Origin of the sequence: Massilia sp. CF038, from assembly GCF_900129765.1 — a bacterium.
In the GTDB taxonomy this organism is placed as follows: Bacteria; Pseudomonadota; Gammaproteobacteria; order Burkholderiales; family Burkholderiaceae_D; genus Telluria_A.
Map to the genome: position 1 here is coordinate 687,605 of NZ_FQWU01000001.1, position 449,570 is coordinate 1,137,174.

General features: G+C 61.9%; 443 protein-coding genes and 5 tRNA genes (2 of these 448 running past the window's edge). 281 read left to right on the forward strand and 167 right to left on the reverse strand.

Annotated elements, in window-relative coordinates; all coding sequences use genetic code 11:
• The 7 genes from BUC24_RS03055 to BUC24_RS03085 form a co-directional block, all read right to left on the reverse strand.
• Positions 1–1,349, reverse strand: partial view of a hypothetical protein gene (locus BUC24_RS03055; RefSeq protein WP_073212614.1) — the 5' portion only. It extends 4 nt beyond the left edge of the window; 1,349 of the gene's 1,353 nt are visible here — the first part of the coding sequence; the start codon lies at positions 1,347–1,349; its stop codon lies off the left edge, out of view.
• Positions 1,350–1,362: 13 nt separating this feature from the next.
• Positions 1,363–1,833 carry a DUF4124 domain-containing protein gene (locus BUC24_RS03060; RefSeq protein WP_178372470.1) on the reverse strand — a complete coding sequence of 157 codons (471 nt, stop codon included), beginning with the start codon at positions 1,831–1,833 and terminating at the stop codon, positions 1,363–1,365.
• 63 nt (positions 1,834–1,896) lie between these two features.
• Positions 1,897–2,817 (reverse strand): ADP-ribosylglycohydrolase family protein, encoded by a 921-nt coding sequence (locus BUC24_RS03065; RefSeq protein ID WP_073212618.1) that lies wholly within the window; start codon positions 2,815–2,817, stop codon positions 1,897–1,899.
• Positions 2,814–3,689, reverse strand: a complete 876-nt coding sequence (locus tag BUC24_RS03070) for a pirin family protein (protein ID WP_073212620.1) — start codon at positions 3,687–3,689, stop codon at positions 2,814–2,816. Before BUC24_RS03070 ends, BUC24_RS03065 begins: the two co-directional genes overlap by 4 nt.
• 3 nt (positions 3,690–3,692) lie before the next feature.
• Positions 3,693–4,091 carry an OsmC family protein gene (locus BUC24_RS03075; RefSeq protein ID WP_073212622.1) on the reverse strand — a complete coding sequence of 133 codons (399 nt, stop codon included), beginning with the start codon at positions 4,089–4,091 and terminating at the stop codon, positions 3,693–3,695.
• Positions 4,092–4,106: 15 nt separating this feature from the next.
• Positions 4,107–4,493: a cupin domain-containing protein gene (locus tag BUC24_RS03080; protein ID WP_073212624.1), complete on the reverse strand. Its 387-nt coding sequence runs from the start codon at positions 4,491–4,493 to the stop codon at positions 4,107–4,109.
• Positions 4,494–4,573: 80 nt separating this feature from the next.
• Complete coding sequence (locus BUC24_RS03085; RefSeq protein ID WP_073214711.1) at positions 4,574–5,236, reverse strand: hypothetical protein; 663 nt, start codon at positions 5,234–5,236, stop codon at positions 4,574–4,576.
• A 235-nt stretch (positions 5,237–5,471) separates the two neighbouring features.
• Here BUC24_RS03085 and imuA point away from each other — a divergent pair, with 235 nt between their 5' ends.
• From imuA to BUC24_RS03100, 3 genes are all read left to right on the forward strand, one after another.
• Positions 5,472–6,179 (forward strand): translesion DNA synthesis-associated protein ImuA, encoded by a 708-nt coding sequence (imuA, locus tag BUC24_RS03090; protein ID WP_073212626.1) that lies wholly within the window; start codon positions 5,472–5,474, stop codon positions 6,177–6,179.
• On the forward strand, positions 6,109–7,590 hold the full coding sequence (locus BUC24_RS03095; protein ID WP_073212628.1) for a Y-family DNA polymerase: 1,482 nt from the start codon (positions 6,109–6,111) through the stop codon (positions 7,588–7,590). Before imuA ends, BUC24_RS03095 begins: the two co-directional genes overlap by 71 nt.
• A 124-nt stretch (positions 7,591–7,714) precedes the next feature.
• A complete protein-coding gene (locus BUC24_RS03100) occupies positions 7,715–9,292 on the forward strand; it encodes a WD40 repeat domain-containing protein (protein ID WP_073212630.1) in 1,578 nt (525 codons plus the stop codon).
• 13 nt (positions 9,293–9,305) lie between these two features.
• Here the strand turns inward: BUC24_RS03100 and BUC24_RS03105 are convergent, their stop codons facing one another.
• A complete protein-coding gene (locus tag BUC24_RS03105; protein ID WP_073212632.1) occupies positions 9,306–10,415 on the reverse strand; it encodes a mechanosensitive ion channel family protein in 1,110 nt (369 codons plus the stop codon).
• A 153-nt stretch (positions 10,416–10,568) separates the two neighbouring features.
• Between BUC24_RS03105 and BUC24_RS03110 the strand changes: the two genes are divergently transcribed.
• Positions 10,569–11,324 carry an alpha/beta hydrolase family protein gene (locus BUC24_RS03110; protein WP_073214714.1) on the forward strand — a complete coding sequence of 252 codons (756 nt, stop codon included), beginning with the start codon at positions 10,569–10,571 and terminating at the stop codon, positions 11,322–11,324.
• A gap of 121 nt (positions 11,325–11,445) precedes the next feature.
• Here the strand turns inward: BUC24_RS03110 and BUC24_RS03115 are convergent, their stop codons facing one another.
• Together BUC24_RS03115 and BUC24_RS03120 are read right to left on the reverse strand one after the other, a co-directional pair.
• Positions 11,446–11,736, reverse strand: a complete 291-nt coding sequence (locus tag BUC24_RS03115) for a hypothetical protein (RefSeq protein WP_073212634.1) — start codon at positions 11,734–11,736, stop codon at positions 11,446–11,448.
• Between the two features lie 62 nt (positions 11,737–11,798).
• Entirely contained in the window at positions 11,799–12,149 is a 351-nt protein-coding gene (locus BUC24_RS03120) for a hypothetical protein (protein ID WP_073212635.1), read from the reverse strand.
• A 198-nt stretch (positions 12,150–12,347) separates the two neighbouring features.
• Between BUC24_RS03120 and BUC24_RS03125 the strand changes: the two genes are divergently transcribed.
• From BUC24_RS03125 to BUC24_RS03140, 4 genes are all read left to right on the forward strand, one after another.
• Positions 12,348–12,806 (forward strand): Hsp20 family protein, encoded by a 459-nt coding sequence (locus tag BUC24_RS03125; protein WP_073212636.1) that lies wholly within the window; start codon positions 12,348–12,350, stop codon positions 12,804–12,806.
• A gap of 247 nt (positions 12,807–13,053) precedes the next feature.
• The gene (locus tag BUC24_RS03130; RefSeq protein ID WP_073212637.1) at positions 13,054–14,589 is read left to right on the forward strand and encodes a DegQ family serine endoprotease; all 1,536 of its coding nucleotides are present in this window, start codon (positions 13,054–13,056) and stop codon (positions 14,587–14,589) included.
• A gap of 39 nt (positions 14,590–14,628) precedes the next feature.
• Positions 14,629–15,291 carry a response regulator gene (locus tag BUC24_RS03135; RefSeq protein WP_073212639.1) on the forward strand — a complete coding sequence of 221 codons (663 nt, stop codon included), beginning with the start codon at positions 14,629–14,631 and terminating at the stop codon, positions 15,289–15,291.
• On the forward strand, positions 15,288–16,604 hold the full coding sequence (locus BUC24_RS03140) for an ATP-binding protein (protein WP_073212640.1): 1,317 nt from the start codon (positions 15,288–15,290) through the stop codon (positions 16,602–16,604). The genes BUC24_RS03135 and BUC24_RS03140 overlap by 4 nt, the downstream gene beginning before the upstream one ends.
• Before the next feature lie 132 nt (positions 16,605–16,736).
• Here the strand turns inward: BUC24_RS03140 and BUC24_RS03145 are convergent, their stop codons facing one another.
• Together BUC24_RS03145 and BUC24_RS03150 are read right to left on the reverse strand one after the other, a co-directional pair.
• Positions 16,737–17,243 (reverse strand): hypothetical protein, encoded by a 507-nt coding sequence (locus BUC24_RS03145; protein ID WP_143167370.1) that lies wholly within the window; start codon positions 17,241–17,243, stop codon positions 16,737–16,739.
• A 26-nt stretch (positions 17,244–17,269) separates the two neighbouring features.
• On the reverse strand, positions 17,270–18,043 hold the full coding sequence (locus tag BUC24_RS03150) for a PhzF family phenazine biosynthesis protein (protein WP_073212645.1): 774 nt from the start codon (positions 18,041–18,043) through the stop codon (positions 17,270–17,272).
• An 84-nt stretch (positions 18,044–18,127) separates the two neighbouring features.
• On the opposite strand from BUC24_RS03150, the gene BUC24_RS03155 reads away from it, so the two are divergent.
• Entirely contained in the window at positions 18,128–21,292 is a 3,165-nt protein-coding gene (locus BUC24_RS03155; protein WP_073212647.1) for an error-prone DNA polymerase, read from the forward strand.
• Here BUC24_RS03155 and BUC24_RS03160 read toward each other — a convergent pair.
• From BUC24_RS03160 to BUC24_RS03170, 3 genes are all read right to left on the reverse strand, one after another.
• The gene (locus BUC24_RS03160; protein WP_178372471.1) at positions 21,245–21,850 is read right to left on the reverse strand and encodes an RDD family protein; all 606 of its coding nucleotides are present in this window, start codon (positions 21,848–21,850) and stop codon (positions 21,245–21,247) included. The two genes, BUC24_RS03155 and BUC24_RS03160, sit on opposite strands and share 48 nt — an antisense overlap.
• Positions 21,851–21,943: 93 nt before the next feature.
• On the reverse strand, positions 21,944–23,215 hold the full coding sequence (locus BUC24_RS03165; protein ID WP_073212649.1) for an RICIN domain-containing protein: 1,272 nt from the start codon (positions 23,213–23,215) through the stop codon (positions 21,944–21,946).
• A 351-nt stretch (positions 23,216–23,566) separates the two neighbouring features.
• Positions 23,567–23,968 carry a PRC-barrel domain-containing protein gene (locus tag BUC24_RS03170; protein WP_073212650.1) on the reverse strand — a complete coding sequence of 134 codons (402 nt, stop codon included), beginning with the start codon at positions 23,966–23,968 and terminating at the stop codon, positions 23,567–23,569.
• Positions 23,969–24,152: 184 nt separating this feature from the next.
• On the opposite strand from BUC24_RS03170, the gene BUC24_RS03175 reads away from it, so the two are divergent.
• The 18 genes from BUC24_RS03175 (at position 24,153) to BUC24_RS03255 (ending at position 37,125) form a co-directional block, all read left to right on the forward strand.
• Entirely contained in the window at positions 24,153–25,733 is a 1,581-nt protein-coding gene (locus BUC24_RS03175) for an alpha/beta hydrolase family protein (protein ID WP_073212651.1), read from the forward strand.
• A 172-nt stretch (positions 25,734–25,905) separates the two neighbouring features.
• Positions 25,906–26,283 carry a hypothetical protein gene (locus BUC24_RS03180; RefSeq protein WP_083598680.1) on the forward strand — a complete coding sequence of 126 codons (378 nt, stop codon included), beginning with the start codon at positions 25,906–25,908 and terminating at the stop codon, positions 26,281–26,283.
• A 288-nt stretch (positions 26,284–26,571) separates the two neighbouring features.
• On the forward strand, positions 26,572–28,266 hold the full coding sequence (locus tag BUC24_RS03185; RefSeq protein ID WP_073212652.1) for a CTP synthase: 1,695 nt from the start codon (positions 26,572–26,574) through the stop codon (positions 28,264–28,266).
• The gene (gene kdsA / locus BUC24_RS03190) at positions 28,263–29,120 is read left to right on the forward strand and encodes a 3-deoxy-8-phosphooctulonate synthase (protein ID WP_073212654.1); all 858 of its coding nucleotides are present in this window, start codon (positions 28,263–28,265) and stop codon (positions 29,118–29,120) included. The genes BUC24_RS03185 and kdsA overlap by 4 nt, the downstream gene beginning before the upstream one ends.
• Before the next feature lie 100 nt (positions 29,121–29,220).
• Positions 29,221–30,504, forward strand: a complete 1,284-nt coding sequence (gene eno, locus BUC24_RS03195; protein ID WP_073212656.1) for a phosphopyruvate hydratase — start codon at positions 29,221–29,223, stop codon at positions 30,502–30,504.
• Positions 30,505–30,548: 44 nt separating this feature from the next.
• Positions 30,549–30,890, forward strand: coding sequence for a cell division protein FtsB (gene ftsB, locus BUC24_RS03200; RefSeq protein ID WP_073212658.1), 342 nt, complete (start codon positions 30,549–30,551; stop codon positions 30,888–30,890).
• Positions 30,891–30,899: 9 nt separating this feature from the next.
• Positions 30,900–31,322, forward strand: a complete 423-nt coding sequence (locus BUC24_RS27185) for a thiol-disulfide oxidoreductase DCC family protein (protein ID WP_229448001.1) — start codon at positions 30,900–30,902, stop codon at positions 31,320–31,322.
• A 4-nt stretch (positions 31,323–31,326) separates the two neighbouring features.
• Positions 31,327–31,776: a cell division protein gene (locus BUC24_RS27190; RefSeq protein WP_229448003.1), complete on the forward strand. Its 450-nt coding sequence runs from the start codon at positions 31,327–31,329 to the stop codon at positions 31,774–31,776.
• Positions 31,773–32,414 (forward strand): DUF4166 domain-containing protein, encoded by a 642-nt coding sequence (locus BUC24_RS03210; RefSeq protein WP_073212660.1) that lies wholly within the window; start codon positions 31,773–31,775, stop codon positions 32,412–32,414. Before BUC24_RS27190 ends, BUC24_RS03210 begins: the two co-directional genes overlap by 4 nt.
• 120 nt (positions 32,415–32,534) lie before the next feature.
• Positions 32,535–32,897 carry an RcnB family protein gene (locus BUC24_RS03215; protein WP_073212662.1) on the forward strand — a complete coding sequence of 121 codons (363 nt, stop codon included), beginning with the start codon at positions 32,535–32,537 and terminating at the stop codon, positions 32,895–32,897.
• A 257-nt stretch (positions 32,898–33,154) separates the two neighbouring features.
• The gene (locus BUC24_RS03220) at positions 33,155–33,667 is read left to right on the forward strand and encodes an RcnB family protein (protein WP_073212663.1); all 513 of its coding nucleotides are present in this window, start codon (positions 33,155–33,157) and stop codon (positions 33,665–33,667) included.
• 55 nt (positions 33,668–33,722) lie between these two features.
• Positions 33,723–34,115, forward strand: a complete 393-nt coding sequence (locus tag BUC24_RS03225; RefSeq protein WP_073212665.1) for a hypothetical protein — start codon at positions 33,723–33,725, stop codon at positions 34,113–34,115.
• A gap of 66 nt (positions 34,116–34,181) precedes the next feature.
• On the forward strand, positions 34,182–34,790 hold the full coding sequence (locus BUC24_RS03230; protein ID WP_073212667.1) for an SRPBCC family protein: 609 nt from the start codon (positions 34,182–34,184) through the stop codon (positions 34,788–34,790).
• A gap of 122 nt (positions 34,791–34,912) precedes the next feature.
• Entirely contained in the window at positions 34,913–35,242 is a 330-nt protein-coding gene (locus tag BUC24_RS03235; RefSeq protein ID WP_073212670.1) for an ArsR/SmtB family transcription factor, read from the forward strand.
• A gap of 8 nt (positions 35,243–35,250) precedes the next feature.
• A complete protein-coding gene (locus BUC24_RS03240) occupies positions 35,251–35,508 on the forward strand; it encodes a hypothetical protein (RefSeq protein ID WP_073212672.1) in 258 nt (85 codons plus the stop codon).
• A 3-nt stretch (positions 35,509–35,511) separates the two neighbouring features.
• On the forward strand, positions 35,512–35,925 hold the full coding sequence (locus BUC24_RS03245; protein ID WP_083598683.1) for a hypothetical protein: 414 nt from the start codon (positions 35,512–35,514) through the stop codon (positions 35,923–35,925).
• Positions 35,926–35,984: 59 nt separating this feature from the next.
• On the forward strand, positions 35,985–36,260 hold the full coding sequence (locus tag BUC24_RS03250) for a KTSC domain-containing protein (protein ID WP_073212674.1): 276 nt from the start codon (positions 35,985–35,987) through the stop codon (positions 36,258–36,260).
• A gap of 175 nt (positions 36,261–36,435) precedes the next feature.
• Entirely contained in the window at positions 36,436–37,125 is a 690-nt protein-coding gene (locus BUC24_RS03255; RefSeq protein ID WP_073212675.1) for a hypothetical protein, read from the forward strand.
• Between the two features lie 19 nt (positions 37,126–37,144).
• On the opposite strand, the gene BUC24_RS03260 is transcribed toward BUC24_RS03255, so the two are convergent.
• The 3 genes from BUC24_RS03260 to BUC24_RS03270 form a co-directional block, all read right to left on the reverse strand.
• Complete coding sequence (locus BUC24_RS03260; RefSeq protein WP_073212677.1) at positions 37,145–38,191, reverse strand: formylglycine-generating enzyme family protein; 1,047 nt, start codon at positions 38,189–38,191, stop codon at positions 37,145–37,147.
• A gap of 142 nt (positions 38,192–38,333) precedes the next feature.
• Positions 38,334–39,101, reverse strand: a complete 768-nt coding sequence (locus BUC24_RS03265; RefSeq protein WP_073212678.1) for a LytR/AlgR family response regulator transcription factor — start codon at positions 39,099–39,101, stop codon at positions 38,334–38,336.
• Entirely contained in the window at positions 39,098–40,228 is a 1,131-nt protein-coding gene (locus BUC24_RS03270; protein ID WP_073212680.1) for a sensor histidine kinase, read from the reverse strand. The genes BUC24_RS03265 and BUC24_RS03270 overlap by 4 nt, the downstream gene beginning before the upstream one ends.
• A gap of 225 nt (positions 40,229–40,453) precedes the next feature.
• Between BUC24_RS03270 and BUC24_RS03275 the strand changes: the two genes are divergently transcribed.
• Together BUC24_RS03275 and BUC24_RS03280 are read left to right on the forward strand one after the other, a co-directional pair.
• The gene (locus BUC24_RS03275) at positions 40,454–42,049 is read left to right on the forward strand and encodes a hypothetical protein (protein WP_073212682.1); all 1,596 of its coding nucleotides are present in this window, start codon (positions 40,454–40,456) and stop codon (positions 42,047–42,049) included.
• Positions 42,046–42,411 carry a hypothetical protein gene (locus BUC24_RS03280; RefSeq protein WP_073212684.1) on the forward strand — a complete coding sequence of 122 codons (366 nt, stop codon included), beginning with the start codon at positions 42,046–42,048 and terminating at the stop codon, positions 42,409–42,411. The genes BUC24_RS03275 and BUC24_RS03280 overlap by 4 nt, the downstream gene beginning before the upstream one ends.
• 8 nt (positions 42,412–42,419) lie before the next feature.
• Here BUC24_RS03280 and BUC24_RS03285 read toward each other — a convergent pair whose 3' ends face one another.
• From BUC24_RS03285 to BUC24_RS03300, 4 genes are read right to left on the reverse strand one after another with little or no spacing between them, the layout of a single operon-like run.
• A complete protein-coding gene (locus tag BUC24_RS03285) occupies positions 42,420–42,857 on the reverse strand; it encodes an acyl-CoA thioesterase (RefSeq protein ID WP_073212686.1) in 438 nt (145 codons plus the stop codon).
• A gap of 10 nt (positions 42,858–42,867) precedes the next feature.
• On the reverse strand, positions 42,868–44,196 hold the full coding sequence (locus BUC24_RS03290) for a pectate lyase family protein (protein ID WP_143167371.1): 1,329 nt from the start codon (positions 44,194–44,196) through the stop codon (positions 42,868–42,870).
• A 51-nt stretch (positions 44,197–44,247) separates the two neighbouring features.
• Positions 44,248–45,198, reverse strand: coding sequence for an Hsp33 family molecular chaperone HslO (hslO, locus tag BUC24_RS03295; protein ID WP_073212691.1), 951 nt, complete (start codon positions 45,196–45,198; stop codon positions 44,248–44,250).
• A 2-nt stretch (positions 45,199–45,200) separates the two neighbouring features.
• Positions 45,201–45,725: a gamma carbonic anhydrase family protein gene (locus BUC24_RS03300; RefSeq protein ID WP_073212693.1), complete on the reverse strand. Its 525-nt coding sequence runs from the start codon at positions 45,723–45,725 to the stop codon at positions 45,201–45,203.
• Between the two features lie 152 nt (positions 45,726–45,877).
• Here BUC24_RS03300 and BUC24_RS03305 point away from each other — a divergent pair, with 152 nt between their 5' ends.
• From BUC24_RS03305 to bamC, 9 genes are all read left to right on the forward strand, one after another.
• A complete protein-coding gene (locus BUC24_RS03305; protein ID WP_073212695.1) occupies positions 45,878–46,759 on the forward strand; it encodes an alpha/beta fold hydrolase in 882 nt (293 codons plus the stop codon).
• Between the two features lie 78 nt (positions 46,760–46,837).
• A complete protein-coding gene (locus BUC24_RS03310) occupies positions 46,838–47,668 on the forward strand; it encodes a 3',5'-nucleoside bisphosphate phosphatase (protein WP_073212696.1) in 831 nt (276 codons plus the stop codon).
• A 258-nt stretch (positions 47,669–47,926) separates the two neighbouring features.
• The gene (gene htpX, locus BUC24_RS03315; protein WP_073212699.1) at positions 47,927–48,805 is read left to right on the forward strand and encodes a protease HtpX; all 879 of its coding nucleotides are present in this window, start codon (positions 47,927–47,929) and stop codon (positions 48,803–48,805) included.
• 3 nt (positions 48,806–48,808) lie between these two features.
• The gene (locus BUC24_RS03320) at positions 48,809–49,432 is read left to right on the forward strand and encodes an L-threonylcarbamoyladenylate synthase (RefSeq protein ID WP_073212700.1); all 624 of its coding nucleotides are present in this window, start codon (positions 48,809–48,811) and stop codon (positions 49,430–49,432) included.
• A gap of 47 nt (positions 49,433–49,479) precedes the next feature.
• Positions 49,480–50,148, forward strand: coding sequence for a site-2 protease family protein (locus BUC24_RS03325; RefSeq protein ID WP_073212701.1), 669 nt, complete (start codon positions 49,480–49,482; stop codon positions 50,146–50,148).
• 6 nt (positions 50,149–50,154) lie between these two features.
• A complete protein-coding gene (locus tag BUC24_RS03330) occupies positions 50,155–51,357 on the forward strand; it encodes a tryptophan--tRNA ligase (protein ID WP_073212702.1) in 1,203 nt (400 codons plus the stop codon).
• Positions 51,357–51,920, forward strand: coding sequence for a class I SAM-dependent methyltransferase (locus tag BUC24_RS03335; RefSeq protein WP_073212703.1), 564 nt, complete (start codon positions 51,357–51,359; stop codon positions 51,918–51,920). Before BUC24_RS03330 ends, BUC24_RS03335 begins: the two co-directional genes overlap by 1 nt.
• 86 nt (positions 51,921–52,006) lie before the next feature.
• Positions 52,007–52,891, forward strand: a complete 885-nt coding sequence (dapA, locus tag BUC24_RS03340; protein WP_073212704.1) for a 4-hydroxy-tetrahydrodipicolinate synthase — start codon at positions 52,007–52,009, stop codon at positions 52,889–52,891.
• A gap of 102 nt (positions 52,892–52,993) precedes the next feature.
• On the forward strand, positions 52,994–54,106 hold the full coding sequence (gene bamC / locus BUC24_RS03345; protein ID WP_229448006.1) for an outer membrane protein assembly factor BamC: 1,113 nt from the start codon (positions 52,994–52,996) through the stop codon (positions 54,104–54,106).
• 133 nt (positions 54,107–54,239) lie between these two features.
• Here bamC and BUC24_RS03350 read toward each other — a convergent pair whose 3' ends face one another.
• From BUC24_RS03350 to BUC24_RS03360, 3 genes are all read right to left on the reverse strand, one after another.
• Positions 54,240–54,506 carry a hypothetical protein gene (locus BUC24_RS03350; RefSeq protein ID WP_073212706.1) on the reverse strand — a complete coding sequence of 89 codons (267 nt, stop codon included), beginning with the start codon at positions 54,504–54,506 and terminating at the stop codon, positions 54,240–54,242.
• A gap of 305 nt (positions 54,507–54,811) precedes the next feature.
• Complete coding sequence (locus BUC24_RS03355) at positions 54,812–55,291, reverse strand: DUF7931 domain-containing protein (protein ID WP_073212707.1); 480 nt, start codon at positions 55,289–55,291, stop codon at positions 54,812–54,814.
• Positions 55,292–55,301: 10 nt separating this feature from the next.
• A complete protein-coding gene (locus BUC24_RS03360; RefSeq protein WP_073212708.1) occupies positions 55,302–56,423 on the reverse strand; it encodes a cupin domain-containing protein in 1,122 nt (373 codons plus the stop codon).
• 80 nt (positions 56,424–56,503) lie between these two features.
• On the opposite strand from BUC24_RS03360, the gene BUC24_RS03365 reads away from it, so the two are divergent.
• Positions 56,504–57,046: an FKBP-type peptidyl-prolyl cis-trans isomerase gene (locus tag BUC24_RS03365; protein ID WP_073214728.1), complete on the forward strand. Its 543-nt coding sequence runs from the start codon at positions 56,504–56,506 to the stop codon at positions 57,044–57,046.
• A 50-nt stretch (positions 57,047–57,096) separates the two neighbouring features.
• Positions 57,097–57,396 carry a YciI family protein gene (locus BUC24_RS03370; RefSeq protein WP_073212709.1) on the forward strand — a complete coding sequence of 100 codons (300 nt, stop codon included), beginning with the start codon at positions 57,097–57,099 and terminating at the stop codon, positions 57,394–57,396.
• Positions 57,397–57,605: 209 nt separating this feature from the next.
• On the opposite strand, the gene BUC24_RS03375 is transcribed toward BUC24_RS03370, so the two are convergent.
• From BUC24_RS03375 to BUC24_RS03410, 8 genes are all read right to left on the reverse strand, one after another.
• Complete coding sequence (locus BUC24_RS03375) at positions 57,606–58,547, reverse strand: hypothetical protein (protein ID WP_073212710.1); 942 nt, start codon at positions 58,545–58,547, stop codon at positions 57,606–57,608.
• The gene (gene mutS / locus BUC24_RS03380; RefSeq protein ID WP_073212711.1) at positions 58,544–61,198 is read right to left on the reverse strand and encodes a DNA mismatch repair protein MutS; all 2,655 of its coding nucleotides are present in this window, start codon (positions 61,196–61,198) and stop codon (positions 58,544–58,546) included. Before mutS ends, BUC24_RS03375 begins: the two co-directional genes overlap by 4 nt.
• Before the next feature lie 143 nt (positions 61,199–61,341).
• On the reverse strand, positions 61,342–62,547 hold the full coding sequence (locus tag BUC24_RS03385) for a hypothetical protein (RefSeq protein ID WP_073212712.1): 1,206 nt from the start codon (positions 62,545–62,547) through the stop codon (positions 61,342–61,344).
• A 53-nt stretch (positions 62,548–62,600) separates the two neighbouring features.
• Positions 62,601–63,266: a glycoside hydrolase family 19 protein gene (locus BUC24_RS03390; RefSeq protein WP_143167372.1), complete on the reverse strand. Its 666-nt coding sequence runs from the start codon at positions 63,264–63,266 to the stop codon at positions 62,601–62,603.
• Positions 63,267–63,357: 91 nt separating this feature from the next.
• Complete coding sequence (locus tag BUC24_RS03395) at positions 63,358–63,972, reverse strand: DUF2589 domain-containing protein (protein WP_073212713.1); 615 nt, start codon at positions 63,970–63,972, stop codon at positions 63,358–63,360.
• A 123-nt stretch (positions 63,973–64,095) separates the two neighbouring features.
• Positions 64,096–64,689 (reverse strand): hypothetical protein, encoded by a 594-nt coding sequence (locus tag BUC24_RS03400; protein ID WP_073212714.1) that lies wholly within the window; start codon positions 64,687–64,689, stop codon positions 64,096–64,098.
• Positions 64,676–64,957: a hypothetical protein gene (locus tag BUC24_RS03405; protein ID WP_073212715.1), complete on the reverse strand. Its 282-nt coding sequence runs from the start codon at positions 64,955–64,957 to the stop codon at positions 64,676–64,678. The genes BUC24_RS03400 and BUC24_RS03405 overlap by 14 nt, the downstream gene beginning before the upstream one ends.
• Positions 64,954–65,493 (reverse strand): DUF2589 domain-containing protein, encoded by a 540-nt coding sequence (locus BUC24_RS03410; protein ID WP_073212716.1) that lies wholly within the window; start codon positions 65,491–65,493, stop codon positions 64,954–64,956. Before BUC24_RS03410 ends, BUC24_RS03405 begins: the two co-directional genes overlap by 4 nt.
• A gap of 219 nt (positions 65,494–65,712) precedes the next feature.
• Between BUC24_RS03410 and BUC24_RS03415 the strand changes: the two genes are divergently transcribed.
• Complete coding sequence (locus BUC24_RS03415) at positions 65,713–67,092, forward strand: hypothetical protein (protein ID WP_073212717.1); 1,380 nt, start codon at positions 65,713–65,715, stop codon at positions 67,090–67,092.
• A 47-nt stretch (positions 67,093–67,139) separates the two neighbouring features.
• On the opposite strand, the gene BUC24_RS03420 is transcribed toward BUC24_RS03415, so the two are convergent.
• The 7 genes from BUC24_RS03420 to BUC24_RS03450 all read right to left on the reverse strand — a co-directional run bounded on the left by BUC24_RS03420 (position 67,140) and on the right by BUC24_RS03450 (position 77,608).
• Positions 67,140–67,691: a hypothetical protein gene (locus tag BUC24_RS03420; protein ID WP_143167373.1), complete on the reverse strand. Its 552-nt coding sequence runs from the start codon at positions 67,689–67,691 to the stop codon at positions 67,140–67,142.
• Between the two features lie 11 nt (positions 67,692–67,702).
• Entirely contained in the window at positions 67,703–68,779 is a 1,077-nt protein-coding gene (locus BUC24_RS03425; protein WP_073212719.1) for an extracellular catalytic domain type 2 short-chain-length polyhydroxyalkanoate depolymerase, read from the reverse strand.
• Between the two features lie 105 nt (positions 68,780–68,884).
• A complete protein-coding gene (locus tag BUC24_RS03430; RefSeq protein ID WP_073212720.1) occupies positions 68,885–69,919 on the reverse strand; it encodes an ABC transporter substrate-binding protein in 1,035 nt (344 codons plus the stop codon).
• Positions 69,916–71,775: an SLC13 family permease gene (locus BUC24_RS03435; RefSeq protein WP_073212721.1), complete on the reverse strand. Its 1,860-nt coding sequence runs from the start codon at positions 71,773–71,775 to the stop codon at positions 69,916–69,918. The genes BUC24_RS03430 and BUC24_RS03435 overlap by 4 nt, the downstream gene beginning before the upstream one ends.
• Positions 71,772–72,380, reverse strand: coding sequence for a winged helix-turn-helix domain-containing protein (locus BUC24_RS03440; protein ID WP_083598687.1), 609 nt, complete (start codon positions 72,378–72,380; stop codon positions 71,772–71,774). The genes BUC24_RS03435 and BUC24_RS03440 overlap by 4 nt, the downstream gene beginning before the upstream one ends.
• 514 nt (positions 72,381–72,894) lie before the next feature.
• Positions 72,895–74,325: an aldehyde dehydrogenase family protein gene (locus BUC24_RS03445; RefSeq protein WP_073212723.1), complete on the reverse strand. Its 1,431-nt coding sequence runs from the start codon at positions 74,323–74,325 to the stop codon at positions 72,895–72,897.
• A gap of 184 nt (positions 74,326–74,509) precedes the next feature.
• Positions 74,510–77,608 (reverse strand): alpha-1,6-glucosidase domain-containing protein, encoded by a 3,099-nt coding sequence (locus BUC24_RS03450; RefSeq protein ID WP_229448008.1) that lies wholly within the window; start codon positions 77,606–77,608, stop codon positions 74,510–74,512.
• A 214-nt stretch (positions 77,609–77,822) separates the two neighbouring features.
• On the opposite strand from BUC24_RS03450, the gene BUC24_RS03455 reads away from it, so the two are divergent.
• Entirely contained in the window at positions 77,823–78,392 is a 570-nt protein-coding gene (locus BUC24_RS03455) for a riboflavin biosynthesis intermediates N-glycosidase (protein WP_073212725.1), read from the forward strand.
• A 110-nt stretch (positions 78,393–78,502) separates the two neighbouring features.
• On the opposite strand, the gene BUC24_RS03460 is transcribed toward BUC24_RS03455, so the two are convergent.
• The 3 genes from BUC24_RS03460 to xth all read right to left on the reverse strand — a co-directional run bounded on the left by BUC24_RS03460 (position 78,503) and on the right by xth (position 83,244).
• Positions 78,503–79,225 carry a hypothetical protein gene (locus tag BUC24_RS03460; protein ID WP_143167374.1) on the reverse strand — a complete coding sequence of 241 codons (723 nt, stop codon included), beginning with the start codon at positions 79,223–79,225 and terminating at the stop codon, positions 78,503–78,505.
• A gap of 61 nt (positions 79,226–79,286) precedes the next feature.
• Complete coding sequence (locus BUC24_RS03465; protein ID WP_073212727.1) at positions 79,287–82,334, reverse strand: ligand-binding sensor domain-containing diguanylate cyclase; 3,048 nt, start codon at positions 82,332–82,334, stop codon at positions 79,287–79,289.
• Positions 82,335–82,458: 124 nt separating this feature from the next.
• Positions 82,459–83,244: an exodeoxyribonuclease III gene (gene xth / locus BUC24_RS03470; protein WP_073212728.1), complete on the reverse strand. Its 786-nt coding sequence runs from the start codon at positions 83,242–83,244 to the stop codon at positions 82,459–82,461.
• A gap of 104 nt (positions 83,245–83,348) precedes the next feature.
• On the opposite strand from xth, the gene BUC24_RS03475 reads away from it, so the two are divergent.
• Positions 83,349–83,873 carry a DUF1697 domain-containing protein gene (locus BUC24_RS03475; RefSeq protein ID WP_073212729.1) on the forward strand — a complete coding sequence of 175 codons (525 nt, stop codon included), beginning with the start codon at positions 83,349–83,351 and terminating at the stop codon, positions 83,871–83,873.
• On the opposite strand, the gene BUC24_RS03480 is transcribed toward BUC24_RS03475, so the two are convergent.
• Positions 83,861–84,616, reverse strand: coding sequence for a class II aldolase/adducin family protein (locus BUC24_RS03480; protein ID WP_073212730.1), 756 nt, complete (start codon positions 84,614–84,616; stop codon positions 83,861–83,863). The genes BUC24_RS03475 and BUC24_RS03480 overlap by 13 nt on opposite strands.
• 85 nt (positions 84,617–84,701) lie before the next feature.
• On the opposite strand from BUC24_RS03480, the gene BUC24_RS03485 reads away from it, so the two are divergent.
• Positions 84,702–85,391 carry a Crp/Fnr family transcriptional regulator gene (locus tag BUC24_RS03485; RefSeq protein WP_073212731.1) on the forward strand — a complete coding sequence of 230 codons (690 nt, stop codon included), beginning with the start codon at positions 84,702–84,704 and terminating at the stop codon, positions 85,389–85,391.
• Between the two features lie 242 nt (positions 85,392–85,633).
• Here the strand turns inward: BUC24_RS03485 and BUC24_RS03490 are convergent, their stop codons facing one another.
• The 4 genes from BUC24_RS03490 to cphA (BUC24_RS03505) form a co-directional block, all read right to left on the reverse strand.
• Complete coding sequence (locus BUC24_RS03490) at positions 85,634–86,098, reverse strand: DUF29 domain-containing protein (RefSeq protein WP_073212732.1); 465 nt, start codon at positions 86,096–86,098, stop codon at positions 85,634–85,636.
• Positions 86,095–86,370 (reverse strand): DUF29 family protein, encoded by a 276-nt coding sequence (locus BUC24_RS03495; RefSeq protein WP_073212733.1) that lies wholly within the window; start codon positions 86,368–86,370, stop codon positions 86,095–86,097. The genes BUC24_RS03490 and BUC24_RS03495 overlap by 4 nt, the downstream gene beginning before the upstream one ends.
• 182 nt (positions 86,371–86,552) lie before the next feature.
• On the reverse strand, positions 86,553–89,126 hold the full coding sequence (gene cphA / locus BUC24_RS03500; RefSeq protein WP_073212734.1) for a cyanophycin synthetase: 2,574 nt from the start codon (positions 89,124–89,126) through the stop codon (positions 86,553–86,555).
• Positions 89,127–89,211: 85 nt separating this feature from the next.
• Positions 89,212–91,389, reverse strand: a complete 2,178-nt coding sequence (cphA, locus tag BUC24_RS03505; RefSeq protein ID WP_073212735.1) for a cyanophycin synthetase — start codon at positions 91,387–91,389, stop codon at positions 89,212–89,214.
• Between the two features lie 178 nt (positions 91,390–91,567).
• Between cphA (BUC24_RS03505) and BUC24_RS03510 the strand changes: the two genes are divergently transcribed.
• From BUC24_RS03510 to BUC24_RS03540, 7 genes are all read left to right on the forward strand, one after another.
• Positions 91,568–93,850 carry a cyanophycin metabolism-associated ABC transporter gene (locus BUC24_RS03510; RefSeq protein WP_083598690.1) on the forward strand — a complete coding sequence of 761 codons (2,283 nt, stop codon included), beginning with the start codon at positions 91,568–91,570 and terminating at the stop codon, positions 93,848–93,850.
• Position 93,851: 1 nt separating this feature from the next.
• Positions 93,852–94,322 carry a cyanophycin metabolism-associated DUF1854 family protein gene (locus BUC24_RS03515; protein WP_073212736.1) on the forward strand — a complete coding sequence of 157 codons (471 nt, stop codon included), beginning with the start codon at positions 93,852–93,854 and terminating at the stop codon, positions 94,320–94,322.
• Between the two features lie 8 nt (positions 94,323–94,330).
• Positions 94,331–94,648, forward strand: a complete 318-nt coding sequence (locus tag BUC24_RS03520; protein WP_073212737.1) for a YciI-like protein — start codon at positions 94,331–94,333, stop codon at positions 94,646–94,648.
• Between the two features lie 70 nt (positions 94,649–94,718).
• The gene (locus BUC24_RS03525; protein WP_073212738.1) at positions 94,719–95,327 is read left to right on the forward strand and encodes an RDD family protein; all 609 of its coding nucleotides are present in this window, start codon (positions 94,719–94,721) and stop codon (positions 95,325–95,327) included.
• An 18-nt stretch (positions 95,328–95,345) separates the two neighbouring features.
• Complete coding sequence (locus BUC24_RS03530; protein ID WP_073212739.1) at positions 95,346–95,960, forward strand: RDD family protein; 615 nt, start codon at positions 95,346–95,348, stop codon at positions 95,958–95,960.
• Positions 95,961–95,993: 33 nt separating this feature from the next.
• A complete protein-coding gene (locus tag BUC24_RS03535) occupies positions 95,994–96,587 on the forward strand; it encodes an RDD family protein (protein WP_073212740.1) in 594 nt (197 codons plus the stop codon).
• Between the two features lie 33 nt (positions 96,588–96,620).
• A complete protein-coding gene (locus tag BUC24_RS03540) occupies positions 96,621–96,992 on the forward strand; it encodes a lysozyme inhibitor LprI family protein (RefSeq protein WP_073212741.1) in 372 nt (123 codons plus the stop codon).
• A 46-nt stretch (positions 96,993–97,038) separates the two neighbouring features.
• On the opposite strand, the gene BUC24_RS03545 is transcribed toward BUC24_RS03540, so the two are convergent.
• The 3 genes from BUC24_RS03545 to BUC24_RS03555 all read right to left on the reverse strand — a co-directional run bounded on the left by BUC24_RS03545 (position 97,039) and on the right by BUC24_RS03555 (position 100,302).
• On the reverse strand, positions 97,039–98,856 hold the full coding sequence (locus BUC24_RS03545; protein ID WP_073212742.1) for a DUF885 domain-containing protein: 1,818 nt from the start codon (positions 98,854–98,856) through the stop codon (positions 97,039–97,041).
• A gap of 98 nt (positions 98,857–98,954) precedes the next feature.
• Positions 98,955–99,902 carry an alpha/beta hydrolase gene (locus tag BUC24_RS03550; RefSeq protein WP_073212743.1) on the reverse strand — a complete coding sequence of 316 codons (948 nt, stop codon included), beginning with the start codon at positions 99,900–99,902 and terminating at the stop codon, positions 98,955–98,957.
• A gap of 37 nt (positions 99,903–99,939) precedes the next feature.
• Positions 99,940–100,302: a hypothetical protein gene (locus tag BUC24_RS03555; RefSeq protein WP_073212744.1), complete on the reverse strand. Its 363-nt coding sequence runs from the start codon at positions 100,300–100,302 to the stop codon at positions 99,940–99,942.
• Positions 100,303–100,630: 328 nt separating this feature from the next.
• Here BUC24_RS03555 and BUC24_RS03560 point away from each other — a divergent pair, with 328 nt between their 5' ends.
• The 14 genes from BUC24_RS03560 (at position 100,631) to BUC24_RS27545 (ending at position 116,814) form a co-directional block, all read left to right on the forward strand.
• Positions 100,631–101,194: a helix-turn-helix domain-containing protein gene (locus BUC24_RS03560; RefSeq protein WP_073212745.1), complete on the forward strand. Its 564-nt coding sequence runs from the start codon at positions 100,631–100,633 to the stop codon at positions 101,192–101,194.
• Positions 101,195–101,196: 2 nt separating this feature from the next.
• Complete coding sequence (locus tag BUC24_RS03565; protein ID WP_073212746.1) at positions 101,197–101,712, forward strand: GNAT family N-acetyltransferase; 516 nt, start codon at positions 101,197–101,199, stop codon at positions 101,710–101,712.
• A 22-nt stretch (positions 101,713–101,734) separates the two neighbouring features.
• Positions 101,735–103,021 carry a glycosyltransferase gene (locus BUC24_RS03570; RefSeq protein ID WP_229448010.1) on the forward strand — a complete coding sequence of 429 codons (1,287 nt, stop codon included), beginning with the start codon at positions 101,735–101,737 and terminating at the stop codon, positions 103,019–103,021.
• 88 nt (positions 103,022–103,109) lie between these two features.
• Positions 103,110–105,734: a TonB-dependent receptor gene (locus BUC24_RS03575; protein WP_073212748.1), complete on the forward strand. Its 2,625-nt coding sequence runs from the start codon at positions 103,110–103,112 to the stop codon at positions 105,732–105,734.
• Positions 105,735–105,769: 35 nt separating this feature from the next.
• Positions 105,770–107,122 carry an MFS transporter gene (locus tag BUC24_RS03580; RefSeq protein WP_073212749.1) on the forward strand — a complete coding sequence of 451 codons (1,353 nt, stop codon included), beginning with the start codon at positions 105,770–105,772 and terminating at the stop codon, positions 107,120–107,122.
• 9 nt (positions 107,123–107,131) lie between these two features.
• The gene (locus BUC24_RS03585; protein WP_073212750.1) at positions 107,132–108,076 is read left to right on the forward strand and encodes a glycoside hydrolase family 43 protein; all 945 of its coding nucleotides are present in this window, start codon (positions 107,132–107,134) and stop codon (positions 108,074–108,076) included.
• 24 nt (positions 108,077–108,100) lie between these two features.
• Entirely contained in the window at positions 108,101–109,162 is a 1,062-nt protein-coding gene (locus tag BUC24_RS03590) for an aldose epimerase family protein (protein WP_073212751.1), read from the forward strand.
• Positions 109,163–110,032, forward strand: a complete 870-nt coding sequence (locus BUC24_RS03595; protein ID WP_073212752.1) for an SMP-30/gluconolactonase/LRE family protein — start codon at positions 109,163–109,165, stop codon at positions 110,030–110,032.
• Positions 110,033–110,081: 49 nt separating this feature from the next.
• Positions 110,082–110,849, forward strand: a complete 768-nt coding sequence (locus BUC24_RS03600) for an SDR family NAD(P)-dependent oxidoreductase (RefSeq protein ID WP_073212753.1) — start codon at positions 110,082–110,084, stop codon at positions 110,847–110,849.
• A gap of 31 nt (positions 110,850–110,880) precedes the next feature.
• Positions 110,881–111,891, forward strand: a complete 1,011-nt coding sequence (locus BUC24_RS03605) for an arabinan endo-1,5-alpha-L-arabinosidase (protein WP_073214737.1) — start codon at positions 110,881–110,883, stop codon at positions 111,889–111,891.
• Positions 111,892–111,947: 56 nt separating this feature from the next.
• Entirely contained in the window at positions 111,948–112,889 is a 942-nt protein-coding gene (locus BUC24_RS03610) for a LysR family transcriptional regulator (RefSeq protein WP_073212754.1), read from the forward strand.
• A 164-nt stretch (positions 112,890–113,053) separates the two neighbouring features.
• A complete protein-coding gene (locus BUC24_RS03615) occupies positions 113,054–114,193 on the forward strand; it encodes an OmpA family protein (RefSeq protein WP_229448012.1) in 1,140 nt (379 codons plus the stop codon).
• A 197-nt stretch (positions 114,194–114,390) separates the two neighbouring features.
• Positions 114,391–115,668 (forward strand): ice-binding family protein, encoded by a 1,278-nt coding sequence (locus tag BUC24_RS03620; protein WP_073212755.1) that lies wholly within the window; start codon positions 114,391–114,393, stop codon positions 115,666–115,668.
• 27 nt (positions 115,669–115,695) lie between these two features.
• Entirely contained in the window at positions 115,696–116,814 is a 1,119-nt protein-coding gene (locus BUC24_RS27545) for an OmpA family protein (RefSeq protein ID WP_073212756.1), read from the forward strand.
• 64 nt (positions 116,815–116,878) lie between these two features.
• On the opposite strand, the gene BUC24_RS03630 is transcribed toward BUC24_RS27545, so the two are convergent.
• Entirely contained in the window at positions 116,879–118,354 is a 1,476-nt protein-coding gene (locus BUC24_RS03630) for an aldehyde dehydrogenase family protein (protein ID WP_073212757.1), read from the reverse strand.
• Between the two features lie 159 nt (positions 118,355–118,513).
• Between BUC24_RS03630 and BUC24_RS03635 the strand changes: the two genes are divergently transcribed.
• From BUC24_RS03635 to BUC24_RS03665, 7 genes are all read left to right on the forward strand, one after another.
• Positions 118,514–121,030, forward strand: coding sequence for an excinuclease ABC subunit UvrA (locus BUC24_RS03635; RefSeq protein ID WP_073212758.1), 2,517 nt, complete (start codon positions 118,514–118,516; stop codon positions 121,028–121,030).
• A gap of 336 nt (positions 121,031–121,366) precedes the next feature.
• On the forward strand, positions 121,367–123,067 hold the full coding sequence (locus BUC24_RS03640; protein ID WP_073212759.1) for a RecQ family ATP-dependent DNA helicase: 1,701 nt from the start codon (positions 121,367–121,369) through the stop codon (positions 123,065–123,067).
• Positions 123,068–123,080: 13 nt separating this feature from the next.
• On the forward strand, positions 123,081–124,106 hold the full coding sequence (locus BUC24_RS03645) for a ligase-associated DNA damage response exonuclease (RefSeq protein WP_073212760.1): 1,026 nt from the start codon (positions 123,081–123,083) through the stop codon (positions 124,104–124,106).
• On the forward strand, positions 124,099–125,733 hold the full coding sequence (locus tag BUC24_RS03650; protein WP_073212761.1) for an ATP-dependent DNA ligase: 1,635 nt from the start codon (positions 124,099–124,101) through the stop codon (positions 125,731–125,733). Before BUC24_RS03645 ends, BUC24_RS03650 begins: the two co-directional genes overlap by 8 nt.
• Positions 125,730–128,183, forward strand: coding sequence for a ligase-associated DNA damage response DEXH box helicase (locus BUC24_RS03655; protein WP_073212762.1), 2,454 nt, complete (start codon positions 125,730–125,732; stop codon positions 128,181–128,183). The genes BUC24_RS03650 and BUC24_RS03655 overlap by 4 nt, the downstream gene beginning before the upstream one ends.
• Positions 128,180–128,830 carry a ligase-associated DNA damage response endonuclease PdeM gene (pdeM, locus tag BUC24_RS03660; RefSeq protein WP_073212763.1) on the forward strand — a complete coding sequence of 217 codons (651 nt, stop codon included), beginning with the start codon at positions 128,180–128,182 and terminating at the stop codon, positions 128,828–128,830. Before BUC24_RS03655 ends, pdeM begins: the two co-directional genes overlap by 4 nt.
• Positions 128,831–128,951: 121 nt before the next feature.
• The gene (locus BUC24_RS03665) at positions 128,952–130,004 is read left to right on the forward strand and encodes an outer membrane lipoprotein (protein ID WP_143167376.1); all 1,053 of its coding nucleotides are present in this window, start codon (positions 128,952–128,954) and stop codon (positions 130,002–130,004) included.
• Between the two features lie 100 nt (positions 130,005–130,104).
• Here the strand turns inward: BUC24_RS03665 and BUC24_RS03670 are convergent, their stop codons facing one another.
• The 3 genes from BUC24_RS03670 to BUC24_RS03680 all read right to left on the reverse strand — a co-directional run bounded on the left by BUC24_RS03670 (position 130,105) and on the right by BUC24_RS03680 (position 132,552).
• Positions 130,105–130,905: a Crp/Fnr family transcriptional regulator gene (locus tag BUC24_RS03670; protein ID WP_073214743.1), complete on the reverse strand. Its 801-nt coding sequence runs from the start codon at positions 130,903–130,905 to the stop codon at positions 130,105–130,107.
• A gap of 414 nt (positions 130,906–131,319) precedes the next feature.
• Complete coding sequence (locus BUC24_RS03675; RefSeq protein WP_018057757.1) at positions 131,320–131,964, reverse strand: response regulator; 645 nt, start codon at positions 131,962–131,964, stop codon at positions 131,320–131,322.
• Between the two features lie 123 nt (positions 131,965–132,087).
• Entirely contained in the window at positions 132,088–132,552 is a 465-nt protein-coding gene (locus tag BUC24_RS03680; RefSeq protein ID WP_073212765.1) for a universal stress protein, read from the reverse strand.
• 415 nt (positions 132,553–132,967) lie between these two features.
• Between BUC24_RS03680 and BUC24_RS03685 the strand changes: the two genes are divergently transcribed.
• Positions 132,968–133,801, forward strand: a complete 834-nt coding sequence (locus BUC24_RS03685) for a protein phosphatase CheZ (protein WP_073212766.1) — start codon at positions 132,968–132,970, stop codon at positions 133,799–133,801.
• Positions 133,801–135,690: a chemotaxis protein CheA gene (locus BUC24_RS03690; RefSeq protein ID WP_073212767.1), complete on the forward strand. Its 1,890-nt coding sequence runs from the start codon at positions 133,801–133,803 to the stop codon at positions 135,688–135,690. Before BUC24_RS03685 ends, BUC24_RS03690 begins: the two co-directional genes overlap by 1 nt.
• A 43-nt stretch (positions 135,691–135,733) precedes the next feature.
• Here BUC24_RS03690 and BUC24_RS03695 read toward each other — a convergent pair whose 3' ends face one another.
• Complete coding sequence (locus BUC24_RS03695) at positions 135,734–137,059, reverse strand: trypsin-like peptidase domain-containing protein (RefSeq protein ID WP_073212768.1); 1,326 nt, start codon at positions 137,057–137,059, stop codon at positions 135,734–135,736.
• 186 nt (positions 137,060–137,245) lie between these two features.
• On the opposite strand from BUC24_RS03695, the gene BUC24_RS03700 reads away from it, so the two are divergent.
• From BUC24_RS03700 to trpA, 12 genes are all read left to right on the forward strand, one after another.
• Positions 137,246–139,252, forward strand: coding sequence for a DUF805 domain-containing protein (locus tag BUC24_RS03700; protein WP_073212769.1), 2,007 nt, complete (start codon positions 137,246–137,248; stop codon positions 139,250–139,252).
• A 162-nt stretch (positions 139,253–139,414) separates the two neighbouring features.
• On the forward strand, positions 139,415–141,631 hold the full coding sequence (locus tag BUC24_RS26845; protein ID WP_178372472.1) for a DUF805 domain-containing protein: 2,217 nt from the start codon (positions 139,415–139,417) through the stop codon (positions 141,629–141,631).
• A 124-nt stretch (positions 141,632–141,755) separates the two neighbouring features.
• Complete coding sequence (gene leuC / locus BUC24_RS03720; protein ID WP_073212772.1) at positions 141,756–143,159, forward strand: 3-isopropylmalate dehydratase large subunit; 1,404 nt, start codon at positions 141,756–141,758, stop codon at positions 143,157–143,159.
• A 27-nt stretch (positions 143,160–143,186) separates the two neighbouring features.
• A complete protein-coding gene (locus BUC24_RS03725; protein ID WP_073212773.1) occupies positions 143,187–143,309 on the forward strand; it encodes an entericidin A/B family lipoprotein in 123 nt (40 codons plus the stop codon).
• A 37-nt stretch (positions 143,310–143,346) separates the two neighbouring features.
• On the forward strand, positions 143,347–143,994 hold the full coding sequence (gene leuD, locus BUC24_RS03730) for a 3-isopropylmalate dehydratase small subunit (RefSeq protein WP_073212774.1): 648 nt from the start codon (positions 143,347–143,349) through the stop codon (positions 143,992–143,994).
• 11 nt (positions 143,995–144,005) lie between these two features.
• Complete coding sequence (gene leuB, locus BUC24_RS03735) at positions 144,006–145,076, forward strand: 3-isopropylmalate dehydrogenase (protein ID WP_073212775.1); 1,071 nt, start codon at positions 144,006–144,008, stop codon at positions 145,074–145,076.
• Between the two features lie 159 nt (positions 145,077–145,235).
• Positions 145,236–146,363: an aspartate-semialdehyde dehydrogenase gene (asd, locus tag BUC24_RS03740; RefSeq protein WP_073214749.1), complete on the forward strand. Its 1,128-nt coding sequence runs from the start codon at positions 145,236–145,238 to the stop codon at positions 146,361–146,363.
• A 253-nt stretch (positions 146,364–146,616) separates the two neighbouring features.
• A complete protein-coding gene (locus BUC24_RS03745; RefSeq protein WP_307188458.1) occupies positions 146,617–149,364 on the forward strand; it encodes a motility hub landmark protein FimV in 2,748 nt (915 codons plus the stop codon).
• Positions 149,365–149,388: 24 nt separating this feature from the next.
• On the forward strand, positions 149,389–150,186 hold the full coding sequence (truA, locus tag BUC24_RS03750; RefSeq protein ID WP_073212777.1) for a tRNA pseudouridine(38-40) synthase TruA: 798 nt from the start codon (positions 149,389–149,391) through the stop codon (positions 150,184–150,186).
• A gap of 2 nt (positions 150,187–150,188) precedes the next feature.
• Positions 150,189–150,917, forward strand: coding sequence for a phosphoribosylanthranilate isomerase (locus tag BUC24_RS03755; RefSeq protein ID WP_073212778.1), 729 nt, complete (start codon positions 150,189–150,191; stop codon positions 150,915–150,917).
• A complete protein-coding gene (trpB, locus tag BUC24_RS03760) occupies positions 150,865–152,112 on the forward strand; it encodes a tryptophan synthase subunit beta (protein WP_073212779.1) in 1,248 nt (415 codons plus the stop codon). Before BUC24_RS03755 ends, trpB begins: the two co-directional genes overlap by 53 nt.
• 141 nt (positions 152,113–152,253) lie before the next feature.
• Complete coding sequence (gene trpA, locus BUC24_RS03765) at positions 152,254–153,054, forward strand: tryptophan synthase subunit alpha (RefSeq protein WP_073212780.1); 801 nt, start codon at positions 152,254–152,256, stop codon at positions 153,052–153,054.
• On the opposite strand, the gene BUC24_RS03770 is transcribed toward trpA, so the two are convergent.
• The 19 genes from BUC24_RS03770 to BUC24_RS03855 all read right to left on the reverse strand — a co-directional run bounded on the left by BUC24_RS03770 (position 153,051) and on the right by BUC24_RS03855 (position 169,672).
• Complete coding sequence (locus BUC24_RS03770) at positions 153,051–153,284, reverse strand: TIGR02450 family Trp-rich protein (RefSeq protein WP_307188459.1); 234 nt, start codon at positions 153,282–153,284, stop codon at positions 153,051–153,053. The genes trpA and BUC24_RS03770 overlap by 4 nt on opposite strands.
• A 15-nt stretch (positions 153,285–153,299) precedes the next feature.
• A complete protein-coding gene (locus BUC24_RS03775; protein WP_073212781.1) occupies positions 153,300–154,292 on the reverse strand; it encodes a LytR C-terminal domain-containing protein in 993 nt (330 codons plus the stop codon).
• A 12-nt stretch (positions 154,293–154,304) separates the two neighbouring features.
• Positions 154,305–155,243 (reverse strand): type II secretion system F family protein, encoded by a 939-nt coding sequence (locus BUC24_RS03780; protein WP_073212782.1) that lies wholly within the window; start codon positions 155,241–155,243, stop codon positions 154,305–154,307.
• 2 nt (positions 155,244–155,245) lie between these two features.
• Positions 155,246–156,217, reverse strand: a complete 972-nt coding sequence (locus BUC24_RS03785; RefSeq protein WP_073212783.1) for a type II secretion system F family protein — start codon at positions 156,215–156,217, stop codon at positions 155,246–155,248.
• A 12-nt stretch (positions 156,218–156,229) separates the two neighbouring features.
• Positions 156,230–157,588: a TadA family conjugal transfer-associated ATPase gene (locus BUC24_RS03790; protein ID WP_218606478.1), complete on the reverse strand. Its 1,359-nt coding sequence runs from the start codon at positions 157,586–157,588 to the stop codon at positions 156,230–156,232.
• Positions 157,589–157,621: 33 nt separating this feature from the next.
• Positions 157,622–158,785, reverse strand: a complete 1,164-nt coding sequence (locus tag BUC24_RS03795) for a CpaE/TadZ family protein (protein WP_073212784.1) — start codon at positions 158,783–158,785, stop codon at positions 157,622–157,624.
• A 24-nt stretch (positions 158,786–158,809) separates the two neighbouring features.
• Positions 158,810–159,319, reverse strand: a complete 510-nt coding sequence (locus tag BUC24_RS03800) for a TadE/TadG family type IV pilus assembly protein (protein ID WP_073212785.1) — start codon at positions 159,317–159,319, stop codon at positions 158,810–158,812.
• Complete coding sequence (locus tag BUC24_RS03805; RefSeq protein ID WP_073212786.1) at positions 159,316–159,777, reverse strand: TadE/TadG family type IV pilus assembly protein; 462 nt, start codon at positions 159,775–159,777, stop codon at positions 159,316–159,318. The genes BUC24_RS03800 and BUC24_RS03805 overlap by 4 nt, the downstream gene beginning before the upstream one ends.
• A 4-nt stretch (positions 159,778–159,781) precedes the next feature.
• Complete coding sequence (locus BUC24_RS03810; protein ID WP_073212787.1) at positions 159,782–161,236, reverse strand: pilus assembly protein TadG-related protein; 1,455 nt, start codon at positions 161,234–161,236, stop codon at positions 159,782–159,784.
• A 9-nt stretch (positions 161,237–161,245) separates the two neighbouring features.
• Positions 161,246–161,509, reverse strand: coding sequence for a hypothetical protein (locus BUC24_RS03815; RefSeq protein WP_073212788.1), 264 nt, complete (start codon positions 161,507–161,509; stop codon positions 161,246–161,248).
• 9 nt (positions 161,510–161,518) lie between these two features.
• On the reverse strand, positions 161,519–163,024 hold the full coding sequence (locus BUC24_RS03820; RefSeq protein ID WP_073212789.1) for a type II and III secretion system protein family protein: 1,506 nt from the start codon (positions 163,022–163,024) through the stop codon (positions 161,519–161,521).
• 21 nt (positions 163,025–163,045) lie between these two features.
• The gene (gene cpaB / locus BUC24_RS03825) at positions 163,046–163,897 is read right to left on the reverse strand and encodes a Flp pilus assembly protein CpaB (protein WP_073212790.1); all 852 of its coding nucleotides are present in this window, start codon (positions 163,895–163,897) and stop codon (positions 163,046–163,048) included.
• 3 nt (positions 163,898–163,900) lie between these two features.
• Positions 163,901–165,301 (reverse strand): ATPase, encoded by a 1,401-nt coding sequence (locus BUC24_RS03830; protein ID WP_073212791.1) that lies wholly within the window; start codon positions 165,299–165,301, stop codon positions 163,901–163,903.
• A gap of 19 nt (positions 165,302–165,320) precedes the next feature.
• Positions 165,321–165,938: a methyltransferase family protein gene (locus tag BUC24_RS03835; protein ID WP_073212792.1), complete on the reverse strand. Its 618-nt coding sequence runs from the start codon at positions 165,936–165,938 to the stop codon at positions 165,321–165,323.
• A gap of 18 nt (positions 165,939–165,956) precedes the next feature.
• On the reverse strand, positions 165,957–166,547 hold the full coding sequence (locus tag BUC24_RS03840; RefSeq protein ID WP_073212793.1) for an A24 family peptidase: 591 nt from the start codon (positions 166,545–166,547) through the stop codon (positions 165,957–165,959).
• A gap of 72 nt (positions 166,548–166,619) precedes the next feature.
• Positions 166,620–166,778 (reverse strand): Flp family type IVb pilin, encoded by a 159-nt coding sequence (locus BUC24_RS03845; RefSeq protein WP_073212794.1) that lies wholly within the window; start codon positions 166,776–166,778, stop codon positions 166,620–166,622.
• A gap of 60 nt (positions 166,779–166,838) precedes the next feature.
• Complete coding sequence (locus BUC24_RS26850) at positions 166,839–167,009, reverse strand: hypothetical protein (RefSeq protein ID WP_178372473.1); 171 nt, start codon at positions 167,007–167,009, stop codon at positions 166,839–166,841.
• 209 nt (positions 167,010–167,218) lie between these two features.
• Entirely contained in the window at positions 167,219–167,914 is a 696-nt protein-coding gene (locus tag BUC24_RS03850) for a response regulator (RefSeq protein WP_073212795.1), read from the reverse strand.
• A gap of 9 nt (positions 167,915–167,923) precedes the next feature.
• Positions 167,924–169,672: a sensor histidine kinase gene (locus BUC24_RS03855; RefSeq protein ID WP_083598692.1), complete on the reverse strand. Its 1,749-nt coding sequence runs from the start codon at positions 169,670–169,672 to the stop codon at positions 167,924–167,926.
• A 232-nt stretch (positions 169,673–169,904) separates the two neighbouring features.
• Here BUC24_RS03855 and accD point away from each other — a divergent pair, with 232 nt between their 5' ends.
• The 7 genes from accD (at position 169,905) to BUC24_RS03890 (ending at position 177,501) form a co-directional block, all read left to right on the forward strand.
• The gene (accD, locus tag BUC24_RS03860) at positions 169,905–170,777 is read left to right on the forward strand and encodes an acetyl-CoA carboxylase, carboxyltransferase subunit beta (RefSeq protein ID WP_073212796.1); all 873 of its coding nucleotides are present in this window, start codon (positions 169,905–169,907) and stop codon (positions 170,775–170,777) included.
• Positions 170,778–170,965: 188 nt separating this feature from the next.
• Positions 170,966–172,264: a bifunctional tetrahydrofolate synthase/dihydrofolate synthase gene (gene folC / locus BUC24_RS03865; protein WP_073212797.1), complete on the forward strand. Its 1,299-nt coding sequence runs from the start codon at positions 170,966–170,968 to the stop codon at positions 172,262–172,264.
• Positions 172,265–172,274: 10 nt separating this feature from the next.
• The gene (locus tag BUC24_RS03870; RefSeq protein ID WP_073212798.1) at positions 172,275–173,183 is read left to right on the forward strand and encodes an SPOR domain-containing protein; all 909 of its coding nucleotides are present in this window, start codon (positions 172,275–172,277) and stop codon (positions 173,181–173,183) included.
• Positions 173,184–173,212: 29 nt separating this feature from the next.
• Positions 173,213–173,701: a CvpA family protein gene (locus BUC24_RS03875; protein ID WP_073212799.1), complete on the forward strand. Its 489-nt coding sequence runs from the start codon at positions 173,213–173,215 to the stop codon at positions 173,699–173,701.
• 39 nt (positions 173,702–173,740) lie between these two features.
• A complete protein-coding gene (gene purF / locus BUC24_RS03880; protein ID WP_073212800.1) occupies positions 173,741–175,261 on the forward strand; it encodes an amidophosphoribosyltransferase in 1,521 nt (506 codons plus the stop codon).
• 4 nt (positions 175,262–175,265) lie between these two features.
• A complete protein-coding gene (locus BUC24_RS03885; protein WP_073212801.1) occupies positions 175,266–176,507 on the forward strand; it encodes a cystathionine gamma-synthase family protein in 1,242 nt (413 codons plus the stop codon).
• Between the two features lie 277 nt (positions 176,508–176,784).
• Complete coding sequence (locus BUC24_RS03890) at positions 176,785–177,501, forward strand: tetratricopeptide repeat protein (protein ID WP_073212802.1); 717 nt, start codon at positions 176,785–176,787, stop codon at positions 177,499–177,501.
• Here BUC24_RS03890 and BUC24_RS03895 read toward each other — a convergent pair.
• Positions 177,498–178,103 carry a glutathione S-transferase family protein gene (locus BUC24_RS03895; RefSeq protein ID WP_073212803.1) on the reverse strand — a complete coding sequence of 202 codons (606 nt, stop codon included), beginning with the start codon at positions 178,101–178,103 and terminating at the stop codon, positions 177,498–177,500. The genes BUC24_RS03890 and BUC24_RS03895 overlap by 4 nt on opposite strands.
• A 9-nt stretch (positions 178,104–178,112) precedes the next feature.
• Positions 178,113–178,748 (reverse strand): transcriptional repressor LexA, encoded by a 636-nt coding sequence (gene lexA / locus BUC24_RS03900; protein WP_073212804.1) that lies wholly within the window; start codon positions 178,746–178,748, stop codon positions 178,113–178,115.
• Positions 178,749–178,876: 128 nt separating this feature from the next.
• On the opposite strand from lexA, the gene BUC24_RS03905 reads away from it, so the two are divergent.
• From BUC24_RS03905 to BUC24_RS03950, 10 genes are all read left to right on the forward strand, one after another.
• Positions 178,877–179,257 (forward strand): DUF29 family protein, encoded by a 381-nt coding sequence (locus BUC24_RS03905; protein WP_178372474.1) that lies wholly within the window; start codon positions 178,877–178,879, stop codon positions 179,255–179,257.
• Between the two features lie 108 nt (positions 179,258–179,365).
• Entirely contained in the window at positions 179,366–179,761 is a 396-nt protein-coding gene (gene rpsF / locus BUC24_RS03910) for a 30S ribosomal protein S6 (protein ID WP_073212806.1), read from the forward strand.
• 39 nt (positions 179,762–179,800) lie between these two features.
• Positions 179,801–180,094, forward strand: coding sequence for a primosomal replication protein N (priB, locus tag BUC24_RS03915; RefSeq protein ID WP_073212807.1), 294 nt, complete (start codon positions 179,801–179,803; stop codon positions 180,092–180,094).
• A gap of 33 nt (positions 180,095–180,127) precedes the next feature.
• Positions 180,128–180,418 (forward strand): 30S ribosomal protein S18, encoded by a 291-nt coding sequence (rpsR, locus tag BUC24_RS03920; RefSeq protein WP_008450941.1) that lies wholly within the window; start codon positions 180,128–180,130, stop codon positions 180,416–180,418.
• 27 nt (positions 180,419–180,445) lie between these two features.
• Positions 180,446–180,898 carry a 50S ribosomal protein L9 gene (rplI, locus tag BUC24_RS03925; protein WP_018059507.1) on the forward strand — a complete coding sequence of 151 codons (453 nt, stop codon included), beginning with the start codon at positions 180,446–180,448 and terminating at the stop codon, positions 180,896–180,898.
• Positions 180,899–181,007: 109 nt separating this feature from the next.
• Entirely contained in the window at positions 181,008–182,393 is a 1,386-nt protein-coding gene (locus tag BUC24_RS03930) for a replicative DNA helicase (RefSeq protein WP_073212808.1), read from the forward strand.
• A 65-nt stretch (positions 182,394–182,458) separates the two neighbouring features.
• Positions 182,459–183,085, forward strand: coding sequence for a DUF47 domain-containing protein (locus tag BUC24_RS03935; protein WP_018059505.1), 627 nt, complete (start codon positions 182,459–182,461; stop codon positions 183,083–183,085).
• 12 nt (positions 183,086–183,097) lie between these two features.
• On the forward strand, positions 183,098–184,108 hold the full coding sequence (locus tag BUC24_RS03940; RefSeq protein WP_073212809.1) for an inorganic phosphate transporter: 1,011 nt from the start codon (positions 183,098–183,100) through the stop codon (positions 184,106–184,108).
• Between the two features lie 377 nt (positions 184,109–184,485).
• A complete protein-coding gene (locus BUC24_RS03945; protein WP_073212810.1) occupies positions 184,486–185,118 on the forward strand; it encodes a GNAT family N-acetyltransferase in 633 nt (210 codons plus the stop codon).
• Positions 185,119–185,613, forward strand: a complete 495-nt coding sequence (locus BUC24_RS03950) for a hydrolase (protein ID WP_073212811.1) — start codon at positions 185,119–185,121, stop codon at positions 185,611–185,613. It abuts the gene before it with no gap.
• Position 185,614: 1 nt separating this feature from the next.
• Here BUC24_RS03950 and BUC24_RS03955 read toward each other — a convergent pair whose 3' ends face one another.
• The 4 genes from BUC24_RS03955 to BUC24_RS03965 form a co-directional block, all read right to left on the reverse strand.
• Positions 185,615–186,115, reverse strand: coding sequence for a hypothetical protein (locus BUC24_RS03955; protein WP_143167377.1), 501 nt, complete (start codon positions 186,113–186,115; stop codon positions 185,615–185,617).
• A gap of 72 nt (positions 186,116–186,187) precedes the next feature.
• Positions 186,188–186,412 carry a hypothetical protein gene (locus BUC24_RS26540; protein WP_143167378.1) on the reverse strand — a complete coding sequence of 75 codons (225 nt, stop codon included), beginning with the start codon at positions 186,410–186,412 and terminating at the stop codon, positions 186,188–186,190.
• Positions 186,413–186,610: 198 nt separating this feature from the next.
• Complete coding sequence (locus BUC24_RS03960; protein ID WP_083598694.1) at positions 186,611–188,419, reverse strand: GspE/PulE family protein; 1,809 nt, start codon at positions 188,417–188,419, stop codon at positions 186,611–186,613.
• A 63-nt stretch (positions 188,420–188,482) separates the two neighbouring features.
• Positions 188,483–188,890 carry a hypothetical protein gene (locus tag BUC24_RS03965; protein ID WP_073214765.1) on the reverse strand — a complete coding sequence of 136 codons (408 nt, stop codon included), beginning with the start codon at positions 188,888–188,890 and terminating at the stop codon, positions 188,483–188,485.
• Between the two features lie 466 nt (positions 188,891–189,356).
• Here BUC24_RS03965 and BUC24_RS03970 point away from each other — a divergent pair, with 466 nt between their 5' ends.
• On the forward strand, positions 189,357–190,652 hold the full coding sequence (locus tag BUC24_RS03970; protein WP_073212813.1) for an NRAMP family divalent metal transporter: 1,296 nt from the start codon (positions 189,357–189,359) through the stop codon (positions 190,650–190,652).
• 388 nt (positions 190,653–191,040) lie between these two features.
• Here BUC24_RS03970 and BUC24_RS03980 read toward each other — a convergent pair whose 3' ends face one another.
• From BUC24_RS03980 to BUC24_RS03990, 3 genes are all read right to left on the reverse strand, one after another.
• A complete protein-coding gene (locus BUC24_RS03980; RefSeq protein ID WP_073212815.1) occupies positions 191,041–192,786 on the reverse strand; it encodes a PhoH family protein in 1,746 nt (581 codons plus the stop codon).
• Between the two features lie 174 nt (positions 192,787–192,960).
• Positions 192,961–193,431, reverse strand: coding sequence for a peroxiredoxin (locus BUC24_RS03985; RefSeq protein ID WP_267873467.1), 471 nt, complete (start codon positions 193,429–193,431; stop codon positions 192,961–192,963).
• Between the two features lie 69 nt (positions 193,432–193,500).
• A complete protein-coding gene (locus BUC24_RS03990; RefSeq protein ID WP_073212816.1) occupies positions 193,501–193,890 on the reverse strand; it encodes an Mth938-like domain-containing protein in 390 nt (129 codons plus the stop codon).
• Between the two features lie 204 nt (positions 193,891–194,094).
• Here BUC24_RS03990 and BUC24_RS03995 point away from each other — a divergent pair, with 204 nt between their 5' ends.
• Together BUC24_RS03995 and BUC24_RS04000 are read left to right on the forward strand one after the other, a co-directional pair.
• On the forward strand, positions 194,095–195,324 hold the full coding sequence (locus BUC24_RS03995; RefSeq protein WP_073212817.1) for a pyridoxal phosphate-dependent aminotransferase: 1,230 nt from the start codon (positions 194,095–194,097) through the stop codon (positions 195,322–195,324).
• Positions 195,325–195,344: 20 nt separating this feature from the next.
• Entirely contained in the window at positions 195,345–196,667 is a 1,323-nt protein-coding gene (locus BUC24_RS04000; protein ID WP_073212818.1) for a homoserine dehydrogenase, read from the forward strand.
• 273 nt (positions 196,668–196,940) lie between these two features.
• Here the strand turns inward: BUC24_RS04000 and BUC24_RS04005 are convergent, their stop codons facing one another.
• Positions 196,941–197,723: a DUF2145 domain-containing protein gene (locus tag BUC24_RS04005; protein ID WP_073212819.1), complete on the reverse strand. Its 783-nt coding sequence runs from the start codon at positions 197,721–197,723 to the stop codon at positions 196,941–196,943.
• Between the two features lie 2 nt (positions 197,724–197,725).
• Positions 197,726–198,145 carry a hypothetical protein gene (locus tag BUC24_RS04010; RefSeq protein ID WP_073212820.1) on the reverse strand — a complete coding sequence of 140 codons (420 nt, stop codon included), beginning with the start codon at positions 198,143–198,145 and terminating at the stop codon, positions 197,726–197,728.
• A gap of 142 nt (positions 198,146–198,287) precedes the next feature.
• On the opposite strand from BUC24_RS04010, the gene BUC24_RS04015 reads away from it, so the two are divergent.
• From BUC24_RS04015 to BUC24_RS04025, 3 genes are all read left to right on the forward strand, one after another.
• Positions 198,288–199,022 carry a helix-turn-helix domain-containing protein gene (locus BUC24_RS04015; protein ID WP_073212821.1) on the forward strand — a complete coding sequence of 245 codons (735 nt, stop codon included), beginning with the start codon at positions 198,288–198,290 and terminating at the stop codon, positions 199,020–199,022.
• A 30-nt stretch (positions 199,023–199,052) separates the two neighbouring features.
• A complete protein-coding gene (locus BUC24_RS04020) occupies positions 199,053–200,939 on the forward strand; it encodes an MFS transporter (RefSeq protein ID WP_073212822.1) in 1,887 nt (628 codons plus the stop codon).
• 92 nt (positions 200,940–201,031) lie between these two features.
• Positions 201,032–203,245: a hybrid sensor histidine kinase/response regulator gene (locus BUC24_RS04025; RefSeq protein ID WP_073212823.1), complete on the forward strand. Its 2,214-nt coding sequence runs from the start codon at positions 201,032–201,034 to the stop codon at positions 203,243–203,245.
• Here the strand turns inward: BUC24_RS04025 and BUC24_RS04030 are convergent.
• Positions 203,242–204,774 (reverse strand): hybrid sensor histidine kinase/response regulator, encoded by a 1,533-nt coding sequence (locus BUC24_RS04030; RefSeq protein WP_073212824.1) that lies wholly within the window; start codon positions 204,772–204,774, stop codon positions 203,242–203,244. The genes BUC24_RS04025 and BUC24_RS04030 overlap by 4 nt on opposite strands.
• A gap of 6 nt (positions 204,775–204,780) precedes the next feature.
• Positions 204,781–206,280 (reverse strand): ATPase domain-containing protein, encoded by a 1,500-nt coding sequence (locus BUC24_RS04035; protein WP_073212825.1) that lies wholly within the window; start codon positions 206,278–206,280, stop codon positions 204,781–204,783.
• 355 nt (positions 206,281–206,635) lie between these two features.
• Between BUC24_RS04035 and BUC24_RS04040 the strand changes: the two genes are divergently transcribed.
• From BUC24_RS04040 to BUC24_RS04130, 19 genes are all read left to right on the forward strand, one after another.
• Entirely contained in the window at positions 206,636–208,429 is a 1,794-nt protein-coding gene (locus tag BUC24_RS04040; RefSeq protein WP_229448017.1) for a phage tail sheath family protein, read from the forward strand.
• Between the two features lie 12 nt (positions 208,430–208,441).
• Complete coding sequence (locus BUC24_RS04045; RefSeq protein WP_073212827.1) at positions 208,442–208,966, forward strand: phage tail protein; 525 nt, start codon at positions 208,442–208,444, stop codon at positions 208,964–208,966.
• 5 nt (positions 208,967–208,971) lie between these two features.
• The gene (locus tag BUC24_RS04050) at positions 208,972–209,712 is read left to right on the forward strand and encodes a T4 family baseplate hub assembly chaperone (RefSeq protein ID WP_073212828.1); all 741 of its coding nucleotides are present in this window, start codon (positions 208,972–208,974) and stop codon (positions 209,710–209,712) included.
• On the forward strand, positions 209,709–210,638 hold the full coding sequence (locus BUC24_RS04055) for a hypothetical protein (RefSeq protein WP_073212829.1): 930 nt from the start codon (positions 209,709–209,711) through the stop codon (positions 210,636–210,638). The genes BUC24_RS04050 and BUC24_RS04055 overlap by 4 nt, the downstream gene beginning before the upstream one ends.
• Entirely contained in the window at positions 210,635–211,957 is a 1,323-nt protein-coding gene (locus tag BUC24_RS04060) for a Pvc16 family protein (RefSeq protein ID WP_073212830.1), read from the forward strand. The genes BUC24_RS04055 and BUC24_RS04060 overlap by 4 nt, the downstream gene beginning before the upstream one ends.
• The gene (locus BUC24_RS04065; protein WP_073212831.1) at positions 211,954–214,101 is read left to right on the forward strand and encodes an ATP-binding protein; all 2,148 of its coding nucleotides are present in this window, start codon (positions 211,954–211,956) and stop codon (positions 214,099–214,101) included. The genes BUC24_RS04060 and BUC24_RS04065 overlap by 4 nt, the downstream gene beginning before the upstream one ends.
• Positions 214,098–214,355 (forward strand): hypothetical protein, encoded by a 258-nt coding sequence (locus tag BUC24_RS04070; protein ID WP_073212832.1) that lies wholly within the window; start codon positions 214,098–214,100, stop codon positions 214,353–214,355. The genes BUC24_RS04065 and BUC24_RS04070 overlap by 4 nt, the downstream gene beginning before the upstream one ends.
• Positions 214,352–216,082: an eCIS core domain-containing protein gene (locus BUC24_RS04075; RefSeq protein ID WP_073212833.1), complete on the forward strand. Its 1,731-nt coding sequence runs from the start codon at positions 214,352–214,354 to the stop codon at positions 216,080–216,082. The genes BUC24_RS04070 and BUC24_RS04075 overlap by 4 nt, the downstream gene beginning before the upstream one ends.
• Positions 216,083–216,144: 62 nt before the next feature.
• Positions 216,145–216,798, forward strand: coding sequence for a hypothetical protein (locus BUC24_RS04080; RefSeq protein WP_073212834.1), 654 nt, complete (start codon positions 216,145–216,147; stop codon positions 216,796–216,798).
• A 10-nt stretch (positions 216,799–216,808) separates the two neighbouring features.
• Entirely contained in the window at positions 216,809–217,108 is a 300-nt protein-coding gene (locus tag BUC24_RS04085) for a hypothetical protein (RefSeq protein WP_073212835.1), read from the forward strand.
• Positions 217,108–218,223, forward strand: a complete 1,116-nt coding sequence (locus tag BUC24_RS04090; protein ID WP_073212836.1) for a phage late control D family protein — start codon at positions 217,108–217,110, stop codon at positions 218,221–218,223. Before BUC24_RS04085 ends, BUC24_RS04090 begins: the two co-directional genes overlap by 1 nt.
• On the forward strand, positions 218,220–218,720 hold the full coding sequence (locus tag BUC24_RS04095) for a phage baseplate assembly protein V (RefSeq protein WP_073212837.1): 501 nt from the start codon (positions 218,220–218,222) through the stop codon (positions 218,718–218,720). The genes BUC24_RS04090 and BUC24_RS04095 overlap by 4 nt, the downstream gene beginning before the upstream one ends.
• Positions 218,720–219,043, forward strand: a complete 324-nt coding sequence (locus BUC24_RS04100) for a PAAR-like protein (protein WP_073212838.1) — start codon at positions 218,720–218,722, stop codon at positions 219,041–219,043. The genes BUC24_RS04095 and BUC24_RS04100 overlap by 1 nt, the downstream gene beginning before the upstream one ends.
• Positions 219,040–219,411, forward strand: a complete 372-nt coding sequence (locus BUC24_RS04105; RefSeq protein WP_218606479.1) for a GPW/gp25 family protein — start codon at positions 219,040–219,042, stop codon at positions 219,409–219,411. The genes BUC24_RS04100 and BUC24_RS04105 overlap by 4 nt, the downstream gene beginning before the upstream one ends.
• Positions 219,401–221,953 carry a putative baseplate assembly protein gene (locus BUC24_RS04110; protein WP_073212840.1) on the forward strand — a complete coding sequence of 851 codons (2,553 nt, stop codon included), beginning with the start codon at positions 219,401–219,403 and terminating at the stop codon, positions 221,951–221,953. Before BUC24_RS04105 ends, BUC24_RS04110 begins: the two co-directional genes overlap by 11 nt.
• Entirely contained in the window at positions 221,950–225,330 is a 3,381-nt protein-coding gene (locus BUC24_RS04115) for a putative baseplate assembly protein (RefSeq protein WP_073212841.1), read from the forward strand. The genes BUC24_RS04110 and BUC24_RS04115 overlap by 4 nt, the downstream gene beginning before the upstream one ends.
• Positions 225,327–227,579, forward strand: coding sequence for a hypothetical protein (locus tag BUC24_RS04120; protein WP_073212842.1), 2,253 nt, complete (start codon positions 225,327–225,329; stop codon positions 227,577–227,579). Before BUC24_RS04115 ends, BUC24_RS04120 begins: the two co-directional genes overlap by 4 nt.
• 12 nt (positions 227,580–227,591) lie before the next feature.
• Positions 227,592–229,001 (forward strand): DUF6519 domain-containing protein, encoded by a 1,410-nt coding sequence (locus BUC24_RS04125; RefSeq protein ID WP_073212843.1) that lies wholly within the window; start codon positions 227,592–227,594, stop codon positions 228,999–229,001.
• Between the two features lie 97 nt (positions 229,002–229,098).
• Positions 229,099–229,175: transfer RNA gene (locus tag BUC24_RS04130), tRNA-Pro, on the forward strand.
• Positions 229,176–229,248: 73 nt separating this feature from the next.
• Here the strand turns inward: BUC24_RS04130 and BUC24_RS04135 are convergent.
• Both BUC24_RS04135 and BUC24_RS26855 read right to left on the reverse strand, forming a co-directional pair.
• Positions 229,249–229,695, reverse strand: a complete 447-nt coding sequence (locus BUC24_RS04135; RefSeq protein WP_143167379.1) for a hypothetical protein — start codon at positions 229,693–229,695, stop codon at positions 229,249–229,251.
• A gap of 29 nt (positions 229,696–229,724) precedes the next feature.
• Positions 229,725–229,976: a hypothetical protein gene (locus BUC24_RS26855; RefSeq protein ID WP_178372475.1), complete on the reverse strand. Its 252-nt coding sequence runs from the start codon at positions 229,974–229,976 to the stop codon at positions 229,725–229,727.
• A gap of 401 nt (positions 229,977–230,377) precedes the next feature.
• On the opposite strand from BUC24_RS26855, the gene BUC24_RS04145 reads away from it, so the two are divergent.
• The gene (locus BUC24_RS04145) at positions 230,378–231,499 is read left to right on the forward strand and encodes a hypothetical protein (RefSeq protein WP_073212846.1); all 1,122 of its coding nucleotides are present in this window, start codon (positions 230,378–230,380) and stop codon (positions 231,497–231,499) included.
• A gap of 68 nt (positions 231,500–231,567) precedes the next feature.
• Here the strand turns inward: BUC24_RS04145 and BUC24_RS04150 are convergent.
• Together BUC24_RS04150 and BUC24_RS04155 are read right to left on the reverse strand one after the other, a co-directional pair.
• A tRNA-Ala gene (locus BUC24_RS04150) sits at positions 231,568–231,643 on the reverse strand.
• Positions 231,644–231,701: 58 nt separating this feature from the next.
• Positions 231,702–232,601 carry a LysR family transcriptional regulator gene (locus BUC24_RS04155; RefSeq protein ID WP_073212847.1) on the reverse strand — a complete coding sequence of 300 codons (900 nt, stop codon included), beginning with the start codon at positions 232,599–232,601 and terminating at the stop codon, positions 231,702–231,704.
• 117 nt (positions 232,602–232,718) lie between these two features.
• Between BUC24_RS04155 and BUC24_RS04160 the strand changes: the two genes are divergently transcribed.
• From BUC24_RS04160 to BUC24_RS04175, 4 genes are all read left to right on the forward strand, one after another.
• Positions 232,719–233,531, forward strand: coding sequence for a DODA-type extradiol aromatic ring-opening family dioxygenase (locus BUC24_RS04160; protein ID WP_073212848.1), 813 nt, complete (start codon positions 232,719–232,721; stop codon positions 233,529–233,531).
• 13 nt (positions 233,532–233,544) lie between these two features.
• Positions 233,545–233,958, forward strand: coding sequence for a DoxX family protein (locus BUC24_RS04165; protein ID WP_073212849.1), 414 nt, complete (start codon positions 233,545–233,547; stop codon positions 233,956–233,958).
• Positions 233,959–234,249: 291 nt separating this feature from the next.
• On the forward strand, positions 234,250–234,816 hold the full coding sequence (locus BUC24_RS04170) for an HNH endonuclease (RefSeq protein ID WP_073212850.1): 567 nt from the start codon (positions 234,250–234,252) through the stop codon (positions 234,814–234,816).
• 84 nt (positions 234,817–234,900) lie between these two features.
• On the forward strand, positions 234,901–235,656 hold the full coding sequence (locus tag BUC24_RS04175) for an OBAP family protein (RefSeq protein WP_229448020.1): 756 nt from the start codon (positions 234,901–234,903) through the stop codon (positions 235,654–235,656).
• Here the strand turns inward: BUC24_RS04175 and BUC24_RS04180 are convergent.
• The 8 genes from BUC24_RS04180 to BUC24_RS04215 form a co-directional block, all read right to left on the reverse strand.
• Positions 235,653–236,744: a glycosyltransferase family 9 protein gene (locus BUC24_RS04180; RefSeq protein ID WP_073212852.1), complete on the reverse strand. Its 1,092-nt coding sequence runs from the start codon at positions 236,742–236,744 to the stop codon at positions 235,653–235,655. The two genes, BUC24_RS04175 and BUC24_RS04180, sit on opposite strands and share 4 nt — an antisense overlap.
• Entirely contained in the window at positions 236,741–237,313 is a 573-nt protein-coding gene (locus BUC24_RS04185) for a D-glycero-alpha-D-manno-heptose-1,7-bisphosphate 7-phosphatase (RefSeq protein ID WP_073212853.1), read from the reverse strand. Before BUC24_RS04185 ends, BUC24_RS04180 begins: the two co-directional genes overlap by 4 nt.
• Positions 237,310–238,053 (reverse strand): SDR family oxidoreductase, encoded by a 744-nt coding sequence (locus BUC24_RS04190; RefSeq protein WP_073212854.1) that lies wholly within the window; start codon positions 238,051–238,053, stop codon positions 237,310–237,312. Before BUC24_RS04190 ends, BUC24_RS04185 begins: the two co-directional genes overlap by 4 nt.
• A gap of 11 nt (positions 238,054–238,064) precedes the next feature.
• Entirely contained in the window at positions 238,065–239,372 is a 1,308-nt protein-coding gene (locus tag BUC24_RS04195; protein WP_073212855.1) for a glycosyltransferase family 4 protein, read from the reverse strand.
• Between the two features lie 39 nt (positions 239,373–239,411).
• The gene (locus tag BUC24_RS04200) at positions 239,412–240,356 is read right to left on the reverse strand and encodes a glycosyltransferase (protein ID WP_073212856.1); all 945 of its coding nucleotides are present in this window, start codon (positions 240,354–240,356) and stop codon (positions 239,412–239,414) included.
• 79 nt (positions 240,357–240,435) lie between these two features.
• Positions 240,436–242,190 carry an ABCB family ABC transporter ATP-binding protein/permease gene (locus tag BUC24_RS04205; protein ID WP_073212857.1) on the reverse strand — a complete coding sequence of 585 codons (1,755 nt, stop codon included), beginning with the start codon at positions 242,188–242,190 and terminating at the stop codon, positions 240,436–240,438.
• 54 nt (positions 242,191–242,244) lie between these two features.
• Positions 242,245–243,126, reverse strand: coding sequence for an alpha/beta hydrolase (locus BUC24_RS04210; protein WP_073212858.1), 882 nt, complete (start codon positions 243,124–243,126; stop codon positions 242,245–242,247).
• 74 nt (positions 243,127–243,200) lie between these two features.
• Positions 243,201–243,953 carry an AraC family transcriptional regulator gene (locus tag BUC24_RS04215; RefSeq protein WP_229448022.1) on the reverse strand — a complete coding sequence of 251 codons (753 nt, stop codon included), beginning with the start codon at positions 243,951–243,953 and terminating at the stop codon, positions 243,201–243,203.
• Between the two features lie 171 nt (positions 243,954–244,124).
• On the opposite strand from BUC24_RS04215, the gene BUC24_RS04220 reads away from it, so the two are divergent.
• The 4 genes from BUC24_RS04220 to BUC24_RS04235 are packed head-to-tail and all read left to right on the forward strand — an operon-like array spanning position 244,125 to position 247,667.
• Positions 244,125–245,021 (forward strand): dihydrodipicolinate synthase family protein, encoded by an 897-nt coding sequence (locus BUC24_RS04220; protein WP_073212860.1) that lies wholly within the window; start codon positions 244,125–244,127, stop codon positions 245,019–245,021.
• Positions 245,022–246,158 carry an NAD(P)/FAD-dependent oxidoreductase gene (locus tag BUC24_RS04225; RefSeq protein ID WP_073212861.1) on the forward strand — a complete coding sequence of 379 codons (1,137 nt, stop codon included), beginning with the start codon at positions 245,022–245,024 and terminating at the stop codon, positions 246,156–246,158.
• Positions 246,148–246,405: a (2Fe-2S)-binding protein gene (locus BUC24_RS04230; protein WP_073212862.1), complete on the forward strand. Its 258-nt coding sequence runs from the start codon at positions 246,148–246,150 to the stop codon at positions 246,403–246,405. Before BUC24_RS04225 ends, BUC24_RS04230 begins: the two co-directional genes overlap by 11 nt.
• Entirely contained in the window at positions 246,402–247,667 is a 1,266-nt protein-coding gene (locus BUC24_RS04235) for an NAD(P)/FAD-dependent oxidoreductase (protein ID WP_073212863.1), read from the forward strand. The genes BUC24_RS04230 and BUC24_RS04235 overlap by 4 nt, the downstream gene beginning before the upstream one ends.
• Positions 247,668–247,729: 62 nt before the next feature.
• On the opposite strand, the gene BUC24_RS04240 is transcribed toward BUC24_RS04235, so the two are convergent.
• Positions 247,730–248,161, reverse strand: a complete 432-nt coding sequence (locus tag BUC24_RS04240; RefSeq protein WP_073212864.1) for a hypothetical protein — start codon at positions 248,159–248,161, stop codon at positions 247,730–247,732.
• A 282-nt stretch (positions 248,162–248,443) separates the two neighbouring features.
• Between BUC24_RS04240 and BUC24_RS04245 the strand changes: the two genes are divergently transcribed.
• From BUC24_RS04245 to BUC24_RS04260, 4 genes are all read left to right on the forward strand, one after another.
• The gene (locus BUC24_RS04245; protein WP_073212865.1) at positions 248,444–248,749 is read left to right on the forward strand and encodes a KGG domain-containing protein; all 306 of its coding nucleotides are present in this window, start codon (positions 248,444–248,446) and stop codon (positions 248,747–248,749) included.
• A gap of 101 nt (positions 248,750–248,850) precedes the next feature.
• Positions 248,851–249,258, forward strand: a complete 408-nt coding sequence (locus tag BUC24_RS04250; RefSeq protein ID WP_229448025.1) for a hypothetical protein — start codon at positions 248,851–248,853, stop codon at positions 249,256–249,258.
• A gap of 52 nt (positions 249,259–249,310) precedes the next feature.
• On the forward strand, positions 249,311–250,432 hold the full coding sequence (locus BUC24_RS04255; RefSeq protein WP_073212867.1) for a M14 family metallopeptidase: 1,122 nt from the start codon (positions 249,311–249,313) through the stop codon (positions 250,430–250,432).
• 2 nt (positions 250,433–250,434) lie between these two features.
• The gene (locus tag BUC24_RS04260) at positions 250,435–250,899 is read left to right on the forward strand and encodes a CYTH domain-containing protein (RefSeq protein ID WP_073212868.1); all 465 of its coding nucleotides are present in this window, start codon (positions 250,435–250,437) and stop codon (positions 250,897–250,899) included.
• Here BUC24_RS04260 and BUC24_RS04265 read toward each other — a convergent pair whose 3' ends face one another.
• From BUC24_RS04265 to BUC24_RS04295, 7 genes are all read right to left on the reverse strand, one after another.
• Complete coding sequence (locus tag BUC24_RS04265; protein ID WP_073212869.1) at positions 250,900–253,236, reverse strand: CPBP family intramembrane glutamic endopeptidase; 2,337 nt, start codon at positions 253,234–253,236, stop codon at positions 250,900–250,902.
• On the reverse strand, positions 253,233–253,970 hold the full coding sequence (locus BUC24_RS04270; protein WP_073212870.1) for an ABC transporter ATP-binding protein: 738 nt from the start codon (positions 253,968–253,970) through the stop codon (positions 253,233–253,235). Before BUC24_RS04270 ends, BUC24_RS04265 begins: the two co-directional genes overlap by 4 nt.
• A gap of 156 nt (positions 253,971–254,126) precedes the next feature.
• Positions 254,127–255,392 (reverse strand): DUF2863 family protein, encoded by a 1,266-nt coding sequence (locus BUC24_RS04275; RefSeq protein WP_073212871.1) that lies wholly within the window; start codon positions 255,390–255,392, stop codon positions 254,127–254,129.
• A gap of 351 nt (positions 255,393–255,743) precedes the next feature.
• Positions 255,744–258,452, reverse strand: coding sequence for an aconitate hydratase AcnA (gene acnA, locus BUC24_RS04280; RefSeq protein WP_073212872.1), 2,709 nt, complete (start codon positions 258,450–258,452; stop codon positions 255,744–255,746).
• A 27-nt stretch (positions 258,453–258,479) separates the two neighbouring features.
• Complete coding sequence (locus BUC24_RS04285; RefSeq protein WP_073212873.1) at positions 258,480–258,995, reverse strand: hypothetical protein; 516 nt, start codon at positions 258,993–258,995, stop codon at positions 258,480–258,482.
• 14 nt (positions 258,996–259,009) lie between these two features.
• Positions 259,010–259,996, reverse strand: a complete 987-nt coding sequence (locus tag BUC24_RS04290; RefSeq protein WP_073212874.1) for an HpcH/HpaI aldolase/citrate lyase family protein — start codon at positions 259,994–259,996, stop codon at positions 259,010–259,012.
• Between the two features lie 101 nt (positions 259,997–260,097).
• Positions 260,098–261,087, reverse strand: a complete 990-nt coding sequence (locus tag BUC24_RS04295) for a malate dehydrogenase (protein ID WP_073212875.1) — start codon at positions 261,085–261,087, stop codon at positions 260,098–260,100.
• Between the two features lie 258 nt (positions 261,088–261,345).
• Here BUC24_RS04295 and BUC24_RS04300 point away from each other — a divergent pair, with 258 nt between their 5' ends.
• From BUC24_RS04300 to BUC24_RS26550, 8 genes are all read left to right on the forward strand, one after another.
• Positions 261,346–262,143 (forward strand): GntR family transcriptional regulator, encoded by a 798-nt coding sequence (locus BUC24_RS04300; protein ID WP_073212876.1) that lies wholly within the window; start codon positions 261,346–261,348, stop codon positions 262,141–262,143.
• A 334-nt stretch (positions 262,144–262,477) separates the two neighbouring features.
• Positions 262,478–262,900 (forward strand): succinate dehydrogenase, cytochrome b556 subunit, encoded by a 423-nt coding sequence (gene sdhC, locus BUC24_RS04305; protein WP_073212877.1) that lies wholly within the window; start codon positions 262,478–262,480, stop codon positions 262,898–262,900.
• Positions 262,900–263,265: a succinate dehydrogenase, hydrophobic membrane anchor protein gene (sdhD, locus tag BUC24_RS04310; RefSeq protein ID WP_073212878.1), complete on the forward strand. Its 366-nt coding sequence runs from the start codon at positions 262,900–262,902 to the stop codon at positions 263,263–263,265. The genes sdhC and sdhD overlap by 1 nt, the downstream gene beginning before the upstream one ends.
• A 2-nt stretch (positions 263,266–263,267) precedes the next feature.
• Complete coding sequence (gene sdhA / locus BUC24_RS04315) at positions 263,268–265,046, forward strand: succinate dehydrogenase flavoprotein subunit (RefSeq protein ID WP_073212879.1); 1,779 nt, start codon at positions 263,268–263,270, stop codon at positions 265,044–265,046.
• 65 nt (positions 265,047–265,111) lie between these two features.
• Positions 265,112–265,822, forward strand: coding sequence for a succinate dehydrogenase iron-sulfur subunit (locus tag BUC24_RS04320; RefSeq protein WP_073212880.1), 711 nt, complete (start codon positions 265,112–265,114; stop codon positions 265,820–265,822).
• A 79-nt stretch (positions 265,823–265,901) separates the two neighbouring features.
• Positions 265,902–266,168: an FAD assembly factor SdhE gene (locus BUC24_RS04325; protein ID WP_073212881.1), complete on the forward strand. Its 267-nt coding sequence runs from the start codon at positions 265,902–265,904 to the stop codon at positions 266,166–266,168.
• Positions 266,169–266,221: 53 nt separating this feature from the next.
• Positions 266,222–267,523, forward strand: coding sequence for a citrate synthase (gene gltA / locus BUC24_RS04330; protein WP_073212882.1), 1,302 nt, complete (start codon positions 266,222–266,224; stop codon positions 267,521–267,523).
• Between the two features lie 119 nt (positions 267,524–267,642).
• Positions 267,643–268,071: a hypothetical protein gene (locus BUC24_RS26550; protein ID WP_143167381.1), complete on the forward strand. Its 429-nt coding sequence runs from the start codon at positions 267,643–267,645 to the stop codon at positions 268,069–268,071.
• A gap of 94 nt (positions 268,072–268,165) precedes the next feature.
• Here the strand turns inward: BUC24_RS26550 and BUC24_RS04335 are convergent, their stop codons facing one another.
• From BUC24_RS04335 to BUC24_RS04345, 3 genes are all read right to left on the reverse strand, one after another.
• Positions 268,166–268,879, reverse strand: a complete 714-nt coding sequence (locus tag BUC24_RS04335) for a PEP-CTERM sorting domain-containing protein (protein ID WP_073212883.1) — start codon at positions 268,877–268,879, stop codon at positions 268,166–268,168.
• 64 nt (positions 268,880–268,943) lie between these two features.
• On the reverse strand, positions 268,944–269,606 hold the full coding sequence (locus BUC24_RS04340; RefSeq protein ID WP_073212884.1) for a PEP-CTERM sorting domain-containing protein: 663 nt from the start codon (positions 269,604–269,606) through the stop codon (positions 268,944–268,946).
• 25 nt (positions 269,607–269,631) lie between these two features.
• Positions 269,632–270,012, reverse strand: a complete 381-nt coding sequence (locus tag BUC24_RS04345; RefSeq protein WP_073212885.1) for a hypothetical protein — start codon at positions 270,010–270,012, stop codon at positions 269,632–269,634.
• Between the two features lie 127 nt (positions 270,013–270,139).
• On the opposite strand from BUC24_RS04345, the gene BUC24_RS04350 reads away from it, so the two are divergent.
• From BUC24_RS04350 to BUC24_RS27090, 3 genes are all read left to right on the forward strand, one after another.
• Positions 270,140–270,640 carry a nuclear transport factor 2 family protein gene (locus tag BUC24_RS04350; RefSeq protein ID WP_073212886.1) on the forward strand — a complete coding sequence of 167 codons (501 nt, stop codon included), beginning with the start codon at positions 270,140–270,142 and terminating at the stop codon, positions 270,638–270,640.
• A gap of 1 nt (position 270,641) precedes the next feature.
• Complete coding sequence (gene gluQRS, locus BUC24_RS04355; protein ID WP_073212887.1) at positions 270,642–271,520, forward strand: tRNA glutamyl-Q(34) synthetase GluQRS; 879 nt, start codon at positions 270,642–270,644, stop codon at positions 271,518–271,520.
• A 111-nt stretch (positions 271,521–271,631) separates the two neighbouring features.
• The gene (locus BUC24_RS27090; protein WP_218606480.1) at positions 271,632–273,335 is read left to right on the forward strand and encodes a hypothetical protein; all 1,704 of its coding nucleotides are present in this window, start codon (positions 271,632–271,634) and stop codon (positions 273,333–273,335) included.
• Between the two features lie 49 nt (positions 273,336–273,384).
• Here BUC24_RS27090 and BUC24_RS04370 read toward each other — a convergent pair whose 3' ends face one another.
• Positions 273,385–273,852 carry a DUF421 domain-containing protein gene (locus BUC24_RS04370; RefSeq protein WP_073212890.1) on the reverse strand — a complete coding sequence of 156 codons (468 nt, stop codon included), beginning with the start codon at positions 273,850–273,852 and terminating at the stop codon, positions 273,385–273,387.
• A 195-nt stretch (positions 273,853–274,047) separates the two neighbouring features.
• Positions 274,048–274,242, reverse strand: coding sequence for an oxidoreductase-like domain-containing protein (locus BUC24_RS04375; protein WP_073214771.1), 195 nt, complete (start codon positions 274,240–274,242; stop codon positions 274,048–274,050).
• 110 nt (positions 274,243–274,352) lie between these two features.
• Between BUC24_RS04375 and BUC24_RS04380 the strand changes: the two genes are divergently transcribed.
• Complete coding sequence (locus tag BUC24_RS04380; RefSeq protein WP_073212891.1) at positions 274,353–274,685, forward strand: hypothetical protein; 333 nt, start codon at positions 274,353–274,355, stop codon at positions 274,683–274,685.
• Between the two features lie 159 nt (positions 274,686–274,844).
• Here BUC24_RS04380 and BUC24_RS04385 read toward each other — a convergent pair whose 3' ends face one another.
• The 9 genes from BUC24_RS04385 to BUC24_RS04425 all read right to left on the reverse strand — a co-directional run bounded on the left by BUC24_RS04385 (position 274,845) and on the right by BUC24_RS04425 (position 282,333).
• Positions 274,845–275,096, reverse strand: a complete 252-nt coding sequence (locus BUC24_RS04385) for a hypothetical protein (protein ID WP_143167382.1) — start codon at positions 275,094–275,096, stop codon at positions 274,845–274,847.
• A gap of 167 nt (positions 275,097–275,263) precedes the next feature.
• A complete protein-coding gene (locus tag BUC24_RS26865; protein WP_073212893.1) occupies positions 275,264–275,611 on the reverse strand; it encodes a hypothetical protein in 348 nt (115 codons plus the stop codon).
• A gap of 66 nt (positions 275,612–275,677) precedes the next feature.
• The gene (locus BUC24_RS04395) at positions 275,678–276,340 is read right to left on the reverse strand and encodes a response regulator (protein ID WP_073212894.1); all 663 of its coding nucleotides are present in this window, start codon (positions 276,338–276,340) and stop codon (positions 275,678–275,680) included.
• Complete coding sequence (locus tag BUC24_RS04400; RefSeq protein ID WP_073212895.1) at positions 276,337–277,890, reverse strand: ATP-binding protein; 1,554 nt, start codon at positions 277,888–277,890, stop codon at positions 276,337–276,339. Before BUC24_RS04400 ends, BUC24_RS04395 begins: the two co-directional genes overlap by 4 nt.
• An 85-nt stretch (positions 277,891–277,975) precedes the next feature.
• Positions 277,976–279,313, reverse strand: a complete 1,338-nt coding sequence (locus tag BUC24_RS04405) for a sulfite reductase subunit alpha (RefSeq protein WP_073212896.1) — start codon at positions 279,311–279,313, stop codon at positions 277,976–277,978.
• Complete coding sequence (locus tag BUC24_RS04410; protein WP_073212897.1) at positions 279,310–280,317, reverse strand: FAD:protein FMN transferase; 1,008 nt, start codon at positions 280,315–280,317, stop codon at positions 279,310–279,312. Before BUC24_RS04410 ends, BUC24_RS04405 begins: the two co-directional genes overlap by 4 nt.
• 9 nt (positions 280,318–280,326) lie before the next feature.
• Positions 280,327–281,157: a DUF4198 domain-containing protein gene (locus BUC24_RS04415; protein WP_073212898.1), complete on the reverse strand. Its 831-nt coding sequence runs from the start codon at positions 281,155–281,157 to the stop codon at positions 280,327–280,329.
• An 8-nt stretch (positions 281,158–281,165) separates the two neighbouring features.
• Positions 281,166–281,681 (reverse strand): DUF2271 domain-containing protein, encoded by a 516-nt coding sequence (locus BUC24_RS04420; RefSeq protein WP_073212899.1) that lies wholly within the window; start codon positions 281,679–281,681, stop codon positions 281,166–281,168.
• A gap of 10 nt (positions 281,682–281,691) precedes the next feature.
• The gene (locus tag BUC24_RS04425) at positions 281,692–282,333 is read right to left on the reverse strand and encodes a PepSY-associated TM helix domain-containing protein (protein ID WP_073212900.1); all 642 of its coding nucleotides are present in this window, start codon (positions 282,331–282,333) and stop codon (positions 281,692–281,694) included.
• Positions 282,334–282,550: 217 nt separating this feature from the next.
• Here BUC24_RS04425 and BUC24_RS04430 point away from each other — a divergent pair, with 217 nt between their 5' ends.
• From BUC24_RS04430 to BUC24_RS04460, 7 genes are all read left to right on the forward strand, one after another.
• A complete protein-coding gene (locus tag BUC24_RS04430; RefSeq protein WP_073212901.1) occupies positions 282,551–284,869 on the forward strand; it encodes a catecholate siderophore receptor Fiu in 2,319 nt (772 codons plus the stop codon).
• Positions 284,870–285,239: 370 nt separating this feature from the next.
• The gene (locus BUC24_RS04435) at positions 285,240–288,095 is read left to right on the forward strand and encodes a 2-oxoglutarate dehydrogenase E1 component (RefSeq protein WP_073212902.1); all 2,856 of its coding nucleotides are present in this window, start codon (positions 285,240–285,242) and stop codon (positions 288,093–288,095) included.
• A 63-nt stretch (positions 288,096–288,158) separates the two neighbouring features.
• A complete protein-coding gene (odhB, locus tag BUC24_RS04440; RefSeq protein ID WP_073212903.1) occupies positions 288,159–289,409 on the forward strand; it encodes a 2-oxoglutarate dehydrogenase complex dihydrolipoyllysine-residue succinyltransferase in 1,251 nt (416 codons plus the stop codon).
• Between the two features lie 64 nt (positions 289,410–289,473).
• Entirely contained in the window at positions 289,474–289,827 is a 354-nt protein-coding gene (locus BUC24_RS04445; protein ID WP_073212904.1) for a PspC domain-containing protein, read from the forward strand.
• A 13-nt stretch (positions 289,828–289,840) separates the two neighbouring features.
• Positions 289,841–291,274, forward strand: a complete 1,434-nt coding sequence (gene lpdA / locus BUC24_RS04450; RefSeq protein ID WP_073212905.1) for a dihydrolipoyl dehydrogenase — start codon at positions 289,841–289,843, stop codon at positions 291,272–291,274.
• 139 nt (positions 291,275–291,413) lie between these two features.
• Positions 291,414–292,511 carry a cell division protein ZapE gene (gene zapE / locus BUC24_RS04455; protein ID WP_073212906.1) on the forward strand — a complete coding sequence of 366 codons (1,098 nt, stop codon included), beginning with the start codon at positions 291,414–291,416 and terminating at the stop codon, positions 292,509–292,511.
• 22 nt (positions 292,512–292,533) lie between these two features.
• Positions 292,534–293,199, forward strand: coding sequence for a hypothetical protein (locus tag BUC24_RS04460; protein ID WP_073212907.1), 666 nt, complete (start codon positions 292,534–292,536; stop codon positions 293,197–293,199).
• A 169-nt stretch (positions 293,200–293,368) separates the two neighbouring features.
• Here the strand turns inward: BUC24_RS04460 and BUC24_RS04465 are convergent, their stop codons facing one another.
• Entirely contained in the window at positions 293,369–294,175 is an 807-nt protein-coding gene (locus BUC24_RS04465; protein ID WP_073212908.1) for a PP2C family protein-serine/threonine phosphatase, read from the reverse strand.
• A 223-nt stretch (positions 294,176–294,398) separates the two neighbouring features.
• Between BUC24_RS04465 and BUC24_RS04470 the strand changes: the two genes are divergently transcribed.
• The 4 genes from BUC24_RS04470 to BUC24_RS04485 all read left to right on the forward strand — a co-directional run bounded on the left by BUC24_RS04470 (position 294,399) and on the right by BUC24_RS04485 (position 299,429).
• The gene (locus BUC24_RS04470; protein WP_073212909.1) at positions 294,399–294,599 is read left to right on the forward strand and encodes a YdcH family protein; all 201 of its coding nucleotides are present in this window, start codon (positions 294,399–294,401) and stop codon (positions 294,597–294,599) included.
• 52 nt (positions 294,600–294,651) lie between these two features.
• Entirely contained in the window at positions 294,652–296,673 is a 2,022-nt protein-coding gene (locus BUC24_RS04475; protein ID WP_073214774.1) for a DNA repair helicase YoaA, read from the forward strand.
• A 2-nt stretch (positions 296,674–296,675) separates the two neighbouring features.
• Positions 296,676–298,475: a DUF885 domain-containing protein gene (locus BUC24_RS04480; RefSeq protein WP_229448027.1), complete on the forward strand. Its 1,800-nt coding sequence runs from the start codon at positions 296,676–296,678 to the stop codon at positions 298,473–298,475.
• Positions 298,476–298,589: 114 nt separating this feature from the next.
• Complete coding sequence (locus BUC24_RS04485; protein WP_073212910.1) at positions 298,590–299,429, forward strand: DUF6159 family protein; 840 nt, start codon at positions 298,590–298,592, stop codon at positions 299,427–299,429.
• Between the two features lie 113 nt (positions 299,430–299,542).
• On the opposite strand, the gene BUC24_RS04490 is transcribed toward BUC24_RS04485, so the two are convergent.
• Positions 299,543–300,523 (reverse strand): NADPH:quinone oxidoreductase family protein, encoded by a 981-nt coding sequence (locus BUC24_RS04490; RefSeq protein WP_073212911.1) that lies wholly within the window; start codon positions 300,521–300,523, stop codon positions 299,543–299,545.
• A 158-nt stretch (positions 300,524–300,681) separates the two neighbouring features.
• Here BUC24_RS04490 and BUC24_RS04495 point away from each other — a divergent pair, with 158 nt between their 5' ends.
• The 13 genes from BUC24_RS04495 to BUC24_RS04555 all read left to right on the forward strand — a co-directional run bounded on the left by BUC24_RS04495 (position 300,682) and on the right by BUC24_RS04555 (position 312,533).
• Positions 300,682–301,290, forward strand: a complete 609-nt coding sequence (locus tag BUC24_RS04495) for a toll/interleukin-1 receptor domain-containing protein (protein WP_073212912.1) — start codon at positions 300,682–300,684, stop codon at positions 301,288–301,290.
• A gap of 10 nt (positions 301,291–301,300) precedes the next feature.
• On the forward strand, positions 301,301–303,754 hold the full coding sequence (locus tag BUC24_RS04500) for a tetratricopeptide repeat protein (RefSeq protein ID WP_073212913.1): 2,454 nt from the start codon (positions 301,301–301,303) through the stop codon (positions 303,752–303,754).
• Positions 303,755–303,825: 71 nt separating this feature from the next.
• A complete protein-coding gene (surE, locus tag BUC24_RS04505) occupies positions 303,826–304,563 on the forward strand; it encodes a 5'/3'-nucleotidase SurE (RefSeq protein ID WP_073212914.1) in 738 nt (245 codons plus the stop codon).
• A complete protein-coding gene (locus tag BUC24_RS04510) occupies positions 304,560–305,450 on the forward strand; it encodes a protein-L-isoaspartate(D-aspartate) O-methyltransferase (RefSeq protein WP_073212915.1) in 891 nt (296 codons plus the stop codon). The genes surE and BUC24_RS04510 overlap by 4 nt, the downstream gene beginning before the upstream one ends.
• A gap of 37 nt (positions 305,451–305,487) precedes the next feature.
• Positions 305,488–306,426, forward strand: a complete 939-nt coding sequence (locus tag BUC24_RS04515) for a peptidoglycan DD-metalloendopeptidase family protein (RefSeq protein WP_073212916.1) — start codon at positions 305,488–305,490, stop codon at positions 306,424–306,426.
• Between the two features lie 30 nt (positions 306,427–306,456).
• The gene (rpoS, locus tag BUC24_RS04520; RefSeq protein WP_073212917.1) at positions 306,457–307,464 is read left to right on the forward strand and encodes an RNA polymerase sigma factor RpoS; all 1,008 of its coding nucleotides are present in this window, start codon (positions 306,457–306,459) and stop codon (positions 307,462–307,464) included.
• A gap of 117 nt (positions 307,465–307,581) precedes the next feature.
• Complete coding sequence (locus tag BUC24_RS04525; RefSeq protein ID WP_143167384.1) at positions 307,582–307,935, forward strand: hypothetical protein; 354 nt, start codon at positions 307,582–307,584, stop codon at positions 307,933–307,935.
• A gap of 126 nt (positions 307,936–308,061) precedes the next feature.
• Complete coding sequence (rlmD, locus tag BUC24_RS04530) at positions 308,062–309,405, forward strand: 23S rRNA (uracil(1939)-C(5))-methyltransferase RlmD (protein WP_073214779.1); 1,344 nt, start codon at positions 308,062–308,064, stop codon at positions 309,403–309,405.
• Between the two features lie 41 nt (positions 309,406–309,446).
• Positions 309,447–309,905 (forward strand): energy transducer TonB, encoded by a 459-nt coding sequence (locus BUC24_RS04535; RefSeq protein ID WP_178372476.1) that lies wholly within the window; start codon positions 309,447–309,449, stop codon positions 309,903–309,905.
• 4 nt (positions 309,906–309,909) lie between these two features.
• Complete coding sequence (locus BUC24_RS04540) at positions 309,910–310,278, forward strand: hypothetical protein (RefSeq protein ID WP_073212920.1); 369 nt, start codon at positions 309,910–309,912, stop codon at positions 310,276–310,278.
• Positions 310,275–311,273, forward strand: a complete 999-nt coding sequence (locus BUC24_RS04545) for a M28 family peptidase (RefSeq protein ID WP_083598702.1) — start codon at positions 310,275–310,277, stop codon at positions 311,271–311,273. Before BUC24_RS04540 ends, BUC24_RS04545 begins: the two co-directional genes overlap by 4 nt.
• Positions 311,274–311,297: 24 nt before the next feature.
• The gene (locus BUC24_RS04550; RefSeq protein ID WP_073212921.1) at positions 311,298–311,864 is read left to right on the forward strand and encodes a DUF6151 family protein; all 567 of its coding nucleotides are present in this window, start codon (positions 311,298–311,300) and stop codon (positions 311,862–311,864) included.
• Positions 311,865–311,876: 12 nt separating this feature from the next.
• Positions 311,877–312,533, forward strand: coding sequence for a hypothetical protein (locus tag BUC24_RS04555; RefSeq protein WP_073212922.1), 657 nt, complete (start codon positions 311,877–311,879; stop codon positions 312,531–312,533).
• Between the two features lie 44 nt (positions 312,534–312,577).
• Here the strand turns inward: BUC24_RS04555 and BUC24_RS04560 are convergent, their stop codons facing one another.
• Positions 312,578–313,258: a Bax inhibitor-1/YccA family protein gene (locus tag BUC24_RS04560; protein ID WP_073212923.1), complete on the reverse strand. Its 681-nt coding sequence runs from the start codon at positions 313,256–313,258 to the stop codon at positions 312,578–312,580.
• 215 nt (positions 313,259–313,473) lie between these two features.
• On the opposite strand from BUC24_RS04560, the gene ndk reads away from it, so the two are divergent.
• From ndk to BUC24_RS04670, 22 genes are all read left to right on the forward strand, one after another.
• A complete protein-coding gene (ndk, locus tag BUC24_RS04565; RefSeq protein WP_073212924.1) occupies positions 313,474–313,899 on the forward strand; it encodes a nucleoside-diphosphate kinase in 426 nt (141 codons plus the stop codon).
• A gap of 91 nt (positions 313,900–313,990) precedes the next feature.
• Complete coding sequence (gene rlmN / locus BUC24_RS04570) at positions 313,991–315,160, forward strand: dual-specificity RNA methyltransferase RlmN (protein WP_178372477.1); 1,170 nt, start codon at positions 313,991–313,993, stop codon at positions 315,158–315,160.
• Complete coding sequence (gene pilW, locus BUC24_RS04575; protein WP_229448028.1) at positions 315,157–315,981, forward strand: type IV pilus biogenesis/stability protein PilW; 825 nt, start codon at positions 315,157–315,159, stop codon at positions 315,979–315,981. Before rlmN ends, pilW begins: the two co-directional genes overlap by 4 nt.
• A gap of 13 nt (positions 315,982–315,994) precedes the next feature.
• On the forward strand, positions 315,995–317,029 hold the full coding sequence (locus tag BUC24_RS04580) for a helix-turn-helix domain-containing protein (RefSeq protein WP_073212927.1): 1,035 nt from the start codon (positions 315,995–315,997) through the stop codon (positions 317,027–317,029).
• Positions 317,030–317,042: 13 nt separating this feature from the next.
• Entirely contained in the window at positions 317,043–318,308 is a 1,266-nt protein-coding gene (gene ispG / locus BUC24_RS04585; RefSeq protein WP_073212928.1) for a flavodoxin-dependent (E)-4-hydroxy-3-methylbut-2-enyl-diphosphate synthase, read from the forward strand.
• Between the two features lie 106 nt (positions 318,309–318,414).
• The gene (hisS, locus tag BUC24_RS04590; RefSeq protein WP_073212929.1) at positions 318,415–319,758 is read left to right on the forward strand and encodes a histidine--tRNA ligase; all 1,344 of its coding nucleotides are present in this window, start codon (positions 318,415–318,417) and stop codon (positions 319,756–319,758) included.
• Between the two features lie 28 nt (positions 319,759–319,786).
• On the forward strand, positions 319,787–320,440 hold the full coding sequence (locus tag BUC24_RS04595; RefSeq protein ID WP_073212930.1) for a YfgM family protein: 654 nt from the start codon (positions 319,787–319,789) through the stop codon (positions 320,438–320,440).
• An 82-nt stretch (positions 320,441–320,522) separates the two neighbouring features.
• Entirely contained in the window at positions 320,523–321,677 is a 1,155-nt protein-coding gene (bamB, locus tag BUC24_RS04600; protein ID WP_073212931.1) for an outer membrane protein assembly factor BamB, read from the forward strand.
• A 4-nt stretch (positions 321,678–321,681) separates the two neighbouring features.
• Positions 321,682–323,031 carry a ribosome biogenesis GTPase Der gene (gene der, locus BUC24_RS04605; RefSeq protein ID WP_073212932.1) on the forward strand — a complete coding sequence of 450 codons (1,350 nt, stop codon included), beginning with the start codon at positions 321,682–321,684 and terminating at the stop codon, positions 323,029–323,031.
• A gap of 269 nt (positions 323,032–323,300) precedes the next feature.
• On the forward strand, positions 323,301–323,537 hold the full coding sequence (hfq, locus tag BUC24_RS04610; RefSeq protein ID WP_026354376.1) for an RNA chaperone Hfq: 237 nt from the start codon (positions 323,301–323,303) through the stop codon (positions 323,535–323,537).
• Between the two features lie 54 nt (positions 323,538–323,591).
• Positions 323,592–324,779 carry a GTPase HflX gene (hflX, locus tag BUC24_RS04615; RefSeq protein ID WP_073212933.1) on the forward strand — a complete coding sequence of 396 codons (1,188 nt, stop codon included), beginning with the start codon at positions 323,592–323,594 and terminating at the stop codon, positions 324,777–324,779.
• Positions 324,780–326,030 (forward strand): FtsH protease activity modulator HflK, encoded by a 1,251-nt coding sequence (gene hflK / locus BUC24_RS04620; RefSeq protein WP_073212934.1) that lies wholly within the window; start codon positions 324,780–324,782, stop codon positions 326,028–326,030.
• Positions 326,030–326,926 carry a protease modulator HflC gene (hflC, locus tag BUC24_RS04625; protein ID WP_073212935.1) on the forward strand — a complete coding sequence of 299 codons (897 nt, stop codon included), beginning with the start codon at positions 326,030–326,032 and terminating at the stop codon, positions 326,924–326,926. The genes hflK and hflC overlap by 1 nt, the downstream gene beginning before the upstream one ends.
• A gap of 233 nt (positions 326,927–327,159) precedes the next feature.
• Complete coding sequence (locus BUC24_RS04630; protein ID WP_073212936.1) at positions 327,160–328,314, forward strand: ATP phosphoribosyltransferase regulatory subunit; 1,155 nt, start codon at positions 327,160–327,162, stop codon at positions 328,312–328,314.
• Between the two features lie 5 nt (positions 328,315–328,319).
• Positions 328,320–329,633 carry an adenylosuccinate synthase gene (locus BUC24_RS04635; protein WP_073212937.1) on the forward strand — a complete coding sequence of 438 codons (1,314 nt, stop codon included), beginning with the start codon at positions 328,320–328,322 and terminating at the stop codon, positions 329,631–329,633.
• An 18-nt stretch (positions 329,634–329,651) separates the two neighbouring features.
• A complete protein-coding gene (locus BUC24_RS04640) occupies positions 329,652–330,191 on the forward strand; it encodes a phosphoribosyltransferase (protein ID WP_073212938.1) in 540 nt (179 codons plus the stop codon).
• Positions 330,192–330,332: 141 nt separating this feature from the next.
• A complete protein-coding gene (locus BUC24_RS04645) occupies positions 330,333–331,040 on the forward strand; it encodes a hypothetical protein (protein ID WP_073212939.1) in 708 nt (235 codons plus the stop codon).
• A 19-nt stretch (positions 331,041–331,059) separates the two neighbouring features.
• Positions 331,060–331,665, forward strand: a complete 606-nt coding sequence (locus BUC24_RS04650; protein WP_073212940.1) for a MarC family protein — start codon at positions 331,060–331,062, stop codon at positions 331,663–331,665.
• Between the two features lie 84 nt (positions 331,666–331,749).
• Positions 331,750–332,721, forward strand: a complete 972-nt coding sequence (locus BUC24_RS04655) for a CsgG/HfaB family protein (protein WP_073212941.1) — start codon at positions 331,750–331,752, stop codon at positions 332,719–332,721.
• Between the two features lie 319 nt (positions 332,722–333,040).
• Positions 333,041–334,150 (forward strand): hypothetical protein, encoded by a 1,110-nt coding sequence (locus BUC24_RS04660; protein WP_083598832.1) that lies wholly within the window; start codon positions 333,041–333,043, stop codon positions 334,148–334,150.
• Positions 334,151–334,397: 247 nt separating this feature from the next.
• Positions 334,398–335,063, forward strand: a complete 666-nt coding sequence (locus tag BUC24_RS04665) for a glutathione S-transferase family protein (RefSeq protein WP_073212942.1) — start codon at positions 334,398–334,400, stop codon at positions 335,061–335,063.
• A 63-nt stretch (positions 335,064–335,126) separates the two neighbouring features.
• A complete protein-coding gene (locus BUC24_RS04670; protein ID WP_073212943.1) occupies positions 335,127–335,816 on the forward strand; it encodes a tetratricopeptide repeat protein in 690 nt (229 codons plus the stop codon).
• 32 nt (positions 335,817–335,848) lie between these two features.
• Here BUC24_RS04670 and BUC24_RS04675 read toward each other — a convergent pair whose 3' ends face one another.
• Positions 335,849–336,196, reverse strand: coding sequence for a hypothetical protein (locus tag BUC24_RS04675; RefSeq protein WP_073212944.1), 348 nt, complete (start codon positions 336,194–336,196; stop codon positions 335,849–335,851).
• Positions 336,197–336,200: 4 nt separating this feature from the next.
• Positions 336,201–338,288 carry an excinuclease ABC subunit UvrB gene (gene uvrB, locus BUC24_RS04680; protein ID WP_073212945.1) on the reverse strand — a complete coding sequence of 696 codons (2,088 nt, stop codon included), beginning with the start codon at positions 338,286–338,288 and terminating at the stop codon, positions 336,201–336,203.
• Positions 338,289–338,386: 98 nt separating this feature from the next.
• Between uvrB and BUC24_RS04685 the strand changes: the two genes are divergently transcribed.
• The 4 genes from BUC24_RS04685 to BUC24_RS04700 all read left to right on the forward strand — a co-directional run bounded on the left by BUC24_RS04685 (position 338,387) and on the right by BUC24_RS04700 (position 340,672).
• Positions 338,387–339,601, forward strand: a complete 1,215-nt coding sequence (locus BUC24_RS04685) for an amino acid aminotransferase (protein ID WP_073212946.1) — start codon at positions 338,387–338,389, stop codon at positions 339,599–339,601.
• Between the two features lie 115 nt (positions 339,602–339,716).
• Positions 339,717–339,792: transfer RNA gene (locus BUC24_RS04690), tRNA-Asn, on the forward strand.
• A 160-nt stretch (positions 339,793–339,952) separates the two neighbouring features.
• Positions 339,953–340,543 (forward strand): outer membrane beta-barrel protein, encoded by a 591-nt coding sequence (locus BUC24_RS04695; RefSeq protein WP_073212947.1) that lies wholly within the window; start codon positions 339,953–339,955, stop codon positions 340,541–340,543.
• A gap of 53 nt (positions 340,544–340,596) precedes the next feature.
• Positions 340,597–340,672, forward strand: a tRNA-Asn gene (locus tag BUC24_RS04700).
• A 54-nt stretch (positions 340,673–340,726) separates the two neighbouring features.
• Here the strand turns inward: BUC24_RS04700 and BUC24_RS04705 are convergent.
• Both BUC24_RS04705 and BUC24_RS04710 read right to left on the reverse strand, forming a co-directional pair.
• Positions 340,727–341,584 (reverse strand): oxygenase MpaB family protein, encoded by an 858-nt coding sequence (locus tag BUC24_RS04705; RefSeq protein WP_073212948.1) that lies wholly within the window; start codon positions 341,582–341,584, stop codon positions 340,727–340,729.
• Between the two features lie 10 nt (positions 341,585–341,594).
• Entirely contained in the window at positions 341,595–341,774 is a 180-nt protein-coding gene (locus tag BUC24_RS04710) for a hypothetical protein (protein WP_073212949.1), read from the reverse strand.
• 245 nt (positions 341,775–342,019) lie between these two features.
• Between BUC24_RS04710 and BUC24_RS04715 the strand changes: the two genes are divergently transcribed.
• Complete coding sequence (locus tag BUC24_RS04715; RefSeq protein WP_073212950.1) at positions 342,020–343,639, forward strand: response regulator; 1,620 nt, start codon at positions 342,020–342,022, stop codon at positions 343,637–343,639.
• A 6-nt stretch (positions 343,640–343,645) separates the two neighbouring features.
• On the opposite strand, the gene BUC24_RS04720 is transcribed toward BUC24_RS04715, so the two are convergent.
• Together BUC24_RS04720 and BUC24_RS04725 are read right to left on the reverse strand one after the other, a co-directional pair.
• Complete coding sequence (locus BUC24_RS04720) at positions 343,646–344,101, reverse strand: response regulator (protein ID WP_073212951.1); 456 nt, start codon at positions 344,099–344,101, stop codon at positions 343,646–343,648.
• A 9-nt stretch (positions 344,102–344,110) separates the two neighbouring features.
• Complete coding sequence (locus BUC24_RS04725) at positions 344,111–346,357, reverse strand: ATP-binding protein (RefSeq protein WP_073212952.1); 2,247 nt, start codon at positions 346,355–346,357, stop codon at positions 344,111–344,113.
• Positions 346,358–346,501: 144 nt separating this feature from the next.
• Here BUC24_RS04725 and BUC24_RS04735 point away from each other — a divergent pair, with 144 nt between their 5' ends.
• From BUC24_RS04735 to BUC24_RS04750, 4 genes are all read left to right on the forward strand, one after another.
• Entirely contained in the window at positions 346,502–348,922 is a 2,421-nt protein-coding gene (locus BUC24_RS04735) for a hybrid sensor histidine kinase/response regulator (protein ID WP_083598706.1), read from the forward strand.
• 68 nt (positions 348,923–348,990) lie between these two features.
• Entirely contained in the window at positions 348,991–350,658 is a 1,668-nt protein-coding gene (locus BUC24_RS04740) for a diguanylate cyclase (RefSeq protein WP_229448030.1), read from the forward strand.
• Positions 350,655–352,184 carry a cryptochrome/photolyase family protein gene (locus BUC24_RS04745; RefSeq protein ID WP_073212953.1) on the forward strand — a complete coding sequence of 510 codons (1,530 nt, stop codon included), beginning with the start codon at positions 350,655–350,657 and terminating at the stop codon, positions 352,182–352,184. The genes BUC24_RS04740 and BUC24_RS04745 overlap by 4 nt, the downstream gene beginning before the upstream one ends.
• Positions 352,185–352,197: 13 nt before the next feature.
• Positions 352,198–353,112: a pyridoxal-phosphate dependent enzyme gene (locus BUC24_RS04750; protein ID WP_073212954.1), complete on the forward strand. Its 915-nt coding sequence runs from the start codon at positions 352,198–352,200 to the stop codon at positions 353,110–353,112.
• 12 nt (positions 353,113–353,124) lie between these two features.
• Here the strand turns inward: BUC24_RS04750 and BUC24_RS04755 are convergent, their stop codons facing one another.
• Positions 353,125–354,441, reverse strand: coding sequence for an esterase/lipase family protein (locus BUC24_RS04755; protein ID WP_073212955.1), 1,317 nt, complete (start codon positions 354,439–354,441; stop codon positions 353,125–353,127).
• A 94-nt stretch (positions 354,442–354,535) separates the two neighbouring features.
• Positions 354,536–355,708 (reverse strand): dienelactone hydrolase family protein, encoded by a 1,173-nt coding sequence (locus BUC24_RS04760; RefSeq protein ID WP_229448031.1) that lies wholly within the window; start codon positions 355,706–355,708, stop codon positions 354,536–354,538.
• 245 nt (positions 355,709–355,953) lie between these two features.
• Between BUC24_RS04760 and BUC24_RS04765 the strand changes: the two genes are divergently transcribed.
• A complete protein-coding gene (locus BUC24_RS04765) occupies positions 355,954–356,589 on the forward strand; it encodes a tRNA-uridine aminocarboxypropyltransferase (RefSeq protein WP_073212956.1) in 636 nt (211 codons plus the stop codon).
• 108 nt (positions 356,590–356,697) lie between these two features.
• The gene (locus tag BUC24_RS04770) at positions 356,698–357,822 is read left to right on the forward strand and encodes a PA0069 family radical SAM protein (protein WP_073214796.1); all 1,125 of its coding nucleotides are present in this window, start codon (positions 356,698–356,700) and stop codon (positions 357,820–357,822) included.
• A 66-nt stretch (positions 357,823–357,888) separates the two neighbouring features.
• Here the strand turns inward: BUC24_RS04770 and BUC24_RS04775 are convergent, their stop codons facing one another.
• Positions 357,889–358,458 carry a gamma-glutamylcyclotransferase gene (locus tag BUC24_RS04775; RefSeq protein ID WP_073212957.1) on the reverse strand — a complete coding sequence of 190 codons (570 nt, stop codon included), beginning with the start codon at positions 358,456–358,458 and terminating at the stop codon, positions 357,889–357,891.
• Positions 358,459–358,500: 42 nt separating this feature from the next.
• Positions 358,501–359,418: a LysR family transcriptional regulator gene (locus tag BUC24_RS04780; RefSeq protein ID WP_073212958.1), complete on the reverse strand. Its 918-nt coding sequence runs from the start codon at positions 359,416–359,418 to the stop codon at positions 358,501–358,503.
• An 87-nt stretch (positions 359,419–359,505) separates the two neighbouring features.
• On the opposite strand from BUC24_RS04780, the gene BUC24_RS04785 reads away from it, so the two are divergent.
• The 4 genes from BUC24_RS04785 to BUC24_RS04800 are packed head-to-tail and all read left to right on the forward strand — an operon-like array spanning position 359,506 to position 362,350.
• Complete coding sequence (locus BUC24_RS04785; protein WP_073212959.1) at positions 359,506–360,039, forward strand: VOC family protein; 534 nt, start codon at positions 359,506–359,508, stop codon at positions 360,037–360,039.
• A gap of 2 nt (positions 360,040–360,041) precedes the next feature.
• A complete protein-coding gene (locus tag BUC24_RS04790) occupies positions 360,042–361,067 on the forward strand; it encodes a fumarylacetoacetate hydrolase family protein (RefSeq protein ID WP_073212960.1) in 1,026 nt (341 codons plus the stop codon).
• Complete coding sequence (maiA, locus tag BUC24_RS04795) at positions 361,064–361,711, forward strand: maleylacetoacetate isomerase (RefSeq protein WP_073212961.1); 648 nt, start codon at positions 361,064–361,066, stop codon at positions 361,709–361,711. The genes BUC24_RS04790 and maiA overlap by 4 nt, the downstream gene beginning before the upstream one ends.
• Positions 361,712–361,768: 57 nt before the next feature.
• Positions 361,769–362,350, forward strand: a complete 582-nt coding sequence (locus BUC24_RS04800) for an NAD(P)H-dependent oxidoreductase (RefSeq protein ID WP_073212962.1) — start codon at positions 361,769–361,771, stop codon at positions 362,348–362,350.
• A gap of 32 nt (positions 362,351–362,382) precedes the next feature.
• Here the strand turns inward: BUC24_RS04800 and BUC24_RS04805 are convergent, their stop codons facing one another.
• Positions 362,383–363,246: an AraC family transcriptional regulator gene (locus tag BUC24_RS04805; RefSeq protein ID WP_073212963.1), complete on the reverse strand. Its 864-nt coding sequence runs from the start codon at positions 363,244–363,246 to the stop codon at positions 362,383–362,385.
• A 136-nt stretch (positions 363,247–363,382) separates the two neighbouring features.
• On the opposite strand from BUC24_RS04805, the gene BUC24_RS04810 reads away from it, so the two are divergent.
• Complete coding sequence (locus BUC24_RS04810; protein ID WP_073212964.1) at positions 363,383–363,928, forward strand: carboxymuconolactone decarboxylase family protein; 546 nt, start codon at positions 363,383–363,385, stop codon at positions 363,926–363,928.
• A 228-nt stretch (positions 363,929–364,156) separates the two neighbouring features.
• Positions 364,157–366,142: an ATP-binding protein gene (locus tag BUC24_RS04815; RefSeq protein ID WP_073212965.1), complete on the forward strand. Its 1,986-nt coding sequence runs from the start codon at positions 364,157–364,159 to the stop codon at positions 366,140–366,142.
• A gap of 82 nt (positions 366,143–366,224) precedes the next feature.
• Here the strand turns inward: BUC24_RS04815 and BUC24_RS04820 are convergent, their stop codons facing one another.
• The gene (locus BUC24_RS04820; RefSeq protein WP_073212966.1) at positions 366,225–366,668 is read right to left on the reverse strand and encodes a CBS domain-containing protein; all 444 of its coding nucleotides are present in this window, start codon (positions 366,666–366,668) and stop codon (positions 366,225–366,227) included.
• 122 nt (positions 366,669–366,790) lie between these two features.
• On the opposite strand from BUC24_RS04820, the gene BUC24_RS04825 reads away from it, so the two are divergent.
• The 12 genes from BUC24_RS04825 (at position 366,791) to BUC24_RS04880 (ending at position 375,940) form a co-directional block, all read left to right on the forward strand.
• Positions 366,791–367,561: a uracil-DNA glycosylase family protein gene (locus BUC24_RS04825; RefSeq protein WP_073212967.1), complete on the forward strand. Its 771-nt coding sequence runs from the start codon at positions 366,791–366,793 to the stop codon at positions 367,559–367,561.
• 135 nt (positions 367,562–367,696) lie between these two features.
• Positions 367,697–368,176: a Fe-S cluster assembly transcriptional regulator IscR gene (gene iscR / locus BUC24_RS04830; protein WP_073212968.1), complete on the forward strand. Its 480-nt coding sequence runs from the start codon at positions 367,697–367,699 to the stop codon at positions 368,174–368,176.
• Positions 368,177–368,195: 19 nt separating this feature from the next.
• Positions 368,196–369,452: an IscS subfamily cysteine desulfurase gene (locus BUC24_RS04835; RefSeq protein WP_073212969.1), complete on the forward strand. Its 1,257-nt coding sequence runs from the start codon at positions 368,196–368,198 to the stop codon at positions 369,450–369,452.
• A gap of 27 nt (positions 369,453–369,479) precedes the next feature.
• On the forward strand, positions 369,480–369,869 hold the full coding sequence (gene iscU, locus BUC24_RS04840) for a Fe-S cluster assembly scaffold IscU (RefSeq protein ID WP_073212970.1): 390 nt from the start codon (positions 369,480–369,482) through the stop codon (positions 369,867–369,869).
• A 14-nt stretch (positions 369,870–369,883) separates the two neighbouring features.
• The gene (gene iscA, locus BUC24_RS04845; protein WP_073212971.1) at positions 369,884–370,207 is read left to right on the forward strand and encodes an iron-sulfur cluster assembly protein IscA; all 324 of its coding nucleotides are present in this window, start codon (positions 369,884–369,886) and stop codon (positions 370,205–370,207) included.
• Between the two features lie 4 nt (positions 370,208–370,211).
• Complete coding sequence (hscB, locus tag BUC24_RS04850; protein WP_073212972.1) at positions 370,212–370,727, forward strand: Fe-S protein assembly co-chaperone HscB; 516 nt, start codon at positions 370,212–370,214, stop codon at positions 370,725–370,727.
• Between the two features lie 152 nt (positions 370,728–370,879).
• On the forward strand, positions 370,880–372,742 hold the full coding sequence (gene hscA / locus BUC24_RS04855) for a Fe-S protein assembly chaperone HscA (protein WP_073212973.1): 1,863 nt from the start codon (positions 370,880–370,882) through the stop codon (positions 372,740–372,742).
• 20 nt (positions 372,743–372,762) lie between these two features.
• Complete coding sequence (gene fdx, locus BUC24_RS04860) at positions 372,763–373,104, forward strand: ISC system 2Fe-2S type ferredoxin (RefSeq protein WP_073212974.1); 342 nt, start codon at positions 372,763–372,765, stop codon at positions 373,102–373,104.
• A gap of 2 nt (positions 373,105–373,106) precedes the next feature.
• On the forward strand, positions 373,107–373,301 hold the full coding sequence (gene iscX, locus BUC24_RS04865) for a Fe-S cluster assembly protein IscX (RefSeq protein ID WP_073212975.1): 195 nt from the start codon (positions 373,107–373,109) through the stop codon (positions 373,299–373,301).
• Positions 373,288–374,172 (forward strand): class I SAM-dependent methyltransferase, encoded by an 885-nt coding sequence (locus tag BUC24_RS04870; RefSeq protein WP_073212976.1) that lies wholly within the window; start codon positions 373,288–373,290, stop codon positions 374,170–374,172. The genes iscX and BUC24_RS04870 overlap by 14 nt, the downstream gene beginning before the upstream one ends.
• Complete coding sequence (ltaE, locus tag BUC24_RS04875; RefSeq protein ID WP_073212977.1) at positions 374,169–375,206, forward strand: low-specificity L-threonine aldolase; 1,038 nt, start codon at positions 374,169–374,171, stop codon at positions 375,204–375,206. The genes BUC24_RS04870 and ltaE overlap by 4 nt, the downstream gene beginning before the upstream one ends.
• The gene (locus tag BUC24_RS04880; RefSeq protein WP_073212978.1) at positions 375,206–375,940 is read left to right on the forward strand and encodes an rRNA pseudouridine synthase; all 735 of its coding nucleotides are present in this window, start codon (positions 375,206–375,208) and stop codon (positions 375,938–375,940) included. The genes ltaE and BUC24_RS04880 overlap by 1 nt, the downstream gene beginning before the upstream one ends.
• On the opposite strand, the gene BUC24_RS04885 is transcribed toward BUC24_RS04880, so the two are convergent.
• The gene (locus BUC24_RS04885) at positions 375,941–376,231 is read right to left on the reverse strand and encodes an HNH endonuclease signature motif containing protein (protein ID WP_073212979.1); all 291 of its coding nucleotides are present in this window, start codon (positions 376,229–376,231) and stop codon (positions 375,941–375,943) included. It abuts the gene before it with no gap.
• Positions 376,232–376,322: 91 nt separating this feature from the next.
• On the opposite strand from BUC24_RS04885, the gene BUC24_RS04890 reads away from it, so the two are divergent.
• A complete protein-coding gene (locus BUC24_RS04890) occupies positions 376,323–377,033 on the forward strand; it encodes a hypothetical protein (protein ID WP_073212980.1) in 711 nt (236 codons plus the stop codon).
• A gap of 133 nt (positions 377,034–377,166) precedes the next feature.
• Entirely contained in the window at positions 377,167–377,787 is a 621-nt protein-coding gene (locus tag BUC24_RS04895) for a GGDEF domain-containing protein (RefSeq protein ID WP_073212981.1), read from the forward strand.
• Positions 377,788–377,800: 13 nt separating this feature from the next.
• On the opposite strand, the gene BUC24_RS04900 is transcribed toward BUC24_RS04895, so the two are convergent.
• From BUC24_RS04900 to BUC24_RS04930, 7 genes are all read right to left on the reverse strand, one after another.
• Positions 377,801–378,316, reverse strand: coding sequence for a hypothetical protein (locus BUC24_RS04900; RefSeq protein ID WP_073212982.1), 516 nt, complete (start codon positions 378,314–378,316; stop codon positions 377,801–377,803).
• Positions 378,313–379,110 (reverse strand): archaeosortase/exosortase family protein, encoded by a 798-nt coding sequence (locus BUC24_RS04905; protein ID WP_073212983.1) that lies wholly within the window; start codon positions 379,108–379,110, stop codon positions 378,313–378,315. The genes BUC24_RS04900 and BUC24_RS04905 overlap by 4 nt, the downstream gene beginning before the upstream one ends.
• The gene (locus BUC24_RS04910) at positions 379,107–381,452 is read right to left on the reverse strand and encodes a VIT domain-containing protein (RefSeq protein ID WP_073212984.1); all 2,346 of its coding nucleotides are present in this window, start codon (positions 381,450–381,452) and stop codon (positions 379,107–379,109) included. The genes BUC24_RS04905 and BUC24_RS04910 overlap by 4 nt, the downstream gene beginning before the upstream one ends.
• Positions 381,453–381,535: 83 nt before the next feature.
• A complete protein-coding gene (locus BUC24_RS04915) occupies positions 381,536–382,063 on the reverse strand; it encodes an RDD family protein (RefSeq protein WP_073212985.1) in 528 nt (175 codons plus the stop codon).
• Positions 382,053–382,736 (reverse strand): DUF3106 domain-containing protein, encoded by a 684-nt coding sequence (locus BUC24_RS04920; protein ID WP_073212986.1) that lies wholly within the window; start codon positions 382,734–382,736, stop codon positions 382,053–382,055. The genes BUC24_RS04915 and BUC24_RS04920 overlap by 11 nt, the downstream gene beginning before the upstream one ends.
• The gene (locus BUC24_RS04925; protein WP_073212987.1) at positions 382,733–383,125 is read right to left on the reverse strand and encodes a DUF3619 family protein; all 393 of its coding nucleotides are present in this window, start codon (positions 383,123–383,125) and stop codon (positions 382,733–382,735) included. The genes BUC24_RS04920 and BUC24_RS04925 overlap by 4 nt, the downstream gene beginning before the upstream one ends.
• A complete protein-coding gene (locus tag BUC24_RS04930; RefSeq protein ID WP_073212988.1) occupies positions 383,122–383,691 on the reverse strand; it encodes an RNA polymerase sigma factor in 570 nt (189 codons plus the stop codon). The genes BUC24_RS04925 and BUC24_RS04930 overlap by 4 nt, the downstream gene beginning before the upstream one ends.
• A gap of 473 nt (positions 383,692–384,164) precedes the next feature.
• Here BUC24_RS04930 and BUC24_RS04935 point away from each other — a divergent pair, with 473 nt between their 5' ends.
• From BUC24_RS04935 to BUC24_RS04965, 7 genes are all read left to right on the forward strand, one after another.
• The gene (locus BUC24_RS04935) at positions 384,165–385,892 is read left to right on the forward strand and encodes an acetolactate synthase 3 catalytic subunit (RefSeq protein WP_073212989.1); all 1,728 of its coding nucleotides are present in this window, start codon (positions 384,165–384,167) and stop codon (positions 385,890–385,892) included.
• Complete coding sequence (ilvN, locus tag BUC24_RS04940) at positions 385,892–386,383, forward strand: acetolactate synthase small subunit (protein WP_073212990.1); 492 nt, start codon at positions 385,892–385,894, stop codon at positions 386,381–386,383. The genes BUC24_RS04935 and ilvN overlap by 1 nt, the downstream gene beginning before the upstream one ends.
• 47 nt (positions 386,384–386,430) lie before the next feature.
• Positions 386,431–387,447, forward strand: coding sequence for a ketol-acid reductoisomerase (gene ilvC / locus BUC24_RS04945; RefSeq protein WP_073212991.1), 1,017 nt, complete (start codon positions 386,431–386,433; stop codon positions 387,445–387,447).
• A gap of 231 nt (positions 387,448–387,678) precedes the next feature.
• Entirely contained in the window at positions 387,679–388,464 is a 786-nt protein-coding gene (locus BUC24_RS04950; protein ID WP_073212992.1) for an SIMPL domain-containing protein, read from the forward strand.
• A 95-nt stretch (positions 388,465–388,559) separates the two neighbouring features.
• The gene (locus BUC24_RS04955) at positions 388,560–389,300 is read left to right on the forward strand and encodes an SIMPL domain-containing protein (RefSeq protein WP_073212993.1); all 741 of its coding nucleotides are present in this window, start codon (positions 388,560–388,562) and stop codon (positions 389,298–389,300) included.
• A gap of 90 nt (positions 389,301–389,390) precedes the next feature.
• Complete coding sequence (gene pssA / locus BUC24_RS04960; protein WP_073212994.1) at positions 389,391–390,272, forward strand: CDP-diacylglycerol--serine O-phosphatidyltransferase; 882 nt, start codon at positions 389,391–389,393, stop codon at positions 390,270–390,272.
• Positions 390,273–390,404: 132 nt separating this feature from the next.
• Complete coding sequence (locus tag BUC24_RS04965; protein WP_073212995.1) at positions 390,405–391,952, forward strand: 2-isopropylmalate synthase; 1,548 nt, start codon at positions 390,405–390,407, stop codon at positions 391,950–391,952.
• Between the two features lie 458 nt (positions 391,953–392,410).
• Here the strand turns inward: BUC24_RS04965 and BUC24_RS26565 are convergent, their stop codons facing one another.
• A complete protein-coding gene (locus BUC24_RS26565) occupies positions 392,411–392,857 on the reverse strand; it encodes a hypothetical protein (protein ID WP_143167386.1) in 447 nt (148 codons plus the stop codon).
• Between the two features lie 41 nt (positions 392,858–392,898).
• Here BUC24_RS26565 and BUC24_RS04980 point away from each other — a divergent pair, with 41 nt between their 5' ends.
• Entirely contained in the window at positions 392,899–393,570 is a 672-nt protein-coding gene (locus BUC24_RS04980) for a hypothetical protein (RefSeq protein ID WP_073212998.1), read from the forward strand.
• Here BUC24_RS04980 and BUC24_RS04985 read toward each other — a convergent pair.
• The 4 genes from BUC24_RS04985 to BUC24_RS05000 all read right to left on the reverse strand — a co-directional run bounded on the left by BUC24_RS04985 (position 393,557) and on the right by BUC24_RS05000 (position 397,019).
• Entirely contained in the window at positions 393,557–394,768 is a 1,212-nt protein-coding gene (locus tag BUC24_RS04985) for a cation:proton antiporter (protein WP_073212999.1), read from the reverse strand. The two genes, BUC24_RS04980 and BUC24_RS04985, sit on opposite strands and share 14 nt — an antisense overlap.
• Before the next feature lie 75 nt (positions 394,769–394,843).
• Entirely contained in the window at positions 394,844–395,560 is a 717-nt protein-coding gene (locus tag BUC24_RS04990; protein WP_073213000.1) for a hypothetical protein, read from the reverse strand.
• Positions 395,561–395,669: 109 nt separating this feature from the next.
• Positions 395,670–396,377 (reverse strand): hypothetical protein, encoded by a 708-nt coding sequence (locus BUC24_RS04995; RefSeq protein WP_073213001.1) that lies wholly within the window; start codon positions 396,375–396,377, stop codon positions 395,670–395,672.
• Positions 396,378–396,524: 147 nt separating this feature from the next.
• Positions 396,525–397,019, reverse strand: coding sequence for a hypothetical protein (locus tag BUC24_RS05000; RefSeq protein ID WP_073214799.1), 495 nt, complete (start codon positions 397,017–397,019; stop codon positions 396,525–396,527).
• Positions 397,020–397,196: 177 nt separating this feature from the next.
• Between BUC24_RS05000 and rpsO the strand changes: the two genes are divergently transcribed.
• Both rpsO and pnp read left to right on the forward strand, forming a co-directional pair.
• Complete coding sequence (rpsO, locus tag BUC24_RS05005; protein WP_073214802.1) at positions 397,197–397,466, forward strand: 30S ribosomal protein S15; 270 nt, start codon at positions 397,197–397,199, stop codon at positions 397,464–397,466.
• 164 nt (positions 397,467–397,630) lie between these two features.
• Positions 397,631–399,754 carry a polyribonucleotide nucleotidyltransferase gene (pnp, locus tag BUC24_RS05010; RefSeq protein WP_073213002.1) on the forward strand — a complete coding sequence of 708 codons (2,124 nt, stop codon included), beginning with the start codon at positions 397,631–397,633 and terminating at the stop codon, positions 399,752–399,754.
• A 203-nt stretch (positions 399,755–399,957) separates the two neighbouring features.
• On the opposite strand, the gene BUC24_RS05015 is transcribed toward pnp, so the two are convergent.
• Entirely contained in the window at positions 399,958–401,028 is a 1,071-nt protein-coding gene (locus tag BUC24_RS05015) for a hypothetical protein (RefSeq protein ID WP_143167387.1), read from the reverse strand.
• 331 nt (positions 401,029–401,359) lie between these two features.
• Here BUC24_RS05015 and BUC24_RS05020 point away from each other — a divergent pair, with 331 nt between their 5' ends.
• From BUC24_RS05020 to BUC24_RS05035, 4 genes are all read left to right on the forward strand, one after another.
• Positions 401,360–402,775, forward strand: a complete 1,416-nt coding sequence (locus BUC24_RS05020) for an FAD-binding oxidoreductase (protein WP_178372478.1) — start codon at positions 401,360–401,362, stop codon at positions 402,773–402,775.
• Positions 402,772–403,674: a class I SAM-dependent methyltransferase gene (locus BUC24_RS05025; RefSeq protein ID WP_073213005.1), complete on the forward strand. Its 903-nt coding sequence runs from the start codon at positions 402,772–402,774 to the stop codon at positions 403,672–403,674. The genes BUC24_RS05020 and BUC24_RS05025 overlap by 4 nt, the downstream gene beginning before the upstream one ends.
• Positions 403,675–403,779: 105 nt before the next feature.
• A complete protein-coding gene (locus BUC24_RS05030) occupies positions 403,780–405,477 on the forward strand; it encodes a hypothetical protein (protein ID WP_073213006.1) in 1,698 nt (565 codons plus the stop codon).
• 178 nt (positions 405,478–405,655) lie between these two features.
• Positions 405,656–406,117 (forward strand): YdeI/OmpD-associated family protein, encoded by a 462-nt coding sequence (locus tag BUC24_RS05035; protein ID WP_229448035.1) that lies wholly within the window; start codon positions 405,656–405,658, stop codon positions 406,115–406,117.
• A 28-nt stretch (positions 406,118–406,145) separates the two neighbouring features.
• Here the strand turns inward: BUC24_RS05035 and BUC24_RS05040 are convergent, their stop codons facing one another.
• The 5 genes from BUC24_RS05040 to BUC24_RS05060 all read right to left on the reverse strand — a co-directional run bounded on the left by BUC24_RS05040 (position 406,146) and on the right by BUC24_RS05060 (position 410,983).
• Positions 406,146–406,706, reverse strand: coding sequence for a hypothetical protein (locus tag BUC24_RS05040; RefSeq protein ID WP_073213007.1), 561 nt, complete (start codon positions 406,704–406,706; stop codon positions 406,146–406,148).
• Between the two features lie 67 nt (positions 406,707–406,773).
• Positions 406,774–407,190: a hypothetical protein gene (locus tag BUC24_RS05045; protein WP_073213008.1), complete on the reverse strand. Its 417-nt coding sequence runs from the start codon at positions 407,188–407,190 to the stop codon at positions 406,774–406,776.
• Positions 407,190–407,597: a hypothetical protein gene (locus BUC24_RS05050; protein WP_143167388.1), complete on the reverse strand. Its 408-nt coding sequence runs from the start codon at positions 407,595–407,597 to the stop codon at positions 407,190–407,192. The genes BUC24_RS05045 and BUC24_RS05050 overlap by 1 nt, the downstream gene beginning before the upstream one ends.
• 558 nt (positions 407,598–408,155) lie before the next feature.
• Positions 408,156–409,568, reverse strand: coding sequence for a M16 family metallopeptidase (locus BUC24_RS05055; protein ID WP_073213010.1), 1,413 nt, complete (start codon positions 409,566–409,568; stop codon positions 408,156–408,158).
• An 11-nt stretch (positions 409,569–409,579) separates the two neighbouring features.
• Entirely contained in the window at positions 409,580–410,983 is a 1,404-nt protein-coding gene (locus BUC24_RS05060; protein ID WP_229448036.1) for a M16 family metallopeptidase, read from the reverse strand.
• A 352-nt stretch (positions 410,984–411,335) separates the two neighbouring features.
• Between BUC24_RS05060 and BUC24_RS05065 the strand changes: the two genes are divergently transcribed.
• Positions 411,336–412,022, forward strand: coding sequence for a methyl-accepting chemotaxis protein (locus tag BUC24_RS05065; protein WP_143167389.1), 687 nt, complete (start codon positions 411,336–411,338; stop codon positions 412,020–412,022).
• Here the strand turns inward: BUC24_RS05065 and BUC24_RS05070 are convergent.
• Positions 412,019–413,311, reverse strand: coding sequence for a GMC family oxidoreductase N-terminal domain-containing protein (locus BUC24_RS05070; protein WP_073213012.1), 1,293 nt, complete (start codon positions 413,309–413,311; stop codon positions 412,019–412,021). The genes BUC24_RS05065 and BUC24_RS05070 overlap by 4 nt on opposite strands.
• 150 nt (positions 413,312–413,461) lie before the next feature.
• On the opposite strand from BUC24_RS05070, the gene BUC24_RS05075 reads away from it, so the two are divergent.
• Genes BUC24_RS05075 through BUC24_RS05085 form a run of 3 tightly spaced genes read left to right on the forward strand, consistent with a single transcriptional unit; the run spans position 413,462 to position 415,124 of the window.
• Positions 413,462–413,662, forward strand: coding sequence for a hypothetical protein (locus BUC24_RS05075; RefSeq protein WP_073213013.1), 201 nt, complete (start codon positions 413,462–413,464; stop codon positions 413,660–413,662).
• 33 nt (positions 413,663–413,695) lie between these two features.
• Positions 413,696–414,466, forward strand: a complete 771-nt coding sequence (locus BUC24_RS05080; protein WP_073213014.1) for a GIN domain-containing protein — start codon at positions 413,696–413,698, stop codon at positions 414,464–414,466.
• Positions 414,467–414,512: 46 nt separating this feature from the next.
• Positions 414,513–415,124 carry a tetratricopeptide repeat protein gene (locus BUC24_RS05085; RefSeq protein WP_073213015.1) on the forward strand — a complete coding sequence of 204 codons (612 nt, stop codon included), beginning with the start codon at positions 414,513–414,515 and terminating at the stop codon, positions 415,122–415,124.
• A 24-nt stretch (positions 415,125–415,148) separates the two neighbouring features.
• On the opposite strand, the gene BUC24_RS05090 is transcribed toward BUC24_RS05085, so the two are convergent.
• Positions 415,149–416,018, reverse strand: coding sequence for a CAP domain-containing protein (locus BUC24_RS05090; RefSeq protein ID WP_143167390.1), 870 nt, complete (start codon positions 416,016–416,018; stop codon positions 415,149–415,151).
• Positions 416,019–416,174: 156 nt separating this feature from the next.
• Between BUC24_RS05090 and BUC24_RS26570 the strand changes: the two genes are divergently transcribed.
• The 26 genes from BUC24_RS26570 (at position 416,175) to BUC24_RS05220 (ending at position 438,965) form a co-directional block, all read left to right on the forward strand.
• Positions 416,175–416,525, forward strand: coding sequence for a zinc finger Ran-binding domain-containing protein (locus BUC24_RS26570; RefSeq protein WP_143167391.1), 351 nt, complete (start codon positions 416,175–416,177; stop codon positions 416,523–416,525).
• 42 nt (positions 416,526–416,567) lie between these two features.
• Positions 416,568–417,788: a DUF1444 domain-containing protein gene (locus tag BUC24_RS05100; protein WP_073213018.1), complete on the forward strand. Its 1,221-nt coding sequence runs from the start codon at positions 416,568–416,570 to the stop codon at positions 417,786–417,788.
• A gap of 40 nt (positions 417,789–417,828) precedes the next feature.
• Positions 417,829–418,815 carry an NAD(P)H-quinone oxidoreductase gene (locus tag BUC24_RS05105; protein ID WP_073213019.1) on the forward strand — a complete coding sequence of 329 codons (987 nt, stop codon included), beginning with the start codon at positions 417,829–417,831 and terminating at the stop codon, positions 418,813–418,815.
• An 82-nt stretch (positions 418,816–418,897) separates the two neighbouring features.
• The gene (gene tpiA / locus BUC24_RS05110; protein WP_073213020.1) at positions 418,898–419,650 is read left to right on the forward strand and encodes a triose-phosphate isomerase; all 753 of its coding nucleotides are present in this window, start codon (positions 418,898–418,900) and stop codon (positions 419,648–419,650) included.
• 37 nt (positions 419,651–419,687) lie between these two features.
• Positions 419,688–420,104 carry a preprotein translocase subunit SecG gene (gene secG, locus BUC24_RS05115; protein WP_073213021.1) on the forward strand — a complete coding sequence of 139 codons (417 nt, stop codon included), beginning with the start codon at positions 419,688–419,690 and terminating at the stop codon, positions 420,102–420,104.
• Between the two features lie 139 nt (positions 420,105–420,243).
• Positions 420,244–420,330, forward strand: a tRNA-Leu gene (locus BUC24_RS05120).
• A 153-nt stretch (positions 420,331–420,483) separates the two neighbouring features.
• The gene (locus BUC24_RS05125; RefSeq protein WP_073214807.1) at positions 420,484–420,843 is read left to right on the forward strand and encodes an NADH-quinone oxidoreductase subunit A; all 360 of its coding nucleotides are present in this window, start codon (positions 420,484–420,486) and stop codon (positions 420,841–420,843) included.
• A gap of 3 nt (positions 420,844–420,846) precedes the next feature.
• Entirely contained in the window at positions 420,847–421,323 is a 477-nt protein-coding gene (locus tag BUC24_RS05130) for a NuoB/complex I 20 kDa subunit family protein (RefSeq protein WP_073213022.1), read from the forward strand.
• Between the two features lie 2 nt (positions 421,324–421,325).
• Complete coding sequence (locus tag BUC24_RS05135) at positions 421,326–421,919, forward strand: NADH-quinone oxidoreductase subunit C (protein ID WP_073213023.1); 594 nt, start codon at positions 421,326–421,328, stop codon at positions 421,917–421,919.
• A complete protein-coding gene (locus tag BUC24_RS05140) occupies positions 421,919–423,172 on the forward strand; it encodes an NADH-quinone oxidoreductase subunit D (RefSeq protein WP_073213024.1) in 1,254 nt (417 codons plus the stop codon). Before BUC24_RS05135 ends, BUC24_RS05140 begins: the two co-directional genes overlap by 1 nt.
• 26 nt (positions 423,173–423,198) lie before the next feature.
• On the forward strand, positions 423,199–423,678 hold the full coding sequence (nuoE, locus tag BUC24_RS05145) for an NADH-quinone oxidoreductase subunit NuoE (RefSeq protein WP_073213025.1): 480 nt from the start codon (positions 423,199–423,201) through the stop codon (positions 423,676–423,678).
• Positions 423,675–424,970 (forward strand): NADH-quinone oxidoreductase subunit NuoF, encoded by a 1,296-nt coding sequence (nuoF, locus tag BUC24_RS05150; RefSeq protein ID WP_073213026.1) that lies wholly within the window; start codon positions 423,675–423,677, stop codon positions 424,968–424,970. The genes nuoE and nuoF overlap by 4 nt, the downstream gene beginning before the upstream one ends.
• A gap of 15 nt (positions 424,971–424,985) precedes the next feature.
• Positions 424,986–427,313 carry an NADH-quinone oxidoreductase subunit NuoG gene (gene nuoG, locus BUC24_RS05155; RefSeq protein ID WP_073213027.1) on the forward strand — a complete coding sequence of 776 codons (2,328 nt, stop codon included), beginning with the start codon at positions 424,986–424,988 and terminating at the stop codon, positions 427,311–427,313.
• A complete protein-coding gene (gene nuoH / locus BUC24_RS05160) occupies positions 427,313–428,395 on the forward strand; it encodes an NADH-quinone oxidoreductase subunit NuoH (protein ID WP_073213028.1) in 1,083 nt (360 codons plus the stop codon). The genes nuoG and nuoH overlap by 1 nt, the downstream gene beginning before the upstream one ends.
• Positions 428,396–428,407: 12 nt before the next feature.
• Positions 428,408–428,896, forward strand: coding sequence for an NADH-quinone oxidoreductase subunit NuoI (gene nuoI, locus BUC24_RS05165; protein WP_073213029.1), 489 nt, complete (start codon positions 428,408–428,410; stop codon positions 428,894–428,896).
• A 21-nt stretch (positions 428,897–428,917) separates the two neighbouring features.
• Entirely contained in the window at positions 428,918–429,592 is a 675-nt protein-coding gene (locus BUC24_RS05170) for an NADH-quinone oxidoreductase subunit J (protein WP_073213030.1), read from the forward strand.
• Entirely contained in the window at positions 429,592–429,900 is a 309-nt protein-coding gene (gene nuoK / locus BUC24_RS05175) for an NADH-quinone oxidoreductase subunit NuoK (RefSeq protein WP_073213031.1), read from the forward strand. Before BUC24_RS05170 ends, nuoK begins: the two co-directional genes overlap by 1 nt.
• A gap of 51 nt (positions 429,901–429,951) precedes the next feature.
• Positions 429,952–432,036 carry an NADH-quinone oxidoreductase subunit L gene (gene nuoL / locus BUC24_RS05180; protein WP_073213032.1) on the forward strand — a complete coding sequence of 695 codons (2,085 nt, stop codon included), beginning with the start codon at positions 429,952–429,954 and terminating at the stop codon, positions 432,034–432,036.
• Between the two features lie 25 nt (positions 432,037–432,061).
• Complete coding sequence (locus BUC24_RS05185) at positions 432,062–433,561, forward strand: NADH-quinone oxidoreductase subunit M (protein WP_073213033.1); 1,500 nt, start codon at positions 432,062–432,064, stop codon at positions 433,559–433,561.
• 8 nt (positions 433,562–433,569) lie between these two features.
• Entirely contained in the window at positions 433,570–435,063 is a 1,494-nt protein-coding gene (gene nuoN, locus BUC24_RS05190; RefSeq protein ID WP_073213034.1) for an NADH-quinone oxidoreductase subunit NuoN, read from the forward strand.
• Positions 435,064–435,089: 26 nt separating this feature from the next.
• On the forward strand, positions 435,090–435,368 hold the full coding sequence (locus BUC24_RS05195) for a DUF2818 family protein (protein WP_373887965.1): 279 nt from the start codon (positions 435,090–435,092) through the stop codon (positions 435,366–435,368).
• Positions 435,369–435,387: 19 nt separating this feature from the next.
• A complete protein-coding gene (locus BUC24_RS05200) occupies positions 435,388–435,942 on the forward strand; it encodes an NUDIX domain-containing protein (RefSeq protein WP_073213036.1) in 555 nt (184 codons plus the stop codon).
• A 7-nt stretch (positions 435,943–435,949) separates the two neighbouring features.
• Entirely contained in the window at positions 435,950–436,651 is a 702-nt protein-coding gene (locus BUC24_RS05205; RefSeq protein ID WP_073213037.1) for a hypothetical protein, read from the forward strand.
• Positions 436,648–437,334 (forward strand): 2-C-methyl-D-erythritol 4-phosphate cytidylyltransferase, encoded by a 687-nt coding sequence (ispD, locus tag BUC24_RS05210; RefSeq protein ID WP_073213038.1) that lies wholly within the window; start codon positions 436,648–436,650, stop codon positions 437,332–437,334. Before BUC24_RS05205 ends, ispD begins: the two co-directional genes overlap by 4 nt.
• 18 nt (positions 437,335–437,352) lie before the next feature.
• On the forward strand, positions 437,353–437,868 hold the full coding sequence (gene ispF, locus BUC24_RS05215) for a 2-C-methyl-D-erythritol 2,4-cyclodiphosphate synthase (protein ID WP_073213039.1): 516 nt from the start codon (positions 437,353–437,355) through the stop codon (positions 437,866–437,868).
• Positions 437,869–438,029: 161 nt separating this feature from the next.
• On the forward strand, positions 438,030–438,965 hold the full coding sequence (locus BUC24_RS05220) for an alpha/beta fold hydrolase (RefSeq protein ID WP_073213040.1): 936 nt from the start codon (positions 438,030–438,032) through the stop codon (positions 438,963–438,965).
• Between the two features lie 56 nt (positions 438,966–439,021).
• Here BUC24_RS05220 and BUC24_RS26575 read toward each other — a convergent pair whose 3' ends face one another.
• The 6 genes from BUC24_RS26575 to BUC24_RS05245 form a co-directional block, all read right to left on the reverse strand.
• Positions 439,022–439,348 carry a hypothetical protein gene (locus BUC24_RS26575; protein ID WP_143167392.1) on the reverse strand — a complete coding sequence of 109 codons (327 nt, stop codon included), beginning with the start codon at positions 439,346–439,348 and terminating at the stop codon, positions 439,022–439,024.
• An 85-nt stretch (positions 439,349–439,433) separates the two neighbouring features.
• Positions 439,434–439,877 (reverse strand): DUF6368 family protein, encoded by a 444-nt coding sequence (locus BUC24_RS05225; protein ID WP_073213041.1) that lies wholly within the window; start codon positions 439,875–439,877, stop codon positions 439,434–439,436.
• A 108-nt stretch (positions 439,878–439,985) separates the two neighbouring features.
• Positions 439,986–440,786: a hypothetical protein gene (locus BUC24_RS05230; RefSeq protein WP_143167393.1), complete on the reverse strand. Its 801-nt coding sequence runs from the start codon at positions 440,784–440,786 to the stop codon at positions 439,986–439,988.
• A 148-nt stretch (positions 440,787–440,934) separates the two neighbouring features.
• Complete coding sequence (locus BUC24_RS05235) at positions 440,935–441,237, reverse strand: YciI family protein (protein ID WP_073213043.1); 303 nt, start codon at positions 441,235–441,237, stop codon at positions 440,935–440,937.
• A gap of 102 nt (positions 441,238–441,339) precedes the next feature.
• A complete protein-coding gene (locus tag BUC24_RS05240) occupies positions 441,340–441,792 on the reverse strand; it encodes an RDD family protein (protein WP_083598717.1) in 453 nt (150 codons plus the stop codon).
• A 109-nt stretch (positions 441,793–441,901) separates the two neighbouring features.
• Entirely contained in the window at positions 441,902–442,426 is a 525-nt protein-coding gene (locus BUC24_RS05245; RefSeq protein ID WP_073213044.1) for a PaaI family thioesterase, read from the reverse strand.
• An 84-nt stretch (positions 442,427–442,510) separates the two neighbouring features.
• Here BUC24_RS05245 and BUC24_RS05250 point away from each other — a divergent pair, with 84 nt between their 5' ends.
• From BUC24_RS05250 to BUC24_RS05260, 3 genes are read left to right on the forward strand one after another with little or no spacing between them, the layout of a single operon-like run.
• Positions 442,511–442,975: a MarR family winged helix-turn-helix transcriptional regulator gene (locus BUC24_RS05250; RefSeq protein WP_073213045.1), complete on the forward strand. Its 465-nt coding sequence runs from the start codon at positions 442,511–442,513 to the stop codon at positions 442,973–442,975.
• Positions 442,959–444,212: an MFS transporter gene (locus tag BUC24_RS05255; protein WP_073213046.1), complete on the forward strand. Its 1,254-nt coding sequence runs from the start codon at positions 442,959–442,961 to the stop codon at positions 444,210–444,212. The genes BUC24_RS05250 and BUC24_RS05255 overlap by 17 nt, the downstream gene beginning before the upstream one ends.
• Before the next feature lie 3 nt (positions 444,213–444,215).
• Positions 444,216–444,524 carry a hypothetical protein gene (locus BUC24_RS05260; RefSeq protein ID WP_073213047.1) on the forward strand — a complete coding sequence of 103 codons (309 nt, stop codon included), beginning with the start codon at positions 444,216–444,218 and terminating at the stop codon, positions 444,522–444,524.
• Here BUC24_RS05260 and BUC24_RS05265 read toward each other — a convergent pair.
• Positions 444,521–445,426 (reverse strand): LysR family transcriptional regulator, encoded by a 906-nt coding sequence (locus tag BUC24_RS05265; protein WP_073214813.1) that lies wholly within the window; start codon positions 445,424–445,426, stop codon positions 444,521–444,523. The two genes, BUC24_RS05260 and BUC24_RS05265, sit on opposite strands and share 4 nt — an antisense overlap.
• Before the next feature lie 106 nt (positions 445,427–445,532).
• Here BUC24_RS05265 and BUC24_RS05270 point away from each other — a divergent pair, with 106 nt between their 5' ends.
• The 3 genes from BUC24_RS05270 (at position 445,533) to BUC24_RS05280 (ending at position 447,233) form a co-directional block, all read left to right on the forward strand.
• Positions 445,533–446,171: an NAD(P)-dependent oxidoreductase gene (locus BUC24_RS05270; protein ID WP_073213048.1), complete on the forward strand. Its 639-nt coding sequence runs from the start codon at positions 445,533–445,535 to the stop codon at positions 446,169–446,171.
• A gap of 103 nt (positions 446,172–446,274) precedes the next feature.
• Positions 446,275–446,826, forward strand: a complete 552-nt coding sequence (locus BUC24_RS05275; RefSeq protein ID WP_073213049.1) for an NADPH-dependent FMN reductase — start codon at positions 446,275–446,277, stop codon at positions 446,824–446,826.
• Positions 446,823–447,233, forward strand: a complete 411-nt coding sequence (locus tag BUC24_RS05280) for a VOC family protein (RefSeq protein WP_373887969.1) — start codon at positions 446,823–446,825, stop codon at positions 447,231–447,233. The genes BUC24_RS05275 and BUC24_RS05280 overlap by 4 nt, the downstream gene beginning before the upstream one ends.
• A 12-nt stretch (positions 447,234–447,245) precedes the next feature.
• Here the strand turns inward: BUC24_RS05280 and BUC24_RS05285 are convergent, their stop codons facing one another.
• Positions 447,246–448,031 carry a hypothetical protein gene (locus BUC24_RS05285; RefSeq protein WP_073213051.1) on the reverse strand — a complete coding sequence of 262 codons (786 nt, stop codon included), beginning with the start codon at positions 448,029–448,031 and terminating at the stop codon, positions 447,246–447,248.
• Between the two features lie 320 nt (positions 448,032–448,351).
• Here BUC24_RS05285 and BUC24_RS05290 point away from each other — a divergent pair, with 320 nt between their 5' ends.
• Complete coding sequence (locus BUC24_RS05290) at positions 448,352–449,035, forward strand: phasin family protein (protein ID WP_073213052.1); 684 nt, start codon at positions 448,352–448,354, stop codon at positions 449,033–449,035.
• A 61-nt stretch (positions 449,036–449,096) separates the two neighbouring features.
• Here the strand turns inward: BUC24_RS05290 and BUC24_RS05295 are convergent, their stop codons facing one another.
• A protein-coding gene (locus BUC24_RS05295; RefSeq protein WP_073213053.1) for an acyltransferase family protein crosses the window boundary here: on the reverse strand, positions 449,097–449,570 show its 3' end. The gene runs 738 nt beyond the window's last position; 474 of the gene's 1,212 nt are visible here — the last part of the coding sequence; its start codon lies beyond the right edge, outside the window; the stop codon is at positions 449,097–449,099.

The window sequence follows — 449,570 nt, forward strand, 5'->3', positions numbered from 1 at the left end:
CGGGCGTCAATTCCGTCCAGACTGTACAGGCGGTCGGCGCAGCGCACGGCCAGCGGCAGCAAGCTGTAACCATCCCACAAACCGAAGATGGCCGAGGCGGCGCCGCCGGTCAGCGCATGCAGGTGAAAGCCATGGCGAAAGCGTGGATCCAGCGCCAGGCTGGCGCCGTCGGCGCCGCGCAGCAGCCAGCCGTGGTCGGCCAGCTGCGGCGTTACTTCGCTGAGCAGCATGGGCTGGGCCTCGAGGAAGGGCTGGGCCGCCAGCATGGCGCTGTAGTGCGCCAGCAGCACGTCGATGACGGCGCCCTGCGGCGTGGCCGCCGTGGTGGCAAGCTGCATGTCGGCGCCAAAGGCGGCGCGCAAGGGGGCCGCGCTGGGATAGTAATGGAGCGTGCCCTGATAGACGCTGCCGGGCAGCAGGGGCGGCGGCAGTGCCTGGGCACCAGCGGCGAACTGGAGCAGCATGGCCCAGCGGCCGCTTTGCTGGCCGTACAAATAACAGGCGCGCCGGCTGACGCGCTCATCGTCGGCGCTGTGGGTGCCACAGACATGCCACACATCGCTGTGGCCAGGTTCGGCCAGCGCCTCGTCGGTACTGGCGACAAAGCCGATGGCACTTCTGACGTCGTGCTGCAGCGGCGCCGGCAAGCGCGCAAGGCGGCGCCAGGCCTGGCTGAGCAGCGCGATCTGGCCCAGTTCGCGCGCGACGGCAGTTTCCCAGCCGGCGCTGCTGGAAGCGTAGATCAGCATGCCGGCCCGGCGCAGGCGCGCAGCCAGGCCAGCCGCCTGGGTGTCGACCAGCCGTGCGGCGGTGGCGTTCCAGTCCTGCGCCGGTTTGCTGCGCAATCCAGCCAGGCCATCGCGCGCCAGGTCGGCCAGCCAGGTGTCGAGAATGGCCAGACCGGCGGCGACATTGTCTTCGCGTTTTTCCTGGCGTTTGCGCTGGCTTTTTTCCTTGGCAGCGGCTTCTTCGGCAGTCGGTGCGCCGTCGGCGGCGGCCTTGGCCGCTTTCTGTTCGACGCGCTGTTCGCGCGCACCGAGCCAGTCGCTGACCCAGGCCGGCAGGCTGCTGTCGCTGAACGCACTGGCATCGCGCGCGTGCAGCAGATACAGGCCAAGACCGTGCTTGCAGGGGAACTTGCGGCTCGGGCAAGTGCACTTGAAGGCTGGTCCGGCCAGTTCGATCTGCGCTTTGTACGGGTCCTTGCCGCTGCCCTGGCACAAGCCCCAGAGCGCCTTGTCGCTTGCTCCCAGGCCTGACCATTTGGACATGCTGGCTTGCCCGCTGCCGGCCTTGGCCGATGCGGCGTCCGGCGCCAGGGCCAGAATTTGCTCTGCTGTCAGTGACATGCGGCGGCGCGCGTTATTTGCAGAAGGCTTGCACGTCGCGCTGCGCCACTTCAATATCGTTGCGGTCGGTCGGGGCGCCGCCGCTGTGGCGGGCCGCGCCACTGAGCACATCGCGTGCCAGGCGGCAGCGGCTGTCGTCGGTTTCCGGTTTGCCGTTGCGGTAGCCTTCGTGCGGGCGGCTACGCGCTGGCGCCTGCGCCCGCGCTTTTGCCGCGTCGGCTTGTTCCTGCTCGCGCCGCTTGCGCGATGCGGCTTCCTGCTGCTGCCAGTCAGGGGTGGCGGAAATGGCCGCCGGCGGGGCCGACTTGGGCCCCGTCACCAGGGTATCGACCTTGGCCTTGCCGGCATCGGCACGATCGGAATAATGGATCTTGCCATTCGCATCGACCCATTTGTAGAGTTCGGCATGGGCGGGACTGGCGAACGCGGCGAGGCACAGGACGGCGGCGAACAGGCAAAGGCTGGGGCGAGTTTGGGTGGACATCATGAGGTCGAATGCAAGGAAGATTGAATTCTAGCATCGACCGCTAAATTGTTGGTCAAAATATCACTGATTGGGCAGCTGCGCGTGCGTGAACAGGGCGTCTGCCAGGGCCATGATCTCGTCGCGCATGGCCAGCTGGCTGACCCAGTGCGCCGGGATCGCAGCAATGCCGTAATGGGCGCCGGCGATCTGGCCGCAGATCGCGGCCGTGGTATCGGCATCGTCACCCAGATTGGCCGCCTTCAGGATGGCCGCCTCGAAGGTATCGGTCTGGTCGAAACACCATAGGGCCGCTTCCAGCGAGGCCACGCAATAACCGCTGCCGCGAATGGCCGCTTCGGGCTTGCCGCGATACGCCCCCTGGGCCAGAGGCAGCAATTTCTCGCTCAGCGGCTCGGGATAGTCCTGGACCAACAGGGCCGCCTTGGGTGCGCCGCGCAGTGCTGCCTGCAGCTGCAGTGCGAACAGGCGCGAACATTCAATCGCTTCGCGCGCGCCGTGCGTGGTGCGGGTGCTGTCGCTGGCGAAAGTGAACAGGTCAGCGTCGCGCTGCGCATAGAACATGGCAATCGGTGCCAGCCGCATCAGGGCGCCGTTGCCGGCGCTATTCGGGTCCGTTGCGCCGGCAAAGGGGTCTTGTGTGTCAAGGTAGCGCTTGAGCGCGGCAGCGACGGTGGCGCCGATATCGAAACACTCGCCGGTGCTGCTCATGTAGCCGTAGTGCCACCAGTTGCAATAGCGGTTCATCTGATCGACCGCGTGAAACCCGTTCCGGTAGACCAGGCTATGGGCCAGGCACAGCGCCATGGAGGTGTCGTCGGTCCATTCGCCGGCGCGCAGGGAAAACGGCCCGCCGCCTGTCATGTCCGTGACAGGTGGGAAGCTGCCGCGCGCCATGAATTCGACCGTGGTGCCAACGGCATCGCCGCAGGCCAGGCCGAGCAGGCAGCCCTGGTAGCGCGCCAGGGCGCTTGGACTGCTCATCGCAGCGGCTTGGGCAGCGGAATGAATTCCGTCTCGCCTGGCACCTTGGCATAGCGCTGCTGTTCCCAGTCCTCGGCTGCCTTGGCCAGCCTTTCCTTGCTGGACGAAACAAAGTTCCAGAAGATGTGGCGCGGGCCGTCCAGCGGGGCGCCGCCGATGACCACGAACTGGGCGCCGCTGGCGCTGCTCACGCGCGCGCCGCTGCCCGGTTCCAGGTAGGCCATCATGGCCGGGTCGAGCTCGACGCCGTCAATGGCAATGCTGCCGCTGACGGTGTAGATGGCCGCTTCGGCCGGCAACTCGGCCAGCCCCAGCTCGCGCCCGGCCTCGAGTGCGATGTCCAGGTACAGCGTTTCACTGAAGGTGGCCACGGGCGAGGTTTTGCCAAAGGCCGTGCCAATCAGGATGCGCGCGCTGCCGCCGTCGAAACTGACGCTTGGAATGGCCGAGGCGGGGGTATGGGAAAAGCTGGGCGCCGTCTCTTCATGTTCCTGGGGCAGGGCAGCCCACAGCTGCAAGCCATGGCTGCGGCGCGGCTTGCCTTTCAGGTCGGCCGGGGTGCGCTCGGAATGGACAATGCCGCTGCCCGACGTCATCCAGTTGATGGCGCCCGGTTCGATGCGCTGCACCGAGCCGACGCTGTCGCGGTGTTCCATCGCGCCTTCATATAAATAGGTGACCGTGGCCAGGCCGATGTGCGGGTGCGGGCGCACATCGTGGTTGGCGTCGGCAGGCGCCTCGACCGGACCGAAGTGATCGAAGAAAATGAAGGGCCCCACGGCCTGCTTGGCGGCCGAGGGCAGCACGCGCCGCACCATGAAGCCGCCGCCCAGGTCCTTGGGATGCGATTTAAGGAAATGTTCGATGGCCATGGCTTACCCCAGGGTGGTGGTGATTTCAGTGGTGACCTTGGTCATCAGCTTGTGGATCGGGCATTTCTCGGCCACGCCCAGCAATTCTTCGCGCTGGGCGTCGCTCAGCTCGCCTGACAAGTGCAAGGTGGCGTGCAGGCGGTAGATGCCGTGCCGCTCCTCGCTGGCGTCGCGCTCGAGCTCGACGCGCACATCGGTCAGGGGGATGGCCTTGCGCTTGGCATACCAGACCAGGGTCAGGGCCTTGCAGGCCGAGATGGCCGCATCGTACAGGTCGTGCGGGCTGGGGCCCAGGTCGGCGCCACCTTCGTCGACGCTGCCGTCGACGGTGAAGGCATGCTCGCGAATGCGCACCTGGTGGGCCATGGCTTGCGACAGGTCGCGCGTGACGGTGATCGACATGGGAGCTCCTTGCTATTAGTGGCCGTGCTGCTGTTCGTACTCGTCGGCTTCCGCCTTGGTCTTGTGGATGATGCCGTCCGGATGCTCGGGCGGGGTGTACAAGGTGTACAGACGCAGCGGCTCGGTGCTGGAAGTGTTGATGACATTGTGTTCGGTGCCGGCCGGGATCACGACTGCGGTGCCGTCTTCCAGCTGGTGCTGTTCGCCATCGAGGATGGCCACGCCGGTGCCCGATTCGACCCGGATGAACTGGTCGTGGCCGGTGTGATGTTCCATGCCGATTTCTTCATTGGCCTGCAGGGTCATGATGACCAGCTGGCTGCGCTGAGTGGTGTAAAGCACTTCGCGGAAATTGTTGCCTTCGAGGGTTTTCTGCTCGATGTTGATGCTGTAGCCAGACATGCCTGCCTCCGTAAAATGGTTGAGCTGACAAACATTGTATAAGAGCGCGCCAAATGCTGTTGGCGCGCCCTCAAAATGGCCTAGTGCGCAGCAGGCGTGGCCTTGGCCAATTCCTTTTGCAGGTCGCGCAGGTTGGTGTTGGCGCTGCGGTAGGAGGTGATTTCCTGGTTCAGCATGCGGTACACCTCGCGTGGATTGGACACGCCCATCTGGACATTGCTCATCACGTTGATCAGGTAGGGGCGGTCAATGAACATGGCCGCGCCGGTGCCCGACAGCGACTGGATGTCGCGCATCAGGGCGTAGACGGCCGAGTAGCGCTTGAGCTCGCTGCTATTCATCCAGCTGACCGACTGGTTGGCCACCGCCACTTCCCAGGCTTCGCGGCGCAGGGTGGGGGTATGAATGCTGAGCGAGAAGGCGCCGTCGTATTTGTCGACGATGTGCTTCATCAGGGTCTCGTCGTCCATGGTGCCGGCCTTGATGTCGGCCAGCAGCGCTTTCTGGATCACCAGCAGTTCTTCGGCGCGCTGGTCGTTGTGCTTGATGACCTTGTCCAGTTCTTCGGTATTGGCCCGGATTTCAGCATCGATTTTCTGGCTGGCCTGCTGCGCCAGCGTGTGGTGATGCAGCGACTGGGCGCCGTGCTCGAGCGCCAGCGCGGTCAGGATACTGATGACGATCATCAGGTATTCGCCGGCAAATTCTTTCAGGTGCTTGGATTTGGGGACTTCAAAGTGCATGAATGCTTCCTTGGATTGGGTGTCGTCCTCGCGCAGGCGCTGGCGCCATGCCATGTGATCGGCGTTGTTTAATGGGCTATGGGTCCCCGCCTGCGCGAGGACGGTGCTGCGTGCAGCAACATACACGCTGATTGTGAACTGTGCAACTTTGCCAGCTTGCCCGCACGATAGCCCTTGCCAAAACCGGATGCAGCGAGTACTGTACATCCATACAGTACTTTTCCATGCAAAGACCATGAACCGCCCTGATTCCCTTGCCGCTCCGGAGGACTTGCACCCCTCCCTCTGGCGCGCCTCGCAACTGGCGCATGCCACCACGCGCTGCGTCGAAACCGGCCATCCCACGCTGTCGCCCCAGCTGCCCGGGGGCGGCTGGCCCACCGGCACCCTGATCGATCTGCTGCCCCAGCAGCCCGGCATTGGCGAGCTGCGGCTGCTGTGTCCGGCTCTGGCCAAGGTGGCGCGGCGCCGCATCGTGCTGCTGCAGCCACCCCATCCGCCCCAGGCCCTGGCCCTGGCTGCCATGGGGCTGGCGCCATCGCAGCTGGTCTGGATCCGCAGCAGCCGCAGCAGTGACGCCCTGTGGGCCGCCGAGCAAGTCTTGCGCAGCGGCAGCTGCGGCGCGCTGCTGTTCTGGCAAAGCCATGCGCGCGGCGAAACCCTGCGCCGGCTGCATCTGGCCGCGCAAAGCGGGGACAGCCTGTTCTTCATGCTGCGCCCGCTCGCTGCCGCGCAAGATGCCTCGCCCGCGCCGCTGCGCCTGGCACTGCGCCCCGCAGTCGGCGGCCTCGACATTGGCTTCATCAAACGCCGGGGGCCGCAGCGCGATGCGCCGCTGTTCCTGCCACTCACGCCTTCTTTACTGCAGCGCCATGCGACTCTGGATCGGGCTGTACCTGCCCCAGCTCCCGCTCGAAGTGTTCAGCCCGCACTGGTCAGCTGACAAGGGCAGCGTCGTGCTCGAGCACGAGCGGGTGCTGGCCTTGTCGCCGGCGGCGCGCGCCGCTGGCGTGCAGCCAGGCTTGCGCCGCGGCGGCGTGCTGATGCTCCTGCCCGAGGCGCGCCTGCACGAACGCAGCGCCGAGCGCGAAGCGGCGGCCCTGCACGAGGTCGCCATGACGCTGCTGCAGTACACGCCGCTGGTGGCCCAGGCCGAGGAAGCAACCCTGCTGCTGGACGTGGGCGCCAGCCTGCGTCTGTTTGGCGGCATTCGCGCCCTGTGCCGGTGCATCCGGGCCAATTTGCAGGCACTGGGGTTTTCTGCCGCGCTCAGTTGCGCACCCACCGCACGCGGGGCCTGGCTGCTGGCACGCCAGCAGGCCGGGCGCGCGCTGGGCATGGCCACGCTGGTGCGGCGCCTGGACCGTCTGCCCAGCGCCTTGCCACCGCCAGGGCGCGCCTTTGCTGCCTGGTTCGAGGGCATTGGCTGCTTTACCTTGGGCGACATGCGGCGGCTGCCGCGGCCCGGCTTGCAGCGCCGCTGCGGGCGCGCGCTGCTCGACCTGCTCGACGCAGCCTATGGCATGACGCCCGAACTGTTCGACTGGATCGAAGCGCCCACCACCTTCAGCGCCCGGCTCGAATTGTTCGACCGGGTCGAAAACGCCGAAGCGCTGCTGTTTGGCGCGCACCGCCTGCTGCTGCAAATGACAGGCTGGCTGTGCGCCCACCAGCTGGCGGTCGAGCGCATCGTGCTTGAGCTCGAACACGAGCGGGGCAGGGTGGCGCGCCCGCCCACCGTGCTGGAAATCGCGCTGGCCGAACCGACCTGGCGCGACGAGCACCTGGTGCGCCTGCTCAAGGAGCGTCTGGGCAAGCTGGAGCTGGTCGCGCACGTGATTGGTCTGCGCCTGAGCGCGCCCCAGGTACAAGCCATGGAGCCGCCCAGCGATTCGCTGTTTCCCGATCCCGGCGGCAGCGAGGACGACCAGCTGCGCCTGTTTGAATTGCTGGTGGCGCGCCTGGGCGCCGACAACGTGCTGCAGGCAGCCCCTCAGGCCGACTATCGGCCCGAGCTGGCCAATATGTGGGTGCCCGTGCAAAAAAAGATCCGCGCCAGCGCACAGCTGGCACAGATGCCGCCCGATGTGCTCAGTTTGCCGCGTCCGTCCTGGCTGCTGGCCAAGCCGATTGCCCTGCTGATGCGCAATCATCGGCCCTTCTACGGCTCGCCGCTAAAAATGGCGTCCACGCCCGAGCGGATCGAGGCCGGCTGGTGGAGCCAGTCGCAAACGCGCGATTATTTCATTGCCGAAGGGCTCGATCACGCGCATTACTGGGTGTATCGCGAGCGTATCGTGGGCGCGGCCGCCGATGCCGAGCCGCGCTGGTTTTTGCATGGGCTGTTTGGCTAGTACTGCGAATGGGCCGAAGGCGCACGAAGCACTAAAACGGGTGCGTAAATCATGCACCCCTGTTATTCTGCAGCCGATCTCCGCCGTCCCGAGCGGCATCAATTGTCACTGCGAGAGCAAGCCAATGGAACACCATCCCAACATCGACGCCGTGCGCGACGCGTTAAAAAACGAAAACATGTGGACGGATGTGCCGGGCTCCGGACTTGAATGGGACCACACCGCCGTCATGTTCTTGACGCAGCATCGTGCGGAGCAAACGCTGCGCGCATTGTGCGGCCCCAACATCACGCTGGCGACCTTGCTCACTCAAGTCTCGCGCAGTGGCCTGGCGCGTCTGATCGACCGCTTGGAATTGCGGATTAACACGTATGCAATGGGCGAGGAAATATGTTCATTTGGAACGCGCGACGTCGAGAGGTACCAGCAGGAGTATTACGGATACCGTTCGCTTGCCGACACCTTCGAGCGCCACGGCATTATCCGTATCGATGACGCGCTGCAGGACGAACACACTGTCTTTACCTTTACCCTGCTCGAGGGCAGCGATGCGGCGCGCACAAGCCGCAACGAGGCGTTTCGCTTCGATATGGTAAACGCCGGACCCACAGCCCAGGTCAGCGCCTGTTTCGTGGGCGACGGCACCCGGGCGCTGACTGGCTCGCGCGACACCAGCATGACGCTGTGGGACCTTGACCGGGCACTGCCAATACGCACGTTTCGGGGGCATACCGAAGCCATCTGGAGCATCGCGTGTACAGCCGATGGCAAACGTGCGCTGACCGCCTCGGGCGATACCACGTTACGCCTGTGGGACGTCGACAGCGGTCAATGTCTGCGTATTTTTCAAGGCCATGAGGCGCCCTTGCGCAGCGTTGCGATCAGCGCCGACGGCGCGTTTGCCGTCTCGGGCAGCATCGACAGCTCGCTGCGTACGTGGAACGTCGAGACCGGTGAATGCCTGCGGCAAATTCAATATCGCCAGGGACGCGATTTCAGTGAAACCATCCCGATCGCCATCGGCGCTAACCGGGCTCTGGCGCGTACAGACGGGCGGGCCTTCGGGCTCATCGAACTTTCCACCGGGAAATGTCTAACTGAATTCAAATTTGTCGACCAGGTTCTGTACCACTGCGCGATCACCGGCGATGGCCGTTATGCGCTGGCCGCCCACTTGGTAGATCGGGACGATCAGCCGATGAACCGCTTGTGCCTGTGGGACTTGACCACCCTGGCCCTGGTCCGGCTGTTCGAGCCATACGAAGGACAAGCGGCCGGATGGGGCGGACAACGCTATGTTCATTGCCTGGCCATCAACGAGGAAGAGGCACAGGTGGCCGCGGGTTACGACGACGGGACCATTCGGATCTGGGATTACGCCAGCGGCGCCTTTCTTGGCACCATTGCGGCGCATGGCGACGAGGTGCGATCCATCGCTTTCAGCAAGTATGGCAGCATGATGCTGTCGACCGCGATGGATCACTCCATCATTCTGTGGAATACCGAAGACGGCACGCGGCTGGCGTGTTTTGGCGATGATAGCGGCACCCGCGAGAACATCCGGCGCGCCAAGCTCTACGCGCATGCCCCCGACACGCCTGCTGTTCGGCCACCCGAGGCGGATAATCCGCCCTTGGCAGGCCCGGCCCCAGGCGCCGGCGACCGTTCTCGCCCGATTACCCAACTTAAAATTCCCATTTGAATCCACGCCACATTTAGTGGGCCCGGCTGCCCACGTTGCGCAAGGTGTTGTCCAGCTGGCTTTTGCTGTCGGCAGCCTCATGCGCATCGGCCAGCCGCACCACCCGCGTTGGGTGGGCAAAGGCAATGCCCTTGGCCGCGAAGCGGCTAAAAATGGCTAGATAGATGGCTTGCTGCGTGTCCATATGCACAAAGTAATCCGGGCTTTGCACGTGATAGACGACCTCGAAATTGAGGGATGACTCGGCATACGCCGAAAAATGCGCACGTTCAAAGCTGGCCGATGCTTGTGCCGTGACCACTTCGCGCACAATGCCGGGAATGGCGCGCAACTGTTCTTCGCTGGTGCTGTAAGTGACGCGCAAAATAAAGGCCACGCGCCGGGTTTGCATGCGCTGATGATTGTGAATGCGGCTGCGTAATAGTTCTGCATTCGAAAACACGATCTGTTCGCCACCCAGCCCGCGCAGGCGGGTGGTTTTCAGGCCGATGAATTCGACCGCGCCCAGTGCATCACCCACAATGATGAAGTCGCCCACCACGAAGGGTTTGTCCAGCACGATCGAGAGCGATGCGAACAGGTCGCCCAGGATATTTTGCATGGCCAGCGCCACGGCGATGCCGCCGATGCCCAGGCTGGCCACCAGGGCCGTGATGTTGACGCCCAGGTTGTCGAGAATAACCAGGGTGATGATGACCCACAGCATCAGGCGGGCAATAAAGCACACCACCGTCATGGAGCTGTTGCCGGCATTGTCAGCGGCCGCTTCGGCCCGGGCGTGGTATACCTGGCGCCAGATGCGCACACCACGGTCGCCCCACAATGCAAGCTGCAGCAGCAAGGCAGTGACGGCGGCGCGTGACAGAATCAGCTCCACGCGCGGGTGCAGCTCCAGCACCAGACTGCCGGCATAAAGGGCCACGGCGGCAACGGCCAGCCGGTAAGTGGCGCCCAGCATGCGCAGGGCAACGTCGTCAATTCGGGTATGGGTGCGTTGCACGATGGGCGCGAGTTTTCGCACCGCAAATGCGCGCGCTGCCATGGCGGTCAGCATGAGTAGCACGGCCACGCCCGAGGCCATACCCCAGCGGCTGAGAGGGTTGTCAAGAAATTGGAAATCCATCAGTCCTGCTTCCGTTGGTCAAAGCAATTGGACCGCAGCCAGTGACTTAGTTCCGGAGATTCCCGGTGGCGCCATGGAAGCACTTTTATTGCGCCAGGGGTATTGGTAATGTGTCATGATATGGATACCAAAAACCGATCCGAGGATGTGCGTATGCAAAGCACCCGACAGGAATTTACCGGCAGCGACGGCCAGGTTCTGGCTGCCCGCCTGGACGCCCCGGAAGGCGAGATCAAGGCGTACGCCTTGTTCGCCCACTGTTTCACCTGCGGCAAGGACGTGTTTGCCGCCAGCCGGATTGCCAAGTCGCTCAGCGAGTATGGCATTGCTGTGCTTCGTTTCGACTTTACCGGCCTTGGCGCCAGCGAAGGGGACTTTGCCAACACCAATTTTTCATCGAATCTGGAAGACCTGGTCGCTGCCGCCAATTACATGCGCACCCACTTCAAGGCGCCCGCTTTGCTGGTAGGACACAGCCTGGGCGGCGCGGCCGTGCTGGCAGCGGCCGCGGAAATTGCCGAGTGTAAAGCGGTGGTGACGATCGGTGCGCCCAGCGATCCAGACCATGTGGTGGGGCTGTTCCGTACCCATCTGGAAGCGATCCATTCGGACGGGGAGGCTGAGGTGCAGCTGGCAGGGCGCTCGTTCACCATTAAGCGGCATTTTTTGACCGATGCGGCCGAGCACAATCTCAGTGAAAAGACAGCCCACCTGCGGCGTGCTTTGCTGGTGATGCATTCACCGCAGGATCAGACGGTCGATATCAATAATGCGCTGCATATTTTTACTGCGGCCAAGCACCCGAAAAGCTTTGTGTCGCTGGATGATGCTGATCACTTGCTCACGCGCAAGGAGGATGCGGAGTGGGTGGCGAGCATGATTGCGGCGTGGAGTGATCGTTACGTTTGAGCCGTCGCCCTCGCGAAGGCGGGGGCCCATTCCACGCTACCGAATTCGGAGACATGGAATAGCCCCCCGCCTTCGCGAGGGCGATGCGTTTGTTGCGCTGCGTTAGCAGAGCGTCACATGTTCAATGGTGCGTGGACGAGTCATCTTCGCCGTCGCTGGCGAGGTCGGGTGTGGCAGCGTGATTCCCGCGCCGCCTGGCCGGCTCGCTCAGCACGCGCCGCGCCACGGTGGGCGCTACCTCATGCCGGGCCAGATAATCGGCCGCGCAGGCTTCTCCCAGCATGTCGCGCAGGACAATGCCAACTTCGATGTGCTGGGAAGTGAGCGAATCCGGACGCCCGATGGGCATGCCGTGGGCCGGACCCTGAACCTGGTCGGGGCTGATGACGAGGGTGTGGAGTAGTTTGCTCATGCACACATCCTGCCTCTGCAAACCGGGACTGTATGTGCGCTATTTCACTTAGCGCGAACGCCTCAATCTTCGTCGAAATCTTCGGCCAGATTTTTCCAGCCCTTGAGCTTGGCAAACGCGGCAAATTCCTCAGGTGCTTCCAGTACGATCAGCTTGCGGTCTTGCAAGCCGGGATCGCTGTGCCCGAAATTGGGACCCACGTAACCCAGCGCGCGCAGGCGGTCGATGATGGCGTTCACGAGAGTCTTGTCTTTGAACAAGCCGGGCTCGATGGGGGCGGCAAAGTCCACGTACACATCAATGATCCCGTAACCCTCGTCAAAGATGCGTACAGCCTTCACATCGTGGGAACGGCCGCTGCTGTCACTGGCCTTGAACGGGCCGCTCAGCTGAATGTCGGTATCGGTAGTCATGGGCGCAGCATAACACCATCGGCGCGCGCTCGCATGGCACGGCGCGGACCACCAAAACAAAATATTTTTTGGTCCATTGGGCAAAAAATCGTATTTTTCAAGGCCTTGAAACGTACGCCAGCGACCTTAGATTCGATCCAACGGATGCTCCACGGAGGTCCGTCAACTTATCGCTTAACTTTTAAAAGGATACTTATCATGCGTACATTCGACCTGACTCCTCTCTATCGTTCCGCTATCGGCTTCGACCGTCTGGCCAACATGCTGGAATCCCAGCGCGCCGACGCCCAGCCCAGCTATCCACCGTATAACATCGAACTGGTCTCCGAAGACAAGTACCGCATCGTGATGGCACTTGCCGGCTTCGACCGTTCGGAAGTTGAGATCGTGGCCGAGCGTGACGTGCTGCACGTCACCGGCCGCAAGCAGAAGGACGAGCAGCAACGCACCTATCTGCACCGCGGCATTGCGGCACGCGACTTCGAGCAGCGCTTCCAGCTCGCCAACCATGTGAAGGTCACCACCGCCTCGTTTGATAACGGCATGCTGACCATTGAACTGGTGCGCGAAGTGCCGGAAGCACTCAAGCCGCGCAAGATCGTCATTGACGGTGGCGAGAGCAATGTGCAGGCGCTGGAACAACGCCAGGCTGCATAAGGCTCGCGTACTGAGATAGAACGGGGCGCCCGCTGTTGGGGCGCCCTTTGCACATCACCACATCGTCCTCGCGGAGGCGGGGACCCATGCCACGCGTGCCCAGAGAAAGACGTTTTCTTTGTGCTTACGTGCTATGGGTCCCCGCCTTCGCGAGGACGATGGTGGGTGGCGGATTATTAAGCCGTCCCTAAGTCTGCTGCTGCATCATTCAAATCGTTGAACAACCCATTCCATCCAGGAGTAAGTCATGCATAACGAAGGTGCCATCACTGCCATCACCGCTAAGCGACTCACGCTCGCCCTTGCCGCCGCAGGCGCGATCGGCGGGGCGGTTGGTGCATTAACGGTTAACCATAACAATGCGGTCGCACTGACCGCACCAGCGACTGCTCCCGCAGTAGCGGCCGCGCCTCAGGCAGCGGCCGCCCCGGTGGCAGCGGCGCCCGCGCCTGTGCCGGCCGGCGTCACGCTGCCCGACTTCACCACCATCGTTGCGCGCAATGGCCCGGCGGTGGTCAATATCCGCGTCATGGGCAGCACCAAGACCAGCGCCCAGCGCGGTCCGCAGTTCGATGAGGATGATCCGTTCTTCGAGTTTTTCCGTCGCTTCCAGGGCCCGCAGAATCCGCGCGGCCAGCAACGCGACAGGCCCGTTTTTGGCGCCGGTTCCGGGTTCATCATCAGCCCGGACGGTGTCATCCTGACCAACGCGCACGTGGTGCGCGACGCCAAAGAAGTGACCGTCAAGCTGAATGACCGGCGCGAATTCCGCGCCCGTGTTCTCGGCTCCGACAACAAGACCGATGTGGCGGTGCTCAAGATCGACGCCAAGAATCTGCCGGTGGTGCCGGTGGGCCGTTCCAGCGATTTGAAAGTAGGCGAATGGGTGCTCGCGATCGGCTCGCCGTTTGGCCTTGAAAGCACGGTCACGGCCGGCGTGGTCAGCGCCAAGGGGCGTTCGCTGCCGGACGAAACCCAGGTGCCTTTCATCCAGACCGACGTGGCTGTCAATCCCGGCAACTCGGGCGGGCCGCTGTTTAACACCAAGGGCGAAGTGATCGGCATTAACTCGCAGATCTACAGCCAGACCGGTGGTTACATGGGCCTGTCGTTCGCCATTCCGATCGACGTCGCTTTCCGCATCAAGGACCAGATTGTCGCCACCGGCAAGGTGCAGCATGCCAAGCTGGGTGTGACGGTGCAGGAAGTGAACCAGGGCTTTGCCGATTCGTTCAAGCTGGAGTCGCCTGAAGGTGCGCTGGTGTCGAACGTGGAAAAAGGCGGCGCCGCTGATAAGGCTGGCCTCAAGTCGGGCGACGTGATTCGCAAGCTCGATGGTCAGCCCATCATCGCGTCGGGCGACCTGCCAGCCATGCTCAGTCTGGCCAAGCCGGGCGACAAGGTCACGCTGGACGTCTGGCGCGAAGGCAAAATCGTGCGCATCGATGCACGTCTGGCCAATGCCGATGACAAGGTCGCCGCCGCCGACCGCGACGACACGGCCGGCGCCGACAATAGCTCGCGCCTGGGCCTGGCCCTGCGCCAGCTCGACCCGAACGAGAAGCGCCATTCCGGCATCGCCTCCGGCCTGGTGATTGAAGACGCAGGCGGCGCCGCGGCCAATGCCGGGGTGCAGCCGGGCGACGTGCTATTGTCGGTCAATGGCCGTCCCGTCAATACGGTTGAGCAGGTGCGGGAAGTGGTCGGCAAGTCGAGCAAGTCGGTGGCCTTGCTGATTCAGCGCGGCTCTGACAAAATCTTCATCCCGGTGCGGATCGGCTGATGCCCAGCCCACCAGCTTGAACCGGACTAAGAGGTAAGCATGCGTTTGCTGCTGGTGGAAGACGATACGATGATTGGCGAAGTGGTGCTCGACCTGCTCAGGGCCGAGCACTACGCCGTCGACTGGGTCAAGGATGGCGAAATGGCCGACACGGCCCTGCGCCAGTCGCAAAGCTACGACCTGGTCATTCTCGACCTGGGCCTGCCCCGGCTGGACGGCCTGGAAGTGCTGCGCGCCATGCGCAGCCGCAAGGACCGCACCCCGGTGCTGATCGCCACCGCGCGCGACGCCATTGGCCAGCGCGTGGCTGGCCTCGATGCCGGTGCCGACGACTACGTTCTCAAACCTTACGACCTGGATGAACTGCTGGCGCGCCTGCGCGCCTTGCTGCGCCGCGCCGCCGGGCGCGCCGAACCGATCTTCGAATACAAGAACATCGCCATCAACCCGGTCACGCGCGAAGTGCAGGTGGACGGCGCCGTGGTGCAGTTGTCGGCGCGGGAATGGGCCGTGCTGGAAGCCCTGATCGCCCGCCCGGGCGCCGTGCTCTCACGCGCCCAGCTGGAAGAAAAGCTGTACAGCTGGCGCGATGAAGTCTCCAGTAACGCCGTTGAAGTCTATATCCACGGCCTGCGCAAGAAGCTGGGCAGCGAATTGATCCAGAACGTGCGCGGGGTCGGCTACATGGTGCCCAAGCCATGATGGTGTCGCACTCGCTGCGCGGGCGTTTGCTGTGGTTCCTGCTGGCGGCCATCAGCATCGCGGCGGTGGTGCAGGCCTCGATTGCCTATCGCACCGCACTGGCCAACGCCGACCAGATTTTCGACTATCACATGCAGCAGATGGCGCTGGCGCTGCGCTCGGGCACACCGCTGTCGAACACCGACGCGCGCGACGCCGAACAGGCCGAAAACAATGAGCTGCTGGTGCAGGTCTGGACCCCGGACGGGGTGCAGACCTTCCGCACCATTTCGAATGCGCGTCTGCCGCAGCACGCGGTGCTGGGTTTTTCCAACGTCAAGGAAAACAACACCACATACCGGGTCTTTTCGATCCAGACACCGACTCAGACCCTGCAAGTAGCGCAAGACATGGCAGTGCGCCGCAACATGGCCGGTGACATGGCCTTGCGCACGGCCGCGCCGATCGCCGTGATGATGCCGATTTTAATGCTGGTGGTGTGGTGGGTGGTGAGCGGCTCGCTGCAGCCGGTGGCGCGCGTGCGCAAGCAAGTGGCGGCGCGCCAGGCCGACGATCTGTCGCCGGTATCGGAAGCGGGCTTGCCCGACGAAGTGCTGCCGCTGGTGCAGGAACTCAATCTCCTGTTTGGCCGCGTCAAGACCGCGTTTGAGGCGCAGCAGCATTTTGTGGCCGACGCCGCGCATGAGCTGCGCACCCCGCTGGCCGCGCTCAAGCTGCAGGCGCTCAGCCTGGAGCGGGCCGATTCAAGTGAGGCACGCGGCATCGCCGTGGGCCGCCTGACTGCCGGCATCGAGCGTGCCACGCGCCTGGTCGAGCAGTTGCTGGTGCTGGCGCGCCAGGAAGCGAGCGACGGCACCGGCGCCAGCGATGCGCAAGTCAGTCTGGCCGATCTGGCCAAGCGCGCCGTGGCTGACATGGTCGGCGCGGCGCAGGCCAAGGGCGTGGATCTGGGCCTGCAAGATGCCGACGAAGTAGCGGTGCGAGGGCAGGGCGACGCACTGATGATATTGATGCGTAATCTGGTCGACAACGCGGTCAAGTACACGCCGCAGGGCGGCACGGTGGATGTGACGGTACGCGCGGGCACGCAAGGTGCATTGCTTGTGGTGGAAGACAGCGGCCCAGGCATCGCGCCCGACGAACGCGAACGCGTGTTTGACCGCTTTTACCGGATTGCTGGCAGCGAGGCCAGTGGCAGCGGGCTGGGGCTGGCGATCATCAAAGCCATCGCCGAGCGCCATGGCGCGGCGCTGACACTTGATCAGTCGGAACGGCTGGGTGGGCTGCGGGTCACAATCCAGTTCCCTGCATAACCCGCACCGCAAACCTACATCGTCCTCGCGGAGGCGGGGACCCATACCACGCATGCAGTACCTTACCGCATGCATGGTATGGGTCCCGAATCGTCGGACCGCCGCCTCCGCGAGGACGATGTGGTGGGGCGCTTAACCCTGGTAAATCGCCTGCATCAGCAAAAACCCTTCATGCCGAATCGCCGGCTCGGCCGCATCCAGTTCCTTCTTGGCCTTGATGAACTCCGGCCGGCTCATGAACTTGCGCTCGTTCGGTGTTGGCGTCGGAGCGTCATTCTTGGCAAAGCCCGGGCGGCTGTTGTAAGTCTGCCATAGCACTGCACGGCCATGGGCCAGGTTGTAGTACGCCGTCATTTCCACGGCCGTGCTCTGACTGATAAAACGCTGCGTCTGGCGGCCCAGGCGTTCATGAATATCGGACGGCTTGACCGTTGCCAGTTTGGCAAACGCTTTCGCGCGCAGCGCTTCGCTGGCGAAGCCACTGGTTCCCGTAATCGAGCGCATCAGTTTCTCCGTCTGCATGGCGGCCATCAAGCCCTGCACGGCTTTCAGGTGCGCTGCCGGGTCGGCTTCTGCCGCGCGTCCTACTACGCTGGTAAGCAACATGGTGACCAGCAGCATTACTTTCGCGAATTTCATTTGTTTCCCTAAAATAATAGAATTGCTCAGTGCACATTATACGTGGCCCCGCCCACCAGTACCGTGTCCCTGTCGAACACGGTATCGATGCGGCAAGGGTTGCCCAGCGCTGCGCCCTGATACAGCGTGAGGCCGTGTCCCAGCCAGGCGCTCAGGGCACCGGCAGCCACTCCAGTGGCATGGTCTTCCAGTGCCGGGTCCAGATGGTTGAAGTTGCGCCCCTCGTATTCGCGCTCGCCAGTCTGGCAGTACACATAGCAGCCGTTCACGCCATGCGTCTTGCCCCAGTCGACAATGCGTGCCAGCGGCGGCTGCAGCGCGTGCAGCGCGGCCCGGTCACGCACGGCAATCAGAAGCTTGGGGCTGCCGACAGACGATAGCAGGGGCGAGGCGGCCAGCTGCAGCGCTGGCGCGCCTAGCAAATGCACGGCCAGAGCAGCGTCAACACCGATCGGGGCCACGGCCTGGCGGCGCACGCTCACAAACATGCCTTGCGCCGTTTGCATCAAGGGCAGCAACTGGCCGCGCATGGCGGTTGTAAGGACAGTCGGGCCGCCCCGTTCAAACAACACATGCGCTGCCGCCAGCGTGGCGTGCAGGCACAGCGGACTGCGCGTATGGGGATAGTAAAAGTCAGCCTCCATCACCTCGCCGGCGTCGAGAAAAACGCAGGCGCTGCATGCTTGGGCAGCGGCAAAGACTTGCCGTTCGGCTGGTGTTGCGGGTCCGTCTTCGATCACCATGGCCACATTGCCACTCCCGGGGTGTGCACCAAAACAGCGGATCAGATGGGTTTGCATGGCATTTTTCTGGCATCGGGAAAAGGGTGGTATATACTGTGTTTTTATACAGTACTATTTCTCCCCTTATTGTAGCGTTTCCGTATGTCATCCGCTTTCCCGCCCCAGAGCCTGCCCGACTATGCCGAGCTGTTCTGCCTGACGAATTTCTCTTTTCTGCACGGCGCCTCGCACGCCGAGGAGCTGGTCGCGCGCGCGGTGCAGCTGGGTTATGCGGCGCTGGCCATCACGGACGAGTGCTCGCTCGCTGGCGTGGTGCGCGCCCATGCCGAAGCCAAAAAGGCGGGCTTGCCGCTGGTGATCGGCGCCCACTTCCATCTGACCAATGCCGACGGCAGTCCGGCCTTGTCACTGATTTTGCTGGCGCAAAACCGCAATGGCTACGGCAATCTGTCCGAGCTGATCACCCTGGCGCGCACCCGCAGCGAGAAGGGCTGCTATCACTTGATGCCGTCCGACCTGGCCGCGCCCGGCCCGGCGCAAGCGCACCTGCGGCAGCTGCCCGACTGCCTGGCGATCCTGCTGCCGGCCTATCCCGGTTTTGAGGCGGCCGATGTCGACCGCCTGCACGCCCAGGCCGCATGGATCGGCGCCACCTTTCCGGGCCGCGCCTGGATCGGTCTGAACCTGCTGCACCGCGCTTTTGACGACGCCCACCGCGCCAGCGTGGAAGAGGTGGCGTGGCAGCATGACTTGCCGATTACCGCGCTTGGCCACGTGTGCATGCACGTGCGTTCGCGCAAACCGCTGCACGACACGCTGTGCGCGGTGCGCATTGGCAAAGCGGTGGGCGAGTGCGGCTACGCGCTGTCGCAAAACGCCGAGCAGCATTTGCGCGCGCGCCTGCGCCTGGCCAATATCTACGCGCCGGCGGTGCTGGCTGAAAGCGTGCGCATCGCGCGCCTGTGCACTTTCTCGCTCAATGAACTGCGTTACGAGTATCCCGACGAACTGGTGCCGCCCGGCGAAACCGCGGCCGGTTACCTGCGCAAGGAAACCTACATCGGCGCCCACCACCGCTTCCCGCTGGGTATTCCGGCTAAGGTGCAGGGGCAGATCGAGCACGAGCTGGCCCTGATCGCCGAGCTGCGTTACGAGCCGTATTTTCTGACGGTGTACGACATCGTGCGCTATGCGCGTTCGGTCGGTATTCTGTGTCAGGGGCGCGGCTCGGCCGCCAATTCGGCGGTCTGCTACTGCCTGTCGATTACCGAGGTCGATCCCGGCCGCGGCAATCTGCTGTTCGAGCGCTTCATCTCCAAGGAGCGCGACGAACCGCCTGATATCGACGTCGACTTCGAGCACCAGCGGCGCGAGGAGGTCATCCAGTATATCTACAACAAGTACGGGCGTGATCGTGCGGCGCTGGCGGCCGTGGTGATCAGCTACCGCCCCAAGAGCGCGCTGCGCGACTCCGGCAAGGCGCTGGGGATCGACCTGGCGATTGTGGAAAAGGTGGCCAAGACCCACCACTGGTTCGACAGCAAGGAAGATCTGGTCAACCGGCTGGCCGAATGCGGTCTCGATCCTGAATCGGCGCTGGCGCAGCAGTGGGCCACGCTGGCGCAGCGCCTGCTGGGATTTCCGCGCCATCTGTCGCAGCATCCGGGCGGCTTTGTGATCGCGCAGGGCAAGCTGTCACGCCTGGTGCCAATCGAGAACGCCACCATGGCCGACCGCAGCGTGATCCAGTGGGACAAGGACGATCTGGAAGAACTGGGCCTGCTCAAGGTGGACGTGCTGGCGCTGGGCATGCTGTCGGCGCTGCGCCGCACGCTCGAACTGGTGAGCCAGCAGCGCGGCACGGTGTTTTCGATGCAGGATATTCCGGCAGAAGATCCGGCCACCTACGACATGATCTGCAAGGCCGATACGATCGGCGTGTTCCAGATCGAATCGCGCGCGCAAATGAGCATGTTGCCACGCATGCTGCCGCGGACCTTCTACGATCTGGTAATCGAGGTAGCGGTGGTGCGCCCCGGCCCCATTCAGGGCGGCATGGTGCATCCTTATCTGCGCCGGCGCCAGGGCCTGGAGCAGCCCGTGTATCCGAAAGAAGAGCTCAAGAGCGCGCTCGAACGCACGCTGGGCATTCCGATCTTCCAGGAGCAGGTGATGCAGGTGGCGATGGTGGCCGCCGGCTTTACCCCTGGTGAAGCGGACCAGCTGCGCCGTGCCATGGCAGCCTGGAAGCGCAAGGGCGGGCTGGAAAAATACTATGGCCGCATCGTCAGCGGCATGCTGGAGCGGGGCTATGAGCTGGCGTTTGCCGAATCGATCTTCAGCCAGATCCAGGGCTTTGGCGAATACGGTTTTCCCGAGTCGCATGCGGCCAGTTTTGCACTGCTGGCGTATGCCAGCTCCTGGCTCAAGTGCCACGAGCCGGCGGCGTTTTTGTGCGCGCTGCTCAACAGCCAGCCCATGGGCTTTTATAGTCCGTCCGCCCTGGTGCAGGATGCGCAGCGCCACGGCATCGAAGTGCGGGCAGTCGATATCGCCGTCAGCGGCTGGGACTCGGCGCTCGAACCGTCGGGCCGCGCGCAGCCAGCCGTGCGGCTGGGATTGTCGCTGCAGCGCGGCATGCGTCAGGAAGTGGCGGCGCGGATCGAAGATGCACGCGCCATTCGTCCCTTCGACAGCGTGACCGACCTGGCGCGCCGCGCGCAGCTGGACCGGCATGACCTGCAGGTGCTGGCCGCAGCCAATGCCCTGCAGTCGCTGGCGGGGCACCGGCGCCAGGCCTTGTGGCAGGCCGTGGGCGCAGTGCCCGACAAGGACTTGCTGCGCCCCACCGCGCCGCAGGAAGAAGTGCCCGATCTGGCTGCGCCCAGCGAAGGCGAGGACATTGTCGGCGACTATCGCGCGCAGGGCTTGACGCTGGGGCGCCATCCGCTGGCGCTGCTGCGCCAGCGCCTGCTGGCCAACCGCTTTTTGCCTGCAGCTACCCTGAACGACTTCAAGGATGGGCAGCTGGCGCGCGCCTGCGGCATCGTCACCGTGCGCCAGCGGCCCGGCACGGCCAAGGGCGTGCTGTTCATGACGCTCGAAGATGAAACGGGCAATGTGAATGTGATCGTGTGGCCGTCACTGGTCGAGCAGCAGCGGAAGGAGGTGCTGGGCGCGGCGCTGCTGGGCGTGTACGGCGTGTGGCAGCGTCAGGGCGAAGTGCGGCACCTGGTGGCCAAGCGCCTGGTGGACATGTCAGCTTTGCTGGGACGGCTCGATACCACCAGCCGCAATTTTTGCTGACGCCTTGAGCACCACGGTTTTGGCGATCCAGTCGCCAACGCGGCGGCGCTTGGCGCCAAAGATGAACAGGCTGTCGATGGGACCCAGAATGAAGGCGATATTGCGCACCACCGACTGGCCCGCGCTGCACGGCTGCCCGCTTTGCCGGTCTGCCGTGCGGATCGACAGCAGGCGCTTGCCGATGCTCTGGCCCGGTATCGCATCGCGCCCCAGTAGGTAGGCGTAGAACAGGATCCCGCCCATGGTTTCGCTGACATGCATCCCGATCAATTTGAGGGGCATGAAGAGTGTCACCAATACAATCATCACGCCAATGGTATCGATCAGCACAGCGGCCAGTCTGGCGCCGCGCGAGGCAAGCAAAGCGTCGCTTTGTACAAGCACGGCTTGCTGCGCCAATGCCGCCGCCTGCGTGGCAGCCACCGTCGCCGGTTCCACGCCCCTTGCCTGCAGTTCGTCGAGCAGATCGGCGCGCGCCTCTTCACTCAGCTTTTTGGGATCGCATGCGAGCAGCGTGTCGAGGTCCAGGTTCTGGTAATGCGCTCTGAATTTTCCCACTGTGTGCTCGCGATCCGGTTGACGATTCAATCAAGGCGGCAGTGTAACAGAGGGGAAGGCGGCAGCCGGCCATGCGCCGGCTGCCGTTGCTGCTTACTTCACAAAGCGGAAGACTTGATTTTGGGTGCCGGCGCACGTCCATTGGTGAATGTTGCCGCCATCAGCCGTGCTCCAGTCCGCCACATCCATGCACTTGCCGCTGCTCTGATTGCGCAGGCTGAAGCCATTGCCGCTTGCCTTGATGACGAAGCGCTGCGCGCCCGTGTTATTGCTGGTCCATTGCTGGATGTTGGCGCCATCATTGCCTGCCGACGACGCCACATCGACCGCCTTGCCGCTATTGGCATTGAGGATGCGGTACACATCGTTGCCCATGTTGGTGACATCGAAAGCTTGCGCGCCGGTGCCGTTGCACTGGTACTGCTGGATGTTGGCGCCGTCGGCGGTCGAGGCCGCCGCCACGTCCACGCATTTGCCGCTGTGCGCCGAGACGATCGTGTAGCGCCCGTTGGCAACACTGCCCACTGGCGGCACGGTCGTGTCCTTGGCCACTTTCATGATCTGATAGAACTCGTAAGGGCGCGTGTTGACCAGGCTGAAGTCATTCAGGCTGCCGGAACCAGGCCGGTCGCGCTGCAGGTTCCAGAACGACAGCAAGCCCAGTTTCTTCTGGCGCGCAAAGTCGGTCACTTTCTGCGCATCGGCCTGGCGGAACACTTCGCTGGTCACGTCGTTCACGCCAATCATCGGCGTAATGCCGATCATGGCCCACAACTGGGCGTCGGTGCGGCCAGTGAAAATCCCCTTGATCTGGCCGAAGGTGGCGTTGGCCGCGCTGATGGCCAGGTCGCCCATGTTGCGCCCGCTGCTGCTCTGGGCGCCGTAATCCATGGCCATGATGTTGACCACCGACACCTTGACGCCGGCGCTGTTGGCGCTGCGCAGCAAGGTCAGCGCGCCACCCGGCAAACCGGCAGGATCGACCGGCAGCGTGAACGAGACGTACAGATTGGGGTAGGCCGCCTGCAGGCGCTTGATGACATTGTTGCGCGTGGTATTGAGCGAAGCCACGCCCAGCTGGCTGCCTTCAATATCGAAGTCGAGCGAATACACCTTGTGCGTGTCCATGATGTTGCGGATCAGATTGAACATGTCGGTTTCGCTGCAGCGGCTTTCCAGATAGCTGCCCGAGGCGCCGCCGAACGACAGGATCACGCGGCCGCCAGCGGCAACAAATTGCTGCACGTCAGTCTTGCCATTGCCGCTCATGATGTTTTCCATGCCGCCGGACAGGGTGCAGCCGCCCCCGGAGATGCCGAAGGCGATGGTGGCCGCGTTCAGGCCACCTTCTGCGCGGGCCTGCATCAAGGTGCTGGGGGTGGAGCCGCCCCAGTACGCCCAGGAGGCAAAATAGGGCCCACTTCGGCGCTGTGGGCAATCGCGGGCAAGACCAGCGCGGCGGCGCAAAGGGTGTTCAGGTAGTGCTTCATCGTGTCTTCTCCTGTTAGCTTTGGATAGAGGCAAAACTGGCCAGATGGCTGTCTTGTCGAATTGAATATGCAAACGCAGGCAAGCCGCGATGCAGCTGCCCCACAGGGATCCTACGGGAAGCGCTTCCAATTTGGGAAAAGATGACGTGCATTTGTGGCAATCTTGCCACAAATGACAAATGAGCCTGCGGTCCGGCGCTGGGGCCGGACCGCGTGCAGCAGGTGCTTAGATGGCAGGGGTGCCGTAGTAGCTGTGGATCTGGTTCTTCCACTGTGGATTGGCCATGTCGGGCCAGTGATCGGTATCGAAGCCTGGGGCGTTCTCGATCTTTTCCTTGTCGATATCAAGGCGGAATTGCTTGTTCACGGTATCGAGCTTGAGTGCATCCCAGGGCACGGCAAACAGCTTCTCGCCAATGCTGAGGACGCCACCGCTGGACATGACTGCGTAGGCGATTTTGCCGGTGCGCATGTCAAGCATGATTTCCTTGATTTCGCCCAGGTGTTCATTCTGCATATTGTGGACATGGTCCCCAATGAGGGTATCAGCGCCCATCAGTTCCGGGCCGGGGCCTTTGTGGCCATTGTCGACATACATGCCATAGGCATCGCGTTCTTCGTAGGACATTTTGACCTCCCTTGGTAAAAGTGACAGCATGAACGTATGTGCCGTACAGGTCTGTTCGCTGCTTCACGCAAGCAATCCCTGAATGCATTTCATTCCCAGCATTGTGCAATTCATCGCATAGGGCAAGGCTGGGCTTCCCGTATTTACTAAAGTGTTGTCTGGTAAAGAAAAGAGGATAGAGAGCATGAAATACGCAACGACAGTCGCCTTCCTGTGTGCGCTGGGCTGCAGCGCCATGGCAGGCGCGCAGGAAGCAAGCTGGGTAGGGCAGTTCACCCTGGACGGACAAGCGACCGTTATTGGGTTGCACCAGCCAGCGGACGCACCAGCGAGCATGGATGTGCCTGCCAAAGGCGCGCGAGGCATGCCGCTGAAAGACTTCAAGTTCACGGCGCGGCATGCCCATTTCGCACTGCAAGGCGGACCGGATCTGTATACGTTCGACGGCATTCGCAGTGCCACCGGTATCGCGGGCACCGTGCGCCAGGGCGCGCGCAAGGGCCAGTTCAAGCTGGTGCAATTGCAGCCGGCAGGTGCGCCGCTGATCCGCCAGCTGGCGGGCAGTTATCAGATCGCACCGGGCCGCGTGATCGACATGGGTCCGATGGACGAGCTCGGCGGTCAGTTGGCCTTCCTCGACAGCAAAACACGGCGCACCGGCCCGCTGAACGGTTTGTCGGCCACCCGTTTTGTCTCGGGCCCATCGATTGGCATGCCTTACCCTTTTGCCATTCAGGCGGAATTTATCAAGGACAAGCATGGCGCAGTGACGGCGCTGCGCTGGACCGAAGGCAAGCAGACCCTGCTCGCCAAGAAGATTGCCCCGCACCGGGCGGAGGAGGTCACGGTCGTCAATGGCGACGTGACGCTCAAGGGCACGCTGCTGCTGCCGCTCACACCGGGGCCGCATCCGGCCATTGTGTTTGCGCACGGCTCCGGCCCCACTACGCGTAACGTCGGTGTGTGGAACAGCTTTTTTGTGCGCCAGGGTATGGCGGTGCTGTCGCTCGACAAGCGCGGTGCGGGTGAGTCGAGCGGCGACTGGGGCAAGGCCAGCATGGCGACCATTGCCGACGACTGGCTGGCCGGCGTGGCCATGCTCAAGGCCCGCGCCGACATCGACCCCAAACGCATCGGCGTGCATGGGTCCAGCCAGGGCGGATGGACCGGGCCGCTGATGGCGGTCAAGTCGAACGATGTGGCTTACGTGATCGTGCGCGCCGGTTCAGCCAACACGGTGCGCGATACGATGGTGCACGAAATCGGCTGGAGCGTGCGCGAGGCCGGCTTTGGCGAGGCGGACGCACAGGAAGCGCAGGAGGGCGCTGGCCGCTTGTTCGACAACGCGGGCTTGCCGTGGCCCCAGTTCAACGCGCTGGCTGCGCCACTTAAAGCGCGTCCCTGGGCCAACGCGGCTTGGGCAGTACACATGAGCGAAGAGGGCTGGGGGCGCGGCTGGAGCGTGCTTAACGCGTCGTATGATCCGGCCCCGACGCTGGCCCAGCTGACCGTGCCAGTGCTGTGGTTCTTGGGTGAGCTCGACCACAACGTGCCCAGCGCCCAGACCGCCGCAAAGCTGGCGGCAGCGCGCCAGAGCTCGGGCAATCAGGACTTTACTGTGGTGCGCCTGCTCAATACGGGCCATGCATTCCTGGATACGACGACCGGCAACAACAGCGAGCTGCCGACCCTGTCGACGTCCGCCCCGGGCTATTGGGACAAAATGGAAAGCTGGCTGCGCGAGCGTGGTTTCAGTCAGCGCTAACAGGCACCGACCGCGGATGCCGCCTGTCGCTGATGACAGTTGAAGGCGGCATACTGGCCGGAATTCAGCAGTTTTTCTGCTTTGACGCGTGAAACTGAAATTGACGAGAAGTAATTATCTGATTTACAATATTCACATTCTTCCGTACCCCCCAACTCAGCAGGAATTACTGATGCGCTTCATGCCTCGCTCGACTGTTTTAAAATGTGTTTTCGGTGCTGCGCTGATGACCAACCTCGTCTGCGCGAACGCGGCCGAAGTCAACTTCTACGGGTTGGCCTTGTCCAAGGTTCGCGCTGTAGGCGACTACACCGGCACCACGTTCGACAACACGCTCGAATTGTATTTCACTACCCCGCTGGTCTGGCCTGCTGGCTCGCCATGTGTGAGCACTGATCGAGTCTTTATCAACGCCAATAACATGCATTTGGTCGCTGCTGCCTATCTGGCCTTGTCCAAAGGGCGAAAGGTCGACATCAATATCGATCCGACTTTGCCAATCCGGTATGGCGCCTGCGAGATTAGCTATATCGATTTGGGAGCTGGCTGATTTTCTTGCTATCACGGCGGGGCGCGAGCGGACCGCGTACTGCGCCCTGTATTGGCGGCCTGAAGTGCCACCACGGGCACCACGGATCCGCGGTCGTGCTGCTGCAGCAGCGCGGCTGATAGCTCGGCATATCGTGGGTATTGGGCGCCAAATCGCATATATGGCGCACGGTTAGGTTTTCCCGCTTCCAGCGGGCTTTTGCAACCTTTTTGCCTTGTTTTGCGGAAGTTTTTGCCTGTTTAAGGTATAATTTCAATTTCCCGCATGTGCCGTTCGGCACCATCTGCAATGACCAAATTTGTCTTCGTCACTGGCGGCGTCGTGTCTTCCCTGGGTAAAGGGATTGCCGCCGCCTCTCTCGCTGCGATCCTCGAATCGCGCGGCCTCAAAGTCACCATGCTCAAGCTCGATCCGTACATCAACGTCGATCCGGGCACCATGAGCCCCATGCAGCACGGTGAAGTTTTCGTTACCGATGATGGCGCCGAGACCGATCTCGACCTCGGCCACTACGAGCGCTTCATCAGCACCCGCATGAAAAAGGTGAACAACTTCACCACCGGCCAGATCTACGAGTCGGTGATCCGCAAGGAACGCCGTGGCGAGTACCTGGGCAAGACCGTGCAGGTCATTCCGCACATCACCAACGAAATCCAGGATTACATCTACCGCGGCGCCGAAGGTGTGGACGTGGCGCTGGTGGAAATTGGCGGCACCGTGGGCGACATCGAATCGCTGCCGTTCCTGGAAGCGGCCCGCCAGCTGTCGCTGCGCGCCGGACGCAAGTCGGCGGCCTTCGTGCACCTGACCCTGGTGCCATACATTGCCTCGGCCGGCGAACTGAAAACCAAACCGACCCAGCACAGCGTACAAAAGCTGCGCGAGATCGGCATTTCGCCAAACGCGCTGCTGTGCCGCGCCGACCGCCCGATTCCTGACGACGAACGCGCCAAAATCTCGCTGTTCTCGAACGTCGAAGAGCAGGCTGTCATCTCGGTGTGGGACGCCGACACCATCTATAAAGTGCCGCAGATGCTGCACGACCAGGGCCTGGACGCGATCATCCTCGACGCCCTTGGCATGGAAGCGCCGCCAGCCGACCTGTCGATGTGGACCAAGCTGATTCACGCGCTGGAACACCCGAAAGAAGCCGTCACCATCGGCATGGTTGGCAAGTATGTCGACCTGACCGAGTCGTACAAGTCCCTGACGGAAGCGCTGCGCCACGCTGGCATCCACACCGAAAGCCGGGTCAACATCGAATACCTGGACTCGGAAGACATCGAGACCAAGGGCTGCGATCACCTGGCCAAGTACGATGCCATTCTGGTGCCGGGCGGCTTCGGCAAGCGCGGCGTGGAAGGCAAGATCATGGCCGCCCGCTACGCCCGTGAAAACAAGATCCCTTACCTGGGCATCTGCCTGGGCATGCAGGTCGCGCTGATTGAATACGCTCGCCACAAGGCAGGCATGGCCAACGCCAACTCGACCGAGTTCGATACCGATACCGACCAGCCGGTCGTGGCCCTCATCAACGAGTGGCAAAACCATGACGGCAAGGTCGAAAAGCGCGACGAGTCGTCCGACCTGGGCGGCACCATGCGCCTGGGCGCGCAAACCTGCGCCGTCAATCCTGGCACGCTGGCCGCCGAGATCTACGGTTCGGTCGTGACCGAGCGTCACCGTCACCGCTACGAAGCGAACAACCATTACCTGGGCCGTGTCGAAGCGGCTGGCCTGATTGTCTCGGCCCGCACCCCGACCGAAGATCTGTGCGAAATCATGGAGCTGCCACGCGAAGGCGAGAACGCGCACCCGTGGTACATGGGCGTGCAGTACCACCCTGAATTCAAGTCGACGCCGCGCACCGGTCACCCGCTGTTCACGTCGTTCATCAAGGCCGCGCTGGCGCACAAGGCGGCCAACGCTCACTCGGCAGCTGCCAATAATGGCGCGCCTGCATTGCAAGGAGACGCAGCATGAAGCTTTGCGGTTTTGACGTAGGCCTGGACCAGCCGATCTTTCTGATCGCCGGCACCTGTGTAATCGAATCGCGCCAGATGGCGATGGATACCGCCGGTACGCTGAAAGAAATCACTTCGGCGCTGGGTATTCCCTTCATCTACAAGTCGTCCTTCGATAAAGCCAACCGTTCCTCGGGCACCTCGTTCCGCGGCCCTGGCATGGACAAGGGCCTGGAGATTCTGGCCGACGTGCGCAAGGAAATCGGCGTGCCTGTGCTGACCGACATCCACACGATCGAAGAAATCGCCGCCGTGTCGTCGGTGGTCGACGTGCTGCAAACCCCGGCCTTCCTGTGCCGCCAGACCGACTTTATCGTCGCCTGCGCGCAGTCCGGCAAACCAGTCAACATCAAGAAGGGCCAGTTCCTCGCGCCCGGCGACATGAAGAACGTGATCGACAAGGCCCGCCTGGCAGCAAAAGAAGCAGGCCTGAACGAAGACAACTTCATGGCGTGCGAACGCGGTGTCTCCTTCGGCTACAACAACCTCGTTTCGGACATGCGCTCACTGGCGATCATGCGCGAATCGAACTGCCCGGTCGTGTTCGACGCGACCCATTCGGTACAACTGCCGGGCGGACAGGGCACCTCATCCGGTGGCCAGCGCGAACACATCCCTGTGCTCTCGCGCGCAGCTGTGGCAGCCGGTATCGCCGGTCTGTTCATGGAAACGCACCCCAATCCCGCGCAGGCGCTGTCGGACGGTCCGAATGCAGTCCCCCTGGGACGCATGAAAGAGCTCCTCACCACGCTGGTCGACATCGACCGCATCGTCAAAAAAGCCGGATTCCTCGAATCGAGCTTTACGCGATAAACGGCAGCTTGTTCGCCGGTCCACCGCCGATTGCCCTGACAGATGCAGGCGGATCCTCCCGGATCCGCCCACCGTTTTGCTTACCTTTTGGAGAATAAAAATGAGTGCTATCGTTGATATTATCGGCCGCGAGATTCTAGATTCGCGCGGCAATCCAACCGTCGAATGCGACGTGTTGCTGGAGTCCGGCGTGATGGGCCGCGCTGCCGTGCCATCGGGCGCATCGACCGGTTCGCGCGAAGCGATCGAACTGCGTGACGGCGACAAGAGCCGTTACTTCGGCAAGGGCGTACTGCAAGCCTGCGAAAATATCAATACCGAGATCTCCGAAGCGATCATGGGCCTGGACGCGAATGAACAGGCGTTCCTGGACCGCACCCTGATCGACCTCGATGGCACCGAAAACAAGAGCCGTCTGGGCGCCAACGCCATGCTGGCCGTGTCGATGGCCGTGGCCAAAGCTGCCGCTGAAGAAGCCGGCCTGCCGCTGTACCGCTACTTCGGTGGTTCGGGCGCGATGCAGATGCCAGTGCCGATGATGAACGTCATCAACGGCGGCGCGCACGCCGACAACAACCTGGACATCCAGGAATTCATGATCATTCCAGTGGGCGCACCAAGCTTCAAGGAAGCGATCCGCTACGGCGCCGAGGTGTTCCACACCCTGAAGAAAATCCTGCACGACAAAGGCCTGGCCACATCGGTGGGCGATGAAGGCGGTTTCGCGCCTAGCGTCGCCAATCACGAAGAAGCCATCAAGCTGATCATGCAAGCGATCGAGCAGGCAGGCTACGAGCCAGGCACGCAGATCGCGCTGGGTCTGGACTGCGCCGCGTCCGAGTTCTACAAGGACGGCAAGTACCACCTGGAAGGCGAAGGCATGCAGCTGACTTCGACCGAATTCACCAACATGCTCGAAACCTGGTGCGACAAGTACCCGATCATTTCGATCGAAGACGCGATGCACGAAGGCGACTGGGATGGCTGGAAGATCCTGACCGACCGTCTGGGCAAAAAGGTCCAGCTGGTGGGCGACGATCTGTACGTCACCAACACCAAGATCCTGAAAGAGGGCATCTCGAAAGGCATCGCCAATTCGATCCTGATCAAGATCAACCAGATCGGCACCCTGACCGAGACCTTCGCCGCCATTGAAATGGCCAAGCGCGCCGGCTACACCGCTGTCATCTCGCACCGCTCGGGTGAAACCGAAGACTCGACCATCGCCGACATCGCTGTTGGTACCAACGCCCTGCAGATCAAGACCGGCTCGCTGTCGCGTTCGGACCGCATGGCCAAGTACAATCAGCTGCTGCGTATCGAAGAAGACCTGGGCGACATCGCCAGCTATCCTGGCCGTAGCGCGTTCTACAACCTGAAGTAATTGAAGCGACACCGGCCAGCACTGCTGGCCGGTTTAACACTGCCATGCGCCTGATCACGCTTGTCCTTGCGGCCCTGCTGCTGCTCATCCAGATTCCCCTGTGGGTAGGGAAGGGCGGCTGGCTGCGCGTGTCCGAACTGGAAGACAAGGTGGCTGCCGCCCACGTTCATACCGAAGAACTCAAGGCGCGCAACGCCAAGCTCGAATCCGAAGTGCGCGACCTGAAAGATGGCACCGGCGCCGTGGAAGAGCGTGCGCGCCTGGAACTGGGCATGATCAAGCAGAACGAAGTGTTCGTCCAGATCCTGGGCAGCAACGACCAAAAAAAGGAGTCGGCAACGCCCTTGCCGCCACCGCCTCCGCCAAAACCTGTCACCACCCCCTGAGCGTTCGTCATGAGCACAGCCGCACTGACCCTGTATTACGATGGCAGATGCGCATTCTGCTCAACCGAGATGGCCCGCCTGGGCCGCTGGGACAAAAAACACCAACTCGCTTTTACCGATATCGCCCAACCGGGATTCGATCCCGCGCACCTGGGCGCCAGCATGGTTGAACTGAATCTGGAAATGTACAGCCAGGCCGCCGACGGCACCGTGTATGCCGGCATCGACAGCATGCTGGCCGCCTATACGCTGGTCGGGCGCGGCTATCTGGTGGCGCCATTGCGGGTGCCTTTCCTGCGCCCGCCGCTGGCGTACTTGTACCGCATGTTCGCGCGCAACCGCTACCGCATGTCCACACTATTGGGCTACAAGATCACGCCTGTGTGTCAGGACGGGGTCTGCGCGCATCGAAATCCCTACCTTAAAGACTGAGCATATGAACCATGAAGTGATGCGCAAGTGGACCGTCTGGTACGTGTACGCTGCCATTTCCGCGCATCTTGCGGTCGGCATGCTACTGCCGCTGATTGCCGGCATGGCGCTGTTCGACGGCTATCACCAGGCAATTGAAACCGCGTTCTGGGGGCCGGCCATTCCAGCCCAGGCGCGCGCCCAGCAGGTGTGGTGGATCTCCTTGTTCGGCCCCACCGTGCAGGCTGCGGCAGTCTGGATGGCCGGCCTGGCCTGGATGGGTGACCGCCAGCGCAATGCCTTTGCATGGGGCGCGCTGATCGCTGGTATGGTGCTGTGGGCCCCGCAAGACATGCTCATTTCGCTGCAGGCCCAATGCTGGGCTCACGTGTGGATCGATACCTTTGCGGTCGTCACAATGCTGCCGCCACTGATTTACCTGTTCATCGTTGACCGTCGAAAGGCAAGCGCATGATGCACGTCTCGGAAGGCGAGTTGTTTCGCAAGATCCTCGGGCCTGAGTGGAGCAAGCTGCATCTCGACATTCAGCACCGCTTCGCCAAAAATCCATCCCCCGGCAAGCCGCTGATGTACACGGGCATGCTCGATGAACTGAGCTGCTCGCGCTTCGGTCAGCTGCTTGGCTACGTGACGCGGCCCATGATCAAGGGGGCGCTGATGCCCTACAACGACGCCGACTTCCCGGTCGATATCGAGGTCTATTCCAAGCCTGACGATCCAGCCATCTACAAGCAGCGCATCTATCGTCTGCATGGGCGTAAACCTGTCATGTTCACCTCCTTCATGCGCGAGAGCAGCCGCGGCGAAGTACTCGAATATGTCGGCATGGGCCTGGGCATGAAGCTGCTGCTGTCAGTGCGCGGCGGTGATTTGTATTTCGAGAGTGATGGCTATTTCTGGGAAGTGTTCGGCGTGCGCATTCCCTTGCCAATCTGGTTCACGCCCGGTAAAACCTATCTGTGCCACCGCAATAATCACGCTAGCCAGTTCGACATCCGCATCGAGATCGTGCATCCCCTGTTTGGAAAATCGTTCACGCAAACAGGCGTATTCCACGAAGTGGCGAGCGCTTCGGTGCAAGATGCAGCCTGAGATTTCGTAACACTTTTTACCGAGCGCCAGTGGTTGTAACAGGACTTCTGCAGTGTAATGAAGTCACGGGCACACCTTGCTGCCTGTGACCACAGTTCCACTTGATGACAGGAGTTCGCCATGAAAACCAAGACCCTGATGTTTGCCGTTCTTGCCGCCGCCTGCCTTTCGTCAGGTACCGCGATGGCCCAGTCGTACAGCCATGGTGCGCACGACGACCGAGGCTACCGTGACGGCCGCTACGAGCAGCGGCGCGATCATGGCATGCACCGCCGTGTGCGTGGCGCCGGGCCCAATCATGACTTGTATCGTGGCGAGCGTTTGCCTGCTGCGTACTGGGGGCGCAATCTGCGCGTGAACAATTGGCGCCGTGCCGACTTGCCACGGCCGCAGTACGGCCATAACTGGGTGCGCACCGGGAATGACTATGCGCTGGTGTCGGTCAACACCGGCATCATTACCCGCATCGAATTCGGCGACTAACCCACATCGCCCTCGCGCAGGCGGGGGGCCATTCCATGTCACCGAATTCGGTACAGTGGTATAGGCCCCCGCCTCCGCGAGGGCGATGTAGTTGAGCAAATTCCCGGATACCTCCCGTAACACTTCTTACCCGAATCGACTGTTTGTGAAGACCTTTATGCGGTTTAATGATCTCGTGGGTTGAGGAAAAGATCCTCGGTCCATGACCCCGGAAGTGCAGCATCAGCCAGGGTCCACTTTTTAGACAGGAGTACACCATGATCAAGCAAGCCCTCGTATTCGCAGTGTCCGCAGCATGCCTGGTATCGGGCGCCGCATCGGCCCAGTCGTATGACCGTTACGAGCGCAGCGGTCGGGTAGAACGCACGGATAACGCCCAGCGCCAGGATCGCGACACCCGTACCGGCCTCGATGGCCGCGACTCGCGCTTTGGCGACTTTAATGGCCAGGCGCGGCGCGACGATCGCCGCCATGATGGCGACCGCGACGACAACCGCTACGACAATCGCCGCGACAACCGTTATGACAACCGTTACGACAACCGCTACGAACATCGCGGCTATGGCAACGGCTACGGTAACAGCTACCGCGCCCAGATGCGCCGCGGCGAGCGCCTGTCGCACAACCAGTACTATGTGGTCAACGACTGGCATCGCCACAACCGCCTGTATGCGCCGCAGCGTGGCTACCAATGGGTGCAGGTCGATGGCAACTACGCGCTGGTGGCGATTGCAACCGGCATCATCGCCCAGGTTCTGCTGAATAATTAATCCTGTTTGTATGCCTCCGGGGCGACCCGGAGGTTTTTTCATATTGGAATCATCGATGCAAAAGCTCAAAGTTCTCCTGCTCTCGTTCGTCGTTGGCGCCGCTGCGCTGGCAGCGTGTTCGCCCAAGGCCGCCAAGGTCGAAACACCGGTTGCGGTCACGCCGCAGGCGGTGCAGGGCGCTGTCAAATTGCTGGGCCAGTGGAACGGACCGGAAGGCACCTATCTGCAAATCGCCGGTGCCGATGGCAAATATGCCGTCACGATCAAAAATCTCGACGGTCCGCGCACCTTCCAGGGCAGCGGCACGGGCGACACCATTACCTTCGAACGCGACGGCAAGCCACATACCATTCGTCCCAGCGACGGCGCGGCAACCGGCATGAAATGGCTGGCTGATAAAAAGAACTGCGTGACGATCGAAGCGGGCGAGGGCTATTGCCGCGATTGAGGTGGCTTGACCGGGCCTGGCAAACCGGTAAAAATGCCCCATTTCCTAGCCACCTAGTGAGTTGCCATGCATCCTACCCTGCGCCTTGGCGCCCTGCTTAGCGCGGTCTTGTTCTCTGCCGCAGCCCATGGCGCCGACGCGATCGATGTCGCCAAGCTGTCTGACAGCAGCGTGACGATGGTGGACTTGAGCAAGGCGGGCAGCCCCGGTAAAACTTTTGCCGCTGGCACCATCATCAATGCTCCCATCCAGGACGTGTGCGCGCTGCTGCAGAACTACAGCGCGTATCCGAGCTTCATGCCGAATACGGCGTCGGCCAAGGCCACGCCCGCTGATGGCGGCCAGACGCTGGTCGACATCACGTTGAAACTGCCGATGGGTAAGATCAAGAAATACCGGCTGCGCATGACGCCGAAAGTCAGTGCCGCTTCCTGCGTGCTGGCCTGGAAGCTGGTGCCCTGGCCCGGCTTGAAACAAGAGGAGACCATCCTCGATACTACCGGTCAATGGCAGTTGACCCCGGGCGCCACCCCGGACAAAACGGTGGTGCGCTACAACGTGTACACCGACCCGGGTCCGATTCCCTTCGGCCTGGGCTGGATTGTCGACAGCCTGAGCAAAGACAGCATTCCGCAAACCCTGGACGCGGTGCGCAAGCGCGTCGTTCAGCACTGACACCACTTTCCCAAAATCACCACAATCACCCTCGCGATCGCCGGGGCTGATTGCGGTTTGGCGCGATCTTTTTCGCGCGATGGCTTGACTCGCTTTCACATGTAAGATATTGTTTACACGTGATGAATAAACATATCAACCAAAACGGGGATGCACTGCTGGCGGCGCTGTCGGCCCTGGCCAATCCGCATCGGCTGCGCATCATTGCGGCGCTCGCTTCCGGCGGGCGCAACTATGTCAGCCAGCTGGCGCGGGAAATTGGTATCAGCCGGCCCTTGCTCCATCTGCATTTGCAAAAGCTGGAGGGCGCAGGGCTGGTCACCAGCCGGCTCGAGCTGTCCGCGGACGGCAAGGCGCTCAATTATTTTGAGGTGAGCGCCTTTGCACTGGAACTCACGCCTGCCGCCATTGCTGCCGCAGTCCCCTCCCTGACTACCAAAACTGAAACCTAGAGGTCGCCATGTCCGAAGCTATTTACGTGTTCACCCTTGCCGCGTTTTTCGGCACCATCATTGCCGTGTTTGCCATTCGCTACACCTCGCTTAACCGCCAGGCCAAGGCGCGCCTGGACAACGACGAAAGTTATCGCGAACTGGCAGCCCGTGCTACCCAAAGCCAGGCTGAAACCGCCATCGCGCTGGGCGCGGTCAATGCCACGCTGGGCGAACTGCGTACTCGTATCGCCGGGCTGGAAAAAGTATTGCGCGAAGTGGAGTAAGGCATGCACCCATCGACCCCGGACGTATCGCTGCCGCGCTTGTATCTGCTGCGCGCCATGTACCTGTTGATTGTGGTGGGACTGAGCCTGGTGCTCTGGCCCGGCATTATCAGCCATGCCAAGCCATGGACGCTCAGCGGTGGCGTGGTCAACTGCATGCTGGCCGCGTTCTCGCTGCTGGCCCTGCTGGGCTTGCGCTATCCCCTGCAAATGCTGCCTATCCTGATGTGGGAGTTCATCTGGAAGGCAATCTGGATGGGTCTGGTGGCCTATCCGGCGTGGAGCGCCGGCACGATTGATGAGGCCACCATGGGCACCGCGATCGAATGCATGGTGGCGATCTTGATTCCGATCGTGATGCCCTGGGGCTATGTGCTCAAGCAGTATGTGCGCGCCCCCGCAGCGCGCTGGCGCTAAGCAGTACGGCGCAGGTATAGTAAGGCTTGAGCGGCGCTTGGCCGGAGAGGGAACGCTTCATGGACATGAAAAAAATCAACGCAGGCAAGCTGCGGGCGATTGGCTACGATGCGCGCGAACGGGTTTTACGGGTCGAGCTCGATGATGGCAGCGCTATTGACTACAGCGGCGTCGGCACCGAGGTATGGCGCCGCTTGTCAACGTCGGGCGCAGCGTGGAGCTTTTACCGCGACAATATTGAAGAAGAGTTTCACGGCAAGCGCGGCGTTGCCGCGCCGCGCAAACGGCCCGAAGGACTGGATGATTTGTTCGGACCGGGTCCGGGCGAGACCTGATATCGGAATCTATATGCGTCTTAAAATGCATTTAAAACAAGGTATTTTTGCCGTTTTGTCGGCGGCCACGGGCGCGGCAGGGGCAGGCTGCCCGAGCAGCCTGCCTCTGAACGGCGTGCAATCGATTGCAACCTGCGATCCCCGATCGGCTGATTGTGTATCTGGAGCAGAAGCCATGTTTTCTTACATGGAAGCGCGCGCCGACGACGATCCGGCCCTGCTTGTGATTGGCTTGCACGGCAGTCCCTGGCACCTGTATGGTCCGGATCAGCGCATCATGGAGCCGTCCGAGCTGGCAGCACAGGTCCGAACGTACGGGCCGGTGATCAAGAAGGTGGTGTTGTTATCCTCGTGGAGCGGGATTGCGCCCGGGCCAGGCAGCAAGTCGGTCGCACAGCGCCTTGCGCTGGCGCTGGATGGCACGCAAGTTGTCGGCCAGGATGGCTTTACCTGGTTCGCCAAAGATGGCGCCGTCCACACCACCCGCCAGGCATTCAGCACCTACGTTTCCCGCGGGCCATATCGAGTCGAGCGCGGGGGCGATGTCATGGCGGCCATGGTCAGCGCTGCGGCAATCAGTATGGAAGCCGATTGGCGCAAGGCGAAAAACGCGCGCGGCATGCTGGGCGTGGGCGCAGGTTACGACCAGTTCAGTCTTTGTCCCGACAAGGCGATGCAAGCCTTTGAGGCCGGTGCCACGTTCGGCAGCGCCATCGCCGCCTACAATGCGGCCTTGATGCGCCTGGAGCGCAACGAGCCAGGTGACAGAAAAGCCGCGCTGGCGCTGCTTGCCAGGGCGGCCGCTCTGGGCGATGCACCTGCGAAAGCCAGATTGGCCAGCGTCGGCGCTCCGGGAGCACCCTGAGTCCGGGTGGCCGGTTCGATTACTTTGGTGCAGCGTGCGAGCGCGCTTGCCTTGCGCGCTCTTGTGCCTGCGCCTTGCTCAGATCTGCTTCAAAGTGGCCAGCCTTCGCCGCGGGCACAAGCGCGCCAGCTCGATCTACGCGCGCAGTGAGATCTTCGGCGATGCGGAAGCCCTCGGCCACGCTGCTGCGGTTGTCCGTTCCCGCGTGCCCGCGCATGGTCGGGCTGGACCCAATTGGTCCGCTGTTGAAATTGCCGCCACGATGGATCACCATGGCCGAATCATGGAAGGTGGCGCAGCCTGCCGTCCAGGCAGTGCCGTCCGCGGGCGCATTCTCGTAGCTCAAGTGCTGGCAGTCTTCCACCAGCTCGCCCACATTACCCAGCATGTCATGCAAACCCCAGGCATTGGCCGCGTACATGCCGACCACGGTGGTCAGTTCGGCGCCGTCGTCGCAATCGATTGCCTTGCCGCTCTTGCCGGCCAACTTGGTGATAGCCGGTTTGCCGCTGCGGTCGAACACGTTGGCGTGCTGGCATAACATGGCTGGATCATCGCCGAAAGGGTAGCGTGTGCTGCTGCCGGCGCGCGCCGCGTATTCCCACTCGGCCTCGCTGGGCAGGCGGAAGCTGCGGCCCGTCTGGCTCGACAGCCACTTGAGATAGGCATGGGCGTCCTCCCAACTGACGCACATGACGGGGTGGAACTCGCTGGGCGCATTTGCCGGCGAGTTCCAGCTGACTTTGCCGTTCTCCACACCCCAGTCGGTCGCCGCCAGCTTCCAGCAATCGTCCCCGGTCTGATAACCGGTGGCTTCGACAAACTGGCGGAACTGGCCAACGGTGGTTTCGTATTTGGCCAGCCGGAAGCTCTTGACGGTCACGCTATGCACCGGCTCGGAGCTGGGACGGTCCTTGTCTTTTGGATTGGCCGTGCTGCCCATGGCGAACGTGCCGCCGGCAATGGTGACCATCGGTGGCGCGATGACGGTCGCCGGCGCGGCCAGCAAAGGGCTATTGAGACATGCTGCTGCAAGGAGCGCGGCGAGGAAGCGGGTTTTGTGCATTGACGTTGTCCTGAGAGAGTAGGGCCGGAGTGGCAGCGTGATCCGTGATCACACGCCACAACGATCGCATGCACGGCAGGTCAGCGGCGAGCGCCGGGCGACGGATCGACAGCAGCGCCGACGAATTGCCAGCGGCGGCCTGCTACATGGCCTTGAACAGATGAACGTAGGCGCGGCTGACGCGCAGCTCGCGCGGATGGCCCTTGATGCGCAGGAACAGGCGGCTGGTCTCGTCGCGCCGCGTGCCCTCCAGATAGTGCAGATTGATCAGCGTGGCGCGATGCACCTGCCAGAACTGGTCGGGGTCAAGCTGCTCGGCCAGCTCGGCGATGGTAGTGCGGATCAAGTGTTCGCCGCCGGCCGTTTGCACGACGGTGTACTTGTCGTCGGCCTGAAAGAACAGCACATCGTCCACCGCGATCTGGTGCACATACTCAGCCTGGCCGGCGCGGATGAAACGCAGGCGCGCCGGTGTTGCCGGACCGCGCGTCAATTGTTCCAGAACCTGGGCCAGGCGCGCGTCGGGCGGCGCAAGCTGGCCGGCTGCCTGCAGGGCCAGCGCCGGCTTGACGCGCGAGATCATGCGTGCGAGCCGCTCGCTCTTTAAGGGTTTGAGCAAATAGTCCAGCGCCGCATGGTCGAACGCCTCGACGGCGTAGGTGTCAAACGCGGTGACGAACACCACGCGGGTGTCGCCCTCAATGCCCTGCGCCACTTCCAGACCGCTCAGGCCCGGCATCTGAATATCGAGAAAGGCCAAATCGGGCTCCAGCGCCTCGATGCAAGCTGCCGCTTCATTGCCGTTGCGGGCGATGTGCACGATCTCGAGCTCGGGCCACAGCAGTGCCAGCTGCTCTTGCAGGTACTGGGCCAGATGCGGCTCGTCATCGGCAATCAGGGCGCGTGTCATGTGCGGCGCCTGTAGGGCAGCGAGAGCGAGGCTTGCATGCCCACGGCTTGCGGGCTGAGCGTGAGCGCGGCCTTGTCGCCGTAGCGTGTGTGCAAGCGTTCGCGGATATTGGCCAGGGCCATGCCGCTGCCTTGCCGGCGCGAACGGCGCGGTGCGGCACGGCCCATGCCGTCGTCATTGACGCAAATGTCGAGCTGACCGCCAATCACACGGGCAATGATGCTAACCCGGCCGCCGTCAATGGTCGGTTCCAGTCCGTGTTCGATCGCGTTTTCAACCAATGGTTGCAGCAGCAGGGTGGGCAAGGCCGCAGTCAGGGCTTCATTGCTGGCGTCAATGTCGAAGCGCAGGCGCTCTTCCATGCGGATTTGCAGCAGCGTCAGATAGCTGCGCACCATTGCCAGTTCCGCTTCCAGGCTGCTGTCGGTATGGCGCAACTGGCCCAGGCTGGCACGCAGGTAGTCAGTGAAAGTCTCCAGCATTTGCTTGGCGCGTGGTGTGTCGCGCTCCATCAGGCTGTGCACATTTGCCAGGGTATTGAACAGGAAATGGGGTTCGATCTGCGCTTGCAGCAGCCGCAACTGCGCTTCCGTGGCCTGGTGCAGCAATCTGTCCTGGCGGACGCGCAGGCGCCACCAGAACCAGTTGGCCCCTGAAACCACCAGCACAAAGGCGAGGAATTCGGTTTTTGCCAGGCTGCTGGAAAGGAAGCTTGCCCAGCCGTTCCAACCGATCATCCAGGAAAAGACGCTCAGGCCCAGCGCGCTGCCAAGCACAGTGCCGGCAATGGCAATGATATTGATGACCACGGCCGTGCGCCAGTCGGCCGCGCTCGACAGCGCGTCAATGCGGCTGGCCGGCAGCAGGTGTTCGATCACGCGCGTGATGGCCAGCATGCTGAATACGACACTCAGACACATGAACAGGTTGAATAGCAGCGATGCGCGCCACCAGCCCAGGTCGCCCACCCGGCCGGTCACCATCCCGTTGATCAGCATCATGCCAAAGCCAATGGGCAGGGCCAGCGCCGCGCCCACGGCAAGCTGGGCCCAGACTGGCTCCGAACGGTGCTTTTTCAGCACCCAGAACGAGCGCCAGGCGAGTTGAAATGAAGAACTGGTTTGCATGGGAAGCGATTGTAAACCGGCTGCAAGGCATGCCCCTTGGAAAAGCGACGGATCGACAGCCTGGCCGATGAAATGCTACTGGACGCACGGTGCCGGGGACATGTTGCGTTTTGATGCCATGTGATAATTGGATAGCTTTTTTACATCTTTTGCGCGGAGAATGCATCAGGTTCTGCGCGCGCAATGCGCCGATCGGTCATCCCTTTCCCCTATCTGGAGGACAAGATGAACACCCAGCTTGGCGCACCTTACTTCCATGTTGAGCCCGACGTAGCGGCCCCACAGCAAGCCGAGTCGGCGCTGCCTGTGACCGAGCCGCTGGACCGCGTCAGCCGCCTGATTTGCGCGCGCACCTACCTGTACGGCCTGTTTGGTGCCCTGATCTGCATCCACTGCATGCTGGGCAATCCCTACAAATCGTCGGATGGCGGCGTCGGTTACGACCGTGCGTGCATCCAGTTTCATGCGCTGCAGTCGGCATTGCTGTCGCTGCTGTTTCTGGGCTTGTTTGCCGTGTTGTATCTCATGCTGCCGGCGCCATCCCCGGATGGTGAGACCCCGGTGTCGATGCTGGCGTTGCTGGCCGGTGCCGCGATCGGCATTAAGATCGCCATCCTCAATCCGATTCTGGCCAGGATCATGTTTCATGCGCCCGAGCAGGGCGGCTATGTGCTGCCGGTGGTGGGTGGCTGGGCCTCGACCATCTGCGACTTGTTGTGGGAGAACGACGAACAGGCAAACGCCCTGTATTTCGCTGGCGAACGCCCCTTCATCGGGTATGGGACGGAAATCAATTCCTGGTCCGTGGTCCTCGATACCAGCATGCCGCAGCAGGGCATCCATCTGCTGGCCGGGATCGAGGAAACGCCGGCCGAACTGAGCGCGGACAGCCTGTACCAATCCATTGCCAGGGTCGCCGCCGACATGGGCGTGGCCCATTTGGCAGTCAAGCCGATGACCTTCATTGAAGGCAGAGCCAAGGATCTGCAGCAGCACATCGGCGTGGAACGTTTCCAGCGGCCGCCCTCCAGTGTCGCGCTTGACCAGCTGGCTGGCATGGAGCGCCATGTCCCTGGTGCCGGACGCACGTATACCGCGCTGGAAATGTCGCTGCCGGCCAGCGATATCCTGGCTACCCAGTTTGTCCGTTTCAAGGCCGAAGGCAAGCTGATCTTTTGTGAGTTCGCAACCTATGTGCTGGCCCCCGGACGCAGCGGCTTGTACCGGCTTGAACGTTACTTCCGCTGGCACTGGCTGGCCTACCTGGCGCTGCCGGTGGCGCTGGCTGTGGTCCTGCTGTATCTGATTGGACTGGCTGGCTTGGCGGCATTCTTTGGCTTTTTCATGCAAGAGCCATCCTTGATGCCCAGCCCGTTTGACTGGCACTTTCTGGCCCAGGCGGCGCTTCAGCTGGGCCTGGCGTCCGGTGTGTTTGGTGGGCTGGTGGTGCTGTGGCGTGTCTTGTTTCGCCTGATCACGGCAGCCGGCATTTTCCTTAATATCACCCAGCAGTTTGGTATCGCGTTTTCATTTCGCGAACGCTATACAAGCAGTGGACAGCTGGACTATTTCTCGGTGCAAGAGGTGGGGCGCCTCTTGAAAACGCAGGAAAAAGTGCTGATCAAGGCCATCTGCGAGCAACTCAAGGCGCATCATATCGATGCCTCCGACTTCAAGGATAACCTGACGGCCTACATCAATCAGGGCGTCATCAACAGTGGCGACATCCGCGGCAATATCGTCAACAGCATCAAGTCGTTTGTATTCCGGCGGCCAGCCAAGACAGCCGTGCGTAAACAAAAAGCGAAGGTGGGAACATGAATCATAATAGTGGCGTCATCAATACCGGTTCCGTTGGCGGCAGCATCAGCAACGTCCATCATTACATGGGTGCGGCAGTGGCAGCGACGGGACAGGAAGCCGAGCTGCAAAAGCTCGAAGCTCAGCTGCGCCAATTGCTGGCGGCGGCTCACGCGCGCGACCCGGAAGCGGCTGGTGCGGTGAAAGATAATCTGGATGCGGTTCTGCACCACGTGCGGGCCGAGCAGCCGAACAAGTCGACCATCAAAATATCGGCGGAAGGTTTGCAAAAAGCGGCCAGCGCGGTCGAGGGCGTACTGCCGGTGGCGATGCGTATCGTGGCCGTGCTCGGTACCGCCTTTGGCTTCAGCGCCGGCGCCTGAGGGGCCGGCTAGTTTGCGGCCGGGCGCGTGAGCGTGGCCAGCACATCCCTGACCGGGGACGGAATCGGTACCGGGCGGTTGCTGCTGCGTTCAACGTAGACATGGACGAAATGGCCGGCCGCGCACGGCAGTGGCTCATCGTTGCGGTACAAGGCAATTTCATAGCGCACGCTCGAGTTGCCCAGTTTGGCCACGCGGATGCCGGCATGGATGATGTCCGGGAAGCTGATTGAGCTGAAATAAGCGCAGCCACTGTCGACAACAAAGCCGACCACCTCGCCCTTGTGAATATCGAGCACGCCGCGCGCGATCAGGAACTGGTTCACTGCCGTGTCGAAATACGAGTAATACACGACGTTATTGACGTGGCCATACACGTCATTGTCCATCCACCTGGTGGGAATGGCCAGGAAGTGGGGAAACTCGGAGCGCGCTGCGTTTTTCATGGGAAGCCGATCATTGCTGGGCCAGGGCGGGCCAGCCTGCCTTGGGTGTCATGTCATTCAGATGCCATGCGTCCGGATTGAACGGACGCTGGCTTGCCTTGTAGTCGGGGTAGCCACTCGATTCGGCTTCGCTGTCGACAATGTGGCCACGGCCTTCCGCCACATCGGACAGGATCTTGAAGTCAATCGCATCGCGTTGCCACGGGCGCATTCCGGCGCTCATGTAGATCGCGTTTTCCAGCGCGCTGGCCGGCAACACGGCCAGGCCATCGGGCAAATAAGGCGCCGATGCAGGCAGAATGCGGGCAGACGAGGCAGTGTAACGGCTGGTCATCGGCAAAGCGGCACCGGCATCATCGACGGCGATATTGTCTTTCATGAAGACGCTGACATCGCCCGCGCCGCCCAGGCTGAACAGGGCGGTATTGGCGCGCGTATCCGTGCCGGCCCGCAGCACATTGCCCACGATGGTGACCACGCCCGTGCGGGGCGCGCGCTCGCCCCATTCATGGGCAATCAAATTGTAGTGAATTGCCTTGGCGCCAGGATTGTGGATCAGGTTATTGACGATCGCAACGCGGGCGCCGCCTTTGACCAGGGGATTGCGCTCGACATTGGAACTGAACAGATTGCCGTAGAACAGAATCATTTCGGCGTTATCGTGCACCAGCGAGCCTTTGGAGTGTTCGCCTTTTTTGTGCGTCGAATTGCGCAAGCCTTCGGCAATGATGTTGTGGCTGAAGGTGATCCGGTACGACGAGCCCAGGTACCACGTATCGGGCGCGCTGCCATTGAAGCGCGGGCCGGAGGCGCTCAGATTTTCATCGGTGGCCCAGCTGAAACTGCAATGGTCGATGATGACATCATGGGCCGCGCTGGTGGACAAGCCGTCTGCGTCCCAGCCGCTTTTTTTCGCCTTGCCATGTTCGCCCGGGCGCACTGCGATATGCTGGACGATGACGTCGTGGGTAGCCACGTTCAAGCCGCCGCGCACGAAGGTAATGCCGGGGGCAGGCGCGGTCTGGCCGGCCACGGTCAGGTAAGGTTCATCGAGGCGGATGCTGGCGCCCTGCAGATCGATCACGCCGCCCACTTCAAACACAATGATGCGCGGCCCCTTGACAGCGGCCGCAGCCGCAAACGAGCCCGGGCCAGCCGCTTGTAAATTGGTGACGCGCACGATGGCGCCGCCAGCGCCGCCGCGCGTGCTGGCTGCCCAACCCCTGGCATCGATGCCCTCACGCGAAAACGTGGCAGTGGCGGCCGTCGCGGCCGTGCTGGACAGACACAAATACGCGCCGCACAGGGCGGCTGCGCGCAAGAACGATCTTGTGTTCAATACGGCTCCTCGGCAATCAGGGCAGGGGCTGGCGGCGCAGCCGGGATGCGTTTAGTGCTTGATATCGCTGGCAGGCATCAATTCTTCGACCGGGGTCTTGCCGATAAACAGCTGGGCGCAATCGACCTTGTCGAACTCGTAGTGCTTGCCGCAGAAATCGCAGTCAATGGCCAGCTGGCCCAATTCGTCCAGGGCGGATTCGACTTCCTCGCGGCCCAGCATCTTGAGCATGTTGCCGACTTTTTCACGCGTGCAGCTGCAATGGAATTGCGGATGATCGGGCTCGAACACGCGGATCGTCTCTTCCCAGAACAGACGGTTCATCAGGGTCTGGATATCGGTCGAGAGCAGCTCGGGCTGCTTGAGGGTCGAGGCCAGCATCACGGCGCGGTTCCAGGTTTCCAGGTCTTCCGCTTCGCTTGCTTGCACCACCTGGTCATCCTTGCCGCTGTGGCGCGGCAGCTTTTGCAGCAGCAAGCCGCGCGAGACGTGCTCGTCCGCGCCCAGCCACAGGCGGGTGTCGAGCTGTTCCGACCGCAGCATGTAGTTTTCGATGACGGTGGCCATGTCCTCGCCGTCCAGCGGCACGATGCCCTGGTACGGTTGCTGCCCAGGCATCTTGTCGACTGGATCGAGCGTGATCACAAAGCGCCCGTGGCCGCTGGCATTGAGCAAGTCGGTCAGGCTGGCGGTGTCGGCAATGACGGCGCCCTCGGCCAGCTTGGCGGTGGCGCGGATGCGCAAGTCGGAATCGCACTCGACCACCAACAGGCGCACCGGACCGTCGCCATGGATCTGCATGATGATGGCGCCATTGAATTTCAGATTGGCCGAAAGCAGGGCAGCGGCGGCCACCATTTCGCCCAGCACGGTTTTGACAGCCGGCGGATAGCTGTGACGTTGCTGGATCTCGCGCCAGGTATCGGAAATCTCGACAAATTCGCCGCGCACGGCCGCATTGTCGAAGATGAATTTTTGCAGGGTATCTTGGGTGGTGGTCATGGTTATCCGATCTTCTTCAGTTCCGTCTTGAACATTTTGCCGCGCGCCACATAGCTCGCTGCTGACAAGGCCAGGCGGGCAATTTCGTCCTCGCCCAGCGTACGTACCGCCTTGGCGGGGGCGCCGATGATGAGCGAATGGTCGGGGAATTCTTTGCCTTCGGTCACCAGCGCGCCGGCGCCCACCAGGCAACCCTTGCCGATCCGCGCGCCGTTCAGAATCACCGCCTGGATGCCGATCAGCGAACCGTCGCCCACCGTGCAGCCGTGCAGCATGGCCTGGTGGCCAATGGTCACGTTCTGCCCGACGGTCAAGGGATAACCCATGTCTGTGTGCATGACCGTGCCTTCCTGCACATTGCTGCCGCGGCCAATCGTGATGCGCTCATTGTCGCCGCGAATGGTGGCGCCGGACCAGACCGAGGCATCCTGCTCCAGCGTCACCTTGCCGATCAGGGTGGCGGCCTCGGCCACATAAGCCGAAGCGTCGATTTCAGGCGCGTGTTCGCCCAACTGGTAAAGTGCCATGGTGTCTGTGCTCGGTGAGAAAAGGGTGGAAGGCGCTATTTTACGCCGTTGGCGGGCTTTGCCGGCCAGACATCAGGAAATGGGGCCGGCCGCCTGAAATTCAACAGTCCGGTATAATTAGAACGGTCGTTCTTTTATTCTTCAGGCATACCATGACACCCTCCCGTTCCGAATTTCTCACCATCCGCGGCTTGCGCACCCACGTGCGCCATTGGGGGCGCGAAGGCGCACCCAAGATCTTCATGGTGCACGGCTGGATGGACGTGGCCGCCTCATTCCAGTTCGTGGTCGATTGCCTGCAGGGCGACTGGCACGTGATCGCACCGGACTGGCGTGGTTTTGGCCTGTCCGAGCGCACCCAGTCCGACACCTATTGGTTCCCCGACTATGTGGCCGACCTCGATTACCTGCTCGACCATTTCTCGCCAGGCGAGGCAGTCAATCTGCTCGGTCACAGCATGGGCGGCAATGTGGTCAGCCTGTACGCAGGCGTGCGCCCGCAGCGCGTGCGGCGCCTGATCAACCTGGAAGGGTTCGGCCTGCAGTCGGCCACGCCCGACCAGGCGCCGCGCCGCTATGCCAAGTGGCTGGACGAACTGCGCGATCCGCCCACGCTGCGCACCTACCCGACCCGTCAGGCGGTGGCGGCGCGTTTGCAAAAGACCAACCCGCGCCTGTCGGACGCGCGCGCCGACTTCCTGTCCCAGCACTGGGCCGCTGAAAACGCGGCAGGCGAGTGGGAAATCCTGGGCGACCCGGCCCACAAAAAGCCTTCGCCGCTGCTGTACCACGTGGAAGAAGTGCTGGCCTGCTGGAAGCAGATCACCGCGCCCGTGCTGTGGGTGGAAGCGGCCGACACCAATATGTGGCAATGGATGGGTCCCAAGCCCGAAGCGCGCGTGGAAATTGACCGCCGGCTCGGCCACCTGGCCAATGTCAGTGCGCGCATGATGGATGACGCCGGCCACATGCTGCACCACGACCAGCCCGAAGCCCTGGCCCAGATGCTGGAACAGTTCCTGGCCGAAAGTTGAGTGCGTGGGGAGAAATTCCCGCAGGCAGCGTACAATAAAGGCCTTTCCCTTTTGCCGGCAAGCCGGGTTGTAGCACGTATGAATGTAGATTTGCATTGCCACTCGAATGTGTCCGACGGCGTCTTGGCGCCTGCCGCACTGGCCGCCTACGCGCACAATGCCGGGGTGGACGTCTGGGCCTTGACCGATCACGACGAAGTGGGCGGCATTGCCAGGGCGCGCGAGGCGGCCACGGCTGTGGGCATGCGTTTCGTGCCCGGGGTGGAAATCTCGATCACCTGGGCCAACCAGACCGTGCACATTGTCGGCTTGCAGATTGACGCCACCAATACCGCGCTGGTGAACGGCCTGGCAGCCACCCGCAGCGGGCGCGATGCGCGCGGCCGCGAAATGGCCGAGCAGCTTGAAAAAGCTGGGATTCCCGGTGCCTACGAAGGCGCCTTGAAGTACGTGGACAATCCCGACCTGATGTCGCGCACCCACTTTGCGCGTTACCTGGTTGAGTGCGGCGCCTGCGCCAGCATCCCGGAAGTGTTCCGCAAATACCTCACTGAAGGCAAGCCAGGCTACGTACCACACCGCTGGGCCAGTCTGCAAGACGCGGTGAGCTGGATCCGTGGCGCTGGCGGCATTGCCGTGATTGCGCACCCGGGCCGCTATAAATTTGGCGTCGTGGGCGAGGGTGCCTTATTCGACGAATTCAAGCAACTGGGCGGCAGCGCCATCGAAGTGGTGACCGGCAGCCACACGCCGGACCAATACGACGTGTATGCCGAACAAGCGCGCCGTTACGGCTTTTTAGCCTCGCGCGGCACCGACTTCCACGCTCCCGGCGAGACGCGGGTGGAATTTTCGCTGCTGCCGCCCCTGCCGGGCGGCGTCACGCCCGTCTGGCACGACTGGTTCTAATTGTTTCCCCCCCCTGGGGTCAGACCTCTTTTTTGCAACGCGCCGGGGCAGAGGTCTGACCCCTTCGTTGTTCAGTCGAACCCATTACGCGTTTTCCCCAATAAGACAGGCCCATCGGCACGAACGGGGTCTGACCCCACGCGGGCAAGTTGCGATTTTGAGGTCTGACACCGGTGGGGGTGGTGTGCGGTCTTGTGTTTTCGCTGGCTGAGCCTTATCTTATTAGCCTGTCAATGATTCCCTGCCTTTGGAGGCTGCATGAAACGGATTGTGCTGTTTTTGGTCACCAATATTGCTGTGCTGCTGGTGCTGTCGCTGGTGCTCACCTTGTTTGGTGTCGGCCGCGGCGTCAGCGCGTCCGGGATCAATATCGGCCAATTGCTCGTGTATTCGGCCATCATCGGCTTTACCGGGTCCATTATTTCTTTGTTCATGAGTAAGTTCATGGCTAAGGCCTCGGTCGGCGCGCGCGTGATCGACAACCCAGCGTCCTCCGAAGAAGTGTGGCTGGTCAATACCGTGCGCCAGCTGGCGGAACGGGCCGGCATCGGCATGCCCGAGGTCGCCATTTACGACGGCGAACCGAATGCCTTCGCCACTGGTGCATTCAAGAATTCAGCCCTGGTCGCGGTGTCGACCGGCTTATTGCAAAGTATGAACCGTGATGAGGTCGAAGCTGTCCTCGGCCACGAGATCGCCCACGTCGCCAATGGCGACATGGTCACGCTCACCCTGATCCAGGGTGTCGTCAATACCTTCGTGGTGTTCCTGGCGCGTATTGTCGGCTATGTGGTCGATGGCATGCTCAGCCGGAACAACAACAGCCGCGGCCCTGGCATCGGTTACATGGTCACTGTCTTCATCTGCGAGCTGATCTTCGGGCTGGTGGCATCGATTATCGTGGCCTGGTTTTCGCGCCTGCGCGAGTTTCGCGCCGACGCCGGTTCGGCCAAGCTGCTGGGCAGCCCGCGTCCGATGCAGCAAGCTCTGCGCCGCCTAGGCGGGGTCCAGGAAGGGGCCTTGCCTTCGTCGATGTCGGCCTTTGGCATTGCCGGCGGCGGACGCGGCTGGGGCGCCTTGTTCTCCACCCATCCGCCGATGGAAGAGCGCATCGCCGCGCTCGATCAATTGCGCTAGACCATGAGCCAGTTTTTTCAAATCCATCCCGACAATCCGCAGGCGCGGCTGATCAAGCAGGCCGCGCAGATCATCCATGGCGGCGGCATTGTCGCGCTGCCGACCGACTCGTGCTACGCGCTGGTGTGCCACCTCGATGACAAGGCCGCCGTCGAGAAGCTGCGCCGCATTCGCGGCATCGATGAAAAGCACCATCTGACGCTGCTATGCCGCGATTTGTCCGAAATTGGCAACTACGCACGGGTCGACAATCGCCAGTTCCGTTTCCTGAAGGCGGCTACGCCGGGCCCGTTTACGGTGATTCTGGAAGCCACGCGCGAGGTGCCGCGCCGCCTGTCGCACCCGTCGCGCAAAACGATTGGCCTGCGCGTGCCGGAAAACGCCATTGCCCAGTGCCTGCTGCAGGAACTGGGCCAGCCGCTGCTGGGCACCACCTTGATTCTGCCGGGCGATGACGCCATTCTCAACGATGCCGAGGCGATCCGTGACCAGCTGGAAAAGCAGATCGATCTGATCATCGACGGCGGTGCCTGCGCCATGGAGCCGACCACCGTGATTGATCTGACGTCGGCCGAGCCCGTGCTGATGCGCCAGGGCCGGGGCGACGCTGCCGTGTTCGGCCTGTGAAGGCCGCGGCGGGCCAGAGCGCGCGGCGGCTCTGATAGAATCCGGTTATGAATATTCCACAGATCTTAGTGACGATCTCGATCTACGCGATTCCGGTCCTGTTTGCCATTTCCCTGCATGAAGCCGCGCACGGTTATGTGGCCCGTTACTTTGGCGACCCCACTGCCGCCGAGCAAGGCCGCATCAGTCTCAATCCCATTCGCCACATCGATCCCTTCGGCACGATCTTGCTGCCGCTGATACTGTATTTTGCAACCGTGCCGCCACTGGGCTACGCCAAGCCGGTCCCGGTGGATTTTGGCCGTCTGCGTAATCCAAAAAAACAAATGGTCTTCGTGGCACTGGCCGGTCCCATGGCTAACTTTGCCATGGGACTGATGTGGGCGCTGCTGAGTATCCTGCTCGCTGCCAGCGGCAGCCCGAGCGCCTTCCTGATGGCCATGACCCAGGTCGGCATGGTGGTCAACGCAGCCATGTTTGTGTTTAACTTGATTCCGATTCCGCCCCTGGACGGCGGCCGTGTCGTGACCGGTCTGCTGCCCATGGCGCTGGCGCGCCGCTTTGCCAGCATCGAGCGCTATAGCGTGTTTGTGTTCATCGGCTTGATTGTGCTGATGCAGTTGCGCATACTCGACGGTTACCTGGGCGGCGGCATCGCGCTGGTGCGCGAGCTGTTTGGCTTGATTCTTTCTCCTCTGACCTTACTTTTGAACTGATTATCTATGTATCCCGATCGTGTCGTTTCCGGAATGCGCCCCACGGGCACCATGCACCTTGGCCACTATCATGGCGCGCTGAAAAACTGGATCAAGATGCAGTCCGAACAGCCTTGCCTGTTCTTTGTGGCCGACTGGCACGCGCTGACCACGCATTACGACGATCCATCGATCATCGAGCGCAGCACCTGGGACATGGTGATCGATTGGCTGGCCGCGGGCGTGGATCCGTCGCAGGCCACCATCTTCATCCAGTCGCAAGTGCCCGAGCATGCCGAACTGCACCTGCTGCTGTCCATGTGCACGCCGCTGGGCTGGCTTGAACGGGTGCCGACCTACAAGGACCAGATCGACAACATCACCAACAAGGATCTGGCCACCTACGGCTTCCTTGGCTACCCGCTGCTGCAGGCGGCCGACGTGCTGATCTACCGCGCCAGCCAGGTGCCGGTCGGCGACGACCAGGTGCCCCACATTGAAATGATGCGCGAGATCGCGCGCCGCTTCAATCACATGTATGGCAAGGAAAAAGGCTTTGAGGAAAAAGCCAACGAGGCCGTCAAAAAGCTCGGCAGCAAGCGTGCCAAGCTGTATCTGGAATTGCGCACCGAATACCAGCAGGAAGGCAAGGATGCGGCGCTGGAACAGGCACGTGCCATGCTGGAAGACGCGCAAAGCCTGTCGAATATTGACCGCGAGCGCCTGTTCGGCTATCTGGAAGGCAGCCGCAAGCTGATCCTGACGGAACCGCAAGCCAAGCTGACGGTCGCCTCGCGCCTGCCGGGTCTGGATGGCCGCAAGATGTCCAAGAGCTATGGCAATGCGATTTCCCTGCGTGAAGATAAGGAATCGGTGGTCAAGAAAATCCGCACCATGCCCACCGATCCAGCGCGCGTACGCCGCACCGATCCGGGCGATCCGCGCAAGTGCCCGGTCTGGCAGTTGCACGAGGTGTATTCCGATGCCGCCACCAAGGATTGGGTGGTCAAAGGCTGCACCAGTGCCGGCATTGGCTGCATTGAATGCAAGCAGCCCGTGATTGACGCGATCATTGCCGAACAGGAGCCAATGCGCGAACGCGCCCAGCAATATCTGGACGATCCCTCGCTGGTGCGCGCCATCGTGGCAGACGGTTGCGACACGGCCCGTAAACTGGCCCAGGAAACCATGCGCGATGTGCGCGAAGCCATGGGCCTGGCGTACACCTGATGAACGCGGTATCAGCCTGGGTCGCACGTTTTGCGGGGCAGGTGCCGCCAGGCGAGGTGCTCGATCTGGCCTGCGGCAGCGGCCGCCATGCGCGGCACTTTGCCGCACTGGGCCACTCGGTGCTGGCGCTGGACCGCGATCCGGCTGCCTTGCGCGAAACAGCCGGACCTGGCATCACCACCCTGGCTTGCGACCTCGAAGATGGGGTGACGCCCTGGCCGTTCGGGCCGGGCCGGTTTGCCGGGATCGTGGTCACCAATTATCTGCACCGGCCGCTGCTGGACCAGCTCGCTGCCAGCCTGGCGCCGGACGGTGTTTTGATTTATGAAACGTTTTCGGTAGGCAACGAAGCCTTCGGCAAGCCCTCGAATCCGGCCTTTCTGCTGGCTGAGGGCGAGTTGCTTGTTTTTGCTCAGCGCAGCGGCCTGGCCGTGGTTGCATACGAGGATGGCGTGAGCGCGCAGCCCAAGCCAGCCATGGTGCAGCGCCTGTGCGCGCGCGGGCCGGGGCGGGCGCGCCTGAGGCTGGAAGCGGCAGCGCTTTCGCCCTTAAACAGGGCTTAAGAAGCCCGAAACCAGTCAAGAATGAACCATAATGGCGGGCGATCCGCTACAATCAGGCTTTTATTTACCAGCATAGTGTCTTACATATGATCAAGGGCAGCATAGTAGCAATCGTCACCCCGATGCACGCAGACGGCAGTCTCGACTACCCGGGCCTGAAGAAGCTGATCGACTGGCATATTGCCGAGGGAACAGATGGCATCGTTATCGTGGGCACGACGGGCGAATCGGCCACGGTCAACGTGGACGAACACTGCGAACTGATCCGCTTTACGGTCGCGCATGCCAACAAGCGCATTCCCATCATTGCCGGCACGGGCGGCAATTCCACTGCCGAAGCGATCAAGCTGACCGAATGCGCCAAGGAAGTCGGGGCCGACGCTGCCCTGGTGGTGGTGCCTTACTATAACCGTCCCTCGCAGGAAGGCATGTACCAGCACTTCAAGGCCATCGCCGAAGCAGTGGACTTGCCGATCATCCTGTACAACGTGCCTGGCCGCACCGTGGCCGACATGAGCAACGAGACTGTGCTGCGTCTGGCTGGCATCAAGAACATCATCGGCATCAAAGATGCGACCGGCAACATCGGCCGGGGCCTGGAATTGCTGCGCGACGCGCCGCCCTCGTTTGCCGTGTATTCGGGCGACGATCCAACCGCCATGGCGCTCATGTTCTGCGGCGGCGCCGGCAATATTTCGGTGACGGCCAATGTAGCCCCGCGTGCCATGCACGAATTGTGCGTTGCCGCCATGGCCGGCAAGATTGCCACCGCAGTCGAGATCAACAACAAGGTCATGGGCCTGCACGCCAAACTGTTCGTCGAACCGAATCCGGTGCCCGTCAAGTGGGCCCTGGCCGAGATGGGCATGATGCCGCCTGGCCTGCGTCTGCCTCTGTCCCCGCTTGCGGCCAATTATCACGATACCGTGCGCGGCGCCCTGCGCGACGCCGGCGTCCTTCCAACGCCCTGACCCGCAAGGGTCAGGATCATTCCGACACCAGCTGCCTTTTTAGCTTACTCCCGTTACGACATGACTATTCGCAAGACAATGAAACCGGCCCTGGCCACCGTAATGACTTCCGCGCTGCTGGTCAGCCTGACCGGTTGCGGCATGATCAGCTCCGTGATGGAACAAGACCGCGTCGATTATCGCGGCGCGAAGAAGGCGCCCAAGCTTGAGGTGCCGCCCGATCTGACCCAGATCGACAAGGACAACCGTTATTCCGTGCCCGATGGGCGCGGCATTGCAACGGCCTCGAGCTACCAGCAGCCGGGCAATGCCGGCGCGCCTGCAGCCGCGGCAGGGCAGAGCATCGGCCCGGTCAACAATGAAACCATGCGCGTCGAGCGCGCGGGCAACCAGCGCTGGCTGGTGGTCAACCAGACCCCCGAACAACTGTGGCCGCAGCTCAAGCAGTTCTGGGCTGATTCGGGCTTTACCATTGAAACCGAGTCCGCCACCACCGGCACCATGGAAACGGAATGGGCCGAAAACCGCGCCAAGATTCCACAGGATCTGATTCGCCGTTCGATCGGCAAGGTGTTCGATTCCCTGTATGGCACCGGTGAGCGCGACAAGTTCCGTACCCGCCTTGAGCGCACCGCAGCCGGCGGCACCGAAGTCTACATCAGCCACCGCGGCGCCGAAGAAGTCCTGACCGGTCCGCAAAAGGAGCAGGCGACCTGGACCGTGCGTCCAAATGACCCGGAACTGGAAGCGATTTTCCTGTCGAAACTGATGGCGCGTCTGTCCGGCGTGGCTGAACCAAAAGCGGCCGAAGCGGCAGCAACGACGGCCGTGGCCAATGCCCCAGCCGGTCCCGTGCATGCCAAGCTGGTGGGCGACGCAGTGGAAGTTGACGAAGGCTTCGACCGCGCCTGGCGCCGTGTCGGCCTGGCACTGGATCGCGTCGGTTTCACCGTGGAAGACCGCGACCGCGTGCAGGGTGTGTACTTCGTGCGCTATGTTGATCCGGAAATGGCATCGAAAGATGGCTTCTTCAAGAAGCTGTTCACCTTCGGCGGCGACGACAAGGCCAAGGAAGCACAGCGTTACCGTGTGCTGGTCAAGACCGAGTCGGGCGCAAGCGTGAGCCAGGTGACGGTGCAGACCAACGACGGCAAGGCCGAAACCACCCCAACCGGCGCCAAGATCCTCAAGCTGCTGGCGGACGAGCTGAAATAAGCCTCAGTTGGCTCGACAAAAAAACCGACCTGCATGGCCGGTTTTTTTACGTCTGCAGGTTTGCGCAAACACAAATCTGCGGGCGAAAAAAAGCCGACCCGCAGGCCGGCTCTTTTCCAAACCGTGCTGAAAATTACTTAGCAGCCGATGCAGCAGCCGAAGCGGCAGCCGATGCAGCAACCGAAGCGGCAGCAGCAGCGTCAGCAGCGGTCGAAGCAGCCGAAGCGGCGGTAGCAGCAGCGTCAGCAGCAACAGCGGCTGGAGCTTCTACTGGTGCTGCTGGAGCAGCTGCTGGGGTTTCAACTACTGGTGCTGGAGCAACAACAGGAGCTTCTTCTTTTTTAGCGCAAGCAGCCAGAGCAACAGCCAGCAGGGAGACGATCAGCAAAGATTTTTTCATGGGTTTTTCCTTAATTAATTCACTAAAATGTATAACACTATTGCGATGAATAATTACCGGTAATTATCGCTCGTTAGGGAATTCTCGTAGGCTTTCGTACCTGTTATGGTGCCTGACAGACAACGGAAACTTCCTAACCCGATATTATAGCGAAATTTGGTGCTTCGCAATAGCACAATAATGCTTTTTTGGAAGCAATTTGTGAACAGGCAACCAATATTATTTTACAAAAACATCCGTATTGGGAGATTTGCAAGCGTATGCCGAAATATCCGAACATTATTCGGATATAGATGGCAGTCTGCCTACAATCCTGTGGTGGTCGCGTGGAGGCCCGGTAGCGACTCCGCCCAAATGCCGACGAATCTTTCGTTGCTGATTTCCGTCGCAGACGGCGAATCAAAGGCAGCTGCGCCACGCATATGATCGCTATGGAAACGCCTGACGATGTGAATATGGTCACCAATACAGAACGAATCGGTCAGGGTTTTCAGAGGGCGGTTGGTGAGCCGGCATTCAATGCGATGGCTGTAGTCTTGCAACAAGCGCAGGAAGCGCGGGTAGTGGCGCTCGATGTGGCCGCTCTGGTGCATGGCCAGTTGGATATGCCCGCCCAGGCTCAAAAAATGACGCAGAGCAGCATCGGTTTGACTGCTGCCTAAAGGAAACACTGCAAAGTCGGGATCGAACATCTGCAGGCTGGCTTTGGCGCGGCCAATGCAGTCCAAAAAATGCGCTTCGCATTCTGCGCGCGTATCGAATTTGATTTCCACTGCATCCGCCATGTGTTTCTCCTTAAGCTAATTCGACCCAGCCATCCTGATACCAGGTGTACAGCGCTTCCATCACGTCGTCCGACGCCCCTGCTACCAGCGTGCCCGTTAGCACGCGTTCGTTGGCCAGGGTGTCGAGCAGCACCTTGTCGGCGCGCCCGACCGCAAACGATTCGCCGTTGATGAAGACGTGCTTGCCACGATATAACATCTGCGACTTGAGCGACAGTACCACCCCGCGCTTGGCGACGGTCTCGGCAAAGCGGCCCATGGTCAGCGGTTTGGCCGGCCCGGTAAAGAACACATTGTGCTTGGGCTCGGACAAATGCTCGCCCACGAAGATGGTCACGTCTTCCTCGGTAAAGCGCACCTTGTTCATTTCCTCGGTGATGGTGGCGAGCATGTGCTTGGGAATTTCAGCCGGATTTTTGGCCACATCCAGTTCCGGGTCGGCGTAGCGGCCGGGCAGGTCGATGGAGTCGCACATGAACTGCAGGAAGGCTTCGCCCAGTTCCTGGTAGGACGGTGAACGGAAACCGATCGAGTACGTCATGCATTCGCCTTCGGCCACGCCGTCGTGGGCGTAGTGCGGCGGCAGGTACAGCATGTCGCCCGGTTCCAGCACGAACTCTTCCTGCGGCTTGAAATTCTTCAGGATCTTGAGCGGCAAGCCTTCCACCAGCGACAAATCCTTCTGCGCGCCAATGCGCCAGCGCCGTTTGCCGTGTGCCTGCAGCAAAAACACATCATACGAATCGAAGTGGGGGCCGACCCCGCCGCCGTCGGTGGCGTAACTGATCATCAGGTCGTCCAGGCGCGCGTCGGGAATGAAGCGGAATTCGCGCAGCAGGGCGTCGGCCTTCTTGTCATACAGGTTGGCGCCCTGGACCAGCATGGTCCAGGCTTTCTGCGTGGCAGCGGGCAGGGCCTCGATCGGGCCGTGCTGCATGTTCCATTCGCCATCGACCTGGGTGATCAGGCGCGACTCGACATGGTTCAGCTTGGCCAGCTCGGCCAGAGCAGTCAGTGGCAGCAGCGGTTTGAAGCCGGGAATCGCCTGGCGAATCAGCAGCGGCTTCTTGTGCCAGTAATCGCGCAGGAACTGGGCGGGCGTGATGTCGCCCAATAGCGTTAATTTTTTCATGCGACATTATAACCATGTCCGTATTCGGTCAAGGCGGCGAGAAAGGTATAATCTCGCGGTACACACTGAAAGGATGCATGATGAAGATTGCCAAGAACACGGTCGTTACGGTCAACTACAAGTTGTCGGACGCACAGAATAACCTGATCGAAGACGGCAGCCAGCCGATGGTCTATCTGCATGGCGGCTACGAGAACACGCTGCCGAAGATCGAAGAAGAACTCGACGGCAAGGAAGAAGGCTATTCGTCCGTGATCCAGATCGAGCCGGACGACGCGTTTGGCGATTACGATCCGGCCCTGGTCAAGGTCGAGCCGCGCAACCGTCTGCCCGAGCCACTGGAAGTGGGCATGCAGTTCGAAGGCATGCCCGATGGCGACAGCGACGAAGAAGCGATGATCTTCACGGTCACCGACATTGCCGATGACAAGGTCGTCCTCGACGGTAACCATCCACTGGCCGGTATGGCGCTGCGCTTTGAATTGTCGGTGGCCAGCGTGCGCGCTGCCACGGACGAAGAAATCGCCCACGAACACGTGCACGGCGCCCATGGTCACCACCATGGCGATGACGAAGATGACGGCGAAGAAGGCGATCACTTCCGTACCCATCCGGTGCATTAAAAAAACCACTGAGCGCCTTCTTCGGAAGGCGTTCTGCTTTCAGGGCTGTCATGTTTATTGCATTGCTCACGTATGTGCGTCCACTGGATGAAGTGGATGCGCTCATTGCCGCGCACGTGGCATTTTTGGATGCGCACTATGCCAGCGGCCTGTTCGTGGCATCCGGACGCAAGGTGCCACGCACGGGCGGCGTGATATTGATTGCCCACGCCGAGCGCGGGCATGTGCTCGAGGTGATTGCGCAGGATCCGTTCAAGGTGGCCGGCGTGGCCGAATACGAGCTGGTGGAGTTTGTGCCGTCCAAAATGCAGCCGGCGTTTGCCGCATTGCCGTTTGTGGCGGGTACGTAAACATCGCTTTCGCGAAGGCGGGGGGCCATACCATATTGAACAACTTCGGCAAGATGGTATAGGTCCCCGCCTTCGCGAGGACGATGTAAGAGCTCGTCGAGCCTGAAAAGTGTGCCGCGCCCAACATCGCCCTCGCGAAGGCGGGGGGCCATACCGCATTGAACAACTTCGGTAAAATGGTATAGGTCCCCGCCTTCGCGAGGACGAGGTCAGAGCTCGTCAAGCCTGAACAGCTGTTCCGCCCCCGGCATCACTTTCACATGCATGGTGCGGTTGCCCACGCTGACATGGCCGATATTGTCCTTCCACAGGATGGCCGGCTCGGTCCCGTTGGGCACCGGTGCCGTATCAATCAGCAGCACCTTCCCATTGAACTTCTTGGCCAGGCCCAGCACCTGGCGCCGCACGCCCGCGTAGCCGTCCATGGCCAGCTGGCTGCGTCCCAGCCGGGCCAGAATGCCCGGTTCGTCCGTCAGGATATTCACGTCGCCTTCTGAAAACAGCACGATGGCAGTGGCCTTCTTGCGCTTGGCCTGGGCAAACAGCTTGGTCAGCCAGAAGCGGTTGGCCACCGCGCGGTCTTCGAACTCGCTGTTGCGGCCCGCTTCCGGACGGTAGTGGTTATTGTCGGCCGGGAGATTGATCGTGGCATACAGCACGCTGCCCACCATCCACTCCGCATTCTCGGCATAGCTGCGGTACCTGGTGTTGGTGGACAGACGCGAGAACGTCGGCAACACCACGCCGTGCCCATTCTGGTCTTCGTACAGCAGTTCGCGCAGCCGGTTCAGGCGCTCGATCGCCGCGCTCTTGCCCGCACTGTTGCGGCATGCACTCCAGTCGCTTGCTGCAGGCAGCACCACCACCGGGTGCAGCGGGTCGTCGAGCATGTCGCGCCGGCGCGTGTAAAGTTCATCGGTGCACGGCTCCTTGCTGCCCTTGATACCGGTGACCAGCACAAAATCGAGACCCGGCCTGCGCGTGCGCGCCACCGCCTGCTCGCGCTGCGCTTCGCTGCCGCCGGCCGTGAAGGTATGGCCAATCACGGCAAACTCGTGGCCGGGCAGGCGCTTCTGCTTGGGCGCTGCCGCTGCGGGCAGCACCGCCAGTGCGGCGCACAGCAAGGCCAGCAAACGTACTGCGAACGTCATAGGGCAGCCATGCGTTTGAGCTGATACAACTGGTCCAGTGCCTCGCGCGGGGTGAGTGCATCGGGATCGATCGCCGCCAGCGCGTCGTGCAGCGCGTTCGATGCCGGGGCGGCAGCGGGAACGTCCTCGATCTCTTCACACGGCAGCGCAAACAAGTCCAGCTGCGGAGTGGTATCGAGCGCCTGCGATTCCAGCCGCGCCAGATGCTTGCGCGCCGCCTTGATCACGCCTTGCGGCACGCCCGCCAGCTGGGCCACCTGCAAACCGTAGCTTTGCGAGGCAGGTCCTGCCTGCACCGCATGCAGGAACACGATGCTGTCCTTGTGCTCGACCGCCGACAGGTGCACATTGGCGGCACTTGGATGGCTTTCGGGCAGTTGCGTCAGTTCGAAGTAATGAGTGGCAAACAGCGTGAAGCTGCGGCTGGCGTCAATCAAGTGACGCGCAATGGCCCAGGCCAGTGCCAGACCGTCAAAGGTCGAGGTGCCGCGCCCCACTTCGTCCATCAGCACCAGTGAATGCTCGGTGGCCCCGTTCAGAATGGCGGCCGATTCAGTCATCTCGACCATGAAGGTCGAACGTCCGCCGGCCAGATCGTCGGTGGCGCCAATGCGGGTGAAGATGCGGTCGATCGGGCCGATCGTGGCGCTGGCCGCCGGCACGTAGCTGCCCACGTAGGCCAGCAGCGTGATCAGCGCAACCTGGCGCATGAAGGTCGATTTACCGCCCATGTTCGGGCCCGTGATCAGCAGCAGGCGGCGTTCGTCGGACAGGCAGCAGTCGTTCGCGATGAAGCGTTCGATCTGGTTTTCCACCACCGGGTGGCGCCCTTCGCGGATATCGAGGGCCGGTTCGCTGACCAGGTGCGGCGCATTCCAGTTGTGCTGCAGTGCGTGGGTGGCCAGCGCCGTCAGGGTGTCGAGCTGGGCCAGCCCCTGCGAAATGGTCTGCAAGGTGCCGATGTGCGGCGCCAGATCGGCCAGCAGCTGGTCGTACAGCAGCTTCTCGCGCACCAGCGCCTTGTCCTGGGCCGACAGAGCCTTGTCCTCGAAGACCTTCAGTTCGGGCGTGATGTAGCGCTCGGCGTTCTTCAGCGTCTGGCGGCGGCGGTAGTCGTCGGGCACCTTGTCGGTCTGGCCGTGCGTGACCTCGATATAAAAGCCGTGCACCTTGTTGTATTCGACGCGCAAGTTGGCAATGCCGGTGCGGGCGCGCTCGCGAATTTCCAGGTCGAGCAGGAACTGGCCGGCGTTCTCCGACAGGCCGCGCAGTTCGTCCAGCTCTGCGTCAAAGCCGGGTGCGAACACGCCGCCGTCGCGCACCATGGCGGACGGCTCCAGCGCCACCGCGCGCTCAAGCAGGTCCAGGCACACGCCGGGGGTGGCCAGCGCCTCCTGGATGGACGCCATCAGCGATGGTTCGCCCGGCGTGAAGGTGCGCTGCACGCTCTTGCGCAGTGCCGGCAGCTGCTGCAGACCGTCACGCAGGCTGGCCAGGTCGCGCGGCCGGGCCGACAGCAGGGCAATGCGAGTGGTGATGCGTTCGATGTCGGGCACCTGGGCCAGGGTGGCCGCCAGGGCGCCGGCGGCGTCGGTCTGGATCAGGGTGCCGATGGCGGCGTGGCGGGCACGCGCCACGCCCTGGTCGCGCCGTGCATGGTGCAGCCAGTGGCGCAGCAGGCGCGAACCCATCGCCGTGCGGCAGTGGTCCAGCAGCGAGAACAGGGTGGGCGATTCCTGGCCGCGGATGGTTTCGGTCAGTTCCAGATTGCGCCGGGTGGCCGCGTCCAGGCCGATGAATTCGTTTTCGGTTTCGGTGCTCAGGCTGCGCACGTGCTGCAAGCCGCGGCCCTGGGTCGAATGGGCGTAACGCAGCAGCGCGCCGGCCGCGCCAAAGGCGGCGCCCAGGCCATCGGCGCCAAAGCCGGTCAGGGTCGCCACGGCCAGCTGGTCGAGCAGGGCCTTGTGACCGCCCACCACGTCAAAGTGCCATTCCGGCACACGCTGGGTGTGCACCACGCCGTCGTCTTCAAACAGGTCGGCGCCGTCGGCGCGCAGGATTTCGGCAGGCGAGATGCGTTCCAGTTCGTGCTGCAAGCGTGCGCCCACGGTGCGGCTGTCGCCGGAAAACTCCATCAGGCGCAGGGCGCCACTGGCCAGCGACAGCCAGGCCAGGCCCGTGGTGACGACCTTGCGCTGGCTGATCATGCACACGGCCAGCAGCGGGCGTTCCGCCTTTTCGGGCAGCAGATCGGCATCAGTCAGGGTGCCGGGCGTGACCACGCGCATGACCTTGCGCTCGACCGGGCCCTTGCTGGTGGCCGGGTCGCCAATCTGTTCGCAGATGGCGCAGGACTCGCCCATTTTGACCAGCTTGGCCAGGTAAGGGTCGAGCGAATGGAAGGGGATGCCGCACATCTTGATCGGCTGACCGCCCGAGGTGCCGCGCGCCGTCAGCGTGATGCCCAGAATGCGGGCGGCTTTCTCGGCGTCGTCATGGAACAGTTCATAGAAGTCGCCCATGCGGTAGAACACCAGCATGGTGGGATAGTCGGCCTTGATGCGCAGGTATTGCTGCATCATGGGCGTGATTTTTTCGGCGGCGCTGGCCTTGACGGCGGCAGGGCTGATCTCTTTCGGGACGATGGACATGTATCTCGGTAATTGGGCGTTGCATTTCAGGTACAGCATTCTACCGCCTCAGCGCCCGGCTGTACCTTCTGTGAAGGGCAGGAATGGATGGAAATCCGGCAATGCACGCTTGCCTGCCTTGCCGGACCCGCTACCGCCTGTCCTTACAGGGCCAGCGCCTTCAGGATACGGACGTGACCGGCGCCCTGGACAGCATTGCCGTCATTCCACAGGTCACTGGCGGCGATTTGCACTCCGCCAATGGCCGCCGTGGGTGCGACGGCTCTGACTGTGCTGCCGACGGTGCCCTGGCCCACGTTGCCGGCGCCAGCCTCCAGCAGCTTGTTGGCAGGCTGCACGACCGCACCATTGGCGCCATTCCAGACCTGGCTGCCGCGCCGCAAGCCGTCGCAATTGAAGGCGTAGGCAAACGGGGTCGGGCCGGCGCCGGGTTGCAAGCGGATCGAGGCATCCACCAGGTGCATGCCGCCGGACGGGACCAGCTGGATCTTGACATATTCGCCCGCCGTGCGAATCCGCCCGAAGGCATTGGCGCCGTTGCCACCGCTGCACAGGTGATCCAGGCAGATTTCCAAACCGAAATCGATGGCTTTGCCGGCGCCATCGTTGATGCCGGCAATGCGGAACACGGCCCCGCCTTCGGTCACACCGAGGACGTCGGCGGGAATCAGGGCGCCAGCGTCCAGCGGCAGTACGGTGCCCGGCTTGTGCTGGTTGACGGCGCCGTTCCAGTGAATGAAATCAATGCCGGAGATGTAGTGCTTGCGCGAGGCATAGTTGTCGCCACGATGGCTGGGGCCGCCGCGCTGGACCAGGGCGGTGTTATAGATCTCGCCTGGCTTGCTGGGGTCGAGCAAGTATTTTCCGCTCACGGAGCGCGCGCTGGGGAAGCTGGCGCTGATGGCGCTGCCAAACACGAACAGCCAGTCTTCGTATTCGGGCTTGGCGGCCAGCGCCTGCAGGCTGCCGAACAGGCCGGGCCATGGCTTGCTGAAGGGCGCCGGCAGACCGAATTCGGCAGGGGCGTCGCCGCTCCAGCCGTTGATCAGATCGTGCAGATAGGCGCCGCCGGCGCCGCGGTACAAAAATTCCGGGCCCATGAACACCTTGAGCGTACTCGCATCCTTGTCGCTGTCGGCGTAGGCGCGCGCGATGGCGTCGGCAGTAAATGCCACCCGCGCTTCGATATCGAGGCGCTGCAGCATGACATCGGTACGCGCGTCCGACGGTGAGCGGCGCCAGCCGACATACACGCCGGCGGTCGGCTGGCCCTGGGCGTCGCGCGCGGCGACGATGGGGCCGGAATAGACTTCCCACGAAATGAATTGCACTTTTTTGTAGTTGCTCATGACTGCTCTCCTTGAATGAAACGGGGGGTGGATAAAACGGTGGTAGGCCAGGTTCAGGCGGCGCTTGGCGGGCGCTCACGCAAGGCGGTCTGCACGCGTTGCCAGTACGCCTTGCGCAGCTGCAGCCCGTTCAGGCCACCGTTGATGCGGCGCGTCAGTTCGGCGAAGTGGCTGTCGGCCTCGCTGCCCTCGGTCTGGTCAGCCAGCTTGTTCAAGCCTTTGGCGGACCAGAACCAGGCGGCAGACAGCGCCGCGCCCGCTGGCAGCTGCAGCAGGTCCGGGTTGGCCAGGGCGTCGAGGTCCATGGCCTTGCTGAACTGGCTGTAGTTGTCGCGCCCGGTCAGCTGGATCAGGCCGCGGCCGCGGTAGCGCCAGCCGTCGCCGCTGGCCTCGTCGCCATTGCCCATGCGGCCGGCGTACACAAAATTGGCCAGCTTTTCGGGGTGATGGCTAAATGGCGCGGCGGCCTCGTCGCTGGGGAAGCGGTGTGGCCACACCAGGCGCAGGCGCTGGACCGAGTAGCTGAGGTTTTCCTGCAGCTGGCGCAGCTCGCCCGACTCCAGCAGGACCTGCGCCAGAAAGGCGGCCTGGCGCACTGGCGTGTCGATCTGGCACAGCTGCATGGCATGATTAAGGGGCGCGGCCCACACGCCGGCGCGCGCGTCGGTATCGCTGGCCGACAGCGCCAGGCGTAGTTGTGCTTCAGTGATTGCATTCATGGTGACTCCTTGGGGACCGGTCTAGGGGAGGGCGGCCGGGTTGACGCCATCGGTCCGTGCACGGACCGATGGCGTCAACTGGCCCGGCCGATTAAGGGGTCTTGGCTGCGGGCGCAGCGCTCACCTTCGGCTGAATCGCCGACTGCATCATGTCGAGCACGCGCGCCAGGCCTTCAGGCATGCCGCTGTCTTCGGCCAGCACCTGCACGTGGTACTTGGCCGAGTTGTCGGAGGTGCGCGTGTTTTCCTTGTGCGCAGCAATCGAGCCTTCAACGTGCACGGTGACGCTGAATGGGCCGATCCGGGCCGATGCTTCAGCGGTCAGCTTGGCCGCGGTATCGAGGCTTTCCTTGGCGCTGAAGGACGATTTCACTTCCATGTCGAAGGTGATGTCGACCTTGGTAATGGCCAGGCTCGGGACCTTGACGATGGCCAGCAGCGGCACATCGAGTTCGACTTTTTCATCCTTGGTCTTGCTCACGTCGAGCGGGTCGGGCACCTGGCGGTTGTACGAGAACTTGGCCGTGCGCGTCTCATTCAGGTTGCCGTTCGCATCCGGCGGCATGAAGCCAATGGTCTTGATGAAGTCGGCCGTGGCGCGGGCCAGCTTTACCTGTGCATCGCAAGCTGCCGACAGCGGACCGCCGATCAGGTCCCCCATTGGCAAGCCTTTGAATTGTGATGCCATGTCAATCAGTTCAGACATTTTCTACTCCTCTTTGATGGAACCCTTGCGGGTCATGGATCCCACACGAACGTGGGTGGTTGTCGGCGCGCCCGCTTTGGTGTGAGTGCGTGACAGGGACAGCGTAAGGCGGGAGAGGCGCGGTCAAATGTCGGTTTCTGACGCTGCGCTGGACGCACGTTTTGCGCCGCGCAGCCAGGCCCACAGGCGCTGCGCGCGCGTGGGCGCCAGCGCGCAGGCATGTGCGTGGATTTGTTCGAGCTGGTGCTGCAGCGCCGGCGCAAGACGCACGATCAGCGTGTGCCCGCCGCGCGGGGGCGGCGTGTCGGGCGAAGCAGGAACCAAATTCGTCGCGCCCGGCCCCGCGTGCATGGTCAGCGTCAGCAGCGGCGCGGGCCGGGCCAGGCGGCGCCACCAGGCTGGCCGGCGCGTGCTCAGTACCCACTCCAGGCGGCGCTCCCAGCCAAAGCGGCGCTGCACGCAGTAGCCGTCAACGTTGAGCGCCAGGTGCTCGATGCACCACGCACTCTGGCGCGCAAATTCGTGCAGTGCGATCGCGTGGCTGCGATGCGGTGGCGCGTTGTCGCGGTAGCGCAGAAAGCCTGGCGCATCGCTGCTGGGGGCGCGCAGGCGCGCCATGGCGTGGTCGCGCAGACTGGCATTGACGGCGGCCTGGGTCTCGGTCAGGGCGCGCAGCAATTCGCCCGCGTGGTGGACGCTGCGCTCACGGGCTGCCATGCTGGTCCAGGTGCATGGGTTTGCGCTCGAAGCCAATGTGGTACACCGCGTACTGCAGCACAATCTGGTGCTCGCCGATGTTGTACAGGCCAAAGCTCTTTTCCATGTTCAGCAGATAGCCGCGCGGCGTCGCGCTGAGGCACTGATTGACCAGATCCATCGCTGCGGCCACTTCGGCCTCGGTACGCATCGACTGGGGGTTGTCGTTACCCACCACGATGCGCTTGATGAAGCGCATGTTCGTCAACTGGAAGTGATTGCTGCTCATGCGGGCCTCCCGGCAGGACGTGGCGGCATCGGTACCGGTCCCTGGGCCTTGACGACATCGTTGACCAGGCGCGCCAGCCCTTCGGACTTCTCGGTGGCCACCAGCTTGAGCTTGATGTGGACGGCATTGCCACTGCGCGCGGCCAGCGTGCCGGCGGTGGGATTGACCATCAACCCGGCCTTTTTCGGCGCTGGCGCCGCGCGCCCCAGCTGGTCGATGATCCCTTCATGCACACCGGTGCGCTCGTGTTCTTCGAACGCGCCCAGTTCGACGTCGAGATCGATCTCGGCCTCACCAATGACCAATGAGCTGTGCGGCACCAGCGAGATGACAGGCACTTGATACAGATAGTGGTCACCCGGCGCGGCGGTGCTGTGGATCGCCGGCAGTTCCAGTTCGATCAAGGTGGGTTTGTGGGTCGCGTCGAAAAAGGAGGCGATGTTGGCGAGCTGCGCCTTCTCCACCATGTGTTGCGCGTTCATGACCGAGCCCGCAATCGCTCGTACCATGTCTTCAAGACTCGTCAGGATAGCCATTGATTTTTCCTTGTGATTGCTCGATTCCGTGACTGACGGTTGTCAGCAAAAACGATGTTAGCCACGGCGCCGCGGCATGCGCTGACCGAAACTGACGCGCCCATGTGCGCCTGTCAGCGATGGTCAGACCCGCCAGGCACGCTGCGCGCAGGATGGTGCCGGCGGCGTGCATTTCGCGCGCACCTGACTGGGGAGCGTGCGACGATGTGGAAAGTCTGTGTGCTGTTAGCCTGCTGCCTGGCCGCGCATGGCGCGCGCGCTGCCGGCGAAGACGTCGCGCTGCCGTGCGCGCCTGGCGTGCTGGCCACCATGAGCGACGCCGAGAAGGTGGCGCGCATGCGCGCACCGGTCGCGTTGGCAGTGGCCAGGCTCGATGCGGTGCAAATCGCGTTCCCGTCACCGACCCTGGCCAGCCGCACCATCAGTTACTTCACGCTGTCACCGAATTTCACGGTGCCGGTGGAGCAGATCTGCGTGCTGGGTTACTTTGAACTGGTGTACGCGGGCCGCATTCACACAACGCCGTTGCAAGTGGAGAGCGTGGAAATGGTCCGGGACCAGAGCGCGGAGCATATCGTCACACGCATGCGGGTGTACTTCCGCGTCCCTTCGCTGCACCAGTTGCGCAGCATCGAGACCGATGTCGGTCTCGATGAGCTGCTCACGCGCGGCAATCCGGTTCACCTCAAGGTGGCAGCATTCGAGCGCGAGGCCACGGTGGCCAGCCGCTCCTACTTCGGGCGCGACTTGCCGGTGATCGTCAGCAGCAAGCGCACCAGCATCCTGCAGGCCTGCCTGTTTGCGCTGGTGTTCTACCTGGTGGCTGGCTGCGCGGTGCCGCGGCGCGGGCGCGCCGCGGACGGGCTGCGTCAGCGCTTGCCCGAACTGTGGGGGCGGCTGGCGCCATGGAACATCACCGGTGCCACCGGCCAGGCCAGCCTGTCGCAGCTGCAGATGCTGGTGTTTACCCTGATTGTGGCCACGCTGCTGTTCTACCAGTGGCTGCGCACCGGCCTGCTGCAAGAGTTGTCGAACGACCTGCTGTACCTGATCGGGATCTCCACTGCCGGCACGGCCGCCACCCAGGCCGCCACCACGATCCGAAAGGAACTGGACCCGGCCATGTACCAGTATTTGCAGGAGCTGGGCTGGTTCACCGCGCCGTTTGACGATGTGCATGCCAAGGCCAGCGCCAAAGGCTTGTTGATGACCAACCGGCGTTTCGATATCTACAAATTCCAGATGCTGGTGTTCACCTTTGTAATTGCCGCCTATGTGATTGCCAGTGGTGCCGATGAGCTGGGCAATATCCAGATTTCCGCGACCTTGCTGACCTTGATGGGCATGAGCCAGGGTGTGTATGTGGGCGGGCGCGCCGCTGCCGACGGCTTGTCGCCGTTGCAGGACCAGCTGCGTGGCATGCAGGTGCTGCAGCAGCGCTGCCAGGCCGAAAGCGAGCTGGCAGCACGTGTCCAGCTGCAGCAGGCCTTCCGCCAGGCGGCAGCCGAGGCCGGCGTGCTGTTCAGCCGCGCCTATGGCCGCGTCCTGCCGCCCGCCTTGCTGGAGATGCCCGAGCAGGGCGCGCTGCCGTCCGCATAAAAAAAAGGGAGCGCGCTGCGCTCCCTTGCCGTACTGCCTGCCTGGGCCTAGGACCTTGCTTCCTGCTCGGCCATCGCGTCCAGCGCCTTGTTGACCAGCACGTTCAGCGCGGCATTGGCCGAATTGAGCAAGCCGCCCGTCTGTGCCGCACTGGCGCGCAGCTGCGCGCTGGCATCCTGGGCATATTCGGCCACCACGATGGTCAGCTCCTCTTTGCTTTGCACCTTGCGCAGGTCACTGATGCAGGCGCTGCTGCGCTCGCTGGCCAGCTTGAAGGCGCCATACTGCTGCTGCGCCAGATCGGCCGCCAGGCTTTGCTGCAATTCCAGGAAGTTTTGCAGGATCGTGCCTTGCTGCTGGAATGCGCTGGTGGCCAGCTGGGCTTGGAGCATGCTGGTCAGCGCGTTGTCGTGCAGCTGCGTCCACTGGCGCCCCAGATCGAGCGCGGCTTTCATGATGGTGGCGAGCTGGGCCTGTTCGGCGGGGATCCGCGCTGCAGCGTCCAGCAAGCCCACTTGCCCTTGCTGGGCAAGCTGCTTGTACAGGTCAAACGAATTTTTGCTCATGGCGAGCCAGCTGAACATGGCGTGAGGGGACATGGTGCTTCCTTTCATGGTTTAACAGGGGTGGACTGCACTGCGCGCGCGCTGCCGAGGCGCTCGATCATGGCGACAATGGCCGCCATCTGCGGCGCCCCCTTGGCATAGAAGGGCGGCTGATCCTTGCTGTTGGAATAGCCCCAGAAGTCCCAGCAGCCCTGGGGATTGACGGGCACGCCGCGCGATACCTGGGCCTGGGGATACAGCACGATCAGCGCATTGCTATCGGCATATTCGTTGTAGCCGGTGCTGCGGTAGAAGCGCTCGCCAATTTCACCGGCACCCTGCTGGCATCCGTGCAGGGCCACGTGGATGCCACAGCTGTTGCTGCGGCAGTAGCGCGGAATATAGACCGCGCCGCTGTTGTACATGCTGGCCAATGGCCCGCGCACAAACTCGCGCTGGTCGAACTGCAGCAGGTCGCCAGTCAGCGGCGCCTTGGCTGCCGGCTTGCTTGTGCCGCCTGCCAGGTGGCGCAGCAATTCCTGCGACTGGGTAAAACCGCAGTTATTGATGTAGGGTGGGCGCGTGTCGGCACAGCTGACATCGCCGTCGCTGGCAGTGATGATGGAGTGGCCGGCATCGCTGTCATGGCGGTACAGGATGTTCGCTGGCGCCGCGCCCGCCAGCAGATAGTACTGTTTGACCTGGTCAACCACGCTGGTCTTGACGGTGTGGTCGCTGCTGCCGCTGAAGGCATACACGCGTTGCCTGGCCAGGTTGCTGACGGGGTCGATCAAGCCTTGCCGGGCAAACTGCGCAGCGTTGCGCAAGGAGGCTGCACCATCGGCGCCACTGGCAGCGGTGGAGGGCGTCATGCAGGTCGTGGTGGCGTTTTGAAACAGGCTCAACGCCGCGTACGTGCCGGCGCAATAGTAGGGCCCGGCAGCGATGACGCCCACCCCGCGGAAGCGGGCAGAATACGCCGTTGCCAGTTGCGCGGCCATGAAGCCGCCGGAGGAAATGCCCGAGACCGAGGTATTGCCAGGGTCGGCGCCAAGTGCAGGCAGGGACGGCGCTGCCGCCAGCGCGGGAAAAGCAAGCTGGCACAGGGCAAGTGAGGCTACGAGACGCAGGGGATGAATCATGATGGTCCTTTCGACAGTCGTGGGAGAAATTGCAGGATTGCCGAATCGACTATAGGGGCGCGCCAGCGGCCTTGCGTGGCCATTTCTGACCGCGCCGCCTGGCGGTTAAGGCAGGTACTGATTGCTGGCGCGCGCCGCTGCTTCGTAGACGCCGGGCAGTTCGAAGCGGCGTTCGCGCATGGCTGCGCCGCGCATGCTGACAATGAACTGGCGCGTGCTCGCCGGTGCCAGTGCAGTCATGTTTTTCTGCTCCAGAAGCAGGGCCAGCGCCATTCTGGCGGCTTCTTCTCCCTGTTCGTAGGGCGATGCGCCAAAGGCGAGCATGCCGCCATCTTCGGTAAAGAAAAAGTTCAGGCCAATCACGGGGGCGGTGCTGTGGATGGTGGTCCAGCGCACCACCTCGGCCGGTGGCACCAGCGTCGGATCGCTGGCCGAGCGCTGTAGGCGCCGGTAGTTCGACAGCAGCAGCACATCGTTTTCCTGACCGAGCCGGCCTACCGCGTCCTGCCATTCGGGCCAGGTCGCGACCTGCAGCGCGGCGCTTAGTTGCAGTGGCTGCCAGTTGAACTCGCGGACCTGGGCCGCGTCCTGATCGACGGTTTCGGAGCGGTCGCCAAGGTAGGCAATCCGGACCGGCCTTCCCAGTCTAATCAGCGTGGCGCTGCTTTGCAGGGCGTCGCGCACGGCATGCAAGGGAATGCGCTCGAGGATGCCGGTCACATTGCTGGCCTGGTCGTAGCCGTAGCGCGACGGTGGGGCATTCACACCGGCAAAGACAATTTTCACGTGCGGGTCATTGCGGAAACGGCGCGCCGCCAATTGCTGCGCATCGTCGTCCAGCGCGATGACCACGTCTGGCTGGCTGCGTGCGATCATCTCGCGCGCCGCTTTGCCCGCGCTCTGTTTGAAGGCTTCGTCGGGGTGGCGCTTGGTGTCCATGTAATACCAGTGCACCTGGTAGCGGTATTTTTCGGTCAGCACCCGGTTCAAGCCCACGCTTTCATCACGCGACCAGGCATAGTCGGGGTCGTAGCTGTGCAGGATGAGGATGCTCGGCTTCTGGATGTTATACCAGCCAAAGGCGACCAGTGCCCCCAGCAGGAACACACTGAGCATGATTTTCTCGGAGGGCGTCTTCATAGGATGCCCAGCAAGCGCCAGTACGGAAACGCGGCATACACGGCCAGCAGCCGGCTCACATTGAGCACGGCATTAAAGCGCAGAAAGCGGCGCGCATCAAAGACCAGGGACTGTGTGTTGAGCTCGTGAAACGGCATGTAGTAGCTGCACTGGTAGGGGAAGAACCAGGCATCGGAAAAAACCAGAATGATGAAGCCCACCAGCCAGTCGTTGACCCCGCTGGCGCGTGCCAGCGGCATCAGCAGGGAAGCGAGGATGACGGTCACGGCATTGCTGGGCACGGCCAGGCGCAGCAGATTAATCAGCACAAACAGCAGCAGCACAAACAGGGCAAAATGCTGTCGCATATTGTCGCCAAGAACAGGCACCAGCACCGACATGCTTTGATCGAGTCCCAGATGGCGGAAGGCCGCCACCATGCCGGTAATTCCGGCCAGATAGAGCAGCGATGTCCAGTCGACCTTTTCCTTGAACTCCTTGCGATTGAGCATGCCGCACAGCAGCAAGGCGTACAGCATCGCAAAGCCCAGCCACGACGGTTCCACCTTGTGTACCGAGCTGGTCAGAATCCCCACTCCCATGAAGGCAATCCCGAGGATGGCGGCCCACTCGCGCGTATTGATCCGCCCAAGCAGCTTGCGCTGGGCCAGCAGTCCGGCTTTTGACAGGTGGCGCCGCTCGCGGTTGCGAAACCAGATGGCCGCCGCCAGCCCGTTGATTACCAGCAGCACCAGGGCGCTGACACTGGCCGCCATGGCCCAGGTCAGCCACTGAAAGCGGCCCTGGCCATCCTGTGACAGCAGGTTGAATACGGCGAAGTTGACCGATTTGGCCGTGATAAAGGTGGCCGACAGCAAACTGGCGCCGCTGAAGCAGGTCAGCGCAAGGCGGGTGCTGGCCCGTTCACCGCGCTGCAGGCGCAGGTTTTCCGCCATGTCCGCGTACAGCGGTACCAGCAGCGCCACGCGGCCGTTTGCGGTGGGAATCAGGGGAGTGAGCACGAGGCCGGTAATGAACATGCCGACGTTGTGCCAGAACTGGGTGTTCGGCAAGCGGTCAAGCATCCACAACATGAAGCGGTAGCCCAGACCGGAACTGAGCACCACGGCGCCCAGGGCCAGCGTGCTGAGGGCCATCAAAAAGCCTTCCGAAGCAAAGCCGGACAGGATCACCGGGGTGGGTACCAGTCCGGTCAGTAAAATGGCGAGCAGGGCAAACAGCGCTGGCACGTAGTCATCGGCCAGATTGCACACCCACATCGTCATGGTGGCCCCGAAGATGGCAAGAAACATGCTGATGTGGCGCGCCAGGCCCAGGTGCTCGCCACCGGCCATGGTCAGGACCGGCAGCACGATCACCAGCAGCCAGCCCAGGGCGGCATGGCGCCGATAACCGCTGGCAGGGCGATCGGGCGCCTTTTCGGCCGGCATCAGGTGTTCGCCGGCCAGGTGACTGGTCAGCGAGAGCAGCAGATCGGTACGCAAACCCGGATTGGCCGCTGCCAGCGCCTGCATGCTGCTGCGCGGCAGGCAGAGCAAGGTGCTCTGTTCCAATGCCAGGGCATCGGTCAGATAATCGTTCGCGTCCGAGGCAGCTTCTTCCCCAAAGCGCGGCCCGACCAGCGCGCAGCGCCGGCCGCCCGGCGAGACCAGGGTGATGGCGCCATCGACCAGCAGGTAAAAATGGCTGGCAGCTTCGCCCGCACTGTACAGAACGGTATTCGCACTCACCTCGCGCGGGCTGGCATGCGCCAGGGCGCGCGCCAGGCTGGCACGGCTGCACTGCCCGAGGATCGGATCGGCCAGCAAGATGTCCGTGGCGCTGCGCTGTTCAGCATGATCGGGAGCGGGTGTCATGGTTCGATGATCAAGACGTCGCCGAAGGAAAAACCGCGTACCCGCTCCGTATTGAGCGGCAGCCGCACGCCAATCTGGGCGTCAATTTTCTGACGCAGGCGGCGCACCATGGTGTCGATCCGGTTCTGGTCGTAGCTCAGATAGTCTTCGCCAAACGCTTGCACGATCTGCTTGCGCGAGACCGCTTCGCCCGTTTCAACCATGGTGAAAATCTTAATGAAGGCAAATTCCAGGCTGGTCAGGGCCGCCGCCGCGCCGTTCGGTGCTTCCAGCACCCGGTGGCGCATGCTCAAGCGCCAACCCGGGGTCAGCTGGCGCGCAAGATTGACGATGCACTGGCGCAATTGCTCCTTGCGCGAGCGGGTGTCCATATTCGAGGCAATTGCATCGGCATTGAAAATGGTAATACCGTGTTCGTCATCGCTGTTTTGCGCACCCTCGCGCGCCAGCGGCGAGCCCTGGGACTGGCGCACGTGGGACTGGAGTTGCCGGCAACAGGACAGAACGTCGCGCACTTCAATGACCTTGTAACCTGCGCTGAGAAAGATAGAAGCGAGTTGATCGGTGCAGCCAGCCGCTCTGCCCAGTAAAAGAAGGTCACTCATATTCGCCTCTGATGTCTGTTGCTAATAGGGAAATATTAGGGCAGAGGCAATGGAGAGAATCTGACATTTTCTGTCGATAATCTCTGTGATTATCAGGAATCGTCAGTAGGTGATCGGCAGTTACGGTATTTCAAGTGCGTCGCGGTTTATTGTCGGCATTTAAGTTAAGTTGAACGACGATTATTTTCAGGAGCACCGCAGAGGCCGATTTTTTGATGTGCGTCGTTGCAACAGTTGAAGCAATTTTGGCCGATTTTCAAAATGTTTTACGCGCAATTAGCCAAAATCCAGCTCAACAGTTGAGTGAGTCATGGAATGTACACGAGTCGTTGTATTTAGATTTTTACCCACATCGGGTAAATGAATTCACTCAAGAAATAAATGAGTGGGGATGATCGTCATCCGCATTGTTGCGCGATTATTTATTGATAATGGCGAGGCCGCTGCCAATTAAAGCCGGAGAAATACAAACGTCGCACCCGCCCAAATGCGGGTGCGACGATTTTTAAATAGCTTACACGCCGCAATATGCGGTTTTTACGGTGGTGAAAAACTCGGCCGCATAGGTACCCTGTTCACGCGAACCATAGCTCGACCCTTTGCTGCCGCCAAACGGGACGTGGTAATCGACCCCCGCGGTCGGAACATTCACCATCACCATGCCGGCCTGGGCGTGGCGTTTGAAGTGGGTGGCGTACTTGAGGGAGGTCGTGACAATGCCGCTCGACAGCCCGAACTCGCTGTCGTTGGCCAGGGCCAGGGCATGTTCATAGCTGTCGGCCGGGATCACGCTGGCAACCGGTCCGAAGATTTCTTCGCGGCTGATGCGCATGTCATTGCTGCAGTCGGTGAACAAGGCAGGCTGCAGGAAGAAGCCCTGGGTTGCGCCGGTGATGCGCTCGCCGCCGAAGGCCAGCCTGGCGCCTTCGTCGCGGCCGATGCGAATGTAGTCCATGTCCTGATCGAGCTGGCTCTGATCAACCACAGGGCCAATGTCGATGCCCGCGGCCAGGGCATCGCCGATTTTAAGGGCAGCCAGCTTTTCAGTCATGGCGGCCACAAAGGCCGGGTAGATATTCTTTTCCACGATGATGCGGCTCGATGCCGTGCAGCGCTGGCCGGTGGAGAAGTACGAGCCTTGTACGGCGCAATTGACGGCGGTGGCCAGGTCGGCATCGTTCAGCACGACCAGCGGGTTCTTGCCGCCCATTTCGATCTGCACCTTGGCCATGCGGCCGATGGCGGTTTGCGCCACCATGCGCCCGGTGCTGACCGAACCGGTAAAGCTGATCGCGTTCACGCGCCGGTCGTTCAGGAAGGCCTGGCCGACCACGCTGCCGCGGCCCATCACCAGGTTGAACACGCCGTTTGGCAAACCGGCGCGGCTGATGATCTCGGCCAGCGCCCAGGCGCTGCCCGGCACCAGTTCGGCCGGCTTGATCAGAACGCAGTTGCCATAGGCAAGCGCCGGCGCGATCTTCCAGGCAGGGATCGCGATCGGGAAATTCCACGGTGCGATGATGGCGACCACGCCGACCGGTTCACGCGTGATTTCCACATCCAGGTTGGGACGCACGGAGGGCAGCTTGTCGCCGCGCAGGCGCAGGCATTCCTGGGCGAAGAACTTGAAAATGGCGCCGGCACGGGCCACTTCACCGATGCCCTCGGGACGCGTTTTGCCTTCTTCGCGCGAGAGCAGGGTGCCCAGTTCTTCTTTGCGGGCGATGATTTCGGTGCCGATTTTGTCAAGCGCGTCGGCGCGCATCTGAATGTTCGACAGGGCCCAGCCTGGCGCGGCGGCAGCGGCGGCGGCAATGGCCATCTCGGCCTGCTGTGCGTCAGCCTGCGCGTAGTGGTCGATGATGTCGGCCGTGTTCGATGGATTGATGTTGGCGGAGGAGGTCGCGCCGTCGACCCAGGCGCCGTTGATATAGTTCTGTTTCATGGCTCGCTTTGGTTTTTTATAACAAAACAAGAGCTTACCACTGACGAGGGTGGGGCGTCAGCGCCGAAACCGGCATACCCACACATCGTCCTCGCGAAGGCGGGGACCCATACCACGTTACCGAAGTTGTTCGATATGGTATGGGGCCGGCGCATGCGCCGGCACCTCCGCGAGGACGATGTTGTTAGAGCGGCACGGGCAGGGTGCTGACAAAGACCACCGTCGTACGCGGCGGGATGCGGAAGGTGCCGCTTGCACGGTTGTAGGTCGCCGTCTTGGCCAGTGCGTCGCTGCTCGAATTGCGCTGCACCTTATGCACCGCAAAGATCTGATTGCGCAGCTCCGGGATGGTGATATCGCGCGCTTCCTTGTCCACATTGAAGAACACGGCCAGCTGCTTGTACTTGGCATGCTGGTAGCCGACACCGTCAATGGTCATGGCAATCACCCCCGCCACTTGCTGCGGCCCGGTATTGTGGAACTTGACCCGCTGGTTCACATCAGCAGCGCTGCGCAGGCGGAACAGCGAAGTGTCGCTGCGGATCTGCAGCAGATCGACGAAGTAGTCACGTGCGGCCACGATCGATGCGCTGTCCGGTTTGATCAGCGGATTGACGAGAATCGGCGACATCAACTCCCAGTTGCTGCCATTGACGCCCTGCATGGGCAAGCCGACGCCGAAGTTGTTCGACTGGTAGCTGTAATCGAGTTTGTTGAACCAGTCGCCGGCGTTGTAGCTGTCGCGGTCCATCGATTTGGAGCGCATGATTTCCTGCCCTGCGTGGAAGAACGGGATCCCCTGCGACAGCATATTGATCGCCGCGCCCAGATTCTGCACGCGCAGGCGGTCGGCGCGGCTGGTCCCCTGCGGCAGCTTGTAGGCGTTCAGATCGAACAGGGTCTGGTTGTCGTGCGCTTCAACATAGTTGATGGTCTCTTGCGGGCTGGCTGTAAAGCCGGCCTGCTGGCCAAAGTAGTCGATCTCCGAATTTTTGCGCAGATTGCCAAAGCGGTCGGTGAAGCGGTAGTCGCGCAAGGTGCCAGACAGGCCGACCTTGATCAAATCGCCAAGGCGCAGCAGATCGTCCTTGTTCTGGGTCGACTGGGCATTCGGATCCACATACGCGCCATTGATGAAGCCTTGCTGACGAATCAGGTCAGGACCGCTGTCGCAGCAGCCGCCGCCACGCACGGCATCGCGCAGGCGGTCGTTGAAGGAGCCGATTCCGGTGCCGAACATATTGGCCTGGCGTGCCTGCACAAAGCGCGCGTCATTGCCCACCACGCCGAAATTCCAGGCTTCGCCATACAGATAGATGTCGCGGCCTGCAGCCTGGCTCACATCGGCCTTCAGGCGGGTGATGACCGAGAGCGGCGCCATGCCCATGATGTCGAAGCGGAAGCTGTCGACCTGGTAGTCCCTGGCCCAGGTGGCGACCGAGTCAATCATCAGCTTGGCCATCATGGCGTTTTCGGCAGCGGTATCAGCGCAGCAGCTGTCGTTGGTGATGCCGCCACTACCGTTAAGACGGTAGTAATAAGTGGGCACGATCTTGTCGAGCACCGACAGCGGGCCTTGTTGCGAGCCGCTGGTGTGGTTGTAGACCACGTCCATCACCACGCGCAAGCCTTGTTCATGGAGCGACTTGACCATCGAGCGGAATTCGCGCACGCGCACTGCGCCGTCATTGGCATCGGTGGCAAAGCTGCCGTCCGGCGCGGTGTAGTGGACCGGATCGTAGCCCCAGTTAAAGCAATCCGTGTCGGCCGCGGCAGCCACGGCCGCCTGCTGATCGGCCCAGTTGCCAGCGACGTTGGGAATGACCGGGGTGGTGCAGCCTGTTTCATTGACGCTGGCGATATCGAAGCTGGGCAGCAGATGAATATGGCTCAGGCCTGCCTTTTGCAGCATGCGCAGGTGGCGCATGCCGTTCGATTCCAGATCCGTAAACGCCATGAATTTACCGCGATGCCCGGCTGGCACCGTCATGTCGCTGGCACTGAAGTCGCGCACCTGCAGTTCATACAGCGAGATGTCGGTCGGGTGATCGAGCTTAGGAATGGCGTGGCCGTCCCAGCCCGATGGCTTGAGTGCGGCGCTGTCGAGATTGGCCACAAAGCTGCGCTTGCCGTTGGCATTGAGGCTAAGCGAATACGGATCGGTGACGACATTGCTGACGATCGCGTTGCCGGCCCAGCGTGACAGCACGTTCACGCTGTAGGTGTAGTAAGCGCTGTTGGTCCAGGCGGCGTTTGGCGCCGTGTACGACCACACCCCGCTGGCATTGTCGCGCGTCATTGGCACCGTGCTGGCAATGGCGCTGTCGGCGCTGGCGTACACATTCAGGCCGACCGATTTTGCCGTTGGCGCCCAGACCCGGAAGGTTGGCACGCCTGCACGGTCAAAGCTCAGGCCCAGTCTGGCCGACGCTGCGGCTGCGGCAAACAGCGAGTCCAGCATGCCTGCTGCTTGCAGCGAGGTCACTTGCACCAGGTTGCCCGCACCATCGAATTGCGCGATGGCGAACTGGTTGCTCGCCTTTGCCGGCAGCGCTGCTGCGCTCTGCGCCGACATCGTCAGCGCGACGTGGCTGGCCAGGTGCGGGAAACGGGCCTTCAGGTCCGCCGGCAGAGCGCCGCTGACGGTCAAGTCAATGCTGCCGTCGGCACCGGTGACACCTTGCGGCGCCGAGCCAAGGCCACCGTTGGCAGCGTAATACAGCTTGTAGCTACTGCCCGCCGCCGGTGCGCCCGGCCACACGACGGTGCTGGCCGAGAGCCAGTGCGCCTTGGCTTCGCCCAGGTTGCCGAAGGTGACAGGAGGCGGTGCGCTGTAGAGCGTGCAGTCGCCTTCCAGCATCCAGATTTCCTGTCCCTGGGTGGCGATGTTCGCGGCGAAATCGGTGCCCTGGTCGCTGCTGCAGTTCTTGTTGCCGTCGCCGTCGGTGACCAGGAACCAGATGCTGCCCTTGCTGGTATCGACTGGAATGTCGACGTAGCCGCCAAAGCTGTCGCTGCTGGTCAGCATGAAGCGCCCGGTGATCCAGGCCGGGCTCGGGTTGACCGGGCCCCACCAGGAGTACACGCCCCAATTGGCTTCGTCGTGCTGGGCACGGCGGAAGTGCATGCGCACGGTGGCGGGGGCGAGCGCGGCAGATTGGATGGCGGTCGCGGCTAGTACTTTGGACTGGGGTGCCTGGCTCGTGTCGCCGCCGCCACAGCCTGATAGCAGGACGGTAGTGGCGAGCGCAGTCAGCCATAGACGTGAAGTAATACTACGCATGGAACGCATATGTGTCTCCTCGGAGATTGATGTGGCGAGCGGCGACCTGTCCTTAATAGATCGTTTTTGTGACGCCGCTGGCAGGAAGGGAAAACCCTGCTTGTAATATTACTACACATCGTTTTGCGCTTAACACGCTGTTGTAAAAATAAGTTTGCCTTATTGCAATGGCTGCGATATTCTTCGTCGGACTTAGTTTAAAGAATGGAATAACATGAATGCTTCAGATATTCGCTCTTGCGATTCACTGCTTGATTATCTGGATCGTGGCGGGCGACCCAAATACCTGCTGTTCTGGGGGCACAGTGCGGCCAATGAGAAGATCGTGACGAAGGCTTGCTTCAGCCAATGGTTTGGCGCACCGTTTGACGTCGACGGCGTAAGCTACCGAACCGCCGAACACTTTATGATGGCTGAAAAGGCGCGCCTGTTCGGCGACGCTGCCGCGCTGGCGCAGGTCCTTGCGGCCAGAAGCCCGGCCCAGGCAAAGGCGGCCGGCCGCGGTGTACTTCGGTTTGACGAAACACTGTGGCAGGAAAAGCGCTGGGAAATCGTTGTGCGCGCCAATGTGGCGAAATTTGCGCAACACCAAGCGTTGGCTGCATTTCTGTTGCAGACCAAAGACCGCATCCTGGTCGAAGCCAGTCCTGTCGACAAGATCTGGGGGATCGGTCTGGCCGCGGACGACCCGCATGCGGAGCATCCGCGCCGCTGGAAAGGCTTGAACCTGCTCGGCTTTGCCTTGATGGAGGCGCGGACACGCTTGCAAGCCGCTGGCGCCTGACTACCCACCACAGTCAGGCCTGCTGCGCGCGCAGATGCAGGCGGGTGAGTGTGGCGGCCAATTCGCGCGGCGTGTACACCAGGCCGCCGAGGGGAATGGTCAGGCTGGCTCTATTTCTTTAGCAGGGGGCGCAGCGCAATGCTCACCCCTTCGGCAATCTCTTTGTCGTTGGCGAACAGGTCGTCGCGCACTTCCTGCTTGCCGTCCCACATATCACCGCGATGCGGCAAGGTGACGCCGCCAAAGGTCTTGAATGCCAGCTCGCCTTCACCCGACATCGCGATGAACTCGACAGAGATGGCGGTGGTGATGCCGTCGTAGCGCACGGTGTCGTTGAACAGATTTTTTGCCTTGGGCATTTTGCGCTGACCATCCCATTGCGCTGTGGTGCCGAGCAGGCGCGCATCACGCAACACCAGGGCCGGCTTGATCACGAGCGCGGCGCCTGTCGCAGCGGCGATGCGCTGGGCAAGTGCGCTCATGGCGCGGAAATAGGCTTCCGTGCGCAAGTCGCCGGTGAGCGGGTCATACAAACCGCCGGCAGCCTGCGCCTCTTGTTGCCACAACAGGTCGTAGTTGGCCGCATCCAGTCCCTTGACCCGATATCCTGCTGCCACCAGCTGCGCCTGCAGCTGGCCTATCACAAACCCATTGGCCGCGTCGTATTGGCTGCCACCTGATTGGGCCGGCAGCAAAATGATCAAGGCTGCCGCAGCCGGCGCGCTGAACGCTGGTGCCACGTATTCGTCTGCCTGCATGGGCATGGGCACGGGCGCGGCATAGGCAGGTACATGCATCAGCAGCGCGAGTGCGCACAATGGGAACAGCCTCATGGAATGCTTTCGATCTTGATTGGGTGAACGATTATGGCAGCAGCATTGAATGCAGAGCAAGCTACTGCCAGCGCAGGGGCGTCCCGTCGGGCAGCGAACTGACCACTTGCACCCGGCCTTCCGCCACCACGGCGCCCAGTTCCGTGCCCATGCGTGCGCCGGGATCGCTGGCGTGCTCGCCCATGACCAGTCCCACCCACGCATCGCGCCCTGACAGTTTGGCCGCGTACAGGCACTGGTCCGCCATTTTGATCACGTCTTCCCACGGGTGCGCATCGGGCGCGCTTTCGATGACGGGGAAGGCGGCAAAGCCGATCGAGCAGGTTTTTTGCAGCGTCGCGCCGTTGCCCACATCGACCCGCAGCTCGCGGATGGCCTTGCGCAGATTATTGGCCAGCAGTTCGGCGTAGGCGCGGTCGGAATTACGCGCCACGATCAGGAATTCTTCACCACCCCAGCGCACCACGAAGTCGGCATCGCGGCACGCCTTACGCAGCGCGTTGCTGCAGTGCTGAAGCAGCAAGTCGCCAGCGGCATGGCCGTAAGTGTCGTTGACCAGCTTGAAGTGGTCGATGTCGATCATGAAGAACAGCAGCGACTTGTTGATGCCGGCACGCTCGCGATCGTGCGCGCGGTACTGGCGGCTCACGCGCGCCAGTTCGTCGGGCATCGACAAGCCCAGGAAGCGCCGGTTTTTCAAGCCGGTGAGCGGATCAACCATGCTTGCTTCCTGCAGCGCCGCGTTGGCATGCTCGAGTGCTTCGGTACGCGCATGCACCAGTGCTTCGAGCTCGGTGTTGCGGCGATGCAGATACCCCAGACGCCAGCGCACAAACAACAGCACCAGGCTCGCAACGAGCACCGCCATCAAGGCCAGCGCCCATCCCGTGCGCCACCAGGGCGCTGCGATGCGCACTGCGCGTGCGGCAGCCGGCCCCCACTGGCCGCCCCCGGCTGAGGCGCGTACTTCAAAGCGATAATTGCCCGGCGGTAGCCCTGTGTAACGCGCTTCGTGGATTTCAGTGTCGCGCCAATTGTCTTCGAAGCCGACCAGGCGCACCTGGGTGCGCACGCGCGCTTCATTGATGAAACTGAGCGTGGCGAAATGGAAGGTGAGGGCACGCGCTTGCCAGTCGACCTCGGGGGCGGGGCCGGCCAGGGTTGTGCCGGCGCCGTCTTGCAGGCGCAGCACGCGGGCGACGGGCAGGGGCGGCGGCGGTGGCTCTGCCGCCGCCTGGAAGTGCGCCAGACCGCTGGCCATGCCGAACCACACATCGCCGTTGGGCTCGGCAAAGAAGGCATTGGCAGAGGCGTCATCGCTGGGCAAACCTTCGCCCCGGCCGAATTGATCGAGCTGGCCGTTTTTCCAGCGCTTGGCGCCTTGCGCGGTGCCCAGCCAAAGTGCGTTGTTGCTGTCAAAGCCGAGCGAATAAATATTGTCGGCCACCAGATCGGCCGGCTGGTCGACGTGGCTGACTTTGCCCAGACCGGCAGGTCCGGGCTTGAAGTGGCTCAGGCCGTGCAAATTCCAGTAGCCGATCCACATTTCCCCGCTGCTGTCGAATGCCATGGCTTCCACGTGATTTTCGCGCAGACCGTCGCCAGTGCCATAGCGGCGCCAGCGGACCCCGTCAAAGCTGGCCAGACCGCCCATCGCCGACATCCACAACACCCCGTCGGGGGCGCGCACGGCCAGGTTGATTTGCTCCTTTGCATCGCCGCCAGGCAGGGCGACTGCGCTGGTGACATAGCGTGTACCCTCGGCCTTGACCTGATGCACGCCATGCGACTGGGTGGCCAGATACAGCGCACCATCGGGGCCAAATGCCATTGAATTGACGGTGCTCGGTCCATCGAGTCCATCCAGGGGAAGCGAGCGGAAACTGCTGGTACCGGCGGCACGCAACAGCAGGGTGTTGCCTGCTGCCTTGGCATTGTTGCCAGTGACCCAGAAGTTGCCGGCTTTGTCCTGGGCGAAGGCGTACAAGGTGCGCTCTTCGGTGCCGGGCCAGACTTCCCATTGTTTTTCACCCAAATAGGCCAGGCCGCGATTGGTGCCGGCCCACAGCAAGCCATCGCTTGTGCGGGTCACGTTCCAGACGGTATCGGACGGCAGTTTCTGGCGCCGGGTATGGGACGTCCATGCCTGCCGGCCTTGCAGGCGGTGCACGCCTTCCGAGGCAATCCACAGATTGCCTTCACGGTCGATCAGCATGAGATTCACGAATTGACCGGGCAAGCCGTGTTGCTCGTCAATGATGCGCACGCCCTGATCGTCAAAGCGCGCCAAGCCCAGATTGCTGGGGGCCCAGATACCGCCTTGTGCATCGGCCAGCAACTGGCCCGTGGTGACGGCAGCGCCTGGCAGGCGCGCGCTCAGATCGAGTTCGGCACCGTCAAACGCTGCCAGCCGCAGCAGCACGCGGCGGCCACGGATCCAGATGCGCCCTTGGCTGTCCTTCAGCACACTGTGGATCGATTCGTTGCGATAGCCGCCGGGCAGGGCGCGTACCTGCCACGGACCGCTGCCCTGACGCTGGTACAGCTTGCCTTGCGCCGCCACCAGTGCATAGTTGCCGTCCGTGCCAATCCAGACGGCGCCGATCTCCCCGCGCGGCAAGCCGGGTACCAGGGCCAGGCGCGCTGCCGTGCCTTCATACACGCCATCGGCGGTGCCGATCAGCAAGTGGCCGGTAGCACTCGCGGCCATGGCGTCGATGCGCGCATCCGGCAGCAGCGGACCGGTCAATCCCGGATCGGGCGCCAGGCCCGACCAGGCCAGGGCCCCTTTGCCGCTGATAATCCACAAGCGTCCGCCCGGCTCACGGTACATGGCCACCACGCTGTCGCTCAGCAAGCCGTGGCTGATGCCAAAGCGCTGGAATCGGTTACCGTCGTAGCGGAACAGGCCATCTTCGGTGGCGACGAACAGGAAGCCGTCGCGATCCTGGGCCAGGCCGGTCACGGCTTGATTGCGCAAGCCTTGCTCGGGGCCATAACTGCGGAAGCTGTAGGCACCCGGCGCCTCAGCGGCCAGGGCGGCGTTGTGCCCGCCCAGATGCAAGGCAAGGCCGACCAGGACGGCTCGCAGGTACGAAGTCAGGCGCAATGTGATGGTGGCCCCCTTTGGGAAACAGCATTCCGATGCATTGCATGCACGCAATACCGAGTATCCGGTGCACCCGCGCCCGCGTCAACGAAAACCGCGTCCCGGCGACGCTACTGCAACACCGTCAGCCGGTTCGGCCCAGATCGAGTTCGATCCAGGTTGGGGCATGGTCGCTCGGCTTTTCGCGGCCGCGCACATCGCGGTCGACACCCGCCGCCTTGAGCGTGGGCGCCAGCGCAGGGCTGAGCAGCAGATGGTCGATGCGCAGGCCGGCATCGCGCCCATAGGCATTGCGGAAATAATCCCAGAACGTGTAGATCTTCTCGCCCGGGTGCATGGTGCGAAGGGCGTCGCACCAGCCCTGTGCCATCAGGCGCTGAAAGGCAGCGCGGGTTTCAGGACGGAACAGGGCATCGTCGACCCAGCGCTCCGGCTTGTAGACGTCGAGCTCGGTGGGCATGACGTTGAAGTCGCCGCACAGGACCACTGGAGCGCCGCTGTCGATCAGTTTGGCCGCATGCACGATCAGGCGTTCGAACCAGGCCAGTTTGTAGTCGAACTTGGGACCGGGCGCAGGGTTGCCATTGGGCAGATACAGGCAGCAGATCAGCAAACCGTCAATCGCCGCTTCCAGATAGCGGCTCTGCAGATCGTCTTCATCGCCCGGCAAGCCACGGCCCACTTCGATGGGCGCGGCGCCGCGCGTCAGAATCGCGACCCCGTTCCAGCTTTTCTGGCCGTGCCAGATAGCCTGGTAGCCAGCGGCTTTGATGGCATCTTCCGGAAATTTTTCCTGGGGTGCTTTCAGCTCCTGCAAGCAGGCGACATCGGGTTGTTTTTCTTCCAGCCATTCGAGCAGGGCTGGCAGGCGGCTGCTGATGCCATTGACATTGAATGTGGCGATACGCATGGGTTCTCCGGGAAATGCTGTTCCCGTGTATTTTTAGCCAGATTGCACGAACGCGCCGCACAACTGAACGGTACAATTGGCTTTCCTCTTTTTGCAGCGAGATCATGACGACCTATATTGCACTCCTGCGCGCGGTCAACGTCGGTGGCACCGGCAAGTTACCGATGGCAGAATTGACGGCCATGTGCGAACAGGCGGGATTTGCCGCGGTCAAAACCTATATTGCCAGCGGCAATGTGGTGTTTGACAGCAAGCTATCGGCAGCCAAGGTCAAGGCCGCGCTGGAGCAGGCGCTGCTTGCTTATGCAGGCAAGCCGGTGCGGGTGCTGGTGCGCACGGCAGCCGAGCTGGCGCGCGTGGTGAGCGACAATCCTTATCCCGAGGCCGCGCCCAACCGCACGGTCGCCATTTTTCTCGATGAAGCGCCTGCCGCCGACGCTCTGGGCACGGCCACCGGTGTGAAAAACGAAGAAATGGCGCTGGGCACGCGCGAGATCTACGTCCATTACGGTGACGGCATGGCCGACTCCAAGCTCAACATCCGCGCCGCGCAAGAGGGCACGGCGCGCAATATCAACACCATCACCAAGCTGGCCGCCATGGCGGCGGCGCGCGCTCAGGTGGCGTAGCCCGGATCGATTTTGTCGAGCTTGCGAATCAGGGCAGGCCAGGCAAACGCACCGCCCAGGCCGCCCGTTTGCACCCGCATTGCTTCGCCCACCCCTTTGACGATGCGCGGGTCCACCTGCACCAGCTCGCCGCCGGCCTGGGCCGCCAGCTGAATCTGGCACGCTGATTCAAACGTATACATCGCTAGGAAGGTGTCCGGGATGCTTTTTTGCGCCACCAGCAAACCGTGGTTGCGCAGCACCAGGAAGGTGGCGCGGCCCAGGTCGGCCTGCAGGCGCGGCTTCTCGTCGTCGCGGAAGGCGACGCCCTCGTAGTCGTGGTAGGCGAGCGAAGCGAGGATGAAGGTCGATTGCTGCGAAATGGGCAGAATCCCGCACCGTTGCGCACTGACGGCGACGCCGGCCCGGGTGTGGGTGTGCAGCACGCATTGAACGTCGTCGCGCGCTTCGTGCACGGCGCTGTGAATGACGAAGCCGGCTGGGTTGACCGGAAACGGCGAGTCGATCAACTTGTTGCACTGCTGGTCCACCTTGACCAGCGAGGAGGCGGTGATTTCATCGAACATCAGTCCGTATGGGTTGATCAGGAAATGATGCTCCGGGCCGGGGATGCGGGCGCTGATGTGGGTGAACACCAGGTCGCTCCAGCCGTGCAGGGCAACGAGCCGGTAGCAGGCGGCCAGATCGACGCGGGTTTGCCATTCTTCGGCGCTGACGACGCCTTTGAGCGAGGGAAAGTCCATTGCTGTCTCCTTGTAGTGGTTGCGGTAGACAGTAACGCGGGTCTACACTTTGAACTGTCAAGTTCTTTACAATTGGTGGAATAACATGGTTGACACGGATGCGCTGCTTGATGGCCTGTCGCGCAATGGCTGGTTTGGCGCCTTGCCGCTGGACGTGCGCGAGCAGATGATTGCCGGCGCCGAGCTGGTACGTCTGCGGCCGGGCGAAATGCTGTTTCGCCAGGGCGATGCGCCGTCCGGGTTGTATGGGCTGGTGAGCGGCACGCTCAAGATGTCGTCCTTGCGTGAAGATGGACGCGAGGCGATTCTGGCAGTGCTGGAGCAAGGCATCTGGTTCGGCGAAATTTCACTGATTGACGATCAGCCGCGCACGCACGATGCCACTGCCGTCGGCCAGGTCGAAGTGCTGGTGCTGCAGCGCGCCGCCTTTGACCTGCTGATGGAACGCGCCGTGTTTGCGCGTGCCGTGGCGCAGCTGATGGCGGGCCGTATTCGTTTGCTGTACGGGATTGTGGAAGATGCGACGCTGCGCTCGACCAGGGCGCGCATCGCACGCCGCCTGTTGCTGCTCGCGCGCGGCGACATTACCCTGTCACCCTTGAAGCGGCCACGCGTGCCGGTGTCGCAGGAAGGGTTGGCGATGATGCTGGGGATTTCGCGCCAGACCTTGTCGAAGGAGTTGCGCTTGTTGTCCGATCAGGGTGCGATTGTGCTGGGATATGGGTATATCGAGGTGGTGTCGGAGGCGGGGCTGGGCAAACTGACGTTAGCCTAAGCACATCGCCCTCGCGAAGGCGGGGGCCTATATCATGCCTCCGAATTCGGTAAGGTGGCATGGGCCCCCGCCTTCGCGAGGGCGATGTGGTGGCATGCCGTTCTTTCGAATGTGGGCATCACCCTGTCGAAGGCGTTGCGCTTGTTGTCCGGCCAGGGAGCGATTGTGCCCTAGGCAAACTAACGCTCGCATAAACCAACATGCGCCAGCGTCTTCGCGAGGACGATGGGAGTGCGCCTGGATTAAGGAATGTAACGCAAATCCAGCAGCTGATCTTGGGAGTAATGCAAACGCGGCGGGAATGCGTGCTCTGGCAGACCAGTGTCATTCGCCGCGCGGATCACGGCTGAGGAATAGCAGTCATTCGCGTACTCCATGACCATCCGCTTCAGGCTGGGACTTTGCTTCAGTTTTCGCACGATTTGTGAGCGCTGTTCGCCGATGGATCCGGTCCAGCTGGATGATTTGTGGTCTGGCTGGAATTCGCATTTGAGCAGATGCACGATCAGGACTTCGAGTCGTGACGCCAACTCGTGCTTGATGCTCTTGCCCATGTCTTCGATTTCCTCGACGAGATTGCTTAGATCAAGTCGTTCGAAATCTTTCGCACGCAGGAGTTCGGCCTGTCGCTCTAACCACTGCGAAAAATCATGGTCGTATTCGCTGGTGATTGCAGCTTGTGGCATGGGGACGGCGATCTGGTTCATATTGCCTCAGGGGATGAAGTCGATATCGAGCAAGGCGTCGACTGGATACGGACAATGTTTCGGGAACGTGTAAGGTGCCAGGCCTGTTTCTGCCGCGGCGCGGCGAACAGCGGCTGCAGCGCCGCAAACTCCTCGATCAGATGAGCAAGATCGAGCTGTTCGAAATCTTTGGCGCGCAAAAATTCAGTTTGCCAGGCGAGCCATTGTGCAAAGTCGCGTTCGTAGTCGAGCGGCTCGGCAGTAAATGGCGGGGAAGGGGAGATGCTGTTCATGCTGCCTCCGAACGACGAAGGTAGCACCAATTGCCGGCACCGGCTAGCGGGGCGTCAATCGTGCGCAGGCGCGCCACTTGTTAGCCAGAACACATCGCCCTCGCGAAGGCGGGGGCCCATACCACCTTACCGAATTCGGTAACATGGTATGGGCCCCCGCCTTCGCGAGGGCGATGTGGCGTTTAAGCTGCTTCGGCGATGCGCTTGGCGATGTGGGCCAGCGCTTCTTCAACCTGGTCGATCAAGATCAGGCACAGGTCGCCCGGGGACAGGCGCGCCAGAGCGGTATCGATGGCGATGAATTCGCCATTAATTTCGTCCACGTGCGTGGTGCGCTTGGCGCCGCTCAAGCCTTCGCGCAGCAGACGCACCACCTCGCCGTCGGCGCGGCCGCGCTGGCACTGGTCCTGGTACAGCAGCACGTCGTCGAACGAGGCGCCCAGAATTTCGGTCTGCTGGCGGATGTCCACGTCACGGCGGTCGCCGGCGCCACTGATCACTACCGAGCGGCGCTTGGCCGGCATGCTTTCCACTGCGCTGACCAAAGCCAGAATCGCGTCCGGATTGTGACCGTAGTCGGCAATCACGGTCGCGCCCTTGTAGTTGAATACATTGAAGCGGCCAGGCGCGTTGTCGCTTTCGTTGGCGAACGATTTCAGGCCCGCGCAGATGCGCTCCCACGGCATGCCGACGCCCCAGGCAGCAGCCACCGATGCCATGACGTTTTCGACCTGGAAGCCGATGGTGCCGTCGCGGGTAATGGGCACTTCGCTCAGGGCGACCTTGTGTTCCACCTTGCCCTGGGCCGCAATCAGCATGCCGTCAGCCACGTAGACCACGCGCTGACCTTGTGCGCGGTGGGTCGACATGATCGGGTGCTCCGGGTCAGCCGCGAAGTAGGTCACGCTGCCACGGCAGTTGTGCGCCATGGCCGCAACGATCGGGTCAGCTGCATTGAGCACGGCAACACCGCCATCGGCGACGTTTTGCACGATCACGCGCTTGAGTACCGCCAGGTCTTCCAGCGTGGTGATGTAGTTCAGGCCCAGATGGTCGCCCGAACCGATGTTGGTCACCACGGCGACCTGGCAGCGGTCGAAGGCCAGGCCTTCGCGCAGCATGCCGCCACGCGCGGTTTCAAACACGGCGGCATCGACGTCGGGGTGCAGCAGCACGTTGCGCGCACTGCGCGGACCGCTGCAGTCGCCGCTGTCGATGCGGCGGCCTTCGATGTAGACGCCGTCGGTATTGGTCATCCCGGTACGCATGCCGCCAGCGGTCAGCAGGTGGGCAATCAGGCGCACGGTGGTGGTCTTGCCGTTGGTGCCGGTCACGGCCACCACGGGAATGCGGCCATCGTCGCCGTCGGCAAACATCGACGAGACAATCGCTTCGCCCACCGCGCGGCCCTTGCCGAACGATGGCGACAGGTGCATGCGCAAGCCCGGTGCGGCATTGACTTCGACGATGCCGCCGTTTTGTTCTTCAATTGGTTTGAGCACGCTGTCGCACACCAGGTCGACGCCGCAGATATCCAGGCCGACCATGTGGGCGGCGGCAATGGCGCGCGCGGCCACTTCCGGGTGCACGTCGTCGGTCACGTCGGTGGCAGCGCCACCGGTGGACAGGTTGGCGTTATTGCGCAGGATGACGCGCGCGCCTTTTGGCGGCACCGATTCAGCCACGAAGCCTTGCTTGGCCAGCGAGGCGAGGGCGATATCGTCAAAGCGGATCTTGGTCAGCGAGGTGGCGTGGCCATTGCCACGGCGTGGGTCCAGGTTGACCTGGTCGACCAGCTGGCGCACGGTTTGCACGCCATCGCCCACCACGATAGGCGGGTCGCGCCGCGCTGCCGCGATCAGCTTGTTGCCAATCACGAGCAGGCGGAAGTCGTTACCGGGCAGGTAGCGCTCCACCAGAATATCGTCGCGGAATTCCGAGGCGGCGGCGTAGCCGGCATCGAGCTGCTCGCGGGTGGTGACGTTGACGGTCACGCCCTTGCCCTGGTTGCCATCCTTTGGTTTGATCACGACTGGCAGGCCGATTTCAAGCGCAGTGGCCCAGGCGTCATCCGGGTCGCTGACTACGCGGCCCATCGGCACCGGCACGCCGGCTGCGTGCAGCAGTTTTTTGGTCAGTTCCTTGTCCTGGGCGATGGCTTCGGCAATGGCGCCGGTGCTGTCGATTTCGGCGGCCTGGATCTTGCGCTGGCGCGAGCCCCAGCCAAAGGCGACCAGGCTGCCCTGAGTCAGGCGGCGGAACGGGATGTTGCGTGCCACGGCAGCCTGCACGATGGCGCCTGTGGATGGGCCGAGGCGCACGTCTTCATCGAGTTCGCGCAGTTCATGCAACGCCGCGGCCAGGTCGAACGGGGTGTCGTCTTCGGCTGATTTGATCAGCGCGACCGCGATCTCCATCGCGCGGCGCCCGACTTCTTCTTCCGAATACTCGACCACCACCTGGTGGATGCCGGTGTCGACCGTGGCGGTGCTGCGGCTGAAGGTGACAGGGCAGCCGGCTTGCGCCTGCAAACCCAGAGCCGCCAGCTCGAGCACGTGCGCCATTGGGATGGTGTCATCGTGGCCGGTTGGCTGGAACGGGCTCATGTCGGGGAAGCGGGTGCGCAGACGCGCTTCGAAGCCAGGCATGTTGCCGACGCATTCTTCTTGCGGCGTCAGCGACACGATCGCCTCGATCGAGGTGTGGTGGCTCCAGAGGTTGGGACCACGCAAGGCCCGTACGCGAGATACTTCCATAAACCGGTTCATCCTATGAGGGTTGGGCGCATCGCACTGCTGCGAGCTGACCCGCTGCCCGGCACCTGCGGCCGGGCGCTGTTAATCAGTGATTCGTTTTTTTCGGCAGCGGATCGAAGGTGCGCAGACCGGCGCCGATCAAGTCCGCCGGCACACCCAGCGCCACCGTGGCGGCAACGGCCGCCAGCACGCTTTGTGGATGCTCGGCCGCACCGGGTTTCAACGCGGTCAGGCTGAGGATCACGGTCTCGCTGCTGCCTTCGGCCAGCACCACTTTGCCGTCGCGCAGAATCACCGCGCGTTTGCCGGCGGCGCGGTGCGCCTGGATGACAGCCAGTTCGGGATCGGCGCCGTAGAAAATAACTTCGTCGTCGCACAGGTCAGCCAGCTCGGCCACCGCTGGAATGGCGGCGTTCAGCACGGCCACGCCGTCCGGCAGAATCACGTCGACCTGGGTGCGGATCACGTTGGCCATGCCGTCCACATCGTTGATGTAGAACTCGCCCAGCACTTCATGACCGTCCATGTCGGTGACCACGCCCACGTTGCACTTGTCGTAAGCCAGGCCGTCGGTGAGGATCATGCGCGCATTGCTCTCGAATACGGCCGCTTGCACGGTGCGGTTGATCAGCAGGCGCTGGCCCGCGTCCCAGGTGGCGGCATTGCCTGGCGTGACCAGACGCTGGTCCAGGTACAGCCCCTCGGTGCTGACCACGCCGGTGTGCTTGCCGGTCAGGTGCACCAGGCAGCCAACCAGGCGCGCGATCAAGCTGGTGCCTTGCGAACCAGTGATGCCCACGATGGGGATGCGGCCATTTTCAGCCTGGCCAAACAGGTGGCCGACGATGGCGGCGCCAATCGGACGCGGCTCGCCGTCAGCAGGCTTGAGGTGCGACAGCAAGCCCGGGCTGGCGTTGACTTCGATGATGGCGCCGCGCTGTTCATCGAGCGGACGGCTGATGTCTTCGCACACCAGGTCGACACCGGCAATGTCCAGGCCGACAATGCGCGCAGCCAGTGCAGCGGCATGCGCAATCGATGGATGGACCTTGTCGGTGACGTCGAAGGCGACGTTGCCGTTCGGCTGAATCAGCACTTTCTGGCCCGCCAGCGGCACCGAGGCCGCGGTCATGCCCTGGCGTTTCAGTTCCAGGATGATCTCGGCGCCGTTTTCCGGCGACAGGGCATTCAGCGGCGAATTCTCATCGGTGCCGCGGCGCGGATCGGTGTTGATCTGGCTGTCGACCAGGGCGGTGATGTTGGCGCTGCCGTCGCCGGTGACCCACAAGGCTTCGCCCTTGGCGGCTGCGACCACCTGGGTGCCAACCACCAGCAGGCGGTGTTCGTCACCGGTGATGTAGCGTTCGACGATCACGCTTTCGCTGTCGCCCTTGCGGCTGGCCAGGTGGTAAGCCGCTTCCACGTCTTCCTGGGTCATCAGGTTCAGCGACACGCCGCGGCCGTGATTGCCGTCGTAGGGCTTGACGACCACGGGCAGGCCGATGTCTTGCGCTTCTTCCCAGGCTTCGGCGGCGCTGCGTACCAGCGCGCCTTCCGGCACCGGCACGCCGCACGATTCGAGCAGGGTCTTGGTCAGGTCTTTGTCGCTGGCGATGCTTTCGGCAATCGCGCTGGTGCGGTCGGTTTCGGCGGTCCAGATGCGGCGCTGCGCGGCACCGTGGCCCAGTTGGACCAGGTTGCCATCGGTCAGACGAAGATGGGGAATGCGCCGTTCGGTCGCCGCTTCCACGATGTGGGCAGTCGATGGGCCGAGGCAGTGGTCGTCAACGATGTCCTTGAGCGCGGCGACAGCGGCCGTCAGGTCGAAGGGGGTATCGTCAATGGCGGCCATCAGCAGATCGCGACCAGTGTGCAGTGCGGCCAGGCCGACTTGCTCCTGGCGCGTGCGGAAGGCCATCTTGTAGACGCCGATTTCGCCGGTGGAGCGGGTTTTGCCGAAGCCCGTGCGCATGCCAGCCAGGTTTTGCAGTTCGAGTGCCACGTGTTCCAGAATGTGACCGGACCAGGTGCCTTCTTTCAGGCGCTCCAGAAAGCCGCCGCGCTCGCCCACGCCGCAGCGGTGTTCGATCAGGCCGGGCAGCCAGGCCACCAGCCGTTCGTACAGGCCGGGCAGTTTGTTCGAGGGGAAGTCTTCCAGCGCGCCGATGTCCAGCCACGCTTCAATGACGGGGCGGTAGGTCCAGATGTTTGGACCGCGCAGATGGTTCACGCGGAGGAACTCGATTGCTTTCTTCTTAGTCATTTAATGATTTCTTGATAACAGGGCCTGGCGTTGTTGACGCTGGGCGTTCCTGGTGAGGCCAATTTGGAGCCCATCATGTTGTATACTTGCCCTTCCGAAGCTTACCGCGCCAAACCGATTTCTGCCAGTCTCGATTCCTGAAAGATCCTTCCAGGCAGCGGCTCACTTTTCCCACACGATGACATCTAATCAACTAATTTCTCAAACTGGCACTGCCACTGTACCAATTACCCTCCCTGGCCAGTGGCAAGTCGAGGTTGAGAAAGAACTTGCGTCAGGGGAAAACGTTTTAAGTGGCGTGGAGGTTGACCTCGATGCGCGTTTACGTTTCCGCAAGGGCATGGTGGTGGTCACCAATCGCCGCCTGATCGCCCGCGCACCGGACGATAAAGAGTGGAAGCAGTACAGCTACCGGCCTGGTCTGGCGCTGCGCCACCATGATCACGCCGGGGTCGGCCACCTGGAACTGGTGGACGAACAGGGCCGCCTGGCGGCCTGGCGCTTCACGCTGGGCCAGAATCTGCACGCCATTCGCGTGCTGGACGCCTTCCGCGATCAGCTGGAAAGCCATTTGTCCGGCCTGCCGGTGCACGTGGCCGAACAAAATGTCTGCCCAAGCTGCAAGGCGCCGCTGGAGCCGGATCAGGACGAGTGCCCGATCTGTACCAAGGTGCTGTACACACCGCCTTCCACATGGACCCTGTTCCGCCTGTGGCGTTTTGCCAAGCCGTACAGCGGCCAGCTGGGGCTGGGCTTCTTCCTGATGCTGGCGTCCACTGCCGCGCACATGATTCCGCCTTACCTGACCATGCCGCTGATGGACAACGTGCTCATTCCGTTCCAGAACGGCGCGCCGGTGGATCAAAAGCTGGTGTGGCTGTACATGAGCGGCTTGTTCGGTTCGGCCGTGCTGGCCTGGGCGCTGGGCTGGGGCAAGACCTATGTGCTGGCGCTGGTGTCCGAACGCATGGGCGCCGATCTGCGCTCGGCCACGTATGAACACTTGATGAAACTGTCGCTGGAATTTTTTGGCGGCAAACGCACGGGCGACCTGATGTCGCGTATTGGCAGCGGCTCCGACCGGATCTGCGTGTTTCTGTCGCTGCACCTGCTGGACTTTGCCTCCGACGTTTTGATGATCATCATGACGGGCGTGATCCTGTGCTCGATCAATCCCATGCTGGCCGTGATCACGCTGGTACCGCTGCCATTCATCGCCTGGATGATCCACATCGTGCGCGACCGCCTGCGTACCGGCTTTGAAAAGATCGACCGCGTGTGGGGCGAGGTGACCAACGTGCTGGCCGATACCATTCCCGGCATCCGCGTGGTGAAAGCCTTTGCCCAGGAAAAGCGCGAAGCGACGCGCTTCCGCGAAGCGAACCGCCACAATCTGGCCGTCAACGACAAACTCAATCGCGTCTGGTCGCTGTTCTCGCCAACGGTGTCGTTCCTGACCGAACTTGGTTTGCTGGTGGTGTGGGTCTTCGGGATCTGGCAAGTGTCCAAGGGCGAGATCACGGTCGGCGTGCTGACCTTGTTCATCACTTACAGCAGCCGCTTCTACGGCAGGCTCGATTCCATGAGCCGGATCGTGTCGGTCACGCAGAAATCAGCGTCGGCGGCCAAGCGCATTTTCGACATTCTGGACCACGTTTCCAGCGTGCCGGAGCCGGTCAATCCGGTCAAGCTGGACAAGATTGAAGGCCGCATCGACCTGCGTGAAGTGGGCTTCCGCTACGGGAACCGGGCCGTCAACCGCGGCATCAACCTCAATATCAAGGCGGGCGAATTCGTCGGCCTGGTGGGCCACAGCGGTTCCGGCAAGAGCACGCTGGTCAATCTGATTTGTCGCTTTTACGATGTGTCGGAGGGCGCGATTCTGCTCGATGGCGTGGACATCCGCTCGTTTGCCGTATCGGACTACCGGCGCAATATCGGCCTGGTGCTGCAGGAGCCTTTCCTGTTCTTTGGCACCATCGCCGAGAACATCGCCTATGGCAAACCGAATGCATCGCGCGAAGAGATCATCGCGTCGGCGCGCGCCGCGCACGCCCACGAATTCATCTTGCGCCTGCCCCAAGGGTACGACTCGATGGTGGGCGAACGCGGCCAGGGCCTGTCGGGCGGCGAACGCCAGCGCATTTCGATTGCCCGCGCGCTGCTGATCGACCCACGCATCCTGATCATGGACGAAGCTACCTCCTCGGTCGACTCCGAGACTGAAAAAGAAATCCAGAAGGCGCTCGACAATCTGGTCCAGGGCCGCACCACCATCGCCATCGCGCACCGCCTGTCGACACTGCACCGGGCCGACCGCCTGGTGGTGCTGGACCGCGGCGTGGTAATGGAAGAGGGCAGCCACGATGAACTGATGGCGCGCGAAGGCGCCTATTTCCGCCTCTACGAAGCGCAGGCGCGCAATGTGGATACGGACATGGACGACAAGGATGGTGAATAAGATGGGTATCACGAATTTTCAACTGAGCCGCGACAGCTTCGGGCGTCTGGTGCTGACGGCAGAAGATGGCGAGGTCCATGTCGGGGTGTCGCCGGTGCGCGCATTTCCCATTCAGGCGCCGGATCAGGGCATCTCGCTGGTGCTGGGCGACGGCAAGGAAGTGGGCTGGATTGACGACATCGCCGGCCTGCCCCTTGATATCCGCGAGCTGGTTCAGGACGAGCTGGAGGGACGCGAATTCATGCCCGAGATTTTGTCGGTAAAAGACGTTTCCAGTTTCGCCACGCCGTGTACCTGGTACGTGCAGACCGACCGCGGCGACACCGAATTCACGCTCAAGGGCGAGGAAGACATTCGCCGCATTGGCGCCACCTCGCTGCTGGTGGCCGACAATCATGGCATCAATTTTCTGGTGCGCGACATGTACACCATCGACAAAAATACGCGCCGCATCCTGGACCGCTTCCTGTAGGAGTTTGCATGCATTATCTGCTCATGTACGACCTGGCGCCGGACTACCTGGCGCGGCGCGGGGAGTTCCGCGACGAACACCTGGCCTTGGCCTGGCAGGCGCAGGAACGCGGCGAGATCGTCATTGCCGGCGCGCTGGCCGAACCGTCCGACATGGCGGTGCTGTTGTTTGAATGCGACTCGCCCGAGATCCCGGCGCGTTTTGCCAAGGCCGATCCGTACGTCGTGCATGGATTGGTCACGGCTTATCGCGTGCGCCAGTGGAATACCGTGGTGGGCGCGCAAGCAAGTACCCCGTTGCGTCCCGGAGTCACGCCGCAAAAATAAGCTTCCCCTGAACACCTTGCTCAAATTATAATTAATCTACAGAAATTATTTTGCGACCAAGGAGCTCTGCATGTCAGACATCTACGCACCACCCCAGTCTTCCATCAACGGTCCCACGCCTGCCCAAAAGGCTGCCAAGGAAACCGGCCTGTTCCCCGTCGCCACAGTTGGCCAGCGCATTGGCGCCGCTTTTCTCGAATTTGTCGTCTGGCTCCCGCTGTTGGGCTTGCAAGCCTTATTGAACAACATCAGCAATACGCTCGATGTCGTGTGCATGGTCTTGTATCAAGTGATCGTCCTGCTGATTTTTGTTGGCATGGTGCGCGTGTTCGGCGGAACGCCTGGCAAGCTGATCTTGGGCTTGCGCGTCGTGATGCTGGACCGCACCGCGGCGACGTGGAAGGCCAGCTTGTTGCGCTATTCCGTCTACGGCGCCCTTGGCGCAGTCATGTGTACCGGACAAGTGATCGCTAGACTCAATGTGGCCAATGACTATATGTCGCTGGACTACCTGAGCCGCAGCATGGCGCTGCAGGCGCAGACACCGTGGTGGGTGATGCTGGTGACAGGCCTGACGTTTTTGTGGCTCGTTGCTTGCTTCATTTCGATGCTCACGAATAAACAGCACCGCACGCTCTACGATTTCCAGGCCGGCACCGTCGTGGTCAGTACGCGCTGACGCTCATCCGTACCGGCCATGCCAACTGATCCATATGCCCCACCGCAGTCTGCGGTCGGGGGCTTTACCCGCGCCGAACAGGATATTCGCGACAACGGCGGGCAGGTTATTGCCAGCGCTGGCCAACGCCTTGCCGCCAGCCTGATCGACTTTGCCATCGTGCTGCCGCTGGTGGCGCTGGACCTCTACCTCGCGTCGCATACGCGCTGGTCCGACCTGTACATGTTGCTGCCGTATTACCTGGCAACGATCTTTCTGTCCATCGTGATGGTACGCACCTACGGTGGTTCGCCGGGCAAACTGTTGCTGGGCATGCGGATCGTCATGTTGGATGGGAGCGCGGTTACCTGGAAGGCGAGCGTGCTGCGCTTCTCGGTCTATCTGATGCTCGAACTGGCGATCAGCGCGAGCGATATTCTGACCGCGTTTGCCATGCCCGATGACAGCTATCTCGCGCTCGATCACACGGCGCGTATCGAAGCGCTGGAGACGTACGCGCCCTGGTGGAGCGACTATCCCAGCTACGCCGTGATGTTGTGGATGCTCGCTTGTGCGATTACCCTGCTGGCCAATCAACGGCGCCGCACGCTGTACGACTATCAGGCAGGCACGATTGTTGTGCGTGTCCGATAAAAACAAACTCACATCAATTTCAGGAACGCGCTGATGAACCAGAATCCTTACGCCGCCCCGTCATCGGGCGCTGGCAGCCAGCCGGACGAAGCGGGCGCCTTGCGCTACTCCGGTTTCTGGCAGCGCGTTGGCGCTTATCTGATCGATTTTTTGATTGCAGTACCATTGGTGGCGCTCGATTACCTGGTAGGTGGCAGCACCCACCTGTATCCGCTTTACGTCTTCATTCCTGGCGTCTGCTTTGGTCTGTTCATTCACGTGTACATGGTGTACCGCTTTGGGGGATCGCCGGGCAAGCTGGTGCTTGGCTTGCGCATTGCCATGCAGGACGGATCGCGCGTGACCCTGCAGGCGACCATGCTGCGCTATGCAGTGCTGTTCTTGATTGCGCTAAGTACGGGCCTGCTGACGGCGATGATCGCCATGAAGGTGCCCAATGAGGTCTACACAACGCTGAGCTACTTGCAGCGCGGGCAGGAATTGGTGGCGAACGCGCCAGGCTGGTTCAAAGGACTGGCAGCGTTGACACAACTATGGGCGCTTGCAGGCCTGATCAGCATCATCGCAAACCGCAAGCGCCGCGCAATACACGATTTCATTGCCGGGACGGTCGTCCTGCGCAAGTAGTCCCATCGATTTTTAACCAGCGAAGAACCACAAATGAAAAAGCTCCTCATTGCAGTACTGCTGTGCGTATCCGGTTCCGCATTTGCCAATTCGGCATGCGACAAACCGAAGAACGATTTTGACGGCCTGTATTGCCTGAACAAGGTATGGCAGGAAGCCGACAAGGAACTCAACGAGAATTACAAGGCGCTGGCGTCCAAGCTCGATGCCGACGGCAAGAAGGCGCTCAAGACCGGCCAGCTGGCCTGGATCAAATCGCGCAATAACAGCTGCTCCAAGCTCGAGCCGACCGCGTTCTGGGTTGATCTGGACTGCGCCAACAAGACCACCATCGACCGTTCGCGCTTTTTACAAGACCGCATTCGCGAATGCGCCAGTGCTGGCTGCATGAACAGCAAACTGTAATTGACTGCGGCGAGCGCGCCCGCGCTCGCCTTGCAACGCCGGTGCCTTACCTGGCGCTGGCAATCCACTGATCGACGCGCGCTTCCAGGATCGACAAGGGCAGCGTGCCGTCGCCAATCACCACCGCATGGAATTTAGGCAGCGAGAATTTGTCGCCCAGCGCCTTGCGTGCGCGCTCGCGCAATTCCAGAATTTTCAGCGAGCCGGTTTTGTAAGCCAGTGCTTGCGCTGGCCACACCATGTAGCGTTCGATCTGGTTCTTGGCGCGCGCTTCGCTCCAGCCCAAGGCGTCGGCCATGTAGCTGATGGCTTGTTCGCGCGTCCAGCCCTTGGCGTGAATGCCCGTATCCACCACCAGCCGCACGGCGCGCATCAGCTCCGCATTCAGGTGGCCGAAATAGGCTTCCGGATCTTTGTACAAGCCCATCTCGGTGCCCAGCGTTTCCGAATACAGGGCCCAGCCTTCGGTGTAGGCGGCGCTGTTTGGGTTTTCGGTATTGAACTTGCGGAAGTCCGGCAAATCCAGTTCCTTCAACAGCGCCGCGTGCAGGTGGTGGCCAGGCTGGCCTTCGTGCAGGAACAGGGTCACCATGCCGGTACGGCTGTAGTCTTTCGGGTCATTTACCACTGCCCAGAACACGCCAGGGTGTGAACCGTCTGCCGCGGGCGGCGTGTAATGGTCCGACGCGGTGGCGCGTGTCAGTTCCGGCTCCAGCTGCAGTTCGATTTGCGCTTTGGGCAGCAGCGTGAACATGTCGGGCAGCTTGGTCTTGACCTTGGCGTCAATGGCCAGGTATGCGTCCAGCACTTCCTTTTCGGTCTTGAAGGACTTGAACTTCGCTTGCGCGGTGACCCATTGCGGCAAGGCCTTGGCCGGGCCGTCGTACCCGAGTTTGGGACCCAGTGCCACCCATTGCTGCTGGATGCGCGCCACCTCGCGCAAGCCTGTCTCGTGAATCTGGTCCGGCGTCAGCGACAGAGTGGTGCGGTCATCGACCTGGGCCTGATACCACGCAGCGCCGTTCGGCAAAGCGGCCCAGCCGCTGCTGGTGCGCCCGGCTGGCAGATATTCTTTTTCAAGGTAGACAGCCAGGCGGTCGAGCGCGGGCATCAGTTTGGTGGCGGCAGCGCGGTAAGCGCCGGTGAGCGACTTGCGGTCGGCTTCAGAGAACGACACGGGCAGATTCTTTGCCGGCGAGTAGTAGATGCTTTCTTCGGCCGACTTGCTTTGCAATTGCTTAAACTGCGGCAGCATCGCTTCGATGATGGGCTTCGGTTGCACGATACCTTGGCGCACACCTTCGCGCATATTGGCGATGGCCTGGTCTATCCACGCGGGCAATTGATTCAACCGGCTGATGTAATCGCGCTGCTGCTTGACCGTGGCCAAGGGCTGCGAGCCGGTGCCGCTGGCATAGTTGGCCAGAGTGCCAGGCACATGATCGAAATGATTCAAGGGCAGCAAGTGATCGGGGAAGCTGGCCAGCTTGAGCACGCTGCCCAGTTCATAGACCAGCAAATCGTAGGTCAACGCGTCGTTTGGCGCCATGCGCTGGCGCGGCAGTGCGGCCAGCTGCTTTTGCATCTTGCGGTACAGCGCGAACTGGGCATTGCGCCGTGCAGGCGAAATGGTCAGGCCAAGCTGGTCGTTGTATCGGCTGTCGCCATTGGCCGTGGCAAACAGCAGCGGATCATAGGTGGCGCGCGCGTGGTGGAAGGCCGCCGCAATCTGGGCCAGCTGCTTTTTGGCAGGGGCCGGCGTGACGGCCGTGGCAGATGACGGCGTGAGCGCAGGGGCGGCAATGACCTGGGCTGACAGCAAGGTGGCGGCAAGGGCGGAAATGCGAAGCGCGGAACGAAGCATGGAGCATCCTGGCGTGGGTTAGGTTGCCATAAGAATACACGATGCGATCCGACTTGACTTGGTACTTGTTGCGCCTCAGCGCGGCCAGGAGAACAATGCTATTTCTCTGGAATCATGCCGAGTGTTCCGAGCCAGGTCTCGACCAGCTTCGGCCATCTGGTGATCGGATTCGCAGTCGGACGCAAGCCGAATGCGTGGCCTCCCTCGGCAAACAAATGCATCTCCACTGGCACGTTGGCCTTGCGCAGGGCCGCGTAGTACAGCAGCGAAAACTCCACCGGGTCGACCGGATCGTTCTGCGCGTGAATCAGCAGCGTGGGCGAGGTTTTGCTGGTGACCTTGAGCGTTGGATTCAGGCGTGACAGGTCTTCTTTGTAGTTGACCGACATATGGCCAGGGTAGAGCGCCACGGCAAAGTCCGGTCGGCAGCTTTCTTGGTCCGCCTTGTCGACTTCGGCATAGATGCGCTTTTGATGTGTGCTGATGGCCGCCACCAGATGGCCACCTGCCGAAAAGCCGAGCACGCCAATCTTGTGCGGGTCGATTTTGTATTGCGCCGCGTGGTGGCGCAGCAAGCCCAGGGTGCGTTGCGCATCCTGCAGCGCTGTGTGCGTTTTTGGAATTACCCGCTTGTTGATATTCTGGTCCCAGTGCGGTCCCGATCCCGGCACGCGGTATTTCAGCAGCACGCATGTCACGCCAGTCGATGTGAGCCAGTCGCACACTTCGGTGCCTTCCAGATCGATCGCCAAGCCCCAGTAGCCCCCGCCCGGAAAGACGATCACGGCCGCGCCCGTATTGCTGCCTTTGGGCGGGTAGACTGTCATCGTTGGACGTGTGACGTTGTTGACCTCGATCCATGGGCGCCCGGCGACGGGGCGGCTTTCCTGGATGGTCATCTCGTCTTCCGGACCGGTCGCAGGTTTTGCATTGGGAATTGCGCCCGGCCAGATTGGCACTTGCGTGTGCCCGCCCGCTGGCTGCCATGCGGCAGCGCTGGCGTTTGTCAGGGTCAGTGCAGCGAGCAGACCAATCAAATAGTTCAAAGAATGCCTTTCGATAAAGTTGGGACGGCGCGGCGGGTCAGATGCCGGGCTTGAATGCCTGTGTGAGCTCTGCCAGCGCCTGCTGGGTGTCACGCAGGTCTGCAAGGGCTTGATCCAGAGCGGCATAGCCGTTCTTGTCTGGCGCGTGGCACTGCACCTCGAGCGTGTGCACGGAGCTTGCAATGCGTTTGAATTTGTCGACGAGTACAGGGTCCGTGTGGTTGGCAGCAAAATACGCGTCTGCCAGCGCCGTGCGCTGAACTAATTTCAGTGCTGGATCCTGCTCGGTTTCGCTAGCGATGGCTGCGTTACCGGCAAAGAAATGACAGAGAAGTTGTAGCTCAAAATCAAGACGATGCACGCCGAAAATGAATTTCCCAACTTGTTCGTAATCGGTCATTGTTTGACGCATGCGGTGAGAGAAGAGCATGCCAGTGTAGAGTATTTATATGGGTCAGTGATGTAATTTTTACATCTGATGCGAAGTGCATAGCATGCCAATGATGAAGACCAGTCCTGCGCCGATGGTCGGCGCCTTGCGGACCGCCGTGCAAGATGACATCGACTTCGCGAAGGCGGGGGGGGGCAGTAGCAGATCACCGATGCCATGGGCTCCCGCCTTCGCGAGAGCGATGTAGTCCTTTTAGAAGTTCAGCGAACGCTTGTTCTGACGCAGGTGCATGTCGCAATTACTTGCACGGCAATGCTATGTCTATTATTATGGACAAATGGATCAAATAATAGACAATGCCGGCCGACAATTGGCCGCCCGCATTCGCCTCGAGCGTGATGCCCGTGGCTGGGCGTTGGCCGAGCTGGCCGAGCGCGCCGGCGTGGCCAAGGCCACCATCAGCAAAATAGAGCGCGAGGAAGTCAGTCCCACCGCAGTGATCCTGGTGCGCATTGCCGCGGCCTTCGACCTCACCTTGGCTGGACTGCTGTTGCGGGCCGAAGAAAAGGGCAGGGTGTCGCGCGCGGCCGAGCAGGCGGTCTGGCGCGATCCGGCGACAGGCTATGCACGGCGCCAGGTACTAAGCCGGCCCGATCACCCGCTTGAAGTGGTGCAGGTATCCATGCCGGCGCGCCAGCAGGTGGTATTGCCCGCCTCGTCCTACGCCCACATCCGGCAGGCGGTATGGGTGCATGCGGGCCGCCTGACGATCATCGAAGACGGCGTGCGGCACGACTTGGAGGAAGGCGATTGCCTGCCGTTCGGGCCACCTTCCGATGTGACCTTCATGAACGACACGGACGATGTGGTGCATTACGTCGTCGTCCTTGCCCGGAGCTGAACATGGCAATCCAGATTCGCGTGCTGGAAAGTACCCCGGATACCATCGGCCAACTGGCCGACCTGCTGGTCGAAGTCGTGGCGCACGGTGGCTCGGTCAGTTTCATGCACCCGCTGGCGCCAGCCGCAGCGGCGGCCTTCTGGAGCGCGTCGCTGCTTGCTGCCGGGCGCGGTGAACGGGTGCTGCTGGGTGCCTGGGAAGAAGGTGTTCTGGCTGCCACCGTGACGCTGCTGCTGGAGTGCCCGCCCAATCAGCCCCACCGGGCCGAGATCGCGAAAATGATGACGCGCCTGAGTCATCGCGGACGTGGCCTGGCAAGCGCGCTGATGCAGGAGGCAGAGCGCCTGGCCCGTGCGCGCGGCAAATCGCTGCTGGTGCTCGATACGGCCAGCGAGGGCGGCGCGGCCGCGCTGTACGAACGGCTGGGCTTTACCTTGACTGGCCTCATTCCCGACTATGCCCTCAAGCCCCATGGCGGCCTGACGGGAACCCTGATCTACTGGAAGCGGCTGAGCTGATTTTTTGATGATAAAATGTTATGTGCATACATTTTATCCGGTCGCTCCTCTGAAACCCCATTACGTCGTCGTTACCACCGGTTCTGCCGGGGACTTGTTCCCTTTCCTGAAGCTTGCCGAGGGACTCAGGCAGCGCGGTTTTCCCGTCACCTTTGTGGCGCCGGATTTGCACGCGCCCATGGTCGCGCGCACGGCGCTCGCTTTCCACGGCACCCCGGTCGATCCGGCGGTGCTCAGGCACCCCGACCTGTGGCATCCAAAGCGCGGCTTTGCCATCGTCTGGCGGGCAGTGCGCCCTGGCATGAAGGCCTTGCTGCCGCTGATACGGAACCTGCCTGATGTGCCGTGCGTGATCGTGGCCCATCCGCTGGCGCTGCCCGAGGCCGATGCCTGCCGCGCCGTACGGCCCGATCTGCAGGTGGCGGTGGCCTATCTTGCCCCATCGAACATCGCCACCGTCTATGATCCGCTGGTCATGGGCCCGTGGAAAGTGCCGCGCTGGATTCCGCACGCCGTGCGGCGCTGGCTGTGGCGCCAGGTCGGCAAGCGCTTGATTGATCCGGTGGTGCTGCCGGACATAAACGCCGACCGCGCCGCGCTGGGCCTGGCGCCAGTGAACGGCTTGTTCGATCTGATGGCGCACGCGCCGGACTTGTCCGTCACCCTGTTCCCGGAATGGTTCGGTGCGCGCCAGCCGGACTGGCCAACGCCGCTGGTATGTGGCGAGTTTGCCCTGTACGACCCGGATCCCGATGCCGCGTTTTCGGCTGAGCTGTCGCAGTTTCTGGCGGCAGGCGAGGCGCCGATCGTGTTCACCCATGGCACCGGCAACCACCAGGCCAGCGCCTATTTCGCGTGCGCCCTGGATGCCGTGACGCGGCTGGGCAAGCGCGCGATTTTTCTCACTGGCCTGCCCGAGCAAGTGCCGGCCGGCTTGCCGCCTACCGTGCTGTGGCAAGCCTATCTGCCGTTCAAGGCCTTGCTGCCGCACGCGGCGGCGCTGGTTCACCATGGCGGGATCGGCACCACGGCCGAGGCGCTGCGGGCCGGGGTGCCACAGCTGATCGTGGCGCTGGCGTTCGATCAGTTCGACAATGCGGCCCGGGTGGAAGCGCTGGGTGCCGGCCTTGGTTTGCCACACCGGCAGCTCTCGCCTGCGCGCCTGGCGAGCGTCCTGCAACGCCTCGTTTCTTCCTCGTCCATTCGCGACAACACGCGCGCTGTTGCAGCGCGTCTGACCCCGGTGCCGTCTCTCGATTCCCTGCTGGATGCGATCTCCGACATGGCAAAAAAAATGGGAAAAAATTGATTGGACTGATGTTGAGACCTTCCCCAAGATGGTTCGCAGAGCATGAACATGCCGCCAGCGCCACATAACTAGAATCGCCAGGAGACGCATGAACACCACCGTATCCGGTCGGGTGACGACCGATTCCGCGCGCCCCTTTGCCTTGCGCATGACTGTTGCCGTGCTCGCTGCGGCCGGCCTTGTCAGCAGCGCTTCCGTGTGGGCGCAGGAAGCTGTGCAAACAGCGGCGACGGCCGATGCGGTCCCTGCGCAACAGGCGGGCGTGGTGATGGTGACCGGCGTGCGCAAGGCGGCGCAAAGCGCGCAAGCAGTCAAACGCGATTCGGATGACGTCATCGATGCCATCGTGGCCGAAGAAGCGGGCAAGTTCCCGGACAAGAACGTGGCTGAAATGCTGGGCCGTATGACGGGCGTGCAGATCCGGCGTGAAAATGGCGAAGCCAATACCGTCGTCATTCGCGGCTTGCCCGGTCTGGTCACACTGCTCAACGGCCGCGACATGTTCACCGCGTCGGGCCGCAATCTGTACCTGGCTGATATTCCGGCCGCCATGCTGTACCGGGTCGACGTCTACAAGACCCAGGGCGCGGACATGGTTGAAGGCGGGACGGCTGGCGTGATCGATGTGCGTACCAGCCGCCCGTTCGATGCCAGGGGTTTGACGTCGAATCTGACAGCGCGAATGGAACATCGCGACAAGTCCAGGTCGAACGATCCGAATGTCAGCGGCATGGTCTCGAACCGCTGGAACAGCGATGCCGGCGAATTCGGCGCGCTGGCGGGCTTGTCCTACCAGAAGGGCAATTACCACGATGAAGTCACCTGGAACTCGCCCCCGGTCAGCCGCAACAACGGCGCCTTCACTGGGCCCGACGCACTGGGCCATGTGCTGTATCACGGTGAGCGCAAGCGCCTTGCGGGCAACCTGGCATTCCAGTGGCGGCCCAGCACGACGCTGGAATTTTTTGCCGAAGGCATGACCACCGATATCCGGCACGATGCGCAGCGCCAGTTTTTTGTGGCGGACCTCGGGTGGCGCAGCAATCCTGCCGTGACCCTCATGCCAGGCACCACCCAGGCGGCCACGATCACCGCCGTGAATGCCAACCCGTTCACGCTGGCGTCGACCCAGGCGCCGTATGACGTGTCCAAAGGCAGCCAGGGCGCCATTGGTGCGCGCTGGGATGTGACGCCGGAGTGGCGCATCACGGCCGAACTGGCGCGCACGGTCAGCAGTGTGACGCAGGAGTATCCAATCATGGACTTCATCGCGGCGCCGCCTTCGATAACCGGCAACACCTATGTGAATGGGGGCGCGCAATTCACTTACCCGGCTTACGACATGACCAATCCGGCCAACTACCGGATCGCTACCCTGTTCGATAACCACAATCAGGCCCGAGGCGCCTCGACCGACTGGCGCCTTGATGCCATCTGGAGTCCGCAGGCCGCCGGCGTGGTCAGGGAGCTCAGCGTTGGTACCCGCATCGCCACGCGCAATGCCGCGTATGTGCACGAGAAAGACGGCTTCATTCCCGCGCCGGGCAATATCGCGCTGACATCGCAGCCAGCGCTGGCCTGCACATCGATGCCAATGGCAGGGGACTATGGCTTGCCGTCCTGGCTCACGCCCTGTGCCGGCTACCTGCATGACAAGCTGAACGCCGTGCGCGCGCTGTTTGGCCGCGCGGGGCCAAGCAGCGACGACCCCTTGTCGCTGTTTGACAATCAGGAAAAAACCCACGCGTTGTATGCCAAGGCCAAATATGGATTCGAGCTGGGCGCCATTCCGGTCGATGGCAGCGTTGGTGTGCGCATGGTGCGCACCAGCGCGGCGTTGCGTGGCTTTAGCAGCGCCAATGACGTGCCGTTTGCCGTCACCAACAGACGCAGCAGCAACGAAATCTTGCCGAACGCGACACTGCGCACCAAGATTCTGCGCGATGTGCAATTACGCCTGAATGTCGGCAAGTCGATTCAACGGCCGAACTTCGAGCAATTCAATCCGGGGGTCTCGTACAACGTGCCCAGCGCGACGGTGCAAGCCGTTGGCAATGGCGGCAATCCGGACCTGAAGCCGATCGAAGGCAACAACCTCGACGCCGCTCTGGAGTGGTACTTCGCGCCCACCGGCGCTCTGACGGCCACGGTCTACCATCATCATTTCAAGAACTACATTGTCACGCGCCAGCAGGCAGAGGTCTACAACGCCATCACGTACCAGGTGGTCCGGCCGCGCAATGTGGCGGAGGGCACGCTGGAGGGTGTCGAGCTCGCTTACCAGCAGTTCTACGACAAGTTGCCAGGCCTGCTAGGCGGTCTGGGCTTGCAGGCCAACCTGACCTGGATGCAAGGCGACCTGACCGAGGCCAACGGCACACCGCAACCCTTTGTGGGCATGTCCAGACTGTCGTACAACCTCACTGGCCTGTATGAACGCGGTCCGTGGTCTGGCCGCCTGGCCTATAGCTGGCGTGACAGGTTTGTGGACACCTTCAATTACCGCGGGCTCGGTGTCGACCTGATTGTCGCTCCCATCAAGACCCTGGACGGTTCGGTTTCGTACAAGCTCAACGACAGCATGCGTGCCACCCTGGACCTTGAGAACTTGCTTGACCGGAAGTATCACGACTACCATGGGATCGCCAGCAATCCACGGGACATCCGCCGCTATGACCGCGTGATCGGGCTGTCACTGCGCTGGAAAATCTAAATGCGCTTGCCCGCACAGAGAGAACAACACAAACAATGAAAACGCAACAGCTATCGATTCGCGAAAAAGTTGGCTTCGGGGCGGGCGACATGGCGCTCAATGTGGTGATCTCGTCGATGATGCTGATCATTACCTTCTTCTATACCGACATCTACGGCTTGCGTACGGAGGATCTGGCGCTCTTGTTTGTGGCCGTGAAAATCATTGGCGCGCTGGCCGATCTGATGATGGGGCAATTGACTGATCGCTTCACCTGGCGCATGGGCCGCTACCGGCCGTGGCTGCTGGCGCTGGCCATCCCCTACGGGCTGAGCGTGTTCTTTGTGTTCACGACACCGGACTGGGCCTACAGCGCCAAGCTGGTGTGGGCGTATGCGACGTACATCATCGTGACCATCATGACGGCCGGGGTCGGCATTCCCTACATTTCCCTCATCAGCGGCCTAACCAGCGATCCGCAGGAGCGTCTGTCGGCCAATGGCTACCGCCTGTTCTTTGCCAAGATCGGTGCCTTCATGGTGACCATCATCGTGCCTATCCTGGCGGAAAGGTGGGGCGACGGCAATGCTGCTGCCGGCTACCAGGTCGCCATGGCCGTCATGGCGGCCATGGGCGTGCTGCTGTTCCTGCTGTGCGTGTTCAGCACGCAAGAGCGCGTGCTGCACAAGGTGGAAAAGCAATCCCTGGCCGAGCAGTGCCAGGTGCTGATGCAAAACGACCAGTGGCTGATTCTGTGCGGCGTGTGCGTCACGGGCACGGTGGGCTATGTCGTGCGCGGCTCGGTGGCAATTTATTATGCCAAATACTATCTGGGTGGTGATACTGCACTGGTGTCCGCCTTTCTGACAACCGGCGTGGTCGCGGCCATTCTGTCGATGGTGGCGTCGACCTGGATCACCAAGTACTATTGCAAGGTCAAGATGTTCCGTCATTCGCAAATTGGCGTGGCCTTGCTCAGCGTGCTGCTGTATTACGCGGTCAAGCCGGGCGACGTGGCGCTGGCCTTCGTGCTGTACTTTGCCTTGTCCTTCGTGGTCGACCTGCATGCGCCGGTGTTCTGGTCGGCCATTGCCGAAACGATTGACTACGGCCACGTTAAAACGGGCAAGCGGGTGTCGGGCTTTGCCTTCGGCGGTATTTCGGTCTGCCAAAAGGCGGGCATGGCGGTGGCGGGTGCGCTGGTGGGCGTGTTGCTGACGTATTTCCATTACCAGCCGAACGCGCAGCAGGCGCCGCTGGCACTGACCGGCATTGCCCTGATGCTGACCGTGATCCCGGGCTTTTTCCATTTCCTGATGGGGATGTTGATGTTCAAGTACCGCATCAGCGACGCTTACTACGGCGCGGTCAAAGCCGACATGCAAACCCGTGGCTACGCCACCGCCTGAACGACTCCCATGCAGCTTCTGACACCCCTCATTGAACAGCGCGCCGATCCCTGTATCCTGCGCCACAGCGATGGCTTTTACTATTTCACGGCCTCGGTACCGGAATACGACCGGATTGAATTGCGCCGTGCACGCACAATCGCGGAACTTGCCGGCGCGGAAAAGGTCGATGTATGGCATACGCCGGAGAGCGGGCCCTGGAGTGAACTGTTGTGGGCGCCCGAACTCCATTACAACCAGGGTGCGTGGTATGTGTATTTTGCCGCTGCGCCCAGCCGCGAGATCAAAAACAAGTTGTTCCAGCATCGCATGTACGTCATTCGCAATACCAGCGCCAATCCACTGGAAGGCGGCTGGGAATTCATGGGCCAGGTTGATACGGGGATCGATACCTTCTGTCTGGACGCTACCACCTTCAGCCATGACGGACAGCTGTATTACCTGTGGGCGCAAAAGGATGAGGCGATTGAAGGCAACTCGAATTTATATATCGCGCCCATGTCCAACCCATGGACGCTGGCTGCCAAGCCTGTCCTGCTCAGCAAGCCGGAGTTCGACTGGGAAACGCGCGGCTTTTGGGTCAATGAGGGGCCGTCCGTTATCCAACGCAACGGCAAATTATTTATTACTTATTCCGCCAGCGCGACCGACGAAAACTATGCCATGGGCTTGCTGTGGGCAGCGGACGATGCCAATCTGCTGGACCCTGCCGCCTGGACCAAGCTGGGCGCGCCCGTGCTGCAGAGCTGCCACGAACATGGCGTCTACGGTCCGGGCCACAACAGCTTTACCGTGGCCGAAGATGGCGACACGGTCATGCTGGTGTACCACGCGCGCACCTACACCGAGATTGTTGGCGATCCACTCTGGAATCCGGACCGCCACACCTGGGTCAAGCCCTTGCGCTGGGACGCTGCCGGCATGCCCGTGTTCGGGAGGCCGTCAGTCGCCTGAGCGGCGTTTTTCACGAGGTTTAAATTGGAATCGAGCATCACCAAAGCGCCATTCGGCCCATTGCCGGACGGCCGCACCGCAGCCCTGTACACCCTGACCAATCGCCACGGCCTGATCGTCAACATCAGCGATTTTGGCGGCGTCATCACCCGGATCCACACACCCGACCGGCACGGCAACATGGCCGACATTGTGCTCGGCTTTGACGATGTGGCGCCGTATGCCGGCAACTCGCCCTATTTTGGCGCGCTGATCGGGCGCTATGGCAACCGTCTGCGCAACGGGCGCTTTCAAATTGATGGACAGAGCTGGCAGTTGCCTGTCAATCATGGCGACAATCACCTGCATGGCGGCGAGAACGGCTTCCACAAAGTATTGTGGCGTGCACTGCCGTTCCAGGAAACCAATGCCGTCGGCTTGACGCTGATGCACCGCAGTGTGCACGGCGCGCAAGGCTATCCGGGCACGCTCGATGTGACGGTGGTGTACGAACTCAATAATGACAATGAGCTCGTGCTTGCTTTTGACGCTGTAAGCGACCAGGCCACGCCCGTCAACCTGACCCAGCATTCCTACTTCAACCTGGCCGGCGGCGGCAGCATTCTCGGGCATGAACTGCAGATCAATGCCGATGCCTATACCCCTGTCGATTCGGCCTTGATTCCTTATGGCGACATTGAACCGGTGGCTGGCACGCCTTTCGATTTCCGCACGCCGCACACCATCGGCGCGCGCATCGGGCAAGACGACCAGCAACTGCGCCACGGCAGTGGCTATGACCACAATTTTGTGCTGCGCCGCCGCGCAGGGCAAAGCAGCGTGCTGGCAGCGCGCGTGCGCGAGCCCGTGTCCGGGCGCGTGCTGGAGCTGTTCACCGAGGAACCTGGCGTGCAGTTTTACAGTGGTAACTTCCTCGACGGCAGCCTGAAAGGCAAGGGGCAGACTTATGAACACCGCAGCGGATTTTGCCTCGAACCCCAGCATTTTCCCGACTCGCCGAACAATCCGTCATTTCCGAATACAATCTTGCGTCCAGGCGAGGTTTACGCCACCGTGTCCCGATTTAAATTTTCCGTGGAGTCATGAATGCTTGCAATGATGGTCGAGGCTGAAAACCAGCTGGGGGAGTGCGTGCTGTGGTGCGAACGTAGCGGCCGTGTGCTATGGACCGATATTCTGGGCGCCACTCTGGCCGTCCATACCCTGGCCACGGGGAAGACCCAGCACTGGGCCATGCCCGAGCCGCTGGCCTCGTTCGCGCTCACGGACGACGACGACCGTTTGCTGCTGGGGCTCGCCTCGCAACTGGCGTTCTTTGATTTTTCGACCCAGGCCATTACCCCCATCTGCAAGGTCGAGGAGGGCCTGCCAACGCGCTTGAATGACGGCCGCTGCGACCGCCAGGGCCGTTTTGTATTTGGTACCTTCCATCACCAGGAGCCGCGCGAGCGGGTGGGCTGCTACTGGCGCCTGAATGGGGCGCTGCAGCTGGAGCGCCTGCCCTTGCCGGGCTGCGCCATTGCCAACAGCATCTGCTTCAGCCCGGATGGCGCCACCATGTATTACTGCAATTCACCGGACCGGGCGATCCGCTGCTGCGACTATGACGTCGCCACTGGCGCCATCAGTGGCGACCGCATCTTTGCCCAGGTGCCAGGCGCGAGCGGCGAGCCGGACGGCTCCTGCATCGACGCCGACGGCTACCTGTGGAATGCGCAGTGGGGTGCCTCGCAAGTGGTGCGCTATGCACCCGATGGCAGCGTGGAGCGGGTGGTCGAGACGCCCGCCTTGCAGCCAAGCTGCGTGAGCATTGGCGGCAGCGCGCTGGACCAGCTGCTGGTCACCAGCGCGCGCGTGGGTATGGCGGAGCCGGCGGTGCATGATGGCGGATTATTCCGCGGCGCGCTGGACGGAATTCGCGGCTTGCCTGAAACGCGCTTCAAATATCAAATCTGATATCGCTTGATGGGGCCCTGACCAGATAACGGCAATAAACAGGTACAACATGAAAAAACCAGCCAGCTATCCCAGCCTGCAAGGCAAGCGTGTTTTCATCACCGGTGGCGGCAGCGGCATTGGAGAAGACCTGGTTGCCGCCTTTGCCGCCCAGGGCGCTCAGGTGGCCTTCGTCGACATCCTGGACGACGCCAGCACGGCCCTGTGCGAACGCGTCGCCAAGGCCGGCTGCCCGCGCCCCGCGTTTCGCCATTGCGATATCAGCGATATCGCCGCCTTGCAGGAGACGATGGCGCAGTTGGCCGAGACGCTTGGTGACTTCGATATCCTGGTCAACAACGCCGCCAGCGACGAGCGCCATCTGGCCGAAGACGTGACGCCCGCGTTTTACGACCAGTGCGTGGCCATCAATCAGCGTCCGATGTTTTTCACCTGTCAGGCTGTGCTGCCCGGGATGAAACGCCGCGGCGCAGGTTCCATCATCAATCTCGGTTCGATGTCGTGGCATGCCATGAATCGGGGCTATCCGGTCTACTGTGCCACCAAGGCCGCCGTGGCTGGCCTGACGCGGGGCCTGGCGCGCGACTTTGGGGCGCATGGTATTCGGGTCAACACCGTCACGCCTGGCTGGGTGATGACACAGCGCCAGGTGGACCTGTGGATCGATGACGCCGCCAGAGCCGGGATCAAGCGCGCCCAATGCCTGCCGGGCGCGCTGATGCCGCACGATGTATCGGCCATGGTGCTGTTCCTTGCCGCGGACGACAGCGCCATGTGCACCGGACAGGACTTTGTGGTCGATGGCGGCTGGATTTGAATACGCGTCGCCACGAGACATGATGCATCTGATGACACGCGCTATCGCTGCGCTTGGCATGCTCGCTGCCAGCGCGGCCGCCATGCCCGCCATGCCCGTCAGTGTTCACGACCCGGTCATGGCAAAGGAGGGCAGTGACTACTACCTGTTCAGCACGGGACCCGGAATCACGTTCTACAGTTCACCCGACATGCGCAACTGGAGAGCCGAAGGACGCGTGTTCAGCGGCGAACCAGGGTGGGCGAAGAAAGCGGCGCCAAGCTTTGACGGCCATGTCTGGGCGCCGGACATCCATGCCCATGACGGGCGCTACTTCCTCTTTTATTCTGTCTCCGGCTTTGGCAAAAACACGTCCGGCATCGGCGTCACCACCAATGCCACGCTGAACCCGCGCGCACCGCACTACCTGTGGCAGGATCAGGGCATGGTGCTGCAGTCGGTGCCAGGGCGCGATAACTGGAATGCGATCGACCCGAATATCATCGACGATGAAGATGGCACGCCATGGATGGCGTTTGGCTCGTTCTGGAGCGGGATCAAGCTGGTCAAGCTCGATCGCAGCCACACACGCCTGGCCGAGCCGCAAGTCTGGCACGCGCTGGCGCAGCGCGCGCGTGCGGCCGGTACGCCCGAGACCCAGGCCGGGCCGGCGGAGATCGAGGGACCGCACATCCTGAAAAAGGACGGCTACTATTATCTGTTCGTGTCGTGGGGGCTGTGCTGCCGCAAGCAGGACAGCACCTACCACGTCGTGGTGGGCCGCGCGCAACACGTGACGGGCCCGTATCTGGACCGTGCTGGCAAGGACATGAATCAGGGCGGGGGCTCGCTGGTCATTGCCGGCAATGCAGCGTGGCGCGGCGTGGGCCACAACAGCGCCTACACCATCGATGGGCACGACCTGATGGTGTTGCACGCCTATGAAACGGCAGACAACTATCTGCAAAAGCTGAAGATACTCGAGATGCACTGGGACTCGGACGGCTGGCCCGTCGTCGATCCCGGAGCACTGGACCGGTACCAGAGCCAACTGCGCAAGTGATATTCGTATCGATATTTTGAGTTTAACTCTGATATTGATAGGAGTATCATTTAGTGATGGACACACTGAACCCCAACTGGTTCCTGAAAGCGCGCCTGAAAACACGGCAACTGCTGTTGCTGATCGCGCTGGACGACCATCGCAACATTCACCGCGCGGCCGAAGAGCTGCACATGACCCAGCCGGCCGCATCCAAGCAGATCAAGGATCTTGAAGAGATGCTCGACGTGCGCCTGTTCGAGCGCCTGCCGCGCGGCATGGAGCCCACCATGTTTGGTGAAACCATGATCCGTCACGCGCGCATGGCACTGACCAGCCTGGCGCTGGCGCATGACGACATTGTCGCCTTGAAGGCCGGTATGGCCGGGCAGGTGGAAGTGGGCTGCATCATGGCGCCAGCGATGGCGCTGCTGCCGCGCGCGATAGCGCGCGTCAAGGAACAGGCGCCCCTGCTGCGCATTGGTGCGCACATGGAGGCCAGCAATGTGCTGGTCGACCAGCTGCAGCGCGGCACGCTGGACTTCATGATCGGCCGCGTCCTGGAGAAAGAGAATTCGGCCGGCCTGCTGTACGAAGAACTGGCCGAAGAGCCGGCCTGCGCCGTGGTGCGCATCGGCCATCCAATGCTCGAACGCGACGATCTGACGCTCAAGGATCTGCATGCCCAGCCGTGGATCCTGCCACCGCACGGCAGCATTTTGCGGCACCGATTCGACATGATGTTCCACCGAGCCGGGCTGGACGTGCCCGTCAACGTGGTCGATACCACCGCCTTGCTGCTGATTATTGCATTGCTGCAACAGACCGATTCCATGCACTTGATACCGGTCGAGGTAGCGCAATATTATGCCTCTCTACACGTCGTTGGCATTTTACCTATAGAATTGCCGTGCAAAATGGACGCGTTCGGGATCATTCGACGGCGGGACCATCTGCTCTCGCCAGGGGCAGAACTGCTGCTCGAAGCAGTCCGGACCAGCGCCCGCGAACTGTACTAAGTGGAATAAAAATAAAGTGTTGTTGTATTTTTGCGAATTTGGCTCGTGATCAAGTTGTTATGTTCGGTAACGAACCGAATAGGAGTTGATAAGAAGGAATAATATCTACTCAGCTACAAACTAGATGTAGCGAGCCACCCATAACCACCAAGCGAGAGAAAAATATGAATTTGACCAAGAAATTTGCAACGATGACCGCGATCGCGGCAGCAGCAATGCTGATGAGCCAGGGCGCGAGCGCGCAACAGGCTGATTTCGCCAATCCAGAATGGGCGAACCACGCCTGGTACGTTGGTGGCGGTTGGGGCACGACCCGCGGCCACTTTGAAGATTCGGAAATCATCAACAGCATCACCACCCCGACTTACACCCCGAACTCGTATCGCAGCGATGAAAAAGATCCTGGCTACAAGCTGTTCGTTGGTAAGCAACTGAGCCGCAACTGGGCACTGGAAGCCGGCGTCGTTGATCTGGGCGGTTTCGATTTCAACACCACCTCGACCCAGGGCACCGAATCGGGCGGCCGCGTTCGCTACATCGGCGCACATCTGGACCTGCTGGGCATTCTGCCACTGAACGAGCGTTGGTCCGTGTTCGGCCGCGTTGGCGCGCACTACACCGAATCGCGCAGCAAGATCACCGGCAGCCAGTACGCTGCTTACGGCGTGAACACGAAAGACAAGGCATGGGGTCCTAAAGTCGGCCTGGGTCTGGAATACAAATTCAACGAAGCACTGGCCATGCGCGGCGAGTGGGAACGCTATCGTCAGGATGACGTGTTCCGCACCAAGGCTGACGTCGATATGTGGTCGCTGGGTCTGGTCTACAAACTGGGTCGTCCAGCAACTGCACCAGTGGTCTACACCCCGCCACCAGCACCTGCGCCAGTCGTAGAGACGCCAGCACCAGCACCGGCGCCAGCACCAGCACCAGTGCCATCGTCGGAAAAAGTATCGTTCCAGTCGTCGGCCCTGTTCGACTTTGACAAAGCCGTGGTCAAGCCAGAAGGCAAAGCTGCTCTGGACGAACTGCTGAAGAAACAAGAAGGCGTGAACACCGAAGTCATGGTCACCGTCGGCCACACCGATTCGAAAGGTACCGACGAGTACAACCAGAAGCTGTCGCTGCGCCGCGCTGAAGCTGTCAAGGCTTACCTGGTGTCCAAAGGCGTTGATGCTTCGCGCGTCTACACCGAAGGCAAGGGCGAGTCCCAGCCAGTTGCTGACAACAAGACCGATGCTGGCCGCGCTGAAAACCGTCGCGTGACGGTGGAAGTGGTTGGTACCCGCGCACCAGCGAAGTAATTCGCCGGTACTGCAGTACAAAAAAACCGCCGGGTGCGAACCCGGCGGTTTTTTTACGTCGGTACAGTGTGCAAAATCCACATATATTTCCAATAGTCATTTTTTATGTTCGGTTCCGAACAAACAAGCGCAGGGGTGACACCGCATAGTGGCGTTCTAGTTGCACAACCATGCGTCCACGACGCGAAGGAATCACCATGAATATCTTGAAAAGCTCCCGCACTGTCATGTGCGCCGCCGGTTTGCTGATGTCGGCGCTATTGAGCGCCTGTGGCGGAGGGGGCGACGGGCGCGATCCGATTCTCGGCGTGAACGCCGCCGAAGTGGCCAGCATCGCTGTCACGCCCGCGACCGCCACGCTGCAGGTCGGCGCGACCCGGCAGTTCACCGCGACCGCCACCTATACGGATGGCAGCGCGCGCAATGTGAGTGCCAGCGCAGCCTGGACATCAACCGTGCCAGCGACTGCGACTGTCACCGGCGGCACCGGTCTGGCCAGTGCCATTGCGCCGGGCAGTACCCAGATCGGCGCCAGTTTTGGGGGCAAGGCCGGTACAGCCACGCTGACCGTGACGCTTGCGCCCACGCTGACCGCGATTGCCGTCACGCCGGCGACCGCCGCCATCCTGGTTGGCGGCAGCCAGCAGTATGTCGCTACCGCGATCTATTCCGATAACACGAACGCGGTCATCACCGGCACGGTGCAGTGGTCGTCGTCCTCACCTGCGGTAGCGCCGGTGTCTCCCAATGGGCTGGCCACGGGTCTGACCCTGGGCGACACCATCATCAGCGCCACTTCGGGCACGATCAGCGGCAATGCCGTGCTGACCGTCGCTGCCATTTTGCCGCTGCCGGTACTGCCGGTCGTTCCCGCCCCTGGTGCGGTGTCGCTTGGCGCCGCGTCCAATTTCGCTGTGTTGGCCGGTACCGCGCTGACCAACAATTCGGGCGGCACCACTGTCATTGGCGGCGATATCGGTTCGCCTTCGCAGACCGTCGATCCGGTTCAACTGCCTGGATTCGTGAACTACAAATCAGGCGCGATCCTGGCCAATGCACTCAATGATCTGCAAGTGGCAATTACCGACGCAAACAGCCGCACGTGTACCGTCAGTTCAGCAGCCGGCATTGATCTGGGCGGCCGCGTGTTCGCACCGGGCGTGTATTGCTACGCTGGCGCCATCAGCATCACTGGCACCTTCATCATGAACGGTCCTGGCGTGTATATCTTCCGCACCACGTCCACGCTCAATTCGACAGCCAATGCGGTGGTCGCAATGGCCGGTGGCGCATCGGCTTCGGACGTGTTCTGGGTGCCGGTTGGTCCGACGACACTGGGTGCCAACGGCGCGTTCAAAGGCTCGATCCTGGGGCAGTCGGCAGCCATCACCGTCGGCGACAACACCACCATGCTCACGGGCCGGGTCCTGTCCGCTGCCGCCGTCACGCTGCAGAATAATCAGATCAGCAAATAAGCACTCCCCTCATACCGAAAGCAGATCATGAAACTCGTAAAACATATAGGCTTTGCAGCCTTGGTCGCAAGTGCGTCGCTGGCCCAGGCAGCTGAACCGTTCGTCCATCCAGACTGGGCCAACAGCGCGTGGTATCTGGGCGGTGGGATTGGCGGCGCGCGCGCCACCATCGATCAGGACCGCATTACGCGCAGTTTGAGCGCCAACGGATCGAGCGTGACCGCCTTTACCAAAGATGAGCGCGACGCACCGGCGTACAAGCTGTTTGTGGGGCGTCAGTTGAACCGCTACCTGGCGATCGAAGGCGGCTACTTCGATCTGGGCGAATTTGGCTTTGATGCGACCACGAGCGACGGCGGCCTGCGCGCACGCGCCGGCTTCAAGGGCGTGAACCTGGACCTGGTAGGGCAGCTGCGGCTGACGGAGCGCTTCTCTTTGCTGGGCCGCGTCGGTGTCAACTACGCTAAAACGCACACGCAGTTCGCGGGTAACCGTTTGCTGACAGGTGCTGCGACCAGCTTCAGTGAGCGCAAAAGCGGCGCCAAGGCGGGCCTGGGCCTGGAATACAAATTCAGTGAAGCGCTGGCGATGCGGGCGGAAGTGGAGCGCTATCGCGTCAACGATGCCGTGGGCAATCGCGGCGACGTCGATATGTGGTCGCTGGGTCTGGTCTACAAGCTGGGGCGTCCGGCTACTGCGCCTGTGATGTACACCCCGGCTCCGGCTCCGGCACCCGTGGTGGAAACGCCAGCCCCGGCGCCGCTGTCGGTGCCAGCGCCAGCGTCGGAAAAGGTGTCGTTCCAGTCGTCGGCCCTGTTCGACTTTGACAAAGCGGTGGTCAAGCCGGAGGGCAAAGCGGCCCTGGACGCCTTGTTGAAACAGCAGGAGGGCGTGAACATCGAAGTGATGGTCACGGTCGGCCATACCGATGCAAAAGGTTCGGATGCGTACAACGAGAAGCTGTCGTTGCGCCGCGCTGAAGCCGTGAAGGCCTACCTGGTCTCGAAAGGCGTTGATCCCCTGCGCGTCTACAGCGAAGGCAAGGGCGAGTCCCAGCCAGTTGCTGACAACAAGACCGATGCCGGCCGCGCTGAAAACCGTCGCGTGACGGTGGAAGTGGTTGGTACGCGCGCAGTAGCGAAGTAATTCGCCGGTGCCGAAAAAAAAGCCGCCGGGTGCAAACCCGGCGGCTTTTTTGTGTCCGGTGCTTTTACAGCATGGGCAAGCGCAGCATGTCGACCGTTTTCCGAATCAGCATGGTGCGATTGGCCGTGTACGGCGGGAAGAACATCTTGATCAGCATCAGCGGCGACGAGCGCAGCACGCCACGCTCATGCGAGAAGGCGCGGAAGCCGTAAATGCCATGCGCATTGCCCATCCCCGAATTGTTCACGCCGCCAAAGGGCAGGTTGCCGTGAGCGAACTGGGCAACGCAATGGTTGACGCAGGCACCACCGGAACTGGTGCGCAGCAAGACCTTGTCGATCTGCTTTTGATTGGTGCTCCAGATGTACAGCGCAAGCGGCTTGGGCGCGGCATTGATTTCTTCCAGCACGCGGTCAATCTGCTCATACTCGATGATGGGCAGCAGCGGCCCGAAAATCTCTTCCTCCAGAATGGCGCTGCCGGGGCCGATATTGTCCAGCAGGGTAGGGGCGATGTAGCAGCTCGCTTCGTCGACCTCGCCGCCGGTCTGCACCACCGCGCCGCGCGCAACCGCGTCTGTCAGCAGGCTGGCCACGCGCTGGGTATGGCGGCGGTTGACGATGCGGGTCAGGTCCGGGCTGTCCTTTTGCTGGGCGGGGCCGGCGCCATAGCGGGTCTGCAGCACGGCCTTGCATTTGGCGATGAAGTCCGCCTTGACTGACTTGTGCACGTACACCAGGTCCGGGGCAACGCAGGTCTGGCCATTGTTGATGAACTTGCCCCACATGATGGTTTCGGCCGCCAGCGTCAGATTGGCGCTGTCGTCGACGATGGTGGGCGATTTGCCGCCCAGTTCGAGTGTGACGCTGGTGAGGTTTTTGGCGGCCGCAGCCATGACGATCTTGCCCACGGCAGGCGAGCCGGTAAAGAAGATGTGATCGAAAGGCATCGCCAGCAAGGCGGTGGAGGTAGGCAGGCTGCCTTCGAACAGGGCCACTTCGTTTTCGGGAAAGACTTCAGCAATGATGCTGGCCATCAGGGCCGACACGGCAGGCATCATTTCAGATGGTTTGATGATGGCGGTGTTGCCTGCGGCCAGGGCCGATACCAGCGGGCCAAAGCACAGGCTCAGCGGGTAATTCCAGGGGGCGATGATCAGCACGCGGCCACGCGGCTGGTATTGAATCCAGGCCGAGGTGCCCAGCATGGTGTTGGTCGGCCAGGCCTTGACGGGCTTCATCCAGCGCTTCAGGCGGCCCAGCACGTGGCGAATTTCTTCCATGACGGGCAGGAACTCGGACGCTTCCACTTCGGCCGGGGCTTTGCGGTAGTCCTGGGCAAACGCGTCGTAAAACTGTTGACGGCGCGCCAGCATGGCTTCACGCAGGCGGCGCACGCGCTCGATCCGTTCGCGCGTGCTGGATTCACGCCAGCGCAGCGCTGTTGCCAACTGGGAATCGAACACGGCAGCCATTTTTTCCGGGGCGGCTTCGGCGACCGGCGGGACGGCAACCAGCGGGTGGATGTTTTGCGAGCTCATGCGTTAGCGTTCCTTGGATAAAGGTTGTTCAGCCTACCACGAGGTCAGCGTGGATATTTACAGGTTAACTCTAATTTGCCGCACCTGGGTGTGGCAGCGTACGGTTGGCAGGCCGAACCGGGAGTGTAATGCATCCTTATTCCTTGATCTTGTCTTAATATGCGCAAACAGCTTGCCGGGCGCCCCGGCTACGTTCAGGTGCGCGGCGCGCGCGAACATAACCTGCAAAACGTCTCGCTCGACATCCCGCGCGATGCGCTGGTGGTCTTCACAGGCGTGTCTGGCTCGGGCAAATCGTCGCTGGCCTTCGGCACACTGTACGCGGAAGCGCAGCGCCGCTATCTGGAATCGGTCTCACCCTATGCGCGTCGCCTGTTTCACCAGATGCCGGTGCCCGAAGTGGATGATATCGTCGGCCTGCCGCCGGCGGTGGCGCTGCAGCAGCAGCGTGGCTCGCCCACCACCCGCTCTTCGGTGGGCAGTGTCAGCACCTTGTCCAATTCGCTGCGCATGCTGTATTCGCGGGCTGGCGACTATCCGGCCCGCCAGCCGCTCCTGTACGCCGAATCGTTTTCTCCGAATACGCCCGATGGGGCCTGCGCGGTATGCCATGGCCTGGGCCGGGTGTATGAAGTGACGGAACAGTCGATGGTGCCGGATGACAGCCTGACCATCCGCGAACGCGCAGTAGCCGCCTGGCCCACGGCCTGGCACGGGCAGAACCTGCGCGACATTCTGGTCACGCTGGGCTACGACGTCGATACGCCATGGCGCGATTTGCCCAAAAAGGTGCGCAACTGGATCCTGTTTACCGACGAGCAGCCGACCGTGCCCGTCTACGCGGGCTTTACCCCGGCCGAAGTGCGCGCCGCACTGAAACGCAAGGAGCAGCCCAGCTATCAGGGCACATTTACCGGCGCCAGAAAGTACGTGCTGCAAACCTTCGCCAATACCGAAAGCGCCTCCATGAAAAAGCGCGTGGCGCGCTACATGGTCAGCACTGAATGCGCCGAATGCGGCGGCAAGCGCCTGCGCCGCGAAGCGCTCTCCGTGACGTTTGGCGGTTTCGACATCGCCGATATGTCACGCTTGCCGCTCGAACGCTTGCACGCCTTGCTGGCGCCGTATGCCGACGGCAGCAAGGCGCCACGCGCCGCCGCGGGCCACCCGGAAAAACAGATCGTCACACACCGCATTGCCGAAGACCTGGTGGCACGCCTGGACGTGCTGCTGGCGCTGGGCCTGGGCTACCTGTCGCTTGATCGCAGCACGCCCACGCTCTCGCCGGGCGAGTTGCAGCGCCTGCGCCTGGCCACCCAGGTGCGTTCGAACTTGTTTGGCGTAGTGTACGTGCTGGACGAGCCGTCGGCCGGTTTGCACCCGGCCGATACCGAGGCCTTGCTGACGGCCCTGGACCAGCTCAAGGGCAGCGGCAATTCCCTGTTTGTGGTCGAGCATGCGCTGGACGTGATCAGCCATGCCGACTGGATTGTCGACGTGGGGCCCGATGCCGGTTCGCAGGGTGGGCATATCCTGTACAGCGGCGCCCCGGAGGGCTTGCGCGACGTGGCCCGGTCGCATACCCGGCGCTACCTGTTTGCCGATCAGCGCAGCACCCTCAAGGCGCCACGCGCGCCTACCGGCTGGCTGCGGCTGGAAGGCATCAGCCGCAATAACCTGGCTGGTCTGGATGTCGATCTGCCGCTGGGGGTACTGGCTTGCGTGACCGGCGTATCCGGCTCGGGCAAGTCGACGCTGGTGTCGCAAGTGCTGGTCGATCTGGTCAGTGCAGCGCTGGGCCACGCTCCCGTGGCCGAGGCGGAAACCGAGGACGCGCTGGCGCAGGAGCCGGCCGCCGCGACCGAAGGGCGGATTGCCGGCGGACTGGAATCGATCCGGCGCCTGGTGCGGGTCGACCAGAGACCGATCGGACGCACCCCGCGCTCGAACCTGGCCACCTACACCGGCTTGTTTGACCATGTGCGCCAGCTGTTTGCCGCGACCAAAATGGCGCGCGCACGGCGCTATGATGCAGGACGCTTCTCCTTCAATGTGGCCAAGGGCCGCTGCGAGCACTGCGAAGGCGAAGGCCAGGTCATGGTCGAACTGCTGTTTTTACCCAGCGTGTACGCCCCATGCCCCACCTGCGGCGGCGCGCGCTACAACGCCAAGACACTGGAAGTGCGCTACCAGGAGCGCAATATCGCCGAGGTGCTGGACATGACGGTGGACGCGGCATTTACCTTCTTCGCCGACCAGGTACCGATTGCGCGCTCGCTGGAAGTGCTGCGCGATGTCGGGCTGGGGTATCTGCGCCTTGGTCAGCCCGCGACCGAATTGTCCGGCGGCGAAGCGCAGCGCATCAAGCTGGCCACCGAGCTGCAGCGCGCGGCGCGTGGCAGCATGCTGTATATCCTCGATGAGCCGACCACGGGCTTGCATCCGGCCGACGTGGACCGTCTCATTGTGCAGCTCGATCGCCTGGTAGCGGCTGGCAATAGCGTCATCGCGGTCGAGCACAATATGCGGGTGGTTGCGGCCAGCGACTGGGTGCTGGACATCGGCCCCGGCGCGGGCGAGCGAGGCGGCCAGGTGGTGGCGTCGTGTGCCCCGGAAGACTTGCTTAAAGTAAAGGAAAGCAGGACGGCCCCCTATTTGAAGGCCTTTCTGGCTTAGTTTGCTGGTGCTGCCGGCTTAGTGAATCAGGAAGAACGATGCGTCAGCAAGCAGGTCAGTGGTAACAAGCAAATACGTCGCCGCGCTCGCCAGTCCGATGTGCAAGGCAACCCAGGTCATTGGTATAAATCGCATGGTGAAGTCCTCCGGACGGTTGCTGCGTGTGGTTGTTGTGACAGTAAGGTCATGATAATCCGTGTTCCGAGCGGAAACTATCGGCTAACCGTCCGAGCCGCTGTAGGACGTTGGCTCGCGGCCTCGCTGTTGTCATGATCCTACGATCACGGTAGGCCGCGTCCTATGGCGTGTGCTCTGGCTGAACAGTAAAGTCGCTCCATGACAACCCATAACCGCACCCTGCTCAATAACGGCGCCCGCGCCGCCCGCCGCAACAAGATTACCAAGTTGCTCCATACCGTATTTGGCGTCGATCGCCTGCGGGACGGCCAGCGCCAGGTCATCGATAGCGTGCTCGACGGTAACGATACCCTCGCCATCATGCCCACTGGCAGTGGCAAGTCGCTGTGCTACCAGATTCCAGCGCGCCTGCTGGAGGGCACCACGGTGGTGGTGTCACCCCTGATTTCGCTCATGAAGGACCAGCTGGAAAAGCTGACCGCGCTGGGCGTGCGCGCGGCCCAGGTGAACAGCAGCTTGAACCGCGAGGAAGAAGAAGCGGCGCTGGAAGGGATTCGCAGTACCACCCACGAAATCGTGTTCTGCACGCCTGAGCGCCTGTCCAATCCGGACTTCCTGGCCGTGCTCAAGGGCGTCAAGATTGGCCTGGTGGTGGTGGACGAGGCCCATTGCATCTCGCAGTGGGGCCACGACTTCCGTCCCGCCTACCTGGAAATGGCCGCTGCCATCGATGCGCTGGGCAAACCGCCGGTGCTGGCGCTGACCGCCACCGCCACCGACGACGTGGTGGCCGACATCGCCAAGCAGCTGGGCCGCAGCCGCATGGAGGTCATCAATACCGGTATTTACCGCCCCAATCTGCATTACCGCGTGCAGCAGGTCACCAACAACGACGAGCGCTACCAGCAGGCGCGCGAACTGGTACAGGCCAGTGCAGGTGTCGGCATCGTGTATGCCGCCACCGTCAAGGCCGCCGAAGAGATGCAGCAGGTGCTGCAAGAGGCTGGCGAGAGCGTCACCCTCTACCACGGCAAACTGCCGGCCGCCGAGCGCAAGGCCAACCAGGACATGTTCATGAGCGGCGAACGCCGCGTGATGGTGGCTACCAATGCTTTCGGCATGGGCATCGACAAGCCAGATACCCGCTTTGTGATCCACCTGCAGCTGCCGGCCAACCTGGAAGCCTACTACCAGGAGTCGGGCCGCGCGGGACGCGATGGTCAGGATGCCGCGTGCACGCTGTTGTACTTCCAGGATGACAAACGGGTGCAGCAGTTCTTCCTCGTGAAGCATTATCCGAGCGCGAATGACTTGAAAATGATTTACGAAATCGTGCGTAAACTGTGCGAAGAAGGCAAGCCAACGGGCGATGTGATTGATCAGGCGATCGGCGATCTGCCCACCGCCAAATTGAAGGTCTGCCTCAAGCTGCTCAAGGACGGCAAGCTGCTGCGCCAGAACCGCAAGCTGGAATACCTGGTGGGCGCCGCCGAGCCCAGTGCAGCCGCCTTCGAGGAACTGGCCGCCATCTATGCGGGCAAGCAGGAGCGCGACCGCGAGGCGCTCGAACAAATGGTATCGTATGCGGTAAGCGGCTTTTGCCGCTGGAAGGTGCTGCTCGATTACTTCAACGACGAGGTCGAGGGTTTCGAGAAGTGCTGCCGCTGTGATAACTGCCGCAATCCACCTCAGGTAGCCGAGATCGAAATCCGCGACGACGAATTCGAGCGCGAAGAGCCGGCCACGGAACCGGGTCCGCAGTTCACGGCAGGCGCACGCGTGCGGGTGCCCAAATTCGATGAGGGTACCGTCGTTAGCATGGCGGCCGACCAGGTCACCATCGACTTCCCGGATGGCAGCCGGCGCACCTTCCTGGCCGATTTCGTCGAACCAGCGTAAGGAGCATCCACACATGGCAGACATGGTGGTGGTGCGTAAAGAAGGCTTGTATTGTGTGCCGGGTCAGTTCTACATTGACCCGTGGCGCCCGGTCGACCGGGCGGTGATCACGCACGCGCATGGCGACCATGCGCGCGTCGGCCACGGCCACTATCTGTCGGCCGCCAGCGGGGTGGGCATCCTGCGTTCGCGCCTGGGCGAGATTCATATCGATGGCCTCGAATACGGCGCCACCGTCGAACACAATGGCGTGCGCATTTCACTGCACCCCGCCGGCCATGTACTGGGCTCGGCCCAGGTCCGCATGGAGCATCGGGGCGAAGTGTGGGTTGCCTCCGGCGACTACAAGGTCGAGCCTGACCGCACCTGCGTGCCGTTCGAGCCCGTGCGCTGCGATACCTTCATTACCGAGTCCACCTTCGGGCTGCCGATCTACCGCTGGGCGCCGGAACAGAGCATCTTTGACGACATCAATCACTGGTGGCGCAAGAATGCCGCCGAGGGCCGCGCCAGCGTGGTGTTTGCCTACGCCTTTGGCAAGGCCCAGCGCATTCTGTCGGGGCTGGACCCGTCCATCGGTCCGATCATCTGCCACGGCGCCGCCGAGCCGCTCAACCGCGTTTACCGCGAAGCCGGGGTGGCGCTGCCGCCGACGCTGATGGTGACCGATGTGGACAAGGCTGACATCAAAAAATCCATTGTCATCGCGCCGCCGTCGGCCGCCGGTTCGCCCTGGATGAAGCGCTTTGGCGACTATAGCGACGCCTTTGCCAGCGGCTGGATGCAGTTGCGCGGGGCGCGCCGCCGGCGTGGGGTAGACCGCGGTTTTATCTTGTCTGACCACGCCGACTGGCCTGGTCTGATGAGCGCGATCGAAGCGACCGGCGCGCCGCGCGTGATCGTGACCCATGGCTCGATTCCCATCATGGTGCGCTGGCTGCGCCAGACTGGCCTCGACGCCTCCGCGTTTGACACCGAGTACGGTGATGAAGACGAGGCAGCGGCCAGCGCCCCGGCCACGGAGGCGGCCGATGCGTGAATTCGCCCGCCTCTACACCGAGCTCGATGAGACCACCGCCACCAACCGCAAGCTCGAAGCTCTGCAAGCGTATTTTGGCAGCGCCGCGCCCGAGAACGCGGCGTGGGCCGTGTATTTTCTGGCCGGTGGCAAGCCGCGCCAGGCGGTGCCGACCAAGCTGCTGCGCCAGTACGCCATCGAATACGCGCAGCTTGACGAATGGCTGTTCGACGAGTCCTACAACGCGGTGGGCGACCTGGCCGAGACCATTGCCCATATCCTGCCGCCGGCCCGGCAGCAGAGCGACGTCGGGCTGGCCGAGTGGATGCAGGAACGCATCGGCCCATTGCGCGGCGCGGACCCGGCCACCATCCGCGCCGCCTTGTTCGACTACTGGGATCAGCTGGACTGGCGCGAACGCTTTTTGCTGACCAAGCTCATTGGCGGCGGGTTTCGGGTGGGTGTCTCCAAACTGCTCGTCACGCGCGCGTTGTCGGCGCTGGCAGCAGTCGACAGCAAATTGATTGCCCAGCGCCTGATGGGCTGGACCGACGGTACGGTGCGTCCGACGGCGGCCGGTTTTCTGCAGCTGATTGCCGAACAATCGGACGATGAACACAAGCTGCGCGGCGGCCAGCCCTATCCGTTTTTTCTGGCGCATCAGCTGCAGGGCGAGCCCGACGCCCTGGGTGCGCTAGCTGACTGGCAGGTGGAATGGAAGTACGACGGTATTCGCGCCCAGCTGGTGCGCCGCGGCGGCCAGAATTACCTGTGGTCGCGTGGGGAAGACCTGATCACCGAACGCTTCCCGGAACTGGCCGCGCTGGCGCTGCCCGAAGGCACGGTGATCGATGGCGAAATCCTCATCTGGACCGAGTACGACACCCCGGCCCCCTTCGCCGACCTGCAAAAGCGCATTGGCCGCAAGACGCTGTCGGCCAAGCTGCTGGCCGAACTGCCTGCGGTGCTGGTGGCTTACGACCTGCTGGAAGAAGAGGGTGTGGACCTGCGCGCGCTGCCGCAGCACGAACGGCGCACTTTGCTTGAAGCGCTGGTTGCTGCCAGCGCCAGGGAGCCGCTGAAAATTTCGCCTCTGGTGCGCGCGGCCAGCTGGGGTGAGCTGGCGGGCATTCGCAGCGAATCGCGGGCGCGTGGCGTGGAAGGCATGATGCTCAAGGCGCGCGATGCCCAGTATGGCGTGGGCCGCACCAAGAACGTGGGCACCTGGTGGAAGTGGAAAATCGATCCGTACACCATTGATGCCGTGCTTATTTATGCCCAGGCCGGACATGGGCGCCGTGCTTCGCTCTATACCGACTATACCTTCGCCGTCTGGGATGGCGCTGACGCGGGGGAGCGCAAGCTGGTGCCTTTTGCGAAGGCCTACTCGGGGCTGACCGATGCCGAGATTGCGGTGGTCGACAATGCCATTCGCAAGACCACCATCGAAAAATTTGGCCCGGTGCGTTCGGTCAAGCCGACCATGGTATTCGAGATTGGCTTTGAAGGGATCCAGCTTTCAACCCGGCACAAGGCCGGCATTGCGGTACGTTTCCCGCGCATTTTGCGCAAGCGCGACGACAAGACCGTTGACGACGCCGATTCGCTGGACACGCTCAAGGGCCTGCTGGCCGCCTCCGCCGCATGAGCAAGAGCGCCATGGCGCAAGCCATCGACACCTGGTTCGCTGCGCGCGGCTGGAAGGTGTTTCCGTTTCAGCGCGCGGTATGGAAGCATGCGGTGGCGGGGCAGTCCGGCCTGCTGCACGCCAATACCGGCGCCGGCAAGACCTATGCCGTGTGGCTGGCGGCGCTGCTGCGCGGCGGCGCGCGCAAACCGGCCGGGCTGCGCGTGCTGTGGATCACGCCGATGCGCGCGCTGGCTGCCGATACCCAGCGCGCGCTGGTGGAATCGGCAGCCGTGCTGGCGCCCGCATGGGCCATTGGCGCGCGCACGGGCGACACCACCTCGGCCGAACGGGCGCGCCAGTCAAAGACCCTGCCTTCGGTGCTGATCACCACGCCGGAAAGTCTGTCGCTGCTGCTTTCGCACGTGGCCGCGGCGGCGCAGTTCGCCAATCTGGACATGATCATCATCGATGAATGGCATGAGCTGATGGGCAGCAAACGCGGGGTGCAGGTGCAGCTGGCGCTGGCGCGCCTGCGTCACTGGCGTGCTGACCTTGTGGTGTGGGGCTTGTCAGCGACGATGGGTAACCTGGCCCAGGCGCAGGATGTGCTGCTGGGGGAAGGGCGCGGCGTGCTGGTGGAAGGCGACCTGCGCAAGGAGATCCGGGTCGACTCGCTGATTCCCGCCAATGTGTCGCGCTTCCCCTGGGGCGGCCATCTGGGCATCGCCATGCTGCAGCCGGTGATCGACGAAATCGAACAGTACAACGCCACGCTGGTGTTTACCAATACCCGCTCGCAGTCGGAGCTGTGGTATCAGAATATCCTCGAAGCTCGCCCTGACTGGGCCGGCGTGATCGCGCTGCATCACGGCTCGCTCGACCGCGAGGTACGCGAGTGGGTGGAGACCGGCTTGAAGAAGGGTGAACTGAAGGCGGTCATTTGCACCGCCAGTCTGGACTTGGGCGTGGACTTTTTGCCGGTTGAACGGGTGCTGCAGATTGGCAGCGCAAAAGGGATCGCGCGCCTGCTGCAGCGGGCCGGGCGCAGCGGCCACGCGCCAGGGCGCGTCTCGCGCGTCACGCTGGTGCCCACCCACAGCCTGGAAATTCTGGAGGCGGCCGGTGCCAAGCAGGCCGTGGCTGCGCGCCACATCGAAGCGCGCCTGGTGCCGAACAAACCCTTCGATGTGCTGGTCCAGCATCTGGTCACGGTGGCCCTGGGCGGTGGCTTCGATTCGGCCCAGTTGTACCAGGAAGTGCGCAGTGCCTGGTCATACCGCGCGCTGACCTGGGAAGAGTGGCAGTGGGCGCTTGATTTTGTCGCGCGTGGCGGACAAAGCCTGATCGCCTATCCGGAGTATCAGCGCGTGGTGGCGGACGAGACAGGCGTGTTCCGGGTACCGAATACGGCGCTGGGGCGGCGCCACCGCATGGGGATCGGGACCATCGTGTCGGATTCGACCATGCAGGTCAAATACATGAGCGGGGGCCGTATTGGCAGCGTGGAGGAATCGTTCATTTCGCGGCTGAAGGCGGGCGACCATTTTCTGTTCGGCGGGCGCATTCTGGAATTCATCCGGGTGCACGAAATGACGGCGTTTGTGAAGCGTGCCACTGGCGCGCGTGGCGCTGTATCGCGCTGGCAGGGCGCCAAGATGCCCATGTCGTCGGAACTGGCGCACGCCGCACTCGAGCAGTTGCGCCAGGCGTCACTGGGGCAGTTTCTGGGGCCGGAAATGCAGGCCATCCGGCCGCTGCTGGAAATTCAGCAGCGCTGGTCGGCCCTGCCCACGGTCGACACGCTGGTGGTGGAAAGCATGAAGAGCCGCGAAGGCTACCATTTGTTCATGTACCCGTTTGCCGGCCGGTCGGTGCACATGGGCCTGGCCTCGCTGTTTGCCTACCGGATCGGGCGCCAGCAGCCGATCACGTTTTCGATTGCGATCAATGACTATGGTTTTGAGTTGCTGGCCGCCGAACCGGTGGACTGGAAACGGGCGTTCAGTGCGGCCAATGGCGCCGGCGTGGCGCTGTTCTCGACTGAACGTTTGCTGGAAGATGTGCTGGAGAGTTTGAATGCGACCCAGCTCTCGCAGCAGCGCTTTCGTGAAGTGGCGCGCATTGCAGGGCTGGTGTTCCAGGGGTACCCGGGCCAGCCCAAAAGCGCACGTCAGATCCAGGCGTCGTCGTCGCTGTTCTTCGAAGTGTTTCGCAAACACGATGCCGGCAATCTGCTGCTCACCCAGGCCCAGCGCGAGGTGATGGAACAGGAACTGGAACTGACCCGGCTGCGCGATACGCTCACCGAACTGCACGGCAGGGCAGTGGCCTTTCACGAGGTCCCACGTGCCACGCCGTTTGGTTTTGCGCTGATGGTCGAGCGCTTCCGTGAAAAGCTGACCACCGAAAAACTGTCCGACCGCATTGGCCGCATGCTGCGCGAACTGGAAAAGGCGGCCTTGCCTTGAGCGGGCGCGCCGTCACGCTGGCCGGCGAAACCGTGCTGCTGTTGCCGGAAAAGGCAGTCTATTGGCCGCGCCACAAGATGCTGATCATTGCGGACATCCATTTCGGCAAGGCTGCCGCCTTCCGCGCCCAGGGCGTGCCGGTACCGCGCGGCACCACGAGCGAAAATCTCGCCGGCCTCGACCGCCTGATGTCGCAGAATGAGGTGGCGCACATCCTGTTTCTCGGTGACTTTCTACATGCCCGTGCTGCGCACGCGTCCGCCACGCTGACTGCCATGCTGGCCTGGCGGGCGCGCCATCCCGCATTGCAGCTGACGCTGGTGCGCGGCAATCATGACAAGCACGCCGGCGACCCGGCAGCGGCGCTGGCGATCCACATGGTCGATGAGCCACACGTGGTCGATGGTTTTGCGTTTTGCCACCACCCGGACATTGCTGCCCCGGCCTATGTGATGGCGGGCCATGTGCATCCCGTGTTTGTGCTGTCGAGCCGGCTCGATTCGCTGCGGCTGCCATGCTTTCTGGCCGGCGAAACGCGCATGATCCTGCCGTCGTTCGGGGCCTTCACGGGCGGCCATCCGATTCAGCCTGTTGCTGGCGAGCAGGTATTTGTCAGCTCGGGCGAGGCCATACACTGTGTTCGATAACGTACGGACTCAATCATGAACGCGGGGTACCTTGAAGTGCGTGCCAGAAATAGTTGGCGCGGCTGTCCAACCCTTCAAGGAGAACATCATCAAAACCATACAACAACAATTCGCAGGGCTGATGGCAGCCATTCCACTGTGCCTGATCACGCTTCTGCCTGCGCCCGTGCTGGCGCAGCAACAATATACGACCACGACCACGCAGGTCGCACCGCGCATCCGCGGCTTTGAAGTCGACGAGGTGCGCCGCTTGCGCCCCGGCGTCGATCTGGACTTCACCCTGTACGGCACCCCGGGCGGACGCGCCAGTCTGGCGATCAAGGGCGCACGCCGCAACCTGACGCTGAACGAAGTGGAGCCGGGCCAGTACGAAGGCAGTTACACCATTGGTTCGCGCGACAGCATCACGGAAAGCAGCGCCGTCACCGCTAATTTGCGCGTCGGCAATCTGGTCACCAGCGGTGTGCTGGCCGAGTCGCTGGTGCGCGGGCGCGGTCCCCGTCCGGATGGGCCTGCTGCGGGCGCGCCGCGCATCGAGCGTTTCGATGTGGTGGGTGACGATCGTCTGACCCCCGGCAATGAACTGAACTTCACCCTGATTGGCACGCCTGGCGCCAAGGTCGAGATGGCTATTGACGGCGCGCCTGGCGTGTTCTTCCTGTCCGAAGTGCGGCCTGGTGAATACACGGGTGAGTACGTTATTCGGCGCAAGGACCGCATTGTGTCGAACAGCGTCGTCACCGCCAATATGCGGGTGGGAAATCGGGTTGCCACGGCGCGCCTGAACAAGCCTTTGCAGGTGGCAGCGGTGCCGGAACCGCGCGTGGTGCGCTATTGCACCAATTGCGCGACGGTGGAAGCCATTAATGTCGTCCAGGTCGATGGCGAGGGGAATTATCTGGGTACCATTGGCGGCGGCGTGGTGGGCGCGGTGCTGGGTAGCCAGGTCGGCAAGGGCAATGGCCGCACTGCTGCGCAAATTGCTGGCGCACTCGGTGGGGCCTACGTGGGCCGCAACATCGAACGCAATGCCAAGCGCACCCAGCATTACGAAGTCGTGATTCGCTTCAGCAATGGCGGGACCCAGACCGTGACGTATGAAAACGATCCGGGTCTGCGTGTTGGTGAAAAAGTGAAGGTGAACAACGGCGTGCTGGAACGCGACGCTTCATAATCGACATCGTCCTCGCGGAGGCGGGGACCCATACCACGCTGAATAACTTCGGTAACGTGGAATAGGTCCCCGCCTTCGCGAGGACGATGTGTTTGAAGCGTCAGATCGTGGTGGCCAGCACCTGATCATCGCCTGGCAGTTCGGATTTGGCCTTGGCCGCGGCGCTGCTTTGCTTGGCACGCGAACGCGACGGTGGCAGGCGGCGCAGCGTTTTAAGCGCTTCGGCGTCTTTGATGCCGATGGTGCGCTGGTCCACGGTGATGAGGCCAATTTCGTTGAAGGCCGACAGCGTGCGGCTGACCGTTTCCAGCGTCAGCCCCAGATAGCTGCCGATTTCGTGACGCGTCATGCGCAGGTTGAACAACTTGCTGGAATACCCCATGGCGGCAAAACGGTCTGCCAGCGATACCAGGAAGCGTGCCACCCGGGCCTCGGCCGACAGCGCGCCCAGCATGCCGATCATGGCTTGCTCACGCACCAGTTCGCGGCTCATGACGCCATACATGACGTTTTCCAGTTCCAGGTGCACACGGCCCAGCGCCGTCAGTTTTTTGAATGGCAGCAGGATCAGATCGCAGTCGGACAGTGCAACGGCCTCGGATGCATAGTGGCGCGTGTGGATGCCGTCCACGCCCAGCATGTCGCCCTTCATGGGGAAGCTGAGCACTTGCTCGTTGCCGAACTCGTCGATGAGGACGGTTTTCAGGAAGCCGGAATTGACGATGTACAGGGTGTCGAACGCCTGTCCGATGGTGTGCACCCGCTGCCCCGTTTTGAACTGCACGTGCTGGAACAGCAGTTCCTCGGAATTGACCGAGACCGCCGCTGTGATGTGCAGCAAATCGCACACTTCCTTGAGATTGGACCAGAGTCGGCCCTGGCGCTGGCGGCCAGCTTCCATGGGCGAGGAATGCATGGTCGAATTGGTCGGGCGGTTATCGGACGTTGGCGTGGACAGCATGCTCATCTCCAGTTGAAAAATTCTTCGGGTTTCAAGCTGGGCCGGCACGTTTCTAGGGTGAGGGCACAGCACGGCTGGGATTAGCTTGCGTGTTGAAAAATGAACCGCAGGAAAGCCCGAATCGTTGGATTTAGTATGCCAACTCGAGTCCGGCATTGATATCAGCGAACGCTGAATATGGCAGTAGGATAGGGCGCGTAACCGTAGGAGGATTCCTACTGCGCGAACGCTTCTTCATAGGGGAATGAGCGACGACGACGGGCCTGAATCGGCCCCGGCGCCCACCTGCAAAAACGGGCTGTTTGACGCCCGTCGGCACGAAACTGTCGCGCTGATGTCTAAAAAACTTGGTGCCTACGATTTGAACGGCGACAGCAAACGGTGCGCCACCGCGTACTGCACCATCTCCGACAAGGACGTCATCCCCATTTTTTGCATGATGCGTGTCTTGTGGGTACTCACGGTCTTTACGCTCAGGTGCAGGCTGTTGGCAATTTCGGTGATCGACTTGCCGCCCACCAGCAGCGAAAACACTTCAAATTCCCGGTCCGACAATTGCTTGTGCAGCAGTTGCTCATTGGGCGTCATGATGTTCAGCGCCAATTGCTCAGCGACCTCGGTGCTGATGTAAGGGCGTCCCGAAGCCACCTTGCGGATTGCCCCCACCAGCTGGGTGCCGGCGCTCTCTTTGGTCAGATAGCCCTGGGCGCCGGCGCGAATGGCGCGCACGGCATACTGCTCTTCCTCGTGCATGGTCAGAATCAGGATCGCCAGCTTGGGCGCTTCGCTGCGGATTTGCCGGATCAGATCGACACCGCTGCGGCCTGGCATCGACAAATCGAGCAGGAGCAGGTCGAACCCGCCCTGGCGTACATGGGACAGGACTTCAAAGCCGTTGATTGCTTCTCCGACAATGTCGATGTCAAGTGCGCCGTCGAGGATGCGCTTGAGTCCCTCGCGCATGATCGTATGGTCGTCCGCAATGACAATTCTTATCATAAAAATGCAATCTGGCAGTAAGCGTCCGGCGCCAGGCCGGCTAGGTTGAATGGAAACGCGTGCGCAGAGTTCGCGCAGCGCAAGCGTACGTGCTTGCCGCCACTGCCGCAATTAGCAGATCTGCTAGGTCGCCGGCGCCTTGATCAGCCTGTGCACCAGCACCGGCTTCGTGGTATGGGACAGCACTTTATTGGTGACACTTCCCAGCAGCAGATGCCCCCAGCCACTGCGCCCATGCGAACCCATGAAGATCAGATCGCACTGCTGTTGTTCGGCCACGTCGACAATTTTGAGGGCGGCGGCATCGGCAAACACGGTGAGCGCTTCGCACTGCAAGCCGGCTTTTTGCGCCGCCTCGACAATGTCGGCCGTGTGCTGCTCGCCTGTGCGCAACATTTGCTGCGTGTATTCGGCGTCTGACGGGTAGGCCGGCGGCACAATTTCAGCGTACACCGGGTATTGATAGGTGGGAGCGACATACAGTGCCAGCACCTGCGCCCCCAGCTGCCTGGCAAATTGGACCCCGGCGCAAGCCGTGTGGCGCGAGACAAGTGAGCCGTCGGTGGTAATCAGGATCTTGCTGTACATGACCGTTCCCCGTTTGTTGTCCGTATTTTCCAGTCTAATCCGTCTTTCGGCTATTGATAGAACGCAAACGCTTGATCTTGCTCAATTCTGGCCAGAACGTGACACTGTGTCTCATCTCTTAATTAATTACTTTAAGTGCGAAAAAGCGCGGGCGGTCCGATGGTAAGATTACCGAATACAACAGTTGTTGGCGCCAAAACGACGGTAAACACCTGTTTTGATTGCCGTCCTCGCAAGTTTTCCGGGCCATTGCAGTCGTGCACGCGCGCCGTGATTTACCTGGCATAGCAGCGCTGCTACACTCGCATGAACCGGGCAGAAAGTTGCCACACGTCATGCTCTGCCTAAAACTCGCACGGCACACCGAACCACAGGTTTCATTGCGATATTTTTAAATGAATGGAGAAGCAGGGATATGACCGACGCCGCCGATGATTTTGATGCATTGTTCGAAGAGGTGTCTGCGCAACGGACGAGCGCTCCCGCTGCCACCGCGCCAGCCCCGGCCGCCGCCGAAGACGACATGGAGGCCTTGTTTGACCAGGTCGCTGCGAGCAGCGCCGCGCCCGCGCCTGCTGCCGCGCCAGCGGCCGCACCGGCACCGGTTGCCGCAGCCGCGTATGCAGAAGCGTCCGAACAGCGCGAAGCAGGTGGCGACAATCCGATGTTCGAGCGCCTGGGCGGGATCGTCCGTCTGCTGCACGACTCCTTGCGCGAGCTGGGTTACGACAAGGCGCTGACGGAAGCGTCGAGCCAGATCAATGATGCCCAGGATCGCCTCGAATACGTGGCCAGCCTGACCGAACAGGCCGCCAACAAGGTCCTCAATACGCTGGACGAAGGCATGCCGGCGCAGGACGTGCTGTCCAAGAAGGCCAAGGAAATGGAAACGCGCTGGGCCGACCTGTTCGCGGGCAAGCTGAGCGTCGATGAATTCAAGACCCTCGCGGGCGACGCGCGCGGTTTCGCTGCTGCGGTGAGCGAAGCAACCGAAGCGGAAAAAGCGCGTCTGCTGGAAATCATGATGGCCCAGGACTTCCAGGACATCACCGGTCAGCTGATCAAGAAAGTCGTGACCATCACCAAGACAGTTGAACACGAATTGGCCGAGCTGCTGCGCGACAATGCGCCGCCGTCGGTACGCGAAAAATTGCAGGCCAAGCCTGCACTGATGTCGGGCCCGGCGTTGCCGTCGGTCGCGCTCGATCAAGACAACGTTGACGACCTTCTTGCCGATCTGGGATTCTAATGGACGATATGCTCAAGGATTTCGTCGTCGAGGCGATGGATCTTGCAGTCAACGTTGAAGAACACTTGCTCCGCCTTGAACGCGATCCGAACAACAAGGAAACGCTGAACGCGGTGTTCCGATCGTTCCATACGATCAAGGGCGGGGCCGGGTTCATGAATTTGCCAGCCCTGGTGGCGGCCTGCCACCTGACAGAAAACCTGTTCGATGCCTTGCGCACGGGCGCTGCGCCCGTCACGCCAGTGGCCATCGAGGCGGCCCTGCAGGCATCGGGCTTCGTTGCCGATCAGCTCACCGATCTGAGCAATGGCGCTTCGCCCGAACAGCTCGCTTCCATGCCCGATGCGCTCGAACGCATCCTGGTCAATGCGATCGAAGGCAAGAACGATGCGCCGCCGCCAAAGGCCGCGCCCGCTGCCGCCGCGCCGGTTGCGCCCGCGCCCGTAGCCGTCCCTGCTGTGAGCTCGGCGCCCGGCGCCGATGGTCTGGACTGGGTTGCCATGTATGTGGCCGTGGTGCCGCCTGGTACCTACAGCGGCCCCGTTGCTGCGCCTGTCGCCGCCGCGCCTGCCGCGGCACCGGTTGCCGCAGCAGCGGCCCCGGCGCCAGCCGCAGCCGATTCCGCCAAGCCATCCGGCTGGGACGGGGTGGACCGGCGTGAAGAAAAGGTGCAGGAATTCCGCGCCGCTGCCGCCCCCGCCAAAGAGGAAAGCATTCGTATCGACGCCGTCAAGCTCGACGCGCTGCTGGAAGTGGCCGGTGAATCGGTCCAGGCCGCCAACCAGGCGTCGGTATTGCTGGAGCGTTTGCTGCAGTTTAAATTCGAAGGCCAGGCCGCCACGCTGATGGCGACCCTGACCGAAACGCTGGAACGCGCTTCGCGCTATTCGGCCGAGCTGCAGCGGGCCACGCTGGCCACGCGCATGCAGCCGGTCGGGCGCCTGTTCCAGAAATTCCCGCGCCTGGTGCGCGAGCTGGCCAAGGATCTGGGCAAGGACGTCGAGCTCACCATCGAAGGGGCTGAAACGGAAGTCGACCGCGTGGTGGTCGACAGCCTGTACGACCCGCTGGTGCACATGCTGCGCAACGCGCTTGACCACGGCGTCGAGTCGCCCGAAGACCGGGTCGCGGCCGGCAAGCCAGCCAAAGCCTATATTTCACTCAAGGCCTGGCAGGAAGCCAATAGCGTGATGATCGTGCTGCAGGACGATGGCAAGGGCATGGATCCGGTGCGCCTGCGCAAAAAGGCGATGGAAAAAGGCTTGATCAACGAAAGTGGCGCGCCCACCGACGACGAGGCTTACCAGCTGGTCTTCCTGCCCGGCTTTTCGACCAAGGACGTGGCGTCCTCGGTGTCGGGGCGCGGGGTCGGCATGGACGTGGTCAAGACGGCGGTGGAAAAAAATCGCGGCGCCATTCACATCGAGTCGTCGCTCGGTCACGGCACCAAGTTTGCCATTCGCCTGCCGATTGAACTGTCGATCGTGCCGACCATGCTGGTGTCGACGTCGGGCGCCATGCTGGCCTTGCCAATGGCGGTGGTGCAGCGCGTGGTCGAACTGCCCGACAACTTCATGAACGTGGGCGGCGCGCCGGTGCTCAAGGATCAGGGCCGGCCGCTGCCGGTGCGTTCACTGGCCGGTGCGCTGGGCTACGAAGACTGCTCGGAAAAGGTCGGCATCGTGGTGGCCGCGCCCCAGCCCTACATTCTGGCGGTGGAAGCTGTCGATGGTACGGCCGACCTGGTGATCAAACCAATGACGGCCATTTCGGTGGAAGGCATTACCGGTACCGCGCGTTCGGCCGAGGGCGAACTGGTGCTGGTGGTCGGCCTGTCGTTCCTGATGGACGGTTGCCGCCGCACCGTGTCGCTCAAGGCCGCTGCCTGACCGGCGCGCCACGCAGCCGTCGGCGTGCGCCGACGGCCTGCTGCTAGGCGCGCTCGCAGGTAGCGCGCCAGCCCGCTTCAAAATTGAGGATCAGCTTTTCCTGGCTCAGGTACTCGACCGTGAAAGCCGGGCCGCTCTGGCCCATGATCTCAATGCGCCGTCCAGCCAGGCGCCAGCGGCCCTGCTGCACCATTTTCTGCTTGCGGATTTCCACCATGCCGCCGGCATCGAATTCGATGTCGAAGGCCGAGCCGCGGATCGTGTCGTGGCAGCTCCAGCTGCCGGGCAGGTGCCCGGTGGGCGAGTCGTCCTTGCCCGGATCGCGGCGCGCGGTCAGCTTGCCAATGATGCCGTTGCCCTTGGTGCTGCGCATTTTTTCGATCCAGTCGGCCGGCGCGGCGAAGTTCAGATTTTGCCCTGAGGTCATCTGGAATGTGACGATGCCGACCAGCCGCCCGTGCATGTCGAACAGGCCGCCGCCGCTGGAGCCAGGCGACACCGGCGCGGTGGTCTGGATCAGGGTGCCGTCATCGACCTGACGCAGCGAGGAGACAATGCCCTCGCTGATGGTCAGGTCCAGCCCTTTGGGTGCCCCCATCGCCACCACTTTCTGGCCAGTGCGGATATCGCGCGCGCTGCCGATGGCAACGCCTTCGGCGCGCAGCGACGGCACGTCCAGTCTGCATAAATCGTGTTCCTGGTCAGCCAGGCTGAGGGTGGCGTCATAGTTGGCGTCACCGGAACGCACTTGCAAGCCGGGTCCGGCCTGGGCCACGTGGCAGTTGGTAATGATCTTGCCCGGGCCAATCACCACGCCGCTGCCGATGCCCACTTGCTGTCCGCCAGCGGCGCTGACATTGATGCGCACAATCGATGGCGCCAGTTTGGCAAACAGATCTTCGCTGTTCAGATCACCCGCAGCGCCTGCCAGCGGGGCCGGGGCTTCAAGCGGCTGCGACTGCTGCATCGGCGCGGGCATCAGCACCGGCATGGCCTCGGGTGCGACCGCTGCCACGGTGGGCACCGCGCGTGCGGCGGCCGGGGCCTTCGGCCGGCTGAACCACCAGCCCGAGAGCACGCCGGCGGCCAGTGCAATGGCCGCACCATGGCGCCAATCGAAGGCAGCGCGTTCGCTCTCATGATAGGGGGCCTCCGGCGCGCTCGCGCGCGGCGCCTTGAGCGACTGATCGTAATGCGCGCGCTTGGTCGGGTTGGACAGCACCGCGAACGCTTCCTTCAGAATGATCTGGGCGTTGCGGTCGTATTCGCCGGCGGCCTGGGCCGCCTGACAGCGCTGGTACGCTTCGCCAATCTCGGCCTCGGTGGCATCGGGTGCAATGCCGAGTGCCTGGTACAACGTGGGCTTCATGCGGAAATGGGGTCGGGAAAAATGTTGATCATAACGCAAATTACTGAGGTTCAACTATCTTTCCGGAAAGATTGGCGCGACTGTTGTGTCTTTACATATTGCCTCCAGCACATTGTGACTTCCGCTAATACATGGCACTATGGCAAATGAAATTTCTATTTGCTAATGCGTTATTGAAAGTGTGTCATGTCGTCGGAATCTTTTGAGCAAGTTTTAGCCGCCGCGCTCGCGGGCGGTTCGATGAACGTGGCCTGGAAAAAGTTCGTTCACACCCGGTTTTATCTGCCGATCAAACATTCGCCAGACTTTGATCCCAAAAAAATCACCCTGGTGATGACGCCCGGTAGCGCCGCCGGTGACAACACCGTCCAGATTTCCGAAGTGCGGGAACGGATCACGCAAGGCGACGCCGTGTTGTGGCTCAACGGCGCCGAAGTGATCGCCATGCTGCCGCCGGACGGCGCCATTCAAGTGGCGCTGGCCACCCACGCCTATCCGATTCCAAGTGATCGCATTGCCTGGCTACGTGAAGGCTTGCGCGTGGCGCAGGCACGCGCCGCAGCCAAGGTGCCCGGCGCTGCTGCCACGCCGCCATCGTCTGGCGCACCAGGCATTGCCACCGTATTTGCCAGCGCCGCGCCGGATGCCGCCAAGCCGTCCGCCCAGCGTGGTTCCCTGCCAGCGAACGAGATTGCAGCACTGCGCCCGCGCAAGCTGGGTCTGGCCGACCTTGGCCTGGAATTTTCGGTCCCGGGCGCCTGGCGTGAAGAGCGCATTGCCAAAGTGCTGCATTTGCACGACCGCGACAGCGGCATGCGGGTCGAAGTGCGGGGGATGCAGCAGCCTGATTTGTCGCTTGATCAATGGGTGAGCATGCGCGTCGAGCAACTGGGTCAGGAAATGCGCTTTCTCAAGCAAAGCGGGCCCGTGCAGCCGATCGAAGGCGTGCAATGGCAGCCCGGTCTGTCAGGCAAAATGGTCGAGTTTGCAGGCACGTTTCCGGGTGAAACCGTGCCGGGCCGCTACCTGCTGGCCTGTATCCATCGGGAAGGGACGGTCGTCTCCCTGGCGGTGCGCGCCACCGCCGAGGTGTTTGCACAGCAGCGCTCCCTGGTGCAATGGCTGATTGGCAGCGTTAGCGTTCTCAGCAAGGAGGATCTGGCGGCACGCCGCGCTGCTGCTGCCGCTGCCGCCAGCGAACGCGACATGGATGACGGCGTGACCGACACGCCAGCGCTGTTTGGCTTTAACTTGCATGGCCGCATCGGCCGCCTGCGGGCACTGGCTTACTCGGTTCCGACAGTCATACCGTCCGCAGCCCTGGCCATTGGCGCAGCCGTGGTCATGCCGAAAGCCATGGTGCTGGGCGCGATCATGGCCATCACGGGCGTCATCCTGTTGCTGTGGTTTAGCCTGCGATTAATGATTTTGCGTTTGCATGACGTCAATCGCAGCGGCAAATGGGTCTTGCTGTTCTTGGCGCTGAGCGGCCTGGCGGGCGCCCTGCACAGCCCGGTGTTGCTCGGTATCGCCTCGTTGGCATTCTGGCTGTTCGTGTTTGTGATTTACTACTTCGTGCCTGGCACGCGGGGCCAGAACGACTATGGGCCACCGCCGGGACCGAATACCCAGCTGGTGCAGATTGGCGCCGCCGTGTTTGTGCTGTTCCAGCTGTTCGGGATCTATGCCAACGTCAAAATGGCGAGCATGCTCAAGTCGCGCACCGACACGGCCGCCGCGCAGGGGAGCAAGCTCACCCCCTTTGCCGGTCCTGGACAAAAGTTCGTGGTCGACCTGCCTGGTGTGCCCACACCGGTGCCCAGCTCGCCATGGATGAACCAGCAAAACGGCGGCGTCCAGGTGCAGCAGTTTTATCTGGAGCAGGCCGGCCGCCAGTATCTGATCCAGTCGCTGGACTTCGGCCCGGCCCCGCGTGACAGCTATGCCTTGATGAACCGCGCCGAGCAGTCGGTGATGGGGGGCGATGGCAAGGTGGAGGGTACCAAGGCCTTCCTCTTTAATAACGGCGTGAACGGGCGTGAAGTGCGGGTCAAGCGCGCCGACGGCTCGATCCGGCTGGCCCGTCTGGTGTATCACAGCGGGATGCTGGTGGTGCTCATGATTGCCGGGCCGGACGATGCGGCGACCGGCGCCCACGCCGACCAGGTGTTCCAGAGTTTCCAGCTGAAATAAGCTCGCGCCAGCGACGCAGGAAGGTGCGAACGCCGGTTCGCCCTTCCTGATGGGCAATTCTTATTCGATAATGTTCAAGTTTCGTGTTGTCACGTATGTTAATACGTGGCACCATGCTTTTCGTTTTTGTAAAAAACTCACATTGATCGGAAGTTTTGTTTTATGTCGTCGGATACGTTCGAGCAGGTTTTGGCTGCGGCCCAGGTAGATGGATCCTACAACGCGGCCTGGAAGAAGTTTGTTGTCACGCGTTTTTTTGTGCCTGTCGTGCCGCTTCCTGGCGGTGATCCCAGCAAATTCCGACTGCATACCGAGCCGATTCCGCATGGCGGCGCGCGGGTGCATATTGCCGAAGTGGGCGAGCGGCTCGAAGCCGGCAAGCTCGCACTGGCCCAGTTGTATGGCGCCGATGTGGTGCGCATGCTCCCGCATGACGCCGAAATCGTGATCGCACTGGCCGAGCGGCCCTTTACCATTCCCCCTGATCGCGTGCTGTGGCTGCGCAAGGGGATCGAAGCGTCACAGGCCAAGATGGCCGCTGCGAAGGCGCAGGCAGGCACGCCCGCGCCGGCACCGGCCGCACCGGCGCCCGCACCAGCACCAGCGCCAGCACCCGCGCCCGCACCAGCACCGGCACCAGCACCAGCACCAGCACCAGCACCAGCACCAGCACCAGCACCAGCACCAGCACCAGCACCAGCACCAGCACCAGCACCAGCACCAGCACCGGCGCCGGCAGCTCCCGCACCGGTCCCGATGCCTGCCCCCGTTCCCGCGCCTGTGCGCCACGCGCATGCCGTGCTCGATGTGGCAGCACTGAAGGCACGTCCGGTCAGTCTGGCCGACCTGGGGCTTGACCTGTTCGTGCCTGGCGACTGGCAGGAAAGCCGCAGCGGCAACAGCGTGATGTTTACCGGCCCTGGCGCGGCCTTCCATGTCGAGATTTCGGGCTTCCATCGTCCTGGCATGTCGCTGGACCAGTGGCGCGATTTGCGTCTGTCGCTGGTGCGCCAGGAGATGCGTTTCCTGGCTCTGGACGGGGCAACTTATGCGCTCGATGGCGACGACTGGCGCGGCCGCATCGAGGGCAATGCAACTGAATTTTGCGGCACCTTCCCCGGCGAGGTCATGGCCAGCCGTTATCTGGTTGCCTGTGTCCGGGTCGAGGGCACGCTCGCGACTGTCGCCATCAAGGCGCCCGAAGCAGAGTTCGAGCAGATGCGTCCTGTCTTCAAGTGGCTGCTCAGCCGGATCAGTTTCAAAGCCAGCGCGCCCGACCCGTACCAGGCGCCAGGCCATGCCGACGATGATGTCGACGCCAGTGCTGGCGCCGACGAGACTGCCGGAGTGTTCGGCTTCTCGCTGCAGGGCCGCATCGGCCGCCTGCGCGCCATCGCTTACGCCCTGCCGGCGACGGTGGTGGCCGCACTGACGGGCGTTGCTGCCGCATTGATCATGCCGGGCAGCCGGATGGCGGGCGGCATTCTGGCGCTCGTTGGCGTGGTGCTGGCGCTGTGGTTCAGTGTGCGTGTCGCGGTGCTGCGCCTGCATGACGTGAATTTGAGCGGCAAATGGCTGCTGCCACTGATTCCGCTTGCGGCGGTCCTGGTGGCGCTGCGCCAGCCATCCCTGCTGGTTGCCTTTGTCCTGCTGGTCGGCCTGACTTCGCTGGTGCTCACGTATATCTGGCCAGGTAATCCGGACAGCAACCAATACGGCTCGGCGCCGGGACCCAATCCACGCTGGGTGCTGGTGGTGGCAGGCATTTGCTGTCTGTTGCAGTTTGGTAGCCTGGTCGCGTCGGTGATCTCGGGCGCGGCCCTGTTTGCGCAGTTTGCTGCAAGGCCGGATCCAGGCGCCATTGCCGGCCCAGCCGCGCCGCCCCCGCGGATTTTGCCGTTCATCAAACCATGGTCGCCGCCGGACCAGGGCTTTGTGGTCAGCCTGCCGCGTCCGCCGGAAGAAATGCCGGTGCCGCCCATGATGCGCGCGCGCGCCGCCACCTTCACGATGCACCAGTATCGCCTGTTCTCCAGCGAGCGCATCTACGGTGTGCAAACCTTCGACTACAAGCGCATGGGCGACCGTGAACAGATGCTCAACTCGCTGGAAGGCGTGGTGATTGGCACCGAAGGCACACTGATGGGCAAGCGCGACATTGTGTTTGCCAATGGTCAGGCCGGACGCGAAATCAAGGTCCTGCTGCCGACCGACAAAGTACGCACCGGCCGCGTGACCCTGGTCGGCTCGACCGGGGTGGTGGTCATGGTCACCGCCCACCCTGGCGAAGTGACCGACCTGCACGTGGCGCAAGTGCTGGAATCGTTCCAGATCAGCCCGCCACCGTCGGAAGCGGCACCTGATACAAAGGTGGAATAAAGCGCAGCAAAAGCGTATCAAAAAGCATAAAAGTATCAACTTGGTGCAGCCGCTTCCGCAGTGCACAAATATGGCATAATCAAATGCGGTACTCGATTCATGCAGCGGTTTGACACCATTTATCATGCTAAAAACGCTTTACGACAAACTTTGGGAATCGCACGTTGTGCGCGCCGACGACGATGGCACCACGGTGCTGTACATCGACCGTCACCTGGTCCATGAAGTGACCAGCCCGCAGGCCTTCGACGGCCTGCGCGCGGCCGGCCGCAAACTGTGGCGCACCTCGGCCAACCTGGCCGTGGCCGACCACAACGTGCCCACCACTGACCGCAAGGGCGGCATTGCCGACCCCACCTCGCGGCTGCAGGTCGAAACGCTCGACGCCAACGCCAAGAGCTACGGCCTGACCTATTTCAGCATGAACGACAAGCGCCAGGGCATCGTGCACGTGATCGGACCCGAGCAGGGCGCGACCCTGCCCGGCATGACGGTCGTGTGCGGCGACTCGCACACTTCCACCCACGGCGCGTTCGGCTGTCTGGCGCATGGCATCGGCACCTCGGAAGTCGAACACGTGCTGGCCACCCAGACCCTGCTGGCCAAAAAATCCAAATCCATGCTGGTGCAGGTCGACGGCGCGCTGCCGGCCGGCGTGACGGCCAAGGATATCGTGCTGGCCGTGATCGGCAAGATCGGCACCGCTGGCGGCACCGGTTACGCCATTGAATTTGGCGGCTCCACCATCCGCGCGCTGTCGATGGAAGGGCGCATGACGATCTGTAACATGGCGATCGAAGCGGGCGCCCGCGCCGGCATGGTCGGCGTGGACGACACCACCATCAACTACGTCAAGGGCCGTCCGTATTCGCCGGCCGGTCCGCACTGGGAGCGCGCGGTCGACTACTGGCGCACCTTGCATTCCGATGCTGGCGCGCAGTTCGACCTGGTGGTCACGCTCAATGCAGCTGAAATCCGGCCCCAGGTCACCTGGGGCACCTCGCCTGAGATGGTGGTCTCGATCGATGGCCGGGTGCCCGATCCCGATCAGGAAAAAGACGCGGTACGGCGCGACGCCATGGAAAAGGCGCTGGTCTACATGAACCTCAAGCCGAACACGCCCATCGCCGACATCCGCATCGACAAAGTCTTCATCGGCTCGTGCACCAATTCGCGCATCGAAGATTTGCGCGCTGCCGCCGCCGTGGTGCGCGGCAAGCATCGGGCATCGAACGTGCGCCTGGCGCTGGTGGTGCCTGGTTCCGGGCTGGTCAAGGATCAGGCCGAGCGCGAAGGCCTGGACAAAATCTTCAAGGATGCAGGCTTCGAGTGGCGCGAGCCAGGCTGCTCGATGTGCCTTGCAATGAACGCCGACCGGCTCGAGCCGGGCGAGCGCTGCGCCTCCACCTCGAATCGCAATTTCGAGGGCCGGCAGGGGCAGGGCGGACGCACCCACCTGGTGTCGCCCGCCATGGCGGCAGCGGCTGGTATCACCGGCCACTTCGTCGATGTACGCGCACTGCGCTGATCAATCCTATTACCCATAGAGACAATCATGAAAAAACTGTTCGCCCTGACCATCATCGCCGTCATGCTAGTTGGCTGCAATACCGTTGCCGGTTTTGGCAAGGATATTGAAAAAGTCGGCTCGAAGATGGAAGGCGCCGCTAAAAAATAACGCAACGCGCGCGGGCCTGTGGTCCGCGCCTGGGACCATGGAAAAATTCACGATATACGAAGGATTGGTGGCACCGCTCGACCGTGCCAATGTCGACACCGACGCCATCATTCCGAAGCAGTTTCTCAAGTCGATCCACCGCACCGGTTTCGGTCCGAACCTGTTCGACGAGTGGCGCTATCTCGATCACGGCGAGCCGGGCAAGGACAATAGCGGCCGCCCGCTCAATCCCGATTTCGTGCTCAATCAGCCGCGCTATCAGGGCGCGTCGATTCTGCTGACCCGCAAAAATTTTGGCTGCGGCTCCTCGCGCGAACATGCGCCCTGGGCGCTGGACCAGTATGGCTTCCGCGCGATCATCGCCCCCAGCTTTGCCGACATCTTCTTCAATAACTGCTACAAGAGCGGCCTGCTGCCCATCGTCCTGTCCGAGGCGCAGATCGAGCATCTGTTCAATGAAGTGAAGGCCTTCCCCGGCTTCAAGCTCGTGGTCGACCTGGAGCAGCAGCGCATTGCCACTGCCAGCGGCAGCCTGGCCTACGAATTCCAGATTGACCCGTTCCGCAAATACTGCCTGTTGAATGGCCTGGACGATATCGGCCTGACCCTGCGCCACGCAGACGAGATCCGCGCTTTCGAAGAGCGCCATCTCGCCGCCCAGCCCTGGCTGGCCAACGTCATTTAAGAAGGCAGCACATGAAAATTGCAATTTTGCCCGGTGACGGCATCGGCCCCGAAATCATGACCCAGGCGGTGCGCGTGCTGGAAGCGTTGGGCGAACCGTTTGAACTCGAACGCGCCGAGGTGGGCGGGGCTGGCTACGCGGCCCACGGCCACCCGCTGCCGCCAGCCACACTGGCGCTGGCCAAGGCAGCCGACGCGGTGCTGTTTGGCGCGGTGGGCGACTACCAGTACGACAAACTCGAACGCGCGCTGCGGCCCGAGCAAGCCATTCTGGGCTTGCGCAAGGAACTGTCACTGTTTGCCAATCTGCGCCCGGCCATCCTGTATCCGGAACTGGCAGGCGCTTCGACGCTCAAGCCGGAGGTGGTGTCGGGCCTGGATATTCTGATCATCCGCGAACTGACCGGTGACATTTACTTTGGCAAGCCGCGCGGCGTGCGCGAGTGCCCGGACGGCCCGTTCAAGGGCGAGCGCGAAGGCTTCGACACCATGCGCTATGCCGAGACCGAAATCCGCCGCATTGCCCACGTGGCGTTCCAGGCCGCGCGCAAGCGTGACAAGCGCGTCACCAGTGTGGACAAGGCCAATGTGCTTGAGACGTTCCAGTTCTGGCGCGATATCGTCACCGACGTGCACCAGGAATACCAGGACGTCGAACTGGAACACATGTATGTCGATAACGCGGCCATGCAGCTCGTGCGGGCGCCGAAAAAATTCGACGTCATCGTCACTGGCAATATGTTCGGCGATATCCTGTCCGACTGCGCTGCCATGCTGACCGGTTCGATCGGCATGCTGCCTTCGGCTTCGCTGGACGCCAATAACAAGGGCTTGTACGAGCCTTCGCACGGTTCGGCGCCCGATATCGCGGGCAAGGGCATTGCCAATCCGCTGGCGACCATTCTGTCGGCGGCGATGATGCTGCGTTTTTCGCTGAACAAGGCGGAGCAGGCCGACCGGATCGAGAACGCGGTGAAGAAGGTGCTGGCGCAGGGTCTGCGCACGCCGGATATTTACGAAGCGGGGACGACCAAGGTCAGTACCGAAGAGATGGGCAGCGCCGTGGTCCGCGCTCTCAATTGACATCGTCCTCGCGGAGGCGGGGACCTATTCCACGCTGCCGAATTCGTTCAGCATGCTATGGGCCCCCGCCTTCGCGAGGGCGACGTAGTGGATATATATAGCAGCAGCGCTGGCGAATCGGGTCGCCAGCGTATTTTCAACTCTCACTGAAAGAGCATGATGAAATTAGTAGGCCTGGTAGGTTGGCGCGGTATGGTAGGTTCGGTCTTGATGCAGCGCATGCAGGACGAGGGCGATTTCGCCCATATCGAACCGGTGTTCTTCACCACCTCGAACGCGGGCGGTAAAGCCCCGGCGATGGCGAAAAACGAAACCACCCTGAAAGACGCGACCGACATTACCGAGCTGTCGAAATGCGAGATCATTATTTCCTGCCAGGGCGGCGACTACACCACCGAGGTCTTCCCCAAGCTGCGCGCCGCTGGCTGGAACGGCTACTGGATCGACGCTGCCTCGACCCTGCGCATGAATGACGACGCCGTCATCGTGCTCGACCCGGTCAATCTCGACGTGATCAAGAATGCCATGACCCGCGGCGTGAAAAATTACATCGGCGGCAACTGCACCGTGTCCTGCATGCTGATGGGCCTGGGCGGCCTGTTCCAGCACAATCTGGTCGACTGGATGAGCTCCATGACCTACCAGGCGGCCTCCGGCGGCGGCGCCCAGCACATGCGCGAGCTGCTGACCCAGTTCGGCACCATCAACCAGTCGGTCAAGGCGCTGCTGGACAACCCGTCTGCCGCCATCCTCGAGATCGACCGTACCGTGCTGGCCACCCAGCACGGCTTGTCGAGCGACGAAACCAAGCAGTTTGGCGTGCCCCTGGCCGGCAACCTGATTCCCTGGATCGACAAGGATCTGGGCAATGGCCAGTCGAAGGAAGAGTGGAAGGCTGGCGCCGAGACCAACAAGATCCTGGGCCTGGGCGCCGCCTTTGGCAGCAAGGAAATCCCGGTCGATGGCCTGTGCGTGCGCATTGGCGCCATGCGCTGCCACTCCCAGGCGCTGACCATCAAGCTGAAAAAGGACTTGCCGCTCGATGAAATCAACGACATCATCGCCTCCAACAACCAGTGGGTGAAGGTGGTGCCGAACACGCGCGAAGCGTCGATGACCGATCTGTCGCCTGCCGCCGTGACCGGCAGCCTGACCATTCCGGTGGGCCGTTTGCGTAAAATGTCGATGGGCGGCGAGTACCTGTCCGCGTTCACCGTGGGCGACCAATTGTTGTGGGGCGCGGCGGAACCACTTCGCCGCATGCTTCGTATTATCCTTGACAAGTAAGTTGTCAAAATGTGCAGTGCCGCTTTCGGCACTGCACACCCCCTTCCGCCAAAAGTGTTGCTGCATCTGTGCAAAAGATTGCAGCAAATTGCGCGTTTACAGGGACTTAGGGCTTACTTATCATCCAAAAGCTTGCATGCTCTAGAGCATGATGATATGTTGAGACCTCCGGGAAACCAGCTTTCTCCCCAGTCAACTCATAATACCCCCAAATATGCGTTTAAACACTCGCTCAAAGATCACTTCGTTCGCGTTGAAAACCCTGTCCGGCGCGATTGCCAGTGCAGTGTTGCTGTCGTCAACGGCGTACGCAGCAGGCCTCGGTAAACTGACGGTCCTGTCCTCGCTCGGGCAGCCGCTCAATGCCGAAATCGAACTGACTTCGGTCAGCGCCGAGGAAGCCAGCGCGCTGACAGCCAAACTGGCGCCGAATGATGCCTTCCGACAGGCCAACATCGAATTCAATCCAGCGCTGCTGACCCTGCGCTTCACGGTCGAGAAGCGCGGCGCGCGCCAGTTCATCAAGATTACCTCGCCCAACCCGGTCAACGAACCGTTCGTCGACATGCTGCTCGAGCTGAACTGGAACGGCGGCCGCCTGGTTCGTGAGTACACCTTCCTGCTTGATCCGGCCGAAATGCGCAGCACCCAGTCGGCGCAAGTGACGGCACCGGTCGATGTTCTGTCGCAAGGCAAGGGCAAAGGCAAGGCCACGCGTCCAGCGCCGGCGCCAGCAGCAAGCGCCAGTACCGACGAAGCGCCTTCGAAAGCAAGCGCGCCGTCGAAACCAGCCCGTACCGAAGCCGATGGCGACTACAAGGTCGAAAAAGGCGATACGCTGGGCAAGATTGCTGCCAAGCTCAAGCCAGCTGAAGTCTCGCTCGACATGATGCTGGTGGCGCTGTACCGCGCCAATCCGGACGCCTTCAACGGCAACAACATGAACCGCCTGAAGTCGGGCCAGATTCTGTCCGTGCCGGACGCCGCAGCCGTCAAGGCCACCGGTGCCAGCGAAGCGCGCGGCGTGGTGGTGGCCCATTCGGCCGACTTCAACGCCTACCGCAACAAGCTGGCCGGTCAGGTTGCCTCGTCCTCGCCGGACAAGGCGCCAGAAGCGAGCACCAGCACTGGCGGCAAGATCACCAGCAAGGTCGAAGAGCGCCGCAATGCGGTCAACGAGTCGAAAGACCAGCTCAAACTGTCCAAGGCCAACACCGAAGGCAAGGCTGGCGCGGAAGACCGCATCGCCAAGGAACGCGCACTGGCCGAAGCCAATGCCCGCGTCAAGGAACTCGAGCGCAACGTCAGCGAGCTGGAAAAGCTGATGGTCATCAAGAACAAAGCGGCTGCCGATGCCGCCGCTGCGGCTGCTGCCAAAACGCCGGCCAAGCCAGTGCCTGCACCGGTCACGCCGCCAGCGGCTGCCGTCAAGCCAGCGCCGACCCCAACCCCAGTGCCAGCGCCGGCCGTCACGCCGCCGCCAGCCGTGGTCACGCCAGCAGCCAGTGCACCAGCGCCGGCGGTGACGCCACCAGCGGCAACCCCGCCAGTGACAACGCCAGACGCAAATGTGCCTGCGCCAGCTGCCGAGGTGGCGCCAGCGCCAGTGGTCAAGCCAGCTGTCAAGCCGCCACTGCCGAAGAAAAAAGTGGTGGAAGCCGAGCCAGGTATCGTTGACATGCTGATGGATAACATCATGCTGATCATCGGCGCACTGGTGGCCGTGGCTGTCGCCATTGGTGGTTTCCTGTTCATGAAAAACCGCCGCGACGACGATGGGCATTCGCCGAGCGAGCCATCGATCCTGGGTGCGCCAACCGACCAGGCGCACTCGCTGTTCGCCGAAACCGGTGGCCAGAGCGTGGACACCAGCAACAGCGTGTTCAACTCCAGCTTTGCCCCATCGGCCAGCCAGCTCGACACCAACGAAGTCGATCCGGTTGCTGAAGCCGACGTGTACATTGCTTACGGCCGCGATGCGCAGGCTGAGGAAATCCTCAAGGAAGCGCTGCGTACCCATCCGGAACGCTACCCGGTTCGCCTGAAACTGCTCGAAATCTACGCTGCCCGCAAGGACCTGCGTAACTTCGAAACCCAGGCGAGCGACCTGTACAGCATGACCAAGGGCCAGGGCGACGAGTGGGTGCAAGCTGCCACGCTCGGTATGGCGATCGATCCAAACAATCCGCTGTACGCCAGCGCTGCCAATGCTGGACCATCGACCGTGATCCCAGCCCAAGCGCAGGCGGAGTCGGTGAACCTGGGAAAGCCTGAAGCCGTCGTTGCTGCAGCGTCCGTTGCTGCTGCCGCCGCGCCGGCTGCAGCCAAACCAGTGGAAGACCTCGATTTCGATCTGGGCGGCCTGTCCTTCGATGCGCCAGCGCCAGCCGCACCAGCGGCAGCGTCGCACGCACCGGACCTGGACTTCGCCATGCCTGGCGTGGTGACGCCAGCGGCTGCACCGGCCAAGGCCGACGCGCCAATGGACATGGGCTTCAATATGGACTTTGATGCCCCTGCCATTCCTGGCACCAAGGATGACGTCCCAGCGACTGACTTCTCGGCTGAATTTGCCGACAGTGGCAAGAACGATCTGTCCGGCATGGGTGACCTGGCTGCAGCCTTCGATATTCCGCAATCGCCAGTGCAGGCACCGGCAGCATCGCCTGCGCTCGATATCGGCAGCATGAACTTCGATCTGCCTGCATCGGCCACGCCGCCAGCGGCACCATCGTTCGACATGTCGAGCATCGATCTCGACCTGCCAGCGACGGACACGGCTGAAACGGCCTTGCCAGGCTTTGACAACACCGTCGTGATGGATATCGGCGGCGAGCAGTCGGCTGCGCACATGGAAATGGAAACCAAGCTGGACCTGGCGATTGCTTACCAGGAAATTGGCGACAAAGAAGGTGCACGCGAACTGCTCGACGAAGTCATCAAGGGCGGTAGCAGCGAACAGGTTGGTAAAGCCAACGCCATGCGCGCCAAGCTGGCCTAAGAAGCAAGTCGTATTGGATCCACATTGAACCGGATAGCACTTGGGGTCCAGTACGACGGTACCGCCTGGAATGGGTACCAGAAGCAGCCAGACAGACATACCGTGCAGGACCAGCTCGAAATCGCGCTTGAGAAGTTCGCGAGGACCGGGCTGGCCACCACCTGCGCAGGGCGCACCGATACCGGTGTCCATGCGCTGGAGCAGGTAGTCCATTTCGACACCGAACTGACCCGCGAGATGCAATCCTGGGTCAGGGGCGTGAACGCCTTTCTCCCTGATTCGATTGCTGTGCGCTGGGCCAGCACCATTCCCGAGCTGCCTGGCCAGGAATTTCACGCCCGCTTTGCCGCCTTCGCGCGCACCTATCACTACGTGCTGTACAACAATCCTGTGCGCTCGCCCTTGCTGGTCGGGCGCGCTGGCTGGACCTTTCGTCCGCTCGATGTCGAGCGCATGGCCGAAGCGGCCCGCTGCCTGATTGGCACCCACGATTTTTCCGCCTTCCGCTCCTCGCAGTGCCAGGCCAAAACCCCCATCAAGCAGATGCACGAAGTGCGCATCGAGCGGCGCGGTGAAGCGATTGTCTTCACCTTGCGCGCCAGCGCCTTTTTGCACCACATGGTGCGCAACCTGATCGGCTCGCTCATCTACGTGGGTCAGGGCCGCCACACGCCGGCCTGGCTGGGCGAAGTGCTGGCCGGGCGCGACCGCAATGACGCGGCCCCCACTTTCATGCCCGACGGCCTGTACCTGGCCAAAATCGATTACGATCCCAAGTGGGGACTGCCGCAGGACGCGACCAGCCCGCTACCCTGGTTCTAAGCATGCAACGCACCCGTATCAAAATTTGCGGCCTGACCCGTCCCGAGGACGTCGCTGCCGCTGTGGCCCATGGCGCCGATGCGCTTGGCTTCGTGTTCTATCCGCCCAGCCCGCGTTATGTAACGCTAGCCCAGGCCGGCGCGCTGATGGCAGCGGTGCCGCCGTTTGTCAGCACGGTGGCGCTGTTCGTGAATGCGAGCGTGGAAGAGGTGAGGGCAGTGGCGGCCGTGGCACCGTTTGCGCAACTCCAGTTTCATGGTGATGAGACTCCGGAAGCGTGCGCCGCCATCGCGGCTGCCGTGGGCCGGCCGTTTCTGCGGGTATTTCGGGTCAAGCCCGACACAAGCGCGGCTGATTTGCTAGAATATGAAGATCAATACCGTTCCGCCAGTCCCTTGTATGCGGGTTTGTTGCTCGATACTTATGTGGACGCCTACGGCGGTGCTGGAAAGGTTTTCGATTGGTCTCTCATTCCAAAAGAACTCGCGCCTCGGGTCGTTTTAAGTGGTGGCTTGAGCGTACAAAACGCGACTGACGCGGTGGTGCACGTACGCCCCTACGCGGTCGACATCAGCAGTGGTGTCGAAGCCGCCAAGGGGATCAAGGACGCCCGTAAGATCGCCGCCTTCGTGGCCGCGGTGCGGGCAGCCGATACCACCATTGAAAGCGAGAATTCCCATGACAGCAGCACCATCGCGCGCTCCGGCCGCCCCCCTGTTCCAGACGCCTGACTATCAACTGCCCGACGCCAGTGGCCACTTTGGCCCCTACGGCGGCTCTTTCGTCGCCGAAACGCTCAGCCACGCCCTGGCGGAACTGAACGAAGCCTACGCGCGCTACAGCAACGACCCGGAATTTCTGGACGAATTCCGCTACGAACTGAAGCACTTCGTCGGCCGTCCATCGCCCATCTATCATGCCAAGCGCTGGTCGCAGCAGCAGGGCGGGGCGCAGATTTTCTTCAAGCGCGAAGACCTCAATCACACGGGCGCGCACAAGATCAACAACGTGATCGGCCAGGCCTTGCTGGCGCGCCGCATGGGCAAGCCGCGCATCATCGCCGAAACCGGCGCCGGCCAGCACGGCGTGGCCACCGCCACCATCTGCGCCCGTTTCGGGCTGGAGTGCGTGGTCTACATGGGCAGCGAAGACGTCAAGCGCCAGGCCCAGAACGTGTACCGCATGAAGCTGCTGGGCGCGACCGTGGTGCCGGTGGAGTCGGGCTCCAAGACGCTCAAGGACGCGCTCAATGAAGCCATGCGCGACTGGGTCACCAACATTGAAAACACCTTTTACATCATTGGCACCGTGGCCGGGCCGCATCCATACCCGATGATGGTGCGTGACTTCCAGTCCGTCATTGGCGAGGAGTGCCTGGTGCAGATGCCTGAGATGATCGGGCGCCAGCCGGACTATGTGATGGCATGTATCGGCGGCGGCTCGAATGCGATGGGGATTTTCTATCCTTATATCGACGAGAAGAACGTCAAGCTGATCGGCGTGGAAGCAGCTGGTGAAGGGCTCGATACGGGCAAGCATTCAGCCTCGCTGACGGCGGGCGTGCCGGGTGTGTTGCATGGCAACCGCACCTATCTGCTGCAGGACGAGAACGGGCAGATCATCGAAACGCATTCGGTGTCGGCCGGTCTGGATTATCCGGGCGTGGGACCGGAACATGCATGGCTCAAGGACCTGGGACGGGCGCAGTATGTGTCCGTGACGGACGAGGAAGCGCTGGCGGCGTTCCATGACTGCTGCCATATCGAAGGTATCATCCCCGCGCTGGAGTCGTCGCACGCATTGGCGTATGCGGCCAAGCTGGCAGCCACGCTGCCGCAGGATCAGATGATTCTGGTTAACCTGTCGGGCCGGGGCGACAAGGACATGCACACCGTGGCAGAGCGGATGGGGCTCGACTTCAGCTGACATCGCACTCGCGGAGGCGCTGGCGCATGCGCCAGCCCTATTCCACGCATGCTTTAGCTGAATATCTTGCGTGCCATGGGCACCCGCCTTCGCGAGTGCGATGTGTGGTTTGCCGCTTCCTCCAATATAAGAAAGAATTCCATGTCCCGTATCGCACCAACCTTTGCCGCGCTCAAGGCGCAAAACAAGACCGGCCTGGTCACCTTCATTACCGCGGGCGACCCTGGTCCCGAAATGACCGTCCCGCTGATGCACGCCCTGGTCGAGGGCGGCGCCGACGTCCTGGAACTGGGCGTGCCGTTTTCCGATCCGATGGCCGAAGGCCCGGTCATCCAGCGCGCCTGCGAGCGCGCACTCAAATTCAACATCGGCACCAAGGATGTGCTGGAGTACGTGCGCCAGTTCCGCCTGACGAATCAGACCACGCCGGTGGTGCTGATGGGGTACGCCAATCCGATTGAGCGGATGGGCACGGACGCCTTCATCGCGGCCTCGAAAGCGGCCGGCGCCGACGGCGCCATCGTGGTCGACTATCCACCCGAAGAATGCGAGCAGTTCGCCGCCGCCATGCGCGCCAGCGAGCTCGATCTGATTTTCCTGCTGGCGCCAACCTCGACGCCGGAACGGATCGCCCAGGTGGCCCGCTTCGGCAGCGGCTTTAGCTACTACGTCTCGCTCAAGGGTGTGACAGGCGCCGGCAATATCGACACTGCCGACGTGGCACGCCGTCTGGCCGCAATTCGCGAGCACGTCAAGCTGCCGGTCGGCGTGGGCTTTGGCATTCGTGATGCGGCCACCGCGAAGGCAGTGGCTGAAGTGGCCGATGCAGTCGTGATCGGCAGCCGCATCATCCAGGAAATCGAAGCCACGCCAAAGGAGCAGGTAGTGCAAGCCGTGCGCACCTTTGTGGCCGGCATTCGCAGCGCGCTCGACGCGCGTTAAGTCCAGCCCTGGCGCCACACGGCGCCATCACGCAGGTCGCGCCAGGCAATGTGCTGGACGCGCCCGCTGTGCACGGCCTGCAATTCCACCAGCTCGGTGGCGCCGCCTTCGGTTTCAGGTTCGATCAAGGCGGTCACCACAAAGTGCTTTTCCTTGTTGGCGGGCGTGACGGCGGTCCATTTCGACAGCAGCAGTTTTTTGGGATTGACGGGGTTCATGGGAATCAGCATAGCCGCTTCCCATGCCTAGCGCAGCGCGACCTCGGTCGTCACTGGCGCAGCATCGCGCAGCGCCAGTGCGTGCTGCGTGTCGCGTCCCAATACCACGCGCAGTTCGCTGGCGCCAGCCAGTTGCACCGACGGTGCCATCTCCACTGGCCCGTCAATCAATTTACGCAGCGCTTGCGCCTGCGCCGCAAGTTCGGGACGGAACACGATGCGCGTGCTCTGCTGGCCGAAGGGGCGCTGGTTGGTCAGGCGCGCCACCTGTACGCCCTGCTTGCCCAGCAGCGCACCGACGCGCCGCGCCAGACCCGGCGTACCGGCGCCATTTGACACTTCCACGCGCGCAGTCAAGGTCGCCGCTACCACTGGATTGACCGCGGTGGCTGTTGTGGATGATGCCAACTTCAGCTCATACACCTGCGGAATCACCTGCACCAGCGCCATGCGGCCGGGCGCCGGTTCTGGTGCAGGGGCCGGCGCAGATTCCGGCTCCGGCACTGCCTGCGCAAGCTGCGGCGGCGTTGCGTGTGCCATTGCCGCCTCGGCCAGACGCAGGTTGTTGCGCGCCCGCTCATTGCCACCATCCAGCGCGACAGCCTGGCGCATCTGCGCCACGGCCGATGCATGGTCACCCCGTAGGTATTCGATGTAACCCAGATTGTTATGCGCTTGCGACAGGGCAGGATATTGCGTTACCACTTCCAGCATCATGGCGCGTGCCTGCTCCAGCCGCCCCTGACGCGCGTGGATGGCGGCAGCCGCGCTGCGCGCTTCGACGTGGCCCGGGTCGCGGGCAATGGCGTACGTGTAGCCTGCCAGGGCCAGGTCCAGATTGCCCTGCCCCTGGTGGATGCGGGCCAGCTGGTAGTAGGCCTCGGCGGTTTCGTTGGTCGAATGATTGACCTGGTAGTGCGGCTGCACCCGCAGATGTTGTACTGGGTTGCTGGTCGTGGCACAGCCCTGCAGCAGAACAGCGCCTGCAATGCAGCAATGGATAAAGCGGGGGGCGGGCATGGAAGTTCTCCTTTATTGTTGTGCCATCGTCGGCAACAGGACACGGTAGATCTGCAGCATGGCCGGCCCCATCAGAACCACCAGGAGCGCCGGGAAAATAAAGAAAATCAGGGGGAACAGCAGCTTGAGACCGATTTTGGCGGCGGTTTCCTCCGCCCGCATGCGGCGCTTGGTGCGCAGCAGATCGGACTGGATGCGCAGCGAAGCCGCAATGCTGGTGCCAAAGCGTTCTGCCTGGATCAGCATCGACACCAGCGCGTCGACATCTTCCACACCGGTGCGCAAGGCCAGGTTGCGCAGCGCCTTTTCCTTGGTGCCGCCGGCGCGCAGCTCCAGCGTGACCAGGGTCAGCTCCTCGCTCAGGATGCGGCTGGACAGCCCGATCTCACCGGCCACCCGCGACAGCGCGGCATCGACGCCAAGACCTGCTTCGACGCAGATCGTCATCAGGTCAAGCGCATCGGGAAAGCTCTCGAAGATCTCGTTCTGGCGGCGCGCAATGGCGTTGCGCAGCAGCAGATTGGGCAGATAGGTGCCAAAGGTGGCGGCGCCCAACAGGTAGAGCAGCAAGGTGGTGGTGTCGGGCGCCTCGCCGGTGGTGGCCAGTACATAGGCCAGCGCCGGCAGCAGCAGGGCGAACGCCGTCTTGGCAGCGAAGAAGATCGCCGGTGCCGATGGGTGGCGCAGGCCCGCCATGATGAAGCGGGTACGGATGCTTGACCGTTCCCAGTTATCCTCAGGCAGCGACAGCTTGGCCAGCGGCGAGGTAATCCTGGCAATGTGCTCGATCAGTGGCGTGTGCTGCGGACCGGCAGCGGCGCCACTGTCGCCCGACAGCGCCGCGATACGCCCCTGCACTGCGGTGCGGGTGGCCATGCGCATGACGCCGAATGCACCGCCCAGCACAGCAAAAAAGACCAGTGACAGAAATCCGATTTGGAGGATGCTCATGGCTACACCTTGATGTTGATGATATTGCGCATGACGAGCACGCCGACAAACATCATGAATAGCGCGCCCCCGATCATCATGCGGCCCACCGGATCGGTGTACAGGACTTCGAGGAAGGCGGGGTTGGAAATGTGGATCATCAGCGCGGCGGCAAACGGCAGCAGCGACAGCACCCAGGCCGACATCTTCCCTTCGGCCGACAGCACGCGCACCTGGGCGAACAGCTTGATCCGGTCGCGCATGATGCCGCTGATGTTCGCCAGCAGCTCGGCCAGATTGCCGCCTGTTTCGCGCTGGATGACGACCGCGATCACAAAGAAGCGCAAGTCGGTCACTGGCACGCGCGCCGACAGGCTCACCAGCGCATCCTGCATGCTGATGCCGAAGTTGACCTCGTCGAAAGCGAGCTTGAAGTCTTCGCACAGCGGCGCGCTCATTTCCTCGCCCACCATCTTGAGGGCAGTCGGGAAGGCGTGGCCGGCGCGCAGGGCGCGCCCCATCATGTCGAGCGCATCGGGCAGCTGCGCTTCGAATTTGCGCAGACGACGGCTGCGCGCACGGCGCACGTACAGCAGCGGCAGCAGGCCAAGGCAGGCAGCGAGCGCGCTGCCGATCCAGCCCTGGCCGAACAGGGCGGCCAGCAGCATGCCGCCGGCGCCGATCCCGGCCATCAGGCACAGCAGATAGCCCACATTCCAGCGCAGGCCTGACTGGGCCAGGTAATTGTCCAGACTGAGCGAGAACTGCATCTGTTCCAGCAGCGCCTGCATCTGGGGCGACTTGGCCAGCTGGCGCTGGCGGATCATGGACGCCTGTTCCGACTCGCCCCCTTTGGCGCTCATGGCACGCAGGCGGCGCGCAATACGGGCCGCTTCCGGGCCCCGGCTGCTGTTCCAGGCAATGAAGCCGCCTTCGATGGCCAGCACCACCGCCACGAAGATCAGGGTGCCGAACACGTAGAAAAGATAGTCCATGGCGTCCTCGCTCTAGGAAAAAATACGGGCCGGATCGAACAGGTTTTCCGGCACCACCACCCCGAAATTGCGCAGCCGCTCGGCAAAACGGGGACGCACGCCAGTGGCACAGAAGTGGCCTGTGACCATGCCTTTTTCGTCGGTGCCGGTCTGGCGGAAGGCAAAGATCTCCTGCATGGTGATCATGTCGCCTTCCATGCCGGTGATTTCGGAAATGGCGACCACCTTGCGCCTTCCATCGGTCAGGCGCGAGACCTGCACCACCACCCCGATGGCCGAACTGATTTGCTGGCGCATGGCCTTGCCGGGCAGGCCGGCGGCGGCCATGCTGAGCATGTTCTCGAGCCGGATCAGGGCGTCGCGCGGGGTGTTGGCGTGAATCGTGGCCATCGAACCTTCGTGGCCCGTGTTCATCGCCTGCAGCATGTCGAGCGCTTCGGCACCGCGCACCTCGCCCAGAATGATGCGGTCAGGCCGCATGCGCAGGGCGTTGCGCACCAGTGCGCGCTGGGTGACTTCGCCGCTGCCCTCGATATTGGGTGGCCGGGTTTCCAGGCGCACGATGTGGGGCTGCTGCAGCTGCAGTTCGGCCGCGTCTTCCACCGTGACGATCCGTTCGCTGTGGCTGATGAAACCCGAAATCACATTGAGCATGGTGGTCTTGCCGCTGCCGGTTCCGCCGGAGATCAGGATGTTGACCTTGGCCCGGCCCAGACCCTGCAGAATTTCAGCCATGGGCGCCGTCATGCTGTTGAAGTCGACCAGGTCCTGCAGCTTGAGCGGCTCGGCTGAAAAGCGCCGGATCGACATGATGGGACCATCGATGGCCAGCGGCGGGATGATCGCATTCACGCGCGAGCCGTCCGGCAGACGGGCGTCGACCATGGGGCTGGACTCGTCGATGCGCCGGCCCACGCGCGAGACGATCTTGTCGATGATCTTCATCAGGTGGGCGTCATCGGTAAAGGTGACGTTCGACAGTTCCAGTTTGCCATGCCGCTCAACGTACACCTGCTTGTGCGTGTTGATCAGAATGTCGGAAATGGTGGGGTCTTCCAGCAGCGGCTCGAGCGGGCCGAATCCGAGCACCTCGTACTGCACGTCGCGCGTGAGATTGCGCCGCTCGCTGTCATTGATGACCACCGTCTCTTCTTCCAGCAGGCGGCCGACCAGGGTCTTGATCTCGTCGCGGATCTGGTCCTGCGACAGGCGCTGCATGCCTTCCAGGTCCACCCGGTCCAGCAGCGACTGGTGCAGGCGGTGTTTGAGCTGCTGGTAAGCGCGGTTGTCGATGCTGCCGCCCCCGGCGCCGAACATCGGCTTGCTGCCCAGGCGATCACGCAGTGAATTGCTTTCTTTGATCATGCTCATGCTGATGCTCCTGTCACAGGGTTAGGGGACGACTCACGCGCGAAACAGTTTGGACAACCATCCTGGCCGGGTTTCGGTCTCGCTCGGACCGGCCAGTTCGCGCGCCATGTCGGCCAACGCTTTGGACAGTGGACTGGCGGGATCGAGTTTCAGGATCGGCACACCCTGGTTGACCGAGGCCGCTGCTGCCTCGTAGTGATTGGGCATGGTGTGGTGGATGCGGGTGCCATACGCACCTTCCAGATCGGTCAACCGGATCTGGCCCGACTTGTGATGCCGGTTGACGATCAGGGCGATCTTGTCGTGGCTGTAGTCCAGCGAGTTGAACACGCCCAGCAGGCGTTTGCCGTCGCGGATGTAGGGCAGTGTGGTCTGCAGGATCGGATAGATCATGTCGGCCTGGTCGAGTGCACGCACCGATACCGCGTCCAGCGTGCGGCCAATGTCGAGCAAGACAAAGTCATAATGGCGGCGCGCCAGTTTGAGCAGGGTATCAATATGCTCCGGCTTCACATCCTCGGAATGGGACGGGTCTTCGGGCGCTGCCAGCACGGAAAAATTGGGCGTCACGCTGACCATGCTGCCGGCCAAAAACGACGGGTCTATGCGGTGGATCTGCTTGCACACATCGGCCAGGGTCGCCACCGGCTTGTGCTCCGAGACGAACAGCGTGGCATCGCCGAACTGCAGGTTCAGGTCCAGCAGGCAGACCTTCTTGTTTTCCATGCTGGCCAGGGCGTAGCCCAGATTGGTGGCCAGGAAGGTGGCGCCGCTGCCACCCTTGCACGACACGAAAGCGAGTACCTTGCCGCCGGCATTGGCGCGGCTTTCACGCTTGTCGGCGATCCGGCGCAGTGCCGGATACAGGGTGGTGGGCGAGGAGGGCGAAGCCACCACTTCGCGCACCCCGGCACGCATGGCCTGGAGCAGAAACTCGGGCGTTTGCTGGCTCGACACCAGAATCAGCGCCGTGTTGGGCAAGCCATTGCCCAGGCGTTCAAGGCGTTCGGTATCGTCCGCGTCCAGCGTGTCCTGGGCCAGCACCAGCACGTCGATGGCGCCTGGCTCCGCCATGGTCAGCAGGCGTTCCAGCGACGCTGGCAGCATGGAGATGTCGTCAGCGCTGCTGCGTTCGCGCAGCTGGCGTGCCAGTTCGGCCAGTTGTTTTTCGTCGTTTGCTGCTACGGTGATTCTCATGGTTGCACCTTGTAAGGCCAAAGGTCAGGTCTCGAAGCCCATGCTCTCGGCGTGCATGGTCACGCTCGATTCGGGCAGTTCGATCGGCAGCAGTTTGATCAGCGAGATCATCGGGCTGTAATACACATCCGGCGCAATGGATACACGCACGCTGTAGATGCAATCGCTCACGCGCGCGGCGTCGCCGCAGGCCGACAGGTTGTCGCCCGGGTCGGCGGGCAAATTCGTCACGGCCGTGCCGGCGCTGTTGAGGTATTCGATCTTGATGCTGGCCTTGGTGATTTCGGCGCCACCTGGCAGGCTGGCCGCGCCAAACAGGGCCAGCTTGCGCGCCGTGTCTTCGTCGTCGATCCAGCGCACCGTCATTTCGCGGGCGGCGCGGCGGGTCACTTCCTGCAGCGTGTTGTGGATGTACAGCACGCGGGCAAATTCCAGTGCGCCGAAGATCAGCAGGAAGAACATGCCTGCCACCAGCGCGAATTCCACCGCGGCGGCGCCGCGTGCACGGTCACAAATAAGGGGCTGAGTGTTCATCGCATGTAGGGCATGGTGGTGCCCGGAGCCAGATTGACGGTATAGGTTTTTTCCGCACCCACCAGGAAGGGAATGGTGGAACCGAGGAACATCGAGTAGCCGGTGATACTGACCCGGACCCCGGCCGGGGCAGTGCCATCGGTGCAGGTGACGGCATTGAAGGCGCTGTCCAGACAAGCCACGCTGACGTTGCTGGTGCCAAAGCCGCCCACGCCCGCGCTGGCGGCCGCGTCGCTCACTTCGCTGCGCGCTTTGGCCACGGCGCTCGATGCAATGGTGGCTGGCGCCGCCACGGACAGCGTGCGCGCCGCATTGCGCGTGGCTTTTGACAGTGCGTCGTAATACCAGAAGGCGCGGCCAAACTCCAGGATGCCGGCCACAATCGTCACCAGCAGCGTGAGAATCAGGGCAAATTCGATGACGGCGCCACCGCGTGAACGGGTCGGATGCAGGTTCATGGTTTCACCTGTAAAGCTTGATTTCGGAATTCGGCACCGGCTCGATCAAGCCGGCAAACTCGACGAACAGACCCTTGCCCGGGCCATTCAACTGGACTGGCCGCTGCAGAAAGAAGCGGCCCACCGCCACCACCGGCAGACGCTTGCAGCTCATGGCATTGCTGGTGGCGGTACTGCAGTTGACGATGGCCAGATTCATCAGGCGCCGGTTGGTGCTGCCGGGGTTGACGGTGGGCGCCTCAAAATACGGGCCCGCCGTCTGGGCATACGGCGAGGCCGTGGCGCCGGCCGGATATTCGCCCGGCGTGACGGCATTGCGCGGCGCGCCGTTGTAATACAGTTCGCTCCATTCGCTGGTGTCGAAGGGGGCGCCGGCCGTGTAATTGCCGGGTGTGCCGCTGGCCTTGAGCGGGCGCGAATAGGTCCACAGCACGCCCACCGTGGCGGCCGAGGTGGCGGCCTGCGGGAAGCCGCTGCTGGCGTTGTAGGGTTGTGACTGGGCCGAGGCATCGGGCACCATGTAACGCGCCGGCCCGTTGCTGGTGTCGCCAAACGGATAGTCGCGGATGTTGCGGTCAGGCGGTGCGCTCGATGGCAGGCAGGCACTCCCGCCCGGGTATTGGTTAAAGCGCGAGTTCAGCGACTTTTCCACCGGTCCGGTGCTCACACCCGTGTTGGCATACACCTCGGTGGCATTGTTGGTCACGGCCGAATTGCCCTGGCACAGAAACGGCGCGGTAAAGTTGGCGCTGCTGTGGCTCATGGCGCAGGCGGTGGGCGGGCTGTCGACGGGATTGAGCAGCATCGGATCGGCGGGACCGCCAATGGCGCCCATTTGCAGCATGTCGTAGGTCATGCCGCGGCGGAAGCCGTGTTCCAGCAGTTCCAGTTGCGCCACGGCGGGCGGCACGGGTGTGGTGGCGCGCGCGCCCAGGCGGTTGACGGGATCGATTGCGCACAGGCCGATCGGCGTGATGTCCACCACGAAGCGTCCCGCCACGGCCACGCCCGACGTGGCCATGGTCGGAATGCCGGCCACCCCCATCAGGTAGGTGGTGACGGTCTTGTTACCGGTTTCGATGCGGATGAAGGTTTTGCCGCTGGGGTTAAGGGCTGCTTCGCCGACGCTGACGAAGGGGCCGTTTGGCGAAGAACCAAACGTCACCTCGGCATTGGTCAGCACCAGGTCGCTGGCAAAGTTGAACTTGTTTTTGCCGGCATACGCAATCGCCTTGGCGGCGGCCTTGTTGATGCCGGCTGTGGTCATGTCGATTTCCTTGGCCCCGGCCAGGGCTGCCGCATCGGCGCCGTTCTGCAGTTCCGACTTGAGCACGTACAGGTGGCCCAGATCGAGCACCAGGCCGCCGGCGGCCAGCAGCACCACCAGCGTCAGCCCGAACAACAGCGCCATGGCGCCGCGCTGGCGCTGGGGAACATCACGTGACAGCGGCCGGTTCATCAGGCGCTCCTAGCGGCCAACACCGATCGACAGCGCACCGGTCTGCGGCTGCGGGTCCTTGAACGACTTTTGATAATTGTCGTAGGCGCTTTTGGCGGCCTTGCCGTCGATGCCGGTGACCAGTGGCGACACCGGCGCGGCCGGGTTCAACACCTGCTGCTGGTTCAAACTGTGCACGGCGCTGCCGAACTGCTGGTCCAAGTTGGGAGTCTGGCTGGCGCAACCGGCCAGCAGCAATGCGGCGCAGGCGAGGGTGGAATGCAGTGAGCTCATGCTGTTCTCCTATTTCAGGTCGAAACCGGTGGCGGCGGCGCTTTGGGTGTCTTTGGGTGGCGTGCCTTCGTGCTTGCCCTGCAAGAAGAACTCGCCGCGTGAAGGGGCAATGTAGCCATCGGTGGGCAGCTTGTAGCCCGGTGCCAGCGGCTTGACCAGGTGCGGCGTGATCACGAACACCAGCTCGGTGCGGTCGGTCTGGAAGTCGCTTGAGCGGAACAGCGCGCCCAGCACCGGGATTTCGCCCAGCAGGGGGAAGGCCTTGACGTTGGTGGTCACATTGTTCTTGATCAGCCCACCAATGGCGAAGCTCTGGCCGTCGTACAGCTGCACTGTGGTGGTGGCGCGCCGGGTGGTGAACGAGGGCAGGATCGCCGTGCCGCTGACGCCACCGGCGCTGATGCCTACGCCATCCTTGTTCAGGTCGGACACTTCGGGCGCCACACGCAGGTTGATGCGGCCGCCTTCAAGCACGGTGGGTGTGAAGCGCACCGCAATGCCGAACTCTTTTTCCTCGAGCCGGATCTCGGGTGTGCCACCGCTATTGGTGATGCTGACCGGGATGAAGATCTTGCCGCCAGCGAGGAAGCTGGCCTCCTGGCCGCTGATCGCCATGATGTTCGGTTCGGCCAGCACCTTGACCAGGCCATCGCGCTTTTGCGCGTCAATGGTCAGGAAGTTACCGTTCGCTTTGGCGGCCTCGCCCAGGGCAGGCACACCGCCCAGCAGATTGGTCAGAATGCTGTAGGTCCAGCTGCCGTTGGTTTTCTGGCCGCCAATCGAGGCGCCCAGCTGGTCGACCAGGGTTTTGGACACTTCCGCCACCTTCACTTCCAGCATGACCTGCTGGGGCGCGGCCACGCCCAGCATATTGATCACGCGCGGTCCGGTCTGGGTCGAAGCCTGCATGCCGGCGCCGCCCTGGCTCTGGGTGGCGGCATTGGCGCCTGGGACCGTGGCGCTGGGAGCCGCGGCCTGCTGCGACGAACGCGCCGCGCGCAGCACAAAGGCAGTGGCCACCGATACGATCTGTTCGGCGGTAGCGGCATCGGCCACCACGCCCGACAGGATGATGGTGTCGGCGGCGGTACTGATATGGACGTCCTTTTCGGCGGGCAGCAGTTCGTCCAGACGGGCGCGCAGGGGCGCTGTGTCCATGACCACCGACAGGTCAATGATGGTGGCGTCGTTGTTCTTGTTCCACAGGATCAGGTTGGTGGTGCCGACCGACTTGCCCACCATGTAGACCTCATTCTTGTTGAGCAAAATGACGTCGGCCACGCGCGGGTCGCCCACTGACATGCGCGCTGCCTGGTAGGGCAGGCGCACCAGCGTGGATTTGCCGTCGATCAGGGTCATGCCAGGGCCGATTTCGGAGCGGCCGTCGGCCTTGACCGGTTCGGGCTTGGCGGCAGGTTTGGCCGGTGCGGCCAGAGCCAGGCTGCTGGCGGCCAGCGCTGCGGTCAGCGCGGTGGCCAACAACGAGCGGGCGGATATGGTGTGCAAGGTGCTCATTCGATTCTCCCTGGGCTGCGCTCAGAATTGCTGGGTATTGCGGTCGAGGCCCTTGATGACTTCGACCTTTTCGGCCAGCCGGGGCTGGGACAAAGTGGGGCGGCGGACCACGGCCACCGTTTTTGGCACGGGCACGGCAGCGAGCAGCGGTGCTTCCGGTGCCTGGCCCAGCATGCTGCTCTTGGTGGCGCCTTCGGTGGTCGCGGTGGCCGGATCAACCTGGTTGCGCAGCACCAGCGACAGGGTGCCGACACTGCGCGCCAGATCCAGCGTTTCGGTCTGTTCGGGCGACAGTTCCAGGGTCACGGCATTGACCACCTTGGGCTTGTTGTCGTCACGGCTCGCTTCCTGGGCGATGGCCAGCACCAGGATCCGTTCCAGCACAATCTTCGAGATGCTGGGGTCCTTGTCGGCGTTGCTGCCGCGCTGCTTTTCACCCTGGGTGTTGACCAGGACGTCGACAAAGTTGCCCGGCATGGCAAAGCCGGCCACACCCACCACGTCGTTGACGCGGACCGTCATGGCGCGCTTGCCGGGTGCGACCACCGCCGACAGGCCGCCCTGTGTGCCCGGTGGCGCCAGCTTGGTTTCCATTACGGGCTCGCCGCGCAGGATGGTGGTGCGCGCCACCCGCGTATCCAGGCTCTTGGCATCGGTGACGGCGCCCGGCGGCATGGCGGCGGCCGGCCAGTCGACCATGCGCACCATGTCTGGCGTCAGGCGCGCGCCCAGGGCGATATCGGCCTGCGCCACCGCGACCTTGCCGGAAGCGCTGCCGGCCCGCTCATTGATCCAGCGCGCCGCCACGATCACGGCGGCGATTGCCATCAGCAGCGCCACCCCCATCATTACCAGTCCACGCGTATTTTTCATGACTTACTCCCCTGGGTTTGCCCGATTCCTGCGTTCGTAAAACATGCCACTGGCTGTGGCGCCCGGCTGGATCGAGGGCGTCTTGCTGTGGGTGGTGAAATAGTTGTGCCAGGCCCAGGTCAGACTTTCCTGGGTCAGCTGGGGCGCCTGGCGGTAGTAGCGCGCCAGGTCGCGCACCTGGGCCAGCAGGTCGCGCGGATAGCAGGCCAGCAGCGGGCGCTGTTCGCGCGCATGCAGCGCGCGCAGCAGAAAATCGAAGGCCCCCTGGTCGAAGGCGATGCCGAAATCGGTGCACACGGCGCGGAAGATCTGCAGGTACTGGTCTGGCGTGACGGCATCGACCAGGATCTTGTAGCCCAGGCGGCGCAGGAAGGCGCCGTCGGCCAGCTGGTCGGGCGCAAAATTGGAGGAAAACACGATCACCATGTCGAACGGGACCGGGAACTTGTAACCGGTATGGAGCGACAGATAATCCTGGCGCCGGTCCATCGGCACGATCCAGCGGTTCATCAATTCCACGGCCGAGCAGCGCTGGCGTCCCAGGTCGTCGATGATGAACAGGCCGTTGTTGGCTTTCAGGTGGCTGGGCGCGTGGTACATGCGCGAGCCGGCATCAAACTGCACGTCGAGCATGGGCAAGGTCAGTTCGCCGCCCACCATCACGGTGGGGCGCTTGACGCGCAGCCAGCGGCCGTCGTTGAGGGCGGCGCGGCCGATCCCGTTGGCGCTGTCGGCTTCCGGTTCCGGCACCAGCTCGTGCACCAGGCTGTCGTAGAAAGGCAGCACTTCACGGTCGACCATGATGGCGTGCGGGATCAGCACCGTGCCCTTGAGCAGCGCGTGCAGGCGCTCGGCCAGATAGGTCTTGCCGCTGCCGGCGGGGCCGTGCACAAAGATGGCGCGGCCCGAATTCATGGCGGCGCCAATTTGTTCGAGTACGCCAGGGTCCACCACCAGTTGCCCCAGCACGCTGGCAATGTCGTCGCTGGTGGTGTGCATGCCCGCCACGCTCTGGCGCATCACTTGACGGGTGTAGGCTTCCAGCGTGACCGGGGCCGGACCGGCGTAGGCATTCTGCTGCACGTAAACGGCGGCGCGAGCGCGGCCCAGATCGGTCAGAATGACGCACAGGTCGGCGTCGGTGCCGCTGCTGCCGCGGCGCGAGGTTTCGCACAGCTTTTCGCTGCGCAAAAAGGTCAGCACCTTGTCGACCACGCCAACCGACAGCTTGACGTGGCCAGTGAGCTCGGACAACTGCATCTGGCCGCGCAGATACAGCACCTTGCTGATCAGTTCGACCAGGAACAGGAAAGGGACACCCGTTTCTTCTGGCGTACGCGGGGCCAGCGGGAACAGCGCATCGGGGCGGCTGTCACTGGCGGCAAGGGCGGCGTCGTTGGGCATGGCAGGCCTCGTGCGGTGGTCAGAAGACGAAAGGCAGCAGGCGGAATTTCACCTGTGCCATGTAGTCACGGTAGTGGCCGTCCTGCGCCAGGTGCCGCTCTTCGCGCAGGATGCGCAGGGCCAGCAAGGCCACCGTGATGCCGAACACGGCCACGTTGGCAGGCGAGGTATTGGTCAGCATGTAGCCGCAAAAGCTGAGCAGGTAGCTGGCATACAGCGGGTGGCGCACCAGGCGGTACAAGCCCTGCGTCTTGATGACCCGTTTGGCCGGCACCATGCCGATGCTGCGGTTGAGCGACAGCATGCCGCCCAGTTGCAGGGCCGCACCCAGGTAGATCAAGGCGGCAGCGGCCGGCAGCAGGCCCTGCTCGGCAGGCGTGAACAGAAAGGAGGCAAAGGTGCCGGCCACGGCCAGTGCCCAGTCGCCGCCGTGCACCGTGACCGTCACTGGCTTGGTGCGCACCAGGAAGAACAAGGCCGTCACGCTTTCCGTCCCGCAGAACACCAGATACACGGCGTCGCCGGTGACCTGAAAGGCACGCACATTGAGCAGTGCAAACGTGAGCCAGACCACGGCCATGATGGCGCCGATCAAGATCTGCGAAAGGCGTGAGGCAAACAGGGCAGCGATATTCATGGCAGCTCCAATCACGATTCAGGAAAACATGCGCCAGGCGGGCCAGCCCGACAGGGCCAGCTGCAAGCCCGTGCCGCAGGCAATGGCGATGGCGTAAGGCAGCTTGCCGGTGGGCGTGGCCGGTGCATCGATACGGGCGTCGACGCCACCCATGCCGCGCACCAGGGCACTGCGCAGCATGTGATGGACATTGCCCAGCACATGCGCCAGCTGGCCGCACCAGAGGGCCACCACCAGCGCCATCAGGCCGCCCGCAAGCATGGCCAGCAAGGTGGCACCAATCACAGCCGGGCTGCCCAGAAAGGCGCCCACCATGGCCATCAGCTTGACGTCGCCAGCGCCCAGGGCTTGCAGGGCGTAAAAGGGAAGCAGTAACAACAGACCGGTAGCGAGCCCGGCCAGACTGAACAGCGGGCCCAGGCCGCTGGCGGGCGTACCCGGCAGGGCAGCAGCCGCTGGGAGCAGACTGTGCAGCAGCAGGGCGATGACACAGCCGGCCATGACCACGGTATTGGGGATGCGGCGCGCACGCACGTCATGCCAGACCGCGGCGCCCAGGGCCAGCGCCAGTGCAAGGGCGGGCAAGAGCGCGAGGGAGACGGTGTGCATGGTGGGGGCCGGTGGCGTTGGGCTGGGGGGTCCGGCACGCGGCGGTGCCGGAACATGCAGCGCAGGCGTCGATTACAGCGCGTCCGAAACCGACTTGAAGGTCGTATTCAGATTGGTGCCGATCAATTTGACGGCGGCGACGATCACGACTGCGATCAGGGCAGCGATGAGGCCGTATTCGATGGCGGTGACACCTGCTTCGTCATTCATGAACTTTTTGATGGCTTGCATGATAGTTTCCTTCAAGGTTAGTGGACATCGACAAGTTGAGACTGCTCGGCGCTTTCGTCTTCACGTCCCCAGATTCAATGCGATGAGGATGATGATGCTGACGACGGCAACCAATGACGCCAATAGTGCAAACTCGTACATTGACGCGCCGGTTTTTTCTGCCAGAAAGTGCGACAGGGACTGGGTGCTTGCTGACGACATCGCTACCGTAGTTGTAGTTTCAGCTCGCATCGCGATCTCCTGTTGTAATTTCCGCGCCGACAACTCACTTTACTCAAAGGAAATAAGCATTACATCAAACGAAACTACTCTTTCTCAGAGGTAAATTGTCCCGTGGAATTTTCCAATAGGCATGACAAATGTCCTGTTGGAATTAAAGTACAGGCGCGACAATGCCGGTGGCCGTGACCACCAGCTGCTTTGTCATAGGGAGAAGGGGCTTAGCTGGTTGAAATTTCCTGCGTGCCGAGTTGATGTTTTACCGCGTAAACATACAACTCCAGCCGGTTCGCCACGCCCAGTTTTTTGTAGATGGACACCAGGTGATTCCGCAAGGTGTGTTCAGAAATGAACAGACTTTGCGCAAGCGAATGATTGGGGGCGCCGTTGCCGCTGACGATGGAGGCAATGATCTTGTGTTCACGTGCAGTCAGGCTGGCCAGGCGCTGGGCTTCGGGGTCGGGCCGGCGCGGCACGGCCGGGCGGGTCAGCTCGTTGAGCACGCGCGCCATCATGGCGTGTTCAATCCACAATTCGCCTTCGCTGACCTTGGTGACCGCCTTGAGCACCAGTTCGGCCGGCGCATCTTTGCGCAGCAAGCCGCGGGCGCCACCACGAATGGCGCGTTCGAGCAGGGCATCATCGCGCGAGCCGGTAAAAATAAGTACCCGGGTGCGTTCATTGGTCAGGAACAGCGGCAGCAAGTCAATGGCACACACGCCGTTCAGGTCCAGGTCGAGCAGCACCACGTCGGGTACGCACTGCGCCAGCGCGGCGCGCGCCTCTTCCAGGGTGGTGGCCGAGGCGACCACGGTGATGCCCGCGTGCGCGCTCTCGAGCAAGCGCTGCAAGCCCCACAGCATGGTCTTGTGATCGTCGACCAGCATGACCTGAATGGTTTTTTCCTGTACTTGCATGATGGTGTCCTAAATCGGAATGTCGATGCATACGACGGTGCGCGCCGGATTGCGCTGTTCGATACGGATGGTGCCGCCCAGCGACAGGGTGCGTTCGCTGATCGAGACCGGGTAAAACGCCGGTGCCGGTCCGTCGCTGGCGTCATTCGGGTTTTCAATTTCGATATTCAGGCTTTCCTGGTCGTAGCGCAGCCGCACCCAGGCCTGGCGCGCGGCAGTGTGCTTGCGAATGTTGCTGATACCCTCGGTAATCAGGTGAACGGCAGCGGCAGCGAGGCGGTCGCCAATGTCGACCCGCACCGGCATTTCGAGCGCAATGTCGATCCCGTAAATCAGACGCACCTGGCGCGCATGATGGCGCAGGGCGCTGTAGAACAGGGGCTCGCTGAAGCCCGATTCCTTGGCAAAGCCGCCCACATAGTGGCGCAGGTCGCGCACTACCTCGGCCGTCATCAGTGCCAGCGTGTCGAGTTCATCGAACAGGGGATTGTCGGGCGCGGCCTTGGCGCGCAGCGCCGTGAGCGTATGCGACAGGCCGATGTAGGGCTGGACGGTGGAGTCGTGCAGGTCGCGCGAGATCTTGCGCCGCTCGCGCAGTGCCGCTTCGCTGGCCAGGCGGTCAAGTAGATAAATATTTTCCAGTACCGGCACCACCTGGCCGGCGATCTGGCACAGGAACAGGACGTCTGCACGGCTATAGTTCATTTGCACCGACGCCATGAATGCGCGCCCTTCGCTGTTCTGGATCGACAGGGGGGTGCTGATGAAGGAGCGCACCTCCAGCATTTCGGCCAGGCGCTCGCCAGCGTCGCCCTCGCATTCGCGCCATTGATCGTGCTCCAGATCGTAATAGCAGAATGCACCGCCGCGCGGCAGCCAGGGCAGGGCCGTACTGGTATACAGCACCGGCATGCCGGGCGGCAGCGACATCAGCAAGGGCGCAGTGGCGTCGCTGTTGTCGTCGGCCGGCAGGTCGGCCACGCTGGCACCGGCATCGTTGATGACACGCAGTGCCCAGCGCGGTGAACGCAGGCGGCGGCTGACCATGACGCAGGAACTGGCCTGGAAAAAGTGACGCACCCGCTGCAGCACGTCGTTGATGGTGTGCTCGACGCCAAAGCGCGGATTGGACAGGCGGCTGACGTCGCGCAGCAGGGCCAGGCGGCGCTTCTGGACCAGATTGGCTTCGCCCCAGCGCGCGATCATGTAGCCCAGCGCCAGCAGGAAGGCGGCGCGCAGCAGCACCTGCAGCACTTCCGAGGATGCGGTGGCCGAATGGGCGGTCAGGGAAAACAGCACCGCCGAGGCGAGGGTGACGCGCGCGCCCTCGTCAAAGCCGAAGCGAAATGCCGTGGTCAGGATGGAAAAGAAGTAGAACATGAAGAACAGGCTGGCCTGGCCGCCGGTGACAAACACCAGCAGGGTGTACCAGGCCAGGTCGATCCAGGTGCTCAGGGTGCCCAGGGGCGCGTGGCGACGCACGTGCGCCAGCAGATACAGGGCCACATTGTGCAGGGTAAAACCGGAAAAGATGACCCAGGTAAAGGCGGGCATTTTCTGGACCATGGCCGGGTCCATCAGCACTGTGATAATGGTCGACGCTGCCAGAACCAGACGAACCGTGCCGACGATGGAGGCGCTGTCCTCGTCGCTGGGGTAGGTATCGGCTGCGATGCTCGCTGGCTTCATGAACGTTACCACCTGGTTCGCCACATGGGTGCCACGCGGGCGCGCGGCCGGATCCTGGGTACGTGACAATCATACCATTCGTGCTTAATAAAATGGTATTTCTTGTAGGTTTTTTCCTACAAAAAACACGGCGTTCCATAGGGGAAGTGATGTTTGAATTTGGGAAAAATCTTTCCGCAAAGACTCACCAAAAGTCACCAAAAATAGTGTCGCAATGGCAAGTTGCGTTCCTTAGTGTTCGACAAGCAGGGGCTTACCCGCTAAACTACCGACCACTGAGAATGCCGCAGAAGGAGAATGTATGAGTTGGCTGGAAAAACTGCTGCCCCCCCGAATTCAGCGCTCCGACGCTGGCGCCCGCAAAACCATGCCGGAAGGCTTGTGGGTCAAATGCCCGTCGTGTGAAGCGGTGTTGTACCGTACCGACCTCGAATCGAACCTGCATGTATGCCCGAAATGCAGCCACCACATGCGCATCCGCGCGCGCGAGCGCCTCGATGGCTTGCTCGACGAAGGCGGCCGCTACGAAATCGGCCAGGAAACCCTGCCGGTCGACACGCTCAAATTCAAGGACAGCAAAAAGTATCCAGACCGCCTCAAGGCCGCCATGGACGCCACCGGCGAAACCGATGCCCTGATCGTGCTGGGTGGTTCCATCATGAGCTTGCCGGTGGTGGTGGCCTGCTTTGAATTCGAATTCATGGGCGGCTCCATGGGCTCGGTCGTTGGCGAGCGCTTTGTGCGCGGCGCCCAGATCGCGCTGGAGCAGAAGGTGCCGTTCATCTGCATTACCGCCACCGGTGGTGCGCGCATGCAGGAAGGCTTGCTGTCGCTGATGCAAATGGCAAAAACCACGGCCATGCTGACCAAGCTGTCCGAGAAAAAGCTGCCATTCATCAGCGTCCTGACCGACCCGACCATGGGCGGCGTATCGGCCTCGTTTGCCTTCATGGGCGACGTGGTCATTGCCGAGCCGAAGGCGCTGATTGGTTTTGCCGGCCCGCGCGTGATTGAAAACACGGTGCGTGAAAAGCTGCCGGAAGGCTTCCAGCGTGCCGAGTTCCTGGTCACCAAGGGCGCGGTTGACATGATCGTCGACCGCCGCAAGATGCGCGAAGAAATCGCGCGTCTGCTGGCGCTGCTGCAGGATCAGGCGGCGGACGTGATCGCTTAAACGTCTTTGCTTTTCGTGGCGGCTCGCGGTGCAAGGTGTCTTGCGCCCCGGGCCGTTTTTACTGGCTGCACCCCACATCGTCCTCGCGGAGGCGGGGACCTATAGCACGCTGAACAACTTCGGTCACGTGGAATGGGCCCCCGCCTTCGCGAGGGCGATGTCTGCTCATCAATTGACGATTCCTGATTATGTCCCAACTGCCCACCACCTTGCCCGCCTGGCTAGCCCTGCTTGAATCGCGCCACGCTGAAGTTCATATCGACATGGGTCTGGACCGTGTCCGCGCCGTGAAAGAGCGGATGGCGCTGGCGTTCAGCTGTCCCGTCATCATGGTGGCCGGCACCAACGGCAAGGGCTCGACCTGCGCCATGCTCGAATCGATCCTGCTGCGCGCCGGCTACAAAGTGGGCTTGTACATCAAACCCCACTTCCTCGACTTTAACGAGCGCGCCCGCATTGGCGGCGACCTGGCCACCGACGACGCGCTGGTCGCCAGCTTCAACGCCGTGGAAGACAAGCGCGGCGACATCGACCTGACCTATTTCGAGTTCACCACCCTGGCCATCATGCACCTGCTCGCTGGCAGCGGTATTGATGTGGCGATTCTGGAAGTCGGTCTGGGCGGGCGCCTGGACGCCGTGAACGTCATTGATGCAGACGTATCCATCGTCACCTCGGTGGACATCGACCACACCGACTATCTGGGCGACACGCGGGAAAAAATTGGCTTTGAAAAAGCCGGTATTTTCCGTCCGGGCAAAGCGGCCATCTGCAGCGACCCGGTGCCCCCGGCCGCGCTGGTGGCCCACGCCGAAGCGATCGGCGCCGACCTGTGGCTGCTGGGCCGTGACTTTAATTATTCCGGTGACAAGCAACAGTGGAATTATGGCGGGCGTGGCCAACGCCGCAATTCGCTGGCCTATCCGGGCTTGCGCGGCGCGAATCAATTGCTCAATGCCTCGGCCGCGCTGGCCGCGCTGGAAGTGCTGCGCCTGGAACTGCCCGTGGGCGCGCAAGAAGTGCGCACGGGCCTGGTGGTGGTGGAGTTGCCGGGACGCTTCCAGGTGCTGCCGGGCCGCCCGACCGTGATTCTGGACGTGGCGCACAACCCGCATGCAGCGTCCGCGCTGGCCCAGAACCTGGGCAATATGGGCTTCCATCCTTACACCTACGCCGTGTTTGGCGTCATGCAGGACAAGGATATTGACGGCGTCATCGCCCCGATGGCCCAGTACGTTGACCACTGGTGCGTGGCCGATTTGCCATCGCCCCGTTCGGCCAGCGCGGCCGAGCTGGCCGAACGCCTGGCCAGCCTGCCGCCGGGCGACGCCAAACCGGGCGAACGCAGCGCCACTGCCTTCCCCGATCCGGGCGCAGCTTTTGCAAATGCAATGAGCCGGGCCGGCGAGAATGATAGAATTGTGGTCTTTGGTTCCTTCTACACCGTCGCCGGTGTGATGGCTGCCCGAAAAACCTCACCACACTGAAGACAAACGCATGGGCTTGTTCTCGTTCTTAAATAAAAACAAGCAAGAAACCGCTGACGAAGACAGTGGCTATGTTTCCCGCGACGACGACGAAAGCGCGCGGGCCCGCTCCAAGCGCGCTTCCAGCGCCGGCGAACCTGCCGCCAAGCGCGGCAAGACCGCCCGTGCTGCCGCCGACGACCCCGTTTTGCCAGAAAAAAAGCGCGCGCGCCGGCGTCTGGTGGGCGCCATCGCCCTGGCTCTGGCCGTGGCCATTGGCTTGCCGATGGTGCTCGATTCCGAACCGAAACCGCTGGCCAGCGATATTGACATTCGTATTCCATCCAAGGACAAGGCCGTTGCCCAGGTCCAGCCGCGCGCCGAAGTGCGCCCGCCGGCACCGGTGGCCGCCGCCGACAGCCTGGACAAGCGCGAAGAAATCGTCGACGTGCCGAAAACGACTGGTGCCCCAGTGCCCCTGGTGACCGTGCCGCGCGAGGTGGCCGAGGTGCGCACCCCGGCCGTCAAGCCCGACACCAAGCCCGCAAAACCCGAGGTCAAGCCGCTCAAGCCAGCTGAAAAGCCTGCTGACAAAGTGGCCGACAAGCCGGCCGCCAAACCGGTCAAGCCGGAGCCAAAACCGGAGCCGAAGCCAGTCGCCAAGCCCGACGCCGAGCGCGCGCTGGCCATCCTCGAAGACAAGGAAGTGCCGGCCCCCGCCGCGCAAAAGTACATCGTCCAGGTAGCGGCCCTGGCCAGCCAGGAAAAAGCCACCGAGTTGCAGACCAGGCTGAAAGACGCCGGCATTCCCGCCTTCACCCAGAAAGGCAGCGGCGACCTGGTGCGCGTGCGCGTCGGCCCGTTCAGCAAGGATGAAGGCGAAAAAGTGCGCGCCAAGCTGGGCAAGCTGGGGCTGTCCGGCAGCCTGGTGCCAAACTAATCATTTGATCCAGACGGGAACAGCGCGGCGTGACGATTTTCGATTATTTGGTACTGTTTATCCTGATCGCATCGGTTGTCATCAGCATGTTGCGCGGCCTGATGAAAGAAATCCTGTCACTGGTCAGCTGGATCGTTGCCTTCGTGGTGGCCAATATGTTTGGCGCCGAGCTGGCGCCGCTGCTGCCGGGTGCGATTCCCGGCGCGGCCTTGCGCCTGATTGTGGCGTTTCTGATTCTGTTCATTGGCGTGCGCCTGTTGATGGGGCTGCTGATGATGGCGGTGGACGCGGCCATTAACGCGGCCGGCCTGACGCTGGCGGACCGGGGCCTGGGCGGCCTGTTCGGTCTGGCGCGCGGGATCGTGATCGTGCTTGCTGGCGTGATGCTCGCCGGCATGACTGATTTGCCGAAACAAGATTTTTGGAAGGACGCCTTGCTCAGTCCGATGGCCGAAACCGGCGCCCGCACTGTGCAACCCTTCCTGCCTGCGGATATCACGCGGCACGTACGGTTTTAATGAATTTTAAATCAGCAGTACCCTCTTCAGGAGCGCACCATGTGTGGCATCGTCGGCGTCGTCTCGCATAATCCCGTCAATCAGCTGTTGTATGATGCCTTGCTGCTGTTGCAGCATCGCGGTCAGGATGCGGCGGGCATTGCAACCAATCACAGCAGCATGTTCTCCATGCACAAGGCCAATGGCCTGGTGCGTGACGTTTTCCGCACGCGCAATATGCGTTCGCTGCAAGGCAATTCGGGCATTGGCCACTGCCGCTACCCGACTGCTGGCTCCTCCAGCGAAGAAGAAGCGCAGCCGTTTTACGTCAACGCGCCGTTCGGCATCACCCTGGCGCACAACGGCAACCTGACCAATCAGGCCCAGCTCAAGTCGGAAATGTTCCGCAACGACCGCCGCCACATCAACACCGATTCCGATTCCGAAGTGCTGCTTAACGTACTGGCGCACGAAATCCAGGAATCGACCACCGGCTTCACGCTCGACCCAGACGCCGTCTTCAAGGCCACCGCCGCCGTGCACCGCCGCGTCAAGGGCGCCTACGCCGTGGTCGCGCAAATTGCCGGCCACGGTTTGCTGGCCTTCCGCGACCCGTTCGGCATCCGCCCACTTTGCATCGGCGTCAACGAAACCGAGCAAGGCACCGAGTACCTGATCGCCAGCGAATCGGTGGCCCTCGAAGGCATGGGTTTCCGCTTCCTGCGCGACATCGCGCCGGGCGAAGCGATCTTCATCGACAACGACAGCCAGCTGCACCAGCGCCAGTGCGCCGACAACCCATCGCTCAACCCGTGCGCGTTTGAGTACGTGTACCTGGCGCGCCCGGATTCGATCCTGGACGGCGCCTCGGTCTACGCCACACGCCTGAAAATGGGCGAATACCTGGCTGACAAAGTGCGCAGCCAGTTCAAGTCGGGCGAGATCGACGTGGTCATGCCGATTCCCGACTCCTCGCGCCCGGCCGCCATTCAGCTGGCGCTGAAACTGGGTGTGGAATACCGCGAAGGCTTCATCAAGAACCGCTACATCGGCCGCACCTTCCTGATGCCGGGGCAAGCCATCCGCCGCAAATCGGTGCGCCAGAAGCTCAACGCCATCGGTTCCGAATTCAAGGGCAAGAACGTGCTGCTGGTGGACGACTCCATCGTGCGCGGCACCACCAGCCGTGAAATCGTCCAGATGGCGCGCGAAGCCGGCGCCCGCAACGTGTTCTTCGCCTCGGCCGCGCCGCCGGTGCTGTTCCCGAACGTGTACGGCATCGACATGCCCACCCGCGACGAACTGATTGCCTACGGCCGCAGCACCGAAGAAGTGTGCCGCGAAATCACCGCCGACGCCCTGGTGTACCAGGACGTGGACGCGCTCAAGCGCTCGATCTCGGACTGCAACCCGGTACTGCAGAACTTTGAAGCCTCGTGCTTCGACGGCATCTACGTGACCGGCGACGTGACCCCGGCCTATCTGGACCAGCTGGAGTACGCGCGTCACCATCCGAAAGCCGCACCGGCGGAAGATGCTGCACGCACCCAGCTGAACCTGAACCTGGCCACCGCCGAATAAGGTCATGAGCGAGAAAAAGAACTACGGCTTCACCACCACGGTACTGCACAACGACCGCCGCAAGGGGATCGAGCACGGCTCGCTGCACAAGCCGTTGCACACCTCGGTGGCCTTTGGCTACGACGACGCGCGCCAGCTGGCGTCTGTCTTTCAGGGCAAGGAGCCGGGCTTCCGCTACGGACGCCAGGGCAACCCGACCATCTCCGCGCTGGAAGACAAAATCACGCGCATGGAAGATGGCCTGGCGACGATCTGCTTCGCCACCGGCATGGGCGCCATTGGCGCCGTGTTTCAGGCGCTGCTGAAGGCGGGCGACCATGTCGTGTCCTCGTCCTTCCTGTTCGGGAACACCAACAGCCTGTGGCAGACCGTGGCGGGGCAGGGCGTGGGCGTTGATTTCGTCGACGCCACCGACGTCGCCCATGTAGAAGCCGCGCTCAAGCCGCACACCCGCATCGTGTTCGTCGAAACCATCGCCAACCCGCGCACGCAAGTGGCCGACCTGGCCCGTATTGGCGCGCTGTGCAAGGCACGCGGCATCCTGTACGTGGTCGACAACACCATGACCACGCCCTACCTGTTCCGCCCGAAAGCAGTCGGTGCCGGGCTGGTCGTGAACGCCCTGACCAAATCGATCGGCGGCCATGGCAACGCGCTCGGTGGCAGCCTGACCGACACCGGGGAATACGACTGGAGCGCCTACCCGAACATTGCGGCCAACTACAAGCGCAACCCCGCGCCGCAGTGGGGTATGGCACAAATCCGGGCCAAAGGCTTGCGCGACTTTGGCGCCTCGCTGGGGCCGGAAGCGGCGCACCACATTGCCGTGGGCGCTGAAACGCTGGCCTTGCGGATGGAGCGGACCTCATCGAACGCGCTGGCGCTGGCACGCATGCTCGAAGCGGACGAACGCGTCGCCGCCGTGCATTACCCCGGTTTGGCCTCGCATCCCCAGCACGGCATCGCCAGCGAGCTGTTCCGCGCCTACGGCAGCCTGTTCAGCTTTGAACTGAAAGACGGCATCGACTGCTTCGACTACCTGAACCGGATGGACATCGCCATCTCGGCAAGTAACCTGGGCGACACCCGCACACTGGTCATTCCCGTGGCCCACACCATCTTCTTCGAAATGGGTGCCGAGCGGCGCGCCAGCATGGGCATTGCCGAATCGCTGATCCGAGTCTCGGTGGGCATCGAAGACCCGGCCGACCTGCTGGCCGACTTCGCCGCCGCCCTGCAAGGCTGACCCCGTTCCCCACCCACACCTTCGACTGTTGCAAAATCGGGGTCAGACCTCAATACTGAAATAGTTTCAGTATTGAGGTCTGACCCCGATTTTGCAACGCGCGCGCACTATGAGGCGCGATCAGGTTTCCCAGTGGCGATATCTTGCAAATCAAGCGAGCTCCCTATAAAGAATCGGGGTCAGACCTCAATTAAAAAACTGTTTCAGTATTGAGGTCTGACCCCGATTTCGGGTGCGCGGGGTATGATGGGCGTCCGTTCTTTTGTCGGGATGCTTTATGAAGAAATTGTTGATCTGCTTGTCTCTGGCGTGGTGCGGCGCGGTGTCCGCCGGCGAACTTGAGGATGCCAATGCGCTCTTCGAGAAGAAGAGTTATCCGCAGGCATTGCAGCTTTATACGAAGTTGGCCAACGGCGGCAATGCTGAGGCGCAGGTCCGGCTCGGACAGATGTATTTGTATGGCGAGGCGGGCGCGGTCGATATGGCCAAGGCCGAGGCGCTGTTCAAAAAGTCTGCAGCCAAAGGCAACAAGACGGCTGTTGCTTCCCTCGATATGATGAAGAAACGCGAAACGCACAAGGCCGACATCGCGTACTGGATGTCGGGCTACGATGGCGCTGATCTGACCGGCGGTAAGTACAAGTGCCCGGTGCCGCGCATTCCGGCCATGTCGAAAATTAACGAAGAAATTTCGGCTGTGTCGAACAAGGTCAATGCCTGGCAGGAATGCTACAACGCCTTTGTGGTCAACCTCAATGAGTCCGCTCCCCTGACCAAACGCATTCCAAAAGACATTGCGGATCTGATGACGAAGGATGAGATGGAGAAGGCCGCCACCCATCTGGAGAACCTGCACACCAATCTGGTGGAGGCGGCGCGGGTGTCATCCAAGCTGTTGCTGGCCGACTATGCCGTCTGGCGCGATGCGACCGATGCTTACGTGCTGCAGCATAATCAAATGGTCAAGGACGCCAAAGGCAAGAGCAAGGATTAAGTGCGCGCGTCGTAGGGATGGCGCCAGCCAGGCAGGCTGGCAACACGCCCCAGCCAGGCTTGCACGTTGGGTGGGATGTTGATGCCGGCCTGTTCGGGCCAGTACAGATAGGCGCACAGCGCCAGGTCGGCTGCGCTGGGCTGGTCGTCCAGGATGAAGGCGCGGCAGTCCGCCAGTTCGTCTTCCAGCCGCTCGAGGTCGCTGTCCAGGCGCAGGCGCAGCATGAATTCGACATCGGGCGCCAGGCCGCCCTTGGTAAACTTCAGGCCGTAGCGCAGGTTCGGCAGCGAAAACCCGATCCGGTTCGCTTCCCAGAACAGCCATTCACGCACCCGCTCGAGCCGTTGCGGCGATTCCCCACCCAGCTGGCCGCTATGCTCGGCCAGGTGGATCAGGATCGCGTTTGATTGCACGTAGGGGTGGTCGTTGTGCAGCAGCAGCGGCACTTCCCCGTACTTGGACAGGCTGCGAAACGGCTCGGGCCGCGCCTCGCGCGGCGTGTCGATGTCGATCTCGGTGTATTGATGCGCAATGCCGGCAAACCACATGAACAGGCTGGCCTTGTAGCTGTGGCCTGATTCGCGGTTGCCGAACAGATGCATGGGATGCGCTTAGTGCCAGCTGCGCATCAGTCCGACAGCCAGGCCTTCCAGCGCAAAATCATCATTCTCGGGGTCGACCTTGATGACCTTGAAGTCCGGGTTCTCGGGCAGCAGTTCGATCAGCCCGCCCGTCTTTTTGTAGCGCTTGACGGTGACGTCTTCGCCTATACGGGCGACGACGATCTGGCCGTTCTTGGCACTGTCGACCTTTTTGACTGCCAGCAGGTCGCCGTCCATGATGCCGGCATCGCGCATCGACCAGCCTTTGACCTTCAGCAGGAAGTCCGGTTTGGACGAGAACATCGACGGGTCGACGCTGTAGGTGGCTTCAACATGCTCCTGCGCCAGTATCGGCGAGCCGGCAGCGACGCGGCCCACCAGCGGCAGCGACATCATCAGCGTGGGCGGCGGCATCGGGATCACGTCGAGGCTGGCGCCAATCAGGCGGATGCCGCGCGAAGTGCCAGGCGAAATTTCAATTGCGCCTTTGCGGGCGAGGGCTTGCAAATGTTCTTCGGCCGCATTGGCCGACTTGAAACCAAGTTCGTTTGCAATTTCGGCGCGGGTCGGGGGAAAGCCCGTGTTGTCGATCGCATCCTTGATCAGGTTGAGGATCTGTTCCTGGCGGGGCGTGAGCTTGATCATGGGTGGTTGGGCTGTTTGTATGAACAGACTGTATTTTTGTACAGTATTTCGGCTAATGCAAGTATTAAATGCGGATTTGCCTGAATTATTTGCAGTTTGGGGCGTCCAACTGGCAAAAGGAGGGAGAAATGACCACTTCTGCGTCACTTGAGCCGGTTTGTGCACAAGATCTCGTGCGCTTGATGGAGCAACTAGGCCGGCGTACGCTCGCCGCGGCTGTGCGCTTGTTAACAGCGAATCTGCTCATGTGCGAATACCAGCCCTGGCAACGCGGCCCCGCCTGGATCAGCGCGATCGTCGCGCACCGAAACGACATCGAAAGTTTGATCGGGGAATTTCCCGTTCTGGCGCAGGAAGTTCTGCCGCTGGCGCAGAGCGAGTATCAACGCGCCATGCGCCAGGCTCGGGCGGAAACCGGGCTGGCGCCGGGCGCCTTTCCGCCCACCCTGCCATTTACGGCTGCACAACTCTTGGACCACGATTTCATTCCGTTGCTCTCAGGGGAATAGGGGATTGCCAGGTGGCGCCATTTCGCGCTATAATTGCCGGCTTTCCCTTCCCACACTCGTCTTGACGCCGAGGTGGGCATTTGTTTAAACGTCCCTAAGGAGTTATACATGCGTCATTATGAAATCGTTTTTATCGTCCACCCGGACCAAAGCGAGCAAGTCCCGGCGATGATCGAGCGCTACAAAGCCAGCGTAACCACGCGCGGCGGTAACGTTCATCGGGTTGAAGACTGGGGCCGTCGTCAGATGGCTTACTCGATCCAGAAGCTGCCAAAAGCACACTACATCTGCATGAACATCGAATGCGACAACGAGACCCTCGTGGAACTCGAAACCGCCTTCAAATTCAATGATGCCGTGCTGCGTCACCTCACCGTTAAGATGAAGAAGGCTGAAACCGCGCCGTCGCCGATGATGAAGTCGGTACAACGTGAAGACGCAGCCAAGAGCCACCGTGCAGAGGCACCAGCCGCTGCAGCAGCTCCAGCCGCAGCAGCAGCGTAATTTTTGACCCAAAAACCTGAACCAGAGTCGTCCACTTCGGTGAATCAACTCCAGTTCGTAGCACTGATTTGCGAGCGCGACGTGTTGCGCTACACCCCGGCCGGCGTACCGATCGTGTCCGCCACCCTGATGCACAGTTCGCAGCAGGTGGAAGCAGGGGTGGCCAGACTGACCGAGTTTGAAATTGCCGCGCTTGCCGCTGGCGAAATTTCAGGACGGTTCAGCCAGGCCGAATTGGGCTCGACGCATCAGTTCACGGGATTTTTGGCCAAGAAGAACCGCAATAGCAAAAGCCTGGTGTTTCACATCATTGATTTCTGTGCCGCCGCTTAAAGCGCGACACATTTTTAGATACAGGAGCCTCAAATGGCATTCGGTAAAAAATTCGACAAGAACAAGCTCAAGCTGAAAGAAAAGCGCAAACAACAGAACCCACTGTTCAAGCGTAAAAAATTCTGCCGCTTCACCGCAGCAAACGTAGAACAGGTTGACTACAAAGACGTAGACACCCTGAAGGACTTCGTCCAGGAAAACGGCAAGATCATGCCAGCACGCCTGACCGGTACCAAAGCGCACTACCAGCGCCAGGTTGACACCGCCATCAAGCGCGCACGCTACCTCGCGCTGCTGCCATACACCGATCTGCACCACGCTTAATCGCTGGCAGAAAAACTGGAGAATCCTATGCAAATCATTCTGTTGGAAAAAGTTGTTAACGTCGGCAACCTGGGCGACGTGGTCAAAGTCAAAGACGGTTACGCACGTAACTTCCTGATCCCGCAACGCATGGCACGTCGTGCTACCGCGTCGGCAGTGGCTGAATTCGAAGTCAAGCGCGCCGAACTGGAAAAAGCTGCAGCTGCCAAGCTGGCCGCTTCCCAGGCTCAAGGCGAAAAGCTGAACGGCATGACCATCTCGATCGCGCAAAAAGCGGGCGTCGATGGCCGTCTGTTCGGTTCGGTAACCAACTTCGACATCGCTGAAGCCCTGTCGAAAGCTGGTTTCGCTGTAGAAAAAGCACAAGTGCGCATGCCTACCGGCCCACTGAAGACCACCGGCGAACACGCTGTTGCCGTTGCTCTGCACACCGACGTTGTTGTTGAAATCACCATCGCTGTTGTTGGCGAAGCTGCTTAAGCAAAACATTGTGCAGTACACAAAAAAGCCGGGTCTTCCCGGCTTTTTTTACGTCCAAAACTCACCGATTATGTCAGCTGATTGATCTAGAGCAGGTATAATTCGCGCCATGAACGCACCATCCGATCCGCAGCTCGACGCACTCCGTATCCCGCCCCATTCCATCGAAGCAGAACAATCTGTGATCGGTGGTTTGCTGCGCGATAACGCCGCGTTCGACCGTATTGCCGACATGATGCATGCGGACGACTTTTACCGTTACGACCACCGCATCATCTTCGAGCAGATCGTCAAGTTGATCAACGGCTCGCGTCCGGCCGACGTGATTACCGTGTTCGAGGCGCTGACCAACATCGGCAAGGCCGATGACGTGGGCGGCTTGATGTACCTGAATGCGATGGCGCAAAACACGCCGTCCGCCGCCAACATTCGCCGTTACGCCGAGATCGTGCGTGACCGCGGCGTGCTGCGCAAACTGATCACCGTGGCCGACGAGATTTCGGGCCAGGCATTCAACCCGCAGGGCAAAGAAGTCAAGCAGATGCTGGACGAAGCCGAGTCGAAGATTTTCGCCATTGCCGAGCAGGGCGCGCGCGGCTCGCAAGGCTGGGTTGCGGTGCAGCCGCTGCTGACCCAAGTGGTCGAGCGGATCGATGAGCTCTACAGCCGCGACAACCAGAGTGAAATCACGGGCGTGCCGACCGGCTTCATCGACCTGGACCGCATGACGTCCGGTCTGCAGCCAGGCGACCTGGTGATTGTGGCCGGTCGTCCGTCGATGGGCAAGACCGCCTTCTCGGTCAACATCGGCGAAAACGTCGCCATTGAAGCCGGCTTGCCAGTGGCCGTGTTCTCGATGGAGATGGGCGGCGCCCAGCTGGCCATGCGTATGCTCGGTTCCGTCGGCCAGCTCGACCAGCACCGTCTGCGTACCGGCCGCCTCAATGATGAGGATTGGCCGCGCCTGACGCACGCCATCCAGAAAATGAATGAAGCGCAGCTCTACATCGACGAGACGCCTGCGCTGAACCCGATCGAACTGCGGGCGCGCTCGCGCCGCCTGTCGCGCCAGTGCGGCAAGCTCGGTCTGATCATCGTCGACTACTTGCAGCTGATGACCGGCAGCCAGCCTGGCGACAACCGCGCCTCGGAGATTTCCGAGATTTCGCGTAGTCTCAAAGGCCTGGCCAAGGAATTGCATTGCCCGGTCATCGCCTTGTCCCAGCTGAACCGCTCGCTGGAACAGCGTCCGAACAAACGTCCCGTCATGTCCGATTTGCGCGAATCAGGCGCAATCGAGCAGGATGCGGACGTCATCATCTTCCTGTATCGCGATGAGGTCTACAACCCGGATTCGCCCGACAAGGGCACGGCGGAGATCATCATCGGCAAACAGCGTAACGGTCCGATTGGCGCAGTTCGGCTGACCTGGATCGGGCAGTACACGAAGTTCGGCAACTACAGCGGTAATCTCGCCCTGTATCAGGGCGACTAACTCAGATGCCGCCAGCACGCGCGGCAAAACATCAGCAGTATCAATACGCTTTAACGGAGAAAGCCATGTTTGGACGTTTGATGCCCACCGAGGGCAAATTCTTTGACCTGTTCAACCAGCACGCCGATCTGTGCGTGAAGGGCGCGCACGAAATGGTTGGCCTGATGACCAACTTCGACGATCTGGAAATGCGTACCCACGCCATCGAAAGCATCGAAAAGCAGGCCGACAAGATCACCTACGCCACCGTCGACATGCTGCACAAGACCTTCATCACGCCGATCGACCGCGACGACATCCACAAGCTGATCACTCGCATGGATGACATCCTCGACCTGATGGAAGACGCGGCCCAGACCGTGTCGCTGTACGACCTGAAGGCCGTCACGCCGGAAGCGAAGCGTCTGGCCGAGCTGTGCCTGGCCTGCTGCGAAAAAGTGCAGGCCGCCGTGGCGCTGCTGCACAATATGGACAACTCGCAAAAAATCGTCGCCATCTGCGAAGAAATCGACCGTCTGGAATCGGACGCCGATCACGTGATGCGCGCTGCCATGTCCAAGCTGTTCCGCGACGAGCCGGACGTGCGTAACCTGATCAAGCTGAAGGCCATCTACGAAATCCTCGAAACGGTCACCGACCGTTGCGAAGACGTGGCCAACATCATCGAAGGCATCATCGTCGAAAACGCATAAGCAGAGCACCTGATGAATAATGTAGAAATCAGTATTTATGTGCTCGGCCTGTTGATTGCGCTGGCGCTGCTGTTCGACTTCATGAACGGCTTCCACGACGCAGCCAATGCGATTGCGACCGTGGTCTCGACCGGCGTACTCAAGCCGCAGACCGCTGTGGCCATGGCCGCGTTCTTCAACTTCGTGGCAATCTTTGTGGTCGGGCTGAAGGTGGCCAGCGCGATCGGCAAAGGCACCATTCACCCGGAAGTGATTGACCAGTACGTGATCTTTGGCGCGCTGGTGGGCGCCATTGTGTGGAACCTGATCACCTGGTACTACGGCATTCCGTCGTCCTCGTCGCATGCACTGATCGGCGGCCTCGTTGGCGCAGCAGTTGCCAAGGCAGGTACGGGCGCGCTGATTGCCGGTGGCCTGATCAAGACCATTATCTTCATCATCGTGGCACCGCTGCTTGGCTTTGTGCTGGGGTCGATCATGATGCTCATTGTGTCGTGGCTGTTCGTGCGCTCCACGCCGCGCAAAGTCGATACCTGGTTCCGTCGCCTGCAACTGGCCTCGGCGGCCGGCTACAGCCTCGGTCACGGCGGTAACGATGCGCAGAAAACGCTGGGCATCATCTGGATGCTGATGATCGCTTCCGGCCACCTGAGCAAGGATTCGGCTTCGCCACCGCAGTGGGCCATCGTTGCCTGCTACGCGGCCATCAGCTTCGGTACGCTGTTTGGTGGCTGGCGCATCGTCAAGACCATGGGCCAGAAAATCACCAAGCTCAAACCGGTGGGCGGCTTCTGCGCTGAAACCGGCGGCGCGATCACGCTGATCCTGTCGAGTTTCTGGGGTGTGCCCGTGTCGACCACGCATACCATCACCGGTGCCATCGTTGGCGTAGGTTCGGCGCAAAAAGCGTCGGCTGTGCGCTGGGGCGTGGCCGGTAACATCGTCTGGGCATGGATTCTGACGATTCCAGCATCGGCGTTTGTGGCGGCCGTGGCTTGGTACGTGGGCACCAAGGTCCTGTAAGCGAAATCGATTTAAATGAAAAGCCGTTCAGCGTTTGCGTTGAGCGGCTTTTTTTTCATCTACCACGTCGCCCTCGCGAAGGCGGGGGCCCATTCCACGTCACCGAAGTTGTTCATCGTGGTATAGGCACCCGCCTGCGCGAGTGCGATGTGAGGTACTTGACCTTTTTTTGAACTGACCATGACCGTTGACCTCAACCTCCTCGAACGCTGGCTGACCGCATGGAGCTTGTCGCGCTTGAGCGGCCTTTTTCTCACCCCCACATCGCCCTCGCGGAGGCGGGGGCCAATACCACGTCACCGAAGTTGTTCAGCGTGGTTTGGGCACCCGCCTGCGCGAGTGCGATGTGAGGTACTTCATCTTTCTTTGAACCGACCATGACCGTGGACCTGAACCTTCTTGAACGCTGGCTGACCGCCTGGAGCCTCTCACGCGGTCTGCCTTTGCCCGTCCACGAAAGTGGCGGCCTGGCCGTCGACGTTGGCTGGCCGGACCAATTGCGACGCCACGTTTTTCTGGACGCGGGACCGGCGATGCAAGCCTGCGCAGCCGCCATTCGCGCCCCATTCACGCATATCAAAGCGCCGGTGCTGCCTGAGCAAATGCAAGCTTCTCTGCCCCCAGGCTGGGTAGTCGAGGAGTTGCGTTATCTGATGGCCTGCAATGGCCCGATGACCGCAACCGCAACACCAGAGGGCTACACGGTCAGCACAGGCAAGGACAACGGCGCCCGCTTCATCAATCTGTGCACCGCCGATGGCACGATTGCCGCGAGCGGCCGCGTGGTCCTGCACGGCGCCACCGCCGTGTTCGACAGGATCGAGACCCATGAACAGCACCGCCGCAAAGGTCTGGCCAGTGCGGTCATGCTGGAGCTCGACGCACTCGCGCGCCAGGCCTGCGTATCGGAACGCTTGCTGGTGGCAACCGAGGCAGGGCGTCCCTTGTATCTGGCGCTTGGCTGGCACTTGTTGGCGCCGTACTCCACCTTCATTTATATGGGAACATAAATGTTTGTCGCCCATCTTCCCGCCGGTTATCTGACCGCGAGCTACCTTCACCGGCGCTTTTCTCAAGCAGGCGCGACGCTACGCTTGTTCATCATCGCCTCGATGTTCGGCGCCATCGCACCCGATCTCGACCTGTTCTATTTCTTTCTGATTGATCACCGGCGCACCCCGCATCACTTGTACTGGCCACACTTTCCGATTGTGTGGATAGCGCTGGTCGCAGCATCGATGGCATGGTTTCAATGGGCGCGCCGCAAACGCACCGTCGCACTGTCCTTAATTTTTTGCGTGAGTGGTGTCGGGCATTTGCTGCTCGATACCATCGTTGGTGACATTCATTGGGGCGCCCCGTTTGTCTACGGTCCGTTTTCTCTGTTCACGGTAGAGGCGATCTACAAGCCGTGGTGGCTGAACTTCTTTCTACATTGGTCGTTCGGGTTTGAGCTGCTCTTGCTAGGGTGGGCGATTTGGGTATCTCGCCGCGGCGGGTGTTAGTTCAAGGCCGATTATGAAGTCGCACAAGATTGCTTCTGAGAATAGTCAGAATAAATTGAGGCCCGGTGATGATAGTTTGATTTCCGTCCCGCTGAATCGATACTGCAGACTCGTCCCAGCGGAGAAAACGTGGCAGCTTTTGCTGATAGAAGATCGTGCTGTCGTATCTAGCGAGTTCACGATAATGCATGTTTTGCAGTTGATTCTCCAATACGTTTATCGTGTTTGATTGCTGCGCTTCCACTGTAAATTGCACGGGCAAAGCAAGTGCGACCGAAACTAACGTGCCGGTCGCGACCGCGACTAGCACCAAATTTACGGCCTTGATCGGTTGACCTGATATCCCAAGAAAGCCAAAAACAGTAATGCAGGCAAGCGCGTATGTTATCAACCATGATTCAAATTGCGACCAAGATTGGAAGAGCAAGGCATACCGCCAAACGGGACGGTGATACTTTATTGGCGAGACGATAAGCCTGGATTGGATCTGCATCGAGTTCATTTTCGGATCTCTTCCTCTTAAGCAGGACGGTGGTGGTGACCACTGTCCTGATCTCATTGAGAGTGTCGGAGCTTACGTTTCGTCGCTGAAGATGTAATAGGCAGCCACTCCGAAGGCTACACCACCGACGAAGGCGCCGACTGGTCCTGCGGCCGCTCCAAGGGTTGCGCCAAGACGAACAGCACCAAAATAACCACCTAGAGATGCGCCACCCGAGGTCATGATAAGACGGTTAAGGGTTTTGGTGGACCCGCCTGATACTTGGTTGATCTCTTCAAACGATAAAGTTTCCATCATTTTCTCCAGTGTTGGCCTGCCTAAGGGGAGCCTTGTTCAATTAGCGCAGAACTCCAGCGCTGGAAACTATCGTATCGTTTTGGTTTTTAATAGATTAGAAAAATATCAATGCGTGCCCGAATGAAAATATAATAAGGCGCAATCAATCTAACGTTCTGGGCGAGTCGCCTCTCCAAATCCCATACCTGACTGCAGAAACTACTTCATGCAGACTTGTCTGACCGTGCGGAGGTCGGTTAATCCTTGTAATACCTTTTCGATGCCATCCATCTTGAGAGTGAGCATGCCCTCGTCGAGCGCGGCGGCAAGCAGTGTGGTTACGCGCGCGCGTTCCTGCAGAAGTTCCTTGATGCGTTCGCTGCCGATCATCAGTTCATGCAAGCCGAGCCGGCCGTTGTAGCCTTTATTGCACTCCCCGCAGCCTTGCGCACGGTATAGCGTGAAGCGGCCGTCGCTACTCGCGTAGCGTGCCGCCCATCGAGCCAATATAGCGTGACGACCAGCATGGCGATCCTGTGTGAAAGCAAGCGTATTGCCGAGTTCCGCGCAATATTCATCCAGTATTTGCTGCATCTCATCGTCGCCCGGGTGATAGGCCATTCTGCAGCGCGTGCATAGCCGGCGCGCCAGCCGCTGTGCCAGGATGCCAAGCAGCGCGTCGGCAAAATTGAACGGGTCCATGCCCATATCCAGCAGACGCACGATCGACTCCGGCGCGCTGTTGGTGTGCAGGGTGGCCAGCACCAGATGGCCGGTGAGCGAGGCTTCGATACCGATGGCAACGGTTTCGCGGTCGCGCATTTCGCCCACCATGATGACGTCCGGATCGGCGCGCAGGAAAGCGCGCATGACGGTTGCAAAATCGAGGCCGGCCTTCTTGTTGACCTGCACCTGGCGCAGACCCTTTTGGGTAATTTCCACGGGGTCCTCGGCAGTCCAGATCTTGGTGTCTGGTTTGTTCAGGTGGGCAAGCAGAGAGTGCAGGCTGGTGGTCTTGCCCGAGCCCGTAGGGCCGCAGACAAAGAACAAGCCGTACGGTTTTTCGATCGCACGCTGTAGCCGGGTGAAGTTGAGCGGTGACAGTTCCAGCCTTTCGAGCGGGATGGCATCGCTGGCGGCAAGAATGCGCATCACAATATCTTCCACACCGCCAGTGGAAGGCAGGGTGGCCACCCGCAGTTCGATGTCGAGCGGGCCGTACTTGTTGAACTTGATTTTGCCGTCCTGCGGTTTGCGCCGCTCGGAAGTGTCCAGGTCGCACATGATTTTGACCCGTGAGACCAGAGCGTCGCGATAAGCCGCGGCAATGTCGATGTAGGGCATCATGGCCCCGTCCTTGCGGAAACGAATCGCGGTGCGGCCGTCGCCTGGCAGTGGCTCGATATGGATGTCCGACACACCCTGGCGGTAGGCGTCCATGATGACTTTATTCACCAGACGCACCAGTTCGGTTTCCACTGCTTCGGACACCTTGGCTTCGACTTCGCTGCCTTCCTGGCTGTCCATGCCTGACAACAGCTCGCGCAAGGAACTGCCGTCGCTGCGGTAAGTCGTACCAAAGTACTGATCGACCGTATGTTTGAACTCGAGGCTGGTCGTGACGCAGTAGCGGATCTGGGACTTGGGAAAAACCTGATTGACGATGCGGCTTGCCTTCACGCGTTCGGGGTCGGTGGCCAGGATCAGCAAGCCATTCTTGTCTTCGTCTAGCGGCAGCCATTGCTTGTCTTCCACATATTGCGCCTTGAGGTGCTTAAGCAGCAGGGCGGGCTTGATCCGTTCGGGCCGGTACGGTTCGTACGGCACGCCAAAGTGGCGGGAAAGTGCCGTGCCGATCACTTGCGGGCGGAGGCGAAACTCGCGCATCAGTACGTCTTCAATCTCGCTCAGTTCGGCACGTGCCATGCGGACGGCGCGCTCAAGATCGGCGCAAGAAAGTGCGGCTTCCAGCACCAGGGTATCGTACTTCCCATGCGAGGGCACGAGCGCGTTCGTCGTCAATGTCATTACGACATGATCGGATGGCGCTGCCTAAAGCCCCTTGATGTGGCTCACCTGAACAGGCGGAGCTTAACCCTGTCCCAGCAGGTCGTGTGCATCGAGGATGGCATACACAATGTGGGGTTGCTGATCGAGACAGCGGCGAATTGCTGCCGGCACTTTTTCGCGCGTTTTGCGGCACAGGCCGGGCTGTTCGGCCAGCTGGATGGTCAGGCCGCGCACCGTGCGCACGCCGCGGATGCTGGGAATGATGCGTAGCGTGATGCCGAGCTGGTCGTACATCAGTTTGCTGACGTGCTGCAGTTGCTCGTAGCTGTCGATCCGTTCGATGCGTTCCAGGAGTTTCTTTTCCTGTTCGCGGGTCAGCATCAGCACGCGCGCGTCGGCACCGGCCACCTCCAGTAATTGCTCGCGATTGCACACGCACAAGCCTGGCGGGCATTCAACGCGGATCGGGAAGGGGAGCTCTTGCAGCATGGGCAAAATCAGGTGGATGAAAAATCCGAACGGATCGTCAGGGTAGCGCTGCTGCGCCATCCCTGTCAACGTGGCGCCGGCAAGCAAGCAGCAAAACTTAAGAGGTACTTATGAGCAATTTTATTTGTTGACTAAATCATTCAATTTCGCTTATCTTCCACCTGTTTTCCATTTCCGGAGTCCCTCATGGGTACTTGTTCGAGTGACAGTTGTAGCCAGCCCAGCTCTGGCACCGCCTCGGCAAGATAACGCAGCTTCCCCTGCCGTCATCTTGCTGTAAGCGGATGATGGCGTCTGATGCGGGATCGTCTCGCATCACCCATCGACCTTCCTGTTGTTGCCTGATCCGACCAGCGGTCGCGCGTGTTCGTCTGCACGCCTGGCGTTCCTTGCCGCCAGTCTGGCCAGCGCAGCAGCGCCGTGTTCATACGCCACATCGTGGGCGTTTTACGTCGTTGGATGAATCATGTTTCAAACCTACTTTACCGGTACAGCGCCGGCACGCGCCGTCGCTTCCTCCTGGCTCAAGAAACTCGGCCCCGGCCTGATCACGGGCGCCGCCGACGATGACCCCAGCGGCATTGCCACCTACTCTCAGGCGGGCGCGCAATTTGGTCTACATATGCTGTGGACCATTCTGTTTACGTATCCTTTGATGGTGGGCATACAGGTGGTGAGCGCGCAAATTGGGCGTGTCAGTGGGAAGGGGCTTGCCGGCAATATCCGCGAGCATTTCCCCGCCTGGCTAGTGCGCACCGTCGTGGCCTTGCTACTGGTGGCCAACACCATCAACATCGCTGCCGACGTCTCGGCCATGGGCGAGGCGGCCAGCTTGATCGTCGGCGGCTCCTCGCGCTGGTACGCCGCCGTGTTTGGCGTGATTTCGCTGTTGTTGCAGGTATTCATCCCTTACACCCGCTATGTGCGCTTCTTGAAATGGCTGACCCTGGCGCTGCTGGCTTATGTAGCGGCGGTGTTCACGCTCAATGTGCCGTGGCTGCAAGTCGCGCGGGCCACCTTTATTCCCCACCTGGAATGGTCGCCTGTTTACATCACCACCATCGTGGCGGTGTTCGGCACCACCATCAGCCCTTATCTGTTCTTCTGGCAGGCCTCGCAAGAGGTGGAGGAGCTCGAAGCCTGCCCCAAGTCGCACGCACTGCGCGAGGCGCCGGAGCAGGCACGTGCGCACTTTCACCGCATCAAGGTTGACACCGCAATCGGCATGGGGTTTTCGAATCTGGTCGCCTTTTTCATTATCCTGACCACGGCTGTGACGCTGCATTTGCACGGGATAACGGCGATTGAAACCTCGGCGCAGGCTGCGGCGGCCCTGCGGCCTCTGGCAGGCGAGTTTGCTTTCATCCTGTTCAGTGCAGGCATTATCGGCACCGGCATGCTGGCCGTACCGGTACTGGCAGGGTCGGCAGCGTATGCCGTGGCGGGCGCGATGGCGTGGGAAAAAGGACTTGAAAAAACTGCCTCGCAAGCGCGGGGGTTTTACGGCATTATTGCCGTCTCCACGATCGTCGGCATCGTGCTGGGATTCACGCCGATTGATCCGATTAAGGCGCTTTACTGGAGCGCAGTCATCAATGGGGTGATTTCGGTGCCGATCATGGTTGTCATGATGGTGATGGCGGGACGTTCGGCGATTATGGGGCCTTTCGTGATCGGACGCAGACTGCGCCTTCTGGGCTGGGGTGCAACGGCCGCTATGGCGATGGCAGTGCTGGCAATGTTCGTGACGATGGCCGTCTGAATGCTGCCGCGATGTTGATTAAGGGATCGTTATGCAAATGTTTAATAGAGAGAAGTGGTCCGCACCCGTGGTCTTGTTTTGTGCCGTCGCTGCAGTGCTGCTGATCACATCGGGAATCATCTTTCTTCGGCGCGATGAACTGAGCGATCAGGACGCATGTACGCAAACTTGCGCCTTCGAAAAAAAGATGGGGCGGCTTGAGTATGTCAGCTCCGCCGAGCAGACCGCGGGTATGCGAAGCAGAGGACGCCAGATATGCCGGTGCCAATAACGTCTAGCCGCCAGCATCCGTGAGCTGAGAAGGCGCCATGCCCATCGGTGGCGGCAATCGACGAAAAAAAACCTGCGCACCGTAAGGCCCGCAGGTTTTTTCTTGAGTACGATTCGCTTACAGCACTTCGCTCGCGTGATCGGCCAGACGCGAACGTTCGCCACGCGCCAGCGTCACGTGCCCGCTGTGCGACCAGCCCTTGAAGCGGTCGACCACGTAGGTCAGGCCGCTCGAGCCCTCGGTCAGATAGGGTGTGTCGATCTGCGCGATATTGCCCAGGCACAGAATCTTGGTGCCGGGACCGGCCCGCGTGACCAGGGTCTTGATCTGCTTGGGCGTTAAGTTCTGCGCTTCGTCGATGATCAGGAACTTGTTCACGAAGGTACGGCCGCGCATGAAGTTGAGCGACTTGATCTTGATGCGTGAACGGATCAGGTCCTGCGTTGCCGCGCGGCCCCACTCGCCACCGTCGGAATCGGACTTGTTGAGCACTTCGAGGTTGTCGTCGAAGGCGCCCATCCATGGCGACATTTTTTCTTCCTCAGTACCTGGCAGGAAGCCGATGTCTTCGCCCACCGGCACCGTTACACGGGTGACGATGATTTCGTTGTACAGCTTGGTCTCAAGCACTTGCGCGAGACCGGCCGCCAGGGCCAGCAGGGTCTTGCCGGTACCAGCTTGACCGAGCAGGGTGACGAAGTCGCATTCCGGATTCATCAACAGGTTCAGCGCGAAGTTCTGCTCGCGGTTGCGCGCGGTAACGCCCCACACATTGTTCTTGGTGTGGCTAAAGTCGCGCAAGGTCTTGATGACCGCGGTCTTGCCGTTGAGCTGGGTGACCTGGCCGTAGAAAGGCGCTTCGCCGTTCTTCGGTTCCAGATACACGAACTGGTTTACCAGCAAGGTCAGCATGGTGGGACCGGTGACGCGGTAGAAGGTCGAGGAATAGCCGTTTTTGCTTTCCTGCCAGGACTCCATGTCCTTGCCGTTCTTGTTCCAGAAGTCGTCCGGCAGCTGGACAATGCCCGAGTACAGCAGATCGGTGTCTTCCAGCACATGGTCGTTGAAGTAATCTTCAGCCGGCAAGCCCAGCGCGCGCGCCTTGATGCGCATGTTGATGTCCTTGGACACCAGCACGATCGCGCGCCCCGGCATTTCCGCTTCCAGGTTGCGTACCACGCCCAGGATCTGATTGTCGGCCTTGCCTTGCGGCAGACCTTCCGGCAGGGTCGGGCCATTTTGCAGACGCGTCTGGAAGAACAGGCGCCCCTTGGCATCCTTGTTCCCCAGCTTGGACAGCAAGATGCCGTTTTCGATGGCGCCGTCGTCAATGGTGCCGACCAGCGCGTCGAGCGAACGCGACACCTGGCGTGCATTGCGCGCCACTTCGGACATGCCTTTTTTGTGATCGTCGAGCTCTTCCAGCGTCATCATCGGCAGATACACATCGTGTTCCTCGAAGCGGAACAAAGACGATGGATCATGCATCAAAACGTTGGTATCGAGGACGAACATCTTGGTCATGCCCGACTGGTCCGCATTGCGGCTAGCCTTCGACTTGACCTGCATTTCAACTGGCTTGTGCTTGACCGGGTGCGGCGCTTCGGCGTGCTGTTTTTCCTTGCCGCGTGCAGCTGGTTTGGCCACGGGCGCTGGCGCCTCGACTGGCGCAACGGCAGGGGCGGTTTTTGCTTTGGCGGTCTTGGCCGTCACTTTTGGCGCCGGCACATCGCTCACGGCCGCCAGGGTGGGTTTTGCGGGCGGCACAGCCTGCACCACAGGCTTGTTCTTGATGTCCGCTTTTGGATAATCTTTTGCCAGCAGCAGGGCGGCCGGCTTGGTAGGGAGTTTTGGCAGTGGCATCAGGGTCTCAATCTAAAAAATGCTGGGAAGGTAGCCAGGCGAGGGCGGCTTTGATAGGTAGCTGGGCGGGCCCGGCATGATGTCCGGACCGGCTGCTGCCAGATTGAAGTGATGCAGTAAAGCGAACTGTTTGACTCAAAATGGACGGGTTTCGATCTAAGAAAGCAGGGTTGATCAAGGCTGGGACTGGATAAATTCCAGCACTTCCTCCGCGTGATTAGGAACTTTCACGCCTCTCCATTCTTTCACCAATTTGCCATCAGCGTCAACGATAAACGTACTGCGCTCCACCCCGCGAACTTGCTTACCATACATGTTTTTCATCTTCATGACACCGAACTGCGCACACACCGCTTCTTCGGGATCTGAAATGAGTTCGAAGGGCAGGCCGAGCTTGGACTTGAAGCCGTCATGCGAACGCAGCGAGTCTCGGCTGATGCCGTAAATCTCGGTATGGGCCGCTTGAAATTGCGGGTAGAGCTCGCGGAAGGCAATGCTTTCAGTGGTGCAGCCAGGCGTATTGTCCTTGGGGTAGAAATACAGGACGGTGTAGCGCGCCGGGCGGCCGGAGAGCTGGAAGGGCGCGCCGCCGGTCATGCTGGCGGTAAAGTCGGTCAGGGGTGCTGCAGTTGGGCGATCAGCCACAGGGTCTCTCCGGTAGAGGGGGAGCGCTGATTGTAAACCCCGCAGCGCAACAGGGGAATTAAGAAGGCCTTAAGCAGGTGCCTTGCCCGGTTCGATGATCAGGGCCAGGGTGACCTTGCGGCCTTCGCCCATCAATACATTGTAGGTACGGCAGGCAGCCTTGCTGTCCATGCTTTCCACGCCAATGTGCCGCGCCGACAGGCTGGCAATCAGGCGCGGGTGCACGAAGCGCTGACGTTCGCCCGTGCCCAGAATGACGACATCCGGCTTGTCAGCCTCGATCTGTTCGAAATGAGCGGCAGTCAGTGCCTCAAAATTAGGCACATCCCAGGCGCGCGGCGGCGTTTCCGGCATGACGATCAGGCTGTACTGGAAACGCTCGGCGTTGATTTCGACCCCGCTGTCATCGTAACCGGTGACGGTCTGGTATTGTTTGGTGGTGCTGGCGTGAAGCTTCATGACAAATCGGTGTTGATACGGGAGTCCACCAGCATGCCACAAATGACATTAAAGCGCGAATTTTCACGAATCTGCCGCCAAAAGCGGCGCAAACGCGCTATTTCCACTCACTTTGGCGGCCCCGGCGGTTGATTAAATCAAGCGCATTCGGCAGAATGGTATTTTTCGCACTGCAACATAGAGCATCATTGACAGGGAAATATTTTGCGACCGATTCTGAAATCGAACAAATTAGACGATGTTTGCTACGAAATCCGCGGCCCGGCCAATGAGAAGGCCCGGCAGATGGAAGAAGAAGGGCAGAAGATCATCAAGCTGAACATCGGCAACCTGGCCGTGTTTGGTTTCGACCCGCCAGACGAGATCGTGCACGACATGATCCTCAACATGCACGGCGCGGCTGGCTATACCGATTCGAAAGGCATGTTCGCGCCGCGCAAGGCCGTCATGCACTACACGCAAAGCAAGAACATTAGCGGCGTGACGATCGAAGATATTTACCTGGGCAATGGCGCCTCCGAGCTGATCGTGATGGCCATGAACGGCCTGCTCAACAATGGCGACGAAGTACTGGTGCCGGCGCCGGACTACCCGCTCTGGACGGCCGCAGTCAGTCTGTCGGGCGGCAACCCGGTGCACTACATCTGCGACGAGCAGGCCGGCTGGTTCCCCGACATTGACGACATGCGCCGCAAGATCACCAGCAATACCAAGGCGATCGTGGTGATCAACCCGAACAATCCAACCGGCGCACTGTATCCGCGCGAAATCCTGATCGAGATCATCGAGCTGGCACGCCAGCATCAGCTGATCATCCTGGCTGACGAAATCTACGACAAGGTGCTGTACGACGGCCACCAGCACGAATCGATCGCTTCGCTGGCGGACGACGTGCTGTTCATCACCCTGAACGGCCTGTCCAAGAATTACCGCTCGTGCGGCTACCGCGCCGGCTGGATGGTGGTGTCGGGCGAGAAGCGCCACGCCAAAGACTATATCGAAGGCTTGAACATGCTGGCCTCGATGCGCCTGTGCGCCAATGCCCCCGGCCAGTTTGCGATCCAGACGGCGCTGGGCGGCTACCAAAGCATCAACGACCTGGTGGGCCCCGGCGGGCGCCTGCTCAGGCAGCGCGATATGGCCCACAAGCTGTTGACCGATATTCCGGGTGTTACCTGCGTCAAGCCAAAAGCGGCGCTGTACATGTTCCCCAAGCTCGATCCCGCGATGTACCCGATTGCGGACGACCAGCAGTTTGCCGTTGAATTGCTGACCGAAGAAAAAGTACTGGTCGTCCAGGGCACGGGCTTCAATTGGAACAAGCCGGACCACTTCCGCCTTGTGTTCCTGCCCAACTCGGACGATCTGCTCGATGCCTGCAGCCGGATTGCGCGCTTCCTCGACGGTTACCGTCGGCGCCACGGCAAGGGCTGAACACCTACAACGAAAAGACTATGAAACCCATCAAAATCGGCCTGATCGGCCTTGGCGTCGTCGGCAGCGGCACGTTTAACGTCCTCAAACGCAACCAGGAAGAAATCCGCCGCCGCGCCGGCCGCGGCATCGAGATCGCCATGATCGCCGTGCGCAACAAAGAACGCGCCGAAGCGATTGTCGGCAGCGACTGCGAAGTCGTCACCGATCCATTCCTGGTGGTCGATCATCCAGATATTGAAATTGTGGTCGAACTGATTGGCGGCTACGACACCGCCAAAGAGCTGGTCCTGCGCGCCATTAACAATGGCAAGCACGTGGTCACCGCCAACAAGGCCTTGCTGGCCTTGCACGGCAACGAGATTTTTGCTGCCGCCCAGGCGCGCGAAGTGATGGTGGCGTTCGAAGCCGCAGTCGCTGGCGGCATCCCCATCATCAAGGCGTTGCGCGAAGGCTTGACGGCCAACCGCATCGAATCTGTGGCCGGCATCATCAACGGCACCACCAATTTCATCTTGTCCGAAATGCGCGACAAGGGACTGGACTTCGGCACCGTGCTCAAACAGGCGCAGGCGCTGGGCTACGCGGAAGCCGATCCTACCTTCGACATCGAAGGCGTGGACGCGGCGCACAAGGCGACCATCATGTCGGCCATCGCCTTCGGCATTCCCGTGCAGTTTGAAAAAGCCCACGTGGAAGGCATCAGCAGCTTGCAGGCGATCGACATCAAGTACGCCGAGCAGCTAGGTTACCGCATCAAACTGCTGGGCATCACCAAGCGCGCCGTGGTCAATGGCGTGGAAGGCATCGAGCTGCGCGTGCACCCGACCTTGATTCCTGCCAAGCGCCTGATCGCCAACGTGGAAGGCGCCATGAATGCGGTGCTGGTGCAGGCCGACGCCGTGGGCGCCTCGCTGTATTACGGCAAGGGCGCCGGCGCCGAGCCGACTGCTTCGTCGGTGATTGCCGATCTGGTCGACATCACCCGTCTGGCTACGGCCAACCCGGAATACCGCGTGCCGCACCTGGCCTTCCAGCCGAACCAGATGACCGATGTCGAGATTTTGCCGATGTCTGAAATCACCACCAGCTACTACCTGCGCGTGTACGTGAAGGACCAGCTGGGCGTGATGGCCGACCTGACCCGGATTCTGGCCGACGCGCAGATTTCGATCGACGCCGTCATGCAGAAGGAACCGGGCGAAGGCGAGACCCGCACCGACATCATCATCCTGACCCATCAGACCCAGGAAAAGAACATCGACGCCGCCATCGCCAAGATGGAAACGCTGGAAACGGTGGTCGGCAAGATCGTCAAGATCCGCCTCGAAAACCTGAGCTGATCACAGCCACATCGTCCTCGCGAAGGCGGCGGTGCGACGCCTCGCGACCCATAGCTCGCATACTCTGTGGTGCAGGCCATTGTGCCATGGGTCCCCGCCTTCGCGAGGACGATGTGGTGGTTTGCTTAGCGCGCGGTGACACCCTTGCCCGGGTCGTGCTGGCCAGACTCCACATCGTCCTCGCGCAGGCGGGGACCCACAGCACGCATATTCTGTGGTGCAGGCCATTGTGCCATGGGTCCCCGCCTTCGCGAGGACGGTGTGGGGGTTTGCTTAGCGCGCAGTGACCAGCAGTTCACGCGTGCCCGGCTCGCGCTGGCGCACGAAGTTCAGGACCGATTCCACCGTCACCGTATCAATGCGGCCTGCCGCCCGGCGTGCAAACGGGTGATCATCAAATGAGATATTCGCACTGAACATACGCGCACCCAGTCGCTTGGTGGCCGGGATGTCAAGCGTGGTCGGTGTGTAGCCCGCAGCGCGCAGCCAGGCTTGCGCGCGCCCTCGATCTTGTACGCCCATGTCCGACGTGCTGGCCGCGTAGGTCTCCAGCACCCACTGGTTCGAATTCTGATACTCGGTCGAGAACGGGTAGGCCAGCATGTTGTAACGCGCGTAGTGCATGCGGTTGGCCACATACGAACCAAGCACACCTGCAATGCGCGACTGGCTCTGCGCCGATGGAATCAGCACCACCGCTTCATAGCGGTACAAATCATCAAGGAAGAAGTTGGCCAGGCCCTGGTCGTACAGACCTGAACTGGCCGTGCCGCACTGGTTCAGCTCATGCACCACCAGCCACGTTCCCTTGGGATGGTCGCGCCACACATACGCGGCATGCGAGTAGCGCAGGCCGTAGGCCGACAAGTCCTGTCCAACACGGCCGATAATGGCCACCTGCGCGCCGGATGCTTCCAGCGCCGCGCGGGTATTCTCGGCCAGCTTCATGCCACTGACAAAAGTCTGCACGCTGGTTTTTTTCACTTCGCAGTTGCGGCCCGCGTGGGCTGCATTCAGGCTGCAGGCGAGCAGCAGGAACATGATAAATCGGCGCATGATCAGTACCCCGGACCGTTATGACGCGCATGGTAGATCAACGATGCGCCGATCTCGGTGGGCACAAAGGCGATCGCTTCGCCGGCCGCCACCAAAATGTAGCCGCTGGCAATCGTCACCACGCTGATAGCCGCGCCAGTGACCAGCAGCGAGCTGGCCGCAGCCTGGCCGGCCAGCCGGATCGAGGCGCGCGCTGCGTGCGATGCACCTTCCAGCACGATGATCACAGATTCGCCCACCACCTGCACGCTGGCGATGACGACGCCGCCCGACGCAGCCACGGCGGACAGCGAGCCGCCCACCACCAGGGCGGACCCGGCCCCGATCAGGGCCGACGCGCCCGACAGATCGGTGCTGGGATTGGGCTCGGCCTGGGCGGTGGCCACAGTGCAGGCAAGGGCGAGGGCGATCAGCGATTTCATGGTGCATCCTTCATAGGCAGGCCGGGTTGGCAGGACGGATCATGTGCCTGAATGCGACGCACCACAATTAAATGCACTACGGTATCGCTTTTACGGGCAAACAGTATTAAGATCTGCTACCGGAAGACAAAGGAACGCAGGCATGCCACACGCAATTACACTGGTCGACACCTTGAAGCGCTTGTTGAAAGCGCGGGGCATCACGTACGGCGAATTGGCCGCACGCATCGATATGTCGGAAGCGAGTGTCAAACGCATGTTTTCACAGAAAAACTTCACCTTGCAGCGGCTGGACGACATCCTCACCGCCAGCGGCATCGAGTTCGATGAGCTCAGCGCCGCCCAAAGCGACCCCTCCCTGATCTCACAGCTGACGCTGGCCCAGGAACGCGAAATCATTGGCGATCCGCGCCTGCTGGTGGTGGCGGTATCGGCCATGAACCACATTGGCTTTGACGATATCGTGCGCTACTACGATATGAGCGAGCTGGAAGTGACCAAGTACCTGCTCCGGCTGGACAAAATCGGCTTCCTGGAACTGCTGCCAAACAATCGCGTCAAGCTGCTGATCGCGCGCACCTTCGGCTGGATCGCCAATGGGCCGATCCAGACTTACTTCCGCCACGAGGCGGCAGCCGACTATCTCAATTCGCGCTTCGATGGCGAAGATGAGGTCATGCGCATGGTGAACGTGATGCTGTCCAAGCAGTCGGCCGCGGCGCTGCTCGAACGCCTCAAGCAGGTGGCGGCGGAATTCTCGCAGCAGCACCAGCACGAGACGCGCCTGCCGCTTGAACAAAAACACGCGATCAGCTTCATCGTTGCAGCGCGTCCCTGGGTGCCGCAGGCATTCAAGACGCTGCAGCGCAAATCCTAATTCCCATCCCTTACCCGCACCGAGACCCACATGAGCCAATCGAGCCAGTTTTCCCTGTTGAAGCAGCGCCGTTTTGCCCCGTTTTTCTGGACCCAGTTTTTGGGCGCGTTCAACGATAACGTGTTCAAGACGGCCTTCCTGGTGGTGCTGACCTTTGACGCTGCCAAATGGACCACGCTTGATCCGTCCATGCTCACCAATCTGATTCCAGGCCTGTTCATCCTGCCGTATGTGTTCTTTTCTGCCACCGCCGGTCAGATCGCCGAGAAGGTCGAGAAGGGCCGCCTGGCGCGCATCGTCAAGCTGATCGAGATTGGTATCATGCTTGTCGCCGGCATTGGCTGGATGACCAAGTCGCTGCCGCTGCTGCTGGCGGCAGTGGTGGGCATGGGCGTGCACTCCACCTTGTTTGGCCCTGTCAAATACGCGTACCTGCCGCAGCACCTGAAGTCGGAAGAACTGGTCGGCGGCAACGGCTTGATCGAGATGGGTACCTTTGTCGGCATTTTGCTTGGTCAGGTGCTGGGCGCCTGGCTGGTCAAGTTCGGTTCCGACGGTGCCACCCTGGTCGCTGGCGCCACGCTGCTGTTTGCTGTCGTCGGCCTGGTGGTCAGCCTGCGCATTCCCGCGTCGCCGGCGCCGGCGCCTGAATTGAAAATCAATCCAAACGTGTTTGCCGAGACCATGCGCAACCTGGCCTTCTCGCGTCAGAACCGTACGGTGTTCCTGTCGATGCTGGGGAACTCCTGGTTCTGGTTTTACGGCGCGATTATCCTGTCCCAGTTCCCGCTGTATGCCAAAACCTATCTGCACGGTGACGAGACTGTGTTCGTTGGCTTGCTGACGGTATTTTCGATTGGCGTTGGTGCCGGCTCGCTGCTGTGTGAAAAGCTCTCCGGTCACAAGGTGGAAATCGGCCTGGTGCCATTTGGTGCGATCGGCCTGTCGGTGTTTGGCGCCGAGCTGTATTTCGCCAGCGTCGCTTACACCAGCACGGCCCAGCTGACGCTGGCCACCATGGCCAGTACGCCGGGCATGGCACGCATCTTGATCGACATCGCGCTGCTGGGGGTATTTGGCGGCTTGTTCATCGTGCCGCTGTTCGCCCTGATCCAGACCCGCTGCGAGCCGACCCACCTGTCGCGCACCATTGGCGGCATGAATATTTTGAATGCGCTGTTCATGATTGTCGCTGCCGGGGTGGCCATGGTCATGCACAAGCTGGGCTTCAGCATTCCCGAGATGTTCCTGGCCACGGCGGTCTTGAACGCGATTGTCGCGTTGTACATCTTCTCGCTGGTGCCTGAATTCCTGATGCGCTTCCTGGCCTGGATGCTGATCCATACCATTCACCGCGTCAAAACGGTCGATGTTGATCGGATTCCGGACGAAGGCCCCGCTGTCCTGGTCTGCAACCATGTCAGCTATGTCGACGCGCTGGTGATTGGCGCCGCCAGCCCGCGCCCGATCCGTTTCGTGATGGATCACCGTATCTTCAAGACCCCGTTCATGGGCTGGATCTTCCGCACCGCGCGTGCCATCCCGATCGCCTCGGCCAAGGAAGACCAATGGACCATGGAGAAGGCCTACATTGAAATTGCCAAGGCCCTGCACGAGGGTGAGCTGGTGTGCATTTTCCCGGAAGGGAAGCTGACCAGCACGGGCGAAATGAACGAGTTCCGCGGCGGCGTGGCCAAGATCCTCGAACGCAGCAAGGTGCCAGTGATTCCGATGGCACTGCGCGGCTTGTGGGGCAGCCTGCTCACGCGCGACAAGGCCAATCTGTTCGAGCGCTCATTTGCGCGCGGTCCGCGCTCGCAACTGGCGCTGGCGGTCGGCCTGCCCGTGCCGCCGCAGGAAGCCACGCCCGAATACCTGCATCAGCAAGTGCTGTCTTTACGCGGAGACTGGAAGTAGGCAAGTGCAGCGGCTGCGGGTGCAAAAATCGACTATGATGGCCTTCCCGTTTGCCCGGAAATCCACCGTCCCATGAATTGCCCCGTGCCGCCATGAAGATCCGTACCTATCTTGCGTTGATGGTGGCGGCGATTCTGATCCCGGTGATCCTGTTCTCGACCATTTCGCTGAACATGCTGCTCAAGTCCGAGCGCGATGCCGCGCTCAAGGGCGTGCGTGAAACCGCGCGCATTTCGCTGGTCAGCATCGACCGCGAACTGACCAATACCGAATCAGCGCTGCGCATGCTGGCCAACTCGCCGTATCTCGCCAGTGGCGACATGGCCGGCTTTTACCAGCAGGCCCATTTTGCCGACCGTCCCGGCACCACCTGGACCGCGCTGTTGAATGACAAGGGCGAGCTGCTGATGAACACGGCCGTGCCTTTTGGTACGCCCATGCCACCGGGCGATGGCGCAGCGCGCGTCGCGCAGGTGCTCGCCAGCGGCAAACCGCAAGTGTCGAACCTGATTCGCGGCGTTGTGACCCAGGCCCTGCTGGTGGTGGTCGATCTGCCTGTTAAAACACCGGACGGCACCCGCTACGTCATTTCCCAAGGTTTCAAGATCCAGCATTTCAATGGCGTACTCAGAAATGTGAATGCGCCCAGCGGCTGGCTGGCCGGCGTGTTTGACCGCAATGGCATCACCATCGCCCATACCCACGGCAAGGACGGTGAGGCGCCGGGGGACGCCCAGCCGGATTTGCGCGACGCGATCCGCAGCAAGACCGTCGGCGTCATCCGCAACGCCAGCGAAGACCGATTGAAGCTGTACACGGTGCTGGAACGCTCGGCGCTGTCCGGCTGGACGGTCGCAGTCGGCGTGCCGGAAGCGGAAATCGAATCGGCTGCACGCCAGGCCTTGATGGTGTCGATGTTCGGCTTGCTGGCGGCAGTGGCTTGCGCTGCCGGTGCGGCGCTGTTTTTCGCGCGCCGGCTGTCGCATTCGATTGCCCAGGCTGCGCGCTCGGCGCATGCGCTTGAACACGACCAGGAACTGGGGCCGTCCGAAGTCTCGGGCGTGATCGAGGTCGATGAAGTGCAGGACGCGATTGTGGCCGCGGCTGCCGTGGTGCGCATGGAAAAAGCATCACGCCAGGTGGCCGAAGAAGAGCGCGAAATTCTGTTCGAACGGGAGCATCAGGCGCGCACCGTGGCCGAGCAGCAGAATCGGGCCAAGGATGAATTTCTGGCGATGCTGGGCCACGAGTTGCGCAACCCGCTGGCTGCCATCGTCAATGCCACCGGCGTGATGGCCCATAGCGCCGGCGGGGCCGAGGCAAACGCGCGCGCACGCGACATCATCGCGCGCCAGAGTGGACACCTGACGCGCATCATCGACGATCTGCTCGACATGGGGCGCGTCCACTCCGGCAAAATTCTGCTCGAGCGGCGCGCCTTGCGTCTCGACGCGGCGGTGGACAACTACATGGCGGCAGTGACCGAGTCCGAGCGCGGCGGGCGGCACGCAATCAGCGTCGCCTCCGAGCCGGTCTGGGTTGACGCCGATCCGACCCGCCTTGAGCAAATCATCGCCAACCTGATCGACAATGCACTCAAGTACACGCCCCCTGGCGGCAGCATCAACGTCGCGGTGCGTATCGAAGGGGCCGAGGCAGTGCTGGCCGTGGCCGACTCGGGGATCGGCATTTCGCAGGAGCTGATGCCGTTTGTGTTTGACCTGTTTGTGCAGGGCACGCGTACGCTGGACCGGGCCCAGGGCGGGCTTGGTGTCGGGCTGGCGCTGGTGCGGCAACTGGCCTTGATGCATGGCGGGCGCGTGACCGTGTACAGCCAGGGAACGGGGCAGGGCAGCTGCTTCGAACTGCGCCTGCCGGCCGTTGCCGCGCCGCCGGCACAGGAACCCGCCGTGTCACCGGCGGCCGGCGCGCGCCAGCATGTGCTGCTGATCGAAGATAACGAGGACGGCCGCGAAATGATGGTCTTGATGCTCGAATCGAATGCTTACCAGGTATCCAGCGCCGCTGATGGGTATGACGGCTTGCGTCAGGCCTTGGCCGTGCAGCCGGATGTGGCGCTGGTCGATATCGGCTTGCCTGGCATTGACGGCTACGAGGTGGCGCGCCGGATGCGGGCCGACCCGGCCACGCGTGCAGTACGGCTGGTGGCCCTGACTGGCTACGGGCAGGAAAACGACCGTGCCACTGCACTCGATGCGGGGTTTGACGCGCATCTGGTCAAGCCGGTGGAAATGGCACGCCTGGTGCGCGTGCTGGAAGAGCTGGCGCCTTCTAAAGCCAGCTAGACCACGCGCCGCAGCAATGGCTGGCGCTTCAGGCGCCCGTCGGCCAGGCGTTTGATCTCGTCGAAATTGACCGGTTTAATCAAGTGATGGTCGAAGCCTGCCTCAATCGTGCGCTGGCGCGCGTCGCTCTGGCCCCAGCCTGTCAGGGCGATCATCAATACGTCTTTCGACCCAGGCTTTTTGCGGATGCGGCGCGCAGCTTCGTAGCCGTCCATGCTGGGCATGCCCAGGTCCATGACGATCATGTCGGGCATGGCTTGTTCTACCGCCTGCACCGCTTCAAAGCCATCGTAGGCGGTGGCGACGTTACAGTTTTCCATTTCAAACAAGGCTTGCAGCGAATCGGCGGCGTCACGATTGTCGTCCACCACCAGTATCTTGGGCCGCTGGTCGCTCTGGCCGATACTGGTTTCACTTTGCGGCTGCTGGTCCGGCCTTGTTTGTGAGACCACCGGCAGCGTCACTGCGAATTCGCTGCCTTTGCCCAGTCCCTCGCTGCTGGCGATGACGCTGCCGCCATGCATTTCGGCGAACTGGCGTGCCAGCGACAAACCGATCCCGAGACCGCTGGCAATCTGGCCTGAGGGCGGACGGCTTTGTTCGAACATGGCAAAGATACGCCCCAGCGCGGCTGCTTCCAGGCCAATGCCAGTGTCGCGGATATAGATTTTCAGCGTGTCGCCATCGACCGTGGCGCGCACGCTGATGTAGCCTTCCGGCGGCGTGAACTTGACGGCGTTCGATAAAATATTGGCGACGATCTGGACCACGCGCGCATAGTCGGCGTAAAGCACGATCTCCTCTTCCGGCAGCGCGAAATCAATCTTCACGCGGCGTGCAGCGGCTGGCGCGGTGCAAAGTTCGGTCACGTGGCCCATCACGGCGGCAAAGGTGGTGAAGTCGCGCTGCAACTCGATCTTGCCGCTGTTGATGCGCGCCACGTCGAGCAGATCGTCCACCAGCCGGGTCAGGTGGGTAACCTGGCGCTCGATCACATCGGTCACTTTTTTGACGGGCGCCTGGTCCGGATACAGGTGCGCCAGCACCCCCATCGAGGTGCGAATCGGCGCCAGCGGATTGCGCAGTTCGTGCCCCAGGCTGGCCAGGAATTCATCCTTGCGGCGATCGGTCTCGCGCACCTGGTACTGCTTTTCACGCGCACGCAGCACCGACTGCAGCGACGTGATCAGGGTCAGGGTACGCACTGGGCGCTCCAGCAAGGTGACATTGCCCAGCACCGCGATCGCCTGGCGCACGCTCAGCGAGTCCGGCCCGCGGTTGGTCAGCAGCACAATGGGCAGATCCGACCAGGCAGGCTGACGCTGTACGCATTCGCCCAGCACCTTCAGTCCTCCGCTCGACAGCGCTTCTTCCACTGTCAGCACGGCGCCCACGCCGATCAACAGTTCGGCGGCCAGATGGGTCGATGTTTCGGTGATCAGATTATCGACCCCTGCCATCGACAGCAGCTTGGCCGCCAGCACGGCATCCTGACCGCTGGGCGCATAAATGAGGACACGTTTTTCCATGACTGTCTAGGTCTCCTCGTCGAACAGGACATGGCACTGGTTTTCGTCGAACGTCGGCACGCCGGTCAGAATGCCATGGAAATTCGTCAGTACATCGCCTACCTTGATGCCCGCGCTGCTCATCGAGAACAGCCGAATGCTGCGCTCGTGCAAACCGACCCGTTTCTTGAAAACGGAGATCGCCTGGCGCACCTTGCCGCGCGCTTCGAAGTAGCGCAGCATGATGACGCTGTCGGCGATGTAGCTGGCGTCGACGGTGGTCGACATGGAGCCGCCAATCACCCCCGGCTGCACGCCAACCAGAATGGTCACCACGCCACGCTGGCCCAGATAGGTCAGCAGCTCGTGCATATGGGTGGTCAGGAAGCGCTCGTCTGGCATCGCTTTCAAATAGCCATTCAGACTGTCGATCACAATCACGCGGGCGCCGCGGCGCTCGGCATCGGTGACCGCCTGCATGAATTCGCCCGGTGCCATTTCGGCCGGGTCGACCTGCTGGATTGTCAGCAGGCCCCTGTCAATCGACGGCTGCAGATCCAGCCCCAGCCCGGCAGAGCGCAGCATCAGGTTGTTGCTCGCTTCCTCGAACAGGAACATGGCCGCTTTTTCGCCACGCTGGTTGGCCGCATACACATACTGGGCACACAGCGACGACTTGCCGGTGCCGGGCGGCCCGGAGATGAGCGTGCTGGTGCCTTCGTCCAGGCCGCCCCCGGTGAGCGCATCGAGTGCAGCAATGCCGCTCGAGAGCTGTTTGCGTGTGGCGCTCACGCGCGTGTAGGCGGCAATCAGGCGTGGATAGACCTGCAGGCCGCCAGTGACGATTTTATAGTCGTGCGAGCCACCCCGAAACGCGATGCCGCGGTATTTGACAATGCGCACGCGGCGCCGCTCGGAGCCGTAATCCTGGTTGATCAGTTCAAGCGTGATGACGCCGTGCGCCACGCTGCGCACCTGCAAGTCGCCCGACAGCGCCGTGCGGTCGTCCAGGAACAGGGTGGTGCAGCCTTTGCCGGACAAGTACTGCTTGAGCGCGAGCACCTGGCGCCGGTAACGTAGCGGGCTTTCCGCCAATAGCTGCAGCTCTGACAGCGAATCGAGCACTACCCGCGAAGGTTTGTATTTTTCGATTGCATCGAGAATGCGCTGGGTCGTCATGCCCATCTCGATTTCGGATGGATGGAAGATCGTGAATTGCTGATCGGGGTGCAGGATTTCCTCGTTCGGGATGATGTCCTCGACCTGGATCCCATCCATGGACCAGCCATGCGACTGCGCTACGGCTTTCAGTTCGACCCGCGTTTCCGCCAGCGTGATGTAAATGACGGATTCGCCGCGGCGCACCCCCTCATTTAAAAACTGCAGGGCCAGCGTGGTCTTGCCGGTGCCAGGTTCGCCTTCGATCAGGAACAGGCGGTCGCTGGTCAGGCCGCCGCCAAGAATCTCGTCGAGGCCCTTGACGCCAGTCGACAGGAAACGGTTGGTGTCAGTATTTTGTGTATCCATGGAACCCCCCATCAGCGTGGGTTAATTTGATCAGATGCAACTATTTAACTAAATAGTACCTGAATGTCCCAGTACTCGATGTTCATTAGCGTAGTTCGAAACTACTGTATTTATAAAAGTTGTTGCGGAGATAACATCTGCCTCGCTAATATGTTACTTGATCCACATCAAAGTGCATCGATGTTGCAGTTCCATAATGGTTGAGCTCGTTTGCGCCCGCACAGGGAAACACCTGTCAGAGCGCACCAGAAATCGGCCTGTCTCGCTTTTCGGATTTAACAATGTTTAAAACGCAAGGCTAGCCCGGTTGCCACCCCGCTGCCTTCCCCGCTGCATACTTTTGATGGAGGGCAACATGCCTTCGACATTGAGTTACCCAGGCGTCTATATCGAGGAAATTCCCAGCGGCGTGCGCACCATCACCGGCGTGGCCACGTCCATCGCCGCGTTTGTTGGCCGGGCGCTGCGCGGTCCCACCGATGAAGCGGTGGTCATTAATAGCTACGGCGACTTCGAGCGCATCTTCGGCGGCCTGTGGGTCGAAAGCACACTTGGCTTCGCCGTGCGCGACTTCTACATGAACGGCGGCGGGCAGGCGATCATCGTGCGCCTGTTTAATCCCAGCGCCGCCGACGAAGGCGCCGTGCCGCCCGTGCCGGCGCGCACCCCGCTCACGGTTGGCAACTTCACCTTCGAAGCGGCTTACGAGGGTGGCTGGGGCGGCAATCTGCGCTTTGCCATCGACACCCAGGTGTCGGACCAGGTGGCCATGCAAATGGGCGTGGCAAAGACTGCATTGTTTAATATGACGGTGACGGAAGTGGGCGCGAGCGGGGTGCCGCTGCAGGTCGAACAATTCCGCAACCTGACCGTGATCGCCAGTGCGCGCCAGTTAAACAAAGTGCTGGCGCTGGAATCGCGCCTGCTGCGCTGGCGAGGCACGTATCCGCCAGGTACCTTGCCCGACATCGCCGGTCTGCACACCGCATCGGCCGCGCTGAAGACTGCCCAGGATGCGCTGGCAGCGGCGCTGGCAGCCAATCCGCAGGTGCCTGCGACGGTGGACGCGGCCAAGGCGGCCGTCAAGCAAAAGACAGCCGACCTGGCGGCCATCGCGACTGACAATATCAGCCGCGCCGAGCAGGCGTTGGCAGCTGCGCTGGCGCTGGACCCGCCCGATGCCGGTGCCGTTGATACGGCCCGCACGGCGCTGGCCGCTGCCAAAAAAACCTCGAACGGCGCGCCTCTGATCGAAGCCAATTTCACCGGACCCGGCAAACAGAATGACAAGAAGGGGCTGTACGCGCTGCGCAAGGCTGACCTGTTCAACATGCTGTGCATCCCACCTTACAAGGCCGATGGCAATGTCGACCCCAGCCTGGTGGCCGAAGCGGGCAGCTACTGCGAACACCGGCGCGCAATCCTGATGGTGGACCCGATCGCCAGCTGGACCGACAAGGATGCGGCCAAGGCCGGCGTGGCCAGCGTGGGCACCAACAGCAAAAATGCCGCGCTGTTCTTCCCGCGGCTGAAGCAGCCCAACCCGCTGCACGACAATCAGCTGGAAGACTTTGTCCCGTGCGGGGCCGTGGCCGGCATCTTTGCGCGCACCGACAATACGCGCGGGGTGTGGAAGGCTCCGGCCGGACTCGACGCCACCCTGGTCGGCGTGCCGCAGCTGAGCGTGGCCCTGACCGACGCGGAAAACGGCGAGCTCAATCCGCTCGGGATCAACTGCCTGCGCGCGATGCCGGCGGCAGGCCGCGTGGTTTGGGGCGCTCGTACCCTGCAGGGTGATGACCGCCTGGCGTCGGAATGGAAGTACATTCCCGTGCGCCGCACTGCATTGTTTATCGAGGAAAGCCTGTACCGCGGCACCCAGTGGGTGGTGTTTGAGCCGAATGACGAACCGCTGTGGGCGCAGATCCGCCTGAATCTGGGCGCGTTCATGCAGAACCTGTTCCGTCAGGGCGCCTTCCAGGGCAAGACTCCGGCCGAAGCGTACTTCGTCAAGTGCGACAAGGAGACCACCACCCAGACCGATATCAATCTCGGCATCGTCAATGTGGTGGTGGGTTTTGCGCCCTTGAAACCAGCAGAGTTCGTTGTGATCAAACTCCAGCAAATCGCTGGGCAGATCCAGACCTAACAGGAGGATGAGATGGCCCAGTTCAGCGTCAATGTACAGCGATTCGATCCGTACAAAAACTTCAAATTCCGCGTCAAGTGGGATGGCCGCTATGTGGCCGGCGTCAGCAAGGTCGGCGGCCTGAAACGCACCACCGAAGTGGTCAAGCACCGCGAAGGCGGCGATCCATCATCGAGCCGCAAGTCGCCCGGCCGCACCGAGTTCGAAGCCATCACCATCGAGCGTGGCGTGACCCACGATCTGGAGTTCGAAAAATGGGCCAGCAAGGTGTGGAGCTTCGGCACCGGCCTGGGCGCAGAAACCTCGCTCAAGGACTTCCGCAAGGAGATCATCATCGAGGTCTACAACGAGACTGGACAACTGGCTTTGGCGTACAAGGTGTTCCGCTGCTGGGTATCGGAATACCAGGCATTGCCGGACCTCGATGCCAACGCCAATGCCGTGGCGATTCAGACCATCAAGCTGGAAAACGAGGGCTGGGAGCGCGACCGCGAAGTGGCCGAACCGGCTGAACCGACCCTCAACGGCCAAGGCTGAGCATCATGCATGCCCCGACCGCCGACAAGTTGTTGCAGGCATGGGAGTCGGGGCTCGAGCAGGGGCCGGCACGCCGTGCGGTCGCCTTGCTCGCCTGTGCATGCGAGGCGGCGCCCGAGCAGCTGCTGCAACTGCCGGTGGGGCGGCGCGATGCCCGCCTGTTCCGCTTGCGGCGCCTGCTGTTTGGCGAGCGCATGGCCGCATTGGCCCAATGCCCGGTCTGCGCCGAGCAGCTGGACGTAGCCTGCTCGGTTGACGATATCTGTCCTGTTGCGCATCATGACCTGGACGATGCACGTCCGGCCGAACTGCAGGTGGCGTCAGGTAGCTGCAGAATGACCTGCCGCTTGCCCAATAGCGCCGACCTGATTGCACTGACGCTTCCCGATGCCGCGCCGTCGCCGGCAGCGCTGCTGCGCAGCTGCCTGCTGCGGGCCGAGTGCGACGGCCGGGCGCTCACCTTCGAGCAGTTGTCGCCGGACGCTTTGAGCGCCATTGGCGCTGCCATGGCCGAAGCCGATCCGCTGGCGCAGATTGAATTGTCGCTGCATTGTCCGGCCTGTGGCCACGGCTGGGACGACCTGCTTGATATCGGCGCCTTTCTGTGGAAGGAGGTTGATGCCTGGGCCCGCAGAACGCTACACGACGTGCACACGCTGGCGCGCGCCTATGGCTGGAGCGAGGCCGACGTGCTTAGTTTGAGCGCCCGCCGGCGCAGCATGTATCTCGACATGGTGCGGCTGTGAGTGACTACCTCGTTTCGCTGGTGTCGCGCGAGACCGGACTGGCCGCCGCCGTGGTGCCACGACTGCCGTCGCGGTTTGAGCCCGAGGCGCCCGGCCTGCCGGCAGTGCCGCAACCGGAGCACGAAATCGAGCAGGAGGAATCGGCCGAAGCTGCTGCTGCGCCGCGCCAGGCCCGCCCGGCGCGCATGCATCGCATGGCCGCTGTGGCGCCGCCTGCGCCGCCTGCACCGCTTGCGGCGCAAGCCGTCGCGCCAGCGACTTCGCCGCGCCGCGATCAGGAAGCTGCGCCCGCGGCTACGGAGCACAAACCGGTCGCACCGGATCTGCCTGCGCCCGCGGAGATGGCGCCGAAAGCAGTCCGCAGCAAGCACGTGGCGCCCCTTGCGCGGCATCCTGTGGCGCCTGCGCCGGCAGCGGGGGACGCACCGCCGGCACGCTTGCAGCCCATCCCAGTTGCCCAAAGCCTGCATGTGACGCCGCCTGCATCTCCATCTTCGCCAGCGCAGCCCGCACCAAGGCGGATGGCGAAAGCTGTCGTGCCTGCGCTTCCAACCGCGCCCGCGGTGGCGGCACGTACAGCCGGTGTGGTGAATGCGGCAGCGCAGCCGCCAGCCAGGCGAGACCTACCGCAACCAATCGTGGCGCCCGCAGCGCCAGCCTCGCCCACGCGACGCGAACTTGTGGCATTGGCGCCGGGGCCGCGCGCGTCGCTGCGTCCAGCAGCGCAGCCGGTGGTGCACAGCGAGGAACGCGCAAGGCCTGAGCCGGACAGCACGCCGCCACAGAGCGTCATTCACGTATCGATCGGCCGCGTGGAAATCCGCGCCGTCAATGCGCCGCCTGCACCGGCACGCAGCCAGGCAAAAACAGCGTCGCTCAGCCTGGAGCAATTCCTGGCACAGCAAAAAGAACGGGGGATGCGATGAGCGATGCGCGCGCCATGAGCGCGGTCACGGCCACCTTGCGCAATCTGCTGACCGCGCCGGTGCAGGAACTGATCAGTGGCCTGGGCGCGCTGACCGTGACCACGGTGCCGCCGGACATGGCGCGCAAGGGCGAAACGCGGCCGCCCCAGCTCAATGTCTTTTTGTATCAAACCGTCATCAACGCGGCATGGCGCAATATGGACATGCCGCGCCAGGTGCGCCCCGGCGAAGTCGCACCGCCAGCACTGGCGCTCAATCTGCACTATCTGGTTACCGCCTATGCGCGCGGCGACAATGACAACGACGACACCGCCTCTGGCAACCTGCTGATGGGCGGCGCCATGAGCGTACTGCACGATCATGCGATTCTCGGGCGCCAGGAAATCCGCGATGCGCTGGGGGACAGCAATCTGGCCGACCAGGTGGAGCGGATCCGGATCACGCCGCTGGCCTTGTCGATCGATGAAATGTCCCGTCTGTGGGCGACCTTCCATACGGCATACCGCATCTCGGCGGCGTACGAATGCGCCGTGGTCCTGATCGACAGCCAGCAGGCCGGCCGCGCCGCACTGCCGGTGCTGCGCCGCGGCCAGCAGGATCAGGGCGTGGACGCAGTGACCGGCAGCGGCCCACTGCTGCAGGATGTGCAGGCGCCAAACCGGCAGGCTGCTGGCCGTCTGGGCGAGGTCCTGGCCGTCACCGGTAGCGGCATGCAGGGCGCCGACGTGGTGCTGCGCTTTGCCAGTCTGATGCCGCCGCAGCCGCATTTGCCGCCCGCGCCAGCGCCGTTGGCGCCACCACTGGTGGAATTGCCCATGCAGGCCTTGCCGTCGGGCGTGACCAACGTGGTGCTGCCGGCGCTGGCCGACGATCCCCAGGCTTACGAAAAGTGGGCGCCAGGGTCGTACACCGTGTCAGCAATTGCGCGCCCGTTCGGCTTGCCGGCACGGCACGGCGCCGCGACGGCGTCGTTCGCCCTGGCGCCAGTTGTCACAGTCACGCCCAACAGCACAACCGCGCCGCTGGTGAGCGCGGGCGATGTCCTGACGCTGACCTGCGCACCGCGTGTGCGCCAGGGACAACGCGTGCTGGTGGTGTTTGGCGACAGCCAGATCGAGCCGCAAAGCGTGGCCAATCCCGATCCGCTCGCGCCCACTTATCTGGAAACCCCGACCACCATCACGTGTGTGGTCCCGGCCGTGGCGGCAGGCACCTACCTGGTGCGGCTGCGGGTAGACGGGATTGACAGCATCCCGGTTCTTTTCACTGGCGACCCGGCGCTGCCGTCCTTCGATCCCGCGCAGCAGGTGACCGTATGACACCGGAATTCGACAACTGGCTGGCGGCCAACGATAACTACCTCGCGCTGGCGCTGGACTGGCTGCGCGAGCGTCTGGGGAAACTGGCGCGCGAGAACGAACCAGTCAGCCCGGCCAGCGCCGCGCCGGCCGCACCGGCAACGGCTGCGCCGCCTGCCCGTGCTCGGCCCGTGCTCGGCCGCCTGTTTGCCAGTGGCGCCAACCCGCCGCTCAAAAGCCTGCCTGGTCCCGGCGCAGCCGATAACCCCGTGCCACCGTCAGCAGCGCAGGCGGAGATGCCCGATGCCATGCGCCAAGCGGAACAGACTGAGCCGCCGCCCGCCTTGCTAGTGCTGGCAGCGCGGATGGACCTGTCGCGCTTTGAGTCGATGACCTTGCTGCTGTGCTGTGCGATCGAACTCGATTCGCGCATCGGCCCCTTGTGCGCACGCGCGCAGGGCGATCCAGCAAAAGCCTACCCCACCTTTGGTCTGGCGCTCAAGCTGTTCGATGATCCAGCCTGGGATGTGCTTTCGCCGCTGCGCCCACTGCGGCACTGGCGCTTGCTGGAAGTGGTGCAGGGACCAGGCCAGCCGCTGATTGGCGCCGCCCTGCGCGCGGATGAACGCATCGTCAATTATGTCAAAGGCTTGAACTACCTGGACGACGCATTGACACCGCTGCTGACCGCCGTGCCGGCAACAGGCGAACCGCTGCCGCCCAGCCAGCAGCAAATTGCCGACGCCATTGGCGCGGAAGTCGAGCGCGGGGCGGCCAGCGTGGCGGTGCCTGTGGTCGAGCTGCTAGGCACTGATAGTCAGGCCAAACAACTGGTCGCCCAGGCGGCCGCACAACGGGTTGGCTTGTCGCTGTATCGCATGCGCGCCGAGCAGCTCCCCGTGGCCACGGCAGAGCTGGAACTGTTGATTCGCCTGTGGCGGCGCGAGAGTGCCTTGCTGCCGCTGGCACTGTTGATCGACGCCAGCGAAATGGATCGCGCCGGCCCGCAGGCAGGGGCACTGGCGCGGCTGGTGGAACGCGACAGTGGCATGCTGATGCTCGATGCGCGCGATCCGTCCCCGCAGGCCATGCGTGAAGCGCTGTCGTTCGAGGTCGCGCGGCCAGCCCCGGGCGAACAGAATGCCGCGTGGCGCGCTGCCCTCGGTGACGTGGGAGAGGCACACGCGCAGCACCTGTCATCGCACTTCAGCTTCAACCTGCCCGTCATCCGGCAACTGGCGGCAAGCGCCTTGCGCGAAGTGGACGATGGCGCCGATCTGGGGCAGGCGCTATGGCGTGTCAGCCTGCGCCGCGCACGGCCGGCGCTCGATCAGCTGGCCAAGGTGGTCGACGCCAAAGCAGGCTGGGACGATCTCGAATTACCGGAGATTGAAAAGAATCTGCTGCGTCAAGTGGTGGATCAGGTGCGCTCGCGCACGGCGGTATACGACGAGTGGGGCTTTCGCGACCGCATGAACCGTGGTCTGGGTATCAGCGTGCTGTTTGCCGGTGAAAGCGGAACCGGCAAGACCATGGCCGCCGAAGTCATCGCGCGCGAACTCGGCCTGCTGATCTTCCGCATCGATCTGTCGGCCGTGGTCAGCAAATTTATTGGCGAGACCGAAAAGAACCTGCGCCGCCTGTTCGACGCAGCCGAAGATGGTGGCGCCATCCTGTTTTTCGACGAAGCCGATGCGCTGTTCGGCAAGCGCAGCGAAGTGCGCGACAGTCATGACCGCTACGCCAACATCGAAGTAAACTACCTGCTGCAACGGATCGAGGCCTTCCGCGGCCTGGCGATTCTGGCGTCGAACATGAAAACCTCGCTCGATGCCGCCTTCCTGCGCCGGCTGCGGTTTGTGATCAACTTCCCGTTCCCAGGCCCGGCCGAGCGCGTGGCCATCTGGAAGAATGCTTTTCCGCCCAAAACGCCGCTCGCTGCGCTGGATTACCAGCGGCTCGCGCGCCTGAATCTGACCGGGGGCAGCATCCACAACATTGCGCTTAATACGGCCTTCCTCGCTGCCGGGCGTGGCGTGGATGTGAGCATGCCGCTGTTGCTGGAGGCGGCGCGCACTGAACTGCGCAAGCTGGAAAAACCTGTCAATGAAGCCGACTTGCGCTGGATCGAGCCAATGCCGGTGCAAAGCGGAGGTGCGCAATGAATATCTCGCTGCACATGGAACGCCTGATACTGACCGGCGTTGACCTGCCTTCGAGCCAGCGCGGCCTGCTGCAGGCGTCTGTCGAAGCAGAGTTGAGCCGCTTGCTCAGTGAAGGCGGCGTTGGTGCCGGGCTGGCGCGCGGCGCGTTGCTATCCCAGCTTGACGGCCCGCCGATTGAAATTACTGCTGGCGCCGACCCGGTCCAGCTGGGACGCCAGATCGCGCAATCGGTCTACGGCGGGATCGCGCCATGAACACGGTCGCCGCCCGCGCGCCGGCTGTTGCAGCCGCGGCTCCCAATTCGCCAGGCCGCTACCTGCAGCGCAAGTGCAGCAGTTGCGGTTCGCCCAGCATTGGCGGCGCCACCTGCCGCAGCTGCGCGGCCAAGCCGCACGCGCGCAACCCCAGCGCCCAGACGCCCGCCCCCCAGGGCGGCCAGGCCCTGGTACCGGCGGTGCAAACTGACATGAGCAGCCGGTTCGGTCACGACTTCTCACGCGTGCGGGTGCACACCGACGCTGCGGCAGCTGCGTCAGCGCGTTCGCTCGGTGCGCTGGCCTACACCAGCGGCAGCGATATCACATTCAGCGCCGGCCGCTATGACCCGGCCAGTGCCGATGGCCGGCGCTTGCTGGCGCATGAACTGGCGCATGTGGTGCAGCAGTCCGGCCACGTCAGCGGTACCCAGACCCAGCTTGCCGTGAGCGCCCCCGGCGACGCCAGCGAGCGCCAGGCCGATGCGGCAGCAGACGCCGTGCTGGCAGGGCGGGCCGTGCCCAGGCTGGATGCACTGCCCGCGCGCATAGCGCGCACCTGCGGCCCGGCCGCCTTGGGCGCGGCGGTGCCCGATTGCGCGCCCAGTAGCGCTGGCGTGGTGGGACATCACTTTCTGTTCGACGTCAACTGCGACGATCTGAAGTCGGTCGAGGTAACACCGGGCGTGTTCCATACAGGGGCCGCGGCAGTAGCGGACTTTGTTGCCACGGTACCGGCAGGAAGCACGATCAACGTCCATGGCTTTGCCAGCGGGGAGGGCGATGCCGCCTTCAATATGGACTTGTCGTGCCACCGCGCCAACAAGGTAGCCACCCTGCTGCGCGCCGCCGGGTTGCCCGTGGCCGCCACGTTCAAGCACGGTGGGGTGACAGCGCCACCGGGCCCGGACTTCTGGCGCGCTGCAAATGTGGAGGTGGTTCGTCCCGATCCGGGTCCACAGAATGTGTGCGGTCCTGATGTCACCAACTGGCTGGTGGACCAGGTGCGCCTGGCAAAAGCAGATCCCGCCGTACTGGCGGTCCAATCAACGTTGGCAACGGCCGCGGCCCTCGCTGCCGCGGAGGGATACTCGGCGAACCTGATCGCGGAAGGCGCCGTCGGCGCCGCGGTGGAAGCACAGGCAATTCGCAGCCACGCGCCAAGCACGCCTGCTTTTCCGGTGCCGTTGCGCCATATCTCGGCCTCCTTCGCTGGTCAGGCAGAGCTGGTCCGCGCGGGCCTGGACTCCCTGAACCCGTTCGGGAGCGGCATGCCGTTGCACATCATCGGCTTGATCGCATCAGCCTCATTTGCCTGGAAGGCCCTGGTCGGCACCGGACGGCGCTACGACTTCAAGAGCAATGTATTAAGTGGCGTGACCTCACCCCATTGTCCTGTCAACTGCAATAGTTCCATTACCTTGTGCCCCCATCCGGCCGGATCATGTTTCAACGCTGACGTTCCGGGAAACCTGTTCTACGCCCATATCGGGCGCTTTATCGGCTTCTCGGAACTGAGCCTGCAGCTCGGTTCCCAGTTTGCCCAGCTGCTGTCCAGCGCGCGCTGGGATCCGCCCGAGGACACGGCCATGATCAGCGCCGGCTTTGGCATGGCGCACCCGATGGGCCGGGCCACTTTGTGTTCGGCCGTGGCGGGGATGCGCGGCTCCATCAGCCGGCGCGCCTGCATGCCTTGCCCCGAAACGGGCTCGGTGCCTTTCCAATAAGAGGATCAGATGACACAGCTGGCTGACCGCATGCAAGGCACGGACCGCACAGGGGAGCGATCATGAGCAGTTTTCCGGGCAGCCCGCGCCTGATCAAGGGCGCCATCATCGGACTCGATCCACTGAACCCGCTCGCCAGCGTGGTCGTGTTTCAGTACAACCCGGACACCATGACGCGCCGCCTGGAAGCGCGTTCCACGGGCGGCGGCGACGGCAGCGACCGCGCCGAGGCATTTCGCCTGACCGGCCCCCCGAAGGAGACCATCACCCTCAGCGTCGAGGTGGACGCGACCGATCAGCTGGAAGCGGGCAATCCACTGGCGATGATCTCGGGCGTGTCGCCCACGCTAGCGGCGCTGGAGATGCTGCTGTACCCAAAGAGCGTGGGCGTGATTGCCAACATCGCGCTGGCCCAGATCGGCAATATTGAAATCATTCCGCCCGAGGCGCCCCTGACCTTGTTCGTGTGGGGGCCGACGCGGGTGCTGCCGGTGCGCGTCAGCAGCTTCAGTATTACCGAGGAAGCTTATGACACGCTGCTCAATCCCACCCGCGCCAAGGTTGACCTGACGCTCAATGTGCTCAGTTACGTGGACCTGAAGCTGACCAATCCGGGCCACACGCTGTTCATGGCTTACCAGATCGTCAAGGAAGTGATGGCCACCACCAATGTCGTCAACAGCGCGCTCAATGTCGGCGCATCGTTCAAGCTTTAGGGGAGAGACCATGTACCCACCGACCAGCCGCTATTTCAGCATTGCGACAGCCAGAGTCGAAGGCCCGGACGGGCGCACAATCGTCTTTCTGCGGCGCCGCTTTGTGCCGCAGCCGGAACCAGGCGCGCTGATCGCGCAGCATGCGGTGGTTGAGGGCGACCGGCTCGACAACGTCACCGCGCGCTATCTGGGTGACCCCGAGCAGTTCTGGCGTGTATGCGACACCAACAGCGCCATGCAGCCGCAGGAGCTGACCGACGAAGTAGGGCGGATGCTGCGCATCGAGTTTCCCAAGGCGGGAGCCATCTGATGCCCAGTCTCGGCGTTCGCCTGCAACTGCTGATCGGCCCCACGCTGCCCATGCCGGCACCGTATCCGCTGATCGATTCGGTGACGGCGATCGAGGTGACCAATCGCGACAGCGATTTTGACGGCTTCAAGATCAGCTTCAGTCTGGGCAAGGATTCGCTGCTTGACTACGGCCTGTTGATGAGCGGGATGCTGGACCCGCCCAGCCGGGTCATCATCATGGTGTTCATCGGCGTAATGCCACACATTCTGATCGATGGCGTCATCACCAACCACCAGGTCGCCCCCAGCAACAGGCCGGGTGAGTCGACGCTGCATGTGTTTGGAAAAGATGTCGGCGTCATGCTCAATCTGGAAGAAAAGAGTGAAACCTATCCGAACCAGCCCGACTCCGTGATCGTCACGCGCCTGATTGCCAGTTATGCGACGCTGGGCCTGGTGCCGCAGGTGTCGCCCACAACGGACGTGCCGATCCAGATCGACCGCATCCCGTCGCAGCAGGGAACGGACCTGGCCTACATACGCGAGCTGGCCGCGCGCAATGGCTACGTGTTCTACATCGAACCGACCCCGATCCCCGGTATCAACACGGCTTACTGGGGCCTGGATAATCGCCTTGGCATCCCGCAGCCGGCGCTGACCATGAACATGGGATCGGACACCAATGTTGACCAGCCAATCACCTTCAGTTATGACGCGCTGGGGCCGGCCCGGCCGCAAGTGACCATCGTGGAGCCCCTGACCAAAATGAATATCTCGATCCCCGTGCCATCGAGTCTCGGGCCGCCGCTGTCGTTGCGGCCGGCCCAGGCCCTGCGTACCACCCTGCCGCGCGACGCGGCGAACCTGTCCGCGATGCAGGCAGGCTTGCGGGCAGTGACTGGCGCCGCGCAGTCAGCCAGTGCCATAACCGGCAGTGGCGAACTCGATGCCGTGCGCTACGGGCAAGCGCTCAAGGCGCGCCGGCTGGTGGGCGTGCGCGGGGTCGGGTTCAGCTATGACGGCAATTACTATGTACGGGAAGTGACGCACCGGATCCGGCGCGGTGAATACAAACAAGCCTTCTCGCTCACGCGCGACGGCCATGGCGCTTTGCTGCCATTGGTGCTGCCATGACCGCGCCATCGTCCGGGCCGCTGTACGGAAAATACCGCGGCGTCGTGAGCGACAACCGCGATCCTCTGATGCTGGGCCGGGTGCGGGCCAAGGTCAGTGACGTCTTCGGCGACAACGAAAGCGGCTGGGCGCTGCCGGCCCTGCCATACGCAGGCAAGGGCGTCGGCCTGTTCCTGGTGCCGCCGACCGATGCCTGGGTCTGGATCGAATTCGAACATGGCGATCCGGAGTACCCGATCTGGACTGGCTGTTTCTGGGCGCAGGGCGAAGTGCCGGCCACGCCTGCGCTGGCCGAGGTAAAGATCCTCAAGACCGACACCTGCACTTTGACGCTGGACGACACGCCCGGCATTGGCGGCGTCAAGATCGAAACCAAGCAAGGCATGAAGATCACGATCAGCGCAACGGGGATCGAAATCGACAACGGCATGGCGGGCAGCATCAAGCTCACGGGGCCGAAAGTATCAATCAATGGCAGCGCGCTGGAGGTGACCTGATGCCCGGCTTCCTTCTGCACACGGGGGCGACGGTACTGTGCGCGCACGGAGGGCATTCCCAGGCTACCGCCCCCAACCCGCGCGTGAAGGTCAGCGGGCAGGCAGTGGTGACGCAGTCGGCGCCGCATACAGTTGCCGGTTGCGCCATGCCGCCGCCCACGGCCGGAAATGGGCCATGCGTGACTGCGCAATGGCTCACAGGCGCGATCCGGGTCAAGGCCGGCGGCATGCCAGTACTGCTGCAAGACAGCCAGGCAACCTGCATCCCAACCGGGACGCCGCTCAATATCGTTGTTACACAGGTGAGGGTCAAGGGGACATGATGAACATTGATTTCCCGTTCCACTTCGATAGCCGCGGGCGCACGGCCAGCACCGGCGAGGCGGATCACATCCGCGACATGATCGAGCAATTCCTGTTTACGAACGCGGGCGAGCGCGTCAACCGCCCCGACTTTGGCAGCGGCCTGCTGGCCAAGGTATTCGAACCGAACAGCCCCGAGCTGGCCACGGCGCTGCAGTTCAGTATCCAGGCCGGCCTGCAGCGCTGGCTGGGCGACCTGATTGAAGTGCGCAAGCTGGAAGTGATCAGCCGTGAAGGCACGCTCACCATCGACGTGGTGTATGCGCTACGCAGCACCGGCGAGACAACGAGCGCAAGTTTTGCGAGGGAGACCGGCAATGGCATCTAGTGACCTGGCATGCGGCACGGATGCACGCCGCCAGCGATTGTTTAACAACCCGCGCTGGAATGGCGTCGATTTTCTGGAAGTGTCGGACGCGAAGCGTTCACTGTGCGTGCACTTCTTTGGCCCTATCCCGGAGGGCATCAGCGCGGCCAATGTGCGGATCGAGGGCGGACGCAGAATCCGTGACATCCATGTGCTCCGGGTCGAGATTGACCGCGCCGACGATCCCGATCTTGATGACTGCCTGCGCATCGAACTCGACAAGGTGGGCGACTTCTCGATTTATCGCTTGTGCTTTATCGAGCGCGATCCGGAAGCGCAGGAGGGCGCACCGCGTTATCGCCCCTTCCATGGTCTTGACCCGCGTTACGCTTGCCTGGACTTCCGCTTCCGGCTCGACTGCGCAGCCGACCTTGACTGCAAACCGCAGCACGACTGCCCCGCACCAGTTGCGGCGGCGCCGGAAATCGACTATCTGGCAAAGGACTACGCAAGTCTGCGCCAGATGATGCTGGACCGGATGTCGCTGACCATCCCGGACTGGAAGGAGCGCCATGTGCCGGACCTGGGTGTGACCCTGGTCGAGGTGCTGGCATACACCGCCGATTACCTGAGCTATTACCAGGACGCGGTAGCGACCGAGGCCTACCTTGATACGGCGCGCGAACGTATCTCGGTGCGGCGCCACGTCCGGCTGGTGGACTACCGCATGCACGAAGGCTGCAATGCGCGCGCCTGGGTAGCGTTACAGTCCGACAGCGACCTGGCGCCCCTGCCGCTGAAGGACATCTACTTCATCACCGGCTTCCCCGACCTTGACGTTTTCGCGGGCCGGGTGGTTCCGCACGAAGCGATGCAAAAATTTGTCGCCAATACCTATGAAGTGTTCGAGCCGGTTGCGCGTGCGGGCCGCACTGAGCTCAAGGTCAAGGCCGCGCATAGCGAGATCGCCTTGTACACCTGGGGCGACACCGAATGCTGCGTGCCCAAGGGCGCCACGCGCGCCAGCCTGGTGGACGGCACCGCCATTCGTACCGACGGTCTTGGTGGCCGCGTGCTGGATCTGCATGCGGGCGACGTGCTTGTATTTGAAGAGGTCAGGGGCGGCACCACCGGCGCGCTGGCCGACGCCGACCCGGATCACCGGCATGCCGTGCTGCTGACCAAAGTGACCCCGGTCGTTGACGAACTGTTGAATCAGCCGGTACTGGAAATCGAATGGGCAGCAGCCGACGCCTTGCCATTCTCGCTGTGCATATCGGTGCGACTGACTGCCGAATTCAACTGCGCCCGTGTGACTGGCATGAGCGTCGTACGTGGGAACGTGGTGCTGGTCGACCATGGCAGGCGCGCCCCGGCCGACCCGCTAGGCCCCGTCACGGGCCGCACCGAGCCTGGCGACTGCGCCTGCGACGGCAGCGTGGTCAATGCAAGCAGCGTGGCCGACCCATTTCGGCCACGCCTGAAACAGCACGATCTGACTTTCAAGGCCGCACTGACGGAAACGTCGGCTGTGGCGATGCTGCGGCAAGATCCGCGCGACGCGTTACCCGACCTGACGCTGACCGAGCAAACCGGCGGCGCGCGCTGGCAGCCACGCTACGACCTGCTGGCCAGTGACGGCGGCGCGCGCCACTTCGTGGTCGAAATGGACGATGAACGACGGGCGCACTTGCGCTTTGGCGACGGTGACCTGGGACTGCAACCGGGCACCGGTACGGTATTCGACACCAGCTACCGAACTGGCGGCGGCAGCAGCGGCAATATTGGCCGCGATGTCATTGCCGCCATGGTGCTAAGGACGGGCACGGTCGATGGCGCTTCGCTCACGGTGCGCAATCCCCTTGCCGCCGCAGGCGGTACCGAGCCGGAGCCGGTGGCCGAGGCAAAGCTGTTTGCGCCAGGTGCGTTCCGCAAGCAGCGCATGCGCGCCATTACGGCCGGCGATTACGCAGACCTCGCGCAGCGCAACGCCCAGATTCAGCGCGCTGCGGCAGACCTGTGCTGGACAGGTAGCTGGTACGAGGCGCGTGTGGCGCTAGACCCGCTGGGAACAGAAACGGCACCTGCAGCCTTGCTGGCGGCCGTGGAAGGCGAGTTGTATCCGTTCCGCCGCATGGGACACGACCTGGCCGTGGTGCAGGCGCGCTATGTGCCGATCAGCCTGACCTTGCATGTGTGTGTGCTGCCGCATTTCGCGCGCGGCGAAGTGCGTGCGCGCCTGCTGGATGTGCTGGGCAGCCGGCGCTTGAAAAGCGGCGAAATGGGCTTGTTCCATCCCGATCGCCTCAGTTTCGGCGGCGGCTTGCACCTGTCGCGCATCGTCGCGGCGGCGGCAGGCGTCGAGGGCGTGGAAAACGTGAAAGTGCTGCGGTTCCAGCGGCTCGACGTGCCAGATGATCCGCTCGCGCCCACGCCGGAGCTTGATCGCGCCATCGCCGATGGCGTGCTGGCGCTGGGGCCGACGGAAATCGCACAGCTCGACAATGATCCTGACTTCGCCGAGAACGGCACCCTGACCCTACAGCTGGGAGGTGGACGATGAACGATTTGCCTTGCGACTGCTGTGAAGGCGTGCACGCCAGCACGCCACGCGCAACGTTCAACCGCGCCGGGCGGGCTGCGCTGCGTTATCGCGCCGGCACCTACGCGAGCTTTTTCGACAGCATGCGGGCGCGCTTGTCGAGTGCTCATTTTTTCGAAGGTGTGCGTGACAAGCTTGGCGACGCCGAGCCGCTGAATCTGGATGGGCTGAAGACGCGTGCACCTGAGGACTTTTCGATCGCCCTGATGGACGCGTGGGCCGTCACCGCTGACGTGCTCACGTTTTATCAGGAACGCATCGCCAACGAAGGCTATCTGCGCTGCGCCACGGAGCGGCGTTCGGTGCTGGAGTTGGCGCGTCTGGCAGGCTACAACTTGCGGCCGGGCGTCGCCGCCAGCGTTTACCTGGCCTATGCGCTGGAAAAGGACGCCGAACCAGTCGACATCCCAAAAGGCTCACGGGCAAACAGCGTGCCTGGTCCGGGCGAGCAGATGGAGGCGTTTGAAACGTCTGAACCCCTGCAGGCGCGTGTCGAATGGAACGAGCTGCTGCCGCGCATGAGCCGACCGCTGAATTTGACGCCGGTGAATGCGGCTTTCATTGAGCGGCTGCGTTTCAAGGGCACTGCACTCAATCTGGCTGTGAATGACGTGATGCTGCTTACCTTTGGCCGGCGCGACGGGCAGCAGGTGATGCGCCGGGTGGTGGCAATCAAGACTGACAGCGCCGTCGGCGAAACCGAGGTGCAGTTGCAGCTGGCAATGGACGTGCTCACTATTCTTGCCGCGTGGGCCGACGTGGCCGGGCGCTATGCCGATATTGAATGGCGCTGCCTTGAAAAGAACAAACCCGAGATCAACGCGGTCGTCTCTGCGCTGCTGGCCTTGCAGCAGGCGCTCGAGGAAGTGCAGTTTTCCCAAAACATGGAAAAGGTCACCGAAGCGAACAAGAAGGTCGCGCTCGCCGCCAAGGAGCTGCTAAAGGGGAATGACAAGGAAGAACTGGCGTGGATACGTGACTACTTCCTGGAAGCCGTGCGCTTTCTGACCGGCGGCAGGATCAGTGATCGCGAGGCGCGCGAGATGTTCAGCGCTTCGTTTGAATTCGCTGGCGCGAATTTCTCGATGCTCAGCCAGGGTCTGGTGGCCAATCTGGTGCCGTCGCTGTCCAAGGCGCGATCGAGGCAGCCGGCCAACAGTCAGCGGCTGGGGCGCAAGGTAGGCGTATCGTATTCGCTCAAATCGGACCTCAAGACGCGGTTGCTGACCCAGTTTCAACCGGCGGCCGGACGCTCGCTGTACCAGGCCTGGCGCAACGTCCCGCTCAGCAAGGCGAGCGTGGTCGATGTGTTTGTGATGCGCCAGCAGGCACCGCTATTTGGCCACAACGCGCAAAAGCGCACCAAGATCAACGACACCACCAAAGAGGTCGACGTGGTGGGCGATTGGCCAGTCATTACCGGCGCTGCCAGCACCAACGGCGGTCTATTCATGCACGAAGAAGCCAACGCAGTGCATCTGGATACGGCCTATCCGAAGATTTTGCCGAACAGCTGGTTGATTGTGCAAACTGTGAAAACGCGCCTGACCAACGCCGCCATCCAGTTCTTTCTGGCTGGTGAGCCCAGCACCACCATCACCCGGGCTGAATACGGGATGACGGGCAAAACCACGCGCGTGCCGCTTCTTATTCCGCGTAACTCCGGGCTGGGAACGTGGATTACGGCGGTCGCCCCGCCGTCGACCGGCGCCACGGACGACTTCGAGGCAATCCGCAGAACGGTGGTTTACGCCCAGGCTGAAAAGCTGGAGCTGGCGGAGTTGCCGATCACGGACGACGTCTGTGGCGAGCGGGTCGAGTTGTCGGCACTTTATGATGGCCTGGAAGCAGGGCGCTGGGTGATCGTCACCGGTGAGCGCAGCGATCTGAAGGATGACAATGGCGACGCCGTGAACGGCGTGGTCGCCAGCGAACTGGCGATGGTCGGCGCCGTGACACAGGACGTCAAGCGGGTGCTGGTGGCGGCAGCGGCCATACCCAAGCCTGGTGTCGCGCTGGGCGCTGGCAACGGTGCCGTGTTTGCCCTCACGCCGGGTAACAACGAACACGATTCGGTCAGTGTGAATACCGGCAGCAGCGACGGCGATCACGACGATGACACGACCGAATTCGGCGCCCTTCCAGGCGACACCGTACACACCTTCCTGGAGTTTGCCAGCCCCCTGGCATACAAGTTCAAACGCGCCACCGTGAAAATCCGCGCCAATGTCGTGCGTGCCACGCATGGCGAAACGCGGCGCGAGGTGCTTGGCAGCGGCGACGCGGCCAAGGCGCTGCAAAGCTTTACGCTGAAGCAGGCACCGTTGACTTACACATCGGCGGCGACCGTATCTGGCGTGGCTTCGAGCCTGTCCGTTCGCGTCAATGAAATCGAGTGGCACGAAACCGACAGTCTGGCCGGACTGGGGGCGCAGGAGCGCAAGTTTGTCACGCATACCAATGATGAAGGAAAAACCAGCATCATCTTCGGCAACGGCATTGCCGGCGCGCGTCTGCCCGGTGGGCAGGAAAATGTGCGTGCCGTGTATCGCAGCGGGATCGGGCGGCCGGGCAACGTCAAGGCCGAGCAAATCAGTTTGCTGTCTACGCGGCCGCTGGGCGCCAAATCGGTGATCAATCCTTTGCGGGCATCGGGCGGCGCCAATGCCGAGACACGCGACCAGACGCGCAAGAATGTGCCGCTGGCGCTCATGGCGCTGGACCGGCTGGTATCGGTGCAGGACCACGCCGATTTCGCGCGTACCTTCGGCGGTGTTGGCAAGGCCGTGGCGGCCGAGCGCTCCGACGGTCGGCGCGAGGTCGTGCACCTGACGATCGCCGGGGTCGATGATCAGCCTATCGACGACAACAGTGATCTGCTGCGCAATCTGCGCGCGGCGCTGCGCCTGAACGGCGACCCGGCTTTGCCTATCCGGCTGCAAGTGAGGGAGCGCTTGGCGTTGGTGGTGTCGGCCAAGGTCCGCATTCTTCCCGACTATGCATGGGAAGCGGTGGAAGCGCAGCTGCGCGTCAAAATGCTCGACGCGTTCAGCTTCGATGCGCTGGAACTGGGCAGCGACTTGTTCGCGTCGCACGCCATCGCCGTGCTGCAGGGTGTGCGCGGTGTCGATTACGTTGACCTGGACGTGTTCGACGTGATCTCCGAGACTGCACTACTCGACAGCTTCAAGCTGGAACAGGCCGACGCCCTGGGGCTGAAGCGGCGTATACCGATTTCGCCAGGTTCGAGCGAAGGCGGCATTCTGCTGCCTGCGCAGATTGCCTATCTGTCGCCGGAAGTGGCCGACACCCTGATCCTGCAGGAGATTCCAGCATGAACCGCAATCCGGATCGTTTGTATGAACTGATGCCGCTTGTGCATCGGATGCGTGATGCAGAACAGGGCTACCCGCTCAAAGCGCTGCTGGCAGTCATTGCCGAGCAGGTCAGCGTGGTGGAAGACGACATCGCGCAGCTGTATGAAAACTGGTTCATCGAGACATGTGAGGATTGGGTAGCCCCTTATATTGGGGATCTGATTGGTTACCGCCCCGTCAGCGAAGCGCGCGCGCCGGACGGCGGCGTGCTTGGGAGAGCCATGTTCCCGCGCCGCGAGATTGCCAACACGGTGGCGGCGCGGCGGCGCAAGGGCGCATTGTCGCTGCTGGAGTTGCTGTCGTCAGACAGCGCGCAATGGCCGGCGCGCGCCGTTGAATTTTATCGCCTTCTGGGTTGGACCCAGCATCTGAACCATTTGCGCCCGGGGCGTGGCGGCACGGTTGATTTACGCAATGGCCGTGCGCTGGAACTGACGGATGGACCGTTTGATGAACTGGCCCACAGCGTCGATGTGCGGCGCATTAACTCGACCCGCACCCAGGGACGTTACAACGTTCCCGAGATCGGCGTATTCGCGTGGCGCCTGAAGACCTATCCGCTTACTCAGGTACGCGCTACCTGTCTGGAAGACGAGGGCCCGCACTGCTTCAGCTTCAACGTGCTCGGTAGCGATACGCCCTTGTTCAACCGGCCGCAGGCCGAAAGCGCGTCGACTTCCATCGCCGGCGAGATCAATCTGCCGGTGCGGGTAAGACGCCGCGCGCTCGAGGTGCCGGGACCACCGCCGCATGCGTCGACCGACTATTATGGTGCCACCCGCAGCATGGTCATCATGGTTGCATGGCCCAAAAAGCCCGGCATGACCGAGATTGCGGCAGACCAGATTGTGCCCGCCAATCTGGCCAGCTGGCATGCCAGGCTGGGTGCAGGCCAGGTTGCACTGGACCCGGAGCTGGGCCGCATCATGTTCCCACAACGGAAGGTGCCGAAGCGGGTCTGGGTCAGCTACCGTTACGCGTTCAGCGACGATATGGGCGGCGGCGAATACCCGCGCGCCCTGACGCAGCCGGAAGGGGCGACCATTCTTCGCGTCGGTCACGGCGAGCAGCTGACCACCATTAGCGGCGCGCTGGAAGCGTGGCATCTGCTGCGTGACGGTCCCGACAAGCTGCGTGCGGCCGTGATCGAGATTGTCGACAGTGGCGTGTATACCGAACCCATGGCGTTGACATTGATTGAGGGTGAAAGCCTGCAGATCCGGGCCGGCCGCCGCAGCACCCGGCCGGAAGGGGACGCCACTGGCTGGACCCGGCCCGTGATCCGCCTGCTCGATTATCAGACCGACCAGGCCGACGCGTTGACCGTGCGTGGCAGGGCGGGAAGCCGCCTGGTGCTGGAAGGCTTGTTGATCAGTGGCCGTGGCATTCAGCTGTTTGGCGGACGCGAATACAGTGGTGACGAAGGCGACAACGAACCGCATAACGCCAACGATGAACTATGCGACCTGACCATCCGCCACTGCACACTGGTGCCAGGTTGGGGCGTGGACTGCCACTGTGAGCCGTTGCGGCCGAACGAACCTAGCCTGGAAATCCATGACAGCCATGGCAGCGTGGTCATCGACCACAGCATCGTTGGCACGATTCGAGTCAGCGCAAGCGAAGTGACAGGTGACCCAGTGCGCATCGTCATCAGCGACAGCATCGTTGACGCCACGGGCATGGCACTGGCTGCAATTGAAGGCGACGAAGGCCGCATGGCGTTCGCCAGCCTGACAGTGCGGCGCAGCACCGTGCTGGGGACAACCTCCGCACACGCCGTGTCGATGGCCGAGAACAGCATCTTCATGGGTGCCTTACGGCTGGCAAGGCGCCAGCACGGCTGCATACGGTTCTGCTATGTGGCTCCGGGTTCACGCACACCGCGCCGCTACCATTGCGAACCGGACTTGCGGCGTGAGGCCGTCAGCGAAATGATGCAGGGTGCGTCGGCCGAGGAACGGGAAGCGCGTCTGGCGCGGGAAGAGGGACGGGTGCGGCCGCTGTTCACCAGCACGCGCTACGGCAACCCTGCTTACTGCCAGCTGGCGCTCGACTGCGCGCCCGAGATCCGCCAGGGCGCCGATGATGAATCGGAGATGGGCGCCTTCCACAACTTGTTCCAGCCGCAGCGCGAGGCGAATCTGCGCACACGGCTCAATGAATATACCCCCGCGAGCATGGACGTCGGCATCATCTTCGCGAACTAAAAGGAGAATGGCATGAAAGGCGACTTTACCCGTAATACCTTCGATCCCCTGCACCGGTTCAGCCGCGTTTTAATGCAGCAGGGGCGGGTGCAGCTGGACGCCGACTGGAACGAGCAGGCCGATATTTCACTGCATTTGCTGCGCTCACTGGCGGCGGACTTGATCGGTCCTCATGGTGGCGTGGGCACGGCGTTCCAGATCGGTCAGCGGGCGGGCGATGATGGCAGGCCGATGCCGTCCGATTTTACGATCGGCGCGGGTAATTACTATGTGGGTGGCGTGCTGTGCGAGAGTACCGGCCAGAACTACACGGCGCAATCTGGTTACAAGGTCGATCCTGGCATGCCAGAGATCCTCAAAGGCGATCTGCTGGTGTATCTGGATGTATGGGAGCGCCACGTGAGCCACCTGGAAGCCGAAGGCATGCGTGAGACTGCGCTGGGCGGGCCGGATACGGCTTCGCGCGCACGCGTGGAATGGCAGGTCAAAGTGATTGCGGCGGACTTCAACAACGAGCCGCCTCCGTTCAAGGAGGAATATGCCTCGTTTCTGAATCACCTCTCCAGCGCACAGATTTACCGCGAAAACAAGCCGCTGCTGATGGCCGACGTGCCGCAGACCAGTGCTGCCACCGACGCGTGCGTCATTCCCGCCGACAGCCGCTATCGCGGCATCGAGAACCAGTTGTACCGGGTGGAAGTGCATAAAAGCGGTACCACTTGGGATGGGACCGCGGCAGGCAAGGCTGGCGCCGCGACCTTCAAGTGGTCGCGCGAAAATGGGTCGGTCGTGTTTGCGGTCAGCGATGTGCACGTCAACAGTGCCAGCAATGTGACCACCGTGACGCTCGATTCGCTGGGGCGCGACCGCAAGCTTGGCCTGTCGCGCGAGGATCTGGTGGAGCTGGTGGATGACGCCTACGCGCTGCGTAATGACGCCGACCCGCTGCTGCGCGTGATCGACATCGATGAAGAATCGATGACCGTCACGCTGGAGGGGCAGGCGCTGAATGGCGTTGGCAGCGGCAGCCATCTGCATCCGATGCTGCGGCGCTGGGATCACCGCCTTGATGCGGCGGGCGCCAAAGAAGCGCTCGATGGCGCGCTCATGGTGCAGGCGAATGCCACCAACGCGGGCCACTGGCTCAAACTGGAGGATGGGATTCAGGTGCGCTTCCGTGCTGGCGATATTTATCTGACGGGCGACTACTGGCTTATCCCCGCGCGCACCGGTACTGGCGACATCGAGTGGCCGCTGGAGGCGGATCCAGTGACGCGGACGATGGGGCCGGCGTGGGCGGCACCGCAAGGGGTGGCGCACCGCTATGCGCCGCTGAGCCTGCTGCGCTTCAGCAATGACGGGATCATGAATCCGGATGGGGTGGTGGATTTGCGCCGCGTTTTGATCCAGCTTTGGGCGTAGTGAGTTTGCGCTGGCGCAAGGCGGATTTGCCATCTTGTACCGCCGCACGCATTTTGTGCCAAAAAAATAATTCGCTCTGATATAATTCGCGACTAGTCGGGGCGTAGCGCAGCCTGGTAGCGTACTTGCATGGGGTGCAAGGGGTCGGAAGTTCGAATCTTCTCGCCCCGACCAATAGAATCAAAGACTTAGCGAAAGCCGGCGCAAGCCGGCTTTTTGTTTTTGGAGTGAGTGCCTTACGTATGCCTTAAATCGCTGCGCTTGTCAGCGTGGCAGTTTCACGACTTGCGTCGACTAAGCCCCGGAACTCTTCTACGAAATGTTTCAGTGCGCTGAGACCCGCCTTAACGTACAGTTTTCCTTCCGGGGCGACGCTAAAACGGCCGAATTCGAAGTGTCGTGCCTGCATATGGATGCCCAAAAAAAGCACGTCGCCTCGAACATGGAACCTGATCTGCACAGCACCCCCCGCAAATTCGGGCCCAAATCGTCCTACCTGTAAATCATAAATCCCGCCACCCATCGCCAAGATCCGAGCCAGCCCTTCGACATGAGTGATCAGCTGGCGTGGCGTGGCGTACATTTCGACAGCAAAGGTTGAGAGTCCATCACATGCCGTGACGAAGAGTTCAAACTCATCCTCAGTGAGCGAAGAGCGATGAAATTTGATTCCTGAAAACGAACATGGATTCATTTTGGCACCTTCTATTACCTAATTGTCACTTAACCTTTTGCGATCCCAACACAACCCGATTGATACGAGTTCTTTAGTTTAACTTGCGCTATCTGTTTCATAACGTGATTAAACATGTAGTGAACGCGAATTCGTTTTTGCATGGTCTGCGCGTCGCCTTGTCGCCAGGTATCCTGAATGGTTTCTGTTTCAAATTTTTCCCAGTTTCCGCCGGCGTAGAGAGGATCGATCATTTCACCGACGTCAACCCAAGCACCGATTGGCTGGCCGGACGCAATCACATCGTTAATTGTTTGGTTGACGAAAGCTTGCTCCCTACGCAACCCGCTTGGCGGCTATTCGTCATTGCGGTCCCAGTCGTGCCGTCGTTGAAAAAGCCACCACCGCCACCACCGCCACCGGGGCCGCCACCCCACCCGATAACTCCGCCGCCACCACCGCCGCCGCCACCTCCGCCGCCTCCCGGGCCAGTTATCACAACCACTGCGCACATTGGCTTCGTAATTCCGGCGGGCGCCGTTCTTCTTTATAGATGAATTTTGTCCAGGAGCCGTCATTCGCAGTCTGCGCAGGGATCGTTTCAGTACACGGCCTGATTGTGCGGTGCTAAGGCGTATTGATGCAGGAGGCATAACTTGGAAAGAGGGCGACATCAGCCGCCTCTCTCTTCCTGGAGCCTGCCATGTTTACGCGTTTAGGTCCTACTGTTATCTCCCTTTGCCTCGCCGCCGGCTGGGCCGCTGCTTCGCCACCCTACGCGGAATACCGCGTCACGGTGATGGGCCCGGCCAATAGCGCCGCCACCGATATCAACAACGCCGGTGTGGTCGTCGGTCGCTACCCGTTCAGTCCAACATCCGAACACGCTTTCCTGAACCGCGGCGCCGGCCTGGTGGACCTGGGCAAGCGCACCACCGGCGTCGTGGCCATCAATGACAAAGGGCAGGTGCTTGGTCACTGGACCGATGCTGGCGGCATCCAGCGCGGCTTCATCTACGAGCGGGGAACATGGCGCGATATCGGGTCCATTCCCGGCCGCTACAGCAGTTACACGGACATCAACAACGCCGGCTACGTGACCGCATTCGGCGCGATCCGGGATTCGTTCGAAGGACCGCACAGCTTTTTGCGGGCGCCCGACGGCACCTTCCGCGACATTGGCTCGCTGCTATTCGACAACCCGATCACCACTGCCATCAGGCTCAACAAACACAATCAGATCACCGGCGCGTCCGGACCCTTGGTATTTCCTGATCAGCCGCTGCGAGCTTACGTTTGGGGCAAGGGTGTGATGCGCGACCTGGGCGGCTTTGGAACAGAACCCAATTCCGGCATGGCGATCAACGATTGCGGGCAAGTCACGGGCTTCGTGTCGCGCCTGGAGTTCTTGCACGACGAAACAGCTTTCCTATACAGCAATGGCCGCTTGATCGACCTTGATACGCGTCCGAATTCCGAATATCGATTCAGTGGTGGCACCGGGATCAACAACCATGGTCACGTGGTTGGCTACAGCAATCATCTATCGGGCTTCGTCTATCGCGGCCGCAAGATGGAGAGTTTGAACGCGTTGATTGATCCCAAGCTCGGTTGGGACATTGGCTATCCGGTTTCCATCAATGATGCCGGCCAGATTGCCGCCAGTGCAGATCGCGGTGGGGTGCGCTACGCCGTTCGGCTGGACTTGCTGCGCCCACTGGACCTGCGTGTGCCGGATGAGGCAAGGCAAGCCACGCTGCCGGAAGATGCGGACGAGTCAGACGATACACATGCCAACGAGCTTGTGCAGCCAGTACTACAGTGAACTTGTGGAATTTCTACATGCGGGACCGAGACATTGCATCGTCGGTCTTGATTGAATTGCCGAAGATGTGGTGGAGGTAAGCGGGATCGAACCGCTGACCTCTTGCATGCCATGCAAGCGCTCTCCCAGCTGAGCTATACCCCCCCGTCCGGCGAGCAGAATTATAGTGCACACTTGGCGGATTGTGGAACAAGAATTTTTGTTAATCGTGCCAAACCGGTTTCTGGAACTGTTCGACCAGAAAATCGATCATATAACGCAGCTTGTGCGGTAGCTGACGGCGCGATGCATAGACGGCGAAGATATCCAGGTCGGCCACCCTGAAGGCGGGCAGGATGGGCTTGAGGCGCTTGCTGCGCAGCCCCTCGTGCAGAAGGAACGCAGGCTGCAAGATGATGCCCTGGTGTTGCAGGGCTGCGGCAACACAGGTTTCGCCATTGTTGGCATGCAGGCGCGGCTGCGTCTTGACCACCACCTGGCCGTCGGGGCCGGTGAAGGTCCAGTCATCGCCGCCGGAGAAGTAGCTATACGAAATCACGTCATGCGTGCGCAGATCGTGCGGATGCTGCGGCACGCCACGGCGGCGCAAGTACGCGGGCGAGGCGCATGCGATCAAGGCAGTCGAGGCAAGTTTGCGGGCGATGAGCGTGGGATGGGGCGTGGCCGCAATCCGGATCGCCAGGTCCAGGCCATCTTCCACCAAATCCACTGTTCTGTCGGTAAGAGCCAGGTCCAGCGTGACCTTGGGATGCTGATCGAGAAATTGTCCCCACAATGGCGCCAGATGCATGATGCCGAAGGTAAGCGGGGCGCTGATGCGCAACTGGCCTGCTGCCTCGGCACTGCGCGAGCTGAGCTCGTTCTCGGCTTCCTCGAGCGCATGCAGCAAGTCCGTGCAGCGCAGATAGAAGGATTGTCCTTCGTCCGTCATGGACAGCTTGCGGGTGGTGCGGTTCAGGAGGCGCACGCCAAGGCGCTGCTCAAGGTCGGCAACGTGGCGCGAGATGGCCGCTTTTGACGTGGCAAGCTGCGCGGCGGCGCGCACGAAACTGCCCGTGCCAACCACCGCCACAAACGACTGCATTTCCTGGAATTTGTTCATTGTCTCGAAAAGTGAGATAAATTGTCTCGCGACTGCATGTTTATCATGAATATTGAAACAAGTATAGTCGATGCATTGCCCGCCCGCCGGGCTGCATTTTCTTGGAGGCAAACGCTCATGCAACGCTTACCGACACTCTTTATTTCGCACGGCGCGCCGACCCTGGCGATTCGATCGACGCCGGCGCATCGCTTTTTACGTGAACTGGGCGCCGCGCTGCCCCGTCCCAAGGCCATTCTGATCGCGTCCGCACATTGGGAGTCGCTGGGCGCGCCGGCCGTCAGCCTGGCCGAGCAGCCGGAAACCATCCACGACTTTGGCGGCTTCCCCCAAGAAATGTACAGCTTGCGCTACCCAGCGCCTGGTGCGCCGGAGGTGGCGGCACGTGCGGCAGCGCTGCTGACCGGCGCCGGCATCCCTGCGAAGCAAAGTCCGAACCGCGGTCTCGACCATGGTGCCTGGGTACCGCTGCTTTTGATGTATCCTGACGCCGACATTCCGGTAGCGCAAATTTCCGTGATGCGCGATGGCACGCCGCAGCAGCATGAACAGGTCGGCCGGGCGCTGGCCGGTTTGCGTGACGAAGGCGTGCTGATCATTGGATCGGGGGCGCTGACGCACAATCTGGCTGAGTGGCGTACCAATGATGTCGATGCGCTTGCGCCAGACTGGGTACGTGATTTTGAGGTGTGGATGAAGGACAAGCTTGACGGGCAACAGCGTGACGCCGTGCTAGCCTACCGGCGACTCGCGCCGTCGGGGGCGCGCAACCACCCGAGTGAAGAGCATTTGATGCCGCTGTTCGTGGCCATGGGGGCGGCCGGGCCCGATAGCGTGGCCCGGCGTCTGCACAGCAGTTACGAGTACGGCATCCTGGCAATGGATATTTACGCATTTTCTGATGCGGCAACAAACCCGATAACAACGTAAAAAAGGAAACAAGATGGTCTCACTGAAAAGCAATGGCGACTCCGGCAAGCTCATTCTGCGCGCAGCCCTCGCCATCATGATTCTCTTTCATGGCGTGGCGAAAATCATCGGCGGCGCGGGCTTCATTACCGGTCTGGTCGCCAAGGCTGGCTTACCGCCGGCGCTCGGCTACCTGGTGTATGTGGGCGAGGTGGTGGCGCCGTTGCTGGTCCTGTTTGGCGTGTGGACCCGGGCCGCGGCGGCCGTCATTGCCATCAATATGCTGGTGGCGATTTTTCTGGTGCACATGCCGCAATTGTTCAAAATTTCCGGCAATGGCGGCTACGCACTGGAACTGCAAGTCATGTTCCTGGCTGCTGCCTTGAGTGTCGCCATGCTGGGCGCGGGTAAATTCAGTGTGGGCGGGTCGTCCGGCAAAATGAACTAGCGTCCTGCCCCGCTTCACCCAGTATCAGCGCTGACGACTGACAAGCCAGCCCGACGGCCCGGATGTTCTGCAAGGACACCGGGCTGTTTTGCATTATTTCTTGCCCGAGCGGCCCAGAGCGCCGCCTGCGAGCCCCTCTACGCTGTTTCGAGTCCGGCACGCCATTTCACCCCCCTCGTCATTGTGGCGTTTTGGCACAAGGCGGAAAAAAGCACGCTCCCGTTCGACCCGAACGCTGCAGTTCGTCCACAAATCCTAAAATTCAACTAAGATTGCAGTACAGGTGAATTTATGACTCCGCAAATTCTGGCCCTCGATATCGCTGGCAATCCATTCGATTGGATTTCTGCGCAGGACGCGATCCATTACTACGCGACCGACAAGGTTGCGTGGGAACTTGGCGACCGTGAATTCCTGTTCCGCGGTGGCGTGTCGAATGCGGGCATCCTGTCCACTCTGACGGTCAAACCCATCATCGCCATTTCCGGCAGCGAAAGAATGACGCGCATGTTGCGCCAGGAATTGCCTCTGGGTGACGACAACAGTTTGCTGTTCGCCCGTGACAGGCATACCTGTGCGTTTTGCGGCAATGTATTTGCGCGTCAGCATTTGTCGCGCGATCACATTCTGGCCCGCACCCATGGGGGACGCGATACCTGGATGAACTGTGTGACTGCATGCAAGGCCTGCAATCAGGCCAAAGGGTCCAAGTTCGTGCATGACTTCCGGCCCTTGCTGTATGTGCCTTACGCGCCATGCCGGTTTGAGCATTTCATCCTCAGTGGCCGCAACGTGCTGGCTGACCAGCACGATTATTTGTCGGCCAAGCTGCCCAAGCACTCGCGCCTGCTTGCCTGAACACGTCGCGTCCACGCAAGCAACCAAGCATGCGCTATCGTTGTCCTACCATTTCAATTTTCTATGAAAGGATAGGATATGACGATGCCATTTTCTGTCGGGGCCGTGCTGGCGACGGTGCTCGTTTTCGACACTGCACTGGCGCAAAGCCCGGCGGTGCCGGGGCAACCGAAAACAGCGCGGACCGGCGCGCTTGAGGCAGGCGCAAAGGTGCTCCAAACGACGACACCACTGCACCCTTTTGACATTCATCTGGTGGGATTTCATCCAATGAAGGACCGTCCGGAAATGCAGATGGAAGCCCACCACTATTGCCACCAGATGAATGAAGATTTCGCGCAGTGCATGCTGTTCGACAGCAGCGAAAAAAATGCCAGGTTGAACGGAATCGAATACATCATTTCGGAATCCTTGTTCAATACCTTGCCGGAAACGGAACGCGCTTACTGGCATCCGCACAATGGCGAAATCCTCGGCGGCCAATTGGTCGCGCCTGGCATTCCCGCCGCCGCCGAAAAGGCGCTGATGCGCGCAAAAATGAACAGCTATGGCAAGACCTGGCATGTCTGGCACACCGGCCACGAAGGCGGCGCCGCCGACCAGTTGCCGCTCGGCCCGGCCATGCTGGCATGGTCCTTCAGCCGGGACGGCGAGGCCATCCCGTCCATGGTGGAAAAACACGACCGCAAGCTCGGTATCAGCACGGACGAAAAGCGGCGTCAACGTGCCGATCTGCGCGCGCTTGCCCATCCGCAGCAAGGTGTGGATGACTTGAAGGGCCAGTTTGCCCGGCCGACCAGGGAGATTCCTGGCGTGACGCAGAAAGGGGACGGCCGCTAGACCATATGCTGCTCCGCAACTTGCCTGGGGGCGAGCGCACAGATCGCCTCGATGACATCGGCTGGCGCCAGTTTGGCCAGACAGTTATTGTGGCCTTCCGGGCAAATGCTTTTGTAGCAGAACTTGCAGGGCACATCGTGGAACAGGAGGCGGCTGTCGACCTGCCAGGGTGTGTGCTGCGGATTCGTCAGCGCATATAAAGTGACCAGCGGCGTGCCGATGGCTGCTGCCATGTGGGCCGGTCCGGTATTGTTGGAGACCACCACGCTGGCAAGGCGAATCGCCGCGCCCAGCTGCCCCAGGTTCAACTGGCCCGCCAGGGAATAAATCGGAGCACGGCACAGCTCGCGTATTTCGTCGATGAGCTCGCGATCGTGTTGTTCGCCCGTCAGAATGATGGTGTAGCCGCCCTGTTGCCACAAACCGGCAATCACCTCGGCCCACAACTTGACCGGGTAGCGACGCGAGGGTGCGCTTGCGCCAGGATGCATGAGAACAATTTTTTGCTGCGGCCCGATGCCATGCTCGGCGAAGTGGTGACGCACGCGCAGCAAGTCTTCGTCTGGCACATGGAACGACAGTTCAAAGCTGGCCGGCTGCCAGCCGATACCAGCAACCAGGTCGAGCTGTCGGCGCACTTCGTGGCGCACCAGCTTGACCGGTTCGTGCTCCTGCACCCAGTCGGTGAGCAGCTGGTAGGGATTCTCGCGGCAATGCGCCAGGCGCAGGGGAATGCCTGCCAGATAGCACAGCATGGCTGCAGGCAAGGCGCTTTGGCTATAGGAGGTAAAAATGACAGCACCATCGAATTGCTGGGCCGCCAGTGACTGAACCATGGCTGCATCGATGAAGGGCGTGTGCGGCGAGCTGCTTTTCATCCACGGTGCCGGGTAGTGCAAGACCTCGTCGAGCTCCGGTATGTAAGGCGCGGCAGCGGCGCCGCTGCGCGAGGTCAGCAGCGAAACGCGACGCCCGGTGCCTGCTTGCTTGATGGCGCGGATGGCCGGGGTGCACATGAGCACGTCGCCAAGCGAATCGAGGCGCACGCACAGTACATTTCTGGCTTGCTGCCAGTCGGGCAGGTTCATCTTGCGGCTCCTTCGCCGCCGGCGACGATGACGGCGGCAGAGTAAATGTCCGGGGCAACCCGGGTGGGAAGGCGGTAGTGGCCCAGACGCCACTCGTTTTCGTTGCCGCAATCGACCAGGACCGTGCGGCAGCCGGCCCGGTTGCCGGCCTCGACGTCGTTGAGGATATCGCCCAGCATCCAGGATGCGCTCAGGTCGATGTCGTGTTCGCGCGCTGCACGTACCAGCATCCCTGGCATGGGCTTGCGGCACAGGCAATCGACGCCGTAGCCGCCGACCTTGCCGTCAGGGTGATGCGGGCAATAGTAAAAGCCGTCAAGGCTGAGCCGCTCACGAAACAGCAGATCGGTCAGGCGGTGCTGGACAATGAGCAGATCGGCCTCGGTCAGCTTGCCAAGTGCCACGCCGGCTTGATTGGTGACCACAAACAGGCGGTAATCCAGCCGCGACAGCAGGCGCAATGCGGCACCGGCGCCGGCACACAGGGTCATGCGGCGTGGATCGGCGTTGTAGGGCAGGTCATCGATCAAGGTGCCGTCCTTGTCGAGAAAAATTGCCTTGATGCTCATGGCCAGGAGGTCTCGGCCATGGGCAGGACGGTCAGCTCGGCAACCACGCTTTCAGCCGGCAACAGCAGCAGGGAACGGATGGCCTGCGCCACGTGCAAGGGGTCTTGCAAGGTAGCCGCATCGATGTCGGGAAACCGGTCAAGCAGGAAAGGCGTGCGCATACCCCCGGCGATCACGGCAGTGACCTTGATATTGTAGGGGCGCAACTCGGCATGCAGCGCGTGCGACAAGCCCAGTAGTCCCCATTTGCTGGCGTGATAGGCGCTGGCGTTGGGCCAGGCCCGTTTGGCAGCCGTGGAGGCAATGTTGATGATGTGGCCGCCGCCAGCGTGCTGCATCCAGGCGGCTGCATGCTTGGCCAAAAAGAAGGGGCCGTTCAGGTTGGTGTCAATCACGCGCAGCCATTGCGCCGCGCTCAGTTCTTCGATCGGCAAGGTTTTGTCGGTACCGGCGTTGTTGATCAGTACGTCCAGGCGCCCCATGTTGTCGAGCGCGTCGCTGAACGCACGTGTGGTGCCGGCCGGGTCGCCCACATCGAGCCCGATCGGACAAGCCCGCACCCCATGCGCACGCAACTTGTTGGCCAGCTTGCTCGCCTGCACATGGTTGATGTCGGCGACGACAATATCGGCACCGGACTCGGCCAGGGTATGGGACAGCGCTTCACCCAGCCCGCTGGCCGCACCGGTAATGAAGACCACTTTGCCCGCCATGGAAGCCGGGTTGTTCTTGACAGACATGAGAGCTCCGTTCATAGGGATAATTGGGATGGAAGTGCGGCGGTGCTGACTGCCGCTTCGTAAATGGCGGCGGCCTGGCGCGCCACCGAGCGCCAGGTGAAATGCTGAAAAGCGCGTTGCATGCCTTCGTCGCCCATGCTGCGCGACAAACCCGGGCGGGCGTGCAGTGTGGCCAGCCGATCAGCCACGGCAACAGGATCGTGCGGTGGCACCAGAAAACCGGTTTTGCCGTCGATGACAGTGCTTTTGATGCCGCCTACATCGGCACCGACCACAGGCCGGGCGCAGGCCATGGCTTCCACCGGGGTGATGCCGAAGGGCTCGTACCAGGGCGTGGTGACGAACACGTCGGCCGCGCCATAGTAGTAACGCAACTCGGCGCGGTGTTTGCGGCCGGCGAACTGGACGTGATCGCCCATGCCCAGCTGGCGCGCCAGATCGCGCAGGCGGGCCATTTCGGGCGTGTCGTTGTGGTCGGCCGCGCTCGCCTCGCCGCCGACGACCAGCAGCAGCGCGTCGACGCCATGGCGGCGCCGCAGCAGGGCGAGCGCCTCGATCACGGTGTCGATCCCTTTACGCGGCACAATGCGTCCCAGTTGCAGGACGATAAATTTGCCAGGTGGCAGGCCGAGCTTCTGGCGCGCCAGACGCAAGGGAACCGGCCACAGCTCCTGCGGATCGAAGCCACAGGGGGCGACGTCGATACGGGCAGGCGCGGCACCATACAGCTGTTCCATGTCCTGGCGGTCTTGCGGGCATTCGGCAATGATGCGGTCGGCATCGCGCATGAGGCTGCTCTCGATGCGGACCCGATCTTGTGGAAAGGTATCGGCCGCGCCTTGTGCCTGGCGCCGCACCTGGCCCAGCGCGTGAAATGTAATCACGAAGGGAATGCCCAGGTTGCGCTTGAGCTGTTGCGCCACCACACCAGACATGAAGAAGTTGGCATGTACCACGTCGTAGGGAAAAGGCTGGCGCCGGGCAAAGCGCGTCATGAAGCGGGCGAACGGCTCCATATAAGGCAGCATGGCTTCTTTGGGGATGTAATGGGCGGGCCCGGCAGGCACGTGGATCACGCGCACGTTGTCGCGCCAATGGACAACTTGCTTGTGTGTAAAGTCGTCGCGCCGCGTGAAAATATCGACCACATGACCGGCCAGCCCCAGTTCGCGCCCGAGATGGGCCACGTAGACGTTCTGGCCACCGCTGTCGACGCTGCCCGGCGCGGCCAGCGGCGACGCATGGTCGCTGATGATGGCAATGCGTCTGCCGGACGCGCCCGTGGCATACCCGTCCGCAAGCTTTTCATCTAGTAACATGCCCGCTCCTTGAAGGTTGTGGTTGTCCGATCGCGGCGCTCAGCCGCAAACCTGGTGCAGCAGCTGGTTCCACTCGTCACAAAAGCGGGCGATGCCAAAGCGCTCGCGGGCGCGGCGCTGCGCCGTCATGCCGAGGCGGCGGGCCAGCCCTGGACTGCGGCGCAACTCTTGCATGTGCAGAATCAGATTGCTGGTATTGGTATCGATGAAGCCCGATTCCCCATGTTCGATGACGGTGACCATTTCGGTGGTGGCGAGCGCGACGACCGGCAGCCCGACCATCATGCTTTCGATGACTGCCAGACCCAGGCTGGTGTAACGGATGGGGTTGAACAGGTAGCGATAGCGCGCAGCAAACGCGGGCAGGGCGGCATGCGCAATCTCCCCCAGGCCGCCAAGCTGCTCGGCTTCCATGCCGACCAGTTCCAGCGGCACTTGCCGGCGGACCTGGGTGAACAGGTCGGCCCCCAGCCGGCGTCCGCGCGCGGCAAGGTTGTTGATGATGACCAGCCCGCTCTCGAGCTCGCCGCGATAGGCGATACCGTCGGGCACCACGACGCCGTGCTCGATGACGCGATACGGGGTATTGCCGTTGTCCCACATGAGCGCATTGAAGTGCGACACATGCACCAGCATGACGTGCGCGTCGTCCACTGGATGGCGGGTATCGGTCGGGTGCCCGCGCGGGGGATCGTGTTCGATGTAGATGCGGGGCAGGGCACGCTGGGCGGCGCTCAGAAATTCGTACTGATCTTTTTCGAACTGATGGTCGTCCTGGAAAATGATGCAGTCAAATTGCTGCGCGCGGGCGCTGGATGCCGGCAGGTCGTGCACATTGTCGCCCCAGGGCATTTGCCCCGCGCGGCCCCCGTAGCCGGGCGGGCGGCCGGGCTTGGACACGACGTGGAACTGGTGCGGCAGTTGCGTCAGGTAGTACAGATAGCTGCCGTGCGTGTGCCAGGTGAGAATGTTTAGTGGCCGCATGCTGACCTCAGGCGCAGGACCGCGCGCTGGCGCTGGCGGTGAGAAGGGACGCTGCTGACCTTGCCTTCATGTGTATCTCCTAAGGAGGCGCATCGCGCCGTTGTTGCAGCAGCCACAGGTGCGCGTACATGCCTTGCTTGCGCAATAAAGCCTGGTGGTTGCCGCGTTCAACGATGCGGCCGCGGTCCATCACGATGATGTCGTGCGCACCGACAATGGTCGATAGCCGGTGCGCGATGATGAGAGTGGTTCGATTGCGTGACAAGCGGTCGAGTTCCTGCTGGATCGCGTGCTCTGAATCTGAATCAAGTGCCGACGTCGCCTCGTCAAAAATGAGGATGGGTGGATTTTTCAGAATGGCACGCGCGATGGCAATGCGCTGCTTTTCGCCGCCGGACATCTTGACGCCGCGCTCGCCCACCGCCGTCTCGTACTGCTGCGGCAGCGAGGCAATCAGCTCGTGCACGTGCGCTGCCTTGCAGGCGGCAATGACCTCGTCCCGGCTGCTGCCGACGCGGCCGTAGGCAATGTTGTAGCCGACCGTGTCGTTAAACAGGACCGTCTCTTGCGGCACCACGCCAATGGCGGCGCGCACACTGCCGGGGCTGAGCGCACTGATGGGTTGACCGTCAATTAGAATGCGGCCGGCCACGGGATCGTAGAGGCGCAGCAGCAACCGCGCCAGGGTGGATTTGCCAGACCCGCTGCGCCCGACCACGGCCACGGTTTGACCGGGTGGAATGGAAAAACTGACGTCCTGCAAGATCGGACGGGATGGGTCGTAGTGAAAACTGACGTGTTCGAAGACTACTTCGCCGTGGCGCGTGTGCAGGCGGGGCAGGCTGGGCAGGTCCGGTATCTGGGGTTGCTCGCGCAGCAGCTGGAACAGTTTTTCGGCATTGACCCAGGCGTCCCGCGCTTCGCGGTAGACAAAGCCCAGCGCATTGAGCGGCAGACAAACTTGCAGGGCGTAAGCGTTGATCAGAACCAGATCGCCCACCCGCATGCGTCCTGCCCACACATCGCGCCCTGCCAGCAGCATGATGGCGGCCACGCCCAGTCCGATGACGGCGCTTTGCCCCACGTGCAAAGTGAACAGAGCGCGCTGGTTGCCCATGCCCGCCTCGCGCCAGCGCCCCATCAGCGCTTGAAAACGGCTTTCCTCCAGTGCTTCATTGGTGAAGTATTTAATGGTGTCGTAGTTGATGAGACTGTCGGCAAGCTGGCTTTTGGCGCCGGTATCGAGCTTGTTCACGCGGCTTTGGTAAATCACGCGGCGCGCAGTAAAGACCAGGGTAAAGCCAGCGTAGAACAGGAACATCAGCACAATGATGGCCGAGTACCAGCCACTGTACCGGCTCAGCATGACGGCCAGCACCAGGCCAATTTCGATCAGCGTCGGCACGATGGTAAACAGGCCCACCCCCAGCAGGAAGGCAATGCCATTGGTGCCGCGGTCGATATCGGGCAGCAAACCACCCAGTTGGCGCTGCGCATGAAAACTGGCGCTCAGGGCGTGCAGGTGGGCAAAGGTTTTTTGCGCGTAACGCGACACCGTGTGCAGGGTGACGCGGGCAAAGATCAGGTCGCGCAGTTCATTAAACAGGGTGCTGAGAAAACGCAGCAGGGCGTAGCCTGCCAGCAGATAGATGGGGATGGCCGCCAGCGCATGCGGCTGCGAGAAGCCGTCGATAATGCGTTTGAGCACCAGGGGCACGGCGACCGTCGCCACCTTGGCAATGACCAGGCACACCATGGCCAGCGCAATGCGCCAGCGGTACAGCGCCACGACCTGCCATAAATCCGAAGCCATGCGCTGGTGTCGTTTGTCCATGCCCCGTTTGACATGGCGGAAGCTGACTTAGCTCCCGCGCCTGCGTTTGGTCAATCAGGGCTGGCGTCCACCATCGGCATCAATGAACTTGCTGACCGCATCCAGGGTCGGAGCAAGGGAGCGCAAGGGGGCGGCGATCGACGCCACCAGCGTGGTGTGGCTGACGCCGTCGTAATAGATTTCCTGGACCGGCACGCCATTCTCGCGCAGCTTGCTGGCCAAGTGGCCGGTATTGCGCTGCGGATTGACCAACTTGTCCTTGTTGGCGGCAATGAGCAACGCTGGCGGCGTGTTCTTGTCCGCATGGTTGATCGGTTGCGAGTCCGGTGGGGTGTCCGGGAAATGAAACACCGGCCGGGTGGTGGGATTTTCAATCGGCATGAAGTCGTAGGGTCCAGCCAGGCCGATCCAGCCACGCAGTTCGGTCGTTTGCATGTGTTGCCTAGCCAGGTATTTGGGGTCCAGGGCCACCATGGCCGCGTTATAGGCGCCAGCGCTGTGGCCCATCACAAACAAGCGCTTCGGGTCGCCACCGTAGCGGCTGATTTCGCGCGCGGTCCATGCCACAGCCTGGGCGGAATCGTCCAGAAATTCCGGGTAGCGCACCTCGGGATAAAGGCGGTAGTCGGGGATCACCACCACATAGCCGCGTGAGGCAAGCGCACGGCCAACAAAGGCGTAGCCTTCGCGCTCACCCGTGGTCCAGTTGCCACCAAAGAAAAACACCACCACGGGCGCGGGCCCGCTGGCGTGTTCGGGGCGGTAGATATCGAGCCGGTGACGCGCATTGCTTCCATATGCCACGTTTTCCTGGGCCAGCAACGCCTTTCCGGGCGACAAGGCGTTCAGCGTGCCCAGCGGCGAGCAGGCGACAATCGAGCCCAGTACCAGCGCGCCGGCAGTCACACCCAGCCATGTTTTCTGCCACGTCCGCATAAGATTCTCGCTATCAATTTAACAAGATTCATTATAGCCAGGCAGGCGAAAAGCCCGTGCACGGCTGAGTTTGCTTACATGGCCTGGCTGCGGCAGTGGGCGCGAAACTGCACCGGACTCATACCTGTGTGGGCCTTGAACTGGCGGCTGAAGGCGCTGTGATCGGTATAGCCGCAGGCGTAGGCGATTTCAGCAATGCTTTGCTCGGTGCCGCCTTCGATCATGCTCATGGCGCCGGCCAGGCGCGACTGCAGCAGTAACTGGCGTGGGGAGTAATGAAATACCCGCTGGAACAGGCGTTCGACCCGCGACAGGGATAGCCCTTCGCTCGCCGCCAGATCTTCCATGCAGACATTGCCGCTGTAGTTTTCACGAATGTGCTGGGCAATCGCGGCAATCTTGCGGTACACCGGGTGCAAGTCATCCGCCAGGCCCAGATCCTGGGACGTGCCGGCCAGTCCGACAATGGCCCCGCTGTCGTCGCGCAGGGGAATCTTGTGCGTCAGGCACCAGCCACGGCTGCGGGTAGGGTACAAGTGCAATTCCAGATGCTTGGAGAGGGCGATACCACTGTCGATCACTTGCCGGTCCTGCTCGATATACGTCAGGGCCAGAGGGCGCGGATGGACTTCGAGCACGGTCTTGCCAATCATGTCTTCTTTATTGCGCAGACCGCAGCGCCGGACCAGCGTATTATTAACGCTGACATAGCGGCCTTCGCGGTCCTTGATAAAGAAGGCAACGTCGTTCAGGGCATCGAACAATGATTCCAGGGCCGGAAAATCGACGGTGCGAATCCCATTTCGTGCGGGAAGCAGCGCGCTCATGTCCATGTTCGGGTTCTCCTTTTATGTGTTATTCGACCAGTATAAAGCGGGAAATGGCCGTAAAAAACAATTGTGCCGATTTCTGCCCCGGCGACTAGTCCGCCGATCAAGACCGGGCCCCCTCGCGGGTCTATTCTGAAACCTTCCCGAAACCCTGAAAAGGTAATAACCATGTGGCACGGCGTGATTCCAGCGGTAACAACAAAATTCAACGAAGACGGCAGTCTTGATTTTGCAGAAATGGAGCGTTGCTTCGGTTTGCAGATGGATGCCGGATGCGACGGACTGATCGCCTGTGGCTCGCTTGGCGAAGGCCCGATGCTGTCGCATGGCGAGCGCCTGGATGTGCTGCGCCTGGCCAAGCAGACCACCGGTTCGCGCCCGGCCCTGCTGACCGTGGCCGAAGCAGCCACCCGCGACGCTTGCGCGCTGGCCGAAAAGGCAGCGCGTGCCGGGGCCGACGGTCTGATGGTTGTGCCCAGCACGATCTACCACACCAACCACCGCGAAACCGTGGCCACCCTGCGCGCGGTGGCCGCAGCGGGCGACCTGCCCATCATGATCTATTCGAACCGCCTGGCGTACCGGGTTGACGTCACCACCGACATGCTCGAAGAGCTGGCCGACGATCCCCGTTTCGTGGCGGTGAAAGAGTCGTCCGACGATATTCGCCGCAGCACCGAAATCATCAACCGCCTCGGCGGACGCTATGCGCTGTTCACCGGCGTTGACAACCTGGCGTTCGAAGCGCTCGCTGTCGGCGCGGTTGGTTGGGTAGCGGGCCTGGTGGTCGCTTTTCCCAAAGAGACGGTGGCCATCTACCGCCTGATGCAGGAAGGGCGTCAGCGCGAAGCGCTGGAGATTTACCGCTGGTTCCGTCCTTTGCTGGACCTGGACGTATCGTCCTACCTGGTGCAGAACATCAAGCTGGCCGAAGCGCTGGCCATCGGCTCGAACGAACGTGTGCGGGCACCGCGAATGCCGCTCGACGGCGAACAGCGCGCCCGCGCCGAACGCACCATCCGCGCCGCGCTTGAAACGCGTCCGAAGCTGCCTTCGTTCGCTTAAGTGACACGCGCGTACGACGTTCTCGTGATCGGTGCCGGCATCGTCGGCGCTGCTTGCGCGCTCGCCCTGCGCGACGAAGGACTGGATGTGGCGCTGGTCGACGCGGCCTCACCCGGGTCCGGCGTGACAGCGGCCGGCATGGGGCACCTGGTCGCGCTTGACGAAAGCGAGGACGAACTTGACCTGTGTCTGCTCTCCTTGCGCATGTGGCGCCAGTTCTGTGCGCGCCATCCGGGCGTGGGCGACCCCAGCCCGTGCGGCACCCTGTGGGTAGCCGAGAACGAACACCAGCTGCAAGAGGCGCATCTGCGCGCGCAGCGCCTCAGCGCGCGCGGCTATGGCGCCGATGCGGTTGGCGGCGACCAGTTGCGTCACCTGGAACCGGCCTTGCGGCGCGGCCTGTGCGGCGGCGTGCGCGTGAGTGGCGACAGCGTGGTCTATCCGCCCGCGGTGGCCGATTTTCTGGCGCGCCAATTGGTGGCAAAGGGAGGCGAGCTGCATGCCGGCCAGCGCGTGATCAGTATTGGCCAGGGCAGCGTCACGCTGGCCAACGGCACGCTGCTGGCAGCGGGGCGCATCGTGCTTGCCGCTGGCGTCCAGGCGGCAGCGCTCATGCCCGAGATTCCCGTGTTTGGCCGCAAAGGCCACCTGGCCATTACCGACCGCTATCCCAATACGCTGAACCATCAAGTGGTCAGCATGAATTATGGTCAGCCGGCGCCAGGGGAGGACGCGCTCAGTGTCGCGGCCAACGTGCAGCCCCGCGCCACCGGCCAATGGCTGGTCGGCTCCTGCCGCCAGGACCGCCAGGAGAGCCTGGAGGTGGACCCGGCCGTTCTGGCACAAGTGCTGCGCAGCGCCATCGCGCTGCTGCCGCGCCTGGCCAACATGCACGTGGTGCGCGCCTGGACCGGCATGCGTCCGGCCACGCCCGACGGCCGTCCCCTGATTGGTCCGCATCCGGCGCGCAAGGATGTGTGGCTTGCCTGCGGCCACGAAGGCCTGGGCGTGACCACCTCGTTCGGCACGGCCGCTTTGCTGGCGGCGCAGCTCACGGGCCGTGCGGCGCCGCTCGACGCCGCGCCCTATCTGCCTTCGCGCTTTACATCGATGAGAGAAATGCAGCATGTCCTCTGACCAGGTGACCGTAACAATTGATGGCCTGGCGCTGCGGGTCGACGCCGGCATCAGCGTGATTGGCGCGTTGATGCTCGCCGGGCGCATGTGCACCCGCCGCTCCGTCTCGGGCGAAGCACGCTTTGCGCTGTGCGGCATGGGGCAGTGCCAGGAGTGCCGCGTCACGATTGACGGCCGCGCGCACCGGCTGGCATGCCAGGAGCGCTGCCAGGACGGCATGGTGATCGCCACCGGAGACGCCGCATGACGCCCCTGTTGATTCTGGGCGCAGGCCCGGCCGGGCTGGCCGCGGCCGAGGCAGCATCGCGCAACGGGCAGCGCGTCATTCTGATCGACGAAAATCCGGAGCCGGGCGGCCAGATCTGGCGCGGTGGTGCCAAGCGCTGGCAAGATCGGCGTGCCCACGCCTTGTGGGATGCCCTGAAAGCGCGCCCCGGCGTGCAAATGCGCTTTACCACCCGCGTTGTTGCCGTGGCCGGACCCGGCCAGCTGCTGCTGGTGCAGGGCGAACAAACGCAGGTGCAGGCATGGGAGCGCGTGATCGTTTGCAGCGGCGCGCGCGAATTGCTGTTGCCATTTCCGGGATGGACCCTGCCAGGCGTGACCGGCGCCGGCGCAATACAGGCGCTGATCAAGGCTGGCATGCCAGTCGAAGGACAGCGCGTCGTGGTGGCCGGCAGCGGTCCGCTGCTACTGGCTGCTGCCGATACGGTGCTGAAGAGCGGTGGCACCCTGGCAGCGATCGCCGAATACCGTGATACGCGCGCACTGGCTGCCTTTGCTGGCAAACTGGCACTACGCCATCAAGCCAAGCTGGCGCAGGCAATCGGTTTGTTTGCGCGCCTGCGTGGCGTGCCTTTCCTGCACGGCGCCATTGTGCAGGCAGCCAGCGGCAGCGACAAACTCGGCGCCGTACAGCTGCTGCACAAGGGACGCGAGCGCATCATCGATTGCGATTTCCTCGCCTGTGGCTTTGGCCTGGTGCCTGCGCCGGAAAGCGCGGCGCTGTTCGGCTGCGCCATCGACAATGGCAAGGTCACCGTCGACGCGGCGCAGGCGACCAGTGTGGCTGGTGTCTGGGCAGCTGGTGAATCGACCGGCATCGGCGGTGTCGATAAAGCGCTGGCGGAAGGGCGCATTGCCGGACTGGCCGCAGCCGGTTTCACGGCAAGCCGCGCCGACGTGCAGGCCCGTGAACGCGCGCTTGCCTTCGGCGCGCTGCTGGCGTCGACGTTTCCCGCGCCTGCCGCGATGCGCAAAACGTGTCAGCCCTCGACCATTGTCTGCCGCTGCGAAGATGTGCGTGCCGGCGAACTGGCCGCGCACGCCAGCTGGCGTGCAGCCAAGCTCCAGACCCGGGTAGGAATGGGACCGTGCCAGGGCCGCATGTGCGGCGCCGCCTGCACCTTCTTGTACGGATGGGAGGCGACCTCGCCGCGCCCGCCGGTGTTTCCCGTCAGAGCTGGCGCATTGGCGGCGATGTCATACGAAAACAGCGTGGAAAAATAACAAAAGGCCCGGTTTCCCGGGCCTTTCTTCTTGCACCACCTAATGTAGCCACCAAGCGTTCATTAGTCGGGCGTCAAGTCGTCACGGCGTCCGACATTGCTTTGCTCCATCTGGCGGCTGCCTTGATCCTGCTGGGCCGACTGGCGGTTTGCGATGTTGGACAAGCCGGTGTCATCGTCCATTTTCTGGTCCGCTGCCAGGTTTTTTCCGCCTGGGCTTTTTGGCAGCCCGCCCGCCAGATCATTCGACTGGCGCTGGCCCTGGCCACCTTGCTGCACGTTGCCGGTCTGGGAGCCGCTACGGTCGGTGCTTTGCTGATCTATTTGCTGATCCTGCTGCTGACGGCCACCCTGCTGCGAGCCGCCCAGCGTGCCCGACTGTTGCGATTGGTCCAGATTGCCCTTGTCGGCCGTGGTGCGGCCCGACGAGGTGTCTTTTTCGTTGGCGCCGTTGCTGGACTGGTTGTTGCCTTCGCTGCGTTGGTTCGAATTCATGATCTGTCTCCTTGTAGAAGTCATTCGGTGGCGACGCTGTTGGCGCTGCCAGAAAGTTCATGATGCGCTTGCCCGCTCAGCCTTTGCATCGGAACACGGAGCGTGCCAGTGTAGGACGCACACCCAGTGTTCAATACCAGTAGTGGCTAACTTGCGGGATCGAAATTTTTCGCGCCTGTTCTCCTACAAGGCTGCCTGTTTCCGTCCTATAGCACTGCTGTGCAGCTCTGCCTAACATGGTCTGGCCCGGGAGGGCTTGGGCACCAGCACAAGGAGATGACCATGGCAGCGAGCAAGCAGGGCAGCAAGGAAGGCAACAAACAGTCGGGCAGCGGTACCAGCAATCGCGGTTTCGCTTCGATGGATCCGGAGCGTCAGCGGGAAATTGCCAGCGAAGGCGGCAAGGCGGCGCACGAGAAGGGCACCGCGCACGAATTTACATCCGAAGAGGCGCGCCGCGCTGGCAGCATGAGTCACGGCAACCGTCAGTCGGATCAGGCCAGCACGCGCGTCGGCAAGCAGAGTGGTAACAAGCAGGGCGGCAGCAGCGACGATAGCGGCGGCAAGAAGGGTTCGTCCAAGCGCTAAGCTGCGATCGGGCGGGAAGCGCAGGGGCTTCCCGCTTTTTTGTGCGAGCCCTGCCGCTTGGGGTAAAATCGTTGCGCGTTTTTAACTCCCTGAGGCATACCGTGGCAAAGCAAGCTGTCGTTCGTGAAGTCAAGAGCATGACCCTGTCATGCGACCCGGTGGGCAATCTGCTGCTGGTTAAAATGTCCTTTGCAGCAGGTAAAGATGCCTGTTTCTTCCTGCCTGCCCATATCGTGTTCTGGCTGCTCAATCACTTGCCGGTGAACCAGGACCCGAACCTGACGCCACCCCCGCCGCCGCCCGTGGTGGAACCGCAAGACTGGGATGATGTGGCCACGCCGCGCGTCGATACGCTGCAATGCAAGGAATTCCCGAACGCGCTGCGCATGCACTTCGAGATGTTTTCACGGGAAGAGCTGGTCGTGCTGCTCAACCGCAACAACATTGAGTTGCTGCGCCAGTTCCTGGAAAATTACCGTGGCGACCTGATGGACCTGGGCATATTCTGAGTCCTGCTGGGTTATCATGCTGTCTTTGTGAAACCACTGACACGAGGACAGCATGCCAATCAAAATCAGCCAGCAATTCGATTCCGGAGCCATCGAGGTGGTGCAGGCCGACAGCGCCCAGCACATCGACCTGAATCTGCGCAAAGATTCGCACGCCGACATTCATCAGTGGTTCCATTTCCGCCTGCAGGGCGCACGCGGCCAGGACTGCAAAATCCGCTTCCTGAACGCCGGCCAGGCCACCTACGCCAAGGGCTACGAAGACTACCAGGTGGCAGCCAGCTACGACACCGAGAACTGGTTCCGCGTGCCCACTACCTTCGACGGCCAGGTCATGACCGTCAGCCATACCCCGGAACTTGACAGCGTCTATTACGCCTACTTCGAGCCCTACTCGTGGGAGCGCCATCTGCGCCTGCTGGGCGAAGTGGCCGACAATCCCATCGCGCGCGTGCACGACATCGGCAGCTCGGTCGACGGGCGCGACATGAATCTGGTCGTGGTCGGCAATCCCGCCGCGGAAAAGAAAATCTGGGTCATCGCGCGCCAGCATCCGGGCGAAACCATGGCCGAGTGGTTCGTCGAAGGCATGCTTGACGCCTTGCTCGACAATGCCAACCCGGTCGCGCGCAAGCTGCTGCAGCGCGCCGTGTTCTACGTGGTGCCAAACATGAACCCGGACGGTTCGGTACGGGGCAACCTGCGCACCAATGCGGCAGGCGCCAACCTCAATCGCGAATGGATGACGCCATCGGCCGAGCGCAGTCCTGAAGTGCTGTGCGTGAAAAACAAGATCCACGAAGTCGGCTGCGACATGTTCTTCGACATTCACGGCGACGAAGCCTTGCCCTACAACTTCGTGGCAGGGAACGAAATGCTGGCCGACTTCACGCCCGAGCGCGCGGCGCGCCAGAAAGCCTTTGTCGACCAGTACATGGCGGCCAGCCCCGACTTCCAGAACGTGTATGGCTACGCCGCCAGCAAGTACAACGAAGACATGCTCACGCTCGCGTCCAAGTACATTGGCCACACCTTCAAGTGCCTGTCGCTGACGCTGGAAATGCCGTTCAAGGACAATGCCAACCTGCCTGATGCCTACACTGGTTGGAACGGTGCGCGCAGCAGCGAATTGGGCCGCGCGATTCTGCAGCCGATTCTGAGCTCGCTGGACTAAGCATGGGCGTCGAGATCGAACGCAAGTTCCTGCTCGTGGGCGAGGACTGGCGCGCGCTCGGCGAACCGGTCCTGCTGCGCCAGGGATACCTGTCGTCGGACCCGGAGCGCACGGTGCGGGTGCGGATCGAAGGGCAGGGCGCCACGCTCACCATCAAGGGACGCAGCGTTGGGGCCACCCGCGCCGAGTGGGAGTATCCGATTCCATTGGCCGACGCGGCCGACCTGCTGGACCGCCTGTGCCAGCAGCCGCTGATCGAGAAGTACCGGCGCCGTATTCCCTTCGACGGGAACGTGTGGGAAGTGGACGAGTTTTTGGGCGCCAATCAGGGACTGGCATTCGCCGAAATCGAACTGGCATCCGAGTCGCAGGCGTTCACCAAGCCGCACTGGATCGGCGAGGAAGTCACCCACGACCGCCGCTACTTCAATTCAAATCTGATCAAACAGCCGTTCTCCAGCTGGTAATCAGGCCCAGAGCTGGAAGGCCAGCACGGCGCCGTTGTAAATGGCGTGCACCAGCATGGCGGCCAGCAGGGAACGGGTACGATCATATGCCAGCGCCGTCGCCACACCCAGTCCGAACACGGGCAGCATTGATACGGGCGGGTGAACGATGGCAAACAGCGCCGCGCTCAAAGCAACGCTGGGCAGCAATCCCGTTGAACGGCGCATGCCGGCGAAAATCAGGCCGCGGAAAATAAATTCTTCAAACAGCGGCGCCAGAATCACGGTCAGCACGAACAGCGAATACGGCGCCAGCAGCGTCGTGCTGCCAGCATTGTCGGCGTCAGCAAACGTGGCCAGGCCAAACAGATAAGCGAGTGCGCAGCCAGCCGCCGCCAGGCCGGCGCCGGCACCCCAGCCCAGCGTACGCGCCGCACTGCCCGCGAACAGCGCTGGTACCCCGCTTGTCTTCTTCAGCAGATACAGCAGCCGCATCAGACAGTACACCACCAGCCCGGCCAGCGAAAACGCGATCACCAGGCTTTCGGCAGTGCCGGTGATAGCGAGCTTGCGCATGGCCAGCATGAGGCCCGCCTGCAGTAAAAAGAACAGCATCGCCGCGATCATGCCGTCGGCAGTGGAAACGCGCGCCGGCGGCGCCATTGAAGGGTCAAGCAGGAAGGGCAGCTGGTCGTGCGCCTTCTGCCAGAGCGCCATGGCAAATGCCGCCATGAGCACGATCAGGACCAGTTTTTGCGACCACAGCTGGATGCCGATGGCCGTGCCGTAAAGCCCAGACAGCATCAGATACAGATACACATAAGTTTGCTTGACCTTGGCGCGCACGTCTTCTGCCAGCGGGTCGCAGCCGAACACGCCCAACGCCACCGCGATCGCAGAAAAAATCGGTATCCCAGCCAGTACCACGGCGAACAGACTGAGGGTTTGCGCCGCATGGGCAGGGGCGAACGCCAGGCCTGCACTGAGCATGAGCAACGGGTAGAGCAGGGCCAGTACGGCCCAGAACTGCGCCTTCTGGCGCAGCACCTGGTCAATCGAGGTGGGCAGCGTATATAAAATCCACAGCGACTTTCCCTCATTGTTCAGGGTCTGGAATGCCGACAGCATCAACATGTACGAGCCAATGCCGAACGCGGTGATGGCGAGGAAGCGCGGACTGCCCAGGATTTCCATGACCGCATCTGGACTACCGGTAAACAGCAACTGACTGCCGAAGATAATCACTGGCAGCAGCAGGCTCTGGATCAGGAAGTTGCGGTCGCGCGAGAGCAAACGCAACTCCCGCCGCATGACGGGGGAAGCGGGCAGCACACGCTGCAACAGGCTGCTGCGCGCGCCAGGCGGCGCCTTGCGGCGCGCGGATTCGCGCGGACCGTCGCCCACGACGCCATTGCGCAGTTGGTAGTGCAGCAGGCGCATGCCAAGCCAGAGTGGCAGCCCCACCTGGGCCAGCAGCAAGGCGGCCTTGAACCAGCCGCCACCATTGATAAGTTGCAGCACCAGGCCCGGCGCCAGCCAGCCGGCCCACGCGGGAAAGTGCTGCGCCATCGTATGGACGGGCGAGCCGGCGTGCATGGAGCTGAGGCCAATCGCCATGTACATCAGTGGCATGCTGGCCAGGGTGCACATTGCTTGCAAGTTGCGTAGCTGCGATGGCGGCAGCCACATACGCAATCCGGTATCGATCAAGGTGCGTAACATGGCGGCCAGCGGGAGCAGCAGCAAGGCGCTGACCACCGCAATCGGCAGTGCAGCCCAGCGATAGCCCGACAGCCAGGCGACCATGGTAATCGGCGCCAGCATGAACAACCATCCCGTCGGATTGGCCACGGTGCGTTCCAGAATGCGGCCCCACAGCAGGGTGCTGCGCTTAACCGGCAGTGTCACCAGCCACTCCAGATCCCAGTCTGCCTGCGCCAGCTCGCGCGTGCTCAGCGGCAGCAGAATGCTGAGCAACATCAGCAGTGATATTTGCATGGTGAGGGCGCGCGCCACGGCGGGATCGAATGGTCCTTGCTGCAGTTCTTGCAGCGCCACCTCGTCGGCATGATAGCGTTCGCGCTTGTCCTTGCCCAGTACCTGGCACTGACTGTGCGGCACCAGCAGGCATTGCGCGTTGACGGCCGAACTGCGCGCCATGAAGCCGAGCGAGATCAGCATGGCCATCACGATCAAGCCAGTGAGCAGCCAGCCCACGCGCTGTTTGGCGGGGGTCGCCTGGCGGCTTTTGCCATCTTTTTTGCGGCCGAAACGGGCGCGCGAGACGATGTTGCCAAGGCGTTGCAGGCGCACGCGCGCGAGCAGCCAGATGGCGCGTGTCGGACTGGCTTGCATCATGGCGCGCTCGCGGCAGCGTCGTCGGTAATCTTGAGGAACACGTCCTCCAGCGAGCCATCGCTGGCAGCGCTGGCGCGGACGTCGTCCAGCGAGCCGGTGGCAACGAGCGCGCCGTGGTGAATGATGCCAACCCGGTCGCACAGCTTTTCGGCCATGTCCAGCAGGTGGGTCGAGACAAAGATGGTGGTGCCTTTGGCAGCGGCACTCACCAGGCGTTCCTGCACGTCGCGCGAGGCGCGCGGATCGAGGCCGTTGATCGGTTCATCGAGAATCAGCACGACCGGGTCGTGGATTAGGGCGCAGGCCAGGCCCAGCTTCTTCTTCATGCCCATTGAATAGTTGACGGCGAATTCCTCGGTGACGTCGTCCAGGCCCAGTTCTGTCAGCAGGCGGGCGGCGCGCGCGGCCGCGTCAGCGCGGCTGAAGCCATGCATTTCAGCGACGAACTGGAGGATCTCGCGGCCGCGCAAGAAGTCGTAGAAGATGGGATTATCCGGCAGGTAGCCGACGCGGCGTTTGACTTCGGTGGCTTCGCGGTGGCAGTCGAAGCCGTCAATCAGAACCTGGCCGCCGCTGGGAGCGAGGATGCCCATCATCATGCGGATGGTGGTGGTCTTGCCGGCGCCATTGGGGCCAAGGAAGCCGAACACCTCGCCACGCGGCACGCTCAGCGTGAGCGGCTTGACGGCTTCGAATGCGCCGTAGGCGCGGGTCAGGGATTGAAACTCGATCATGTACGCTCCGCGCGGGATTTGTTGCGCGGATCATAACACTGGTAGGAGACGCAATCCACTACATCGCCCTCGCGAAGGCGGGGGCCTATACCACTTGTCCGAATTCGGTAACGTGGTATGGGCCCCCGCCTTCGCGAGGGCGATGTGGTGGTTTGCTTAGTGGAAGTGCTCGTTCCCGCTTGGTGCGTCATCCGGCATTTCTGCGTGCACCAGTTCACCAACAGGATCGGCAAACAGCGGCCCGCCGCAATCGTCACAATACTCGGCAATAAAACGCTCGCTATGCCGCTTGACGTGGGTAACGCCCGCCTCGTTGAGGTGCGCGACGATTTCGTCGAGCGGTGCCTTCTGGTCGGTCAGCCCGCCCACGCCGGCGTTGATCAAGCCTTCCACCGGGGTGCCGTCTTCGTCTTCCTGGCCGTACAGCGGCCACACAATGCCGTAAATGACATCGGTGGTCTGGCGCATGGTAAAGGCGACGCGGTATTCATCGATTTGTCCCTCGGCCGCTTCTTCGCCAAAGCCGGCGATGACGGCGCGCAGGTCCGACGCTTCCACGCCCAGCGTGTTGGTCAGATAGTGCACGGCAGCGCGCACCGAGACCGGGCGAATGAGTTTGTCGGCCTCGCGGCAGGCAACGTAATACGCCTCGGGTAGCAGCAGCTCGATGCCGCAGCCGGGCAGCAGGCGCGTGACCGTGTCGCTGGCCTGGCCGCGCCATTGTTCGAGCGCGCTGGCGCGTTCGGTACTGAAGTGAATGTGATGCTCAGGTTCCTGCCAGCGGAACAGCGGTGCGCCCAGCGGCGCCACAACGGCCACCAGCAGGTAGCGGGTGTCGGCCAGGAAGGGCGCTGTTTCGGGCGCCTTGGGGAAGGGCTTGAGCGGCGTGCCCTTGTAGGCGGCCTGCGCCAGCTTGTGCGTCATCGCGTAGGTTTCCGCGTGCGTGCGCGGCAGCTGGTCGATGGCGAACAGGGTAGGGGCGATGGCCATGCGCACACCGTCGGCCAGCAGGTGCGCGCCAAAGTGGGCGGACAGGGTGGCCAGCAGGTCGGGTGGAATGGTGCCGGACGCGATGGAAAAACGCGTCCATGCGAGGATCGGTGCGGCCACGAGCAGCGCCTGATAGGTGGTTTCGACGCCGTCGACGACGTCGGTCATGACGGACGATTCGCTGACCGCCTCGACGCCTTCCATCAGCACATCGTAGGCGTTCAGGTCGTCCTTGAACAGCACGTTGAGGGTGGTGTCGACGGTATCCTGGTGGCCGGTTTTGAGCAGCTTTTGCAGTTGCGTATCCAGCTGGCGTTCCCAAGCCCGTTCCTCGATCCGGCTGGACGCTTGCACGATGGCCTGGCTGATGCTGACCAGGCGCTGGCTTTCGGCCGACAGTTTAGGAGATGTATCTTTGGATGGACGACGCATGGCGTATAAGGATCTTTTTAGGTGGATGAACGGATCAATTATGTACGGAACAATGATAAACCCTTATCGGCACTATTGTAGTGCATTCCGAATCGGACCATGAATGCAGCGCAAGAAGCAGGTAGATTGGGATGACGGATTGATATGCAAGAGGAATGTCGGGTGAGCACAGTGACATCGCCCTCGCGAAGGCGGGGGCCCATCCCACGTCCCCGAATTCGGAAAAGTGGCATAGGCCCCCGCCTTCGCGAGGGCGATGTGGGGGAATTTTTTAGTCTTCCTTTCCCGCTGCTGCCCAAATAAAAAATGCCGGACGAATCCGGCATTTTTGTGACACACAGCAGGCTGGTATTACGCAGCCAGCAGCTGGCGCAGCACGAATGGCAGAATCCCGCCGTGCTTGTAGTAATCGACTTCGATCGGGGTATCAATACGCAGCAGGACTTTGACTTCCTGTACGTCGCCGTTGGCACGCTTGATGACCAGAGTCGCCAGCTGCTGCGGCTTGATCTCGCCTTCCAGGCCCTTCAGATCGAAGGTTTCGTTGCCAGTGATGTTGAGCGTCTGGACGCTGTCGTCGCCGATGAACTGCAGCGGCAGCACGCCCATGCCCACCAGGTTCGAACGGTGAATACGCTCGAACGAACGGCAGATTACTGCCTTCACGCCCAGCAGCTGGGTGCCTTTGGCAGCCCAGTCGCGCGACGAACCGGTGCCGTATTCTTCGCCGCCGAAGACCATGGTCGGTACGCCGTCAGCGACGTACTGCATGGCGGCGTCGTAGATCGACATTTGCTGGCCGCTTGGCTGGTGAATGGTGATGCCGCCTTCGACCGCCGAACCGTCTGCCTTGGCAGGAATCATGCGGTTCTTGATACGCACGTTGGCAAAGGTACCGCGCATCATGATCTCGTGATTGCCGCGGCGCGAGCCGTAGGAGTTGAAGTCCGCCTTCTGCACGCCGTTTGCCAGCAGCCATTTACCGGCCGGGCCGCTTTCCTGGATCGAGCCAGCTGGCGAGATATGGTCGGTTGTGATCGAGTCGCCAAACACGCCCAGTGCGCGCGCATTGGTGATGCCGGTTGCCGCTGCTTTCGGGGTCATCTCGAAGCCGTCGAAGAACGGTGGCTCGGCGATGTAGGTCGATTTTGGCCAGTTGTACACTTGGCCTTCGGTCGACGATACTTTTTCCCACAGCTTGCCTGGTGCGCCCTTGACGTCGGCGTAGTTGGCCTTGAAGACTTTGGAGTTCATCGCGAACTTCATCAGCTTGCCGATTTCTTTCGAGGTCGGCCAGATGTCGCCCAGATACACGTCCTTGCCATTCTTGCCCTTGCCAACCGGCTGGGTCATCAGATCGACGGTCATGTTACCGGCGATGGCGTAGGCCACCACCAGCGGAGGCGAAGCCAGGAAGTTGGAACGGATGTTCGGGTGAATCCGCGCTTCGAAGTTACGGTTGCCCGACAGGACAGCCGAAGCGACGATGTCGTTTTCGGTGATGGTGGCGTTCAGTTCCGGAGTCAGGTCGCCCGCGTTGCCGATGCAAGTCGTGCAGCCGTAGGCGGTGACGCCAAAGCCCAGTTGTTCCAGGTAGGGCAGCAGGCCGGCAGCGGTCAGGTATTCGGTGACCACGCGCGAGCCAGGGGCCAGCGAGGTCTTGATGTGCGGTGCCACGGTCAGGCCGGCTTCCACCGCTTTTTTGGCCAGCAGGCCCGCTGCCAGCAGCACGCTCGGATTCGAGGTGTTGGTGCAGGAGGTGATGGCGGCGATCAGAACGTCGCCGTTCTTGACGTGCACGCCGTTGCTGGTGCTGTAGGTGTTGGTCAGATCGCCAGCAGCCTTGTTGAAGCCGTTTTCGGTGGTCGGCTTGGAGAACAGTTCAGTGAAGTTGTTCTTGACGTTGCCGATTTCGATACGGTCCTGTGGACGCTTTGGACCAGCCAGCGATGGGGTCACGGTCGACAGGTTCAGCGACACCACGCGGGTGTAGTCGATTTCGCCTTCCTGTGGCACGCCGTACATGCCCTGGGCTTTGAAGTAGTTCTTGAATGCGTTGATTTCGTCGGCGGTGCGGCCGGTGCCTTCGAAGTATTCGATGGTCGCGTCGTCCACCGGGAAGAAGCCCATGGTGGCGCCGTATTCCGGGGCCATGTTGGCGATGGTGGCGCGGTCGGTCAGCGACAGCGTTTCGGTGCCGGCGCCGAAGAATTCGACGAACTTGCCGACGACTTTTTCTTTGCGCAGCATTTCGGTGATGGTCAGTACCAGGTCGGTCGCGGTGCAGCCTTCGCGCAGTGCGCCGGTCAGATTCACGCCGATGACGTCAGGGGTCAGGAAGTAGACTGGCTGGCCGAGCATGCCGGCTTCGGCTTCAATGCCGCCCACGCCCCAGCCAACCACGCCGATACCGTTGATCATGGTGGTGTGCGAGTCGGTACCGACCAGCGAATCCGGGTAGTAGGTGTCGCCAGCCTTGTGCACGCCGCGCGCCAGGTATTCCAGATTGACCTGGTGGACAATGCCGAAGCCTGGTGGCACCACGCCAAAGGTGTCGAAGGCTTGCATGCCCCACTTCATGAACTGATAGCGCTCGTTGTTGCGCGAGAACTCAAGCTTCATGTTCAGGTCGAGCGCGTTCTTTTCGCGGTAGTGATCGATGGTGACGGAGTGGTCCACCACCAGATCGACTGGCACCAGCGGCTCGATGTTCTTAGGATTGAGGCCCATCTTGTTGGCGACGTTGCGCATTGCGGCCAGGTCGGCCAGCAGTGGCACGCCGGTAAAGTCCTGCAACACGACTCGCGCCACGACGAAAGGAATTTCGTCGGTACGGTCGGCGTTCGGGCTCCAGTTCGCCAATTGCTTGACGTGTTCTTCGGTCACCTTCTTGCCATCGCAGTTGCGCAGCACGGATTCGAGAACGATACGGATCGACACCGGCAGGCGCGAGACGTTCACGCCCAGGGATTTCTCGAGTGCGGGCAGCGAGTAGAACTTGCCTTTCTGGCCGGCCGACAGTTTGAAATCCTTGAGTGTGTTCAGTGTGTTGCGGGACATGACCTCTCCTTCAGTGGGGTTTTGTTTTTAATGCAGTGTAGTTTTGACCGAGACAGGTCCGTTGCTGGCCGATTTCATGGCCCCTTCTTGCTCCGACGTTTTGCATTCGTTGGCCAGCTGGCGATTCTGACGCGAATCGAGCAGCATGCCTTTCGACGGGATGCCGATCCAGATCAGGCCGGTGCGCTTGTTTTCAAAGCGCTTCGCGCCCGTGGTGGTGCCCACGCGGGTGAGGCGGTGCAAACGGGTTTTCCAGCGCAGGGCGAGGTGTTCGTCGTCCTTGGCATTGGTGTAGATCGTGATCTTGTTGCCAAGTTCGCAGTTGTAATCGGCCACGCCGTCGTCGCTGTTGATGGTTGGCTCGTCTTCTGCGTCGATGCCGCCGGAAACCACTGCTGCCGATTTGGCTTTTTTCGCTTTTGGTTTGGCCTTGGCCTTGGCTGTTTTTGGCGCTTCGGCGGCAGGCGCTGGTGCGGCCATCAGGGAACCTGCGAACAGGGAGAGGCTCAGGACGAGCAGGGTCTTGTTGAGTACGTTTGCCATCGGGATTATTCCGTTCATGTGACGATGTTGACGATTGCGATTGCAGCCTCGGGTAAGGCGAGTCCTGCGAGTTTCGCACGCTGTAAAACCGTCCAATAATAGCGATAGCTGGCGCGGTCGTGCAAGCGTCCGTTTTGCGCAATCGGCCCCCATGCCGCGGCCTTGGCCTCGGTCAGGATCAGGGTCGCTTCGTTCACTTCTGACAAGCGTGGTGTAAAAGCTTTAATAATCGGCTTGATCTGGTCGGGGTGGATGCTCCACATCCGCGTGAAGCCAAACTCGGCTGCCGCGCGCTGGGCATCATTGGCCACCACGGCCGTATCCTTGATTTCTGTTGTCACATTGTGTGACGGAATCTTTCCATGCGCATGGCATGCGGCGACCATTTCCAGCTTAGCCCGCACTATGAGCGGATGGGTAAACTGGCCGGGCGTGCGCATGGCGCTGCCGGGGATCGCGCCGTAGTGCGCCGACACAAAATCCATGATGCCGAAGGACAGACATTCGACCTGGGGCAGGGCAGCAATGGCGTACGCATCGCGCAGCGCGCCATGGGTTTCGATCAGCACGTGCACCGGCAGCGGCGTGTCGCGCCCGGCCTTGCTGGCGTGCTTGTTAATCAACTCAATTGCCCGGGCAACATCATCGACGCTGTCGGCTTTTGGCAACACAATATAGGCAAGACGTTGTGCCGCTGCGCCAACAATGACAGTCACATCACCTGCGAAGAAGGGACTGCCATATTCGTGCACGCGCACGCCAATGCGGTTGAAGCGGTTGCCTTCGTCATTGAGCAGGCGCGCGACCAGCTGCGCGTGTTCCGGCTCGGCGCCGGCGGCAGCGCCGTCTTCACAGTCGAAGGTGATGTCGAACAAGGGGCCAAGCTCTTGTTGCAGGGCCATCGATTTGGCCATCAGCTTCTCGGAACCGGCGTAATGATCGCAGGCTGGCAGAAGCAGGGGCTGTCGTTTTCCCTGGAATAAAACCTCGGAAGGATGCATGTTTGTTTTTTCAGGTACAGCAGCACCCGTGCCGCTCGGGGCGGCACGGGGCTTGCGGCGAACTGGTGGCTTGTCGGCCTCCATTTTTGCCGCGGTGAGAATTAAGCCAGCAGGTGGGCAACGCCCTCACGCTCTTCGGTCAGTTCCTTGAGCGTCAGGTTGATGCGTTCTTGCGAGAACTCGTCGATTGGCAAGCCTTGGACGATGCTGTACTCGCCATTGGCGACCGTGACTGGGAAGCCGAACATGGTGCCTTCAGGGATGCCGTACGAACCATCCGAAGGAATGCCCATGGTGGTCCACTTGCCGTTGGTGCCAGCGTGCCAGTCGTGCATGTGGTCGATGGCGGCGTTGGCTGCCGACGCTGCGGACGACAGGCCGCGTGCTTCGATGATGGCGGCGCCGCGCTTGCCCACGGTTGGCAGGAAGGTGTCGCGGTTCCAGACGTCGTCGTTGATCATGTCCTTGACCGACTGGCCGTCCACGGTGGCGAAGCGGTAGTCAGCGTACATGGTTGGCGAGTGGTTGCCCCATACGGCCATTTTTTCGATCGATGCCACTGGCTTGCCGGTCTTGGCAGCCACTTGCGACAGGGCGCGGTTGTGGTCCAGGCGCAGCATGGCGGTGAAGTTTTTCGCTGGCAGCGATGGGGCCGATTTCATGGCGATGTAGGCATTGGTGTTGGCTGGGTTGCCGACCACCAGTACCTTCACGTTGCGCGAAGCGACAGCGTCGAGCGCCTTGCCTTGCACCGTGAAGATCTGGGCGTTTGCTTCCAGCAGGTCTTTGCGTTCCATGCCTGGGCCACGTGGACGTGCGCCGACCAGCAGAGCGTAGTCAATATCCTTGAATGCGGTCATCGGGTCGCTGTGCGCGGTCATGCCGGCCAGCAGCGGGAAGGCGCAGTCGTCGATTTCCATCATCACGCCTTTGAGGGCCTTCTGTGCTTTTTCGTCGGCGATTTCCAGCAGTTGCAGGATGACTGGCTGGTCTTTGCCGAGCATGTCGCCGTTAGCGATGCGGAACAGCAGGGAATAGCCGATTTGGCCGGCCGCGCCGGTAACGGCAACGCGCAGAGGGGTTTTAGCCATGATGAATCTCCAAAGTGGGAAAGAAAACGGTCGAAGCTGAGGATACGCTTGTTCGAAAAACCATAATGATACCAAAACCGGCAACAGCCGGTCCGGCCTTGATAATCTGCATGGACCTGCGCGCGTATGCCGGATCGACCGCGAGTGTAGGCCGCTGTGGTGCCAATGTCAATTCATATCATATGTCTTATATAAGACACATAACAGCAGGTGTTTATTACTAGACTGCAAAGGTCTTTTGTGGTGAAATCCAAGGCTATGAATTCTGCCTCGTCCAATCCGGTCAACCATGGTACTCCACCTGCGGGGACGGGTGCGTCCGGCAGTGCAGGCGGCCCTTCGCCCACCTTCAGCCCGCTGTATCAGCAAATCAAGGCGCTCATCACGCAAAGCCTGCAGTCGGGCGAGTGGAAGCCGGGCGAGCTGATCCCTAGCGAAGTCGAGCTGGCCAGCCGCTTCAAGGTCAGCCAGGGCACGGTGCGCAAGGCGATCGACGAGCTGGCCGCCGAGAACCTGGTCATGCGGCGCCAGGGCAAGGGCACGTTTGTGTCCACCCACCATGAAGCGCGTGCGCACTTCCGCTTTTTGCGGCTGATGCCGGACGAAGGCGTGCCGCACCAGCCAGAGAACAAGATTATTGAAGTCAAGCGCATGCGCGCGCCGGCCGAGGTGGCGCGCCTGCTTGATTTGAAGTCGGGCGACGCGGTGGTGTACATCAAGCGGGTAATGTCGTTTGATGGCGCGCCGACCATTTTGGAAGAATTATGGCTGCCGGGTCTGCTATTTAAGGGACTTACTGCCGAAAGACTGGTCGAATACAAGGGGCCGATGTATGGACTGTTCGAGTCCGAGTTCGGCACGCGCATGATTCGCGCGAGCGAAAAGATTCGCGCGGTCAGTGCGGATGCGGGGGCGGCGCAGTTTCTGAATGTGGCCGAGGGCACGCCCTTGCTGTGTGCGGAGCGGGTGTCGTTTACGTATGGAGACAAGGCAGTGGAGCTGCGCCGGGGTATTTACCTGACGGCGCATCATCACTATCAAAATGATTTGAGCTAGCCCGAGCGGTGAATACATCGTCCTCGCGAAGGCGGGGACCCATAGCAAGCTGAACAACTTCGGTGACATGCTATAGGCCCCCGCCTTCGCGAGGGCGATGTGGTGGCTGCTCACGATGTGGTTGCTGCTTACCATGTGTTCGCTGCCGCGATGTGCTGGCTGCTCGGCAGGAAACATGCATACCGATTAAAATGCTTGGTACTGGGAAAGTACACAAAAGTTGTTCTTTGACCCGCTAATTTTCCCTAATACTAATTTAGCTATTGGTGCAGTACACCAAAATTGGCGATAATTACGAGTTATACATTCAAAAGTCAGTCAAGGGGAGGTCTTTATGTCCGAAGCCGTGAAAGAAGTTCCAAAAAAAGAACGGCCAGAGTTCCGTAATATTCACATTACGGAATTACCAAACTACCGTTTGCCGCCGCAAGGCTGGGTATCGATTTTGCACCGCATCAGCGGCGCTGGTCTGTTCCTGCTGATGCCGTTCTTGCTGTTCCTGTTCGACAATAGCGTCAAATCCGAAATGACCTTCGCGTACTTCAAGGGCATTCTGGGCAACCCGCTGGTCAAACTGATCCTGCTGGGCCTGATCTGGGCGTACATGCAGCACTTCTGTGCCGGCGTGCGTCACCTGTTCATGGACCTGCACATGGGGATCGAAAAAGATTCGTCGCGTCAGAGCGCCATCGTGGTTCTCGCCGTCAGCCTGTTCCTGACTGCACTGGCCGGTCTTAAACTGTTCGGAGTCTTCTAATGGCTAAAAATAATATCGGCCAAAACCGCCTCGTCGTTGGCGCCCACTACGGTCTGAAAGACTGGCTGGCGCAGCGCATCACCGCCATCGTCATGGCCGTGTACACCCTGGTCTTGCTGGGTTCCTTCCTGACCGGCACCAACTTCAGCTATGAAGGCTGGGCTGCCCTGTTCTCGAAACAGTGGTTCAAGCTGTTCAGCCTGGTGACCTTCACCGCGCTGTACTACCACGCCTGGGTTGGCATGCGCGACATCTGGATGGATTACGTCAAGCCGGTCGGCATTCGCCTGGGCCTGCAAGCACTGACCATTCTGTGGCTGATCGGCTGCTTCTTCTACACCGTGCAAATTCTCTGGGGGCAGTAATCGTGGCCGCAATTAAGAAAGCTTTACCTACCCGCCGCTTCGATGCGGTCATCGTTGGCGCCGGCGGTTCCGGCATGCGCGCGTCCTTGCAGCTGGCTGAAGCCGGCCTGAACGTGGCTGTGCTGTCGAAAGTATTCCCGACCCGCTCGCACACCGTGGCTGCCCAGGGCGGCATCGGCGCTTCGTTGGGCAATATGTCGGAAGACGACTGGTACTGGCACATGTTCGACACCGTCAAGGGTGGCGACTATCTGGGCGACCAGGACGCGATCGAATTCATGTGCCGCGAAGCACCAAAGGTCGTGTACGAACTCGAACACTTCGGCATGCCATTCGACCGCAACCCGGACGGCACGATTTACCAGCGTCCGTTTGGCGGCCACACCGCCAACTTCGGCGAAAAGCCAGTCCAGCGCGCCTGCGCGGCAGCCGACCGTACCGGTCACGCCCTGCTGCACACCCTGTACCAGCGCAACGTGCGCGCCCGTACCCACTTCTATGTGGAATGGATGGCGATCGACATCATCCGTGACGCCGAAGGCGACGTGGTTGGCGTGGTGGCACTGGAAATGGAAACCGGCGAATGCATGATCCTGGAAGCGAAGACCACCATCTTCGCCACCGGCGGCGCAGGCCGTATTTTCGCTGCATCGACCAACGCCTTCATTAACACCGGCGACGGCATGGGCATGGCGGCACGTGCCGGCCTGCCACTGCAGGACATGGAATTCTGGCAGTTCCACCCGACCGGCGTGTCCGGCGCGGGCGTGTTGATTACCGAAGGCGTGCGCGGCGAAGGCGGCATCCTGATCAACAGCAACGGCGAACGCTTCATGGAGCGCTACGCACCGACCCTGAAAGACCTGGCGCCGCGTGACTTCGTGTCCCGCTCGATGGACCAGGAAATCAAGGAAGGCCGCGGCTGCGGTCCAAACAAGGACCACGTGCTGCTGGATCTGCGCCACATTGGCGCCGAAACCATCGCCAAGCGTCTGCCTTCGATTCTGGAAATCGGCCACAAGTTCGCCAACGTCGACGCGACCAAGGAACCAATTCCAGTCGTGCCGACGATTCACTACCAGATGGGCGGTATTCCGACCAATATCCACGGTCAGGTCGTCGCACCAAAAGACGGCAACCCGGTGGCTGTGGTCAACGGCCTGTACGCGATTGGCGAATGCGCCTGCGTGTCGGTGCACGGCGCCAACCGCCTGGGCACCAACTCGCTGCTGGACCTGATCGTGTTTGGCCGCGCAGCGGGCAACCACGTGGTCGCATCGAACCTCAAGCAGAAGGCCAACAAGCCGCTGCCGAAGGATGCTGCCGACTTCGCGCTGGACCGCATGAACCGTCTGGAAACCTCGACTGGCGGCGAAAAAGTGCAGGGCGTGGCCAACGACATCCGCGCAGCGATGCAGAAGCATTGCGGCGTGTTCCGTACCGACGCCATGCTGGCTGAAGGCGTGGAAGAAATCATGAAGCTGGACGAGCGCCGCAAGCACGTGTCGTTCAAGGACAAGTCGATGGTGTTCAACACCGCCCGCGTGGAAGCGCTGGAGCTGGACAACCTGATCGAAACCGCCAAGGCCACCATCGTGTCCGCCAACGCCCGCAAGGAATCGCGCGGCGCGCATGCGCACAACGATTATCCGGATCGCCTGGATGCCGAATGGATGAAGCACACGCTGTGGTTCTCGGAAGGCAATCGCCTCGAGTACAAGCCTGTGATCACCAAGCCGCTGACGGTTGAGACCTTCCAGCCGAAAAAACGTACCTTTTAAACGCATAGGGGGAAATGCCGGCGCCGAAGGCGACTGCTTTGCCCCCTACCAGCTAGGGATAGAACATGACACGCACCGTAAATCTCGAAATCTACCGCTACGATCCGGACAAGGATGCGAAGCCGTACATGCAAAAAGTAACCGTCGAGTTGCAAGACACCGACAAGATGCTGCTGGACGCGCTGCAGCGCATCAAGTCCGACGTGGACGACTCGATCGCGCTGCGCCGCTCCTGCCGTGAAGGCGTGTGCGGTTCCGACGCCATGAACATCAACGGCAAGAACGGCCTGGCCTGCACCACCAACCTGAACGAGCTGACCCAGCCCATCGTGCTGCGTCCGCTGGCAGGCTTGCCGGTGATCCGCGACCTGATCGTCGACATGACCCAGTTCTTCAAGCAGTACGATTCGATCAAGCCTTACCTGATCAACGATTCGATCCCGCCTGAAAAAGAGCGTCTGCAGACCCCGGCAGAGCGCGAAGAACTCGACGGCCTGTACGAGTGCATCCTGTGCGCTTGCTGCTCGACCTCGTGCCCATCGTTCTGGTGGAATCCGGACAAGTTCGTCGGTCCTGCCGGCCTGCTGCAAGCCTACCGCTTCATCGCCGACAGCCGCGACGAAGCCACCGGCGCGCGCCTGGACAACCTGGAAGACCCGTACCGCCTGTTCCGTTGCCACTCGATCATGAATTGCGTCGACGTTTGCCCTAAAGGATTGAATCCGAACAAGGCCATCGGCAAGATCAAGGAACTGATGGTTCGCCGCGCAATTTAAGGCGTATATACAGTAAAAGTACCGTACTGCCGATATTTGGCGACGGGTGTATAGTGTTGACCGAACGACAGGCTCTTGTGTGACTACGCATCAATCCGATCCGGCAAACCGTTCACGGCTGCGCTGGCGCAGTCGCCGCGGCTTGCTGGAAAACGACATCATCCTCACGCGCTTCCTCGATGCGCATGAGGAAAGTCTGACCGACGAAGAAGTCGACGCGCTCACGCGCTTGCTGGATCTGGCGGATAACCCGCTGATGGACCTGATCCTGGCGCGTGCCGAGCCCGAAGGTGAAGTTGACCTGCCGCATGTGCGCGCCTTGCTGGTGCGCCTGCGCCAGGCCTGACAAGTTTCGTAATTTTTTTATTTGAAGACCTCACCTCCCAAGAAGGAAGTGCCATGAATATTTCTGATACCAAAGCCACACTGTCCTTTTCCGATGGCAGCACCCCCATCGACATGCCGATCTACAAGGGCACGGTTGGCCCGGACGTCATCGACATCCGCAAGCTGTACGCCCAGACCGGCAAGTTCACCTATGACCCAGGCTTCATGTCGACGGCTGCTTGCAACTCGAGCATCACCTACATCGACGGCGACAAGGGCGAGCTGCTGTACCGCGGCTACCCGATTGAGCAGCTGGCCGTCAATTGCGACTTCCTGGAAACCTGCTACCTGCTGCTGAACGGCGAACTGCCAAACGCGGCCCAGAACAAGACCTTCAGCGACACCGTCACCAAGCACACCATGGTGCACGAGCAGATGCAATTCTTCTTCCGCGGTTTCCGTCGTGACGCGCACCCGATGTCGGTGCTGGTCGGCACCGTTGGCGCGCTCGCTTCGTTCTACCACGACTCGCTCGACATCAACGACCCGCATCACCGCGAAGTATCGGCCATCCGCCTGATCGCCAAGATGCCAACCCTGGTGGCCATGTCGTACAAATACTCGATCGGCCAGCCGTTCGTGTACCCACGCAACGACCTGTCGTACAGCGCCAACTTCATGCGCATGATGTTCGGCAACCCTTGCGAAGAATACGTTGTCAACGAAGTGCTGGTACGCGCCCTGGACCGCATCCTGATCCTGCACGCAGACCACGAACAGAACGCATCGACCTCGACCGTTCGTCTGGCCGGTTCGTCGGGCGCCAACCCGTTCGCCTGTATCGCTGCCGGTATCGCTTGCCTGTGGGGCCCTGCTCACGGCGGCGCCAACGAAGCGGCACTGAACATGCTGAAAGAAATCGGCACTGTCGACAAGATTCCTGAGTTCATCGCCAAGGTGAAAGACAAGAATTCCGGCGTCAAGCTGATGGGCTTTGGTCACCGCGTCTACAAGAACTTCGACCCACGCGCCAAGCTGATGCGTGAAACCTGCCACGAAGTGCTGAACGAACTGGGCCTGCACGACGACCCATTGTTCAAGCTGGCCATGGCGCTCGAAAAGATCGCTCTGGAAGACGAATACTTCGTGTCGCGCAAGCTGTACCCGAACGTCGACTTCTACTCGGGTATCGTGCAGTCGGCCCTGGGCATTCCAGTGTCGCTGTTCACCGGTATCTTCGCCATGGCGCGTACCATCGGCTGGATCGCCCAGTGGAACGAAATGATTTCGGATCCAGAACAGAAGATCGGCCGTCCGCGTCAGCTGTTCGTCGGTTCGACCACCCGCGATGTGCCGGGGATCGACAAGCGTTAATTGCGCTTGAATTCGTAAAAAAAGCGGGCTTTCGAGCTCGCTTTTTTTTTGTGGGACAATTGAAAACCTGTGGCTCGCTCAGTAGCAGATGCAGGGTTGAAGCTAAAAAATAGAAGTAAATGAATACTGACAATGAACATGGCTTTCGAAGCTCGCTTAACACCTTTGGCGCCGTAAGCGTGACAGTGCTCGCTGCGGTCTTGCTTGTTCTTATCTTTGTCCGGCCTGAAGCGCGTATGGACCCCGAAACTTCGATGGTAAGGGTGTCAAATGACACTGGCGTGCCAGTAAATAATATTATTCTGAATAACGTGCCATTTGGACATTTGTCGGATAAGCAAGTTAGCAAATATCAGCCTGTAACGAATGCATATCCATACGCGCCTTTGCGATTAGACGTAGCTAACAAAACGTTCGAGTGGATGCCAGATGACTATTATGGAGAAAAACCATTGGGAAATGGAAACTTCACATATTCAATCCGGCGGAGGGAAACTCCGGTTGGTCCGGAGTTTGACGCACATATTCGCAACGAGTTCGAGCACTAAACTTTGATGGAGTGACCGCGGAGCCGCGTTGGTCCTGTCCGGCCAATTGGCAAGTAGCTGAGCCTTGGTCCGCTGATCGCATTCAGCGCGCGCTTTACTCAGTAAGCAGCGCCCGCAGGCAAGCTACGCGTCTGTCTGCCCAGGAACGGCGCACCGCCAGCCACGCCAACCCCAAGCCAAGCAACGCCAACGTCCCCGGCTCCGGCACCGATGGCGGGCTCTCTTCATCGATCACCACATCGTCAATCGCAAAGCTCACGCCGGGGTCGGATGTGAACCAGAATGCCTTGATGTTCTTGAACTGCTCACCCAGGATAATTTTGGTGCCGGGGAAGCCCCAGTCCTGGCTTGGCATGAGCATGACGTAAGAAGAATGGAGGAAGTCCAGCGACGCGTGCAGAAATACGCGCTCGCTGCCGTTCGCATTGCCGTACATGTTGGCTGTGTTGGTCGTCAGGACAAAACTGTTCAAATCGAGCGATTCGCCATAGCGCTTGTAGGCGAGAATTCCCGGCGCGTCCGCTGCAGCCGTGTCGCTCCAATCGCTGTGCAAGACGTCATTCTCGACGGCATAATAATCGCCCACGAAACCTTCGCTGACCTGCGTGTAGAACGACAGCACGCCTTCGGTGTTTTCCGCGTAATACACAGCAAGATCGGAGAAGGTGCCCGCATTCTGTGTGATGCCCGCCCAGCCGTTATGCATCGCCGCGGTGCCGCCGGTGAAGTCGATCGTTGTTGCGTTTGCCGGACCGGCCGTTGCCAGGACAAGACCGAGTGCGGCAGAAAATGTACGGAGCAGGTGCATGTTCATTCCAGTCAGTGTTGGTTGAAGCCGCGCGATGGATGTCGACCCCGCCGAGCCCGAATGATCAGACAATACGGCGGCGCAGGCTTAGACCCGCCAAGGCCAGCCCAAACAAAGCCAGCGTCGCCGGCTCAGGCACTTGTCCCGGGCCCGCATCCGCCAGAATCAGATTATCGATGCCCAGACAGTCGACGAAGTTCTCGGTAGTGAACCAGAATGCCTTGATGTGGTCGAATTCTGTCCCCAGCAAGACGGTGGACAGTGTGCCGCCCCAGTTTTCTGGCGGCAGCATCACGCTGTAACTGACGTTGATTCCGTCAAGGGAAGCGTGGATGAAGGTGCGCTCGTCGCCGCTGGCGGTACCGCCTGGATGGTTGTTGCTCGACACGTCAAAGGAATCGAGGTCGAACAGGGCGCCGTCCAGCCGGGCAACGCGCACTTCCGTGACGCCACCGCCGTTGCGGGCCCAGTGCGTGTGCATCACGTCATTTCCAAGACCGTAATAGTTACCCAGATTCAGCACGCCCCCGGTGTTGCTGACCTTGTAGCCGTTTTCGAGGTAGTAGCTGGCGTTGTAATAGGACTCGATATTGTTGGTCACCACGCTCGAGCCGTCAAAGTACACGGCCTGCCCGCCGGTGAAATCAATTTCGGTTGCAGCGGCGGGCAGCATGCTTGCAAGGTTAAGCGCGGCCGCGGCCAGCAAGGCAAATCGGAATGTCGTCATGGTGTTTCTCCAGGTAGGGGCGAGGTCAGTTGCATTTGCCGCGCAGGTAGGCGATCGGAATAAAGGGCAGGGCGAGCAAGCCCTGGAAGATAAATGTGGGCTGGCGTTTCAAGCCTTGCGAGCTCAGGCATCCCGGCACTTTGGCTTCGTCAAACTGCGCAGCAAAGCGTTCGTAGCGGTCCATCGGCGGTTCCGAACTGGCCGTGTAGCGTTGCGGAATTGCCGCAGCTTTGGAGGCAGCGACAGCGATCTCTTTCTCTTCCTGGATCGAAGCGCGAACGGCGCGCTTGATCAATTGATCGTCGTTGATGGGCGCGGCGGCCCAGTTCTCGGGAATGACTGCCTCCTGCGCAGAGGCACTAGTCACGGTAATGGCAAGTGCGATGCTGACGAATTGCCTGGACATGGTCGTTATCCGTGGATGCTCATGACAGAACTGTACGTCATTTTGATGACGTTTGTGCTACCTTTTTAAAAAAGTACGATGTCGGCGCGTGTACAATCATCTCCACGCCATTGACCGACTGACCACCATGAAACAACTTCTTGCCCTTGTCTGCCTTGTGTTCGCCAGTGTTGCCCTTCCCGCGCAGGCGGTCGAGTCGGATGCAGCGTACCGCAAGCAAATCAATGCCTTCATCGACGAGTGGCATGACGACGCCGCCAATGCCCGCGAAGCCTACTTCGACAAGATCGCCCCGAACGGAATCTACATCGGCACAGATAAAACCGAGCTGTGGAACCGCGAACAATTCAAGGCCTGGGCCAAACGCTTTTTCGACCGCAAGTCAGCCTGGTCGTTCAAGGCCACGAAGCGCAACGTCTACATGTCACCGGACAAAAAATTCATCTGGTTCGACGAACTGCTTGATACCCAGATGGGCGTCTGCCAGGCCAGTGGCGTGATCCGCAAAACCGACACCGGTTTCGAAATCGAGCACTACCAGCTGTCGATCGCCGTGCCCAACGAAGTGGCTGACAAGGTGACCAAGATCGTCAAGGACCACGAAGCCAAACCGGCTGCCGTCAACTGAGGTGAGCGGCAACTATGTCGGGCGCTTTGCGCCCTCGCCAAGCGGGCCGCTGCATGCCGGTTCCATGGTCGCGGCACTGGCCAGCTATCTCGATGCGCGTGCGCACCACGGCCGCTGGCTGATCCGGATTGAAGACGTGGACGAAGACCGTGCCGTTCCCGGCGCGGCGCAAGGCATGCTGGCTTTGCTCGAGGCACTGGGCATGCATGCCGATGGCGAGGTGGTATGGCAGAGCCGGCGCACGCATCTGTACGCAGCGGCCTGCGCTCAACTGGCAGAGGCAGCCTATCCCTGCGGCTGCAACCGGCGCGAAATCGCCGATTCGCGCCTCGGCCTGGCGCCCGATGGCAGCGCGATCTATCCGGGCACCTGCCGCAACGGCCTGGCTGCGGGGCGGGAAGGGCGCAGCCTGCGCGTGCGCGTGCCAGATGGACCGGCCGGGACCATGACCTTTGTCGACCGGTTTGCCGGCACACAGACCCAGCACCTCGATACGGAATCGGGCGACTTCGTGCTGAAACGTGCGGATGGCTTCTATGCCTATCAGCTGGCAGTGGTGGTGGATGACGGCGCCCAGGGCGTGACCGACGTGGTACGCGGCGCCGACCTGATCGATTCCACAGCACGTCAGATTTATCTGCAGCGCCTGCTGGGCTTGCCCGAGCCACGCTACCTGCACGTGCCGGTAGTGCGCAACGCCGATGGCGAGAAATTGTCGAAGCAGACCGGTGCGCTTGCCATCGATCCGGCCCAGCCTCTGGCAGTACTGATGGATGCCGCCAATTTTCTCGGCCTTGGCTTGTCGCCCCTGCCGAGCGTGAGCCAATTCTGGCCCGCAGCAACTGCCGCGTGGGCGCAGCGTTTTTGCGGTATGCAATAAGTATTTTTTCAAGATAACATGACAGAATATAATGGCTTCCCTATAATTCAATAGTTGAACAAACATAAACTATAGCTCCACTCAGAGGGAGCTTTTTTTTTAGGGATTTACATGCACTTCAATTTGCGTAATGGCACTGTCACGATGTTGCTCGCTTCGCTGCTCGCGGCTTGCGGCGGCGGCGGAAACGATACCCCGCCAAGTCTGGCAGCAGGATCGTCGTCGTCACCGACCCCAACCCCAAACCAAATCGTAACCCCAACCCCAACACCAACCCCAACCCCAAACCAAATCGTAACCCCAACCCCAACACCAACCCCAACCCCAACCCCGACCCCGACCCCGGCGCCGGCAGATCCGCTGCCGCTGTACCCGATTCCCGTCAATATGTGGAAAGCGCCTTCCAATGCGCTGCCGACGTCAGGCAATTACGTCTACCTGCAAAGCGATAGCGGCGACTATATTGGCGGCGGCAAGACCTACACCTACAACGGCAAGACCGCGCTGCTGAGCGTGACCGCTTCCGGCCGCAGCGTCCAGATGAGCGTTGCCGGCGACGAAGACTGGTCCGGTTCGATCCGTGTGCCCAGCGCTATGGACCAGATCGGGCCTGGCTATTTCGTCAACCTGACGCGTGCGCCGTTCTCCGACCCTGCAGTCGGCGGTCTCGAGTGGTCGGGCGAGGGCCGTGGCTGCAATACCCTCAAGGGTTGGGCGATCATCGACAAAGTCAAGCTGGTCGCCGGCGTCATCACCGAAATCGATGCACGCTTCGAGCAGCATTGCGAAGGCGGCACCTCGGCACTGCGCGGTCAGATCCACTGGACCAAGGCCGATCTGTCGACCGAGCAGCCTAACGGTCCACAGCCGATTCCAGCCAACCTGTGGCGCCCTGATCCTGCCGCGCTTCCAGGCAACGGCAACTATGTGTACCTGAACAGCACGGCGGGCGATTACATCGGTGGCGGGCGCAGCTATTTGTACACCGGCGCGGTCGCCAATCTGGGCGTGAGCGCCAGTCCGAGCTACCTGAAGGTGTCGGTCGCTGGCGACCAGGACTGGACGGGCGACTTCCAGACCATGGCCAGCGTCTCGGAATTGCGTCCAGGCTATTACGCCGATTTGTCCCGCTATCCCTTCCACAACAAGCTGAAGGGTGGGCTGAACTGGTCTGGTGAAGGCCGCGGCTGCAACACCCTGAGCGGCTGGTTCGCAGTCGATGCCTCCAGTTATGTGGGCGGTGTGCTCAAGTCCATCGATCTGCGCTTCGAGCAGCATTGTGAAGGCGGCACCAGCGCCTTGCGCGGACAGATTCACTGGCGTGCCGATGATGTGGTGACGGTGCCGGGCCCGGTCAATCCACCGCCGGCAAACTTGTGGACTCCGCCAGCGAACTTTGTGCCACCAGCAGGCAATTACGTGTATCTGGCCAGCGATGCCGGCGACTTCATCGGCCAGGGCATGACCACGCTCTACACGCCCGGCAATACCACCATCACCCCGGTGCTCAACCGCACGGCGGCATTCGCTATCGGTGTCGGTGGTTTCAATGGCGACTTTGTCGGCATGCAGAGCGTGTCGCAGCTCGTGCCTGGCTACTACGGCGGCATGCAGCGCTATCCCTTCCACAATGCGACCAAGGGTGGCATGGACTTTAGCGGCAATGGCCGGGGCTGCAATACGCTCAGTGGCTGGTTCGTGGTCGATAGCGTCACGTACAACATGGGCGCGATCAGTTCCCTGCATATGCGCTTCGAACAGCATTGCGAGGGCGGCGTCGCTGCACTGCGCGGTGTGATCCACATCGGCAGTTAATTGTGGGCAGGCGGGGCGGCCTCGGGTCCGCTCCGCTTTCCGATCGGGTCTAGCTTTGCTTCTTGGTCTGGATGGTGATGTTGCCATCTGCTTCCAGGAAGGCATACGCCATGTCCTCCATGGTGCAGTCGGCCTCGCGCAAGGCTTCCTGCACCTCGGTGTCGGACAGGCGGCATTTTTTCAGCACCTTGTCGAACATTTTTCCATCACGTCCCAGCAAGACCGGGGTGCCGTCCAGCAAGTCCGACATCTTTTTGCTGTGCGAGCTCATGTACGCGACCGACATGTTCAGCGCCACCAGCGTGCCTGCAATGATCAGGCCGCCCAGCACCGAATCGTCACCGCCGCTCAGCGAGTTCGATACCGCTTCACTGAGCAGCATCACCACCAGCAGATCGAAGGGTGTGAACTGGCCGACAGTACGGCGTCCCGATACCCGCACCATGATCAGCAAGACACAGAACACAATGACTGCGCGCAGAATAAATTCCCACCAGGGAAGGCTCAAATCGAGCATGCATGACTCCGTTTACTTGGACAAATCGTCGTCAGATTGTAGAGATGCATGTGGGTATTGACTGTGCCCAATCCAACAGTCTGTGCCGATTCTTTTGCCTCCAAACAACCCGCATTTGCAGGTCAGCCCGGATGCTCGCGTCGGCCGGTGCCGGCGCTGCGCCGTGGCAGCCGGCCGCCCGTGTAGGCGCTGCCATCATGTATTTGGTGCCGCCACCTTGCCGTCGCGCCGCGCCTCCCATTGCTTGAGCTGAAGGCGGTAGCGCTCCATCGCGTCTTCGTACAAATCGAAAACGCAAGGCGTGCAGCCGCTGCGGCAGCAGTCTTCCAGCGTGGGTTGGGTAGGTGCAGTTGGTCGGAGCGCGCCGTGATCGACGATTTTCGTGTTCATGCGCACCAACATAAATCACCGGATGCGGAAAGTCCAATTTGCGGAGGACGGGTTTTCAGTTTCCGAATGGCATGCTATCATTTAGGCAACTTTTACACGATTGGGAAACAATGAAAAAAACGCTTCTGGCAATTGCTGCCCTTACACTTTCCGCACCATCTTTTGCTGGCTTTCAAGTCGGTACAGTAAAGAGCGTCACCGTGCGCGATTCCGATGGACTGGTATTTTTCGTCTTGAATGGGACCGCGCGCGAGGGACGGCCAACGTGCGCAGGTCAGACCTATTGGATGATCAAAAATGAAACGACGCTCGCAGGTAAGCAGCTTTATGCGCAAGTTCTGGCAGCTCAGCTGAGCGGCAAAACGCTTACCGTGGAAGGTGCTGGCACTTGCACGCGGTGGCCTGATGGCGAGGATGTCCGTTCGATTTCGCTCGGCGACTGATCGGCTCTGCACGGTCGGGTACCAGCATCGTGCCGGTACCCACAGCATTCGATTTGAGACCTGACTACATCGAAAATCGCTTTTACTACAGACTGTCCCGGAATCGCGCGACAGAGTCAGCTTAGTTCGCTTTATGTGCATCGGTACAAACAGGGTGTATTACAAAACCTCAAATTCGACACTCCGTTTGTCCTCTGAGCGATGCGCCAGGAAGAAGATAACGCCGGCAATCCAGCAAAAAATGATCATGTAAGGCTGAGAGATGTCAGCAGCGGCATCGACCGCGAACCCGTGGATCCAGAAGCCGAATCCGATACCAAGTGCGACCGAAAAGCAGATCTCGAAAACGAGCATGGAGGGGGAAGGGGATGTTAATTTCACGGTGAACTCCGGCAATTGCACGATGAGCAATTGTCGCTTCGGCCAGTGGTCTTAAGGGTGATTTTGCGCAAACGTGTGGTGAGAGCGTTCCGGCGCGCCGGCACATCGGTCCGGCCGCGCCGCAGGATTCAGTGGCATGGGAAGGGGCAGGCCGCGGGATGGCGCGCCAGAAGTCCAGTCAATCTGCCCGCGTCCATTCAGTTGGAAATGTGCACCGAATACACCTCGAAATACATCCCCCGGTTATCTCGCTCGCATACACCGCTCATACTGCCATGTTTGATGGCGTAACTTAACTTGGTGCCCGGCGCCTTTTTGGCGCATGCGGCGTGCGCTTCGGCCGGCGCTTCGGGTACGGGTGGCGGGGCAGGCGGTGCAGGTGCGACCGGCATATCCGGCATGCCCGGCGGGGTCGGTGGTGTCGGCGGTGCTGGCGGGGCAGGGAAGGCGGTGCCGCACTTGCAGTGCCGCTCGTGCGCTGCTGCCGGCACGGCGATGGACATGGCGCACAGCGCGCTCAAAATCAACGTTGAAATCAGCTTCATGGTGTTCTCCTTGTGGTTGACCGACAAAGCCAGTCTGACCGTCAAATGTGGAGAAACCGTGGGGACCTACAGGTCGAAGCGATATCCCAGGCCATACACGGAACTGATCGCCTCCACATCCGGCAATGCAGCACCGATCTTGCGGCGCAGGTTCTTGATATGACTGTCCACTGCGCGATCGGTGACATCAAGGCTATCCTGACTGGCCAGATCCAGCAGCTGTGCGCGCGAGAACACCTGGCCGCGCCGGCGCGCCATGCCTGTCAGGATCTGGTATTCGCTCGGCGTTAAATCCAGTGCCTTGCCGTTCACGCTGACGCGGCGCGCGGCTTCATCAATTTGATACAGGTCTGGCGCCTGCCCTTTGTTCACGCGCCGCAAAATGACTTTGATGCGCGCCATCAGTTCGCGCGGACTGAAGGGCTTGCACAGATAGTCGTCGGCGCCATTGTCGAGCCCTAGCAGACGGTCGATCTCCTCCACCCGTGCCGTGACCATGATGATCGGAACGTCCGAGAACGCGCGTACTTCACGGCACAAGGTCAAGCCATCCACGCCGGGCAGCATCAGGTCCAGCACCAGCATTTCCGGTATGTCCTCGCGCAAGGCTGCCAGCGCTGCGGCGCCATCGCCAAACACCGTTGGCAGATAACCGCTGGCACGCGCGTAGTCGGCCACCAGCGCTGCCAGTTCGGGCTCGTCCTCGACGATGAACACGCGGGCACTCATGTGACCACCATTGGCATAGCAAGGCGGACCTGCAAGCCGCCCATGGGCGAGCGGGCGAAGGTCAGCGTGCCGCCATGCGCTTGCATGATGCGCTGAACCAGGGCCAGGCCCAGGCCAGCACCGCCATGTTCGCGACTGCGCGATCCTTCGACGCGGAAAAACCGCTCCCCCAGCCGCGCCAGTGCCGCCTCGGATACGCCAGGGCCGCTGTCATCGATGGTCAGCTTGACGACGCCCCCTTCTGTATTTAGCTGCATGGCGATGCGCGCTCCGGCGCCACAGTAGCGGATGCAGTTCTCGAACAGGTTGGCGAAGACCTGACGCAGGCGTTCAGAATCGGCCAGAACGGTGCTTGCCTCCGTCGGTGGCACAGCGTGGAACGCCAGCCCGGCGGCGGAGAATTTGTCGCTAAACGCGCTCGCTTGCTCAGTGGCGAGCTGCCACAGATCGATTTGATGGCGCTGCAAGGCCAGTTCGCCTACATCGGCGCGCGCCAGGGCATACAGTTCGTCAATCAGCTTGTTGAGCGACAGGACCTGCCGCAGCATGGCCGCCGTGCTGTCGGCGTTGGCCGGGCGCACGCCGTCCTGCACTGCTTCGAGCTGGGCGCGCAGGACCGACAAAGGCGTGCGCAATTCGTGCGAGGTGTCGGCCACCCACTGGCGGCGCGACGTTTCCGCCCGCCCCAGCTTGTCGGCCAGCTGATTGAAGGTGGCTGCCAGGTCACCCAGTTCGTCGCTGCGCGCGTCCGGCAACCGGCGCTCGTAATGGCCGTCGGCCAGGTCGCGCGCACCTTCTGCCAGACGCAGGATCGGCTTGCGGAAGTGCGCCGCCAGCAGCATCGCTGCCAGTGCGCTCAGGGCCAGGCTGGCACCAATAATAATCGGCAGGCTGTCCTTCATCTGCTGTACGAAAGTACGGGCCATGGCGTCGCTCGGCCTGGCCCCTCTGGCCACTGCCAGATACCCCACCGTCTTGCCGCCGCTGATGATCGCGCGGCGCGCATCCGTTCCCGCGCTGCCGCTATACCCGGCCAGATAGCGCCCGTCTGCGCCCAGCAGCGTGACCCGGTCCTGCAGGCCCAGTTCGTCCACCGGCGGCAGCACGGACGGCTCATCCGGCGGTTCGGGAATAAAGGGTGGTGGCAAGGGCGGTGCTGGCGGTGCAGGCGGCTCGGGCGCAACAGCCCGGCCAAGTGGCTCGCGAATCGCTACCGGTGGTGCAGGTGGCGCCGGCGGTGCAGGCGCTGCTGGTGCTTCCGGGACCGCCACGCCGAGCTGGCGCTGGCGCTGCAATCTGGCCAGCTCGATGGCAATCCATTCGGCCCGCGCTTCCCGTTCGGCCGGGACGAACTGCCAGCCACCGCGTGTCTGATAGCGCCGGGCCAGGCTATTCGACAGTTCGTCCAGCCGATCGAGTTCGATGCTGACGGCATACTCGGCGAAGCTGCGCATCACGTTCTGGCGCATCAGCACGAGCGCAGTCGCTGCCACTGCCAGCATCGCCAGCAGAACGGAAATGAACAGACGGTGGCCTATCGAGATGCGCAAGTGGGGTACCGGGTGGCTGAATGCACAGAGTGTATCGCGCCACCAGCCTGCACGCCAAATGTGGAGAAATTGTGGGCTTTACATTTCAGTAGACATCGCGGCGGTAGCGGCCTTCGGCGTCGAGCTGGTCAAGCTGTTGCTGACCGAGCGCAGCGAGCAGGGCGTCGTGTACGCCAGCAGCCATGCCTTGCAGGCTGCCACACACGTAAATGGCCGCCCCCTGCGCAACCCATTGGCGTACTTGCTCCGCCTGCGCACTGAGCGCGTGCTGCACGTAACGGGGCTCGGCGCCGTCGCGCGAGAAGGCCAGGCTGAGCGACGCAAGCGCGCCGTCACGCTGCCAGGCGTCGATGTCGTCGCGACAGAAATGGTCGTGCGCAGCGTTGCGTTCCCCGAACACCAGCCAGTTGTCACGCCGGCCATTGGCAATCCGGTGCTTCAGGTGTGCGCGCAGCCCGGCAATGCCGGTGCCATTCCCGATCAGGATCATCGGTCGCGCGGCGTTGCCGCCTTGCTGGAAGCGGCTATGCTGGCGCACGCGCATCTGGATGGTGTCCTGTTCGGGCGCCTGCAGGCATAGCCAGCCTGAAGCAACGCCATGGCTGCCATCGTCGCGCACGTGCAAACGGACCAGCAGTTCGATTTGACCGTCGGCCGGCAGCGAAGCAATCGAGTACTCGCGCGGGTAGGCCGGGTCGCCCGGTGCACTGATCTGGACCAGGTCGCCGGCTTGCCAGTCGGGCAGGAGCGCGCCTGCTGGACGCAGCGTAACCCGGTACACAGGCGCGCCGGCGCTGCCCGGGTTAAGCAGCGCGCGTTCTCCAATGCGCCACTCACCATAGGCAGGAGCGCTCCAGTCGGGCGCATCGCTGGTGCCGGCCAGGTGGCTCAGATGGTGCTGCCATGCTTCGATGGCGGCGGGCGCACTGCGGTCAGCTTCAACGCGCTGGAACAGGGGCTGCGCACCACGCGCCTGCAAGGCCGCGTCCAGGTATCGCCCAAAGCCGCAGAAATTGACGTAGCTGCTGTCACCCATCGCCAGGACGGCGTAATGCAGCTCGCCGAGCGATGCATCGAGCCCGCCGAGCATTCCGGCGAAACGCGCGCCGCTATCGGGCGGGTCGCCTTCGCCATAGGTGCTGACGATGAACAGAATGCGGTTGGCATTGCGCAGTTGCGCCTCGGCGATATCGTCCATGCTGGCAGCGCGTGCACGCAGGCCACCGGTGCGCAGGGTTGCCACGGTTTGTCCGGCCAGGTATTCACAGGTGCCAGTCTGGCTGGCGTACACCACCAGCCAGTCGGCCGCCTCATCCGGGGCGCAGCGCTTGCTGCTGCTGCGCCAGAGGGCAAAGCACATGGCGGCGTATGCCAGCAGCATGCCTGCGGCGACAGCCAGGCGGACGGGGTCGAGATTGATCATTGAAGCAGTTCGTTAAATGCGGTGGAGCCGAGTTCCTGAAACCCGGTGGCCGTGCGCAACACGAAGCGGGCTGCCAGACCTTGGGCCTGCGCGAGGCGCATGCCTTCATCAGGGCCGAGTACGGTCAGCGCGGTCGACAGCGCGTCGGCGGCCATGCACTCCCGGTGCAGTACCGTGACCGACGCCACACCGTTGTCAATCGGGTAGCCGCTGCGCGGGTCCAGCGTATGGGAGGCGCGCTCGCCTTGATGCTGATAGAAGCGCCGGTAGTCGCCTGAGGTGGCAACGGCCAGTCCGTGCAAGGCCACCACGACGGCGTCATTGGCGCTTTCGCCGGGCACGGCTTCGAGTGTGACCCACCACGGCTGACCATCGGGTTTCATGCCTGCGCCGCGCAGTTCGCCCCCTGCCTCGACCAGATAATGGTCAATCCCGCTCGTTTCCAGGTGCTGCGCCAGACGGTCCACGGCATGTCCCTTGGCCACCGAAGACAGATCAAGCTGCACGCCGCCCGGCTGCAAAATGCGGCGTTCGCGGGCGTCGAACTGGACGCGTTCGCGGTCGCTGCGTGCCAGGATCGCTTTCAAGTCAGCATCGGCGGGGGCGTAAAAATCGGGGCCGTCGTAGCGCTTGCGCGCGCCGAAGCCCCAGCGATTGACCAAGGCTCCCGCACAGGGATCGTAGGCGCCGCCGCTGATGCGAGCCACTTCCAGCGCGTAGCTGACGACATCGCAGAAGGCTTGCGGCATGGTGTGCCAGCTGCCTGCAGACGCACTGTTATAGCGGCTCAGGTTTGAATCAGGTTCCCAGTGACTCATTTCTGCCACCACCTGGTCGAGCTGGTGTTGCAGTTCGCCGGCCAGTGCTTCGCGGCTGGCGCCAGGCTCCAGAACCACGCGCGCTGACCATGTGGTGCCCATGCTGGTCCCGCCGATCTGGCGCACTTCGCTGCCTGCCGCGGGCAAACCCGAAGAGACGGTCAGTGGAACCAGAACGCGGCGCATTGGCAGGGCTTATTCCGGCAGGATTTCGAGCGTGGCAGCGTAGCTGTAACGGCGCGTGTTCGACGGGCCGTCGGCGGGCGGCATGCCTTTTCCGGTGGCGACCGGGTACGCGGCGTTGAGCCAGTACATGCCCGCTGCCGGCAGCTTGAGCGAGATTTCGCCGTTGGCGTCGGTCGTCAGACGCTGTTCGCCCAGCACGCCGCGATAGCGTACGCCCCCTGGCGTCAGGCTGAACGCAAACTGCGGCAGCGCTTTACCGTCAAGCTGGAAGCGCCATTTTGCCGTTTCGCCCGCGCGCAGGTCGGTCGGATGGGTCACTGGCACCAGTTCCAGGCCCACGCCGGACGGCTTGAGGGCACCGGTACTTTGCTTGTTGGCGCTGACGAAGGTCTCCAGGCGTGCGTGGGTGCGCACCGTTTTCAGGTCCTGCGCGTCAGCCGGCACGTCTTTGGCGAACGATTCTTCACTGCCGCGGAAGCGTTTGGTCTCGCCGCTGGCCTTGTCTTTGTAGCTGCCCATGACGGCCTGGGTGACCAGCGCGATTTTGTAGGTGCCATCCTGCGCCAGCTTCAGGTCGAACGTGCTGCGCTGCTTGCCTTGCACCGGCGTTGGAATCGGCGCGGTCACGCCATCGGGCCCGGTCACGGTAGCGCCGTCCAGCTTGAGCGCGACGTGGTCGACGTCGAACAGGCCTTCGGAGATGGCGCCGTCGATGGTAACCCAGGCTTCTTTGGCTTCGACGTTGGTCGTTTGCGGGTACAGCCAGCCGCGGTGCGCGCTCGCTTGCAGGGTGACGGTGGCCAGCGCAATGGCCAGCACGGTTTTAGTGAGCTTTTTCATGGCCAGCCTTATGGAGTGATTTGAAGGGATACCGCACCGATTTCTTCCTTGCCGCTGGCGCTGGCCGTCTGCGCTGCTTTGAGCGGCAGCTTGAATGGCACGCGCACCAGTTCGCGCCCGCCCGCTTCACGCGCCGCTTCGATCACCAGCTGGTAGTCGCCAGCGGGCAGCTTGTCAAAGCCGGTACGGGCCGGACCAAAGCTGATTTTCTGTTCGCCAGCAGTGCGGGTGGCGCCCGAGACGCCATCCATCGGCAGGTTCACATCACGCCCGCTCTTGCGCCACCAGGTGCGCAGATCCTTGACCCACTTGGTGCCTGCATTGTCTTTCTTCTTGACGTCGTACAGCACCGCCAGATTGGTGACGAAGGCGTTGTCGCCTTTTTCCAGCCACATGGCCACGTAAGGACGGTGGTATTCGGCCACGTTCAGCTGCGGGATTTCGAACTTGACGGACATGTCGGCGGCGACTGCCCAGCTGCTCAGCATTGGCAGCGTCAGCGCCAGGGTGTGGTGTAGTTTCATGTGTGTCTGCTTAGTGGGTAAATAAAAGCGCGAGCAGGATCGGCACCAGCATGCCGAAGCCGATCACAGGCCAGGTGGACGGCCGGTTGGCCGCGTGTAGTTTCATGATCAAGAATCCGGTGATCGCAAACACCATGCAGGCGATCGCAAAAATGTCGATGAACCAGCTCCAGACCGCGCCGGTGTTACGGCCTTTGTGCAAGTCGTTCAGCCACGACACCATGCCGCGGTCGGTCTTTTCGTATTCGGCCGCGCCGTCGGCGGCAATGCGCAGCCAGGCGTCGCCACCCGGGCGCGCCATGGGCACGTAGGCTTCGTCTTCTTCCCATTCTGCTTCCATGCCGGCCACGTTGATGTCAAAGCTGGTGCGGGCCCAGTCGGCCAGCGCGGCTGGCAAGGGAGCGCGCTTGCCGGAAAGGCGTTCGCCTTCGGTGCGCAGCACCGTCTGCAGCGGAGCGGGCAGGGTGGCCGTGCGCTTGACAACACTCGGTTTGGCTTCGATCTGGGTGGCGTGATTGAGGGTGAAACCGGTAATGGCAAACAGCAGCATGCCGGTCAGACTGAGCGCCGCGCTGATCCAGTGCCAACGGTGCAAATTCTTGAGCCACACGGCACGGCTGGCGTTGGGAACGGGCGTTGGCTGCGGCGGCATTGGCGCTTTCAATATGCATGAGGAATGCAAATGATAACGATTATCATTTACTGCGTCAAACCTTATTGCAAATAGAAAAGTAAAGAAAAGTATCTGCTATGTATCTTGCATTTATGAATGAGAACCATTATCATTCGCATTCCAAATTAGGGGCCAGCCAGCTGTGGTGTTCATGTCAGCAAGCCAACCATGACCTTCAACCCGCTGGGAGAACTCTTTGTCTTACATTCGCAATCGCAAGCACGCATCGGCACGCCACCCCTTGTTGCCCCAATCTCTGATCGCGCTGGCCGCCCTGGGTTCGCCAATTGCCGCTCACGCGCAAAGCACCGAGCCAAAAGAAGCGACGCTGCAGGAACTGCACGTGACCGCCACTGCGGATGCGCCTTACAAGGCGGACAAGGTGTCCTCGCCAAAGTTGACCCAGCCGCTGGTCGACACCACCCAGACCATTACCGTCATCAAGAAGGAAGTCATTCAGGAGCAGGGCGCTGGTTCCCTGGTGGATGCCTTGCGCAACACCCCGGGCATCACCTTGCAGCTGGGCGAAAACGGCAACACCAGCGCTGGCGACACGTTCCAGATGCGCGGCTTTTCGACCCAGTCTTCGGTTTTCATCGATGGCATCCGTGACCTGGGCGCGGTCACCCGTGACGTATTCAATATCGAGCAGATCGAAGTGTCGAAGGGCCCGGCCGGCACCGACGTGGGCCGCGGCGCGGCTTCCGGCTACATCAACCTGGCGTCCAAATTGCCATCGCTGGAAGATGCTGCCAGCGGTACCATCGCTTACGACAGCGGCGAGAAAGCCCGCGTGACGGCCGACCTGAATCGCAAGTTGAGCGACAGCAGCGCTTTCCGCATCAATGCCATCGCCCAGGACGGCGGGCAAATGGGCCGCAAGGTCATTGAAAAGAAAACCGTGGGCATTGCGCCATCGCTGGCCTTTGGCCTGGGCGGCCCGACCAAGGTATTCCTGTACTCGCAGCACATCCGTCAGGATGGCATGCCGGACGGCGCGATCCCGGCTATCGGCATCATGGGTTACAACAGCACCAACACCAACGCGGCTGTTGCCAGCGCGCTGCGCAGCGCCGGGCGCGTGGACAACGAGAACTACTATGGCTACGACAGCGACTTCGAGAAGGTCGACGCTGACATGCTGACCGTGAAGATTGAGCACGAACTGGGCGCCAAGTCCAAGCTCACCAACACCAGCCGCTACGGCAAGACCAAGATCGACCGCATTTTGACTGGCGTGAACGGCATTACTGCCGCCACCACCCCGGCCACCGCCACGGCCCCGGCTGTCCTGCTGGGCAATCCAGCCACTTGGCAAGTGGCGCGCACCCGTCAGAGCGTGTTGCAGGACAATAAAATTCTCGCCAACACCACCAACATCGTGACCGAGTTCGCCACCGGCGGCCTGACCCACACCCTGTCGACGGGCGTGGAATTGCTGTCCGAAGAGCAGCTGTCGCTGACCCGGGTTGGCTTGGGTGATGCGGTCAACGCCAATCTGTACAGCCCGGTCAGCCTGGCTGTGCCGGGTAATTACAATCCGGTGCTGAACGGCGTGTACACCAAGGGCTCGACGACTACCGCCGCGCTGTACGCCTTCGACACGATCAAATTGAATGACCAGTGGCAGATCAATGGTGGCGTGCGCACCGAGCACTACAACACTGAAACCAGCGCAGCCAGCCTGTCGACGGCCACGGCGAACCCAACGCTGCCAGTGGGCACGCTGCTGGGCAGCCACCTGGAAAAATCGGGCAACTTGACCAGCTGGAAAGCGGGCGCGCTGTACAAGCCAACCCAGGATGGCAGCATCTACCTGTCGTACGCCACCTCGCAAACCCCGCCCGGCGGCGCCAATTTCTCGCTGGTGTCGACTGCCGGTAATGTCAATGGCCCGGCCATGGACCCGTCCAAGACCACCAATATCGAGTTCGGCACCAAGTGGGATCTGATTCAGAAGAAGCTGGCAGTGACGGCTGCTGTGTACCGTACTGACAACACCAACGAGTTCACGCTGGAAGACCCGGTCACCCATCAGTACTCGCAGCTGGGCAAGCGCCGCGTGGAAGGTGTGGAACTGGGCGTGGTGGGGCAGATTACGCGCGATTGGAACATTATTGCCGGCGTGGCTACGATGGATGCGACTATTTTGGAAGGCAATCCAAGCAATCCAGCCGATTCGGCCACCCGCTGGTCGCCTGACCTGAGCGCGACCTTGTGGTCGACTTATAAGCTGAATGATGCCTTTACCTTCGGTGGCGGCGTGCGTTATACCTCGGAGCAAAAACGGGTTGTGGCGCCGAATGCAGCACCGTCGAACGGTGTGCCTGAGATCCCGTCGTATGCGGTGGTCGATGCGATGATGAGCTACAAGGTGGCCCGGAACGTGTCCTTGCAGCTGAACGTGTATAACTTGTTTGACAAGTTCTACGTGGCTTCGCTGAACAACGGCGGCTCGCGCATTAATACTGGTGCGCCGCGTTCGGCGCAGCTGACGGCCAATATCGCGTTTTAATTAGCGTCACCCCACATCGCCCTCGCGTAGGCGGGGGCCTATTCCATGCGTCCGGATTCGGTAACATGGGATGGGCCCCCGCCTTCGCGAGGGCGATGTTGTTTTAAAGGAAAGGTGTTTTCCCTTCCTTGGCAATTTGGTACGTTACATTTTGTATCTATTGGGCAAATTTTTTGCCACAGTCTTTTTTCACCACGTGGAAAGTTGGGATACAATGGCGCGTGCTATTTTCCCGCTCAGTGTCGGGATTTAGTGAGCAGTACAAGTCCTTCCCCACAACTTGATGTGCAATCCGCTAACCGGTCAGGCCGTGTCGCGGAAGGTTAGATTAACCCGCCAAACTCGCGAAGCGCGAAGAAAGGTGAGCAAGATGATGCAACAATACACCGCCAACTCCTATTTGTTCGGCGGTAACGCGCCGTACGTAGAAGAGTTGTATGAAGCCTACCTGGACAATCCAGGTTCTGTGCCCGACAACTGGCGCGCCTACTTCGATTCCATGCAGAATGTCCCCGCTGTCGATGGCTCCAGCAAGCCCGACGTCGTGCATTCGTCCGTCATCGCTTCGTTCGCCGAGCGTGCCAAGCAGGGCCCGATCCGCGTGGTCACCGCGTCCACCGACCCGGACATGGGCCGCAAGCGCGTCGCCGTCACCCAGCTGATCGCCGCTTACCGCTACCTCGGTTCGCAGTGGGCCAATCTGGACCCGCTGCAGCGCCAGGAACGCCCAACGATTCCTGAACTCGATCCATCGTTCTACGGCTTCACCGATGCCGACATGGATATCGTGTTCAACATCAGCAATACCTATTTCGGGCAAGAGACCGCGTCCCTGCGCGACTTGCTCAACATGCTGCGCGATACTTACTGCCGTTCGATCGGCGCCGAGTTCATGTACATCGGCGATCCGGCGGAAAAGCGCTGGCTGCAAGAAAAACTCGAAGCAATCCGCTCGACCCCGTCGTTCACGGCCGAGAAAAAAGCCCACATCCTCGAGCGCCTGACCGCGGCCGAAGGCCTGGAACGCTATCTGCACACCAAGTACGTTGGCGCCAAGCGCTTCTCGCTGGAAGGCTCCGAATCCTTCATCGCGGCGATTGACGAAACCATCCAGCGCGCCGGTGAAAAGGGCGTGCAGGAAATCGTGATCGGCATGGCCCACCGCGGCCGCTTGAACGTGCTGGTCAACACCCTGGGCAAGTCGCCGCAGGAACTGTTCGAAGAATTCGAAGGCAAGCATGGCGACGATCTGCCATCGGGCGACGTCAAGTACCACCAGGGTTTCTCGAGCGATATCTCGACTGCCGGCGGTCCGGTGCACCTGTCGCTGGCCTTCAACCCATCGCACCTTGAGATCGTCAACCCGGTGGTTGAAGGTTCGGTCAAAGCGCGCATGGAACGCCGCGGCGACAAGGATGGCGCCCAAGTGCTGCCAATCCTGGTCCACGGTGACGCCGCATTTGCCGGCCAGGGCGTGGTCATGGAAACGCTGAATCTGGCGCAGACCCGTGGCTACGGCACGGGCGGCACGGTCCACATCGTGATCAACAACCAGATCGGTTTCACCACCTCCGACCCGCGCGACGCCCGTTCGACGCTGTACTGCTCGGACGTGGTCAAGATGATCGAAGCGCCGGTCCTGCACGTGAACGGCGACGACCCTGAAGCCGTGGTGCTGGCGACCCAGATCGCCATGGATTACCGCGTGCAGTTCCAGAAGGATGTTGTGGTTGACATCATCTGCTACCGCAAGCTTGGTCACAACGAACAAGACACGCCAGCGCTGACCCAGCCGCTGATGTACAAGAAAATCGGCCAGCATCCAGGCACCCGCAAGCTGTATGCGGACAAGCTGATCGCCCAGGGCACCCTGCCAGCCGACGGCGGCGACAAGATGGTGTCGGCCTACCGCGACGCCATGGACGCCGGCAAGCACACGATCGATCCGGTCATCTCCAACTTCAAGAACAAGTACGCGGTCGACTGGCTGCCGTTCCTGAACAAGAAGTGGACCGATTCGGCCGACACCGCCGTGCCGCTGACCGAACTGAAACGCCTGGCCACCCGCGTGACCACCGTGCCGGAAGACTTCAAGGTCCACTCGCTGGTCGAGAAGGTCCTGGCTGACCGTGCTGCCATGGGCCGCGGCGAAATGAACCTGGACTGGGGCATGGGCGAGCATCTGGCTTACGCCTCGCTGGTCGCTTCCGGCTACGCCATCCGCCTGTCGGGCCAGGATGCCGGCCGCGGCACCTTCACCCACCGCCACGCCGTGCTGCACGATCAGAACCGCGAACGCTGGGATGCAGGGACCTATGTCCCGCTGTGCAATGTGTCCGAAGGCCAGGCACCGTTCACCGTGATCGACTCGGTGCTGTCCGAAGAAGCCGTACTGGCCTTCGAATACGGCTACTCGACCGCGGAACCGAACACCCTGACCATCTGGGAAGCCCAGTTCGGCGACTTCGCCAACGGCGCGCAAGTGGTGATCGACCAGTTCATCGCCTCGGGCGAAGTGAAGTGGGGCCGCGCTTCGGGCCTGGTCATGATGCTGCCGCACGGTTACGAAGGCCAGGGTCCGGAGCACTCGTCTGCCCGTCCTGAGCGTTTCCTGCAGCTGTGCGCAGACAACAACATGCAAGTGGTGCAGCCAACCACCGGTGCGCAGATCTTCCACCTGCTGCGTCGCCAGATGGTGCGCCAGTTCCGCAAGCCGCTCGTCATCATGACGCCGAAGTCGCTGCTGCGTAACAAGGACGCTTCGTCGCCATTGTCGGAACTGGCCAAGGGCGCGTTCCAGACCGTGATCGGCGAGACCGACGAGAAGATCGTCGCCTCCAAGGTCAAGCGCGTGATCGCTTGCTCGGGCAAGGTCTACTACGATCTGGTGAACAGCCGCAAAACCCGCGGTACCACCGACGTGGCCATCATCCGTATCGAACAGCTCTATCCATTCCCGCACAAGTCGTTTGCGGCCGAACTGAAGAAGTTCCCGAATGCGACCGAGCTGGTATGGTGCCAGGATGAACCGCAGAATCAGGGGCCATGGTTCCAGATTCAGCACAACATCTTTGAGAGCCTGGAATCGGGTCAGCGTCTGGCGTATGCAGGCCGTCCTGCATCGGCCTCGCCGGCCGTCGGTTACAGCGACAAGCACAATGCGCAGCAGAAGGAACTGCTGGAAACCGCATTCGCGAAACTCAAGGGTTTCATTCTGACCAAATAAGACATTAGAGAATGCGCCCTGCCACAAGCGGGGCGCCACTAAAAACAAGATACGGAGTTTTTCATGGCACAAATCGAAGTTAAAGTCCCAGTACTGTCGGAATCGGTTGCAGAAGCGACCCTGCTGGCATGGCATAAAAAAGTCGGCCAGCAAGTGAGCCGCGACGAAAACATGATCGACATCGAGACCGACAAGGTCGTGCTCGAACTGCCAGCGCCTGCCGCCGGCGTGATCACTCAGATCGTCAAGGGCGACGGCAGCACCGTAGTCGCCGGCGAAGTGATCGCCATCATCGATACCGAAGCATCGGCACAAGCGAGCCCGGTGGCTGTAGTAGCAGCACCTGTGCAGGCAGCACCGGCCGCGCCAGCCGCAGCAGCGGGTGGCAACAAGGGCGACGTGGCCATGCCGGCCGCCGCCAAGATCCTGGCCGATAACAACATGACCACCGCTGACGTGTCGGGCACCGGCAAAGATGGCCGCGTGACCAAGGGCGACGTCCTGGGCGCGGTTGCAGCCGGTTCCGTCAAGCCTGCCGCACCAGCACCGCTGGCGCCAGCCGCTGCCAAGCCTGCGCTGCAGCAGGTTGCCGCGCCTAGCGTGAACCTGGGTGACCGTCCGGAAGAGCGCGTGCCAATGAGCCGCCTGCGCGCCCGTATCGCCGAGCGTCTGGTGCAGTCGCAGTCGACCAACGCGATCCTGACCACGTTCAATGAAGTGAACATGCAGCCGGTGATCGACCTGCGCAACAAGTACAAGGACAAGTTCGAGAAAGAGCACGGCGTCAAGCTGGGCTTCATGTCCTTCTTCGTCAAGGCCGCTGTGGCAGCCCTGAAGAAGTACCCGATCATCAACGCTTCGGTCGATGGCAACGACATCGTCTACCACGGTTACTTCGACATCGGTATCGCGGTCGGTTCGCCACGCGGCCTGGTGGTGCCAATTCTGCGCAATGCCGACCAGATGTCGATCGCTGAAATCGAGAAGAAAATCGGTGAATTCGGCGCCAAGGCCAAGGAAGGCAAGCTGACCCTGGAAGACCTGACCGGCGGTACCTTCTCGATCTCGAACGGCGGCACCTTCGGCTCCATGCTGTCGACCCCGATCATCAACCCGCCACAGTCGGCCATTCTGGGCGTGCACGCTACCAAAGACCGCGCTGTCGTCGAAAACGGCCAGATCGTGGTGCGTCCGATGAACTACCTGGCCATGTCGTATGACCACCGCATCATCGACGGCCGCGAAGCCGTCCTGGGTCTGGTCACCATGAAGGAAACGCTGGAAGATCCATCGCGTCTGCTGCTGGACCTGTAAGAAGAAGGAACGCGCTGGCGGCAGCGCGTGCCATGCTGATCATTTTTAGTGAGGTTGAAGCACCGTGAATATCTCCGATGAAATCAAGCGTTTGCACGAACTGCATCAAGCCGGCGCGCTCTCCGCAGCCGAATTCGAACAGGCCAAGGCCAAGCTGCTGAACGCCTCCGTCAACCTGAACAAGCCGGGGCAGAGCGCCGCCTCGAGCGGCAACGCCACCGACGACTTTGTCAACGAAGTGTCGCGCCTGCGCCGTGCGCGCGGCGACCGCTGGCTGGGCGGCGTGTGCGGTGGGCTGGGCAAGGTCTCGGGTGTGGAATCGTGGGTATGGCGCCTGGTTTTCGCGCTGTGCACCATCTTCGCCGGATTCGGTTTCCTGATCTATCTGCTGATGTGGATATTCGTACCAGAAGAATAAAAGGATTACGTAAATGAGCACTTCTAAACAATTCGACGTCGTCGTCATCGGCGCCGGTCCTGGCGGCTACATCGCCGCCATCCGCGCAGCGCAGCTGGGCTTTTCGGTTGCCTGTATCGATGAATGGGCCAATGCCAAGGGCGGTCCTGCCCCAGGCGGCACTTGCACCAACGTTGGCTGCATCCCATCGAAAGCGCTGCTGCAATCGTCGGAGCACTTCGAGCACGCCGGTCACGCCTTCAAGGAACACGGCATCGATGTCGCCGGTCTGTCGCTGAACCTGCCGCAAATGCTCAAGCGCAAAGAGACTGTCGTCAAGCAGAACAACGATGGCATCCTGTACCTGTTCAAGAAAAACAAGGTCACTTTCTTCCACGGCCGCGGCGCGTTTGCCGGCGCAGCCGATGGTGGCTACACCGTCAGCGTGACCGGCGCCAATGCCGAATCGCTGCAGGCCAAGCACGTGATCGTGGCCACCGGCTCGAATGCGCGCGAACTGCCAGGTGCACCGTTCGATGAAAAACTGATTTTGTCGAACACCGGCGCACTGGCCATCGATGCGGTACCGGCCAAGCTGGGCGTGATTGGCGCCGGCGTGATCGGTCTGGAAATGGGCAGCGTGTGGCGCCGTCTGGGCGCTGAAGTGACCGTGCTGGAAGGTCTGCCGACCTTCCTGGGCGCAGTTGACGAGCAAATCGCCAAGGAAGCGCACAAGCTGTTTACCAAGCAGGGTTTGAACATCAACCTGGGCGTCAAGATCAGCAAGGTCAGCGCCGGCAAGAACGACGTGACCGTGGAATACGCGGATTCGACCGGCGCGGCCCAGAAAGCCGTATTCGACAAGCTGATCATCTCGATCGGCCGCGTGCCAAACACCAATGGCCTGAATGCCGACGCGGTGGGCCTGAAGCTGGATGAGCGCGGCTTCATCGCCGTGGATGACGACTGCAAGACCAACCTGCCAGGCGTATGGGCGGTGGGCGACGTGGTGCGTGGTCCGATGCTGGCGCACAAAGCAGAAGAAGAGGGTGTTGCCGTGGCCGAGCGCATCGCCGGTCAGCATGGTCACACCAACTTCAACACGATTCCCTGGGTGATCTACACCTCGCCGGAAATCGCGTGGGTCGGTCAGACCGAGCAGCAACTCAAAGCGGCCGGTGTGGCGTACAAGGCTGGCACCTTCCCGTTCATGGCCAATGGCCGTGCGCGCGCGCTGGGCGACACGTCGGGCATGGTCAAGTTCCTGGCCGATGCTACGACCGATGAAATCCTGGGCGTGCACATTGTTGGCCCGATGGCGTCCGAGCTGATTTCGGAAGCCGTGGTGGCGATGGAGTTCCGTGCTTCGTCCGAAGACATCGCGCGTATCTGCCACGCGCACCCATCGCTGTCGGAAGCGACCAAGGAAGCCGCGCTCGCCATTGACAAGCGTTCGCTGAATTTCTAAACCACCGTCGCCCTCGCGGAGGCGGGGGGCCATACCATGTTACCGAATTCGGGGACGTGGCATGGGCCCCCGCCTTCGCGAGGGCGATGTGGTTTTAAGATGTCCCTTTTTATCCTCTGCAGTTTCTAGAAGCGCCTCAATGAACGTCCAAGAGTACTACCAGCATTCCCTTGCCCAGCGCGGCTATCAGTCCGATCCGGCCCAGCAACGCGCCGTCGACCGGCTGCAGCGCTTCTACGAGGATTGGGTAGACTATCGCGGCAAACGTTCATCAACCTTCAAGCGCCTGATCAACCGGCCCGACGTACCGCGTGGCGTGTACCTGTGGGGTGGTGTGGGCCGCGGTAAGTCGTTCTTGATGGACAGCTTTTACTCCGTGGTGCCGGTGGTACGCAAAACCCGCGTGCACTTCCACGAATTCATGCGCGATGTGCACCGCCAGCTCGATGACATGAAGGGCATCGCGGATCCGCTCAACGACGTGGCGCGTAACATCGCCAAAAAATACCGCCTGATCTGCTTCGACGAATTCCACGTCTCCGACATCGCCGATGCCATGATCCTGTACAACCTGCTGTCAGCCCTGTTCGACAACGGCGTGTCGTTTGTCATGACGTCCAATTACGACCCCGACCTGCTGTACCCGGACGGCCTGCACCGCGACCGCATGCTGCCGACCATCGCGCTGATCAAGGAAAAGCTCGATGTATTGAACGTCGACGCCGGCACCGATTACCGCAAGCGCGCGCTGGAACAGGTGGACAGTTACTACACCCCGCTGGGCGCGGCGGCCGACCAGGCCCTGCGCACCGCTTACGCAAAAATCGCCGAGGTGGCTGACGAAGATCCGCACGTGCGCATCGAGGGCCGCGAGATCCATGCGCTGCGCCGCGCCGGCGGCATCATCTGGTTCGACTTCGTCACCCTGTGCGGCGGTCCGCGTTCGCAGAACGACTACCTGGAACTGGCCAGCCGCTTCCATACCGTGATCCTGTCCGGCATTCCCGCCATGTCGGCGGCGCAGTCGTCCGAGGCACGCCGCTTCACCTGGCTGATCGACGTTTTTTACGATCACAAGGTCAAGCTGCTGATGTCGGCCGAAGTGGTGCCCGAAGAGCTGTACACCCAGGGCACGCTGTCAAACGAGTTTCATCGCACGGTCTCGCGTATCATTGAAATGCAATCGCGTGAATACATGGATGCGGAACGGCGCAGTGCGGCCGAATCGCTGTCCTGACCAGCTTTAAAGGACAAGAAAAATGAAGCAAGGATTTGTACGGCGCACGCTGCGCGGGATGGCAATGGCCGCGTGCGCAGCAGGCCTGGGCGCCTGCACCACGGTGCTCCTGCCCCCGAACATCACCCCGGTCGTGGCGCCATCCACTTCGGTGGCTGAAGCGACGGCCCGGATTGAGAAGGTCAAGGTCGACCGCGCTGCCATCGAGGCCGAGTTCAGCGCCAGCGAGCGCGTGTGCTATGCAAAGTTCTTCGTCAATAGCTGTCTGGACGAAGCCAAGGAAAAACGCCGCGGCGCGCTGGCTTACCAACGTGCGATCGAGGTCGAAGCCGAGCATTTCCGCCGTCAGGCAAACGTCGAACAGCGCGACCGCGATGTGGCGCTGGCGGTCAAAGAGTTCGAGGAGGGCGAGGCGCGCGCTGCAGCGGCGCCGCCGGAGGCACCCAAGGCTGCGCCCGTGCGCAAGCCGGTGGCGCCACGTGCGTCGCTGGCCGAACGCAAGGCGGCGCACGATGCCAAGCTGGCGCGCACCGCGGCGCGCGAGCAGGCTGATGCGCCCAAACGCGCAGCGAATGCGCAGGCGTTCGAGCAGCGCAAGCTGGAATCGGCGCAGCGGCAATTGAAAGTGGCCAAGAAAAAGGCGGAGAAGGCAGAAAAAGCTGCCCGCGCCGCCGACCCGTCCAAATAACTTCGTCCTCGCGGAGGCGGGGACCTATTCCATGTCCCCGAAGTCGTTTAGCGTGGCATGGGGCCGGCGCATGCGCCGGCACCTTCGCGAGGACGATGTTTTGGGGCCAACATAAAAAACGCCGCATTCGCTTTCACGAATGCGGCGTTTTCATTTGTCGCTATGCTGTTTAGACAGCCCGGCGCATCTTTTCGACGGTGTAGTTCTTTTCTTCCTTGGGCAGCTTGACGAACTTGATGATCGCCATGGTGCAATTGTCGCCCTTGCCCTGCGCGCGCTCATTGGCCTTGTTGATCAACATTTCCGAGGCCGTGCGTGGGGTTGCCTTGCTGGTGACTGCGCCCAGTTCCCGGTCGGTGAAGAAATGCCACAGGCCGTCCGTGCAGAGCAGGAAGCTGTCGCCGGCAACGACGTTCTCGTGCACGCCAACGGTAGTGAACGGTTCCTTGCGGCTATTGCCCAGTACATTGAGCAGCAGCTTCGAATGGCGGTGATTCTTGGCCGCTTCCAGCGGCAGCTTGTCGGTTGCCACCAGGTGGTCGATATAGGCCGTGTCATTGGTGCGCAGCACGCACTCGGACTTGACGAAGTGGTACAGGCGCGAATCGCCCACATGGCCCCAGACGGCACGCCCATCGGGTGTGATGATCAGGCCGACAAAGCTGCAATGGGCTTCGATCTTGGTGGTGAACGAGTTCATCTTGATGATCATGTGGGTCTCGTGCACGATTTCGCGCAGCAGATCGCCCAGACGTTCATTGCTCGGGTTATCGCCCGGCTTGAATTCATCAAATACTTGTTTCGCTGTGTGCAGCACCTGTTCGGACGCGGCAGAGCCGCCCAGCAAACCGTCGGCCAGCACGGCCAGCACGAAGCCGGGCGCGCGCGCGCCGGTGAACAGGGCAGTACGATCGTTTTGTTGCGGACGGCTGCCGATGTGCTGCGCAGTCCCCGCTTCTAGCTTGTATGGAGTCATAAACTTGTGATGTGTCCCGGCTGCGTTACCATATTGCTTTTTTCTCTAGCCATCAATCTATATTGGCGGCAACGTCGGCGTATATTAAACTATGCACCGGGAAGGCCAAATGTTGCAAGTGGAGACTATTTACTAAGCGACACGAATTGTTACCGATTGTAATGCGCTTCCGAGCCCGCACCAATGCCAAACTTGAAATATACCTGCTGGGAACCTCAACACCATGACTGATGTCCAAGAAATCCAGCGCCGCCTGATTGAGCTCGATGTGGAACATCGCGACCTGGATGCGGTCATAGACATGTTAATCCTGGACGGGCACCACGACCAGTTACAGTTGCGCCGCCTTAAAAAGCGCAAGTTGCAGCTGAAAGACCATATCACCTTGTTGAAAATGCAATTGGTGCCGGACGTCCCGGCCTGATCCGTCTTCGCATCACTGAAACGCCACCTTGACCGATTCAAACAGCGCGCCCCTGGCCCGCACCGACGCCCCACCCGAGGCCGAGCGCGATGGCGCGCCCGCCGGCAAACACGATGCCGAGATCGACCGCCTGTTCAGTGCGGGCGGTCCACTCGCGCCTGCCGTGGGCAGTTTCAGTCCGCGCCGCTCGCAAACCGAAATGGCCAAGGCGATTGCCCAGGCCATTGCCGACCAGACCACTTTGATTGCCGAAGCCGGCACGGGCACGGGCAAGACCTTTGCTTATCTCGTCCCGGCCTTGCTGTGGGGCGGTAAAACCATCGTGTCGACCGGTACCAAAAATCTGCAAGATCAGTTGTTTCTGCGCGACATTCCGACGGTGCGCGCTGCCTTGCGCGCCCCCGTCTCGGTAGCCCTGCTCAAGGGACGCTCCAATTATGTCTGTCATTACCACCTTGAACGGACCTTGCAGAACGGCCGCATGACCTCGCGCGACGACGTGGGCAACCTGCGTGAAATCTCGCGCTTCATCAAAATGACCACTTCCGGGGACAAGGCCGAGCTGGCCAAGGTACCGGAAAACGCGCAGATCTGGAACCTGGTGACCTCCACCCGCGATACCTGCATGGGCACCGAGTGCCAGTACTACCAGGATTGCTTTGTCATGAAGGCGCGCCGCGAAGCGCAGCAGGCCGATGTGGTGGTGGTCAATCACCACCTGTTCTTTGCCGACGTGGCGCTGAAAGACACCGGCGTGGCCGAGCTGCTGCCGTCAGCCAATACCATCATCTTCGACGAAGCGCACCAGCTGCCCGACACCGCCACCCTGTTCTTTGGCCAGACCGTGTCGACCTCGCAAATTCTGGAGCTGTGCCGCGACGTGCTGGCCGAAGGCCTGGCGCACGCGCGCGGCGGGCCCGACTGGGCCAAGACCGTCACCGTGGTGGAGAAGGCAGCGCGCGACCTGCGCCTGACCTTCCCGCAAGACATCATGCGTTTGTCGCTGGCGCAGATCATGCCGTCGTCCGATTTTTTCCCGGCGCTTGAAAACCTCAAGCAAAAGCTGGCCGAGATGATCGATGTGCTGGAAGAAAACGCGGCTCGCGCTGAAACGCTGGAACAAGTGCGCGTGCGCGCGGTCGAACTGGCGGCAGGGCTTGATGGCTGGAAGCCGGACGGCAAAGGCAAAATGGTCGAGGGCGACCAGGCCGTGCTGTGGGTCGAAGCTTTCTCTTCCTCCCTGCATTTGCACAAGACACCGCTGTCGATTGCGCCCATCTTCACCAATCAGCGTGAAGGCACGCCGCGCAGCTGGATCTTTACCTCGGCCACGCTGGCTGTCAAAAACGACTTCAAGCATTTTTCCAATCAAATGGGGCTGACGGGCGAACCGGCGCAAACCTGGCCCAGTCCCTTCAACTACGAGCAGCAGGGCTTGCTGTATGTGCCCAACGGCTTGCCGGAACCGAATTCCTTCGGCTACACCGATGCCGTGATCGACGCCGCGCTGCCGGTCATCGAGGCGGCTGGCGGGCGCACATTCTTTTTGTGCACCACCATTCGCGCGGTCAAGCAGGTGTCGGAACGCCTGCGCGACGAGTTTGCCAATCGCGGTCTGAACTTCCCCCTGTTTGTGCAGGGCGAGCGCGGCCGCACCGAATTGCTCGACTCTTTCCGCAATGCCGGCAACGGGGTGCTGGTGGGCAGCCAGAGTTTCTGGGAAGGCGTGGACGTGCGCGGCGACGCGCTCTCGCTGGTCATCATCGACAAGCTGCCGTTCGCGCCGCCCGACGATCCGGTGCTGGCGGCCCGCATTGACGTGATGGAAAAGCAGGGCATGAACGGCTTCATGCACCACACGCTGCCGGAAGCGATCATCAACCTCAAGCAGGGCGCCGGGCGCCTGATCCGCGACGAAACCGATCGCGGCGTGCTGATGATTTGCGACCCGCGCCTGATCAGCAAGTCGTACGGCAAGCGTGTGTGGCAAAGCCTGCCTTCATTCAAGCGCACCCGTCTGGAAGCAGACGTGGTCGCGTTCTTCAAACCGCAACAACCGAGTGCAGAGGAATAGCGATGGCAATGTTCAAGGCAGTGGTATTGGCAGCAGCACTGGCGGGCGCTGGCTTGATGGGCATGGCACCGTTGGCGCATGCCGCCGACGCCGTGCACAGCGAGAGCGCGGCCCAGCAGCTGGCGGCCCTGGCCGAGAAGTACTACGACGCCCAGGCGCGCTTCGAGCCGCTCAATGCCACCTTCTCGGGCGACAACCGCTTTGACGATTTGCTGCCCATGACGCTCATGCCGGCCGTGCGCGCGCGCCAGTTTGCCATGCTGCACGACACCCACGAAGCGCTCACGCGCATCGACCGCAGCAAACTGGCGCCAGCCGACATCACTACCTTCGATATTCTTGCCTTCGAACTGGCGGCCCAGCTGCGCATGGAGCCGTTCAAGGATTACCTGATGCCCATGTCGCACATGGACAGCCTGCCCGTGGTGCTGGCCAACTTCGGCAGCGGCCAAAGTTCGCAGCCCTTGACCACGGTGGCACAGTATCAGGCTTACCTGAAACGGGTCGAGGCCATGCCGCAGTGGATCGACGCGGCCATTGCCAACATGCGGGTGGGCATGCGCGACAAGATCGTGCTGCCCAAGGCCCTGGTGACGGGACTGCTGCCGCAAATCAAGGCGCTGGCCGCGGCACCGCTCGCGAAAAGCGATTTTTATACCCCGATCAGCAATCTGCCCGCCAGTTTCAGCGCGGGCGAGAAGGCGCGCCTGAAGGGCGCCTACGCCAATGCCGTGCGCGACAAGGTGCTGCCCTCGCTGCGCAAGCTGGCCGTGTTTTTGGAAAACGATTATCTGCCCGCAGCGCGCGAGAGCGCTGGCTGGGGCGCGCTGCCGGACGGCGCCGCCTGGTACCAGAACTGGGTGGCAGTGCAAACAACCAGCAATCTGACACCGGACGAGATTCACCGCATCGGCCTGGCCGAAGTGGCGCGCATCCATGCCGAACTGGCCAAGCTCGGCCCCAAGCTGGGCTACACCGGCAGCCCGGCCGGCTTGCCGCGCTGGCTGGCCGAGCAGCCCAAATACCGTCCGTTCAAGAGCGATGAAGCGGTGCTGCAGGCATATCGCGATTTGAATGCGCGCATCCAGCCCAAGCTGGCCCAGCTGTTTGCCACCCTGCCCAAAGCGCCGCTCGAGATTCGCGCGGAGCCGGCCTTGTCGCGCGACACCGCCTCCGACCATTACACTGGCGCAGCTGCCGACGGTTCGCGCCCGGGCATGTTCTGGGCCGTGATCCCCGACCCGGCCGCGTACGCCAGCACCAAGATGACGGCCTTGTTCCTGCACGAAGGCAATCCGGGCCACCATTTCCAGCTGTCCCAGCAGCAGGCACTGGCGGTGCCCAAGTTCCGCAAATTCGGCGGCAACAACGCCTACATCGAGGGCTGGGCGCTGTATGCCGAGTCGCTTGGCAAGGAGATGGGCCTGTACGACGACCCCAACGCCTACGCCGGCTTCCTGATGCTGGACTTGCGCCGCGCCGCGCGCCTGGTGGTGGATACCGGCCTGCATGCGAAGGGCTGGAGCCGCGAACAAACGGTCGACTATCTGGTTGAGCAGGCCGGCGACACCAAGGACAGTGCCATCAACGCCACCGAACGCTACATGGCCTGGCCAGGCCAGGCGCTGGGCTACAAGGTGGGGGCGCTGAAAATTGCCGAATTGCGCGAGCGCGCCAGCAAGGCGCTGGGACCGAAGTTCAAGCTGGCACGCTTCCACGATGCCGTGCTGGCCGAGGGCAGTTTGCCGCTGGGCTTGCTGGAGACGCGCATCAACGGCTGGATTGCGGAGCAGGCAAAGTAGGGCGGTGAGCAGGATGTGATTTTACCGTCGCATTTCCTGTGGGAACGTGATATTTTGTGCATCGTTGGCATGTTCGCATGCCCGATTCCTCACTTGTCCCCTCAGGAGAACACCATGTTCGACCGTTTGAAACGCAGCTTTGAGCTCGTCAAAGCCAGCGCCACCGTACTGCGCCAGGATAGCCAGTTGCTGGTCTTCCCTTTGATTTCCGGGCTGGCATCGCTGCTGGTGGTCCTGTGCTTTGCCCTGCCCATGTTCGGCTTGCACGCCTTTGATCACGTGCGCGGCAACAACGCGATGATTTACTCGACGGGCTTCCTGTTCTACGTGGTTCAGTATTTCGTGATTTTCTATTTCAACGTGGCCCTGGTGGGCGCAGCCATGATCCGCATGGATGGCGGCGTGCCGACCTTGTCGGACGGTCTGAAGGTTGCCAACAGCCGCCTGGGCGCCATTTTTGGCTATGCCGTCATTGCCGCGACCGTGGGCGTGGTGTTGCGCGCCATTCAAGAACGAGTTGGCTTCCTTGGCCGCATTATTGTCGGCCTGTTGGGGATGGGCTGGACCACCGCCACCTTCCTGGTGGTGCCGGTGCTGGTGGCCCATGACAAAGGACCGATCGAGTCGATCAAGGACAGTGCCTCTTTGCTCAAGCGCACCTGGGGTGAAAACGTGATTGGCCAGGCCGGCATGAGCACCTTCTTTGTTGTGCTGTACATGGCGCTGGTGCTTGGCGCGTTTGGTTTGCTGGCAGGCGCGGTGGCGCTGGGCAGCAATGTGCTGGTGGTGCTGGTGGTGGTGTGTGCGGTGGCACTGCTGCTGGTGGGCGGCTTGATCCAGAGCGCCTTGTCGGGCATCTACTCGGCGGCCTTGTATCGCTATGCATCCGGTGGCAACACGGGCAGTGCGTTCGATAACACCGTGCTGGCCAGCGCCTTCCAGCCGAAACACTAACCACAACCTCGTCCTCGCGAAGGCGGGGACCCATTCCGCGCTCGCGCAGAGAAACCCGTATTCTCTGCGCGAACGCGCTATGGGTCCCCGCCTACGCGAGGACGAGGTGTGTGTTATTTGCCGGGCTGAATGACCACTTTACCCGTCACTTTACGCGCCGCCATGTCGTTCAACGCCGCCGCCGTATCCTTGAGCGCATAACGTCCCGAAATATGCGGCTTAATCTTGCCTTCGCCCAACCAGCCAATCAACTGGCGCATGGCCGCCATGTTGGCCTTCGGTTCGCGCTTGGCAAATTCGCCCCAGAACACGCCCATCAATGAGGCGCCCTTGAGCAAGGTCAGGTTCAGTGGCAGCTTGGGAATCTCGCCATTGGCAAAGCCCACCACCAGGTAGCGCCCGCGCCAGCCAATCGAACGGAAAGCGGGCTCTGCATAGATGCCGCCAACCGGATCGTAAATCACATCCGGCCCCTTGCCATCGGTGGCCGCCTTGATGGCCTCGCGCAAGTCTTCGCTGCTGTAGTTGATGGTGGCGTCAGCGCCGTGGGCGCGGCACACAGCCAGTTTTTCTTCGCTGGACGCGGCCGCAATCACGTGCGCCCCCAGCGCCTTGCCGATCTCGATTGCCGCCAGCCCGACCCCGCCTGCCGCACCCAGCACCAGCATGGTTTCGCCGGCTTTGAGGGCGGCGCGGTCGACCACCGCATGATGCGACGTGCCGTAGGTGAGGGTGATGGCCGCTGCCGTGTCGAAGTCCATGCCAGGTGGCATGGGCATCAAGGCGTGCACCGGCACCACGATCTGCTGCGCGAACGCGCCCTGGGCCGTGAAGGCAATCACCTTGTCGCCCGCCTTGAAGGTGGTGACCCCGTCGCCGACAGCGCGCACCACGCCGGACAGTTCGCTGCCTGGCGTGAACGGCAGTTCAGGCTTGAACTGGTACTTGCCCTGGATGATCAGCACATCGGGAAAGTTGACGCCAGCGGCCATCACCTCGAGTGCCACCTGGCCGGGACCGGGCTGGGGATCGGGCAAGTCCTGAATGGCTAATGTATCGGGCAATCCCCATGCGCTGCAGACCACGGCTTTCATTGGCGTCTCCTGAATGATAAGAAAATAGTACGACCGTTTGATTTTTTGATTATGCCTGATTTGCGCACTTTGCGGGAGCGCAAGGCTGCAAATGTCGAGCTTGTTAAAGTCGAGGATGCGCGCGCGCCGGTCCGCACATTCGCAAAAGGGAGAATGAAATGGCAATCCGTTACGGCTGTTTCTTCAGTTACGCCCACGGCCGTTACGAGCTGATGAACAAGTTCAAGGCGGCCCTGTCTGATGCGATCCGCTGTTACCTGGAGCCGTATTTCGACAACGAAGACGAGCTGTTCATCGATACCGAACAGCTCGGTGGCGGCGACGACATTGACCGCCGCATCGCGCGCGCGCTGTGCGAAAGCGTGTCCATGATTCTGATTTACACCCCCAAGTACGAGGCGCACGGTTACACCCGGCGCGAATACGCGGCCATGCAAATGCTGGAGCAGGAGCGCGGCCAGTGGTACCCCATGCCCAGCCATTTGATCATTCCCGTGATCATGACCATGCACCCTGGCCGCCTGCCGCCGCAAATCACCAATTCCAGCCTGTACGTGGACTTTTCCCATTTCACGATGGCGACCAGCGACCTGAAGTCAAATCCCGATTTTCTGCCAGACATTAAGAAAATTGTTGAGCGGATTGTTATTCACTATCAGTACCAAAAAAGGTACACGCCGGTGGGACATGATTGCAACCAATTCGTGCTCCCCGATGTCCCACCTGAATGGCGCGATCTGCCGGATCTGACTTTTCCAAAAAAATAGAGGAGCATTAATGGAACGCAAACGCATTACCCTGCCGCCGATAACCGCTCCCGGCGAGGTGACCACGTTTTACTCTTTCGAGAGCGGAACGGCGCGCAGTATCGCGCTGTCGAACACAGCAGTACTGCTGGCGGGCCGGGCCAATGCCACGGTGCCAGTGCTGATGATCGATTGGGACACCGAATCACCGGGTCTGCATCACCATTTCGGCTGCGGCCAAGCCGCACCCGGCCTGCTGGAATATTTTCAGGCCTGCCGCGACTACCTGCACAGCCTGGGGCGCGCGCCTGCCGCTGCCGACGACAGCGCGCTGGCGCGCCAGGTGCTCGAGGCCATCGACTGGGAACCCTTTGTCGAGCGGGTCGACGCCAGCCGCCCCCTGTACCTGATGCGCGCCGGCCTGCTGGACGACAGTTACGGCGAGCGCGCCGACCGCATGGACTGGGATGGCTTGTTCACCGCCTGTCCCGCCTTGTTCCGCTGCTTTGGCGACCATCTCGCACGGCGCTTTCGGCATGTGCTGGTCGATGCGCGCAGTGGCCGCTCGGCTGCCGTGAGCATCTGCACCACCTTGCTGCCGACCCGCCTGGTCACCTTGTTCACCCCCAACCAGCGCAGCCTCGACGGTCTGGCCGGGGTGGTCACCCGCGCCATCGATTACCGCTGCAGCCACGAGGAAGAGCAGCGCCCGCTGCTGGTGTATCCGCTGCCCTCATCGATCGACAGCGCCGACTGCGAGCGGCGTATCCAGTGGCGCCGCGGCGATCCCCAGCGCGGGCAGCCAGGCTATCAGCCGGTGCTGGAGAAGCTGCTGCGCCAGTGCTACAGCATGTCGCAGCTGTCACTCGAGAGCTACTTCAACGAAGTCCAGCTGCAGCAAACCAATGCCATGTCGGGCGGTGACCAGCTCCCTGCCATGGCCGCGCGCGAGGCCGACCGCTTTTCGCTGGCGCGCACCTTCGAGACCTTGCTGGCCTGGCTGGGCGAAGGCCGCTTTCCCTGGCAGTCGCTGGACGAAGTGCGCCTGGTCGATGCCATTGCCCAGGCGCGCGCCCTGCTGGGCGAGTGCGCGGGCGGCGCCATTTCGCTGCCGCTGGCGCACGATTTGCACGCGCTGGGTCTGCTGTACCAGGACCAGGGCAGGGCCGCCCAGGCCCTGGCCTGCTACGAAGAAAGCCTGGCCCTGCGCCAGCGCGTGCTGGGCGAAGACCACCCCGATACCCGCCGCAGCCGGGCCCACCTGGCGGCGCTGCTGCGCGACAGCGGCAAGCTGCCCGAGGCCAGCTTCCTGCACGAATTGCTGGTGGAAGACTGTCTGCGCCTGCTTGGCCCCGACCACCCCGACACGCTGGCCGCGCGCGCCGCGCTGGCCGCCACCCTGGCGGCACTGGGCGAATTTGAACGCGCGCTCAGTTTGCACGAACAAGTCATCGCCGATTGTGAGCGCCTGTTTGGCGCCGGCAGTGCCCTCACGCTCGACAGCCTGGCCGGGCAGGCGCAAACCCTGACCCGGCGCGGCGAATTTTCGCGCGCCCGCATGGTGTACGAACGGGTGCTCGAAGGCCGTGAACGCCTGCTTGGCGACGAGCACGCCGACACCGTGCGCTGCGCCCAGCAGCTGGCCATGCTGCTCTACGAGCTGGGCGACCTCAATCATGCGCGCAAGCTGCAGGAGGGCGTGGTCGAAGCGCGCGACCGCCACCTGGGCCACGACCATCCGCTCACCCTGGACGCGCGCGCGCAGCTGGCTGAAATCCTTGCGGCCCAAAGCGACATCGATGGCGTGCGCAAGGTGCTCGAAGCCCTCGCTGCCGGACGCGAACGGCGTCTGGGTGCCGAACATCCCGATACGCTGTCCATTCAACTGCGCCTGGCCTCCATGCTCAGCGATTATGGCGACCATGGCGACCTTGATGCGGCGCGCCGCCTGCAGCAGCAGTTGTTAAGTGTGCACGAGCGGGTGCACGGCGAGGACGACCTGCATACCCTCCATTGTAAAAAGGCCCTGGCCACCACGCTCTCGCGCCAGGGCCACAGCGTGGACGCGCGCAAGCTCGAAGAATCGGTCCTCGCCGGCAGCGCCCGCCTGATCAGCAAGCGCGGGGTGGCAGCCGGGCCGCACGAGTCGCACGCGGGCGCGCTCGGCTTGCGCGCCTCCATTCTCGACGGGCGCGACCATCCCGACCAGGCCGAAACGCTGGGCCACAAACTGGCCCAGCTGCAGCAACTGATCGACAACCGCAGCGAGCGCGAGGCGCGCGAACTGGCCGACAGTTTGCGCCAGTCGGTGCTGCGCCCGAATGCTGCCAATCCCCTGCGCCTGCGCGGCGTGGCCATGATCAAGCAAGTCTATTTGCAAGAGAATGACAAAGATGCCTTGCTGTCGTTTGCACAAGATGAAGTGTCATCGTTGCAAGAGGCATTGAAGGAAGTGGCGGGCGGCCGCGCTGCCACGATCCTCTGACATCTGTTGCACACCACAAAATCTTGGAGGCAGGCGAGCGGTGGAACCGTTGCTTCAGGTAAAATCGCTGCATGAGAATTCTGATTAGCAATGATGATGGCTATCTGGCCCCGGGCCTGGAAGCCCTGGCCGGGGCGCTGGCAAGCATCGCCGAGATTGTCGTCGTCGCGCCGGACAGCAATCGTTCGGGCGCGTCCAATTCCCTGACGCTGGACCGGCCCCTGTCAGTGCAGCGGGCCGCCAATGGCTTTTATTACGTCAATGGCACCCCCACTGACTGCGTGCACATTGCCTTGACGGGCATGCTCGACTACCGTCCCGATCTGGTTGTCTCCGGTATCAACAACGGCCAGAACATGGGCGATGACACCCTGTATTCGGGCACGGTGGCGGCCGCCACGGAAGGCTATCTGTTCGGTATCCCGGCGATTGCCTTCTCGCAGGTGGCGCACGGCTGGGAGCATGTCGATGCTGCTGCCCGCGTGGCCTGCGAGATCGTGCAGCGCCGCTTTGACGGCTTGCCCTCGCCATATCTGCTGAACGTCAACATTCCCAACCTGCCATACGAAGCGATGGGCGCGCTGCGCCCAACCCGCCTGGGCCGGCGCCACCAGGCCGAGCCGGTGATCCGCACCCAGGATCCGCGCGGCCGCGATATTTACTGGATAGGCCCGCCCGGCGCTTGCCTCGATGCCGGCGAGGGGACCGACTTTTACGCCACCGCCCAGGGGGAGGTCTCGATCACCCCCTTGCAGATCGACCTGACCCACAAGACCCAGCTCGAGCTGCTGGCGCGGGGTCTGGCATGACGGAAAAGCGCAGCACCTTTCCCTTGCCGCTGTCGTCCGTCACCGGCAGCGCCAAGGGCAGCAGCGGCGCCAAAGGCAGCAGCACCCCATCGTATTCGCCGGCCAAAGTCGCGACGCCGCAAACGGCCACCCGCAACGCCGCGCACACGCCTGCCGCCAAGCCATGGTCGCTGCCGCCGGCGCCGGGCAGGGCCCAGAGCGATGCCCTGGCCCGCGGCCAGGCCCAGCCATTGCAGGCACCGCGTCCGGACTTGATGGTGTCGGACGCGATCCGGCGCGCCATGGTGCAGCGCGTGGCCAAGCAGGGCGTACAGGACGCGCTGGTGCTGGGTGCGCTGGAAGCGGTGCCGCGCCACCGCTTCATTGATGAAGCCCTGTCGGCCCAGGCGTATATCGATGCCTCGCTGCCGATTGGCCACCACCAGACCATTTCCCAGCCGTATATCGTGGGCCGCATGATCGAAGTGATGCGCAACGGCGGCAAGCTGCAGCGCGTGCTCGAGATCGGCACCGGCTGCGGCTACCAGGCCGCCGTGCTGTCGTGCGTGGCGCAGGACGTGTATTCGATCGAGCGCATCAAGCCCCTGCACGAGTTGGCTAAAAGCAATTTACGCCCCTTACGGATCCCGAATATCAGGCTGCACTACGGAGATGGTATGCTTGGGCTGCCCCAGGCCGCGCCATTTGATGGCATTATTCTGGCTGCGGCTGGTATCGAGGTGCCCCAGGCACTGCTCGAACAGCTCACCATCGGTGGCCGTCTGGTCGCGCCGGTGGGTGTCCGCGTCCAGCATTTGCAACTGATTACGCGCATCGGCAAATCCGAATGGACCAGCGAGACGCTCGAAGATTGTCACTTCGTGCCGTTACGCTCCGGGACGGTTTGATCCACTGCGCAAGCCTAGACCCATAACAACGATGAGAATGAAACAGTTAAGCCAACTTACCCTGCTGACCTTGGTCTTCGGACTGCTCAGCGCCTGTACCAGCACCGGCCGCCATGCGCCGGTCGAAGAGCGCAAACCGGCCTCGCACGAAAGCCGCCCCAGCAGCAGCGCGGCCGAGGAACCGAAAGATGAACGCGGCTTCTACACCGTCAAGAAAGGCGATACGCTGCTGCGCATCGCGCTGGACTACGGCCAGAATTATCGCGACCTGGTGGTCTGGAACAACCTGGCCAATCCAAACGACATCAAGGTCGACCAGGTGCTGCGCGTGGCGCCGCCGGACGGCGCGTCCGGTTCCGGCGTGCAGACGCTGCCTGTGGCGGCCGCGCCCGAGATCAAACCGGTGCAGCCACCAGTGCCGCGCAAGACCAGCCCGAAGGGCGACAAGAAGCCGTATTCCGAAGCGGCGCTAGCCGATGCGCGCGGCGAAACCGGGGCCCGGGCCGACAAGGACGACAAGGACGACAAGCCAGCCAAGCCGGTCGCCGCCACGGTGCCATCGGCATCCGGCATTGCCGCCGGCAGCATGGTCACCGCCACCGACGACGACAAACTGAGCTGGATGTGGCCATCGGACGGCAAGATTGTCGCCACCTTCGATGAAGGCAAAAACAAGGGCATCGACATTGGCGGCAAGGCGGGCCAGCAAGTGATGGCGGCCAGTTCCGGTAAAGTCATGTATGCGGGCAGTGGAATCCGCGGTTATGGTAATCTGGTGATTGTGAAGCATAGCAATAGCCTGTTATCGGCCTATGCACATAACCGCAGCATCACTGTCAAAGAAGGCCAGAGCGTCAACAAGGGCCAGGTCATCGCCGAGATGGGAGATTCGGATGCAGACGCCGTCAAATTGCACTTTGAAATACGCCAGCAGGGCAAGCCGGTCGACCCGTCCCGGTTCCTGCCCAGCCGCTAAGCTGCAGGGCCGGTAGCGGGGAACGTCGCCATGACCCATTCCCCGCACCAGCTCGACGACGACGCCGCCTCGGATGATTTTCCGGACGAGCCGCTCGACGACGCGATCGACGCCGACGGGGCGGACGATGCGGAAGATGTGCCCGCCGTGGCAGCCGTACTGGAAAGCGTCGACGAGCTCAAAAAAGTACTGGCAGCCGAGCTCTCGACCGACACCACCCAGCATTACCTGAATCAGATCGGCACGCGCGCGCTGCTGACCGCCCCGCAGGAAGTCCATTACGCCACTCTGGCCAAGGCGGGCGATTTCGACGCCCGCCAGACCATGATCGAGCACAATCTGCGCCTGGTCGTGTCCATTGCCAAGCACTACATCAACCGCGGCGTGGTCTTGCTCGACATGATCGAGGAAGGCAACATCGGCCTGATGCGGGCCATCGACAAGTTCGAGCCGGAACGGGGCTTCCGCTTTTCCACCTATGCCACCTGGTGGATCCGCCAAAGCATCGAGCGCGCCATCATGAACCAGGCCCGCACCGTGCGCTTGCCGGTGCACATGGTGCGCGAACTCAATCAGATCCTGCGCGCCAAATACCACCTCGAAGCGCAGCACCACGACGGCAAAGATGCCAGCGCCGAAGACATTGCCCACCTGGTCGGGCGCCCGGTCGAGGAAGTGCAGGATATCCTGGCCCTGTCCGAACACGCCACCTCGCTTGACGCCCCGCTCGACAATGATCCCCAGTCCTCGCTGATGGACATGCTGCCCGGCGATGCCGACGACAGTCCCGACGCGCGCGCCGAACACCACGAAATGACACTGCTGGTGCGCGACTGGCTCACGCGCCTGCCGGACAAGCAGCGCATCGTCATCATGCGCCGCTTCGGGCTGGACAATGACGACCCGGCCACGCTCGAAACCCTGGCCGAAGAAATGGGCGTCACGCGCGAGCGGGTGCGCCAGATCCAGCAGGAAGCGCTGGTCAAGCTCAAGCGCGCCATGGCTGCGCGCGGCGTGGTGCGCGATTCCCTGTTGTAGACAATATGTTGTCGTCTTCCAACTTCCGTCTGTTCTGCGTTATGATGCTGGCATGTCCGTTTAACATTCGGCAATCACCGGGGCAATCGCCCCTGAACCACGCAAGCGGGAAGAGGAATGAATCGAGCACGACAGGCCCTGGCCTTGTATCGGGTAACTTGGACCGAAGTGTCATTGGGATGGGTACCCTTGCTGTCGAGCCGGCGCAACGATATGCCGGGCGCGCTGGAAGTCGCTGCCATCCCGGAACTGATTCAAGCCCTGGGCGACGAAAAGCACTTTGTCACTGCCCACGTGCTGCTGACCCAGCTGAGCGCGGTGCGCTTCGAATCCCTGCCCACCTGGAACGGGCTGACGCTGCACAATAACGCCGACGGCGCCGTGACCATCGACCCGGCCCAGCGCGGCGCCCTCAAGCAGCGCTGGCAGCGCTGGTTCGTCACCAGTCCGCGCCCGGCAACGCTGCCCTGAAGGCCAGGCCCGGGCTGCCCGCCGTGGCGTCCGGGGCCATAGCCTGCTATCATTCGCGCGCGCCGCATTGGCGCCAACTCCCCCTTTTTTCTCCTTTTTTCGCACCTTTAGCGTGTGTTCTTCGCCATGCAAGACAACATCATCGACATCAAATCCCTCGACATGGACGCCCGCGGCGTTGGCCACCTGGCCAATGAAGATGGGTCGCCCGGCAAAGTCATTTTTGTCGAAGGCGCCTTGCCTGGCGAGCGCGTCAGCTTTTTGACGTTCAAGAAAAAGAAGAACTGGGAAGCGGCGCGCATGACCGAGCTGCACCGCGCGTCGTCGATGCGGGTCACGCCCAAGTGCCAGCATTTCGACTACTGCGGCGGCTGCTCGATGCAGCATCTGGAACCGTCGGCCCAGGTCGCCATGAAGCAGCGGGTGTTGGAAGACAACCTGTGGCACATCAGCAAGGTCAAGGCCGAGAACGTGATGCGGCCGATGTACGGGCCAACCTGGGGCTACCGCTACCGCGCCCGCCTGTCGGTGCGCCACGTGGCCAAGAAGGGCACGGTGCTGGTGGGCTTCCACGAAAAGCGCTCGGCCTTTGTGGCTGACATCACCGACTGCAAGATCCTGCCTCCGCATGTGGCCGCCATGCTGGTGCCGCTGCGCGGCCTGATCGGCGCGCTGTCGATCTTCGACCAGGTGCCGCAGATCGAGGTGGCCATTGGCGAAGAAGTCACCGCCCTGGTGCTGCGCATCATGGCGCCGCTGACGAGCGCCGACGAAACCCTGCTCAAGGCCTTTGCCGACCAGTGGACAGTGCAATTCTGGCTCCAGACCAAGGGCCCGGAAACGGCGGCGCCATTCTACCCGCTGGACAAAGAGCTGTATTACACCTTGCCGGAATTTGGCGTGAAAATGCCGTTCAAGCCAGTCGACTTCACCCAGGTCAATCACCACATCAATCGGGTGCTGGTGGCCAAGGCCCTGAATCTGCTGGAGGTGCAGCGCGACGATCGCGTGGCCGACCTGTTCTGCGGGCTGGGCAACTTCACTCTGCCGCTGGCAACCCAGGGCAGGGAAGTGGTGGGCATCGAAGGCAGTACCAGTCTGACTGAGCGTGCCCTGTCGAACGCGACGGCGAACGGCTTGTCGGCCAAGACCACCTTCTCGACCCGCAACCTGTTTGAAGTGACGCCGGACGACCTGGTCGCGCTGGGCAAATTCGACCGCATGCTGATCGACCCGCCGCGCGACGGCGCCCATGCCCTGGCCCAGGCCCTGGCTGGCCTGCGCGCCACGCATCCGGACCTGCTGCCCAAGCGCATTGTGTACGTCTCGTGCAGCCCATCGACACTGGCGCGCGATGCCGGTATTCTGGTGCACGAAGCCGGCTATGTGCTCAAGAAAGCGGGCGTGGTGAACATGTTCCCGCACACCTCGCATGTCGAATCGATGGCCGTGTTCGATCTGGCTGTCTGAGCTGTCCGGTCCTCGCATCGACCCTCGTTGAAAGGATGAACATGGTGGCACGCACGCTGATATTGCAAACGCTGACCGTGCTGGCGCTGGGCGCCGGCCCAGCCTGGGCACAGCAGTCAGTCAGTCCGGAACTGCCGCAGCCGGCCAACCCCCAGCTCGACCAGTTCTACCAAGACCATCCCGACCTGCGGCCTGCCATGCGCGGCCCTGCCGCACAAGCCAGTGCGGCGCCTAGAGCCGCGGGCAAGCCCTGCGCCGGGCCGGCCTATCCGCGCGAAGCACGCCGCCTCGGGCAAAAAGGATCGGTCCAGCTGAAATTCATGATCGACACCGACGGCAGCGTGAGCGAGGCCGAGGTGGAAAAATCGTCCGGCCATCCCTTGCTGGACAATGCGGGCCTGGCCGCGATCCGTCTGTGCAAATTCCAGCCCGCCCTCAAGGACGGGCGCGTGATTCAAAGCTGGCACGCGGTCAGCTATTCCTGGGCATTGGACTGGTAGCGCCATGCTGCCTGCGCTGAAAAAACGCCTCAGCTACGAGAAGGATGGCCGCAACGTGCTGGCCGAGTCGCGCGCCCTGGCGCGCAAGGCGATCCGCAAGCGCAAGGCCAAGGCCAGCCGCGCTTTGCGGCGGGCCCAGACCGTGGCCATGGCCACGCTGGAAGGAGGCGAGGCTGAGCTGGCAGTGACGCGCACCGGTGCGCGCTCCTGGCGCAAGATTGCTGACGCACCATTGGCCCAGTACGTGGCCCAACCCCTGGTCAATAGAGGCATCGCCAGCAAAGGCAGTGGTTTGCGCAGCATGGCCAGCAAGCGCGCGCGCTATCGACGCTTCGTCTGCAAGGGGCCGCTGAACCCGAGGGCGCCAGCGTGAGAACCCGCACAGCCGTGTTGCTGACCACGGGTCTGATCTGGCTGCTCGGTGCGGGCGCGCTGGCGCTGGTGGTCCAGCCCCTGGCCGGCACCGTCGCTTCCACGCCGCCTGCGGTCGATCCGGCGCGCCTGGAGCAGCATGTGCGCCACTTGTCGCAAACGCTGTATCCGCGCAGTGCCGACCAGCCCGGCCACCTGAACGCGGCAGCCCACTACATTGCGGCCGAGTTTCGTGCCGCCGGTGCCAGCGTCGAGATGCAGCCGGTGCTGGTGCAAGGTCAGACTTACCACAACGTGATCGCCCGCTTCGGCCCGCGCCAGGGGGCGCTGCTGGTCATTGGCGCCCATTACGACAGCCATGGCGCCAACACGGCCGCCGTGGCCACAGCGGATAGCCACACCCCCGGCGCCGATGACAACGCCAGCGGCGTGGCTGGTTTGATCGAACTGGCCCAACTGCTGGGGCGGCAGGCGCCAGCGCGCCCCATTGAACTGGTGGCCTATACGCTGGAAGAGCCGCCGCATTTCCGCACCGAGCACATGGGCAGCGCATGGCACGCGCGCGCCCTCAAGGCCAGCGGGCGCGCCGTGCAGCTGATGCTGTCGCTGGAAATGATTGGCTATTTCAGCGATGCGCCAGGCAGCCAGTCCTATCCCGTCCCGGCCATGAAGCGCCTGTACCCGGAGCGCGGCAATTTCATCGCGCTGGTCGGCAGGTTCGGCGACTTTGGTGCGACCCGGCGCGCCAAGGCCATCATGGCTGGCGCCACCGATCTGCCAGTCGAGTCGCTCAACGCACCGCCCGTGGTGCAAGGTATCGATTTTTCCGATCATCGCAATTACTGGCACCAGGGTTACCCGGCACTGATGGTGACCGACACCGCCTTCATGCGCAATCCAAATTACCACAAGGCCGGCGACACGGCTGATACACTCGATTACGTGCGCGCCGCAAAAGTGGTGCAATCGGTGTTTGCACTGACCAGCCAATTGTAAATCGCATTGAAAGGGAGCAATGCCATGGAGCATCCACTGGAATGCAGTTGCGGTAAGGTGAAGGGTCTCGTCAGCCATCCGGACCAGGCTGTGCGCGCGGTCTGTTATTGCGCCGACTGCCAGGCCTTTGCCCGGTTTCTTGGCAAGCCGGATCAGATTCTCGATCCACTGGGCGGCACCGATGTGACTGCGGTTACGCCCGAACAGGTGCGCTTCACGGCAGGCCAGGACATGCTGGCCTGCATGTCCTTGTCGGAGCAGGGTTTGCTGCGCTGGTATGCGCGCTGCTGCAATACGCCACTGGGCAATATCAACCGGAATATCAAGGTCGCGCACGTGGGCTTGATCCACAACTGCCTGGGCACCCCGCAGGCGATCGAAGCGGCGTTTGGTCCGATCCAGATGCATAATTCCACCAAGAATGCGCGTGGCACGCCGGCGCCGATTCCATTTGGCACACTCAAAACCATCCCCCGTTTCGTCTGGCAACTGGTGCGCGCGCGTGTCGATGGCAGCTACCGGCGCAACCCATTTTTCAAGGACGCGCAGGGCACGCCGCTGGCCACGCCCGTCATTGCCGGGTCCGCCTGAGACAGCGCCGCCATGGCCCGCGCTGTCCCCCTGCTGCTGGCGCTCGCCTCGGCCCTGACTGCTTGTAGTCAGCAGCATGCCGATGCGCCGCCGCCCGAGTTTGGTGCCATTGAGCGCGCCTGGTTTGGCTGCCCCTCCATGGAAGGCGTGTACGCCTGGCCGCCCATTGCCGGAGAGTACGCCGGCGGCAAGATCGCCAGCAACCGGCGCGCCTGGGAAGATGGCAAGCCGGTGCCTGTGCACGGCAAGGAAATGCAAATCTGGGTCAAGGAAAAGGGTGGCAGCGCCTTGTGGTTCCGCGCCCGCAGCGTCAATCGGGCGCTGCCGCCGAATACGCCCCTGGCAGGTGGCTGGAGTTTCAATGAATACCACCGGGGTCAATGGCGGTGCAAGGGCTCGATGATTGAAATGGCGCCCGAGGAAATCGGCGCCCAGGCCAACTTTGGCGGCACCGGGGCGCGCCGCAGCTTCAAGCTGGCACGCATGCAAGACGGCGCCCTGGCGGTCGGCATTGCCACCGTGGCCCATGGCGGGACCGACTATTTGTATTCTTACGATGGGGTGCATGCCGGGCCCGTCAAGACGCCGGACCGCCATTTCTGGGCCTGGTCCAAACTGGCACGGACCGGGTCAGGGGACACCGAGCCGGGCAGTGCGCCCGCACCATGAAAAAAGCCGGCCACGAGGCCGGCTTGTTGTTGCGCCTGACGCGCTTAGTCGCGCGAGCCGCCCAGGCCCAGCAGGCTGAGCAGATGCGAGAAGATCACGTACACGTCGATGTACAGTGCCAGCGTGGCGCGAATGTAATTGGTTTCGCCGCCGTTGACGATCTGTTGCACGTCATACAGGATGTAGGCCGAGAAGATACCAATTGCCATGACGGAAATCACGATGGCGAACACCGGCATCTGCAGGAAGTAATTGGCCAGCGATGCCAGGATCAGCACGATGGTGCCGGCTGCCAGCCACTTGCCCATGGCCGAGAAATCGCGCTTGGTCACGGTGGCAAAGGTCGCCATCACGGCCAGTACGGCGCCGGTGCCGCCAAAGGCCAGCATGATCAGCTGCGCGCCATTGCTGAAACCCAGGGTGCGGGTGAGCAGCGGCGTGAGCCACAGGCCCATGAAGAAGGTGAAGGCCAGCAGAACGCCCACGCCAGCAGCCGAATTTTTGGTTTTTTCGATGGCATAAGTGAAACCCCAGACCATCGCCAGGAAGACGACGAAACCGAGAATGCCACTTGGAATCGGCACGTGGAAGGCCACGCCGATGGCGGCGCCCAGCACGGTCGGGATCATCGACAGTGCGAGCAGCCAATACGTGTTGCGCAGAACTGCATGGCGCGCGTCATACGGCGCCGCGGGGACATACTGTTTATCGAAACTGACTGACATAGTGCCTCCGAGGAATAAACGATTGGGTAAAGCATAGCACAAGCAGCAAAAAGGGTGCAAAATCGGCCCTGCTGCCCCGCATTGGCGTGCCTGGTCCCCGCGGCTGGGGCTTCGGCGGTGCAATATCCGTCAAAAGGGGTGTTGTATGGTAAAATCGAAGGTTGATTGAGTCTTACACTCGACATTAAACCTTTCTTTTTATTGGAGTTTTTACAATGGCAATCGAACGCACCCTGTCGATCATCAAACCAGACGCAGTTGCAAAAAACGTAATCGGCCAAATCTACAGCCGTTTCGAAGGCGCTGGCCTGAAAGTCGTCGCAGCCCGCATGACCCAATTGTCGCGCGCTGAAGCCGAAGGCTTCTACGCCGTGCACGCTGCACGTCCGTTCTTCAAGGATCTGGTCGATTTCATGATCTCCGGTCCTGTCATGATCCAGGTTCTGGAAGGCGAGAACGCGATTGTCAAGCACCGCGACCTGATGGGCGCAACCGATCCGAAAAAAGCAGAAAAAGGCACCATCCGCGCCGATTTCGCTGATTCGATCGATGCCAACGCCGTGCACGGCTCGGACGCCGCTGAAACCGCTGCTGTGGAAATCGCTTACTACTTCCCAGCACTGAACGTGTACTCCCGTTAATCAGCCAAGGCTGACTGACCTGTAGCAGACCGCCTGTCCATGCTCCCGGAGCCCGGCAGGCGGGATCCAAAGTTTTAGACAGAAGACCATTATGACGACTCTCACCAACTTGCTGGACTTCGATCCCGCGCAACTCGTCGCCTATTGCGCCGACTTGGGTGAGAAGCCGTTTCGCGCCAAGCAGCTGCAGCGCTGGATTCACCAGTTCGGCGCCAGCGATTTCGAGTCCATGACCGACCTGGCCAAGTCGCTGCGCGACAAGCTGGCCACGCGCGCCGAAGTGCGCGCCCCTGCCGTCATCAGCGACCATACCTCCACCGACGGCACCCGCAAGTGGCTGGTTGACGTGGGCAACGGCAATGCGGTGGAAACCGTGTTCATTCCCGAAGAGAACCGGGGCACGCTGTGCATCTCGACCCAGGCCGGCTGCGCCGTCAATTGCCGCTTTTGCTCCACTGGCAAGCAGGGCTTTAACCGCAATCTGTCGGTGTCCGAAATTATTGGCCAGCTGTGGATGGCCGAATTCGAACTGCGCAAGACCAAGGGCATCGAGCCTGGCCCCAAGGGCGAGCGCCAGATCACCAACGTGGTGATGATGGGCATGGGCGAGCCGCTGCTCAATTTCGAGCCGACCGTCACTGCGCTCAAGCTCATGCTCGACGACAACGCGTATGGCCTGTCGCGCCGCCGCGTCACGCTTTCGACCTCCGGCGTGGTGCCGATGATGGACAAGCTGTCGCAGGAAGTACCGGTGGCGCTGGCGGTATCGCTGCACGCCTCGAACGACCCGCTGCGCGACGGCCTGGTGCCGCTGAATAAAAAATACCCGCTGCGCGAACTGATGGCCGCTTGCAAGCGCTATCTGGAATTTGCCCCGCGCGACTTCATTACCTTTGAATATTGCATGCTGGACGGCGTCAATGACAGCGACGAGCATGCGCGCGAACTGGTGGCCCTGGTCAATGACCGCACCGTGGGCGTGTCGTGCAAGTTCAACCTGATCCCGTTCAATCCGTTCCCCGAGTCCGGCTTGCTGCGCTCGAAGAACCCGCGCATCAAGGCCTTTGCCCAGGTGCTGATGGACGCTGGCATCGTGACCACCATTCGTAAGACGCGCGGCGACGATATCGACGCCGCGTGCGGCCAATTGGCCGGAGAAGTGCAAGATCGGACCCGCGTACAGGAGCGTATGGAAAAAATGGCTGAATACCAGAAGAAATTTGGCGCCGATTTCGGGCGCATCGTGGAGATTCCATCTTGAAGGCGCGCATCGCAAGCGGTCTTGCCTTGTGTGTGCTGGCGGGCGTGCTGTCGGCTTGTGCCGGCGGCAAGGGCGCCGCTGGCAACAATGATCTGGCTGGCAGCAAGTCGGAACTGAAAACGGCGTCGGATGCGACCAGCGCCGACAAGCGTGCTTCGATCCGGCTGCAGCTGGCCGTCGGCTACTATCAGAACGGCAATTACGAAGTGGCGCTGGATGAAGTCAAGATGGCGCTGGCAGCCCGCCCCGAGTATTCCGATGCGTTCAGTGTGCGCGCCCTGGTGTATACGGCCATGGGCGAAATGGCGCTGGCCGAAGAAAATCACCAGCGCGCCATTGCGCTGGCACCGCGCAATCCCGAGTTGAACAACAATTATGGCCAGTTCCTGTGCCAGGTGGGCCGCTACGAACTGGGCATGGCACAGCTGGAAATGGCGCTCAAGAACCCTTTGTACCAGTCGCCCGTGCTGGCCAAGGTCAACGCCGGTACCTGCGCCACCAAGATGAAGAACTACGACCTCGCCGAGCGCTACCTGATGGATGCGCTGCGCTACGAGCCGGACATGCCTGCCATTCAGGCTGCCATGGCGCGGGTCTATTTCGAGCGGCGCGATTACGAACGTGCCGGATTTTTTATCACCCGCCTGAACACCATGATGAAACCCGAGAACATGTCAGCTGAAGTGCTGTGGCTGTCGATCCGGGTGTACCGCAAACTGGGCGACAAGGCCACGGAATCGACGCTGGCGACGCAGCTGCGCCGCCGTCATCCTGGCTCGCCCGAGTTTGCCGCCTTCATGCGTGGGGCTTTTGATGAGTGAGACAGGAACCAGTATGAATGCAGAACGGGCAGACCGGCCGGTGCCGGATCAGCATGGCATTCCAGGCAAGACCCTTGCTGCCCAGCGCGAAGCAATGGGCTGGACAGTGGAGCAGGTCGCCGATCAACTGAAGCTGGCGGTGCGCCAGGTCATCGCACTGGAAGAGGGCGATTACGCCAATCTGCCAGGGCCGGCCGTGGTGCGCGGCTTCGTGCGCGCTTATGCCAAGGTGGTCAAGCTCGATGCCGCGCCACTGGTGGCGCAGATCGCGCTCGATACGCCAGCCGTCAACGACAGCAGTGCCAGCGTGGTGCGGCGCGAGCGCCCGACCTCGTTTTCGCAAGTGCGTTTTCCCACCAATGGCAAGCGCGCCTCCAAGCTGCCGTATCTGCTGGTCGGTGCCGTGGTGGTGCTGGGCGCTGCTGCGTACGGGGCCTGGCACAGCGGCCTGATTCCGCACACGCTGCTGGCGGGCATCGGCGCCCCGGGTACCACGCCGGCGTCGGTCGCTTCCGCGCCGCTGCCGGCCGTTGCCACCCCTGCCGCGCCGGATGGCGCCGTTGCCGTGCTGCCGCCGCCGGTGGCAGCGCTGCCGGCCGACAGCGCGCAGGCCGCCAAGCCGGCCGAGCCCTTGCCGCCCGTGATCAGCAACGCTGTGCCCCTCATTTCGGTGCCGCCGCCAAGCACGCCTTCGTCCAGCGCTGCCGCTGCCGGCGCGCTGCAAGGCGTGAACCCGCAAGCTGGCACGGCGCAAGGTGCCAGTCCGGCCCCAGCCGCGCCCGCCGCGGCCCCGGTCGCCGCTCCTGCGCCTGCGTCCAACGCGCTGGTGCTGGTGGTGCGCGAAGATTCCTGGATCGAAGTGCGGCGCGACAAAGGACCCAAGCTGTTCTCCGGTCTGGTCAAGGGCGGCCGGGTGGAAACGGTCACCCTCGATGGCCCGGCGACGCTGATCGTCGGCAACCCTGGCGCGGTCGATGCGACGCTGCGCGGCCAGACCGTGGCGCTGCCGACCAACGGCAGTAAAACCGCCCGTGTCCCACTCAAGTAATAGGTTCTAGTTCATGTCTTTATCGAATTTGGCGATTCCTTCCGGTCCCCTCGCACGCCGCGTCAGCCGCGCCGTGCTGGTGTCCCACGGCGAGCGCAAGGTCTGGGTGGGCGGCGACGCGCCGGTGGTGGTGCAGTCCATGACCAATACCGACACGGCCGACGTGATTGGCACGGCGATCCAGGTCAAGGAGCTGGCCCGGGCCGGTTCCGAGATCGTGCGCATCACGGTCAACAATGCCGAGTCGGCTGCTGCCGTGCCCCTGATCCGCGAACAGCTCGACCGCATGGAGATCGACGTGCCGCTGGTGGGCGACTTCCATTACAACGGCCACACCCTGCTGCGCGACTATCCCGACTGCGCGCGGGCGCTGTCGAAGTATCGTATCAATCCCGGCAACGTGGGGCAGGGCGCCAAGCGCGACACCCAGTTTGCGCAAATGATCGAAATTGCGGCGCAGTACGACAAGCCAGTGCGCATCGGCGTCAACTGGGGCAGCCTGGACCAGGCCCTGCTGGCGCGCATCATGGACGAGAACGCGGCGCGCGCCGAGCCGTTCAGCGCCCAGGCAGTCATGTACGAAGCCTTGATCACCTCGGCCATCGAAAACGCCGTGCGGGCCGAAGAACTGGGTCTGGCGCGCGACAAGATCATCCTGTCGTGCAAGGTGTCCGGCGTGCAAGACCTGATTGCCGTGTACAGCGAACTGGCGCGCCGCTGCGATTATCCACTGCACCTGGGTCTGACCGAGGCGGGCATGGGCAGCAAGGGCATCGTCGCCTCGACGGCGGCGCTGTCGGTGCTGCTGCAGGAAGGCATTGGCGACACCATCCGCATTTCGCTGACACCGGAACCGGGCGGCGACCGCACGCGCGAAGTCATTGTTGGCCAGGAGATTTTGCAAACCATGGGGCTGCGCAAGTTTGCGCCGATGGTCATTGCCTGCCCTGGCTGCGGACGCACCACTTCGACCACCTTTCAGGAGCTGGCCGACAACATTCAGACCTATCTGCGCGAGCAGATGCCGGAATGGAAAAAGCTGTATCCGGGCGTGGAAGGCATGAACGTGGCCGTGATGGGTTGCATCGTCAACGGGCCCGGCGAATCGAAGCATGCCAACATTGGCATCAGCCTGCCTGGCACGGGTGAATCCCCGGCCGCGCCGGTGTTTGTCGACGGCCAGAAAGTGGTGACCTTGCGCGGCGAAAAAATTGTGGAAGAATTCCAGGACATTGTCCTGAACTATGTGAAAACCAATTACGGCAAGCAGCCGGCCTGACATCGCCCTCGCGCAGGCGGGGGCCTATAGCACGTTACCGAAGTTGTTCAGCGTGCTATGGGTCCCCGCATTCGCGAGGACGACGTCGGCATCATAAAAGAGCACCATGTCCGATAACAAAAAACCTGAAAAAATCACTGCCATCAAAGGCATGAATGACATCCTCCCGGCCGATGCGCCCTTGTGGGAGCTGTTTGAAAACACCGTCCACTCGGTCCTGAAAAGCTACGGCTTCCAGAAGATCGTCACCCCGATCGTGGAAGACACGGCCCTGTTCAAGCGCGCCATCGGCGCCGTCACCGACATCGTGGAAAAGGAAATGTATTCCTTTACCGATGCGATGAACGGCGATGCTCTGACGCTGCGCCCGGAAGGCACCGCTGGCGTGGTACGCGCCGTGATCGAGCACAATCTGGCCTACGAAGGCCCGAAACGGGTCTGGTACAAGGGCCCGATGTTCCGTCACGAAAAGCCGCAGCGCGGCCGCTACCGCCAGTTCTTCCAGGTCGGCGCCGAAGCGATCGGCTTTGCCGGCCCGGACATCGACGCCGAGCTGATCATGCTGTGCCGCCGCCTGTGGGATGACCTGGGTCTGGAAAACATCCGCCTCGAACTCAATTCGATTGGTGATGCCGCCGAGCGCCAGGCCCACCGCGCCGAGCTGATCAAGTACTTCGAAGCCAATATCGACCAGCTCGACACGGAAGCGAAGAACCGCCTGCACGCCAATCCGCTGCGCATTCTGGACACCAAAAATCCCGCCATGCAGGATCTGGTGAACAAGGCGCCCAAGCTGCTGGACTATCTGCAGGCCGAGTCGATTGCCCACTTCGAGGGCGTCAAGCGCATCCTTGACCATAACAATATTCCGTACGTGATCAATCCGCGCCTGGTGCGCGGTCTCGATTACTACAACCGCACCGTGTTCGAATGGGTTACCGACGCGCTCGGCGCCCAGGGCACGGTGTGCGCGGGCGGGCGCTACGATCCCCTGATCGAATCGTTTGGCGGCAAGCCGACCCCGGCTGTGGGTTTTGCGATGGGCATCGAGCGCCTGGTCGAGCTGATGAAGCTGGCCGGCGAACCAGCCGATCCGGCCAGCTGCGACGTATACATGGTGCACCAGGGCGAGGCGGCGCAGATGCAAGCCTTTGTGCTGGCCGAACGAATTCGTGATGCCGGCCTCGATGTTGTGCTACATTGCGCGGCGGCCACGGGCGCCGGCAGTTTCAAGAGCCAGATGAAGAAGGCCGACGGCAGCGGCGCGGCCTTTGCCGTGATCATTGGCGACGATGAAATTGCCAACAGCACGGCCGCGGTCAAGGCCATGCGCGGCGCCGAAGGCGAGCAGCAGCAGGCCAGCGTGCCGTTCGACGCCGTGGTCGACTATCTGGTGGACCAGATCGTCGGTCATGACCACGACCACGACCACGTGCATTATCATCACTAATTCCTGACCTTTAACATAGAAGAAGACCATGGCATACGATCTCGAAGAACAAGAACAAATCGCCTCCCTGAAGGCGTTCTGGAACAAATTCGGCAATCTGATCACCTGGGCGCTGATCGTGGTGCTGGGCGGTATTGCCGCCTACAATTTCTGGAATGCGCGCGAGCGCAGCCAGGCTGGCGAAGCCTCGGCCCTGTTCGACCAGCTGGCGCCAGCCATTGCCGCCAAAGATGCGGCCAAGGTCCAGCGCATCGTCAGCGATGTCGAAAGCAAGTACAAGGACAGCACCTACGCCCAGATGAGCGCCATGGCTGCCGCCAAGTTCGCCTTTGACAGCGAAGACCTGAAAGGCGCGAAAGCCCATCTGAACTGGGTGATCGCCAACGGCAATGCCGAATACAAGTCGATCGCCAAGGTCCGCCTGGCTGGCGTGCTGATGGACGAAAAGGCGTACGATGAAGCCTTGAAACAACTTGACGCCAGCATCCTGCCCGAGTTCGCCGGCATTGCCGCCGACCGCAAGGGCGATATCCTGGTGGCCCAGAACAAGATCCCGGAAGCGCGCGCCGCCTATGAGGCAGCGCTCAAGGCCATGGACGATAAAACCCCGGGCCGCGGCCTGGTGCAGTTCAAGCTCGAATCGATTGGCGGTACCGTCGCGGCGCCGAAAGCGGCTGCCTAACTTGTCGTGCCCTGCGCGGCCCGCCGGCGCCTTTCGAGGAGCGGCGGGCCGTGTGCGCTCTTTTTTACCAAGGTTACTTACTATGCGTATTACCCAGAAGCTCGCCGGCGCTGCCGTCCTGGCCGTACTGGCCGGTTGCTCGACCCTCAATTCGCTCAACCCTTTCGCGTCCAAAAACAAGGGCAACGAGCCGGCGCCGCTGGTCGAACTGAAGGGTTCGATGGCCGTGCGCACGGCCTGGAAGCTGGACATCGGCAAGGCCGACACCTACATCTTTGCCCCGGCCCTGGTCGAGAACACGGTCGTGGTGGCCGGCGCCGACGGCGCCATTGCGCGCGTGGAAGCGGCCAATGGCCGCCAGCTGTGGCGCATCAAGGCCGATACCAGCCTGACGGCTGGCGTCGGTTCAGATGGCAACATGATTGCCGTGGGCGCCATCAAGGGCGGCGTGCTGACCTACGACATGGATGGCAAGCTGCTCTGGAAGGCCCAGGTATCGAGCGAAATTCTGTCCTCGCCGGTGGTGGGGCAGGGCATGGTGGTGGTGCGCTCGGTCGACAACCGCATCGTTGGCTTTGACGCCAAAACGGGCGAGAAGAAGTGGACCGTGCAGCGCGTCTCGCCGCCGCTGTCGCTGCGCATTGCCCCTGGCATGACCGTGATCGACAAGGATGTCATCATTGCCCAGCCGGGCGGCAAGCTGCTGGCCCTGAACCTGACCACCGGCGCGCCGCGCTGGGAAGTGGCAGTGGGCGAGTCGCGCGGCGCGACCGAACTGGAACGGGTGACCGATATCGGCGGCACCCCGGTGCTGTTCGAAAAAGACGTGTGCGCCGCGTCCTACCAGGGCCGGGTGGGCTGCTTTGATGCTGCCACCGGGACCCAGAAGTGGACCAAGCAATTCTCGTCCGACGTCGGCGTGGCCGTGGACCAGCGCTTCGTGTTCGCGGTCGACGACAAGGGCGCCGTGTCGGCCTTCTCGCGCGAGGCCGGTGCCTCGGCCTGGAAGAACGACAAGCTGGGCTACCGCCATCCATCGACACCTGTTTCCTACGGCCGTGCAGTGGCCGTGGGCGACTACCAGGGCATCGTCCACTTCCTGTCGCGGGAAGACGGCGCCTTCTTGGCCCGCGCCGCCACTGACGGGAGCCCGATCAACGCGGCCCCGCTGGTGGCTGGCTCGAATCTGATTTTTCAAACACAATCTGGGACAGTGACCGCCATTGCGGTCGAATAACACCATGAAGCCGGTAATCGCATTAGTTGGTCGCCCCAACGTCGGGAAATCGACACTTTTCAATCGCCTCACCCGCTCGCGCGATGCGCTCGTGGCCGACTTGCCTGGCCTGACGCGCGATCGCCACTACGGCGAAGGCCGTGTGGGCGAGCGTCCCTTCCTGGTCATTGACACGGGCGGTTTCGAGCCGGTCGCCAAGGAAGGCATCATGTTCCAGATGGCGCTGCAGACCAAGCAGGCCGTCGCCGAAGCGGACGTGGTGGTGTTCATCGTCGATGGCCGCCAGGGCCTGACCCCGCACGACAAGACCATCACCGACTTCTTGCGCAAGTCCGGCCGCAAGGTCATGCTGGTGGTAAACAAGGGCGAGGGCATGAAGTATTCGTCCGTGGTGGCCGACTTCTACGAGCTCGGCATGGGCGACCCGTACGTGATTTCCGCCGCCCATGGCGACGGCGTGGCCGACCTGGTCGAGGAAGCGCTCAATGAAGCCTTCGCCTCGCGTCCGGCCGACCCGGAAGAACTCGAAAAGCTCGAGCGCGGCGTCAAAATCGCCCTGGTGGGCCGCCCCAACGTGGGCAAGTCGACCCTGATCAACACCCTGCTGGGCGAAGAGCGCGTGATCGCCTTCGACATGCCGGGCACCACGCGCGACTCGATTGAAATCCCGTTCGAGCGCGACGGCAAGCAATACACCCTGATTGACACGGCTGGTATCCGCCGCCGCGGCAAGGTGTTTGAAGCAATCGAGAAATTCTCGGTGGTCAAGACGCTGCAGTCGATCTCGGACGCCCACGTGGTGATTCTGCTGCTCGATGCCCAGCAAGACATTTCGGAGCAGGATGCCCACATTGCCGGCTTCATCCTTGAGTCTGGCCGCGCCCTGGTGGTGGCGGTCAACAAGTGGGACGGCCTGCAGTCGGACCAGCGCGATGAAATCAAGATCGATATCGACCGCAAGCTCGATTTCCTGTCGTTTGCGAAAACCCACTTCATTTCCGCCCTCAAGGCCACCAACATCGGCCCGATGATGAAATCGGTGGATGCTGCCTACGCTGCTGCCACCGCCGACCTGTCCACGCCGCGTCTGACGCGGGCGCTGATCGAAGCGGTCGAGAAGCAGGAGCCACGCCGCAAGGGCTCGATTCGGCCTAAAATGCGCTATGCTCACCAGGGTGGCCAGAACCCGCCAATCATCGTTATTCACGGCAATGCGCTGGACGCGATCGGCGAGCCCTACAAACGTTACTTGGAAAAACATTTCCGTGACACGTTCAACCTGGTGGGCACGCCGCTGCGGATTGAATTGCGTATGGGCAAAAATCCATTTGCCAAAGGCGGCAGCAAGGCCTGATTCATCGCCCTCGCGGAGGCGGGGGCCTATTCCATGTGACCTGTTTTTGGGCAGTGCTATGGGGGGCTTGCATGCAAGCCCGCCTCCGCGAGGGCGATGTCGACAGGACCAATTTGCACGCGATTTAAGTCCCGTCTAACGACAGGATTTTCTAAAACAGGTTACAGTGACCGGACGACATCATTCGCCTTTTAAGAATGTTGTTCCGGGCGCTTGAAAACAAGCGAGTCGCCTCCAATTCTTAACTACAACAACATCACGGAGCTGTTATGAGCAACAAAGGGCAACTGTTACAAGACCCATTCCTCAATGCCTTGCGCAAAGAGCATGTTCCGGTCTCGATTTACCTGGTCAACGGCATCAAGCTGCAAGGCCATATCGAGTCCTTCGATCAATACGTCGTCCTGCTGCGGAACACCGTCACGCAAATGGTCTACAAGCATGCCATCTCCACCGTCGTCCCGGCGCGTGCGGTCAATCTCAATCTTGATTCCGAAGCTGAGTAAGGCCATGGGTAGCGAGACCACCGGTCTTGCGCCATGGACTGCCATGGGAGGCGTATGCGCGCAGCCCTGGTAGGCGTCGATTTCGGCGCTGGCGACTTCAACGCCAGCCTCGAAGAGCTGGCGCTGCTGTCCCGTTCCGCCGGCGCCGACCCCATCACCACCATCACCGCCAAACGTTCGAGCCCGGACGCGGCTTATTTTGTCGGCAGCGGTAAGGCCGACGAGATTGGTCACGCCTGTGCCGACCAGAAGCTCGATATCGTCATTTTCAACCATGCCCTGTCACCGGCCCAGCAGCGCAATCTGGAAAAGCGTCTGCAGATCCGCGTGCTTGACCGCACCAGCCTGATTCTCGATATTTTCGCCCAGCGTGCCCAAAGTCACGAGGGCAAGCTGCAGGTCGAACTGGCCCAGCTGCAGCACCTGGCCACGCGCCTGATCCGCGGCTGGACTCACCTGGAACGGCAAAAGGGCGGGATCGGCTTGCGCGGTCCGGGTGAAACCCAGCTCGAGACCGACCGCCGCCTGATTGGCGAGCGCGTCAAGGCCTTGCGCGCCCGTCTGCTCAAGCTGCGCAAGCAGCATGAAACCCAGCGCCGCGCGCGCGGCAAGAATCACACCTTCTCGGTGTCGCTGGTCGGCTATACCAATGCCGGCAAGTCGACCCTGTTCAACTCCCTGACCAAGGCCGGGGTGTATGTGGCCAACCAGCTGTTCGCCACGCTCGATACCACCAGCCGCCGTGTGTATCTGGGCGAAACGGTGGGCAATGTGGTGTTTTCCGACACGGTCGGCTTCGTGCGCGAATTGCCGCACCAGCTGGTGGCGGCCTTCCGCGCCACGCTGGAGGAAACCATCCACGCCGACTTGCTGCTGCATGTGGTGGACGCGGCCAGTCCGGTGCGCATGGAACAGATCGAACAGGTCAACCTGGTGCTCAAGGAAATCGGCGCCGACCATATTCCCCAGATTCTGGTCTGGAACAAGATCGACGCGGCCGGGCTCGAGCCTGCCGTGGAACGTGATGAATATGATAAAATCAGCCGCGTTTTTATCAGCGCCCACACTGGCGCCGGCCTCGATCTACTGCGGGAATCCGTAGTGGAAATGGCCCGCGCCGCGCCTGGTTTGACCCATTTGTACGAAGCGCACGATGACGCGCAGGACGATGCCGATCCCGACTTTGCCAGCCCGGCAGAGACGGCCGAAATTCAAACCTCCACCAACGTCGGACCACGATAGATGCTTGCTTCATTACTTAATCGCGTCGGCATCAAGCTCGCGCACCAAAGCGACCCCAAGGCGCAGGATGGCCGCCGGCCAGGCGAAGGCCCGCCCGATCTGGACCAGATGTGGCGTGACTTCAACGCGCGCCTGAATCGCCTGTTCAGCGGCGCCAATGGCGACAATGGCGGGCAGGGCGGCTTCCGTCCGGAGCCCAAGGGCGCTGGCCCGACGGTCGGCATCATTGCCGGCGTGATCGGTCTGATCTGGCTGGGCAGCGGCACCTTCATCGTGCAGGAAGGCCATACCGGGGTGGTGACCACCTTCGGTGAAGTCAGCCACACCGCGCCGGCCGGCCTGAACTGGCGCTGGCCTGCGCCGTTCCAGGCGCACCAGACTGTCAACGTGTCCCAGGTCCGGACCGAGGAAATCGGCTACAAGGGCACCGTGCGCGCGAAGAACACCAAAGAATCGCTGATGCTGACCGATGATGAAAATATCATCGACGTGGCATTTGCAGTGCAGTACACGCTCAAGGACCCGATTGCCTGGCTGTACAACAACCGCGATACCGAGCTCACCGTGCGCCAGGTCGCTGAAACGTCGATCCGCGAGGTGGTGGGCAAGGCCAAGACCGATTATGTCCTGTCGAGCGGGCAGGCACAGATCGCGTTCGACACCCAGAAAATGATGCAGGGTCTGGTGGACCTGTACAAGATGGGGGTCCAGATCACCAATGTGACGATCCAGAATGCGCAGCCGCCGGAACAGGTGCAGGGCGCGTTTGAGGATGTCAACAAGGCGGGGCAGGACAAGGCACGCGCCAAAAACGAGGGCGAAGCCTATGCCAACGATGTCATTCCCCGCGCGGAAGGCGCAGCCACGCGTCTGGTCAAGGATGCCGAGGCCTACAAGATCATGGTAGTCCAGAATGCCGAAGGTAATGCGGCGCGCTTTAATCAGGTGCTGGCCGAGTACCAGAAGGCGCCGGCTGTCACGCGCGACCGCATGTACCTCGATACGATGCAGCAAATCTTTACCAGTGCCAGCAAGGTGATGGTTGACGCCAAGGCCGGCAACAGCATGCTGTACCTGCCGCTCGACAAGCTGATCGCCCAGACTGCCGCCAATGACGCTGCCGTGGGCAGCAAGTCCGGCCCGGTCCAGATGACCCCGCCGGTGCCGCCCGAACTGCCCATGCAGGTCGAGCAGTCACGCCAGCGCGACAATCGCAGTCGCGAGTCTTCACGCGATCGGGAGGGCCGCTAATGAACCGCATTATTACCATCTTCATCGGCGCGATCATCGCGCTGATGCTCGTGTCGTCAACGATGTTCGTGGTCGATCAGAAGCATTACGGCATTCTGTTCTCGTTCGGCAAGGCCGGTGACGTGATCAGCAAGCCAGGCCTGTACTTCAAGATGCCGGCGCCGTTCCAGAATGTGGTGTACCTGGACAACCGCACGCTCACGCTCGACACGCCCGACGCCGAACGCTTCATTACCTCGGAAAAGAAAAACATTCTTGTCGATTCCTTCGTCAAGTGGCGCATTGCCGCGCCCAAGCTGTTCTACGTCAGCTTCAATGGCGACGAGCGGCGCGCCGAGAACCGCCTGGCGCAGATCGTCAAGGCGGCCCTCAATGATGAGATCACCAAGCGCAGCGTGCACGACGTGATTTCCGGGGCCCGCTACGAAGTGATGCAGGCGATCGAGAAAAAGGTCGTGGTCGAGGCCAAGCAGGTGGGCATCGAGATTGTTGACGTGCGCTTGAAGCGGGTCGATTATGTCGAGGAGATCGCGCCCACGGTCTACGAACGCATGAAGGCCGAGCGCGTCAAGGCAGCCAATGAGTTGCGCTCGACCGGCTCGGCCGAATCGGAAGGCTTGCGCGCCGAAGCAGATCGCCGCCGCACCGAGATCTTGTCGAAGGCCTTCCGCAAGGCCGAACAGACCAAGGGCGAGGGCGATGCCGAAGCATCGCGCATTTATGCCGAGGCATTTGGCAAGAGCCCCGAGTTCTACAAATTCTACCGCTCGCTGGAAGCCTACCGTGCCACGTTCAAGAACCATGGCGACGTGATGGTGCTCGATTCGGGTTCGGAATTCTTCAAGTACTTCCGCAGCCCGGGCGGCGCCGCCGCGCCAGCACCAGCCAAGAAGTAAGCTGTAAGCGACATCGCCCTCGCGGAGGCGGGGGCCTATGCCACCGTTCCGAATTCGGTCACGTGGGATAGGCCCCCGCCTGCGCGAGGGCGATGTCGTTTGGGTCGTTCACATCCCGCGCGACAATTTTCTTGGGTCATCCATACCAATTCAGGTAAAATTGATGGTTCGGCGCACCATTTGTCGCGGCCGCGCGCTTCCTGTTGTTTGTTTTTTAACTACCCCTTTACCCCATGCCGAATTGGCTCCTGCCTGAACATATTGCCGACGTCTTGCCTTCCGAAGCACGCAAGATCGAAGAGCTGCGTCGTCTGATGCTCGACAACTTCCGCCTGTACGGATACGAGCTGGTGATGCCGCCGCTGCTGGAGTATGTGGACTCGCTGCTGACCGGCGCCGGCCAGGATACCGATCTGCGCACCTTCAAGCTGGTGGACCAGATTTCCGGCCGCATGCTTGGCTTGCGCGCCGATATGACGACCCAGGTGGCGCGCATTGACGCCCACCTGCTCAACCGTGATTCGGTCACCCGTCTGTGCTACGCGGGCAGCGTGCTGCATACCCGCCCGAGCGGCTTGCATGCCACCCGCGAACCGCTCCAGATTGGCGCCGAAATGTACGGCCACGCGGGCCTGGAGGCGGACGCCGAGATCCAGGAACTGGCCCTGGCCTCGCTGGCCATGGCGGGCTTCCCGGACGTGCGCCTGGATTTGTCGCACGTGGGCGTGGTACGGGCCCTGCTTGAGAGCGATCCGCTGGCGCACAAGGATGAAGCGGCCGTCTACCACTTGCTGCGCGCCAAAGACACGCCGGGCCTGGATGCGCTCAGCGCCGCCTACGCCCCGGCCACGCGCGCCGCCTTGCTGGCGCTGCCCAATCTGTACGGTGATATTGATGTGCTGGCGCGTGCGCGCGAGGTCTTGCCCGAGTTGCCGGGTATTGCCCGCGCCCTGGCCGAACTGGCAGCGCTGGCGGGCTCGGCCCTGGGCCGCGCCGAGGTGGCCATTGATCTGGCCGACCTGCGCGGCTACGCCTACGAAAGCGGCGCCATGTTCGCCTTGTACGTGCCGGGTTTGCCGAACGCGGTGGCGCGCGGCGGCCGTTACGACCATGTGGGCGAAGCATTTGGCCGGGCCCGTCCCGCCACCGGCTTCTCGCTCGACTTGCGCGAACTGGCGCGGCTGTTGCCGACTGCCGAGCGCAAGCATTCGATCCGCGCACCGTGGGGCAATGCGCCCGAACTGCGCGAACAAATAGCTCAGCTGCGCAAGGCAGGGGAGGTGGTGATCCAGTCCATGCCGGGTCACGACAATGAGCAGGACGAGTTCGAGTGCGATCGCGTACTTGTCCTCGAAGACAGTAACTGGATTCTCAAAAACTTAGGCTAAGTGTGATGTCAAAGAAAAACGTGGCAAAGAACGTCGTTGTCATCGGTACCCAATGGGGCGATGAAGGCAAAGGTAAAATCGTCGACTGGCTGACCGACAACGCCCAGGGCGTGGTCCGCTTCCAGGGCGGCCATAATGCAGGCCACACGCTGGTCATCAAGGGCCAGAAGACGGCTTTGCAGCTGATCCCTTCGGGCATCATGCGCGAAGGCGTGGCCTGCTACATCGGCAACGGTGTGGTGGTGTCGGTGCCGGACGTGATGCGCGAAATCGACAAGCTGCAAGCCATTGGCGTGGAAGTCGTCTCGCGCCTGAAGATCTCGGAAGCCTGCCCGGTCATCCTGCCTTACCACGTCGCTGTCGACGTGGCGCGCGAGAAAGCGCGCGGCGACAACAAGATCGGCACCACCTGCAAAGGGATCGGCCCGGCCTACGAAGACAAAGTGGCGCGCCGCGCGATCCGTATCGCCGACCTGCTGAACCCGGAACGCTTCGCTGAAAAGCTGCGCGAGAACCTGGCTTATCACAACTTCGTGCTGACCAATTACCTGAACGCCGACCCGGTCGACTTCCAGAAAACCTACGACGACGCGATGGCCCTGGTGCCGCGCCTGAAGCCGATGGTGGGCGACGTCTCGTCCCAGCTGTACGCTGCCTACAAGGCGGGCGGCAACCTGCTGTTCGAAGGCGCCCAGGGTTCCCTGCTCGATGTGGACCACGGCACCTATCCGTACGTCACCTCGTCGAACTGTGTGGCGGGCAATGCCTCGGCCGGCGCCGGCGTCGGCCCCAACATGCTGCACTACATCCTGGGCATCACCAAGGCCTACACCACCCGTGTCGGTTCCGGCCCGTTCCCGTCGGAACTGCCTACCGATGCTGGCGTCGGCCACCACCTGTCGTCGGTGGGCCATGAATTTGGCACCGTCACGGGCCGCGCCCGCCGCTGCGGCTGGTTTGACGCTGCGCTGCTGCGCCGCTCGGTCCAGATCAATGGCGTGTCGGGCATGTGCCTGACCAAGCTCGACGTGCTGGACGGCATCGAGACGCTCAAGCTGTGCACCGGCTACACCATTGACGGCCAGCCGGTCGACATCTTCCCGGTGGGTGCGGAAGACGCGGCGCGCTGCGTGCCCGTCTACGAAGACATGCCAGGTTGGAAAGAATCGACCGTGGGCGCCAAGTCGCTCGCCGATCTGCCTGCCACCGCGCGTGCCTACATCAAACGTATCGAAGAACTGGTCGGCGTGCCGGTCGACATGGTCTCCACCGGTCCTGACCGCGTGGAAACCATCGTCCTGCGCCATCCGTTCGAATAAAAGCCAGAGGAGCTCACTATGACCACCCCACCATCGACCGACAAAGACCTCTGGGTATCCTGGGACGAGTACCATCGCCTGATCGAGCGCCTGGCGCTCAAAGTGTACGAATCGGGCTGGAAATTTGACCAGGTGCTGTGCCTGGCGCGCGGCGGCGTGCGTCCGGGCGACGTGTTCTCGCGCATTTTCGATGTGCCGCTGGCGATCCTGTCGACCAGTTCCTATCGTGAAGAAGCAGGCACGGTACGCGGCGACCTCGACATCGCCAAATACATGACGATGACCAAGGGGCCGCTGGCCGGCAAGATCCTGCTGGTGGACGACCTGGCCGATTCGGGCGTCACGCTCGACAAGGTCACCCGTCATCTGTCCGAGAATTTCACTGGCGTCACCGAAGTCAAGTCGGCGGTGATCTGGGTCAAGGGCTGCTCATCGATCATGCCGGACTATTTCCTGGAAGAGTTGCCGCACAATCCTTGGATCCACCAGCCGTTTGAAGACTACGACGGTCTGCGCCCGCACCAGCTGGCAGCCTGGCTTAAAAAGTTCGAGAAGTAATCCCAGCGGCGGACGATCCCAGGATCCTCCGCCGTTTTGTTTGCAGTACCTCGCCACCGCGCCGGCTGCGGTGGTGTGGACTGGGCCCCCGCGTGCGCGAGGGCGAAGACCATGCAATGTTCGTCACCTGCCATCGATGCCATGAAAAAGTTGTCCCTTCCGATCGCCACGGCGCTGCTGGCAAGCGGCTGTGGTTCCGCGCCAGCGCCCAAGTCCGATCTGATCGCCGGCGACGCGCTGCGCGACCAGACGCTCGGCTACACGGTGCGCAGTGCGCCCCCGTTCAGTTCGCTTAACAGTGCCCAGGCCCTGACCAACAAGGTGATCGATGCCGCTGGCAGCATGGTCGCCGCCACCCGGCTGTCGCCCGGCTTTCATGCCACCACCGAGGCCGACGCCGCGGCCAAGGCAGCCAGCTACGGCCATATTGTGGACCCGGCCCGCGATATTTCGCAGGAGCTGGTCAGCGCCTTCGAAGCGGCAAAAGGCGCGCGCCGCGCCGATGGCGTGCTGGCCGTGCCGGACGCGATCAAGGTCAAGGACATCGCACGCGCGGCCCGCGGCCGTGCCCGCTACATGCTGGACGTGGAAACCGAGAAATGGGGCTTGTCCACCTTTGCCACCGACTGGTTCCATTACGACCTGCATTACCAGGCCAGTGCGCGCCTGATCGATACCGAGTCCGGCGCGGTGGTGGCCAGCGGCGTGTGCAAGGACAAGCCCGACGACAAGGCGCGCGCGCCCAACTTTGACCAGCTGATGATCGACAACGCGGCCTTGCTCAAATCGCGCATTGCCACGGCGGCGCTGGAATGCGTGGCCACCCTCAAGGCCAAGATGCTGCGCTAGCGCACGGACCGACTGAACCATGACCCAAACGTTTATCCAGACCTTCATCCTGCTGATCCTGGTCACCGACCCGTTCGGCAACGTGCCGCTGTTTGTCAGCGCGCTGCGCCAGGTACCCAAAGAGCGGCGCTGGAAAGTGGTCGTGCGCGAATGCCTGATCGCCTTCTTTGTGCTGCTGCTGTTCATGTTCTTCGGCAGCCATCTGCTGTCGGCCATGCAGTTGTCCGAAATTTCACTGCGCATTGGCGGCAGCGTGATCCTGTTCCTGATTGCCCTGCGCATGGTGTTCCCGCAGCCGGGCGGCCCGTTTGGCGGTGCCGATGACGAGCACGGCGGCGAACCGTTCATTGTTCCGCTGGCCATTCCCGCCATTGCCGGCCCCTCGGCGCTGGCCACGGTGCTGCTGTTCTCGTCGGACAGCACCACCGATGTGATGCTGCACGTGGGCGCCCTGACGGCAGTGGGCGCTGTCTGGCTGGCCGTGTTCCTGTCGGCCGAACGGCTGCAGGAAAAACTGGGTCCGCAAGTGATGACCGCCTTTGAGCGTCTGATGGGCTTGATTCTGTCCGCCATGGCGGTCGAGATGTTCCTGGCGGGGATACGGGAGTTCATCAAGTCGGTGTAGCATTGTCGTCAATGCTTACAAAATTAATATCATTGGCCGTGGAATTGTTGTTAAAATATTAGCTTTCGCACTCCACGGCTGATCATGAAATCTCTCGCTCTGACTCTGTTTGCTGCGCTGGCTGCCGCCAGCGCTTCTTCCTTCGCTGCCGATGTTTCCAGTAACGTCGAAAAATGCGAGCGCCCGCTGGGCACCATTGCCGTCAGCGAAAACCGCGGCGCCAGCCAGCACGAACTGCAAAGCTATGGCCTGGGTTCGCCCGTCTCGCTGCTGCGCATCATGATCCAGAATTCGAATTGCTTCACCGTCGTTGAGCGCGGCGTGGCCATGGCCAATCTGCAGGAAGAACGCGCCCTGGCAGCCAACGGCGAATCGCTGGGCGGCTCCAACGTGGGCAAGGGCCAGCTGCAGGCAGCTGACTTCGTGATGACGCCCGGCGTGCAATTTACCGCCAACAGCGGCGGCATTGGTGGCGCGCTGTCGAACTGGGGCGGTTCGCGCCTGGGCGGCATCGTGGGCGGCATTGCCGGCAACCTGAAGTTCAAGGAAGCGCAGACCAGCTTGCTGATCGCCGACGTGCGTTCCGGTATCCAGGTGGCAGCAGCCGAAGGCACGGCCAAGAAAACCGATTTCGGTATGTCGGGCTGGAACTACGGCGGCGCCGGCTACACCAGCGCCAACGGGTACACCAACACGCCGGAAGGCAAGATGGTCGCTGCCAGCTTGCTCGACAACTACAACAAGGTGGTGCAGTCGATCCGGAACACGCCCAGCCTGATCAAGACCAGCAGCGCGGAAAGCCGGATCAATGCCAGTGCCTCGACCCGTGCCGGCGTGCCGGTGGCCGCTGGCGCCAGCGTGTTTGCGCGCCTGGCCTCGGTCAAGGTATTCACCGAAGCGAATGCCAAGAGCAAGCTGATGGGCACGCTCAAGCGTGAAGAAGAGGCGATTGCCACCGGTGAAGAGCAAAATGGCTTCGTCCGCATTGATGGCGAGAACGTGTCCGGCGGCTGGGTCCAGCGCTCGCTCGTCTCGACCGCGCCGGCCCAGCAGTAAGTCTGATTTGGCAGTGCGGGGTCAATGACCGCCGTCACTGCAAGACCCGGCTGGTACGCATGCGTGCGCACCATCCCGCAGCCTGAAACGACATCGCCCTCGCGCAGGCGGGGGCCTATTCCACAACATCGAATTCGCTGAAGTGGAATCGGCCCCCGCCTGCGCGAGGGCGATGTCTTTGGGGTAGGGAATTGCTATTACATAGCAATAAAAAATATCCTTTGATAGCAATTTGAAGTATAGTCAGGAGATGCTCTTTCGTTAATCTGCGATGGCATTCCCCTGGCTTGTTTTCAACCTGGAAAAAGGATCCCTCCTCATGCGTCTCGTATCGCGTTGTTGCCTGCTGTTGCTGGCCGTTTGTACCGCCCCTGCCGCCCCTGCCGTCGCTGGCACGCATTCGCTAGGCATCAAAGCGCCCAATGGGGAGCAAACCGTGGCCTACGACGTCAATGCGCGCGGTCAGGTTGCCGCCGTGCTTGAGGACGACGAGGGTAATCAGCGCGGCGTCCTGTTCGAAAAGGGAAAGCTGACCGAATTGCGCGCGCTTGGCGGCGGTTACAGCGATGCCAAGGCCATCAATGAAGATGGTGTGGTGGTTGGCTCCGCCCAGGGCGCCGACCGCCACTGGAAAGCCTTCGTCTACGAGCGCACGCGCGGCATGCGCGAGCTGGGCACACTGGGCGGCGACAGCAGCTACGGCATGGCCATCAACCGGCGCGGCGAGGTCGTCGGTTTTGCCGACACCAGCAATGGCTTCTTCCACGCTTTCCTGGCTGACGGCAACGGTGTCATGACCGACCTGGGTACGCTCGGCGGCACCATCAGTTACGCCAGCGCCATGAACAACAAGGGACAAGTGGTGGGCACCGCCTCCATGCCCGATGAGTACCGCCATGCCTTTGTGTACGATCCGGTGCGCGGGATGGTGGATCTGGGCACACTGGGCGGCCTGTCCAGTTCGGCGTCGGCCATCAACGACGCGGGCGTGGTGGTGGGCGCCTCCCTCACGCGCGAGCGGCGCTGGCATGCATTCATGCACGATGGCAAGCGCATGATCGATCTGGGCGCCATTATCGGGCACGGCTCGAGCTTTGCGACCGGCATCAACAACGCCGGCCACGTGGTGGGCACCTTGCTGATCGGCGACGAACGCCAGTCGTTCGTCTGGCGCGACGGCAAGATGAACATCCACCGCGGCGGCAAGGGCTTGCACCTGGCCAACGCCATCAACGATGAAGAACTGGTGATCGGCGCCACCTATGACAAGCGCATGGATGCGGGCACCATGCCGTCGGCGGCGCTGCCCGTGGTCACCACGGGCGGGCAGGAGCTGACGGCGCTGACCTTCTTCGTCATTGGCGCAGGTGCGCTCGGGGTCGCGTTGCGGCGCCGCTTCATTGGCATGCGCGGGCGCGCCTTCGCTTAAGGTGCGGGAAGATTACCCAACGACATCGCCCTCGCGAAGGCGGCTCACATGCGAGCCCCCATAACACCTTCCCGAATTCGGCGAAGTGCTATGGCCCCCCGCCTTCGCGAGGGCGATGGTGATGCAGCACCTGAATTCGGCGAAGTGCTATAGCCCCCCCGCCTTCGCGAGGGCGATGGTGATGCCGCACTTGCCAAGTCCTGCCATTGATGCAACCATCGCAGCTCGTCTACTTGCGCGAGCTGCCATGTCCCTTACTCTCTACTACCACCCGCTTGCTTCCTATTGCCACAAGGTGATGGTGGCGCTGCACGAACTTGGCCTCGATGCCGAGCGCAAGCTCATCAATCTGGGCGCCGAGGCCGATCGCGCGCAGCTCCAGGCGCTGTGGCCGATGACCAAGTTTCCGGTGCTGCGTGACCAGGCGCGGGGACAGGATGTCCCGGAATCCTCGATCATCATTGAATACCTGGACCGCCATTACGGCCCTGCTGGCCGCCTGCTGCCAGCCGACCCGGATGGCGCGCTCGATGTGCGGCTGTGGGACCGTGTGTTCGACAATTATGTGCAAGGGCCGATGCAGGAAATCGTTGCGGCCCATTTCAGCGGCGGCAAGGATAACAGCGCGCGGCTGGCCACGCTGGCCACTGCCTACCGCATGATCGATGCCCGCATGGCCGGGCGCAGCTGGGTGGCGGGTGAGGCCTTCAGCATGGCCGACTGCGCAGCCGTGCCGGCGCTGTTCTATGCTTGTACGCTCAGCCCGTTCCCGGACGATTGCGTCCACCTCGCTGCCTACTTCGAGCGCCTGATGGCACGGCCATCGGTGCAAAAAACCCTGGAGGAGGCGCGGCCGTATTTCGACATGTACCCGTTTGCCGATGCCATTGCCCAGCGCTTTCGCCAGGCCTGAAACGGGCTGGGCACGTCATGCCGTTGCACATGTATTTAATTTGATCGCCAACCGGACTATTTTATGCAAATTCGCGTACGTTTTCTGTTCATCGCCGCTGTGCTGGTCTGTCAATCGGTGTCGGCTGCCGCAGAGCCGGCTGCCTGCGCCCAAAGTGAAGCGGCCCTTGCCAAGGCGGATTTTGCCGGGACGGTCAAGTGGTCCACCGTCTGCCTGGCCCAGAACAACTTGAGCGGTGCGGCAAAACGGCGCGCCTTGCAGGTACGGGCGTGGGCATTCTTCAATCTGAATCAGGACCAGGCTGCCGTCCTGGACCAGGAGAATTCCTTCCAGCTGGAAGCGCCGCGTGAAATCGCCGAGTTCGTCAATTACAGCTCCTACCTGCGGCGCCTTGCCCGCTATCAGGATAGTCTGAATGCGCTGCGTTCAGCTGAAAAAATCGCGGGGGCTGGCGGAAACGGGATGATGATTCAGTACAATCTTGGGTGGACGCTGTACGAGTTGCGGCGCTATGAGGAAGCGGTCCGCGTGCTGGGCGCCGCGATTCCTTCGCAGCCAAATTTCCCGTTTGTCTATTGGCGCCGTGCGCTTGCCCTGGAGGCGATGGGGCGCAAGGCGGAAGCCCGGCTTGACATCGAAAAGGCGGCCGACCTGGTCGTGAACGGCCCCATGAAATTTACCGATGATAAGTTCATGGCGGCGCTGCGACAAAAAGTGACCGAGTATGGTCTGGGGAAAAAATATGCGTTTTAGGTTGTCGCGGCGTGGGTGCCCAAGCCGCCCATCTATTCATCGGCAATGATGTTGTCAGCCACGAACAGCGTGACAAACTGCATTGGCGTCAGCTCGCCGCCCGCTTGCTTGGCCAGCACCTGATTGGCTTCCCACAAGCGGCGGATTTCGTCGCGCACTTCGGGGCCGAAATCGAGTTGCGCCATCACGATGTCTTCCCAGGTGCCGTCGCATTCTAGCGTCTCCTGCAACTTGGGCGTGACAGCCACCAGCTTGGCATCCATGGCCGGATCAAGTTGGCCGATCGCCTTGAGGATGAACGAGTCGACATACTTGAGAAAGGGCTTGCCCTCGTAGCGGTTGAACGGAATCGGGTCCTGCCCGGCATCGATCGCACTCATGCTGCTACTTCCCTAAAATGGAGACCACGTTGTCGGCGCCAGGCGCGCCGAAGGCCTGGGTTTTGAGCACATGCAGCTGGTCGCGCATTTGCGCCGCCTTTTCGAACTCGAGATTTTTCGCGTGCTCGATCATCAGTTTTTCGAGACGCTTGATCTCTTTGCCGATCTGCTTTTCGCTCATCGACTCGATTTTTGCGGTTTCCTTCTCCGCGTCCAGGTTGTCGCGCGCCTGCTGCGGGCTGTAGACGCCATCGATCAATTCCTTGATCTGCTTTTTAATGCCCACCGGCGTGATGCCATTGGCGGCATTGAAGGCGATCTGCTTGGCGCGGCGCCGTTCGGTTTCGCCGATCGCCATTTTCATGGAATCGGTGATCTTGTCGGCGTACAGAATGGCCACCCCGTTCAGGTTACGGGCGGCGCGGCCAATGGTTTGAATCAGGCTGCGTTCGGAGCGCAGGAAGCCTTCCTTGTCGGCGTCGAGAATGGCCACCAGTGACACTTCGGGCAAATCGAGGCCCTCGCGCAGCAGGTTGATCCCCACCAGCACATCGAAGGTGCCCAGGCGCAGGTCACGCAAAATCTCGACCCGTTCCACGGTTTCGATATCGCTGTGCAGATAGCGTACCTTGATGGCATGGTCGCCCAGGTAATCGGTGAGCTGTTCGGCCATGCGCTTGGTCAGCGTGGTGACCAGCACCCGTTCATCCTTGGCCACGCGGTCCTGGATTTCGGACATCAGGTCGTCGACCTGGGTCAGGGCCGGTTTGACGATCACTTGCGGGTCCACCAGGCCCGTCGGGCGCACCACCTGCTCGACGACGTTGTCGGCGTGGGTGCGCTCGTATTCGGCCGGCGTGGCCGACACGAAGATGGTCTGGCGCAGCTTGCCTTCGAATTCCTCGAACTTGAGCGGGCGGTTGTCCAGCGCTGACGGCAGGCGAAAGCCGTAGTCGACCAGGTTGGTCTTGCGTGAACGGTCGCCGTTGTACATGGCGTTGAGCTGGCCCACCAGCACGTGCGACTCGTCCAGGAACATCAGCGCATCTTTGGGCAGGTAGTCGACCAGGGTCGGTGGCGGCTCGCCTGGCATGGCGCCGGACAGGTGGCGCGAGTAGTTCTCGATCCCCTTGGTAAAGCCAATTTCCGCCATCATCTCCAGGTCGAAGCGGGTGCGCTGTTCGAGCCGCTGTTCTTCGATCAGCTTGTTCTCTTTGCGGAAAAATTCGAGCCGGTCGCGCAGTTCCAGCTTGATCGACTCGATCGCGCGCAGCACGGTCGAACGCGGCGTCACGTAGTGCGAACCCGGGTACACGGTGAAGCGCGGGATCTTCTGGCGCACGCGCCCGGTCAGCGGGTCGAACAGCTGCAGCGATTCGATTTCGTCATCGAACATTTCAACCCGGATGGCCAGTTCGGCATGCTCGGCGGGGAAGATGTCAATCGTGTCGCCGCGCACGCGGAAGGTGCCGCGCCCGAAGTCGACTTCATTTCTGGTGTACTGCATCTGGATCAGGCGCGCGATCACATCGCGCTGGGCGACCTTGTCCTTCGCGCGCAGCGTCAGAATCATTTGGTGGTATTCGTTGGGGTTACCAATACCGTAAATCGCCGACACCGTGGCCACAATGACCACGTCGCGCCGCTCCATCAGGCTCTTGGTGCACGACAGGCGCATCTGCTCGATATGCTCGTTGATCGACGAGTCCTTTTCGATGAACAGGTCGCGCTGCGGCACGTAGGCTTCAGGCTGATAGTAATCGTAGTAACTGACGAAATACTCGACCGCGTTTTGCGGGAAGAATTCGCGGAACTCGGAATACAGCTGGGCCGCCAGGGTTTTGTTGGGGGCGAACACGATGGCCGGCCGGCCCGCGCGCGCGATCACATTGGCCATGGTGTAGGTCTTGCCCGAGCCGGTCACGCCCAGCAAAGTCTGGAACGACAAGCCATCGTTGATGCCCTCGATCAGGCCCTCGATCGCGGTCGGCTGGTCGCCGGCGGGCGGGAAGGGCTGGTGCAGCTTGAAGGGCGAATCGGGGAATGTCACCACGGTCGGCGCCGGGTCGTTTGCAACGGATAAATCAGCCATACGATCAGACCTTTGTTAGAATGGTGGCCCGCTTGCGGCGCCAATGAATTCAAGGGGCCGCTGTCTATACAACTTCAGCCGACAACCAAGTTTACCAGATGACCTCACCAGCTTCCGCCAGCATTTTCAGCGCCATCGAATTGGCCCCGCGCGACCCCATTCTGGGGATCACCGAGGCGTTCAACGCCGATACCAATCCCGCCAAAATCAACCTCGGCGTGGGTGTCTATTATGACGATAATGGCAAAGTGCCGCTGCTGGCGTGCGTGCGCAAAGCCGAAGAAATTCTGATGGAGCAACTGGCGCCGCGCACCTATCTGCCAATCGAAGGCCTGGCGGCTTACGACAAGGCGGTGCAAGAACTGGTATTTGGTGCCGACAGCCCGATTATTCAAGACAAGCGTGCCGTGACCGTGCAAGCCATTGGTGGCACCGGCGCACTGAAAATTGGCGCCGATTTCCTGCAGCGCTTTGCGCCCGGCTCGAGCGTCTACATCAGCGACCCAAGCTGGGAAAACCACCGCGCGCTGTTTGAAAGCGCCGGCTTCCAGGTGCACACCTACCGCTACTACGATGCGGCCACGCGCGGCGTCGATTTTGCCGGCATGCTGGCCGACCTGAACGCCATGCCCAAGGGCGCGATCGTGCTGCTGCACGCATGCTGCCACAACCCGACTGGCGCCGATCTGACGGCGGCCCAGTGGGATGAGGTCATTGGCGCGGTGCGCGCCGGCGCCCTGGTGCCGTTCCTGGACATGGCTTACCAGGGCTTCGGTTCGGGTATCGCCGAAGACGGCGCCGTGGTGGGCAAGTTTGCCGCCGCTGGCGGTCCGCTGCTGATCTCGAATTCCTTCTCCAAGTCGTTCTCGCTGTATGGCGAGCGCGTGGGCGCGCTGTCGGTGGTGGGCGAGAGCGCCGAAGAAGCGGGCCGTCTGCTGTCGCAGCTCAAGCGCGTGGTGCGCACCAATTATTCGAACCCGCCAGTCCATGGCGGCAAGGTGGTGGCCACCGCCCTGACCACGCCGGAACTGCGCCAGCTGTGGGAAGACGAACTGGCCGGCATGCGCGTGCGGATCAAGGAAATGCGCAACGCTTTCGTGGAAAAGCTCAAGTCCAAAGCGCCTTCCCATGATTTCGAATTCGTGCGCGCGCAAGTGGGCATGTTCTCGTACTCGGGCCTGACGAAGGCTCAGGTCGAGCGCCTGCGCACCGAGCATTCGATCTACGCGGTCGACACCGGCCGCATTTGCGTGGCGGCCTTGAACTCGAAAAATATCGATCGTGTCATTGACGCGATCGCGAAAGTCCTCTAAACTCTTGCTTCTTCGGATTGCGCGATACAGCGCAGTTTGAAAGGCAGCGGGAAGTACGGCACCAGATTGCGCGGCTTGACAGCGTAACTTGAGAAGTACATAATGTTGCCTCTTTTCCCTGATAGCTCAGTTGGTAGAGCGACGGACTGTTAATCCGCAGGTCCCTGGTTCGAGTCCAGGTCGGGGAGCCAGAATGCAAAAAGCCACGTTGAAAAACGTGGCTTTTTTTATTTCTGTGGTATTGCAGCAAATATAAGTATAGTTGCTTGTAGGATTGTGATGGTTTGTATATTATTGCCGCCTGGAATAAATACGCAGTCCTTTGCGTATTGCCATCACTACTATTTTCCCATGAAAAAAATCATTCTTTCGACCGCCGTGGCGTTCGGTTCCCTCAATGCTGCTCAGGCACAAACCGCGCCGCAAGCCAACCCAATGCGCTTTTTCGTCGGCATGGGCCTGACCGCTGGCGGCGACAAAATGTCGACCGTGGAGTACACCGATGGCACCTCGGCTGACATCCGTGCCGGCAATCTGCTCGCATTTGTCGGCGGTATCGACTACCAGGTTACCCCGGACTTCTCGTTCCAGGGTTCGATCGGTTACCACTTCGACAGCGCCGATGCCACCAACGGCAGCCAGCGTTTCTCGCGCTTCCCGGTTGAACTGCTGGCCTACTACCACGTTGCGCAACAGTGGCGCATCGGCGGCGGTGCACGCTATTCGACCAACGCCCGTTTCAGCAGCAGCGGCGCAGCCGAAGTCGGCGACACCGACCTCGACAGCAAAGTTGCAGGCATCGTTGAAGCCGAATACATGCCATCGGCGCATTGGGGCGTCAAACTGCGTTACGTAAAAGAAGAGTTCAAGATCAGCCGCGGCACCCGCAGCCACGTCTACAAGGGCGACCACGTCGGCGTGTTCGGCAACTACTATTTCTAATTAATTCCGGCACTGGACAGGGGAGCGGCGGCCACATATAATGCGGCCTCTTTTCCCTGATAGCTCAGTTGGTAGAGCGACGGACTGTTAATCCGCAGGTCCCTGGTTCGAGTCCAGGTCGGGGAGCCAGAATATTCGAAGGGCCACGCGCACGCGTGGCCCTTTGTCGTTTGCGGCGCTGTCTTATGCGTGCGGCGGAAGCGCAAGCCGGCGCGCCGCTTGCCGCGCCGGCGTGTCGCCCAGCGGCAGCGCGGCGGCCAGCCGGGCCAGCGCGCGCACCAGCACGGTTTCGCCGGGCCGCAGCGCCTGGCCTTGCAGCTGCGGCAGCGCTTGCAGCGCCGGCGGGCAGATTGACACTGCGGCGCGCACCAGCAAACGCTGTAGCGGGCGCAGCGGCATCGGCAGCAGCGGCGCGCGGCGCATGATGTGGAGAAAGTCAGCCAGTGTGGTTGATCCCTCCAGGGCCGGCGCAGTGTCTGCCAGCAGTGCTTCCCACGCTGCGAGCGAGCGCGGCGCGCCGGTCGCGCCATACAGTGCAGCGGCGGGCGCGCTTTCCGCGAACGCGGCATCCCGCTCGCGCGGCGACAGGGTCCGCACATAGCGTGAATAGGCAGCGCTGAAGCCAAACGTTGCCGTTGCCTGCACCCAGTTCAGCAGACGCGGGTCGTTCGCATGATAGGCAAGGCCGGCCGCCGTGGTGCCCTTGATCTGCGCATGCATGCGCACCACCCGCGCGATCATGTGCTCGGCGGCTGTGCGCGGACCGTACACGGTCATCATGGCGGCGTGGCCGGTCCGGCGCAGGCGCAGGGCAGGATCGCGCACAAAGCTGCTGTGATCCCACACACCACTGCGTACCGACGGTTCAGCCAGTTCCAGCAGCACCGCGGCGACCCCACCAATGAACAGGCCTACCCGATTGGCAAAAATGTGCCAGGAAACGCCGCCTGCCGGCGCCAGCGCCGCTTCGCCGGCAGGCTGGCTGAAGTCAAATGCCATCCCGGCCGGTGGCTGCATCAACGCGCGCAGTGCGGCAAGCATGGCGCCAGAATCAGCGTTTTGTCTGCTGGTCCTTGGTGTCGCCCTGTTTGTTATCGGCGCGGCCGGCTTGCTCGTTTTGCGGCGCCTTCTGACTGCGCTGGCCTTGCTTGTCCTCGCCTGAACTACCTGACTTGTTGCCGCTCTGCGGGGTATTGTGGCCGCCAGCCTTGTTTTTGTTCATCGTGTTCATGCGCTGTCTCCAAAAGTGGTTGTGAGACCTGATCTTATGCCGCAGTTCGAGCAACCGTGTCAGTGCAGCGCTTCTGAACCTGTCGGACAAACGGCGGCAGCAGCGTAGGCGCCACGTCAATACAGTACCGCGCGCAAGCGGGCCAGTTGGAAGCGGGCTTCCCTGCGCACGGTTGCCGCCTCGTTCAGTCTAATTTGCAAGATGCTCATGTAAAATACATGAACATTGTGCTACTGAAACTAGTAATGATTGACGACGACTCCCAACCTTGCTCCCTGTTGCTGATTGACGATGAGCCTTATGCGCAAGACTATATTGCCGCCTGTCTCGATGGCTGGAAAGGCTTGTCGCTGCGCTATGACGCCCGCGCCGAGCGCGTGGTGGAACTGGCGCGCGAGGTGGAGGCAACTGTGGTCGTGGTCGATCTGCGCATGCCCGGCATGGACGGCTTCGAAGTGGTGGCCCTGCTGCGCGCCAACCGTGACACCGAACATCTGCCCGTGATTTTGCTGTCGTCCGAGGAAGACGCCGAAATCAAGGCGCGCGCCTTTGCCGTGGGCGCCAACGATTACCTGGTCAAGTGGCCCGACGGACGCGAACTGGCCGCGCGCCTGCGTTATCACAGCGCCGCCTACGTGGCGCGGCGCCAGCGCGACGAAGCCTTCATTTCCCTGCGGCGCAGCCAGGAAGAACTGGCCGCAAGCCAGTCGGCCCTGCACCAGGCCCAGAAAATGGAAGCGATCGGCCAGTTGACTGGTGGCGTGGCCCACGATTTCAACAACGTCCTGCAAATCATCGGCGGCAATCTGCAGCTGATCAAACTGCTGGGCGGGGTGAGCGACAATGCGCGCGCCCGCATCGACATTGCCTTGAACGGGGTCGAGCGCGGCGCCAAGCTGTCGGCGCATTTGCTGGCCTTTGCCCGGCGCCAGCCGCTGCAGGCGGTGGTGCTCAATCCTGGGCGGGTCCTGCTCGACATGGATGAAATGATGCGCCGTGTACTGGGCCCGCGCGCCGTGATCCAGACCGACATTGCGCCGGCGCTGTGGAGCACCACGGTCGACCCAAGCCAGCTCAATAATGTGATCCTGAATTTGGCCATCAACGCGCGCGACGCGATGCCCGAGGGCGGCACCCTGACCATCCGCGCCGCCAATGTGCCGCAGGGTTCGCCCCTGTTGTCGAATCTGGCCAGTGGCGACTACGTGATGGTGGAAATTGCCGATACCGGTTGCGGGATGCCTGCCGCCGTGCTGGAGCGCGCGTTCGAACCGTTCTTCACCACCAAGCCAACCGGGCAGGGCACCGGCCTGGGTTTGTCGATGGCCTACGGTTTCGTCAAGCAGTCAGGCGGCGAGATCATGCTCAACAGCGAGCCGGGCAAGGGCACCAGCGTCAAGATTTTCCTGCAGCGCAGCGCCGCCGAACCGGCCAGCCTGGACGACAATACGCCGGCGCCGCTGTTCGGCGGCCTGGAAACGATCCTGGTGGTGGAAGACGAGGAAGATGTGCGCAGCAGCACGGTGGCGCTGCTGTCGGCCCTGGGATACCAGGTATATGAGGCGGAAGATGCGTCGCGCGCGGTCGATCTGATTGAAACCGGTGCCAAGATCGACCTGGTGTTTTCCGACGTGGTCATGCCGGGCGCGGTCAGCAGCCTGGACCTCAGCAAGGTGGTGCGCAACAAGCTGCCCACGGCCCAGATCCTGTTCACCTCCGGTTACGCCGAAGGGGTGCTGGCCCATGACGGTCAGCTCGATGCCGGCGTGAGCCTGCTGCAAAAGCCCTACAACGCCGATGTGCTCAGTGCCCGCATTCGCCACCTGCTGCGGCGCCGCAAACCGCTCGCCGCCACCTCGCACTGACGCGTCTTACTTGGGTTTGATGTAGCGGTACGAGCCTGGCGGCGGTTCATTAAGGACTGCCCAGAAGATGCCCAGGTCGGCGATGGCGCGCACGAATTCTTCGAAGTCCACCGGCTTGACCACGTAGGCATTCACGCCCAGCTCGTAGCTGCGCAGCAGATCCTGTTCTTCCTTCGACGAAGTCAGCATGACCACGGGGATGCTTTTCAGCGCAGGCGTATTGCGAATCACTTTCAGCACTTCCAGGCCATCGATCTTGGGCAGCTTCAGGTCGAGCAGCACAACAGTCGGATTGCCGACCTGGCGCGCCGCGTGCTCACCTTCTGCGCGCAGGTATTCGAGCGCTTCGGCGCCGTCGCGCGCGATGATCACCTCGTTGGCCAGCTGGCTCTTTTCCAGAGCGATCAGGGTCAGTTCCAGGTCGTTGGGATTATCTTCGACGAGAAGGATGGGCTTTAACATGGTCGTGCCTTAACTTTGTGGTTCTTTGGGGATGCTGAATGAGAAGGTGGCGCCTTCGCCAGGACGCGATTCGGCCCACACCCGGCCGCCATGGCGCTCGATGATGCGGCGCACATTGGCCAGGCCGATGCCGGTGCCCTGGAAGTCTTCCATGCGGTGCAGGCGCTGGAACACGCCAAACAGCTTGTGGACGTAATCCATATTGAAGCCGGCCCCGTTGTCGGCCACCGAGACGATCCATTCGGCGTCGTTTTCGCTGGCGCTGATGCGGATTTCGGCCTTGTCTTTCTGGCCGGTGAATTTGACCGCGTTCGACATCAGATTGTAGAGCGCCAGCTGGAGGAAATTGGGGTCGGCGCGCATGGTCGGCAGCTCGCCGATGTCCCAGTGGATATCGCGCCCGCGCATGTCGATCGAGAGCTTGTCCATGCACGAGTTGACCATGTCGCGCATGGGGAAACTGGTGGGGCGCAGGGCCGCCCGGCCCATTTGCGAAAAACTGAGCAGGTCGTCCACCAGCTTGCCGGCCAGGCGCGCGGAATCCTTGATGTTCTTTAGGAAGCGCTGGCGTTTGTCCAGGCTGTCGTTGCCGGCCGCGTCCAGCAGCAGATCGGAAAAGCCGACAATGTGGCGCAGCGGCGCGCGCAGATCGTGCGAGACGGAATACGAAAACGCTTCCAGCTCCTTGTTGGCGCGCCCCAGTTCTTCGGCCAGCTCGGCCATCTGCTCGGCGCGTTCAAGTGCAATCCCGATCAGGGCGCTGCGGAATTCGAGCGCCATTTCTATTTCGCCGCTGTGCCAGGGCGCGCTGGTGCCATGGATGGTCTCGCGCCATGCCGCAAACGACTGGCGCGGTGACAGCTGGGCCGCCTGGCTGCCGCCGGCCGGCTTGTCGTACGGGCTGCCGGCCCAGTCAATGGTGTGCACCACTTCGGGCCGGAACCACAGCAGGTAGTGCTTGTGGATGCGCGAGATCGGCATGGCCATCACGCCGCTGGCGTTGGCGGTCAGGGCCGCGCCCGGCGCGTACACCCCGGCCAGATGGTCGGTGTGGAACAGGTCTTCGTGCGAGTTCAGGTCGAGCCAGCCGACCAGGGCCCGGATGTCAGCTTCGGCGGGCGCGTCACCATAGGTCAGCAGGCGGTCGTCAAACAGGACCGCGGCCCCGCCAGCGCGCGCAAAGTGCAGCAGTTGCGGGAACACGGCAGTGATGTTGTCGGTGAAGTCGGCGCTTTGGGTCAGGCCGGCCAGCATCGAGACCATCACGCGCCGCACGTCCAGGCGGAAGGTCAGTTCGTCGGCATCTTCGCGCGCGGCAATGCACATGGCCAGGATCTGGCCCAGCTGCTCGCAGGCGGTGCGGTTATCGAAGGGCACCGCACACGGCGTGGCATGGTGGCATGAAATCAAACCCCACAGCTTGCCCTTGACCATCAGCGACACCGACATCGACGCCAGTGTGCCCATGTTGCGCATGTACTGGAGATGGATGGGCGAGACGCTGCGCAGGGATGCGAACGACAGATCGTTGGGTGCGCCCGTGATCGGATTCAGGGGCGGCACCAGGCGTGCCGGCGTGTAGTTGGCATCCTGGATCAGGCGGATCCGGTTGAGCATGTATAGCTCGCGTGCCTGGCGTGGGATGTCGCTGGCCGGGAAGCGCTGGCCCAGGTAGCTGTGGTAGGCCTCGTCGCGGCATTCGGCCAGTACCTGGCCGTGGCCGTCGGCGTCAAATTGATACGCCATCACGCGCCCGAAGCCGGTGATGGCGCGAATTTCCTGGCACGCCAGGCGGCTCATTTCCTCGACCGTGGCGGCCTCGTTCAGTTTCAGCAGAAAGTCGCTGACGCGACGGTACAACTGGCGCAGATCGGACGTGCCGGCGGTCGGAATGGCTTCAAATTCCAGCAGCAGGGCGCTGTCGTAGTAATGCGCCAGCACATTGAACTGGCCTTGATTGGCCAGCGTGATGTGGCACAAAAAGACAGGGCGCTGGCCGATTTCCGCTTGTGCCACATGGCGGGCCAGTTGCGCGCCATTGTCGGCACCGATGACCGCGGCCAGCGGCTGGCCGATGGCGCTGGCGGCGTCGATGCCGGTCAGGGTGGACAAATTCTCGCTGGCTTGAAGCAGGAGCAACTCTTTGGTGAGGGATAGCAGAAAGCCATGCGGCTGAATGCTGCCGGGGGTTCGGATCGGTTCTTTGTCGCACAGCGACAAGTCCAGATCGACAGTCTCGGGGGTGGCCTCGTTCATCGGTATTTACGGTTTGCGGCGGGATCAGGGCCGCAAATTTCAAAAACGGAATTGTACTTTAATCACAACGAAATGTTCCGCACGGTTCGCGTGAAATGCGCTGATGTGTGATGGAAAACTTGTTGTTCGTGCGACAATTCGTCGATGAGCCTAGCCCCTGATTTCGAAGCGCTGTTCCGCGCCTCTCCCTATCCCCACATGGTGGTGAACCGCGACCTGAATTTTGTCGCTGCCAATGACGCCTATCTGCGCATTCTGGGCCGCGTCGGCGTCGATCTGCGCGGCCAGTATCTGTTCGCCGCGTTTCCGGACAATCCGGACGATCCCGCTTCCACTGGCATTGGCCTGGTGCGCGATTCGATCCTGCGCGCCTTTGAAACGGGACAGCCGCACACCATTGCCTTCGTGCGTTATGCGATCGCGCGCGAAACGGCCGACGGTACCGTGTTCGATGAGCGTTACTGGAGTACGGTGCACACGCCGGTCGCGGGCCCTGACGGGCAGACGGCCTTCGTGATGCAGAACTCGATCGAAGTGACGGAGCTTTACCGCTTCGACCGTGATTCGCACGTCGCTTCAGTGGCGCAGGCGCCGCGCCTGGCTGAGCGGCCCGACCATTTCTACCAGGCCCAGATGCATGAAGCGATGATGCGCATCGTCAACGACGAGCGCAGCCATTTGCGCGGCCTGTTCAACCAGGCGCCCGGCTTCATCGCGGTGCTTTCCGGCGAGCGCCATGTGTTCGAGATGGTGAACCAGGCGTATTACCAACTGGTGGGGCACCGCGAATTGATCGGCAAACCCGTGTGGCAAGCCTTGCCCGAGGTGAGCGGTCAAGGTTATGACGCCTTGCTCGACGGCGTCTACAGCACCGGCGAACCCTTCGTCGGGCGCAACCTCAAGGTACAGCTGCAGCCGGTCCCGAACGGTCCCTTGATCGAGCGCTTCATCGATGTGCTGTACCAGCCCATGAAAAACAAGGAGGGGCGCGTCAGCGGCATTTTCGTGCAGGGCCACGACGTGACCGACGCTCACACCGCCCAGCTGGCCGAGATGGAAAGCGCCGAGCGCCTGTCCGAAGGCATGAATGCAGCCCAGATGATGGTGTGGGACTGGGAGATTGGCACCCGCAAAATGGTGTTTTCCGACAATGCACAACTGGTGCTGGGGCGCAGCGAAGGCAATATCGACGTCATCAGCGAATCGATTCACCCGGAAGACGCGGCGCGTCTGCGCAGCGAGCGCGAACGTGCCATCGCCGAGTGCGGCGGCTACCGCGAGATCGTGCGCTTCCGCCGGCCCGACGATGGCCGCATGCTGTGGCTGGACATTCGCGGCAAAGTGCGCTGCGACGCCGAAGGCAAGCCATTTTCAGTGCGCGGCGTCACGCTTGACGTGACCGACCGCATCCGCGCCGAGGAGGATTTGCGCGACGCGCACCGCCGCAAGGATGAATTCCTGGCCATGCTGGCGCACGAACTGCGCAATCCGCTCGCGCCCATCAGCTCGGCCGCGCAGCTGCTGCGCCACGTGCGCCACAGCGAGCAGCGGCTGGCAGAAATCACCGACATCATCATCCGTCAGGTCGGTCACATCACCGGTCTGGTGGACGATCTGATCGACGTCTCGCGCGTCACGCGCGGGCTGATTTCGACCGAGCAGCAGCCGCAGGACCTGCACCGCATCATTGGCGACGCGCTGGAACAGGTGCGCCCGCTGATGCTGACGCGGCGCCACCAGCTGAGCGTGGAGCTGCCGGCCAACCCGGTGCGCATCATGGGCGACCAGAAGCGCGTGGTGCAAGTGCTGACCAACCTGCTCGGCAACGCGGCCAAGTACACGCCCGAAGGCGGCATCATCGACCTGTCGATGCAGTACGACGACACGCACGTGCATTTGCGCCTGCGCGACAACGGTATCGGCATCGAACCGGACCTGCTGCCGCGCGTGTTCGACCTGTTCACCCAGGGCGAGCGCAGCGCCGACCGCGCGCAGGGCGGGCTGGGCGTCGGCCTGGCAGTAGTCAAGAGTCTGGCGGAACTGCATGGCGGCCAGGTCAGCGCGGCCAGCGAAGGCCGGGGCAAGGGCAGCACCTTCACGCTCACCCTGCCGCTGTTGTGCGCCGGCCCAGAGCTTGCCGCATTGCCGGTCGAGGCGGACGTGCCCGGCCCGCAACGGCCGATGCGCATCATGGTCGTCGACGACAACCCCGACGCGGCCTGCATGCTCTCGATGCTGCTCGAGCAGAGCGGCTACAGCGTGAGCACCGAAAACACGCCCGAGGCGGCGCTGGCGCGGGTGGCAGTCGAAGCGCCCGATGTCTGCCTGCTCGACATCGGCTTGCCCGGCATGGATGGCTACCAGCTGGCACGGGCGCTGCGTGCGCTGCCCGGGATGGAAGGCGCGACGCTCATTGCCATCACCGGCTATGGCCAGGAGCAGGACCGCCGCAAGACGGCCGAAGCGGGCTTCCAGCATCATCTGGTCAAGCCGGTGGACAGCGCCGAGCTTGGTGCGCTGCTGCAGGGCCTGGCGGCGGCACGCTGGGAGGCTGTTCCGGTCTGACGGGCATGCTACACTTTGCTCTCCTTGTTCGAGCGCGTGGCCCGATGCTTTTGCCGAGATTTCGTTCCTTGCATGCGACCTTCGCCGTCACCTTGCTGGCGCTGCTGTGCGTCGCAATGCCAGCCTCGGCCGACCCAGCCAGGCGCCAGGTGCTGGTGCTGTATTCGCTCGGTTCCGATTCGGCCTCGGCCTGGCAATCACGCCTGAACGCCGGCATCGCGCACGAAGTCGGTGGCGGGCAGGGCACGGATGTGCCGGAGGTATTTGATGAGCGGCTCAACGGCGTGCGCGTGGGCGAATCGGCAGCGCTGGCCGCCATGGCGCCTTATCTGCAGACCAAGTACGCCGGTCTGCGCTTCGACGCTGTCATCGCCGAAAACTACCAGGCTTGCCGCTTCCTGAGCGAGCATCCCGACCTGTTTCCCGGTGTGGCCCGCTTTTATGTAAACCATGGCCGCCGCGGCTGGAAGCCGGCCGATGGCACCGGCATGGAAATCGACTTCGATTTCGAGCGCGCCATTGCCGTCATTCCGCGCTCGCTGCCCGACGTCAAACGCATCGTGGTGGTCGGTGACCCCACGCCACGCGGGCAGGAATGGATCAACGGCGTGCGCGCCGTGGCCCCGCAATATGCGGGGCGCATCGCCTTCGAATTCTGGGACCGCCAAAGTTTCGCGCAGCTGTATCAGCGCGCGGCAACCCTCGGCCCCGACAGCGCCATTTACATGTTCCCGACCTACGCCGACAGCGAGGGCGCGCCCGGCATGCCGGCAGTGGTGGCGCGCAAGCTCGCCGCCAGCGCGCATGTGCCGGTCTATACCTACGTCGATTCCCTGATCGTGCCGGGCATCGTGGGTGGCTACGTGGTCAGTGGCGAGCGCGTGGGGCGCGCGATCGGACGCCTGGTCAAGGGCCAGCCAGCCGACCTGGCCCAGGTGCAGACCACCATTTTTGACTACCCGCTGGCGCGCCGCTTCGGCATGACGGAGCTGGAAGGCGTGCACTGGCTCAATGCCGAGCGCAGCGTGTGGGATCTGTACCGCTGGCAGATCATTGGCGGCATCTCGCTCATCGCCTTGCAGGCGCTGCTGATTTCAGCGCTGATGCTGGCGCTGCGCGGCCGCCGCCGCGCCATGGATGCCCTTGGGCGCGAGCGCGAGCAACTGGAAGACGCGGTGGCCCAGCGCACGCTGGAGCTGCAGGCGGCCAACAGCGCACTGGAACAGCAAGTGACCACCGATGCCCTCACTGGCATTGGCAACCGGCGCCGCATGACCAGCCAGATCAATGCGGAACTCGAACGCACGCGCCGCACCGGCAATCCGCTGTCGCTGCTGATGGTCGATATCGATCACTTCAAGAACGTCAACGACAGTTTTGGCCACGACGCCGGCGACCGTGCCATTGTGGCAGTGGCGATTGCGCTGGCGGTCGACTTGCGCGGCATCGATTCGGTGGCCCGCTTCGGCGGGGAGGAGTTCGTGGTCCTGCTGCCCGAAACAGGGCTGGACCGGGCCTGCGACGTGGCCGAGCGCCTGCGCGCCTCGATTGCAGCGCTGCGCCTGGACGACGGCGATCGCACCATCGAGCTGACCATCAGTATTGGCGTGGCCTGTGCGGGCGGGCGTGGCAGTGCCGACAGCCCCTCGGCGCTGCTCTCGCGCGCCGACCGCGCCCTGTATCAGGCCAAGGCGGAAGGGCGCAACCGCGTGGTGCGCTCCGAGGAACGCGCGTGACCATCCTGCGCCTGGTTCTGGGCGACCAGCTCAACCCTGTGCACAGCTGGTTCGACACAGTGCGCGACGACGTCGTCTACACCCTCATGGAAGTGCGCCAGGAAACCGACTACGTGCATCATCACGCGCAAAAGATCATCGCCGTGTTTGCCGGCATGCGCGCGCTGGCCCGCACCCTGTCGCAGCGCGGGCACCGCGTGCATTATCTGGCCATTGACGATCCGGCCAACCTGCAGGCGCTGCCGGCCAATCTGGACTGGCTGCGCGCCCACTACCAGGCCAGCGCATTTGAATACCAGGCGCCCGACGAATGGCGCCTGGACCAGCAGCTGGCGGCCTATGCCGATGCCTGGCCCGGGCCTGCGCGCATGGTCGACAGCGAGCATTTTCTGACCGCGCGCGACGAGGCGCAGCGCATCTTTGCCGACCGCAAGCAATGGCTGATGGAGTACTTCTATCGGCAGATGCGCCTGGTGCACAAGGTGCTGGTCGAGCCGGGCAACAAGCCCGCTGGCGGCCAGTGGAATTTTGACCACGACAATCGCAAGCCCTGGCGCGGCACGCCGCCCGAGCCGCACGACACCCGCATTCAGCACGATCACACGGCCTTGTGGGACACCATCTGCCAGGCTGGCGTGGGCAGCTTTGGCCGCCCCGATGCGGCGCGCATCGTATGGCCGCTGGACCGCGAACAGGCGCTGACCCACCTGGACGCCTTCATCCAGCATGGGCTGCCGCATTTTGGCGACTTTCAGGATGCCATGAGCAGCAAGGCGTCGCGCCTGTTCCATTCCATGCTCTCGTTTGCGCTCAATACCAAGATGCTGCATCCACGTGAAGTGATTGCCGAAGCCGAAGACGCCTGGCGCGCCGGCCACGCGCCACTGCATGCGGTGGAAGGCTTCATCCGCCAGATTCTGGGCTGGCGCGAATACGTGCGCGGCGTGTACTGGGCCCACATGCCCGGCTACGAGCAGCACAATGTGTTCGGCCACACGCTGGCGCTGCCGTCCTGGTTCTGGGACGGCAAAACCAGCATGAACTGCATGCGGCATGCGATTGGCCAGTCGCTTGACGACGCCCATGCCCATCACATTCAGCGCCTGATGGTGATCGGCAATTTCGCCTTGCTGGCCGGGCTGGACCCGGCCCAGGTGCACCAGTGGTACCTGGGGGTGTACATCGACGCCTTTGAATGGGTGGAAGCGCCCAACACGATCGGCATGAGCCAGTTTGCCGATGGCGGCCTGCTGGCCACCAAGCCGTATGTGTCCAGCGCAGCCTACATCGACCGCATGAGCGACTATTGCAAGGGCTGCCGCTACGACAAGAAGGCGCGCCTGGGGCCGGATGCCTGCCCCTACAACGCGCTGTACTGGGATTTTTTCGATCGCAATGCCGAGCGCCTGCAAGGCAATCAGCGGCTGGCGATGGTGTACCGCAATCTGCACAATATGGACGAGCAGGCGCGCGACGGGATCCGCACACAGGCAGCCGGCCTGCGCGCGCGGCTGGACCAACTTTAAAGACGGACAAGGCATGGCACTGCATATTGAAACCCCGCTGATTGAATCAGGCGCACTGGCAAGCGCACAACGCAAGGTCTGGCTCAAGATGGAAGCGCTGCAGCCGCCAGGGTCCTTCAAGATCCGCGGCATTGGCTACGCGTGCGAACAGTACGTGCAGCGCGGCGCACGCCGCTTCATCAGTTCCTCGGGCGGCAACGCGGGCATTGCCGCCGCCTATGCGGGGCGCCGCCTGGGTGTGCCAGTGCTGGTGGTGGTGCCCGAAACGACCAGTGAGCGCGCCCGCGCCCTGATCGCGCGCGAGCAGGCCAAGGTCATCGTGCACGGCGCCAGCTTCCAGGAAGCCAATGCCCATGCCCTGTCGCTGGTAGGGGAGCAGGATGCCTTTATCCATCCCTTTGATGACCCGTTGCTGTGGCAGGGGCACGCCAGCATGATCGACGAAGTACGCCGTGCCGGTGTGGTGCCCGACGCCGTGGTGTTGTCGGTCGGTGGCGGGGGGCTGTTGTGCGGGGTGCTGCAGGGCTTGCGCCGCAATGGCTGGGAGAAGTTGCCTGTCATTGCCGTCGAGACGGCCGGTGCCGATTCGCTGGCCCAGGCCATGGCAGCTGGCGAACGAATCGTCTTGCCGGCCATTGCCAGCATTGCCACCTCGCTCGGTGCGCGCCAGGTGGCGCAACAGGCGTTCAACGAGGCGCGCACGCACGGCGTGCGCAGCGTGGTGCTGAGCGACGCCGCCGCGGTAGCGGCCTGCATCCGCTTCATGGACGATCAGCGCGTCGTGGTGGAACCGGCCTGCGGCGCGGCGCTGGCCGCCGTGTATGGCGCCGTGCCCCAGCTGGATGGCTGCCACAACGTGCTGGTGATTGTGTGCGGTGGCGTGACCGCCAGCGTGGCGCAGTTGCAGGCCTGGTCCGAGCGCGCCTAGCGCGCGTGCTGCTTACAGCGCGTACAGCATGGCGGCGATCGAGTCATAGATCGGATACACCCGCGGCCCTGACTTGGGCCAGCCGATCATGTCGAAATGGTCGTAGGTGCGGTGCGTGCCAAGGAAATTCCAGCTGCCCTTGACCGACACGCCGTCGTAGTCACGCACTGGCTGCCCGGCCGGTGCGCGCATGCTGACCGTGTTGACCACCCCATCGTTGGGAAACCAGCGGCTGTCGACGATGACCCGCGCCGGATCGGACTGCGTGTACGCGCCCAGGCCATGGCGGCCGATCGAAGGCACGATCCATTCGCCGGCATACGGTTTGGTCAGCGGCGCCATGTCGCGCCGTGGGTACTGGTACTTCTGGCGCTGGAAAAAGGCGATGCCGCGATCGGTGTCGTTGCAGCACAGTGCACCGGCCTCGGTGCCGGTATTGGCCACCGAGTAGTAGTAGACATGGGGCGAGGTCTTGACCCAGGCGTTGAATTCGCGCGCGCCGTCCGGCCCCATTTCCCACTGGGCCGAGTCGAAATTATCCTGATTCCAGAAGGGCGAGGCCATGGCCCGTTCCAGGTAGCTGCTGTCCGGTTCGTTGGGATGGCGTTCAATGCCGAACTGCTGCAGCTGAAAGTCCAGCGTCTGGCCGACGCCGCCAGCGCTGGCAATGGCGCCGATTCCTGCGGCCAACTGGGCGATGTGCGGCCCGAAATTGCCCATCGCATCGCGCAGGCTGGTGCCATCGTGCGGGGCGGCCAGCGTGGTGGCGCTGACGACCCAGCCGATCTTGCCGCCTTTGTACAGTTCGCCGCCGCCTTCGTCGCCATGCGGCGAGCCGTTTTCCAGCAACTGGATCAGCGCGCGGATGGTTTGCCCGCCCTGGCTATGGCCCAGCAGGTGCACGGGATGGCTGGCATCCCAGGCCGGGTACAGGGCCAGCGGATAATTTTCGGGATTGTGGGACGGGTCGGTGGCCCAGCACTTGCCCGCCGGGCGGCGCTCGGCCGTGTGTTCGGCGCGCGCCTTGTGCACGCTGCCGTAGTCGACACAGCCGCCCTTGATTTGATAATACAGCTCGGCACTGCGGTCCCAGCTGGAACTGATCGACCCGACCGAGGCGACCAGAATGGCGTGCTGGCCGCGCTGTTGGCGCATGTGCTCGGCAATGTCATCGAAACCGCCCCAGTATTTGAAGCCGGTGCGTTTGTATTGTTCCGGCCCGAAACCGAGAAAGCCGTGCACCAGAACGATGGGGAAATTGTTTGCGGCCGCGGCCGGTTGTGAGCAGGCCAGCAGGCAGGCGGCCAATGCAATAGTGCGTAGAGACATGGCGTACTTCCGGTAATGGAGGGCGCCACCATTTTTAGGCAAGAACGACAGCCCGGCTTTGCACCGGGCTAAACATCGGTTTAAAAAATCTGTATCAGGGACTGCCGACCTGACCGCTGCCACCCACTGCCGTGGCCGCCGTATCAACCGGCGTGCTGCCTTGCCACACCACATAGTCATCCACCGAGTACAGCTTGCAGGGCTGATTGCTTTTCTTGCCGCAGGTTTCCAGCGCGCGCGCATCGGGATTTTCCCCTTCTTCGGCCCAGCACCAGTCGCCCGTGGGCGAGACGGCAAAGGCGCGCGGCGTCATTCGCGCCAAATACTCGCGATAGGCTTCGCGCCCGCTCGCTTGCAGATAGGGTACGGCAGCAATGTCATCGAGCCGCGCAAAATTGGTTTTCGGCAGGGGCGGCGGGGTGATCACGGCATACTTTTCTTCCGTCGGCATGCCCACTTCGCGCAGGAAAGGCTCGGTTTCCTTCCACCAGATTTTTTCACCGTCACGGCTGGCAATCATGCCATGCGAATCACGCTTGAAGACACCAAATTCGTGCAGGCGCGCATGCCCGCCCTGGCCCACATACGCGCCATACATGCGGCTGACAAGATCAGGGCCGAACAGGGAATCATTCACGCCATACATCCACAAGCTGGGCACCTTGCTGTTGGCGCCATAGTTGGCAAACGCTTGCACCAGCTCGCCGCGCCAGTCGCAGCCGGCGCCATCGTCGCGCAGGCCGCCGGCAAAATTGATCAGGCCGCGTACGCCGGGTACGTCGCGCGTCCCCAGGGCGATGGTTGCCAGACCACCATACGACTGGCCGGCCACGACAATGCGGTCGCTGTCGATCCATTTCTGCTGGCGTGCAAAGGCAATGGTCGACAGCACATCGTCGGCTTGCGCCTGGCCGTTGGCGGTCATATTGCAACCGTGATTGGCGTAGCTGCCGCTGGAATTGGCAAAGCCCTGGCGCATCGGCACCAGCACGGCATAACCGCGCTTGACGAAGGCCGTGGCCATGTAAATGAAGCGGTCGCGCTGCTGATATTGGGGTTCGCCCGTGTCTTTCCCGTGGTTGATGATCAGCAGCGGGAAGGGGCCAGGGCCGTTGGGGCGGAACACCGTGGTCTGCAGACGCGCCTGGCCATCGCTGCCGGCCGGAACCATGATGATTTGTTCATTCAGACGGGCATCGATGGCCAGTTCTTGCTCGACTGCCAACAACGGGGTGAAGCACAAGCAGGCGAGGGAAATGCTGGCCACACTGTGCGCAAACCGGCGCACGCGCGATGAGAACTTGGTAACGATGATGAGGCTCCCGATGGATTGGATTGCCGAAAGGAATGTATCGATTCTATGCAGGAGTATTTTGCAGAGCAATACTGGATTGCTAATTTCGGGCAACAAAATTGAAAAAACTGCGCACCATTTCCACAAGCGTTAGCAGGCTGTTCATGCTCCCGTGGTTTTGTTGGTAACATGCGGCCACGCCACCCTTGAAAGCTTGTTTGTCCGCTCATGCCCCTCTCCCGGCGCGCGCCATCTGCGCGCAATGTCAGCGTCCGCAGTCGGCCTGCATTTGTGCCTGGATTGCGCCCGTTGTCAGCCAGGCACGCTTGTTGATACTTCAGCATCCGATGGAAGTGGCGCATGCCAAGGGCAGCGCCCGGCTGCTGCATTTGAGTGTGGCCGGATCGATGCTGGTGGCGGGCGAAACCTTCGCTGCCGACACGCTGCATGCCTTGCTCACGCAGGAAGGACGCAGCGCGCTGCTGCTGTACCCGGAACTGGCTGGGGAAGCGGCGCTGGGCCTGGCATCTCCGGCACCGCTTGCGCCCGGCCTAACGGCGGATCCAACGCGGATCTTGCTGGTGGTACTGGACGCAACGTGGCGCAAAAGCCGCAAGATGCTGTATCTGAATCCACAACTGCAAGCCTTGCCGCGCCTGCCCTTGCGCGCGCCACCGCCCTCGAATTATCTGATTCGCAAGGCACATGCCCCGAATCAGCTGTCGACGCTGGAGGCGAGCTGCCACGCGCTGGCGCAACTGGAAAATGCGCCTGCGCGGTATGCACCCTTGCTGGACAGTTTCGGGCGATTTGTTGCCTGTTACCAGAACACGGGCGGGACGCTGGCACGCTAGAAAAGGGGCGCTTGAACTGGCGCGGGCGCCGATGTACACTACTGTATATTCATACAGTATGCAGGTGAGAGCGTGTCCGACCCCAACGATCAGTCCGAAGAGCGCGTCATGCTGCCGCCGCGGCCGTTGTCCGCGCAAAAGGGCAGGGGAGCGGTGTCCAACTTGCAGGGCAGGTACGAGGTCAACAGCCGTGAAGCGGTTGACGACGGCTGGGCGCGCGAGGAGGATGCGCCGCTGCCGTTCAAAACCCAGGTCACTGACGAGTTCGCCAAGAGCATCCTCACCCGGAACAGTTCGCCTGACATCCCGTTCAATGTATCGCTCAATCCGTATCGCGGCTGCGAGCATGGCTGCGTCTACTGTTTTGCGCGGCCCACGCACAGCTATCTGGGATTGTCGCCCGGCCTGGATTTCGAAAGCCGCCTGTTCGCCAAGGTCAACGCGCCCGACCTGCTGCGCCAGGAACTGGCCAAGGCAGGCTATCGCCCCGAACCCATTGCCATTGGCGTCAACACCGACGCTTACCAGCCGTGCGAGCGCGAGCTGCGCATCACGCGCCGGGTACTGGAAGTGCTGCACGACTGCGCCCACCCGGTTGCGCTGATCACCAAGTCCTCGCTGATCGAGCGCGATCTCGATTTGCTGGCGCCCATGGCTGCCAAGGGGCAGGCGATTGCCGCCATTACGCTGACCACGCTGGACCCGGCCATTTCGCGCACGCTCGAGCCGCGCGCAGCAGCCCCTGCAAGGCGCCTGCGCACCATCCGCACGCTGGCCGAGGCCGGCATCCCCGTGCGCGTCAGCGTGGCACCGGTCATCCCCTTCGTGACCGAGCCCGAGCTCGAACGTGTGCTGGAAGCGGCGCGCGAAGCGGGCGCCGTCAGCGCCCATTACGTGGTGCTGCGTTTGCCATGGGAAGTCAATCCTTTGTTCCAGCAATGGCTGGAGGCGCACTTCCCCGAGCGTGCGCAGCGCGTCATGAACCGCGTGCGCGACATGCGCGGCGGTAAGGATTACGACAGCGATTTCAGCACGCGCATGCACGGCGAGGGCGTGTGGGCCGACCTGATACGCCAGCGTTTCGACAAAACGGTCAAGCGACTGGGCATGCATCTGACCAGCGGGCGGTTTGCCGAGCTCGATGTGTCCCAATTCAAACGGCCGCAGGTGGTGCCCCCGGCGTCGCGCAAGCAATGTGGGAATGCCACCGGTCAGTTCGATCTGTTTTCGTAGCAATACCACGGCGTGCCATTTGCGTGCGCGCTGCCCACGCAGACAAGCAAGTGGCGACCAGCTGCTTTACGTGGAAGGCAGCTGGCGCAAATGCTGTTCGATGGTGAACACGTGCGCGTCGTCCTTGCCCAGTTCGCGCAGCGCATCGGCCAGGTCAAACAGGTAGTCGCGATTGTGGCCGGACGGGCCGCTCGCACGCGCGATGTGCAAGGCGATATCAAGCTCGGTTGCGGCGCCCAGAAAAGCCTCGTTGTCCTCGGTCGCAATGTAGACGAGGCCCAGGGCGCTGTCGCCATCCTCGAAAAAAATGTCGGTCGCCAGGCGCAGGTAACCGTTCTTTTCGCGATGATCGAGATGGGTGAATACTTCAGGGGTGATCAGGTAAGCCATGCCGTAGCATTCGGCGCCTGCGTCCTGCACCAGCGTGACCACGCGGCCAGGTGCGGTTTCAGTACCGCGATGGTCGTGCGAGCCCTGCCAGAAGCGGCGCGACCAGTTGCGGATGCTGGCAGCGCGCCGCTCGATGAACGGGAAGTCCGCCTTGAAGATCAGCGAGCCATAGCCGAACAGCCAGACGCTGTGGTGACCGTCGAAGGTGTCCATCTGCTGATTGATGGCGATCGTGTTGTGCGACATAGGTATCTCTGTTCCGGTATCTCTGCTTCGGTCCAGCGGCCATTATAAAGGCGGCGGGATATTCCAGTCGTGGGCCTCGACGCACTTGAACAGGTAGCGGATGAAGCTTTCGGCTGCCGGCGACAGCGAACGGTTCTGACGCCGGTACACAAAAAAGCGGCGCGTCAGGGCCGGCTCGTGCAGCTGGCGCATGTGCAGCTGATGCAAGCGCACCAGCGGTTCGGCGTAGGGCAGGCAGACCGTCACGCCAAGGCCGGCGCTGACCATCGCCAGCGCTGTCGTCATGAACGTCACTTCGTTGGCCGGGTTGAGCGAGATGTCGCGCAGGGAGCTGTGCATGTCGCTGAGCAGGCGCTCGGTGAACTGGCCCTGCAGCGCAATGAGCGGATGATCCGACAGGTCAGACCAGGTAACGCGGTCGCGTGCCTGCAGCGGGTGATCCTGCGGGAATACCAGCACGAAGGGCATCTCGAACAGGACCGCTGCATCGATCTGCGCGCTGGCAGCGCGCTCCGGCCCCACCGCCACATCCACTTCGCCGCTCTGCACGCGCGCCGTCACATTCTCGACTGCGCAATCGACCAGGCGCACCTGGATCTCCGGATGGGCCGCGCGGTAGCCGGCAATCACTTGGGGCAGCAGCGTGCACGACATCAGCTGCGGGGCGGCGATGCGCACCACGCCTTTTTTCAGCTGCGACTGGTTGGCGATGTCGAGCAGGGCGCCATCGAGATCATCGATCATTTTTGAAAACAGCGGCGTCAGTTCGCGCCCCACCTCGGTCAGGGCGATCTTGCGGGTGCTGCGGTCAACCACGCGAATGCCGAGCGTCTGCTCCAGCTCCTTGATCAGGCCCGACAGTGCCGACTGGGTGACGTGCATGTATTCGGCTGCCAGGGTAAAGCTGCCGGTGCGGGCCAGGGCCACCAGGGCGCGCATCTGGCGTAACGTGGGATTCATTGGATAATCCGATAATTCGCTTGAAAAATATTGTTTGTATGATAGTTCGTTTTGCCTTCTAATAGTGGGATCGAACTGGAGGACAGCATGAAAATTCAACGCATTCACCACGTGGCTTACCGCTGCAAGGACGCCAAGGAAACGGTCGAGTGGTACGTCAAGCACCTGAACATGGACTTCGTGCTGGCCATCGCCGAAGACGAAGTACCGTCCACCGGCGCTTACGATCCCTACATGCACGTGTTCCTCGACGCCGGCAACGGCAATGTGCTGGCCTTCTTCGAGCTGCCGCTGCAGCCGGGCATGGGCCGCGATGAAAACACCCCGGCCTGGGTTCAGCACCTGGCGCTGGAAGTGGACTCGATGGAGGCGCTGCTGGCGGCCAAGGAGCGTCTGGTCGCCGCCGGCATCGATGTGCTGGGACCAACCAATCACACCATCTTCAAGTCGATCTACTTCTTTGACCCCAACGGGCACCGCCTCGAACTGGCCTGCAATACCGCCACCGAAGAAATGAAGCAAAAGCTCGACGACGTCAAATGGGACATGCTCAACGAGTGGGCCCAGACCCGCAAAGCACCCAAGCACGCAGCCTGGATGCACGAAAAAACCAAGGACTGAACATGAAGCTCGCAACACTCAAGACCGACAGCCGCGACGGCGCGCTGGTGGTCGTCAGCCGTGACCTGACACGCTACCAGAAGGTGCCAAAAATCGCCGCCACCTTGCAGTTCGCACTCGACAACTGGGACATGGTGGCCGAACGCCTGCAAGCCGTGTACTTGGCCTTGAACGACAACGCCACCTGGGATGCCCAGCCCTTCGACGAGGCGCTGTGCCACTCGCCGCTGCCGCGCGCCTACCAGTGGGCAGACGGCTCGGCCTACATCAACCACGTGGAACTGGTGCGCAAGGCGCGCAATGTCGACGTGCCTGCCTCCTTCTATACCGATCCCTTGATGTACCAGGGCGGTTCGGATTCCTTCATCGGCCCGCGCGACCCGATCTGGGCCTTGTCCGAGGACTGGGGCATCGATCTCGAAGCGGAAGTGGCGGTCATCACCGGCGACGTGCCGATGGGCGCCAGCGTGGAGCAAAGCGCGGCCGCCATTCGCCTGGTCATGCTGGTCAACGATGTCTCGCTGCGCAACCTGATTCCGGCCGAACTGCTCAAGGGTTTCGGCTTCTTCCAGTCCAAGGCCGCGAGCGCGTTTTCGCCGGTGTGCGTGACGCCCGATGAACTGGGCGCCGACTGGCAGGACAGCAAACTGTGCCTGCCGCTGAACGTGCAGGTCAATGGCCGCCCGTTTGGCTGCCCGAATGCGGGCGTCGACATGACCTTCAATTTTGCCCAGCTGGTGGCGCACGCGGCGCGCACGCGCGAGCTGGCTGCCGGCACCATCATTGGTTCCGGCACGGTGTCCAACAAGCAGGGCGACCTGCATGGTTCCAGCATCGACAACGGCGGCGTGGGTTACTGCTGCCTGGCCGAAGTGCGGATGTACGAAACGATTGAGCAGGGCGCGCCCAAAACGTCCTTCCTGTGCTTTGGCGACAGCGTGCGCATCGAGATGTTCGACGCGGCCGGCGCCAGCATCTTTGGTGCGATCGATCAGCCGGTCAGGCATTACCAGGAGCGGGCAACGTGAAACTGTACGACTACTTCCGCAGTTCCGCCGCCTACCGCGTGCGCATCGGCCTCAATCTGAAGGGGCTCGGTTACGAATCGATTCCGGTGCATCTGGTGCGCGACGGCGGCGAGCAGCTCCAGCCCGCATACCGGGCCATCAATCCCAGCGCCCTGGTGCCGGCCTTGCAGGACGATGGCGTCACGCTGACGCAGTCGCTGGCGATTCTGGAATACCTGGACGAAGTCCATCCGCTGGCGCCGCTGCTGCCGCGCGACGCGCTTGGCCGCGCGCGGGTGCGCGCGCTGGCGCTGATGATCGGCTGCGACATCCACCCGATTAACAACCTGCGCGTGCTGCGTTACCTGGTGAATCAGGCAGGCCTGAGCGAGGACGCCAAGAATGCCTGGTACACGCACTGGGTGCAGGAAGGCTTTGCCGCCCTGGAAGCTCAGCTGGCAGACTCTGCCGAACTGGGCCGTTTCTGCCATGGCGACAGCCCGACCATTGCCGACTGCTTCCTGGTGCCGCAGGTGTTCAATGCGGTGCGCTTCAACATCGATATGACCCCGTATCCGATCATTGTGCGCATCGACGCCGCGCTGCGCGAGCTGCCTGCATTTGCCGCCGCCCATCCGTCTGTTCAGGCCGACGCGACGCCCTGACGGAACCATGCCCGCCACCGCGCTGTCTGAATCAGGTGCGGTGAACGGGAGAGTGGCATGGCCAAGCGCATCCTGCTGATTCAGGGGCATCCTGATTTATGCCAGGATCATCTGTGTCACACGCTGGCCGATGCCTACGCCAACGGCGCGGCCGCAGCAGGCCACGAACTGCGCCGCACCACCGTCGCCGAGCTCGATTTCCCTCTGTTGCGCAGCCAGCACGAGTGGGAGAAGGGCGCCTTGCCGCAAGGTTTGCTCACCGCACAGAACGATATCGTCTGGGCACAGCACATGGTCATCTTCTTCCCCTTGTGGCTGGGCGACATGCCGGCCTTGTTCAAGGGGTTTCTCGAGCAGGTTGCACGGCCCGGCTTTGCCTTTGCCGGTGACAAACCGCTGAACAAAAAGCCGCTGGCCGGGCGGTCGGCGCGCGTGGTGGTCACCATGGGCATGCCGGCGCTGCTGTATCGCTTGTATTTTCGTGCCCACAGCATCAAATCGCTCAAGCGCAATGTCCTGCTGTTTGTCGGCATCAAGCCCGTGCGGCACACCTTGATCGGCATGGTGGGCAACGCCCGGCCTGACAAAGTATCGGACTGGGCGCTCAAACTGCAGGACCTGGGGCGGCGCTGCGGCTAATTGACCTGGTGATGCGTCGTGCCTGTGCAAGGTCATGCGCCAGCCGGCAGCGTTGCCAGCCACGCCCGTGGCGACATGCCGACCCGCTGCGCAAACACGCGCGACAGGGCAGACGCATTTGCGTAGCCCAGCTGGTCGGCCACCAGCTTGACCGCGTCGCCACGGCGCAGGCGCGCTTTGGCCAGCGCCAGCCGCCAGTCGGTCAGATAGTCGGCAGCGGTGCTGCCCACCACGTCCTTGAAGCGCACCGCAAAAGCACTGCGCGACATGCCCGCTTGCTGCGCCATCGATTCCAGGGTCCATGGCTGGCCCGGTTTTTCGTGCAGCGCGGTCAGCGCGCGCGCCAGGGCCGGGTCGCCCAGGCCCGCCATCATGCCTTGTGAAATGCCGCATTCCTCCGGATGGTCCAGCATCCAGCGCAGCAGCTGCACCAGCACCACTTCAAACAGGCGGTCGGCCAGCAGGCGCTGGCCGCAGCGCGCGCGTTCAGCTTCGCCGAACAGCAGCGTCAGTGCATCTTCCAGACCGTCCACCTGGGCCAGCGGAATGACAATCAGTGGCGGCAGCGCCCGCACGATGGGGTGCTCGCCGTCGTCGGCAAAATTGACGGCGGCGCAGACGAAATCGGATCCGCCAACCGGCGCGTTGTGGAAGGTATGCGTCAGTGGGCGCGGATAAAACAGCAGCGTCGGCTCGCGAATGGCCAGTTTGCGCAGCACCCCGTCGCGCGCATGGTGGGTCACCGCCATTTCGCCACGCCGCAGCAGGTGCAAAAAACCGCGCCCTGGCACGGCCTCGAATTTGTCCACGCCGCACAGCGGACCGGCATGGAACAAGTGGGTGCGCACGCGAAAGCGCTCCAGCAGGGCGGATAAACGGTCGGGCGGCATTGTCATATTGGACGATTTGGTATGTTTTAGCGATGTAATGATACCTTTAGTTCAGCCTTTACGCAGAAAATGGCTCTTGTCGGCACATGCAACCGGCATCAACCACAACGGATCACTGATCCACTGACACGAAAGGCTTTCCATGACCCGCATTCCTTTGATCGATCCCGCCACCACCAGCGGCACCCGCGCAGCGATTCTGGCGCAGATCCAGGCTGGCTTCGGCGCCACCCCGAATATGTTCAAGGCCGTCGCCAATTCGCCCGCCGCGCTGGGCGCCATGTGGGGCGCGTTCGGCGCACTGGGCAAAGGCACCCTGGGCGCCCAATTGGGCGAGCAGATCGCCGTCGCTGTCGCGCAGCAGAACCAGTGCACCTACTGCCTGGCCGCGCATACGGCGCTGGGCAAGGGGGCCGGACTCACGGCGCAGCAGCTGACGGCGGCGCAGGCGGGCCAGTCCAGCGATCCGCGCGTGGCTGCGGCACTCGACTTTGCGCGCAAGCTGGTGGAACGCCGCGGGCAGGTGAGCGAGGCCGACGTGGCCAGCTTGCGCGCGGCAGGCTATGGCGACGAGCAAATCGTCGAGATCCTGGCCCATGTCGCGCTCAATATCTTCACCAATTATGTGAACGTGGCATTCGACGTGCCGCTGGACTTTGCGGCAGTGCCCTTGCTGCAGACGGCCTGACACGCCGCGGCCGTGTTGGCTGGCGCCGTCGGCCCAGGCGCTTGTGCCAGAAACCAACGGCCGCGACCGCTGCGTCGCGTAGAATTCGAGGTTCCCCGGGCGGCCTGCCGGCAATTGCCAGTCGGCAAGCAAGCCGGGCAGCCCGGTTCAGCGCCGGTTTTCCCGACCTTCACGCCACGCATGCTTAGACCGCCCGACCTTGAATCCTGTCCCCTCAGCGAGCTGGACATGTACCGTTTCCTGCTGGCCCTGGATGACGCCATCCGTGGCTTGCTCGCGCCCCAGGAAATCACCCAGACGGCAGCAGCCATGCTGGGACGCTTTCTGGGCGTGCAGCGCTGCGCCTATGCCCATGTCGATCAGCAGCAGGGTACCTTCACAGTCACTGGCGACTACGTCAATGGCGTGCCCAGCATCGTCGGTCAATACCGCAGCGACAATTTTGGCGCGGCGTTTGTGCAGCTGAGCGAAGCTGGGCTGCCGTACGTGGTCAATGACACCGAGTCCGATGCGCGCGTCGCGGATGTACGCGACGCTTACCGCCAGATTGCTATTCGCGCCGTGATCAGCGTACCGGTGTTGAAAGAAGGGCGCTTTGTCGCCGGTATGGCCTTGCATCAGAACGCGCCGCGCATGTGGCAGGCGCAGGAAATCAAGCTGCTCGAACTGGTGGCCAGCCGCTGCTGGGAGTCGATCGAGCGCAGCCGCGTTACCCAGGCCTCGATCGAGAGCGAAGCCAAATTCCGCACGATCACCAATGCCATGCCGCAGATGGTCTGGTCGACCCTGGCCGATGGCAATCACGACTACTTCAATCAGCAGTGGTACGAGTACACCGGTGTGCCACGCGGTTCGACCGACGGCGCCGGCTGGAACGGCATTTTTCACCCGGACGACCAGGCCCATGCCCGCGAGCGCTGGGCGCATTCGCTGGCCACCGGCGAAACCTATGAAATCCAGTATCGCCTGCGCCACCATTCGGGCCAATATCGCTGGGTGCTGGGGCGCGCCTTGCCGGTGCATGACGAGCATGGCGCCATCATCCGCTGGATGGGCACCTGCACCGACATCGATGCGCAAAAGCGTGCCGAAGTGGAACTGCGCGAAATGAACTCGCGCAAGGACGAGTTTCTGGCGATGCTGGCGCACGAGCTGCGCAATCCGCTCGCGCCCATTGCCTCGGCGGCGTATCTGCTCAAGCTGGGCAAGAGCGACCCGGCCCGCATCGAGCAGGTCAGCGACATCATCACGCGCCAGGTACACCACATGACAGCACTGGTGGACGACCTGCTTGATGTGTCGCGCGTGACGCGTGGACAAATCGAACTGGAACAGCACCCCGTTGATCTGAACGCCATGGTCATCAGCGCCATTGAGCAGGCGCGCCCGCTGATCGACTTGCGCCAGCACCATCTGCATCTGGACGCCGGTCCCGCAGGCCTGACCGTGTGTGGCGACCGCACCCGCCTGGTGCAGGTGGTCGCCAATTTGCTAAACAATGCAGCCAAGTACACCAGCCAGGGTGGCCAGATCGGCCTGGTGCTCGCAAGCGAAGGCGCACATGCCCGCATCACCGTGACCGACAATGGTTCCGGCATCGAGCCGGGCTTGCTGCCGCACATTTTCGACCTGTTCACGCAAGGTGCGCGCACGCCCGACCGCGCGCAAGGCGGCCTGGGACTGGGGCTGACATTGGTAAAAAGTATCGTAACCCTGCATGGCGGGACCGTCACCGCCGACAGTGATGGCGCAGGCAAGGGAAGCCGCCTGACCATCACGCTGCCTTTGCGCGGCGCCAGCCAGCCCGTCACTGCGCAGGCGGCACCACCCGTGGCGCAGCCCGTGCGCCCGGCCCGGCTCTTGATCGTGGACGACAACGTCGATGCGGCCGAATCGTTGCGCGCGCTGCTGGTAGCGCAAGGGCATGCGGTGCAGGTGGCCAGCGAGCCGCATCGCGCGCTCGCCCTGGCGCTGGCCGAGCCGCCCGATATCTACATTCTCGACATCGGCTTGCCCGACATGGACGGTTACGAACTGTCACGCCGTCTGCACGCGCAGCCTGGCAATGCGGGCGCCATGTTCATCGCGCTGACAGGGTATGGGCAAGGAAACGATCTGGTGCTGTCGAAGAAAGCGGGCTTTGACTACCATTTCATCAAACCACTTGATATGCAGGCGTTTCACGCGATTCTTGCGGGAAGGAAAGAGCGCTAATGCGCCAGTTGATCCCCCCGCGGGCAGATCAACGCGGCGCAAGATAGACGGACGCTGGCAGCAACGCCGCGCCCGCGCTGCATCAGTGCGCCGTCGAACGGTCCGGTTCGGACGGCGACGAGATTTCTTCCAGCGCCTGCTCGATGCCTTTGGACTGTTTGGTGGCCATGTCGCCCAGCGACACGATGCCAACCAGGCTGTGCGACTGCTGGTCCACTACCGGCACGCGGCGAATCTGCACATTGCCCATCTGGCCCAGCACTTCGTCCACCGACTGGGTCGAATAGCAGGTGCGCACATCGGTGCTCATGACGTCGGCCACGCGCGTGGTTTCCGGCGACTGGCCAGCTGCTGTGGAGCGCACCGTGATGTCGCGGTCGGTGACCATGCCAACCAGCTTGTCGCCGTCGCAGACGGGAATCGAGCCGACATTGAATTCGTCCATCAGCTGCGCGGCGCGGCGTACGGTATCGGTTGGGGCAATGCGCTGCACGTCGCGGGTCATTACGTCTTGAATTGTTTGCATCAGAATCTCCAGGTTGGTGTGGTACGGGTTTTGTCAATAATGCACGTTTTTGCAAAAAGCCGACGCCCCGTTGAACCGACCCCGCCTGCGCTACAATCGCGCCTTTGCCTCGTCCAACACGCATGAACCCCACCATTCCGCCCATTCTGATTGATGCCTTGTCGCGCGCCCACCCCAGCTGGCAGCCCCACTTGCGCGCTGGCCTGGAGGCGGTTGCGCACGCCAATCCCGCCTATCTGCCGGCGCTGGCGCTGGACGACTATTTGCCCACGGATCAACGCCTGTTTGCCGCCTTTGCCTTGCCGCTGTCGGCAGTGCGCTACGTGCTGGTGGGAGAGGGACCATATCCGCGTGCTGAAAGCGCCACTGGCGTCTGTTTCATGGATGGGGCGGTGGGCAGCCTGTGGTGCGAGAGCGGTCTGTCCAAGCCGGTGAACAAGGCCACCTCGCTGCGCAATTTCATGAAGATGCTGCTGGTGGCCGAGGGCAGGCTGGCTGCTGGCGATACGGGTGGCGCGGCCATGGCGCCGGTGGCCGCGCGCGCCGCCGCCGATGGCAGCATCCAGACCCTGGCCGAGCTGCAGGACAACCTGACCGGGCAGGGCTTCCTTCTGCTCAACGCCTCGCTGGTGTTTCGCAAGACGGTGGCGCCGGTGGTCGATGCGCGGGCCTGGCTCCCGTTTCTGCAGACAATACTCGCCGCGCTGCTGGGCAATGCCACGGCGCCGACATTAGTGCTTTGGGGGAAAATTGCAGAGCAAATCAGGAAGTTGCCGGATGTCGAACAGTTTCCGCAACTGGTGTCGGAACACCCATACAACCTGAGCTTTATTGAGCACGCCGGGATGCAGGATTTCTTCCGGCCGATGAAGTTGCTTATCGCCAAGAAGTGACCCGGTCAAAACGGGCCCTCCCAAGACAAAGCCCCACGATTTTGTTATACTTGACTAAATCGTTCAACTAATCGGCCTTTTCCAGGCGCGCATTGGCTTGAGCAAGGGCAATATTTTAACAGATTCGGGGTCGTGATGCGTCTGACAACCAAAGGCCGTTTTGCCGTTACAGCAATGATCGATCTTGCCCTGCGCCAGGGCAAGGGCCCGGTCACGCTCGCCGGCATCAGCCAGCGGCAAGCCATCTCCCTGTCCTATCTGGAGCAACTGTTCGGCAAGCTGCGGCGCCATGAAATCGTCGAATCGATCCGCGGTCCCGGTGGCGGTTACAGCCTGGCGCGCCGCGCCGACAAGGTCACCGTGGCCGACATCATCATTGCCGTGGACGAGCCGCTCGACGCTACCCAGTGCGGCGGCAAAGAGAACTGCCACGGTTCGGACGCGGCCACCGGCGCGCGCTGCATGACTCACGAGCTGTGGGCCACGCTGAACGAAAAAATGGTGGACTACCTCGACTCGGTCTCGCTGCAAGACCTGGTCGACCAGCAGCACCAGAAGAATTCTGAACAAGTCGTCGTCATGCACCGCAATCCGGCTGCAGTGGCACAAAATTGAAGCATATTGGAGTGAACTGATGAACGCGCCTTTGGACAAAAACCTCGAGCAGACTTTCGTGACTGCGCCGCATTTCCCGATCTACATGGACTATTCGGCCACCACGCCGATCGATCCGCGCGTGGCCGACAAAATGATTCCCTACCTGCGCGAGCAGTTTGGCAATCCCGCATCGCGCAGCCACATGTACGGCTGGACTGCGGAAGCGGCCGTCGAAGAAGCGCGCGCCCATGTCGCCGCACTGGTGGGCGCCGATCCGCGCGAAATCATCTGGACTTCCGGCGCCACCGAATCGAACAACCTGGCCATCAAAGGCGCTGCCCAGTTCTACAAATCCAAGGGCAAGCACATCATCACGGTCAAAACCGAGCACAAGGCCGTACTCGACACCGTGCGCGAACTCGAACGCGTCGGCTTTGAGGCGACCTACCTCGAGCCGCAGGACAATGGCCTGATCAGCGTGGCGCAGCTGGAAGCGGCCATCCGCCCGGACACCATTCTGGTCTCGGTCATGCTGGTCAATAACGAGATCGGCGTGATCCAGCCAATCGAAGAACTGGCTGCACTCACGCGCGCCAAGGGCATCATCTTCCACTGCGACGCAGCCCAGGCCACCGGCAAGGTCAAGATCGACCTGGAAAACTCGAAGGTCGACCTGATGACCTTCACGGCCCACAAAACCTATGGCCCGAAAGGCATTGGCGCCCTGTACGTGCGACGCAAGCCGCGTGTGCGCCTGGAAGCGCAAATGCACGGCGGCGGCCACGAGCGCGGCCTGCGTTCAGGCACGCTGGCGACCCACCAGATCGTCGGCATGGGCGAAGCCTTCCGCATCGCCAAAGAAGAGATGGACAGCGAAATCGCCCGCGTGACCGCCTTGCGCGACCGCCTGGCCAAGGGCTTGCAGGAAATCGAAGAGGTCTACATCAACGGCGATATGGATCACCGCGTACCGCACAACCTGAACGTGTCGTTCAACTATGTGGAAGGCGAGTCGCTGATCATGGCGATCAAGGATATCGCGGTCTCGTCCGGTTCTGCTTGTACTTCGGCCAGTCTGGAACCATCTTATGTACTGCGCGCGCTGGGCCGGAGCGACGAACTGGCGCACAGCTCGATCCGTTTCACCATCGGCCGTTTCTCGACCGAAGCCGACATCGATTTCGCAGTGGAGCTGCTCAAATCGAAGGTCCACAAGCTGCGCGAACTGTCGCCGCTGTGGGATATGTTCAAAGAAGGGATCGACATCAACTCGATCCAATGGGCAGCCCACTAACCGTATTGAATACTCAGGAGTTCTAAAATGGCATACTCGGAAAAAGTGTTGGATCACTACGAAAATCCACGTAACGTCGGCGCTTTCGACAAGGGCGACGAAACGATCGGCACCGGCATGGTCGGTGCGCCTGCTTGCGGCGACGTGATGAAACTGCAAATCAAGGTGGGCGCCGATGGCCTGATCGAAGATGCGAAGTTCAAGACCTACGGCTGCGGCTCGGCGATTGCCTCGTCGTCGCTGGTGACCGAATGGGTCAAGGGCAAAACCCTGGACCAGGCACTGTCGATCAAGAACACCCAGATCGCGGAAGAACTGGCGCTGCCGCCAGTGAAAATCCACTGCTCGATCCTGGCCGAAGACGCGATCAAGGCTGCGGTGCTGGACTACAAGACCAAGCATCCCGCAGCAGCTTAATTGCTGGAGAAATTATGGCAATCACACTGACCGAAAAAGCAGCCAAGCACATCAACCGCTACATCGAACGGCGCGGCAAAGGTGTGGGACTGCGTTTTGGCGTGCGCACGACCGGTTGTTCGGGCCTGGCCTACAAGCTGGAATATGTCGATGAAGCGCAGGCCGAAGACAATGTCTTCGAGTCGCACGGCGTCAAGGTATTCGTGGACCCGAAAAGCCTGCCGTACATCGATGGCACCGAACTCGATTTCACGCGGGAAGGCTTGAACGAAGGTTTTCGCTTCCATAACCCGCAGGTGAAGGATGAATGCGGCTGCGGCGAAAGCTTCCGTATCTAAGGCGATGCAGAATCACTTCGAACTGTTTCAGCTTCCCGCCAGGTTCACGGTTGACGCCGGCGCGCTCGATGCGGCCTACCGCGATGTGCAGGGCCAGGTCCATCCCGACCGCTTCGTCAACGCCAGCGACGCTGAAAAGCGCGTGGCGATGCAGTGGGCCACGCGTGCGAACGAGGCTTATCAGACGCTGAAAAATCCCCAGAAGCGCGCGCAGTATCTGTGCGAGCTGCATGGCGTGGACCTGAAGACGGAATCGAATACGGCCATGCCGATGGATTTCCTGATGCAGCAGATGGAGTGGCGCGAAGCGCTGGGCGACGCACGGGCAGGCAAGGATCTGGACGCGCTCGAAGCACTGGACACCGAAGTGGCAGCGGATCGCAAAGCGCGCATGGCGCAGATCGGCGCGCAGCTGGACCAGGGCGATTACGAGCACGCGGCGCAAGGCGTGCGCGCCCTGATGTTCCTGGATAAATTTGGCGAAGAACTGCATTACGCGCTGGACGCTCTCGACAGCTGACGCACCAACACATCGTCCTCGCGCAGGCGGGGACCCATGCCACATTCGAGCCGCCACGAAGCTTCTGTGCCATGGGCCCCCGCCTTCGCGAGAGCGATGTAGGTGGCAGTTGAGATGCCGCGTTCGCTCTACGGTAACTAAAGAAAAATACAATGGCACTTCTTCAAATCTCGGAACCAGGCATGTCCACAGCGCCGCACCAGCACCGGCTGGCCGTGGGCATCGATCTGGGCACCACCAACTCGCTCGTGGCCACGGTCCGCAGCGGCATCCCTGAAGTGCTGAGCGACGAGGACGGCCGTCCTCTGCTGCCGTCGGTCGTGCGCTATCTGCCCAACGGCCACGCCAACATCGGCCACAAGGCGCAGGCGCACCAGACCACCGATCCCAAGAACACCATCGTTTCGGTCAAGCGTTTCATGGGCCGCGGCCTGAAAGACATCGCCTACGCCGAGAACATGCCGTACGTCTTCCAGGATACGCCTGGCATGGTGCAGATCAAGACCGTGGCCGGCGTCAAAAGCCCGGTCGAGATTTCCGCGCAGATTCTGGCCACGCTGCGCCAGCGCGCCGAAGACTCGCTTGGCGACGAACTGGTTGGCGCCGTCATCACCGTGCCTGCCTACTTTGACGACGCCCAGCGCCAGGCTACCAAAGATGCGGCCCAGCTGGCCGGCCTGAACGTGCTGCGCCTGCTGTCGGAGCCGACAGCGGCAGCCATCGCCTACGGCCTCGATCACGCTTCCGAAGGCGTGTATGCGGTGTACGACCTCGGTGGCGGCACCTTCGATATTTCCATTCTAAAGCTGTCCAAAGGCGTCTTTGAAGTGCTGTCCACGGGCGGCGATTCAGCGCTTGGCGGCGACGACTTTGACCATCGCCTGTTCTGCTGGATCTGCGAACAAGCCAAGCTGGCGCCCCTGTCCGACGAAGACACCGCCACCCTCATGGTCAAGGCGCGCCAGGCCAAGGAACTGCTCTCGACCAATGGCGACACCACGGTCGACGCGATCCTGAACTCGGGCGAAATCGTGCACGTCAAAGTGCCTGCCGAAACCTTCGCGGACATCACCAAGCATCTGGTCAACAAGACCATGAACGCCATTAAAAAGGCGCTGCGCGACGCGTCGGTGTCGGTCGATGATGTCGACGGCGTGGTGATGGTCGGTGGTGCCACCCGCATGCCGCATGTGCGCCGCGCCGTGACCGAGTTCTTCAAGACCATCCCGCACGCGAACATCGATCCCGACAAGGTGGTTGCGCTGGGCGCGGCGATCCAGGCCAATCTGCTGGCCGGTAACCGCGCCGCAGGCGACGACTGGCTGCTGCTGGACGTAACGCCGCTGTCGCTGGGCATCGAGACCATGGGCGGACTGGTGGAAAAAATCATTCCACGTAATTCGACCATTCCATGCGCCCGCGCGCAGGAATTCACCACCTTCAAGGATGGCCAGACCGCGCTGGCCGTGCACGTGCTGCAGGGCGAGCGCGAACTGGTGTCCGACTGCCGTTCGCTGGCGCGCTTCGAGCTGCGCGGCATTCCACCAATGGTGGCTGGCGCCGCGCGCATTCGCATCACCTACCAGGTTGATGCGGACGGCTTGCTGTCGGTATCAGCGCGCGAAACGCGCTCCGGCGTGGAAGCGTCCATTACCGTCAAACCATCGTATGGCCTGGCCGACGATGAAGTGGCGCGCATGCTGCAGGATTCCTACACCGGCGCCAAAGGCGACATGGTGCAGCGCGCCTTGCGCGAAGAGCAGGTTGAAGCGGACCGCATTCTGCTGGCCACGCAATCGGCGCTGGACGCCGATGGCGCCTTGCTCTCGCCTGAAGAACGCCAGGCTGTTGACCAGGAAATGGCCAAAGTGGCTGAGGCCAAAACGGCGGACGACGCCGGCTTCATCCACGATGCGGTTGCCAGACTGGCGGCCGTGACTGAAGAATTTGCCTCGCGCCGCATGGACCAAAGCGTGCGCACCGCACTCGCCGGCAAAACGCTCGACGAAGTCTGATTACATTTAAAGGTTACCCCGTGCCCCAAATCGTCTTTCTCCCTCATCCCGTGTTTTGCCCTGAAGGCGCTGTCGTCGAGGCGCCGAGCGGCAAATCGGTGTGCGACGTCATGCTCGACAACGACATCGAAATCGAGCACGCTTGCGACCGCGTGTGCGCCTGCACCACCTGCCACGTGCTGGTGCGCGAAGGCTTCGCGTCCCTGAACGAGCCGGAAGAAAAAGAAGAGGACTTGCTCGACCGCGCCTGGGGCCTGGAGCCTGTGTCGCGCCTGTCGTGCCAGGCCATCGTCGGTACCGAAGACCTGGTGGTCGAACTGCCTAAATACACGATCAACCACGCCGCCGAAAAGAACCACTGATCATGAGATGGAGTGACGTTTCCCTCATCGCCGAGGCACTGTACGACAAGTACCCCGAGATCGATCCGATCACGGTGCGCTTTACCGACCTGCACAACTGGATCGTCGGCCTGGACGGGTTTGACGATGACCACACGCGCGGTGGCGAAAAGGTTCTCGAAGCGATTCAACAGGCGTGGATCGATGAAGCGCGCTGACACGGCCAAGCCGGCCGAGGCGCTGGCGCCCGAAATTCGCCCCGGTCAGTCAGTCGCGCTGCTGCAGGAGCTGCACATCCTCACGCGTGACGGCAAACTCAATCAGGACAGCCGCCGCAAACTCAAGCAGGTGTATCACCTGGTGCAGTTCATCGAGCCGCTGATCCGCGAAATCCAGAACGACCATCCTGCCATTTCGCTGGTTGACCACGGTGCCGGCAAGTCGTATCTGGGTTTCATCCTGTACGACCTGTTCTTCAAGACGCTCGACGACGGTTCCCGCATCTATGGCATTGAAACGCGCGAAGAGCTGGTGCAGAAATCGGCGGCGCTGGCGCAAAAGCTGGGCTTTCCCGGCATGTCGTTCCTGAATTTATCGGTGGCCGATTCCACCAAGTCCGACAAGCTGCCTGCGCAGATCGACATTGTCACCGCGCTCCACGCTTGCAATACCGCCACCGACGACGCGATCGACTTCGCGCTCAAAAAGCGCGCCAAATTCATGGTGCTGGTGCCTTGCTGCCAGGCCGAAGTGGCCTCGGTGCTCAAGAAAAACAAGGGCAAGGATCTGGGCAAGAGCGCATTGACCGAAATCTGGCGCCACCCGCTGCACACGCGCGAGTTCGGCAGCCAGGTCACCAATGTGCTGCGCTGCCTGCAGCTCGAGGCGCACGGCTACCAGGTCAATGTGACCGAACTGGTGGGCTGGGAGCACTCGATGAAAAATGAACTGATCATCGCCAGCTACAAGAACCTGCCCCGCAAGCGCCCGACCGAGCGATTGCAGGAAGTGCTGGCCACGCTCGGCCTGGAAGAAATGGGCGAGCGCTTCTACACCCAACAACTGGAAAAAGCCGAAGCGACAACATGAGCCAATCTACCGACCACTGGATCGACCTGCGCAGCGATACCGTCACCCAGCCTGGCGATGCAATGCGCGCCGCGATGGCAGCGGCGCCAGTGGGCGACGATGTGTACGGCGACGACCCCACCGTCAATCGCCTGCAGGACGTGGCCGCCGAGATGTTCGGCTACGAAGCCGGGCTGTTCGCGCCATCGGGCACGCAAAGCAACCTGATTGCGCTGCTGGTGCACTGCGCGCGCGGCGACGAGTATCTGGTGGGCCAGGAAGCCCATACCTATAAATATGAAGGCGGCGGCGCGGCAGTACTGGGCAGCATTCAGCCGCAGCCCATCGCCAACCAGCCCGATGGCAGTATCGCCCTGAGCGATATCGAAGCCTACATCAAGCCGGACGACATGCATTTCGCCCGCACCCGCATTCTGGCGCTGGAGAACACCATCGGCGGGCGCGTCCTCAGCGCCGAGTACATGGCAGCGGCAACCTCGCTGGCCCATGCGCGCGGCCTGGCCACCCACCTCGATGGTGCGCGCATTTGCAACGCCGCCGTCAAGCAGGGCATCAGCCTGCGCGCGGCCACGGCTGGTTTTGACACCGTCTCCGTGTGCCTGTCCAAAGGCCTGGGCGCGCCGGTTGGCTCGGTGCTGCTTGGTCCCAAAGCCTTCATCGAGCTGGGCAAGCGCTGGCGCAAGATGCTGGGCGGGGGCATGCGCCAGGCCGGCATGCTGGCTGCGGCCGGCCTGTACGCGCTCGAGCACCATGTCGAGCGCCTTGCGGATGACCACAGCAATGCGGCCAATCTGTCGCGCGGTCTGGCGCAAATTGCGCAGCTCAAGGTCGCGACGCCGCAAACGAACATTTTTTACATTGAAGTGCCGCCAGCAGCGGTGGACGCATTGCGTTCAACCCTGCTGCGCGAGCATATTCGCATCACCGTTGGCCAGCACACGCGTCTGGTGACGCATCTGAACGTGTCCGCTGCGGACATCGAACGCGTGATTGCCGTATTTACCGCATTTTTCAAAGACTGGCGCCCCTCCTGATGACCGACGATTCGATCCGCCTCGCCAAGCGCGTGGCCGAAATGATCCCATGCTCGCGCAACGAAGCCGAGCAGTATATTTCCGGTGGCTGGATCAGCGTGGACGGAGTGGTCGTAGAAGAGCCGGGCGCGCGCGTGCTCGATGACCAGGATGTGGTGATCCACGAGGACGCGACCCTGGCAGAAATTTTGCCGGTGACCATACTGCTGCATAAACCTGCCGGTTACAACGCAGGCGTCGGCAGCGATGGCACGGACGCCACCCAACTGCTGTCGGCCGAAACACTGCTGCCAGCCGATCATGGCAAGCAGCGCTTCCTGCGCCGCCATTTGTCCAAACTGACTCTGTGCTCGCCGCTTGATACCAAGGCCAGTGGCCTGGTGATCTATACCCAGGACTTCCGCGTTGCGCGCAAACTGGTGGACGAGGGTAATCGGGTCGAACAGGAATTCATCGTTGAAGTCAGCGGCGACATCCGCGAAAACGGCTTGGCGCTGCTGAACCATGGCCTGCCGTTCAACGGCAAGCCGATCCCGCCCATGAAAGTGAGCTGGCAGAACGAGACGCGCTTGCGCTTTGCGCTCAAGGGCGTCAAGCCCGGGCAGCTGGAGCACATGTGCCGCATGGTCAACTTGAGCGTGGTCAGCATGAAGCGGATTCGCGTGGGCCGGGTGCCCATGGCCAGCCTGCCGGCAGGGCAGTGGCGCTATCTGCACGAATACGAGCGCTTCTGATTATTTGTTCTTCTTCGCGTTGGTACTGAACGTGCGCGAATAAAATCCCGGGTCTTTTTTTGCTACCCAGCCGATAAAGGTCCGGATCTCCTCGTTCGCGCGCAAGGCTTCCCAGGTGTGATACGACTGGAGCAGCTCGCGCTCGGTGAACGCCGAGTGAATCTTCCGGTGACAGATCTTGTGCACCAAAAACTGCTCGGTCCCTTTGAATTTTTTCGGCACCAGATGATGCCGGTCGACGTTGATCGATCCCAGCACACGGCCGCACAAAGGACAGGTTGCTTGTTCCACAAAACGCTCCGGTTACAGATGCTTACTGCCTGAATTGGCAGGCGCCCTTACAATGCCGCCTGCATTACTTCAATCAGATAAAGGCATCATAATGAAATTCCAACATATTTGTGTTCTGGCCGTCGCTGCAATCGGCGCGCCTGCATTCGCCGCGGACGACCTGGACAACATCGGCACGCTGACCCAGTCCGAATTCGCCAGCCTGGCCAAGGATCTGACCGGCGCCATCAGCTACAAGGGCGTGTCGCCGGCAGAGCCGCTGGGCGTGACCGGCTTCGATATCGGCGTTGAACTGACCTCGACCAAAATGAAGCATGGCGACATCTGGGAAAAGGCCGGCGCCGACAGCTCGACCGTCTACATCCCCAAAGTCCATGTGCACAAAGGTCTGCCTTACGGGATCGACATTGGCGCCAGTCTGGCCGCCGTGCCAGGTTCCGATATCAAGGTCGGTGGTGCGGAAATCAAGTACGCCCTGATCGAAGGCGGCACTGCCACGCCGGCCGTGTCGGTACGTGGCGCCGTCACGCGCCTGTTCGGCGTGGACCAGATCGATGCCGATACGCGCAGCCTGGAGCTGACCGTATCGAAAGGCTTCCTCAACATGACGCCATACGGCGGCGTGGGCAAGGTGTGGGGCAAGCTGACCCCGAACGTGGCCAATCTGAGCAAGGAATCGCCCAATGCCACCAAGGTGTTCGCGGGCTTGAACTTCAGCCTGGGCTTTGGCAACCTGGCAGCTGAAGTCGACAAGACCGGCGACAACAAGTCGGTCAGTGTGAAATTAGGCTTCCGCCTGTAATTTTGTATTGAAATCGGCAACATGGTTGGATTGCTCATTGTGTTGCCGATTGTGTCGCAGAAACGGGATATTGCTTGATCCTGTGCAACTGCGGCGGTAAGCTTGGGCAACGAGCTTATCCAGAGGAAGTCGCATGAGTACAGAATGTCAAGGTTGCCCTGCCTGCGAGCCGCTGCGCGCGCAGCTGGCCGAAAAGGACAAGCAGATTGCTGCCATGTCCGAAATGATGCGGCATGACGTACTCACCGGCGTGCACAATCGCCGCAGTCTGGCTGAAATGGTGGACGACGAACTGCTGCGCTCCTCGCGCACAGGCCAGCCTTTCTGCTTCGCCGTGATTGGCGTCGATGGCATGAAGGACATCAACGAGCGCTATGGCCGCCTAAAGGGCGACCTGGTCCTGCAGACCATTGCGCGCGAGTCGTGCCTGCTGCTGCGTACCCTCGACCGTTTTGGCCGCATTGACGAAGATACCTTCGGCATCATCCTGCCGGTCACCTGGCTGCACCAGGGCGTGCTCGCCATGAACCGCCTGAATGCCTTCATCGCCGGCTTTGACTGGAACACGGTGACCGACGGCCGTACCGTTACCTTCTCGACCGGCCTGACTACCAATGCGCCGGCGGAAAAGGCCGAGGGCATGATTGAGCGTGCCCTCAAGGCCCTGGGCGAAGCCAAGGCCGTGGGCCCGAACAACATGCAGACGCTGGAGCAGGAACTGCCAGCGAGCCTGTTTGCCGCCATGGACGACTAAGGGCGCGGCACGCTTATTCGGTCTCGGTGTGGGCGACCGTCACGGCCCACCACGGGCCGCTGGTCTGCCCCATCTGCACCGCCCAGTACCAGGCCGATACATCACTCCACTGTGCGCCCGCGCTGTCGACAATCCGCTCGCGCACCACCATCGTCGTGCCCTTTCGCGTAGCGCGAAAGCCGGACCAGCGCTGTTCGTTCTCTAGCGCGATCGGCAGCGCCACCAGAGCATAGCCATTGGCCTTGAAGCAGTCGCTGGCCGGATGCAACTTGCGCGTGCCTTGCGCCACAAAGCGCAGGATGATTTCGCGCTTGCCATCGGTGAAGCGGCCCACGCGTCCGGGAAAATTCTGCTGGAACCGTTCTTCAATCGGTGACAGAGGCAATGCCGTGAGCGTGGCACCGTCGAACTGCGCAGGCCAGCCGGGAAAGCCATCCTGCGCCGGCGCGGCGCGCGGCGGCGCCGCCAGCGGCGCAAGTGCAGCCAGCGCGCATAGCGCCACGAACAGGGAAATAGCCAGCCGCTTCACGGCGCACCCCGCGCAATCAGACGGACGCCGCCAAAGATCGTCAGCGCCGCTGCCACAAAACACACCACGCCAATGCCCTCGTGCGCGGCGGCGGGCAGGGGAATCAAACCTGATTCGGTATAGAACAAGGCGCAGGCGCGCATGGCGTTGGCCGCCACAATCACAATGCAGCTCCATGCGAGCGCCACGATCGCACGCGACATGTTCAGGCGCTGGCCAGCGGCCAGTGCGCACACAAGATACAAGCCAGCCCATAGCATCTTCACGCCGCTGCACGGTGCATCGATGGAAATGAGCTGAGTGCCCCATACCAGCGTGGCGCCGTCACGCACCACGCCAACGCCGCCCATGCGCAGCAGCGCAACCGAGACCGTGCCCGCCACAACGCGCATCGGGTAGCCAAGATAGAACTGCAGGCTCGCCGCCAGCGGTAGCGCCAGCATCGATAAAGCAAGCAGGGCCACGTCCAGCCGGCAGGCGCGCCGGTAGGCACTGGCCAGCGCTGCCAGTGCGGCTGCTGCCGGCACGGCGCCGATGGCAGGCGGCACGCCCATGGCAGTGGCCACGCCATACGCGGCCAGCAGCAGGGCGGGCAGGGCCAGCGGCCAGCGCACGGGCGTGGTTGCAGGCGAACGCCAGACCAGCAGTGCTGCCGTTGCCGCTGCAAGCAGGCTGGCCGAGTCGTTCGAGGCGTCCATGCTGCCCTTGATGAACCAGTCCAGCACCGGCCAGCACGCGATGCCAGTCGCAATGGTCAGCAGCGCGAATGGCGATGGTGTCAATGGCAGCTTCATGCGCGTCGACGGCGGTAGGCCTGCGCTGCCAGCAGCATCAGCACCACGGCCAGCATGGCCCAGGTCTCCGGCTCAGGGATGGTTGGCACCGAGCCTGGCGGCACCGGCTGCAACCCGGCCTGATCGTACTGCGCTTGCGTCTCCAGTACCACCGCGCCCGATACCGAGGTCACCAGCTGATAGTGGTTGGCCATCGTCACGGCAGCATCGCGGCTGGCAGGATCTGTGGCCAGCTGGCGGACCTGGTCGGCGGCCCACAGGCGCGCCAGATGGCCGGAGGTGAGCGCTTCGTTGCTCATGGGGCGCGTTGGTTGGCGCTCGCGCGTCAATTGCCAGTTCTGGGCGCCCGGCTGCCAGCGTGCCAGCAAATCCATCAGCGCGGCCGCGCCATGGCCGCTGGCGTGCACATTCGCGGCCAGGTGGTCCGCTTCCATGCGGTTGGCAATGGCATTCGCGCCGGGCGCGGCCTGCAGATCGTAGAGCGCGGCCTGAAGCGGGCGCCGGGCCAGCGACTGCATCAGCAATTCGGTTGCAGTGCCGGTTTCCGGCTGGGCGCCGTGGAGCCAGACGATGGCGCTGTCCTCATCGGCGCCAAGCCATTCCCAGGCCTTGGCCAGCGCCGCGCTGTTATCGCGTCCACCTTTGAATGCTAGGCCGTTCAGGAATGCGCGCGTGGCGCTGCTATCCTTGGGCTGGTGTTCGAAGACGAGCGGCGTGTCGTCATCCGCAAACACCAGCAGCAGCTTGGTCGCTGACGGGATCCGGTCAAGAGCCGCCAGCAGTTGTGCGCGGCTGTTTGCCATGGAAACAGAGCCGTCGATGACCAGCGCCACGCGGCGCGGCGCCTGGGCCGCCGCGGCGACGATGGTTTGCACGATCATCGTGTTCTTGTCTCCCTTTTCATCGCGGCTCCAGGCGGTGGTGTTGGGCTGCGGCCGGCGCACGGCGATGATGGCGTCGGCTGCGCCGGCATCGAGGCTCGTGAGATCGCCACGCACGGCGAACAGGCCGGGCTTGACTGCCTCGGCACGTAGCGGTCCGCTCGACTCCAATGGCGCTGCCGATTCAAACCACACAGTGTGCCGCAGGGCGGGAGTGACGCCGAAATTGCGTTCGACGATCAGCGGCAGCGGCAGGCTGGCACGCTGCAGGCTATCAATCTGCATCGGCGTAGTAATGCCGATCCGGATTTTCATATTGCCCCCCGATGGAATCGGGAACATCTGTATCAGTACCCGTCCGGGACCGGCAGTGGTCACCAGCAGCGGATCGCGCTGGGCCTTTACCACGCTCTGGTAGGCTGCGCGCACCTGGCCGCGTGCGCCAAATGCCGCTTCGCGCTCTTCGTCGCCCACCCACAGCGTGGCACGCGAGACCACGGCGCCCGGTGGCAACAGCAGTTCGGCGCGGCCTTCCTGCTGGCTGTCCGATTCGTTATGCAGCGTCATGGTCCATTCCAGATAGCCCAGCGCGGAATATGCGTCGACCGAACCATCAATGCGCGAGCTTTCCAGGCGCACGCCAGTTGCTGCCCGTCCGACTTTGTCACCGCCGCGGTCAGCATCGAACATGGCGCGTCCGAAGCGGGCGCGCTCCGGCGGCGCTGCATGGCTGCTGAAACTGGTGCCAGTCACTTTAAAGAAGATGGTGCGCGCCTGGTTACCGTCAAAAGTGGAATGCAGATCCAGCAGGGCACCCACGATGCCGCCCATGCTGGCGGACTGTGGATAGCAAAACTGAAGCAGGACATCTTCGGAGCCGACCGCACGCAGCCAGTGCACGCCGCGCACCTGGTTTTCAGGCGCCTCCGAGGTGGCCATCTGCATGCCGATACGCGTTAGCACGGCGGGTGCATCGATCGCCAGCATGACGGTGAGGGCAAGCGCCAGGCCAGCCCAGACGCTGGGCAGACGGCCGCCTGCCCGCCGTACATGCTGGCGCGCCAGCAAGGCCGCCGCCAGCGACAGTGCAGGGGCGAGCAACAGCAAGCCGATGCCGACCAGAATAATCAGCAGCACCCCGATGGGCAGCAGCGGCAGGAACAGCACCGTGTAAATCATGGACACGCCAGTGGCAAAGGCATGCAGCCAGCCCCAGCCCCAGGCCAGGCGGTCGCCGTTGTGGACGGACAGTATCAAGGCCAGGTTTGCCAGTGGCACTGTGCAAATCAAGAGGTAATGAAACCCCGTCGGCACGGGATCCATGGTGCTGTGCTGGAGAAATTCAGTCCCAGCCTGAACAAGCATGGCAATGATGGGCAAAATAATGCCGGCAAGGACGATGAAGGTGGTCTTCAAGCCCTGAAAGCGGGAGGGGGGCGGCAACGCCGTGTCGTCATGCATCGTGATTCCTGTCTCCTGTGAAGGAAACGATGTTAAGGAATCAATGTGAAGCGGGCATGCGTTCTGTGTGCGTTACAGAAACTTTAAGCGGCGGCCTTGGTCTTCTTTTCCGGCTTGGGCAGCGAAATCAGGCGGGTGCCAGCCAGCCGGTCGTGCAGAAACTGGCGGTCCTTGTCGAACAAAGCCGTCATGGCCCAGCCGAGGATGCCGACGCCAAGCAGGGCAGCGGTCTGGCCACGCGTCAGGTGACGCGCGTAGCTGCCGGCCAGTGCAGGCAGAATCCAGCCCCAGGCCAGCACATATCGGATGATGGCGTTTTTAAGTGGCACTTTTGCATGGCCCAGCATGACGATCTTGATGCGCCAGGTTTTCATGGCCAGCGTGAAGCCGCTGCCGGTCCAGGCGTGGATGAAATACGCGCCCACGACCAGGAACAAGGTGATCTGGCGACCATAGAACAGCAACGTTTCATTGTGGAACGGCGTCGCGATCAAGACAAACACAAGCATGCCGAATGCCGACACAGCCGTGACCAGAAAGGCTTCATAAACCAGGCTGATCAAACGGCGTTTCAGGGAAGGTGTGGGAAGTTGCGACGTACTATTTTGCATTGGGAACAGGTACTGCCGGCGCGGCCGGTGGAGGTGGAATGACAGCGGGCGTGGCGGCACCTGGAACGCAGCTTGGGCCAACCGGATTGGCGTTGCGCACGGTGCCGGCCGGGCACTGGATCTTTTTGATCGGGGCAATCGCCTTAGGCTGGGTCTTCGGCGGCAGCGCCGTGACCGGCTGCTTCTGTTTTTTGACGGCGGCATCAGCGGCCAGCTTGCGTTTTTGTTCTTCCGGCAATTGCTGGTACTGCTCCCACTGGGATGCTTTTTCCGTCTTGTCGATCTTTTTGCTCAGAGTATAGTTCTCGCGCGCGACGCGGCGCTCTTCCGGACTGAGCCGCGTCCAGGCGCGCATGCGGTCCTGCACGCGCACTTGCTCATCCGGCTTCATCGACGAATAGCGATTGGCAATATCGATCCACTTGGCCTTGCGCGCGCTGTCGAGGCGGTCCCATTCGAGCTTGAGCGGGTCGAGCGCCAGCTTTTGCGGGGCGCTCAATTCTTTCCAAAGGGGTTTGTCGGTCAGGACGGGCATGGCCGCAGGCGTTGCGGCGGTCTTGGTGACGGGCTGGGCCGCGGGCGCAGGGGCAGATGCAGGCACTTGCGCCAGCGCCAGGGCGGCCAGCCCCAGAATGACCAGGCCAGTGGCGATTTTGAAGCGACCGCCCGTCATTGTGCGCGTTGCTCGAGGTAAGCGTTAAAGCCTTCGTCCAGATACGCGGTCAGCGGCAATTCATCGGACAGTACTTCCGCGTCCAGTTCAGCCACTTCGGCAATACGCTGCTGTTCTTCATACTGGTAAATACCCGCCAGGCCAGCGACCAGGGCCAGCAGCGGCACAATGGCGCTCATGCGGCCAAGGAAGGAAAACGAGAAGAAGGCGCCGATCTGGCCCGCCAGCTGACCCGTGGCAACCAGCACGGGACGATGCGGTTTTTTACGCGCGACGGCGGCCTTGCGTGCAGAAGCGAGACGATCCGCTGTCGATGCAGGAAGATGGTCGAGGTGTTCGTTGAGTGCGTGGCGTACTTTGTACGCGAAATTGAGGTCGTCGGCGTTCATAATGTAATTCCCTTGGCTTTCAGCGATTCAGCGAGGGCGTGGGTTGCACGCGAGCAGTGCGTCTTGACGCTACCTTCCGAACATCCCATTGCTTCGGCTGTTTCAGCCACGTCCATGTCTTGCCAGTAACGCATGAGGAAGGCTTCCCGTTGACGCGCCGGCAGCTTTTGTATCTCGGCGTCGATCAAACTGAGCGTTTGCATGCGCTCGATCTGGTCGGCACTCGATTCAGCCGCCGCGGAACCTTCTTCCGCTTCGTACGATTCGAGTATATCAAACTCCTCGCCCTCATTTTCGCGCTTGCCCATGCCGCCAAACAGGCTGACCCAGGTGTTGCGTACTTTCTCGCGGCGGAAATAGTCGAGGATGGTGTTCTGCAAAATGCGCTGAAACAGCATCGGCAGTTCGGCCACGGGTTTGTCGCCGTATTTTTCGGCGAGCTTGATCATCGCGTCCTGCACGATATCGAGTGCGGACTCGTCCTTGCGCACAGCGTAAGCTGCCTGCTTGAAGGCGCGCCGTTCCACACTTTCGAGGAAATCGGATAGTTCTTTGTCTGTGGCCATGCGCGGAGGTGGGGTGTGGCTATTCGGAAAACTGACGCATGCTAGCAAATTATGGGCAGTTTTGCATTGAAATTACCGCAAATCGCCCGTTTCTCACGCCGAAATCAGCGAATTTGCCTATTTTTTATCTTGACCAAAATGGTGCAGCGCGGTAAGGTATAGAACGCTTTGCCACCCCGAAGCTGTATGGTCATGTTGAGACCGGCACAAAAGGCCATCCTCGATCTGACGTGCTTTCATATGTAGGCAGTTTGCTCTGACCCGTGCCACAAGCGCGAGAGGTTCGCAGTAATCGCTACAAAAACTCACGCCAAACGAGTTGCGTTTAGCGCCGGTTCGTAACGTATCTATGGGTACGTGAAAGATCGACGTGACCGCAGAAAAAGGGGAGCATGAGCTAATGTTGCGACACGCGTGTCTCGTTAGGAAAGAGCATCCGATCACCTCCCAATGGGTTTTGAAAGGAATGTATCATGAACAACGAAACAACAGCTCCCATCACGGGTGCTGAGATTGTCGTGCGTTGTCTGGCAGAAGAGGGCGTCAAGCACGTCTTTGGTTATCCAGGCGGAGCCGTCCTTTACATCTACGACGCAATCTTCCAGCAAGACAAATTCCAACACGTCCTGGTACGCCATGAGCAGGCAGCTGTGCATGCGGCCGATGCCTATTCGCGCAGCTCGAACACCGTTGGTGTTGCCCTGGTGACCTCCGGTCCCGGTGTGACCAATGCCGTGACCGGCCTGTCGACCGCGTACATGGACTCGATTCCGATGGTTGTGATTTCCGGACAAGTGCCCAGCCATGCAATTGGCCAGGATGCGTTCCAGGAATGCGACACGGTCGGGATTACCCGCCCTTGCGTCAAGCACAATTTCCTCGTCAAAGACGTCAAGGATCTGGCTGCGACCATCAAAAAAGCATTCTTTATCGCCAGAACGGGCCGTCCAGGACCGGTGCTGGTCGATATCCCCAAAGACATCAGCATGCACAAGTGCGTCTACGACTATCCGAAGGATATCGAGATGCGCTCGTACAAGCCGGTCGACAAGGGCCACTCGGGTCAGATCCGCAAGGCTGTCCAGCTGCTGCTGGCCGCCGAACGGCCGATGATTTATACCGGCGGCGGCGTGATTCTGGCCAATGCGGCGCCCGAGCTGAACAAGCTGGTCGACAAACTGGGCTTCCCGGTTACCAATACCTTGATGGGGCTCGGTGCCTACCGCGCGTCAAGCGACCTGTTTGTCGGCATGCCCGGCATGCACGGCACCTACGAAGCCAATATGGCGATGCAGAACTGCGACGTGCTGATCGCCATTGGCGCCCGCTTCGACGACCGCGTGATCGGCAACCCGAAGCACTTCGCCTCCAACCCGCGCAAGATCATTCATGTGGACATTGATCCATCGTCGATCTCAAAGCGCGTGAAGGTCGACATCCCTATCGTCGGCAACGTCAAGGAAGTGCTGGTGGAAATGCTGGCCCAGCTGGACGCGGCCGAAGCCAAGCCAAATGCGGCCGGCCTGAAAGACTGGTGGAAACAGATCAAGGAATGGCGCGGCCGCGACTGCCTTAAATACGCCGATTCCGACCTGGTCATCAAGCCGCAGTCGGTGGTGGAAAAAGTGTGGGACATCACCAAGGGCGACGCCTTCATCACCTCGGACGTGGGTCAGCACCAGATGTGGGCAGCCCAGTACTACAAGTTCGACAAACCGCGCCGCTGGATCAATTCCGGTGGTCTGGGCACCATGGGTGTGGGCTTGCCGTACGCCATGGGCGTACAAATGGCCAACCCGGACGCCACGGTGGCTTGCATCACGGGCGAAGGCTCGATCCAGATGTGCATCCAGGAACTTGCCACCTGCAAGCAATACCATCTGACGCCAAAGATCATTCTGCTCAACAACCGCTTCCTTGGCATGGTCCGCCAGTGGCAGCAGATCGATTATGGTTCGCGCTATTCCGAGTCCTACATGGATTCGCTGCCAGACTTCTCGATGCTGGCCGAGTCGTTTGGTCACGTGGGCATGAAGATCGAGAAACCGGGCGATGTCGATGGCGCGCTGCGCGAAGCCTTCGGCATGAAAGACCGTCTGGTGTTCATGAACTTCATCACCGACCAGTCTGAAAACGTCTGGCCGATGGTCAAGGCGGGCAAGGGTCTGTCCGAAATGCTGCTCGGATCGGAGGACTTGTAATGCGCCACATTATTTCTGTCTTGCTTGAAAACGAAGCCGGTGCGCTCTCGCGCGTGGTCGGCCTGTTCTCGGCGCGCGGCTACAACATCGAAACGCTGACGGTGGCCCCGACCGAAGATCCGACCCTGTCGCGCATGACCATTGTCACCAGCGGCTCGGACGACATCATCGAGCAGATCACCAAACACCTGAACCGCCTGATCGAGGTGGTCAAAGTGGTTGACCTGACCGAAGGCGCACACATCGAGCGCGAGCTCATGCTGATCAAGGTGCGCGCGGTGGGCAAGGAACGCGAAGAGATGAAGCGCACTGCGGATATCTTCCGCGGCCGCATCATCGATGTCACGGAAAAGACCTACACGATCGAGCTGACCGGCAACAAGGGCAAGCTCGACGCGTTCATCGATTCCATCGACCGCGCCTCCATCCTCGAAACGGTTCGTACGGGTGGATCCGGTATTGGCCGCGGCGAACGCATCCTCAAAGTTTAGACCGTGCTTGAAAGCACAAACCCAACACAAAAATTATAGGAAATATCATGAACGTTTTTTACGACAAAGACTGCGACCTCTCCCTCGTTAAAGGCAAGAACGTTGCCATCATCGGCTACGGCTCGCAAGGCCACGCGCACGCACAGAACCTGAACGATTCCGGCGTGAACGTCACCGTCGGTCTGCGCAAGGGCGGCGCTTCCTGGAACAAGGTCGAGCAAGCTGGTCTGAAAGTCGCGGAAGTCAACGACGCCATCAAGGCGGCCGACATCATCATGATCTTGCTGCCGGACGAAAACATCGCCCAGGTCTACAACGAGAACGTGGCACCGAACGCCAAGCAGGGCGCGGTGCTGGCCTTCGCGCACGGCTTCAATGTGCACTACGGCCAGGTCGTGCCACGCGCCGATCTGGACGTGATCATGATCGCGCCAAAAGCCCCGGGCCACACCGTGCGCGGCACCTACGCAGCAGGTGGCGGCGTGCCGCACCTGATCGCTGTCTACCAGGACAAGTCGGGCTCCGCACGCGATATCGCCCTGTCGTACGCCATGGCCAATGGCGGCGGCCGTGCCGGCATTATCGAAACCAACTTCCGTGAAGAAACCGAGACCGATCTGTTCGGCGAACAGGCCGTGCTGTGCGGCGGCGCCGTGGAACTGATCAAGGCCGGTTTCGAGACCCTGACTGAAGCTGGTTATGCGCCGGAAATGGCGTACTTTGAGTGCCTGCACGAGCTGAAGCTGATCGTCGACCTGATCTACGAAGGCGGCATCGCCAACATGAATTACTCGATCTCGAACAACGCGGAATACGGCGAGTACGTGACCGGTCCGAAAGTGGTGACCTCGGCCACCAAAGATGCGATGCGCCAGTGCCTGAAGGATATTCAGACCGGCGAATACGCCAAGAGCTTCATCCTGGAAAACAAGGCCGGCGCCCCGACCCTGATTTCCCGCCGCCGCCTGACCGCCGAGCACCCGATCGAAGAAGTCGGCGCAAAACTGCGCGCCATGATGCCTTGGATTGCAAAAAACAAGTTGGTGGATCAGTCGAAGAACTAAGCCTACCACCACATCGCCCTCGCGGAGGCGGGGGGCTATACCACTTTACCGAATTCGGTTACGTGGAATGGGCCCCCGCCTCCGCGAGGGCGATGTGTGGCCCTTCAAATGTAGTAAATCGCATTCATTTGCAACCGTGCGTATCAAACGCACGCCGAAGTATGGATTCCGGGTATCTTTCCAGTTAATCAAGCCACCTGTGTCGCTTGCCACTTACTGGAGAATCAAATAATGACCCTCAAAAAAATCGCCATTCTCGCCGCAGTCGCCCTGGCCACGCAGGCCCAGGCGCAATCGACCTTGCCGACCACTGGCACGCTCGTCATCGTTCCCGCCTACGGCGAAGTCACGCACGTCAACGACGAAGCGACCGTCAACTTCATGGTGGAAGAGCAGGACAAGGACAAAGCCGCCGCTGCCTCGCGCGTGAACCAGAAGATGAAGCAAAGCACCGACATCGTGCGCAAGGAAGACAGCAAGGCCAGCTTGAAGACCATGGGCTACTACACTTACCCGGTCTATCCGGAAGCGCAGCCGCCAGTCGTGATGAACGCGCCCGAGCAACCGGTGGCGCCGCCCAAGCCGCCCAAGCCAATCGCCTGGCGCGTTGGCCAGTATCTGGAAGTGAAAACCACCAATATCGGCGGCCTGCCAAAAATGACCGCGGCCGTGCAAAAAGTCGCGGCCCTGAACGGCATCAATTTTGGCCTCAGCCCGGCCACCACCAAGCAGCTCGATGACAAACGCATCGCCGAAACCTATCGCAATCTCAATGAGCGCATTGCCTCGATCGCTGGTGCCATGGGCCGCAAAGTGGGCGACGCCACGCTGGAGACGGTCGATTTCGAAGGCTCGGGCAATTACGCAGGCAACCAGTCGTCCGATGCGGCCGGTGCCCCCATGATGATGCGCGCCAAGGGCCGCATGCAGGAATCGGCCGAAGTGGCGGAACCGAGCTTTGAACCTGGTGAAACCACGCTGCAAATGCGTCTGGTGGGCAAGGTGAAGTTCAAGTAACTGATTTTTGTACAAGTAATTGATGATTCCGGGTATCTTTCCGGGGATAAAGTTGAGCGGGGCATGGTGTCCCGCGCTTTCGACCCGGAGTCATCATGTTTTTGAAAAAAATTGTTTTGCTGGCCTTGATGCTGCTTGCAGTCCAGAGCCAGGCCCAGACGTCATTGGCGACCGCCGGCACCCTGGTCATCGTGTCGGCCAGCGGCCAGACGACCCAGCCAAATGACCAGGCGATCGTCGTGTTCACAGTGATGGAACAGGACAAGGACAAGCGCGCCGCCGAAGCGCGTGCAAACCAGAAAATGAAAGAAGGAATCGCGATTTTGCGCAAGGAGGCACCGTCGGCAACGCTCAAGTCAGGTGGCTACCTTCTGTATGAAATGTTCGCTGACCGCGGCACGCCAAACGCCCCGCGCACCTCGCTGGGCTGGCGTTTTGAGCAGGAGGTGCGTCTGACCACAACCGATCTGGCCAGTCTGCCCAAGCTGGCGGCGGCTGCGCAAAAAGTGCTTGGTGTGAAGGATGTGATCTTTGGACTGACTGACGCGACCGTCCGCAGCCAGGATGATGTGCGTATCGCGGCCACCTACCGCAATCTGAACGAGCGCATCGCCTCAATTGCCACGGCGATGGGGCGCAAGGTCACTGATGCCGTACTTGAAAGTGTCGATTTTGACGGTGCCTCAGGCCTCAATGGCGAGTTCCAGCGTGTCGAACTCACAGGCTCGCGGATTCGCAGCAGGGCCGAATATGATCGCGCCAACGCAGAACCCAGTTTTGAACCCGGTGAAACCACGCTCAGCATGCGTCTCGTAGGAAAGGTCAGATTCAAGTAAGCACATCAGCTCGCGTCCTCGGCGGTCTGCCCTCTATAATAAGGAAGGCAAGACCGCAGCACGCGGTACCAACACTTGAAACGGAATTTTATGGCCACCTTCCCCCGCCGCAGAAAACAGGGCGTCACACCGAAAGCGAAGAAAATCTCGCGCTTCAGTCGGATCACGCGCCCGAAATTCGATGCCGAAGGTAACAAGGTACGCCGGCGCGGCGTCTACCTGCTACCGAATGCCTTTACCACGGCTGCGTTGTTTTGCGGCTTTTTCGCCATCATCATGGCCATGAGTTACAAGTTCGAGCACGCGGCCTGGGCGATTTTCATCGCCATGATTCTCGACGGGCTCGATGGCCGCATCGCCCGCCTGACCAATACCCAGTCCGAATTCGGCGCCCAGTACGACAGTCTGTCCGACATGGTCTCGTTCGGCGCGGCGCCGGCGCTGGTCATTTATGAATGGTCGCTGCATAGCCTGGACCACAAACTGGGCTGGATTGCCGCCTTCGTCTACTGTTCTGGCGCTGCGCTGCGCCTGGCACGTTTCAATACCAATATCGAAGTGGTCGACAAACGCTTCTTCCAGGGCTTGCCCAGCCCTGCGGCGGCAGCCATGGTGGCAGGCTTCATCCTGATCATGACCGATTTCGCGCCCGACCTCGACTGGGCGCCTTTGACCATGGCATGGGTCTCGTTTGGTGTGACCTTGTTTGCCGGTCTGACCATGGTCACGAATGTGCCTTACTACAGCTTCAAGGACGTGAACTTCCGCAAGTCGGTGCCGTTCATCGTGGTGTTTTTGATTGCACTGGCGCTGGCGCTGGTCTCGATCGACCCACCGAAAGTGCTGATGCCGATTTTTGTTTTGTATGGTTTGTCCGGGTATGCGGTGTATTTCTGGCGCCTTGCCAAAGGCAAGCCGGTGTCCATCGTGCAGACCGACGACGAATCGAACGATCCGAGCGAGCGCCACTGACGTGTGAATCATCGCCCTCGCGCAGGCGGGGGCCTATACCACTTCACCGAATTCGGAAACGTGGAATGGGTCCCCGCCTTCGCGAGGACGATGTGGTGGCGGCTCGCATTTACTTTGCCTACTGGAGCTGCCATGACCGATTCGAACCGCCTGATCATCTTTGACACCACCCTGCGTGACGGCGAGCAGTCGCCCGGCGCTTCAATGACCAAGGATGAAAAGGTGCGCATCGCGCGTCAGCTCGAACGCATGCGCGTTGATGTGATCGAAGCTGGTTTCGCGGCCGCCTCGCCAGGCGACTTTGAAGCGATCCGCGCCATCTCGGCAGCCATCAAGGATTCGACCGTCTGCTCGCTCTCGCGCGCCAACGACCGTGACATCGCGCGTGCGGCCGAAGCCTTGCAGCCGGCAGCGCGCAAGCGCATCCACACCTTTATCGCCACCTCGCCGCTGCACATGAAAATGAAGCTGCGCATGGAGCCCGAACAAGTGCTGGAGCAGGCCAAGATCGCCATCCGCTGCGCGCGCCAGTACACCGATGACATTGAGTTCAGTCCGGAAGACGGCAGCCGCTCTGACGAAGACTTCCTGTGCCGGGTGCTGGAAGCGGTCATCGCCGAAGGCGCGACCACGATCAATTTCCCTGACACTGTCGGCTACGCGGTGCCGGAAGTGTTTGGCGCCACCATTGCCCGTCTGCGGGCGCGCATTCCCAATTCGGACAAGGCCATCTGGTCGGTGCACTGCCATAACGACCTGGGTCTGGCAGTGGCCAATTCCCTGGCCGGCGTGATGATCGGTGGCGCGCGCCAGATCGAGTGCACCATCAACGGCCTCGGTGAACGTGCAGGTAACACCGCACTCGAAGAAGTCGTGATGGCGCTGCGCACGCGCGGCGACCACTTTGGCCTGCAGCTGGGCATCGACACCACCCAGATCGTGGCCGCCTCCAAGATGGTCTCGCAGATCACCGGTTTTGCGGTACAGCCGAACAAGGCCGTGGTGGGCGCTAACGCGTTTGCCCACGCTTCCGGCATCCACCAGGACGGCATTCTGAAAGCGCGCGAAACCTACGAGATCATGCGCGCCGAAGACGTGGGCTGGACCGCCAACAAGATCGTGCTTGGCAAACTGTCGGGCCGCAATGCGTTCAAGGCGCGCTTGCAGGAACTGGGCATCGAGCTTGAATCGGAAGCGGAGGTCAACGCCGCCTTTGCCCGCTTCAAGGAACTGGCCGATCGCAAGAGCGAGATCTTCGACGAAGACATCATGGCGCTGGTATCGGCCGAAGACCATGCGCACGAAGGCGAGTATTACCGCTTTGTGTCGCTGGCACAGCGCTCGGAAACGGGCGAGGTGCCCAGTGCAAAAGTGGTGTTTGCCATCGACGGCAAGGAATACAGCTGTGAAGGCCAGGGGGACGGTCCGGTCGACGCCACCGTCAATGCCATCGAAAAGGAAGCGGCCAGTGGCGCCGAGCTGGTACTGTTCTCGATCAATGCAATCAGCAACGGCACCCAGTCACAGGGCGAAGTGACCATGCGTCTGTCGCGCTCGGGCCGCATCGTCAACGGGGTGGGTTCGGACCCGGACATCATCGTGGCCTCGGCCAAGGCGTATCTGTCCGGCTTGAACAAGCTGCACTCAAAAGTGGAGCGGGTCAATCCGCAGCAAGGCTGACTTTATTCAAAGTAGCTGATTTTGATACGACGGCGTGCAGCGGGGGCGTCGACGGTGTTTGTTTTGCCCGTGCTCTTTGTCTCGGATGATAATTGCGCTGCGATCCCCGAAGGGGGCGCATTGGCGCGAATGCGCAAGCTGGAATCATCGAGAACAGAATGCGAAAGTTAAAGAAACAAAAGCCGAGCAGGGCAGTCGTGTTCGCCTGGTGCCTGATGTTTGCGCCCGCAGCGACGTTCGCGCTGGGCATCTTGCTCGCCATTGTGCTTCAGTGCGATGGCCCGCATGAATTGCGTTGCAAAGTTGGGTCCACGGGCAATCTGGTCCTGGCGCTGTGGCTCAGTCCGGTACTGAGCTTCATTACCATGCCCGCCGGCGCGCTGATGCTTGCATTCCTCCGAGCCTCTGCCAGGCGGGCGCACAAGAAATCGTCAGACACGCTGCCTGCCGGCGGGCCGTCATCCCGACCGTAATGGCGCGCCAGGGATGCGATCCCTCAGCATCTGCCTGGATGTGCGCCGCCGATCCTGCATCGCATCCATCACTTTTAAGAAGGAACTCATGCGAACAGTGAAAAAACCGCGTGACAGCATTGCAGTGAAAATCATCTTCATTATGATGATCGCGCCTGCAATTGCATGCGCACTCGGCTTCGTTTTGTCGCTGCTGTTCGCCTGCGCTATCGCGCCTGGCATGCAGTGCAGCGTTCCCGCAATGAACACGCCCATCGTCGCTCTGTTGTACAGCGGATTTCTCATGTGTATCACCGGCCCCGTGGGCGCCGTATTGATTTTTTTCTTGAAAATATTCGGGAAGTAGCACGCCACCAGGGAGGCGATCGCATCGTCGCCACCTGGGTCGCATACCAGCGGGTGATCGATGGGACAGGCACATCGCAGTGCCACGCATTGCGCCGAGTTGAGTGAACTCACCAGCGAAGGAAAACATGAAGACGGTGGAAACGCGCGGTAACAGCAAGGCAGTCAGTATCATTTTCCTTCTGATGATTGCCCCTGCATTTTTATTTGCGCTGGGATATATTCTGACCTTCCTGCTTGCCTGCGACGGTCCCCACGAGTTGGTATGCATTATTCCAGGCGTGGGCGGACCGATTGTTGCCATGCTTTGGAGCCCATTGCTCCTGTATATCACCGTGCCCGTTGGTCTGGTGCTGATCTTTCTGTTGACCGTGTTTTCTACCGCATCGAGGCCGCGGATCCGTGAAATTCCGGACGAACCCGCCGCGCCCGCGCCCCTTGCTGCGCTGACGCGCTTCAAGCCCGGCCGGCTCGATGCAAGCTGGTTCGAGCGGCTCGATCTGTCCGGCCTTGAACGCACGGCGCATGATCCAACGGCGCCTGACTGGCCATGCGCGATCGATACGCTCAATCGGGTCCTTTTTACACGCCTCCAACATGGCCCGGCAGCGAACGCCGACGCGGCGCCGGAATACCTGCTCGCCATTGGTGAGGAAGTCTTCATCGTCGTCATGGATGGCGCACTGCCGCGTATCACGGCTGCGCCCGGGCGCCAGACCTATACGCGCAGCTGGGTGACCGAGCTGGCGCATCTGGGCCTGGCTGCCTTGCGTAACCCCCAGCCTGTCAGCTCGCCTTGAACACCAGCGCCGCCACCCGCCGCAGCTTGGGCGCCACCACCGGCACCGTGAGCATGGTGCTGGCAATGGCCATCAGCAGCAGGGCGGTGAAGGTTTCGCTGGTAATGATGCCCTTGTCGAGCAGGATATTGACGAAGATGATCATGATCAGCGCCTTGGTCTGCAGCAGCCAGCCTATGATGGACGCTTCGCCTGGACCCCATTTCAGGATCTTGCCGGCGGCGTGAACGCCGGCCAGCTTGCCGCTCACCGATGCCAGCAGCAGCACGGCCGCCGCAACAAACACCGCGTAACCGCCCATGGCCCAGTTGGTGCGCAGCCCGGTCGACAGGAAAAATACCGGCATGATGGCCAGCAGCACGTGGTGGCGCAGCAGATCGAGCTGTTTCTGGTCGAACCACTCGGCGTCCATCACGGCGCCGGCAAGGAAGGCGCCCACCATGAAATGCAGACCAGCCCAGTCGGCAGCAAAGGCGCATGCTGCCAGCCAGATCAGCGCCACATACCAGCGGTCGCGTGCCTGCAGCCAGGCCATCAGCTTGCGGTAACCAAAAGTGGCCGCGCCAAACAACAGCAAGAATCCCAGCTGGCGTCCGACCCGGTCCCAGTCCAGCAGGATCAGGGCCAGCACGCCCCAGATGGCGATGTCGTCCAGACTGGCGTAGCGCAGGATGCGCTGGCCGATCGGTTCGCGCAGCACCTCCAGTTTTTCCATCAGCAGAATCAGAATCGGCAATGCTGTCACCGCGCAGGCCATGCCAATACCCAGGACGAACTGCCAGGACTGGGCGTTCGGTCCGACCCAGCCGGCGTAGCCCAGCATGCCCAGTGCGGCCACGCAGCCGAACAGCAGCGGCGTGCCCAGCGCCAGCGAGGCAGTAATCACGCTTTCGCGCCGGTGCTCCCAGGCTTTCTTGAGATCGAGCTCGATCCCTGCAATCATCACGAACAGCATCACTGCCCACCAGGCCACGCCATTGAGTGAACCAATCACCTGCGGGTTGAAGACGAACTGATAGTAGTCGGGATAGGCGCGCCCCAGCACGCCCGGGCCCAGCAGGATGCCGGTGATGATCTGTACCACCACCAGCGGCGCGTAGTAGTCCGTATCGGCAACGCGCCAGATCAGATAGGGAACGGTAAAGATGATCAGCATGGCGATCAGGAAGATCTCCGTGGTGCCCATGGTGCTGTGCATTGCTTGTCTCCAGTATGGTGTTTTTTTGTAGAACATAGCACAATACTGGAAGCGATTCCAAATTTTACGCGGCGTTCACCATTTCTGCGTGGTGGCAGGCTGCTCGTTGGGCGGGCAATTGGTCATTTTCGGCTCCACCCGTTTGCTTGGGTCGAGTTGTGCCGTGGGCGAGTTGGGCGACTCGTAAGTCATGCAGTAGGTGCCCAAGGCCGTGGTGATGCGGTAGCGCTTGCGGCCATAGCCGCCCGGGTCGATGATTTCCTTGATCTTGGCCGACTGGTACCACTTCGGTGGCACCGCATCATAGGCATCTTCAATACCCTGCGCCAGGCGTTGCTGCGGCGAGGTTTCAGGTTTGCTGATGCCTTTCTTGGCAAATTCCTTGCGCAGCTCTTTGTCGAACTTGCCGATGTCGCGCTTGGCCTGGGCCAGCATGTCGGCCGCACTCGGGGCCGTGGCCGGTGCCGCCAGCGGGCTGTCGGTCACGGGAGCGGGTGGCGGCTCGGCGGGCTCGAGTGGCACCGATGGCGTCGGCCGCGCCGCGGCTGCGCTGGCCGGCGGGCGCCATTCGGACTTCGGCTTCGGCACCGGCTTGGGGACGGCCTGCGGCACACGCGGCGCTGACCGCAATTTGACATCGATCCACTGCATCGCCAGCCGTGGCGCATCGGCCAGCGGTTTCAGGCGCGTCGCGGCAAGCCACATCCAGGCCAGCGCCAGATGCAGCAGCAGCGTGATCACCAGGCCGATATAGCGGCGCCTGGGGTGAAATGGATAGGACGTGGAGGACATCCACCGGAGTATAGGTGGATGGCGCTGGATATCACCTTTGCATGTAAAAAGGCGCGCCAGGCGGGCCGTTTGGGCTCGTCTGGCGCGCCTTCATGGCGGCAAAGGTAAATTATCCAGCTTTGGGTTTGTCCATTGCGCTGCAGGCGGCATTGCTCTTCAGGCGCGCCGATTCGTCGTTGCCGCGGTACAGCGACAGACCGAAGCCGAAGCGGTTCATCCCGCCCGGGAAGTAGCGGCCTTCGCCCACCTGCGCTGGCGGTACATCGACCCGGCCGGCGCCAAATTTGGCGTAGCGCTTGTTGAGCAGCTTGGTCATCATCGATTTGTCGTCGTTGCTCACTGCAGACGGGAATTCGCGCACGATGGTGGTGACAATCCACTCCTGCTTGGCCGGATCACTCAGGCTGGGCGTGAGGCTGATGCCAACCCGGGTCGGCGTGTCGCTGTCGGCGCCAAAGGTGCCAAACAACTCGTTCGATTCGCACGCGGCCATGATCTTGGGCAGCAAGGGCAGGGCGCCCGTATCGAACTGCTTGTCGTGCAAATAGGGCGCTGCATCACCCGCGCTGGGCCAGGTGCCGCGCAGGGCACGCAGGTCGTCATCACTGAGTTTGCGGGTGGCGGTGAGCTGGAATTTGTTGTTGACCTTGAAGGAGTTCTGCGCTGGTGCCCACTGAATTTTGGACAATTCGGCCAGGCCGTCACCCAGACACAGCTCAGCCACGCAGGGCAGGCCTTTTTTTTCCAGATCCTGCGCCATGCATGGGGCTTGCAGCGCAAGCAGGGGCAAGGCGACAGCAAATACTTTGAGGGACATGGGTGGCTTTCAATGTTGGTGGGAATGAAAGATTTGCAGTTACGCCAGTCAAATGCGTATGTTTACGATTTAACGGGAACCTTTAACCCAAGTCAACGCGCACGCCAGAAAAGTGTGTCTTCTGTTGTTAAATTGCCTCAGAGCAAGTTAATCGCGGCTGGAATCATTATATTCATACATCGGATCTGGTCCATTCATCATCATTGTTAGCACGCCGTCATGATTAAAGTGCAGATGCATCATGGAATTCCACACCTCGCTTTCGCGGTAGCGGTAAGACCAGACCTGCAATTTGGGAATGTCCAGGTAAGATTTTTCTGTCGGCCGCCCCACCGCGCGCAGCACCTCTGCCTGGGTGCTGCGGCCCGGTTTGAGGGTACCGAACTTGTCGTCGGTGAGCACTTGTTCAAACTGGCGCAGACGCCCGTCCGGTCCCATGCGTGCCATCCAGGTTTGCTGGCCCATGGGGCCCTTGGCATATTCGAGTACCTCGCCGTCGGCACCGGTGTAGCGGGCGGTGGGCCGGCCCCAGGCCGCTTGCACCTCGGCAGCCGTGGCGCCGACGGGCGGGGGCGGGCGCAGCAGCAGGGCGCACGCGCTCAGCAGGCAGCTTAGCGCTGCGATAAAGATGACTTTAGGCATAAAAACCACCGTCAGCGGTGAAAAATGACCATGATGCGCCGTCTGCATCCAATCTGCACTGGCGACACGATACGTTTTCGCATATACTTGCGGGTCTGGCCGTTTTGGCTGGTTCATCAATCGAAGTTCACGGTGCGCTGGGTTACGACTCTTGCACCGCATGTGAAAGGTAATATCATGACCGTAGAAAACATCAACAAAGCCGCGATTATCGCGGACAACGCCCGTGCCCAAAACGACACCGGCTCCCCAGAAGTTCAGGTCGCACTGCTGACCGCACGCATCAACGAACTGAACGGCCACTTCAAGGCCCACCAGAAAGATCACCACTCGCGCCGCGGTCTGATCATGATGGTCAACCGTCGTAAGAGCCTGCTGTCCTACCTGAAGTCCAAGGACGCTACCCGTTATCGCGATCTGATCGCCAAACTCGGCCTGCGCAAGTAATCACTGTTGCGTAATCCAGTTTAAAAACAAATGCCTGCGCAGCTTGCTGTCGCGGGCATTTTGTTTTTGTAGTCCCGTTTTTGTAGTAAAGGCAATCTGTATTGCCTGTGGTGAGGTGAACGACAGCCCCTGAAAATCTGTCGGCAAATAGAAAGGGATTACCCATGTTTAATAAAGTTACGAAAACCTTCCAGTACGGCCAGCATCAAGTCACCCTGGAAACCGGCGAGATCGCTCGTCAGGCCTCCGGCGCCGTGATGGTGTCGATTGAAGACACCGTTGTTCTGGCTACCGTGGTTGCGCGCAAAGACGCCAAGCCAGGCCAGGACTTCTTCCCATTGACTGTTGACTATGTTGAGAAGACGTACGCAGCCGGTAAAATCCCGGGCGGTTTCTTCAAGCGTGAAGGCCGTCCATCCGAGAAGGAAACCCTGACCAGCCGCCTGATCGACCGTCCGATCCGCCCGCTGTTCCCTGAAGGTTATCTGAACGAAGTCCAGGTCATCATCCACGTGTTGTCGGTCAATCCTGAGATCGATCCGGACATCGCCGCCATGATTGGCGCATCGGCCGCGCTGTGCGTGTCGGGCGTGCCATTCAATGGCCCGGTTGGCGCTGCGCGCGTCGGCTACGCCAATGGCCAGTACATCCTGAACCCAACCACCACCGAACTGAAAACCTCGGAAATGGACCTGGTTGTTGCCGGTACCGAAACGGCTGTGCTGATGGTGGAATCGGAAGCCAAGCAGCTGTCCGAAGAAATCATGCTCGGCGCCGTGGTGTTTGGCCACGACCAGATGAAAGCTGTCATCGACGCGATCCATGATCTGGTACGCGACGGCGGCAAGCCGGAAGTGGAATGGGCGCCGCCAGCGAAGAACGAGCCGTTGATCGCCCGCGTCAAGCACTTCGCCGATGCCAAAATCGCCGATGCTTACCAGACCCGCGACAAGCAAGCCCGTACCGCCAAGCTGAAGGCTGCCTTCGCTGAAGTGACCGCTGCTCTGGCCGCGGAAGCTGCCTCGATCGGCGCATCGGCACCGGATTCGGCCGAAGTGGGCAACATCTTGTTCGACATCGAAGCCAAAGTCGTGCGTTCGCAGATTCTGGACGGCGAGCCACGTATCGACGGCCGCGACACCCGCACCGTGCGTCCGATCGAAATTCGCACCAGCATCCTGCCGCGTACCCACGGTTCGGCCCTGTTCACCCGTGGTGAAACCCAGGCGCTGGTCGTGGCCACCCTCGGCACCGCACGCGACAGCCAGAAGATCGACGCGCTGATGGGCGAGTACACCGACGACTTCATGATGCACTACAACATGCCTCCGTTCGCCACCGGCGAAACCGGCCGTGTTGGTACGCCAAAGCGCCGCGAAATCGGTCACGGCCGTCTGGCCAAGCGCGCTCTGGTTGCCGCTCTGCCTAACCCTGAAGACTTCAGCTACTCCGTGCGCCTGGTGTCGGAAATCACCGAGTCGAACGGTTCCTCGTCGATGGCGTCCGTCTGCGGCGGCTGCCTGGCACTGATGGACGCTGGCGTGCCAATGAAAGCGCACGTGGCTGGTATCGCCATGGGCCTGATCAAGGAAGGCGGCAAGTTCGCCGTGCTGACCGACATTCTGGGCGATGAAGATCACCTCGGTGACATGGACTTCAAGGTCGCAGGTACGCCAGCAGGCATTACCGCGCTGCAGATGGACATCAAGATCATGGGCATCACCAAAGAGATCATGCAAGTGGCACTGGCGCAAGCCAAGGAAGCACGCCACCACATCCTCGGCGAAATGCAGAAGGCCATGCCGCACGTGAAGACCGAACTGTCGGACTTCGCACCGCGCCTGATCACCATCAAGATCAACCCGGAAAAGATCCGTGACGTCATCGGCAAGGGCGGCGCCGTCATTCGCGCGCTGACCGAAGAAACCGGCACCCAGATCGACATCAGCGACGAAGGCGTGGTCACCATCGCTTCCGTCGACGCTGCTGCCGGTCAGGAAGCCAAGCGCCGCATCGAAGAACTGACCGCCTCGGTGGAAGTGGGCAAGACCTACGACGGCGTGGTGCTCAAGCTGCTGGACTTCGGCGCGATCGTTCAGGTCATGCCAGGCAAGGACGGCCTGCTGCACATCTCGCAGATCGCCAACGAGCGTGTGAACGCTGTTGCCGACTATCTGAAAGAAGGCCAGGCAGTGCGCGTCAAGGTTCTGGAAACCGATGACCGCGGCCGCCTCAAGCTGTCGATGAAAGCTGCTGAAGGCGCGGAAGCGGCACCAGCTGCGCAGTAATCGGTAAGGGCTTCGGCCAGTAAAAAACCGCCAGCGCGCAAGCCCTGGCGGTTTTTTTGCGTCGCATCGCAAGCGAACCCCTACATCGCAATCGAACCCCTACATCGCCCTCGCGAAGGCGGGGGCCCATGCCATGCGTGCGACTTCGGTAACTTGGCATGGGCCCCCCGCCTGCGCGAGGGCGATGTAGTGGCAGTGCCGGCTTATTTCTTGGTCGAGGCAATCTGGAAGCGCCAGAATCCACTGCCCTGGTCGCGGTTCGGGCTGGCACTGGTGGACACGCACAGGTAGTTTTGCTCGCAGTTCGATGAGCGAACGTCCAGATAGGTGTAGCCGGCCAGACTCACATAGTCGCTACGCAGATTGAGCATTTCGTTCTGATAGGTATTGGTGCGCGGTCCGATAATCTGCCACACGCTGGCGTTAAACGGCGCTGGGGCGGTCGTGGCGGTGGATACGCATAGTACGTTGAGTTCGCAGCCCACTCCCTTGACGGCAAGGTAGCCACCAAACATCCCGCTGGCGGGCGGTGTCTCGCTGGTGTATTGGAACTGATTCTTCAAATACACATGGTCGCCTGTGCGCACCTGGCTCCCGTTGGCCTTGCCCTCGGCTGACACCAGCATCCATGATCCACTGCCAGGAAGACGGTTATACGAATACGCCGTCGAAACACAGAGCAGATTGTTTTCGCAACCAGCTGTGCGAACATCAAGGTAGCCCCCGGTCGAATTCATGTACCCATTTTGCAGGTTGTAGATCTGACCGTACTGCAGGACAGGTGGATGCGCGGGCGCCGTCGCGGTGACATTGGAACACCACACTGCTGGTAACACAGGCGCGCTTGGCGTGCCCTGGTAGACGCACAGGTTGGCATTGTCTGCCACCGACAGGAAGACCGGCCCGACGGGCAGGCCGGCATTGGTGCGGCACCATGCCGTGCTGCCGTCGTCGCGATAGGTGCACAGGTTGGCGTCGGTGCGCAGAGTGGTGTAGTAGGTCGCGGTCGGTAACGGGGTGTTACGGGCACACCATATCGTGTTACCGATATATTCACCGGTCACACAGAAATTGCCGTCAGCCGTGGTCGCGGCGGAAAACTCCTGATTCGGCGAAAGCAAGGCATCGCCGATATTGATCCGGCCATTGCCAATGACGACCGAGCCAAAGACGGCGCCGCTACTGGCCATCGCGTAAGGTTGGGCGGCACCCAGCAGCAGGGTAGCGGCGAGTAACAGACGGCATGAGGGTGCGACTAAAGAGTTCTCAAACATGGTGTGCTCCAGATGAGGTGACGCAGTGAATGGGCATTCGCGACCAGGTTGTAAATGCGCGAACACGCTCAATCTACGCGTGCTTGATGTGCCAACCTAGCAGCCTTTTTTTCATTCAGCCGGGATGTAATTTCCGCACCACAATTGGCAATCATTCAACTCACAGCGCAGCAACAAACTGGCAGATCTGCCAGTTGCGGCCGCCATTTGCCGAGCGACCAGGCAAGCGGGATGGCCTCAATGGTCCTGTATTGCAGTACTATTTAGTATCAGGTATCGTTAATCGAACTGCTACGACACAATGGCCCCATTCTTTCAACCGGATCGCGCCATGCACCCTTCAACCATTTTCCCCATCGTAAATGACATCCACTCGGCCCTGAACGCCACCCGCGTAGCGCGCATTGTCACGCCCCACAGCGTGGCCGAAGTCAGCGCAGCGGTGCGCGCCGCCGCCGCGCTCGGCTTGCCAGTCGCCATCTGCGGCGGCCGCCACGCCATGGGCGGCCAGCAGTTTGGCGAAGGCGCGCTGCTGCTCGACATGGGTCATCTGGACCGCGTTCTCGCTTTTGATGCTGGCAGCGGACTGGTGGAGGTGGAAGCGGGGATCCAGTGGCCAGCCCTGATCGATTTTCTGGAAGCGAGCAACGCGGAACCACGCTGGGGTATCCGCCAGAAGCAGACCGGCGCCGATGCGCTCAGTCTGGGCGGCTGCTTGTCGGCCAATGTGCACGGGCGCGGCCTGCGCATGCGGCCGTTCATCGACGACGTCGAAGCCTTCACCCTGATCGATGCGCAAGGCGAACTGAAAGTGTGCACCCGTGAACGCGAGGCCCAGCTGTTCAGTCTTGCCATCGGCGGCTACGGCATGTTTGGCGTGATTGTCAGCGTCACGCTGCGCCTGGCCCCTCGGGTCAAGATGCGGCGCGATGTCTCGCTGCTGACACTCGATGAATTGATGGTAGCGTTTGACGACCGCATTTTGTATGGCTACACCTTTGGCGACTTCCAGTTCGCAATCGATCCTGCCAGTGGCGACTTTTTGCACAAGGGCGTGTTCTCGTGTTACCTGCCGGTCGACCAGGCCACGCCGCTCGATACCCAGCGCGAACTGTCGCCTGACGACTGGCGCGGCCTGCTGGCGCTGGCCCACACCGACAAGAGCGCGGCCTTCGAACGCTATTCCAGCTACTATCTGGCCAGCAGCGGCCAGGTCTACTGGAGCGACCGGCTTCAGCAGAGTACCTACCTGGACGGCTATCACGCGGAGCTCGATACCATGCTGGGACACTGCGGTTCGGAGATGATCGGCGAAATCTATGTGCCGCGCGCGCGCCTGGTGGACTTCATGCGCGGCGCGGCCGCCGACTTCCGCCTGCACGGTGTCGATCTGATCTACGGCACCATCCGCCTGATCGAGCGCGACGACCAAAGCTTCATGCCATGGGCCAGCCAGGACTACGCCTGCGTCATCTTCAATCTGCACACGCCGCACACGGCTGAAGGTATCGAGGCGACCATGCAGGCGTTCCGGCGCCTGATCGATCTCGCCATCGAACGCGAGGGCAGCTACTACCTGACCTATTCGAAGGCGGCCACGCTGGCACAGGTGCGCGCCTGCCACCCGCGCTTCGACCAGTTCCTGGAATGGAAGCGCCGCCTCGATCCGCAAGAGCGCTTCCAGAGCAACTGGTACCGCCACTATCGCGATCTTTCCGCGGCCGCGCCGGTGGAGCTGGCAGCATGAAGGAGAACAAGCCAAGCAACACCGCTCTGATTGTGGCGGCCGGTCTGCAACTGGCCACCGACACGCGCGCATTGACGCACCTGATGCCGGCCGAAGCGCAGCAGCGCGGCGCGGCACTGCTGCGCAAAGCCTATCCCGGTCTGGCGCGGCTGCTGCAAAAGCGCTGGTTTCGCCGTCTGGCGCTGTGGGCGGAACGGACCACGCTGCCCGGCATCTCGCTCCACTTCGCGCTGCGCAAACGGCGCCTGCGCCAGCTCGCGCAACAGGCGGTAGAGGGTGGCTGCCGCCAGGTGGTCGTACTGGGCGCAGGCTTCGATACCTTGTGTGCCGAACTGCTCGCTGTCCATCCCCATTTGCGCTGCTTCGAGATCGACCATCCCGCCACCCAGCTGAAAAAGCGGGCGGCAGTGGGGCCGCAGGGCGCGGCCATCGTGTACCTGGGTGTCGATCTGGCGCAGCAGCCGCTCGCATCCGTGCTGGCGCAATGCCCGCCGTTCGAGAGCAACGTGCCTACCTTGTTTGTGGCCGAAGGTCTGCTGATGTATGTGCCGCTCGATGCGGTGGCCGGCTTGTTCCGGCAGATGGCGGCAGCAGCGCCGGATTGCTGCGCGGCGTTCACCTGGCTTGCGCCCCAGGCCGACGGCCGTCCCAATTTCACCCGTCCCAGCCGCCTGATCGATTTCTGGCTCAAGCTGCGCGGCGAGCCGTTCATGTCGGCCATGGAGCGCGCCAAGCTGCCCGATTTTGTGGCGGCGAACGGTTTCGCGCTGCGCTCGATCAATGACAGCATCGATCTGCTCAGTCCTGCCGAACTGGGCCAGCTCGATGGCGCTGCCGTGCCCATGGTCGGCGAGTACATTTGTTTCGCGACTACAACGGAAAGCACGCAGCGCGACTGATTGTGCGACTTCTATGCTGTTTGTATTGACTGTTTTCATGTAATAATTTCATGTTTCATTGCTGAAAACTTGCCTTCCGGGCGTCAATAACAGGGGTTCCAATTCGTGTCATCGCATCAATACGACTTTTGCCGGCTGCCAGAGCGCATCCAGCGCCAGCTGGCCCGGGGCATCACGGACGAGACCTACCGCTTGCAGGACGGGGGCACCCACCAATACTTCTACATTACGCGTGCCCTTGGGGCGCTGTTCTTTGCGTGGATGCTGGTCCTGTTGATGTCGTTCGAATTCGGGGTTCCTGGCAAGGATGCGCTGTGGGACAACAAGGCGATCATGGTGCTCTACGCCTTTCTGCTGGTTGTGCTGGCCTATATTGGCGTGCGCGTCGTCCAGTTCCGCCGCCTGGACCGCTTGTTCGGCTTTCAGCCGGCGCAATACCTGTTTGGCTTTACCATGGTCGACGCGCGCCAGCGCATGCTCAAGGTATTCGACCTGACCCAGCTGGACGACCTGAAGGTCACACACCAGCATATCAATGGCGTGTACGTGCAGACGGAATTCGCGTTCAAGTTCAAGGATCGCAGCAGCCGCAAGTGGATGGTGAGCGGTAAAAAGAAGGCCGAACGATTCTGGCAGAAGCTCGATGCTTTGCAGGCGCAGTCGCGCGGCGCGTTTGACCGCAACGACGTGGCGGCCTTGCTGCGGCTTGATCCGTTTTTCGAAATTCGCCGCAAGGGATGGGTTGCGCCGCAGGGTCCCGAACCGGAGCCGATGTCGCCAGTGCAGCGCGTGCTGGCCATGCCGGTGGCCGCTGCAATTCTCATCGCGCTGGTTGCCACACCGGCCGTGTGGAGCGCGCGCAATGCCGTGGCCGATGTCGCCGTCTACAAGAATGCCAAACGCCTGGCCACGGAGGCCGCCTACCAGGGCTACCTGTATGACGGCAAGTTCTACGTGGCCGAGATACGCGCGGCACTGCCACGGGTCGCGTTCGAGGAAGTGCGCAAGAAGAAATCGGTGACCGAGCTGCGCAAAGTGCTGCAGCGCTATCCGAAAGCCGGTTTGAATGCGGACGTGGCCAAGGCGATTCATGTCCTGTACCAAAACGCGCTGGCAAAATTTGCCACGCAGGCTGCCACCGCCGATCCGGCGCTGCTGCCTTCGATGACACAGCTGCTGCAAGTGCTGGAACAGCGCGGCAACCCGCGTGTTGGCATTCGCTTTGTTCGCCCAACCAATGAAGCGATGGCCGAAATGGACCGCCGCATCAAGCTCAATCAAGGCAAGGCGAACGGCATGGACATCATTCCCGCTGCCAGCCATTTCGGCAGCGACAGCGCGGCTGTGCGCGAAGCGCGCATTGTCAGCGGCCTGGTGGCCGGATTCCGCCAAGTGTTTTCGAATGATGTGCTGTCGCTTGAGGCGGCACCTGGCGAGGACGGCGCCCTGCCTGCACTGACGATCAACTATCAGATCGAGCCTTCAGGCGCCTTGTATACGCTGGAAAAAACCCAGCGTGGTTTTGTCGGTCTGGTCGCGCGTTTCCAGTCCGGCCTGCAAATTGGCCCCGATGCGCCGGCCTGGCGCTTCGAAATGGAAGTCGAGCCGCCCGATCACTTCCGCGTGGAGTATCAGCTGCCACCTGGCCAGGAGGCCAAGGGGCCCGCCGACAGCGCCGTGTATGCGGTGATGGCCGAGCGCGCCTTTGATGCCCTGGCCAGCAAGATGAGCGCCGCCTTCTTCCGGCCCGACAGCGCGGCCTTCCAGCGCATGAAGGGCAAGCCGGTGACGGCGCAGCGCTAGGCGCGTCTGGCGCTTTCAATTGGCATCGGATCTGCTATATTGATCCGATGCCTGTCACCGATCCCCGCATCGACGCCTACATCGCCAACGCCGCCCCGTTTGCGCAGCCCATTCTCGGCCATTTGCGCGCCGTGGTGCACGGCGCCTGTCCCGAGCTCACCGAAACAATCAAGTGGGCATGCCCCACTTTATGTATCAGGGTGCGATTCTGTGCAATATGTCAGCCTTCAAGGCGCACTGCGCTTTCGGCTTCTGGAACGGGGGCACCATGTTCCCTGCTGGGCAGAAGGAAGCCATGGGACATCTGGGCCGGATCAGCGCGTTATCCGATCTGCCGCCGCCGGAAACGCTGCACACCTACATCAGGCAGGCGATGACATTGAGCGAGGCGGGCGTGGTGCGGGCGCGCCCGAAAACCGCCCCGCGCGCATTGCTGGTACCAGCCTATTTTGCCGAAGCGCTCAAGGCCAATCAGGCAGCGCGGCAGGTGTTCGACGCGGGCAGCCTGAGTTTTCGGCGCGAGTACGTCGACTGGCTCGAAGAAGCCAAGACCGAGCCGACCCGCCTGCGGCGCATGGCGCAGGCGCTCGTGTGGCTGGCCGAAGGCAAGGGCCGCAACTGGAAATATCAGAATTGCTAGCGCCGTAACGGCGGCGCCGTCGCGGCGCTTAGCGCGGTACGAAAATAATCAGCCCGGTTGGCGTCACGCTGCGGAATCCCACTGCGCCATTCTTCGCCGTTCCCATCGACTGATCGCATGAATATGCCGGCGCCTGGAAGGGGACTTCCCGATTGTTTTGGTCTGCAATTTGCAACTGGCAGGAATTGGCGCCGTTGTTCAGCTTGAGCAAGGCGCGGTAAGACGTGTTCGCTTGCGGCGTGAAGGTGGCCGTCACGGAACAGTAGTCATTCCCGCCAGCGCCAAAGCGGGTCCAGGAGGTGGCCACGCTGGCAGTAAAGGGTTTTCCGGCCGGGATTTTGATCGTGCTGTGCTGATCCTGATCCTTCATGAAACCCTTCCTGGCGATCGACACCGACTTGGCGCAGGTGGTGGCATCCGCATAGGCGTTCACCAGGCTGATTTTCATTGTGGCCGCACCAGGCACGTCGTTGTGCACAAACACATCGAGCGTCGTACCCGATTCCTCGCCGCCGGCCGGCGTCTGGGTGGCGCATCCCGCCAGTGCCAGGGTGGCGCAGAGCAGGGCGGGGGACAATTTGTTCAGCATGGATGCACTTTCTTGGAAGGTGGAGTCAGCAGACGTAATGATAGCAGGTGACCCTGCCCCTGGCGCCCTAGTGGCCGCACTCATCGGCTGCCCGCGTCAGCGCCTGCAGTTCCCGAATACCGATTCTCGTGCTCGGGTCCTCCAGCACAATCTGATTGAGGCACGACTCGTCCGCAGTATCGATCACAAACACGTAACGCCGTCCCGCCTCGGGCGTAAAGCGAAGGCCAATGGCACACCGAACCTGACGCTCGCGCCGCTCAAACACAATGTGCAGGGGACGGCCCGCCGGGATGGCCGCAAAGCCATCGGCTGATGCGGCCAGCTGTGCCGTGCCGCTCGCCAGGCACAGCTGGCTGTTGATGACGGGAGAGGTCTTCAATTGCGCGGCTGGCATCCCGGCCTGGGATTGATACACCGGCGTGGCGCACCCCGCTGCGGTCAGAGCCGCCAGCATGCCCGCTGCAATAGCGCTACGGTTCATTACTGGTCCTCCTTGAGCTGCGCTTCGAGCTCGCGCAGCAGCTGCGCGGTGGACAGCAGCCCGGGGCCGGGCGCATCTTCCAGAAGAATATAGGCCAGGGCCGACGGCCGCTGCACCAGCGTGGTGACCTGCGGCGCGGCGCTGCGCTTGTCGGCAAGCGCATCGGGCAGACTTTGATACAGCGCGAAGTAGGGCTTGTTTGCCTGCGCAGCGATCTGGGCGCAGCGCAGCAGCGTTTCGAGACCGGCCCTGTGCATCGTGACGTGACGGCCGTGGTAGCGCACCGTAATCAGCCTGCCGGGACCTTGCTCCTCCCAGTAAGGTGCGGGCCGCAAGAAGGCCAGCGCGTCATTGCTTTTGGCGGGCAAGCAGGGGGCCAATGCCAACGCCAGGACCAGCGGCGCCATACGCAATAGCGTGCGGCGCGCGGGCGCTGTGGCCAAGATGGAGTAAGACAGGAACGGGTGCATGGGCAACAGTATAGCCGTTCGAGCATCGCCTTCGCGAAGGCGGTGTGGGTTACTTATTGGTCTCGAACTTGCCGTATTCTGTGCGCTGTTCGACGACCGCGCCGATCCACTGGCGCCCGAACATCGCCCTCGCGAAGGCGGGGGCCCATACCGCTTTTCCGAATTCGGACAGATGGCATGGGCCCCCGCCTCCGCGAGGGCGATGTGGTGGTTTGCTTATTGGTGGCGAACTGGCCGACCGCGCCGATCGACTGCCGCCCGAACATCGCCCTCGCGAAGGCGGGGGCCCATACCGCTTTTCCGAATTCGGACATATGGCATGGGCCCCCGCCTCCGCGAGGGCGATGTGGTGGTTTGCTTATTGGTGGCGAAATGGCCGACCGCGCCGATCCACTGGCGCCCGAACATCGCCCTCGCGAAGGCGGGGGCCTATGCCACTTTTCCGAATTCGGACAGATGGTATGGGCCCCCGCCTCCGCGAGGGCGATGGGGTGGCTACTTGTCGGTTGCGAACTGGCCGTATTCCTTGAGCTGCTCGGCCACCGCGCCCGGGTCACCCACCACGATGATGGACTGGCGCTCCGGCGCAAAATACTTCTTGCCCATCTCGCGTACCTGCTCGGGACTGACCTTTTCGATCTTGGTCACGTACTCGCCCAGGAACTCGGGTGGCAACCCAATCAGCCAGTTGCTGGCCAGCGTCGCGGCAACGGCCTTTTGCAGCTGGTTGTTGATCAGGTAGCCGCCGGCGACGTAGCGCTTGTTCATCTTCATCTCCGCTTCAGGCACCAGTTCGGTGCCGATCTTGCGGTATTCGCCGAAGAATTCCTTGAGGGCGGCGCCCGTGACTTCATTGCGCACATCCGCACCGCCGACGATGCCGCCGCCGTTCCGATAGGTGCGGGCACCGGCGCTGGCACCGTAGGTATAGCCTTTTTCTTCACGCAGATTGATGTTCACGCGGCTGCTGAAGCCACCACCGAGGATGGTGCTGGTCAGGCGCAGCGGCACCAGGTCGGCCGTGCTGGCAGGTACGCCCGTGCTGGCCAGGCGCACGGTCGACTGCACACTGCCTTCGCGCGTGAGCACCTGGCGCACCGGCTTGACCTCAGTCGGCGCCGGTGGCGTTTCGGCCAGTGCGGCGCCTTCGGCCTTCCAATCGCCAAACGCGGCGCCAGCCATCTTCATGGCCGCGTCGACCGTAACCGGGCCGGTGATGACGAGCAGCGCGCGGTCCGGACGGAAGCGCTTGCCGTGTTCGGCTTTCAGGTAGGCGTCGGTCACCGACGTGATCGATTCCACGGTGGCAGTGGTGGTGGCATACGGATGGTCGCCGTAGATCACTTTGTTCAGTGCGCGCTCGACCCGGAAACTAGGCTGCGCTTCGGATGCCTTCAGGCTTTGCAGCGCATTGCCCTTCGCCAGTTCCACCTCGCTGGCCGGGAACGAAGGGCTGCGCGCCACTTCGGCCAGCAGCTGCAGCATCGGGGCCGCGTTCGAAGTGAGGGCGTTGCCGAATACGGTCACGCCATCGTGGCTGGCGCTGGCGGCGACTGCACCGCCCAAGCCCTGCGCGGTTTCGGCGATGGCGCGCGAATCACGCTTGGTGGTGCCTTCGTTGAGCAAGGTGGCCAGCATGCTGGCAAACGCAGGGTGCTGCTTGTCGTCGGCAGCGTAGCCGGCGCCGCGTACGGCCAGCACGAAGTCGACGCGGGGCAGGCCTTTGCGTGGCACCACCCATACGGTCAAGCCATTGGCCAGGGTCTTCTTGGTGATCTGCGGGGCGGGAATCGGCTTGTCCTTGCCAAATGGCGGCAGCTTGGCCAGGGCCGCATCGACCTCGTTGGCAGCCTGCACGGCCGGGACAAACAGCATCGAAACAGCCAGTGTCAGCATCAGTTTTTTCATGGATGCTCTCCTTAGTTCTTGGTAGCGGTAGGGGCGGGCGCGGTGGCCGGGGCAATGACCGGTGCCGGTGCCGGTTTCGGCGCCAGCTTGCGGTCGATGACGGTGCGGTTGGCGCGAGTCAGGTAAGTCGCGGCAGCGCGCTGCACGTCGGCCGAGGTCACGCCTTCAATCCAGCCCGGAATCTTGTTGACCACATTGGCGTCGCCCCACAGGGTCTGCAGCTTGGCCAGGGTGTCGGCGCGGTTGATGAAGGCTTCGTTGGTGTCGTACCAGTCGGCCAGCATGCGCGTCTTGACGCGCTTGAGGGTGGCGGCGTCGACGCCGTCCTTGATCACCTTGGCGATTTCTTCGTCAATGGCGGCCAGCATGGCGTCGGCGCTGGTATTGGGCTTGTACAGCGCGAACACGGTAAACAGGGTGGGGCCGTCGAACTCCCATGGGCTGGTCAGCCCGTACAGCGAGTCGATGTTGAGCGACAGCTCGCGGCCCTTGACCAGTCCCTGGTACAGGATCGACGCGTCACCGCCGGCCAGCAGCTCGCCCAGCACGGCCATCGGCGCCTGGTCCTTGCTGCCGCGGTCGGGCATTTTCCAGGCGGCGGCAATGGCCGGCACCTGGGCCAGGGTATCGAACTGTTCGACCCGCTTCTCTGCGGTGTTCAGTGGCTCTTTGAAGTCCGTCATCGGCGGCGTGGCGCGCTTCGGAATGGCAGCGAAATACTTCTTGGCCAGGGCGAAACCCTGTTCTGGCGTGACGTCGCCAGCAATCGACAGCACGGCATTGTTGGGGCCATAGTAATCGCGGTGGAAGTTGCGCACATCGTCCAGGCTGGCGCCTTCCAGATCCTTGAAGCTGCCATAGCCGTCGTGATTGTTTTCCCACTTCTGGAAAGCCTGCTGCGAGATGTCGATCCACATGAAGCCGCCGTAGGGCTGGTTCTTCACGTTGACGCGGATTTCTTCCTTGACCACGTCCTGCTGGTTCTTCAGCGACGATTCACTGAAGTCGAGCGTCTTCATGCGGTCCGCTTCCAGCCAGAGGATGGAATCGAGGGCGGACACCGGTGCCGTTTCAATATAGTTGGTGAAGTCGGGACGGGTCGAGCCATTGTTGCGGCCACCGCCGCCAGTGATGGCTTTGTCGAATACGCCCTTGGGTGCGTTTGGCGTGCCCTGGAACATCAAGTGTTCGAACAGGTGGGCAAAGCCAGTACGGTTTTTCGGCTCCAGGCGCATGCCCACGTGGTACACCACGCTCACGCCAACGGTGGGCGAGCTGTGATCGGGGGAGACGATCACGGTCAGACCGTTATCGAGCTTCTTGACGCTGACCGGAATTTTCCAGCTGTCGGTGGACGCGGCCATGGCCGACAGTGACAGGGACAAGCCTGCCAGTAAAACAGGAACGTGACGCATACGCATAAACACCTCAAAAAGAAAGCACTGAGAGCTGATAATCTTGCCCGAAACCAATGCCGCATGGATTGCCGGCGCGGCGAAGCATCTTATACCTTGCCATGGCAGGACAGCAAATCTTTTCAAATCGTTAAAATGGCATATATGCATATGGCGTAAGGCCTGCTTCCCGGTCAGCGTGCTGCTTCAAGATGGCGCTCCGTGTGCCAGCTTGGTGCTTCCGATGCCAGCCGATGCGCGCATTTGGTGAGCGCGGCCGCGGCCCCCGGGCAGGGGCACTGGCACGATTCATGCAAAGGACGTGGGATCGATGGCCGCGATCCGGCCCAACCCGCACGCAAAGGAGCGCGCCATGCTCGAACAGATCGTTACCATGGACACGGCGGCCGAAACCTCGTTTGCCGACCTCAAGCTCTCGGGCGATGTGTTTGGCGCGCTGATCAACCTGTCCGGCCGGCGCCGCTTCACGTCCCAGCGCGTGGTGCTGTATGCGGTGCTCGCCTCCATGGGCCATGAGGGTGCCATTGCCACCGCGCGCGAAACGCTGGCGCAATTTCGCGATGCGCATCTCACGCTGGTGGAAGGCAAGCGCGGCTTGCCGGGCATTTTTTGCGGCCAGCTGCACGATGCCTACTTCGGTACCCTGCAGGGCGACCGCGTGATTCGCCAGTTCATCGACCTGGCCGATGCCACCCTGGCTGCCATTGTGGACGATGCCAAGGGCGCGCCGGCCCTGCTCGACGAACTGGTGCGCAGTGCCACGCCCCTGCTCAGCGTCCTCAATGGCCTGACCCTGGTGTACGAGGAGCAGTCCAAGCGCCATGCGCAGACCCAGCGGCGGCAGTTGCAGTCCATGATGGGCAACATCAAAACCATCGCCCGCCAGGCGCGCATGGTCGCCTTCAACGCGCAGATTGTGGCCGCGCGCGCGGGCAGCGAGGGCAAGGAGTTTGCCGCCGTGGCCAGCACCATGACCAGCATCACCGCTGAAATTGACGATCTCGCGCACGAAGCGCTGAACGGTTCGCTGGCCGCTTAAGCGCTGTCGGCCAGATGCGTGCCCAGACGCTGCCCCAGTGCCAGCAGGGTCAGCGTGGGCGGCAAGCCCCATGCCTGCGGAATGACAGAGGCGTCGCACACATATAGGCCATCAGCGGCCGCACGCAAGTTGTGGTCAACCCCGGCACCAATGCGCACACTGCCACCCGGGTGGGCCGCGAAGTGCCAGCTCTGGAAGACATGGCTGGCGCCACAGGCAGCCAGCACCTGGCGTGCCAGTCCCACCCCTTCATCGAGTTTGTTGCGGTCGGCCGGGGTCAGCGTCTTGTCGGCCCAGCGCGGACCGACACTGCCGCCAATGTCATCGCGGATTTTCACCATGATCGACAAGGTGCGCGCGTGGGCGGACAGGCGGTCCAGGCGGCCCACCTGCGCTGTGAAGCCCTGGTACATCGGCCGCGGCAGCGTCAGGTCGGCCAGCGAAATACCCTGCACATCGAGCCGCATGCCGGCTGCCATCGGCACCTCGGCACCGCCATCGAGCCCGTCAACGGTGCCCATCACCGCCACCACCGGGTCGCTGAAAAAAGCGCTCTCACGCGGGCCCAGGCCGCTGGCGTGCAGCAGGCGCGGGCTGCCGATGCCGCCGCCGGCCAGCACCACGGTGCTGGCGCGGGCGCTGTGGCGTTCGCCCTGGTGCCGGTAGACCACCCCGATGGCCTTGCCGTCTTCCAGCAGCGCGCGTTCGACCGTCGCCTCGCTCAGCAAGGTGGCGCCAGCCGCGCAGGCCTGTTCGACAAAGTCGCGCGCACTCCATTTGGCCCCGAACGGACAGCCGTAGGCGCAGCGCCAGCAGCCGCTGCGGCAGATCTGCGGGCGGATCATTTTGTCCAGCTTGTGCCATTCCAGGCCCAGTGAACGGGCCCCGGCCATGATGCGGCTGGCCATGGGCCCGAGCAGGTGGTCGGGCAGTGGCCCGATCGGCAATTCGGCGCGCAGGGTGCGCACTTCGGGCACCAGGTCGATCCCGTGGGCGGCAAACATGGCTGCCGGCGGATCGCTGGCCGTGGCAAAGTTCAGACTGGAGCTCCCCCCGACGTTGACGCCCTGAACTAGCAGCGAGGCATCGCGGTGCACAAAAGCGCTGCGCCCGGGGACAGCGCCAAAGCGCGCCATCTGCCCCAGCGTGCCCTTGAGCGGCGCCCCCGACCCCTGTTCCAGGATCAGCACGCGCCAGCCGCGCTGTGCCAGGGTGCGCGCTACGCTGGCGCCGCCGGGGCCGCTGCCGGCCACGATGGCGTCATAGTCAGGGGAGAGGGGCTGTTTCATGGGCGTCAGTATCGCCTGATACCGCAAATTCGTCGACTGGGCCGCGAAATATGCATTTCGTCGCAATCCGGTGGCGTCCCCAGGGCGCTCTGGCTACAGTGATCACATCGCGGAACACATTCCACTACCCAAACACCAAGGAGCCACATCATGAACATCGCTAAAAACATGGAAGTCATCTTCGTCGCTGCACTGGCCATCATTGGCGCCACCAGCTTTGCCAATGCCTCGTCGGTGCCGGCCGCAGCAGCGCCGCTGGCTGCCACTGCCATCGACAGCAGCGCGCCCATGCAAGTTGTTACCGTCAGTGCCAAGCGCCTGACTGCCGCCGAAAAAGCTGCTGCCCAATAAATCGATGCCGGCCGCCGCAATGGAGACGAATGCATGAACCAGTTGATGAAGCTTGGTATGACAGCGGCCTTGCTGGCCGGCGCCACGGCGGCCCTGGCCGCGCCCAGCGAGCCTGGCACCGAAACGCGCAGTGTCGAGGCGCGCATCGTGCGCGTCAAGCTGGACGGGGTGATCGATCTCAGGCTTACGCAAGGGCCGGTGGCCTCGCTTGTCATCAGTGGCGACAGCGCCCTGCTGGCCAAGGCCACCACGCGCCAGGACGGCGACACCATGATCATCGGCACCACTGCCCGTGGCGGACATGTGAGTGGGCGGACCAACAGCTTGCGCGCCGAACTGACCTTGCCGGCGCTGCGCGAAGTTACCTCCGACAGCCTGGGCTGGACCGAGGTCAGTGGTTTCAAGGGCGAGCAGCTCGACCTGCGCCTGGAGGGCGCCGGGTCGATGAAAGTCAATTGCGATTACCGCTTCATGAACGTGGTGCTGGGCGGCGTGGGCAGCATGCAGATCCAGGGTGTGAACATGGAAGGCATCGATCTGAACCTGCGCGGCGCCGGGGTGGTGAATCTGCGCGGCAGCGGCAAGGTGCTCAAGGCCAGCCTGGGCGGCCTGGGCAGCCTGGACGCGCAACAATTTCAGGTCGATACTGTCAATCTCGATCTGAGTGGACTGGGCAATGCGGTCGTGTCAGCCCGGCAGAATGCCAATCTGAGCCTGAGTGGCCTGGGCTCGGTCACGGTGTACGGCAAGCCGGTCAACCGCGCAGTGAGCGTCGATGGTCTGGGCAAGGTAAGCTGGAAATAATGAACATGGGATCCCAAAAAACTGACCCCGGTGCGATACGTCCGACATGAAAAAACTCTTCCTAGCGTTACTGCTTGCGTTTGGCGTCAGTGCCCACGCAAGCGCCGGTTTCACCGAGGGCGCCACTGCGTACAACGCAAAAAATTACGCACGCGCGCTGAAAGAAATTACCCCGCTGGCCAAGGCCGGCAGTCCCGATGCCCAGCATTTGCTGGGTTTGATGTACTACATGGGACGCGGCGTGGCGCGCGATTACGCGCAGGCGCTGGTCTGGCACCGCAAGGCGGCTGAACAGGGCAAGGCCGACGCGCAGTATGTGGTCGGTGCCATGTACTACACCGGTAACGCGGTGGCAATCGACCACAAGCTGGCGGTGTACTGGTTTCGGCGCGCGGCGGAACGGGGCCACCCGGACGCACAGCATGCGCTGGGCCTGATGTACCGCTACCACGCGGCCGGCCTGCCGCAGGACAAGGTGCTTGCGTATATGTTGTGGAACCTGGCGGCGGCCAGCGGGCATGCCAATGCTGCCGAGCAGCGTACCGAGATCGCCAAGCGCATGAGTGCTGAACAGATCGAAGAAGCGCAAGCCTTGTCGCGCACCTGGAAACCGGGCCAGCCGCTGCCGGCCAGTTCGCGCAGTGGCGCCAGCAGCTAGGCGCGTGACTGACGCCCCCCGGCTTTAGCGGCGCGGGGTGCTCAGCACCTGGGTCCAGTAGGCATTGCCGCCGCGCCGTTCGCGGTCCAGCGCGTAGGCGCCACCCATCTCGGTAAATGCCGGATTCATCAGGTTGACGCAGTGGCCCGGGCTGTCGACCCAGCCGGCCACCGCGTCTTCGGCCGTGCCCACCCCCAGGATGATGTTTTCGCCTGCCAGACCCCAGGTATAGCCTTCGCGCGTGATGCGTTTGCCGACCGTGCTGCCGTCCGAACCGGTGTGGCTGAGAACGGCTTCGTGCGCCATGTCGCGGCTGTGTTCGAGGGCGGCGTCGGCCAGCTTGCTGTCCCATTTCAAGGGCGGCGCGGCGGGGAAGTCGCGTCCGCCACAACTGCGGCCGGTGGCGCGCGCGGCATTGGCAGCGCGCAGCATGGCGCGGCCCGCGTCCTTCCAATCCTTCAGCTTGCCTTCCATCAGGGGCTGGGCCAGCACGATTTGCCAGGTACTGCCTTCGCGCACTACGCCGATGTCGGCAAAGCGGGCGTCCAGCATCATGCGGCAATTGCCCTCGCGCAGAATAGCCATGACCCCGCGCGCATCGCTCACACCCGACACCTTCAGCGCTTCCGAATGGCGTGGCGTGTAATCGGCGTGTTCCAGGGCTTGCTTCAAGTCGCGGCCGGAATCGATGCCCAGCTGCGCCAGTGCCCCTCTGGTCTTGAGCGCGGACAGCGGCGCCACGCGGCGGCCTTCGCAGCTGCCAGGTGCGGCGCGCCAGGCGTTGATCAGGCTGACCAGCTGGTCGCCTTCGTTGGCGCGCGCAGGTGCGGCCAGCATGAGTGCGGCAGATGCAAGGCTCAGGCAGAGCAGGTTGGCGGGGATCGATAGGGTCACGAACTGGTCCAGTGCGAAAAGGTGTGAATGCGCGGCACGATGCCAGTGAGGGTGCTTTCCGTCAATACTGGTTGCATCCGGTTACGAATGCGTCCGCACGGCTGCCTGCTTGGCAGGTTTGTTATGATCCGTTCATTGTGTTTACCGAAAGCAGAGATGAAGCACCCCGCACCTGCCTATGACTGGACCTGCCAGCGTTGTCGCGCGGAGAACAAAGCGCACACGGAACGGTGCTCCAGCTGTGGATTTGGCGCGCATTTCACTGCGCAGGAACTGGCCGCGGCGCTCACATCCGACATGGAGCCCGTTGGTGGCGCGGCGGTGGGACTCTTGTTTGTCGTGATCCTGGGTCTGGTCACGGTGGGTTTCCATCTGCTGCTTCCTGATTGGCCTTTCTGGCTCGAACCCCGTCTGGTGCTGCTGGGTGTGCTGGCGGCTTTGCTGCCCGCAGCCGGTGTGTTGAAATGGTATGAACATCTCACGCGAAAGGACGCGTCTTCGTCGTAAAGGTGATTTTGGTATATTGCGTATTTACAAACGGGAGCTGTCTTGGGATTTTTTGATTTCTTCAAATCGACGCCATCGCCGGAACGATTCACCGGCATTGCCGCCAAAGGCTTGCGCGACGCCGGCTTCAGCGCTCCGATCCAGGTCGACCAGGACGAGTTCCGTCTGCTGCTGGGTGAGGATGGCAAACAAATCTTCAACCTGAATAATTTCTATCGTGATTACTGCCGCGTGGACAAGGCCGAACGCGGCAACGTCATGCAAAGCTATATCCAGAGCATGATGGGGCAGGAGCTGCCCAAGACCTTTGCTGAAGCGCGTGCCAAATTGCTGCCCGTATTGCGCAGCCATTCGATGATCGAATACGTCGCGCTTGCCGTTGCCGGCGAAACGGATCTGAACAAGTTGCCGGCATCGTCGCCCTTCAGTGCCGACGCGGCCATCATGATCGCCTACGACACCGAGCATTCCATGATGACCCTGACTGGCAGCACGCTGACAGACTGGAACGTGAGCTTTGAGACGGCGCTGGCAGCGGCCATCGATAATCTGCGCGACGCGACCATCTCCAGCTTCGAGCAACTGGCGCCGGGCCTGTTCCTCGGCACCTGGGATGACGCCTACGACACCTCGCGCCTGCTGTTCCCGGACGTGGTCTACCAGCTCGGCATTGGCGGCGAGCCACTGGCGATGGTGCCCACGCGCAGCCGTTTTCTGGTCGCATCAAGCAATGACAGCGACGCGCAACTGACCATGATCGCCCTGGCCCAGCAATTCGTCGAAGAGGAGGGGCGCCAGTTGTCGGCCCTGATGTACCGCTACGAAAACGGCCGTCCGCAGGCGTGCACGCCCACCGATCCGGCAGTGGCGGAGCGCCTGGCTGTGTTCCGCCGCAGGAGTCTGGCCGAAGACTACGCGGGCCAGAAGGACATGCTCGACAAGGCGCACGAAAAGAACGGCACCGATGTCTTCGTGGCCAGCTTCCAGGTGCTGGCCTCCAACGAAACCGGGCGCCAGGCCAGCTTTACGGTCTGGACCGAAAACGTGGACACGCTGCTGCCGGAAGCCGACCTGGTGGCCCTGGTCTCGACGGCCGAACTGGAACAGGGCAGTTCCGGTCCGCCCAAACTGGTGGCCTGGCAGGATCTGCAGGCGGCCACCGGCGCCTTCGAGCAGTTGCCCGGGCGCTACCCGGCGCGCTACAAGCCGGCCAACTTCCCCAGCCCGGCCATGCGCGACGCGCTGCCTGCGACCGAACTCTAAGGCGCGTACAATCGGCGGCTTTCCCCCAATGAGAATGACGATGCGCGCGATTGAAATCAAGCAAGCTGGTGGCCCCGAGGTATTGCAGCTTTGCGAACGCCCCGTGCCGGTCCTGAAAGCAGGCGAAGTGCTGATCAAGGTGCATGCCGCCGGCGTCAACCGGCCCGATGTGCTGCAGCGCCTTGGCCATTATCCGGTGCCGCCGGGCGCCTCCGATCTACCTGGCCTGGAAGTGGCGGGCGAAATTGTCGACGGCGACCTGAATGGCAGCCCGTTCAAGAAGGGCGACATGGTCTGCGCGCTGGTGCAGGGCGGCGGCTACGCCGAGTATTGCGCTGCACCCTTGCAGCAGTGTCTGCCGGTGCCGGCAGGGCTCAGTGCCCTGGAAGCGGCATCCCTGCCTGAAACCTTCTTCACGGTCTGGAGCAATGTGTTCGACCGCGCCCGTCTGTCGGGTGACGAAACCTTGCTGGTGCAGGGCGGCAGTTCCGGGATCGGCGTGACCGCCATTCAGATCGCGACCGCGCTCGGCCACCGCGTGTTTGCCACCGCAGGCAGCGACGACAAGTGCCGCGCGTGCGAAGAGCTGGGCGCGGAGCGGGGCATCAATTACCGCACCGAGGACTTTGTTGCCGTGGTCAAGGAACGCACCGGCGGCAAGGGTGTGGATGTGGTGCTCGACATGGTGGCTGGCGACTATCTGGCGCGCGAGATTGATTGCCTGGCCGATGACGGCCGCATTGCCCTGATCGCGCTGCTGGGTGGCGCCAAGGCCAATGTCGATCTGGGGCAGGTGCTGCGCCGGCGCCTGTCCATTAGCGGGTCAACCCTGCGTCCGCGCCCGGTCGCCTTCAAGGCGGCCATTGCCTGGCGTTTGCAGGAAAAGGTCTGGCCGTTGATTGAGGCGGGCAAGATTCGACCGGTGATTTTCAAAACCTTCCCCCTGGCCCAGGCTGCCGAGGCGCATGCCTTGATGGAAAGCTCCACCCACGTCGGCAAGATCATGCTGCAGGTCGACGTTGTGTAATTTGCCACAAGTGGCCGTCCCGATTGTTTGACCCGCTTCTGATCGGGGGTTAAAATAGCGGGTTAATTAAATCTGGGCTACTATGCGTCGCAAACTGGTCGTTGGTAATTGGAAGATGAATGGCAGTCTTGCATCAAATGCAAGCCTGCTGGCTGGCATTGCCGAAGGCTTGAACGGTACGGGTGCTGACAGTGCAGTCTGCGCGCCGGCGCCTTACCTGGCCCAGTGCCAGGCCGCGCTGCAAGGCAGCAAGCTGGCCTGGGGTGCGCAGGATGTGTCGGCCCAGGCGGGCGGTGCCTACACCGGCGAAGTGTCGGCTGCCATGCTGGGCGATTTTGCGTGCCGCTTCGTGATCGTTGGTCACTCCGAGCGCCGCGCTTACCACGCCGAGAGCAGCGAACTGGTTGCAAAGAAAGCTGTCGCAGCACTGGACGCGGGTCTGACCCCGATCGTCTGCGTCGGCGAAACACTGGCCGAGCGTGAAGCGGAGCAGACCTTCGTGGTCGTGCGCAATCAGCTCGGCGCCGTGCTGGCGCTGGTCGGTGAGCGTTTGAACAAGATTGTGGTTGCCTACGAGCCGGTATGGGCGATTGGCACCGGCAAGACGGCCACGCCGGAAATGGCGCAGGAAGTGCACGCACGCTTGCGCGCGCAGATGGCGGAGCACAACGCAATTGTCGCTGGCGGCGTACAGATTCTGTACGGCGGCAGCATGAAGCCGGAAAATGCGCGCGAACTGATGGCGCAGCCGGATATCGACGGTGGTTTGATTGGCGGTGCGGCGCTCAAGGCAGCCGATTTCCTCGCCATCATTCATGCCGGTAGTTCGAATTAATTGAAGTTATCGCAGTCAAACCTGGAATGGAATAGAAATGAACTCGTTGCAAAATCTGGTTGTTGTAGTACAGGTTATTTCGGCCCTGATCATCATCGGGCTGGTGTTGCTGCAGCATGGCAAAGGTGCTGACATGGGCGCGGCCTTCGGTTCGGGTGCTTCGGGCAGCCTGTTCGGTGCGACCGGTTCGTCGAACTTCATGTCCAAGTCGACTGGCGTTGCTGCCGCCGTGTTCTTCTCATCGACCCTGGTGCTGGCCCACTTCGCCACCAACCGCGGCGCTGCCGTCAGCGGCGGCGTGATGGAAAAAGCACCGGTCACCGCACCAGTGGTCGTGCCAGGCGCAATTCCATCGGCACCGGCGCCAGCGCCAGCTGCACCAGCAGGTGCGGCAACGCCGGCACCGGCGGCGCCAGCTGCACCGGCACCAGCGCCAGGCCAGATTCCGAAGTAAGCTGCACACAGTTTCAGCAGCATCCGTCCTTCCTCGTGACGGATGCGAAAAAGAAGCATGATTTTTAGGTTTTAAGCTTGTTATTGCGCAAGTTTGCATTGAATACAGCTCTGTAACAATGTAGAATAGCGGACTCAATGCCGACGTGGTGAAATTGGTAGACACGCTATCTTGAGGGGGTAGTGGGAGAAATCCTGTGCGAGTTCGAGTCTCGCCGTCGGCACCAGAAATCTAGAAGCCAGCAAGGGCTGCGCCTAAGCTGGCTTTTTTGCGAGGATCAGTCGTTTCGGTCCTGGTGGTAGGCTACAAGCCAGGATCGTACGATAGGGCGCTGCGCCAGCAGTGGTTCATTAACCGATCGATCAAAAAGGCTTCATCCGTGAACCTCGATAATTACTTCCCCGTTCTTCTGTTCATCCTGGTCGGCATCGGCGTCGGTGTTGCACCCCAGGTCCTGGGCTACCTGCTCGGACCCAACAAGCCAGATTCCGCTAAACTGTCGCCTTACGAGTGCGGCTTCGAAGCATTCGAAGACGCGCGCATGAAGTTCGACGTTCGTTACTATCTGGTCGCTATCCTGTTTATTTTGTTTGATCTGGAAACGGCATTCTTCTTCCCATGGGGTGTCTCCATGCGTGAACTGGGCTGGTCCGGGTTCGTTACGATGATGGTGTTCATCGCCGAATTCGTGGTTGGTTTTTGGTATATCTGGAAGAAAGGTGCCCTTGATTGGGAATAAGCCATGTCAATTGAAGGCGTATTAAACGAAGGTTTCGTCACCACGACGGCCGACAAGCTGATCAACTGGGCACGCACCGGGTCGATGTTCCCGATGACGTTTGGCCTGGCTTGCTGCGCGGTCGAAATGATGCACACGGGCGCAGCCCGCTACGACATGGACCGCTTCGGCGTCGTGTTCCGCCCATCGCCGCGCCAGTCCGACGTGATGATCGTCGCTGGCACGCTGTGCAACAAGATGGCGCCGGCGCTGCGCAAGGTCTACGACCAGATGCCGGAGCCGCGCTGGGTCATTTCCATGGGTTCGTGCGCCAACGGCGGCGGCTACTACCACTACTCGTATTCGGTGGTGCGCGGCTGCGACCGCATCGTGCCGGTCGACGTGTACGTGCCAGGTTGCCCGCCAACCGCTGAGGCGCTGCTGTACGGCATTCTGCAACTGCAGAACAAGATCAAGCGCACCAACACCATCGCCCGCTAATCATGACAAGTAAAATCGAAAACCTGGCCTCCACCCTGGCATCCGTGCTGGGCGAGGCCGCAACTGTCAGCATCGCGCTGGGCGAAGTGACCGTGGTCGTCAAGGCCGCCAATTACGCCGCCACCATGCTGACCCTGCGCGACGAGCCGTCGCTGCGCTTTGACCAGCTGATCGACCTGTGCGGTGTGGACTATTCCACCTACGGCGAAGGCACCTGGGATGGCGCGCGCTTTGCAGCTGTGTCGCACCTGCTGTCGCTGGTGCACAACTGGCGCGTGCGCGTGCGCGTGTTTGCACCGGACGACGACATGCCAGTGCTGGCGTCCGTCACCAGCGTCTGGCGCGCCGCCAACTGGTACGAGCGTGAAGCGTTCGACCTGTACGGCATTCTGTTCGAAGGCCACAACGACCTGCGCCGCATCCTGACCGACTATGGCTTCATCGGCCACCCGTTCCGCAAAGACTTCCCGATCACCGGTTTCGTCGAAATGCGTTACGACCCAGAGCAAAAGCGCGTCATCTACCAGCCGGTCACGATCGAGCCGCGTGAAATCATTCCTCGCGTAATTCGCGAAGAAACCTACGGGATGAAATAATGGCTGAGATTAAGAACTACACCCTGAACTTCGGTCCGCAGCACCCGGCAGCGCACGGCGTGCTGCGCCTGGTGCTGGAACTGGACGGCGAAGTGATTCAACGTGCCGACCCGCACATCGGCCTGCTGCACCGCGGCACCGAGAAGCTGGCTGAAACCCGTACCTATCTGCAATCGGTGCCGTACATGGACCGTCTCGACTACGTGTCGATGATGGCCAACGAACACGCGTACGTGATGGCAATTGAAAAGCTGCTTGGCATTGAAGTGCCGGTGCGCGCCCAGTACATCCGCGTCATGTTCGATGAAATCACGCGCCTCTTGAACCACCTGATGTGGCTGGGTGCGCACGCGCTCGACGTTGGCGCCATGGGCCCCTTCCTGTATGCGTTCCGCGATCGCGAAGATCTGTTCGACGCGTACGAAGCTGTGTCGGGCGCACGTATGCACGCCGCATACTACCGCCCTGGTGGCGTGTACCGCGACCTGCCGGACGCCATGCCAAAGCACAAGGCCTCGATCATCCGCAGCCAGAAAGCCATCGACGAGCTGAACGAACACCGTCAGGGCTCGCTGCTGGACTTCCTGGAAGACTTCAGCAAGCGCTTCGTCAAGTACGTCGACGAATACGAAACCCTGCTGACCGACAACCGTATCTGGAAACAGCGTACTGTCGGCATCGGCGTGGTGACCCCGGAAGACGCGAAAGCCATGGGCTTTACCGGCGCCATGCTGCGCGGTTCGGGCGTGGAATGGGATCTGCGCAAGACCCAGCCGTACGCCGTGTACGACAAGATGGACTTCGACATTCCGGTTGGCACCAATGGCGACTGCTACGACCGCTACCTGGTGCGCATTGAAGAAATGCGCCAGTCGAACCGCATCATCAAGCAAGCCATTACCTGGCTGCGTGCCAACCCGGGCCCGGTCATGACCGAGAACCGCAAGGTGGCGCCGCCGTCGCGCACCGACATGAAGTCGAACATGGAATCACTGATTCACCACTTCAAGCTGTTTACCGAAGGCTTCCACGTCCCGCCGGGCGAGGCGTATGCCGCGGTCGAGCACCCGAAGGGCGAGTTCGGCATTTACATCGTGTCCGATGGCGCCAACAAGCCTTACCGCCTGAAGATTCGCGCCCCGGACTATGCCCACCTGCAAAGCCTGGACGAGATGGCCCGCGGCCACATGATCGCCGACGCCGTCACCATCATTGGTACCCAGGACATTGTATTCGGCAGTATTGACCGGTAAGCATTTGCACTATTGAGGCAAACAACATGTTGTTATCAGAGCAGTCATACAAAAAAATCGACCGGGAACTGGCAAAGTTTCCGGCAGACCAGCGTCAGTCGGCCGTGATGGCCGCGCTGGCCATTGCCCAGGACGAAAAGGGCTGGCTGGCACCGGAAACCATGCAGGAACTGGCCGACTACATCGGCATGCCTGCCATTGCGGTGCAAGAAGTCGCCACTTTCTACAATATGTACGACGTCAAACCGGTCGGCAAGTTCAAGATTTCGGTGTGCACCAACCTGCCATGCCAGTTGTCTGGCGGCGAGAAGGCGGCCCATCACCTGAAAGAAAAGCTGGGCATCGGTTTCCGTGACACCACCGCCGACGGCCAGTTCACGCTGATCGAAGGCGAGTGCATGGGTGCCTGCGGCGACGCGCCGGTCATGCTGGTCAATAACAAGCGCATGTGCAGCTTCATGTCGAACGACAAGATCGACGCACTGGTCGAGGAACTGAAGAAATGACATCACTCCACAATCGCCACATTGGCGCGCTGATCCTCGCTGGCCTGGACGGCAAGAACTGGCACCTGCAGGATTACGTGAACCGTGGCGGCTACACCGCGCTGCGCCGCATCCTGGACGAAAAAATCACCCCGGAACAAGTCATCGCCGAACTGAAGGCCTCGTCCCTGCGCGGCCGCGGCGGCGCTGGTTTCCCAACGGGCCTGAAGTGGAGCTTCATGCCGCGCCAGTTCCCTGGCCAGAAATACCTCGTCTGCAATTCGGACGAAGGCGAGCCAGGCACCTTCAAGGACCGCGACATCATCCGCTACAACCCCCATGCCCTGATTGAAGGCATGGCCATTGGCGCTTACGCCATGGGCATCACCGTGGGTTACAACTACATCCACGGCGAAATCTTTGCCGAGTACGATCGTTTCGAAGAAGCCCTTGAAGAAGCGCGCGCCGCCGGCATGTTGGGTGACAAGATCATGGGCAGCGATTTCAGCTTCCAGCTGCATGCCTTCCATGGTTATGGCGCTTACATCTGCGGCGAAGAAACCGCGCTGCTCGAGTCGCTCGAAGGCAAGAAGGGCCAGCCGCGCTTCAAGCCGCCATTCCCGGCCTCATTCGGCCTGTATGGCAAGCCGACCACCATCAACAACACAGAAACCTTTGCTGCCGTCCCGTTCGTGATGAACATGGGTGGCGAAAAGTATCTGTCGCTGGGCAAGCCAAACAATGGCGGCACCAAGATCTTCTCGATCTCGGGCGACGTTGCGCTGCCAGGCAACTATGAAGTGCCGCTCGGCACGCCATTTGCCAAGCTGCTGGAACTGGCAGGCGGCATGCGCGACGGCAAAAAGATCAAGGCCGTGATTCCTGGCGGTTCCTCGGCACCGGTGGTGACGGGGGAAGTCATGATGAACACCGACCTGGACTACGACTCGATCGCGAAAGCCGGTTCGATGCTCGGTTCGGGCGCCGTGATTGTCATGGATGAAACGCGCTGCATGGTCAAGTCGCTGCTGCGTCTGTCGTACTTCTATTACGAAGAATCGTGCGGCCAGTGCACCCCTTGCCGCGAAGGCACGGGCTGGATGTACCGCATGGTCCACCGCATCGAGCACGGCCAGGGCCGTCCCGACGACCTGGACATGCTGAACTCGATCGCCGACAACATTCAGGGCCGCACCATTTGCGCCCTGGGCGATGCCGCAGCGATGCCAGTGCGCGCCATGATCAAGAACTTCCGCGAAGAATTTGCATACCACATCGAGCACAAGCATTGCCTCGTGCCCGCTTATATCTAAGGCCAGAGAAATCTCATGGTTGAAATTGAAATTGACGGTAAAAAAGTTGAGGTCCCACCAGGTTCGATGGTGATGGACGCAGCGAACAAGCTGGGTACTTATATCCCGCACTTCTGCTATCACAAGAAATTGTCGATCGCTGCCAACTGCCGCATGTGCCTGGTTGAAGTAGAGAAGGCCCCCAAGCCTTTGCCTGCTTGCGCCACGCCTGTGTCGGCCGGCATGATCGTGCGTTCGAACAGCGAAAAAGCGGTTCAGGCACAGAAGTCGGTGATGGAATTCCTGCTGATTAACCACCCGCTCGACTGCCCGATCTGCGATCAGGGCGGCGAATGCCAGTTGCAAGACTTGGCAGTGGGCTACGGCAAATCGAATTCGCGCTACGAAGAAGAAAAGCGCGTGGTGCCGCCGAAAGATGCCGGCCCGCTGATCTCGATGGAAGAGATGACCCGCTGCATCCATTGCACCCGTTGCGTACGTTTCGGCCAGGAAGTGGCTGGCGTGATGGAACTGGGCATGCTGGGCCGCGGCGAACACGCCGAGATCACCTCGTTTGTCGGCAAGACGGTCGACTCCGAAGTGTCGGGCAACATGATCGATCTGTGCCCGGTGGGCGCACTGACCTCCAAGCCTTTCCGCTACAGCGCCCGTACCTGGGAACTGTCGCGCCGCAAGTCGGTCAGCCCGCACGATTCGCTGGGCACCAACCTGATCGTCCAGGTCAAGGGCGGCAAAGTCATGCGCGTGCTGCCGCTGGAAAACGATGCGATCAACGAATGCTGGATCTCGGACAAAGACCGTTTCTCGTACGAAGCGCTGGACAATACCTCGCGTCTGACCAAGCCCATGCTCAAGCAGGGCGGCGTCTGGGCGGAAACCGACTGGCAGACCGCGCTGGAATACGTGGCTCATGGCCTGCGCAACATCAAGCATGAACACGGCGCCGACAGCATTGCCGCTGTTGCCACCGCCCAATCGACCGTGGAAGAACTGCACCTGCTGGCCAAGGCCATGCGCGGCATCGGTTCCGAAAACGTTGACTTCCGCCTGCGCCAGAGCGATTTCGCGCTGGACGGCCAGGTCACGCCATGGCTGGGCATGCCGATCGCAGAACTGTCGACCGTTCAGCGCGCGCTGATCGTCGGCTCCTTCCTGCGCAAGGATCACCCGCTGGTCGCCACCCGTCTGCGCGCTGCCGTCAAGAACGGCGCCAAGCTGTCCATCGTGCACGCTTCCGACGATGAGCTCCTGATCCCGACCGCGAGCAAGATGATTGCCGCACCGTCCGATTGGCTTGCTGCCTTGTCGGAAATCGTGGTCGCTGTTGCCGCTGCCAAGGGTGTTGCTGCCCCGGCCGGTTTCGAGAACATCAAAGCGTCCGACGCGGCCGGCAAAGTCGCCGCCAATCTGAACGGCGAAGGTGGTGTGGTCCTGCTGGGCAACGCTGCTGTCCACCATCCGCAAGCGTCCAAGCTGCATGCAGCTGCGCAATGGATCGCGGAACAGACCGGCGCCAAGTTCGGTTACCTGACCGAAGCAGCCAACACCGTGGGCGGCTACCTGGTCGGTGCGACCGCCAAGAACGCGGCGCCTGCCTTTGCCACGCCGAAAAAAGCTTACGTGCTGCTGAACGCGGAACCGGAACTCGATGCGGCCAATCCGCAGCAGGCCCGCGCCGCGCTCGATGGCGCCGAGATGGTGGTCGTCATGTCCGCCTTCCAGCATGGTTTCGACTACGCGGACGTGCTGCTGCCGATTTCGCCATTCAGCGAAACCTCGGGCACCTTCGTCAATTGCGAAGGCCGCGCGCAAAGCTTCAACGGGACCGTCAAGCCGCTGGGCGACACCCGTCCAGCCTGGAAAGTATTGCGCGTGCTGGGCAATCTGCTGGGCGTCTCCGGTTTCGACTACGAAACCTCGGAATCCATCCGCGACGAGCTGTTTGGCAAGGGTGTGACCGATCTGTCGGCCAAGCTGAACAACGTATCGAAGGCAGCTGTGTCGTCGGCAACGTTTGGCACCAGCGGCGCGCTCGAACGCGTGACCGATGTGCCGATTTACTTCGCCGACCCGATTGCACGCCGCTCCGAGCCGCTGCTGCGCACGGCCGATTCGAACGCACCGCTGGTCCAGTTGCCAAAGGCGCTGGCCGAGAAGCTGGGCGTGAAAGCTGGCGACAAGGTCAAGGTCTCGCAAGGCGCCGGTTCGGCCATTCTGGCAGCCGGCATCGATGCCCGCCTGCCTGCGAATGCCGTGCGCGTCGCTTCGTCGCATCCTGCAACCGCCACCCTCGGCGCGATGTTTGGTGCAATCAATGTTGAAAAAGCAGGGGAGGGGATCTGATGGCGCTGCCTGAAATGATCGACGGCATCAACGCCTGGGGCGCCAGCACGGTGGGTTATTCCTGGCCGCTGTTCTGGACCATGGCCAAGATCCTGTGCGTCCTGTTGCCTCTGATGGGCCTGGTCGCTTACGCCACCCTGTGGGAACGCAAGCTGATCGGCTGGATTCAGATTCGTATCGGCCCGAACCGGGTTGGTCCTGCCGGTTTGCTGCAACCAATTGCCGATGCCTTGAAGCTCTTGTTCAAGGAAATCGTGGTGCCAGCCAAGGCCTCGTCCGGCCTGTTCATTCTGGGTCCGATCATGACCATCATGCCGGCGCTGGCGGCCTGGGTGGTGGTGCCTTTCGGTCCTGAAGTGGCGCTCGCCAACGTCAACGCGGGCTTGCTGCTGCTGATGGCAATTACCTCGATCGAGGTGTACGGCATCATCATCGCCGGCTGGGCGTCGAATTCGAAGTACTCCTTCATGGGTGCGATGCGCGCATCGGCCCAAATGATTTCCTACGAAATTCCCATTGGCTTCGTGCTGGTGGTGATTCTGATGGTATCGGGCAGTCTCAACTTCTCCGACATCGTCGCTGGTCAGGCCAAGGGCTGGGGTATCGAGCACGGCGTGAACTTTGTATCGTGGAACGTGTTGCCGCTGCTGCCGCTGTTCGTGGTCTACCTGACCTCCGGTCTGGCAGAATGCAACCGCAGCCCGTTTGACGTGGTCGAAGGCGAGTCCGAAATCGTGGCCGGCCACATGGTCGAATACTCGGGCATGTCCTACGCCATGTTCATGCTGGCCGAGTACGCCAACATGATCCTGATCGGCACCCTGGGTTCGATCATGTTCCTGGGCGGCTGGCACGCACCGTTTGCGATCCTGGAATTCGGCGGCGCCTTCGGTGGCTTCTTCTGGCTGTTTGCCAAAGCCTTCCTGATTGTCTCGCTGTTCATCTGGGTGCGCGGTACCTTCCCACGCTACCGTTATGACCAGATCATGCGTCTGGGCTGGAAGATCTTTATTCCAGTAACCCTGGTGTGGCTGGTACTGGTTGCAGGCGTGATGCAAACGTCCTGGAACATTTGGAAGTAAGGAACAGGAACAATGACTCAGATTAAAGATTTTTTCAGCAGCATGCTGCTGGTCGAACTGTTCAAGGGCCTGGCGCTGACCGGCAAGTACATGTTCGCCCGCAAAATCACCGTGCAGTACCCGGAAGAGAAGACCCCGATGTCGCCTCGTTTCCGCGGTCTGCACGCGCTGCGCCGCTACCCGAACGGCGAAGAACGCTGCATCGCCTGCAAGCTGTGCGAAGCGGTGTGCCCGGCCATGGCCATCACGATCGAATCGGAACAGCGTGACGACGGTTCGCGCCGCACCACCCGTTATGACATCGACCTGACCAAGTGCATCTTCTGCGGTTTCTGCGAAGAATCCTGCCCGGTCGACTCGATCGTTGAAACGCATGTACTGGAATACCACGGCGAAAAACGTGGCGACCTGTATTACACGAAAGAGATGTTGCTCGCTGTTGGCGACCGCTACGAAGGCGACATCGCCGCTGCCCGTGCAGCCGATGCGCCTTACCGTTAATCGCAAGTGTCTGGGTTAGTCATGGAATTTAAAACTATATTGTTCTACGTGTTCTCGCTGATCATGCTGTTCGCAGCGGTCCGCGTCATCACCGCCCGGAACCCGGTGCACGCCGCGCTGTTCCTGGTGCTCGCCTTCTTCAACGCAGCCGGTATCTGGATGCTGCTCGAAGCCGAGTTCCTCGCCATTGTGCTGGTGCTGGTGTATGTGGGCGCCGTGATGGTGCTGTTCCTGTTCGTGGTGATGATGCTCGATATTAATATCGACAAGATGCGCGAGGGCTTCTGGTCCTACCTGCCGCTGGCACTGGGCATCGGCATTGTGATCATCTTCGAAATGGCGGCCATCTTGTGGCGCGGTTTCCTTGACTTCGAGCCGGCGCCGGCAGTGGCGGGCGCCCACATCGGCGGCACCAAGGAACTCGGCCTGCTGATCTACACCAAGTATATTTACGGCTTTGAAATTGCCGCAGCGATTTTGCTCGTGGCGATCATTGCTGCCGTGGCACTGACCCTGCGCAAGCGCAAGGACACCAAGGCCTTCAACCCGGGCGATGCCGTGCGCGTCAAGCGCAATGACCGCCTGCGCATCGTCAAGATGGATGCCGTGGACCAGCCAGCGATTGATGCTGCATCGAAAGCGGCCGCCCTGGCTGCCGCCGAAGCGCAGGATGCCGCCAGCAAGGAGACCAAATAATGACTTTAACGCTCACACACTATCTGATCCTGGGCGCGATGCTGTTCGCGATCTCGATCGTCGGCATTTTCCTGAACCGCAAGAATGTCATTGTTCTGCTGATGGCCATCGAACTGATGCTGCTGGCCGTGAACATGAACTTCATCGCGTTTTCGCACTATCTGGGCGACGCGGCAGGGCAGATCTTTGTCTTCTTCATCCTGACCGTCGCCGCTGCCGAATCGGCAATCGGGCTGGCGATTCTGGTGGTCATGTTCCGTAATCTGGACACCATCAATGTGGAAGACCTGGACAGGCTCAAAGGCTAAGTTTTCGGCGATCTCGGTTAAAACTCGAATACATAACGATTAAGGTTCAACATGGCGGGGCAACTTCTCAACCCTAACCTCCTACTTGCCGTCCCACTGGCGCCGCTGGCTGGCGCAGTGATCGCCGGCTTGTTCGGTACTAAGTTCTTCGGCAACATGGTCGGTCGCAAGACGTCGCACACGGTGACGATTCTTGGCGTGCTCATCGCGCTGATCCTGTCGGTGCAGACGCTGATGGCGGTGCTGGACGGCGCCAGCTTCAACGGCACCATCTACAACTGGATGACGGTCGGTACGCTGAAGATGGAAGTCGGTTTCCAGATCGATGCCCTGTCGGCGATGATGATGTGCGTGGTGACCTTCGTGTCGCTGATGGTGCACATCTACACCATTGGCTACATGGCAGAAGACGAGGGCTACAACCGCTTCTTCGCCTACATCTCGCTGTTCACGTTCTCGATGCTGATGCTGGTCATGGCCAACAACTTCCTGCAGCTGTTCTTCGGCTGGGAAGCAGTGGGCCTGGTGTCCTACCTGCTGATTGGTTTCTGGTACACCCGTCCGACCGCGATCTTTGCCAATATGAAAGCCTTCCTGGTCAACCGCGTGGGTGACTTCGGCTTCATCCTGGGCATTGGTCTGCTGCTGGCCTATGCCGGTTCCATGAACTACCAGGAAGTGTTTGCCAAGCGCGAAGCGCTGGCCCTGCTGACCCTGCCAGGTTCGGACTGGATGCTGCTGACCGTGGCCTGCATCTGCCTGTTCATTGGCGCAATGGGCAAATCGGCCCAGTTCCCGCTGCACGTCTGGCTGCCTGATTCGATGGAAGGCCCGACCCCGATTTCCGCACTGATTCACGCGGCAACCATGGTGACCGCGGGTATCTTCATGGTGGCACGCATGTCGCCCCTGTTCGAACTGTCCGACACTGCTTTGTCCTTCGTGCTGGTGATTGGTTCCATTACCGCGCTGTTCATGGGCTTTTTGGGCATCATTCAAAACGACATCAAGCGCGTGGTTGCTTACTCGACCCTGTCGCAGCTGGGCTACATGACGGTGGCGCTGGGTTCCTCGGCCTATTCGGTGGCCGTATTCCACCTGATGACCCACGCCTTCTTCAAGGCGCTGCTGTTCCTGGGCGCCGGTTCGGTCATTATCGGCATGCACCATGATCAGGACATCCGCAACATGGGCGGCCTGCGCAAGTACATGCCCATTACCTGGATCACCGCCTTGCTCGGTTCGCTGGCACTGATCGGTACGCCGTTGTTCTCGGGCTTCTACTCGAAAGACAGCATCATCGAAGCCGTGCATGCCACCCATATCTGGGGTTCGGGCTTTGCCAACTTCGCCGTGCTGGCTGGTGTGTTCGTGACCGCCTTCTACTCGTTCCGCATGTACTTCCTGGTGTTCCACGGGGAAGAGCGCTTCGGCAAGGCCAGCACTGGCCATCATAGCCACGGCCATGACTCGGATGCGCACGACGAGGATGCGCACGACGACCATCATCACCATGGTCTGGCCCCGGGCGAGAAACCGCACGAGTCGCCACTGGTCGTGACGCTGCCGCTGATCCTGCTGGCCATTCCTTCGGTCTTCATCGGCGCCATGACCATCGGCCCGATGCTGCATGGCGACTTCTTCAACAACGTGATCTTCGTTGGCGAGAACCATCACGCCATGCACGAGCTGCACGAAGAGTTCCATGGCTGGTGGCAGATGGCGGTACATGGCCTGATGACGATGCCGTTCTGGCTGGCTGCTGCCGGTGTCGCGTCCGCTTACTACTGCTACATGGTCAACCCGCGCGTACCGGCCTGGTTCTATGCCAAGTTCAAGGCCCTGCACACGCTGCTGGACAACAAGTACTACATGGACAAGTTCAACGACGTGGTGTTTGCCGGCGGCGCGCGCCTGCTCGGCGGCGGCCTGTGGAACATTGGCGACCGCAAGCTGATCGATGGTCTGCTGGTCAATGGCAGCGCCAAACTGGTGGGCTGGTTCTCGTCCATCGTGCGCACTGGCCAGACCGGCTACATCTATCACTACGCGTTCGTGATGATCATCGGCGTGCTCGCTTCGCTGATGTACTTCCTCCCGTCGCTGAAGTACTTCCTCTCGCTGTGGCACGTTTAATCAGACACGCAAAGACAACGACAACATGATGCAGTCTATTTCTACATTACCTCCGTATCTGAGCCTGGCGATCTGGCTCCCGATCGCCTTTGGCGCGCTGATCCTGTTCGTCGGCCGCGATGAAAAGCCGGGCTTCACCCGCTGGCTGTCGCTCGCTGGCGCCTTGATCAGCTTCCTGGCCACGATTCCTCTGCTGACCCATTTCGACAACGCGGCCCATGGCCTGCAATTTGTTGAAAAGGCGCCATGGATCGGCCAGTTCAACATTTTCTATGCACTGGCCGTGGACGGCCTGTCGCTGTGGTTCGTGCCGCTGACCGCCTTCATCACCGTCATCGTCGTCATTTCCGCCTGGGAAGTAATCGAAAAGCGCGTGGCCCAGTACATGGGTGCCTTCCTGATTCTGTCGGGCCTGATGATTGGCGTGTTCACCGCCACCGACGGCTTGCTGTTCTACTTCTTCTTTGAAGCAACCCTGATCCCGATGTACATCATCATCGGTATCTGGGGTGGGGCAGACCGCGTGTATGCGTCGTTCAAGTTCTTCCTGTACACCTTCCTCGGTTCGCTGCTTACCCTGGTTGCCATCATCTACCTGTACAACGCCTCGGGCAGCTTCAACATCTTCGACTGGCACCAGCTGCCATTGACGATGAAAGAGCAGACCTTCATCTTCCTGGCCTTCCTGGCAGCGTTCGCCGTCAAGGTGCCAATGTTCCCGGTCCATACCTGGTTGCCGGACGTGCACGTCGAAGCGCCAACGGGCGGCTCGGCCGTGCTGGCCGCCATCATGCTGAAACTGGGCGCGTATGGCTTCCTGCGCTTCTCGCTGCCAATCACGCCCGATGCATCGCATGCCATGGGCCCGTTCATCATTACCCTGTCGCTGATTGCCGTGATCTATATTGGTCTGGTTGCACTGGTGCAGAAGGACATGAAAAAGCTGGTGGCGTATTCGTCGATTGCACACATGGGCTTTGTAACGCTGGGCTTCTTCATGTTCAACCAGATGTCGGTGCAGGGCGGTATCGTACAAATGATTTCGCACGGCTTTATCTCCGGCGCCATGTTCCTGTGCATCGGCGTGCTGTACGACCGCATGCACTCGCGCCAGATCGCCGACTACGGCGGGGTGGTCAACACCATGCCGAAGTTCGCTGCCTTCATCGTGCTGTTCTCGATGGCCAACTGCGGCTTGCCAGCCACTTCCGGCTTCGTGGGCGAATTCATGGTGATCCTGGGCGCGGTCCAGTTCAACTTCTGGATCGGCATGCTGGCTGCCACCGCCCTGATCTTCGGCGCAGCGTACTCGCTGTGGATGGTCAAGCGCGTGGTGTTTGGCGAAATCGCCAACGAGCACGTGAAAGAACTGACCGACCTGAACAAGCGTGAATTCCTGATGCTGGGCATTCTGGCGATCGCCGTGATTGCGATGGGCCTGTATCCGGCGCCATTTACCGACACGATGCAAACCTCGGTCGCAGACTTGCTCCAGCATGTCTCCGTGTCGAAACTGCCGCAATAAAACAGACTATGATCGAAACTACCAATCCCAATCTGGTTCCGGTATCCGCCGAAATCTTCCTGCTGATTGCCGCGTCGGCAATCCTGCTGATCGACATGTTCCTGTCGTCGTCGAAGCGGGCGCTGACGTATTACCTGTCGCTGGCCACGCTGATCGTGTGCGGCTACCTGACCTGGTGCGACTATTCGCTCGGCCTGACGGTCTACACATTCAATAATATGTTCGTGTCGGATCCGATGTCGAACCTGCTCAAGCTGTTCACCTACCTGGCAGTCGGCATCACGCTGATTTATTCGCGCCAGTACGCAGGGGAGCGGGGCATGTTGTCGGGCAACCTGGGCGGCGAGTTCTACGTGCTGGCCCTGTTTGCCATGCTGGGCCAGATGATCATGATCTCCGGTAACAACATGCTGGCGATTTACCTGGGTCTGGAACTTATGTCGCTGTCGCTGTACGCGCTGGTGGCCTTGCGCCGTGACCACGCCGCCTCGACCGAAGCATCGATGAAGTACTTCATCCTGGGGGCGCTGGCGTCCGGTTTCCTGCTGTACGGTATTTCGATGCTGTACGGCGCCACCGGCACCCTCGATATCAGCCAGATCGCCCGCGTGGCCGCTGGCGCTACCGCCAACCACACCATTCTGGTGTTTGGCGTGGTGTTCGTGGTCGCAGGCCTGGCCTTCAAACTGGGCGCGGTGCCATTCCACATGTGGGTGCCGGACGTGTATCAGGGTTCGCCAACCGCGGTCACGCTGTTGCTGGGCGCGGCGCCGAAACTGGCTGCCTTTGCCATCTGCATCCGTATCCTGGTTGAAGGCTTGATGCCAATGGCAGTGGACTGGCAGCAAATGCTGATGATTCTGGCCGTCATGTCGCTGGCCATCGGCAACCTGACCGCGATTGCCCAAACCAACCTCAAGCGCATGCTGGCCTACTCGACCATCGCCCAGACCGGCTTTGTGCTGCTGGGCCTGATGGCAGGCGTGGTCGGTGGCCAGCAAGACAATGCTGCCGCAGCTTACAGCTCGGCCATGTACTACTCGATCACCTACGTGCTGACCACGCTCGGTACCTTCGGCGTGATCATGCTGCTGGCCCGTGCTGGTTTTGAGGCGGAAGAGCTGGCTGACTTCAAGGGCTTGTCCAAGCGCAGCCCATGGTTTGCCGCTGTCATGTCGATTCTGCTGTTCTCGCTGGCCGGCGTGCCGCCGATGATGGGCTTTGCCGCCAAGTTTGCCGTGCTGCAGGCAGTGCTGTCGACCGGCGCTGTGTGGCTGACCGTGCTGGCGGTGATGTTCTCGCTGATCGGCGCTTTCTACTACCTGCGCGTGGTCAAGGTCATGTGGTTTGATGAGCCGGAAGAGTCGGCTCCGCTGGCCGTACCGTTCGACATGCGCGCCACCCTGACCCTGAATGGCATTGCCATCGTGGTGCTGGGTATTTACGCCGGTCCGCTGCTGACGGCCTGCATGCACGCCATGAACGCCACCCTCGGCACCTGATGGATGTAACGCTTTCTGCATGGTTGGTGATTGCTGTCGCACTGGTACTCGCCAACCTGCCGTTCATGAATGAATCCCTGTTCGGCGTGATTCCGCTGGGCGCGCCACCCAAGGCGGGCTGGGTGCGTGCCATCGAGCTGCTTGTTTTATACTTTGTTACCGGCGGCATCGCCTACGTGCTCGAAGCGCGTGCTGGCAACGTCTTCACCCAGGTCAAGGAGTTCTACATGATCACGGTGCCCCTGTTTGCGGTACTGGGGTTCCCGGGCTTCGTGCTGCGCTACCTGCGCAAGCGCCATCACTAACCACGCACCAGGAGCGGGCATGGATTCGCAGCTCAAAGAAACCCGGATCGATGGAGCACTTGCCTATGATGGCGGCTTCCTCAAAGTCACGCGCGACCGCGTCAAGCTTCCCAATGACGCTGTTACCTTCCGCGAATACATCAAGCATCCTGGCGCGGTCGTGATTTTGCCGGTCTTTGACGACGGCCGCGTGCTGCTCGAACGCCAGTTTCGCTACCCGCTCGACCGCGTGTTCATCGAATTCCCCGCCGGAAAGATTGATCCGGGCGAAGACACGCTCGCCTGCGCCAAGCGCGAACTGCAGGAAGAAACCGGCTACACGGCCGACAGCTGGCAGTTCGTCAGCACAATTCATAACGCCATTGCCTATTCCGACGAACACCTGGACATGTTTGTGGCGCGCGGCCTGACGCCGGGCCCGCGCAAACTCGACGAGGGCGAGTTCCTCGACATCTTTACCACCACCATTCCTGAACTGCTGGAGATGGTCCGGCTTGGCCAGATCACCGACGTGAAGACCATCATTGGCGCCTTCTGGCTTGAAAAGCTGGCAGCTGGCAACTGGTCGGTCTGAGACCCGCATGCGCGCGCTGCTCCTGTTCTTGCTGGCCCTGACCTGCAATAGTGCGCTCGCGTCACGCGGCATGTTCCAGGCCCTGTGCGAAGACCGCATGGCCGGCTCGCGCGCGATTGTCAAAAGCCGGCTCAATGGCTACAGGATCGACAATACCTTGTCGTTCCGCGAACTGCCCGCCAAGTCGCAAAAACCGGCGCCCGTCAACGGCGCCGTGCTGGGCGTGACGGCCACCAAATACGCCACCAATATTGGCTACAGCGCGCACGTCATGCGCAACCCGATCTCGCGTTACGAATGCGTCAGCTCCCAGATTGAAGTGACGGTATCGTATGAACCGACGGTCATTTATATCGGCAAGGAGTTTTTGCCCGGCACTTGCGCCTACCGGGAAATTCTTGCGCACGAAATGCGTCATCTCAACACTTACTTTGAACAATTGCCGAAAGTGGAGATAGCTGTGCGCGAGGCGCTGGTGCGCCGCTTCAACGTCAAGGCCGAGTACGGTCCTGCAGGGCAGGCGCAGGCCGCGCTGAAACGCGAGGTCGAAAACGTGTGGGTGCCCTTTTTTACCGCCCAGATCAAGCGTGCCGATGCGCTGCATGACGTGATCGATACGCCGCAGGAATATGCGCGACTGAGCAGAGTTTGCCAAGGTGAGGTACAGTCATTCATAGCACCAAACGGTCAAACCAACAGAACTCCATGAACCAGCCTGCACCGCGTTATTTTGCCCTGATACCCGCCGCCGGCGTGGGCGCCCGCATGGCTGCAAACGGACCGAAGCAGTACATGGCCATTGGCGGCAAACCCATGCTGCGCCACACCATCGACGCTTTTTTGTCGAGTGCACTGATTACCCATACCTTTATTGTGGTCAGCCCTGACGACGGCCAGATCGATGGCGTTGTCCCAGATGCAGGCGTCACCGTGCTGCGCTGCGGCGGTGCCACCCGCATGGAATCGATTCAAAACGGCTTGCGCCAGATGGGCGAGCTGGTCGGCCCGCAAGACTGGGTGCTGGTGCACGATGCCGCACGGCCCGGCCTGAACGCGGCCCTGATCGAGAAACTCATTACAACGATAGGCGGCGACGCCGTCGGCGGCCTGCTCGCGCTGCCGGTGGTCGACACCGTCAAGCGCGCAGGCGCGGCTGTCTCCACGGTAGCGCGGGACGGCTTGTGGCTGGCGCAGACTCCGCAAATGTTCCGCTACCGGCTGCTTGTCGACGCGCTCGCCGCCGCCACCGACGCCAGTGTCATTACCGATGACGCCAGTGCGATCGAGGCGTTGGGACACTCGCCCAAGCTGGTCGAAGGACATCCCCGTAACTTAAAAGTGACGCTGCCTGCGGACATCCGCATTGCCGAGATGTACCTGGCTGCGCCGTAACCTGATAGCGAATTCATCATGTCACTGGCTTCCTATAATCCAACACCCCCGTTTCGTATTGGCACCGGCTACGACTGCCACGCCCTGGTCGAGGGCCGCAAACTGATCATCGGCGGGGTGACCATCCCGCACAAAACCGGCCTGTTCGGCCATTCCGACGCCGACGTGCTGCTGCACGCCATCATCGATTCGATGCTGGGCGCTGCCGGCCTGGGCGACATTGGCAAGCACTTCCCGGACACCGACCCCATGTTCGCCGGCGCCGATTCGCGTACGCTGCTGCGCGAAGTGGCGCACCGTGTTGTGGCCACCGGCTACACCATTGGCAATATCGATGCGACCATCATCGCGCAGGCGCCGAAAATGGCGCCGCACATTCCGCAGATGGTGTCGCGCATTGCCGAAGATGTGGGCGTGTCGCCCCAGCAGATCAACATCAAGGCCAAGACCAACGAAAAGCTCGGTTATCTCGGGCGCGAAGAAGGCATGGCGGCGGAAGCGATCTGCATGCTGATCAAGGCCGCCACAGCCTAATCGAGCACCCACACATCGTCCTCGCGCAGGCGGGGACCCATCCCATGCTGACCAACTTCGGTGATGTGGAATAGGTCCCCGCCTGCGCGAGGACGATGTGGCTGACTGCTGGCCCCTATCCTTCGGTATGATGGTCGTTCAATATCACGACCGGATCCCGTATGATTGTTCTGTATGCATTTGCGGCGGTGCTTGCCGCCTTGTTCCTCGCCACACGCCTGGCCCCTGTCGGCATGACCACCGCAGGCCTGTGGCTGGAACGCCGCCTGAGCGGGCTGAACACGCGCAGCTTGCAGGTCGACGGCTTCACCATGCCTTACCTCGAAGGTGGCAAGGGCGACGTCCTGCTGCTGATCCACGGCTTTGGCGGCGACAAGGATAACTTCACCCGCATCGCGCGCCATCTGACGCCGCATTACCGCGTCATCATTCCCGATCTGCCCGGCTTTGGCGACGCCACGCGCGATCCCAAGGCCAGTTACGCCATGGCCGACCAGGTCGCGCGCATCCACAGCTTCATTACCCAGCTGGGCATTGAACGTCTGCACCTGGGCGGCAATTCGATGGGGGGATTTATTTCTGCCCAGTTTGCAGTGCCGTACGGTCACATGGTGCAGAGCCTGTGGCTGCTCGATCCCGCCGGCACCGCGGCCTCGCACGAGTCAGCCATGCTGCGCCACTACGAGGCGACCGGCGAATGCCCGCTATTGGTCAAGCGGGTGGAAGACTTTGACGCCACCATTGCCATCACCACCCACAAGACACCGTTCGTGCCGCGCTTTGCCCGCATCGCCCTGGGCCGGCGCGGCGTGGCGGATCTGGCGCTGCACACGCGCATCATGCGCCAGATGCAGGAGTCACCCTTGCTGGAAGTGACGTACCAGCCGATGGCCACGCCCGCGCTGATTGTGTGGGGCAAGGAAGACAAAGTGCTCAGTCCTGCCGGCGCGGTGGCGTTCAAGCAGCTGTTTCCGAATGCACAGGTGATCTTGATGGAGGGCATCGGGCACTTGCCGATGGCCGAGGCGCCGAAGCAAACCGCGCAGGACTACCTGCAATACCGCGCCGCGCTCGTCAAGTCGCCAGGTGCTACCTAGTCGACCGCAGTCGGTTGCGCCTTCGCTGTCGGCTCCTTACGCCCCGTTGCGGACGTTCATTTAAAAAGTGAAAAACGAGCTTTTGTTTCGATGTCGCAGAGAATGACACTACCAACCGGAACGGACTCTTTCGGTATTCTTCCGAGACTCGTTACAACTTGCCAGCGCTTCTGAAGCGGAGCGGTTACATCCGGGATGTTGAAATGCGTAAGATTGAACCACGCACTGACATCAAATGCAGGACCATCAGGAGGATGAACACTCACGACTGCCGAGAAATTCTTGAACGGCATTTCTGGTGACGGCTGGAGATGAGGCGCGCATACGAGTCCCTGACTCACAAGATCAAATACGTCCTCCACGATCAGCAGTTCTACTTTCATAAGTTCTCTATTGTTTGGCCCGCTACATTTTTGGCGAAGCTTCCGATGTCCGGTGCTGGCCGTATAGAGCCTGTAAATGCGGGCTTCAATTTATCATCCGGAACTTTGGATGACCAATCCAATGATAAAGAAACTCGGGGGTGACGTAGTCGCCATACGCACCTTCGAATCGCCCCTCCATGACTAAAATGCCGTCATCAGCGAGCGACTTGATGTGGCCGCCCAATGCAATCACACCGTCGAGTTTCTGTGCAATACGCGCCACGAGCATTGCAAGATAGGCTTCTGATACAGTTCCACGGCACATAGCGCAAAAACCGACTACGCCACGAGGATTCAACCCCAAAATATCGAGCGCCAGCTCTTCCTCGTCGGCAGTCCCGTCGTACCAAACAAACGGTTGTCCTGCAACCCAGAAGGACTTCCCCTCAACGGCAGAGGCCGCTGTTTGAATATAGCTTTCAATCAGCTCACGCTCGCGGTCGGAAATCGATTGACGCAGCAACACTTCTGCGGTGGCGCCTGCCATATTGAGCCATTAACCTGTTTTGATGAAAAAATTGTTTGAATTTTTACGGCCGTCAACGTCCGCTGTTGGCCGATGGCAGACTACCACGAAGATTCAGCTTCGGTCCAACTAGTCAACCCATTCAATTGTCTTGAACTCGCCGTCACGCTCGAAAAAACTTTTCTTCAACCCAATGGCGCGTACAGCGCCGCCGTAGGCGATCAGCTGCTTCACGTCTGGATAGGCGTCGCCCTCAAGTAAACGCACCTCGGTGATCGGATGAAGCTTACTTTCCGCAATGAGCGCAGCCTTTAAACCTTCTGCAGACATGGACTTGCCTCGCCAGTTGAAATTGCCCGATTCTTCTGCGGTAATTTCAACGATCGGACTAATCTCGTCTGCCGCAAGTATCTCTGCTGTCCTACGCGTGAACGTGCCTGACAGCCCATATGCAAACGTCTTGTCCTCGTCCGATGACGGACTCGTAACATTATTGACGACTCTGGAATAGGCAACGCGCAGTGTATTTTCGGACTGGGATGTGATGCCCAAGATCCAGGTTTCTACCCACACATCCTCGTCGCTTTTGCCGGAATTGGTACCTTGAACGACCGCATTGCCCCGGTCGACAGAAACGCGGAACAGTCCAGGCATCGTCTCCTTCCACACACCATTCTTCTTTTGAAATTCCACCTTGGCTTTGGCGTCATCCAGCGTTAGTCTGATAGCAAGTGTTCTGTGTTCGGAAGTCGAACTCGTGCCAGATAACACCCCGGTCCACTGTCCTTTGAGACGCGCATCGTTGGGCGCTTCACGCGCTGCAGCCGGACTTGAAGTAGCGGCGATCTTTGAAACTGGCGAGGTGAGCACTTCTTCTGCGCAAACTACGCCTGACCAAAGAACGAGTGCAATAGAAAGTATTTTTTTCATTTTGTCGTTATGTACGTTTTTCTTAGAGGGCTTGATAGGGGGCGCAGTACAACGCTGAATGGCATCACTGCCGTGGCGGTTGGCATGGTTAGCGAGCGCGCCTGGCTGAATGCGGTCTCATACTCTAGCGCCTGAAAGTGACGCGCGCTCAGTCGCGCACGAGCAAGCGAATTTCGACCGTGCCGCCGGCCGCGTGCGTCGGGTTGCCCTGTAAGAAGTGCTGCGCTGCCTGAATACTGTCGGCGCGCACAAGCAGATAGCCGGTCACCTTGCCATTGGCGTCGCGCTCCGTGCAATCTTTCTGAACGAGGATGCCAGCGCCGATGGCGCTGCCGCCATCAAAGCAGCCTGACGATCGCAGGCTTGCCAGGTAAGTGTGCCAACGCTGCGCATCATTGGCGATGGCAGCATCGTTGACATCGTTATGCATGAACAGGATGTATTGATTCATCTGCGCGGTCTCGTCGTCGGTTCGCCTGGCTGGGAAGCTGTTGCGAGTATGGCGCGACTTTGCTGGATGTTCAATCTTTTCCGGCGCCGCGTAGGCGTCGGCTTAGCGGGTGCGAATCACGACCGTCTTGGCAACCTCGTCATGCCAGCCGCGATCGCCAAAATAGGAAAACGCTTCGAACGGAATGAAACGGGAAAGGGTGCGTTTCATGATCGTGCCGAATCCCGGAACGCCGCCGGTCTCGGTCATGACCTTGGTGCCGAGGATGAATTTGCCGGGTGTGCGGGCCCAGATGGATTCGAACGCTGCGTAATAAACGATGAACAGTGCCACCGAAAACAGAAAACCGTTCCATGCTTGAATTGCTGCAATGGCTGCCGGGCCGATCAGTGCGGCAATGAAGCCGCAGACAAATGCAGCCAGCGTATAGAAAAAGTAGTCGATCAAGAAGGTGAAGAAGCGGATCCACTTGCTCGCCTGGCGCAATTGTTCGACATCGGCGGGCGCGTCAGCCAAGGCGGTGGGGGACTGGTAAGGGTTGAATTGCGCGGTCATATATTTGCGGAAGGATTAAATGCTAATAGGTAATTATAATTTACCCAATTCAATCTTTAGGCATTGAACAAAAATAAACCATATCGACGCAACATAACCCTGCGCTGCCTCAGATATCGAAGATCAGGCAGGTGGTGGTCGCGAACGCATATAACTTGCCATTGGCATCGGTGATGCGGCCTTCAGCAATGCCAACCTGGCCGCCCACGCTGACCACCTTCGCTTCGGCCCGCACTGGCCCTGTTTTGTCCGTCATTGCGCGGATATAGTTCACCTTCAGTTCCAGGGTTGTATAGCCTTTACCGGCAGGCAGCATGGAATGGATGGAGCAGCCGACCGCAGTGTCCAGCAGGGTGGCGGCGTAGCCTCCATGCACCACGCCGCTGGGATTGTAATGCGCCAGCGAGGGCAAGCCCTGGAATACCACCACGCCCGGTTCGACGGAAATTGGCGTGATATCGAGCAGCTCGGCGATGGGCGCCGGGGGCAGGGCGCCGCTGCCTATGTCCTTCAAAAACGCGATGCCGGTGCGCGAACGCAGCGCTTCCCGGTCGGCCACGCCCGGCGCGGCCAGCCCGGCACGCATGGCGGCTGCTTCGTCGAGCCATTGCTGGCGCTTGTCCTCTTGCTCCATTTTCCATCCTTTCTGACGGTGTTGAACACAAAGCGTGTAGATACACTATAATCCAATTCATCAGATATGTGTAACTGCACCTAAATGCACGACCTCCTCGAAAAACCGCTCGGTTGTACCTGCTTCAAGTTGCGCAAGCTGACGCGGGCCATGTCGCGTCTGTACGACCAGCACATGGCCACCGTCGGTCTGAAAACCACCCAGTACAGCCTGCTGGTCAATGCCGCCCGCGCGGCCCGCCCGGTGGCCGAGCTGGCCGACACGCTCGGAATGGAGCGCACCACGCTCACGCGCAACCTCAAGCCGCTGCTGGAAGCCGGCTTTGTCGTCCTCATGCCCGGTGCCGACAGCCGCCAGCGCATCGTCACCATCACCCCGGCCGGGCGCGCAAAAGTGGAGCAGGCCTACGTGGTCTGGCGCGCCGCGCAAACCGAATTCGAAAAGCTGATGGGCCGCGATGCCGTACGCGCGCTCAATCAGCAGCTGGAAACCACCATGACCCAACTTGGCCCTTTGCTCGAGGAAGCACACCATGCACACACAGAATGAAATGTCGCCACGCGCCGCGTGGATGCTGATCCTGGCCGCCTCGGCGATCTTGATGATCACCATGGGCGCGCGCCTGACCACGGGCTTGTTCATGTCACCGATTAACACGTCCACCGGCCTTGGCATCGCGTCGATCAGTTTTGCCATGGCCATTGGCCAGTTCGTGTGGGGCGCGGCGCAGCCGGTGTTTGGCGCCGTGGCCGACAAATGGGGCTCGGCCAAGGTGATCATTCTGGGCGCCTTGCTGCTGGCCGGCGGCACCGCGCTGACGCCCTTCGTCAACTCGCAGTGGAGCCTGATCGTGTGCATGGGCATTCTCAGCGCCGCGGGGGCGGGGGCGGGCAGTTTTTCGATTCTGATTGGCGCCACCGCACAACGGCTGCCGGCCGCGCGCCGTCCGTTCGCAGCGGGCTTCATCAACGCGGGCGGCTCCTTCGGCCAGTTCGTGTTCGCGCCGCTCATGCAAGCCATTATCAGCAGCGCAGGCTGGGTGATGGCGATGCTGACCATGGCCGCGACCACCTTGCTCACCATTCCTCTGGCCTGGCCGCTGCGCCGCAATGCGGGGCTGGCCAAGGCGGATCCTGCCGCACCTGCAAAACCGGTCGAGGCGCCTGGCATCGGCCTGGGCCAGCAGATCAAGATAGCGCTGCGCGACCCCAGTTACCTGTTCCTGCATGCCGGCTTTTTTACCTGCGGCTTTCACATCGCCTTCCTGGTAACGCACTTGCCGAACGAAGTCGCGCTGTGCAATCTGCCGGCCGGCGTGTCTGCCGCTTCGCTGGCACTGATCGGTTTATTTAATATCGCTGGCAGCCTGACGGCCGGTGCGCTGTCGACCCGCTACCGCATGAAATCTCTGCTGGCGCTGATGTATGCCAGCCGCGCCGTGATCATCGTGCTGTATCTACTGGCACCCAAAACCGCGCTGACGTTCTACATCTTTGCCGGCGCGCTTGGTTTCACCTGGCTGGCCACGGTGCCGCCAACAGCGGGCCTGGTGGGCAAACTGTTCGGCATGCGCTACTTGTCCACGCTGTTCGGTCTGACCTTGCTGTCGCACCAGATCGGCGGCTTCCTCGGTGCCTGGCTGGGCGGCCTGTCGTTCGTCACCTACGGCGACTACACCTGGATGTGGTACGCCGACATTGTGCTGGCCGTTGGTGCGGCCCTGATCAATTTGCCGATCCGCGAGGCGCATGTGGTGCGCGCACCCGCCGCGCTGGCCAAGGCGTAGGCGATGGCGCGCGATACCTATGCCTACCGCGAGGTGGCGGTCGAATCGTTTGTGGACCCGCGCAGCGGCGTGCTGCGCATCCGGCCGATGGCAGGGCAGGCATTCGCGCCCAGCCTGAAGGTGCATTGCGCGCGCAGTCTGAGCGATGCCGCGCTGCACCCGCCCGGCACGCGCTTTCTGGTGTCGGCCAAGCTGACCGACCGCCTGGGCGGCGAGCCGTTTCTGTATGTGTACCACGGCGATCCGGTCATGGTCATGACGGCCGCCGAGGCGAAGAAATTCCTGGCCGAGTTCCGGCGCGGCCGCATCTAGCGCCGTGCGAGATAGGTGCGGTAGAAATCAATAAACGCGCGCACTTTGGCTGGTACATGACGGCCCGGTGGCAGAACCGCATACACGCCGCCTTTCTGCAGTGACCATGCCGGCAGCAGCTTCACCAGGCGACCGGCCGCGAGCGATTCCTTCATCGTCATCTCTTCCAGCGCGCTGATGCCGGCGCCGTGTTCAATCAAGGCCAGCAAGGCACTGGGCGCGTCGACCTGCATGCGCGACTGCATATGCACCGTCACGTCCTTGCCATCGGCATGGCTGAATTTCCAGGTCAGCGGCGTTGGCAGTAGCGACAGGGCGAGCCAGTCGAGTTGGGCCAGATGTTCCGGCCGTTTCGGCTTGCCGCGCCGTTTTACATACTCGGGCGAGGCCACCACGAATTGCGAAAACTCGCGCAGCTTGATGGCGCGCTGGGTCGAGTCGCGCAACCACCCCATCCGAAATGCCAGGTCGATGCCTTCTGCCACCATGTCGGCCACTTTGTCGCCGGTACGCAGGTCGATTTGCAGGCGTGGGTGCAGGGCGGCAAACTCCACCAGCGCCGGCCCCACGGATTGCGCGGCCTGTAGCGCCGTGGTGGTAATGCGCAGCATGCCGGACAGCTCGCCCTGGTCGTTGCCAGCTTCGGCCAGCGCGTCGGACAGGCCACGCAACAGCGGCTGGCACTGGGCAATCAGCGCGCGCCCGGCGTCGGTCAAGCTCACCTGGCGCGTGGTGCGGGTGAACAGCGCCACTCCCAGCTGGCGTTCCAGACGTGCGATCTGCACGCTGATCTTGGCCTTGGCCACGCCCAGGCGGTCGGCCGCGCCAGTAAAGCTGCCCGCTTCCACCACACAGTCGAAGTAGGTCAGGCTGTTGAGGTCAATCTGATCCGGTAGCGGCATGGTCATTGATAAGGAAATAAGAACAATGAATTATCATTCTTGCAGTTTATCTTATCAATGGCCAATGTCATGATGCGTGCCATACCAACCACATCAGGAGCATTGCATGAACATTGTATTGATTGGCGCCAGCGGCTTTATCGGCACTGCGCTGCGCAACGAAGCGCTGGCACGTGGCCACAGCGTCACCGCGCTGGTGACCCGCCCCGAAAAGATCGCAGCCCAGGCCAATCTGACCGTCGTGGCCAGCGACGTGATGGATGTGCAAAAGCTCAGCGCGCAGCTGCACGGCTTCGACGCCGCGATTGCCGCTTTCAGTGGCCACGCGCAAAGCGAGGTCCTTGACTATTACCTGACCGGGATCGGCAATATCATCACGGCCGCCAAGGAAGCGCGTGCGCCACACCTGCTGGTGGTCGGTGGCGCCGGTTCGCTCGAGGTGGCCCCTGGCCAGCTGGTGATCGACACGCCCGACTTCCCGCCGCAGTACAAGGCCACGGCGCAAGGAGCACTGCAGGCGCTTGAGATGCTGCGCCGCGAGACAGCGCTGAACTGGACCATGCTCAGCCCGTCCGCCGTCATAGCGCCCGGCCAGCGCACCGGCGTGTTCCGCACAGCCCTCGATCGCTTGCTGACCCGCGACGATGGCAGCAGCAGCATTTCGGTCGAAGACTATGCGGTCGCCATGATCGATGAACTGGAAGAGCCGGTCCACCCACGCAAACGCTTCACGGTCGGCTACTGATGCGAAGAGGGGTGTTCGCCGGTTCGAGCGAGGGCATGCAAAAATTGCTACTATCGGAGGTTGATGCTCCCGTCGAACCACCGCCCACCCCGAAAGGAATGCTATGGCCACGAGAAAGATCGCTGTCATCATCGGCAGTCTGCGCAAGGAATCGTTCAATCGCCGGGTTGCCAAGACCTTGATGCTGCTGGCGCCCACCCAGCTCGACATGGAAATCATCGAGATCGGCCAGCTGGCGATGTACAACCAGGACGATGATGATTCGCCGCCTCCCACCTACACCGAGTTCCGCGAGCGCATCCGCGCCGTCGACGGGGTGCTGTTCTGCACGCCCGAATACAACCGCTCCGTGCCGGCCGTGCTGAAAAACGCCATCGACGTCGGCTCGCGCCCCTACGGCGCCAGCGCCTGGAACGGCAAGCCGTGCGCGGTCATCAGCGCCTCGCCTGGCGCCTCGGGCGCGTTTGGCGCCAACCATCATTTGCGCCAGTCGCTGGTGTTTCTCAACATGCCCGCGATGCCGCAGCCGGAAGCCTACATCAGCAATATCGGCAAGCTGTACAGCGGCGATGATCTGACTGAGGACAGCACCAAGCAATTCTTGCAGAACTTTATCGATTCGTTCGCCACCTGGGTCGAGCGGCACGCCGACTGATGATCCGGATCCAGCACATCGACCACGTGGTGCTGCGCGTGGTCAATCTGAAGGCGATGCTGGCCTTCTACTGCGACGTGCTTGGCTGCACTGTGGAACGACGCCAGGACGAGATCGGCCTGGTGCAGCTGCGTGCTGGCACCTGCCTGCTTGACCTGGTGCCTGTCGACGGCAAGCTGGGGCGGGCAGGCGGCGCCGCGCCTGGCAGCGAGGGCCGCAATATGGACCATCTGTGTTTCCGCGTCGATCCTTACGATGAGGCCGCAATCCGCGCGCAACTGCTTGCCGCCGGCATCAATGCCGGTCCCGAAGCGTCGCGCTATGGCGCCGAAGGGGAAGGTCCATCCATCTATCTGAACGATCCCGAAGGCAATACCATTGAGTTGAAAGGCCCGCCGGCGCCTTAAGCGGGAACTTTTTCAGGCCCCCATTGCTGCTTGCGGCTGCTCACGAATGCGCTGTGGCTGCCGCGGCGCAGCATGCCGCGGGACAAGACACGCATCCTTTTCGATCCAGTAATTGAATTGACCAAAACTTGGCGTGGCGGCGGTGTCCCCGGTGCTGAAAAAATCTTCGATCATTTGCCGATAGGCACCACGCCTTGAAAACGCCCGGTGGGTGGCGGCGTAACGCGCCACTGCATCACGGAAGGTTTCGCGTACATCGTTACTGGCATTCATGCCCGGATGACCTTCCCCTTTGCGCGGGCGCCCCCGTTTGACATCGGGCCGCGAGCTGCGCGTCTTGCCGCGTCCACCCGAGTTTTTGTAGTCTGGCAGCAAGGCGTTGGCGTTCTGGCCGCGCTCCCAATAACGCCGCAAGTAGCGATAAACCGATGGGTAAGATATGCCGTGCAATTCCGCGTGGCGCAGCACCATGCCGCCGCGCGCGCTGGGCTGGTAGATGGCCGGCTCCTGCGTTACCAGGGTGCTGACCACGTCCCAGGCGCGTGCTTGCAGTTGCAAATGGCTGACTGGCAGATCGTCGGGACGGGCCTGGACCAGGTAGGGATCGACCAGCAACAGTTGTGCGCGGCCACTGTTGACATCCTCGACCAGCGAGCCCAGCGTGGCAATTTGCGGGTGCGCGCTTTTGGCATGCAATTCGAAGGTATAAGCGATCTTGTGCGCGGCGTCGATCCACAGGATGCGGACGGTCCGCTCACGCGGGAAAGTGTAGTGCAGCAAGTCATTTCGTAGCAGCATGGGTGCATCCTTCTCGCAATGGGTAGGCAATCCATTGCAATATCCGCGCCAGCAAAAATCCGCAGAAATCCCCCTTTTCACGCTTGCTTTTGGTGCGACGCAACAGTATCTGCACTAGATCGAACAGATGCTGTTGACGACATGAACACGTTTGAGCCAGATCAAACGTGGAGAGACTCACTCACCTAGCCTTGTAACTTGTGCTGGAGACGTCCTGTCGGGTTCGCCCGGGAACGTCGACAGGGCAGTGTTCCTATGCACTCGCAGCGGTTGCACCAATTCCGCATCCATTCAATAGCTCATTTAATCGAGGTAAATACATGTATCCATATTCCCAAGCCGTTACTCCTGCTGTGCGCACGCATCTGGACGCACAAATGGCGTTCTTCAACGACATGTCCAAATCGGTGTTCCGTTCATTCCAGCAGCTGTGCGACCTGAACATTCAACTGACCCAGACCATGCTGGAAGAAACCGCCATCACGGGTCAAAGCCTCATTACGGCAGACCGTCAGACCGACGTCATCAGCGCCACGGCAGCACGCGCTCAGCCCGCCACTGAAAAACTGCGCGCCTACCAGCAGCACATCTCGCGCGTGGCCGCTGACGCCCAGGTCGATCTGGCCCGCGTGACCGAGCAGCACGTGCAGGAAACCAGCCGTACCGCGCGCCAGCTGGCCGACGAAGTAGCCCGCGTCGCATCGGAAGAAACCGAACGCAGCATGCGTAACCAGCAGGAAACCATGCGCAAGTTCACCGATCCGTTCATGCAGGATGGTGCCCGCCGCAGCAACGGTGCCGAGTCGCGCGGTGGCGCCAGCATGCAAAGTGGCCAGTCGGGCAGCGCCCAGGGCGGCAGTGCCGGCTCCAGCCAGAGTGACAGCATCTCGGGCTCGCAGTCGGGTTCACAAGGTGGTTTGTCGGCAGCCGGTTCCAGCGGTTCAACTGCCGGCACCACGGGCAGCAAGTCGGGTGCCGGTGGCAGCGTTGGCAAAGGCGCCTAAGGGCAACTGAAGTGTCTTGATCCGGCCGGGCCGCGCATGTGGCCCGGCTTTTAGCAGCCCGTCAGCAACTTGCTGTGGCGGGCTGTTTGCTTTCCAAGCCGTCCTTCTGGGGACTTGGGCGGCGCCATGCCAGACCGAACAGGGGCCGCAGGACGGCGATTCGGCGAATGATCTCAAAGCTGCCAAAGCTGATGCACAAGGTCAGCACGATCAGAATCAGCCCTTCCGTGCCCGCGGCGATCTTGGCTGGTTTGATCAGGTGCGCCATCGAGACAATCAGGGTTTGATGCAAAATGTAGACAGGGAAGACCGCTTCCGTCAGGTAGGCGCGGCTTGCGCTGTCCCGGTTCAGGTGGCGCTTGGCAAAGCCACATACCGCGACAATGGCGCTCCATGCGCACAGCATGTACACCACGCGCATCAGCATGCGCCACTCTTCCAGCGCCGGGCGCAACGCCTCGGTGTCGAACAGCGAGTAGTAAATAATCAGCGCGCCCCATGACGACACCGCCAGGCCCAATGCGTGCCAGCGTGC

Excerpts from the sequence above, each read along its gene's own strand:
- leuD (WP_073212774.1), top strand. The coding sequence starts at position 143,347 with ATGGAAAAATTCACGATATACGAAGGATTGGTGGCACCGCTCGACCGT.
- BUC24_RS03490 (WP_073212732.1), bottom strand. The coding sequence starts at position 86,098 with ATGAACCAGATCGCCGTCCCCATGCCACAAGCTGCAATCACCAGCGAA.
- BUC24_RS04835 (WP_073212969.1), top strand. The coding sequence starts at position 368,196 with ATGAACGCGCCTTTGGACAAAAACCTCGAGCAGACTTTCGTGACTGCG.
- hscB (WP_073212972.1), top strand. The coding sequence starts at position 370,212 with ATGCAGAATCACTTCGAACTGTTTCAGCTTCCCGCCAGGTTCACGGTT.
- BUC24_RS04695 (WP_073212947.1), top strand. The coding sequence starts at position 339,953 with ATGAAAAAAATCATTCTTTCGACCGCCGTGGCGTTCGGTTCCCTCAAT.
- BUC24_RS04105 (WP_218606479.1), top strand. The coding sequence starts at position 219,040 with ATGATGAACATTGATTTCCCGTTCCACTTCGATAGCCGCGGGCGCACG.
- BUC24_RS04190 (WP_073212854.1), bottom strand. The coding sequence starts at position 238,053 with ATGTCTGTCAAGAACAACCCGGCTTCCATGGCGGGCAAAGTGGTCTTC.
- BUC24_RS03080 (WP_073212624.1), bottom strand. The coding sequence starts at position 4,493 with ATGTCTGGCTACAGCATCAACATCGAGCAGAAAACCCTCGAAGGCAAC.
- accD (WP_073212796.1), top strand. The coding sequence starts at position 169,905 with ATGAGTTGGCTGGAAAAACTGCTGCCCCCCCGAATTCAGCGCTCCGAC.
- BUC24_RS03275 (WP_073212682.1), top strand. The coding sequence starts at position 40,454 with ATGAACACCCAGCTTGGCGCACCTTACTTCCATGTTGAGCCCGACGTA.
- ispD (WP_073213038.1), top strand. The coding sequence starts at position 436,648 with ATGAACCAGCCTGCACCGCGTTATTTTGCCCTGATACCCGCCGCCGGC.
- der (WP_073212932.1), top strand. The coding sequence starts at position 321,682 with ATGAAGCCGGTAATCGCATTAGTTGGTCGCCCCAACGTCGGGAAATCG.
- BUC24_RS03935 (WP_018059505.1), top strand. The coding sequence starts at position 182,459 with ATGTTTGGACGTTTGATGCCCACCGAGGGCAAATTCTTTGACCTGTTC.
- BUC24_RS03895 (WP_073212803.1), bottom strand. The coding sequence starts at position 178,103 with ATGCATCTGTTCGGCAACCGCGAATCAGGCCACAGCTACAAGGCCAGC.
- BUC24_RS03270 (WP_073212680.1), bottom strand. The coding sequence starts at position 40,228 with ATGCAAACCAGTTCTTCATTTCAACTCGCCTGGCGCTCGTTCTGGGTG.
- BUC24_RS04820 (WP_073212966.1), bottom strand. The coding sequence starts at position 366,668 with ATGCAAACAATTCAAGACGTAATGACCCGCGACGTGCAGCGCATTGCC.
- bamB (WP_073212931.1), top strand. The coding sequence starts at position 320,523 with ATGCGTATTACCCAGAAGCTCGCCGGCGCTGCCGTCCTGGCCGTACTG.
- BUC24_RS03430 (WP_073212720.1), bottom strand. The coding sequence starts at position 69,919 with ATGAAGACGCCCTCCGAGAAAATCATGCTCAGTGTGTTCCTGCTGGGG.
- BUC24_RS05025 (WP_073213005.1), top strand. The coding sequence starts at position 402,772 with ATGAAGGAGAACAAGCCAAGCAACACCGCTCTGATTGTGGCGGCCGGT.
- BUC24_RS03335 (WP_073212703.1), top strand. The coding sequence starts at position 51,357 with ATGAACGCGGTATCAGCCTGGGTCGCACGTTTTGCGGGGCAGGTGCCG.
- BUC24_RS03615 (WP_229448012.1), top strand. The coding sequence starts at position 113,054 with ATGAATTTGACCAAGAAATTTGCAACGATGACCGCGATCGCGGCAGCA.
- BUC24_RS05250 (WP_073213045.1), top strand. The coding sequence starts at position 442,511 with ATGCACGACCTCCTCGAAAAACCGCTCGGTTGTACCTGCTTCAAGTTG.
- mutS (WP_073212711.1), bottom strand. The coding sequence starts at position 61,198 with ATGTCCATCGTCCCGAAAGAGATCAGCCCTGCCGCCGTCAAGGCCAGC.
- nuoL (WP_073213032.1), top strand. The coding sequence starts at position 429,952 with ATGGCGGGGCAACTTCTCAACCCTAACCTCCTACTTGCCGTCCCACTG.
- folC (WP_073212797.1), top strand. The coding sequence starts at position 170,966 with ATGTCCCAACTGCCCACCACCTTGCCCGCCTGGCTAGCCCTGCTTGAA.
- BUC24_RS03965 (WP_073214765.1), bottom strand. The coding sequence starts at position 188,890 with ATGCTGCAAGAGCTCCCCTTCCCGATCCGCGTTGAATGCCCGCCAGGC.
- BUC24_RS26865 (WP_073212893.1), bottom strand. The coding sequence starts at position 275,611 with ATGAAGCTGATTTCAACGTTGATTTTGAGCGCGCTGTGCGCCATGTCC.
- BUC24_RS05065 (WP_143167389.1), top strand. The coding sequence starts at position 411,336 with ATGCTCGAACAGATCGTTACCATGGACACGGCGGCCGAAACCTCGTTT.
- BUC24_RS03780 (WP_073212782.1), bottom strand. The coding sequence starts at position 155,243 with ATGAGCATCCTCCAAATCGGATTTCTGTCACTGGTCTTTTTTGCTGTG.
- BUC24_RS04890 (WP_073212980.1), top strand. The coding sequence starts at position 376,323 with ATGAAATTCCAACATATTTGTGTTCTGGCCGTCGCTGCAATCGGCGCG.
- BUC24_RS04910 (WP_073212984.1), bottom strand. The coding sequence starts at position 381,452 with ATGCATGACGACACGGCGTTGCCGCCCCCCTCCCGCTTTCAGGGCTTG.
- BUC24_RS04010 (WP_073212820.1), bottom strand. The coding sequence starts at position 198,145 with ATGAAATCGCTGATCGCCCTCGCCCTTGCCTGCACTGTGGCCACCGCC.
- trpA (WP_073212780.1), top strand. The coding sequence starts at position 152,254 with ATGTCCCGTATCGCACCAACCTTTGCCGCGCTCAAGGCGCAAAACAAG.
- BUC24_RS04120 (WP_073212842.1), top strand. The coding sequence starts at position 225,327 with ATGAACCGCAATCCGGATCGTTTGTATGAACTGATGCCGCTTGTGCAT.
- BUC24_RS04870 (WP_073212976.1), top strand. The coding sequence starts at position 373,288 with ATGAAGCGCGCTGACACGGCCAAGCCGGCCGAGGCGCTGGCGCCCGAA.
- BUC24_RS03665 (WP_143167376.1), top strand. The coding sequence starts at position 128,952 with ATGGCAGCCATTCCACTGTGCCTGATCACGCTTCTGCCTGCGCCCGTG.
- BUC24_RS04090 (WP_073212836.1), top strand. The coding sequence starts at position 217,108 with ATGCCCAGTCTCGGCGTTCGCCTGCAACTGCTGATCGGCCCCACGCTG.
- BUC24_RS04350 (WP_073212886.1), top strand. The coding sequence starts at position 270,140 with ATGAAACAACTTCTTGCCCTTGTCTGCCTTGTGTTCGCCAGTGTTGCC.
- BUC24_RS03850 (WP_073212795.1), bottom strand. The coding sequence starts at position 167,914 with ATGCAAGTACAGGAAAAAACCATTCAGGTCATGCTGGTCGACGATCAC.
- BUC24_RS04525 (WP_143167384.1), top strand. The coding sequence starts at position 307,582 with ATGAATCGAGCACGACAGGCCCTGGCCTTGTATCGGGTAACTTGGACC.
- BUC24_RS04510 (WP_073212915.1), top strand. The coding sequence starts at position 304,560 with ATGACGGAAAAGCGCAGCACCTTTCCCTTGCCGCTGTCGTCCGTCACC.
- BUC24_RS05020 (WP_178372478.1), top strand. The coding sequence starts at position 401,360 with ATGCACCCTTCAACCATTTTCCCCATCGTAAATGACATCCACTCGGCC.
- BUC24_RS03870 (WP_073212798.1), top strand. The coding sequence starts at position 172,275 with ATGGGCTTGTTCTCGTTCTTAAATAAAAACAAGCAAGAAACCGCTGAC.
- pnp (WP_073213002.1), top strand. The coding sequence starts at position 397,631 with ATGTTTAATAAAGTTACGAAAACCTTCCAGTACGGCCAGCATCAAGTC.
- rlmD (WP_073214779.1), top strand. The coding sequence starts at position 308,062 with ATGCAAGACAACATCATCGACATCAAATCCCTCGACATGGACGCCCGC.
- BUC24_RS04810 (WP_073212964.1), top strand. The coding sequence starts at position 363,383 with ATGACCCGCATTCCTTTGATCGATCCCGCCACCACCAGCGGCACCCGC.
- BUC24_RS04180 (WP_073212852.1), bottom strand. The coding sequence starts at position 236,744 with ATGAACCTGCCCGACTGGCAGCAAGCCAGAAATGTACTGTGCGTGCGC.
- BUC24_RS03330 (WP_073212702.1), top strand. The coding sequence starts at position 50,155 with ATGTATCCCGATCGTGTCGTTTCCGGAATGCGCCCCACGGGCACCATG.
- BUC24_RS04540 (WP_073212920.1), top strand. The coding sequence starts at position 309,910 with ATGCTGCCTGCGCTGAAAAAACGCCTCAGCTACGAGAAGGATGGCCGC.
- BUC24_RS04500 (WP_073212913.1), top strand. The coding sequence starts at position 301,301 with ATGGAACGCAAACGCATTACCCTGCCGCCGATAACCGCTCCCGGCGAG.
- BUC24_RS04060 (WP_073212830.1), top strand. The coding sequence starts at position 210,635 with ATGAGCGATGCGCGCGCCATGAGCGCGGTCACGGCCACCTTGCGCAAT.
- nuoE (WP_073213025.1), top strand. The coding sequence starts at position 423,199 with ATGTTGTTATCAGAGCAGTCATACAAAAAAATCGACCGGGAACTGGCA.
- leuC (WP_073212772.1), top strand. The coding sequence starts at position 141,756 with ATGCTAAAAACGCTTTACGACAAACTTTGGGAATCGCACGTTGTGCGC.
- BUC24_RS04290 (WP_073212874.1), bottom strand. The coding sequence starts at position 259,996 with ATGCATCCTTCCGAGGTTTTATTCCAGGGAAAACGACAGCCCCTGCTT.
- BUC24_RS26845 (WP_178372472.1), top strand. The coding sequence starts at position 139,415 with ATGTCGTCGGATACGTTCGAGCAGGTTTTGGCTGCGGCCCAGGTAGAT.
- BUC24_RS03805 (WP_073212786.1), bottom strand. The coding sequence starts at position 159,777 with ATGAACCTGCATCCGACCCGTTCACGCGGTGGCGCCGTCATCGAATTT.
- htpX (WP_073212699.1), top strand. The coding sequence starts at position 47,927 with ATGAAACGGATTGTGCTGTTTTTGGTCACCAATATTGCTGTGCTGCTG.
- hfq (WP_026354376.1), top strand. The coding sequence starts at position 323,301 with ATGAGCAACAAAGGGCAACTGTTACAAGACCCATTCCTCAATGCCTTG.
- BUC24_RS03440 (WP_083598687.1), bottom strand. The coding sequence starts at position 72,380 with ATGAGTGACCTTCTTTTACTGGGCAGAGCGGCTGGCTGCACCGATCAA.
- BUC24_RS03360 (WP_073212708.1), bottom strand. The coding sequence starts at position 56,423 with ATGAAAAAATTAACGCTATTGGGCGACATCACGCCCGCCCAGTTCCTG.
- BUC24_RS04095 (WP_073212837.1), top strand. The coding sequence starts at position 218,220 with ATGACCGCGCCATCGTCCGGGCCGCTGTACGGAAAATACCGCGGCGTC.
- BUC24_RS04075 (WP_073212833.1), top strand. The coding sequence starts at position 214,352 with ATGAACACGGTCGCCGCCCGCGCGCCGGCTGTTGCAGCCGCGGCTCCC.
- BUC24_RS26550 (WP_143167381.1), top strand. The coding sequence starts at position 267,643 with ATGAATACTGACAATGAACATGGCTTTCGAAGCTCGCTTAACACCTTT.
- BUC24_RS04005 (WP_073212819.1), bottom strand. The coding sequence starts at position 197,723 with ATGCGCCGATTTATCATGTTCCTGCTGCTCGCCTGCAGCCTGAATGCA.
- BUC24_RS05260 (WP_073213047.1), top strand. The coding sequence starts at position 444,216 with ATGGCGCGCGATACCTATGCCTACCGCGAGGTGGCGGTCGAATCGTTT.
- BUC24_RS03970 (WP_073212813.1), top strand. The coding sequence starts at position 189,357 with ATGTTTCAAACCTACTTTACCGGTACAGCGCCGGCACGCGCCGTCGCT.
- BUC24_RS04270 (WP_073212870.1), bottom strand. The coding sequence starts at position 253,970 with ATGATCGAGTTTCAATCCCTGACCCGCGCCTACGGCGCATTCGAAGCC.
- secG (WP_073213021.1), top strand. The coding sequence starts at position 419,688 with ATGAACTCGTTGCAAAATCTGGTTGTTGTAGTACAGGTTATTTCGGCC.
- nuoK (WP_073213031.1), top strand. The coding sequence starts at position 429,592 with ATGACTTTAACGCTCACACACTATCTGATCCTGGGCGCGATGCTGTTC.
- acnA (WP_073212872.1), bottom strand. The coding sequence starts at position 258,452 with ATGTCCCGCAACACACTGAACACACTCAAGGATTTCAAACTGTCGGCC.
- BUC24_RS04125 (WP_073212843.1), top strand. The coding sequence starts at position 227,592 with ATGAAAGGCGACTTTACCCGTAATACCTTCGATCCCCTGCACCGGTTC.
- dapA (WP_073212704.1), top strand. The coding sequence starts at position 52,007 with ATGATCAAGGGCAGCATAGTAGCAATCGTCACCCCGATGCACGCAGAC.
- BUC24_RS04485 (WP_073212910.1), top strand. The coding sequence starts at position 298,590 with ATGTTCGACCGTTTGAAACGCAGCTTTGAGCTCGTCAAAGCCAGCGCC.
- BUC24_RS04215 (WP_229448022.1), bottom strand. The coding sequence starts at position 243,953 with ATGAGCGCGCTGCTTCCCGCACGAAATGGGATTCGCACCGTCGATTTT.
- BUC24_RS03300 (WP_073212693.1), bottom strand. The coding sequence starts at position 45,725 with ATGGCACTTTACCAGTTGGGCGAACACGCGCCTGAAATCGACGCTTCG.
- BUC24_RS03265 (WP_073212678.1), bottom strand. The coding sequence starts at position 39,101 with ATGACACGCGCCCTGATTGCCGATGACGAGCCGCATCTGGCCCAGTAC.
- BUC24_RS03255 (WP_073212675.1), top strand. The coding sequence starts at position 36,436 with ATGTTTTCTTACATGGAAGCGCGCGCCGACGACGATCCGGCCCTGCTT.
- nuoN (WP_073213034.1), top strand. The coding sequence starts at position 433,570 with ATGATCGAAACTACCAATCCCAATCTGGTTCCGGTATCCGCCGAAATC.
- BUC24_RS04635 (WP_073212937.1), top strand. The coding sequence starts at position 328,320 with ATGTCAAAGAAAAACGTGGCAAAGAACGTCGTTGTCATCGGTACCCAA.
- BUC24_RS04160 (WP_073212848.1), top strand. The coding sequence starts at position 232,719 with ATGCAACGCTTACCGACACTCTTTATTTCGCACGGCGCGCCGACCCTG.
- BUC24_RS03390 (WP_143167372.1), bottom strand. The coding sequence starts at position 63,266 with ATGAATGCAATCACTGAAGCACAACTACGCCTGGCGCTGTCGGCCAGC.
- BUC24_RS05015 (WP_143167387.1), bottom strand. The coding sequence starts at position 401,028 with ATGTTTGAGAACTCTTTAGTCGCACCCTCATGCCGTCTGTTACTCGCC.
- ispG (WP_073212928.1), top strand. The coding sequence starts at position 317,043 with ATGTCTTTATCGAATTTGGCGATTCCTTCCGGTCCCCTCGCACGCCGC.
- BUC24_RS03645 (WP_073212760.1), top strand. The coding sequence starts at position 123,081 with ATGGCAGACATGGTGGTGGTGCGTAAAGAAGGCTTGTATTGTGTGCCG.
- BUC24_RS03790 (WP_218606478.1), bottom strand. The coding sequence starts at position 157,588 with ATGAGCATGATCAAAGAAAGCAATTCACTGCGTGATCGCCTGGGCAGC.
- BUC24_RS04650 (WP_073212940.1), top strand. The coding sequence starts at position 331,060 with ATGACCCAAACGTTTATCCAGACCTTCATCCTGCTGATCCTGGTCACC.
- BUC24_RS03370 (WP_073212709.1), top strand. The coding sequence starts at position 57,097 with ATGTTTATTGCATTGCTCACGTATGTGCGTCCACTGGATGAAGTGGAT.
- BUC24_RS04015 (WP_073212821.1), top strand. The coding sequence starts at position 198,288 with ATGCCACACGCAATTACACTGGTCGACACCTTGAAGCGCTTGTTGAAA.
- iscA (WP_073212971.1), top strand. The coding sequence starts at position 369,884 with ATGGCAATCACACTGACCGAAAAAGCAGCCAAGCACATCAACCGCTAC.
- BUC24_RS03980 (WP_073212815.1), bottom strand. The coding sequence starts at position 192,786 with ATGCCACTGCCAAAACTCCCTACCAAGCCGGCCGCCCTGCTGCTGGCA.
- cphA (WP_073212734.1), bottom strand. The coding sequence starts at position 89,126 with ATGGAAGTATCTCGCGTACGGGCCTTGCGTGGTCCCAACCTCTGGAGC.
- BUC24_RS04515 (WP_073212916.1), top strand. The coding sequence starts at position 305,488 with ATGAAACAGTTAAGCCAACTTACCCTGCTGACCTTGGTCTTCGGACTG.
- BUC24_RS04395 (WP_073212894.1), bottom strand. The coding sequence starts at position 276,340 with ATGAGTGCCCGCGTGTTCATCGTCGAGGACGAGCCCGAACTGGCAGCG.
- BUC24_RS26570 (WP_143167391.1), top strand. The coding sequence starts at position 416,175 with ATGAAGCACCCCGCACCTGCCTATGACTGGACCTGCCAGCGTTGTCGC.
- BUC24_RS04895 (WP_073212981.1), top strand. The coding sequence starts at position 377,167 with ATGAGTACAGAATGTCAAGGTTGCCCTGCCTGCGAGCCGCTGCGCGCG.
- ilvC (WP_073212991.1), top strand. The coding sequence starts at position 386,431 with ATGAACGTTTTTTACGACAAAGACTGCGACCTCTCCCTCGTTAAAGGC.
- BUC24_RS03630 (WP_073212757.1), bottom strand. The coding sequence starts at position 118,354 with ATGAGCTCGCAAAACATCCACCCGCTGGTTGCCGTCCCGCCGGTCGCC.
- BUC24_RS04265 (WP_073212869.1), bottom strand. The coding sequence starts at position 253,236 with ATGATGCAAGCCAGTCCGACACGCGCCATCTGGCTGCTCGCGCGCGTG.
- iscX (WP_073212975.1), top strand. The coding sequence starts at position 373,107 with ATGAGATGGAGTGACGTTTCCCTCATCGCCGAGGCACTGTACGACAAG.
- BUC24_RS03115 (WP_073212634.1), bottom strand. The coding sequence starts at position 11,736 with ATGAGCAAACTACTCCACACCCTCGTCATCAGCCCCGACCAGGTTCAG.
- BUC24_RS03945 (WP_073212810.1), top strand. The coding sequence starts at position 184,486 with ATGACCGTGGACCTGAACCTTCTTGAACGCTGGCTGACCGCCTGGAGC.
- BUC24_RS04415 (WP_073212898.1), bottom strand. The coding sequence starts at position 281,157 with ATGAAAAAGCTCACTAAAACCGTGCTGGCCATTGCGCTGGCCACCGTC.
- BUC24_RS04660 (WP_083598832.1), top strand. The coding sequence starts at position 333,041 with ATGCGTCTCGTATCGCGTTGTTGCCTGCTGTTGCTGGCCGTTTGTACC.
- hflK (WP_073212934.1), top strand. The coding sequence starts at position 324,780 with ATGCTTGCTTCATTACTTAATCGCGTCGGCATCAAGCTCGCGCACCAA.
- sdhC (WP_073212877.1), top strand. The coding sequence starts at position 262,478 with ATGTCCGAAGCCGTGAAAGAAGTTCCAAAAAAAGAACGGCCAGAGTTC.
- hscA (WP_073212973.1), top strand. The coding sequence starts at position 370,880 with ATGGCACTTCTTCAAATCTCGGAACCAGGCATGTCCACAGCGCCGCAC.
- BUC24_RS05105 (WP_073213019.1), top strand. The coding sequence starts at position 417,829 with ATGCGCGCGATTGAAATCAAGCAAGCTGGTGGCCCCGAGGTATTGCAG.
- BUC24_RS03845 (WP_073212794.1), bottom strand. The coding sequence starts at position 166,778 with ATGCAAGCCATCAAAAAGTTCATGAATGACGAAGCAGGTGTCACCGCC.
- BUC24_RS03320 (WP_073212700.1), top strand. The coding sequence starts at position 48,809 with ATGAGCCAGTTTTTTCAAATCCATCCCGACAATCCGCAGGCGCGGCTG.
- BUC24_RS26850 (WP_178372473.1), bottom strand. The coding sequence starts at position 167,009 with ATGCGAGCTGAAACTACAACTACGGTAGCGATGTCGTCAGCAAGCACC.
- BUC24_RS05060 (WP_229448036.1), bottom strand. The coding sequence starts at position 410,983 with ATGCGTCACGTTCCTGTTTTACTGGCAGGCTTGTCCCTGTCACTGTCG.
- BUC24_RS03280 (WP_073212684.1), top strand. The coding sequence starts at position 42,046 with ATGAATCATAATAGTGGCGTCATCAATACCGGTTCCGTTGGCGGCAGC.
- BUC24_RS05170 (WP_073213030.1), top strand. The coding sequence starts at position 428,918 with ATGGAATTTAAAACTATATTGTTCTACGTGTTCTCGCTGATCATGCTG.
- BUC24_RS03170 (WP_073212650.1), bottom strand. The coding sequence starts at position 23,968 with ATGTCCTACGAAGAACGCGATGCCTATGGCATGTATGTCGACAATGGC.
- BUC24_RS03185 (WP_073212652.1), top strand. The coding sequence starts at position 26,572 with ATGACCAAATTTGTCTTCGTCACTGGCGGCGTCGTGTCTTCCCTGGGT.
- BUC24_RS04110 (WP_073212840.1), top strand. The coding sequence starts at position 219,401 with ATGGCATCTAGTGACCTGGCATGCGGCACGGATGCACGCCGCCAGCGA.
- BUC24_RS03310 (WP_073212696.1), top strand. The coding sequence starts at position 46,838 with ATGAATGTAGATTTGCATTGCCACTCGAATGTGTCCGACGGCGTCTTG.
- BUC24_RS03580 (WP_073212749.1), top strand. The coding sequence starts at position 105,770 with ATGAAAACGCAACAGCTATCGATTCGCGAAAAAGTTGGCTTCGGGGCG.
- BUC24_RS04815 (WP_073212965.1), top strand. The coding sequence starts at position 364,157 with ATGTACCGTTTCCTGCTGGCCCTGGATGACGCCATCCGTGGCTTGCTC.
- BUC24_RS05050 (WP_143167388.1), bottom strand. The coding sequence starts at position 407,597 with ATGGCGCCGCTGGTCCTGGCGTTGGCATTGGCCCCCTGCTTGCCCGCC.
- BUC24_RS03640 (WP_073212759.1), top strand. The coding sequence starts at position 121,367 with ATGACAACCCATAACCGCACCCTGCTCAATAACGGCGCCCGCGCCGCC.
- BUC24_RS05055 (WP_073213010.1), bottom strand. The coding sequence starts at position 409,568 with ATGAAAAAACTGATGCTGACACTGGCTGTTTCGATGCTGTTTGTCCCG.
- BUC24_RS04490 (WP_073212911.1), bottom strand. The coding sequence starts at position 300,523 with ATGAAAGCCGTGGTCTGCAGCGCATGGGGATTGCCCGATACATTAGCC.
- BUC24_RS04535 (WP_178372476.1), top strand. The coding sequence starts at position 309,447 with ATGGTGGCACGCACGCTGATATTGCAAACGCTGACCGTGCTGGCGCTG.
- BUC24_RS27190 (WP_229448003.1), top strand. The coding sequence starts at position 31,327 with ATGAACCATGAAGTGATGCGCAAGTGGACCGTCTGGTACGTGTACGCT.
- BUC24_RS03075 (WP_073212622.1), bottom strand. The coding sequence starts at position 4,091 with ATGTCGATCACCGTCACGCGCGACCTGTCGCAAGCCATGGCCCACCAG.
- BUC24_RS03485 (WP_073212731.1), top strand. The coding sequence starts at position 84,702 with ATGGTTGACACGGATGCGCTGCTTGATGGCCTGTCGCGCAATGGCTGG.
- BUC24_RS04435 (WP_073212902.1), top strand. The coding sequence starts at position 285,240 with ATGATGCAACAATACACCGCCAACTCCTATTTGTTCGGCGGTAACGCG.
- BUC24_RS03530 (WP_073212739.1), top strand. The coding sequence starts at position 95,346 with ATGCCAACTGATCCATATGCCCCACCGCAGTCTGCGGTCGGGGGCTTT.
- BUC24_RS26575 (WP_143167392.1), bottom strand. The coding sequence starts at position 439,348 with ATGAAAGTAGAACTGCTGATCGTGGAGGACGTATTTGATCTTGTGAGT.
- BUC24_RS04200 (WP_073212856.1), bottom strand. The coding sequence starts at position 240,356 with ATGCGGCCACTAAACATTCTCACCTGGCACACGCACGGCAGCTATCTG.
- iscR (WP_073212968.1), top strand. The coding sequence starts at position 367,697 with ATGCGTCTGACAACCAAAGGCCGTTTTGCCGTTACAGCAATGATCGAT.
- BUC24_RS05140 (WP_073213024.1), top strand. The coding sequence starts at position 421,919 with ATGGCTGAGATTAAGAACTACACCCTGAACTTCGGTCCGCAGCACCCG.
- BUC24_RS03410 (WP_073212716.1), bottom strand. The coding sequence starts at position 65,493 with ATGGCTATCCTGACGAGTCTTGAAGACATGGTACGAGCGATTGCGGGC.
- eno (WP_073212656.1), top strand. The coding sequence starts at position 29,221 with ATGAGTGCTATCGTTGATATTATCGGCCGCGAGATTCTAGATTCGCGC.
- BUC24_RS05270 (WP_073213048.1), top strand. The coding sequence starts at position 445,533 with ATGAACATTGTATTGATTGGCGCCAGCGGCTTTATCGGCACTGCGCTG.
- cpaB (WP_073212790.1), bottom strand. The coding sequence starts at position 163,897 with ATGAAAAATACGCGTGGACTGGTAATGATGGGGGTGGCGCTGCTGATG.
- lpdA (WP_073212905.1), top strand. The coding sequence starts at position 289,841 with ATGAGCACTTCTAAACAATTCGACGTCGTCGTCATCGGCGCCGGTCCT.
- BUC24_RS03800 (WP_073212785.1), bottom strand. The coding sequence starts at position 159,319 with ATGAACACTCAGCCCCTTATTTGTGACCGTGCACGCGGCGCCGCCGCG.
- BUC24_RS05230 (WP_143167393.1), bottom strand. The coding sequence starts at position 440,786 with ATGAAAAAAATACTTTCTATTGCACTCGTTCTTTGGTCAGGCGTAGTT.
- BUC24_RS04065 (WP_073212831.1), top strand. The coding sequence starts at position 211,954 with ATGACACCGGAATTCGACAACTGGCTGGCGGCCAACGATAACTACCTC.
- BUC24_RS03105 (WP_073212632.1), bottom strand. The coding sequence starts at position 10,415 with ATGGATTTCCAATTTCTTGACAACCCTCTCAGCCGCTGGGGTATGGCC.
- BUC24_RS03990 (WP_073212816.1), bottom strand. The coding sequence starts at position 193,890 with ATGAAGCTTCACGCCAGCACCACCAAACAATACCAGACCGTCACCGGT.
- BUC24_RS03595 (WP_073212752.1), top strand. The coding sequence starts at position 109,163 with ATGCTTGCAATGATGGTCGAGGCTGAAAACCAGCTGGGGGAGTGCGTG.
- hflX (WP_073212933.1), top strand. The coding sequence starts at position 323,592 with ATGCGCGCAGCCCTGGTAGGCGTCGATTTCGGCGCTGGCGACTTCAAC.
- BUC24_RS05135 (WP_073213023.1), top strand. The coding sequence starts at position 421,326 with ATGACAAGTAAAATCGAAAACCTGGCCTCCACCCTGGCATCCGTGCTG.
- BUC24_RS04235 (WP_073212863.1), top strand. The coding sequence starts at position 246,402 with ATGACGCCCCTGTTGATTCTGGGCGCAGGCCCGGCCGGGCTGGCCGCG.
- BUC24_RS04495 (WP_073212912.1), top strand. The coding sequence starts at position 300,682 with ATGGCAATCCGTTACGGCTGTTTCTTCAGTTACGCCCACGGCCGTTAC.
- BUC24_RS03150 (WP_073212645.1), bottom strand. The coding sequence starts at position 18,043 with ATGCAAACCCATCTGATCCGCTGTTTTGGTGCACACCCCGGGAGTGGC.
- kdsA (WP_073212654.1), top strand. The coding sequence starts at position 28,263 with ATGAAGCTTTGCGGTTTTGACGTAGGCCTGGACCAGCCGATCTTTCTG.
- BUC24_RS03385 (WP_073212712.1), bottom strand. The coding sequence starts at position 62,547 with ATGAGCAACTACAAAAAAGTGCAATTCATTTCGTGGGAAGTCTATTCC.
- BUC24_RS03495 (WP_073212733.1), bottom strand. The coding sequence starts at position 86,370 with ATGAACAGCATCTCCCCTTCCCCGCCATTTACTGCCGAGCCGCTCGAC.
- ftsB (WP_073212658.1), top strand. The coding sequence starts at position 30,549 with ATGCGCCTGATCACGCTTGTCCTTGCGGCCCTGCTGCTGCTCATCCAG.
- rpoS (WP_073212917.1), top strand. The coding sequence starts at position 306,457 with ATGACCCATTCCCCGCACCAGCTCGACGACGACGCCGCCTCGGATGAT.
- BUC24_RS03585 (WP_073212750.1), top strand. The coding sequence starts at position 107,132 with ATGCAGCTTCTGACACCCCTCATTGAACAGCGCGCCGATCCCTGTATC.
- BUC24_RS04670 (WP_073212943.1), top strand. The coding sequence starts at position 335,127 with ATGCAAATTCGCGTACGTTTTCTGTTCATCGCCGCTGTGCTGGTCTGT.
- BUC24_RS03685 (WP_073212766.1), top strand. The coding sequence starts at position 132,968 with ATGACCGACGCCGCCGATGATTTTGATGCATTGTTCGAAGAGGTGTCT.
- BUC24_RS03260 (WP_073212677.1), bottom strand. The coding sequence starts at position 38,191 with ATGCACAAAACCCGCTTCCTCGCCGCGCTCCTTGCAGCAGCATGTCTC.
- BUC24_RS03240 (WP_073212672.1), top strand. The coding sequence starts at position 35,251 with ATGTCCGAAGCTATTTACGTGTTCACCCTTGCCGCGTTTTTCGGCACC.
- BUC24_RS04185 (WP_073212853.1), bottom strand. The coding sequence starts at position 237,313 with ATGAGCATCAAGGCAATTTTTCTCGACAAGGACGGCACCTTGATCGAT.
- BUC24_RS04155 (WP_073212847.1), bottom strand. The coding sequence starts at position 232,601 with ATGAACAAATTCCAGGAAATGCAGTCGTTTGTGGCGGTGGTTGGCACG.
- BUC24_RS03815 (WP_073212788.1), bottom strand. The coding sequence starts at position 161,509 with ATGAGCTCACTGCATTCCACCCTCGCCTGCGCCGCATTGCTGCTGGCC.
- BUC24_RS04985 (WP_073212999.1), bottom strand. The coding sequence starts at position 394,768 with ATGCACAGCACCATGGGCACCACGGAGATCTTCCTGATCGCCATGCTG.
- BUC24_RS04230 (WP_073212862.1), top strand. The coding sequence starts at position 246,148 with ATGTCCTCTGACCAGGTGACCGTAACAATTGATGGCCTGGCGCTGCGG.
- asd (WP_073214749.1), top strand. The coding sequence starts at position 145,236 with ATGAAATTAGTAGGCCTGGTAGGTTGGCGCGGTATGGTAGGTTCGGTC.
- BUC24_RS03795 (WP_073212784.1), bottom strand. The coding sequence starts at position 158,785 with ATGAGAATCACCGTAGCAGCAAACGACGAAAAACAACTGGCCGAACTG.
- BUC24_RS04340 (WP_073212884.1), bottom strand. The coding sequence starts at position 269,606 with ATGACGACATTCCGATTTGCCTTGCTGGCCGCGGCCGCGCTTAACCTT.
- BUC24_RS03110 (WP_073214714.1), top strand. The coding sequence starts at position 10,569 with ATGCAAAGCACCCGACAGGAATTTACCGGCAGCGACGGCCAGGTTCTG.
- BUC24_RS04770 (WP_073214796.1), top strand. The coding sequence starts at position 356,698 with ATGCTGCCGCCGCGGCCGTTGTCCGCGCAAAAGGGCAGGGGAGCGGTG.
- BUC24_RS04245 (WP_073212865.1), top strand. The coding sequence starts at position 248,444 with ATGGCAGCGAGCAAGCAGGGCAGCAAGGAAGGCAACAAACAGTCGGGC.
- ndk (WP_073212924.1), top strand. The coding sequence starts at position 313,474 with ATGGCAATCGAACGCACCCTGTCGATCATCAAACCAGACGCAGTTGCA.
- surE (WP_073212914.1), top strand. The coding sequence starts at position 303,826 with ATGAGAATTCTGATTAGCAATGATGATGGCTATCTGGCCCCGGGCCTG.
- BUC24_RS04220 (WP_073212860.1), top strand. The coding sequence starts at position 244,125 with ATGTGGCACGGCGTGATTCCAGCGGTAACAACAAAATTCAACGAAGAC.
- BUC24_RS04720 (WP_073212951.1), bottom strand. The coding sequence starts at position 344,101 with ATGTTAAAGCCCATCCTTCTCGTCGAAGATAATCCCAACGACCTGGAA.
- BUC24_RS03700 (WP_073212769.1), top strand. The coding sequence starts at position 137,246 with ATGTCGTCGGAATCTTTTGAGCAAGTTTTAGCCGCCGCGCTCGCGGGC.
- BUC24_RS03285 (WP_073212686.1), bottom strand. The coding sequence starts at position 42,857 with ATGAAAAACGCAGCGCGCTCCGAGTTTCCCCACTTCCTGGCCATTCCC.
- BUC24_RS05265 (WP_073214813.1), bottom strand. The coding sequence starts at position 445,426 with ATGCCGCTACCGGATCAGATTGACCTCAACAGCCTGACCTACTTCGAC.
- BUC24_RS04920 (WP_073212986.1), bottom strand. The coding sequence starts at position 382,736 with ATGACGGGCGGTCGCTTCAAAATCGCCACTGGCCTGGTCATTCTGGGG.
- BUC24_RS03480 (WP_073212730.1), bottom strand. The coding sequence starts at position 84,616 with ATGGACTTTCCCTCGCTCAAAGGCGTCGTCAGCGCCGAAGAATGGCAA.
- BUC24_RS03120 (WP_073212635.1), bottom strand. The coding sequence starts at position 12,149 with ATGACTACCGATACCGACATTCAGCTGAGCGGCCCGTTCAAGGCCAGT.
- BUC24_RS03785 (WP_073212783.1), bottom strand. The coding sequence starts at position 156,217 with ATGGACTATCTTTTCTACGTGTTCGGCACCCTGATCTTCGTGGCGGTG.
- rpsO (WP_073214802.1), top strand. The coding sequence starts at position 397,197 with ATGACCGTAGAAAACATCAACAAAGCCGCGATTATCGCGGACAACGCC.
- BUC24_RS04405 (WP_073212896.1), bottom strand. The coding sequence starts at position 279,313 with ATGATCAATCTCGACCCCGTCCGCCTGGCTGTCGCCGCAGGCATGCTG.
- BUC24_RS04935 (WP_073212989.1), top strand. The coding sequence starts at position 384,165 with ATGAACAACGAAACAACAGCTCCCATCACGGGTGCTGAGATTGTCGTG.
- BUC24_RS04655 (WP_073212941.1), top strand. The coding sequence starts at position 331,750 with ATGAAATCTCTCGCTCTGACTCTGTTTGCTGCGCTGGCTGCCGCCAGC.
- BUC24_RS03450 (WP_229448008.1), bottom strand. The coding sequence starts at position 77,608 with ATGCGTAGTATTACTTCACGTCTATGGCTGACTGCGCTCGCCACTACC.
- BUC24_RS03690 (WP_073212767.1), top strand. The coding sequence starts at position 133,801 with ATGGACGATATGCTCAAGGATTTCGTCGTCGAGGCGATGGATCTTGCA.
- BUC24_RS04070 (WP_073212832.1), top strand. The coding sequence starts at position 214,098 with ATGAATATCTCGCTGCACATGGAACGCCTGATACTGACCGGCGTTGAC.
- BUC24_RS03600 (WP_073212753.1), top strand. The coding sequence starts at position 110,082 with ATGAAAAAACCAGCCAGCTATCCCAGCCTGCAAGGCAAGCGTGTTTTC.
- BUC24_RS05040 (WP_073213007.1), bottom strand. The coding sequence starts at position 406,706 with ATGCTGAACAAATTGTCCCCCGCCCTGCTCTGCGCCACCCTGGCACTG.
- BUC24_RS03420 (WP_143167373.1), bottom strand. The coding sequence starts at position 67,691 with ATGTCCCCTCACGCCATGTTCAGCTGGCTCGCCATGAGCAAAAATTCG.
- BUC24_RS04210 (WP_073212858.1), bottom strand. The coding sequence starts at position 243,126 with ATGCGGACGTGGCAGAAAACATGGCTGGGTGTGACTGCCGGCGCGCTG.
- BUC24_RS04380 (WP_073212891.1), top strand. The coding sequence starts at position 274,353 with ATGAAAAAAACGCTTCTGGCAATTGCTGCCCTTACACTTTCCGCACCA.
- rlmN (WP_178372477.1), top strand. The coding sequence starts at position 313,991 with ATGACGACTCTCACCAACTTGCTGGACTTCGATCCCGCGCAACTCGTC.
- BUC24_RS27545 (WP_073212756.1), top strand. The coding sequence starts at position 115,696 with ATGAAACTCGTAAAACATATAGGCTTTGCAGCCTTGGTCGCAAGTGCG.
- BUC24_RS04370 (WP_073212890.1), bottom strand. The coding sequence starts at position 273,852 with ATGCTCGATTTGAGCCTTCCCTGGTGGGAATTTATTCTGCGCGCAGTC.
- BUC24_RS04580 (WP_073212927.1), top strand. The coding sequence starts at position 315,995 with ATGAATGCAGAACGGGCAGACCGGCCGGTGCCGGATCAGCATGGCATT.
- BUC24_RS03940 (WP_073212809.1), top strand. The coding sequence starts at position 183,098 with ATGAATAATGTAGAAATCAGTATTTATGTGCTCGGCCTGTTGATTGCG.
- BUC24_RS04805 (WP_073212963.1), bottom strand. The coding sequence starts at position 363,246 with ATGACAATGCCGCCCGACCGTTTATCCGCCCTGCTGGAGCGCTTTCGC.
- purF (WP_073212800.1), top strand. The coding sequence starts at position 173,741 with ATGTGTGGCATCGTCGGCGTCGTCTCGCATAATCCCGTCAATCAGCTG.
- BUC24_RS04100 (WP_073212838.1), top strand. The coding sequence starts at position 218,720 with ATGCCCGGCTTCCTTCTGCACACGGGGGCGACGGTACTGTGCGCGCAC.
- BUC24_RS03955 (WP_143167377.1), bottom strand. The coding sequence starts at position 186,115 with ATGAACTCGATGCAGATCCAATCCAGGCTTATCGTCTCGCCAATAAAG.
- BUC24_RS03460 (WP_143167374.1), bottom strand. The coding sequence starts at position 79,225 with ATGAGGCTGTTCCCATTGTGCGCACTCGCGCTGCTGATGCATGTACCT.
- BUC24_RS03475 (WP_073212729.1), top strand. The coding sequence starts at position 83,349 with ATGACGACCTATATTGCACTCCTGCGCGCGGTCAACGTCGGTGGCACC.
- BUC24_RS04335 (WP_073212883.1), bottom strand. The coding sequence starts at position 268,879 with ATGCACCTGCTCCGTACATTTTCTGCCGCACTCGGTCTTGTCCTGGCA.
- BUC24_RS04020 (WP_073212822.1), top strand. The coding sequence starts at position 199,053 with ATGAGCCAATCGAGCCAGTTTTCCCTGTTGAAGCAGCGCCGTTTTGCC.
- BUC24_RS04710 (WP_073212949.1), bottom strand. The coding sequence starts at position 341,774 with ATGAACACGATGAACAAAAACAAGGCTGGCGGCCACAATACCCCGCAG.
- lexA (WP_073212804.1), bottom strand. The coding sequence starts at position 178,748 with ATGATCAAGCTCACGCCCCGCCAGGAACAGATCCTCAACCTGATCAAG.
- BUC24_RS03145 (WP_143167370.1), bottom strand. The coding sequence starts at position 17,243 with ATGAAATTCGCGAAAGTAATGCTGCTGGTCACCATGTTGCTTACCAGC.
- BUC24_RS03890 (WP_073212802.1), top strand. The coding sequence starts at position 176,785 with ATGAAGAAATTGTTGATCTGCTTGTCTCTGGCGTGGTGCGGCGCGGTG.
- BUC24_RS03425 (WP_073212719.1), bottom strand. The coding sequence starts at position 68,779 with ATGATTCATCCCCTGCGTCTCGTAGCCTCACTTGCCCTGTGCCAGCTT.
- BUC24_RS03905 (WP_178372474.1), top strand. The coding sequence starts at position 178,877 with ATGACCACTTCTGCGTCACTTGAGCCGGTTTGTGCACAAGATCTCGTG.
- BUC24_RS03840 (WP_073212793.1), bottom strand. The coding sequence starts at position 166,547 with ATGCACACCGTCTCCCTCGCGCTCTTGCCCGCCCTTGCACTGGCGCTG.
- BUC24_RS04955 (WP_073212993.1), top strand. The coding sequence starts at position 388,560 with ATGTTTTTGAAAAAAATTGTTTTGCTGGCCTTGATGCTGCTTGCAGTC.
- BUC24_RS03210 (WP_073212660.1), top strand. The coding sequence starts at position 31,773 with ATGATGCACGTCTCGGAAGGCGAGTTGTTTCGCAAGATCCTCGGGCCT.
- BUC24_RS03365 (WP_073214728.1), top strand. The coding sequence starts at position 56,504 with ATGAAGATTGCCAAGAACACGGTCGTTACGGTCAACTACAAGTTGTCG.
- BUC24_RS03225 (WP_073212665.1), top strand. The coding sequence starts at position 33,723 with ATGCAAAAGCTCAAAGTTCTCCTGCTCTCGTTCGTCGTTGGCGCCGCT.
- BUC24_RS03375 (WP_073212710.1), bottom strand. The coding sequence starts at position 58,547 with ATGACGTTCGCAGTACGTTTGCTGGCCTTGCTGTGCGCCGCACTGGCG.
- BUC24_RS03545 (WP_073212742.1), bottom strand. The coding sequence starts at position 98,856 with ATGCTTCGTTCCGCGCTTCGCATTTCCGCCCTTGCCGCCACCTTGCTG.
- rpsR (WP_008450941.1), top strand. The coding sequence starts at position 180,128 with ATGGCATTCGGTAAAAAATTCGACAAGAACAAGCTCAAGCTGAAAGAA.
- BUC24_RS04780 (WP_073212958.1), bottom strand. The coding sequence starts at position 359,418 with ATGAATCCCACGTTACGCCAGATGCGCGCCCTGGTGGCCCTGGCCCGC.
- BUC24_RS04990 (WP_073213000.1), bottom strand. The coding sequence starts at position 395,560 with ATGTCCTCCACGTCCTATCCATTTCACCCCAGGCGCCGCTATATCGGC.
- BUC24_RS03510 (WP_083598690.1), top strand. The coding sequence starts at position 91,568 with ATGACATCTAATCAACTAATTTCTCAAACTGGCACTGCCACTGTACCA.
- BUC24_RS04470 (WP_073212909.1), top strand. The coding sequence starts at position 294,399 with ATGACTGATGTCCAAGAAATCCAGCGCCGCCTGATTGAGCTCGATGTG.
- BUC24_RS04295 (WP_073212875.1), bottom strand. The coding sequence starts at position 261,087 with ATGGCTAAAACCCCTCTGCGCGTTGCCGTTACCGGCGCGGCCGGCCAA.
- BUC24_RS03610 (WP_073212754.1), top strand. The coding sequence starts at position 111,948 with ATGGACACACTGAACCCCAACTGGTTCCTGAAAGCGCGCCTGAAAACA.
- BUC24_RS05045 (WP_073213008.1), bottom strand. The coding sequence starts at position 407,190 with ATGAACCGTAGCGCTATTGCAGCGGGCATGCTGGCGGCTCTGACCGCA.
- tpiA (WP_073213020.1), top strand. The coding sequence starts at position 418,898 with ATGCGTCGCAAACTGGTCGTTGGTAATTGGAAGATGAATGGCAGTCTT.
- BUC24_RS04750 (WP_073212954.1), top strand. The coding sequence starts at position 352,198 with ATGGCACTGCATATTGAAACCCCGCTGATTGAATCAGGCGCACTGGCA.
- BUC24_RS03835 (WP_073212792.1), bottom strand. The coding sequence starts at position 165,938 with ATGAATATCGCTGCCCTGTTTGCCTCACGCCTTTCGCAGATCTTGATC.
- BUC24_RS04300 (WP_073212876.1), top strand. The coding sequence starts at position 261,346 with ATGAATTCTGCCTCGTCCAATCCGGTCAACCATGGTACTCCACCTGCG.
- BUC24_RS05035 (WP_229448035.1), top strand. The coding sequence starts at position 405,656 with ATGCCCCACTTTATGTATCAGGGTGCGATTCTGTGCAATATGTCAGCC.
- BUC24_RS03515 (WP_073212736.1), top strand. The coding sequence starts at position 93,852 with ATGGGTATCACGAATTTTCAACTGAGCCGCGACAGCTTCGGGCGTCTG.
- BUC24_RS05085 (WP_073213015.1), top strand. The coding sequence starts at position 414,513 with ATGAAAAAACTCTTCCTAGCGTTACTGCTTGCGTTTGGCGTCAGTGCC.
- BUC24_RS04905 (WP_073212983.1), bottom strand. The coding sequence starts at position 379,110 with ATGAAGCTGCCATTGACACCATCGCCATTCGCGCTGCTGACCATTGCG.
- BUC24_RS03070 (WP_073212620.1), bottom strand. The coding sequence starts at position 3,689 with ATGGCCATCGAACATTTCCTTAAATCGCATCCCAAGGACCTGGGCGGC.
- BUC24_RS03350 (WP_073212706.1), bottom strand. The coding sequence starts at position 54,506 with ATGAAAAAATCTTTGCTGATCGTCTCCCTGCTGGCTGTTGCTCTGGCT.
- BUC24_RS04675 (WP_073212944.1), bottom strand. The coding sequence starts at position 336,196 with ATGAGTGCGATCGATGCCGGGCAGGACCCGATTCCGTTCAACCGCTAC.
- BUC24_RS03885 (WP_073212801.1), top strand. The coding sequence starts at position 175,266 with ATGAGCGAGAAAAAGAACTACGGCTTCACCACCACGGTACTGCACAAC.
- BUC24_RS03950 (WP_073212811.1), top strand. The coding sequence starts at position 185,119 with ATGTTTGTCGCCCATCTTCCCGCCGGTTATCTGACCGCGAGCTACCTT.
- BUC24_RS04595 (WP_073212930.1), top strand. The coding sequence starts at position 319,787 with ATGGCATACGATCTCGAAGAACAAGAACAAATCGCCTCCCTGAAGGCG.
- BUC24_RS04320 (WP_073212880.1), top strand. The coding sequence starts at position 265,112 with ATGACACGCACCGTAAATCTCGAAATCTACCGCTACGATCCGGACAAG.
- trpB (WP_073212779.1), top strand. The coding sequence starts at position 150,865 with ATGACAGCAGCACCATCGCGCGCTCCGGCCGCCCCCCTGTTCCAGACG.
- BUC24_RS04775 (WP_073212957.1), bottom strand. The coding sequence starts at position 358,458 with ATGTCGCACAACACGATCGCCATCAATCAGCAGATGGACACCTTCGAC.
- BUC24_RS04480 (WP_229448027.1), top strand. The coding sequence starts at position 296,676 with ATGGCAATGTTCAAGGCAGTGGTATTGGCAGCAGCACTGGCGGGCGCT.
- BUC24_RS03245 (WP_083598683.1), top strand. The coding sequence starts at position 35,512 with ATGCACCCATCGACCCCGGACGTATCGCTGCCGCGCTTGTATCTGCTG.
- BUC24_RS04630 (WP_073212936.1), top strand. The coding sequence starts at position 327,160 with ATGCCGAATTGGCTCCTGCCTGAACATATTGCCGACGTCTTGCCTTCC.
- BUC24_RS04240 (WP_073212864.1), bottom strand. The coding sequence starts at position 248,161 with ATGAATTCGAACCAACGCAGCGAAGGCAACAACCAGTCCAGCAACGGC.
- nuoI (WP_073213029.1), top strand. The coding sequence starts at position 428,408 with ATGACTCAGATTAAAGATTTTTTCAGCAGCATGCTGCTGGTCGAACTG.
- BUC24_RS03180 (WP_083598680.1), top strand. The coding sequence starts at position 25,906 with ATGCGCTTCATGCCTCGCTCGACTGTTTTAAAATGTGTTTTCGGTGCT.
- BUC24_RS04045 (WP_073212827.1), top strand. The coding sequence starts at position 208,442 with ATGGCCCAGTTCAGCGTCAATGTACAGCGATTCGATCCGTACAAAAAC.
- BUC24_RS03575 (WP_073212748.1), top strand. The coding sequence starts at position 103,110 with ATGAACACCACCGTATCCGGTCGGGTGACGACCGATTCCGCGCGCCCC.
- BUC24_RS04410 (WP_073212897.1), bottom strand. The coding sequence starts at position 280,317 with ATGCGCCGCGTTCTGGTTCCACTGACCGTCTCTTCGGGTTTGCCCGCG.
- BUC24_RS03620 (WP_073212755.1), top strand. The coding sequence starts at position 114,391 with ATGAATATCTTGAAAAGCTCCCGCACTGTCATGTGCGCCGCCGGTTTG.
- rplI (WP_018059507.1), top strand. The coding sequence starts at position 180,446 with ATGCAAATCATTCTGTTGGAAAAAGTTGTTAACGTCGGCAACCTGGGC.
- BUC24_RS04930 (WP_073212988.1), bottom strand. The coding sequence starts at position 383,691 with ATGGCCACAGACAAAGAACTATCCGATTTCCTCGAAAGTGTGGAACGG.
- nuoH (WP_073213028.1), top strand. The coding sequence starts at position 427,313 with ATGGCGCTGCCTGAAATGATCGACGGCATCAACGCCTGGGGCGCCAGC.
- BUC24_RS04085 (WP_073212835.1), top strand. The coding sequence starts at position 216,809 with ATGTACCCACCGACCAGCCGCTATTTCAGCATTGCGACAGCCAGAGTC.
- BUC24_RS03175 (WP_073212651.1), top strand. The coding sequence starts at position 24,153 with ATGAAATACGCAACGACAGTCGCCTTCCTGTGTGCGCTGGGCTGCAGC.
- BUC24_RS04175 (WP_229448020.1), top strand. The coding sequence starts at position 234,901 with ATGCCATTTTCTGTCGGGGCCGTGCTGGCGACGGTGCTCGTTTTCGAC.
- BUC24_RS03095 (WP_073212628.1), top strand. The coding sequence starts at position 6,109 with ATGCGACTCTGGATCGGGCTGTACCTGCCCCAGCTCCCGCTCGAAGTG.
- BUC24_RS03540 (WP_073212741.1), top strand. The coding sequence starts at position 96,621 with ATGAAAAAGCTCCTCATTGCAGTACTGCTGTGCGTATCCGGTTCCGCA.
- BUC24_RS04640 (WP_073212938.1), top strand. The coding sequence starts at position 329,652 with ATGACCACCCCACCATCGACCGACAAAGACCTCTGGGTATCCTGGGAC.
- BUC24_RS03655 (WP_073212762.1), top strand. The coding sequence starts at position 125,730 with ATGAGCAAGAGCGCCATGGCGCAAGCCATCGACACCTGGTTCGCTGCG.
- BUC24_RS04425 (WP_073212900.1), bottom strand. The coding sequence starts at position 282,333 with ATGCCGCCGCAGCCAACGCCCGTTCCCAACGCCAGCCGTGCCGTGTGG.
- iscU (WP_073212970.1), top strand. The coding sequence starts at position 369,480 with ATGGCATACTCGGAAAAAGTGTTGGATCACTACGAAAATCCACGTAAC.
- BUC24_RS04725 (WP_073212952.1), bottom strand. The coding sequence starts at position 346,357 with ATGAACGAGGCCACCCCCGAGACTGTCGATCTGGACTTGTCGCTGTGC.
- BUC24_RS04000 (WP_073212818.1), top strand. The coding sequence starts at position 195,345 with ATGAAACCCATCAAAATCGGCCTGATCGGCCTTGGCGTCGTCGGCAGC.
- BUC24_RS03650 (WP_073212761.1), top strand. The coding sequence starts at position 124,099 with ATGCGTGAATTCGCCCGCCTCTACACCGAGCTCGATGAGACCACCGCC.
- BUC24_RS27185 (WP_229448001.1), top strand. The coding sequence starts at position 30,900 with ATGAGCACAGCCGCACTGACCCTGTATTACGATGGCAGATGCGCATTC.
- BUC24_RS04950 (WP_073212992.1), top strand. The coding sequence starts at position 387,679 with ATGACCCTCAAAAAAATCGCCATTCTCGCCGCAGTCGCCCTGGCCACG.
- nuoG (WP_073213027.1), top strand. The coding sequence starts at position 424,986 with ATGGTTGAAATTGAAATTGACGGTAAAAAAGTTGAGGTCCCACCAGGT.
- BUC24_RS04715 (WP_073212950.1), top strand. The coding sequence starts at position 342,020 with ATGATTGACGACGACTCCCAACCTTGCTCCCTGTTGCTGATTGACGAT.
- BUC24_RS03555 (WP_073212744.1), bottom strand. The coding sequence starts at position 100,302 with ATGACCGATTACGAACAAGTTGGGAAATTCATTTTCGGCGTGCATCGT.
- BUC24_RS03060 (WP_178372470.1), bottom strand. The coding sequence starts at position 1,833 with ATGTCCACCCAAACTCGCCCCAGCCTTTGCCTGTTCGCCGCCGTCCTG.
- ltaE (WP_073212977.1), top strand. The coding sequence starts at position 374,169 with ATGAGCCAATCTACCGACCACTGGATCGACCTGCGCAGCGATACCGTC.
- BUC24_RS04030 (WP_073212824.1), bottom strand. The coding sequence starts at position 204,774 with ATGGAAAAACGTGTCCTCATTTATGCGCCCAGCGGTCAGGATGCCGTG.
- BUC24_RS04375 (WP_073214771.1), bottom strand. The coding sequence starts at position 274,242 with ATGAACACGAAAATCGTCGATCACGGCGCGCTCCGACCAACTGCACCT.
- BUC24_RS03100 (WP_073212630.1), top strand. The coding sequence starts at position 7,715 with ATGGAACACCATCCCAACATCGACGCCGTGCGCGACGCGTTAAAAAAC.
- ispF (WP_073213039.1), top strand. The coding sequence starts at position 437,353 with ATGTCACTGGCTTCCTATAATCCAACACCCCCGTTTCGTATTGGCACC.
- BUC24_RS04825 (WP_073212967.1), top strand. The coding sequence starts at position 366,791 with ATGAACCCCACCATTCCGCCCATTCTGATTGATGCCTTGTCGCGCGCC.
- BUC24_RS05285 (WP_073213051.1), bottom strand. The coding sequence starts at position 448,031 with ATGCTGCTACGAAATGACTTGCTGCACTACACTTTCCCGCGTGAGCGG.
- BUC24_RS03325 (WP_073212701.1), top strand. The coding sequence starts at position 49,480 with ATGAATATTCCACAGATCTTAGTGACGATCTCGATCTACGCGATTCCG.
- BUC24_RS04035 (WP_073212825.1), bottom strand. The coding sequence starts at position 206,280 with ATGGATACACAAAATACTGACACCAACCGTTTCCTGTCGACTGGCGTC.
- xth (WP_073212728.1), bottom strand. The coding sequence starts at position 83,244 with ATGCGTATCGCCACATTCAATGTCAATGGCATCAGCAGCCGCCTGCCA.
- BUC24_RS04255 (WP_073212867.1), top strand. The coding sequence starts at position 249,311 with ATGCCAATCAAAATCAGCCAGCAATTCGATTCCGGAGCCATCGAGGTG.
- BUC24_RS03565 (WP_073212746.1), top strand. The coding sequence starts at position 101,197 with ATGGCAATCCAGATTCGCGTGCTGGAAAGTACCCCGGATACCATCGGC.
- BUC24_RS04050 (WP_073212828.1), top strand. The coding sequence starts at position 208,972 with ATGCATGCCCCGACCGCCGACAAGTTGTTGCAGGCATGGGAGTCGGGG.
- BUC24_RS03810 (WP_073212787.1), bottom strand. The coding sequence starts at position 161,236 with ATGAACCGGCCGCTGTCACGTGATGTTCCCCAGCGCCAGCGCGGCGCC.
- BUC24_RS03235 (WP_073212670.1), top strand. The coding sequence starts at position 34,913 with ATGAATAAACATATCAACCAAAACGGGGATGCACTGCTGGCGGCGCTG.
- BUC24_RS04685 (WP_073212946.1), top strand. The coding sequence starts at position 338,387 with ATGACCTCACCAGCTTCCGCCAGCATTTTCAGCGCCATCGAATTGGCC.
- hslO (WP_073212691.1), bottom strand. The coding sequence starts at position 45,198 with ATGACCACCACCCAAGATACCCTGCAAAAATTCATCTTCGACAATGCG.
- BUC24_RS04145 (WP_073212846.1), top strand. The coding sequence starts at position 230,378 with ATGTTTACGCGTTTAGGTCCTACTGTTATCTCCCTTTGCCTCGCCGCC.
- BUC24_RS03400 (WP_073212714.1), bottom strand. The coding sequence starts at position 64,689 with ATGGCAGCCCGTGAGCGCAGCGTCCACCACGCGGGCGAATTGCTGCGC.
- BUC24_RS03445 (WP_073212723.1), bottom strand. The coding sequence starts at position 74,325 with ATGAAACAGAACTATATCAACGGCGCCTGGGTCGACGGCGCGACCTCC.
- BUC24_RS03635 (WP_073212758.1), top strand. The coding sequence starts at position 118,514 with ATGCGCAAACAGCTTGCCGGGCGCCCCGGCTACGTTCAGGTGCGCGGC.
- BUC24_RS04460 (WP_073212907.1), top strand. The coding sequence starts at position 292,534 with ATGAAGCAAGGATTTGTACGGCGCACGCTGCGCGGGATGGCAATGGCC.
- BUC24_RS04665 (WP_073212942.1), top strand. The coding sequence starts at position 334,398 with ATGTCCCTTACTCTCTACTACCACCCGCTTGCTTCCTATTGCCACAAG.
- rpsF (WP_073212806.1), top strand. The coding sequence starts at position 179,366 with ATGCGTCATTATGAAATCGTTTTTATCGTCCACCCGGACCAAAGCGAG.
- BUC24_RS03670 (WP_073214743.1), bottom strand. The coding sequence starts at position 130,905 with ATGGAAGCTGGCCGCCAGCGCCAGGGCCGACTCTGGTCCAATCTCAAG.
- BUC24_RS03535 (WP_073212740.1), top strand. The coding sequence starts at position 95,994 with ATGAACCAGAATCCTTACGCCGCCCCGTCATCGGGCGCTGGCAGCCAG.
- bamC (WP_229448006.1), top strand. The coding sequence starts at position 52,994 with ATGACTTCCGCGCTGCTGGTCAGCCTGACCGGTTGCGGCATGATCAGC.
- BUC24_RS03680 (WP_073212765.1), bottom strand. The coding sequence starts at position 132,552 with ATGTACAGCAAGATCCTGATTACCACCGACGGCTCACTTGTCTCGCGC.
- leuB (WP_073212775.1), top strand. The coding sequence starts at position 144,006 with ATGAAAATTGCAATTTTGCCCGGTGACGGCATCGGCCCCGAAATCATG.
- pssA (WP_073212994.1), top strand. The coding sequence starts at position 389,391 with ATGGCCACCTTCCCCCGCCGCAGAAAACAGGGCGTCACACCGAAAGCG.
- BUC24_RS03140 (WP_073212640.1), top strand. The coding sequence starts at position 15,288 with ATGATGGTGTCGCACTCGCTGCGCGGGCGTTTGCTGTGGTTCCTGCTG.
- BUC24_RS04025 (WP_073212823.1), top strand. The coding sequence starts at position 201,032 with ATGAAGATCCGTACCTATCTTGCGTTGATGGTGGCGGCGATTCTGATC.
- BUC24_RS04115 (WP_073212841.1), top strand. The coding sequence starts at position 221,950 with ATGAACGATTTGCCTTGCGACTGCTGTGAAGGCGTGCACGCCAGCACG.
- BUC24_RS04645 (WP_073212939.1), top strand. The coding sequence starts at position 330,333 with ATGAAAAAGTTGTCCCTTCCGATCGCCACGGCGCTGCTGGCAAGCGGC.
- BUC24_RS04465 (WP_073212908.1), bottom strand. The coding sequence starts at position 294,175 with ATGACTCCATACAAGCTAGAAGCGGGGACTGCGCAGCACATCGGCAGC.
- BUC24_RS05185 (WP_073213033.1), top strand. The coding sequence starts at position 432,062 with ATGATGCAGTCTATTTCTACATTACCTCCGTATCTGAGCCTGGCGATC.
- BUC24_RS03085 (WP_073214711.1), bottom strand. The coding sequence starts at position 5,236 with ATGCACTTTGAAGTCCCCAAATCCAAGCACCTGAAAGAATTTGCCGGC.
- imuA (WP_073212626.1), top strand. The coding sequence starts at position 5,472 with ATGAACCGCCCTGATTCCCTTGCCGCTCCGGAGGACTTGCACCCCTCC.
- ilvN (WP_073212990.1), top strand. The coding sequence starts at position 385,892 with ATGCGCCACATTATTTCTGTCTTGCTTGAAAACGAAGCCGGTGCGCTC.
- BUC24_RS03215 (WP_073212662.1), top strand. The coding sequence starts at position 32,535 with ATGAAAACCAAGACCCTGATGTTTGCCGTTCTTGCCGCCGCCTGCCTT.
- BUC24_RS03405 (WP_073212715.1), bottom strand. The coding sequence starts at position 64,957 with ATGAGCAGCAATCACTTCCAGTTGACGAACATGCGCTTCATCAAGCGC.
- BUC24_RS04260 (WP_073212868.1), top strand. The coding sequence starts at position 250,435 with ATGGGCGTCGAGATCGAACGCAAGTTCCTGCTCGTGGGCGAGGACTGG.
- BUC24_RS05200 (WP_073213036.1), top strand. The coding sequence starts at position 435,388 with ATGGATTCGCAGCTCAAAGAAACCCGGATCGATGGAGCACTTGCCTAT.
- BUC24_RS05000 (WP_073214799.1), bottom strand. The coding sequence starts at position 397,019 with ATGCCTAAAGTCATCTTTATCGCAGCGCTAAGCTGCCTGCTGAGCGCG.
- BUC24_RS03135 (WP_073212639.1), top strand. The coding sequence starts at position 14,629 with ATGCGTTTGCTGCTGGTGGAAGACGATACGATGATTGGCGAAGTGGTG.
- BUC24_RS03250 (WP_073212674.1), top strand. The coding sequence starts at position 35,985 with ATGGACATGAAAAAAATCAACGCAGGCAAGCTGCGGGCGATTGGCTAC.
- BUC24_RS04555 (WP_073212922.1), top strand. The coding sequence starts at position 311,877 with ATGGCCCGCGCTGTCCCCCTGCTGCTGGCGCTCGCCTCGGCCCTGACT.
- gltA (WP_073212882.1), top strand. The coding sequence starts at position 266,222 with ATGAATATTTCTGATACCAAAGCCACACTGTCCTTTTCCGATGGCAGC.
- BUC24_RS03435 (WP_073212721.1), bottom strand. The coding sequence starts at position 71,775 with ATGACACCCGCTCCCGATCATGCTGAACAGCGCAGCGCCACGGACATC.
- BUC24_RS05205 (WP_073213037.1), top strand. The coding sequence starts at position 435,950 with ATGCGCGCGCTGCTCCTGTTCTTGCTGGCCCTGACCTGCAATAGTGCG.
- BUC24_RS03695 (WP_073212768.1), bottom strand. The coding sequence starts at position 137,059 with ATGAAGCCCACGTTGTACCAGGCACTCGGCATTGCACCCGATGCCACC.
- cphA (WP_073212735.1), bottom strand. The coding sequence starts at position 91,389 with ATGACTAAGAAGAAAGCAATCGAGTTCCTCCGCGTGAACCATCTGCGC.
- BUC24_RS04915 (WP_073212985.1), bottom strand. The coding sequence starts at position 382,063 with ATGCAAAATAGTACGTCGCAACTTCCCACACCTTCCCTGAAACGCCGT.
- BUC24_RS04195 (WP_073212855.1), bottom strand. The coding sequence starts at position 239,372 with ATGTTACTAGATGAAAAGCTTGCGGACGGGTATGCCACGGGCGCGTCC.
- BUC24_RS03960 (WP_083598694.1), bottom strand. The coding sequence starts at position 188,419 with ATGACATTGACGACGAACGCGCTCGTGCCCTCGCATGGGAAGTACGAT.
- BUC24_RS04285 (WP_073212873.1), bottom strand. The coding sequence starts at position 258,995 with ATGGCAAACGTACTCAACAAGACCCTGCTCGTCCTGAGCCTCTCCCTG.
- BUC24_RS04880 (WP_073212978.1), top strand. The coding sequence starts at position 375,206 with ATGACCGACGATTCGATCCGCCTCGCCAAGCGCGTGGCCGAAATGATC.
- hisS (WP_073212929.1), top strand. The coding sequence starts at position 318,415 with ATGTCCGATAACAAAAAACCTGAAAAAATCACTGCCATCAAAGGCATG.
- BUC24_RS04080 (WP_073212834.1), top strand. The coding sequence starts at position 216,145 with ATGAGCAGTTTTCCGGGCAGCCCGCGCCTGATCAAGGGCGCCATCATC.
- BUC24_RS05220 (WP_073213040.1), top strand. The coding sequence starts at position 438,030 with ATGATTGTTCTGTATGCATTTGCGGCGGTGCTTGCCGCCTTGTTCCTC.
- BUC24_RS04980 (WP_073212998.1), top strand. The coding sequence starts at position 392,899 with ATGAAGACGGTGGAAACGCGCGGTAACAGCAAGGCAGTCAGTATCATT.
- BUC24_RS04205 (WP_073212857.1), bottom strand. The coding sequence starts at position 242,190 with ATGGACAAACGACACCAGCGCATGGCTTCGGATTTATGGCAGGTCGTG.
- BUC24_RS03155 (WP_073212647.1), top strand. The coding sequence starts at position 18,128 with ATGTCATCCGCTTTCCCGCCCCAGAGCCTGCCCGACTATGCCGAGCTG.
- BUC24_RS03230 (WP_073212667.1), top strand. The coding sequence starts at position 34,182 with ATGCATCCTACCCTGCGCCTTGGCGCCCTGCTTAGCGCGGTCTTGTTC.
- BUC24_RS03775 (WP_073212781.1), bottom strand. The coding sequence starts at position 154,292 with ATGCCCGCCCCCCGCTTTATCCATTGCTGCATTGCAGGCGCTGTTCTG.
- BUC24_RS04925 (WP_073212987.1), bottom strand. The coding sequence starts at position 383,125 with ATGAACGCCGACGACCTCAATTTCGCGTACAAAGTACGCCACGCACTC.
- BUC24_RS04165 (WP_073212849.1), top strand. The coding sequence starts at position 233,545 with ATGGTCTCACTGAAAAGCAATGGCGACTCCGGCAAGCTCATTCTGCGC.
- BUC24_RS03930 (WP_073212808.1), top strand. The coding sequence starts at position 181,008 with ATGAACGCACCATCCGATCCGCAGCTCGACGCACTCCGTATCCCGCCC.
- nuoF (WP_073213026.1), top strand. The coding sequence starts at position 423,675 with ATGACATCACTCCACAATCGCCACATTGGCGCGCTGATCCTCGCTGGC.
- BUC24_RS04560 (WP_073212923.1), bottom strand. The coding sequence starts at position 313,258 with ATGTCAGTCAGTTTCGATAAACAGTATGTCCCCGCGGCGCCGTATGAC.
- BUC24_RS04800 (WP_073212962.1), top strand. The coding sequence starts at position 361,769 with ATGGCCAAGCGCATCCTGCTGATTCAGGGGCATCCTGATTTATGCCAG.
- BUC24_RS26540 (WP_143167378.1), bottom strand. The coding sequence starts at position 186,412 with ATGATGGAAACTTTATCGTTTGAAGAGATCAACCAAGTATCAGGCGGG.
- BUC24_RS05080 (WP_073213014.1), top strand. The coding sequence starts at position 413,696 with ATGAACCAGTTGATGAAGCTTGGTATGACAGCGGCCTTGCTGGCCGGC.
- BUC24_RS03830 (WP_073212791.1), bottom strand. The coding sequence starts at position 165,301 with ATGCCCAACGACGCCGCCCTTGCCGCCAGTGACAGCCGCCCCGATGCG.
- zapE (WP_073212906.1), top strand. The coding sequence starts at position 291,414 with ATGAACGTCCAAGAGTACTACCAGCATTCCCTTGCCCAGCGCGGCTAT.
- BUC24_RS03525 (WP_073212738.1), top strand. The coding sequence starts at position 94,719 with ATGTCAGACATCTACGCACCACCCCAGTCTTCCATCAACGGTCCCACG.
- BUC24_RS03125 (WP_073212636.1), top strand. The coding sequence starts at position 12,348 with ATGCGTACATTCGACCTGACTCCTCTCTATCGTTCCGCTATCGGCTTC.
- BUC24_RS04965 (WP_073212995.1), top strand. The coding sequence starts at position 390,405 with ATGACCGATTCGAACCGCCTGATCATCTTTGACACCACCCTGCGTGAC.
- BUC24_RS27090 (WP_218606480.1), top strand. The coding sequence starts at position 271,632 with ATGCACTTCAATTTGCGTAATGGCACTGTCACGATGTTGCTCGCTTCG.
- BUC24_RS05290 (WP_073213052.1), top strand. The coding sequence starts at position 448,352 with ATGTATCCATATTCCCAAGCCGTTACTCCTGCTGTGCGCACGCATCTG.
- BUC24_RS05255 (WP_073213046.1), top strand. The coding sequence starts at position 442,959 with ATGCACACACAGAATGAAATGTCGCCACGCGCCGCGTGGATGCTGATC.
- BUC24_RS05070 (WP_073213012.1), bottom strand. The coding sequence starts at position 413,311 with ATGAAACAGCCCCTCTCCCCTGACTATGACGCCATCGTGGCCGGCAGC.
- hflC (WP_073212935.1), top strand. The coding sequence starts at position 326,030 with ATGAACCGCATTATTACCATCTTCATCGGCGCGATCATCGCGCTGATG.
- BUC24_RS04135 (WP_143167379.1), bottom strand. The coding sequence starts at position 229,695 with ATGAATCCATGTTCGTTTTCAGGAATCAAATTTCATCGCTCTTCGCTC.
- BUC24_RS05225 (WP_073213041.1), bottom strand. The coding sequence starts at position 439,877 with ATGGCAGGCGCCACCGCAGAAGTGTTGCTGCGTCAATCGATTTCCGAC.
- BUC24_RS05275 (WP_073213049.1), top strand. The coding sequence starts at position 446,275 with ATGGCCACGAGAAAGATCGCTGTCATCATCGGCAGTCTGCGCAAGGAA.
- BUC24_RS03130 (WP_073212637.1), top strand. The coding sequence starts at position 13,054 with ATGCATAACGAAGGTGCCATCACTGCCATCACCGCTAAGCGACTCACG.
- BUC24_RS03305 (WP_073212695.1), top strand. The coding sequence starts at position 45,878 with ATGACACCCTCCCGTTCCGAATTTCTCACCATCCGCGGCTTGCGCACC.
- BUC24_RS03395 (WP_073212713.1), bottom strand. The coding sequence starts at position 63,972 with ATGTCTGAACTGATTGACATGGCATCACAATTCAAAGGCTTGCCAATG.
- BUC24_RS03725 (WP_073212773.1), top strand. The coding sequence starts at position 143,187 with ATGAAAAAACTGTTCGCCCTGACCATCATCGCCGTCATGCTAGTTGGC.
- BUC24_RS04790 (WP_073212960.1), top strand. The coding sequence starts at position 360,042 with ATGAAGCTCGCAACACTCAAGACCGACAGCCGCGACGGCGCGCTGGTG.
- BUC24_RS03220 (WP_073212663.1), top strand. The coding sequence starts at position 33,155 with ATGATCAAGCAAGCCCTCGTATTCGCAGTGTCCGCAGCATGCCTGGTA.
- BUC24_RS03520 (WP_073212737.1), top strand. The coding sequence starts at position 94,331 with ATGCATTATCTGCTCATGTACGACCTGGCGCCGGACTACCTGGCGCGG.
- BUC24_RS04040 (WP_229448017.1), top strand. The coding sequence starts at position 206,636 with ATGCCTTCGACATTGAGTTACCCAGGCGTCTATATCGAGGAAATTCCC.
- BUC24_RS03820 (WP_073212789.1), bottom strand. The coding sequence starts at position 163,024 with ATGAGCACCTTGCACACCATATCCGCCCGCTCGTTGTTGGCCACCGCG.
- BUC24_RS04755 (WP_073212955.1), bottom strand. The coding sequence starts at position 354,441 with ATGTCTCTACGCACTATTGCATTGGCCGCCTGCCTGCTGGCCTGCTCA.
- BUC24_RS03755 (WP_073212778.1), top strand. The coding sequence starts at position 150,189 with ATGCAACGCACCCGTATCAAAATTTGCGGCCTGACCCGTCCCGAGGAC.
- BUC24_RS05240 (WP_083598717.1), bottom strand. The coding sequence starts at position 441,792 with ATGACCGCGCAATTCAACCCTTACCAGTCCCCCACCGCCTTGGCTGAC.
- BUC24_RS03770 (WP_307188459.1), bottom strand. The coding sequence starts at position 153,284 with ATGCTGATTCCCATGAACCCCGTCAATCCCAAAAAACTGCTGCTGTCG.
- BUC24_RS04995 (WP_073213001.1), bottom strand. The coding sequence starts at position 396,377 with ATGTCCCTCAAAGTATTTGCTGTCGCCTTGCCCCTGCTTGCGCTGCAA.
- BUC24_RS04345 (WP_073212885.1), bottom strand. The coding sequence starts at position 270,012 with ATGTCCAGGCAATTCGTCAGCATCGCACTTGCCATTACCGTGACTAGT.
- BUC24_RS03605 (WP_073214737.1), top strand. The coding sequence starts at position 110,881 with ATGACACGCGCTATCGCTGCGCTTGGCATGCTCGCTGCCAGCGCGGCC.
- odhB (WP_073212903.1), top strand. The coding sequence starts at position 288,159 with ATGGCACAAATCGAAGTTAAAGTCCCAGTACTGTCGGAATCGGTTGCA.
- BUC24_RS05075 (WP_073213013.1), top strand. The coding sequence starts at position 413,462 with ATGAACATCGCTAAAAACATGGAAGTCATCTTCGTCGCTGCACTGGCC.
- BUC24_RS03165 (WP_073212649.1), bottom strand. The coding sequence starts at position 23,215 with ATGCAGGCCCGCGCAGAAGGTGGCCTGAACGCGGCCACCATCGCCTTC.
- BUC24_RS05245 (WP_073213044.1), bottom strand. The coding sequence starts at position 442,426 with ATGGAGCAAGAGGACAAGCGCCAGCAATGGCTCGACGAAGCAGCCGCC.
- BUC24_RS05235 (WP_073213043.1), bottom strand. The coding sequence starts at position 441,237 with ATGAATCAATACATCCTGTTCATGCATAACGATGTCAACGATGCTGCC.
- BUC24_RS03355 (WP_073212707.1), bottom strand. The coding sequence starts at position 55,291 with ATGGCGGATGCAGTGGAAATCAAATTCGATACGCGCGCAGAATGCGAA.
- sdhD (WP_073212878.1), top strand. The coding sequence starts at position 262,900 with ATGGCTAAAAATAATATCGGCCAAAACCGCCTCGTCGTTGGCGCCCAC.
- BUC24_RS03455 (WP_073212725.1), top strand. The coding sequence starts at position 77,823 with ATGAATGCTTCAGATATTCGCTCTTGCGATTCACTGCTTGATTATCTG.
- BUC24_RS04785 (WP_073212959.1), top strand. The coding sequence starts at position 359,506 with ATGAAAATTCAACGCATTCACCACGTGGCTTACCGCTGCAAGGACGCC.
- uvrB (WP_073212945.1), bottom strand. The coding sequence starts at position 338,288 with ATGGCTGATTTATCCGTTGCAAACGACCCGGCGCCGACCGTGGTGACA.
- BUC24_RS04275 (WP_073212871.1), bottom strand. The coding sequence starts at position 255,392 with ATGCGTCGTCCATCCAAAGATACATCTCCTAAACTGTCGGCCGAAAGC.
- BUC24_RS03065 (WP_073212618.1), bottom strand. The coding sequence starts at position 2,817 with ATGAGCAGTCCAAGCGCCCTGGCGCGCTACCAGGGCTGCCTGCTCGGC.
- BUC24_RS04170 (WP_073212850.1), top strand. The coding sequence starts at position 234,250 with ATGACTCCGCAAATTCTGGCCCTCGATATCGCTGGCAATCCATTCGAT.
- BUC24_RS03675 (WP_018057757.1), bottom strand. The coding sequence starts at position 131,964 with ATGATAAGAATTGTCATTGCGGACGACCATACGATCATGCGCGAGGGA.
- BUC24_RS04420 (WP_073212899.1), bottom strand. The coding sequence starts at position 281,681 with ATGAAACTACACCACACCCTGGCGCTGACGCTGCCAATGCTGAGCAGC.
- BUC24_RS04550 (WP_073212921.1), top strand. The coding sequence starts at position 311,298 with ATGGAGCATCCACTGGAATGCAGTTGCGGTAAGGTGAAGGGTCTCGTC.
- BUC24_RS05130 (WP_073213022.1), top strand. The coding sequence starts at position 420,847 with ATGTCAATTGAAGGCGTATTAAACGAAGGTTTCGTCACCACGACGGCC.
- BUC24_RS04705 (WP_073212948.1), bottom strand. The coding sequence starts at position 341,584 with ATGCTTGCCGCACTGCGCGCGTTGATGCAGCCACCGGCCGGGATGGCA.
- BUC24_RS03560 (WP_073212745.1), top strand. The coding sequence starts at position 100,631 with ATGGATCAAATAATAGACAATGCCGGCCGACAATTGGCCGCCCGCATT.
- BUC24_RS04735 (WP_083598706.1), top strand. The coding sequence starts at position 346,502 with ATGAGCCTAGCCCCTGATTTCGAAGCGCTGTTCCGCGCCTCTCCCTAT.